Raw genomic sequence first — 447,154 nt, 5'->3', positions numbered from 1 at the left:
CATCTCGCCTATGCCGGGTCGAAGAAGCTCACCCGGCTGCCGCGCCGCTCGGCCATCGTCGCCTTCTCGGCCGACGAGGTCTACGGCATCGCCGAGCTGATCCGGCGCCAGCAGGGCGGGGCGGCCGTCGTGCTCGGCGCGCTCAGCCCACGCACCCGCAACGCCCAGGTGGCGCTCTACCAGTCGGGCGACGTCGACTACCTGATCGCCACCGATGCCATCGGCATGGGCCTCAACCTCGATGTCGACCACGTCGCCTTCGCCCAGAACCGCAAGTTCGACGGCTACCAGTTCCGCCAGCTGACCGCCGCCGAGCTCGGCCAGATCGCCGGACGTGCCGGTCGCCATCTGCGCGACGGCACCTTCGGCGTCACCGGTCGCGTCGATCCGTTCGACGAGGAGCTGATCGAAAAGATCGAAGCGCATGATTTCGATCCGGTGAAGGTGCTGCAGTGGCGAACCGTCCAGTTCGACTTTGCCAGCATTGATGCGTTGAAGCGCTCGATCGAGACGGTCGCTCCCGTGGAGGGGCTGACGCGTGCTTTGCCGGCTGTCGATGCCCAGGCGCTCGAGCATCTGTCACGCGATGCCGAAATCCGCGCACTTGCCACGAACCGCGAGCGGGTGGCGCTGCTGTGGGAAGCTTGCGCGCTGCCCGACTATCGCAAGATCGCGCCGGCGCAGCACGCCGATCTCATCGCATCGATGTATGACGACCTCGCCCGGCGTGGCCATGTCGACGAGAACTATATGGCCGAACAGGTCCGTCGCGCCGATTCCACCGAGGGTGACATCGACACGCTTTCGCACCGGATCGCCCAGATCCGGACTTGGACTTTCGTCTCAAACCGCCCCGGTTGGCTTGCCGATCCGGCACACTGGCAAGAAAAAACACGCGACATCGAAGACAGATTGTCGGATGCGCTGCATGAGCGGTTGACGAAACGCTTTGTAGACCGCAGGACTTCCGTCCTCATGCGCCGCCTTAGAGAAAACACCATGCTTGAAGCCGAAATCAGCCCGTCCGGAACCGTCCTCGTCGAAGGCCATCACGTCGGCGAACTGCAAGGGTTCCGTTTCACCGCCGACCAAAGCGCCGGTGGCGAGGACGCCAAGGCAGTGCGCACGGCAGCGCAGAAGGCGCTGGCGACAGAGTTCGAAGCGCGCGCCGAGCGTTTCGCCGCGTCGCCCAACGGCGACATCGCGCTGGGCTCCGATGGTGTCCTGCGCTGGATCGGCGCGCCGATCGGCACGCTGGTCGAGGGCGAGGACCCACTCAAGCCGCGCGTCGTGCTTCTGGCCGACGAGCAGCTGACCGGCCCGGCCCGCGACAAGGTGGCGGCGCGCGCCGAGCGCTTCATCAATTTCCAGGTCGAGCTTCTGCTCAAGCCGCTGGTCGATCTCAAGTCGGCCGAGCAGCTTTCGGGCATCGGGCGTGGCATCGCCTTCCAGCTGGTCGAGAATTTCGGCCTCATCAACCGCCGCGACATTGCCGAAGAGGTGAAGTCGCTGGACCAGGAGGGGCGCGCTGCCCTTCGCCGTCTCGGCGTGCGCTTCGGCGCCTATCACGTGTTTGTGCCCGCGCTGATCAAACCGGCACCGGCGGGTCTGGTCACGCTTTTGTGGGCGATCAAGAACGACGGCAAGGACAAGCCCGGCTTCGGCGACGTCGTCCATGCGCTGTCTGCCGGCCGCACCTCTGTTGTCATCGACCAGGCCTTCGACAAGTCGTTCTACAAGCTGGCCGGTTTCCGCAATCTCGGCCGCCGTGCCGTGCGCGTCGACATCCTGGAGCGCCTTGCCGATCTCATTCGTCCCGCGCTGGCCTGGAAGCAGGGCAGCGGCACGCGTCCCGATGGTGCCTATGACGGTTCGGCCTTCATCGTAACGCCGCAGATGATGTCGATCCTCGGGGCCACCGGCGACGACATGGAAGAGATCCTGAAAGGCCTTGGCTACCGCGCCGAGCCCAAGCCGGCCGCCGAGGTCAAGGACAAGCTCGAAGCCATCGACACGGCCACGCGCGAAGCTGCCGAACAGGCCGCTGCCGCCAAGGTTGCGGAAGCAGCTCCCGCTGAGCCGGTTGCTGAAGACGCAGCCGCCGAAGGCGTTGCAGAAGAAGCGGCCGTTGCCGAAGCCGTGACCGAGGTTGCCGAGGCGCCAGCGGAAACCGCAGCCGAAGAGACTGTTGCCGAGCCCGTGGTCGAGGTGGCGGCGGAAGCCGCCGCCGAGGAAGCTCCTGCCGTGGAGGCAACTGCTTCGACAGACGCTGCGGAGCAGGCCGAAGAGCCCAAGCCGATCCTCATCTGGCGTCAGGGCCGTTTCGAGCAGCGTCCGCGTCATCGCCATGACAACAACCGCCCGCGCGGCGGCCAGCGCGACCAGCGCAATGGCCAGGCTGCTCGGCCGGGCGAGGCCAATCGCGGCGGCCCGCGTGAAGGTGGCGAGGGCCGCGACGGCGGTCGTCCGCGCTTCGACCGCAAGCCCGGTGGCAAGCCGCAGGGTGAGGGCGGTCGCCCTGAGCACCGCAACCGCAACGAACGGCCGCAGGGCGAAAAGCACGGCGGCGATCGCGGTGGCTTCAAGGGTAAGCCCGCCTTCCAGCAGAAGCCGCGCGAGGAGCGTCCGGTGCGCATCGATCCCGACTCGCCCTTCGCCAAGCTCGCGGCGCTGCGCGACCAGCTGAAGAAGTAACCCACTTGGCCGGCGAGGGAAGACAGCGCATCGACAAGTGGCTGTTCTTCTCGCGCGCGGTCAAGTCGCGGTCGCTGGCGGCCAAGCTGGTGCAGGGCGGCGGTGTCAGGCTGAACGGCCAGAAGCTCGACCAGGCATCCGACATCGTCAAGACCGGCGATGTGCTGACCATAACGCTCGACCGTCGTATCCTGGTCTACAAGGTGACGCTGCCGGGTGACCGGCGCGGCCCAGCCGAAGAGGCGAGGCGGCTCTATGAAGACCTGTCGCCGGCGCCAACGCCCAAGGGCGAGGCTCCACCCGATGCGCTGCCGCCGCTGCGCGAGGCCGGAAGCGGTCGGCCGACCAAGCGTGAACGCCGCGCCACCGACCGCTTGCGGGGCGATTGAAGCATCATCTGAGCCGAACTGGGCCAAGATGAGAAAGTCGTTCCGCCAAGGCGGCCTTGCGCGCAATGGCCGCCCTTGCAAGAGCCCGACAAAGGGTCTACCTCACCGTCAAAGTTCGCCCGTACGGGAAGTCCCGGAGCCTACCGCATGACCTACGTCGTCACCGACAATTGCATCAAGTGCAAGTACACCGATTGCGTCGAGGTCTGTCCGGTCGATTGCTTCTACGAAGGCGAGAACATGCTCGTCATCCATCCCGACGAGTGCATCGACTGCGGCGTCTGCGAGCCGGAATGCCCGGCTGACGCCATCAAGCCGGACACCGAGCCGGGCCTGGACAAGTGGCTCCAGATCAATACCGAATACGCCAGCAAGTGGCCGAACCTGACCGTCAAGAAGCCTGAGCTGCCCGAGGCAAAAGAGTTCGACGGCGTCGAAGGCAAGTTCGAGCAGTACTTCTCGGCCGAGCCCGGCGAAGGCAACTGAAGGCTGCGGCGCCCCGGGGCGCCACATCGACAAGTTTGCGCACCGCAGTCGTGACTTGACGCGGGCCGGTGTTCGCGTATGCAGCAAAACCTTGATTCTTGCGACTTTTTGTGTTAGGGCTTGGTCAACATGCCGGTGACACAACGTCGATCATGGCGCGAAGCCTATTTCACTGAAAGGTGACAACCCCATTTCGGACCAGAGCAATCTGGGACGGCGTTTACAGTTTTTTGCTGTTGCCGGTCCAAGCTCTCCGAATGGGGGTCGATTGTCGTGCGGCACAAGGTCGCGTTAGCGGCCACCCTCGTTAGCCGGCCTCGGCGGGTCGGTGTTAAAGAAGGAGTTCAGGGCGTATGGCAACTTCCATCCCGCAGAAGAAATCCGCAGCACGTCACGGTTTCAAGACCGGCGAGTATATCGTCTACCCGGCGCATGGCGTCGGCCAGATCGTATCCATCGACGAGCAGGAAGTGGCGGGACACAAGCTTGAACTGTTCGTGATCGATTTCCAGAAGGACAAGATGCGCCTCAAGGTGCCGGTCGCCAAGGCGACCTCCATCGGCATGCGCAAACTGTCGGAGACTGACTATGTCGATCGCGCTTTGAAGGTCGTGCAGGGCCGCGCGCGCGTCAAGCGCACCATGTGGTCGCGCCGTGCGCAGGAATATGATGCAAAGATCAATTCCGGCGACCTGATCTCGATTTCGGAAGTCGTGCGCGACCTCTACCGTGCCGACAACCAGCCGGAGCAGTCTTATTCCGAGCGCCAGCTTTATGAAGCCGCGCTCGACCGCATGGCCCGCGAGATCGCTGCCGTGAACCGCATGTCGGAGACCGAGGCCGTTCGTCTCATCGAGACCAACCTCAACAAGGGTCCGAAGCGCGGTACCAAGGCCGACAATGAGGAAGCCGACGCCGAGCAGGAAGAAGCTGCCTGATCAGGCTTTGCAGTTCCATTATGAAAAACCCGGCCAATGGCCGGGTTTTTTGTTTGTGGGGTGAGGGATTGTTGCGCGCCCTGCCTTGAGGCCTCCAGGCCTGAAAACACTTGGTTCACTGCCGGCAGCCTGTGCTTGGTTGAGTTGCTGACATGCTTGGGGCCCTCAGGCAGCTTTTGTTTTGGGGGCGCTAGGGAGACGGGTGGATTTGCTGTATCCGAGGCTAAACATGGCCGGTTCGGGACGGGACAGCAGATGGGCAAGGCGCTTCTTATCATCGACGTGCAGAATGCGATCCTCAAGGACAAGGGGACGGCCGGGCGACAGCCCGTCATCGACGCCGCGCTCGAAGAGGTGGTGGCCAGGCTGCGTAATCTCCAGAACAAGGCGCGAGCCTCCGGCGTGCCGGTCGTCGTCATCCAGCATGACGGCCCTGATGGTCACCGGCTGGCGGTCGGGACCGAGGGTTGGCAAGTTCGGCCGGAACTTGCGCCGCAGCCTGGCGATGTTCTGGTTCGCAAGAAGAGTTCGGACTCGTTTCACGAGACGGAGCTGGTCATCCGGCTCGAGGCGCTGGGGATCTCCCATCTGGTCGTCGGCGGTTGCATGACCCAGTTCTGCGTCGACACGACGGTGCGGCGCGCCGTGTCGCTCGGCTATGACGTCACGCTGGTCGCCGATGGCCACACGACCGCCGACTCGGCAAATCTTGCCCATGTCGACATCATTGCCCACCACAACGAGACACTCGACGGCTTTGACGCCGGCAATGCCGTGATCGAAGTCCGCCGGGCGGCCGAAATCTCGTTCTGACGACTGGTTGGCGCGGGGCTTCAGCCCTCGCCGCCGCCTTTGCCGTGCTGGTGCGTGATCGAGGCGATGAAGCGCCTGGTGCGCTCATGCTTCGGGCTGCCGAAGACTTCGGTTGCCGGGCCCTGCTCGACAATCGAGCCGGCTTCGAGGAAGACCACTTCCTGTGCCACCTTGGAGGCAAGCCTGAGGTCATGCGTCGCCATCACCATGGTGGTGCCTTCGCTGGCGAGCTTGTTGAGCACGTCGACCACTTCCTGCGCCAGTTCGGGGTCGAGCGCCGAAGTCGGCTCGTCGCAGAGCAGCACCTTGGGCGAGGGGGCAAGTGCGCGGGCGATCGCCACCCGCTGCTGCTGACCGCCCGAAAGCGTTGCCGGCCAGGCGTCGGCCTTGTGCGACATGCCGACTTTGTCGAGCAGAGATGCCGCCCGTTCGCGGGCCTTTGCTTCCGGCCATTTCAGCACGGTGACAAGGCCTTCCATGACGTTTTCGATTGCCGTGCGATGCGGGAACAGCTGGAAGTTCTGGAACACCATGCCAGTCTGGCGGCGCAGCTGCTGGATGGTCCTGGTCGCGACCTTGACATCAGGCTTGAACTCGATGGCGTCGTCGCCGACACGCACCGTGCCCGAGGTTGGTATTTCCAACAGGTTGATACAGCGCAGCAGCGTGCTCTTGCCGCCGCCCGAGGGGCCGACGAGCGCGGTCACGCTGCCTTCCCTGATGTCGACCGACACGTCCCTGATGACGGTGTTGTCGCCAAAACGCTTGACGATGTGCGACAGGCCGATCATGTGCGCGCCTCCAGGAAGCCGCCATAGCGGTTGAGCCGCTTTTCAAGCCTGACCTGCAGGGCAGACAGCACCGAGCTCATGGCGAGGTAGAGGATCGCCGCCTGGACGTAGAGGATGAGCGGCTCGTAGGTGGTGGCGACGATGCGTTGGGCCGCCTGGAACATCTCCGGCACGGTGATGGCGGCGGCAAGCGAGGTGTCCTTGACCAGTGAGATAAAGGTGTTGGAGAGCGGCGGTACCGCCACGCGCGCCGCCTGCGGCAGGATGGTGCGCCGCATCGCCTGGCTCCAGGTCATGCCGATCGAATAGGCCGCTTCCCACTGGCCCTTGGGCACCGAAGTGATGACGGCGCGGATGATCTCGGAGGAATAGGCGCCGATGTTGAGCGTGAAGCCGATGAGGGCCGCCGGGAAGGCGTCGAGTACGATGCCGATGCTGGGCAGGCCGTAGAAGATCAGGAACAGCTGCACAAGAAGCGGCGTGCCGCGGATGATCCAGACATAGAAGCGCACGATGGCCGATAGCCAGCCAGGGCCAAACAGCCGGGCAAGGGCTGCGCCCAGCCCGACGGTCAGGCCGAGGGCGAATGACAGCAGCGTGAGTGGCGCGGTGAAGACGAGCGCGGCCCACAGCAGCGGGCCAAGCGAATCCAGCATCAGTTGAAGCCAGTGTGGCAAGATGAATGCTCCCTCCCCACAATAGACGAGCCCGGAAAATCGCAGATTTTCCGGGCGAGTTCATTGGGAAAAATGAAGAAACTGAAAAAGGGCGGCCGCCTGATGGCCCGCCGCCCCTTTTTGGGGGAGGACCGCTTACTGCGAGACGTCAGCGCCGAAATAGGTCTCGGAAATCTTCTTGTAGGTGCCGTCGGCCTTGATCTCGGCCAGCGCCTTGTTGATTGCCGCCACCAGCTCCGGGTCGCCCTTGCGTACGATCACGCCGGAATAGTCGGCCTTCTCTTCCTCGGCCACGATCTTCACGTCGGCATCGGGCTTGTGCTTCTTGAAGTCGTAGAAGGACAGGCTGTCGTTGATGGTGGCGTCGGCGCGGCCGTTCAGCACCAGCTGGATCGACTGGTCGAAGCCGTCGGTGCCGACCAGCTCTGCGCCATTCTTCTCGGCGATCTTGCCGAAGTTGCTGGTCAGCGACTGAGCCGACTTCTTGCCCTTGAGGTCGGCAAAGTCCTTGATGTCGGCGTTCTTGCCGCTGACGATGAGCACGGCCTTGGAGGCGATATAGGGCTCGGAGAAGTCGTATTTCGCCTTGCGCGCCTCGGTGATGCCGACCTGGTTGATGACGGCGTCATAACGCTTGGCGTCGATGCCGGCGATCAGGCCGTCCCACTTGCCTTCCAGGAACTCTGCCTTGACGCCGAGGCGCTTGGCGATCTCCTTGCCGATCTCGACGTCGAAGCCGACGAGCGCGCCCGAGGCGTCGTGATAGGTGAAGGGCGCATAGGTGCCCTCGGTGCCGATCTTGAACACTCCGGCAGACTTGATCTGGTCGAGGTTCTCGCCGGCATGAGCGGCGGCTACGGCTGCGATCTGGAGCGTTGCGGCAACGGCCAGCGATTTCAACCAGTTCATGGTCTGTGATCCCGATTTCTTAGACCGGCCGCGTTTGGGCCGGGAGCGTTGTGATTGGCGGCAATCTGTCAGAAGCGCCTGATCGGCATAAGGAATGGAATTTCAAATATGGCGTCATCTTGGAATTTCAATCCACCTCCCGGTTTCGGCCCGTTTTGCAGTGCGGAACATTCGCTGCGATGCCGCGTTATTTGCCGTGCGGGACCGCATTTGATGGCGGAGGCCGCGTCAGCTAGGCAACGCATCGAGAGACTGTGTCATGGGCATGGATCGGGCAGGATTGGCCGGCGAGCAGATGATGCTGAGGGCCGCATCGCGCGCACCTTATCTCGAAAAGAGCGAAGAGATCGCACTTGCCGTGCGGTGGAAGGAACAGCACGACGAGGCCGCCCTGGACCGAATCGCCACCGCCCACATGCGGCTGGTGATCGCGATGGCGGTCAAGTTCCGCCGCTACGGCTTGCCTCTGGGCGACCTGATCCAGGAAGGCCATGTCGGCCTGCTCGAGGCTGCTGCCCGGTTCGACCCCGAACGCGACGTCCGCTTCTCGACCTATGCCACCTGGTGGATCCGCGCATCGATGCAGGACTACATCCTGCGCAACTGGTCGATCGTCCGGGGTGGCACGAGCTCGGCGCAGAAGTCGCTGTTCTTCAACCTCAGGCGTATGCGTGCGCGGCTCGCCCAGGGTGGCGGTCCGCTGGGTGGTGCGGCGGCCTATCATGAGATTTCGTTGGCGCTCGGCGTGTCGGAGGCCGACGTCGCCATGATGGACATGCGGCTTTCGGTGCCTGACACCTCGCTCAACGCGCCGCTCAACGAAGACGGCGACACCGGCGAGCGCATGGACCTGCTGGTATCAGAAGATCCGCTGCCGGACGAACTGGTGGGCGAGGCGATCGACGTTGAGCGGCGCACCCATTGGCTGCGCGACGCGCTCGGCGTTCTCAACGCCCGTGAGCTGCAGATCATCGAGGAGCGCCGCCTGACCGAGGAGGGCGCCACGCTGGAGGAACTCGGCACGTCGCTTGGCATCTCCAAGGAGCGCGTTCGCCAGATCGAGACGCGCGCCATGGAAAAGCTGCGTTCGGCCTTGGTGAAGCAGAACGCCGCTTTCCTGGCAGCCTGAGCTGAAACTACCTGTCGGTAATGACCTTGACCTTGTCGCCGACCGAAACGGTGGCGCCTGGCGCGAGGCCGTTCAACACCCTGAACAGATCGAGCTTGCGGTCGACGCCGACCATGCCAGCGGCAAGCGAACCCATGGTCTGGCCCGGCTGAACCGTGACGACGCGGATGCGCAGCGGCTTGAGCGCTGCCTTCTCCGCCGGGGTCATGACGTGGAAGCTGGAGCTAACCGTGCGCGCAACGCTGTCGAGATCGGTGCTGGCGGTGGGGGCCGCCGTCAGCAGGCGATAGACCTGGGCGCCGGCGCGGATCACCACGATGTCGAACTGCCAGCCTTCGGCGCTGGCGCGAGCGAAGGCGGCTTCGTTGCCATTGATCGTCTCGGTGCGCACCGTGGCCGAATCGAGCCCGGCCACCCAGCCGCTGCGAACGTAGTCGGACAGCGACAGCCTGCTGTCGATGGTCACGCCGTCGAAGCGGATGGCCATGTTGCCCGGGCCGGTTGCAGTGACGGCGGCGGCCGTATTGTCGATGACGAAGCCCTGCGGCACCGAGAAGGAAATGCCGAGCTTCGGATGCAGGAAGGTCGTGCCGCGCACGTAGCCTTCATCTGGCGTGTCGCCGAACAAAAGCCCGTCGATGCCGGCCAGGAAGGAATCGCGGTCGCGCTTGCCGATGCCAGGTGCGCCGAACTGGCGGGCATGGCGCTGCGCCAGGTCGATGCGCTGCGGTGCGTTGGGGTGGCTCGCCAGGAAGTCGAGGCTGGCGTCGGTGGCGCCACTGACCGAGCGCAGGTCGCTGTAGGCGGCCATCGACTGCAGGAAGCGTCCGGCGGCGAACGGATCATAGCCGGCCTGGCCGCTCATCTTGATGCCGATGCCGTCGGCCTCGAGCTCCTGGTTGCGCGAGAACTGCGCCAGCCTGAGCTTGCCTCGGATCAATGCCGCCTTGGCGGTGGGGCTTTCGCCGAGCACGTCGGTGACGACCTTGGTCGCCAGCACTTCCTCGGCTTCCTTCTGCTGGCGCTGGACGCCATGGTTTGCGGTCACATGGCCCATCTCGTGGGCGATGACGGCGGCGAGCTCGGCCGAATCGTTGGCGAGAGCCAGGAGGCCGCGGGTTACGTAGAGATAGCCGCCCGGCAGCGCGAAGGCGTTGACGTTGGGCGAATTCAGGATGGTGATGCGATAGGTCTGGTTCGGATTGTCCGAAACCGTCGTCAGGCTGCCGACGACCTTGGCGACCATGCGCTCAAGCTTGGGGTCCGAATATTCGCCGCCATAGGTGGCGAGAATGCGTGGGTGCTGTGCCTTGGCGATCTCGGCCAGCTTGTCGTTGCGCGTTACATTGTCGACCGTCACCGGATTGTTGGACGGCTGGAAGCCCTGTTCGCGCAGGTCGCTCGAGTTGAACGGCTGGCAGCCGGCGACAAACGCCGACAGCGCAACCGCGAGGGCTAGTCGCGTGCGGCGGGGCGTGCTCATCTCGATATGGCCATGGCGGCGGGTAGGCAGGGCAGGTTCCTTTCAGGTCCGGGCAGAGGCGAAGCAGTACCCGCGGGCATAGCATGGACCTAGCCATACTCCCCTTGCCGACACAACAAGTCTTGTTTCACTTGTGCGGCGATTTGACCGTAAATTATGTCGGCTTCCGGGCAATGTGCCGTGATTATGTCATCGCCTTTCGTCTCCGATATAGCGGCGGAACGCCTCGGGTCCAGATTCATCAAAGAAATCAGGTGTCTTGCCGGTAGCCACAATGGCGCCGGCTTCGACAAAAACCATGTTTTGCGCCAGTTTTCGCGCGTCTTCCGGCTGGTGTGTCACGAAAAGCACGGTCATCTGGCGTTCGGCATGAACGCTGACCACCAGCTCCAGCATGTCGGCGCGCAAGGCTGGACCAAGCGAGGCAAACGGTTCGTCCAGCAGCAGCACCGGGCGGTCGCGCACCAGAACGCGGGCAAGTGCCACCCGCTGGCGCTCGCCGCCTGACAGCTCGCGGGGCAGCCGCTGCTCCATGCCGGCAAGGCCTACTCGCGCCAGCGCTTCGGCGACGTCCATGCGGTCGTGGGCCGAGAGCCGTAGCGAGGGCGAGCGGCCGAGCCCGACGTTCCTGGCGATGTCGAGATGGGCGAAAAGATTGTTCTCCTGGAACACCATGGACACGGGGCGTGCCGAGGGCGGTGCGCAGCTGACGTCGGCGCCGCCGATCAGCACACGCCCTTCGCGCGGTGTCTCGAAGCCGGCGACGAGATTGAGAAGCGTCGACTTGCCCGCGCCGCTCGGGCCCATGATCGCGGTGATCTCGCCTGCCGCGAAGGTCGTGTCGAAGGCTACCATGGTCTCGCCATAGCTGAACACCATGCGGTCGAGCTGCACCGCCTCGCCTTTTGCCGTCATCTGGAGGTCTCCTTGCCGAGGCGGTCGGCCAGCATCATCAAGGCAAGGCACAGGAGCCCGAGCATCAGTGCCAGGCCGGCTGCGTCCGCGGTGCGGTAGCTGCCCATGCGGGCGAGCAGAAGATAGGGCAGCGTCTGCACGGCGTCGCTGCCGAACAGTGCGATGACGCCGAGATCGCCGAGCGAAAGCGCTGTGGCAAAGGCAAACGCTGTCGCGAGCGGCCGCCGCAACACCGGCCAGTCGATCAGCCGCAGCCGGTTCCAGCCGGAAATGCCGAGCTGCGCGCAGAGCCATTCATGGCGCTCGGCCGCCGCGTCGTGGGCCGGGCGGATGGCGCGCACGGCAAAGGGCATCGCCATGACGGCATTGACGGTCACCACCATGAAGGGCGCGAGCGCGAAGACATCGACTGACTGCCGCACCAGCACGAACCAGCCTGCGCCGACAACGACAGGCGGCACCACCAGCACGAAGCCGGCGCCGGTGTCGGTCAGCCGCTCGAGCAGCGATCCCTTGCCGTCGGATCTGGAGGTGGCGAGAACCCGCCGGGCCATGACGAGCGATAGCGAAAGAGCGCAGGCCAGCGTTGCCGAGATCGAGGCGAAGACAAGGCTGGTCAGCGTGGCGCGATGAACCGACGCTTCGGTGGCAAGGCGGGCGAGGTCGGCTTCGAGACCCGACACCACTGTTGCTGCCATCGGCCCGCCAACGAAGACGAGGGCGGCCACTATCACCACGATGTTCAGGACCTTTTCGCCTGGCCCGGCCTCGATGTAGCTGCGCCGCGCCACCGACAGATTGGCGTCGCCAGTGGTGTTGGCGCCGAGCCGCATCAGGGTGAGCACGATCCCCGCGGTCAAGCCGATCTGAAGCAGCGTCAGGGCGACAGCCCGCGCAGGGTCGAAGTCGAAGCGCAGAGCCTGGTAGATAGCCACCTCCAGCGTGGTTGCCGCCGGTCCGCCGCCGAGCGTCAGCACAATGGTGAAGGAGGTGACGCAGAGCATGAACACCAGCCCGGCAACGCCGGGGAGGGCCGCACGTACCGCCGGCCATTCGATCAGTCGGAAGCTGGCGCGCGCCCCCATGCCAAGCTGGCTCGCCAACCGCCACTGGTCTGATGGCACGGTCTGCAGCGCCTCCAGCAAAAGCCGCGTCGCCAGTGGCATGTTGAAGAACACATGCGCGACCAGGATGCCGGACAGACCATAGACGCCCGGCCATGTGCCTCCGCTCAGTGCGCTCAATGGAGCGGCGAAGTAACCGGCACGGCCGTAAAGCGTGAGAATGCCGAGTGCGGCGACGATCGCCGGGAGTGCCAGCGGCACGGCAAACAGGCGCAGGATCAGCCCACGGCCGGGAAAAGCGGGATGGCGGGCAAGCGCGCGGGCGACGAGGATTGCCGGGGCCACCGACAGCAGCATCGACAGCAGCGCCTGCCAGATGGTGAAACGCGCGACGCGAAAAAGGTAGCTGTCGAAGGCGGCATAGGCGCCTTCGGGATTGCGCCAGGCCTCGATGCCGAGCCCGACGAATGCGCCACCGATCAGCATGCCGATGGCCACCAGCGCAAGGATGCCGGCTATGATGCGAGAGTCGGTGGGGGGAATGCGCATGCCGGGCTAGACGCGTTTGGAGCGTGCATGACGCAGAGCGGCTACGCTGTACTCTACGTTGCCCCCCTCTGTCCTGCCGGACATCTCCTCCACAAGGGGGGAGATCAGTTGCCTCACCGTTGCCGCTTCTTCTGTCACCGTCGTGATTGGCAAAGGCCGCGCAACTGCCAATCTCCCCCCTTGTGGGGGAGATGTCCGGCAGGACAGAGGGGGGCAACGTAGGGTGGTCACGTTCGAGCCTTTCGGGCCTTATTTGCTCATCACGCCGAGCCACTCGTCGACCCAGGCCTTGCGATTGGCAGCCACTTCATCGGCGCTGAAGATCAGTGTCTTTGCCGGCTTCACCAGCTTGTCGAAAGCGGGGTTGAGCGGCTTGTCGGTCTTGCCGGCGGGCAGCATCCAGTTGGTCTCGGGGACCGCGTCCTGGAAGCCGGGGCCGGTCATGAAGGCCATGAACTTTTCGGCCAGCGGGTTCTTGGCGCCCGTTGTGGTGATGCCGGCCACCTCGATCTGCAGGTAATGGCCTTCCTCGAAGGATGCGGCCTGGTAACGCTCGGTGTTCTCGGCGACCATGTGGTAGGCCGGCGAAGTGGTGTAGGACAGAACCATCGGCGCTTCGCCCTTGGTGAACAGGCCATAGGCCTCGCTCCAGCCCGGCGTCACCGTCAGCACGCGGCCCTTGAGCTTGGTCCAGGCTTCCGGCGCTTTGTCGCCATAGACCGACTTGACCCAGAGCAGAAGGCCGAGACCTGGTGTCGAGGTGCGCGGGTCCTGGATGGCGATCTTTTCTTCCGGATTGCCCTCGACAAGTTCCTTCAGGCTCTTGGGCGGGTTCTTCAGCTTTTCGGTGTCATAGACGACGGCGAAGTAGCCGTAGTCGTAGGGCACGAAGGTGTCGTCCTTCCAGTCGCCCGGAACCTTGACGTCGGCGCCGGCAGCACCGTGTGGTGTAAACAGGCCGGTGGCCTTCGCTTCGGTCGTCAGGTTGGTGTCGAGGCCAAGCACGATGTCGGCCTTGGTCGAGGCGCCTTCGAGCTTGACGCGGTTGAGAAGGGCGACGCCGTCGGCGACCGAGACGAAATCGACCGTGCAGGCGCATTCGGCTTCGAAGGCCTTTTTCACCTGCGGGCCGGGGCCCCATTCAGAGGTGAAGCTCTCATAGGTGTAGATGGTGAGTTTTCCCTCGGCCGAGGCCGGGAAGGCTGCAGCGGCCATCGCCAGGGCGGAAGTCAGGGATAGGATCAGCGAGCGCATCAGCGCCTCCTTCATTGGTGTTGAAAGGGAATTTGAAGCGCCGGGCGTCCGAAGCATCTAATCCCTCCGCCGGTACAAACCGGATCAGGTTCAGCGGGTTGGCCGGAACTCTCCATGCCTCTCAGCCGGCCCCGCTTGCGCGTGACAGGCACCCCGTTAGAGCGATCCAAGGAATAGAGCCGGCGAAGGGGCGGTGCAAGCCCAAGTTTCAGCGCTGCTCGCCGGCCTTCCGTTTCGGCCGCCGGGCTGGTAATGGCCTCGGCATGAGCCGGTTCACCATCCTTCTCGGCGGCGAGCTACTGCGGACGCCGCGCCTCGACCGCCAGGTCGCGGGCAGCCGCGTCATCGCGGCCGATTCCGGCATCCGCCACGCGGCGACGTTGGGCCTGATGCCGGAGCTCTGGCTCGGCGATTTCGACTCGGCCCCGGCTGAGCTCGATCCTGCTTTCGCCGCAGTGCCGCGCGAGGTGTTTCCCGCCGAAAAGAACAAGACCGACGGCGAGTTGGCAATTTCGGCCGCGCTGGAGCGTGGAGCGACATCGCTCGTGCTCGTCGGTGCCTTCGGTGGCGCCCGGTCCGACCATGCCTTTCTCCATTTCGCGCTGGCGCTTCGTCTCGCCGAAGGCGGCACCGAAGTCGTGCTGAGCAGCGGCCATCAGGAAGGCGTGCCGCTTCTTCCCGGTACGGCAAGCTTCGATTACGACGACGGCACGATGTTTTCGGTGCTCGCCTTCTCGGCGTTGACCGGCCTTACCGAGGAAGGCGCCAAGTGGTTGCTCGACAGCGTCGAGGTACCGTTCGGTTCGTCGCTCACCCTCTCCAACGAAGTCCAGGGCACCCTCAGGATTTCGCTCGGCAGCGGCCGCGCCCTGCTTGTCGCTCACCCCTATCCCGCTCCGGAATTCTGATCATGGCGCCACCGCTTCTCAATCTCGACGCCATCCGGCTGACCTTTGGCGGCGTGCCGCTGCTCGACGGCGCGGCACTTTCCGCATCATCAGGCGACAAGATCGCGCTCGTCGGCCGCAACGGCTCGGGCAAGTCGACGCTGCTCAAGATTGCCGCCGGCATGGTCGAGCCGACCGATGGCGAGGTGTTTCGCCAGCCTTCGGCGACGATCCGCTACCTGCCGCAAGCCCCTGACATGGACGGCTTCGCCAGTGTGCGGGCCTATGTCGAGGCTGGACTCGGACCGGCCGACGACAGTCACCGCGCCACCTACCTGCTCGACCATCTCGGCCTGACGGGCGAGGAGCGCCCGGGTGATCTCTCCGGTGGCGAGGCCCGCCGCGCGGCACTTGCCCGCGTCATGGCGCCCGAGCCCGATATCCTGCTGCTCGACGAGCCGACCAACCATCTCGATCTCTCCGTCATCGAGTGGCTGGAAGAAGAGCTCATCCGTACCTCGTCGGCGCTGATCCTGATCTCGCACGACCGCCGTTTCCTCGAGCGCGTCAGCCGCAACACGGTGTGGCTCGATCGCGGCCAGACGCGCCGGCTCGACCGTGGCTTTGCCCATTTCGAGGAGTGGCGCGATCAAATCCTCGAGGAGGAAGAGCGCGACCAGCACAAGCTCGGCCGCCAGATCGTGCGCGAGGAGCACTGGCTGCGCTATGGCGTGACGGCGCGCCGCAAGCGCAACATGCGCCGGCTAGGCGAGCTTCAGTCGATGCGCCAGAAATTCCGCAGCCATCGCGGCGCCGAGGGCGTGGCGACGATGGTGGCGAGCGATGCTGCCGAGTCCGGCAAGCTGGTCATCGAGGCCAAGAACATCGAAAAGAGCTTCGGCGACCTGACCGTGGTCAAGGGCTTCTCGACCCGCATCCAGCGCGGCGACCGCGTCGGCCTTGTCGGGCCGAACGGCGCCGGCAAGACGACATTGCTCAAGATGCTGACCGGCGAGCTTGACCCAGATGCCGGCACTGTGCGGCTTGGCGTCAATCTCGAGATCGCAACCCTCGACCAGAAGCGTGAAGCGGTCGATCCGAACGAGACGCTGTCCAGCTACCTGACCGACGGGCGCGGCGAGAACCTCGTCATCAACGGCGAGCAGCGCCACGTCGTCTCCTACATGAAGGACTTCCTGTTCAAACCCGAACAGGCGCGCACGCCGGTGCGCGAGCTCTCGGGCGGCGAGCGCGCCCGGCTGATCCTGGCGCGCGTGCTTGCTCGTCCGGCCAATTTGCTGGTGCTCGACGAACCGACCAACGATCTCGACATGGAGACGCTGGAACTGCTGCAGGAACTGGTCGCAGGCTTTGCCGGAACCGTCATCCTGGTCAGCCACGATCGCGATTTCCTCGACCGCACGGTGACCAGCATCATTGCGCCCGACGGCGACGGCAAATGGGTCGAATATGCCGGCGGCTATGCCGACATGCTGGCCCAGCGCGGCGGCACCAAGCTCGACGACCGCAAGTCACGCAAGGCGAATGGCGAGGCGAATGCGGTACGCAGCGAGCCCGACGCTCCGAAGGGACCGGCCAAGAAGCTGTCCTTCAAGCAGAAATTCGCGCTCGAGAATCTGCCGAAGAAGATGGAAGCGGTGACGGCATCGATCTCGCGGCTGGAAAATCAGATCGCCGACCCGGCCTTCTATGAACGTGATCCCCACGGCTTCCAGAAGACCATCGCCGCCCTCGATAAGGAGCGGGCGACGCTCACAGCCCTCGAGGAAGAATGGCTGGAGCTGGAGATGCTGCGCGAGGAGCTCGAAGGCTAAGGCTCGCACGCCCTATGCGTGCCCGCCATGCCGCGGAGCTCCCAAGCGTGTCCGCAAGCCGACGAATGTGACCATCGACGCTGCTTTGGAATGTCGAGAACCAGGCAACCCTGGATGCCTGGAACGACCATGTCGGCAAGAACGGGTTGCTCCTGGCCAAATATCGGATGTTCTGATTGCCAGATACGACCTGTTCGTTGGCCCTTATGAAGGCGGCTACCTGTTGGATTTGCAGACGAACCTGCTTGATCGTCTGAAATCGCGTGTGGTGCCGCCGCTCTTGCGAGCGGCAGAAATCCCCGCCGATCAGGAAGCTCAATCCGGTTTTTGAGATCGGTGGCCGCAAGGTCGTGGTGGCAGCACACCACATCAGCGCAGATGCCGTTTCCGATTTGGGAGAATCGCAGGAAATCTGGCTGAGCACCATGACGAGGCTGTAGCCGCCCTGGACCTGCTGTTCCAGTGCTTCTGACGCGGGAGCCTCCCGCGTCAGCCGCTTGATTGCATGCAGCCCGAAGGGCTTTAGCCCGCTTCCTTGGCCTGCCAGGCCTTCATCGCGTCTTCAAAGACCTTGTCGCCGGGGATGCCCTTTTCCATAGTGAACAAGGCACGGCGGCCCGACTTGTAGACGACGGGCACGTCGATCCAGCTCTGCCGGCGCAGAAGGTTCAAATTGGCGTCGACCTCGGCCTTGTTGTCGTTGAGCGCAACAAGGAAAAAGCCGTCGGCAATCTTGGCGGGAATGCCGAGCAGCGGGCTGCCGGCGTCCTGTTCGGAGCTTTTCAGCGCCACGCGCAGGATGTTTTCGATGCCGCCGCCCTCGAAGCCGTCTGGCGTCAGGAAGATCATCTCGAGGATGTGGCTCGCCGGCAGCGTCTTGTCGGCGTTGCGGCGGATGGTCATGCGCAGCTGGATGTCCTTGCCTGGAATCGTCGCCTCGGCGCGGATTGCCGGTTCGGGCGGCAGGTCGCCGCCGGGCGATTCCTGGACCACGGTCCAGACGACGGAGCCCTGCTCGGCCGAGCCTTGCGCCACATTGGTGCGCTCTTCATAGAAGATGGCCTTCTGGCCGACCGCGACAGGCGCGTTCTCGCTTGCGGGAGGCGTCGTTGCGCCGGCCGCCGGCGGGGTGGCAGGTGTTGCGGGGGTGGTTGGCGTCGCCGCAGCGGGCTCAGGCGTGGTCGCCGGGGCCGGTGCGGGCGGCTGTGTCAGGGCTGCTACCGAAGTGCCTTCGCCAACGCCGTTGGTGCCGCTGGCCGGGCCGGGATCGACCTCCTTGCCGTCCTGCGTCATGCGCTGGGTGAACTTGCCCGGCTCGCCATTGGCCGGCGCCTGGGCGTTCTGCGTGCCGTTGGCGGGCGGAGGCGTCGTCGCCTCGTTGGCCGGTGCCGGCGTCTCGGCGGGTTTGTCGGTGCCGGAGCCGACGAAGGCATCGCGGTTCGACCACAGCGCATAGCCGCCGACGCCGAGCACGGCGACCGCAACGGTCGCGGCGATCAGACCGCCGCTGATGCGCTTGCGCGGCTTCTGCCTGGTCGCCTGGAACGGGTCGATATCCTCGTCCCTGGTGGCCTCGAACTGGTCGTCCTCGGCCGGCAGGGCGGGCTGGTCGTCTTCGTCATGTTCAGCCGCGAACTCGGAAAGCTCCTCGCGGGCCTGCGGTGCGTAGGACGATGCCGGCGCCTGCGTCGGGTAGCTCGGCGTTGCCTTGGGCTGTGCCGGCGGCTGCGGAGCGGGTGTCGGCGTCATGGGCGCCAGCGGGCGCCGCACCTCGGGCTCCGGCGCGCGCGGCGTGTAGACGGGCTGGTTCTTGTTGCGGTCGATCGAGGAGAACACATTCTCCAGCTCCGCCAGCGGATCGTTCTCCACGGGCTTTGCGGTGAACTCCGCCTCGACCGTCGCGATGGCGTCCTCGAGCGCCTTCTTCTGGCGATCAGCGACCGCTTCGGGCGGCGGCGGATTGAGGGCTGCAAGCTTGGCCGCAATCGTGCTGCGGGCCTTGTCATACACCCGTGCCCGCATTGCGGGCGTCGTGTCGCCCATGCCATCAAGCGTCTTTTTCAGAACCGCTACGAAGTCTGCCATTCTCTCGTCGACCTATCTTGTCGTCCCTGGGCCGCGTCTCCGCCTGACATTGCGGCCCACCGGAAAGGTATCAAAAATTAGTCTTCAAACGGGTCGGTCACAAGTATCGTGTCGTCCCGCTCGGGGCTGGTCGACAGCAGCGCCACCGGCGCACCGATCAGTTCCTCGATGTAACGCACATATTTGACCGCCTGCGCCGGGAGATCGTTCCAGCTGCGTGCGCCGGCCGTGGTTCCCTTCCAGCCTTCGAGCGTCTCGTAGACCGGCTCGACCCGTGCCTGCGCGCCTTGGCTCGCGGGCAGGTAGTCGATCAGTTCGCCGTCCAGCTTGTAGCCGGTGCAGACCTTGATCTCGTCGAGGCCGTCGAGCACGTCGAGCTTGGTCAGCGCGATGCCCTTGATGCCGTTGACGGCAACCGCCTGGCGCACCAACACGGCGTCGAACCAGCCGCAGCGGCGCTTGCGGCCCGTCACCACGCCGAATTCATGGCCACGGGTGCCCAGGAACTCGCCGATTTCGTTCTGCTGTTCGGTCGGGAAGGGGCCCTCGCCGACGCGGGTGGTGTAGGCCTTGGTGATGCCGAGCACGTAGTGGATCGATCCCGGACCCATGCCTGAACCGGCAGCTGCCTGGCCGGCCACCGTGTTGGACGACGTCACGAACGGATAGGTGCCGTGGTCGATGTCGAGCAGGGTGCCCTGCGCGCCTTCGAACAGGATGCGTTCGCCGGCGCGGCGCTTGTCGTCGAGCACTTTCCAGACGCGATCCATGTAGGGCAGGATCTTGTCGGCGACCGAGGTCAACTCGGCCATGATGGCCTCGTGCGTCACCTCGGGATGGCCGAGGCCGCGGCGCATCGCATTGTGGTGCGTGAGCAGCCTGTCGACCTTGACGGGAAGCGTTTCCAAATCAGCCAGATCCATCACCCGCACCGCACGGCGGCCCACCTTGTCTTCGTAGGCGGGGCCGATGCCGCGACGGGTCGTGCCAATCTTCGTTCCCGAATTGGAGGCGGCGTCCTCGCGGAAACCATCCAGCTCGCGATGCAGCGACAGGATTAGCGCGGTGTTTTCGGCGATTTTCAGGCGGTCCGGACCGATGTCGACGCCCTGGGCGCGGATCTTCTCGATCTCGGCCACGAAGGCATGCGGATCGAAGACCACGCCATTGCCGATGACCGACAGCTTGCCCTCGCGGACGACGCCGGAAGGCAGCAGCGACAGCTTGTAGACCTTGCCGTCCACCACCAGCGTGTGGCCAGCATTGTGGCCGCCCTGGAAGCGCACCACCACATCGGCGCGTTCGGACAGCCAGTCCACGATCTTGCCCTTGCCTTCGTCGCCCCACTGGGAGCCGACGACCACCACATTGGCCATGATTTCTTCCTTCCGGTTTCGCGTTGGGTCGCGAACAGTTCAAAATGACAGGCCTCTATAGCGCCAAGCAATTGGAAGCGCGACCTTTCTTTGCCTCCCGAGGCACAACAAATTCCGTCTTTGGACGCATTTACTTGGCCGGAATGGCCACTTAGGCGGGAATTGCGCCTTTTTGTCAGCGAGAGCCTGCCTGATGTATCGAAATGCCTATGTGCTGCTGCTTCTGACCGCCCTGTTTTGGGGCGGCAACGCCGTGGCAGGCAAGCTGGCGGTAGGGCACGTCTCGCCGATGTTCCTGACCATGACACGCTGGGGCCTGGCTGCAGTGCTGCTCGGCGCGGTCGGCTGGCCGCGGCTTCAGCGCGACTGGACCGTGGTGCGCAAGCACCTGCCTTTCCTTGTCGGGCTGGGCATGATGGGCTTTACGCTGTTTAATGTCGCGCTCTACTCGGCACTCACTTTCACCACCGCCATCAATGCCAGCATCGAGCAGGCAGGCATGCCGATGGTCATCTTCGCCGCCAATTTCCTGTTCTTCCGCATCAAGGTCGCCTTCGCCCAGGTGGTCGGTTTCCTGTTGTCTCTGCTGGGCATTGCCCTCACCGCCAGCCATGGCGACTTTGCCACTTTGCTCGCGCTCGACATGAATTTCGGCGACGGCCTCATGCTGATCGCCGTGATCGTCTACAGCGCCTACACGGTGGCGCTGCGCTTCAAGCCCGATATCCACTGGCAGAGCCTGATGATCATGCTGACAGCCTCGGCCTTCGTCACCTCGATCCCTTTCGCTGCCTGGGAGTATGCAACCGGCCGGTTCATCGCACCCGATCCGGTGGGCTGGGCATTGACTGTCTATATCGTGCTCTTTCCTTCGCTCATTGCGCAGATCTTCTACATCCGCGGCGTCGAGTTGATCGGCGCCAACCGGGCCGGCCTGTTCATCAATATGGTGCCGATCTTCGGCACTATCCTGTCGGTGCTGATCATCGGCGAGGATTTCGAACTCTATCACGCCATCGCGTTTGCCCTGGTGCTCGGCGGCATCTGGCTTGCCGAGCACAGCGGGCGCAAGATGGCGCAACCGTAGCGGGAACGGGGAGCGCATATCCCGCGTTATTGCGGACAGCCGGGGCAGGTATGCCAGCGGGATCCGAAGATGGGCGAGGCTCGGATGCAAGATGAGGCCGATCGACGGACCGGGTTGCAGGGCTCGCGCCTGCTCTTCGGCGCCTTGCAGGGTTGGCGCAGCCGTGACTTGAGTGGCGACCTGACGGCGGGACTTACGCTTGCGGCGATCGCCATTCCCGAGCAGATGGCCACTGCCCGCCTTGGCGATTTTTCGCCTGAAGTAGGCTTCTTCGCCTTCATTGCCGGTTCGCTGGCTTTCGCCGTACTCGGCGCCAGCCGCTACCTTTCCGCCGGTGCGGATTCGACCATAACGCCCATTTTCGCTGGCGGTCTTGCGCTGATCGCCACATCAGGGTCGCCGCAATATGCCGCGCTTGCCGCCATGCTGGCGCTGATGGTCGGCGCCATCGTCGTCGCCGGCGGATTGCTGCGGCTGGGCTGGCTGGCCGACCTGTTGTCCGTCCCCGTGACCTCAGGCTTTCTTGCCGGCATTTCGCTGCACATCATCATTTCGCAATTGCCGGGGGTGCTCGGCCTGCCGGCCGGCAGCGGCGATGTCTTCCAAAGACTGGCGGCGATCTATCATGATTTCGGGCAGGTCAATCTGTCGAGCGTGGCACTCGGGTTCGGCGTGTTTGCCGTCGTCTTTGCCGGCGAACGCATCAGCCCGCGCATTCCCGGTGCGCTCATTGCTTTGGCGCTCGCGACCTTGGCCGTCGTCGCGTTCGACCTGCCACGCCACGGCGTCGCTGTTCTCGGACCACTGCCTGAAGGTTTGCCGAACATCTCCGTTCCGTCGGTCGCGGTCGAGGACCTGCGCACGCTCGTGCCCACGGCGCTACTGATTGCGCTGGTGGTGATGGTGCAGACGGCTGCGACCACACGCTCCTTTGCCGGCCGGTCCGGCCAGGGGCCTGACGTCAACCGCGACTTTGTCGGTGTCGGTGCAGGCAGCCTGCTTGCCGGCCTGTTCGGGGCTTTTCCCGTCAATGCCAGCCCGCCGCGCACGGCGATCGTTTCGGAGACAGGCGGCCGGTCGCAGCTTGCCGGCCTGTTTGCGGCGGCGATCGTGCTGGCGCTCGTCCTGTTCGGCGCCAGGCTGCTCGCAAATGTGCCGGAGGCGGCGCTGGCCGGTGTCCTGTTTTTCGTCGCGCTGCGCATCCTGCGCTGGCCGACCTTTGTCGCAACGCTCAGGCAGGCGCCGGTCGAGTTCGCATTGATCGTGGTCACCGCGATCGCGATCGTGGCGCTGCCGATCGAGGTCGGTGTTGCTACCGGCATCGTGCTCTCTTTGCTGCACGGGCTGTGGGGCATGACCCAGGCCCGCGCCATCGAGTTCGAGAAGGTGCCTGGCACTTCGATCTGGTGGCCGCCGGACAAGGGCAAGGCTGGCGAGCAGGTGGCCGGCGTGCTGGTGGTGGCGTTCCAGGCGCCGCTGTCCTTCGTCAATGCCGAGCGGTTCCAGCGTGACCTGCAGGCGATGATCGCGGCTCGCGCCGGCGACCTGCGGCATGTCGTGCTCGAATGCAGCAGCGTCACCGACATCGACTACACTGCGGCCGGGGTGCTTTCCGACGTCATCGCCTCCTGCCGAAGCTCGGGCGCCAGCTTTTCGATCGCGCGGCTGGAATCGGTGCGGGCGCAGGCAGCCCTTGCCCGCTTCGGTATCGCCGGCGAGCTGGGACCCGATCACATCTTCCGCAGTGTCGACAACGCCGTTGCCGCGCTGACCGGGCAGGCAGTCGCGAAGAAAGGCAGCCAGCCATGATGAGCGAAACCAAACCCACCCTGAAGCCGGTTCTGGTGGCAGACCTCAGGCCGACGCAGATCACGGTCGGCTACCATGAAGTGGCGCTGAAACGTCACGAACTGCGAGCACTTTCGGTGACCAAGGCAGGTGCTTTCCTCGGTCATCATTTCGTTCCCGTCGTGCTCGGGCCCAAGGGGCGAAACCACATCGTCGACCATCACCACCTTGCCCGGGCGCTGTATGAGGAGGGCGTCAAGGACGTCTTCGTCACCGTCATTGCCGACCTGTCCATGCTAGACAAGGAGGCTTTCCTGGTGGTGCTCGACAACCGCGCCTGGATGCATCCATTCGATGCGACGGGAAAAAGAAGGCCCTATGCGGAGATCCCGAAGTCGGTCGACAGGCTCGTCGACGATCCTTACCGCAGCCTCGCCGGCGAGGTCCGGCGCAGGGGCGGCTATGCCAAGGACCTGACACCGTTCGCCGAGTTCCTCTGGGCCGACTTCTTCCGCCGGCGCGTCGACCTTGCCCTGATGAAGGACGATTTCGACAAGGCATCGCGACAGGCATTGCAACTGGCCCGCCAGACGGTTGCGAACTATCTGCCCGGCTGGAGCGGGGCAGATATGTAGATCTACCCGCTCAGCCAAAAGAAAAAGGCGCGGACCAAGCCGCGCCTTCTTTGCCTTGGGAGGCGATGATGTTCAGCGGCCGATCAGAAGCCGTTGACGTCGAACCGCAGGCGCCTGGCCGAGTCGATCGACTTGTGGTCGCGCACCTTGGCGAGCACGTCTTCGGGGAAGGGCGCGTCGAGATAGAGCAGCGCGATGGCATCGCCGCCTGGGCGGTCGCGGCCGAGCGAGAAGTTGGCGATGTTGACGCCGTTTTCGCCGCACACCGTGCCGAGCAGGCCGATGATGCCGGGCGCATCCGCATTGGTGGTGTAGAGCATGTGCTGGCCGACCTCGGCGTCGAGATTGATGCCCTTGATCTGGATGAAGCGCGGCTTGCCGTCGGAGAAGCAGGTGCCGGCGATCGAGCGCGTCATGTGCTCGGTCTTGACCGTCAGCTTGATGTAGCCGTCGAACACGCCCGACTTGTCGCGCTTGACCTCGGCGACGATGATGCCGCGCTCCTTCACCATGATCGGCGCCGAAACCATGTTGACGTCGGCGACCTGCGGGCGGATCAAGCCGGCAAGCGCTGCGCTGATCAGCGCCTTGGTGTTCATCTGGGCGGTCTGCCCGTCGAACAGGATCTCGACCTCGGTGATCGGATCTTCCGTCACCTGACCGACGAAGGCGCCCAGCACTTCGGCGAGCTTGACGAAGGGCTTCAGCCGCGGCGCCTCCTCGGCCGTGATCGAGGGCATGTTGATGGCGTTGGTGACAGCGCCCTTGACCAGATAGTCGGCCATCTGCTCGGCCACCTGAAGGGCCACGTTCTCTTGGGCCTCGGAGGTCGAGGCGCCGAGATGCGGGGTGCAGACGACGTTCTCCATGTTGAACAGCTCGTTCTGCTCGGCAGGCTCGACCTCGAACACGTCGATGCCGGCGCCCGCCACCTTGCCGCTCTTCAGCGCCGCGATCAGGTCCTTCTCGACCACCAGTCCGCCGCGGGCGCAATTGATGATGCGCACGCCGTCCTTCATCTTGGCGATCGCGTCGGCATTGATGATGTTGCGGGTCTTGTCGGTCAGCGGCGTGTGCAGCGTAATGAAGTCGGCGCGGGCGAGCAGCTCGTCGAGCTCGACCTTCTCCACGCCGAGTTCCTCGGCGCGATGCTCCGACAGGAACGGATCGAAGGCGACGACATGCATCTTGAGGCCGACGGCGCGGGTGGCGACGATCGAGCCGATGTTGCCGCAGCCGATCAGGCCGAGCGTCTTGCCGGTGATCTCGACGCCCATGAAGCGGTTCTTCTCCCACTTGCCGGCATGGGTAGAGGCATTGGCCTCGGGGATCTGGCGGGCGACGGCGAACATCAGTGCGATGGCGTGCTCGGCGGTGGTGATCGAATTGCCGAAGGGCGTGTTCATCACGATGATACCGCGGCGGGACGCAGCGGGGATGTCGACATTGTCGACGCCGATGCCGGCGCGGCCGACAACCTTCAGGTTGGTCGCAGCGGCGATCAGCTTTTCAGTCACTTTGGTGGCCGATCGGATGGCGAGACCATCATACTGGCCGATGACTTCGATCAGCTTTTCCTTGTCCTTGCCGAGATCAGGCAGATAGTCGACCTCGACGCCACGATCCTTGAAGATCTGGACGGCGGTGGTGGAGAGCTTGTCGGAAACGAGAACGCGGGGCATGGGCAAATCCTTTGCGATTGGCCTACCTCCCTCTTGCGGGAGGTCGGTCGCGGAGCGACCGGGTGAGGTAAATGGGTGAACGCAGGGAAGGGAGTGGCGACGGATGGATGCACTCCCAACCCAATCCGCCGTGCGGATTGACCCTCCCCACGAGGGGGAGGGCAAAGAGCGTCAGGCCGCTGCCTTGAGCGCGGCCTTCTGGTTGGCGAAGGCCCAGTCGAGCCAGGGCATCAGCGCCGCCAGATCGGAGGTCTCGACGGTGGCGCCGGCCCAGATGCGCAGGCCGGGAGGTGCATCGCGGTAGGCGCCGATGTCGAAGGCGACGCCTTCCTTCTCGAGCGCCGAGACCATGGCCTTGGCGAAGGCCGCCTGGCCGTCCTTGTCGAGGGCCGCGACCTCTGGATCGACGATCGACAGGCACACAGAGGTGTTGGAGCGCGTTTGCGGCACCACGGCCAGGTTGGCCAGCCAGCCCGATTCCTGGACGAAGGTGTCGATTGCCGCGAAGTTGGCGTCGGCGCGAGCGATCAGCGCGTCCAGTCCGCCCAGGCCCTTGGCCCAGTTCAGCGCGTCGAGATAATCCTCGACGCAGAGCATCGACGGTGTGTTGATGGTCTCGCCCTTGAAGATGCCTTCGATCAGCTTACCAGCAGACGTCAGGCGGAAGATCTTGGGCAGCGGCCAGGCCGGCTTGTAGGTCTCGAGGCGTTCGACGGCACGCGGGCTGAGGATCAGCATGCCATGCGCGCCTTCGCCGCCCAGCACCTTCTGCCAGGAGAAGGTGACGACATCGAGCTTCTGGAAATCGAGGTTTTGGGCGAACGCCGCCGAGGTGGCATCGCAGATGGTCAGGCCCTTGCGATCGGCAGGAATGAAGTTGCCGTTGGCAACACGCACGCCCGAGGTGGTGCCGTTCCAGGTGAAGACCACGTCGCGGTCGAAATCGACCTTGGCCAGATCGGGCAGCTCGCCATAGGGAGCCTCGAACTTGCGCACGTCTTCGAGCTTCAGCTGCTTGACCACGTCGGTGATCCAGCCGGCGCCGAAGCTTTCCCAGGCGACCATGTCGATGCCGCGCTCGCCGAGCAACGACCACATGGCCATCTCGACAGCGCCGGTGTCGGAAGCCGGCACGATGCCGATGCGGTAGTCGGCGGGAACCTGAAGAACCTCGCGGGTCAGCGCAATGGCCTGCTCGAGCTTGGTCTTGCCGATCTTGGCGCGATGCGAGCGGCCGAGCGGAGCGTCGGCGAGGCCATCAAGCGACCAGCCGGGACGTTTTGCGCAGGGACCTGAGGAAAAATTGGGGTTTGCCGGACGGAGTCCGGGCTTGGCGACGATCGTCATCGTGGTTCTATCCTTCCAGATAGTTGGCCCCTCGTTGGGGAGGGGTGGCCCACGGACGGCGATATTAGCAGCGGCCTCCGGCGTCAAGAGGAAATTAAGCGTCGCATCTGGAACAGTTTTCCAAATGCAAAGGCGACGGGCCAAAACCCGCCGCCTTTTGAATGGGTTGATCGTGGAGAGCGCCTACCAGAGATCGTAACGCAGGCCGACGCGGACCTGGTGGAAGTCGAGGCCCTTTTTCGTGTTGCCTGAGGGTATGTCGAAATATTCGAGACTCGGGGCAGACAGATACTGATAGCCAACGTCGATCGACGTGTTCTGGGCGACCTGATAGGCGACGCCCGCGCCGAGTGAATAGGCCAGCGCATACTGGGTCTCGCGATCGGAAAGGGCCTGGAACGTGTCTTCGACCTTGCGGCTCGAATAGAGCAGGCCAACACCGCCACCGACATAGGGTGTGAAACCGGCGATCGTGCCGAGGTCGACATAGGCGTTGGCCATGCCGCTCCAGATATTGCTTTCGGCCCGGATAGAGTCGGTGCCGTCAGTCCAATCATACTTGTCGTTGGACAGGAAGCCGACGTTCAGTTCGCCACGGAAGTAGTCGGTAAAGTGATAGCCGGCACCGATGCTGCCGTTGATACGCGTGCTGCGCGTGTCGACGCCACCGAACGTCACATCATAGGGTGACTTGTTGATGTTGTAGCCGAGGTCGCCGCGCAGGTACCAGCCGGAGCCGACCTCGACGGGAACGTACTCAGGCGCTTCCTCAACGACGACAGGTGGCTCGTAGTCCGCAGCTTGCACCGCCAGCGGCCACAGCATCGTTGCAGCCAGCGCCAGTGTAGCTCGTGAGGTGAGAATCATGATGGCATTCTCCTGAATGGCGCCGGCTGTTGCCCGAGAATCCAGCTACCGTTCCGAGCATTGTTAACCATGTCGGTTAAAGTGCGGTTAAGGCTAATGGATCGTTAGCGGGCTTTCGGCGAGCGGCCATGGGCAACGAAAAACCGCCCGGTATCGAGCCGGGCGGTTTTGACTGGCCTTGTTATCCAAGCGTCGCGACGACGCCAGGACGATCAGTTCAGCGAATAACGGACGCCGAGCTTGAAGTCATGCGAGGTGATGTCCTTGAAGTGCATGCCATTGTTCGGGATGTCGGCCGACGGGTCGTCATTGAAGATCTGGCCGGTGCGGGCATCGCCGAGATTGACGAAGCTGTAGCCGAGATCGACGGTCATGCGTTCTGTCGCCTGTATGCCGACGCCGGCATGCAATGCCCAGGCGAGGTTCCACTTCGAGGCTGCGGCCGCATAGCTGCCGCCACCGTTGATGATGTTGATGTCACGATAGCCAGAGATCGTGTTGCGCGACGCACCGATACCTGCACCAACGTAAGGCGTGATGCCATAGAAGGTGCCGACGTCGGCATAGGCATTGGCGAGGAACAGCCACTCGGACTTCTTGGCCTTATAGTCGTTCGTGTAAGGAGCGGCAGCGCCAAAGCGCACGCGATCCAAGGCCGAGAAGTCGGTGGCACCGCGATACTCTACGCTGATGTCGCCGCGAAGGAAGTCGTTGAACTTGTAGCCGACGCCTGCGCCGAAGGTCGGACCCGATGAGAATTTGCCCTTCTGTAGCCAGGTATGTTCAGAGATTGCAGGGTCCTCGAACAGGCTCGTTTCCAAGCTCTTGACCCTCTGATTGCTCATGCCGATATGGCCACGAAGGTACCAGCCGCCGTAGGAGGGCTGCTCGACTTCGATGATCGGCTCGGGCAAGTCCGCGGCAAATGCGGGGGCAGTGACGCTGACAAGCAGCGCGGCGGCGAACGCCTTCATTCCAAAATTTCGCATGATGATACCCTATACCTGCGGACCCGCTACGCGCCCGACCATGACTAACCGGGGTGGATAATGCTTGGTATAGGTTAAGGGGCGCTTAACCCTGCTGATTAACCATGACGACTTGCCGACGACTGCCTGGCGCCAAGTGGAAACCCGTTTGCGCATGCAAAAAAGCCCGCGCAAGGCGGGCTTTCTTCAATTGCTGAAGTCGTCGTGCCGGTCGGGCAAGTATCAGGCGGCCGAGCGGCTTTCAGAAATGACGTCGACGATGTCGTTGACGACGGACTCGACAAGCTGCGGGTCGTCGCCCTCGGCCATGACGCGGATCAGCGGCTCGGTGCCCGACGGGCGGATAACCAGCCGGCCGGTCTTGCCCAGGCGGTTGCGGCCTTCTTCGATGGCAGCCTTGACCGGGGCGTCTTCCAGCGGCTGGCCGCCGGCGAAGCGCACATTCTTGAGCAGTTGCGGCACCGGCTCGAAGGTGCGGCTCAGCTCGCTCATCGGCTTGTTGGAGCGCTTGATGCAGGCGAGCACCTGGAGTGCCGCCACCAGGCCGTCGCCTGTCGTGGAGAAGTCAGACAGCACGATGTGGCCCGACTGCTCGCCGCCGATGTTGAGGCCGTGCGCGCGCATGTGCTCGACGACGTAGCGGTCGCCGACCTTGGTGCGGTGCAGTTCGAGCTTGAGATCGCCGAGGAAGCGCTCAAGGCCGAGATTGGACATGACGGTCGCCACCACGCCGCCGCCGGCCAGGCGGCCGTTCTGCTGCCATGACTGGGCGATCAGGCCCATGATCTGGTCGCCGTCGACGATGGTGCCGTTCTCGTCGACGATGACGACGCGGTCGGCGTCGCCGTCGAGCGCGATGCCGATGTCGGCGCGCACTTCGTGGATCTTCTTCTGCAGGCCGGCCGGATGGGTCGAGCCGCACTCCTGGTTGATGTTGAAGCCGTTGGGCTCGACATTGATCGGGATAACTTCCGCGCCGAGTTCCCAAAGAACGGCAGGTGCGACCTTGTAGGCGGCGCCGTTGGCGCAGTCGACGACGATGCGCAGGCCCGACAGCGACATGGAGCGGGGCAGGGTGCGCTTGGCGAATTCGATGTAGCGATCATGCACGCCGTCGACGCGCTTGGCGCGGCCGAGGCCGTCGGAGTCGGCGAGCATTGCGGTCACGTCCTGGTCGAGCATGGCCTCAATGTTCTGCTCGATCTCGTCAGACAGCTTGTAGCTGTCGGGGCCGAACAGCTTGATGCCGTTGTCGTGGTAAGGGTTGTGCGAGGCCGAGATCATCACGCCGATGTCGGCGCGCAGCGAGCGCACCAGCATGGCGACTGCCGGCGTCGGAATCGGGCCGAGCAGGAACACATCCATCCCAGCGGCGCAGAGGCCAGCCACCAACGCGTTCTCGATCATGTAGCCCGAAAGGCGCGTGTCCTTGCCGACGACGACGCGATGCCTGTGGCTGCCGCGCTGAAAGGAGAGGCCGGCGGCCATGCCGACCTTCATGGCGATCTCCGCCGTCATCGGAAATTTGTTGGCCCGCCCGCGAATACCGTCGGTGCCGAAATAGCGTCCAGCCATGTTTAGCCTGTCCCCGTGGAGTCCACCCGCGATTGCTTTGCCACAATCAGCGGCGACCAACGCATCACATTTGGTGAGTTTATGTCATAAAACCTTAGAAAAGGGTTGGGGTTTTGCGTGGCAGTGATCTGCCGCCGCTCCAGCCATCTTGCGTATCTGACATCGAGAGCCGACAGCTATGGGGGCCGTGTGCCGGTCATTGCTGTGACTCGGGATCTGGCGATCTTGCCGGCCAGCCAGGATGGAGAGGGATTTTGCGTCAAAGGATCATCGTTTGCCCATTGATTGAAAATGAAGGGGCATATCTTCTTTGCAAGATGCCTGGCGACCGCGGGGTGTTTCCTGGGCAATGGGCACTTTCAGGCGGCGGACTGGAGCCTGGCGAAAACATCACCGAGGGATTGCTTCGTGAGATTCGAGAAGAGCTGGGCGCTGGCCTCGTCATTGAGGCGGTTCAGCCGTGGACGTTTCGCGACGATGTCAGGACAAAGTCCTACCCAGATGGAACGACCGAACAAGTCTATATGATCTATCTGATTTTTGACTGCAAAGCGGCCAATCGAAACGTAGCCATCAATGACGAATTCGAGGACTTCGCATGGGTTCTTCCGGGCCACTTCTAGAATTATGATCTCAATGAGGCGACGCGTACGACGCTGAGGGCCAGGGGGCTCATCCGCTCGTAGGCGAGGCAAACGATCGGGGTGATCGAATTCGGGCGTCGCCATTCTTGTCGCGATGGCGTTGCGCGATAGTTCGCCAGCAACCATTGCATCCAGAAAAACAAAAAACGCCGCCGAGTTTCCTCAGCGGCGTTTCTGCATTCGATCCAGTCAGGACCCGGTCAGTTCGACGGCTGGGGTTCCATGCCGCCTTCAGGCTCGGAACCCTTCTTCTTGCCGCGCGACGAGCCGGCCTTGGGCACGGCCGAGCCGCGCGAGGTTGGGGTGTCGTCGCCCATGTCGCGCGAGGGCTTGTTGCCGGCGATCAGCTGCTTGATCTCCTCGCCCGACAGCGTCTCGTATTCGAGCAGGCCTTCGGCCAGCGCGATCCAGTCCTTCTTCTTCTTGGTCAGGATCGAGCGGGCGGTGACATAGGCGTCGTCGATCAAGCGGCGCACTTCGGCGTCGATGATCTGTGCGGTCTCCTCGGAGACGTTCTGCGTGCGGGCCACCGAATGGCCGAGGAACACCTCTTCCTGGTTCTCGCCATAGGCGACCTGGCCGAGCTTGTCGGAGAAGCCCCAGCGCGTGACCATGGCGCGCGCCAGCTTGGTCGCCTGCTCGATGTCGGAGGAGGCGCCAGACGTGATGTTCTCCTTGCCGAACTTGATCTCCTCGGCAACGCGGCCGCCCATCATGATGGCGAGGCGCGAGACCATGTACTTGTAGCTCATCGAGTAGCGGTCGCCCTCGGGAAGCTGCATGACCATGCCGAGCGCACGGCCGCGCGGGATGATGGTCGCCTTGTGCAGCGGGTCGGCCGCCGGCACATTGAGCGCCAGGATGGCGTGGCCGGACTCGTGATAGGCCGTCAGCTCCTTCTCGGCCTGCGTCATGGCCGACGAGCGGCGCTCGGCGCCCATCATGATCTTGTCCTTGGCGTCCTCGAATTCCTGCATGGTGACGAGGCGCTTGTTGCGGCGCGCTGCCATCAGAGCGGATTCGTTGACGAGGTTCATCAGGTCCGCACCCGAGAAGCCCGGAGTGCCGCGTGCGACCGTCTTGAGGTCGACATTGGGGGCCAGCGGAACGTTACGGACATGAACCTTGAGGATCTTCTCGCGGCCGATGATGTCGGGGTTCGGCACCACGACCTGGCGATCGAAGCGGCCCGGACGCAGCAACGCGGGATCGAGAACGTCGGGACGGTTGGTAGCCGCGATCAGGATGATCGACTCGTTGGCCTCGAAGCCATCCATCTCGACCAGCAGCTGGTTCAGCGTCTGCTCGCGCTCGTCGTTGCCGCCGCCGAGGCCAGCGCCACGATGGCGGCCAACGGCGTCGATTTCGTCGATGAAGATGATGCAAGGCGCGTTCTTCTTGGCCTGCTCGAACATGTCGCGGACGCGGCTTGCACCGACACCGACGAACATTTCGACGAAGTCGGAACCCGAGATGGTGAAGAAAGGCACATTGGCTTCACCGGCGACCGAACGGGCCAAAAGCGTCTTGCCAGTGCCGGGAGGGCCTACGAGCAGCACGCCGCGCGGAATCTTGCCGCCGAGGCGCTGGAACTTCTGCGGGTCGCGCAGGAACTCGACGATTTCTTCGAGGTCTTCCTTGGCCTCGTCGACGCCCGCCACGTCCTGGAAGGTGACGCGGCCATGGGCCTCGGTCAGAAGCTTGGCCTTGGACTTGCCGAAACCCATGGCGCGGCCGGAGCCTGACTGCATCTGGCGCATGAAGAAGATCCAGACGCCGAGGATCAGGATCATCGGCAGCCAGGACAGCAGCACGTTGAAGATCGAGCCGGAGCCGTCGTTTTCGGGGCGAGCGTTGATGGTGACGTTCTTCTGCTCCAGGCGCGACACGAGGTTGCTGTCGCCGGGCGAATAGGTCTGGAAGCCGTTGGAATTGTCGATGTAGCTGCCGCTGATGCGATCACCGGCAATCGTCACCGACTTGATGCGTCCCGAATTCAGGTCCTGGAGGAACTGCGAATAAGGCACTTCGCTCGACGCGCCGCGGGTTTGCGGGGTCTGGAACAGGTTGAACAGGGCGATGAGCAGAACGGCTATGATCGCCCACAGCGCGAAGTTGCGATAGTTCGGATTCATCGAATGTCCCGTTGGCGTTTTTCAGGGAACGCGCATGGTAAGAGTAAGCTTGCCCCTAACATAGGGAGGGGCTGCCACATTGCCAAGCTTGTACCTAAGTCGAGGTTAAGCTTGGATGCCAATGTGGCCACGGCATGGCGATGGCGGAATTGAGGCGGTGCCGAGCAGTTTTGTCACCGCCTTTGCCGGCGCCATGTCGAAGGCCGGCAGGAAACGCGTCCAGGGTGCGGCGACCGGAGTGCGGCTCGTTTCCGATAGCAAGCCGGCGCATGTTCCGTCGCGCCAGAGCGCGGGCTCGGCCGCAAGTGCAGTCTGGGCAAGACTTTGCGGTGCCGAGCTTTCGCCGGACAGCTTGCTGGCCATCGCTGTGCCGAGCGGTGCAACCACCAAATCCGCCCTTTCAAACATCTGCAGAAGCCTGTAGCGGCCGTCCCAGGTGCCGGCCCGCAGCGGCATAGGCGCAGGCAGTCCACGCCCTTCGCGGCATAGAAAAACGCCCTGCCGGCGGGCATCGACAAGCGCGCGCGACAATGTGGCGCGGACCGGCTTTTTTGCATTGGGGACATCGACAAGGCCAGCCAGCAGGGACTGCGCGCTGGCGCTGTCGGGCAGTTGGGGTACACCGCCTGCTACCGCAACCAGGATGCGAAGGGCATAGCGGGCGGCTTCGCCGTCCGTTGTATCAGTGAATTCGGGGGCGAGGCAGATCAGCCCCGTGGCGGGCCGGCTGCCATACGCCTCAATCAGGGCTGCTGCTCGCATGCCGAGGTCGATCCTTGCCGAAGCCGCCTCGCGCTGGTCGGCCAGGGCTTGCTGCAAGCGGGCGTTGCCTTCGCTTGTGAGTGCCTTGCGCATGCGCGGGCGTTCATAGGTCTCGTTGGCGTTGGTGGGATCGTCGAGCCAACCTGTGTCGCGGGCGCGCAACGCATCGCGCAGGCGTTCGCGCCTCAAGCCGAGCAGGGGCCTGACGATCCAGATGTCGCCGTCGAACAGCGTGGCGGGTGCCATGCCGGCTGCGCCGCGTCCGCTGCCGCGTTCGCCGCGCATCAGCACGGTTTCGGCCTGGTCGTCGGCGGTGTGGCCGGTGGCGACAACGGTCGCGCCGGCTTCGCGGGCTGCTCGGGCGAGAAGATCGTAGCGGGCGTCGCGTGCGGCGGCTGCGATGCCGGTCGACGGCTTGTCGCCGGTCCAGCGCATGATGCGGTGGGCAATGTTGTGCCCGGCGCACAAACGTGCCACCTCGTCGGCCTCCGCGCCCGAACCGGGTCTCAGCCCGTGGTCGACGGTAATGGCCAGCAGTTGCGTTTCAGGCGCATGCCGGTCGAGGTGGGATTTGAGAAGGAGAAGAAGGGCGGTGGAATCGCTGCCGCCGGAAATGGCGGTGACGATGGTTTTCTGCGAGGCGAAGTCGAACTCGGAGAAGGCCTGGAAAAAGTCTGTGTCGGGCACCTGCGTCAGCACGCGGCGGCTGTCCGTTCCTGCTTGACCCGCTCCTTGAGCGCGCCTGAGATGTCGGGGTAGCGCTTGCCGATCTCGCTGAAGGTGGCGCAGGCCACTTCGCGCTGCTTGAGGCCAACAAGCGAAACGCCAAGCTTGAGCATCATTTCAGGTGCCTTCTTGGACTTGGGGTATTCCTTGGAGGCGTTCAGGAAAATCTCGGCGGCGTCGCGATACTTCTTCTGTCCCAAGAGCGACTCACCCAGCCAGAAGCGGGCATCGGCTGTCTTGGGGTCGGCCGGAAAGCGGGCGATGTGGTCGCGGAAACCCTGCTCGGCGGTGGTGTAGTCGCCCGACAGCACGAACTGGTAGGAATTGCGGTAGATCTCGTCCGGATCGTTGGTCGAGGGCAACGAGGCGACCTTCGGCGCGCTGGGCGCGGCTGCGGGTGCAGTGGGCTGGGCCCTGGGCAGGGGGGCCGCAGTGGGGTGCTCGTCGGTTGTGCTCGAAACCACGTTGCCGTTCTTGTCGACGGTGATGGTGCCGAAGGTCGTGGGCGGCGCGCCATTGCCGCCGGGCAGGGTGGTGCCGGGATCGCCCGTGCCGGATTCGACGATCACGTCCTCGACCGACTGTCCACCGGCGGCAGGAGCGGCAGGTGCCGAAGCCGTCTGCTGGTGCGAGGTTCCCGGTTGAGGCGCCACTGGCGCCTCAACGATCGAGTTGTTGGTCTTGCCGGAAGCATCGGACTTCTTCTGTCCGCCGCTACCTTCGAGCTCCTGGAAGCGGAACTCGTTGTCTTCCTGCATCTTCCGCATCTGCTCCTGCATCTGCAGCAGCTGGAAGTTCAGCTCTTCGATCGAGCCGTTGAGCTTGCGGATCTGCTCCTCGAGCGCGGTCACGCGCGGGTCGCCCGCCTGGGCGAGCTGGACCGTGCCCTGGTCGCTCTTGCTGCCGAAAACGCCCGGCAGGCCGATCTTGGGGATTTCAATGCTCAGCCCGGAACCGTCGCGCGCATGCGCTGAAGCCCCGAACAGCAGGAAGATGGCTAGGGTGCCACTCAGGATTGATCGAAAATGCATTAGCCTCTCGCCGTGGAACGGAAATGGTTGCTTCGCGCCGATGCGCTTTCGTCATTTATCAGGACGCGAGACTTCGGCCAAATTTTGTTTCGTCCGGTTGTGCGGAATGCCTGAAAAGCAAAAGGCGGCCCGGAGGCCGCCTTTCGAAGTCAGTGTGACTATTCTGCCGATCAGCTGCCGGCGCCCGACAGGGTCGTGACGGCGCGGCGGTTCTGCGACCAGCAGGAGATGTCGTCGCAGACGGCGACCGGACGTTCCTTGCCGTAGGAGATGGTCTTCAGGCGGTTCGAGGCGACGCCCTGCGAGATCAGGAAGTCGCGGGCCGCCGCAGCGCGGCGGGCGCCGAGAGCCAGGTTGTATTCGCGGGTGCCGCGTTCGTCGGCATGGCCTTCGACGACGATGCGGTACTGACCGTACTTGTTCAGCCACTGTGCCTGGCGGGCGAGAATGCCCTGCGCGTCGGCGCGGATCGACGAGGAGTCGGTGTCAAAGAAGATGCGGTCGCCGACATTGACGGTGAAGTCCTGCGACGAGCCCGGAGTGGCCGCACCGGCGCCACCGCCGAGGCCGAGGTCGGCCGCGCTGTTGGGGGTCTTCTTCGAGGCGCAGCCGGCAATTGCCAGCGAGGCGACAAGGGCCACGACCACGGGGTTGGTTGCAAACTTAGCGATACGGCGCATCCCGCCTCTCCTTCGCATTCGAGTGATTTCGTTGAACATCCAGTAACCACGTTGCAGTTAACCGGCGTTCAAGAAACATGGTTAAAAATCAGTTGCCGCGTATCTTTGCGTCCCCGCAACGCGGCAATCTGCCAGTCTCAATTTCGCCGCGCACCCTAGGCGGAAATGCGGCGGAAAGGCGGCATTGTCAGGCAAATGACGCCGCCTGTTTCGATTGGTCGCGCCCGCGGCTGTAAGGTTAACCGCGGGCGGACCGGATCAGTCGAGCAGCGGCGACCAGGCCGGGTCGGAGGCAAAGCCCTGTGTCGGGATCGCCTGCTCGTTGCGGCCGGTGAGGTCGATCGAATAGAGCTTGGGGCCGCCGCCGCCGGGCGCATCACGGAAGAACATGACGACACGGCCGTTCGGCGCCCAGGTCGGACCTTCCTGCTGGAAACCGGTCGACAGGATGCGCTCGCCCGAGCCGTCGGTCTTCATCACGCCGATCTGGAACTGGCCGCCCGACTGCTTGGTGAAGGCGATCAGGTCCCCGCGTGGCGACCACACCGGCGTCGAATAGCTGCCGCCGCCGAAGGAGACGCGGGTCTGGCCGGAGCCGTCGGCGCCCATCACGTAGATCTGCGGCTGACCGCCACGGTCGGAGGTGAAGACGACCTTGGAACCGTCAGGCGAATAGGATGGCGAGGTGTCGATGGCGCTGGAGTTGGTCAGGCGCGTGGTTGTGCGGCTGCGCAGGTCCATCGAGAAGATGTTCGAATTGCCGTCGTCGCGCAGCAGGCTCATGATGACGCGCTGGCCGTCAGGCGAGAAGCGCGGCGCAAAGGTCATGCCGGGGAAGTTGCCGACGAGTTCGCGCTGGCCGGTCTCGATCTGCAGCAGATAGACCTGCGGCTGGCCGCTCTCGTAGGACATGTAGGTGATTTCCTGACGCGTCGGCGAGAAGCGCGGCGTCATGGCTATCGAACGGCCGTCCGAGAGGTAGCGCACATTGGCGCCGTCCTGATCCATGATCGCAAGCCGCTTCTTGCGCGCGGTCTTGGCACCCGTTTCGTCGATGAAGACGACACGGGTGTCGAAATAGCCTTTCTCGCCGGTCAGACGCTCGTAGATGGCGTCGGCGATGATGTGGGCAATGCGGCGAGAATTGGCCTTGTTGGCAAAGAACTGCTCGCCGGCGAGCTGCTGGCCGGCGAAGGTGTCCCACAGGCGGAACTCAGCCTTCAGCCTGCCGTCAGCCTCCTGGCTGACGCGGCCGGTGACGAGCGCCTGGGCATTGATGACCTTCCAGTCCTCGAAGCGCGGCGCGACGTCGGGATTGGAGATTTTCTCGATGAAAGCGCCCTTGTCGATCGGCGCGAACAGGCCGGAGCGCTTCAGGTCGGCGGCGACGATGCCGGCGATCTCGGCCCCCATTGCATCGCCCGACAGGAAATCGGTGATGGCGATGGGCAGCGGCTCGACATTGCCCTTGTTGACGTCGATCTCGACCAGCGCCCGGGCGGGCAGGGTGGCAAAGGCGGTCATGCCGCTCGCCATCGCACTGATCAAAAGGATCGCTTTGATTACATGCTTCATTAGACAGGCCTCTTAGGTCCGGGTGAGCGGCTTGCGCTCAGAACATCTCGCTCGGGTCGAAATTGACGATGACTTGGTCCCAGCCGCCGGCATATTTGTCAGCCGGCAGATTGTAGGGCGCGCATTGGAGGACGGCGCGGCGTGCCGATTCCGCGGCTGCGCGCTCGATGCCTGCCGAGCCGCCGCCGGAGATGATCTCCGGGCGCCCCTCGACTTCACCTGTTGGCGTCAGCCTGAACTGCACGGAAACCTTGAGGTTGCCGCCGTCCATCGCACCTGCCGGCACGTTCCAGCAGCGCTGGATTGCGCCGCGCAGGGCGTCCATCTCGCTCTGGCTCAGCTTGTTGCCGCCGGTGTCCTTCTTGCCGCCGAGCGATGCCTGTTCGGTGGAGCGCTTGGCGCCGCCGCCCGAAGGCTTCTGCTTGTTGAGAAGGGCGGCCACCTCGTCGGCGTTGAACTCCTTCTCCTCGGACTTCGGCTTGGACGAGGCCTGCTGGGTCTGCTTGTCTTCCTGCTTGCGCTCGGGCGTCTTGGCCGTCTGCGCCTGGGGCGGCTGCGGCTTGGCCTCGGGGGCGGGCGCATTCTCCGGCAGCTTCATCGCCTCGGCCTCGGCCTGATCCGAAACGATGGTCTGGGCCACCGGGTCGGGCTTGACCTCCTGCTTGGGCTGCGGCTGCGGGGTCACTTCCGTCGCCGGCACGGGCGTCGGCTTCTGCTCGGCCTGCTTCACCGGCTCGGGCTTTGGCTGTTCGGGCGTCGGCTTGGGTTCGGGCTTGGGCGAGGGCGGTGTGGCGCCGGTCGCCTCGACATCCTTCTGCGTCGGCTCGGGCGCCGGCGGCTTGTCGCTGTCGACCTTGTTGTCGCCGACGTTCTGCGCGTCGGCGACAATGTCGGGCCGCTGTGTCGGCTTCGGCGCCGGCTTCTCCTTGGCGGGAGCCTGCTTGTCGCCCTTCTGGATCTGGGTGATCGATTCCACCGGCACGATGTCGACCGGGAACGCCTCGACGTCGGCGACTTCGAGGGCGCTCGGGGACGACAGCGAGAACAGGCCGAAGCCGAGCACCGCTGCATGCAGGACCACAGATGTCGTGAGGCCGGTCTTCATTTTCGCGGACTACTTGTCCTGTTCCTGAAGGGTGACGAGGCCGAGGTTCTTGTAACCAGCGGCCGAGATGCGGGCCATGACCTGCATCACCGTGCCGTAGTCGGCGGTCTTGTCGCCGCGCACATAGATGCGCTCCTCGTAGCCGGTCTTGGCGATGGCCTCGAGTTTCGGCACGACCTCTTCAAGCGCGATCTCGGTTTCCTGCAGATAGATCTGGCCGCCCTGGTTGACCGAGACGGTGATCGGCTGCGTGTCGGAATTGAGCGCCTTGGCCTGCGTTTCCGGCAGGTCGATGGGCACGCCCACGGTCATCATCGGTGCGGCCACCATGAAGATGATGAGCAGCACCAGCATGACGTCGACCAGAGGCGTGACGTTGATCTCGGAAACCAGCGCATGACGGCGTCCCCGCCGCCCGCGTCCGCCGCGGCCACCGCCGCCTGCGCCAACTGACATTCCCATGGTCTACTCCTCAGGCCGCCCGCTGCGCGACTTTTTCATCGATTTGGCGCGACAGTATGGCGGAGAATTCGTCGGCGAAGCCTTCCATGCGCGCCGCCAGCTTGCCGGCGTCGGATGACAGCTTGTTGTAGGCGATGACGGCAGGGATAGCGGCGAGCAGGCCGATGGCGGTCGCCAGCAGCGCTTCGGCGATACCCGGGGCGACGACGGCGAGGTTTGTCGACTTGGAGCCGGCGATGGCCTGGAACGAGGTCATGATGCCGATGACGGTGCCGAACAGGCCGATGAAGGGAGCTGCCGAGCCGATGGTGGCGAGGAAGCCGAGGCGGCCTTCGAGACGTTCCATCTCGCGGGTCAGCGCAAGGTCCATGGCCTTGTCGATGCGGGTCTGCAGGCCAAGCGGTGACTTGGCGCCCTTCTCGAAGCTCTTCTTCCATTCACGCATGGCGGCGACGAAGATCGCGCTCATGCCCGTGGTCTTGCGATCGGAGAGGTTGCGGTAAAGCTCTTCCAGCGACTGGCCCGACCAGAAGATCTGCTCGAAGCGATTCAGCGCCGCACGCATGCGGTTGTAGGAGATGACCTTGTCGACGACGATCGCCCAGGTCCAGACCGAAGCGCCGAGCAGGCCCAGCATCACCAGCTTGACGACCCAGCCGGCCTGCCAGAACAGCGCCCAGATCGACACGTCGGCGCCATGCTGAGCGAGAGGTAGGTTTTCCATCTTGAAACAGTCCTTAAGATTTCCGGGCCTGGCTACAGAGCCTGCTTTGAATTTCGGATCGGGCCGCCTTGCAGCCGGGTAGGGTCATTGCGATCCCAAGTTCAAAACAGGCTCATGGCTAGCCCTTGCGCATCATCCCATTGTGGTCCGTTCGCGCGAAGCTTCCGGAAGTGCCCCAAAATGCGCCTTTCGCGGCCTTTTCGGGGCGAAATTTGGTGAAAGGAAGGCCGCTCGTAATCCTTACGACTTTCACCTCGCCCTTAATGGACGGTTATGGTTAAGGATGGGTTAGTATCTCGGGCCGTTCCTGATGACTCTCGGTCAACCTCCGCATTCGCAGGTCGATGTCACGGGAAGCTTGTAGTGCGGCCTCAGCCGCGTGGCATGAAGGCTTCGATCCAGTCCCTGGGAAAGCGCCGGGGGCGGCCGTTCTCACCGATGATGGCGGCCTCCACCCGCGCCTCGACCAGCACGTCGCCGCCACGCTTGAGCTGCTGGGCCATGGTGATCCGGGCGCCTGAAATCTCCACCGTGCGCGTTTCGATGGTCAGCACGTCGTCGATCTTGGCCGGGCCGCGGAAGTCAATTTCCATGCGACGCACCACCCAGACGATCTTTTCGCCATGCTTGCCGTCGGCAAGCTCGGTGTGGTGGACGCCGGCGAGGCGCAGGAAATCGGAGCGGCCGCGTTCGAAGAATTCGAGATAGCGGGCATGGTAGACCACGCCGGAAAAGTCGGTGTCGGCATAATAGACCCGCGCCATCAGCCGATGTCCGAACGACGTCAGCGCGCCGGAAAGTCCCGAAGCAAGCGTGTCCTGTTCACCATGATCGGCCATGGGGCTTTCCTTTTTCCGGTCTTGCGGGCACCAGTCTTGTCCAGTCCGGCAACCCGATGGCAGCAATAACGGCGATGTTCAAGACCTCACTGACGGCGACGCTCGCGCTGGTTCTCTCGCTCGCTCCGGCCTCCGCCGCCAGCTTCTCGATGAAGCGCGGCATCAATCTCGACATCTGGGACACCTGGCCGGGTGAGGATCGCTGGGGCGAGGCGGACGTGCTCTTGCCCTTTCCGGAATGGCGCAAGAACCTGACCGAAGCCGACCTCAAGGCGCTTGTCGCCGACGGCTTCGACTTTGTGCGTATGCCCGTCGATCCCTCGGTTTTCCTGTCCGAAAAGGCAGTGCCGTTGCACGAACAACTTTTCGCGAGCGTTCTTGACGCGGCGCGCGCGATCAATGCCGCGGGCCTCAAAGTGGTCGTCGATCTCCATTTGATCCAGTCGGGCGGCAACGGCCAGATCGGCATGACCGAAGTGATGGCCGATCCCGGACAATTCGACCGCTATGTCGAGATCGTCCGACAGATGGCGCTGACCCTTACCAAGGAGAATCCGGAGCAGGTCGCGTTCGAATTGATGAACGAGCCCGTCGTCGACTGCGAGCCGGGTGAGAAAAAGGTCTGGCCGGAGCGGCAGCAGCGGCTTTATGCGGCCGCGCGCGCATCGGCGACGCGGCTGACGCTCGTACTCTCCGGTGGCTGCTGGGCAAGCGCCGAGGGATTGGCGTCAGTCGACCCGAAGGCCATCCCTGACGACAATGTGATCTGGACCTTCCATTCCTACGCGCCGTTCCTGCTTACCCATCAGGGCGCTACCTGGGCCGGCGACTTCATTCCCTATGTCACCGGGCTCCCCTATCCGCCGCACGAGGCGCCGCGCGCAGAACTCGATGCCACGCTCGACAACGTCAGGAAGAAGATCAGGGCGGAAGCCCCGGTGCTGCGCCGTCCGGGCCTGCTCAGCTATCTCGACGAGCAGGTCGCCACAATCGACAGCAAGGAAAAACTGGCAGTCGAACTCGACGCGCCCTTCGCCCAGGTCGCCGCCTGGGGGGCGAAGAACGGCGTCGCGAGCGACGACATCTATCTCGGCGAATTCGGCATGATCCGTCAGGAATACGGCAATCCCTTCGTCATGCCCGGCGCCTGGCGCGCAGCCTATGTCAAGGACATGATCGCCCGCGCCGAAGCCCACGGTTTCGCCTGGTCCGTCTGGGGTTACGGCGGCGCCTTCGGCATCGTCGATGAGTTCGAGGGCCGCAAGGCCGAGCCTGACGTGTTGGAGGCGATCAGGGCGCTGAAGTGAGCGTCTAACCCAAATCGATCGACAGGATTTCCGGTCGCACGCCAAAGCGGATCGGTGCGATGCTGCAGCCAAGGCCGCCCGAAACGATCAGGTTGCGCTCGTCCTCGACCACGTGACCGTAGGCATAACGGTTGCCGTAACGCGAAGGAACGACAGGCGAATAGCCGAACAAGCGCACCTGTCCGCCATGGGTATGACCCGACAGGGTCAGTGCGACGCGTTTCGGCACGTCGGGGAAGATATCGGGTTCATGGGCGAGCAGGATGACAGGCGCGTCATCACTGATTTTCACAAGCGTGCCGGGAAGGTCGTCGAGCCCGGCAAAGTTTTTGCGGCCCCAGGCTTTGCCCGGCCGTAGCGCCAATTGGTCGGCAAGCCCTGCGATCCAGAAGCCTTGCCCGTCCTTTTGCAGGCGAACGGCGTCATTCTCCATGACAGGAATGCCTGCCGCCTCAAGCGCCCGCCTGGCAATCGTCGGACCTTGGCCTGCCTTCTGCGCTGTCAGGTCCTCCCACCAGTCATGATTGCCGAGGACGGAAAAGACGCCGAGCGGTGCCTTGAGGCCCGAAAGGGCAGGGCCCCATTCGGCCGCGTCGACCCAGTTCGACACCATGCGCGTACCGGCGACATAGTCGCCGAGCAACACGATGACGTCGGGCTGCAGGGCATTCGCCTCTTCGACCAGTGAGGCAATGCGTTCCGGCGTCATCCACGGGCGACAGGCGTGAATGTCGGCGAGGGCGACGATGCGCAGCTTCAGGCTGTCGGGCCAGTCAGGCGGGGTCAGGGCGTAGCGCTTGACCCGGGTCAGCAGCATCGGCTCGATGCCAACCGCATAGGTCCCGAGCGCGGCTGCCGCCACGATCGACCCGCCGAGAAAACGGAAGAAACCGCGACGGGTGATCAAGCCCTCATACCCGCGCGGTGGCGTTCGAAGCGCTGCTCGCGCACGCCGCCCGACCACTGATCGCGCTCTTCTTCGGCGATAAGTGCAAAGCCGAAGGATTCATAGAGATGGCGGGCAGGCTTGAGCCCGGCGAAGGTGGTGAGATAGACACCTGGGAAACCTTTGGTGTCGACATGGGCGATTGTTTCGCTCATCAGCCGACGCCCGAGCCCGGTGCCGCGCGCGTTGTCGCTGGTGATGAACCAGCGCAGATGCGCCAGTGACTCGGCCGCAGTCGGGGCTTCGAGGCTGATGGTGCCAAGCAGTGCGCCATCGTCGTCGTATTCGGCGGCGAAGAAGTCCAGTCCGGGCCTGAAATCGCCCAGGAAAGCTGAAAGCTCGCTGGCAACCTTGGCCTCGAAGGGCAGTCCGAAACCCCAGTCGCGGGCATAATATTCGGCGTGCAGCCTGACGATGTCGGCTATCAGTCCGGGGCGATAGCCGAGCATTTGTCAGTCCTCTTCCTGGAACAGGTTTATCTGCTGCACGGCAACTTCTCTCGGTGCCTCCAGCCCCAGATGTCTCCAGGCGTTGGCCGTCAGCATGCGGCCGCGCGGCGTGCGCTGGATGAAACCCTGCTGGATCAGATAGGGCTCGATGATGTCCTCGATGGCGTCACGCGGTTCGGACAGGCCAGCTGCGATTGTTTCGATGCCGACGGGGCCGCCGCCGAAATTCATCGCGATCATGGAGAGATAGCGCCGGTCGAGCTGGTCGAGGCCGAGCGCGTCGACTTCGAGCCGCGACAGCGCCTCGTCGGCGATACGGCGGTCGACCGGGCCGGCGCCAGCCACGGCGGCAAAGTCGCGCACGCGGCGCAGCAGGCGGCCGGCAATGCGCGGGGTGCCGCGGGCGCGGCGGGCGATCTCGATGGCGCCGTCGTCGGCAAGCGGCATGCCGAGAATGCGTGCACCGCGGCGTACGATCAGCTCAAGCTCCTCGACCGTATAGAAATTGAGCCGGGTCGGAATGCCGAAGCGGTCGCGCAGCGGGTTGGTGAGCAAGCCGAGTCGCGTGGTCGCGGCGACAAGCGTGAACTTGGCGAGGTCGATCTTGACCGAGCGCGCCGCCGGGCCTTCGCCGATGATCAGGTCGAGCTGGTAGTCCTCCATCGCCGGATAGAGGATTTCTTCGACCGCCGGGTTGAGCCTGTGGATCTCGTCGATGAACAGCACGTCGCGTTCTTCGAGATTGGTGAGAAGGGCTGCGAGATCGCCGGCCTTGGCGATGACCGGGCCCGAAGTCGAGCGGAAATTGACGCCGAGCTCGCGCGCCATGATCTGGGCGAGCGTCGTCTTGCCGAGGCCGGGCGGCCCGACGAACAGCACATGGTCCAGCGCTTCGCCACGCCCCTTGGCGGCCTCGATGAAGATCTTGAGATTGGCGCGCGCCGCCGCTTGGCCGACAAAATCGTCCAAGGTCTGCGGACGCAGGCTGTTGTCGGCATCTTCGCCGCGCTTTTCGGGCGTGATGAGGCGGGTCGGCGTGTTCATGTGCCCGTCCTCGCATGGAGACCGGCTGCGGGCAAGGCACTCACCGTGCCAGCTCCTTCAGGCCGAAGCGTATCAGCTTGGAGGAATCGGCGTCCTCGCCGGCGGTCTTCATGGCGGCTGCCACCGCATTGGCGGCGATGTCGCGCGAGTAGCCGAGATTGACCAGCGCCGAGACCGCGTCCGCGATCGGTGCAGGGGCCACGCCTTCGCCCAGCTCCTGCTTGAGCCCGATTGTGCCGGAGGCCGATCCGGCATAGGCCGGCGCCTTGTTCTTGAGTTCGGTGACGATGCGCTCGGCGACCTTCTTGCCGACGCCGGGCGCGCGGCTGACCATGGCGATGTCGCGCAGGGCGATGGCATTGGCGAGGTCGGCGGGGGCCAGCGTCGACAGCACGGCCAGCGCCACCTTGGCGCCGACGCCCTGCACGTTGTTCTGCAGCAGGCGGAACCATTCGCGCTCGAGTTCCGACTGGAAGCCGTAGAGCCGGATCATATCCTCGCGCACGTAGGTCTCGATGTAGAGAACCGCGGCCTCGCCGGGGCCGGCCATGGAGGCCAGCGTGCGGGCCGAACAATAGGCGACGTAGCCGACGCCATGGACGTCGAGCACACAGTAATCCTCGCCGATCTCGTCGACGGTGCCCTTCAACTTGCCGATCATTTGGTGCGTCCCGTCATGGATGAGTATCCGGTGCGATGATGTCGAGGTCGGGAAAGTAGCTGCGATAGCGCGAGGCGTCGCGGGTCAAAAGCCTGTGTCCCGCCACTTGCGCATGCGCGCCGATGAGGAAGTCGGGCAAAGCACGGTCGCAGGTGCCGCCGTTATGGCGATACGCCAGATGCGCCTTGCCTGCGGCGAAGGCCGCCTCGAAGGGAATCTGCGCCTTGTGGACCGCGAGCCCTTCCAGGGAATTCGCAAGATCGGCCTCCGTCGGAAAGCGAACGGATACTTCCGACCAGATGACCGGATTGACGACGAGAGCGCCGACGCTTCCTTGCTGCACAAGGCTTCTTCGCGACCATACACTGGCCGGGCCGCCCTGGAACATGTCCAGGAAGATGTTGGAATCAACGAGGACCGAGGTCATCGCGCGGCCCCCTCAGCCATTCCATGTATTCGTCTGTCGTCATGCCGCCGAGATCGATTGTTCCAGCCACCCTGTCTGCCCAGGCATTGATGGCTGTCGCCCGGCGCTGCCGCGCCTCATCGTCTTCACGCGCCACCAGCGTGACGACATCGCCCGTCACCACGAATTCCACCTCCGAACCGGGCTCGATGCCGAGCTTGTCGCGGATCTCCTTGGGGATGGTCACCTGGCCTTTTGTGGTCACGCGCATGGTAATACCTCACAGGTATTACCTACGTGCCATATGAGAACAAGTCAAGAACATGGCTGCTGTGGCGCAGCTCTCCAGTGCGGGTTCTTCTCACGACGAGCCGGCGTTACCTGTCTCTTGCCAACGCCGCCAGTTCGTCGGGACTGATCGCCTGTTCGGCAGCGCCCTCGAGGCGGCCGAGTATTGCCAGGAACCGGTCCAGCCGGTCGCGGTCGGCCAACCTGGCGATCTCGTCCTTGGGCACGATGGTGATCTTGCCGCCCTCGATGCCGAAGATGACCTCGGTGTTGGCGACGATGCCAAAGGTCTCGCGCAGGTCGCGCGGAATCGTCACCTGGCCCTTGCTGGTCACACGCATGGAATCATTCCTTTTCTTGCCGGCAAGGAATGTTTCAGCAAAGAGAACAAGTCAAGAACATTGGGCTTGGTGTATCGGCCCGAAAGTCGATGCGCGATAGAACATGTCCGCGATTCCGCGGAGCCGCTCCATCTCTTTGTGTTGACGCAATTCCGGACGGAAAACCGCTTCACACTTTTCCTGGAATTGCCTAGCTGGCCAGTTGCGCCAGCCGGTAGGCCGGGCTCTGGCGGTGGTGGGCATGGCAGATGGCAATCGCCAAGGCGTCGGCCGCGTCGGCGGTATCGAAACCGGCCTTAGGCAACAGCACCTTGACCATCATGGCGATCTGCTTCTTGTCGCCGTGGCCAACGCCGATGACGGCCTTCTTGACGGCGTTGGGCGAATATTCTGCGACCACAAGCCCGGCGCGAGCCGGCACCAGCATGGCGATACCCCGCGCCTGACCGAGCTTCAGCGTTGCGGTCGCGTCCTTGTTGACGAAGGTCGCCTCGACCGCGGCCTCATGCGGCATTTCGCGGTGGATCACGTCGGCCAGCCCGTCATGCAGCTGGCAGAGCCGGCTGGCAAGCGCTGCCTTGTTGTCGGAACGCACCGTGCCCGATGCGACGAAGCGCAGCGAATTGCCGAGCGATTCGATGATGCCCCAGCCGGTGCGCTGAAGGCCCGGGTCGATGCCAATAATGCGAATCGTCTCTCTCATCCGCGAACTCTATCTCCACGGAGGCAAGACGCCAGACAAATGTGAACAAACCGGAAACAATCCCGGCTGCGAAGGATGATCTGTCGGAGCTTAGTTGCGCGCGAAGGCGGTGTTTAGCAGGCTGATCTGGTCGGACACCGGATTGCTGCTGCGGCGCATGGCCTGCATCGGCAGCACCGTGGCGCCGTTGCCGTAGATCTCCTCGTCCATGCGGCGGACCAGCGCCTGCAGGCGTAGCGAGCGGCGGACGAGATCGACGAAATCTCCAGGCAGTTCGTTCCAGCCGGCGGCGTCGTCATGCGCCGAGGCGGTGTCGAGCCGGACCTTGGCCTTTTCGGAGGCGACCTGATCGCGGGTCATCTCGCCGGAATTGGCGGCGCGCTGGAGCAGGAGCCAAGAGGCGATCTGCATCAGGCGGGTGGTGAGGCGCATCGATTCGGCGGCATAGAGCGTGGCGGCGAGCCGCGACAGCTTCTTGGCCTCGGCGCGGCCGGCGCCGTCGAGATACTCCGCAGCCTGTTCCACGAGCCCCATGCCCTCGTTGTAGAGAGGCTTGAAGGATGGCGAAAACACCCGCCTCTCGGCGAGCTTGACCGTGTTCGCGCTTTCCCTCGAAGGCTCGTTCATCATCAGTTTCCTGCTTCCCTGGCTTGCGTCGTGCCCGTCTTTTGCGACGGATTCTGCGCTTGCCAACTCCTATTACGCTAAGCCCTTCGAAAATGCGCTTCCAGTCAGCTGAACGCAAGCGCATGTTTAACAAAGGGTTAACGCGTCGCATCGGGCCGCTTTTGGACGGCGTTTCCCGCTTCGACGCACGAAAAAAAAAGAGCCGCGGAAAAGTGCGCGGCTCTCAGGAGTTTAACAGGGAGGCGTCAAACAAAGTGGCTCCAACCACTCGGTAAGAATCCAGATCACTGGATACCCACATTAAACATCTGGAATGCTTAATGGAGCCTTAAGGACGACGCCCATTTGTCCTGAACTGTGCCGTCGCGGCACAGCACCTCTTGGGGCTTCAGTTTGCCGGCTGCTGTTTCCACACGGTCGGTAGGGCAATGAAGACGAACAGGAACATCGCCGCATAGAAGGCCATCGACGAAATCGCCACCACAGGCTCGATCGCCGCGTTACCGCCGAGCAGGAAGAACAGGCCCACCAGCAGGCCGATGCCGCTTATGGCGGTGAGCCAGAAATGGATCCTTGCCAGCGTCTTTTCGCGGGCGGCCGGGAACAGGTGATAGAAGAAGGCGAACACCGACGACATCAGCCAGCCCGCCACCATCGTGTGGGCATGAACAGGCATCTGGCTGTGGTCCTGGCTGATCGACATGTGCAGGCCAAGCGCCATGCCGGCGATGGCGTAGACGATTGCGAGCGTGAAGAAATTCCGTGCGACCCCTTGCATAGTTCTCTCCTGATGCCTTTTCCCCCCGCAGGGAATGGGTGTTGACTGGCAGACCGCGGGAAGCGGCCGATGCCGGGCATTTGCGCCTTGTCTGTTTCCGTCGCATGTCGCGCGGGTTCCTGGCATGCGTCCGGCAGTTACATTGGCTCGCCACGAGGAGGTTTCGCCGTCGGCATGGATGTCGGATGGCGCGCCCCGTTACAGTCGAGCGTCCTGCCAACTGTTTGGGGTTCACAGGAACGTCCGGGCTCCGGCTCCTTTCTGGAGCCAGCTTGGGCGCGAGCTGGCCGGGTCGTCGCCTGTCGTCGCGTTTCGATGTCATTGCTGCCGCGGCAAATGCCGCTTGCGGAAACAAGGCCTGCATTGCCCGACACATCGTCGAAACACTGCGAATGCTATTTGCCGCCGCCGAAAATTAGCGATGCCTGAAGCGCCGGGCGCTTTGGCAGGTGATGTGACGGAAGGTTCGGAAAGATGGACTTCTATTCAGTGGTCAAGTTCATGCATGTCGTGGCGGCCGTGCTCTGGGTCGGCGGCGGGTTTGCGCTCATGCTTCTGGCCGTGCGGGCCGATCGTGCCGGCGACACCGAAGGCATGCTGCAGGTGATGCGTTCGGTTGGAGAGCTCGGCAACCGGCTGTTCATGCCGTCCTCGCTGGTCACGCTGCTGCTCGGGCTCGCGATGTGCTGGTTCTGGGTCGGCTTCCGCGATCTCTGGATCATCATCGGACTTGCCGGCTATGCGGCAACTTTCCTGATCGGCACGTTGGTGTTCAAACCGACCGCCGACCGCATGTCCGCGCTGATCGCTCGCGACGGCGTCACGCCAGCGGTACTCGAGCAGGGCGGGCGCATCCTCAAGGTGGCGCGGTTCGATTATGCGGTGATGCTCGTCATCGTCGCCGACATGGTGCTCAAGCCGACGCACTCCGATGTGCCGGTCCTGGCCACCATGGCCACGGTCTTCGGCCTCGGCCTTTGGGCCGCGTTCGACGGGTTGCGTCCGGCGCCTGCTACCGCTGCCTGACACGAAAGGCGGCGCCTTCCGGGCGCCGCTGTTGCCTCACCTCATTGACATGTCGCGCAGGCGGAATTTCTGGATCTTGCCCGTCGAGGTCTTTGGGATCTCGGCGAAGATCACTGCCTTCGGCACCTTGAAGCGGGCTAGCAGGGTGCGGCAGTGCTCGATGATTTCGGCCTCCGTCGCTGCCTTGCCTGGCTTCAGCTCGACATAGGCCACCGGCACCTCGCCCCATTTGTCGTCGGCACGCGCGACCACGCCGCAAGAGGCGACCGCTGGGTGCTTGTAGAGCGCATCCTCGACTTCGATGGACGAGATGTTTTCGCCGCCAGAAATGATGATGTCCTTGGAGCGGTCCTTGATCTGGATGTAGCCGTCGGGATGCATCACGCCGAGGTCGCCGGAATGGAACCAGCCACCGGCGAAGGCCTCGTCCGTGGCAGCCTTGTTCTTGAGATACCCTTTCATGACGATGTTGCCGCGGAACATGATCTCGCCGATGGTCTCGCCGTCGGCCGGTGTCGTTTCCATGGTCTCGGGGTTCAGGACCGTCAGCCCTTCGAGCGCGGCATAGCGCACGCCCTGCCGCGCTTTCTTTGCGGTACGTGCGCCCTTGTCGAGACCGTCCCATTCGTCATGCCATTCGTTGACGACGGCCGGGCCATAGGTCTCGGTCAGGCCGTAGAGATGGGTGACGGCGAAGCCGGCATCAGCCATACCCGACAGCACCGCCTCGGGTGGTGGCGCCGCGGCGGTGTTGAAGGTCACCATCTGCGGAAAGGTGCGCTTGTCCTCGTCCTTCGCGTTGATCAGCAGCGACATCACGACAGGCGCGCCGCAGAGATGGGTGACGCCATGGTCGGCGATTGCTTCGTACATTTGTCTGGGGCGCACCCAGCGCAGGCAGACATGGGTGCCTGCCTGCACGGCAAGCGTCCAGGGAAAGCACCAGCCGTTGCAATGGAACATCGGCAGCGTCCACAGGTAGATCGCGTGCTTGCCCATGCTGGCATGGATGGTGTTGGTGTAGGCCATCAGTGCTGAACCGCGATGATGGTAGACCACGCCCTTCGGGTTGCCAGTGGTGCCTGAGGTGTAGTTCAGCGAGATCGCATCCCACTCGTCGTCCGGCATCGACCAGGCATAGGTCTCGTCGCCGGAAGCGACGAAAGTCTCGTAGTCGACGCTGCCGATGCGTTCGCCCTTCGGATAAGGGGCATCTTCGGGATAACAGGGATCGTCATAGTCGATGACGAACGGCTTCACCGTGGCCAGTGCCAGCGCCTCCTTGACCACGCCTGAGAACTCCCGGTCGACGATCAAGAGCCTGGTCTCGGCGTGGTCGAGCTGGAAGGCAATGATTGCCGCGTCGAGGCGGGTGTTGAGGGAGTGCAGCACCGCCTTGGTCATCGGCACGCCGAAATGGGCTTCCAGCATCGGCGGTGTGTTGGACAGCATCACCGTCACTGTGTCGCCCTTGCCGATGCCTTTGGAGGCGAGCGCAGACGCCAGCTTCAGCGAGCGGCGCCAGAAATCGCGGTAGGTCAGGCGCTGGCTGCCATGGATGACAGCGACGTGACCGGGAAAGGTCCTGGCGGCGCGTTCGAGGAAGGTGAGCGGCGTCAGCGGTTGGTGATTGGCGGGGGTCTTGTCGAGGTGTTCCTCGTATTTGCCCATGGCGTTTCTCCCTTGTGGCGCCGAGCCTAGTCCACCGCCTTCATGCGGTCATCTCACATAAAGTCGCGTAAGCCGTCGTAAAGCAGCTTGGCTGCCACCAGCGCCACGGTGGCATAGGTGAAGGGGTAGAAAATCTCCGGCCGCATCCGCCGCACCAGCCAGGCGCCGGCAAGGGTGGCCAGCGGCGCGATCGGCACCAGCACAAGCGACGCCGTCAGGTTAGCGGCGTCGAACTGGCCAAGCGCGAAGTAGGGGATCAGCTTGATGGCGTTGGTAACGGCAAAGAAGATGACGCTCGTGCCGGTCAGCACCTTGGGGTCGAGCCGCAGCGGCAAGGTGTAGACCTGGAAAGGTGGGCCGCCGACATGGGCGACGAAACTTGTGAAGCCGGCGATCGAACCCCAGACGGCGGCAGCAGCTTTGCTCTGTTCCGACTTGTGGCCGCTGCCGTGGCGAAGGCTGGTGTAGAGCCAGCGAGCCACGAAGATGATGGCGATGGCGCCGACGATGAAGCGCACCATATCGGCCGTCACCACCGAGGCAAGCAGCCAGCCGATGCCTATGCCCAGGATCGAGCCCGGCAGCATCTGCCAGAGGATCGAGCGGTCGTAGACGCCGCGCCAGGTCCACAAGGAAACGACGTCCATGAGGATCAGGATCGGCAGCAGGATCGCTGCGGCCTGAACCGGCGAGATCACCAGCGCCATCAGCGGTACGCCGACGAAGCCGACGGCACCGCCGAAGCCGCCCTTGGACAGGCCGACGAGAATCACCGCCGGAACAGCCGCCGCATAAAACCACGGGTCGAGAAGCAGAGCCGTCATGGAGAGCCTTTTGGTCAGGGATAGCCGGATCGCGGCGGCTTGGCGAGTGCCGTGCCAGTGTTTTCATATGCTTGCGTCTGGCAGCCCGTCCTGTTCAACGGCGGCACTTTGCTCTATGCCCCAATGCAAACATGATCGCCTTGCATAGGCGACAAGCACCCGGATCGAAAAGATGACCGCAAACACGCCGCCCAATCGCTGCCGCATCGTGCTGATCGCACCGCCTTCCATCGAGGTCGAGCGTGTCGAAGCAGCCCTCGCTGGCGGCGACGTCGCTTCGCTCATCCTGCCGGGCGAGGGCGTTGACGCGGCGTCGTTCCAGGCGTTTGCCGAAAAGGTCGCCGCCAAGGCGCATGAAGCCGGCGTGGCCGTGGTGATCTCTGGCGACACGCGCGTTGCCGGTCGCATTCATGCCGACGGCATCCATGTCGAAGGCAAGAAGGCCGAGCTTGCCGAAGCCGTCGAGCACTACCAGGACCGCATGATGGTCGGCACCGGCGGCGCCAAGACACGTGACGACGCGCTCGAACTCGGCGAGGAGCGGCCCGACTACATCTTCTTCGGCCGCTTCGGTTACGACACCAAGCCGGAGCCACATCCGCGCAACCTTTCGCTTGGCGAATGGTGGTCCGAGATGATCGAGATCCCCTGCATCGTCATGGCCGGTTCCGACATCGCCTCGGTCGAGGAAGTGGCTGCGACCGGCGTCGAATTCGTCGCCATGCAGGCTGCGGTGTTCGGCGAGGGCGTCGATCCGCGCGAGGCGGTCGCCCGCGCCAACGCGCTGCTCGACGAGAAAGCTCCCCGTTTCGAGGATTAATCATGCATTGGTCGCGCCTGATCGCCGGACTGTTGTGGTTGGGCTCGGGCCTTGGGCCTGCGCTTGCTGTCGAAAGCGCGCCGGCAGCGAGCGGTGACGCTGGTGCCGTGCCGGCACTCGGCAAGTCGGGCCACACGATCGATCCCAGCCGCTTTGGGCCTTCGTCCGATATGACCCCAGCGCCAGTGCTGCCGACGGTGGCACCTGTCATGGCGCCTGGCACGTCCCCGTCGTCGCCCGATCTCGGTGCCAGCCCGGCTGCGAAGCCGACCGATGGCATCGACCCCAACCGTTTTGGCGGTAAGCCGTCGGACGAAGCATATGGCGCTTTCCAGCGCGGCCTCTACAAGACCGCCTACAATCTGGCGTTGCCCCGCGCCGAGGCTGGCGATGCCGCCGCCCAGACACTGATTGCCGAGATCCTGTCGCGTGGCCTGGGCGTTGCCCGCAATGACGCCGAATCCGCCAAATGGTACGAGCGGGCGGCGGAGCAGGGCGTGCCCGAAGCACAGTTCCAGTATGCGCTGCTGCTGCTCGACGGAAAATACGTTGCCCGCGACGAGAAGGCGGCCAATGCGCTGATGCAGTCCGCAGCAGAGGCCGGCAACAGGCTGGCCCAGTTCAACTACGCGCAATTGATTGTCCAGCGCGAGCCGGGTTCGCGCGGCCTCGAAAGGGCCGTTCCCTATTATGAAAGGGCGGCGGAGACCGGACTGGCCGATGCGCAATATGCGATGGCACAGGTCTATGCCAACGGTGTCGGCGGCCGGCTACGCGACGACCACAAGGCGCGGCTGCTGCTTGTCCAGGCAGCGCGGCAGAATTACGACACCGCCCAGTTCGACCTTTCGCTGTGGATGCTGGACGGACGCGGCGGCGACCGCGACCTCAAATCGGCCTTCGGCTGGATGAAGCTTGCCGCAGACGGCGGCAATGTCGCCGCCCGCAACCGACTCGCCAAGTTCTATATGGGCGGCATCGGTATAGATCCGGATTCGATCCAGGCCGCAGCCTGGTACATCGCTGCGCGTCGTGCCGGGCTCACCGATCCCGAAATGGACGATTTCCTGCGCGGCCTTACCGACGACGAGATGAAACAGGCGCTGGAGCGCGCCAATCGCATCCGCTGAGGCAGGTGAAAATCGCGACTTCTCTTGCCTAAAAAGGCATTTTATGGTCTTGGGGGCCCCGATGGCGCCCCTTCTGGCGCAAACCTCTCTTCCGGAACCAAAACATGGCCAAGATCAATGGCAACGAAATCCGTCCCGGTAACGTCATCGAGCACGATGGCGGCCTTTGGGTGGCGGTAAGGACCAATCACGTCAAGCCCGGCAAGGGCGGCGCCTACAATCAGGTCGAGCTGAAGAACCTCATCAACGGCACCAAGCTCAACGAGCGCTTCCGTTCGGCAGAGACGGTCGAAAAGGTCCGCCTCGAGCAGAAAGACTTCTCGTTCCTTTACGAGCAGGGCGACGCCCTGGTGTTCATGGACACCGCCAGCTACGAACAGCTTGAACTGCTCAAGGATTTCGTCGGCGACCGCGCCGCGTTTCTGCAGGACGGCATGATGGTCACGGTCGAGCTCTATGACGAGCGCCCGATCGGCATCGCACTGCCCGACCAGGTGACGCTGACGATCACCGAAGCCGACCCGGTCGTGAAGGGTCAGACGGCTGCGTCGTCCTACAAGCCGGCCGTGCTCGAAAACGGCGTTCGCGTCCTGGTTCCGCCGTTCATCTCTTCGGGCGAGCGCATCATCGTCGACACCAACGAAATCACTTACGTCCGCCGCGCGGACTGATTTCGACACTGCTGAGGTTGTAGAAAATGGCGCGTTCAGCGATCCTAAATGTTATGGTGCAGGCCGCCATGAAAGCCGGCCGTTCGCTGGCGCGCGACTTCGGCGAGGTGCAGAACCTGCAGGTCTCGCTGAAGGGCCCGGGCGACTATGTCAGCCAGGCCGACCGCAAGGCTGAAGACATCCTGTTTGCGGAGCTGTCGAAGGCACGCGTCGGCTACGGCTTCCTGATGGAAGAGCGTGGTGTCGTCGCCGGCGAGGACGACCAGCATCGCTGGATCGTCGATCCGCTCGACGGCACCACCAACTTCCTGCATGGCATTCCGGTGTTCTCGATCTCGATCGCGCTCGAGCGTCAGGGCCAGATCGTCGCAGCCGTTGTCTATAATCCGGCGATGGACGAGCTCTACACCGCCGAGCGCGGTGGCGGCGCCTTCCTCAACGACCGCCGCCTGCGTGTGTCGGGCCGCACCAAGCTTGTGGATGCCGTCATCGGTTGCGGCGTGCCGCATCTCGGCCGTGGCCACCACGGCAATTTCCTGCTCGAACTGCGCAACGTCATGGCCGAGGTCGCCGGTGTCCGACGTCTTGGCTCGGCTGCACTCGACCTGGCCTATGTGGCCGCCGGCCGCATGGACGGTTTTTGGGAAACGGGGCTATCGCCCTGGGACGTCGCTGCCGGCATGCTACTGGTCCGCGAAGCCGGTGGGTACGTGTCCGATGGCAAGGGCGGCCAGGACATGCTTGAGGGCGGCTCGATCGTCGCCGGCAACGAGCTGATCCAGAAGGCCCTGCTGAAGACGCTGAAGAAGCCGGTTACGCCGCGCTGATCGGCCGCGCAGGCCAAGCCTTGCCTGCCAACCCTGCGTCTGCCCATATTGGGAGTGGCGCAGGGACGAGCAATGACGGACCATCTCCACAAGCGTGAGACATCAGTGCCCTTCATCGGGCGCTATACCCATTCGCGCGCCGAACTGATCGCCGACGGCGTGGTGCATGCGATAGGCATCGTGCTCGCCGTCGCCGCGGGTTCGGCCCTGCTTTCCATCTCCGCTTTTCACACCGCATCGGGCGAATATCTCGCAGCCGTCGTCTTCGTAGTGGCGCTTCTGACCGTTCTGTCGGTGTCGCTTGCCTATAATCTCTGGCCAATCTCGCCGGCCAAATGGGTGCTGCGCCGTTTCGATCACGCCGGTATCTACCTTTTGATCGCCGCCACCTACACACCGTTCCTGGCCCAGCTGGATGACCGCGTCACCGCCGCATGGATGGCCGGTGTGGTCTGGTCGGCTGCGGTCGCCGGCATGGCGATCAAGCTTTTCCTTCCCGGCAGGCTCGACCGGCTGGCACTGGTCTTCTACCTTGCCATGGGGTGGAGCGGCATTGTCATCCTCAGGCCGCTGATCGCTACGCTTCCGACTGCCACATTGTGGCTGCTGTTTGCCGGCGGTGCCGTCTATTCCTGCGGCGTCATCTTCTACACCTGGCAGCGCCTGCGCTTCCAGAGTGCGGTCTGGCACAGCTTCGTCGTCACCGGTGCTGGACTGCATGTCGCCGCCATGATCGACCTATTGGTCGTTGCACGCCTCTGACCGGACGAAGCGTCTTTCAATTTCGTCACATTTCCGCTTACAGTCGTGATGCATGAGAGTGCCGCGCGTCCGTTCGGATGCGCAAGGCGCGCTCTAACACTTTGAATCGACGTATTGTGCTTTCCGAAGACCAGTTGCGGTTTTCGGGCCGACACGTTGGAACGCGGGAATTGGAACCGGGTCGCCGATGGCATTGTTGAAATCTCCCGGAGCGGGCAAAGGCTCCGATGTCCTCAATTACGACCCGCATCGCCTGTCCAGCCCGCAGGTGTTTCTGCTGACGATGATCATCTTTCTGGCGATCGTCGCGTTTATCGCGGCGATCCTGACCCGGCAGATCAGCCACGCCTTCGTCACCAATCCTGGCCTCAACGGTCTCATCATCGGCGTGCTCGTCATCGGTATCGGGCTCGCCTTCGTCCAGGTCGGGCGGCTGTTCAGGGAAGTTCGCTGGGTCAATTCATTCCGCGCCGGCTCCGAAGCCACCGAGCCGGTGCTGCTTGCGCCGATGAAGGCGATGCTTGGGCGCTCGTCATCGATGGCGTTTTCGACCAGCTCTATGCGGACGATGCTCGATTCGATCGCCACCCGCCTCGACGAAAGCCGCGACGTGTCGCGCTACCTTGTTGGCCTGCTGGTCTTCCTCGGCCTGCTCGGCACCTTCTGGGGTCTGCTCGAAACCATCGGCTCCATCGGCGACACAATCCAGTCGCTCGACCCAGGCACGGGTGACGCAGCGGCTGTGCTCGAGGCGCTGAAGGCCGGTCTCGCTGCGCCGCTGCAGGGCATGGGCACGGCATTCTCGTCCTCGCTGTTCGGCCTGTCCGGCTCGCTGGTCCTCGGCTTCCTCGATCTCCAGGCCGGCCGCGCCCAGACACGCTTTTACACAGAGCTCGAAAACTGGCTGTCGACCGTGACCGACCTGTCGTCCGACATCGTCGTCGCCGACGCGAAGGCCGGTTCGTCCGATGAAATCCGCGTGCTGACCGAGCGCCTGCGCAACATGCAGGAACAGGGCGGCTCCAACCCGCGCGTCGCAGCCGCCATGGCCAATCTCGCCGATGGCATTTCGGGTCTGGTCAAGAACATGCGCAGCGAACAGCAGATCATGCGCGACTGGGTCGAGGCTCAATCCGACGAGCAGAAGGCGATGCGCACGACGCTCGAAAAAATTGCCGACGCGCTCAAAAAAGAGGGAGTCCACTAGGTGGCTCTTGCGCGTGGGCGGCGAGGGGATCGCCGCATCGACTATTGGCCGGGCTTCGTCGATGCACTGTCGACGCTGCTGCTTGCCATCATGTTCCTGCTTTCGGTCTTCGTGCTGGCACAATTTCTGCTCAGCCGCGAGATTTCGGGCAAGGACGAGGTACTCAACCGCCTGAACTCGCAGATCAACGAGTTGACGCAGCTGCTTGCCCTGGAGAAGTCCAACTCCCAGGATGCCGAGGATTCGCTGGCCAATCTGCAGGCGTCGTTGTCCGCGGCCGAGGCAGAGAAGAGCCGGTTGGAGCAATTGCTGTCGCAGGGTGCAGGTGCTGGCGACGCCGCCAACACGCGCATCGGCGAGTTGTCGGGTCAACTCGACAACGAACGCCAGGTCAGCCAGCGGGCGCTCAGCCAGGTGGAGCTGCTCAACCAGCAGATTTCTGCCCTGCGCAAGCAGATCGGGGCGCTCGAAGAGGCGCTCAATGCCTCGGAGGCGCGCGACAAGGAATCCAACACCAAGATCGCCGATCTCGGCCGCCGGCTGAATGTGGCGCTTGCCCAGCGCGTGCAGGAGCTCAACCGCTACCGCTCCGACTTCTTCGGCCGCCTGCGCGAGATCCTGTCGGACCGTGAGAACATCCGTATCGTCGGCGACCGCTTTGTCTTCCAGTCGGAAGTGCTGTTTCCGACAGGATCCGAACAGATCAACGATGCCGGCAGGGGCGAGATGAAGAAGCTCGCCGACGCCATCATCGAGTTGCAGAAAGAAATTCCGCCAGAGATCAACTGGGTGCTGCGCGTCGACGGCCACACGGACAACATCCCGCTGTCGGGGACGGGCCGTTATCGCGACAACTGGGAGCTGTCCTCGGCGCGTGCGACCTCGGTGGTCAAGTTCCTGATTGAGAATGGCGTTCCCGCCAATCGTCTCGTTGCGGCCGGTTTCGGCGAGTTCCAGCCACTCGATCCGGCAGATACCGCCGAAGCGCGCTCGAAGAACCGTCGCATCGAGCTCAAGCTTACAGAGCGTTAGGAAACGGCTCTGTCAGGTAAAGTGCAGCTCACATGGAATTGAGATCGGTCACGTATATTTGTGCGTCCAATCAAATTGCTGCGATTTTGGCAGTTTAAATATTATCTTTTATTAATTTTATTTCTTCGTCCGAGGCGCCTAGAGTCTGTTTGCAGTCCGGGAAACGCCGGCGATGACCTCCCACCGCGACACGACGCAACTTGACGGACCGCAGCCGCCGTGGCGGTTCTCCGCCCGGCGAAATTCCGGGAGAGCTCAAATGCGCTCTACTTTGCTGAAAGCGGCCGTTGCCGCGCTTCTCGTCTCGTCACCTCTGTCGATGGCATATGCAAGGGGGCACGATCACGGCGGTGGCCGTGGCTCGCATGAAATGAGCCAGCCGAGAGCCTCAAGGGATGATGAGGATAACGATGCGTCGCAGCCGGTCTATGGCAAGACCCCGCTGGTTTGCATGCCCTGGCAGACCGTCTGGGCCTGCATGCACGATCAGCGTTGATCGAGAGTTGGCTTCTTGACGCTGGCCAGGATCTGGCAACGGGCCTGGCCAGTTGGAAGACCTAGCGGACATCAGGCAATGGCTACCATCCAAAGACTTTGCTGAGGCGCTGTTGATCTGCCTGTATTCGCGTGTTCGCAGGTGGTACCTTGGCTCTCAGATAGGATGCTGTGCTCCGACGGCGTTCATCGTTGCAGGCTTTGCCCGAAGAGCCGCATGCCTGCTGAGACAATGAGCTTCAGCTCTTATAGCCGTGGATCAACTATAGTTGAGGCCGCCGCGCTATTTAGGGCGAATTTTTGGTCCATGAAGCGAGCCGGATAATTATTTTTTCTTAATTTTGTTTTGGTCTTCGCACGCCCTAAATTTCAGGTGCAGTCCGGGAAACGCCGGCGATGGTCCTCCCCACCGTGACGCGACGTTTCCTGACGGACGGCATATGCCGGGGCGGAAATCCGACCGGCGATTTCGGGAGACGCAAAATGCGCTCTATGGCATTCAAGGCGGCCCTTGCCGCGATTATCGTTTCGATCCCTCTGGCTGGTGCTTTTGCCGCGACGTCCAACGACGTAGCGAGCCGCCCTGGAGGTTTGAACGGCGGTGGTGACTCGACGGGCGACTCGGCACCGCTCGCTGGCCGGCGCCCAATGGGAATGATGCCGCCGGCAACCACTGCAACAATCAACACCATGCCGGTGCATCGCCATCACTATCGCCACCACCACCACAAGCTTCCGGCCAAGAATGGCGAAAACAAGTACTGAGAATAGCCGTTGGCGACGGCATCCTCGAACAGTCCGGTCGTCGCCATCCGGTACTAACGCCCCCAGCCACGCTGGGGGCGTTCGCATTTCGTATCGCCATTGTCTTGCCTACCACCCCGCCCAAACGGCCGCGAGCGCCAGCACCGCCGGAACTGTCTGGACAATGAGGGTCTTCCTGCCAACGGTGGCTGCGCCGAAAAGTCCGGCGATCGCCACGCAGAGCAGGAAGAAGATCCTCACCTGATATCCATTGTCGCCAAGCCATAATCCCCAAATCAGCCCGGCAGCCAGGAATCCGTTATAGAGCCCCTGATTGGCTGCGAGCGACTTGGATGCCCTTGCGAAATCGGGCTTGAGGCCGAAGGCCTTATGCCCTCGGGGCGTGTCCCACAGCACCATTTCGAGATAGACGATGTAGAGGTGGATGAGCGCCACCAGCCCGACAAGCACATTTCCCAGCACAGCCCACCTCCTGTTCGGGACACTCCACCACGTCGAACATGTTCCCTGCAAGCCTGAACCAGCCAACGGGTCTTGCGGTCCGGCCCGGTTTCATATCCTTTCGGCGCAAATCCGAAACACAGGAGCCATCATGTCCTTCGCCAAGCTCGACGAACTCGGCCGCAAGCTCGAAGCGCTCGAACATGCGCTTGCCATTCTGGGCGCTGACGAGGCCACCCACATGGCGGTTGGTGGCGGCGCCAAGCGGGCGGAGGCCATGTCGGCGCTCGCCGGCATGTACCACCGCCAGGCAACCGCTCCCGAGATCGCCGACTGGGTCGAAGCCGCCGATGGGGAGGCCCTCAACGCCGAGCAGCAGGCAGCTCTTGGTGAATTCCGCCGCCAGTACACCAACATGACCTGCCTTCCGTCCGAATTCGTCGAGCGGCAGACCGCCGCCCGCCTGCGCTCGGAACAGCTTTGGCGCGACCTCAGGGCCAAGAATGACTGGGCCGGCTTCCAGCCAGCACTTGAGGGCATCGTCGCGCTGGTCCGTGAGGAGGCTGCCCTCAGGTCCGATGCGCTCGGGCTATCGCCCTACGACGCACTGATGGAGCAGTACGATCCCGGCAATCGTACAGCCGACATCACACCCGTCTTTGCCGACCTCAAAGCCTTTCTGAAGGACTTTGTCCCGGAGGCGCTGGAAGTTCAGGACGAGCGCAATGCCAGGAACCCGCCGCGTGCCCTGTCGGGCATCTATGCGATCGAGCGCCAGCGCGAACTCGGTCTCGCCATGATGGGGGCGGTCGGCTTTGATCTCACCCATGGCAGCCTGTCGGTGTCGCATCACCCGTTCTGCGGCGGCGTGCCTTCAGATGTGCGTATCACCACGCGCTACAAGACCTCCGACTTCCTGTCGGCCCTGATGGGAGTGCTGCACGAGACCGGCCATGCGCTCTACGAGCAAAATCTGCCCGAGGCGTGGTCGCACTGGCCGCTCGGCAAGGCGCGTGGCATGGCCGTGCACGAAAGCCAGAGCCTGTTCGTGGAAAAGCAGCTCGGCCGCAATCCGGCCTTCTGGCACTGGGCGCTGCCGCTGGTTGGGCAGCATCTCGGCGAGACCTGGTCGCTCGACGAGGTTCTTCCGCACGTTCACCGGGTCGAGCGCGGCCTGATCCGCGTCGACGCAGACGAAGTCACCTATCCGCTGCACGTCATCCTGCGTTACGAGCTGGAGCAGGAACTGGTGGCTGGCAGCCTTTCGGTCGCCGACCTGCCTGAGGCTTGGGACGCCAAGATGCGCGACTATCTCGGCCTGTCCACCATCGACAATCCGGCCGACGGCCCAATGCAGGACGTGCATTGGCCGAGTGGGGCATTCGGCTATTTCCCGTCTTATACGCTGGGCGCGATGATGGCGGCGCAGCAGTGGGCGGCCATCGTCCAGGCGCATCCTGCCATCGACGACGACATCGCCCGCGGTCACTTCGACACGGTCAACGACTGGCGCCGCGACAACATCTGGTCGCAAGGCTCGCGCTGGTCGACGCCCCAACTGCTCGAACGCGCAACCAGCGAAAAGTTGAACGCGGCGTATTTCACGGCTCATTTGAAGAAGCGCTACGGCCGCTGAAAAATTGAACCTATATTTCGCTGGGTATTTCGCCTTTACTTTGCTGTCGATCCCGCTGAAAACTTTGCCATTAGGTATTGGGGCGGGGTCGCATAGTGAGTTGCATTCTCTTGGCGTCGAGGCAGCTGATTGTTTGCCTTGCCCTGTTCTTTGTGCCTACGCAGCTTGCGGGGGCGGCCAGTGAAGTAGCTAAGGCTCCGGTCGAAACCTGGGTGACGGACGTCGATATCCCAGATGCCGACGAGGCTCGGGCGAGCCAGGTTCGCAACGGTATCTCGTACCTGCTTTCTGATTGGCAGGGGAAGTACCGTCCCGGAGGCTACATCGGATACGAGCGCGAGGTCTATAAGGTGGTCGATCGTCCGGGTCTTGAACAGGCCGCGACGATCAACCTGAAATTTGATCCCGCAAGGCACACGATCAAGCTCAATCATCTGCGCGTAATCCGCGATGGCGTCGTACAAGACAGGCTCGGGGACGTCACTTTCGATGTTTACCGTCAAGAAAAGGATTCTGAACGCGGAATCTTCGACGGTTGGCTGACGGCGCGTATCGACATCAATGACGTGCGCGTAGGGGACGTCATTGACTACGCAACCACGACCGATAGGCAAGAACTCGTTGGTCAGGAGTTGTTTTACTACCGGTTTTCGACGCAGTGGGACGAGCCTGTAGGGCTTATCAGGCGCGAGATCATTTGGCCCTCGTCGCGCACCTTGACGATCAAGGACGAGCGAACCAGCGTAAGGCCAAAGATCACGCCGGCTGGGGACCAGACGCGTTACCTGTGGGAGATGTCCAAGCCAGAGCCGGTCAAGATCGAGGACAATCTGCCTGCCTCATTTGCGCCCTGGGGCACTGTCCAGATTTCGTCCACTGCGAGCTGGCGGGATGTGGCCGATGCGGTTGTTCAGGATTATCGGCCGGTCCGAACCTTTCCGCCGGCTTTCTTGGCAAAGCTCGACAGCATTGCTGCGCGCCATGAAGATCCGCGCGAGCGCATGGTCGAGGCACTGCGTATCGTCCAGGACGAGGTTCGCTACATCAGTCTGTCAATGGGAGCGGGATCATACTTGCCGCGCGATCCCTCCACGGTGATTGCCAGCGGCTTTGGAGATTGCAAGGACAAGACGCTGCTGCTTGTTTCGGCCTTGAGCTACCTCGGGGTGAAAGCCGAAGCCGCGTTGACTGACATCGACGAAGGCTATGGCTTGAATAGGTTTTTGCCGTCATTGCGGGTCTTCGATCATGCGATCGTGCGGGCCGAAATCGGCGCGCACGTCTACTGGCTGGACGGGACGGACTACCTCCAGGGTGGCCGAGGAGGCGAGCTCGCAGAGCCTGACTTTGGATATGCCCTGCCGCTGGAAAGCTCGAACGGTGCTTTGGAGAAGATGCCGGCCCCCAAGCTTCTTCAGCCGACGGTTACTGTCGCAGAGGAGGTCAGCTTTCCGGCAAAAGCGGGTGATCCGCTAATGCTGAAAACACTGACCACCTATTATGGCGTCGATGCCGATAACATGCGGCGCAAGTTGGCAGGGCGATCGATTCGCGAACTCGGCGACAACTATCTTCAATACTACACCCGGCAGTATCCAGGTATTCGCAGTACGGCTGTGTTGAAGTCGGCTGATGACCGTGATCGCAACGTCGTCACCTTGTCGGAAACGTATGAATTGCCCGCAGATGCCTTGGCACACGGTGATCTGATCAAGAATTTCCAGCTTCGCGCGGATTTCGATCCTGCCGAATTTCCCAAGCCGGCCGCGGCTGATCGGGTTGGGCCGATTTGGATTGGCGGCCCCATGTTTCGCCGACACAGCGTGACGGTCAAAAATCTGAAAGCTGCATTTAGCGCCGAACAAGCAAAGACGGTCGTGACCCCCAACGTCGTCTTGCGGACAAGTTGGAGCAGTACGCCAACGGAGTTCGTCCTTAGCTGGGACATCAAGAAGCAGGAACCGGAGGTCTCGGCGGAGGGGGTGCGCACTTATCTGGCCGCGGTAAACGACATCCTCGACAACACCCAGTGGGCGTATGACTTCAGCGTTGAGGCGCCTGCGGAAGACGAGCCCATGTCGGGGCTGGAAGCCCTCGAGACGATGATCTTTGCCTCATGGCTGCTGGCGGTTCTGGCCGCCTGCATTGTCGAGCAGCGCTCATTCAAGCCACGGCCCGGCCAGCTCTACTGGCCTATCTCGCCGCTAAAGTTCATGGTCATGACTGCCGTGACGGCCGGGCTGTACGTCGTGTTGTGGGGATGGCGCGTATTCCGCCAGCAAAATCTGGCATATGGAGCGCGATACTGGTCGTTTGTGCGTGGGTTCTTCCTGCCCATCTTCATGGTACAGACATTTGTCCGTCTCAACCGCGACCTTGGCGTCAGGCAGGTTGCGATCTGGTTGGGAGTTGCGGCCGGCCTGCTGTTCTTGGGCAGTGAACTCTATTCTATATTGTTCGATAGGCTGGAAGATGTCTGGTTGGCCAGTTTGCGCCGGAGCGTCGAACTGGTCGTTGCGATGATTGCGCCCCTGCCTCTGGTGGTCGTTATCAACCGGCTTAACGCGAGGCACCCTGAATATCTGGCCTGGAGTTCCCAGTTTACGAGCTGGGACAAGGTCTGGATTGTTGCGGGCGTGTTCTATCTTCCGTTCATATTCTATTTTGGTGCGACCTAGTTGGCCGAAATTCGGCCAGTGCTGACGACCTTCCCTTGCGGAACAACGTCGTTCCGACTTTCTGCTTGAACTTGAGCGCCGTTGCCCGAAACTCCCCACAATACCAAAAGATCTTGGGAGGGGCAGTTGGCGGATCGGACGGATGCGATCGTCGTCGGCGGCGGGCTGGCCGGGCTTGTCGCGGCGGCCGAGCTGGCCGACAGGGGCAAGCGGGTCATCATCCTCGAGCAGGAGGGCGAGAATTCGCTCGGCGGCCAGGCCTTCTGGTCGCTCGGTGGCCTGTTTTTCGTCGACAGCCCGGAGCAGCGGCGCATGCGCATCAGGGATAGCCGCGAGTTGGCCCTGCAGGATTGGATGGGCTCGGCCCAGTTCGACCGGCCTGAGGACCATTGGCCGCGCAAGGTCGCCGAGGCCTTCATCGAATTTTCGGCCGGCGAGATGCGGCCGTGGCTCCATGCCCAGGGCATGCGCTGGTTTCCCGTCGTCGGCTGGGCCGAGCGCGGCGGGGCGCAGGCGCATGGCCATGGCAATTCGGTGCCGCGTTTCCATGTCACCTGGGGCACGGGCCCCGGCGTGCTCGAACCTTTCCTGCGGCGCGTCGCCGAGCAAGCCTCGGCTGGTCGGATCGAGTTGAAATTCCGGCATCAAGCGAGCCGTCTCATCAAGACCAATGGTGCAGTAACCGGCGTCGCCGGCGAGGTGCTTGAACCCTCTGATGTCGGGCGCGGCGAGCAGTCGGGTCGTGCCGTGGTCGGCGATTTCGAAGTCCATGCCGACGCGGTGATCGTCACCTCGGGCGGCATCGGCGGCAATCACGATCTGGTTCGCAAGGCCTGGCCGGTCGGCCGGCTCGGCCCGGCGCCGCAGAAGATGGTCGCCGGCGTGCCGCACCATGTCGACGGCCGGATGGTCGCTATCACCGAAGCCGCCGGTGGCGCGGTGATCAACCGCGACCGCATGTGGCACTACACAGAAGGTGTGACCAACTGGAACCCGATCTGGCCGAACCACGGCATCCGCATCCTGCCGGGGCCGTCGTCGCTATGGTTCGACGCACGTGGCGTGCGGCTCGAAGCGCCGTTCCTGCCCGGTTTCGACACGCTCGGCACTCTGAGGCGGATACTCTCCACCGGCCGCGAATACTCCTGGTTCGTGCTGACCCAGAAGATCATCAAGAAGGAGTTCGCGCTGTCCGGCTCCGAGCAGAATCCGGATCTGACGTCGAAGCGCTGGATCGAGGTCCTGAGGAGCCGCCGCGCCAAGGGTGCACCGCCTGCCGTCGAGGCTTTCAAACAGCATGGCGAGGACTTTGTCGTCCGCGACACTCTGCGTGATCTCGTCACTGGCATGAATGCGCTCGTGGGCAACGACCTCATCGACTATGACCGGCTGGATGCGCAGATCGTGGCGCGCGACCGCGAGATCGACAACCCCTTCTCCAAGGACGCGCAGGTCACCGCCATCCATGGCGCCCGACGCTATCTCGGTGACCGGCTGGTCCGCACCGCCAAGCCGCACAAGGTTCTCGATCCGGCAAATGGCCCGTTGATTGCCGTCCGGCTTAATGTGCTGACGCGCAAGACCTTGGGCGGCCTGCACACCAATCTCGACAGTCAGGTGCTTGGCGCCGATGGCGAGCCGATCCCCGGGCTCTATGCGGCGGGCGAGGTCGCCGGCTTCGGCGGCGGCGGCTACCACGGCTACAACGCGCTCGAAGGCACTTTCCTCGGCGGCTGCATCTTCTCGGGACGCAATGCCGGCAGGCATGCGGCCGCCTAGCAAAGATGTTCCCAAAAATAGTCTGCTGAAAAGCGCGCAAGGAACCTTCCACCAAGCTCCGTTATGCGTTAGCAGGGGCTCATTCATTTCAGGTGCCTGCGCAGGGTTCTTTGCGCCCTCGCTCTGCAGGTGGGGAGCAAATAGTGTCTGCCAAATTTTCCAACGCGCGCGCCATGTCTGGCGTGTCCGCGCTCGCTCTTTGCCTTCTCCTCCAGCCGGCCTGGGCCGATCCTGTGGTGGTGCTCCTGGATGGCCAAGACATCACCGCAGATATCGGCTTCGACCCATTCCAGGAGTTCTCCGTCGGCGCCGGTGCCACCGGTACCTATTCCGGCAGAATCTACGAGTCCGGCGAAGTCGGCTTCATCAGGAAGACCGGTGTCGGCACGCTCGTCGTCACCAATGGCACCAACAGCTTCAGCTCAGGCGCCATCATCAGCGCCGGTACCATCCGCATCACCGGCGGTTCGGTTCTCGGCTCGGGAACCATCACGCTCGACGGCGGCACGCTGCAGTCCGGTGCGGCTGGGCTCCAGCTTATCAACCACACCATCCAGTTCACGTCGGCGGGTGGGACGATCGATACAGGCAGCTTCGATCTGACAACCCACGCCCAAATGATTGACGGCGATGTCCCGCTTGGCGCCTTTACCAAGCTCGGCAGCGGTTCGCTGATTCTGACGAACATCTACGGGTTCAGCAACTATGCCACAGCGACCAACGTGGCCGAGGGCAGCATTGTCGCGGGCAACGCCAATGTCTTCAGTGCCAACAGCAGCTACACCGTGACGAGCGGTGCCTCGCTTGTCCTTGACAACTACAACCAGGTGATCGGCTCTCTCGCTGGTGCCGGCGCGGTTGATCTCGGCACCGCGACACTGACGACCGGAAACGACAACAAAAGCACCACGTTCTCCGGCGTCATCTCGGGCGCCGGCAAGCTGGTCAAGACGGGCAGTGGCACCCAGACGCTTACTGGCACCAATCTCTATTCCGGCGGCACCAACGTTGACGCCGGCACGCTGAGCGTTGGCGTCGGCGGCGTTGGCTCGATCCTCGGCCCGGTCGCGGTCAAGTCGGGTGCCCGGCTCGGCGGCAGCGGCACCATCGGCGGGAACGTCACCGTGCTGGCCGGCGGCACGCATGGCGCTGAGAACCAGACCATCAACGGAAATTACGTCAACAGCGGTATCTTCGAAGTCGCGGCGACGCCAGCAGGCGCCGACAAGTTGACAGTCAACGGCACTGTCGACATCTCGGGTGCGACGCTCAATCTCGTGCTTTCGCCGTCGAGTATGGGTGCATGGCTGCCGGTCAACGGCCCCTTCACCCTGATCGCCAATGACGGCGGTGATGCGGTCGCGGGCACATTTGCGTCCGTCGGCAATCTCAACAGCCTGCTCTTCCTCGATCACCTCATCAACTATACGGGCGGCGACGGTAACGATGTCACGCTGACCCTGAGCCGCAACAACGTCACCCTGGTCAGCGTCGCCGAGGCGCCCAATCAGGCGTCAGCCGCGGGCGCAGTTGCCGCCTTGCCGAATTCCAATCCGGTTGCTGCTGCCTTTCTTTTGTCCACCGACGAGAACCAGGCTCGTGACGCCCTCAACCAGCTGTCCGGCGACGTGCACGCTTCGGCCAGCGGCGGTTCGTCCCAGGCGAGCTCGTTCGTCGGCGAATTCGCCAACGACCGCGTGCGCTCGGCCTTCGGCGATGTCGCTGCACCCGACCTGCCGGTCATGGCCTATGGCGAAGGCGGGCCCGAACTGGTTGCCGCCGACACCGACCGCTTCGTGGTCTGGGGCCAGGCGCTCGGCAACTGGGGTTCGGTCGATGGCAATGGCAATGCCTCCGGTTTCGATCATTCGAGCGGCGGCCTGGTTGCCGGTGCCGACACCGTCGTCGGCGGCGACTGGCGTGTTGGCCTGCTCGCCGGCTACAGCCGCACCAGCTTCGAGACCGATGGCGGGGCGTCGTCCGGCGACAGCGACAATTTCCATCTCGGCGTCTATGGCGGCCGTCACTTCGGTGCCGTCGCGCTGCGCGCCGGTGCCGCCTATACGCGTCATTCGATCGACACCACGCGCACGGTCTCGTTCCCGGGTCTCAGTGAAACGCTGAAGGCCAGCTACGACGCCGGCACGGCGCAGGTCTTCGTCGAAGCGGGTTACCGGGCAGAGATGGGGCGTGTTGCCTTCGAGCCCTTCGCCGGTCTCGCCTATGTCTCGACCTCGACCGACGGTTTCACCGAAACCGGCGGAGCAGCCGCGCTCACCGGCGCCGACAAGAGCTTCGACAGCACCACGTCGACGCTCGGGCTGCGCGCGGCGACCGACCTTCATCTCGGCGACGCCAAGGCGACCGCCCGCGGCGGGCTCGGCTGGCGGCATGCCTTCGGCGGTGTCGAGCCGTCGTCGACGGTGGCATTCGCCGGCGGCGACAGCTTCACCGTCTACGGTGCGCCGATCGCCCGTGATGCGCTGCTGATCGAGGCCGGTTTCGACCTCGCCATCGCGCCCAAGGCGACGCTCGGCCTGACCTATACCGGCCAGATCGCCAACGGCGCCCGCGACCACGGCGCCAAGGCCACCCTGGCCGCCAAGTTCTAGGTTCCGAGCACGTAGCCAGGGCTACAACGCGCTCGAGCATATTTTCCTCGGCGGCTGCATCTTCTCGGGCCGCTGCGCCGGCAGGTATGCGGGGCGATAGTGGAAATGCACCCAAAAATAGTCAGCTAGCCGACCTTCTGTCGATGCAAGGTGTGCTTTAGCAAGTGCAGGTGCGTTCGCCCTTTGGATGGTTTGTAGCAATGATTCATGAGATGTCGTCATCATGGGGCGAACCAATCCATAGCGTCGGTGCAGTTGTGCATAGTTTAGGTGATGCAAGCGAACATTGCCCGTTGCTCAGGCACCTTAGGTGTTCTAGATTATAACTGTTTCTTAATTTCTTGGCGGGGGGCATTGGGTTCCCCGCATCATGAATTTGCCCATCCGGGCATGCATGCAATTTGGTGGGGGCATCATGATTTTTCACGGCCGCAGCGTTGCGACGCGGACCCGTTTCGACTCGACACAGGCTTCCCCGATTTCTTCCGGTCATTCGCCCAGCAGGCAACTCGCCCGAGTCTCTGCCTTGCTGGCAGGCACGGCGCTGGCGACGCTCGCGGCTGTGGCGGTTGTGCTCGGCGCTGCATCGCCGGCACATGCAATTGACCAGTATTGGGATGGTGCCGGCAGCGTTCCTGATGGTGATGTCGATGGTGGCGCTGGCACGTGGAGTTCTGCCGGCACCAACTGGACCAATTCCGACGGTACGACAAACCAAACATGGCTTGGTGGAACTGCCATCTTCGGCGGTGTCGGGGGCGGGGTAAGCGTCCAGGAAAACCAGAATTTCGATACGCTTCGTTTCACTGGCGACGGTTACAGGCTTACTGCTGCCCCTTCGGTTTCGCTCGTCCTGGCTCCGACCGGTAGCGCGGCGACCATAGAGGTGGGCAGTGGCATCACCACCGAGATCGGAATGATCCTGGGCGGCTCGGCTGCACTCAACATTGTTGGCGGCGGCACGCTTAAGCTCAGCGACTCGATAAACACCTATACCGGCGCGACGACCATCGGCACCGGCACCACGCTCCAGTTGATCGGCTCCAGGAGCAGCATCAGCGCCTCCAGCGGGCTGACGGTCGACGGTACATTCGATGTTTCCGGGGCAAGCGGAGCCTATATCAAGGCTCTGGCGGGCGGTGGTTCTGTAACGCTGGGCGACAGATCCCTGTTCCTGACTTCCGCAAACGGCACCTTCTCCGGGGTCATTTCCGGGAGCGGTGGTCTCAACGTTCAAGGTGGAACGCAGCTGCTGACAGGGACGAACACGTTCACGGGCGGGACCGGTATCAGCAGCGGCGCCACTCTTCGCATCGGGGATGGCGGCACCAGCGGCATGATCGCTGGTTCGATCAGCAACTTCGGCACCGTTGTCTTTGATCGCTCCGACGACCTGACTTTTGCCGGTCAGATCAACAGCGCTGGCTCGTTCCAGCATGTCGGTGGCGGCAAGTTGACCCTTACTGGCGGTGGCTACAACAGCAGCAGTGGCACGGGCAGCGTGCTGATCTCCAACAACGGCACACTTCAGTTCGGCGACGGCACTGTCAGCAGTTGGCTCGGAGCTGCGGGTGGCGCGATAACCATCGAAGCCGGCAGCACGCTGATTTCCAACATGGGCAACGTCAACACGTACAACTGGAGCGGCAAGCTTGCCGGTGCGGGCGATTTCTTCAAGCGGGGATCGAACACCATTACCCTGAGGGGCGATAGCTCTGCATTCGCCGGCGAAACCTTCGTGGAAGCCGGGATGCTGAATGTCGGCTACAAGGGCATTGGTACGCTGGCTGGGCCGATCTCCGTTGCCTCGGGCGCGCGGTTCGGCGGCAGCGGTGCTGTTGTTGGCAACGTGACAATCGCCGCAGGCGCGACCCATCGCGTTGGCGATACGGCCAATCCGCTTGCGACGGGTCTCGTCCACACGCAGACCATTACCGGTAACTACGTCAACCATGGCATCCTCGAAATCGAGGCGACGCCCGACGGGGCCGACAGGCTGACCGTCAACGGCACAGTCAACATAACGGGTGCAACCCTCAACTTGTCGCTCTCGCCCAATGATCCGACTGCGGCCGGCGGCTGGGACCCGCTGAATGGGCCATTCACGATCATCGCCAATGACGGCAACGATGCCATCACGGGAACTTTCGCCTCCGTCGGCAATCTCAACAATCTCATTTTTCTCGACCACCTGATCGATTATGTCGGCGGCGACGGCAATGACGTCACGCTGACGCTCAAGCGCAACGACCTGTCAGTTGGCGAAGTCGCCCATTCGTCCAATCAGGCGGCGGTCGGCGATGCCATCGATAGCCTTCCGGGCGGCCATCCTGTTCGTTCTGCGCTGTTGTTGTCCACCGACGAGAACCAGGCTCGTGACGCCCTCAACCAGCTGTCCGGCGACGTGCACGCTTCGGCCAGCGGCGGTTCGTCCCAGGCGAGCTCGTTCGTCGGCGAATTCGCCAACGACCGCGTGCGCTCGGCCTTCGGCGATGTCGCTGCACCCGACCTGCCGGTCATGGCCTATGGCGAAGGCGGGCCCGAACTGGTTGCCGCCGACACCGACCGCTTCGTGGTCTGGGGCCAGGCGCTCGGCAACTGGGGTTCGGTCGATGGCAATGGCAATGCCTCCGGTTTCGATCATTCGAGCGGCGGCCTGGTTGCCGGTGCCGACACCGTCGTCGGCGGCGACTGGCGTGTTGGCCTGCTCGCCGGCTACAGCCGCACCAGCTTCGAGACCGATGGCGGGGCGTCGTCCGGCGACAGCGACAATTTCCATCTCGGCGTCTATGGCGGCCGTCACTTCGGTGCCGTCGCGCTGCGCGCCGGTGCCGCCTATACGCGTCATTCGATCGACACCACGCGCACGGTCTCGTTCCCGGGTCTCAGTGAAACGCTGAAGGCCAGCTACGACGCCGGCACGGCGCAGGTCTTCGTCGAAGCGGGTTACCGGGCAGAGATGGGGCGTGTTGCCTTCGAGCCCTTCGCCGGTCTCGCCTATGTCTCGACCTCGACCGACGGTTTCACCGAAACCGGCGGAGCAGCCGCGCTCACCGGCGCCGACAAGAGCTTCGACAGCACCACGTCGACGCTCGGGCTGCGCGCGGCGACCGACCTTCATCTCGGCGACGCCAAGGCGACCGCCCGCGGCGGGCTCGGCTGGCGGCATGCCTTCGGCGGTGTCGAGCCGTCGTCGACGGTGGCATTCGCCGGCGGCGACAGCTTCACCGTCTACGGTGCGCCGATCGCCCGTGATGCGCTGCTGATCGAGGCCGGTTTCGACCTCGCCATCGCGCCCAAGGCGACGCTCGGCCTGACCTATACCGGCCAGATCGCCAACGGCGCCCGCGACCACGGCGCCAAGGCCACCCTGGCCGCCAAGTTCTAGGTTCCGAGCAGGCGGCGCCGATCAAGGCGCCGCCATCCCCGTTGACGCGGACGGCGGCATTCACGATTGTCGCCGACATCATATTTCCGGGGAGGAATGCATGACCGTCTCGTCAGCCCACGCCTATCGCGCCGTTCCGTTGCCTGATTTCACGGAAAAGCCCGTCGAGGAGATGCGGGCCGGCGCCCAGGCCTTCTATGACGAAATCCGCACGCGTCATACGGTGCGCGATTTCTCGACCCGGACAGTGCCTCGCGACATCATCGAGACCTGCATCCTCGCCGCCGGCACCGCGCCCAATGGCGCCAACCACCAGCCCTGGCATTTCGCCGTCATCGGCGATGCCGGGATCAAGCGCCGGATCCGCGAGGCAGCCGAGATCGAGGAACGCGCCTTCTACGAGGGCAGGGCCGGCGAAGAATGGCTGAAGGCGCTGGCACCGCTCGGCACCGACGCCTCGAAACCCTTCCTCGAGGAAGCGCCTTGGCTCATCTGCGTCTTTGGCGAGCGCAAGAGCCGCTCGGCCGACGGTGTTTCCCGCAAGAACTATTACGTGCCCGAATCGGTCAGCATCGCCACCGGCTTCCTGATCGCAGCACTGCACCGTGCCGGCCTCGCGACGCTGACCCACACGCCGAACCCGATGAGCTTCCTCAACGAGATCTGCGGCCGCGATCCGCATGACAAGCCCTATATCCTGATGGTCGTCGGCTACCCCAAGGAAGGTGCGACCATCCCCGTGCACGCCATGGAGAAGCGCCCGCTGGCGGAGATCGCGACGTTCCTCTGAGCGACTACTCCGCCGCGCCCTGGAAAGCGCTGGCGCCGGTGTCGAACTGCAGCTGGGCGAGGCGGGCGTAAATGCCGCCCTTGGCGACGAGGCTCTGATGCGTGCCTTCCTCGACGATGGCGCCGCCGTCCAGGACCAGGATGCGGTCGGCCTTGAGCACGGTCGCGAGCCGGTGGGCGATGACGATGGTGGTGCGGCCCTGCATAAGGTGCTCGAGCGCCGTCTGCACCTGCCTTTCGCTTTCGGCATCGAGTGCCGAGGTCGCTTCGTCGAGCAAAAGGATGGGAGCGTCGCGCAGGATGGCGCGAGCAATGGCGATGCGTTGGCGCTGGCCGCCAGACAAGGTCACGCCGCGTTCGCCGACCTGGGTTTCATAGCCGTCCTGCAGCTTCTCGATGAACTCGTCGGCGAGCGCTGCCTTGGCTGCAGCCTCGATGTCGCTCCTGCTCGCCCCGGGGCGGCCGAAGCCGATGTTGTCGGCGGCCGAGCTTGCAAAGATCGTCACATCCTGCGGCACGATGGCGATGCGCTCGCGAACGGCTTCGGGGTCGGCCTTCTTGAGATCGACGCCGTCGATCAGCACCGCTCCGCTTTCGGGGTCGTAGAAGCGCAGCAGCAGCGAGAACACGGTGCTCTTGCCGGCGCCCGACGGGCCGACGATCGCGATGGTCTCACCGGGCCTGACCTTGAAGTTGAGGCCGTGCACGGCAGCGCGGTCGGGGCGGACGGGATAGGAGAAGGTCACGTCGCGGAATTCGATGGCTCCGGTGCTCTTGGCGGGCAGGGCCACGGGCAGGGCAGGGGCGGCGACGGTCGGCTCCTCGGCAAGGATTTCGGTGATGCGCTCGGCAGCGCCGGCGGCGGCGCTCAGCTCGCCCCACACTTCCGACAACGCTCCCAGCGCTCCGGCGGCAAATACCGAATAAAGCAGGAACTGGCCGAGCGTGCCGGGCGACAGCGTGCCGTCGAGAACGGCGCGCGAGCCGAACCACAGGACGGCCACGACCGACGCGAAGATGGTGAAGATGGCGAAGAAGGTGAGAATCGCACGCGCCAGAACCGAGGCACGTGCCGCCTGGAAGGCGGTCTCAACGGCTGCGGCAAAATGGCGGGTCACCATCTTTTCGTTGGTGAAGGCCTGCAGCGTGCGGATGGCGCCGATCTGCTCGCTGGCGAAAGCCGTGGCGTCGGCCAGCGTGTCCTGGGCGGCGCGCGACTTGCGCCTGACCGAACGGCCGAACGCGACGAGCGGCAAGACGATCAGCGGGATGGCGGCGATCACCAAACCAGAAAGCTTGGGGCTGGTCACGACCATCATGGCGAGCGCGCCCAACCCAAGGATGATGTTGCGCAGCGCAACCGACGCTGTTGCGCCCACGGCCGACTTGATCTGCGTGGTGTCTGCGGCGAGGCGCGAGACGATCTCGCCCGACATGGCGGTGTCGAAAAAGGCCGGCGACAGGCCGGTGACATGGGAGAATACGTCACGGCGAATGTCGGAGACGACGCGTTCGCCGAGCGTGATGACGAAATAATAGCGGCAGGCGGACGCCAGCGCGAGCAAGGCGGCGATCGCCACCAGCATGGCGAAGTATTTGGCGATGAAGCCCGAATCGGAAGTCGAGAAGCCGTGATCGATCATGCGTCGCACGGCGATCGGCAGCGTCAGCGTGGTGACTGCGGCGAGGATCAGCGAAATGATGGCGCCGACGACCAGCTTAGGGTAGCGGCTGAGATAGGGCGAGAGCCGGCTCAGCGGGCGCAGCGAACGCCTGCGCTCCTCAATCGCGCCGTCGGTCGTCTTCGCCATGATATTTCCCTCTGGGCCGCGACCCATTTGCCGGCTGGGCGGCCTTGTGATTCGAATTTGGCTGATGTATAGCCACGCCGACCGTTTCTGAAGCCGTGGCTTTTTCTAGCTGCGGCTTCGAGTTTTCGAAAGAGGCGCATCGCCGCAGGACACCTGCGTATGCCGCGCCGCGACAGCAGGAACAGAGCGATGAAGGCCGATATCCATCCCGACTATCACACCATCAAGGTCGTCATGACCAATGGCACCGAATATCTTACCCGCTCCACCTGGGGCAAGGAAGGCGATACGATGAACCTCGATATCGACCCGACCACGCACCCGGCCTGGACCGGTGGCCAGCAGACGCTGCTCGACCGCGGTGGCCGTCTGTCGAAGTTCAAGAAGCGCTACGAAGGCCTCGGCATCTAAGCCGAACCTGCTTCCAGAGTTACAGAGAACCCGCCCTCGTGGCGGGTTTTTTGTTGACCCGAGCGCTGCAAATTTATCCGATAGGTCTTTGGCGGGGAGGCGCATGTCGAAGCAGGACGACAATCTGTGGGGGAGCCTCGTCGGAGGATACAAGGTTCCCTATGATCCGAGGCCGATGCTGGAGGTTTTGTCAGAACATCATGACAACGATGCCGCCTGGGAAGAACTCTGGAACGAATTGCATCACCAAGGCGACGTGGGGGATGCATCCTACGCTGCCGTGCCCGTGCTTGTCCGTCTATCGGCGCAGCATCGCCCGGCCCATTGGGGGCTCTATGGGCTTGCCGCGACGATCGAGGAGGCCCGGCTGATGTTTCCACGAAATCCACCTGTTCCCGGCTGGCTGATGCAGGACTATGCCAAAGCCTGGGACGAACTTTTCCGACTGGCCTTGCGCGATCTGACGATTGAGACGGACCCGAAGCTCGTGACCTGCGCGCTGGCCGTCGTCGCGCTACATCGCAAGCAGTTGGCGTTGGCACGCCTTGCCCTTTGCGCCGACGAGGAGCGACTGGAGATGCTGGAACGGCAGTTTGCGGTTGAGCCGCCTCTCTAGCCGCTCGCCCCAATCTCCCTCAGCGCCATCGCCTTGTAGCCGGCCACCAGCGCATCGCCCTCCGCCCTCTCCACCGAGATCGCCAGCCGCATGGTCGCCTCGCCGAGCGACATGACGAGGAACGCCTTGCGCTCGATGGCTTCGCCCTCCGCGGCGGGTGCCACGCGCTGCCAGGCTTCCGCCAAAAGCGCACCATTGGCCCTGGAGTCACGCAGATCGATGTCGCGTAACGCCTTGTCAGCCTGGGTGCCCGACCAGATGTCGCGCATCACCGGTTCGGCGAGGAAAATGCCGTAATAGGTGTCGATCAGCGCGCCGAAAGCCTGGAGCAGGCCGTCCATGTCGCGCACGCCTGCAAGTCCGTCGGATATGCAGGTGCGGCCCTCGGCGTTGTAGCGCTCGGCCAGCGTGCGCACGATTGCCGCCTTGTCGGGGAAATACTGGTAGAGCGAGCCGATCGACACGCCGGCGCGTTCCGCCACCTCGCCCATGCGCATGGCGTCGCTGCCATTTTCCTCGATCAGGGCGGTTGCTGCCTGCAGCATGCGCTCCACCCGCTCCTGGCTGCGCTTCTGGCTTGGCGCCCGGCGCAGCGCGCCGCTGTCTTCCGTCTTGTCCATGGTGAGGCCTGCGATGATTCCGCTTGACGATCATAATATGAGGGTTTATCACATTTGCAAATGTGAGGATTGCTCATATTTTGTGGAGGCCAAGATGTCGTCTGAAATTGCCAATGCTCCCTTCCTCATCCTTGGCGGCACCGGAAAGACCGGACGCCGCGTCGCCGGGCGTCTGGCCGCACGCGGTCTGCCGGTCCGCATCGGTTCGCGCAACGCTGCACGTCCCTTCGACTGGGAGGATCGTTCGACATGGGCGACGGCGCTCAAGGGCGCGCGCGCCGTCTATGTTTCCTACCATCCCGACCTCGCCGCACCGGGCGCCGCCGAGATCGTTGGTAACTTCGCCCGGCTGGCGGTTGGTATGGGCGTCAAGCGGTTGGTGCTGCTGTCCGGTCGCGGCGAGCCCGAGGCGCAGCGCGCCGAACAGGCGGTCGTCGCTGCGGGTGCCGACTGGACCGTGCTGCGCTGCAGCTGGTTCATGCAGAACTTCAGCGAAAGCTTCCTGCTGGATGCGGTGTTGTCGGGCGAGATCGCCCTGCCGGTGGGTGCGGTTGGTGAGCCATTCGTTGATGCCGACGACATCGCCGACGCGGCCGTTGCCGCACTCATCGACGATCGCCATATCGGCCAGCTCTACGAGCTGACCGGCCCGCGCCTGCTCAGTTTCAGCGATGCCGCTGCCGAGATCGCGGCGGCCAGCGGGCGCGATGTCCGTTTCATCGAGATCATGCCGGCCGACTTCGAGGCTGGCCTGGCTGCGGCCGGGTTGCCGGAGGATCTCATCGCGTTGCTGTTGGTGCTGTTCACCGAGGTGCTCGACGGTCGAAACGCCCATGTCGCTGGCGGCGTCGAACGCGCGCTCGGGCGGCCTGCACGCGATTTCAGCGACTTTGCCCGAACCGTTGCGGCATCCGGTGCCTGGGGAGACACAAAATGATCGACACCCTGTTTTCAGCGCTTACCTTCCTCGCCGTGATCGGGAGCGGCCTTGCTGCCGGGCTGTTCTTCATCTTCTCGAACACGATCATGGCGTCGTTTGCCAGGCTGCCTGCGGCGCAAGGCATTGCCACCATGCAGCAGATCAACCTCACCATCATCAATCCGGCCTTCATGGCGGTATTCATGGGAATGGTGGTGCTTGCGCTGGTGCTGGGCGGCAAGGCGTTGCTTGGCTGGTCCGAAGCGGGCGCCGGCTGGCTGATTGCGGGCGCCGTTGCCTATGTCGTCGGTTGTTTCCTAGTGACGATCATCTTCAACGTTCCGCTCAACGACAAGCTTGCGGCCGTCGACCCGTCAAGCGCGGAGGGGGCGGCACTCTGGGCCACCTACCTCAGCGACTGGCTGCCGTGGAACCATGTCCGTACTGTCGCCAGCATGATCTCGCTCGGCGCCTTCGCCATGGCCTTTGCGCGCACTGCGTGATTCTTCGGCGCCCAAGATCGGCCGATCTCGGGAACGCATGCGAAACAGAAAGGCCGGGGTCAGCCCCGGCCTTTTCGTCTCAGCTCTGGCGCTTCCAGCGCGCCACGGCATGCGCGATCAACCGGCCGACGAGGTCGGGATAGCTCACGCCCGAGGCGGCCATCGTCTTCGGATACATGCTGATGTTGGTGAAGCCGGGGATGGTGTTGACCTCGTTGACCAGCGCCGAACCGTCGGCCTTAACGAAGAAGTCCACCCGCGCCATGCTTTCGCAGCCCAGCGCCAGGAAGGCGCCGCGGGCAATCTCCTGCAGCCTGGCCGTGCCACCGTCGGGCAGCTCGGCGGGAATGCGTAGCGCAGCGCCGTCGGCATCGATGTATTTGGCCTCGTAGGTGTAGAAGCCGTGGCTTGCCGCCGGGACGATCTCGCCCGGCACGGAGACCTGCAGCTGTCCGTCGGGCGCCTCGAGCACGGCGAACTCGATCTCGCGACCGGCAATGAATTCCTCGATCAGCACCTTGCGGTCGTGTCTGAAGGCCTCGGCCAGCGCCGTCTCCAGCTGCGCTGCCGTCTCGGCCTTGCTGACACCGACGGACGAGCCCTGACGGGCCGGCTTGATGAAGACGGGCAGGCCGAGGGCTGCCTTCACCGCCTCGAAGCCCGGGCGTTCCCCTGCATGCACCGTCAGCCCTCGGGCGACCGGCAGTCCGGCCTCCTTCATCAGCCGCTTGGCCGTGTCCTTGTCCATGGCGTTGGCCGAGCCGAGCACGCCGCAGCCGACATAGGGAACATCCGCCACTTCGGCGAGCCCCTGGACCGCGCCGTCCTCGCCGAACGGGCCATGCAGCACCGGAAACAGCACATCGATCCGGGGCATCTCGAAAGGCGCTTCGCCGCTGGGGAGGCCGACCAGGCGGCCCTTGCCGCCCGGCACCAGCGCCACTTCCGTGCCGCCAGTGGGCACGACCTGGGGCAGCGTGCCGTCGCTGCCAAGCTCCGCCAGGAACCAGCGACCGTCACGGGCGATGCCGACAGGCACGACCTCATATCTGGCAGTGTCGATCGCCTTGACCACATTGCTTGCGGACATGATGGAAACGTCGTGCTCGGCGGAACGCCCGCCGAAAAGGACTGCAATGCGTGGTCTCGATGTCATGCTTTCTCCCGCTCGCGTCAACCGCCATCCAAAAAGTCAGGCTACCGAGTGGCCGCCGATTCCAGCTTATCTGTGGCGAGCTGTTTTGAGGCCCGTGGTAATCGTCAGGCCTGATCCTTGGCCTTGTGGCCCTTGCGGTCGGAGTGGCCGAGGTCGCGCTCGGGATCAATGAGGTCGCGCACCAGCTGCTTGAGCTGAGCTGCATCGGGAAAGCCGCCGTCGCGCTTGCGGTCCCAGATCATCTCGCCGTTGCAGGTGACGGTGAAGATGCCGCCCGTGCCCGGCACCAGGGTCACTTCGCCGAGCTCCTGGCCAAAGGTCGACAGAAGCTCCTGCGCCATCCAGCCGGCGCGAAGGAGCCACATGCACTGGGTGCAGTAGGTGATGCGGATACTGTGCGATGATGTCATATCTTGACCACGATTGTTCCTGCCAACCGATCATAGAGTGGATCGGTTTTGCGAGCCAAAGAGATTGTCACCGAGATAACCCAGATGGAGGCAAAGACCAAAAAGAGCCCGCCGAGAAACACCGCAGCACCCCGAGACGTTGCTCCATACTGCGGCAACAGGAACGCGAGGATTGGTGCGAACAAAACGGCCTGTCGAAAGATCGCCTTGGGCAACGGAATTCCAAGTGCGCCCAGAGCGTCTCGATCCAATACCCTGATATCGAGCACATGTTTGCCGACGGTTTGCCCGATCCGCCACTCGAAGGCTATGAGATAGAGCAGGAAAATTGCGAGTGCAGCTCCGTTCGCATCGAGCCACAGGCTTTCAACATGGTAGCCGTCGGCGTTCAGCCATAGTTCTTCAGTGAGGGTTCGCTGTTGGCCCTCGGTCTGATCAGTCTGGCTGAGAACCAATTGCCGGGACATAGGCAGGCCAAACAGCGTGGTCTGACAGTCCTGAACAGTGTCGATCCGCTCTAGAGTGTGCGGAAACCCTTCTGGCACGCGATCCAGATCGGCACATATCCTAAAGATGAGGCCGAAACTTCCTTGAATTCGGCCGTCGGTCTGAGTGTAGAGAACGACAACAAGCAATTGCAGTGGGGTGAGCACAATTGCTGCGTCGAGGAAAAATGCACCGACGCGGCGCCAGAAACCTACGCGCTCCCGCCACCATGTGCCGGTGTATGTGGCACTATTTTGGGCTGCAATATCTGTCACGAATCCCTCCCCCGAACTCCTTCGCAGTTTGCAAAGTGCGATGGAGCATTCAATGGGGGAGGTGGAGTTATTGCTTACGCAGCGCTCAGCTTGGCCAGCGTTGCTTCGTCGACTTCGAAGTTGGCATAGACGTTCTGCACGTCGTCGTCGTCTTCCAGCGTGCCGACCAGCTTCATCAGCGACTGCGCGCGCTCTTCGTCGACCGGGATGTTGTTCTGCGGCTTCCAGACGATCTTCACCGACTCGGCGTCGCCGAGCGAGCTTTCGAGCGCCTTGGACACCTCGCCGAGGTTTTCGAAGGCGCAGGTGATGGTGTGGCCGTCTTCGTCGGACTGCACGTCATCGGCGCCGGCTTCGATGGCGGCGTCCATCACCTTGTCGGCGCTGCCGGCCTTGGCGGCATAGACGATCTCGCCGACCCGGTCCCACATGAACGACACCGAGCCGGTTTCGCCCATCGCGCCGCCGGCCTTGGTGAAGGCGGCGCGCACGTTGGAGGCGGTGCGGTTGCGGTTGTCGGTCAGCGCCTCGACGATCAGCGCCACGCCACCGGGGCCGTAACCCTCGTAACGCACTTCTTCATAGTTTTCGGCATCGCCCATCGAAGCCTTGGAGATGGCGCGGGCGATATTGTCCTTGGGCATCGACACGGCCTTGGCGTTCTGGACGGCCAGGCGCAGGCGCGGGTTCATCGAGGGGTCGGGCACGCCGGTCTTTGCTGCAACGGTGATTTCGCGTGCAAGCTTGGAGAACATCTTGGACCGCACCGCGTCCTGGCGGCCCTTGCGGTGCATGATGTTCTTGAACTGTGAATGGCCGGCCATGGGACCCCTGTTTGTCGCTTCGGCAGTGTCTGAATGGGCCGCCTTATAGATAAATCGGCTCAATACGTCCAGACTTCCGGGCTTTCAGCGCGTCAAGATCGGCAGATTTGCCTAAGCCGCGTCCCTTGCCGCTCTGGCGCCGACCCGTACCGTATTCCGGCCTGCGGCCTTTGCCTCATAGAGCGCCCTGTCGGCGGCAAGCAGCAGGTCGTCGATGTCCTTGACGTCTGATGCCGTCTGGGCGGTCACGCCGATGCTGACCGTCATGCGCAGCCGCTCGCCCGAGGGAACCGTGATCTTTGCCGCCTCGATAGCGGCGCGGATGCGTTCTGCCACACCCGTTGCCTCGATCAGGTCGGTGCGCGGCAACAGCACGGCGAATTCTTCGCCGCCTGTCCGGCCGAAAAGGTCGTCCTCGCGCAGTTCGGCCGAAACCAGGCGGAAGAACTCCGTCAGCGCCTTGTCGCCGGCTGCATGGCCGAGGCGGTCGTTGACGCGCTTGAAATGGTCGATGTCGAGCATCAACAGGGATGCGTCGTGCGTGCCGCGAGCAAGTTCGCCAAGGCACGCCTCGCCGCGCTCCATCAGAGCGCGCCGCGACAGGGCGCCGGTCAGCGAGTCGTGATTGGCCTGGTGCATCAGCCGCTCGATCAGCTCGCGACGTGCCGCATTGGTGCTTGCCACCGTTAGCGGTCCGAGCGCCATCAGGGCCACGCCAAGGCGGATCGAATCGAGCAGCCGCAGCGGGTTTGGCAAGTGCGCGAACGGAATCATGTCCGCCGGCAAGGAAATCAGCAGCCATGTGGACAGAGCCATCGTCAGCACCGTGGTGGTGAACATGCTGTAGGTCAGCGCACACCACAGCAGCGCTGGGATGGGGAAAGCCAGTGTACCTGGGCCACCGACCGCGCTTCCGGCAACAACCGAGATCAGCAAGGCGAGACAGGGTGCCGCATGCATCAGGTTGTCCCTGTTGAGTTCCGCGAACGGGGCCCATTGCTGCCTGAGCGTATGCAGGCCGGGAAAGGTCAGCCAGATTGGCACCACGATCAGGTAGTTGACCAGTTCGCTCACCGCCCAGAACGCCAGGCCGTCGGCGAAATCGCGTCCAAACAGCATGCGCGCGGCACCGCCGCCGGTCACCGCCGAGGCCAGAGAGGCCAGGCAACAGATGGCAAAGACGTAGAGCACCGAGATCGAACGACGCAGCTTGCGGTCTTCTTCCGGCAGCAGCTTGAACAGCAGATAGCCGGTCATGGCGCCGGCCATGTTGGCGGCCGACAGCCATGCGGTGGTGATGAGATCGCTGCCGGTCGTGATGTCGGCGGCGAAGTAGCCAACAAAGGCGGCAAGCCAGCCCGCAGGCGAGGCGAATGCCTGATAACGCACCATCAGGCCGAGCAGGACGGCGTTCGCCGGCCATACCGCGGCAAGGAAGCCTATCGGGCGGGTGAAGATGCCGAACAGGGAGGCAGCGAAGATGGTGCCTCCGACGATGAGCGCGAACAGCAATGTGCGTTTCGCGCCGGTGTCGGCACGTGGGAGCAGATTGGCGGTGAACACGTCTTTCCTTCTGTTTCCGTCAAGCAGGTCCCTCAGGCGGGACCATCGACGAAAACAGTTCACCCGGCCTTAATGCGCGCGACGATTTTAACTTGAGGTTGCATTAGCGAGGTGCGGCAAAAGGCCCGGTGCTAGTTGGCGTCGAGCGCTTTGGCGATGCCTTCGGCCAGGTGGTCGGTATCGCGGGCATGCTCGTAAGGCACGCCGTGGCGGGCATAGAGGGCGGGCGAGAAGTCAGGGGCGATTGCCAACGCCCGGGACAAGGTCTGTCGCGCCTGCTCGACCTTGCCGTCCTGGGCCTGGCAGGCAGCCACATGGGCCAGCTGCCAGGGCGGCTGCGAGGTCATGCGCTCGAGGCGGACGAGCGCGCCGGCATAGTCGCCGATGCCGTACAGCGCCATCGAACGATTGCAGTCGTACCAGTCCGGATGGATCGGATTGATCTTCTCGGCCTTTTCCATCAGGGCGAGTCCCTCCAGTGGCCTGCCGCGCAGTGTCAACACATAACCGAGCTGCGTCATCGTGTCGGCGTCGTGCGGATTGAGGTCGAGGGCACGGCGCATGTGACCCTCGGCTCCGGAGTGCTGGCTGGCGAATAGCCTGATGACGCCGAGAATGCGATGACAGCGCGGCTCCTCCGGCGCGAGCGCGACGCCCCTGGCGCCGTGTGCGATCGCCTGATCGAAGACCTCAGGAGAGAGCACGATGTCGCCGACCAGATGCGCGACGGCGAGGCCGAGATAGCCATGGGCCAGGCCATAAGCCGGGTCTTTGTCGATTGCCGCTTCGAAGTACTCCCTGGCGGCCTCGTTGTCCTCCGGCTGGTAGCCGCGCAGGCGGCTGATGCCACGCAGCAGGAGCTCATAGGCGACGAGACTGTCCGTCGGCTTGGCAGCGGCGCGATGCGTGCCCGCATCCTCCAGTCGCTTGACCAGCCGATTGACGATCTGCTCGGAAATGTCGTCCAGCACGGCAAAGACGTCGCTGCCGTCGGCGACATAACGTTCATTCCAGGCAAGGACGCCCGCCGGCGCGGTGGCCAGGGAAACGCTGATGTCGAGCCGTTCGCCCGTGCGCCGGAGCGAACCCTCGACCGCGAAATCGGCGCCGAGTTGGGCGGCGCCCGCCAGTCCTGATTGCACCGAGAATGTCGATGTGTGGCCGAGAACCATGACGCTTCGAAAACGCGCCAGCCTGACGATGATGTCCTCGACGAAGCCGTCGACAAGCGGCTCGTCCGTCCTGTCGCCGGCGTTTTGGAAACGCAGGACCGCCACTATCGGCAATTGCCGTGGTTCAGGCGCGGGCGTTGCCGGAACCAGCATGTAGCCGCGCCCGGAAATGGTTCTTATCGTCTGCTGGGTGTCGTCGCCGAGCGCCTTCCGGATTTCCTTGATCGCCTGGGTCAGCGAGTCCTCGGTGACGAAGACGTCGCCCCACACAGCCGTCATCAGCTCGGACTTGGTGACGATGCGGCCAGGGTTGCGGGCAAGGTGCTCCAGCAGGCGATAGGGCTTGGCCCGAAGCCGCACCGGCTCCTGTCCACGACGCAACAGCCCCGACGCCAGGTCAAGGCAGTAGTCGCCAAGGGCGACGGTATGAGGCGCGTGTCCCACCATGAATGACGGCTTCGCCAATCTCCTGAAGCAAAGCCAATATGCCGCGCCGGGGTTTCGTCAAGGGGCGGGGTGTTTCCGGCCTGTCTTCCGCGGGGCCGCGGTCGCGGGACGCGGCGGCCTCGACCATGCGGTCGACTGGCGTCCCCGACATTGAGCCGACCGGCAGGTACAGCCGCCCGCCGGACATTGCCTCGTCAAGTTCCCGATCGATCCGGCTGCGATCTTCGACAGGCATGGGCCTCTCCTGCTTTGATCGCAGAAGCTTGCGCCTTGCCTGGCGTCGCGTACCGAGACGGTTCTGAAATTTTGCTGAAATCGGGAGCTCCCCTGCGACCACGGCCGCAGGGGAGCGGAGACATCATGCAGCGAGGCGAGGTTCCATGTCCTCGATACCGATGTGTCCAAGGAAGCCGCCCGAAGACACTGCCTGCCGTTGTTCCTCGATGGCATGGGCGAAGATCATGGCCGGATCGGCTTCGAGCTTGGCCATGTGCCTGTGCAAACGAGGAAACTCGCTGGCGATATCGAACAGCTTGAGGTCCTCGCCCCAGCGGGCGATGCCGATGAAGTAGGCGTCGGCCACGGTCTTATGGTCGCCGACCAGCCAATCCCGACCTTCGAGTACGCCCTGCAGGTAGGCATAGGCCTTGGTCGCACTCTCCTTTGCCAGCTTGCGCAGGAACGCGGTGCCGGCCGTGTCATCCTTGTCGAGCTTGTAGACGCTCCAGCCGTAGCCGAGCGCGGAATGCAGCGTCGTGTGGAGATAAGACAGCATCGCGTTCAGTTCGTCGAACTCCCTGGTGCCCTGGGCGAAGCCGAGCCCCTGGTCGATGCCGCGCGCGGCGATGGCGTGCAGGATCGCCAGGCTCTCGTTCAGGGGCTTGCCGTCGGCCATCAGCATCGCAGGCGTCTGGCCAAGCGGGCTCGCCTTGGCGAAGGCCCCGCCCGGTCGCTGCTCCGACATGTCGATGCGGTGCAGCCGATAGGGTTGGCCCAGCCATTCGAGCGCCACGATCGAGCCGAACGAGCAGCCGTGGGGCACGCCGTAGAAAAGTACAGGTTCCATGTCTTGTCCTTTCGAAGCCGCGGCCGCGATCCGTTCGCGGCGTGCCGCAGAACCTATGCATTGCACTCGCTCCAACAAGCACCTACCTTTTCGTAAGGTACTGACTTCAAAGTAAGAATTGAGGATTTAGTGGCAAAAACCCAGCCAGAAAGTTGTGGTCTCGGCCCTGCCTTCCAGGTCATCGGCGGCAAGTGGAAGGCGCTGATCCTGTGGTTGGTGCATACCGAGCCGCGCCGCTTCGGCGAGCTCAAGCGGCTGGTGCCCGATATCAGCGAGAAAATGCTGATCCAGCAGCTGCGCGAGATGGAGGCCGACGGCCTCGTCCATCGCGAGATCTTTCACGAGGTGCCGCCGCGGGTCGAGTATTCCGCCACCCCGCTCGGCCAGTCGCTCGATGAGGCACTGGCGCCGCTCGCCGTCTGGGGCAAGGAGCATGGCCCTGCCATCGAGGCGCGCAAGGCCTAGTCGGCAAGACATACATGCACCGAGGCTGGGTTTCAGCCTTCCAGGTTATGCTTCAGCCGGTCGAGAATCGACATGGCGTGACTGGCATATTCGCTGATCCAGCGGTCGTGGATCTCTTTGATCGGCATCGAGTTGAGGTGGTTCCAGCGCTCGCGGCCGTCACGCCTGGCCACCACCAGATCGGCTTCTTCCAGAACCTTCAGATGCTGCATGACGGTGCAGCGGTCCATGTCGTCGAAGCGCTCGCACAGGGCGCCCGTCGTCAACGGACCATCCTTCAAGCAATCGAGCATCAGGCGCCGGCGCGGATGAGCCAGAGCCTTGAAAACATTGTCGTCTTTCGCTTCGCTTGACATGTTATGTTTTTATAACACATTATCGCCAAGTGCAAGTACAGGAGGTTCAAAATGTCCTTGGGGTTCAAGGTTTCGGGGCGTATCGCCAAGCCCGTCCACGAGGTGTTCGACGCGGTCGTCAACCCGACGAAGCTCAGCGCCTACTTCACCACTATACGTGGCGCCAGCGCGCCGCTGGTCGCCGGCACCACCGTTACCTGGTGGGGCTCCGTGCCGGTCGAGGTGCAGGAGATCGAGCTGGACAAGCGCATCGTGCTGCGCTGGGACGCCGAGGTGACCGAGGGCCAGCCGGCCTACAAGACCAGGATCGAGATGGGCTTCGAGGTGCTCGAGGACGGCTCGACCTTCGTTACCATCGGTGAGTCCGGCTGGGTCGAGGACGCGGTCGGCCGCAAGGCGTCCTACGGCAATTGCGAAGGCTGGGCCGAGATGCTGTCGGCCATGAAGGCGTGGCTCGAATACGGCATCAACCTGCGCGAGGGTTTTTACCCCTCCGAGATGCGCGGCGAACTGCCAACGACAAGCGAACGCAAGTGAAGGCTGAGACAGTGACGACCAAGATCGAAGGCGGCATCAACATCGCCATGAAAGTGCCCAGTCACCAATACGAGGCGACCATCGCCTTTTACCGTGACGTGGTTGGCCTCGAAGGCATCCCGGAGAAGGCGCCTGCGGTCGGCTTCAAGCTTGGCCCGAACCAGCTCTGGATCGATGAGGCGCCGACCATGAGCCAGGCCGAGGTCTGGCTGGAGCTGTTCACGCCCGATTCCGCCGGCACGCTCAAGCACCTTGGCGATGCGGGTGCCGTGCGTTGCGACCCGATCGAGCCGCTCGGCGAAAGCTTCCGCGGCGGCTGGATCATGAACCCGGCCAACATCGTGCACATGGTGCGCGAGCCCGACGCCTGGTAGGCATGCCCGTATCGGGCGGCGGGCAACCCGCCGCCCGATTTCGTCAGACCGAGTGAAACCGCATCTCGCCCTGGTTCAGGAAACACGCCTTGTCGAACAGCCTGAGGTCGAGCGGGTTGGGCAGCCTGACGTCGCGGAGATCGGGAACCGCCTTCGTCGAGGGGTCGTAGGCGCGGTCGATCTGCGAGATCATGACGACGATCAGCCCCTTGGCGCGCGCCAGTGACCTCAACGTCCGCACTTGATCCATCAGCGCCGGGTTCTCGCGCTTCTGGTCGAGCAGCTGCAGATAGTCGACCACCACCACGCTTCCGCGGGGCGCTGCCGCCATCCGCCTGGCGATATGCTCGGCGTTGATCATGTCGGAATTGTCGAGTTCGAACAGGTTGCCAAACTGCGCCGGATCAGCGCCGATGGCGCGGAACCGGTCCAACACCTCCCTTTCGGTGTACTCCAGCGTGAAGAAGGTGGCGCGCCGGCCTGCCTTCATCGCCTCAGCGGCAAGCTCCAGGCCCATCAGCGTCTTGCCTTGACGCGGTCGTGCGCCGAGCAACACCATGTCGCCGGCTGCCAGGCGGGCAAACAGCATGCCGGCAGGCCGGGCAGCAGCCGATGTGGCGGCAAGGAGGCTCCACGCGCCAAAGCCTTCAGCCGCCGCTATGCGGTCGAGGGCCTGATGCAGCGGGAGATTGTCGGTCCGGGCGAGAAGCCTGGCCCTGCGCTTCAGCATGGGTATGGGTGCGGACAGTTTCATGCAGCGAACCTCCAGATACGAGCAGTCGTCGCAACCCCTCCTTATGCAAGCGCTCGAACAGATGGTTCGGTGACCAAGGCACCCTGCACGATCAGTACTTTCCCGTTGGAGGGGGGAGGCGTGGGCCGCGCCAGAATCAGATCATAGCGCACAATCGAGTGTCTCGACATCGGCGCGCAAACGAAAACGGCGGGCATTTTGCCCGCCGTTCGTCTCGTTTGTCGGTCGTCGTGGCCGTCAGTGGCCGCCACCGCTTTTCCTGGAGCGCTTGCGCTGCAGCATGTTGAGGCCTTCGACCAGCGCCGAGAAGCCCATGGCGGCGTAGATGTAGCCCTTGGGCACATGGTAGCCGAAGCCGTCGGCAATCAGCGTCATGCCGATCATCAACAGGAAGCCCAGCGCCAGCATGACGATGGTCGGGTTTTTTTCGATGAAGTTGGCAAGCGGCGTTGCGGCCAGCAACATCACCGTCACGGCAACGATCACGGCGATGTACATGATGCCGATCTCGTCGGTCATGCCGACAGCGGTGATGATCGAGTCGACCGAGAAGACGAGGTCCAGCAGCAGGATCTGGAAGATCGCAGCGCCCAGCGACAGCTGCAGCGTGCGCGATACGATCTCGTCCTTGTGGTCTTCCGGATCGACCGAGTGGTGGATTTCCTTGGTCGCCTTCCACACCAGGAACAGGCCGCCGGCGATCAGGATCAGGTCTCGCCAGGAGAAGCCGTGGCCGAAGGCCTCGAAGATCGGCTCCTTGAGCGCCACGATGAAGGAGATGGTGGCGAGCAGCAGCAGGCGCATGATCAATGCGGCGCCGATGCCGAGGCGGCGAGCCGGGCGCCGCTGTTCTTCGGGCAGCTTGTTGGTGAGGATCGAGATGAAGATCAGATTGTCGATGCCGAGCACAACCTCGAGCGCGATCAGGGTCAGCAACGCCACCCAGGCGGTCGGATCGTTGATGAAGCCGAAATACGGCGCCAGAAATTCGATCATAAGTGTCCCCGTTGTTCTTCTAGATACGTTTCGAGCGGCCGGCGGCCGCTCTTTCATGTGTCAGCCATGCCAATGCACGGCGCGTCCAAAAGGATGCGTCGCGCTCTAACATTTGCTGACGTGCGGCGGGCAAGTAGGTGTCCACTGGCCCCTCGTCAATGTCAGGACCAGAAGGAGGGTACGGTTTCTTCGAGCCGGGGGCCGCGACGCAATGGCGCAACCCGCTCGGCAAGGCCGGTGCGGTCGGAGATGTCGACGCCGACACCGCAGATGGTGGCTGGCCCGTTGGCCGCCTCGAAGCGGCCCTTGGGCACCTTGGACAGGAAGCGGTTCAGCGGCTCTTCCTTGTCCATGCCGAGCGAGGAATCGTAGTCGCCGCACATGCCGGCATCGGTAAGGTAGGCCGTGCCGCCATTGAGGATCTGGTGATCCGCCGTCGGCTGGTGCGTATGGGTGCCGACCACGAGGCTGGCGCGGCCGTCGACGAAATGGGCGAAGCACATCTTTTCGCTCGTCGCCTCGGCGTGGAAGTCGATCACCACGGCATCGGCCTGTTCGCCCAGCGGGCAGGCCGCCAGCTCGCGTTCGCCGGCCTGGAACGGATCGTCGAGTTCGGGATGCATGAACACCCGGCCCATGATGTTGGACACCAGAACGCGGGCGCCGTTTTTCGCAATGTAGAGACCCGATCCGCGACCCGGCGTGCCCTTCGGAAAATTCGCCGGACGCAGGAAGCGCTCCTCGCGCGGGGCAAAGCCAAGCGCCTCGCGCTGATCCCAGACGTGATTGCCCGTGGTCACCACATCGGCGCCGGCATTGATGGTCTCGCGGAAGATTTCCTCGGTGATGCCGAAGCCGCCGGCGGCGTTCTCGCCGTTGACGATGACGAAATCGAGCCGGAAATCCGAAATCAGGCCGGGCAACTGCTGCCAAACCGCTGTGCGGCCAGCCTTGCCCACCATGTCGCCTAGAAAAAGAAGTCTCATGAAAAATGCTTCTACAGGGCCATTGCGAAATCATGCAAGTGGACGCTGCCGAATTTGCCCCGAGCCGATCAGCGCCGGCCGATCACCTCACGACGGCTCGAACCGGCGCAGCCCGCTCTCCGTCAGGATTTCGGGGATGATGACGTCGTGGTTCTCGTCCGGAACGCGCTCGACCTCCTGGCAGTCGAAGGCGATGCCGATCAGTCTTGGCTCGATGCCCTTGTCCTGCAGCTTGGCGATCGCCCGGTCGTAATAGCCCGCGCCATAACCGATGCGGTGGCCGCGCGCATCGAAGGCGGCCAGCGGCACCAACATGATCTCAGGGTCCAACACCTCGGCTTCCTCATGCGGGCCGACGGTGCCGAACCCCATGTCGACCATAGGTGCGCCGCGCACCAGCTCGCGAAAGACGATTGTGTGCTTGTCGAGGATGGCCGGCAGGCAGAGGCGGGCGCCGTGTTCGCGCAGGGCGAACATCATCGGCCTGACATCAACCTCCGAACGCATCGGCCAGAAGCCGGAGACGATGGTGCCGGGCTCGAACTGGATGTTGTCGCGCGCCGTCTCGGCCATCTCCAGCGAGGCCTCGATGCGCCAGAACTCGTCGAGCGCATCACGCCGGGCCAGCGCTTCCTTGCGCAGCTGCTTCTTGATCTCGCGATGGGAAGTCATGCCTGGCCCATTCTCCTGTCGTCGCCAGTGTGTTGCATATCATTTGTCGCTACGGCAACGCAGAAACCGACGCTTCCTGGCGTCGGGTGGGCAGGTTTTATCCTGATAGGGAGGTGACGATCCACACAACCGGTGAAGAAGTCGATCCCGGAGACCTACAAAGTAGGTGGGCGCCGTGTGAAAAGACCCACGGGTCTTCCCAGGGACAGCTCCCTAAGGATCGTTAAGGCCCCGGGGAAAATGCTCTCCTGCCGCGAGGCGCAGACCGTCGCTGCCAATATAGGCGCTCATGCCGCGATGCGCCATGGCAATGCGGCGGTTCGGGCAATGATATTTGCGGGCAGGTCGCAACCTGCTTCTCCCACTAGGGGAGAAAGGGATGGCGCAATTCTTTGCTGCCAGATGACCAGCAGCGGCACCGCGATCAGTTCGACCGACAGGCCGGCAAGATGTCCCGCTGAAGGAGTGCCCGAGGCGATCAAAGACAACAGCCGCGCGAGCCCGCCACAGAAGGTCAAAAGGGCGAGAAAACGAAACCGCGTCGTCTTTGCCTCGATCGCAGGCACGCATGTGAACCAGGCGATGCCGATGACAAGGAATATTCCGGACAGGAAGCGAAAGTGGCTATCGAGGTCGACTGGCCATGGTCGCCGAACATGGAGAAAGACCGGGCCGATGACCACACCAGCCAGCCCGACCAGGACAGGGGTGATTGCGAGGACGGTGACGATCGCTTGCAGACATCTCTTTTCCGGCCATGCCGACATCTTGCCACCCATCATCATCTGTACTGTCCGCAGGGAGACACGTTGTCGCAACGCCAGGGTTTCAGGCGCTGCCCGTCAGGCTTGCGCCTACTTGCCCTGCTCCTTAGGGTCGCGGCAGAAATTATGAGGAATTCGCATGCGCTTTGAAGGAACGTCGGCCTATGTCGCCGACAAGGATCTGATGGTGGCGGTCAACGCGGCGATCGCGCTGGAGCGGCCACTGCTGGTCAAGGGCGAGCCGGGCACCGGCAAGACCGAACTGGCCCGCCAGGTGGCGGCAGGCCTCGGCCTCGAAATGATCGAATGGAACGTCAAGTCCACCACCAAGGCGCAGCAGGGTCTCTACGAGTATGACGCCGTGTCGCGCCTGCGCGACAGCCAGCTCGGCGATGGCCGTTTCAACGACATCAGGAACTACATCAAGCGCGGCAAGCTGTGGGATGCGTTTGCCGCCGGCAACAAGGTCGTTCTGCTGATCGACGAGATCGACAAGGCCGACATCGAGTTCCCCAATGATCTCTTGCAGGAACTCGATCGTATGGAGTTCTTCGTCTACGAAACCGGCGAAACGATCAAGGCCGATGTCCGCCCGATCGTCATCATCACCTCGAACAACGAAAAAGAGCTGCCCGACGCCTTCCTGCGGCGCTGCTTCTTCCACTACATCCGTTTCCCTGACGTCGAGACGCTGCACAAGATCGTCGAGGTGCACTATCCCGGCATCAAGCAGAACCTGGTGCGTGCCGCACTGACCCAGTTCTACGAGATCCGCGAGGTGCCTGGGCTCAAGAAGAAACCGTCGACCTCGGAAGCACTCGACTGGATCCGCCTGCTGGTCGCCGACGACGTCGCGCCCGAAGACCTGCGCGCCGACCCCAAGAATGCGCTGCCCAATCTGCACGGCGCGCTGCTCAAGAACGAGCAGGATGTGCATCTGTTCGAACGGCTGGCGTTCATGGCCAGAAGGCAGGGGTGAGGAGCGGTCCGCACAGCGGACGAAAAGCCAACGATTTGGCTTTTCAAGCGACGAACGCCCGGAGCCATAGCGGAGGGCAGGGGAGCGTCAATGCCCGGCTTGCGCGTCTGGCCTCCGTTAGCCCCTGACAACATGCATGCGAAGGCACCCCCACCCCTAACCCTCCCCACAAGGAGGAGGTGGACGAGGTTAGCGCTCTCCGACCCATGGTGATTGAGATTGGCGCCAAGTAGGTGATTGAAGTCTGGGCGAGGCGCCTCACGATTCCCCCCTTGTGGGGAGGGGTTAGGGGTAGGCCCCGTCCTCGCATAGATTTGCCGACCCGCGCGCCCCTCCGGCCAATCCATTCCCGCGCTGTGGACCGTTGGCCGCTCGACAATGCTCAGGCAGTTTGCCGCGCAATCAATCCATTCACGGAGGGCAACGCCATGACCGACATCACCATCCGCCCGCTTCAGCTTGCCGATCACGAGGATTGGCGCCGCCTGTGGACGGCCTATCTCGATTTCTACAACACTGTGTTGCCCGAGAATATCTACGAGCTCGCCTGGAAGCGCCTGTTCACCGAGAGCGAATTCGAGCCCAAGGGCCTGATCGCGTTGGTCGACGGCAAGGCGGTGGGGCTGACGCATTACCTCTACCACCGCTCGGGCTGGTCCGAGGCCAACAATTGCTACCTGCAGGATCTGTTCTCCGACCCGGCCGCGCGTGGCAAGGGCGTCGGTGCGGCCCTGATCGAAGCCGTGAAACAGGAAGCGGCCAAGCTCGGCGTCACCAATGTCTACTGGATGACCCACGAGACCAATGCCACGGCGCGCAAGCTCTACGACCGAGTTGCCCGCCGCACCGGATTCATCGAATACGATTTGCTGTAGTTCTCAGCCCATCATGCAGCCGCTTCGGGCGGCCGTTCAGCCTGCCGACCTCGACACCCACTGGTGCCACTGGGCCTCGCTGCCGCGGAAGACGTTGAGGTCGATCTTGCCGTCGACGCCGTGCGACAGGCCCGAACCCGAATACTGCCAGAACACCCAGTTGCGGCCCGGATAGACCTTGGACGGCGGCTCGGCCACGGCGCGCAGCCAGAACGGGTAGTCCTGGAAGTGGCCGCGCAGGTTGTCGCGGTAGAAATCGGGCGCCGTGTAGATGACAGGACGCTGGCCGTAATGGCGCTCCAGCTTGTCCATGAAGACCTGCATCTTTTCGCGGATCTTCTCGGGGCTGTGGCGGCGCTTGCAGCTCGATTCGCCATTGTATTCGACGTCGATGACCGGCGGGAGCGCGCCCGGGACCTTGGGCACGTTGCGGATGAACCAGTCGGCCTGCTCGCCGGCGGTGCGGCACCAGTAGAAGAAGTGATAGGCGCCGCGCTTCAGGCCGGCTGCCTCGGCCTCGCGCCAGTTCTTCTTGAACATCGGGTCGAGATGGTCGCCGCCGTCGGTGGCCTTGATGTAGGCGAAGTTGGCACCCTGTGTGCGCAGCTTCGGCCAGTCGATCTCGCCCTGCCAGCGCGAGACGTCGACGCCGTGGACGGCGAAGTTCTTGGGCGACATAGTGCGGCCGAAATTGATCGGCTTGGCGTCACCGAAGCGGCGGCCGTAGATCTTGCCCGGCGCAAAGGGCGTCGCCTTCATCGGGTTGGACGGCGCGATCAGCGCGATCGGCTTGGTGTCGGGCGTCGGAATGTTGTCGAGTTCGATCCTCGGTGCCGCCATCGCCATCTGGACCGGCGCTTCGGTCACGATTTCGGCCGGCACGGACGGCGGCGCGACCAGCACATTGGCCTGCGGCACGGGCGCTGCCATTGCGGCCTGCATCGGCACGACGGGTGCCGTCGAAGCGATTTCGATCTGCGGCACCGGGCTCGCCGGGCGGGTGACCGAGGCGGTCGTTTCCTTCGAAGGTGCTGACGACATGATGTCGCTGAGCCCCATGCTCGAGGTGCAGCCGGCCAAGGCCAGGCTGGCGAGAACGATCGCTGACGCCGCTGAGAAACGCATAGGTACCCGTACGCAAAACAAACCCGGATCCCAGCGCAGACTCGCCCCGGACCCCTCTGGTCGGAATTGCTAACGGGAAATTACCAAAAAAGACTGAATCTTATTTTTACCTTCGGGTGTGGCATCGAAGCGCCTGCCGGCGTACTTGCCTGCCGGTCCACGCCGAAGCAAAGTGCCCGTCATGTTCATACCCTTCTTCCTCGAACTCAAGGCGGCCAAGGTTCCCGTGTCGCTGCGCGAATATCTGGCGCTGCTCGAGGCGCTCGACGCCGACCTCGTCAGCTATGACGTCGAGGGCTTTTATTATCTCGCCCGCGCAGCCCTGGTGAAAGACGAGCGCCACATCGACCGGTTCGACCAGGTTTTTTCGCACTATTTCAAGGGCGTCGAGGCGGTCTCGGGCGAGGGCGGCGTCGATGTCGCCAACATTCCCGAGGAATGGCTGCGGCGGCTGGCCGAGAAGACGCTGAGCGACGAGGAGAAAAAGCTGGTCGAGGCGCTGGGCGGCTTCGAGAAGCTGATGGAGACGCTGAAGCAGCGGCTGGAAGAACAGAAAGGGCGCCACCAGGGTGGCTCCAAATGGATCGGCACCGCAGGCACCTCGCCCTTCGGCGCCTATGGCTACAATCCCGAGGGCGTGCGCATCGGCCAGGAGACGAGCCGTCATCGCCGCGCGGTCAAGGTCTGGGACAAGCGCGAATTCAGGAATTTCGATGACACGGTCGAGCTTGGCACGCGCAACATCAAGGTGGCGCTCAAGCGCCTGCGTCGCTGGGTGCGCGAAGGCGCCGAGGAAGAGCTCGACCTGCCCGGCACGATCCATGCCACTGCCGACCATGGCTATCTCGACGTCAAGACCCGGCCCGAGCGGCGCAACGCGGTCAAGCTTCTGATGTTCTTCGACGTTGGCGGTTCGATGGACGACCACATCAAGGTCGTCGAGGAGCTGTTTTCGGCGGCCCGCGTCGAGTTCCGCCAGCTCGAATATTTCTACTTCCACAACTGCCTCTACGAAGGTGTGTGGAAGGACAACCGTCGCCGCCATGCCGAAGTCATGCCGACGCTCGACGTGCTCCATAAATACGGCCACGACTACAAGGTGATCTTCGTCGGCGACGCGTCGATGAGTCCCTACGAGATCGCCTATGCCGGCGGTTCTGTCGAGCACTGGAACCCCGAGCCGGGCTCGGTGTGGCTGCGCCGCGTTCTCGACCAGTGGCCGAATGCTGTCTGGCTCAACCCGACGCAGGAAAAACACTGGAGCTACACCAGTTCGATCAAGATGATTTCCGACATCTTCGCCAACCGCATGTACCCGCTGACGCTTGCGGGGCTGGAAGCGGCGACGAAGCAGCTGTCGCGGAAACACTGAACCGCCTCACCAGGAAGTGATGCCCTGTCAAGCACCGCCTCTCGTAACTATCTGTGCTGAGAACGCGAACAAGAAGAACAATCCAGGGAGACCCCCAAAAAATGGACGCCAAGACCTATCCCGTCACCCGCACCGACGCCGAATGGCGCGCGATGCTGACGCCTGAGCAGTACCAGGTGATGCGCCAGCACGGCACCGAGCGGCCGGGCAGTTGCGCATTGCTCCATGAAAAGCGTGCCGGCAGCTTCACCTGCGCCGGCTGCGACCAGCCCCTGTTCGAAGCCAAGCTGAAGTTTGAAAGCGGCACGGGCTGGCCGAGCTTCAACGATCCGGTCGAAGGTTCGGTCGAAACCACCGTCGACCGCAGCTACGGCATGGTGCGGACGGAATGCCATTGCTCGCGCTGCGGCAGCCATCTCGGCCACGTCTTTCCAGACGGTCCGCCGCCCACAGGCCTGCGCTACTGCATCAATGGCGTGGCGCTGAACTTCCAGCCGTCCTAGAGCGTTTCGCTTTTCTTCGAATCGCAGAAACCCTCTATCTCGTTGTTTTTGCGTAATTCCGGGCGGAAAACCGCTGCGCACTTTTCCTGGAATTGCTCTGGAGCAATTTGCAGCCGGGTGGAAACGCCCGCGGTAAAAAACAGCTAAAGCAGGCTCGCCAGGATGATCCAGATCGTGGCGCCCATCTTCATCGTGTTGGCGTTGGGCGCCTCGGTCAGGTCGGCTGTCCGCAGCACGCTGCCATAGAGGAAGAGATTGTAGGGCAGCGGCACCAGATGGACGGCCACCGCCAGCAGGGCATTCATCTTGGCTGCCAGGATCACCAGCGCCACCACTGTGGTCACGACATTGATCAGGCTGCCGACCACGAACATGTCCCACCAGAACAGCTGTGCCAGCGGCACCTCGCCGTTCCAGCGTCTTGAAAAGAATGCCGAAAGCCCACCCTGTCCGCCCAGAGGGTTGTCGGAAGGATGTAGTCGCCCGGTATCCGTCATCGCCTCATGACCCCGCGCCATCGTAGCATTCGCCGCAACATAACGACCAATTAGGGCAACATATGCTGCGCTTTTACAAGTGCGCCGAAAGTCTCGCCTTGCAACAAGGTGAACGCGCAGCGTCGGTGGCGGGTTCCTCAACCTGCTGTCGCGTCGATGTCGGCAAGCAAGCGCACCGACGCCTCCAGGCAGCGGCGCGCGCGCTCCTGCGGCGAAACCGTGTCGCCAAGCCGCATCATCGGGATCTCGATGCTGAGTGGCCGATCTGCGGGCAGCGCGCCTAGATAGCCTTTCAACGGCAATGTGCCTTCGCCCGGCAGGTCGCGGTCGAAAGCGGAATGATGCACCATCGTTGCGAGATCGGTGGGTGCCGGCGGTGCGTCGCAGAGATGGATGTTGTAGATCAGACTGCGGTCGACCGAGGCCAGGGCGTTCGGCGAAATGCCCATGCGGTTTATGTGCAGCATGTCGAGGATCAGCCCGGTGCTGTGCGCCGCGCCCGCAGCCACTACCGACAGCGCTTCGTCGAGCGTCCCCGCAGCACGATGGGCAATCGGCTCGAAGTCAACGCCCAGCCTGAAGCTGGCGGCCATTTCGGCGAGGGCCGCGAACCTGTCCTCGATCTCCACCTGCTCGATTGCCCCGCGCATATCGGCCACGGCAATCAGGCGTGGCGCGCCTAGGCTTGCCGCCACTTCCATCGCTTCGGCACTTTGCGAGAGATCGAAATCCCTGCGGATCATCCAGCTTTCGACCTCTGTGACCGTCAGGCCGGTGTCGCCGAGCATTGCACGGCAATCGGCCAGAAGCGTCTTGTTGCCGAGCAAAGGCGACGGCGCGTCGGCCGCCGCTGTCGGATGGATGCGCAAGCCGAGATGATCGTAGCCGACCTCCGACGCGATCCGGATCGTTTCGAGCGGCGAGGCGACGGGTGAGGTCAGGTACGACAGCGAAAAACGTCTCATGGCCGAAATCCTATCTGCGGTGGCGTGAAGCCGGATGGTCCGAGGCTGTGCGCGGACCCGAGCCCGTCACCTTCTCGCGCAGGGTGCCCGCGCCGTATTCGGTCTTGAACATGCCGCGCCGCTGCAGCTTCGGCACCACCATCTCGATGAAGTTTTCCATCGTCTCATGCGCCAGGATGCGGGCGATGTTGAAGCCGTCGACATCGGCATGTTCGACCCAGCGCGCGAGTTCGTCCACCACCTGCTCCGGCGTGCCGACGACCAGTAGGTTGCGGCCGCTGACCACCATGCTTTCGGCCGCCTGGCGCACGGTCCAGGTGCCCTTGCGCGTCAGGATTTCGAGCTGCGACTGCGCTGCGTCGGTCTTCTCGTAGAGGATCGGCTCGTCCAGCGGGTATTTCGCGAGGTCGATGCCGAGTGCTGCCGACAGCTGGCACAGCATGCCTTCGACGCTGGTGTGGCGTTTGTAGTCCTCGTAGCGGGCGCGGGCGAGTGCCTCGGTCTCGTCGACGATGATGGTGGCGCCGGCGAAGAACTTCAGGCTCCTGGGATCGCGGCCAAGCTCAGCGGCGCGCTTGCGCATGTCGGCCACCTGCGGCGCAACAAGTTCGAGTTTCGGGCCGTTGATGAAGATGCCCTCGGCATGGCTTGCGGCGAAATGACGGCCACGCGGCGAACCGCCCGCCTGGAACAGCATCGGCGTGCGCTGCGGCGAAGGCTCGGCGGCGCTGACGGCGCGAATCTTGTGATGCGTGCCGTCATGGTCGAGTTCTGAGATCAGCGTGGGGTCGGCGTAGATTCCGCTCGCCTTGTCGCGCTTCAGCGCGCGGTCGGCCCACGAGCCCTCCCAAAGCCCGTACATCACCTCCATGAACTCGTCGGCTGCGTCGTAGCGTGCGTCGTGCTCGGCCAGCTCGTCGCGGCCCATGGCCAGCGCGCCGCTGCGGAGGAAGGAGGTGACGATGTTCCAGCCGATGCGCCCGCGTGTCATGTGATCCAGCGTCGTCATGCGCCGGGCAAACAGGTATGGCGTCTCATAGGAGGCGCTGCCGGTGATGGCGAAGCCGAGGTTCTTGGTCACCAGCGCCATGGCCGGTACGATCACTGCGGGGTCGAGGCTCGGTGCGAGCGCGCCGCTGCGGAACGCCGATGCGTAGCTCTGCTGGTAGGTGTCGGGCACCCCGAGCGAATCGGCCAGAAACAGAGCGTCGAACAGCCCGCGCTCCAGCAGGCGGGCATAGTCGGCCCAGTAGTCGATGCTGGTGAAATCGAGTGCTGTGTCGCGCGGATGGCTCCACAGGCCGAAGGCGAGGAAGCTCGGGTTGCACTGGTCGAGCGCGTTGAGCCTGATTTCCCTGGTCATGCGATGGCCTCCTCCTGCCGCGTTTGCGGCGCAACTTCCCGGAGGCGCGGCTGTCGATCAAATGACCGTTTTCGACGGGGCGATCTCAAAACGAGACCACTCATTCGGCGGTCTCGAATTGCCCGGCCAGCGTCTCGACAAAACGCAGCAGCACAGGCGTTTCAATCTCGGCGCGCCAGAACAGCTTGAGCGGCAACGGCACTGAAAATCCTGATACGTCACGGATCAAGACGTTCGGCGGATGCCGCCCGGCCTGCGAGCGGTTGACGAAGGCGATGCCGAGGCCGGCCGCGACCAGGCTCAACGTTGCCTCGGTGCTCCCGGTTTCCATCAGCACGCGGGTGGCGACGCCGCGTGATTGCAACGCCTGCGCCACCTTCTCGGCCATCAGGCCCGACTGGGCGAGGTCCATGCCGATGAAGTCGGCGCCGTCGAGGTCATCGACCGCAAGCTCGGCCTTTGCAGCAAGCGCATGGTGCTCGGGCAGGGCCAGTGCCAGATCGTCGAGCACCAACTGCCGCGACTTCAGGCTGTGCGGATAGCCGAGCTCATAGGCGATGCCGAGGTCGATGCCGCCCGCCGCCAGCGCTTCGAAAGCCTGCTCTGACAGCATCGGCGTCAGCCTGAGTTCAACCGTCGGGTTGGTGCTGCGAAACTGCTGCAGCCCATCGGGGATCGGCGCAAACATCATCGCCGCCCCGTTGAAGCCGACGCGCAGCAGCGACACCTGCCCGCTGTCGATCAGGTCGAAGCGGCGGATGGCAAGATCGACCTCGCGCAGGATGCGCGATGCGTCCTCCAGCAGCGCTTCGCCGGCCAAGGTCAGTCGCACGCCGGTCGGTTCGCGCTCGAACAGCCTGCCGCCGAGTTGCGCCTCCAGTTCGCCGATGCGCCGCGACAGCGCCGACTGCACGATCGCCAGTCTGTCGGCCGCCTTGTGGAAGCTGCCGAGCTCGGCCGCGACGACAAAGTGCTGCAGGTTCTTGAGCAACTGCGCCCGGCGGATGCCGGGCCTGCCGAGGCTCCTTGTCGGTGAAACATTTTTCGGATCGCCTGTCATCTGGGCACCACGCGCAACTGGTCGTGCCCGACTGTGCCGATGCCGAAACGAGATCGCCTCGTCCGAAAAGGTCATTTGCCGCCTAAAGCGGTTGCCTGTCTCCTGAAGCCGAAACACACATTGCCTCGGGAGGACATGATGATGGCCAAACCCTTGATCGTTGGGGTCGGCGGGACCACGCGTAACGGCTCGTCGTCGGAGCGGTTGTTGCATCAGGCGCTGGCAGCAGCACAGGCTGCAGGCGCCGACACGATGGCCTTCAGCGGCGAACGGCTGCTGTTTCCGATCTACGGCACCAACAGGCCGGGTGCGGCGGAACTGGAGTTCATCGAGGCGCTGCGCCGCTCGGACGGCATCGTCATCGCTTCGCCGGGCTATCACGGCTCGCTGTCGGGCATGGTCAAGAACGCGCTCGACTATGTCGAGGAGCTGCGCAGCGATGTCAGGCCCTATCTCGAAGGCCGCGCCGTCGGACTGATCGCAGCCGCCGCCGGCTGGCAGGCCGGCGGCTCGACGCTGCAGCATCTGCGTTCGATCGTGCATGCCCTGCGCGGCTGGCCGACGCCGCTCGGTGTCGTTGCCAACTCGTCCGATCAGGGGCACGATTGCGGTACGCAGATCGGATTGATGACGGGGCAGGTGATGGGCTTTGCCCGGGCGTTCGGCGTCGCGTCGGGCGCGCCCGAACGACTCTGCGCCTGAGCTATTTCAGCCGGTTCAGGTCTGCGGCGCGGTTGTCGATGATCGCTTCCATCGAGAAGAAGCCGGTCACTGTCGCCAGGTCGAAATCGGTGATCAGCTTCTGGTAGAACGCGTCGTAGCCCGACATGCCCCGGGTCACGACCTTGATGAGATAGTCCCAGTCGCCGCCGATGCGGTAGAAGTCGATCACCTCGGGCAGGCGCTCGACATGCTTGCGGAAATCGTCGGCCCATTCCTTCGAATGATGGCGGGTGCGGATCATCACGAAGACGGTCAGGTCGTAGCCGAGGGCGGCCACGTCGATGTCGGCGTGTGTCCCGCGGATCAGGCCGGTCGTGTTCAGTCGCTGCAACCTGCGCCAGCAGGCGTTCTGCGACAGCCCGACGCGCTCGGCCAAATCACGCTGCGAGATCGAGCCGTCCTTTTGCAGGCATGACAGGATCTTGCGATCAATTTCGTCGATCTTTTCCATGATCACGATCAGATGACACAATTTCAGTTGTCTGTCCCGAGAAAACGATGAAGTTTCTTCGCTGAATAGCGATTAGAATCCTCGCTCATTCCGATCTGGAAGAGTTTCGCAGTCAGAGGAGCGCGAAGATGACCACAACCGCCGGTTTGCTGCAGGGTTTCAGGCAGGGCCTCGCCGGCGACACGGTTGCCGCGCTCCAGGCCGGGTTGGTTGGCCAGAACGCCAGGATCGAAGGCCCGTTCGGTTCCAAGTCTCTTGTCTACGCCGACTATGTCGCCTCGGGCCGGGCATTGATGCAGATCGAGCGTTTCATCCTCGAAGAGGTTCTGCCCTTCTACGCCAACAGCCACACCGAGGCGTCCTATTGCGGCGGCTTCATGACCCGGCTGCGCCGCGAGGCGCGTGCGGCGATCGCCGAGTGCTGCGGCGCCAGCCGCGACCATGCGGTGATCTTTGCCGGCTCGGGCGCCACCGCCGGCCTCAACCGTCTGGTCAAGCTGCTCGGCGTCGCTGACGGTGTCGCCGCAGGCTCGCGCGTTCGCGTCATCATCGGCCCCTACGAGCATCACTCCAACATCCTGCCCTGGCGCGAGAGCGGTGCCGAAGTCGTCGAGATCGCCGAATGCGCCACTGGCGGCCCCGACCTCGCTGAACTCGATGCGGCACTCGCTGTGCCGGCCGATCTCACCGTCTGCGCCTTCTCGGCTGCATCCAATGTCACCGGCATCATCACCGACGTTGCTGCTGTCACCCGGCGCATCAAGGCAGCCGGCGCCAAGGCCGTCTGGGACTATGCCGGCGCCGGCCCCTATCTGCCGATCGCCATGACGCCGGCCGAGGGTGTCGAGATCGACGCACTGGTGGTCTCGCCGCACAAGTTCATCGGCGGTCCGGGCGCGTCGGGCGTGCTGATCGTTCGCCGCGATGCGGTGGTTACCGTCAAGCCGTCCTGGCCGGGTGGCGGCACGGTCAAGTTCGTCTCGCCCACCGGCCATGACTACAGCGACAACATCGAGGCGCGCGAGGAGGCAGGTACGCCCAACGTCGTCGGCGACATCCGCGCCGCACTCGCCTTCCAGGTCAAGGATGCGCTGGGCGCGGAAGCCATGCAGGCGCGCAATGCCGAACTCACCCGTCGGGCGATGGCTGCCTGGCGCGGACTGGACCGGCTGGAGCTTCTGGGCTCGCTCGACGTGGCACGGCTGCCGATCTTCTCGTTTCGGGTCAAGGACGGCAAAGGCGGCCATGTCCACCAACAGCTCGTCACCCGCATGCTGAGCGACCGCTTCGGCATTCAGGCACGAGGAGGCTGCGCCTGCGCTGGACCTTACGTCCATCGCCTGCTCGGCATCGACGCGAACGAGTCCGAGGCGATGCGCGCAGCGATCAAGGCCGGCGAGGAAATGAAAAAGCCCGGCTTCATCAGGCTCAATTTCAGCGTGCTGCTGTGTGAGGAGAAGATCGCCTTCATTCTCGATTCGGTGGCGCAGCTGGCGGGCGATGCGCCCCGCTATGTGGGCCATTACGACTTCGACCCGGCGCGCGCGATCTTCTTCCCCCGCAATGCCGAGATGGCCATCGCGGTCTAGCTGAAATACTCCCTGAAAGGAAAATGGCCGGAACGTTCCCGTTCCGGCCATTCTTGTCTGTGCTTGGCCGTGCAGCCGCTTAGGTGCTCGGACCCGTCAGGTAGGGCAATACCTCCAGTGTGCCGCGATAGATCATCTCGCCGGCGACGTAGAGGATGATGACCAGGCCGACATAGGCGATCCAGCGGAACTTCTGCAGCAAGTTGGCGATGAAGCTCGCGGCAACGCCCATCAGCGCAATCGACAGCACCAGGCCGAAGATCAGCACGTTCGGATGGTCGCGGGCAGCGCCGGCGACGGCCAGCACGTTGTCGAGCGACATCGACACGTCGGCGATGACGATCTGCCAGGCAGCCTGGGTGAAGGTCTTCTTCGGCGCGGTGGCGGCAACCTTGCCGTCCTTGTCGATATCGGTCTCGGACAGCGCCTCGACGGCCTGGGTCTCATGGCTGTGGTTGGCCCGCAGCTCACGCCACATCTTCCAGCACACCCACAGCAGCAGCACGCCGCCGGCAAGCAGCAGGCCGACGATCTGCAGGAGCTGGGTGGTGGCGGCGGCGAAACCGATGCGCAGCACCGTCGCGGCGATGATGCCCATGAGGATCGCCTTGGCGCGCTGTTCTTTCGGCAGGCCGGCTGCGGCCAGGCCGATCACGATGGCATTGTCGCCCGCCAGCACCAGGTCGATCATGATGACCTGGAACAGGGCTGTCAGCGCTTCCGGGGTAAAAAATTCTGTCATACGGCACCCTTTGCGTTCAGCTGGGGGCGGCATGGCTCGCAGGCATGATCGGTCGCGCTCACAGGAGCGGGAATACAGTTCAAGCGCTGCAATAAATCGGTGATGTCAAAGCCAGGCCGCCGGATTGGTTCCCAGTCCGACATCGCAGCCATGGTGACTGCCAGAGGGGCCCGGCCTGGTGGCGTGCTTTTAGTCGAAGAGCTCGGGAAACTCAAGGCTTGCATGCGACAACGGCGCGCATGGCTGCGCGCCGCATCGTTTCCGGCTCCTGGAAGGCGTCAGGTGCCTCAGTAGGCCTGCGCCGTCGGCCTAAACAGGATCTCGTTGATGTCGACCTCCTCCGGCTGGCTCATGGCGAACGCCACGGCCCGGGCGAAGGAACTGGCCGGGATCGCCAGCTTGTAGACTTCGCGGATGCCTGCCGCGACCACGCTGTCGGTGATCGTGTCGGGCAGTTCGGTTTCGACGGCGCCGGGCGAGATGATGGTGCTGCGGATGTTGTAGGGCTTCACCTCCTGGCGCAGACCCTCGGAAATCACCCGCACGCCATGCTTGGTCGCGGCATAGACCACGCTGCCCGGCCCGACCTTGTGGCCTGCCACCGAGGCGACATTGATGATGTGGCCGCTCTTTTGGGTCTTCATGTGCGGCAGGGCAGCCGCGATGCCATAGAGCACGCCCTTCAGGTTGACGTCGATCATCCGGTCCCATTCGTCGACATGCAGGTTCTCGAGCATGGAGCTCGGCATCAGGCCGGCATTGTTGATCAGCACGTCGATGCGGCCATGCGTTGCGACCGCGTGGTCGACGAGGCGCTGGACCTGCGCGCGGTCGGTGACGTCGGTCTTGAGCACGGCCTGTTCGCCGAGGCCCAGTTCGGCCGCCAGCGCCTGCAGCCGGTCTATGCGGCGGGCGCCCAACACCAGCTTGGCGCCGTTCTCTGCCAACAGCCGTGCCGCGGCTTCGCCGAGGCCGCTGCTGGCGCCGGTAATGACGACGACCTTGTTTTCGATACCTTTGGTCATGATTGTTCCTTTCGGGGGAGGTCAGGGAAGTGGACCGAGACGGGCGCGACCGAGCCTCGCCAGGGCCGCAATGTCGGACGATGTCGGCAGCTGCCGGTGGGGGAAAATGCGATCCGCTATTTGCCCACCCGCGCCTGCAGATGTGCCGGATAGCGGTCGCCATGGACCTCGATCTCGGCGAGTGCGCGTTCGATCTCGTGGAGGTCGTTCGCCGACAGGTCGACAGCGGCCGCACCGATATTTTCTTCGAGACGATGAAGCTTGGTCGTTCCCGGAATGGGCACTATCCACGGGCGGCGGGCCAGAAGCCAGGCGATGGCGATCTGGGCGCGGGTTGCGCCCTTGTCGTCGGCAATCCTGCTCAGCGCATCGACCAGGCCTTGGTTGGCCTGCCGGTTCTCGGCGGAAAAGCGGGGAACGACGTTGCGGAAATCCGACTTGTCGAACTCGGTTGCCTGGTCGATCGCTCCTGTCAGGAAACCCTTGCCCAGCGGGCTGAACGGAACAAAGCCGATGCCGAGCTCTTCCAGCACGGGCAGGATTTCCCGCTCCGGTTCGCGCCACCACAGCGAATACTCGCTTTGCAGCGCCGCCACCGGCTGGATGGCATGGGCGCGGCGGATCGACTGCACGCCGGCCTCTGACAGCCCGAAATGCTTCACTTTGCCTTCGCGGATCAGGTCGCGAACCGTGCCTGCCACGTCTTCCATCGGCACGTCGGGGTCGACGCGGTGCTGGTAGAACAGGTCGATCCGGTCGGTCCTGAGCCGCTTCAGCGCAGCCTCGGTCACACTCCTGATATGGGCAGGCTTGCTGTTCATGCCGCTCTGGCCGCCGTCGGGGCCGAAGTCGAAGCCGAACTTGGTCGCGATCACCACCTGGTCGCGCATCGGCGCCAGCGCTTCGCCGAGCAAGTTCTCGTTCTCATAGGGGCCATAGGCTTCCGCGGTGTCGAAGAAGGTGACGCCCTTGTCGAAGGCTGTACGGATCAGGTCGATCGCCGCCTGCCTGTCGGTCGCCGGACCGTAGCCGTAGCTCAGTCCCATGCAGCCGAGGCCGATTGCCGAGACCTCGAGGCCGCTGTTTCCCAGTTTGCGCGTCTGCATGTCACTCTCCCTGGCTTCCGCGCCGATATTGCGCGTCGGTGACCTGTTCCATCCAGTCGACGACCTTGCCGTTCTGGACTTCCTGGATGGCGATGTGGGTCATGGCCGTGTTGGGCGAGGCCCCGTGCCAATGCTTCTCCTCGGGTGCGAACCACACCACGTCACCGGGCCGGATTTCCTCGACGGGACCGCCCAAACGCTGGACGCGGCCGAGGCCGGATGTAACGACAAGCGTCTGCCCCAGCGGGTGGGTGTGCCAGGCCGTGCGCGCACCGGGCTCGAAGGTGACACTGGCGCCCTGGACGCGCTCGGGCATATGCGGGTTGAACAACGGGTCGATGCGCACCGTTCCGGTGAACCAGTCGGTGGGGCCTTTCCCGGATGCACGGGAGCCTGCTCGCAAGATTTCCATTGAAAATCTCCATTTCATCAAGCTCGCCGGCAGCGGCGGCTTCGATGAGTGGAATCTAGCCAGAACCCGATTGCAGGATTAGTAGGAGTAATCTGCATGTGGTTGTGAGCTGGATTCAGCAATGCCCAGAGAGAGCGTCAACGACATGGTCGCCTTCCTCGCGGTTGCACGCGAGCGGAGCTTCACCAAGGCTGCAGGCAAGCTCGGCGTGACGCCTTCGGCGCTCAGCCACACATTGAGAGGCCTGGAAGAACGCCTCGGCATCCGGCTTCTGTCGCGGACCACGCGCAATGTCTCGCCCACCGAAGCCGGGGAACGCCTGATGCAGGCGATCGGCCCGCATTTCGACCAGATCGAGGCGGAAATCGATGCGCTCAGCGAATTGCGCGATCGGCCGGCCGGTACTGTCCGCATCACATGCACCGACTATGTGGTCGAGACCATCTTCCGACCGAAGCTGCGGACCTTCCTGCGCCAATACCCTGACATCAAGGTCGAGATCGCCATCGACTACGGCTTCACCAACATCGTCGAACAGCGCTTCGATGCCGGCGTGCGGCTGGGTGAATCCGTGAGCAAGGACATGATCGCGGTGCGCATCGGGCCGGACTGGCGCTTTGCGGTGGTCGGCTCTCCCGACTATTTCGAACGTCGCTCGCCGCCGGAAATGCCGCAGGATCTGACCAACCACAAATGCATCAACCTGCGCCTGACCACGGCGGGCGGCATCTATGCATGGGAATTCGAGAAGGATGGCCGCGAGCTGAACGTTCGGGTCGACGGACAGCTCACCTTCAACAGCATCCTGCCGGTGCTGGATGCCGCGGTCGACGGCTTCGGGCTCGCTTATGTCGCGGAAGACCTGGCCCAGCCCTATCTCGCCGACGGCCGCCTTGTCGAAGTGCTGACCGACTGGTGCCCCACCCTGCAGGGCTACCATCTCTATTATCCGAACCGCCGCCAGGCTTCCCCGGCCTTCGCATTGTTGGTCGAGGCGCTGCGCTACAGAAGCGCGACCTAGCTGCCGGGGCGGGCCTGACCGGCACGCCGGCAGCCCCAGACGAAAAACGCCGGCATCGCTGCCGGCGTTCCTGCATTCCGAAATGAGCTCGTGGGCTCAGGCCATGCCAAGGGCGGCCTTGTAAAGGTCGAGGATCGTCTCTTCTTCGGCGCGCTCGTTCTGGTCCTGCTTGCGCAGGCGGATCAGCGTGCGGATTGCCTTGGTGTCGAAGCCAGTGCCCTTGGCCTCGGCATAAACGTCCTTGATGTCGTCGGAGATGGTCTTCTTTTCTTCCTCGAGGCGCTCGATGCGCTCGATGATGGCGCGCAACTGTCCGGCGGCAACGGTCTGGCTGGTCTCGGTGATTTCGTCGGCCATGTGGCACTCCGCAACTTGTGAATGGGAAAAAGGCGCGAGTCGTGCGCCACCTGATTTCGGCGGTTTCGATGCCTCATGATGCACGGGGGGTCAAGGGGACTATGCGGCGCAGCTGCCACGCTGCCGAGAAATCGGCCGCCACATCGGCCCGAAAACCGGGGCAGGTTTTCGCAAAGCCGACATGCAGGCTGGCTAGTGATCCTTGGGGCGGCTCACTTCAAAGGCGGCCTTCTGGGCGTCCGTCGCGTCGCGCTGGTACTTCGCCTGCCATTCGGCAAAAGGCATGCCATAGACGATTTCGCGAGCGGCTTCCTTCGAAAGTTCCACGCCGCCCGCGCCAGCCGCGTCGCGGTACCAGTTGGACAGGCAGTTACGGCAAAAACCGGCGAGGTTCATCATGTCGATGTTCTGCACGTCTGAGCGCTCGCGCAGGTGTTCGAGCAGCCGACGGAAGGCGGCGGCCTCAAAATCGCGCTTCTGGTCGTCGCTGAGTTCGGCCATCTCATCCTCCTTCACAGCGGCCCGGTGCGCGAGCCGAATTGCCTGACTTCATGTATATCGGGGCGGCGGTCGATGGCGTCAACGATGGGCGCGAGGCGTTCGGCCCAGGCGGTGGTACCGGCCTCGTCGCCGATCAGGTCCTGGCGGATTTCGAGCAGCGCATGGGCATAGCCGTTGACGATGCAGTGCTTGAACATGGTGTCGCCGCGCAGGGCGCCGTCATAGGGCTCGTTGTCGCCGACGACGAGCGCCGGATCGGCGGCCAGAAGTTCGATCAGCGGCCAGGCGGCGCGATGGTCCATGTCCCAGAGCACACCTGCGTGCCACGGCCGGGCGCGGCCTTGCATGACCGGCGTGAAGGAATGCACCGACAGGATGAAGGGCGCGCTTGCCGATTCCTTGTGCACCGAGGCGACCATGGCGCCGACAGCGTCGTGATAGGGGCGGTAGAAGTTGTCGAGCCGGCGCTCGCGCTCCGTCCCGGTCATGGGATAGTTTCCCGGGATGACTGAGCCGTCATAGAGCTGGCGGATCAGCGTCGGGTCGTCCTCGCCGCGATTGGGGTCGATCAGCAGGCGCGAGAAGTTGGCGAGCACCGCGGGCACCCCCAGAAGTGCCGCCAGCTTGCGGGTCACCTGTTCGGCGCCGATGTCGTAGGCAATGTGGCGGTCGAACTCTTCAGGCGGCAGGCCGAGGTCGCCATATTCCTGCGGTAGGTCGCGCCTGGCGTGGTCGCAAAGCAGGACGATGCCCCGCCTGCGGTCGCCGTCGACGATGTCGAAAGGGGCAAAAAGTGCTGTACGCGTCATCGGCGGCAATTTGTCCTTCGGCCGGCGGGCAGGCGAAAACCAGCGTCGCTGAGGTGGGGATATGTGCTAACGCCGTTGTTTTGCCAACCTTTTTTCGAATATGCCAGTTGGGGCAGCAAATCATGCAGGCCGTGCGCAATTAAATCGATTGGATAAGCGCTCGGCCGCGCGTTGACATGGGCCAAGACATTGCCGAAAAGGGGCACCGGAAAATGCAGAACATGTCGAAGAGGGGCTTTGGGATGGGATTTGCCGGGGGAACGCGCCTGCGCTCAACCGTCGCAACGCTCTCCCTGTTTCTTGCCGTTCCGATGATTGCCACCGTTGCCGCTTCGCCTGCTCACGCCGATTTCCGCGTCTGCAATGCGACCCAGAGCCTGGTCGGCGTCGGCATCGGCTACCGCTCCAAGGCCGGATGGATCACCGAGGGTTGGTGGCACATCGAGGGTTCGACGTGCAAGACGCTGATCGAAGGCCCGCTGTCATCGAGGTTTTATTATCTCTATGCAGAAGATGCCGAGCGTGGCGGCCGCTGGGACGGGCCGATCACCATGTGTGTGGCCGAAAAAGAGTTCAAGATTGCCGGTGTCACCGACTGTGTAGCGCGTGGCTTCCAGCGTGCCGGCTTCCAGGAATACGATACGGGCGAGCAGGCGAACTGGATGGTCCAGCTCACGGATGAGCCCGCAACGGGCGGCCCGACGGCCGCCTCGGGAACGAATGGTCAATGAGACGTAGCCGCAAGGTCAAGATACTCGCCACCCTGGGTCCCGCTTCGTCCGACGAAGCGATGATCCGAAAGCTCTTCGAAGCGGGGGCTGACGTCTTCCGCATCAATATGAGCCATACCGACCACGATTCGATGCGCGCGCTCGTCGCCCGCATCCGCAAGGTCGAGGGTGACGTGGGTCGACCGATCGGCATCCTCGCCGACCTCCAGGGCCCCAAGCTCCGCGTCGGTAAGTTCGCCAACGGCAAGGAAGAGCTGACCGTCGGCCAGACCTTCACCCTTGACGACAATCCCGACCTCGGCACCTCCAGCCGCGTGCACCTGCCGCATCCCGAAATCCTCAAGTCGGTCCAGGCAGGCCACCGCCTGCTGATCGACGACGGCAAGCTCGAGCTCAAGGCAACAAAGACCGACGGCAAGTCGATCGTCTGCACGGTCGTCGCCGGCACCAAGATTTCCGACAAGAAGGGCGTCAGCCTGCCCGATACCGACCTGCCGGTCGGCGCGTTGACCGAGAAGGACCGCAAGGACCTCGACGCGGTGCTGGAAACCGGCGTCGACTGGGTCGCGCTGTCCTTCATCCAGCGCCCGGAAGACCTGGCCGAAGCCCGTAAGATCGCTCAGGGCCGCGCGCTGCTGCTCTCCAAGATCGAAAAGCCGCAGGCCGTCGCACGCCTCGCCGAGATCATCGAGTTGTCCGATGCCTTGATGGTCGCCCGCGGCGATCTTGGTGTCGAAATGCCGATCGAGTCGGTTCCCGGCATCCAGAAGCAGATCACGCGTGCTGCCCGCCGCGCCGGCAAGCCGGTGGTTGTCGCCACCCAGATGCTGGAATCGATGATCACAGCACCAGTGCCGACCCGCGCCGAAGTGTCTGATGTTGCAACGGCTGTCTTCGAGGGTGCCGACGCGATCATGCTGTCGGCCGAATCCGCTGCCGGCCAGTATCCGGTCGAGTCCGTGGCGACGATGAACCGTATCGCCCAGCAGGTCGAAAAGGATCCGACCTATCCTGGCATCATCAACGCCCAGCGCTCGCAGCCGGAGGCTACCGGCGCCGACGCGATCTCGCTTGCGGCGCGTGAAATCGCCGAGACGCTGAAGCTGTCGGCGATCGTCACCTACACCGCCTCGGGCACCACCGGCCTACGTGCCGCGCGCGAGCGCCCGCAGGTGCCGATCATCGCCCTGTCGCCGATCCTGGATACCGCGCGTCGCCTGTCGCTGTTGTGGGGCACGCACTGCGTCGTCTCGCCCGATGCCGTCGATCTCGACGACATGGTCGACCGCGCCTGCAACGTCGCCTTCAACGAAGGTTTCGCCGCTGCCGGCGACCGCCTCATCATCACCGCCGGCGTGCCGCTCAGGACGCCCGGATCGACCAATATGCTGCGCATCGCGTATGTTGGGCCGGAAGGCAAAGGCAGCAGGTGAGCGAATAGGGAGTAGCGAGTAGCGAAGAATGCGTGCCTGTCGGTCAGGCAGGTGCGCCCAACTATTCGCTACTCCTATTTACTGTTCATTCCCCGCCCACTTTCTCGTTCACGCATCCCGCGGCATGCACGTCAGCCGCGATCCGCGCCTCGACCTCGGCTGCCGCCTGTTTGAGGTCGACATTCTTGCCGGCCAGTTTCTCGACCGCGGCGAGCACCAGGTCCGGGGCCACCCAGTCGGGTTTGTGGCCGAGGTTTTTGACCCACACCAGTTCGGCGCCGGGGATGTCGCGGGCCAATCCCACCGAGTGGATTTCCTCATAGACGACGGTGTCTTCGTCGCCCGAGATCACCACCGTCGGCGCCTTGATCTCGTGGTAGCGCGGCGCCGTCTTCAGCGCGTGGCGGTATAGCCCCTCGACATCTATGGCATTGGCGCGGAAGGCCGAGGGGCGCAGCACCAGCTTGATCTGGGCGTTGTCGACATACCCGTCCGGCACCTTGTTGGGCGAAAACACACAGGTCGTCGCCGCATCGATGCGCATGAGGCCGACGGGGTCCGAGAGCGTTGCCGTGAACAGGTTGCCCAGCATGGGTGTAGCCGCCACGCTGTAGTACCAGGAGGTAGCGCCGCCCGGCCAGGGATGGGTGGCGGCCGACAGGAACAATAGCCCGCGCGTCTTGTCCGGGTGCTGCAGCGCAAAGGTCGCCGCGATCGATCCGCCGAACGAATGGCCGACGATGATCGCGTCCTTGATGCCGAGGCGATCCATCAGTGCTGCGATGGTTGCTGCCTGCCCTTCCTGTGTCTCGTTGTTGCCGTTGCCGCGCCCGGACCAGCCGTGGCCGGGACGGTCGAAAAACAGCATCTCGGCGCGGTCCTCGAACATCGGCCCGAGCGGCAGCATCTGGTCCTTGAGATTGGCGCTGGCGCCATGGATGAAGACGAGTGGCGGCAGGTCGGCGCCGGCGGGCCTAGGGACGTGCACGTAGTGTATCCGCGCGCCATCGATGTCGGCAAAGCTGCCGACAGGCGGGTTCTGCCGTTCGATCAGCCAGGCCGAGATGCGGGTGAAGCCAGCAAGCCCAAGCACGATCGCGACGAGCAGGACCAAAATCGCTGTGAGGATGTTCATACGGGATGGGGCTGGGTGAAAGGGAGTGGCGAACAGCGAATAGTGAGCAGTGGGTGGCGAATGGCAACCAAAAATCGGCGCACGCCGCACCAGCGTCATGCCAACTATTCGCTACGCCCTATTCCCTGCTCGCTTCTCTAGATGCTTTCGCCGGCCAGTTCTTCGGACAGGCGCGACACCTCGCTCTGGGCGTTGCGCATCATCGGATAGATTTCGAGCACGCGTTGCCAGGCCTTGAGCGCCATGTCCTTGTGGCCTGTCGTCGCCATGATCTGAGCCATGCCGGAGAGGGCGCCGAAATGGCGCGGCTCCAGCAGCAGCGTGCGCTCGATGTCGACCACCGACTTGCGGTAATTCTGCATCAGGAAATGGACCGTCGCCCGCCGGTTCCAGCCTTCGGCATATTTGGGCTGCAGCGTCGTCACCTGGTCGAGGAAATCGAGCGCGACATCATATTTCTTGGCGTCGATGGCCTGCTGCGACCAAAGCATCATCAGATCGATGGAGGCGCTGCCCGAGCTGTTCCACTCGCCCCAAATCTGGCCGGCGATGCGTTCGGCAGCTTTTTCGTTGCGTTCGCGCTTCAGGTCCGCAAACAGCTTGTCGAGCCGGTTTTCGGTCTTGGCCTCGACCTGTTTGTCTGCCGTCTGGGCGTGCGCCGAAGCCGGCAAGGCGTTTGCCATCAAGGCAAGTGCTAAAATGGCAAAAACGCTCCGCATGCGGGAGAGTCTAAACTCCCGCACGGGAACGTCAAATTGAATTTGCCGTGATGCTCCGGCCGCAGGCGGCCGGGCTGACATCAGCCCTGGCGGGCCTTGTAGCGCGGAGCGGTCTTGTTGATGATGTAGATGCGGCCCTTGCGGCGGACCAGCTGGCAGTCACGGTGACGGCCCTTGAGCGCCTTGAGCGAATTCTTGATCTTCATGTCACTAACCCGTCAGATGGGGCCCATCTCCGGGCCGAAACAAAAGCGCGCCCAACAGCGCGCCCAAATTTGTGTGACTGGCTCTTAGACGAGGAGTCTGGGCCCGTCAACCGCGAGAGGGCTTTGCGCTGCGGATTGATCGGCTTTTTTGCCGGCAATGGTCGTGGCCAAGCCGGCGGGAGGACTTGCCGGTGTCCGGCACACCGGAATCCAATCGCTCATCCGGGCAAGGGAGGGACAGGCGCGGTCTCCGATTCTATCGATTCCGATCGGAAGGCCGGTGTCGGCGTGCCGGCAGAATGCGACCGTATCGTCTCAGGCGTATTCCGTCTTGTCCCCGACATTGCAGGGAAGGCCGAATTGTTCGCCCCAACGGCACAGTGCGCCTGCTGCCGCATTGAGTGCCGTGCCGCGTTCGGTGAGCGAATAGACCACCTTGGCCGGCGTCTCCGAATAGACTTTCCGGTCGACCAGCCCGTCGGCCTCCAGTTCACGCAATTGCTGCGCCAGCATCTTTTCACTGATGCCGGGAATCGACTGTCTCAGCCGGCCGAACCGGCGCGATGCCGTTCCGAGCTCGCAAAGGATGTCTACCTTCCATTTGCCTTCGGTCATCCTGACAGCCATGGCAAATCCATTGTCCGCCGTCTTGTCCATGGTGTTCTCCTTACCGCCAGGTGACCACTTACGCCGAGGTTCGTATTGTGCGCCGCCCATATCAGCATACCTCCACAACGTCGCGACAAATGTCGCGCCGTGGCGCGTCGCCAGTTGATATGGAGTGTTGGAATGAAGCGTTCAATCGCCGTTGTCGGAACCGGCCGCATGGGCTCTGCCCTTGCCCGCGCCTTGCTGGCAGAGGGCCATCGCACGACCGTCTGGAACCGGACAAGAGACAAGGCCGAACCGCTTGCGGCACTCGGTGCCGTCATTGCGCCTTCAGTGCTGGACGCCGTGTCCGCCGCAGAAATCGTCATCGTGAATGTAAGCGACTACGCAGCGACAGCCGACATTCTGCGCGATGTCGCGGTTGCCTCGGCCATCCGTGGCAAGCTGATCGTCGAACTGACCTCGGGTACGCCGCATGGCGCGCGCGAAGTCGCCGATTGGTGCGCCAGGCATGGCGCCAGCTATCTCGATGGCGCGATCATGGCGACACCCGACTTCATCGGCACGGATGCGGCTACGATCCTGATCTCGGGGCAGAGCCAGGCCTTTCAGGAAAACGATGCCGTCTTTCGCGCATTGGGCGGCAATGTCCAGCATGTCGGACAAGATCCCGGACGAGCCAATGCGCTTGATAGCGCTCTGCTGGCCCTGATGTGGGGGGCATTGTTCGGCGCGCTCAATGCGATCGCCGTGTGCCAGGCCGAAGAGATCGAGCTGGGCGAACTGGGCAGCCAGTGGACGGCGACAGCACCAGTCGTCGAAGGGCTCGTCACGGATCTCATCAAGCGCACCAATGCCGGCCGTTTTGCCAGCGACGAGGAGACGCTGTCGTCGATCGCCATCCATCACAGTTCATTCCAGCACCTTCTGGGGCTCATGGATGCGCGCGGAATCGACCGCTCCGTGGTTGACGGTTATGGCTTCATCTTCCAGCGGGCGATCGCGGCCGGCCAGGTACACGGCGACTTCGCGGCGCTGTCGCAGTTTCTTGGAAAAGCTGCATAGGATCGTCGGACAACAAGGCTGGTCGCGTTGTCGTCCAGCCTCACGCCCACAAGTCATAAGAAGAAGGAAGCAGAATGTCCCTGACGCATCTCATCGACACATATTGCGCCGCCTGGTCCACTGAAAGCGCCGAGCAGCGGCGGGCGTTGCTGCTGCCGCTCTGGGGCGACGGCGCAACCTACACGGACCCGTCGGCCCATGCCGACGGCGCTGAAGAGCTGCTGGCGCATATCGCGGGAATTCAGGCCAGGTATCCCGGTGCCCGTGTCCTACGCACCAGCGACGTTGATGTTCATCACGGGGTCGCGCGCTTTGCGTGGAAATTCGTCATGCCTGACGGATCGACCCTGCCAGAAGGCCTGGACATCGCCTTTGTCGACGGGGACCAGAGGCGGATCACCCGCATCATCGGCTTTTTTGGCACGCTGAAGCGGTCTTCTGATTGATTGCGCCAGCGAGACGAGCCAGTGCGTTAGCGCCGGCTTTGCGAAATGCGGGTGAAGTGGCCCATCTTGCGGCCGGGACGGGCCTCCGCTTTGCCGTAGAGATGGACCGCGACGTCAGGTTCGGCGAGCAGTGCCTGCACCTTCTCGATGTCGTCGCCGATCAGGTTTTCCATGACGCAGTCGGAATGGCGGTTGGCATTGCCGAGCGGCAGGCCGGCGACCGCCCGCATGTGCTGCTCGAACTGGGAGATGACGCAGGCCGCCTCCGTCCAGTGACCGGAATTGTGGACGCGCGGCGCCATCTCGTTGGCCAGCAGCGCGCCGTCGGGCATGACGAAGAACTCGATGCCGATAATCCCGACATAGTCGAGCGCCGACAGGATTTTTCGCGCCGCGTCGCGTGCAGCCTCGGCGGTCTGTTCGCTGATCCCGGCAGGCACGGTCGAACTGGCAAGGATGCCGCTGCGGTGGACGTTTTCGGCGGGGTCGTAGACGGCAATGCTGCCGTCGGTGCCGCGCGCGGCGATCACCGACATCTCGCGCTCGAAGGCGACGAAGGATTCGAGTATCAGCTGGCCATTGCCGAGCGAGGCACAGGCGCCGTCGAAGCCGCCGGCAGCCATGTTGCGGAAGACCATCTGGCCCTTGCCGTCATAGCCCATGCGGCGCGTCTTGAGGATGCCGTTGCCGCCGAAGGCCTTCAGGGCATCGGCCAGTTCGTTATCGTTTTCCACAGGGCGGAAATCGGCTGTGGATATCCCGATCCCGTTGAGGAAGGTCTTTTCGACCAGCCGGTCCTGCGCCACTTCCAGCGCCCGAGCCGGCGGATAGACCGCGACTGTCTTCGACAGGTGCTCGGCAGCCACGACAGGGACGTTTTCGAACTCGTAGGTGACGACGGCACTCGAGCGGGCCAGTTCGTCCAGCGCCGCCGGATCGTCATAGGCGGCAACGATCTGGCGGTTGGCGACCTGGGCCGCGGGGCAGTCGACCTGCGGCTCCAGCACCACAATGCGATAGCCGAGGCGGGCGGCGGCCATCGCCAGCATGCGGCCAAGCTGGCCGCCGCCGATGATGCCGATGGTCGATCCGAGGGGAAGGGGGGCGGTCACGCGTCGTCCGTCGGCTGTTCTGCGACCCTTGCGGTCTGGGCGGCACGCCATTCGTCGAGCCTGGTGGCAAGCGCATCGTCTGACAGCGCCAGGACAGCCGCTGCAAGCAATGCCGCGTTGGCGGCTCCGGCCTTGCCGATGGCAAGCGTACCAACGGGAATGCCGGCAGGCATCTGGACGATGGAAAGCAGCGAATCCTGCCCCGACAGCGCCTTGGATTCGACCGGCACGCCAAACACTGGCAGCGACGTCATGGCAGCCGTCATGCCGGGTAGGTGGGCGGCACCGCCGGCGCCCGCGATGATGACGCGGAAACCTGCTGCCTTGGCGCCCTTGGCGAATTCATAGAGGCGGTCGGGGGTGCGGTGGGCCGAGACGATGCGCGCCTCGAAGCCAATGCCGAGCACTTCGAGCAATTCGGCCGCATGGCGCATGGTCGCCCAGTCGGACTGGCTGCCCATGATGATGGCGACGTCGACTTTGTCTTTGCTCACGCGCGGCATCCCTGCTTTTGCAAGGCCTGCGCTTAGCGGAAATGCGCGTCGACCGCAACCAAACTGGGACGCATCGGCCCGAAAACCGGACACGGTTTTCGGAAAGCACGATGCGCAAGTACAAACAGGTCAGAGCGTCCTTTATGCGTCCGCCCGGATGCATGGCGCTCTGACGTATCGGCCCGAAAACCAGACACGGCTCCCCGACGGCCCGAACCGGCCGCTCACAATCAACCGCGCTGTCAGGCGTGGCCTTGCTCAGGCAATGATATCTGGAATGATCCGGTCTTCGATCTGGGCGATCTTGTCCTTGAGGACCAGCTTCTTCTTTTTCATGCGCTGGACCTGCAGCGGATCGCAGCCAGTTGCGATCATCGCGTTGATCGCGGCATCGAAATCAGCATGTTCCTGCTTCAAGCGTGCAAACTCGAGACGAATCTCGGCCTTTTCCTGTTCCGACATGTCTACCGTCTGCAAACTCACTGGCGCACCCGGGGCGCTCCGAAGGCGGGTCGACGACTCCCTGTCGCCGGCGCGAAGCCCTTACCACATTTCACCTCGTCAGGAAATGCTACCACACTTTATTCGACATTGCTGGTGGCTGGTGGCAAACTGTCACGGTTCCGTCACAGAGCCACGTCTGCGGTGGGCGGGTTCGCGTGCGGTGCATCGAGGAAACCATGAAAGGGAGCACCATTCATGTCTCTTGTATCCCATCTTGAAGAGCTTCAGCGGAAGCATGGCGATGTCTCTCGTCAGATCGACGAAGCGATGAACCATCCATCCGTGGACGACCTGTTGATCGTCGCGCTGAAGCGTCGCAAGCTGGCCCTCAAGGACGAGATTGAGAAATTGAAAGGAAAGCCGACCCAGCACTAAAGGTCGTCGAATTCATCTTTTTCATAGGTGCGCATGAACCCATGCGGATCAGTCAGCCGGCGGCGGAATCTACTGCCGCCGGGACCAGTGGCTGACATACTTGCAACGGGTCGATTCAGGGCGAGGCCTTTGGGCCTGACTGATGTGATGTAGCGCAAAGTCGCTGTTTTCTGACAAATTGCTGCGGCCGGGGCCACCACAGGCGTCGGTCAGGCGTTCCAGAACTGATCAAGCCAGATGTTGAGCTTCCTGAAGCCGTCGGTGCTGACAGCATAGACGCGCTTTGTGCCGTCGGCGCGGGCGCTGACCAATCCGGCATCGAGCAGCACTTTCAGATGTTGCGAGACCGCCGGGCGCGACACCGGCAGGCCGGCTGCGAGTTCGCTGACTGTTTTCGGACCGCGACGCAATTCCTCCAGCAGATGGCGCCGGTTGGCGTCGGCAATGGCCAGGAAGGAGTCGTCAGCTTTCATGGCTCCTTTGTGCCGCAACATGTCCGAAATCTCAACCATGAGTCGAAGTTCCGCCGCTGCTCGCGGGCGCTCGCACGATGCTGGCCGAGGCCGGCCATCATGCGTCGGCGTCGGCCTTCTGGCGGGGGTCGAGGCGCAGCGATTCAGGTGTTGCGGCGCGGTCGGCCGGCGTGGTCTTGAAGGCCTCGCGCTCTTCGATCGGCACCGCTGCGCGGCGCCTGATGCGGAGCGCGGTGTAGCCGGCGAGGCCGAAATGCGCGGCGGCTGTGGCGAGGAACAGCGCCTCTGGCCTGAGCGCATCCATCAGCCAGGCGCCGAGCAGCGGGCCGACCATGGTGCCGAAGCCGTAGAGCAGCAGCAGACCGCCCGAAACCTTGACGAAGTCCTCGGGCTTGGCGTGGTCGTTGGCATGCGCCACCGCCAGCGAATAGAGCGTGTAGGCGAAGGCGCCATAGCAGGCTGTCATGGCGATGACGAACGGGCCGGAACGCGGCGCCACCAGGAAGATCAGCACAGCGGCGACAGCCGAGGCAAGCGAGGCGCCGATCAGCACGTAGCGGCGATCGGTCCTGTCGGAAATCTTGCCGACCGGGATCTGGAGCGCGGCACCTGCGATGACGACGAGGCTCATCATCAGGGCGATCTCCGGTGTCGAGATGCCGACGCGGGCGCCGTAGACGGCGCCGAGTGTGCCCCAATCGCCATTGGCCACGCCGATCAGGAAGCAGGCGACGGAGGCTACGGGCGAATTGGCATAGAGCCCCTTGAGGTCGAGTGATACGTCCTGCAGCGGCTTGGGGTGGGCGGCGCTGGAGACCGCTGTCGGGATCAGCGACAGGCAGAACAATATGCCTGTCACCATGAACAACGACGCGTTTTTGACGTCGCCGCCGGCGACCATCATCTGGCCGGCCATGATCGAGGCGTAGGTCACCATCATGTAGAGGCCGAAGACGGTGCCGCGGTTCTCGTTGGTGGCGCGCTCGTTGAGCCAGCTCTCGATCACCATGAAAGCGCCGGCCATGACGAAGCCGGTGAAGGCGCGCAGGAAGATCCAGACATATTCATTGACGATCAGCCCGGTCAGCAGGGCGACGATCGCCGCCGACGCCGCGAAGGTGCCGAAGGCACGGACATGGCCGGCGCGGCGCACGACGCGCGGAGCGAAATAGCAACCGGCAACAAAACCGCCGGCCCAGGCGGTTCCCATCAGGCCGAGTGCCGTGGTGGAAAAACCCTCCTCCTGGCCGCGAAGCGGCAGAAGAAGGCCATGCAGCCCGGACGCTGCCAGCAGGAAAGCTGTGCCGCGAAGCAGCGAAAGGATCGGCCTGTAGGTTGCGAGCATCGAACTGTCCCACCAAGAATCAATAGAGCGCCAGGTCGTGAAGACCGCCCCTTTGGGGCTTTTCGGCGACGACTGGATGTCAGTTGCGCTTGAACAGCGCCTCGGCTGCCGATTTGGTCGAGCCCTTGACCCCAAGCTCGGCCTCGAGCCGCGCGATCTCGCTGCGCAGCAGGGCAATACGCTCGTTCAGTTCGCCGACCGAAAGCAGCGATAGGTCCTGGCCGATCTCGTGGGCAAGGGGCTTCTTCTTGGGGTCGTCGTCGAACAGCGCCATTCGATGTCTCCATCCTCGGACAGGCGTTTGCCTGATTTGCCAATGAGAATACATAGTGCGGGCAAGGACATGCAAATGCCGGTTCAGGCCGGACGGAACGGAGAACGACAGAGATGGCCAACGCTGCCAAACTTCCGGCGAAAATGCTCGCGGTGGCGATCACGCAACCGGGCGGACCGCGCGTGCTCAAGGCGGAAAAGCGCGACCTGCCGGAACTGGGCACCGGCGAGATCCTGATCCGCGTGCATGCAGCCGGCGTCAACCGGCCCGACGTGCAGCAGCGCAAGGGCGCCTATCCCGCACCTTCAGGCGCCTCCGACCTGCCGGGTCTCGAGGTCGCGGGCGAGGTGGCAGCGCTTGGCGACGGTGTCAGTCGCTGGCGCATCGGAGACCAGGTCTGCGCCCTGACCCCTGGCGGAGGTTATGCCGAATATGCCAGGGTGCATGAGACCAACGCGCTGCCGCTGCCGGCGGGCTTCACCTACACGGAAGCAGCGGCGGTGCCCGAGACCTTCTTCACCGTCTGGCACAATGTGTTCGAACGCGGTGCGCTCAAGGCCGGCGAGACGCTGCTGGTTCATGGCGGTTCGTCGGGCATCGGCACCACTGCGATCCAGCTTGCCTCGGCCTTCGGCGCCTATGTGATCGTCACTGCCGGTTCGGACGACAAGTGCGCTGCCTGCCTCAAGCTCGGAGCCGACCGGGCGATCAACTACAAGAACGAGGATTTCGTCCAGGCGGTGAAGGAAGCCACCGACGGCAAGGGCGCCAACGTCATCCTCGACATGGTCGGCGGCGACTATGTCGGCCGCAACTACAATGCCGCCGCCGTCGACGGCCGCATCGTCCAGATCGCGACGCAGGGCGGGGCGGTGGCAAGCACCGATTTCTCCAAGCTGATGGTCAAGCGCCTGACCCATACCGGCTCGACACTCAGGCCGCGCACCACCGAGTTCAAGGGCGCAATCGCTGCAGCGCTCGAGGCCCAGGTCTGGCCGCTGCTCGCTGTCCGCCGCGTTGCCCCGGTCATGGACATGATCTTCCCGCTCAAGGAAGCCTGGCGCGCGCATGAGCGCATGGAAGAGGGGGAGCACATCGGCAAGATCGTGCTCGATGTGGGGTGAGGCTTCCCCATGCCTCAGCTGACGGTGCCGCGCACGGCCCAGGCGATGTTGGCGAAGGAGCGCGGGCCGTCGGGCCGACCGGCCTCATAGGCATCCCGTACGGCCGCCTCCGTACGCGCCTTGTCCGCTTGGTCGAGCGTGGCGACAAACTTGCCGATCGGGCCTTCGCCCGCGCCGATGGGCGCCCAGAGATCGGCGAAGTCGGCATAGTCCATGCGCTGCAAAAGCTGCGTTTCCTCGACGCCTGACAGTCCCTGCGCTGCGAAGGCCGCCTTCATCTCGCCCGGCTGCATCATCGGCTGGAAGCAATAGCGGGCGCGCAACTGCCGGCCGGCTTCGCTTTGTGTGGCAAGGGTGTCGACCACCATGCGCATGCCGGGCATGCCGCCATAGTGGTCCCACACAGTGGCCGCGACCACGCCGCCCGGCCGCGTCACCCTGGCCATCTCCGCGATCGCTCTGGGCGCCTCTGGCACGAAATGCAGCACCAAAAGCGCCAGCGCACGGTCGAAGTCGTTGTCGTCAAAGGGCAGCGCGCAGGCATCGGCCTGGCTGATGTTTATGCGCGGATCTGAGTTGCGCGCCTGTGCTGCGGCAACAAAGACCGGCGAGAAGTCGATTGCCGTGATTGCGCTGAGGTTTGCAGCCTTGGCCAGCGCGAAGGTCAGACTGCCGGTGCCGCAGCCGACGTCGAGCACCTTTTCGCCATCGGCAAGCCCGGCAAAATCGATGAACGGAACCGCGAGCTTTCGGCTCCAGCGGCCCATCAGCTGCTCATAGCCGGCCGCGTCCTGCACGTTGAAGCTTGATGCCATCGAAGCCTCCTATGCCTGGAGGCATGGTAGGCCGGGGTGTGGGAGATGGGAAGGTCTGTTGGCCAAGTCCGCTCTATGCGGGCTTGGTTCGCGAATGACCATTCTGCGCACCAATGGCAGTTTTCAGGGACTGGCCTTTGGCGCTGGAGTCTGCACAGCTTGACGAGGAGAGCCTTTTCGTTGAGCCGACACGCCGTTCCCTTCTGACTGGTCCGCGATTATGGTGACACCAAATTCAGGCTCAGCGTTCGTCCCACGTGATCTCACCCCTCTCCAATCCCCGCATCCTCTCTCTCTCGCTTTGGCTGGCCGCACTGGCGGCTTTCATCGCCGTGTCGGTGGAGACGTCGCGGACGCGGATGGCGGACGAGCTGGAGGTGACGGGGCGGACCTTGCACCGGCTGATCTCGCAGCGGGTGGCGCAGCATGATGCGCATCTGACCACGCTGATCGCCTTGTCGAGCGGGGCCGAGCCTGCGTCCGACGGAGCCGTACGGCAGGTGATGGAGAGCATTTCGCGGTTTTATCCGCGCATTACCTGGTTGGCGCTGGTTTCGCTTGAGCCGGATGGAGTGGCGAGTGGTGCCGCAGGCGCGGAGCAGGGATCGGCCGTACCCGGCGGTTTGGAGGCATCGCAGCCAGCCGGCGTCACCGCTTCGGGCGTTGCGGTGCGCGAGGCGGTGGATGTGCCACCAGGCGGTGGCGTCGATCTGGCGCCCCTGGGAGGAAACATCGCCGCGCAGGTGAGGGGCAGGCCGAGTGTTTATGCCGCTGGCGCGGGGCGCTATCTCCTGGCCAAGCGCGCGCCGGAGCCTTCCGACCACGCGGTGGTGCTGATGATCGATGCGGCGAAGCTTGTGGAGCCGGAGGAGCGGCCTGATTTTGCGCATCTCAGGATCAGCCTTGATGGCGACGAGCTGGTGGATTTGCCGGCCGAGGCGTCGGTTGGGCCTGGGGTGTCGTGGCTTGTGCCGCCACATTTCGAGAAGGTGATCGACGGCGAGGGGCAACGGCTATTGTTGTCGCTCGACCGGTCGTTGCCGTTGGCGGCGCTGGTACCGCCGGGGCGGTTCTTGGGCTTTGCCGTGGTGGCGGGCTTGTTGGCTGCGGCCTTGAGCTTTGGGCTCGGGCAGCGGGCTGAGGTGAAGCGCTCCGAGCTTGCGGCGCGCGAGGCCGAGGAGCGGCTCTACGTTCAGGAGCGGGAGACGCGTCTTGCGCACGCCTCGCGCGTCAATGCCATGGGCGAGCTGGCGTCGGGCATCGCGCATGAGCTGACGCAGCCGCTGACCGCACTTCTCAGCCGCAGCCAGGCGGCGCTCCGGCTGTCGCGGGCGGATAGGCCCGACATGGCGATGATTTCGCAGGCGCTCGACGTCAATGTGCGCGAAGCCAAGCGCGCTGGCGAGATGCTGAAGCGGATGCGCGATTATGCCTCCAACAAGGCGCCCGAGCGGGCACTGCAGGACCTGAATGCCATCGTCGCCGAGGTGGTGGCGCTGACCCGCACCGATCTCGAGCGACGCGGGGTGGCGCTGGTGCTGGAGCTTGGCGAGCCCGCGCCTGAGGCGGTGGTCGATGCCATCGAGATGGAACAGGTGCTGCACAATCTGATCCGCAATGCGGCGGAGGCGACGGGGTCGGGCGGGGTGGTGACGATCGCCACTGGGCGGGCTGGGCGCGAGGCGAAGGTTGTCGTCAGCGACGACGGACCGGGGATCCCTGCCGAGGTGCTGCCAAAACTGTTCACGCCGTTCTTCACCACCAAAGCCGACGGGATGGGGCTGGGACTGTCCTTGTGCGCATCGCTGGTGGAACGCGTGGACGGGCGGATCGCGGCGGAGAACGGGGCGCGGGGAGCGCGGTTCACGGTGAGTTTGCCGTTGGCAAGGAGCGGCGGAGCGTCGGCCACGGAGAGCAACGGATGACGCATAGGGTCTATCTGGTCGACGACGACGAGGCGGTGCGCGAGGCGCTGGCCTTCCTGCTCTCGACCTATGGGATTGTGGCGGAGACTTTTGGCGATCCGCAAACGTTTCTCGCGCATGTCGATGAGAACAAGCCGGGCGTGCTGGTGGTGGATTTGCGCATGCCCTTGGTGTCTGGGCAGCAACTGCACCAGAAGTTGGGCGAGCGTGGAATCGACTGGCCGACGATCATGATCACTGGGCATGGCGATGTCGCGGCCTGCCGACGCGCCTTCAAGGCTGGCATCCAGGATTTTTTGACCAAGCCGGTCGACGGCGAGGTGCTGGTCGATGCGCTGCAGCAGGGGTTTTTGAGCCTCGATGCCGGGCTGGAGAAACGCGAGGCGCGCGCTCTTCTGGCAAAACTCACGGAGCGCGAGCGCGAGGTGCTCGACATGGTGGCGCGCGGCTGGGCGAGCAAGGAAATCGCCGTAGCACTCGAAGTCTCGGCCCGCACCATCGACGCGCACCGGGCGAAGATCGCCGAGAAGCTGGGCACCAGTTCGGTGGCCGAGCAGGTGCGGCTGGCGCTGATCTCCTAGTGGACATGACCCCTTCTGAAAGCCGGCCTCCACTTTTTGGGGTCATGCCCTTGGCGGTCGCAGCAGTAGGTAATCCTACCTAGGCCAGGTGGTGGCATCGCGGATTCAGCCTGCGGTGCGATGCGGGTAGTTCTCTGTCCGGACAAGCGAAACGCTTTCTCCCGAGAAAACATCAGGACAGGAACCCAGTCATGATCAAGAACATCCTCCTTGCAGCCGTTACCACTGTCGCCGTCACCGGCGCCGCTTCCGCCCAGGTTCTGACCGAGAAGAACATCTCGTCGAGCCTCGCCGTCGAGATCGCCCAGGCCGCCGTCCAGGCATGTGCCGCCGACAAGTACAATGTGACCGCCGCCGTGGTCGACCGTGCGGGTGTGCTGCGCGCGCTGGTCCGCGCCGACAATGCCGGCACCCACACCGTTTCCGCCGCCCAGGACAAGGCCTTCACCTCGGCCTCGTCGCGCACGCCGACCTCGAAGATGGCCGAGAACGTGCAGAAGAACCCGGGTGCGGCCGGCCTGGTCGACATCAAGGGTTTCCTGGTGCTCGCAGGTGGCATGCCGATCAAGGCGGGTGATGCGGTCATCGGCGCCATCGGCGTCGGCGGCGCGCCCGGCGGCAATTTCGACGAGGCCTGCGCGGTCAAGGCGATCGAGGCCGTTGCCGACAAGCTGAAGTAAGCAGCTTCGATTGAACCAGGCTCGCCGGTATCAGGTCCGGCCGGTGGGCCTGGCCTGCCTGTCCCGAAAGCCAAAACCGGTTTTCGGGCCGATACAAAAAGCCCCGCTTTCGGAGTTTCCGGAGGCGGGGCTTTTGTCGTGGAGAGGCGTTTTGAGAGACAGCGCGCGCGTTGCGGCAGGCTGTTTGTGGGCAATTGGCCATTCTGCCCAAAATCGTTGCGGAGCAGGGCGAATACGTCTATATACAGCCCGAATTTCCCATTTTCTGGTGGTCTGACCACCGCCCGCGTGAGGGACGCGGGCGAGCGAAGAGGATATATCGCATGGCCAATACGCTGCTTATGCCCAAGGCGACCGCCGTCTGGCTGGTCGACAACACCGCGCTGTCGTTCGACCAGATCGCGCAGTTCTGCTCGCTGCACCCGCTCGAGGTGAAGGCGATTGCCGACGGCGAATCGGCGCAGGGCATCAAGGGCATGGACCCTGTCATGACCGGCCAGCTTACGCGCGCCGAGATTGCCAAGGGCGAGGGCGACATCAACCACCGCCTCAAGCTGTCGGATCCCAAGGTCCGCGTGCCCGAGACCAAGCGCAAGGGCCCGCGCTACACGCCGCTGTCGAAGCGCCAGGATCGCCCGAATGCCATCTACTGGCTGGTGAAGAACCATCCCGAGCTCAAGGACGCGCAGATTTCGCGTCTGGTCGGCACGACCAAGGCGACGATCGAGCAGATCCGCGAGCGCAAGCACTGGAACATCGCCCAGCTGACGCCGATGGACCCGGTTGCGCTCGGCCTGTGCTCGCAGATCGACCTCGACATCGAAGTGCAGCGCGCTTCGCGCGGCCGCGAAGCCCCGGCGCCTGTCGGCGACACCCTGCTGCCGGCCTCGCTGACCGAGCGCCTGACGCCCGCGGCCATGGCGCCGAAGGACGAGGACCAGGAACTCGACGCCAATGCCGTCTTCGCCAAGCTTTCGGCGCTCAAGTCGAAGGAGCCCGAGGACGAAGACGAAGACAAGTTCTGAGCCCAGAGCGTTTCCGCTTTCCTTCGAATCGCGGAACCCCTCTATGTCGTTGTTTTTCGCAATTCCTGATGGAAAATCGCTGCGCACTTTTGCTGGAATGCTCCAGGCTGCTCATGAAAAGGCCCCGCAATGCGGGGCCTTTTTTGTTTCTTGCGGGAGCAGGTTGGATGGCGTCCCGGCTTCGAACTGCCGCTACTCCTGGACGCGGACGGCTGGGAGATCCTTGCCGGACTGGTGCAGGGTGAGGCTTGGGGCAGAGCCGTCGCCTGCCGCAAAGGTGATCGCCGCATCGACTTCCTTGTAGAAGAAGCGGCGCTCGCTCTCGGGGAACAGGCGCAGCCGGGGCTGGCCGGTCAGTTGGGCGTAGAGCTTGTCGCCATCGCGGCTGATGGTGAAGACAAGGCCTTGCATGGCAGCGTAGCGGCCGACATAGCCGTCGAACAGCGACGCATCGACCGACACCTGTTTGGGTCTGGGTTTTGGATCGTCGAGGGGGATTGCGGCGTCGAGCAGGTGCATGCCGATGTCGTTGACGCCAGCGTCCGAGTTGGACAGCACAACCACGCCGGCCTTGGTCTTGGGGTTGAAACCGATGAAGGTGCTGAAGCCGCCGGTACCGCCATTGTGCCAGACGACCTGACCATTGGGTGTGTCGGTCAGCATCCAGGCGAGCCCGATCCTGCTGCCGCCGATGACGTCGTTGCGCGGCACCAGCGAGCTGGCGAGGGCCGCTGCAAGGGGCCTCTTGTCGGGTTCGATCGCCATTTCCAGGAAGTTCAGCATGTCGTTGGCCGAGGAACGCAGGGCGCCGGCGCCCTCAAGGGCCGGCAGGTCCCAGTTGGGCACGGGTTCGAGCCAGCTATTGTGGCCGCCCGCCATGCGCGCCTTGAGCTCTGGCGATAGCGCAATCACGGTGCTGTTCATGCCCAGCGGGCTTGTGATGCGCTGCCTGACCAGTGTGGCGTAGTCGACGCCGGCCCTATGGGCGAGCGCGTCGCCGAGCAGGCCGAAGCCGATGTTGGAGTATTCGTATTTGGCGCCGATGGCGCGCGGCAGTGTGTAGGACGAGAGGAACCCGTAGAGCTGGGCCGTGGTGTAGTCGGCATAGGGATTGGCGTCATCAGTGGGCGCCATCGTCTCTGGGATCGACGGCAGGCCGGAGCGATGCGTCGCGAGGTCGGCAAGAGTGATTTCCGCGCCGAATTTGCTAGGCACAGAGACGCCTGACGGCAGATGCCTGGCCAGTGGGTCGTCGAGCCTGAGTTCGCCGCGTGCATCCATGTCGGCAAGGACAAGGGCGGTGAACAGCTTGGTGATCGAACCGATCTCATAAAGCGTGTTGCCGTCGACCGGACGCTGGTCCGCGGCGCTGAACCGGCCATGCGCCAGGATATTGCGCCCCTCCGGGCCGATCGTGCCGACGACAATGCCGACGCTCTGGGCCTGGTCGTCGATGCGTCTCTTGAGGATGTTCAGGATGTCGGCATCGGCAGGGAAGCTGCCGTCACCGGTGCTGCTCGCCAATGCAGGTGTGGCGGCCGAAAGCAGCGGGCCGCCGATCAGCTTGTCGATGTAGAGCAGCCCCCCGGCAAAGGCGGCGACGGAGGCAATGGCGGTCGCGACAACAAGGGCGCCCTTGAGGGCGGACGGTTTTCTTCGAGAGTGCATGGCGTTGCTGTCTCCGGGCAGGACTTTCCGAACGGATCTTTCGAAAAGCCTTTGACCGGAACAGATTGCGAGAGCATTGCGGCGGGGCTGCCTCCGACCTCGCTACCGTTTCTGGCTCTCTAGCCGGCGGGGATGAACTTCAGCGTTCCGGCGACGCGCGGGCCGCCACCATTGTCGGACGGATGGTTGATGCCGTCCATGACCGGCAGCTCGGTGAAATCGAATGGGCTGACCCCTGCGAGGATGGCGGCGTTGACGCCATACTGGTTGGGGTCCGAGCGGCGCTGATGGTGGGTGTAGATGCCGCATTTCGAGCAGAAGTGATGCTTCGCCGACATGGTGTTGAACTGGTAGACGGTGAGCGCCTCTGCGCCTGCCACGACATCGACGCCGCCGAGATCGGCGGAGACGGCGACCGCGCCCTTCATCCGGCAATAGGAGCAGGTGCAGCGGCGGGCCGAGTTGAGGCCGTTCGACAGGCGCACGCGCAGACGCACCGTGCCGCAATGGCAGGCACCGTCGATTTCCTTGAGGTCCATGTTCATTGGCGAAGTCCTTCACTGGATACTGACCATCCAATGAGCGTTCGTTTCAGCCGGATCAAGACGGCGCGGACGCCGGTCCCTTGTGCCAGGGCAAAAAAAGAGCCCGGCACGGGGCCGGGCTTGACTTGGGAGGTGAAGGGAAAGCCCGGCTAGACCCGGGAGCTGCGGTCGCTGTCGAAGGTCTCGCTGCGTTCGACGCTGCGATAATAGTCGACCAGCAGTTTGCCGCGTTCGGGCTTGAAGCTGCGGCCGGCGGAGGTGACGGTCGAGATGCGGTCGATGCGGAAGGCGCGGAAGTCGTTGCGCATCTCGCACCAGGCGATCAGCGTCCAGACCTTGCCCCAGAACCACAGGCCGAGCGGGCGCACGTCGCGGGCCGAGCCGCGGCCTGCCTCGTCATTGTAGTCGAGGCTGAGCACCTGGCGCTTCTCGACCGCGCGCTCGATCAGGTCGATGGCCTCGCGGTCGGCATCGGAGACCACCCACATCGGGGTGTGAATCTCGGTGCGGGCGATGCGATCCTTTTCCTGGTCGGGCAGGACAGCACCGATCTTGACCAAAGCCTCGTCGGCGGCCCTCGCCATGGCAGCACCGCCGAAGGCGCGGACCATGCGGGCGCCGGCGACAAGGGCAACGATTTCATCGCGCGTGAACATAAGCGGCGGAAGGTCGAAACCCTCCCTCATCATGTAGCCCACGCCGGCCTCGCCATCGATCGGCACACCCGTCGACTGCAGGTCGGCGATATCGCGATAGATCGTGCGCTCGGACACCTCGAGCCAGGCACCAAGCTTCTGCGCGGTGACCAGGCGGCCGCCGCGAAGATGCTGCACGATCTGGAAAAGCCTGTCGGCCCGTCTCATGAAAATCCCTCGAAATCCGGGACGTCGCGCGTCCTCGATGGCAGCGCAATAACGTCCAAGGTCATTTTCCGCACATCGTCACCCCTTGGGTCGCCGCGACTTCAGGCGATGCGTTATTCCGGCAGTCCCATTGCGTCATTCCTGACTGGGGCGGGTCAGGCGGCCATGGCGGGACAATGCAACTGTATCATCGCACAGTGCTCCTGACAGCATATTGTCAGGAGGCTTGCGCATATTCGCGCGCGAACATGGTCCGCATCTGGCTGAATTGCTCTTTGTTTTCAGGCAGAAGGGCTTCGAGAAAGGCGACAGCGAAGGTGCCGGGCGCCGAACCGGGGGCGGAGACGATCCTGCCATCGGCAACCGCATGGAGCACGTCGCTGTAGCGCGATGCGCCGGCATAGGCGGGTTCGTGGCCAAGAATCCAGTCGCGGCCGTTGGAGGTGTGGGAGACACCTTCAAACAGGCCGGCGCGGGCGAGCGGCAGCGTGCCGCCGCAGATGCCGCCGACAACGCCGCCCCGCGTCCTGACCGCATGGAGGATGGCCGAGACATCGGGTGCATCCTTGCTGGTCCAGCCGTCGGAGCCGATGACGGCGATGGCGTCGAGGTCGGTGTTGTCAACAGGGTCGGCGCTGCGCATCGCGATGAGCTTGAGACCGCCGATGGAGGTCAGCGGCGAGACATGCGGCGACAGCGACACCACGCGCAGCCCGAACCATTCGACCGCCGAGGCAGCCAGCAGGCCATATTCCCAGTCGGCATATCCTTCGATGAACAGCAGTCCAATGGTCTTGGTCATGGTCTTTCCCCGTTGTGGCCTTGTCAGTTGTAGTCGTTGCGCCGCGCGAAGCGGTCGGGCCAACCGATGTCCTTGCGGATGTCTTCCGGCAACGAATTCATGAAACGTTCGGTGCGGATCTCATTGTGGATGGTCCTGAGCTTGCCGGCATAATGCCTGACGGAGCGGAACAGATCGGGCGTGAAGCTGGGCATGACAAATCCTCCATTTCTTGAACGGGAGGAGTATCTCACACCCCTCCTGACAGCAGTCTGTCAGGAGTTGGCGGATGCCTGTTCGTCTTTTGTTTTCATGGCTTCACCGGCACCGTGTAGTTGAGCGCGAGGCGGCCGCCGTCGGCGAAAATCGTCTGGCCGGTGATGTAGCCGGCGTCGTCGGACGCCAGGAACGCGGCGACCGAGGCGATCTCCTCCGGCTCGCCCAGGCGGCCGAGCGGGGTGCGCGACAGCACGCGGCTGCGGGCTGCCGGATCGGCGATGCCGCGGGCCATCATGTCGGTGGCGATGGAGCCGGGGCCGATGGCGTTGACACGGATGCCCCAAGGCGCGAGCGCCAGCGCCATGACGGTGGTGAGTTGGGAGACGCCGCCCTTGGACACGGCATAGGGCACCTGGTCGGGGATGGCGACGACCGAATTGACAGAGGACATGTTGACGATGGCGCCGGGCGCGCCGCCGGACTTGACCTTCTCGACCATGAAACGCGCCACGGCCTGGCCGGCGAGGAACGAGCCCTTGAGATTGACCGACAGCACGCGGTCGAAATCGGCCTCGGCGAGGTCAAGAAAGTCGGCTTTATGGTCGATGCCGGCGTTGTTGACCAGGATGTCGACGTCGCCGAAGGCGTCCAGCGAGGCAGCGACGAGATTGTGGACGTCGAGGCGCTTGGCGACGTCGGCGCGGACGAACAGCGCCTTGCCGAGCTTCTCCAGTTCGGCCTCGGCGGCGGAGCCATCGTCCTGCTGGAGGTCGGCGATGACCACGCGCGCGCCCTCGCGCAGGAAGCGCTCGGCGATGGCAAAACCGATGCCCTTGGCTGCACCCGTCACGATCGCCGTCTTGCCGTCGAGCTTCATGATGCACTCCCTGCAGCCGCCATTGGGGAGGCGGACAGTGGCGGGAAGCGGGGCTGAGGTCAACGGGTGGCCTCGGGGCGACGCAGGTGCGGGAGCGGGCTCGCCTGATAGGGCTGAGATCGATGCTGGTTGCCAACGTTCGCCGCAGGATATAGGGTACCCCCCTATATTATGTGAGGTAGCGATGTCGCATGTCGTCAAGGAAAAGGCCAAGCTGCTCGCCCGTGTCAGGCGCATCAAGGGCCAGGTCGAAGCTGTGGAGCGCGCGCTGGAGGCCGAACTCGGCTGCGCCGACGTGCTGCAGCTCGTCGCCTCGGTGCGGGGTGCCGTCGGCGGTCTGACTGCCGAGCTCATGGAAGACCACATCCGCGACCACGTGCTTCAACCCACCGACGCCGCCGAACGCCAGCGCGGCGGCGACGAACTGATCGACGTCATCAGGACCTACTTGAAATGAGCAACAATCATCCGCACGGCCACGGCCATTCCCATGGCGAGCACGCCCATCACGATCATGATCATCACGGGCATGGGCATCGCCGCGCGTTCGAGGCGGCGCACAGTCACGTCTTCCTCGGCGAGCGCCACGACCGCATTGCGCGTCGCACGATGTTCGTCATCGCGCTGACAGCGGTCATGATGGTCGTCGAGATCGTTGCCGGTACGATCTATGGCTCGATGGCGCTGGTGGCCGATGGTTGGCACATGTCGACGCACGCGGCAGCGATGCTGATCGCAGCACTCGCCTATGTCTTTGCACGCCGGCAGGCGCACAATCCGCGCTTCACCTTCGGCACCGGCAAGGTCGGCGATCTCGCCGCCTTTGCCAGCGCGGTGATCCTGGCGATCGTGGCGATCTACATTGGCTGGGAGAGTGGCGTCCGCCTGATGAACCCGGTGGCGATCAATTTCCGCGAGGCGGCCATCATCGCGATGGTCGGCCTTGCGGTGAATCTCGCCAGCGCCTGGTTGCTGCATGACGGCGGCCACGACGCACATGACCACGGCCATGCCCATGGTCATGGTCATGACAACAATTTGCGTGCAGCTTATATGCATGTGCTGGCCGATGCGCTGACCTCGGTGCTTGCCATCTTCGCACTGGTCATGGGCGCGATCTATGGCCTGCGCTGGATCGACCCGCTGATGGGTATCGTCGGTGCGCTTGTCATCGCCCGCTGGTCGTGGACGCTGATCCGCGACGCCGGTCGTGTGCTGGTCGATTATGTCCCGTCAGGCGAGGACCTGCCCGACGAGATCCGCGACGCGGTGCAGACCGACAAGGACGTGATCACCGACCTGCATGTCTGGCAGGTCGGCCCGGGCCACCATGCGGCGATCGTGGCGCTCAAGTCGAGCGCGCCGGCGACGCCCGAGACCTACAAGTCGAAGCTCGCCCATATCCACGACCTGTCGCATGTGACCATCGAGGTGCAGCCGGCCTAGCGAACAGCTTCCAGTCGGGCACGCTAGGTTGCTGGAACCACTGCGGGCTCCTTGAACCTCAAACCGAGGATAAACGGCACGCTGAGCGCGTAGACGGCGACGACCGAGAGCCAGATCGCCCCGGGCCATTGAGTCCTAACCGCGAGGTAGATGCTGGAGAAGGCGAGCGGTGCTGCGATCGAGGCCAGGCTCAGGGCAGACGCCAGCACGCCCTGGAACTGGCCTTGTTGGCTTTCATCGACCTGACGGGTGGCAAGCGACTGCAGCGCCGGCACGCCGATGCCGCCAAGGGCAAAGACCGGCATGATGGCAAAAATCATCCAGCCGTCTGTGGCAAAAGCCATGACCACCAGTGCGGCGCAGGCGCAGGCGATGCCGATCAGGATGGTGGCCCGCTCGCCGAGCAGCTTCACCGCCGGTCCGGGAAGAAAGGCCTGGGCGAGGGCCTGGCAGACGCCGAACGCGCCGAGCGACAGGCCGATCCAGAGGCCGTTCCAGTTGAACGTATCGCTGCCCCACAGAGCCCAGGAGGTGCCGTAGGCCTCGCCGGTGGCGCTGAAGACGAAGAACACGAAGATGACCGGCAAGAGGCTCTTCACCGAAAACACCCAGCGCAGTGGCTTGAGCGGATTGAGGGCGGCGAGGTCGATCTTTTCGCGGCTGGGCGTTCGCGACTCCGGCAGGACGAAGAAAGCCAGCAGGAGATTGCAGGCGTTGAGCGCAGCGGCGGCGATGAAGGGCAGGCGCAGCCAATGGTCGCCGAGCACACCGCCCAGCACCGGCCCGATGATGAAGCCGACGCCGAACATGGCGTTGAACAGGCCGAAGCGGCGGGCTCGCTGTTCCTTGGGCGAGATGTCGGTGATGTAGGCGGTGGCCACCGAGATGTTGGCGCTGGTGAGGCCGGCGACGGCGCGGCCGAGCAGCAGCATCCAGAGGCTCGGGGCAAAGGCCAGGAACAGGTAGTTGACGGCTGCACCCGCGAGCGAGATCAGCAGCACCGGCCGGCGGCCGAGCCGGTCGCTCAGCGAACCGAGAACCGGTGCGAAGACGAACTGCATGGCTGCGTAAAGCGCGGTCATGACGCCGATATAGACGGCGACATTGTCGGCATGCGTGACGTCGCGCAACAGCGCGGGCAGGATCGGGAAGATCAGGCCTATGCCGACGGCATCAAGGACAATGGCAACATAGATGACGATGAGCGGTCTGCTCATGGCGGACTCCAATGAACGCAAGCGTACAACAGCGCCTCGCGCCGATGGCTGCTCGCAACGGGCCTGATCGATATCAGGCGGGATGATTTTCGGGAGACGCTGGCGACCCACGCTCGAAACGGCATGGGTGCTTATGCTTGACCGCCTGGACGACTATTCGTCCACCTGTTTACTCCGCCACTGAGCGGATCAAGGGAAGCGGTCGCTTTTCGCGACAACGCTGTTTACGCCAGGTGATGTCGCCCGGCAAGAGGGCTCGGCTCCTGCACCGCTTCATCGTAGCTGCCGCGCCTGCGTCGGCCCTGCTGGCGCTGTTGGCAGCAGTGATCGCGGCCTGGCTCGACAAAGCTGCCGCGCGGGCCGCATAGTTCCTGGCGTCGCCCGGCCCGATCCAGCAACCGGCCGTGGCGGGTGCCCGTCCAGTTCGGAACGCCTGAGACGCTGATGCGTTGGGCCTGCGGCTGAGATCAACGAGGAAAGGATCAGACATGGCCATCGCCAAGAACACGATCTGCCTGTGGTACGACAAGGACGCAGAAGCCGCGGCGCGTTTCTACGCAACGGTGTTCCCCAACAGTAAGGTACATGCCGTCCATCGCGCGCCGGGCGACTATCCCTCGGGCAAGGAAGGCGACGTGCTGACGGTCGAATTCACTGTCGCAGGCATCCCCTGCCTCGGCCTCAATGGCGGGCCCGCCTTCGAGCACGACGAGGCTTTTTCGTTCCAGATCGCCACCGACGACCAGGAGGAGACCGACCGCTACTGGAACGCCATCGTCGGCAATGGCGGGCGAGAAAGCGCCTGCGGCTGGTGCAAGGACAAGTGGGGCGTCAACTGGCAGATCACGCCGCGCGTGCTGACCGAGGCCATGGCTGCCGGCGGCGGTGAGGCCAAGCGCGCCTTTGCAGCGATGATGGACATGAAGAAGATCGATGTCGCCGCGATCGAGGCGGCCCGGCGCGGGTGACAAGTCGGCCTGATAGCCGCAGTGCGCCCTGCCGGCGCGACCGGCAGGGCGGACATGGCTGGCAACCATTCCCGTTGACCAGCCAATAGTTGGTCCGTATGAATTTCGGCATGAGCATGATCTCGCGTCTTATCGTGGTAGGAAAGCGCATGGGCAAGGTGGCGTAACCACCGGGCGAAAGCACCCATGCGCGGCAAACAGGCTCCTCGCGGGGCCTTTTTTGTGCCCGCCGCCAGACGATCGCGTCCGCGGTGCAGTTCCCCCGGACGAAAGACCTTGCGATGGATCACCAGGAACCCAAGCCCACGCCGAGCCTTGTTGCGCTGCCAGGAACGACTGCTGAGGCCGGGTCATCGACCTTTGCGATGTTCGTGGCGCTGTCGGCGCTCTCGGTGCTGCCGGTCAACATCATCGCTCCCTCGCTGCCCAACATCGCTCGGGAGTTCGGGGCCGATGCTTCCGTCATCAACCTCGCCGTCGCAGGATATGCATTCGTCACCGCCTTTGTCGGGCTGATCTCCGGCGGCCTTCTTGATCGCTTCGGACGGCCGCCGGTGGCACGGGTGTCGATCTCGCTTTTCGTCGCGGCGTCTGTTGGATGTGCGGTTGCGACCGACATCACCACGTTCCTGCTGTGCCGTGCCGCACAGGCGGCCATTGCTGCCTGCTTTTCGGTGGCGCTTGTCGGGATCAAGTCGACGTCGAGCGCCGAGACCGGGGCCAGCCGGATGGGCTATGCTGCCATGGTGTGGGCGATCGCGCCGATGGTCGGTCCGACACTCGGCGGCACTTTGGACGCGTTGTTCGGCTGGCGGTCGATCTTCCTTGGCCTCGCCGCTGCCGGTCTTTTTGTTCTCCTGCTACCCGGGCATGGGTTGCGGGAAAGGCCTGCAGTGGCTGATCGATCTGGATATCTCGGCGCGTACAAGCTGCTTCTGCGCAGCGCAAGATTCTGGGCCTATGTGCTGTGCATGACGTTCTCGATGGGAACGTTGTACATCTTCCTTGCCGGTGCTCCGCTGGCCATCGGCGGATCGAGCGCGGTGCTCGGACTGTATATGGGGCTGGTCCCTGCCGGCTTCATTTGCGGCAGCTTTCTGGCCGGGCGTATCGGCGCAAGGTTTGCCCGAGGCCGGATCCTTGTCCTGGCTCGGACGCTGACATGTCTGGGACTGCTGGCCTGTCTCGGACTGGCGGCGATTGCCGCATCCCACCCGCTGGCGTTCTTCGTGCCTTGCATGTTCATCGGCGTGGGCAACGGATTGACGATGCCCACGGCCAACATGGGCGTGATGTCAATTCGGCAGGACTTGCCCGGAACAGCCGCCGGCCTGTCGGCGGCCATGTCCATTGGCGGCGGTGCACTCGTCGTGTCGCTCGCTGGCCTGTTCTTTGAGGGGCATGGCGCCATCGCAGCACTTGCAACGACGATGCTGGCGTCTGCACTGCTGGCGCTGCTTGCGGCGGTCATCGCGGCCTGGCTGGACAGGGATGATCGCCCGAACGCATGAGGCGTGGGCGCGCTTTGCCAAGGGCGGGTGAGGGGCCACCAGGAACCGATCGTTGAGCTAGGGAAGATCCTTTCGCAACCGGACAGCGGGTGCGATGTCGGTCTGCACGGTCCCGGCAAAGCGGAAGCCTGAGGCCTCGTAGAACGGGCGCGCCCGCTGTCCGGCAACGACGTCGAGCGTTTGCGCTCCGAGCGCCTTGGCGCGGCGCTCGGCTTCGGCGACGAGCAAACTGCCAATCCCTTTCCGCCATGCTTCCGGCGCGACGAAGAGATCTTCCAGTTCAGCTCGGGCGGCATTTTTGCCGGCAAGGACAGTCACGAAGCCGATGGTCTCTCCGCCCAGTTCGGCTACCACGACATGCGGCAGGTGCGCGGCCGGAACTTCGCTCGCCTCCGGCATTGCCTGCAATTCCTCGACATGGTCTCCCCAGGCCAGCGAAGACCGCAGCTTGAGCGCGCCGAGGGCGTCCCTGTCCTCGACCCGAGCGCGCCGGATGACGATCATCGAGGGTTCCGTGTTCTCGCTCAGTTGCGCCTCACATCTTTTCGCCAGGCAAGGCTCTGGCCTGCCTGACCCAGTCGTAGAACTGGGCCTCGTCGAACGGCTTGTCCTCGTAGATATCAAGATAACGCACGTCGGCCTGCTTCGACGTGCCGGGCGGCGGCGGCGAGAGCTGCGCGCCTTTGAAGAACGCGACCTTGACGTATTTCGTCAGGCAGTGGAAGCCGAGGAACCAGAGGTCCTTTTCGGTGCCGTAGAAGGGCGAGTTCCACTTCACCGCCTTGATCACGCCGGGCACCGCCTCGGTGACGAGGGTGTCGATGCGCCGCCCGATATCCTGTTTCCATCCGGGCATGGCGTCGATGTAGGACTGGACGACGGCATCGCCGTAACCCTTTGATATCTGCGGGTTGCCGCCCGACAGCAGTTTGGGCGCCGCATCCTTGGCCATCAGGCGCGTCCCTTGGCAGCCGGTAGGGCGTCCTGCCTGTCGCTGAAATAGGGCAGGAAGAACATGTAGATGCCAGTCGGGATCAGCACGGCCAGCGGCGGCAGGGGCAGGTAGTAGAACCACTCCGGTAAGGTGCTGAGCGCCATTCCGGCAAAGATCGATGCGACGATCAGGCAGAAGAGGAGCGAGGTCCAGCGATGGACCGTGCGGATCACTTGTCTCATTGCAAATACTCCTGGAATCGATGGTGCAGCGAGGTCAATCGAACCTGGCTATGACATTGACCAGCTGGTCGAAGAAGCGCGGCCAGCCGACAGACGCACCCTGGAAGTAGGCCTTCTGGGCGGAGGTGAAACCACGCTGCTCCATGCGCAGGCTGGTGCCCGACGCGGTGGGGGCCAATGTCCAGGTAACGATGCTCCGGAGGTCCTTGGTGTCCCAGCGATAGGACAGGGTGCGGTTCTCTTCGACCGTCTCAACCTCGCAGTCGACCTGGCCCCAGTCGGCGGAGAGCGTGAAGCGGCGGCCGGCCACCGGGCTGAAGTCGTTGTTCATCAGCCATTCGGCAATGAGATGGGGCTGGGTCAGCGCGCGCCAGAGTTTTTCGGGCGGATAGGGGAAATCGCGCTCGACCACGACCGAGCGCGTGGTGTCCATTGTTTCGGTCATTGGTCCATCCTCCTGAGCAAATTTTCGAGATCGTCGAAGCGGTCGGTCCAGAAGCCCGACATCTCTGATGTCCAGTCGATCAGCGTCTTCAGCGCATCGCGCTCGACGCTGTAATAGGTGTAGCGGCCCTCATGCCGGTCGCGCACCAGCCCAGCCGTCTTCAGGATCTTGAGGTGCTTGGAGACCACGGGTTGCGAGACGCCTGCCTCGGCCAGCAGGCCCACGACGGTGGTGTCTCCATTGCGGCAAAGGCGCTCGAACAGGCCGCGGCGCGTCGGATCGGAAAGCGCGCGAAAAATCGCGTCCTGAGGTTCCGTCATAACTCATACCCAAATGGCTATGCGATGATACATAGTCAATCGGGTATGGGTGTGTCAATGCGATCCCGGATCAGGAAATCCTGGGGCGGAGCACCTGCGCAAAACGCGGATGATCACGCAGGGCGTCGAAATCGGCGTCGCTGCGCAGCATGTCGATGGTGTTCTGCGGGACTTTCCTGCCGGCCTTTTCGAGGTAGTCCAGCGCCTGTTCGACCTCGCCCGACAAAGCGTGAATGCAGGCTGCGTTGACCTGGGCAATGAACTCGTCGGGTTCGATTGCCAGCGCTCGCGTCAGCCAGGCGTGCGCCTTTTCCCTGTTGCCCAGATAGGTAAGCGCCAGGGCGCCGCGATGCAGCGGCGCAGCATCTTCGGGATAGAGGGCCGTGGCACGTTGGGCTCGCTCGAAACAGACACCTGCCCACTCCAGCCGTTCCGGATCGTCCCGTTCGACGAAGGCGGCGATCATCATCGGCGACACATAGTCGTCCGGTCGGAGCCGGGAGGCCAGCTTGAACAGCGAGACCATTTGCTCCCGATCGTTGCGGAAACGTGCCATGGTCGAGGCGAAGAAGAAATTGGCGTCGTAGGAATTGGGGTCGATCGCCAGCGCCTGCCGGTAAGACTGGTCGGCTTGGGTGTAGTTTTCGTTGCAGAACAACGCAAAGCCCTTGGCCGTATGCGCTTCCGGCAGACCGGGATCGAGCTCCAGCGCCTTGTCGGCAATAGCCAGGATGGCATCCGCCGGGATGCTGCCGCCGCCATGCCAGTCGCGCAGATAGCAGTCGCAGATGACCAGACCGGCATGGGCGCGGGCATAGGAGGGATCAAGCTCGGCCGCCCGGGCGAACATGCGCCGGGCCAGGATGAGGCGTGATTTCGTCAGTGCCAGCGCCAGCTGTCGGCCGTGAAGCTCGCAGTGATAGGCCTCGACATTGGCGGTACGGGCCTGGTGAATGGCCTGCCTCTCCTCCGGCAGCAGTTCGAGTTCCAGGTGCCCGACGACGGCTTCGGTGATCTCGTCCTGGATAGCGAAGACGTTGGCAAGCTCACGGTCGAAGCGCTCTGCCCAGAGCAATTCCCCGGTCGCGCCCTCGAGCAGGCGCGTGGAGACGCGGACGCGCTGGCCCGAGAGACGAACGCTTCCCTCGAGGAGGTAGCGGACCCCGAGTTCGCGGGCGATCTGGTCGCCCCTGACGGCGTGCCCCTTGAAGGCGAAGCTGTAGTTCTTCGAGACGACCCTGAGCTTCCGGCTTTTGGCGAGCGCGGTCGTGATGTCCTCGGCGATTCCGTCGGAGAACCATTGCTGGTCGGGACCGGAGTTGTCGAACGGCAGAACGGCGATCGAAGGTCTGTCGGCCGGCGAGAGATCCGGAAGTGCGGTGTCGCCTGAGCGGGACGTGAGGCGCGCCGCATCGAGGATGTAGCCGCGTCGTGGCACGGTGCGGATCAGACCTTCCGCTTGCGGCCCTAGGACCATGCGGATGTCCTTCAGGCATTGGCTAAGCGAGTCGTCCGAAACGATGACATTCGGCCAGACGACCTCGATCAGCTCGTGCTTGTCGATGACCCTGCCGGGGTTGGTGACAAAGTAGGTGAGCAGGCAGAGGGATTTTGGGCGCAGTCTGAGTTCGGCAGCGCCGTTTCGCAGCGTGCCTTGCCTGAGATCGAGCGTGTGACCTGCGAATTCGAAAATCGACATGATCGGCATGGTCCGGCTGTCGTCACGCCACGATCATGCCCAAGGATCGCAGGTATTGCCACCGGCTGCGATCCATTCTCTTTTGCTGGTGCCGATACGGCTCGTAGCGGAAGTGGGCGCACCGCCTCCGCTACGTCGTCTTCTGGCTCGATCAGCCCTGTGGTGTCGCCGTCGCTTCTTCGTCGACGTCGTAGGCTTCGACAAGTTCAGGCTCTGCGTCGGCATAGGCCGGGTTGGGCGTAACGAGATCCTTGAGGGTTCCGCCTGCGCCGTCCATGCCGGCCGCGGCCAGCAGCGCGTCGATCAGCGGCTTGTTGCCGGTGAAGCGCAGCAGTTGGTCGGCGAGGTCGCCCGCGCCGGAGCGGTTGGCGCCGTCGCCGCCCGAGCGGCCGGCGGAGAAGCCCTGCGTGTCGAATACGCGGATGCTCTCGATGCGGCTTGCCGGCTCCATCAGCGCCTTGAGCGCTTCCGGCAGCATGCTGATGCGGGCCTGGGTCAGCTCGAACTGGATCATCTTGTCGGACAGCGTGTTCGACGCCTCGTTGCGGGCCCGGATGGTCTGGGCATGGGCCTCGCCCTCGACCTGGATGCCTTCGGCGCGCACCTTCATCGCCTCGGCGCTGGCACGTGCCTCGACGAGCGTCGCCTCGGCACGATCCTCTGCCGCGGCCTTTTCGGCGGTGGCGCTGACGGTGACGGTGACGGCCTCGGATTCGGCCGCCTCCTGCGCCTGCAGGATGGCGATCTGACGGTTACGGTCGGCGATTTCGCGCTCGCGGGCCGTCTGCACCTTTTCGTGGGCCGCAACGCTCAGGGCCTCTGCCTCGCGCGCCTTGGCCTCGGCGCGCAGCGTCTCTTCGCTCTTCTTGGCGATGGCGACTGCCATGGTCTGGCGGCTCAGTTCGACATCGCGTTCGGAGTTGATGCGGGCCTCTTCCCTGGCCTTGCTGGCGGCAGCCGAACGCTCGGCGATCTCGCGCTCACGCTCGATCTGTGCGCTCTGCTCGGCAAGCTTGGCGTCTTCCTCGGCCTTGGCCTTCTCGGCGCGGGTCAGCGCTTCCTTGTTGGCGACGTCGCGCTGCTGGTCGAGGCGGGCCTCTTCTTCCTGGCGCTTGAGGGCGAAACGCTGCTTGGCGGCTGTCATGTCCTGCTCGGCGATCGCCACTTCGGTCTGACGGGTGATCTCGTTGCGCTCCTTGCGGCGTTGCTCGGTGATGGTGGTGAGCTTGGCCAGGCCGACGGCATCGAACGCATTGGTCTCGTTGAAGAACTCCTTCGGCGTCTGGTCGAGGCCGGTGAGGCTGACCGATTCCAGCTCAAGACCGTTGGAGCGCAGATCGGTCTCGACGGCGTCCTGCACCGCCTTGACGAAGTCGGAGCGGCTTTCATGCAACTGGTCGAGGGTGTTGCGGGCAGCCACTGAGCGCAGGGCATCGACGAGCTTGGCTTCGACCAGATCCTGGATCGCCTTGGGGTCGTTGACGCGGTCGCCCAGCGTCTGGGCGGCCAGGCCGATGCCGTCGTCGGTGCCGTCGACACGGACGTAGAATTCGGCACGGATGTCGACGCGCATGCGGTCGGCGGTGATGAAGGCATCTTCGCGGCGGCGGTCGACCACCAGCTTGACGGTGTTGAGCTTGACCCGTGCCAGCGCATGGACAACCGGCAGGATGAGCGCGCCGCCGTCCTTGACGACGCGGCGCCCGCCGACGCCAGTACGGACGAAGGCCTCGTCACGTTCGGCGCGGTGGTACAGCCGGCCGAAGGTGAAGCCGATGGCGGCAACGATGACCGCAACGATAGCGGCCCATATCAGGAATTCCTGGATAGCTTCCAAAGTCCGCTCCTATTTTGACATGCAGATGTGACGTGCAGGCCGGCTGTGCCGACCAGAAAACCTAAGGCCCCTGGTCGCTTCACTCGCTGGTGAAGGGGATGACCAGAAAGATGCGATCACTGCCGGGCACGGCCGAAACCACGACCACCTCGGCCCCCTTGTCGATAACGCTGCCAGGGTCGGCGGGCCGCGCCTTGACGGTGTGCAGGTCGCCGTGCTCATCGCGAACGCGGATTGCGCCGGGCACACCGTCGTCGAGCGGGCCAAGGGTGACAATGCCGCGCCGGCCGATCATGTGCTCGCGCGTCACCGCGTAACTTTCGTCACGCGGCAACACCTTGGCGATGCCGTTGCCGACCAGCTTGGTGACGCCGACCGCAACGGGTGCTGCAACTATGGCGTAGGTCCAAGCCGGCAGGGCCGAGATCGTGCCGTCGAGCAGCATGCCTGTTGCACCGAAGCTGGTTAGCAGCAGCATACCGAGAATAGAGAACGGCACGCGGCCGAAGTTCAGCCAGTCGAACAACTCGCCGATGCTGGTACCGTCGATCATGTCGGCCACTGAATCGCCGAGCGAGACGCTGCCGGCGAAGTAGACGACAATTTGCAGCACGCCGAGGCTCAGCCCGGCGAGCAATGGGTAAAGATAAAGCGTTGAGGCGGACGTGAAGTCCTGAAGCATCGCTTATTCCTTGTTCTCGATCTCTTCGCGCAGGGCGGCCAGCCGGTCGTCAATTCTTCGATCTCGCCCGAATGCCTCGAGCTCGGCAAGATCTTCGCTGCGGGACGCACCCGCCGGCAAGTCGGTCAGCCGGCCGACGGCGCTGAGGGCAGCGGCGATCCTGTCTTCAGGGGAGGGGTGACGGATCGCGGCGGCCGTGGCCTGGCCCTGCGTCTGATGCTGGCTGGCGCGGCGTGCGATCTTCACCCGCTCCTCGGCATCGCGGCGGGCTGCGGCAGCGGCATTGAGGGCGGCTCTGGAGTCCGCAATGCGGACATCGACATCATCGACCAGCTTGTCGATGGAAGCGACCTGGGCATTGATATCGTCCTGGCGGCCTATACCTGCACGCGCCAGGTCTTCACGGCCGGAACGCAGTGCAACACGGATGTTGGCGTCGAGCCCGACATGTTCCTCAAGTAGATCTTCGCGCTGCATGGCATAACGCTTGCGCTCGGCGATGAGCGCGGCAAGGCCGGACTTGAGCTCGTCGGCAGCCTTGTCGATCTCGCGGATGGCCTGCTCGGCAACCGCTTCGGGTGCCTTGCGCTCGAGGCTGTCGATGACGGTGGTCACGAGGCCTGCCGCGAGGCGGGACACTCGACCGGAAATGGACTCGGTCTGCATGGCGTCGATCTCCTTGTTTTGCATCTCTCGGGAAAGAGGCACTGACAGCGAATAGGTTCCATCCTGCCGGATGAGGTGAGAAAGTGAAATCTTTTCAGTTGTTTCGCTGTATCCTGTTACCAGGAAACTGGCGATCAGGCGGCCGTGGAGGGTGGCCAGGGATACGCTGTCCACGCCCTTGAACGACATCAGCTTTTCGTCGAGCGGCAGCCGGTCCGCCGACCACAGGCCGGCGGCGTATTCGCGGATACCGTTGGTCACCAGGCGGGCAGGCAAGCCTGTCTGCAATCTGATCTGCTCGTAGGCCAGGCGCTGCAGTTCGAAAGTGTCGGCACGGTTGGACGGCGTGAGCGCATCCAAGATGTCGCGAACGCCTGCATAGGCACGAAACGTATCGGCAAGGTCGTTGCGGCCGCTTTCATCTAGGATAAGCTTGTAGTTCGCAGACTTCATGCTCAACTCCTTACTTCAATCACTTAGGAGGTGATTTTGATTTTGTCAAGAAAATCACCGATACGGTGATTGAGCGCATTTCCTGGCGATGCAGGTGGCGCGCTTCGCGAGCCAGGCGCCCATCGCCGCCCTTGCGAAAGGCTGGGGCAGTGTTGCACAACGGGGCATGTCCAAGACCACTCCCGCTACGCTCGTGCTCTCCAAGTCGGGCATCCCGTTCGCGCTTGCGACCTATGACTACGATGCCGGGGCCGAGCGTGTCGGGTTGCAGGCGGCCGAGGCGATGGGGGTTTCACCTGGCATCGTGCTCAAGACGCTGATGGTCGAGGTCGACGGCAAACCGGCCTGCGTGGTGGTGCCCTCCGACCAGGAGGTCAACATGAAGAAGGTGGCGGCGGCCTTCGGCGGAAAGGCGGCGCAGATGATGAAGCCCGACAATGCCGAGCGGTTGACCGGCTACAAGGTCGGCGGCATCTCCCCCTTCGGCCAGCGTAAGCAGGTGCCGACTGCTATCGAGGAATTGGCGACGCTGGAGGACGAGGTCTTCCTCAACGGCGGACAGCGCGGCCTGCAGATCCGCATGCGCCCGGACGACCTGATCGCCGCACTGGGCGCCAAGGTGGCCGACCTCATCCGCTGAAATCGGCTTGAAGGAGCTGGCCGCCTGGCGGCGGATTTTTGCACGTGCCGCCAGGAGCGGAGCGCGGTCGGGGGCCTGACGCGCAGATCCGTTACCCCCGGCGTCCTGCGCTACTTGCGCGCGTCGATGAAGTGCTGCTTCAGCCGCGTTACCTGTTCCGGTGACCAGTCCTTGACGTCGGTCACCTCGAGCCAGGCATCGATATAGTGCTCAGCGGCGTAGACGTGGCCATGGCCCATGGGCGAGGTGGTGCCGATGGCGATGTCGAGGACGAGTTGCAGGAAGGTGACGACCGGATACCAGCGCAGTTCGGGCGAGACATCGGGGCCGCGGGGCGTCTTCATCCAGTCCGGCTCGCGGTAGAAGGCGTGCGCGTCGAAAAAGGTGATCGGGTCGCTGGCATATTGCAGGTAGACGATGCGCAGCGGGCCCCAGACGGCGCCGGGAATGGCCAACGCGTTCTTCTGGGCGGTGAAGCGGACATAGGAGCCGTCGCGGAACTCGGGCAGCCATTGGGGCGTGCCGGGATTACGGTCGGTGGTGATGGCGTTCCAGATGCGACTGGGGAAGGGTGGGCCGACCCATAGTGCGCCCTGGTAGGGATCGCCCAGCACCTCGAACAGCTCGTTGGACAGCTCGGACGAGAGCGCGCCGAGACTGAGGCCGTAGAGATAAAGCTTCGGCCGTGTCTCCTTGGGCAGGGTGCGCCAGTAGCCATAGACCTCGGTGAACAGGGCGCGGGCCTGCTCGGCGCCGTAGCCAGGCTCGACCAGCAGCGACAGCCAGCTGGCCAGATAGGAATATTGCGCCGCGACACTGGCGATGTCGCCATTGTGCAGGAACTCGACGGGATCGATGCCCTGTTCATCGACCCATCCGGTGCCGGTGGGCGTGATGATGACAAGGGCCGAGCGCTCGAAGCCGCCGGTGCGCTTGAGTTCTTCGAGTGCGAGGCGGGCACGCTCTTGTGGCTTTTCGGCGGATTGCAGCCCGACATAGACGCGGACCGGTTCCTTGGCTGGCTTGCCGGTGAGTGCCCCAATCTGGGCAGCGGTCGGCGCGGTTGCGACGTAAGAGCGGCCCATGCGGCCGAGATCCTGCCAGCGGACAAGCGAGGCGGCACTGCCGGTCTTGGCCGGATCGGTCGGTTGCCGCTCGTCCGGCGGCATCAGGCGGTCGAGGCGCTGGAACGAGCTGTCGGCAAAGCGCAGGCCATAGCGGAAGACGACGCCGTCGGCGATGGACCAGAAGACGATGACGGCGATGGTGGTGCCGACGACATAAGAGACACGCTTTGGCACGAAGCGGTTGAGGTGCCGTGAGACGAAATAGAGCGTGATCTTGAACAGCCGGGCGAGTGTGATGAGGATGACGAAGGTGACCAGCGCCAGCGCGCCGACCTCGAGCGGATGGACGCTGTCGACCGGCTCGAGGCCCATGACTGATCGGATCGAATTCTGCCATTCGGAGGCGCGCCACAGGAAGGCAAGGCCGATTGCGGCGCAGGCGACTACAGCAACGATCTTGGAGATGCGCAGGAAACGCGCCTTCGGCTCGGGCAGGCCGAGATAGTGCCACAGCCAGCGCAGGAAGAAGCCGACACCGTAGCCTGCGGCGGCCGAGCAGCCCGACAGCACGCCCTGGGTGAGATAGTTGCGCGGGATCAGCGTCGGCGTCAGCGAGGCGGCGAAGAACAGGGTGCCGATCAACAGGCCCGTCAGCGAGAACGAGTACCAGTATCTGACGATCCAGTTGCGCAGCATATTCCGGTGCCCCTCATGCAATCAGGGGCAACTTGCCTTGAGGTTGGCGTGCAGGCAATGGCACAGCGTCCAAATCTGCGGGTGCGGAGGATGAAGCGTCGTCGCGTTCCCAATACTGCTCGACGGGCTCATGGCGTGTCGAATGGTGAGCCTGTCGAGCCACGAGGGCGCTAGACTCCGATGCCTCGAGCCTTCAGCGCCTCCGTGATTTCGTCGAGGATGGCAGGATCGTCGATGGTAGCGGGCATTTTCCATTCCTCGTGGTCGGCGATCTTCTGCATGGTGCCGCGCAGGATTTTTCCCGAGCGCGTCTTGGGCAGGCGCTTGATGGTGACCACCATCTTGAAGGCGGCGACCGGGCCGATGCGGTCGCGGACGAGGCCGACGACTTCTTTTTCGATCGTTGCCATGTCGCGGGAAACGCTGGAATTCAGCACGATGAAGCCGCAGGGCACCTGGCCCTTCATGGCGTCGGCAATGCCGATGACGGCGCATTCGGCGACATCGGGGTGCTCGGCCACAACTTCCTCCATGCCGCCGGTCGACAGGCGGTGGCCGGCGACGTTGATGATGTCGTCGGTGCGAGCCATGATGAAGAGGTAGTTGTCGTCGTCGATGTAGCCGGCATCGGCCGTCTTGTAATAGCCGGGGAACTCGGCGAGGTACGCGTTGAAGAAGCGCTCGTCGGCGTGCCACAGTGTCGGAAGGCAGCCGGGCGGCAGAGGCAGCTTGACCACGACATTGCCAAGCGTGCCGCGCGGAACGTCATGGCCGGCATCGTCGAGCACACGCACGTCGTAGCCCGGCATCGGCACGCAGGGCGAGCCGTATTTGACCGGCAGCAAGCCGAGCCCGACAGGGTTCTGGCTGATCGGGTGGCCGGTCTCTGTCTGCCACCAATGATCGATGACAGGAACCTTCAGCTTCTGCTCAGCCCATTTGATGGTTTCGGGATCGGCGCGCTCGCCGGCGAGAAACAGGGTTCGGAATTTCGTGAGGTCATACTGCGGAACGAAGAGGCCTTGCGGATCTTCCTTCTTGATGGCGCGGAAGGCGGTCGGCGCGGTGAACAGGGCGACGACACCGTGTTCCGAAATGACCCGCCAGAACGTGCCGGCGTCAGGTGTGCCGACCGGCTTGCCCTCGAACAGGATGGTGGTGGCGCCGTGCAGCAGTGGGCCATAGACGATGTAGGAATGGCCGACCACCCAGCCGACATCCGATGCGGCCCAGAAGACCTCGCCCGGCCTGACGCCGAACTCGTTCTCCATCGACCATTTGAGCGCGACCATGTGGCCGCCATTGTCACGCACTACGCCCTTGGGCTGGCCCGTGGTGCCCGAGGTGTAGAGCACGTAGAGCGGATCTGTGGCGGCGACGGAGACACATTCGGTGGTGCGGCCAGCGGCGCGTGCCGCCCCCACCGCCTCGGCATAGTCGAGGTCGCGGCTGGCGACGAGGTCACATGGCAGCTGAGGGCGCTGCAGGATGAGGCAGCGCTCGGGCTTGTGGGCCGAGAGTTCGATCGCCTGGTCGAGCAGCGGCTTGTAGGCGATGACGCGGCCGGGTTCGATGCCGCAGGACGCCGAGACGATCAGCTTCGGTGTGGCGTCGTCGATGCGGGTGGCGAGTTCCTTGGCGGCGAAACCTCCGAAGACGACCGAATGGATGGCGCCCAAGCGAGCGCAGGCGAGCATGGCTATGGCTGCTTCCGTCACCATCGGCATGTAGAGGATGACGCGGTCGCCCTTGCCGATGCCGTGGTCGCGCAGCACGCTGGCCAGCGCATTCACCTCGGCCAGAAGTTCGGCATAGGTGAATTTCTTGATCGTGCCGGTGATTGGGCTGTCGTGGATCAGTGCCACCTGGTCGGCGCGGCCGGACGCGACGTGGCGGTCGAGCGCATTGTAGCAGGTGTTGCATTCGGCTCCGGTGAACCAGCGGCCATAGACGCCCGCACCGGCGTCGAACACCTTGTCCCAGGGCTTGGACCAGTCGATTGCTTCTGCCGCCTCGGCCCAGAACCGCTCGGGGTCACGCGTCCAGCCGTCATAGACCTCATGATAGCGAGATGACATGGCGTCTCCTTCCCAGGATGTCTTTGCCCTCGAGGGCCTTTTATGGTTGGCGGATTTTGTAATGTCCTTGCGGCGGCGGCGTCCATTTGACCTTGGTTTAACAGCGGCTCCGAAAATGGTGTTTCGACCGTCTTTTCGAGGCGCTTCCGCGCAAGGCCGCTGTTCTCAATTCGTAGCGCCCACTTTAGCAGATCGCCGGCAGCGTGGGGCGCTTTGACAGCGGCGCGCGAAATTGGTCAAAGACGGCATGTCCAAAGCGCTGTCGCTCGTCATCATCGCCATGATGGCCATCCAGATCATCAAGCCGCTCGGTCTGCCAGGGCTCAGGCAGCGACGCGATTTCTGGAAGCTTGCGGTAGCAGCGCTTGCGGCGATCTCGATCACCGCACTTCTCGGGCACTAGAGCATTTCCGCTTTTCTTCGAATCGCAAAAATCCTCTATCTCTTTGTTTTTGCGCAATTCCGGACGGAAAACCGCGGCGCACTTTTCCTGGAATTGCTCTAGAAGGCTGGCGCCAGGCCCTGCCAGGAAATATGGGCGCCGAGGACGGCGAGCCCGGCAAAGAACCAACGCCTGAAGGTTTCCGGTTCGATGCGGCCGCGCAGCCAGCCGCCCAGCCACATACCCAGCAATGCCGGCAGCACAGCGTAGGCCGAGATGCCGAGCGATTGCATGGGCACCGCGCCGTTCATCCAGAGCCCGACGGCAAGTGCTGCCGTGGAGACGGTGAAGGACAGGCCAAGTGCCTGCACCAGGTCGTCGCGGCCAAGGCCAAGGCCGCCGAGATAGGGCACGGCCGGAATGACGAAGACACCGGTAGCGCCCGTCATCACTCCGGTTGCGGCGCCGACGAGCGGGCTGGCCCAGGGCTCGATGGCGGGGGGCACCGACATGCGCAGCCTGAGCAGTCCGAGCACGGCATAAGCGAGAAGCACAAGGCCGAGGCTGGCCGTGACCGTAGTCGTATAGATGCTGGTGATGAGGCCGCTCGAGGCGAGGGTGGTGAGGAAGACCGCAACCATCATCGGCCACAGGCGACGCGTCAGCGCGGAGACATTCGGGCCGGCCAGCAATTGCCAGATGTTGGTGACGAAGGAGGGCAGGAGCAGGATCGCGGCGGCCTGGGCCGGCAGCATGACGAGGCCGAGCAGCCCCATGGCGATTGTCGGCAGGCCAAGCCCGACGACGCCCTTGACCAATCCGGCAAGAACAAAGACCGCACCGACTGTTGCGACCAGCAGTAAGGGCTCCAGCATGAAGCGAAGATGCATCGATCCCGGAGTTGGGGCAATGGAGGGCGAGGGGGCCGAGGCAAGCGGCGCCCGCACACTTGCCTCGGCTGCAGAACTCGCCGGAGAGAAACCCCTTCCCCACCCCGGCGAGCCTATTCCCGATCTGATGCAGACCGGGTCCGGCTTTCACCGGCAACCGAAACGTTGCATCAAGCGTGCCAGCCGGGTGTGTGCCGAAATGGGATAAAGACGGTTCAAAGTGCCATTGTCGCCTCGTTGACGATGCCGAGGCGGGCTTCGATCGCAGCTATCTCTTCTGGGGTATCGGCGTTCGCCACCTCGATGTCGATGAACAGTTGCTCGAAGCCACCTGGCGTGACGATGGCGAACATCTGGCCGGGCTCGTCGCCGATGTTTTTCCAGGAATGCTCGACGAAGGGCGGCAGGGTTACCACCGTGCCGGCCGGGGCGTCGAACTCGTCACCGCCGCAGCGAAACCTGTAGGTGCCCTTGATGACGCGGAAGACCTCGGTCTCGCGTGTGTGGGTGTGGGGCTCCGGGCCCCGGCCGGGCGGCGTGAAGGTCTCCCACATACCGAAGGCGCCGTTGGTGTCGGCAGCGGTGGCGTGGATAACGACCCTGGCTCCGAAGGGCGCGCGGCCAAAACGCTCGCTGCCGGGCAACGAGACTACGGCCTTGTCAAACTGGGACATCCTCTCCTCCATCCCGAAACGGCACAAGAATACCACTGAAACGGAGCGGCTGCGACGCGGCTACAGGAGAGGTGCCTGCGCCAACTTGCGCTGACGCCGTGACCTATCGCGCCTCACGGACATTGGTTTCACATTGGCGGCTGCAAGCGGCCGAGGGCATCCGATGAAAATCCTTGTATTCCAGCATCTCAGGGTCGAACACAGCGGCATCTTCGCCGAGTTCTGGCGCAATGCCGGGCATAGTGAGCACATCGTCGAACTGGACGAGGGCGAGGCGATCCCCGACCTCGACGGCTATGACATGCTGGCTGTGATGGGCGGGCCGATGGATGTGTGGCAGGAGGAGCAGCACCCTTGGCTCGTGCCTGAAAAGGCGGCGATCAGGCATTGGGTGCGCGAGCTCCGGAGGCCCTATCTCGGCATCTGCCTAGGGCACCAGCTGCTGGCCGATGCGCTGGGCGGTAAGGTCGGGCTGATGAAAGCGCCGGAGGTCGGGCTGGCGACGGTCGAATTGACCGAAGCGGGCCGCCGCGACCGGCTGTTTTCCGGCGTCGAGCCGAAGATCGAGACATTACAGTGGCACGGCGCGGAGGTGTCGATGCTGCCGGAAGGCGGAGAAGTGCTGGCCGGGAATGCCGCCTGCGCCATCCAGGCGATGCGCGTCGGCCTCAATGCCTACGGTTTCCAGTATCACATGGAGATCACCGACCGTACGGTTGGAGACTGGTCGAAGATCCCCGAATATGCGGCGAGCCTGAAGCAGGCGCTTGGGGCGGAGGAGGCGGGGCGTCTCGCCCAGACGGTCGCGCCTTATCTACAGGCGTTCCGCAAGACGGCCAGCCGCATCAACGACAATTTCTTTGTCGCCACGGGTGGTTGAGGGGTAGGTGGGGTGGCGGGCGCCGACGTGGCCGGTTGTGTTCGAGGGCGTATGGCCCTAGGCAGGCATGAACCGGAACAAGAGGACGATGCATGCCCAGACCGACGAACTACAATCAGGAACGCCGCGACCGTGATCGCGCCAAGGCGGCGAAGAAGGCCGACAAGCTGGCCGCCAAAGCCGAGGCAAAGTTGCGCGGCAAGACCGGCGCGGATGCCCAGCCGGAGCCGGAAGGCGACACCGAAGAGTAGGGCTTCGATGCACCGGTGGGTGCATCGGGACGCCGAACTATTGCACCCGGCCCGTGATCGTCGGGCCGGTGCGCCGATCAATCCTTGTCGTTGATGAAGATGCCGGCCTCGCGCGCCGCAGCGACGAAGGCCCGCCGGGCAGCCATGGCCGGCTTTTCGCCCGAGATGGCGTCGGAGCATGCCTGAAGGGCTGCGCGATGCTTGGGGCTTTTCTTGCCGGGCCAATTGTTGAGCAGGAAAGCCGAGGCCTCCTTGGCACTGCGCAGCAGCAGCGGTGTGCCGGCGGCATCGCCCTTTACGGTGACGGGCGTTTCAAACCTGATATTTTCCATCGCCGCTCATACGCCAAACCGGCGCGGGAAGCGAGGCGGATTAAGCCAAGCGACGCCAAGCGCCCGCACAGGCCATTTTAGCGGAAGGATATATGCTTTGGGGCCTTGTCGGGCTTTGGCTGCCGTGACAGACAAAACCTGTCATTTCAGGCAATGAGACAACATTTCATGTCCAGCATTTCAGCAATCAAGGCCAGTTTTTGTGGTTTGACCTTGCATGGTCTTGCGCTTGCGCCGGCGGCTGGCTTTGGCACGATGGCCGCCTTGGACTGAAGCCGGCAACCGCGGCCGTAGGGCCAGAACAATCACATGCGTTTGTGCGTCTGTCGGCCGATCGGGCAGCGGGACGTGCATGGGAGGAAAGCCGGCAAGGCCGGGCGCGTGGCGGACCGTTGGGGTTCGTCGCATTGGGGGACTACCTATGTTTCCGAAAATCAGAACCGGCCTGATCATCGCCGCGCTCGTCGGCTTGCAGGCCACGTCGGCGCTGGCGTTCGGTGCGATTGCCGTCAACGACTCGCAGGGCACGTCGGCCGAAGAGGCCGGCTACGGCCTGGGTTGGGGTTCGACGCAGAAGGAAGCCGAAAACAACGCTGTGTCGGCCTGCAAGGCAGTGGGCAACGACACTTGCGAAGTCGCGGTCTGGTTCGAGCAATGCGGCGCCTATGCCGGCGACCGGGTCAGTTATGGCATCGGCTTTGGCGAGACCAAGAAGATCGCCGAGAGCAAGGCGCTTGAAGACTGTCCGAACTGCAAGATCATCGTTTCGGAATGCCAGTAAGCTCACGCGTCCTCCCGGACGCGCAAGGGTGCTGCAAACCCTGAATTCGTCCATGATCCCTCCCGAGAATCGATTCTGGGTTTCGTGAGCATGGCACTAGACTACGGCTGCGCGGTTGGCGCGGCCGCCACCCGTTCAAGATGGGATGAGGAAAAATGAAACAGGTCCTGTCAGCCGTTTTCGGCTTTTTGCTTGCAAGCGCCGCGCCGGCCCTTGCCGAGGGTGACCGCTATCGGGCCTTCAGCACCACCGCCGAGAGCATCACCGGCGACATCACGATGGACGATTTCTCCATCACTTTCGCCAATGGCGAGGGACTGAAATTTTCGGCTTTGCTGGGCGATCATTTCGTCGTCGACGGCCAGCGGGTGAACGCGTCGGTCTACAGTGTCGAGACGCCGTCCGACCCCGAGTTGGAGAACGGCAACCGACTGTGCGGGGCGGGCGACGTTTCCTATCTTGCGACCTGGTCTGGCGGCGAGGGCCTGACGGTCGTTGCAGTGTTCACCGGCGACGAGCCGCCTGAAAGCAGCGACGAGATGTGTGCGTCGTACACCTACATGGACTAGGTCCGTCGGCGTGACTGCGGTCCCGCCTGCGTGGGCGCTTGGGAGCAGGCGCGCGTGGTGGTTTGGTGGCGGCGTCGCTGCTCAGGGAGATGCGCCATGCCAGACGGCCTGACGTTGCTTGCCAACCGGCCCGAGGCCTTTTCGGAGCCGGAACTTGCCGCCTTCGCTGCGCTTGTGGCTTCGGGTGGACAGGTGCCGACCGACGGGCTCGCGCACAAGGTGCGGCAGGCGGAGCTGCTGGTTACGATCTCCGACGGCGACAGCATCGTGGCCACCTCGGCGATCAAGACGCCGTCCGATGACTATCGCGCCTACCAGTTCGCCGAGGCCGGTTCGGTGCTCGATCCCGAAAACTTCCGCTGCGAGTTCGGCTATGTCGTGGTCGCTCCCAGCCATCGAAATCGGGGGCTGGGCCAAATGCTTGCCGAGAAGGCCCTTTCCTCCTGGGGCACGGCCCCTGTTTATGCGACGACGCTGATCGGAAACGCAGCGATGCATCGGGTGCTTGAGGCGAACGGTTTCGTGCGAAGCGGTGCGGCCTATCCCGATCTCGACGCGCCTGACGACCTCCTGCATCTGTTTGTGAAGACCGGGACCTGACATGACCATGGAAGCGGGCGGGGACATCAAGATCCCACAAGGGGTGCAGACGGCGGCCGCCATGGTGGTGGCGCTGGGGACCTATACGCTTGTCTACTACGTTGCCGTCAGTCTGGTGCTGGTCGCCCAGGATGCCTTTCCCGATCTGTTTGCACTCGTGTTGATGGGCGTCCGGCCGAATGTCGTGCAGATGATCGCCGCCGTCTTCGGCGCGGTATCGAGCATGTGGATTGCCAAGGCGGTGTGCGACCTGACGCTGACCCCGTATCAACAGCGTCCAGTGTTCTGGATGTTCACTGGCGTGCTGGGGGCGATGACGCTGGGCAAATTCGGGGCGCCGTCGATGGGACAGCAGATGGCCGTGGTGACGCAGTTCGTGACGGCTGTGGGCATGGCCTACGCGCTGTTCTGGCGGGAGGGAAGGATGCCCGATATCATAGATGAGGGACCAATCGACTGACGGCCGGCGAGGTCTTGGCTCTTCTGGGGGGAAGATCATGCACGACGAAGGTGTTGCCCGCGTCGCGTTCGGGCCGAAGACGCTGGGCGCCATGTTGCTGGCGCTTGTCGTCTATGGTTGCCTCATACGTCGTCATGCTGGCGGTGACCTTGGCGGGTGGGGGTGCTCGCCTCCGCTGCGCAGTGGCTGCTTGGTGATCCAAATGCGCCGCTGATCCGCCTCATCGGTGCGGCCCTCGGCTCGGTCGCCGGAATGTGGTCCGCGCGCCACGCCTGCGATATGGCCTTCGACGCGTATCAGCCGCGCCCGGTGTTCTGGATGTTCGTGGTTGTGTTGCTGGCCGCTGCCGGCAGCCGGGTGTCCGGCAATCTGGATATCGCACAGCTTGTGCTCGGTGTGTGCAATATCTGGCGGCGCTGGTGGCTGCCTTCTTTTACTTCTGACTACGCGCTCGCCGATCACGACGACAACCGGAATGGTTCGTTCTGATTGAGCCCCGGTTGCCGTTGACCAAAAGCCCCGGATCGCTCCGGGGCTTTTTCATTTCAGGCCATGAGGGCGAAGGTTACGCAGCCTTTTCCAGCGCGGACTTCCACTGGCCAAGGGCTGCCAGGTGGTTCATGTGGGCGCGGTGGGTGAAAGCGGCCTGGCCGGCGGCGAGGTTTTCGACCTTGCCCGACCATGCCTTCTGCGGCGCTGCCTGCAGCGCACGGCCGTAGGAGAAGGTCAGCTTCCACGGATGCGGGCCGATGGCGTTGATGGCGTTGAGGTTGGCGGTCGCCTCTTCGTCGGACTGGCCGCCCGACAGGAAGGCGATGCCCGGGACCGCAGCCGGAACCGTCTCGCGGAACAGCTTGATGGTCTTTTCGGCGATTTCTTCGGCGCTGGCCTGCTTGGCGGCCTTCTTGCCGGAGATCACCATGTTCGGCTTCAGGATGGTGCCTTCGAGCACGACGCGGGCGGCGTAGAGCTCGTCATAGAGATTGACCAGCGTCGCCTTGGTGACGTCGTAACAGGTGTTGATGTCGTGGGCGCCGTCCATCAGCACTTCCGGCTCGACGATCGGCACGATACCGGCTTCCTGGCAGAGCGCCGCATAGCGGGCGAGGGCCTGGGTGTTGGCCGAGAGCGAATAGGTCGACGGCACGTTCTTGCCGGTGTCGATGTCGATCACGGCGCGCCATTTGGCGAAGCGGGCACCGAGCTTGTAGTAGTCGGCAAGGCGCTCGCGCAGGCCGTCGAGGCCTTCGGTGATGGTGTCGCCCGGGAAGTTGACGATGGCCTTGGCGCCGGCGTCGACCTTGATGCCGGGGATCGCGCCGGCGGCCTTGATGAGTTCGACCAGCGGGGTGCCGTCGGCAGCGTTCTGACGAATGGTCTCGTCGTAGAGGATGACGCCGGAGATGTACTTGGTCATCGCCTCCTTGGTGCGGAACATCATCTCGCGATAGTCGCGGCGGCTGTCGGCCGTCGACTCGACGCCGATGACGTCGAAACGCTTCTTGATGGTGCCGGAGCTTTCGTCCGCAGCCAGAATGCCCTTGCCGTTCGCCACCATGGCGACGGCGATGTCTTCGAGACGTTCGCTCATACAATTACCTCCTGGTCAGATGCGGCGCGCATAGCAGATGGTTTTCCCGAACGGAATGCCGTCGGGAAGCCTATAACCGATTGAAATTATTTCAATCGTTTTAGCTACGAGCGAGGTTTTTGCATGGATGGCAAGTATATGAACTTATAGTTTTTTGATTGTACGAAAGTACATATTGGCGTCTGAAGCGGCTGAACCCGCCTGATCTGCGAGGGGCTTGCTACCAATTATATAAGTAAGTGCTAAAATATATGCTTCCGTGTGTGTCCACGCGTGACACGATGGGAGGATGCCATGGCCGATGGAGGAATGAACGTCACCAAATTCGAGACCAAGTCCCACAACGAGCCTGATGAGGTCCGCTCGCCTGCCAAGACGCGCGTCGAGGTGGTGCGGCTGGCAGGTTTCACGCTTGGGCGGCTCAACATGGAGCCGGGATGGCGGTGGTCGGAATGCGTGAAGCCGGTGGTCAAGACAGACAGCTGCCAGGTGTCGCATGTCGGCTATGTCGTCTCAGGCACGCTGACGGTGAGGCTGAATGACGGGACGCAGAAGACGCTGGTGAAGGGCGCGTCCTACACGATCCCGCCCGGCCACGATGCCTGGGTCGAGGGCAATGAACGCTTCGTCTGCATCGAGGTGATGAGCGCCGAGCAATACGCCAAGCCGGCTTAGGCGGGCCATGGCGAAGGTTGCGGCGAGGTGAGGGGCGAGGCGGGTTGAGGTTAGAGCCCTCCCTCGCCTTGCGAGGGAGGGCTCCCGCTCGGCGTTACGCCTTGAGCACTTCGACACCAGGCAGTTCCTTGCCTTCCATCCATTCGAGGAAGGCACCGCCGGCGGTGGAGACGTAGGAGAAGTCGTCGGCAACGCCGGCATGGTTGAGCGCTGCCACCGTATCGCCGCCGCCGGCGACCGAGACGAGCTTGCCGGCCTTGGTGCGGGCTGCCGCATGCTGGGCCGCCGAGACGGTTGCCTTGTCGAAGGGCGCGATCTCGAAGGCGCCGAGCGGGCCGTTCCAGACCAAGGTCGCGGCACGGTCGATCCAGTCGTTGATCGAGGCCACTGTCTTCGGGCCGACGTCGAGGATCATGGCATCGTCAGGCACGGCATCGATGGCGACGACCTCGTTGGCGGCGCCTGCCTTGAACTCGCGGGCAACTATGCCGTCCGACGGCAGGATGATGGCGCAGCCCGATTGCGCCGCCTCGATCATGATCTGCTTGGCAGTGGGTGCCAGGTCATGCTCGCACAGCGACTTGCCGACATTGGTGCCGCGCGCGGCGAGGAAGGTGTTGGCCATACCGCCGCCGATGACGAGTGCGTCGACCTTCTTTACCAGGTTCATCAACAGGTCGATCTTGGTCGAGACCTTGGCGCCGCCGACAATGGCTACGACCGGCTTGACCGGGTTGCCGAGGCCCTTTTCCAGCGCCTCGAGCTCGGCCTGCATGGTACGTCCGGCATAGGCAGGCAGCTTGCGGGCGAGGCCTTCGGTGGAAGCATGCGCCCGGTGGGCGGCCGAGAAGGCATCGTTAACGAAGATGTCGCCGTTGGCTGCCAGCTGTTCGGTGATGGCGGGATCGTTCTTTTCCTCACCCTTGTAGAAGCGTGTGTTCTCGAGGAGCAGGATGTCGCCGTCTTTCATGGCCCCGACGGCCGCGGCTGCCTTCTCGCCGATGCAGTCGGCGGCAAAGCCCACCGGGCGGCCGATGACCTCGGACGTCGCCGTTGCGATGGGTGCCAGCGACAGGGCCGGATCCGGACCTTCCTTCGGGCGGCCGAAATGGGCCAGCAAGATGACCTTGGCGCCCTTGTCGGCGAGTTCGGTGATGGTGGGAGCGATGCGCTCGATGCGGGTCGCATCCGTCACCTTGCCGTCGGCGACTGGCACGTTGAGGTCAACGCGGACCAGAACCCGCTTGCCGCTGACGTTGCCGATGGTGTCGAGAGTCTTGAAGGCGGCCATGGGGTTCCCTTTCCGATGGAGAGATCGCGCGGACCATACAAATCGCGGGCGCGGATGCAAGGTTTGCGCAGGGGCGTGGGCGAAATTTTGATGCTGGCTGCTCTTCCGGTCGCGGCCATGAGCGGCTATCGCCGGGAAAACAAGGGGTAAGCATGCGCATCGCGGTCACCGGCACGCACGGCAGCGGCAAGACGACCCTCATCGACGACTTCATTGCCGCATATCCCGGCTATGAGCATGAGCAGGAGCCCTATTGGGCGCTGGCGCAGCTAGGCACGCCATTCGCCGACGGTGCAACATCGGCCGATCTCGAGGAGCAACTGGATCAGAGCTGCGGGATGATCCTGGCTTCAGCCGCGTCGCCTGACATCGTCTACGACCGCTGCCCGCTGGATTTCATCGCCTATCTGGAGGTGGTCGCAGTGCAGGAGGGATTCGAGTGGACGCCGAGCGGCAAGCTGCTCGGCAGGATCGAGAAGGCGCTCGGGTCACTCGACCTCGTGGTCTTCCTACCGCTGTCGCGGCCGGATGAGATCGACGTGGCGATTGAGCTTCCCCGGCTGCGCAGCAAGGTGGACGCGCGGCTGAAGGCGATCATCCGCGACGATGAACTTGGTCTGCCCGAAGACGGCCCGAACATTATCGAGCTGCGTGGGACGCGGTCGGAGCGGCTGGCGCGGCTTGGGGCCATCCTGGCCGGGTGAGGATGGTGCAGCTTGCTGCGTCGTCCCTGACGCGCCTCAGGCGTCCTCGGATAACCCTTCCGAGGTCGTTGCGGTCTCCTGCTTGGGGGCTTTGTCCTTGCGCCTGGCGAAGAAGCGGCGGATGCGGTCGCTGATTTCGCCGCCGCTGAGAAACACCGGCACTGGCGGCGGGGGCGGGGCGGGCTCGATGGAGAGGCCGACCGAGACGATGCGGCCCTTTTCGTCGACGTCGCGGACGATCAGATCGATCAGGCCGAGCGAGACGCGGTCGGCATATTCGACATGGCCGCGCAGCCGCTGCTTGATGAGGTCGGCGATGGTGAGCTTGCGCTCCTCTTCCTTGACGGTGGCGCCATAGACCGCTTCCAGCTCGCCGGCGAGGTGGGTCTGATCGACGGTGAAAGCGCCGAAGAAATCCTCGTCCTCGGCATCGACCTCGGCGCGGCTGGCAAACAACCGGTCGAGCAGGCGCGGATAGCGGTCGGGCACGAAGATATAGACGTTGTCGCCGGCCTGCAGGCGACCCATGTCCTGGAAGCGCATGGAGCGACCTTCGCGGACCACCAGGGAAGGGCGGGCCCAGCGCGGGATGCGCTGGCCCTTGGCGACGGGGCTGCCAGGCACGACGCGATAGGCGAGCAATTCGTGATGGGCCGAGCCCGGAAGCTCGAGTTCGACCTTGTCGAGCGGACCGTAGCGCTGCGGCACGATGAGGCCGAGGCGGCGGGCCAGCGGGCCGACCGTCCAGCCCTGGATGACAAGCGAGGTCAGGACGATGATGAAGGCAATGTTGAAGATCGCCCGCCCGTTTTCCAGTCCGCCGAGCAGCGGCGTGATGGCAAGCAGGATCGAGACCGCGCCGCGCAGGCCGACCCAGGAGATGAAGGCGGTTTCCTGGCGCGGGATTTTGAACGGGATGAGGCAGAGCCAAACGGCCACCGGTCGGGCGACGAACATCAGGAACAGACCCAGCACCAGCGCCGTGACCAGGATAGCGGGAAACTGCGATGGTGTGGCGTAGAGGCCGAGCACCAGAAACATGATGATCTGAGCGAGCCAGGACACGCCCTCCTGGAAGCGTTTCAGCGTCGACACTGCGCGGATGTCGGAGTTGCCGGCGACGAGGCCGGCGAGATAGACGGCGAGGAAGCCCGAGCCACCGACGGCGCCGGCGGTGGCGAAGACCAGCAGCGACAGCGTCAGCACGAAGATGGGCAGGAGCCCGCGATCGAGATTGAGCCGCTCGACCAGCTTGACGATGAGGAAGCCGCCGAGCAGGCCGATGGCGGCGCCCAGGATCATCTGGACGAAGAAGCCGATGACCAGGTCGATGAGCAGGAGGTCGGCGTCGGGCTTGGCGCCGAGCGCGATGATCTCGACCAGGGTGATGGTGAGGAAGATGGCGATCGGGTCGTTGGTGCCGGACTCGATTTCGAGCGTCGAGCGGACGCGTTCGCGCAGGTTGATGTTGCCGGCGCGGAGCAGGAAGAACACGGCGGCCGCGTCGGTGGAGGCGACGGCCGCACCGAGCAGGAAGGATTCCAGCCAGGTGAAGCCGGTGAGGTAATAGGCGGCGACGCCGAAGATGACGGTGGTGATGGCGACGCCGATGGTGGCGAGCGTCAGCGCCGGCATACCGGCCTGGCGCAGCACGCCAAGCGGCGTGCCGAAACCGGAATCGAACAGGATGACGGCGAGCGCTATCGAGCCGACGAAATAGGCGAGGTGGGCGTTGTCGAAGACGATGCCGAGGCCATCGACGCCACTGGCGAGGCCGATGCCGAGGAAGAGCAGCAGCAAGGGGGCGCCGAAGCGGAAGGCGATCAGGCTCGAGAAGGCCGCTGCCACCACCAGCGCCGTTCCGACCAGCGTGATCAGATATATCGCCTGTTCCATCCCGCCCCGTCCACAATGCAGCTTTGGAGCCTGTTCCATTCCAACCAGATCGGAATGGGCTCCAACATCCTAGCTGGAGCATGATCCCGTCCGGAAACTCGATTCCACTTTTCGCTAAGCGGACCTGCGGTTCGGGAACATGCTCTTTGCTGCGTCGGTTCAGAGTGCGGCGAAGAAAAGGCCATCGGCAAGCAAGAATGCGATTTTGCCAAGTTGGGCCAAAGATTTTTATGCACTGCAGCAAAAACAAAAACGCCCGGCCGGAGCCGGGCGTTTCGCGATGCCGAAACGGCGTCGAGATCAGGCGATGGTCTTGCCCATGGCAACGGCCGTGTCGGCCATACGGTTGGAGAAGCCCCACTCGTTGTCATACCAGGACATGACGCGCACCAGGTTGCCGTCGATGACCTTGGTCTGGTCGAGCGCGAAGGTCGACGAGGCCGGGTTGTGGTTCAGGTCGATGGAGACCAGCGGCTCATTGGTGAAGGCGAGGATACCCTTGAGCGGACCGTTGGCAGCGGCGACGAGCACTGCGTTGACCTCGTCCACGGTGACCGTCGTCTTGGACACGAACTTGAAGTCGATGACCGAGACATTCGGGGTGGGGACGCGGATCGACACGCCGTCGAGCTTTCCCTTGAGTTCCGGCAGCACGAGGCCGACGGCCTTGGCAGCACCGGTCGAGGTCGGGATCATCGACATCGCCGCTGCGCGGGCGCGGTACAGGTCCTTGTGCATGGTGTCGAGGGTCGGCTGGTCGCCCGTGTAGGCGTGCACCGTCGTCATGAAGCCCTTCTCGATGCCGAAGGCGTCGTTGAGGACCTTGGCCACCGGCGCGAGGCAGTTGGTGGTGCACGAGGCGTTGGAGATGACGATGTGATCCTTGGTGATCTTCTCGTGGTTGACGCCGTAGACGACCGTCAGGTCAGCGTTGTCGGCGGGAGCCGAGACGATGACGCGTTTGGCGCCGGCTGCGAGGTGGGCCGAAGCCTTCTCCTTGGAGGTGAAGATGCCGGTGCACTCAAGCACGATGTCGACGTTCAGTTCCTTCCACGGCAGCTGCGCCGGGTCCTTGATCGCAGTGACCTTGAACTTCTCGGAGCCGATGATGATCTGGTCGCCATCGACCTTGACCTCATGCGGGAAGCGGCCGTGCACGCTGTCATAACGCAGCAGGTGAGCATTGGTCTCGACCGGGCCGAGATCGTTGATGGCGACGACGTCGATGTCCTTGCGGCCCGATTCAAAGATCGCGCGGACGATGTTGCGGCCGATGCGGCCGAAACCATTGATGGCAACTCTAACGGTCATGTCTGATCCTCCTGGGGGACGTCTTAAGCCTGAAGCCGTGCCTTGGCAGCGTCGGCGGCTGCCTCGGCGGTAATGCCGAAATGCTTGTAGAGATCTTCGATCGGGCCGCTGGCGCCGAAGCCGTGCATGCCGATGAAGATACCGTCGGTGCCGATGAAGCTGTCCCAGCCCATGCGGATGCCGGCCTCGATGGCGACCTTGACCTTGGCGTTGCCAATGATGGCCTTGCGGTACTCGGGGCTCTGCTTCTCGAACAGCTCGAATGCCGGAACCGAGACGACGCGGGTCGGGTGGCCGGCGGCCTGCAGCAGGTCGCGGGCGTTCAGCGCGATCTCGATCTCGGAGCCGGTGGCGAAGATGGTGACCTTGGCTTCGCCATTGGCGGTGGCCAGTTCATAGGCACCGTAGCCGCAGAGATTGTCCTCGGTGTATTCGGTGCGCACCGCAGGCAGATTCTGGCGGGTGAGCGCCAGCGTCGACGGCGTGGTGCGGTTTTCGAGCGTCAGCTGCCAGCATTCGGCCGCTTCCGTCGCATCCGCCGGGCGGAAGACGATGTGGTTGGGAATGGCGCGCAGGGCGGCGAGATGCTCGACCGGCTGGTGGGTGGGGCCGTCCTCGCCGAGACCGATGGAATCATGGGTCATGACGAAGCCGACGCGGATGCCCATCAGTGAGGTAAGGCGCATGGCCGGGCGGGCATAGTCGGAGAAGCAAAGGAAGGTGCCGGAGTAGGGGATGACGCCGCCATGCAGCGACATGCCGTTCATTGCGGCGCACATGCCGAGTTCGCGGATGCCGTAGTGGACGAAGCGCTGGCCATAGTCGCCGGGGGCGATGTTCTTGGTCTGGCTGGTCTTGGTGTTGTTCGAGCCGGTCAGGTCGGCGGAGCCGCCGATCGTCTCGGGCACGATGCCGTTGATGACCTCGAGCGCCATTTCCGACGACTTGCGGGTGGCGACCTTCGGCTTGTCGACGGCGAGCTTCTTCTTGTAGTCGGCGATGGCGGCGTCGAAGCCTGCCGGCAGATCGCCGCGCATGCGACGCTCGAACTCGGCGCGGGTTTCGGTGCCGGCCTCAGCCAGGCGGCCTTCCCATTCCTTGCGCTTCTTGGCCGAGTTCAGGCCGGCGAGGCGCCATGCGTCGAGGATGTCGGAGGGGATCTCGAAGGCGGGGTATTCCCAGCCGAGCGCCTTGCGGGTGGCTTCGACCTCGGCAGCGCCGAGTGGCGAACCGTGGACCTTGTTGGTGCCGGCCTTGGCCGGCGAGCCGAAGCCGATGGTGGTCTTGGCGGCGATCAGGGTCGGACGGTCGGAGCGCTTGGCGGCCTCGATGGCGCCGGCGATGGCTTCCGGATCATGGCCGTCGATAGCGAGCGTGTTCCAGCCCGAAGCGGCGAAGCGCGCCAGCTGGTCGGTCGAGTCGGCCAGTGAGATCGGGCCGTCGATGGAAATGTTGTTGTGATCCCAGAAAACGATCAGCTTGTTGAGCTTGAGGTGGCCGGCAAGCGTCAGAGCTTCCTGCGAGATGCCTTCCATCAGGCAGCCGTCGCCGGCGAGCACGTAGGTGTAGTGGTCGACTAGCGCATCGCCGAACTGGGCGTTCATGATGCGCTCGGCGAGCGCCATGCCGACTGCGTTGCCGAGACCCTGGCCGAGCGGGCCAGTGGTGGTCTCGATGCCCGAGGCATGGCCGTATTCGGGGTGGCCGGCAGTCTTCGAGCCGAGCTGGCGGAAATTCTTGATCTGCTCGATGGTCATGTCCTCGTAGCCCGAGAGGTAGAGCACCGAGTAGAGCAGCATCGAGCCATGGCCGGCGGAGAGCACGAAGCGGTCGCGGTCATGCCAATGCGGGTTGGCCGGGTCATGCTTGAGGAAGCGGGTGTAGAGCACCGTGGCGATGTCGGCAGCGCCCATGGGCAGGCCGGGATGGCCGGAATTGGCCTTCTCTACGGCGTCAATGGACAGAAAGCGGATCGCGTTGGCCATCCGGTCGTGTTTTTCGCGCGAGGACATCGTCCCTCCCATAAGCCGAGAAAAGGGGGCCGCCGGGGCCCCAGAAAGGTGGGGCGACACATAGCAGGCACAGGGCTTGAGTCAACAAATCGGTGCGTTTTCGGCGGCATTTGCGGCGCCAAGTCACGCTTGTGACGGATTCGATCGCGGACGCCGGCGCGGTTAGCGGGGGAAAGGCCGAACAGCTTTGTTGACGCCCCGTTCAACCGGTGCCTAATGTTTCAGGCATAACGCGTTCTGAAACGTGCGCGATTCGGTGATGGGCGAGGGTCCATAAAGGAACCATGACCGGGGAAACGACACTCAAGGAAGTCATTGGCCGGCTCGGCAGGGCGATCGAGACGCTGGAAAGCGCTGCCGCTGCACGCCTGGAGCATGAGCAGGATTACGGCGAAGCTGAAGCCGAGGTCCAGCGTATGAATGCCGACCGTGCGCGACTGGCCCAGGAACTCGACAATTCCGAAGCCCGGGCCGAGCGGCTCGAAGAAGCCAACAAGGAAGTCTCGCGGCGGCTCGTGACCGCCATGGAGACGATCCGCGCGGTGCTGGACAGGTAGGGTGGAGATGGCGCAAGTCACAGTCACCATCGACGGCAAGCAATACCGCATGGCCTGCGACGAAGGGCAGGAAGAGCATCTGATCGATCTCGCCAGCCGGTTCGACCGCTATGTCATGCATCTCAAGGATTCATTCGGCGAGATCGGCGATCAGCGGTTGACCGTGATGGCCGGCATCATGGTGATGGACGAGCTCAACGAGCTGCAGAAGCGGGTCAAGGGCATGGAGACCGAGGTCCAGACCCTGCGCAAGACGCGCGACGACGCGCTGACCAAGGCCGACAAGAACGACGCGGCGCTCATCGGCGCGCTCGGTGGTCTGGCTCAGCGCATGGAAGACCTTGCCGGCAAGCTGGTCAGGAAAGGGTAGGGGCGGGCAAGCTCGATCTATCGAGCGGATCCGCCGCTGCTCACCATGACCCGCGTCGCCCGGTCCGGCCAGGCATCAAAGACTGGCTCGGCATCATCCTTCGATCCTTGCGCCAATGCCGTCTGGGTTCGATTGCGACCAGCAAGCTTGGCGTTGTAAAGTAGCCTGTCGGCCTGTTCGTAGAGCTTTGCGAACTCCATATCCGCATTTGGCAACGCATCCGTCATGCCCATGCTTGCAGTTACGGGTCGCCCAAGGCCTGGAACGGTATTGGCCACGACAGCGGGGATCGCCTGGCGTCGACGCTCGGCATGAAGCTGGGCATCTTCTCCGCGCACAAGCAGTACGAATTCCTCTCCGCCGAGGCGGAACGCATGAACCTGCGGGTCCGCCTGGAGGGCTTCGGCCACGGCTTTCAGCACGGCGTCGCCGACCACGTGGCCGTGAACATCGTTGATCGCCTTGAAGTGGTCCAGGTCGAGTACGGCAAGCGTGCGGTAGCCCTCGGCGCGGAACCTCTCGAAATTCTGCTCGATTGCCCGCCGGTTGAGCAATCCCGTCAGCGCGTCGCGCTCGGACAGGCGCTCAAGCATGTCGGCTTCGAAGCGTGCGCTGTCGCGCTGGCGCTTGATCGTCATGAAGCGGTCTGCCACGCCGAGCGTGGTGAACAGAACTTCGCATACGCAGCCCACATAAAACAGGAGCATGGCATCGTTGCTCTCCAGTCCGGGTACCACACCCGTGACCAGGCGTACCAGTCCAACCATGATCACCGGTATGTAGCCGACCGCCTGGAACCTGGCGGCCCGGCTTCCGCGCCGCAGGGCGTCGGCAACCGACAATATGAAAATGACGACCACCGGCGCAAAAGCCGCGGTGTACGCTGTGGACTGAAACGAGCGCCCGACGAATGGAAACGCCGCGTGCGACGTGCTGAGAAACATCGCCCATATGGCGCACCAGAGCAGCGCCCGCCGCAGCAGCGGATGTAAGCGGCCGGGTTCGATGAAACTGTGTGTAAACATCGCTCCGGACGCGACCGTGAAGCCGAAGATCACTGTCGTCATCCAGCTCAACGTCATGGCTGGCGGATCGAAGAGAATGGCTGCAAGACCCGAAGAGACAAGGATCGTCAACAGCAAGGAGATCGTCAGCATGGAATGCCAAAGCACGAATGGCTCGCGCAGGATCCGGTAGAAGGCCGCGTTGAAAATGAGCGGCATAGAGAGCATTCCGGCAAGAATGGCCAGGATAATCAGCGAGCGCATAAGGTCCGGGCCGAGAGCGATGTCAGACGGCGACAGATAGGCTCTCTCCAGCGTCATCTGGTGGCTCGGCAGATCGATCGCGACGACGACCTGCACCGTGTCTCGGGTTACATCAGGCAGGGGGGCCTTGAAGTAGCCGCCACGCAAAGCGCTAGGCAGTTCACCGGCCGGCAAGGAGGTTTGATGCATCGCGCCGTCCCGGTCGATCGCCAGCAGATGCACAGCCGCGAGCGCACTTCGCCTTGAAAAGAAGTATTGGGGAAGGACGTCGGTTGGTCCGACTTCAAAACGCAGCAGCGTGCGTTCGCCTTCGAGCGAATAGCTCCGGTCTCCGCATGTCCAGCGCCCGGACGAGTGGACCACTGTGCTCAGATCCTCCGACAAGCTGCCTGATGTCCAGCAGGAGCTGCGAATGTCCATGGCTTCAGCCGCACCAAGGGGGCCGGCACCCAGAGATGCAAGCATCACCAGGCTCAGCACTGCCGTCACGAGCGCTTTTCGGAGGTCATTCCAGAACATCGATTGACGCTATGCGCCAAGCATTGAGATGCGGTTACCGGCCTGCAGCCAGCCGGAATTCCTCTGTTAACGGCGTTCCCGAAACTGCCGTGGAGAAAGGCCATGCAGCCAGATGGCCGGCCGATAGGTGGCCCGCCGGGTGCCAATACACAAGCGCCGTGCGTCACGGATGACGCACGGCGCTATAGAGGCAGTTCAGATCGCGTTTTCGTTTGCAGATGCGTTCAGAAGCGCGATCAGCGAGCCGGAATCTCAGGCGTCGATGGTGCGGAGCGCCTGGGCCTGTTTCTTGGCTGCCGCCTTGACTGCGTCCTGCACCTTCTCGAAGGCGCGGACCTCGATCTGGCGGACACGCTCGCGGCTGATGTCGAACTCGGCCGACAGTTCTTCGAGCGTCAACGGCTCTTCTGCCAGGCGACGGGCCTCGAAAATACGCTTCTCGCGGTCGTTGAGCACCGACATGGCGCTCGCCAGCATGCCGCGACGGTTTTCGAGTTCGTCCTGCTCGATCAGCATCTCTTCCTGGCTGTCATGGTCGTCGACAAGCCAGTCCTGCCACTCGCCCGACTCGCCCTCGGTCGCGCGGATCGGCGCGTTGAGCGAGGCGTCGCCCGAGAGGCGGCGGTTCATCGAGACAACTTCGGCTTCGGAAACGTTCAGCCGGGTGGCGATCTCGGTGATCTGGTCAGGCTTCAGGTCACCATCGTCGAGCGCCTGGATCTTGCCCTTGACCTTGCGCAGGTTGAAGAACAGACGCTTCTGATTGGCGGTGGTGCCCATCTTGACTAGGCTCCACGAGCGCAGGATGTACTCCTGGATCGAGGCCTTGATCCACCACATGGCATATGTGGCCAACCGGAAGCCACGCTCCGGCTCGAACTTCTTGACGGCCTGCATGAGGCCGACATTGCCTTCCGAGATCACTTCGCCGATGGGCAGGCCATAACCGCGATAGCCCATGGCGATCTTTGCCACGAGACGCAGATGGCTGGTGACCAATTTGTGGGCGGCGCCGGTGTCTTCATGCTCATTGTACCGCTTGGCGAGCATGTACTCTTCCTGCGGCTGAAGCATCGGAAAGCGACGGATTTCTTCCAGGTAGCGGCTGAGGCCGCCTTCACCGGAAACGATACTGGGTAGTGACTGGGCCATAAAGCACCCTCCCTCTCTACGAGAATTTGCTCCCTGATCCAGGCGAGCATGAGGCGCGGATGCCGACTGCCTACCGCGCCACGGGTTTCATACAGGAACAAAACCAGAAAAGACAGCTTTTGTTCAACGCGAAACAGAGTGTCACGCCAAAGTGAACAATGCCAGTCAAGTTTCTTGATCGAGGGTTCAGAGATTCCGAAAACCTTCGACCAGCTCCCCCATGTCGCGAGGCAACGGCGCCTCGAACCGCATCAATAGATGGGTAGCCGGGTGGCGAAATGCAAGGAGGCGGGCGTGCAGGGCCTGGCGTGGAAACGCCTGGACGGCCGACTTCAGCGGCTCGGGCAGCCGGTTGGACTTGGTGCGGAAGGCCTGGCCGTAGTCGGGATCGCCGACGACGGGGTGGCCGATATGGGCCATGTGGACGCGGATCTGGTGGGTGCGGCCGGTTTCGAGCCGGCACTCGACGAGGCTAGCCGTGGTGAACTCGGCCTGGTCCTCGCCGAAGCGCTCCTGGACGGTGTAGTGAGTAACCGCATGGCGGGCATCGTCGCGATGCTCCGGCACTACGGCGCGGCGGACGCGGTCGGCATGGCGGCCCAGGTGAGCGTCGATGGTGCCGGTCATGCGCGGCAGGATGCCCCATACGAGCGCCGAATAGGCGCGTTCGAGGTCGCCGGTGAGACCGTGGTCGGCGAAGGCTTCCGACAGGGACTTGTGGGCGCGGTCGGTCTTGGCGACGACCATGACACCTGACGTCTCTTTGTCGAGGCGATGGACGATGCCCGGCCGCTTGACGCCGCCGATGCCTGAAAGGCTGTCGCCACAATGATGGATGAGGGCGTTGACCAGCGTACCGGTCCAGTTGCCGGCGCCGGGATGGACGACGAGGCCGGCCGGCTTGTTGATGACGATCAGCTCTTCGTCCTCAAAGAGGATGTCGAGCGCAATGTCCTCGCCCACTGGCTCGGCCGGCTCGGGCTCGGGCATGTCGATCGAGATCTCGTCGCCAGCGGCCAGCTTGCGTTTGGTTTCGTCGACAAGCTTGCCGGCGACGTGCACGGCCCCCTGCTTGATCAGCGCCTGGACGCGGCTGCGCGACAGGTCGGGACCGAGCCGGGCGGCCAACCACTGGTCGAGCCGCTGGCCTGCGGCATCGGCGTCGGCCGTCAGCACTATCAATGTGCCTGCCTCTTCGCTATCTGATGCGCTCATTACAACAATTCCGGAAGCCTTGCCCATGACAGGCCCTTACGCCGACGAAGCAGAAGAGGACAAGCCGCTCGACCCGGCGGTGGAACGCGTTCGCAGGAAACTCGTCCGCTTCGTGGCGATCAATCTCGGGCTGCTTTTGCTGGCCCTTATGACGGTCGTCGGCGCACTTGTCTACAAAGCGCGCACCAGCTCGGTGGCGACGCCTGAGATCGGCGGCGACATTCCCGCGCCTGCCGGCGGTCAGCTGACCGGCGAGATCGTGCTGCCTGTCGGTGCGAAGGTGGTTTCGCAGTCGCTGTCGGGCGGCCGCATCACCATCGATGCCGAACTCGTCGACGGCAATCGCGTCATCTATCTCTACGACATCGCCGAACGCCGCATCGTCGGCCAGTTCTCGATCCGCAACAAATGAGCGCTTATTCGGGCACCGGCCGGCGCGTCGCCACCGTCGCGGTGGTCGTTGCCGACTATGACGAGGCGATCGCCTGGTACACCGGCAAGCTCGGCTTCCGGCTTGCCGAGGATGTCGACCTCGGCGGCGGCAAGCGCTGGGTGACGGTCGAACCAGGGGGGCAGGGCGCGCGGCTTCTGCTTGCCAAGGCCGATGGCGAAAGCCAGGCAGCCAGCATCGGCAACCAGACAGGCGGCCGCGTCTTCCTGTTCCTGGAGACCGCCGATTTTGCCCGAGACCACGCGTTGATGACCGAAAGAGGCGTTTTGTTTCGCGAAACCCCGCGGCGCGAGGCTTACGGCACCGTTGCCGTGTTTGCCGATCTCCATGGCAATCTGTGGGATCTGATCGAGCCGAAGCGCTGAAATCGCTTTGGCTGTAAATAACCCGGCCGGGGCTGTTGCTTTTTCAAAAATGGCCGCCTATATCGCGGTCCTCGGCTGCGCCCATCGTCTAGCGGTCAGGACACCGCCCTCTCACGGCGGGAACAGGGGTTCGATTCCCCTTGGGCGTACCAACAATTTAAAGCACTTAGCTGCTTCCCCCTGTCTTTCTGTCCAATGTTTGTGGAATGTCAGCAAGTATCCTCCGGCGCGGAGTGGTCTAGCTGGGTCGTTCTGCGGTCTCGCGCTTGAGGTTCCCACTGATTCCGGGCAATCCTGCGAAGATCGGATGGGAGGCGAAGTCGCATGAAAGTGTCCATCAGCCGCAATAGGGCTGACAAGCCGACGGCGCGAGCAATGGTTGTGCTATTGGTGGACCATCCCGACCAGCATCACGGGTCCGCGCAGCACCGCCACCGCTGAAGGCACGCGCGACAGCATCGCGTCGCTCTTTTTCAGGCATCGACGCAAGGCGCGCACGGGTCTCCTGCTCAAGCCCCAGGCCGACAGCGTCCTTTAGCGACGGCGGGCTAGCCGTGCGCTTGGCAATACCGTCAATCTCGGCCTTTGCCTTGGCGCGCGCAGCATCAAGACGCATTGCTACGCGCTCGCCTGACTTCGGCGCGGCGTTGGCGATCTGCAACAGCGCGCCTTCGTGCGTCAGTGTTCTGTCGGCCAACGCAGCACGCTCAAGATTGACGAGGCTGGTTGCCTGTTCGCGGGCAAACTTCATGGCGGCGGACAGGTCGGTGAATGCTGCATCGGCCTTCATTATCGCGCGGTGCGCGTGATCGACAACAACGCCGTTCATCCGGGCAGCATTGATCTTCGCGATGATCGGGCGACGGCGGAAAGCCTGTTCCGGCTCCTAAACCTAATCTCGGAAAATATGATTTCCGAGCCAAAGCACGTTGATAAGATTTATGCTACACTTCCACCAAACGTACTTGCTGCAATAGAGACGCGAGACAAAAAAGGATGAACTCGACAGTGTTGGACTTCGGAAGGGCTAATATGCGCACCTGTACAATTGCCCTAGCCTGTATCGGCCTAAGCTCCCCAGCTCTTTCCGCCGGTCTCGGCACGTTCCTTGGAAAGGATAATGCCGCTCTAAGGACAGAGTTGGCGGGTGTGGCGTCGTGCACAGACGGCCCTCACACTATCAGATTGCCAATAGTGGATGCACACACAGAGGTGCGCTCTGATTTGTTCAATCCGGTACCTGGGAACTCTGTTGCCGCCGATGGTAGTGGTGAGTTCACGTACTCGCTAATTGGCGTTACCACGTGCGAAATGCCGGGGTCAGCTCTTGTCCGCAGCTATAGTCGGGCCGGACAGATTTTTCGAATTTCTGTGACTTATACGCGCTGCAAAACAGACGCGGCTGCGGGAAGTTGCTTGGAAACGGACGAGAGACCGCGCCCCTACGATGCCGAAATATATTCGGCCATGTCACATAAGGACGCCTACATTTCTTCTGCTGATGGGTCATTCTTCAGCGCGTATCCAGAAACTATCTCGGACCCGATGGTCAAGAAATATGTATACGATCTTGATTGTGGTCCTTGGGTTTCGGAATTCACGTTCAATCAAAAACGATCAGCGAAGTGCATTGCAGACATTTCAATGAAGGACGGTGTGTTTGCCTCCACGACTGTTTATGAAATCTACGACGACGGCTACATAAGCAATACATTGGTCGGGCGCTTTGCAGGTGAACGCATATTCGTGGACGTTGCTGCTGAACAAGATGTGATTGCCGATCTTGCAGCAAAAATGTCAACGATTGTCGAGCAGAAACAGGCTGAGATTGCGAAATTGAAGACTGAGGAGCAGACGAAAGAAGACCGGGTCAACGAAATTCTCGGCACAACTCCGGCAAAATAGCTCACGTGTAACGTCCCCCATCACGGCGACGCCGGTTTGCAAGGTCGCCCATTTTCTGCCCTTCCGTCCGCTTGAGGCTGTCCGGCTGATTGGCCTTCAACGCCCTGTCCACGGCCCCGGCGATGCGGTCGGCAAGCAGGTGATCGTTCCGGTTTCCTGATCCGGTGACGTTGATGGCAAGCGATGGCGCGTAGGTGTTCGACGGGGCAAAGGTCGAACCGTTCACGATGCCGCCAGCGGCAAGGACCACGGTCTTCCCGGAGTTGATGGCTTCCAGCATCGCCCGATGGCGCTTGGTGGATTTGGCGTTCACGACGAACTCGCCATCAGACAGCATGGCCGGAATGCTATCGGACGTGGACGTGCCGGGACCGGATCCGCCTTCCGCGAAGACTAAAAGCCCCCAAGCAGGGCAGCGCCGCCGCCGATAGGCATCGCAAGAAGCTGCTGCACGGCTCCCCAAGGCCGAGAATGGCAGAGGTCAGGGGACCAATGGTGTCAATGGTGCCCTTGCCTCCTCTCCTGATAGTGCTCTTCATGCGCCCCATGAAGTCGCTCCACCGCGCGAGCACCATCGCAATCAGGCCGACGTGAAGCTCTTCCGCCTACTTTTTGGCGAGCTCCACTACATCGTCGCGCATCGCGCGCCGACCACCCTAGGCATTCGTGTCGGCATCAGAGATAGCCGAGCACGTAGAGAATGATGATCCCGATCAACGGGACACCCAGCAGCCACAAAACAAAACCTCTCAGCATCGTATTTTCCTTCCCTGTTGCAGGGGAACAATGCCCGGGGCGGGGATGGGTTCCGCATTTTTGCAGCCAAGGGCTGCGTGCCACGCACGGTTGCCGGCGCCAATTCCGGGCTTTTGTCAGGCAGTTGCGAGGGGTGTGAAGCTCGGCGTAACCTCTGCCGAAGCGATGGACGATGGTGCAGGCAGTTGAGGAGGAAGACCCCATGATCACTGGACCGATCTGCAGGGCGGCGCGGGCGATCGTCGAAATCAACCGGGCCAGGCTGGCGACCGCATCCGGCATCGGCGAGGACCTCATCGAGGCATTCGAGCGCAAGATCTCGACGCCGGTCGACGACGCCATCCACGCGCTGCAGTCGGCGCTGGAGGAACTGGGCGCGGTTTTCATCCCCGAAAAAGGCGCCGATGGCGCCGGCGTGAGGCTGAAGTTCAGCCGCTCGGTGACCAAGCGGCTGTCGACGCTCGAAAGCGAGGGTGGGCCGGTCGCCAGCGACGACGTACCCTGAGGATTACGGCTGCCGCGGGCGCCCATCATTACGCTGTCATTGGAAGAAGATCCGGTTCTGGAGACAAGCTGTCGGCAGCCCGAGAGCGCAGGCGCTCGGGCCTTCGGTTGAAGCCCGTCCGCCGAAATGCGACAAAGGCCGGGAACGAGGACAGGAAACCATCAGCACCGGGACGGCTAAAGAACGGGCTTTGAGAGCGATGGGCGGGGCTGTGCCGCTGCGCCTGATCGCGCTCGTGCTTGCCTGGGCGCTGGTGCTGCTGCCGGCAAGCCTCGGCCCCCTGCCGATCTCCGTTGGCGACCAGCAGGCGCATCAGACGGTCGTGAACAACGGGTCCGCCGGGCTCGTGCTGTCGAACTACGATCGCAGCCAGAGCGCGATCCGCAATGCCGAGACCAAGAATTCCGGCAAATCGGCCGGCAGCGTCGGCAAGGCCGTATTCGGGCCCGGCATAGGGCTTCCCGAGCCAGGGCCCCGTCGCCTCGAACTGTCGCGGCCGCGCGATGCTGCGGTCAAGGCCCAGCAATTCTCGGCGTTTTCGGCCCGCGCACCACCGCTCCGCGCCTGAACCAAGACTCCACTCGCAGCCAATGTCGAAACGCCTGTTCCGCCGAGCGGAGGGCTTTTGCGCAGCTGCACCAAAATATTGCCCGAAGAGGGATATCATGACCGACAAGAACGAAAACCCGGCCGGCATGGCCGACGCCGCCGGTGGCAGGGATGCACTGAAGGGTTGGGCCCTGATGTTGGCGCTGATCGGCATCGTGCTGGTTGCCGCTTACTTCTACGCCAGGTGACGACAACGAAGCCGGACCCGTGGCGAGCGCTACGGGTCCGGTGTTTCAGGGCTCGTTCGTGCGGGCAGGGCGCGCGAAAACTCGATGCCGTCGATGACCAGAAGACGCGGGTCGGGAGCGGACGCCACGCGCTCGATGCCGTCGCTGCACGAAAACACCGGCCAGCCGGCGTCGAGGCAACTTATCTCCACGAACCAGTTGCCGAGTTGATGGGTGAGGCTCAGATGCAGGCTGCCATCGGACAGGCGGCGGGCATGCGAGCCGTTGGCTGCGGTCCATGTCCAGGGGCCGCCGAAGGGCGGACGGTCGCGCAGCACAAAGGGATAGATGCGCGGCGGCAGGCTCTCCTGGGTCGCAGCGTTGCGATAGCGCATCATCGCCGTGACATAGTCGGCGGCGATCATCGGCCACGGTCCGTAAAGCTGAGCGAGCCCGCGCTGCTGCGGATCGCCGAGCTCGTGGTGTGCTCGGTTCTCCGTGCCGGATGCGGCAGGCTGCAATTGCAGGAAAAACGCCAGCGCGCCCGCCCAAACGACGGAACATCGCAAGCGGCCAATTCGCGACACACCAAGCCCCCGCGCGGTCACACGAATACATCCCCCACAGATGCGGCCCGGCCGGTGCCTATCCCCAAGCAATCCGAAAGCTCTGGTGCCTGATGGCTTCGAGCCGGGATGCCTGGCATTCGCACCGAACGATCAGGCTGCGCTTTTCGCCCGGAAACGCGGAACGCTTGCCAGCAACTTCTCTTCGTCGCGCACTCCTGACCGGTAGAGGGAGATGAGGGTCCTGGCAATTTCTGTCGCCCAGATGGAACTCGGGTCTTCGCCGCGTTCGACGCAAATCTGGTCGAAGGTGCGTTGCAGAAGGGCGAGGTCCTTGGGGTAAATCGGGGAGTTAGGCCGGGTGAAAAGTACGTGCTCCATAGTTTTCTCCCATAACGTTACTCGGCTACTGACCAATCGGAAGCTTCATCATGTAGGGCGGTCTCACCTGACGGACAGGTGCGCGCGCCTGACAGCATGCACTGCGAATTCGACCGGAGGCATTCAGGCATCTTGCCGGCATACCTGCACTCAAGCAGCACATGCCAGGCCATTTCACTGCTTCAGGTCAGCGGATGCCGATGCCTAGGGCATAGGAGATGCAGTAAACGGCCATGTCCGGATTGAAAATCGCACCGGTCTCGACCGATTGCACCGACGTATCTCCCAAGCGCGTTGGTTGCAGGGCGCCGCTTTTCTATTTCCGGGCGAAGCTTGCTCCACAACCTGAAAGATGTCGAGTCACCCTGGGTTGCACCCGGATTGCGGGAAAGGCGGAAAACCGGGCAAAAACCGGCAAACGAAAAGGCCTGCCGCGGGGGGAGAGGCGGCAGGCCTTTCGGAACGTGGCTGAAAGGTAGGACCACGCTCGGTCTGCAGAAAGAACGCCTGACCGGCCCGGAAGTTCCAAAGCCACGGCGAACGTCGCTGTCTTCCAGCCCCGGCAATGACGACGGTGCGACCCGGTGTGCCGGGACGGGCTGTGCAGGGACAAAACAATGGCGGCCCGCATTCACCAATTGTTCACCATCCGCCCGCACCATCCACCTTGCGCAATGTATCGAGTGCGCGTCTTCGGCAACGCCCGGCGGGCTGCACAACCTTCCGCCCGCCGGTGCGTTGCGAAACCGTTTCCAGTCATCGACGAACAAAGCTGCGGGCGCTTGAGGCTGCTGATCGTGTTCCGAAATCGATTCCGATTTTCGGACCGATGCGATAGCCTGAACGCTCCACGCTTGCGGCGTGGGCGCCGTCGAGCGCCGGAGCGATGTCCGAGTTGCTGGCTATGGAGGACAGAACGCGTGCCTGAAATGACCATCATCGTTGAGTTCGAGACGCTCGAGGGCGCCGAACAGCAGTTTCTCGCCTTGATCTCCGAACATGCCCGGGCGACGCTGCAGGAGGAGCCGGGCTGTCTGCGCTTCGAGGTGATCAGGCCGGTGGAGCGCGACGGCACGCCGATTGCCAACAGGGTGATGGTCAGCGAGCTCTATGCCGATATGTCGGCCGTGGCCGCGCATGAGCGCAACCCACGCATGCCCGACGTGCAGAAGGCGACATCGCCGTTGCTCAAGTCGCGGCGGCTTATCCTCGGCACGGTCGAGGGGCTCAGCGATCCCGATGGCGGCCTGCGGCCTGAGGAGCTGAACGCCGCCAACGACGACTAAGACCTTCCGTCGTTAAGGTTAGTCAGTCGTTAATGCTTATCCGGCAAGGTCTGTTGCGGTGGGTTGCGGGGGAGCGGCCTGCCCTTGCATGCAGGGCTGTGTGGGATGCGGAAAAACTGGGGGCAGGGCATCGAGCCCGCCGACAAGCCGGCTAATCATTTCAGGCAAACGGCAGCCGTGCGCAATGTGCATGTCGGCGCCGAGGCCAACCTGCCCTATGCCGATCTCGAACGCACCATCGATTCGATGAACATGGGTGTGGTGCTGGTCGACGCTGCCCTCAATGTGCTGTTCATCAACAAGGCATTCTACGACATCTGGAAGGTCTCGACCGATCAGGTTGCGGCCGGCTGCACCTTCCGGGCGCTGATGGATGTGAACCGCCACAGCGGCGTCTATGCCATCCCCGATGTCGACTGGGAGGATTATGTAGCCTCCCGCCAGGCCGAGATATCGGCCGGCGACGTGGTGCCGCGGGAATTCCGCCGCGCCGACGGCTGCACTATGATCTATTCGGTGACGGCACTTTCCGGCGGCAAGCGGCTCGTCTCCTATTACGACGTGAGCGGGCTGAAGCAGCGGGAGACCGAGGCCGTGGAGGCGCGGCGGCGCCTGGCCCAGGTGCTGGAATCCCTGCCGGCTGGCGTCGTCATCTACGATGCCGAAGACCGTTTCGTGCTGGCGAACGAAAAACTGCGGAGCGTGCTTCCTGCTTTGGCGCCGGCGATGGCCGAAGGCGGCACGCTGCACCAGAGCCTCATTTTGGCGCAACAGCACGGCTATTTCCGCGATACCGGCGATTACAGCCTCGACAGCCTCTATGACGCCGACCCCGACAAATGGGTCGAGGGCATGGTCGCCCGCTATCACACCACCCAGGGCGAGCGCGAACGCCGCAACCCCGATGGACGCTGGTATCAGGTCTTCGACCAGCGGCTGCCCGACGGCACCTATATCGGCGTGCGCGTCGACATCACCGAACTCAAGCAGCGCGAACGGGCGCTGCAGGACTCGATGCGCGAGAACGAGGTGTTCCGCAGCCTGATCGACAACGTGCCGGTGTCGATCTACGCCAAGCACGACGACCTCAGGCTCATGTATGTCAACCAGGGCTGGTGCGAACTGACCGGCTATTCCAAGCAGGACGCCATCGGCAAGACCGACGCCGAGATCTTCGGTCCCGAAGGCGAGGTCTTCATGCGCGCCGACCGCGAGGTGATGCGCACCGGCGGCACCGTCGATGTCGAGGAAACAGCCACCGATCCCGACGGCGCGACGCGCCACCAGTTTGCGCGCAAGAGCGCGATGGTCGCCTCCGACGGTTCGCTCTACCTGATAGGCTCGACCACCAACATCACCGAACTCAAGCAGCGCGAGCAGGAGCTGGAGGAAGCGCAGCGCCGGGCGGTGCTGGCCGATCGCGCCAAGTCGGAATTCCTCGCCAATATGAGCCACGAAATCCGCACGCCGATGAACGGCGTGCTGGGCATGGCCGAGCTTCTGGCGAAATCCGACCTCGACCCCAAGCAGCGCACTTTCACCGACATCATCGTGAAGTCGGGCAATGCGCTTTTGACCATCATCAACGACATCCTCGATTTTTCGAAGATCGACGCTGGCCAGCTGGTGCTCGATCCGGTGCCGTTCAACCTGTCCGAGGCGATAGAGGACGTGGCGACGCTGATTTCGACGCGCGCCAAGGAGAAGGACCTCGAGCTGATCGTCAGGATGCAGCCCGACCTCAAGCATCTCTATGTCGGCGATGTCGGCCGCATCAGGCAGATCGTCACAAACCTGCTCGGCAACGCAGTGAAGTTCACCGACGCCGGTCATGTGCTGGTCGATGTGACCGGCCAGCACGCTGGCGAGGCGACGAAGCTGCGCATCGCCGTGACCGACACCGGCATCGGCATTCCAGAGGCCAAGCTCAAGCTCGTTTTCGATAAGTTCAGCCAGGTCGATGCGTCGTCGACCCGCCGCCACGAAGGCACCGGTCTCGGCCTTGCGATCACGTCGCGGCTGGTCGACATGATGGGTGGCACCATCGGCGTGGAAAGCGTTGAAGGCGCAGGCTCGACCTTCTGGTTCACGCTGACGCTACCCAATGCGGGCCGGCTGGACACGCAGCCGTCGGCGCTGATCGACGTCAGCGGCTCGCGCATCCTGATCGTCGACGACAACGCGGTGAACCGCACCATTCTGACCGAACAGATGGTGTCGTGGGGCTTCGATTCCTGTGCGGCGCGCAGCGGCGACGAGGGACTGCGCGTGCTGCATGCGGCGCATGGCATGGGTGTGAAGGTCGACTGCGTGGTGCTGGACTACCAGATGCCCGGCATGACCGGCGCCGAGATGGCGCGGATCGTGCGGCAGATGCCGGAACTGGCGGATACGCCCATCGTCATGCTGACCTCGGTCGACCAGTCGCTTTCGGGACCGGGCTTCAGCGATCTCGCCATCGATGCCCAACTGATCAAGCCGGCGCGGTCGTCGGCGCTGCTCGAGGCACTTGTGGCGACAATCCAGCGGCGGCGGACGCCGAATCTGACCCCGGCGCAAAAGGTCGAGGCACAGGTGCCGGCAAAGGAAGAGGAAAGCACCTCTCGCAATGTGGCGCGGCTGCGCGGCGGCCAGCGGCCGGCTGGCGAGGGCGGGCTGGACATCCTGGTGGCCGAGGACAACGAGGTGAACCAGATGGTGTTCAGCCAGATTCTTGCCGAGACCGAGCTGTCGTTCGAGATCGTCAACAACGGCCGGCGCGCGGTGGCTGCCTTCGGCGAGCGCCGCCCGAAGATGATCCTGATGGACGTGTCGATGCCCGAGATGAACGGGCTCGAGGCGACCAATGAAATCCGCAAGCTCGAACGCGGCACCGGCACGCGCGTGCCGATCATCGGCGTCACCGCACATGCGCTGAAGGGTGACAAGGACCGCTGCCTGGAGGCGGGCATGGACGACTACCTGCCGAAGCCGATCAGCCCCAGGGCATTGCTGGAAAAGATCGAGCGCTGGTCGTGGCAGGACGAGGAACGACGCGGCGTCATGTAAGCGTCGTCAGACCCGGCTAGAACCCAAGACTGTGGAAATGTGACAGAACGGCGTGTGAAACGGCTGCCTGCCTTTAGGTAGGCGGCTTGCTTTTGCTTGGCCATTGTTGTTTGCCTCGCGCCGGCAAAGGACCGGCTGCGCGAAGCCTTGGCCGCCATGCACAGCGACCGTTACCGGGGTGACACGAAACTGTCATCTAACTGTAATAGAGGGGGGCTATTGGCTCACCGGGCGCCGAAGAATGGCGTCAAACGAGATACTCCCACAGGAGCAGGCCCCAATGAAAAAAGCTCTTCTCACCGCGTCGGCTGCTGCCTTCGCGATTGCCGCCTCGGTTGGTTACGCGTCCGCTCGCGACCAGATCCAGGTTGCAGGTTCGTCGACCGTTCTGCCTTACGCCAAGATCGTTGCCGAGCAGTTCGGCGAGACCTTCTCGAACTTCAAGACCCCCGTGGTCGAGTCCGGCGGTTCGGGCGCCGGCATCAAGGAATTCTGCAAGGGCGTCGGCGAAAACACCATCGACATCGCCAACTCCTCGCGTCCGATCAAGAAGGACGAGATCAAGTCCTGCGTCGACGCCGGCGTGAAGGACATCCAGGAAGTGAAGATCGGCTATGACGGCATCGTCTTCGCGACCGACGTCAAGGGCCCGGACTGGGCGCTGACCCCCGAAGACATCTACAAGGCCCTGGCTGCCAAGATCGCTGTCGACGGCAAGCTGGTCGACAACCCGAACACCAAGTGGAACCAGGTCAACCCGAACCTGCCCGACTGGGACATCGCCGCCTACATCCCGGGCGAAAAGCACGGCACCCGCGAAGTCTTCGAAGAGAAGCTTCTGATCGCCGGCTGCAAGAAGCTCGGCGGCGTTGAAGCCGGCAAAGCTTCGGGCCTCGACGACAAGGCCGCCGAAGCAGCCTGCAAGGCCGTGCGCAAGGACGGCAAGGCCATCGACATCGACGGCGACTACACCGAGACGCTGGCTCGCATCGACTCGAACAAGACTGGCGTCGGCGTGTTCGGCCTGGCCTTCTACGAAAACAACGCCGACAAGCTGAAGGTCGCCACCGTCGGCGGCGTGACGCCTTCGGTCGAGACCATCGCCAAGGGCGAGTATCCGGTGTCGCGTCCGCTGTTCTTCTACGTCAAGAAGGCGCATCTCGGCGTCGTTCCCGGCCTGAAGGAATATGTCGAGTTCTTCCTCGACGACCAGATGGTCGGCCCGGAAGGCCCGCTCGCCGACTACGGCCTGGTTGCTGCTCCGGACGCAGAGCGCGCTGCCCAGCGCGAAGCCTTCGGCGCCGGCAAGACCATGTAATGAACTGATTGCCATGGGGCGGCGGAAAATCCGTCGCCCCATGGAATATTCCGCCGACTGTCCCGTTCGGCACAAAGATCCGAATTCACCGAGGCCGGCCCATGTCATTCCTGCTCGTCTTCGCCATAGTGCTTGCAATCGGCCTCGCAGCCTTCGTGCTCGGCCGCCAGAGGGCGCTTTCGCAGGATGATGGATCCGTCAAGCCACATTCGCGGGCCCACTACCATGGCTGGTGGGCGTTCCTCGTCGGTGTCGTGCCGGCCGTCATTTTCCTGGTCTGCTGGGACGTGGGCGCCAACGCCTATCTCAACAGGTACATCCACGCCTTGCTGCCCGCCGATGTCGCCGATGGCACGGTGGCACATGAGGACCTCGCTGCCGGCCTGGTCAAGAGCCTGGCCAACGGCATGCGCCGGCTGGACGCGCAGACGCTTGGCGCGCTGCCTTCGAGCTTCGCCGAACTCCAGCCCAAGCTCGCAGAGAAGGGCGTGGCGCTGGCGCCTGACACCCAGGACTACATGATCCCGATCGCAGCGGATGCCAATCGCATCTCCGACCGGATGAACTGGATCGCCGCCATCATCTCGATCGGGCTCGCCGCGGTCGGCTCGGTCTACGGTCTCAGCCGCATCAGCCCGCGTGCCCGTGCCCGCAACAATGTCGAGAAGATCATGCTGTGGGCCCTGCTCGGCGCCTCCACGCTCGCGATCCTCACGACCATCGGCATCGTCTTGTCGATGCTGTTCCAGACCATCGCCTTCTTCGAGAAGGTGCCGCTTACCAACTTCTTCTTCGGCACCGTCTGGGATCCGCGCTTTGCTGCAGCGGGCTCCGGTGGTGCAGAGGGCCAGTTCGGCCTGATCCCGCTTCTCGCCGGCACGCTCTATATCGCTCTTGTCGCGCTGCTCGTCGCCGTGCCGATCGGCCTGATGTCGGCGGTCTACATGTCCGAATACGCCGCCCCTAAGGTACGCGCGGTGGTCAAGCCGGCGCTTGAGCTGCTCGCCGGCATCCCGACCATCGTCTACGGTATCTTCGCGCTCGTCACGCTCGGACCCTTCCTGCGTGACATCTCGGCTGCCCTTGCCGGCGGCACCCCCTTCATCCAGGCGCAGTCGATCCTGACCGCCGGCCTGGTGATGGGCGTGATGCTCATCCCTGTCGTCTCGTCGCTCTCCGACGACATCATCACCGCCGTGCCCCGCGCCATGCGCGACGGCTCGCTCGGCCTCGGCGCCACGCGCTCGGAAACGATCAAGCGCGTCATCCTCCCAGCCGCGCTGCCGGGCATCGTCGGCGCCATCCTGCTCACCGCCTCGCGCGCCATCGGCGAAACGATGATCGTGGTGCTGGCGGCGGGCGTGGCGGCGAACCTGACGCTCAATCCCTTCGAGGCGATGACCACCATCACGGTCAAGATCGTCAACCAGCTGACCGGCGACCTTGAGTTCAATACGCCGCAGACGCTGGTGGCCTTCGCGCTCGGCATCACACTCTTCGCGCTGACCTTGGTGATGAACATCGTCGCGCTCTACATCGTCCGGAAGTACCGGGAGCAGTACGAATGACCGACATTTCGCTCGACACGCTGACCACGTCCGCCGCGCCCGCGCGCCGCGACATCGGCCTCAAGAAGCGCTATGCCGCCGAACGCCGCTTCCGCCTCTACGGCGTGCTGGCGATCGCTGTCGGCCTGGTGTTCCTGGCAATCATGCTGACCTCGATCGTCTCCAAGGGCTATACTGCCTTCTGGCAGGCGACGGTGACGCTACAGGTCGAATTCGACCCCAAGATCATCGATCCCGAGAACAAGCGGGCGACCGATCCGAACGTGCTGATCACGGCGAACTATCCCAAGCTCGCCGAGACCGCGCTGATCGCCAAGCTTGGCATCGACCCGAGCGACAAGGCCGCCGTGCGCAAGCTCAAGGGCTTCCTGTCAGAAGGATCGCGCGTCCAGCTGCGCTCGATCGTGATGGCCGACCCCTCGATCATCGGCACGACGCAGAGCGTGGACATCCTGGCAGCCGCCAATCTCGACTCCGCCTACAAGGGCCAGATCGACCTGACCGTGCCGGAAAGCCGCCGCAAGGTGTCGGACCAGCAGGTCGAGTGGATGAACAAGCTCAAGGCCGAAGGCGCCATGAGCGAGCACTTCAACACCGGCCTGTTCACGTTCGGCGCATCGAGCCGGCCCGAAACCTCAGGCGTGGGCGTCGCCATCATCGGCTCGTTCTACATGATGGTGATCGTGCTGCTCCTGGCGCTGCCGATCGGCGTCGCCGCCTCGATCTACCTCGAAGAGTTTGCCAAGAAGAGCCGCTTCACCGACCTGATCGAGGTCAACATCAACAACCTCGCGGCCGTGCCGTCGATCGTCTTCGGTCTGCTCGGCCTGGCTGTCTTCGTCAATTTCCTCGGCCTGCCACGCTCGGCTTCCTTCGTCGGCGGCCTGGTGCTGACGCTGATGACACTGCCGACGATCATCATTGCGACGCGTGCGGCACTTGCCGCAGTGCCGCCGTCGATCCGCGCAGCGGCGCTCGGCCTCGGCGCGTCGAAGATGCAGATGGTGTTCCAGCACATCCTGCCGCTTGCCGCTCCCGGCATCCTGACCGGCACGATCATCGGACTGGCGCGTGCGCTCGGCGAGACGGCGCCGCTGCTGCTGATCGGCATGGTCGCCTTCGTTGCCGATTATCCGAAGACCCCCTTCGATCCGGCGACGGCGCTGCCGGTTCAGATCTACATGTGGGCGAACGAGGCCGAACGCGCCTTTGTCGAACGCATGTCGGGCGCCATCATCATCCTTTTGATCTTCCTCATGGCCATGAACATCGTCGCCATCGTCCTGCGCCGCCGTTTCGAGCGTCGCTGGTAGACGTGGACAAGGAGCACCCTGCTATGAACATCATGAGCGAGAAAACCCTCGAAGACGCGGTGACAGCCGAGATGAACAAACCGAACGAAATCATCAAGATGCGCGGCGACAAGGTGACCGTGCACTACGGCGAGAAGCAGGCGCTCTTCGGCGTGGACCTCGACGTCCGCCAGAACCAGGTGACGGCGCTGATCGGCCCGTCGGGCTGCGGCAAGTCGACCTTCCTGCGCTGCCTCAACCGCATGAACGACACGATCGACGCAGCCCGCGTCGGCGGCAAGATCACGCTCGACAGCGAGGACATCTACGATCCCAAGATCGACGTGGTCGAACTGCGTGCCCGCGTCGGCATGGTGTTCCAGAAGCCGAACCCGTTCCCGAAGTCGATCTACGAGAATGTCGCCTACGGCCCGCGCATCCATGGCCTCGCCAGGTCGAAGGCCGATCTCGACAAGATCGTCGAGCAGAGTTTGCACAAGGCGGCGCTTTGGAACGAGGTGAAGGATCGCCTGCACGAGCCGGGCACCGGTCTGTCGGGTGGCCAGCAGCAGCGCCTGTGCATTGCCCGCGCCATTGCGGTTTCGCCCGAGGTCATCCTGATGGACGAGCCATGTTCGGCACTCGATCCGATCGCCACCGCCAAGGTGGAGGAACTGATCGACGAATTGCGCGAGAACTACACCATCGTCATCGTCACCCACTCGATGCAGCAGGCGGCGCGCGTGTCGCAGCGGACGGCGATGTTCCACCTCGGCTACCTCGTTGAGGAGGGGCCGACGGACAAGATGTTCACCAATCCAGACGACAAGCGGACGCAGGACTACATCACCGGCCGCTTCGGCTGAGTGATCGTCGCGTACAGTAAGCAGACGAGGAAACGATCATGGGCGATCATACAGTCCGGTCCTTCGACGAAGAACTCAAGCATGTCGACCAGCTCATCCGCGACATGGGCGATCTCGCCGGTTCGATGGTCGCGGGCGCCATCCGGGCATTGCTGTCGTCCGACCAGGCGATGGCCCAGAACGTGATCGCCGACGACGCGATCATGGACGCCAAGCAGCGTGAGCTCGACAACGCAGCCATCACGCTGATCGCCAAGCGCCAGCCGATGGCGCAGGATCTGCGCGCCGTGGTCGGCGCCATCCGCATGGCTGGCGATCTCGAGCGCATCGGCGATCTTGCCAAGAACATAGCCAAGCGCGTCGGCGCCGTCGGCCAGATGCCGACGCCGCGCAACCTGGCGCACTCGATCGATGCCATGTCGCAGCTGGTGCTGGGACAGGTGCGTGGCGTGGTCGACCTCTATGTGGCGCGTCAGCCGGAAGGCCTGAAAGGCCTGCGCATCGACGACCAGAAGATCGACATCCAGTACAATGCCGTGTTCCGCGAACTCCTGACCTACATGATGGAAGATCCGCGCAACATCACGGCCTGCACCCATCTGCTGTTCTGCGCCAAGAACCTCGAACGCATCGGCGACCATGTGACCAATATCGCCGAGAACGCCTATTTCGTGGTGACCGGCGAGCAGCTTCCGCTCAATCGGCCCAAGGTCGACGAAACCACGACGGTTTCGAACTGAGAACTTCCGCACCGCATGCGTTTGGCGCGGGGGCGCTGCATAGGTTAAACCAGCGCATGGTCCTGATCGGGCCGTGCGCAAGGACAAGGTACAGGCGATGATCGCTCCAAAGGTCATGGTCGTTGAAGACGAAGAGCCGCTGGGCGTGCTGCTTCGCTACAATCTCGAATCCGAAGGCTATCAGGTCGAGGTCGTCACCCGTGGCGACGAGGCCGAAATCCGTCTGCAGGAAAACGTTCCCGACCTGCTGGTGCTCGACTGGATGGTGCCCGCATTGTCCGGCATCGAGCTGTGCCGCAGGCTGAGGATGCGCCCGGAGACCGAGCGGCTGCCGATCATCATGCTGACGGCACGCGGCGAGGAAAGCGACCGGGTGCGCGGGTTGTCGACCGGTGCCGACGACTATCTGGTGAAGCCGTTCTCGACGCCTGAGTTCATGGCGCGGGTGAAGGCTCTGCTGCGCAGGGCCAAGCCCGAGGTGCTGTCGTCCATCCTCAAGGTCGGCGACATCCTGCTCGACCGCGAGTCGCACCGGGTCTACCGCAAGAAGAGCGAGATCAAGCTCGGGCCGACAGAGTTCCGCCTGCTCGAGTTCATGATGCGGCATCCGGGCCGCGTGTTCTCGCGCAGCCAGTTGCTCGACAATGTCTGGGGCGAGACGATCTATATCGACGAACGCACCGTGGACGTGCATGTCGGGCGCCTGCGCAAGGCGGTCAACAACGGCCGCATGCCCGACGTGATCCGCACCATCCGCGGTGCCGGCTACGCCATCCGCGAGGATTAGGCGCCCGGCCGGCGAGACAGTTAAATTTGGCTCGCCGGCTTATCGAACATGATCAGACGTTCGCGCAGCGGGCGGTCAGCGCCATCCGCCATATGGCAACCGCCCGTGATACGGCGTATTGCGGCAATGGCCGTATGGGCCGCGCCAATAGCCCGGAGGGCACCCGTAAGCGTGACGTGCACGGTGTACGACACGCCCATAGCGGCATCCGCCATATGGCCCTCGCCAGCCTCCCGCCCCGCAGCCCTGGGCAATGGGAATGACCATTGCCGAATCTCCCGCGACAAGCGGCATGGGGTTCGGGGTGGCTGATGCTGAAAACGATGAGGCACACAAAAGGCCTACGCCGGCCAGGATGTTACGCAGCAGACTGGTCATCGCAACGTCTCCGAAACGGACGACACGTCGGTTCCAGGGTTGGTTCCGCCTCTTTGCCAGGCTGGGCCTTTCAAGGGCGGTCGCGGACTGTCGTCTAGCACGGCAGTATGGTCGCGGCGATCGTCTTAATTGCGACGGCCGAAATCAAATGTCCTTGAGCGGAATGTCTGCCTCGGCCCGCCGCGGCACCGAGCCCGCCGCAAAGACTTCCTCGTCGACATAGAGCAGGGCGCGCATGGTGCAGCCTTCGCGGATCAGGGGGACCTCGTTCGGCTCGGTGTCGAAAGAGATCGCCTTGGAGTGCGTGCCGCCGGCCGTCTTGGCGATGGCCGAGCGCACATACGGCTCCATGATGTCGAAGGCGGTGGCGCCGACACCGACGAAGGCGAGGGGGGCGGGGTCGAACAGCGCGAACATCGAGCCGAGGCCGAAACCGATTGCCTCGCCCGCCTTGCGGAAGGCCTCGCGCTCGGGGCCGTCATGGTCGCGCGCGGCGTCGGCGAGCGCCTTGATGTCCTCGTCGGAGAGGTCGGCCAGCGGCTCGGCGTTTTCGTCGCCGAGCCGGGCGTTGCGCCAGATCGCATAATTGCCGGCATAGGCCTCGATGCAGCCGCGGCGGCCGCAGCGGCACAACGCTCCGTCGGGGCGGTGGACCATATGGCCGAACTCGGCGCCCGACGATTGCGTGCCGGTGAACAACTCGCCCTTGATGACCAGGCCCATGCCAATGCCGTGGGAAAGCAGGATGGCGATAAAGTCGTCGCGATAGCGCGCCGGGTCGCGCCAGTGCAGGGCCTCGGCGATCATGTTGCAGTCGTTTTCGACGGTCACCGTCACACCGAATTCGCGCTCGAGCCTGTCGGCGAACTGGATGTCGTCATGTGGGGTAATCGGCGACCACAGGAGCTTGCGGGCGCCGGCATCCGTGGTGCCCTGGATGGCCAGCGCGATGCGCAGTACTGACGCTTGCGGGCGCCCGCTGCGCGCGATGACCTGACGCACGATGGCGACGCATTCGTCGACCAGCGCCTTGGCGGGCAGTCGCTGGGTGACCAGCCGTCGGGTCTCCTCGACGATCTGGTTGCCGGCATAGTCGATGACCGAAGCCGACAGGTGGTTGAGCGACAGGACGACGGCAACAACCGAGGCGGCGTCGGCTTCGAGCGCCAGGCCCACCTGGGGCCGGCCGCGCTTCATCGGCGACTGTTCGCCACCCTTGGCCTCGGCAAGGATGCCTTCGGCTATGAGGTCGGAGGATATGGTCGAGATGGTCGAGTGGCTGAGCCCGGTGACGGCCGCGATCTCGGTGCGCGAGGGCTGGCTTGCTCGCCGGACTGCCGATATAACCATGGCGCGGTTGCGCCGTCTCAGATCGTCGTGACGTATGCCGACCGACATGTGTGCGTCTTCCTCCCGGTGGAACGCTGCCTTTCTTAAGGGGCAGTCGCCAGCGCATTCTTATCCTGCCAGAGCCGGCGCAAATTGTCTTTATTTATTTCGGCGCTCGAAAAAATTAGCAAGGCATGGTGAAACCATGTTGACAGCCGACAATGGCTGAGTCACTATTTTTTCGAGGCTCGAAAAAATGAGCTTCTCCAAGGGCTACCGCAGAAGCGCGCCCGTTGGGCGCAGGGAGGAAACTATGAGGAAATTTACAACCGCCATTCTGGCGGGTGTCGCCATGTCGATGTCGCTTGCGGCAGTCGCCGAGGCGAAGGACAAGGTTATCGGCGTTTCGTGGTCGAACTTCCAGGAAGAGCGCTGGAAGACCGACGAAGCTGCCATGAAGGCGGCCATCGAGGCCGCCGGCGACAAGTACATCTCGGCTGATGCCCAGTCGTCGCCGGCCAAGCAGCTCACCGACGTCGAAAGCCTGATCTCGCAGGGCGCCAACGCCCTGATCATCCTGGCGCAGGACGCTTCGGCCATCGGCCCGGCCGTCGACAAGGCGGTCGCCGAGGGTATCCCTGTCGTCGGCTACGATCGCCTGATCGAGAACAAGGACGCCTTCTACCTGACCTTCGACAACAAGGAAGTCGGTCGCCTGCAGGCCAAGGGCGTGTTCGCCGCCAAGCCTGAAGGCAACTACGTCTTCATCAAGGGCAGCGGTGCCGATCCGAACGCCGACTTCCTGTTCGCCGGCCAGATGGAAGTGCTGAAGGAAGCCATCGACGGCGGCAAGATCAAGAATGTCGGCGAGGCCTATACCGACGGCTGGCTGCCGGCCAATGCCCAGAAGAATATGGAGCAGTTCCTGACCGCCAACGACAACAAGGTCGACGCGGTGGTGGCATCGAACGACGGCACCGCCGGCGGCGCGATCGCAGCCCTCCAGGCACAGGGTCTTGCCGGCTCGGTGCCGGTCTCGGGCCAGGACGGCGATCATGCCGCTCTCAACCGCATCGCACTCGGCACCCAGACCGTGTCGGTGTGGAAGGATGCGCGCGAACTCGGCAAGAACGCGGCTGAAATCGCCTCGCAGCTTGCCGACGGCAAGAAGATGGAAGAGGTTGCCAACGTCACCAAGTTCAAGACGCCCGGCGGCCTCGAGCTGAACTCGGTGTTCCTGACGCCGGTTGCGATCACCAAGGACAACCTCAACGTCGTCATCGATGCCGGCTGGGTTGGCAAGGACGTCGTTTGCCAGGGCGTGGCCGCCGGTTCGGTCGCTGCCTGCAACTAACACCTATCAGACCTGTTCGGTCGAACGCCGCGGCCCCGATGGAGCCGCGGCGTTTTTCAAAAAGCGCCCGCTTCATGACATGGCGGATTGCCCCTATCATGCGCACACCGGCTGCCGCGGAGACGGCCACCCGGTTGGGAGGTAGCAATGACAGACACGACTTCCAACGCGCCGGCTGACCGCGCGCGAACGACCGAGCTCAGCCTGGTCGGACGCTTTCTCAAAGCGACTGAGATCGACACCCGCATGCTCGGCATGATCGGCGCGCTGCTGCTGATCTGGGTGGGGCTGCAGGTGATTTCGAGCCTGCGCCTGGGCGTCAATCCGTTCGATTTCGACAGCCGCACCTTCCTCACCTTCCGCAACCTGTGGAACCTGTCGGTTCAGGCTTCCGCTGTGGCCATCATGGCCACCGGCATGGTTCTGGTCATCGTCATGCGCAACATCGACCTGTCGGTCGGCTCGGCCGAAGGCCTGATCGGCATGGTGATGGGCTTCGCCCAGGTGCATTTCCTGGTAAAGGCCGTCGGTCTCGAACTCGGCAATCCGTGGATCTGGGCGCTCGCGCTCCTCATCGGCATCGCGCTCGGCCTTGTGATCGGCGCGCTCCAGGGGTTCGTCATCGCCTATATGGAGGTTCCCGCCTTCATCGTGACGCTGGGCGGACTGCTGATCTGGCGCGGCGCTGCCTGGTGGGTCACGTCAGGCCAGACGATCGCTCCGCTCGATGCGAACTTCCAGCTCATGGGCGGCGGTCCGCAGGGGGCCATCGGCGCGACGTGGAGCTGGATCATCGGCCTTGTCGCGTGCCTTGCCGTGATCCTCGCGCTGATGAACGGCCGCCAGCAACGCAAGCGTTTCAAGTTCCCGTTACGACCGCTCTGGGCCGAGGCATTTCTCGGCGCCGTCACCTGCGGCGTGATCATGGGCGCGGTGTGGATTGCCAATTCTTATCCCTGGCCCGTCGGGATCGTGCGCAAATATGCCGAGACCAACGGCATCGCCATCCCCGAAGGCGGGCTGTTCATCGCCCATGGCATTGCCATTCCCGTGCTGATCGCGGTGGCGGTGGGCATCATCATGACCTTTGTCACCAATCGCACCCGCTTCGGCCGCTATGTCTTTGCCATCGGCGGCAATCCTGAAGCTGCCAATCTTGCCGGTATCAACACGCGCTGGATCACCATGAAGGTGTTCATGATCATGGGCGTCCTGGCTGCAATCAGCGCCGCGGTCTCCAGCGCCCGCCTGAACTCGGCGACCAATTCGCTGGGCACGCTGGATGAGCTCCTGGTGATCGCTGCGGCTGTCATCGGCGGCACCTCGCTGGCCGGCGGTTCCGGCACGGTTGCAGGTGCCATGCTGGGCGCGCTGCTGATGCAGTCGCTGCAGTCGGGCATGGTGCTGCTCAACATCGACTCGCCGCTGCAGAACATCGTCGTCGGCATGGTGCTGGTCGTGGCCGTGTGGCTCGACACGCTCTATCGCAAGCGCGTCTAACGAAATCGGGAACCAAGATCATGGAACAGACCCGTATCCCGCTCGTCGACCTCAAGAACATCTCCATCGCCTTCGGCGGCATCCGCGCCGTCGACGATGCCTCGGTCGATCTTTATCCCGGCGAGGTGGTTGCTCTTCTCGGCCACAATGGCGCCGGCAAGTCGACGCTGATCAAGATCCTGTCGGGCGCCTACAAGCGCGACGGCGGCGCGATCTTCGTCAATGGCGAGGAGGCACAGATCGCCAATCCGCGCGACGCCAAGAAATACGGCATCGAGACGATCTACCAGACGCTGGCGCTGGCCGACAATGTTGACGCCGCCGCCAACCTTTTCCTCGGTCGCGAGATCATGACCGCCTACGGCACGCTCGACGACGTCGCCATGGAGGCCGAGGCGCGCAAGGTGATGGGCCGGCTCAACCCACGCTTCCAGCGTTTCAAGGAGCCGGTGAGCAAGCTGTCGGGCGGCCAGCGCCAGTCGGTGGCGATCGCACGCGCCATCCTGTTCAACGCGCGCATCCTGATCATGGACGAGCCGACGGCGGCACTGGGGCCCCAGGAGACGGCGCAGGTCGGCGAACTGGTCAAGCAGCTGAAGGCCGAGGGGATCGGCATCTTCCTGATCAGCCATGACATCCATGATGTGTTCGATCTCGCCGACCGCGTCTGCGTGATGAAGAACGGCCAGGTGGTGGGTACCGCCCGCACTCAGGACGTAACCAAGGACGAGGTACTCGGCATGATCATCCTCGGCAAATGCCCGCCCGGTGCCGTGCCTGGGCCGGGGGCGATGCAGATCGCCGCCTGACCGCTGTCGCCTGCCGGCTCACTGCCCTAAACAAGGATCGCGAAAAGCCGTTTCGACTTTTCGCGATCATGCTTTAATGATCGGGCATTGAGACGAGCCGGCCAGAATTGAGAAAGTACTTTCCCAGCCTGATCTTTGTCGGCGTCGCGCTCGTCAGCCTGACGATGGCGGCGCTTGTCTATCTCGCAACGGTCGAGGCGGCGCGGATCAAGTTCCAGTCAATTGCCGACGACGCGCTCAACCGTATCGAGGGCCGGGTGGAATTCGATATCGCCCTGCTCAGGGCGACCCAGGCCATGTTCGCAGCCCAGAAGGGCGAGCTGTCGCGCGACCAGTTCCGTGCCTATTTCAGCTCGCTCGACGTTTCCCGGAATTTCACTGGCCTCAGGGGGATTGGTTTCCTGCGCTTCATCGAGCGCGGCCATGAGGCCGACATCGCGCGCGAACTGAAGGAAGGTTACGGCATCGACCGCATGCCATTTCCCGACACCGACCTGGAGTGGCGGGCGCCTGTCGTGCTGTTCGAGCCGATGAGCAAGACTGGCCTGGACGCCATGGGCCTGGACATGGCTGCCGATCCGCTGCGGCGGCCGGCCATCGAGGCGGCGATGGCCGCCAATGGCGAACCGCGGGCAACGGGGCGCGTCCTGCTCGGCCAGGACGAGGCGACGCGGCAGCCCGGAATACTCGTGTTCTCCAGAGTGGCGCGGCAGGACGGCGATGGCTCGGCGCCGGCCGGCTTCCTCTACGTTGCCTTCCGCACGGCCGAACTGTTCCAGACCGCGCTCGGCCGGGGGCCGCTGCTGCCGGTTGCGGCCGAGGTCTTCGACGGCACCAAGGGCGACGACGCGCTGTTGTTCCGCTCGGAAGCGCCGCCGGATACCAATTTCAGCGACGACTTCCTGGTGACGCGCGAGACGACGGTTGCCGGGCGCAAATGGGTGATCAATTTCCGGCCAAGCTCGGCCTTCGAGCCGCCGTCGCCGAGGTCGGGGCCGCTGATGCTCGGCCTGTTCGGCCTGGTTCTCGCCGGTTCGATCGCGCTGGTGGCGCGTTACCAGCAACGTGCCTACGAGGCTGCGGCGCAACTGCACGAAACGACCGAAAAGAGCCTGCTCGAAAAGGACCTGATGCTTCAGGAGATGAAGCACCGCATCAAGAATTCGATCGCGCGCGTGCTGGCCATGGCGCGGCAGACGGCGGCGCGGGCCAAGGACGTCGACGAATTCTCGTCGTCGTTTTCGGCGCGGCTGCAGGCTATGGCCGCCTCCCAGGACATGCTGACGCGTTCGCGCTGGCAGCGGGCTAATCTCGGCGAGTTGCTGCGCATCGAGCTCGGTCAGGTGTTTGGCAAGGAATTGCCCGAAGACATGATGAAGGGTCCGCCGGTGGAACTGGACGAGACCACCACCCAGGCGCTGGGACTGACCTTCCACGAGCTTGCCACCAATGCGCTGAAATATGGCGAGGCGGCCAATTCGATGGATGTGCTCAAGGTCGAGTGGGCGCTGAAACCCCAAGGCAAGGAAACGCGGCTTGTGCTGAAATGGGCCGAACGCAACGGCAAGGGCGTCGTGCAGCCGGAAAAGACCGGTTTCGGCACGAGGCTCATCGACATGAACATCACGCGCGAGCTTGACGGCCGTATCGAGCGGCATTTCGGCGACGACGGGCTGAGGGTCGAGATCGACATCCCCTACCGCCATTAGCGCATCGAAAGACGGACACCGATCTCCGACGCGCAGATTCAGCCAGTGGAGCAAAAGAAAACCCGGCGTCGACAGGGTCGACGCCGGGATTTGCCGTGGGCTGGCTGCTTAGCGGCAGCGCGCCGTATAGATCTGGCCGCGGCTGTTGCGGTATTCGCAGTAGCCGTTGCGCAGGTTGCGCACCAGCAGGCCGGACGCAGCGCCCACTGCCGTGCCGATGACAGCGCCACGGCCGCCGCCGATGAGCGCGCCCGCCACTGCGCCGACGCCGGCGCCAGTGGCTACGTCACGTTCAGTGGTCGTGCAGCCGGAAATCGCAACGACAGCTGCAAGAGCCAAAATCACTTTCTTCATGTGGTCAGTCCTCTCACTTTGACATCGTCCCCGTCAGACACTTAGCGCATCGTCAGGAAAATCGGAATCGTTTTTCATGGGCCAGGTGCATGGATTCAATATGTTAGTGGGTCCTTTCTGAGTGCATGCCAGAGGTTGCGCGGTCAGTGGGCATGGGCTGACGCATCCGGCGTTCCTGATGCCGTGATGACTTCCGAGACCGAAAGCTTCGCTTCAAGTGTCCCGCTGGGCAGCACTTTCCAGGTCAGCTGGTCGTAGTCGTCCTCAAGCGCGGGATCGACCTCCAGGCATTTGGCGAAGAGGCGTGGATGCTTGGGCGCAAGCGTCCTGATCGCCTGCGGCAACTCGGCCTGGCAATCCTCGAACACTTCGAACAGCGGGGTAGGGGCTGGAATCTCGCGACACCCGGAAAGGTCGGGGGAGCAGGAGACGACCAGAAGAAGGGCGGCGATGTGTTCCATGACAGACACCTCCGCCAAGAAACGATGTGGTCCGCGGAAAAGTTCCTCGCCGCCTCTACATCAATCGGTTGAATATAAGCGGCTCTGTCGTGGACGCTGACAAGGCGAACTCAGTCCATTGCAAAATTGGCCTTTGGCATCGCGAGTCGATACTGAAGGCGGTCAGTTCCGATCTGCAGTTCGGCCTGTCCGTCGAGTGCGGCGGGCACGACACGCTCGAGGGCGACGCTGCCAAAACGCTTCTTGCCGATGGCCTTGTCGCCGTTCGGCTCGATCGCCTCTATCCAGCTGAGAGTGATGTTCTCGTTGCCATCGCCGCCCGACGTGTCGACGCAGACCTCGACATAGCCATCGGCGCGGGACAGGGCGCCGTAGCTGACCGAATTGACGGCCAGTTCGTGCATGGCAAGGCCGACATGCAGCGCGGCATTGGGATTGAGATAGGGGTCTTCGCCGGAAAAGCGGATGGTGCGGTCGGTATCGATGCTGTAGCGCCCGACCTGGCCGACCACGAGTTCGCGGAAGCCGGCGCCGCGCCAGTTGGACGATGTGACCAGATCCTGCGAGGCGGCGATGGACTGCAGCCGGCCGCGGAAGCGCACCAGGAAACCGTCGATCGAGCCGGAGTAGTGGCCGGTCTGGCTGGCGATGCTCTGGATGATGGCAAGAAGGTTCTTCGAGCGGTGGCTGACCTCGCGCAGCAACGCCTTCAGAGTCTGCTCTCGCCGCTTCTGCTCGGTCGTCTCGACGACTGTCACGACCAAGCCCTGGACCTGGCCGTGTTCGGAGGTGTCGGGGTCGATCCAGACATCAAACCAGCGCATACCGGAGCTATTGTCGGCGACGCTTATCTCAAGCCCACCCGACACGCCTGTGGCGATGACGTTCTTCTTGGCCGCGTCGAGGCGGTCGGCCTGCTGTTGCGGCAGCAACCCGCCTGCGCCCGTCGTTTCCTTGACCGCTTCGGCCCAGGGCGGCTGCAGATTGTGCGACCAGACCGTGCGCAGCTTGCGATCCTGATAGAGAACAGCGATGCCGGCATTGCGGGAAACATGGAGGAGAGCCGCGTCCATTCGCGGTGCTTGACCCGGGGAAGAGGGGGAGGTTTGGGCCATGCGACAAGAGCCTGCCTTGCTCCGCTCGACAAAGGTTCCGGACTGTCCAAAAGACCATCGCGGCGCATGTTTTGGCGCACCTGATGCTCCCGGACTTGCCCTTTCAAATGGGACCGCCGGGCAACGCTTCTTTTTTGAGCGCTACCCGGCGGCGCTGGCTTCCGGCTGAGGGGGCCGGCTTCCAGACTCGGGTACTTTCTTCATTTTGCCAGCGTGGTCACGCACGCCTGAACAGGCCTGCGATGAGCGAAATGACAAGGAACGCCAGGAAGATGAAGAATAGTATCTGCGCGATGCCAGCGGATGTTCCGGCGATACCACCGAAGCCGAGGGCGCCGGCAATGATCGCGACAACCAGGAATACAAGCGCCCAGTAAAGCATGATCTATCTCCTTCATTTGACGTATAAAAAACGTGCCGCCCAAAGGATGGTTCCCCGAGGCGGCGCTAAAAAAGCCTATGCAGCAGCCTTGGCCTGCCTGTCAAAGAACAACGCCTGACTTATCAGCGCCTTGACCATTTCCGGGTTGAACGGCTTGGTGACGAGGAAGGCGGGCTCTGGGCGTTCGCCGGTCAACAGGCGCTCGGGGAAGGCGGTGATGAAGATCACCGGCAGGGGTGCGGACGAGAGGATCTCGTTGACGGCGTCGATGCCGGAGCTGCCATCGGCGAGCTGGATGTCGGCCAGCACCATCTTGGGGCTGGTGCGCTTGAACAGGGCCGCAGCCTCCGCATGCGTGCGTGCCGTGCCAACGACGCGATGCCCAAGGCTCTCCACCATCTCCTCTATGTCCATGGCGATCAGCGGCTCGTCCTCGATGATGAGGATGTCGGTCGCGACCTGGCGCGAGATCTCGTTGGACGCCTCCTGCAGCAGGGTGGCGAATTCGTCCTCGTCGGTGTCGAGAATCTCCGCGCCTTCAGCATCGTTGAAGCCTTCGACGGCTACCAGCAGGAAGGCCTGGCGCGGACGGGCGGAGAGTGCCGACAGGTTGGCCGCAGCACGTTGCTCCCAGGCGGGGCCGGTCGCCTCGCCCTGCGGGACACGAATGGCGACCGAAGTGAACAGCCTCGCGAAAACCTTGTAGAGGGCAATGCGGTCGGAGGAAGCCTTGGGGAAGACGTCGACGTCGGCGATGATTGCTTCGAGCATTGCGGCCACCAAGGCGTCGCCGCTCACCTGGGAACCGGAGACGGCGCGCGAAAACCTGCGCAGATAGGGCAGGTGCGGCGCAATTCTGGTGGATAGGGTCATGATTGGACGTCTCCCTCAAATGACGTTGTTGACCGGACTGCAGAACGCCATCAACGTTCCGCATGTTTAAAAGTTCCTTTCCATGGAACCTATCCGCATTTGCGGAGTTCTGTGCAAAATTCGCGTGATCGGGGACGACTGTTGGGTACCCTTGTCAAAACGAGGAACCAAACGGTGCAACAAGGCAAAGCAGGAATATGACAGGGCAGAGCAGTGGCGCAGGCAGCGCCAAGCCGACCCGCCAGGGTGACGGCGAACTTGGGGCAAGTTCCGAAATCGGTCGAAAGCTCAAGCAATACTACGATGACCTCGTGTCCGATGAGGTGCCGGATCGTTTTGCCCAGCTGCTGGCGCAGCTGGAACAGGCTGAACCCGCACAGCAGAAGGACTGACGACGCATGGCAGCATCCCTTGGTTTCAAGGCCGACCTGCTCGCGGCGATTCCTGGCCTGCGCGCTTTCGCCATGTCGCTGTCGCAGAACGCCGACCGCGCCGACGATCTTGTCCAGGAAACGCTGGTCAAGGCGTGGGACAAGCAGGCCAGCTTCCAGCCGGGCACCAATCTCAAGGCCTGGCTGTTCACCATCCTGCGCAACGAGTTCTACTCGCAGATGCGCAAGCGCGGACGCGAGGTGCAAGACAGCGATGGGCTGTTGACCGCGCGCCTTGCCGTGCACCCGAGCCAGCCTGGAACGCTCGACCTCGACGATTTCCGCAAGGCGCTGGAGCAGCTTCCTGAGGATCAGCGCGAGGCGATCATCCTGATCGGCGCGTCGGGCTTCTCCTATGAGGAAGCCGCCGAGATCTGCGGCTGTGCCGTGGGCACGATCAAGAGCCGCGTCAGCCGTGCCCGCAACCGGCTGCAGGAAATACTCGGCATTTCGGGTGAGGCGGATTACGGCCCCGACGCAATCGCAGCGCAGGTGATGGGTTCAACCGTCGGCTGAGCGGTGCCTTCTTTCAAGACTGGCCGCGATGGCGTTGACGAGGTCGTCACCGGCATAAGGCTTGCTGACCAGCACCACGCCGGGGAACTGGCCGAGCAGACCCTCAAGGTCGTCATATCCCGAAGCGAAGATGAACGGCACTCGCCGTGCACGCAGTTCGCGGGCGAAGTCCAGCGTCGGCTCGCCGTCGAGCATGACGTCGATGACTGCCGCGTCGTAGCCCGCCGCTATGGAAGCTGCCTCGTGCAGATTGCCCGCGATGACGATCTCGTGGGCGCCGTTGTCAAGGCAAAGCTGCTCGACATCGAAAGCGATCAGCGCCTCATCTTCGAGAACCAGAATACGCAGTCCGGAAAGTGGCGAAGCCAAATCGCATCTCCATAGGCAGGACCGCGAAGATGGCTGTTCTCAGACGGACTGTCATTTAAAAAAGACATGACCGGTTAACGGCCCCGCCGCCTGCCTGTCGCCGGAACTTTCAAGGTCTCCGCCGCGTTGCGGCTTGCACGCATCGAGGGGTACAAATGACCGACACATCTTCCGCGACCGAAGCACGGCAACAGGTTGCCTGCAAAAACTGCCCGCTGCGGCAATTGTCGGTGTTCCGGCCTTTCGAGGAACCGGAACTGGAATTCGTCAGCCATTTCAAACGAGGTGAGCTTGCTGCGAGCCGAGGCGCCACATTGCTGGCCGAAGGTAGCCATAGCGCGCATCTCTATACGGTGCTTTCCGGCTGGGGCTTTCGATACAAGTTGCTCGAGGACGGCCGCCGCCAGATACTGAACTACGTGCTGCCCGGCGACATGATCGGCCTGCAGGGCAGCCTGATGGGCGAGATGCAGCATTCGGTGGAAGCGCTCTCGTCGATGCTCTTGTGCGTGTTCGAGCGCGACCGGCTGTTGGAACTCTATCGCGACCATCCCGGCCTTGCCTATGACCTGACATGGATCGCGTCGCGCGAGGAGCGCATGCTGGACGAGAATCTCCTTAGCGTCGGGCGCCGCTCCGCGCTCGAGCGGGCGGCCTACCTGCTGGCTTTCATGGCGAGCAGGGCCAGGAAGGTCGGCATGAACGGCAAGGGTGCGGTCGAGATACCGATCACCCAGCAGCACATCGCCGACACGCTCGGGCTGTCGCTGGTCCACACCAACAAGACGATCCGCAAGCTGATCAACCGCAAGCTGGTGCAGTGGCGCGACGGCGGCTGCAAAGTCCTCGACGTCAATGGCTTGATGGTGCTGGCAGGCTGGGGCGGCCTTGACGAGAGCATCCGGCCGCTGCTGTGACGACAGGAATTTCTGCAAGCCGTGGGCTGGCAAAACCGGTAACAGTCGGCGATGCTTTGGAAAATCGACGGAACCGACATGCGCACGAGGCGTTTCGCCTCCGTTGAACTGAAGGAGCAAGACCATGGCTGCTGCCGCTGGAAAGCAAGGAAACGGGACCAAGACGGCCCCTGACCTCGAAGCCGACATCAAGCAATTGAAGGCCGATATCGAAGCGCTGACCAAGCAGCTGGCACTGACCGGCGAGCATGGCTACGACGCGGCGCGGCGCGCTGCAAGCCAGGGCGCCGAGCAATTGAAGGTCCAGGGCGACGCTGCCCTGGAGAGCATCGGCGCCACGGCCCGGGATCTCGAGGATCAATTGATGGCAGCGGTGCGCGAGAAGCCAGTGACGTCGCTCGCAATCGCGGCCGGCGTCGGCTTCCTCGTCGCGCTTCTGGCGCGGCGCTGAGCGGCCGGTTCGGGGGACCCATGCTGGCATCTCTGATTGCATCCATCGCATCGAGCGAGATTGGCTACGGGATGCGCCGCGCCCGCGGTGCGGTGATCGCCTATATGTCAGCAGCTCTGCTGGGCCTGTGCGGGGTGGGGTTTCTTGTCGGGGCTGCCTTCGTTTGGGCGGGCCGACGTTATGGGACGCTGGAGGCAGCGATCGGCTTCGGCATCGGCTTTCTCGTACTGGCAGCTGTAATCCTGCTTGTGCACAGACTGGCGTTGGCGGCGCGCGTCAGGGAAGACAGGCGACGTCGCCGCGCCGACCTTGCGGCACTTGGCACATCCGCCGTGCTGGCTGCCTTGCCGACATTGCTGAGGAGCAAGGGCGGCATCGGCGCTGTCCTCGGTCCGGTCGTGGCGCTTGCCGCCTATGCGATCTATCGCGAAAACCGCAAGCCAGACGACAGCGACGGCGTGGCGGGCGACTAGGCCTCTGGCTTGTCGGGTGTGCTGTTGGCCGGTTGCCACGCTGGCATGGTGCAGGTCTGACGCCGGTCGCGCCTTCTTCCAATCTTTCGCCAATCTCGCTTTGCCGAGCAGTCGCTTCCGGCGTCTGCTCCAGAGTCTTGTGTCAGTGCCCGGCCGGCTGGCCGAAGGGCATGGAGATGCGGGCGCGGACGCCCTCGGGCAGATATTCGTGCCTGACTTCGCTTGAAATGACCTTGGCCAGGCTGCGGCGGATGAGGATCGAGCCGAAGCCGTGACGGCTTGGCGGGGTGACGACAGGCCCGCCACTTTCGGTCCAGTCGAGCACCAACCGTTTGCCGTCGGCGCCGCCCTGGATGATCCAGGCGACGGAAACCCGACCTGCGGGTACCGACAGGGCCCCGTATTTCAATGCGTTGCTGGCGAGCTCATGCAGGATCAGGGCGAGGCCGAGTGCCTGGTCGGGTGTCAGCAGCGCATCCTGGCCGAGGATGGCGATGCGTGGCGCATCGGCTTCGTCGAAGGGCGTCAGCTCGACGCGGGTGAGTTCGCGGATGCCGATGCCGCGCCATTCATGCTCCGACAGAAGGCCATGGGCCAGACCGAGCGCGCGCAGGCGTTCGCTGAAGGCGTCAAGGAACTCGCGTGGCTCGCGGGCATGGCGCACCGTCTGCGTTGCCAGTGCCTGCACGGTGGCGAGCGTGTTCTTGACGCGGTGGTTGAGTTCGCGCAGCAGGAAGCGCTGACGCTCCTCCGTCGCCCGGCGTTCGGTGATGTCGTAGTTGACGCCGAAGACCAGCGTCGGCTTTCCGCTGGCATCGCGCTCGACAACGCGGCCGCGGGCGGCGAGCCAGCGCGGCGGGTCGATGCCTCTGATACGGTACTCGCCTGAGTAGTCGTCGCTGCCGGCCAGCGCTTCCTGAAACAGCGCGCGCGTCTTGCCGATGTCGCGGCGGTCGATGGCGACGAGCACGTCGCGTGCCCGCATACGGGTTGCCGCCGGCAGGTTGAAGAGTTGCGGCAGCAGCGCGTCGCATTCGATGGAGCCGCTGCGCGGGTTCCACACCCAGCTCGCCAGCGCGGCAGCCTCAAGGGCGATAGCGCGGCGGGTTTCGGCGTGGACGAGCGCCGCCTCGGCACGTGCGCCGGCATGTGAGCGGTCGCGCAGCGCGATCAGGCTGGCTGCGAGCGCTGCCAGTGACGTCAGGTATCCGATCTCGTCCGCGTCGAGGTCCGACCGCGGTTCGGAACTGAAAACGACGAGCTTGCCTACCTGAGTGCCCGACACGAGGATCGGAAGCTCGAAATGAAACGGCAGCCTGGCGGTGTCCGGGGCGGGCGTGTCGGCAACGTTCTCAATCTGCCGGAGCACATCTTGTGCTGTCGTGGCCTCGACACCGAACCGCGACCTGACGGCCAAGCCCTCACCCTCCGCCAAGGCAAGCAGGGCTGCGGGCGAGCGGCTGGCTGCGGCGGCAAGGGCGGTCAGGCGGTCGAAATCTGCGTCGGCCGGCATCTTGAGCTGCGCCGCAGGGGCGTTGGCGGCGTCGCGCGGTTCCACGCGTTCGCTGTCGGCCTTGTGAGCTGCGACGGTCTCGTTGTCCTGCACGGCTACCCCTCAGTCGCAGAAAACTAGCCGCCTATATCCAAGTTGAAAAGCCTTGGCCGGACAAACTGGCACCATGCCGGCAGGCTCACCTTGGCCCCATGACTATCAACGAGGAAACATTGTCATGACCAGGACTTTTCAGCTCGAAACGCCCGCCAGGGCGGCCGAGGACGACATCTGCTGCTGATGCTGATCTCCGGGTTGCTGCTTGCTGCGGCAATCTCTCTGACGGCGACAATGCCGAGTTAAGATATTGTTGTATAATGATGTTTTTCGAAATGCACTGCGCGTCCACCAAGCCGTATCCGGCTTTCATCTGCAAGATCGAAGGTGAAAAAGATCGGAACCCCCGGGGGATCACGACGTTGTGACCCCGTAGGAGCCGCGCCGGACCCATCCCGCGAAGAACCGGTCGAGGCGCGGCATATGCATGAAGAACACGCACGAGGAGAGAGTACATGATCCGCAATCTCTTGGCTACGACGGCCCTCGCCGCCCTGATTTCCACCGGCGCGATGGCGCAGGACACGACCACTCCGGCACCGGCGCCCGCACCAGCGGCACCAATGGAAGCGACGCCGTCGGCTCCTGCTGTCATTCCCCACGCTGACGGCTATCTCGCCACCAACATCATCGGCGAGAAGGTCTATAACGGCTCGGGCAATGACGCCGAGAATATCGGCAGCGTCAACGACATCGTGCTCGCCGCCGACGGTACGGCCGACCAGTTGGTGATTGGTGTCGGCGGTTTCCTCGGCCTTGGCCAGAAGAACGTCGTCCTGCCGTACAAGGAGTTCGACTGGGCCGAGAAGAACGGTGACCGCTGGCTGGTGATGGCGACGACCAAGGAGCAACTGCAGGCGATGCCCGACTTCGATCGCCGCGCATATGATCCGGCCCCGGCGCCGACTGCGGCGACCGAGCCCGCCCCGATGGCCGACCAGACGGCACAGGCGCCGGTGACGCCGGAAGCGAAGCCGCCGGTGACGGCAGAGCAGACGACACCCGCTCCAGTCACCCCTGATGCGACCGCGACCGATCCGACCAAGACGGCGGCGATCGACAAGTCTACGCTGAAGGACTTACCTGCGGCCGACATGCGCGCCGAGGAGATGGTCGGTGCGGCGGTGTATGGCACCGACGATGCCCGCATCGGTAAGATCGGCGACATCCTGCTGACTGCCGATGGCAAGATCGACGCCTATGTCATCGATGTCGGCGGCTTCCTTGGCATGGGCGAGAAGAAGGTGGCCATCGGTAGCGACAACCTCGCCTTCCTCGTCGACACCGAAGGCAACAAGTATCTCTACACCACCTTCACCAAGGACCAGCTCGAGAAGCAGCCGGCCTACGACGCCGGCAGCTGGTCCGAGAAGCGTGATGAGCAGCGCCTGATCATGGTTCAGTAAGACCAGGCGTATCGTGTAGGAAAGCCCGCGCTTCGGCGCGGGCTTTTCGTTTGGAGGTAGGCCTAGGGCAGCCGGGCGAAATGGCCGACGGCGCCGGCCTCGGCCAGTTCCGACAATGCCAACGACTGGTCGAGATGCCGGGCGCGATGGGCTAGCAGCCGCTCGGCGAATTCGAGCCTGACAGGCAGCCATGCCGGATCGTCGGCAAGGTTGTTGGTCTCGCCGGGATCATTGACGAGATCGTAGAGCAGCGGCGGGAGGCCACCGCCGAAATGTATATACTTGACCTTTTCGGTGCGGATGACAGCCAAGTTGAGCGAGCGTGAGTCAAGCCCGAAATGGGCCTCTGTCGTGCCTTCGGCGACCGAGCGGAAGTCGTATTCCCAAAAGGCGGCGTTGCGCCAGATTTCGGGCTCGTGGCTTTCGAGGAATGGCTTGAGCGACTGGCCGTCGAGATGCGGTGCCTTGCCGCCGATGAGGTCGAGCAGGGTTGGCATGATGTCGACCGCGCTGGTGAAGCGGTCGACCGCGGAGCCCGAGGCCAGCGCGTGGCCGGGGGCCTTGATGATCAGCGGGATGTGGTAGCTGCCGTCGAACCAGCCGCCCTTGCCGAGCATAAAGTGGTCGCCCATCATCTCGGCGTGGTCGGACGTGAGGATGACGATGGTGTCCTCCCAGGCGCCATTGTCGCGGATGCCTTGCCAGATGCGGCCGAGCTGGGAATCGACCTCCGAGATCATGCCGTAATAGAGGGCGCGGATCTTGCGAAATTCCTGCTCGCTCCAGTCGCCGACCTTGCCTGTAGCGCCGGGGATGAAGCTCGATTTGTTCTGGTGATGCTCTAGGTGATAGGCGAGGAACGGGTGGCTCGCCTTTTCGGCCTCGAGGCTCGTGGCGCGATCATATGCCGGGCCCTCCGACGGCTCGTACATAGTGTTGAACGGCTCGGGCACGATGAAGGGCGGATGCGGACTGAGGAAGGAGACATGGGCGAACCAGGGCTGGCCTTCGTCCTGCTCGGAAAGCCAACGCAGGAACTCGCCGGCCAGGAAAGCGGTCGGGGTCTCATCCTTTGAATAGACAGGAACCGCGTTGCTGACCTCCGACGCATCGGCATTTGCCGGCTTATGGACATCGGGAAAGCCGGCACTGGAGTCGATGCCGCGCGCGGCGAGCCAGGACAGCCAGGCCTTCTGGTGTTCGGGCAACAGCTGGCGGGTGGTGAAACCGGGCAGCACGCCTTCATAGGTGCGCAGGAACGGGTCGCCTGCAGCGCGGCCGCGCGGGTCGGGCGAGACGTCGGTGTAGCCGAACAGCGTCGGGTCGTAGCCGACACGGCGGGCGGCGCGGGCGATGTTGTCGTGCCTGTCATCCAGCGGCGAGCCATTGCGACAGACGCGATTGTTCATCTGGTAGAGGCCGGTGTAGAGGCAGGCGCGTGCCGGCGAGCAGGGCGCGGTGCCGGCATAGTGGCGCCTGAAGGTGACGCCTTCGCGGGCGAGTGCATCGGCGTGGGGCGTCTTCACCACGGGGTGGCCGACCGTCGACAGGCTGTCGCCGCGCCACTGGTCGCAGGTGATGAGAAGAATGTTCGGTCGTCCGCCCCTGTTTGCCAAGCTCGCCCCCCGCAATTGAAATCGCGGCCAAGGAAGCCGGATTCACGGTGCCGTGCAAGCGTCTTCATGCAGCGATCGGTCATGCCAAAAAGTGTGAACGAATTCGCTTTTATTGTTCGATTTTTGTGAACGGACCATTCTGCGACCGGCCACTATGCCGCAACAATCGATGCGCCCATATTCAGCCCAACAGAGCGGCAAGGGCCGCGGCTAGCGAAAGGAGCGAGACGATGCTCAACCAGATCAAGGGCCTGCACCACGTGACCTCGATGGCCAGGGATGCGGCCGAGAACAACCAGTTCTTCACCCACAAGCTCGGCCTGCGCCGGGTCAAGAAGACGGTCAATTTCGACGCGCCGGACGTTTATCATCTCTATTACGCAGACGAGTTGGGCACGCCGGGTTCCGTCATGACCTACTTCCCGTTCTCCGACATCGGCAAAGGCCGCCCGGGCGTCGGCGAGGTTGGCACAACCGTGTTCTCCGTACCCGAGGGCACGCTGCCCTTCTGGGAGCAGCGCTTCGCCGACCAGGGCGTCACTGGCCTGGCCCGCGATGAGAAATTCGGCGAGAAGCGCCTGAGCTTTGCCGGTCCCGACGGTGACGGTTTCGCACTGGTCGAGGCCGAGGGCGGCAAGCGCACGCCGTGGGTCAAGGGCGGCGTCGCCAACGACGAGGCGATCCGCGGCTTTCACTCGGCCTCGCTGAGGCTGCGCGATGGCGGTGCCACCGAAGAGCTCCTGAAGTTTATGGGCTATGAGGAGGTCGACACCTCGGGCAACGTCAAGCGCCTGGCGGTGAAGGACGGCAACGGTGCCGATTTCATCGATATCGAGACGCTGCCGGGTGCTTCCTTTGCAGGCCTGGGTGCCGGTTCGGTCCATCACATTGCCTTTGCGGTGGAGAACCGGGCCAAGCAGCTCGAGGTGCGCAAGGCGCTGATGGAGACGGGCTACCAGGTGACGCCGGTCATCGACCGTGACTACTTCTGGGCGATCTACTTCCGTACCCCCGGCGGCGTGCTGTTCGAGATCGCGACCAACGAACCCGGCTTCGACCGCGACGAGGACACCGCCCATCTCGGCGAGGCGCTGAAGTTGCCGTCGCAGCATGCGCATCTGCGCGATTATCTTGAAAAGACCCTGCAGCCGCTGGGCGACTGAGGAGGACCGATGAGCAAGGACGCGTACATCCACAAGGTGCTGCCGGGGGAACCCGGGGGACCGCTGGTCTTTGCCTTTCACGGCACCGGCGGCGATGAAAACCAGCTGCTCGGCTTTGCCCGGGAGCTGGTGCCGGGGGCGACTGTCGTGTCGCCCCGCGGCGACGTATCCGAAATGGGGGCGGCGCGTTTCTTCCGCCGCACCGGCGAGGGTGTCTACGACATGGACGATCTCATCAGGGCGACGGTCAAGATGGCCGGCTTCGTCAAGGCGCATGTCAAGGAGGCAAAGCCGTCGGCGGTCCATGCGCTTGGCTACTCCAACGGCGCCAACATCCTGGCCTCGGTGCTGTTTGCGGCACCCGAGCAGTTCGATGCAACGGCGCTGATGCATCCGCTGATCCCGTTCGCACCCGAGATCAATGGCAGCCTTTCGGGGCGGCGGGTGCTGATCACCGCCGGGCGGCGCGACCCGATCTGTCCGCCCGAACTGACGAGCCGGCTCAACGCCTATTTGCGGGACGCCGGCGCCGACGTCAGGCTGGAATGGCACGGGGGTGGCCACGAGGTGCGCCCCAACGAAATCGAAGCCGCGAAGCGGTTCTTCGCAACCAAGGAGCAGGGGCAATGACCGAAGAACTTCCTGTCATCGAGCTTGAGGATCGCGGCACCAAAGGACGCTACGTCATACGCGGTGCCGGCGGGGCGGAGGCCGAGATGACCTATACGACCATCAGCGATCATCTGTTCATCATCGACCATACCGAGGTGCCCGACGCATTCCGTGGCCAGGGGGCAGGATTGCGGCTGGTGACGCGGGCAGTTGAAGACGCACGTGCGGCCGGCAAGAAGATCATCCCGCTCTGCCCCTTTGCCGCGGCGCAGTTCCGTCGCCATCCCGAATGGGCGGATGTGCTGAACGGCTGAACGCCACAGACCAACAGAACCATTCATGCCGAGGCCGATGCAGGTGACTGCATCGGCCTTTCGTTTGGTTCGAATTATTGCGACATGGGCGGCTCTTGTTACCAAAGGGAAGCTTTTGCTCCTCCCGTTTTGCGGCAGGATTTCGACAGAGTTGACTGATTTTGCGTAACTTTGTGACCAATTTGGCAGTCATATTGACTGTTTATGCGGATTATTTGTTGTTTCATGAGTTGACATCGGTCAGCATCATGTCGTTACATGTTTCGGTTAGTTTCATTTCAACAAGGGAATGAATTTTAACGAAAAGGCAAAATTGCCATGATCGGTTCCAGGAAAGTCCAGAAAGTCGACCGCCAGTTCCAGCCGCGCTCGCGCATCTATCGCCGGCCGCGCATCGCCATTCGCCAGCGTGCCAACGAGCACCCGATGGCCATGTTCTCGGTGTTCGTCGTTGCCTCGCTGTCGTCGATGGCACTGGCGCCGACCAGTGGCCCGGCTTTTGCCTCGATGGGGTCGGACCACCGTGTCGTCGATGGAGTGATGACGACCGAGAAGACCGACCGCCTGCCGCTCAAGGAAGCCGACATCGCCTGCCGCGGGCAGGCCTGGGGTGTCGAAAGCGAGGTCTGCCTCGACGCCATTGCCGAAGATTCAGGGATACGTGCGCCACGCAAGGTGCGGCTGATCGCCAGCGCCGGGCCGGTTCACACCACCCCGAACATCTTTTAGACGCCGGTCCGCCCGGTCACCGCGTTCCCTGCCGCGCCCTACATCCTTCCAGCGCGTACCTGCCCCGTGGTCTCGGCCACGGGGCCTTTTTTTGTGCCGAGGCGTCCGGCCGCTAGTCCCTTCCGACGATGCCGCTGTTCCTGATGGCAGGCGACGCTGGTGGCAAAACCGGGAGGAATTCGTCATGGGTCGCGTCGCAGGAAAGATCGCCATCGTCACAGGTGCTGCATCCGGCATGGGCGAGGCGACGGCGCGGCTTCTGGCGCGCCAGGGCGCGGCAGTCGTGGTCAGCGACCTGCAGCGCGAAAAGGGCGAGGCAGTCGCCGCCGGCATCGAGGCCGCCGGCGGACGCAGTCTCTACGTCGCCCATGACGTGACATCGGAGACGGGTTGGAAGGCAATCATCGAACGAACGCATGATGTGTTCGGCGGACTGCACATCCTGGTCAACAATGCGGGTGTCGGCGCACCTTTCGGCTCGGTCGAACAGCTCAGCCTCGATGATTGGCGCAAGGTCATGTCGGTGAACATGGAAGGTGTGTTCCTCGGCACCAAGTTCGGTATCGAGGCGATGCGCAAGACCGGGCAGGGCGGCTCGATCGTCAATTTCTCGTCGACCATGGGCATTGTCGGCAGCCCCTCGACTGCGGCCTATGTGGCGAGCAAGGGCGGGGTGAAGCTGTTCACCAAGTCGGCGGCGCTGCATTGCGCAAAGGAGCGCTACGGCATCCGCGTCAATTCGGTGTGCCCCGGCTGGATCCGCACGCCGATGTCGTCAGGGGCGCTCGACAAGCTGGCGGCAAGCGGCGAGGGCAACAAGGCGATCGAGCTGACACCGCTTGGCCGCGTCGGCGAACCCGACGATGTCGCCTATGGCGTGCTCTATCTCGCTTCCGACGAAGCGAGCTTCGTCACTGGGACAGAGCTGGTCATCGACGGCGGTTACACCGCGCAGTGACGGAAGCCTGTCTCAGAGGTCGGATGCCTGCTCGCTGACGGCACTCAGCGCGCTGCGCACGTCGAAGGTGCTGAACGGCTTTTCGAGGATGTGCGGCTTGAGCATCGGCGGCAGCTGTTCGATCTCGGCCTTGGCGCCGATCAGGTCGCCGGTGACGAGCACGAAGCGCTGGGCCATTTCCGGCCGCTCGCTGACGATCTCGCGGAAGATAGAGATGCCGCTGCGGTCCGGCATGCGCAGGTCGGAGAAGATGATGTCGACGGGCTGGCTGCCGAGCGCGTCGGCGACCGACGTCCACGACCAGACGATGCGCGCCTTGACGCCCATCAGTTCAAGGATGTCGGAGAGCGAGCCGGCGACGTCGGGTTCGTCGTCGATGATGACGGCATGGCGCAGGCCACTCGATTTCGGCGCTGCCTCGGCGACGATGCCATGGCTGCCCTTGATGGGCGGCAGCTCGACGACGAAGCGTGCGCCCTGCGGCGTGACCGGCTCGAACCAGACCTTGCCGTTGTGGCGATCGACGATCGACTTGGAGATCGACAGGCCGATGCCGGTGCCGACGCCGATCGGCTTGGTGGTGAAGTAGGACTCGAAGATCCTGTCGCGGATGCTCTCGGCGATGCCGGGGCCTGAATCTTCGACCGAGAAGCCGGCGCTGCCATCGGCATTGCGGAAGGTACGGACACAGATGCGGCGCTCATCCACGGCGCCGGCGAGTGCATGCTGGCTGTTGACCAGGAAGTTGGCTGCGACCTGGGTCATGTGGTCGGCGTCGGCCAGCACCATGAGCGGGCCTTCGACAAAGTCGGTGTCGATGCTGATGCCGCTGGAGCGGGCGCCGTAGGCGGTGACCTCGAGGGCGGCACGGACGACGTGGTTGAGATCGGTTTCCGACCGCGTCGTCGGATGCAGGCGCACCATGCCGAGGAAGCTCTTGACGATACGGCCGCAGCGTTCGGCGGCGGCGCGCACCTTTTCGGCGCGCATCTTGGTTTGCGCATCGGTGGCAAATTCATGCAGCAGGGTGGACTGGGCGACGACCACGGCGAGCGGGTTGTTGAGCTCGTGCGAGACGCCGGCGAGCAGCGAACCCATCGCCGCCATCTTTTCGTTCTGGTGCAACTTCTCGCGCTGGCGGTTGATCTCTTCTTCGGCGCGGTGCTTTTCCCGGAGGTCACGGATCGAGCCGAAGATCAGCCTGCGGTCGGCGAGCCGCATCTCGTTGGCGGTGAGCTCGATGGGGATGATTTCGCCAGTGGCATTCTGGGTCACGGTCTCCATGCGCTGGCCGACCATCGGTGCGCCGCGGCCGGTCATGTATTCGGCGCCGTTGGCGTATCCCTTGCGGTAATAAGCAGGGATGACGGTGTCGAGCAGGTCCTTGCCGAGCACCTCGTCGCGGGTCCAGCCATACATCTTCTCGGCGGCCGGATTGAACTCGATGATCGAGCCTGTCTCGTCGACGACCATGATGGCATCGAGCGACGACTGCAGCATGGTGCGGCGGATGATTTCGCTGACATGATACTCCGACAGCGAGCGCTCGATGGCGTCGCCGAGGGCGGCGGCGATGATCTCAAGGGCAGCGATGTCGTCGTCGGACCAGTTGCGCTCGACGACGCAGTCATTGACGGCAAGCGTGCCCCAGAGATGGCCGTGGGCCGAGACCGAGACCGACAGGAACGACTTGATGTGCTGCTTGTCGAAATCCTTGCGCAGGAAGCCGGCAAGGTCGCGTGTGTGGCCGATGAAGATCTTGCCTTGGCGGCCCTCCTCGGCGAGGCGCTCGAGCAGTGGGTCGGAATCGACGATTGCCTGGTTGATGGTTGTTGGCGGTGCTGCGACCTTGTCGATCCTCTGGTCGACCCAATAGGCAGAGATGGACTGTGCGAAGCCCTGGCCGGGGACATCGCGCAGCCTGAACAGGATGGTGCGATGGCCGCCGAAGGCACGTCCCAAGCGCTCGAGAATCTGGTCGATATCCTGCTGCCAGTCCTGCGCCTGCCGGAGATGGCGCACGATCTGGCCAGCCGCGACAGTGGGGCTCGGCGTGCCCGACTGCTGGTCGGTGCGTGAGACGGTCAACAAGGCCATAACGGTTTCCGACGAGGGCGCGATGCGTCAGTAGCTTTCGCTGCCGGGCAGGGAGAAGATATAGCCTTCGCCACGCACGGTGCGCAGAAATTTCGGGTTTGCCGGGTCGTCCTCGATCTTCTTCCTCAGCCGCATGATGCGGATGTCGACAGCGCGCGACGATTCCGGGTCTTCGGCAAAGCCGATCGCCTCGGAGATGGTGGTGCGGCTGAGCAGCCGGTTGGGCCGGGTGAGGAAGACCTCGAGCATGTCGAATTCGCTCTTGGCCATGTCAAGGATGGCACCGCCATTGCCGGTGACGAGCCGGCCGTCGAGATCGGCCTGAAAGGCGCCGAAGGCGATGGTGCGGCGTGGCGGCTGGGCTGCGAGCTGCGCCTGCTTGATGCTGTCGGGCTGCGGAACGCGGCGGAGTACGCTGCGCACGCGGGCGAGCAGCTCGCGCAACTCGTAAGGCTTGACCAGGTAGTCGTCGGCGCCGATCTCGAGGCCGACGATACGGTCGAGCGCAGTGCCCGCGGCGGTGGCGTAGATGATGCCTATCGGCATTCGGCCACGCAGCCAGCGGCCGAGCGAAAGGCCGTCCTCGCCCGGCATGGCGATATCAAGTATCGCAAGATGAAATGCTTCGGTTTCGATGAGCGCGCGAAGGGCAGCTGCGCCCTCGACTGCGGTCACATCGAAGCCGTTCGCGCCGAGATACTCGGCGACGGCGTCCCGCAGATCGGGTTCGTCTTCGACAATGACTATCCGGGCTCGCAGTTTGGCCTCGCCTCCGCTACCTGCGGAAAGTAGATTGGGTATAAACATGATGTCCAGCGATCATTTCGGGTGGGCAGTTGCCAATGGCGTCCTGCCTCGTTAGGGGCGATTTGAAGCTTCGGGAGACACGACTGGGAACCCATCCCCGGCCGAGCGCATCCCTGGGCATCTTCTTGCCACGGCAGGCGCCGCGCAGCCCTCGCCGGCAGGCAATGGTCGCGATTTCGCTCGTGCTACGGACAGAGACATGGCTGGAAGATCGATCGTCGCACTCGTCGCCATAGCGGAGGTAATAGCCTCCGACCTTGCCGAGCATCTCGACAGGCGCGGCCACGATGTGCGTGTGGCCAAGCGGCTGTGGGAGGCGGAGTCGCTGCTGTCGGCCAAGGGCATCGACGTGGTGGTGGTCGGCGACGGCCTGACGCCGGCCGAAGGTCGGGATCTGCTGCGCAGGTTCAGCGGCGAGAAAGGCCCGTGCTTCATCCTGATATGCCGCCCCGCCGAACTGGTCGACAAGGTGTTGGCTCTGGAATTGGGCGCCGCCGATGTCGTGGAGAGCCCTCTCAATGTGAGAGAACTCGCCGCGCGCATCGGCGGCCTCCTCGCGCGCCGGGGACGCGGCACGCAAGAATTGGTGGTGCTGGAGAATTCGACGGTCGACCTGCGCTCGGCGCTGGTCATGCACGCCTCGGGCGAGGAAGAGCAGCTGTCGCCCGGCCAGATCGCTCTGCTCAAGCTGTTCCTGTCGCAGCCGCGCAAAGTGCTGACCAGGGACGACATCATGGCCGCGGCGCCTGCCGAGAGCGCCGATGCCTTCGACCGCTCCATCGACTCGCGTATCGTGCGCCTGCGTCGCAAGCTCGATACCGAAAGCATCACCACGATCCGAGGCTCGGGCTACCGTTTCGACCCGCCGACCAAGGCGGCGGGCAAGGAAGCGGGACCCGCTGACAGCCAGACCTGAGTTTGTGCAGGCGGACAAGGCGTCAGCTTGCCGGCACGGGGGTAGCCGGCACTTCCACGCGCATCTCGGCATGCGCGTGGTCCTTGAGGAGGATTGTTGCAACGGCTGCAAACCCCAGCAAACCCTGGGCGTACAGAAGCGCCGAAAGCACCGATGCTGCGAATTGTGTCTTCATGATCGTCGGGCCTGTTCCCGTCTCGGTTTCCAACAAACTGGCACTCCGAGACACCCGCGTCGCCTGACCTGCCATAGGCGACGCGGGTACTCGGACCCGCGGCGACAAGCGCGCGGGGGTTCTGCTCACCGCCGCCCGGCCTGAAGCCGGGCACCCACGCCCATGGACCCGGCGGGTGCGCAGAATTGCGACGAACAAGGTTGTTGCGAGAGATGGATGCCGCCTGGTGCCGAAGCCATGCCCTGCTTCGACAACCAGCGTGCGGCTGAAGCGTCGTCACGGTCGGCCAGCATTCCGATCCCTGTCAGTATCGCCGTGGCGATGCCCACCCGCAGGAACCATCGTGCCGCCAATCGTCTCGCTCCCATCCAGCATTCGCAACGTTCGTTTCGTCGAGAGCGAATGTGCCGGCCGGCTGTATCGGGAAGATGCCGCCGGATGCGGTTTCATGATTCTGAATGTTTCAGTACGGTTTCCTCGACGGTGCGCCGCTTGTGCTTTTGATTCAGCTAGATAAGGCGCGAAGCGGAATGCGGGTACCTGACGCCGACGCTGTCGGAGTGGACTTTGCCGGCGAGGAAAGGCAGCGGCTCTCAATAAAATCTGAAACAGGCCTTTTGAAATGCGAAACACATAAGAAACACAAAAGTTAACGAACCGAAATATTGCCGAAACACGGCTTTGGCAAAAGCCTCCCCATTCCGAAACGTATTTCCGCCGGCGCGGCCGGCTTCGAAGGGGGATGACATGAACACCGAACTGAAGAGAAAGCTTATCAACATCATCGCCGTTGCGGCGGCAGGCACTGCCCTTGTGGTGGCGGCTGGAGAGGGGGCGGCACAGGCTGCCAACAAGATCGTGGCGCGGGTGTCGATCGGCGAGCAGCGCATGCATGTCATCATCGACGGGCGCACGACCTATGTCTGGAAGGTGTCGACCGCCGGACGCGGCTACGTCACGCCGAAGGGTTCGTTCAAGCCGACGCGCATGCACGAGATGTGGTACTCGAAAAAGTACGACAACGCGCCGATGCCGCATTCGGTGTTCTTTAACGGCGGCTATGCCGTGCATGCGACGAACCAGATCAGCCGCCTCGGTCGCCCGGCGTCGCATGGCTGTGTGCGCCTGCACCCCGACAATGCCGCAGACTTCTACGAATTGGTCGAGGCTTTCGGCCCCTCGAACACCAGCATTCAGATCGTCAAGTAGGCTCGCCGGTCATTCGGCTGGAGCTTCAAAGCCCGCCCAGGGTCGGCCGTCGCGCCGTTCCCCGGGCGGGCTTTTTGTTGCCTGAAAGAAGACCGGGAATGGCGAATTGCACGGCAGTGCACAAAATTCCTTGAATCCATGCTGCATCGCCGGTCTGGATTGCGGCGTCGTTGCTAAAAACCATGGATTTCAAGCAAATTAAGATGATTTGCACGGCTGTGCAAAAACTTGAAGAATCCAATTGACACGAACGTGCCGCGGATGGAATGAATATGCCAACAGGCACAGAGATGTGCCGGTCTGCCCGGAGGAGGGCGGGCGTGCCTGAAAACGAGGTGGCCAGGGGACGATGCCCGGCCAGCACGTCGCAGGCGCCCAGTGGAGGAGAATGCATGTTCGTGCCATCGCATGAAGGCCTGGCTGCGCGTCCGACGGACAGCAGCTGCGGCCATGGCTCCGGCCCGGCCGGAGGCCGTGTGCCGCGGAGGGGCGGCTCGTGAGCGGTCGTGTCCAGACATCTGCCAAGGCTGCAGCCATGGGCCAAAGGCCTATCGCAGCCCGGCTCGCCGCACCGACGAAGACCCAGCGCTTGCGCTATCGTTTGAAGGTGGCGCTGCGCGAGCCGACGACGACCATCGGACTGCTGGCCGCTGCGCTGTTTGCCTATCTCATCGTGGTGCCGATCATTTCGATGCTGTCGGACGCGATGCGGGTTCAGTTCGGTGACGAGCGCCGTATCAAGCAGGATGTCGGTGAGCTGACCTGGTACTATGTCGACCGCGTCTTCCTCTCGCGCATCTCGCATGACCTGTTCTGGGAGCCGCTGGTCAACACGCTGAGCGTGGCGGCAGGCGCCATTGCGCTGTCGATGCTTGTCGGCGGCGTGCTCGCCTGGCTGCTCAGCCGCACCGACATGTTCGGTCGCCGCTGGTTCGCCACAGCCCTCATAGTGCCCTACATGCTGCCGGCCTGGACCTTCGCGCTGGCATGGACGACGCTGTTCAAGAACCGCACCGTCGGTGGCCAGCCGGGTTGGATGGAATCGATCGGCTTCACGCCACCCGACTGGCTGTCCTACGGCCAGATGCCTGTGGCCATCATCCTGGCGCTGCATTATTCGCCCTTCGTCATACTGCTCTTCGGCAACGCGCTGCGCCGCTTCGACTCGCAGCTCGAGGACTCGGCTCGCATTCTGGGGGCGAGCAGGCTGACGGTGGCCAGCAAGATCATCATGCCGCTGATGCGCCCGTCGCTGATGTCGGCGATGGTGCTGATCTTCGCCAAGTGCCTCGGCGAGTTCGGCGTGCCTTATGTGCTCGGCCTGCCGGTCAATTTCGATGTGCTGGCGACCTCGCTCTACCAGAACATCTCGTCGCGCCAGGTTGGCGTGGGTGCGGTGCTGGCCGGCGCGATCATGCTGATCGGCATCATCACCATCACCATCGACGCCCGGCTGATGCGGGAAGCGCGCCGCTTCGTCACCATCGGCTCCAAGGGTTCGATGAACCGGCTGAACCCGCTCGGCATCCTCAGGCTGCCGGCAACCGGGTTTGCGGCGCTGATGTTCGTGCTCAGCGTCGGCGTGCCGATCGGTACCCTGTTCCTGTCGACGGTGATGCGGGTGCCCGGCCAGTTCAACCTCGACAATTTCACGCTCGACTACTGGATCGGCACCAACCTCAATACGGTTGCGTTGCAGACCGGCATCCTGCTGAGCCCCGACCTGTGGAACGCGGCCTGGAACAGCCTGCGCATCGTCGGCGTCGCCTCCATTACCTCTGGTATCCTCGGCCTGTTGGTCGGTTATGTCGTGGCGCGTACCCCGGTGAAGCCGCTCGGCACCTTCCTGCGCCAGGTGACGTTCCTGCCCTACCTGGTTCCGGGCATCGCCTTTGCGGCCGCATATCTCTCGCTGTTTGCCGTGCCGCGCGGACCGATCCCTGCTCTCTATGGCACGACGCTCATCCTGATGCTGGCGCTGATCGCCGACCAGATGCCCTATGCCTCGCGCGCCGGCATCGCCGCCATGACGCAGCTCGGCAAGGAGCCGGAGGAGGCAGCCCAGATCGCCGGCGCCGGCTGGTTCCGGCGCATGATCTCCATCGTCATCCCGATCCAGAAAGGGTCGCTGACGACTGGCATCCTGCTGCCCTTCATCTCGGGCATCAAGGGCCTCAGCCTGTTCGTGGTGCTGGCGGTTCCGTCGACCGATGTGCTGACCACCTATTCGCTCCGGCTCGTCGACTACCACTACACGCAGGCCGCCAACGCCGTCGTGCTCATCATTGCCGGCCTCGCCTATTTCGGCGCGCTGCTCGGCCAGAAGCTGACCAAGACCAATCTCGCCCAAGGACTGGGGAACTGACATGCCGAAGATCAATCTGAGCGGCGTCGAGAAAAACTACGGGGGCAACGGCGCCAATGCGGTTGCCGATCTCGACCTCGAAATCGGCGACGGCGAATTCATGTGCCTGCTGGGACCATCCGGCTGCGGCAAGACCACGACACTGCGCATGATCGCCGGGCTGGAGCACCTGACGGCGGGAGAAATCCGCGTCGGCCCGCGCGTCGTCGACTCGGTCGTCGAGGGCGTGTTCGTGCCGCCGGAGCGGCGCGAAATGGGGCTGGTGTTCCAGAGCTACGCGCTGTGGCCGCACCTGACCATCGAGCGCAACACCGATTTTGGCCTGCGCCTGCGCAAGATGCCCAAGGCCGAGCGCGAGGCGCGTGTCGACCAGGTGATGAAGACGCTCGGCATCGAGAAATATCGCGACCGCTATCCCTCGCAATTGTCGGGCGGGCAGCAGCAGCGCGTGGCGCTGGCCCGCATGCTGGCGGTCAACCCGGAAGTGCTGTTGCTCGACGAACCGCTGTCGAACCTCGACGCTGCACTCAGGCTCGAGATGCGCGCCGAGCTCAAGCGCCTGCATGCCGAATTCAAGACGACGATCGTGTTCGTCACCCACGACCAGTGGGAGGCAATGACGCTTGCCACCACCATCGCCGTCATGAGCGAGGGCCAGCTGCAGCAGGTCGGTACGCCCAACGATATCTACGACCGGCCGGCCAACCGCTTCGTGGCGCAGTTCGTCGGCAATCCGCCGATCAACATCGCTGAACTCGGCAATGGCAGGTCGGAGGTGTCGCGGCTTGCCAATGCCTATCTCGGCTCGCGCTTTGCCGAACTGCGCGATGCCGGCTCCATTGGCATCCGGCCGGAAGCCATTCGCCTCGCCGACGCCGAGCGTGGCGTGGCCGAGGGGGCGCTTTCTGGCCAGGCGGAGGTGACAGGCATCCTGCCCACCGGCGGCAGCTGGATCATCGAGCTGACGGCATCAGGCGAGAAGCTGTTCATGACCACGCACCAGTCGCCGGAGATCGAGGTGGGCGAGGCGGTGACTTGGTGGACCAAGCCCAAGGCGCTGCACGTCTTCGACAAGGCCGGCAACCGCATGGAGGCAGCCGACCGGCTGACGCGGCCGGCGAAGGTGCACTGAAGAGATTCCGCGGGCGGTGGAGGACCGCCCGCCGGGAGTGAAGCAGGACTATCGGGAAACGAGACGGCCGGCATGGAGCTGGCCCAACAGAGGGAGGAAAAGATGAGCAGACATTTCGATCTGAAACGGCTCCTGGCTGCGACGGCACTCGGCGTCGTTGCCGGCCTGTTTGCCGGCGCGGCACAGGCCCAGGAAAAATTCGACCTCAACGCGCTGATCGAGGCGGCAAAGAAGGAGCCGCCAATCAACGTCTATTCGAGCACCGGCAAGATCGTGAAGCAGGCCGAGGCCTTCACAAAGAAGTATGGCGTGCAGGCGACCGGCACCAAGGCCAATGCCGCAGCCCAGCTGGAAATGGTGATCCGCGAAGGTCAGGCCAAGAACGTGCAGGGCGACGTCATCCAGATCAGCGACGTGCCGGCCGGCGTGGCGCAGTTGGTGCCGCAGGGCTTCGTCGAGAGCTGGCTGCCGCCAGATCTCGCCGACAAGATCCCGGCGCAGTACCAGAATCCGCTGACCGTCTCCAACGAGGCCAATGTCTTTGCCTACAACACCCAGCTCAACGAAAGCTGCCCGGTCAAGAACATCTGGGAGCTGACGGAGGCCAAGTGGAAAGGCAAGCTCGCCATGCAGGACCCGCTCAACAAGGCGTCCTATGTCGACTGGTTCAACCAGATGGCGACCAATGCCGACGACAAGGTGGCCGCGGCCTATAAAGAACAATATGGCAAGGATCTGGTGACCGACGAGGCAGGCGCAACCGCCGCTTGGGTAAAGGCGCTGGCCGCCAACGGCCCGCTGCTCACCGATGCCGACGAGGCCGCCGCACAGGCGGTTGGCGCGCCCGACCAGCAGGAGCAGTTCATCGGCCTGATCAGCTCGGCCAAGTTCCGCAACAACCAGGATGTCGGCTCCAAGCTTGGCCTGTGCACGGACCTCAAACCCTTCGCCGGCTGGATGTATCCGAGCCTCGGCTTCATCGCCAAGGGCACCGACAGCCCGAACGCCTCCAAGCTGTTCATCCACTATCTGATGACCGAGGAAGGCATCGCCCCGCAGGCGGCCGACGGCAAGATGTCGACCAACAGCGACGCCAAGCTGCCCGACGACGAGCCCTCGGGCATCGGCAAGGCGCTGGACCAGATCTTCCCCTACGACTCGGCGTCGGCCCAGAGCGATTGGGACGCGCGCCAGGATTGGCAGGACCTCTGGCGCATCAACTACAAGAAATAACGCTTGCGATTGCCGCGCCCGGCACTGACGCCGGGCGCGTTTCAGCCGGATTTTTGGGGAGGAAACGATGAAACCGGCACTTGGAACGAGCAGGAAGCTTGCACTGGCGACGACGGCGCTGGCCGGGATGACGGCAGTGGTCGTGATGGCATCCGCACCGGCAAGGGCGGAAGCCTTCGACATCAACGCGCTGGTCGAGGCGGCGAAGAAGGAAGCGCCGATCAATATCTACGACAGCACCGGCAAGATCGTCGAAATGGCCGAGAATTTCACCGCCAAATACGGGGTGAAGGCAACCGGCATCAAGGTGTCGGCGAGCGCTCAGCTTGAGATGATCGTGCGCGAGGGGCAGGCCAAGAACGTCAAGGGCGATGTGGTGCTGATTACCGATGCGCCGGCGGGACTGGCGCAGCTTTTGCCGCAGAAATTCGTCGAGAGTTACCTGCCGCCGGACATGGCCGACAAGATCCCGGCAAAGTTCCAGAACCCGCTGGCGATTACCACCAATGCCGCCGTCTGGGCTTACAACACCGAGGCCTACGATGCCTGCCCGGTGAAGAACATCTGGGAGCTGACTGATCCCAAGTGGAAGGGCAAGGTCGCCTTCTACGATCCGCTGTCGAAGGGCACCTATCCCGACTGGTTCAACCAGACCGAGACGCATGACGATGACAAGATGAAGGCTGCCTACAAGGCGCATTTCGGCAAGGACATCGAGGTCGGCGAAGACAGCGCAACGGCCGCCTGGGTCAAGGGTTTTGCTGGCAATTCCCCCCTTTTGGCGGATGCCGACGATGCGATATCGGAGGCCGTCGGCGCGCCCGGCCAGAAGGAGCCGTTCTTTGGGCTGATGAGCTCGGCCAAGTTCCGCGACAATGCCGACAAGGGCTTCAAGCTCGGCCTTTGCGAAGGGCTCGATCCTTGGCCGGGCTGGACCTATGTCAAGCTCGGCTTGATCGCGACAGGCACCAAGAGCCCGAACGCGGCCAAGCTGTTCATCCACTACATCCTGACATCGGAAGGCATCGCGCCGCAGGTGAAGGATGGCAAGCTGCCGACCAACCCCGACATCGGTCTGCCTGCCGACGAGCCCTCTGGTATCGGCAAGGTGCTCGACAAGCTGCAGCAATACGACGCCTCGACGGCGTTGGAAGATTGGGACGCACGCCAGGATTGGCAGGACCTCTGGCGCGTCTCCTACAAGAAATAGTTTCCCGGTGGGCTAGGGACGGAGCCCTTCTCCTTCGGCTCCGTCCCGCTTTTTTCCACTGGTCTCGCTTTTTCCGCTGGCCCGCTTTTTCCGCTGGAATGAAATGGAGAACTGACGATGTCGACAAGTTCGGGCCGAAAGCTCGCCGCACCCAAGGCGCTGCTGCTCGATTTCGGCGGCGTGATCGTGTCGACGACGCATATGCCTGATTGGCGAGAGCTGCTGGCTGCGCATGTGCGCGGCCTGCTCGACCAGGCCGGCGTGAAAGCGCCGGTGCTTTCGGTCGAGCAGATCACCGCCGATATCAAGGCGGGCGGCATCGCCGACTCGCACTGGAAGGATGCTATGTCGCGGCCGTTTTCGCCGCGCGAACTCAGGCATGAGGAATTCTGGGGCGACTTCGTTGCCGGCGACTGGCCGAAGCAGGCGCGGGAGGTTGTCGTGGCCGAGGCCTACGATCTCTGCCGCAAGATGGGCAACTGGAAAAGCGAACGCGTGTTGCGCACCGGCATGCTCGAACTGCTCGATGCGGCGGATGGCGCTGGCGTTCCGGTGGGCATCGTCAGCAACGCGTTGTGCGGTCAGGTGCACATCGATTTCCTCGACGCCCATGGGCTGACGGGCCGATTTGCTGTGGCGATCCACAGCGACGAGGTAAGGGTGCGCAAGCCGAACCCGGAGATGATCTGGCTGGCGGCGCGGGCGCTCGGCGTCGAAGCGGGCGAGGCCTGGTATGTCGGCGACAATTTCGACCGCGACGTGCTGTGCGGTGTTCGTGCCGGGGTCGGCGGCAACATCCTGATGGAGGCCAAGGGCACTTACGATCTGCCCTACGATCTTAAGCTCAAGCCCGATGCCATAGTGGCCGACCCGGTCGGGCTGCTCGGTCTGTTCACCGAGGCGACGCGAGGGATCGCCGCATGACGAGCCTCGAGAAAGCAAAGCGCCTGCGCGACGTGGCCGAACGTGCGGCGAAGCTGATGTGCGAGCCTCTGCTGGCTGCATTCCGCTCCAACATGGCCGTTGATTACAAGGTCGACCTGCATGACGTCGTGACCAAACACGACAAGGATGCGGAAATGGCGATCCGCGCCTTCATCCTGCGCGAAGTGCCGGACTCGGTCGTGGTCGGCGAGGAGGGTGGGGTGAGCGGCGAGGGGCGGGTGAAATGGTATGTCGATCCGATCGACGGAACTTCCAACTTCGCCCGCGGTTTTGCCTTCTGGTGCGTGTCGGTGGGTGTGGCGATCGATGGCGAGGTCGTCGCCGGCGCCGTTTATGACCCGGTCACGGGAAGCCTGTTTTCGGCCGACCTGACCGGAGCCTGGTTGAACGGGGTGCCCTTGCGCTCGCGCGCCATATCGGACGAGCGGCATGCGACGTTGATTACCGGCTACCCGGTGGCGCGCGACTTCAGGCTCGACGGGCATGAACAGACGCTCGCCAATTTCGGTGAGCTGGTCGAGACATTCTCGACGCTGCGGCGACCGGGCAGCGGGGCGCTCAGCCTTTGCCATGTCGCGGCGGGCTGGGTCGACGCCTCCGCTGGCTTCGGCTCCAATCCCTGGGATGTCGCCGCGGCGGTTCTCATCCTCAAGCAGGCTGGCGGCAGCTATCACCCGTTGACGCTGGGCAAGGTCGACGCCGACGTGCCCGACTTCATGTGCCCCGGCTATGTCGCGCTGGGGGAAGGCGCCGACTATCCGACATTGATGCGCATCGCCCGCGGAATCTCCGAAGGTCGCGAGGCGGCGAGCGCAAGAAGGCCGAAGCTTTCGGCTGCGGGAGGTGCCGCATGACCATGCGTGGAACGGCTGTGCAACAGCTGTCACATTGCTGCGCTATGGTTCCTGCTGCACTGATAAAACATTATCGATCTTATGGCGTTGACGAATTTGCACACCTGTGCAATCTGACCTCGGAAATTACCAATGAGCATTGACATGACCGTTCACGCAGTCGCCCCGCAGCCGGAAGCCGAAGCCGAGATGGACCGGCGTGCCGCCTTCTGCCGCGAGATCGCCAGGTCCGCAGGGGCCGTGGCGCTCGACGGCTACAGGAACAGGACGCCGGGCTTCGGCATGAAGGGACCGCAGGACTTCCTGACGGAAACCGATGCGGCAGTGGAGCGGCACCTCAAGGCACGCATCGCCGAGGCGTTTCCCGGGGACGGGTTCCTCGGCGAGGAGACGGGCGGGGCGATCAAGCCGGATACGTGGGTGGTCGACCCGATCGATGGCACTGCCAATTTTGCCCGCGACATCCCGCACTTCTGCATCGCCATCGCTTTCGTCAGCAACGGCGAAATGGAGATCGGCGCGATCTACAATCCTGTTCTCGATGAACTCTATTTCGCCCGGCGTGGCCATGGGGCGACGCGCAACGGCAAGCCGATTGCCGTTGCCGGAACCGGTGATTTCGATGCTGCCTGCGTCGAATTCGGCTGGTCGAACCGCAAGTCGAATGCGCGCTATATGGAGGTGCTCTCCAACATCCTCGAGCAGGGCGCCAATGTGCGTCGTGGCGCATCCGGCGCGCTGGGCCTTGCCTATGTCGCCGACGGCCGCTCGGACGCCTATGCGGAACTGCACATGCATCCGTGGGATTGCCTGGCTGGGTTGCTGCTGGTCAAGGAAGCGGGCGGCGTCGTCGCACCGTTTCTCGCCGTCGGCGGCCTGACAAAGGGTGGAGCGGTGCTGGCGGCGGCGCCCGGCGTGGCGCTTGGCATGAGTGCGGCGACCGGCATAGCGCTCGAAACGCGCTGACTGAAGAACGGGGACAGGGACATGGATACAGGCAGCCCACGCTACGAGCGGCCGGCGCTCAGCTTGATCGAGCGCGACATCGCCGGCTACGGCATCGACATCTATGTCGGCGGCATGGACGGCGCCGGCGATCTTGCGCTGCTCAAGGACAAGAACATCACCACAGTGGTGAATTGCGCGGTCAATCTCGACTTCAACTATGCGACCGAGCCGTTCGGCGAGGGTGAGGGAGCTGATGCCATCTACGGCGTCGGCGCGGTGCGTTACTACAAGCTTGGACTGATCGACGGGCACGGCAATCCCGAGACCATGATGCTGTCGGGTTTCTACCTGCTGCGCGGCGCGCTGAGCCAGGTGCTGCCTGACAAGGCCACATACAAGCGGCGCGAGAAGGGCAATGTGCTGGTCAACTGCCGAGGCGGCCGCAGCCGTTCGGTGTCGCTGGTGGCGCTGTTCCTCCATGTCGAGATGCCGGACAAGTTTCCGACGCTCGACGCAGCACTCGACCACGTGCGCACCCAGCGTGAGCTGCGTCGCGACGAGTGGCACGAGGCGCCGAAGCCGATGCTGGTCGAGGCGGCGCGCAAGGCAGCGCAGTGGATCGCCATGATCGACAAGGGATTGCCGCCGGCGCCGGTGTCGGCGCTTGCCGCCAACAACTGACGGCCGACTGGCCGCGCAGCGAGAATGACATGAAGATTGCCGTCATCGCCGACCCGCATTTCCACGACGTCGACAACCGTCAGGGCGTTGGACGAGGCGACCGGGTGGCGGTCCGAACCCTTGCCGACACCAATGCCTCGACGCGCGTGTTCAACGAGAGCTTCCATGCCACACGCGCGCTGCTCGACGACATCGTCAGACGCGGCATTTCGTTGGTGGCGATTGCCGGCGACCTGACCGACGACGGCCAGCAGTCGACAATGGCAGCGGCGACCGCGCTGCTGGCGGACTATTCCCGTCGCTTCGGCCTGCGCTTCGTCGCGACCCCGGGCAATCACGACCTCTATGCCATCCACGGTCGTCACCAGAGCAAGCGCTTCCTCAACCCGAATGGTTCGCACATGCTGGTGACAAGCGACGCCGATATCGGGCAGGACAACTCGGTCGACAAGATCGTCAGCGCCGAGATGTATTGCGGCGGCTATGAACAGGCGATCCCTGCACTGAGCGCGCTTGGCTTCTTCCGGCGCGACGGCGACCTGCATTGGGAATGCCCATTTGGAATCGATGACAGGCTTGAGGCGCGGATTTTCGACATCGTTTCCTCCGACGGGAAGACCGTCAGGCGTATGGCCGACGCTTCGTTTCTCGTCGAGCCGGTCGAGGGGCTGTGGTTGTTGTCCATCGATGCCAATGTCTTCGAGCCGAAGAATGGCGACCTCGATCCGGCGGCGGAGAAGAGCTACCACGACAGCACCGATGCCGGCTGGAACTCGATGCCGCGCAACAAGGGTTTTGTGCTGGACTGGATGAAGCACGTTGCGGCGAGGGCGAAAGCGCAGGGCAAGCGGCTGATCGCGTTTTCGCACTATCCTATCATCGATCCCCTCAACGGCACCTCAGCCGACGAGGCGAAGCTGCTCAACGACACGAGCTTCCTGCGACGAACGCCGCGCGCGGACGTGTCGAAGGTTGCGGCTGCCACCGGCATCAAGGTGCATTTCAGCGGCCATTTGCACATCAACGACACCGCCATCTTCCGCGACGGTGATGACTGGCTGGTCAACATCGCCGTGCCGTCGATGGTCGGCTTTCCGCCTGCCTACAAGATCGTTGAGATCGGAGACGACAGGCTCGATGTCGAGACGGTGGTCGTCGCCGAAGTGCCTGCATATGACACCGCTTTTGCCCTCTATCGCGTCGAGGCGGCGCGGGAGGGAGCGTCGGCGGCGGTGACCGAGGCTATCGGCCATGCAGACTTCCTCAGCCGGCATCTCGCCGAGATGGTCCGGCATCGCTACCTGCCCAAGGAATGGCCCCGGGATCTGGCAATACTTGTGCCGCAGCTCGACCTTGGCGACCTCGAGCGGCTTGCGGGAGCCAGGGCGCCGCTGACGGCGAGTGACGCCATGCCGTTTCTCGCGGCTGTGGCGAAACCGGACGCGCAGGACTGGCGCGTGCTGCCCTTTTTCGAAATGGTCGTCGACTGGTACAGGCTGCGCAAGGGTCGCGAGGTCGCGCTCGATTTCATCGAGCCGGCGCGTATCGTCGCCTATCGCCATCTCGCGGCTCTTTTCGCTGCGGGCTCGTGGCCGGAAGGCTGCCTGCAGGACAGGCTGGCGTCGTTCATGCGGATGCTGACGGACTGGCTGGCGAGTGCGCCGTCAGGCGACTTTTCCGTCGATCTGGCGACCGGCGACGTGATCTCGAGAAGTCACCTGGGCCGGACGGTCCGGCGCCAGACCGGATCGGCGTGAAAGCAGACGCGGCCGCCGCGCACCGGTTCGGGTTCGTCGCTGTCGAGCAGCTTGGTGATGTGGTCGGCCACCTGTGCGATCGGCTGGCGGAAGGTGGTCAGCTGGTATGACGCCCAGCCGGCCTGCTCGATGTCGTCGAAGCCGACGACACAAAGCTCCTCGGGCACGTTCATGCCGAATTCGACGCGCGCCGCATCCATGAAGCCGCAGGCGAGCAGGTCGGTGACGCAGAAGGCAGCGTCAGGCCGGTGCGAGCCGCTGAGCAGCAGGCGCCCGGCCTCGAAGCCCGCGCCGTAGCCGGTGGGGCCAGCACGCGTGATGGTCACTTCGAGCCCTGCCTCGGCGGCGGCCGTTTCGAAGGCGCGCTCGCGTGCGACAAGGCTCGGCGTGCCGGCCTGCGAGGACACCACGGCGATGCGCCGGCTGCCGGCACGGTGGAGCATGTGGAATGCTTCGCGTGCGGCCGCAGCATTGTCGACGCTGATGTTTTCGGGGCCGTCGAGATGATCGTCGCGGTTGATCAGGATGACGTGCTGGCCGCTGTTGAGGCAGGTGTTGATGAGCGATGTCGGCGGCGTACCCGACAGCACCACGGTTGCGTTGGCGCGGTAGTTGAGCGTCTGGCGCAAGGCCGCTTCGACGCTGTCGGTGTCGCCAGAGGTGTTGATGACCATGGCGACGCGGTTGATGGCCTGCAGGCGGCGGGTGATCGCGTCGATCAGGCGTGAATGGTAGGGCGTGTTGATGTCGGCGCCGATGAGGCAGACGATGCCGCTGTCCTCGTGGATCAGGCTGCGGGCGAGGTGATTGACGTGGTAGCCGAGCGTCTCTGCTGCCTCGAGCACCTTCTTGCGGGTGGTCTCGGAAACGCTGGCGCCGTCGGTGAAGGTGCGGGACACGGCCGAGCGCGAAACGCCGGCCAGTTCGGCGACCTGCTGTGCGCTTACGAATGACCTGCCCGGCTTCAGTTCGGACATCGACAGCTCCAGTTTGGTCGGTCGTCAAACCGCATCTTGGCCTTTGCACAAATGTGCAACGGCTACCCTGATACAATCGGTTTCAGCGACCTGCAATCCTGCAACTGCAATCTTGCAGCCTTCAGCAATGCGTCCTGATGTCGAGCGGACGCCTAGGCTGGTTCCGCCTCAGGCTGGACGAGGTCCGCCACTGTGAGACCACGGATCAGGGTCGAAAGCTCCGGCTCGTCGATGAGCACGGCCGCATCCGCTGGCGCAAGCCAGGCACGCTGGCGAGCACCGGCCTCCTGCCAGGCATCGAGCTCTTCGGAGACCTGGATGAGGTAGGCGGTGACCACGACATGGACGAAGCTGGTCGACAGGCGCTTCCAGTAGCAATAGCTGCCGGCCGGCTTTTTCAACGCCTTGCCGTTCACGCCGGCCTCTTCGCGGGCTTCGATAAGCGCTGCCTGGCGCGCGCTCTTGCCCTTCATCGGCCAGCCCTTGGGCACGATGAAGCGGCGGGTGCCGCGCGAGGTGACAAGCATGACCTCAAGCGCGCCATCCTCGTTCACGCGGAACGGAATGGCAGCGACCTGGGCGATGCGTTCGCCCTTGTTCGCCTTGCGTATGGTCTTCTTGTCCTTGGGCATCTGCGCCTGATGTTCCTTTCCTGCGGCCTTTTGCGACCGTCTTTCCTCTTACCTAGCACTTCGGCCAGATCATGTTCGTGACGCAAAGATAGTGCGATGAACACGATTGCAAAATGCGTAAAAAGCACTCACTCTGCAACAGGCCAAAACGACATAAGATCGTTAGACGGCGAAAAAGATGGAGGGAACTGCAAAATGAAGACTGCCTACATGTATTCGGCGGCGTTCGCCGCCCTGATGCTGGCCACTGGTGTTGCCCGCGCCGAGAGCCTGACGCTCTATTGCAGCGCCGACGAGGCCTGGTGCCAGCAGATCAAGACCGGCTTCGAGGAAAAGACCGGCATCACCGTCGACATGACCCGCAAGAGCTCGGGCGAAACCTACGCCCAGGTGCGCGCCGAGGCGAGCAACCCGAAGGGCGACGTGTGGTGGGGCGGCACCGGCGATCCGCATCTGCAGGCAGCCCAGGAAAACCTGACCGAGGAGTATATATCGCCGATGCGCGGCGAGCTGCACGACTGGGCGATCAAGCAGGCCGAGGCCGCCGGCAACAAGACCATCGGCGTCTACTCTGGCGCGCTTGGGTTCGGCTACAACAAGGACCTGCTCGCCAAGAACAACCTGCCCGAGCCGAAATGCTGGGCCGACCTGACCAAGGCCGAATACAAGGGTCAGATCCAGATCGCTAACCCGAATTCGTCTGGTACCGCCTATACGACGCTGGCGACCATGGTGCAGCTGATGGGCGAGGACAAGGGCTTCGACTACATGAAGGCCCTGCACAAGAACATCAACCAGTACACCAAGTCGGGCTCGGCGCCGATCAAGGCAGCCGGCCTCGGCGAAACCACCATCGGCATCGTGTTCATGCATGATGCCGTGGCGCAGACGGCTGCGGGCTTTCCGATCGTGACTGTCGCGCCCTGCGAAGGCACCGGCTACGAGATCGGCTCGATGTCGATCATCAAGGGCGCACGCAACGCCGAGGCAGCAAAGAAGTTCTACGACTGGGCACTGTCAGCCGAAATGCAGGGCAAGGCCAAGGACGTGAAGTCGTTCCAGCTGCCGTCGAACAAGGCGGCGGCCGTGTCGGAACTGACGCCCGACCTGTCGACGATCAAGCTGATCGACTACGACTTCAAGAAGTACGGCTCGAGCGAGGAGCGCAAGCGGCTGCTTGGCAAATGGGATCAGGAGGTCTCCTCACTGCCGCAATAATCCATGCGCTCCCGCGATCTGAGCGGCGGCCTGCACCCGACAGTCATCCTGTGGATGGCGGTCGGGTGGCTCGGCTTTGCCGTGCTCCCCTGGTTTGGCGTCGAGGACGGGTTCTTCGGCTTGTCCTGGCTGTTGAAGGGCTATCCCCTGGACAGCGAGTTTGCGCCTGCGCTCGTTCTCAACCTCAAGAGTGAGAAGCTTTGGCTGGCGCCGCTCGGCCTGCTTTTGGCCGCGCCGCTCTTGCTATGGGGGCGGAAGAAATCCGATCCGCTGTTCGGCAAGCTGCTGGTGACGATAGGGGCGGCGGGCTTTGCCTGGCTGATGTTCCAGGGTTTTGCCATCGGCCTGCGCGGCTGGCAGTTCGGCTGGCTGCAAGGCCTGTTCGGCGAACTCGGCGACCGTCAATTCGGCATGGGCTACGGCGCGCTTCTGGTCGGCCTCGCCTTCCTGTTCCTGTTTTCAGTTGGCCTTGCCGCGCGCGGCGCGGTCGGCGGCGACGTCTTCGTGGTCTCGACCATCGCCTTCGTGGTGGCAGCGGTCGGCCTGTTCATCTTCATGCCGATCCTGCAGATGCTGGCCAATGCGTTGGTCACCGAGGACGGCAGCTATTCGGTCAGCACCTTCCTCGGCAAGCTGTTCAGCCCCAGGCTCTGGAGCCTCGACTGCCTTGCCGGCGGCAGCCGCTGCGGCGTCGCCTGGAACTCGCTGTTCCTGGCGGTCCTCGTCGGCGTGCTGACGACGGCGCTTGGCCTGGTCTTCGCGCTGATGGTCACGCGCACCGGCTTCCGCCATGGCAAGCTGCTCAGAGCGCTGACGGTGCTGCCAATCATCACGCCGCCCTTCGTCATCGGTCTCGCCATTATCCTGCTCTTCGGCCTGTCGGGCGCAGTGACGCAGACATTCTCCGAGCTGTTCGGCATTCAGCCGACGCGCTGGATTTATGGCCTGCCGGGTCTGCTGATCGCACAGCTGCTCGCCTTCACGCCGATCGCCTTCCTGGTCTTGATCGGCGTGGTCGAGGGCGTCAGCCCGTCCATGGAGGAAGCGGCGCAGACGCTGCGCGCCAATCGCTGGCAGACCTTCTGGACGGTGTCGCTGCCGCTGATGCGGCCAGGCCTCGCCAATGCCTTCCTGCTCGGCTTCATCGAGAGCATGGCCGACTTCGGCAACCCGCTGGTGCTGGGCGGCAATTTCGACGTGCTGTCGACAGAGATCTTCTTCGCTATCGTCGGCGCCCAGAATGACGAGGCGCAAGCGGCGGTGCTGGCCATCGTGCTGCTCGCCTTCACGCTGCTTGCCTTCTATGCCCAGCGTTTCTGGCTCGGCAAGAAATCCTACACGACGATGTCCGGCAAGGGCGACGCCGGCGTGCACCCTCAGCTGCCCATCGGCCTCAAGCGCGCCGTCTATGGCGTCGCCGGCTTCTGGGTTGCCTTCACCATCTTCGTCTATGCGACCATCTTCTACGGCAGCTTCGTCAAGCTCTGGGGCGTCGACCACAGCCTGACCCTGACACATTATGTGAAGGCCTTCGCGGTGGGGTGGAACGAGTTCGGTATCCACTGGAAGGGCTCGGCTTGGAGCTCGTTCTGGACCACACTCAAGATCGCGCTGATCTCGTCGCCGCTGACCGCCGCCATAGGCCTGCTCACCGCCTATCTTTTGGTGCGGCAGAATTTTGCCGGCAAAAACGCCTTCGAATTCGGCACAATGCTGTCCTTTGCCATCCCCGGCACTGTCATCGGCGTGAGCTATGTGATTGCCTTCAACGTGCCGCCGATCGAGCTGACGGGGACCGGCATCATCCTGGTGCTGGCCTTCATCTTCCGCAACATGCCTGTGGGCGTCCGGGCGGGGGTGGCGTCGATGTCACAGATCGACAAGAGCCTCGACGAGTCGTCGCTGACGCTGGGCGCCAATTCCTGGCAGACCTTCCGCAAGGTGGTGCTGCCGCTGCTCAGGCCGGCGATCGTCGCAGCACTCGTCTATTCATTCGTGCGCGCCATGACGGCGATCAGCGCCATCATCTTCCTGGTCAGCGCCCGCTACGACATGTCGACGAGCTACATCGTCGGTCGCGTCGAAAACAACGAATACGGCATCGCGATCGCCTATTCGGCGGTGCTGATCGGCGTCATGCTGGCGGTGGTCGGGCTGATGCAACTGCTCGTCGGCCGCCGCAACATCGGCCGCCGCGGCCACGAGCTGTCGCAGTCACGCACCAATGTGAGCCAACCGGCATTTTCAGGAGGCGGCTGATGGCCGAGATCAAGAGCAACGCCGCTTCGGTGGAGTTTCGCGAGGTCACCAAAGTCTACGGCAAGAGCCCAGTGCCAGCGGTCAACGACGTGTCGCTGTTTGTCGAGGCTGGCAAGCTGGTAACGTTGCTGGGACCCTCAGGCTGCGGCAAGACGACGACGCTGCGCATGATTGCCGGCCTGGAGATGGCGACGCGTGGAAAAATCCTGATCGGCGGGGCCGATGTCACGCATCTGCCGGCGACGGACCGTGACGTGTCGATGGTGTTCCAGTCCTATGCGCTGTTCCCGCACATGACGGTCAACGAAAACGTCGAATACGGCCTGAAGTTCTCAGGCTTCGCCAAGAAGGAGATCGGCGACCGGGCGCGCGCCGGGCTGGAGCTGGTCGGCCTCGGCGGCTACGGCCACCGCTTGCCGAGCGAATTGTCCGGCGGCCAGCAGCAGCGCGTCGCTGTTGCTCGCGCGCTCGTGCTGGAACCGCAGGTGCTACTATTCGACGAGCCGCTATCCAATCTCGATGCCAAGCTCAGGCGCCGCGTGCGTGAGGAAATCCGCGACATCCAGACCAAGCTCGGGCTGACGGTGGTCTATGTCACCCATGACCAGGAGGAGGCGCTGGCTGTCTCCGACCGCATCATTGTCATGAACAATGCCATCATCGCCCAGGACGGCACGCCGCGTGAACTGTATGACGCGCCGGCGGATGCGTTCGTTGCCGACTTCATCGGCGAGGCGAACATTTTCGACTGCGAGATCGCCTCGGTCGAGGGCGGGCTGGCAAGCGTGCGGCTCGGCGAGCTGGAGACGAAGCTCGACGCACGCGGCATGGCGCCGGGCGCGGCAAAACTCGCCGTGCGGCCGAGCCGCATCGAGATCAAGCCGGCCGGCAGCCCGCGCACAATACCGGGGCGGTTGGATAAGGTGACCTATGTCGGCTCCGACCTGGAGTTCATGGTCGGCACCGAGTTCGGCGAGGTCTTTGCGGTGTCGTCTGATGTCGATGCGCCGTTCCTGCCTGGGCAGGATGTGGGCATCGGGTTCGCCGCGCGCGGGCCGGTGCTGATCAGGGCGTGATCGGGACGTTTGAGCTTACCTTCAACCCCTGACGGCGTTTCTCCTCGTAAGACCGGGAGGAGGTTGGCAACGACAGTGGCGCTCCCCTGCTCACGGGGAGGGGACTGCCTTGTCGAAGGACGCACAACCTAGTGGTCAACGAGTGCGTGGCGTTTCTCTCTCGGTCGAGAAGCAGCCACTGCCGGTTCGGTGTCCGATCAGTCGGCTAAACGACTAGATGAAACTCTGCGCTGCCGCCGCCACTGCGAGGTAACGCACCAGCTTGGCCACCCCGACCAGCCCCAGAAAGCTCCACAGCGGCTCCTTCAGCGTGCCGGCAATCAGTGTCAGCGGGTCGCCGATGATCGGCACCCAGGAAAGCAGCAACGACCAGCGGCCGTAGCGGCGATACCAGTTTTCCGCACGGGCGAGGGCGGCGGGGCTGGCCGGGAACCAGCGCCGGTTTTTGAAGCGTTCGACCTGGCGGCCGAGCAGCCAGTTGACCCATGAGCCGAGCACGTTGCCGACGGTGGCAACTGCGATGAGCAGGGCAAGCGAATAGCTGCCATTGATGATGAGCCCGGCAAGCAGGGCCTCGGACTGGGCGGGCAGGAGCGTCGCGGCGGCAAAGGCCGCGACGAAGAGGCCGCCATAGGCGGCGAGGATTGTCATGGGAACGTGCGCGCCGGCTACTGGGTCTGCAGGCGGCCGGACAGGCCGTCGATGATCGGGCAGTCGGGCCGGTTGTCGCCGTGGCAATTGTGCACGAGGTGGCGCAGCGTGTTGCGCAGCTCGGTCAGTTCGGCAAGCTTGCGGTCGATCTCGGTAAGCTTGGTCTCGGCGAGCGCCTTGACGTCAGCGCTCTCGCGCTCTTTGTCGCCGTAGAGCGACAGAAGCTGGCGGCATTCCTCGACGGAGAAGCCAAGGCTGCGCGAGCGCTGCAGGAAACGCAGGCGGTGCACGTCGGACATCGAATAGTCGCGATAGCCGTTGTCGGCGCGGTCGGGGCGCAAAAGGCCGATGTCTTCGTAATAGCGGATGGTCTTGGCCGGCAGGCCCGACTTTTCCGAAGCGGTACCAATGTTCATCTGTCACTCCTTGCGCATTCTGGAGCGGCCTTGTGCGTCAATCCCGATGCACGGCGCTCGAGAGCGAGTTGTTGTCATATAAGGCTTCCAGTAACTGGAAGTTCAAGGGGCTGGCGAAATCGTGATGCAGGCCGGCGCCGAAAGCACCGGCCTGCATCTGTCGGATCAGCTCTCGTAGGCCATTGAGGTCATCATGCCGCCGGCCATGTGGTAGAGGTGGTGGCAATGCAGCGCCCACTTGCCGGCATTGTCGGCGTCGAAGGCGATGGTCACCATGCCCATATTGGCTGGCACCAGAATCGTGTCGCGCACCGCACCTGCAAAACGTTTGCCGTTGACCGCGACGACCTGGAAGTGGTGGCCGTGCAGGTGCATCGGGTGCGACATGGTGGTGTGGTTCATGAAAGTGAGCTCGAAGCGGTCGCCGCTCGTCACCGCCAGCGGCTTGTCCTGGCCATGCATGGCGCCATCGAGCGTCCAGACATAATTCGGTCCTTCGCCCAGCATCATGGTGTGCTCGCGGCTCGCGGCCTTCTTCTCCAGGGGCTTGGCGGTACGCAGCCGCTGTTCGAGGTCGACGCCGACGGCGGGGAAGTCCTCGTCGGCCATGTCGGCGAGCTTGACGACCGATGCGCCCTTCGCGGCAAGAACGACACCTGTCCGCATGCGGCCGCCTTCCTGCACGGCAAAGACCGGCCAGGCCGAAGCCTCCTTCGGCAGTTCGAGCAGGATATCGAGGCGCTGGGCCACGGCGAACTCGAAGCGCGTGCCATCGATCGGTTCCACCGGCATGCCGTCGACCGCGATCAGCTTGCCCTCGAGCTTGCCGAGGTCGAGCCACATGTTGGTGGAGGCGGCGCCATTGATGAGGCGCAGGCGGATGCGGCCACCCGGCTCGACGGCAAACACTTCGGGGTCGTCGAGGGTGCGGTCGTTGGCCAGCAGCGCGTCGTACTGAACGTCCTGCAGGTGGGACATTGCCGGCATTTGGCCACCCATCTGCATGCCGCCCATCGCGCCATGGTCCATGGTGTCGTGGCTGGTCTGGCCGCTGGGCATCGCCATGCCCGACATGCCGGACATGTTGTGGCCTTCATGGCCGCCGCCGGCTGCGGGCGCCGGAGCTGGAGCAGGAGCAGGAGCCATGGCGCTCATGTCGTGACCGCCGGCCTTGAGTTCGGCAAGGATCTCCTGCGGGTCGCGGAAGGTGAAGTCGTGGAACAGCACCACCACTTCCTGCACGTCCTGGCCGGCCTCGGCCGGATCGCGCACGATCAGCGGGGCTGCCAGCATCAGTTGCTCCTGCAGACCGAAATGCGAATGCATCCAGAAGGTGCCGGGACGGGCGACGGGGAAGTCGTAGTCGTGACTGCCGCCATCGCGGATCGGCTCCTGCGAGATGCCGGCGACGCCGTCCTGCTGCCATGGCGGGGTCAGGCCGTGCCAGTGGATGACGGTCGGCTCGCCGATGAGGTTCTTCAGCCTGACGCGGAAGTTCTCGCCGGCATTCATGACCAGGCCCGAGGTGCCATCGGCCTGATGCAGGCCGAAGACGTTGGCGGCCTTGCCCTTGACCTCGATGACGCGCCTGCCTGCCGTGATGATCTTGTGACCTTCGGCGCGGGCCGGACGCGCCGGCAGGAGAAGGGACGGGACTGCGGCAGCCGAAAGCGTGGCTGCGGAAGCCGCGAGGAAGCCGCGGCGTGAAAGGGTGTTCATTTCATTGTCTCCAAAACTGATGGTCTCCCGGCGCGGAACGAGCCGGGGCGTGCGCGTCGAAGCGCGTCAGTTCAGGAAAGCGACGGCGGTCTCAGATGCGGCGAAGCGATCGATCCGTAAAGCGGCTCTGTCCTGGCGGGAGCAGGCGAGATGGTAGTCAGATCGGGGAAGGCTGCGGGCAGAGGCAGCGGAGCGCAGTAGCTGCACGAGGCAAGACATTGCGCCAAGCAGGCCCTGCCGTCTTCGTCCTGAGAGAGGTCGCCGCAGCAGGCCACGTCGGCCTTGGCGTGATGCGAGATCGTTTGGGCAACCTGCGGCTGGTGTTGGCTGCCGGGTTGATGGGCGGAAGCCGCCTGCCCGAGGACCAGGAAGAAAAGAAGCAGCAGTGGCAGCATCAGGCGCAGCACCCGCAACGCCCTTGTCCTGCCATCTTCCATCACGGCAACATGCGCGCCGGCCTGCCCACACCTGTCGGCGTGGCGGGGAAGCGTCGTGGCTGAGATCTGCCGCATCGAATGCATGTCCTATCAATGGGTATTGGACCTGATCTGGTCAAGCGGCGTTGTTGTCGCTTCCTTCAGGCGTGAAGAAGACGTCGGCGTGAACATCGGTGGCCAGAACTCCGCGTACGCCGAGAACGGCCATGGCAGCGTCGACCATTGCCGGCGGGCCGGCGACATAGGCCTTGGCGCCGGCGAGGTCGCTGTGATCCTCAGCGAGCGCATCGGACACGAAGCCGCCGCGCCAGCGATCCGAAGCGGTCTGCGACAGCGCCGGGATGAAGGTCAAATTGGCGAACCGCTGTTCCAGTGCACGGAAGTGCTCGACGAGATAGAGGTCGTGTTCGGTGCGGGCGCCGAAATAGACATGGATCGGCTGGGCCATGCCTGAAAGCAGCGCTGTCTCGACGATCGACTTGATCGGCGCGAGGCCGCTGCCGCCGGCAAGGGCGACGATCGGTCCGACATGCGCTTCGCGCAGATAGGCGGAGCCGCCAGGACCTTCGAACCCGACGGTGTCGCCCTGTTTCAGCAAAGCGTGGATCAGGCCGCTGGTGCGGCCGCCGGGCACTGCCCTGATGTGAAGCTCGACAAGCTCTTCGTCCGGCCGGCTGGCCATCGAATAGCTGCGGGCTGGCGCACCCGGGACCGACAACGACAGGTATTGGCCGGCGGCGAAGCGGAAGCTCTCGCGGTCGGCGAGGGCGAGGCGGATCGCCACGATGTCATGCGTCATGCGGTCGATGGCGACGACCTCGGCTTCCTGCGCCTCTGCCGGCTCGGCATCAAAGGCTTCGTCCAGCCACTCGACGACAACGTCGTCGCTGGGCACCGAGCGGCAGGCAAGGATGAAGCCGTCGGCGCGTTCCTGTTCGCTGAGCGCAAAGGGCGAGTGCTTGCCCAATTCCACATGGCCGGAGACGAGGCGTGATTTGCAGGCGCCGCAGCGGCCGGAGCGGCAGCTGTGCGGATAGGCGATGCCGGCGTCGAGCGCCGCCTGCAGGATGGTCTTGCTATCGCCGACCGCAAAGCGGCGGCCGGGCTGGGGCAGAGTCAAATAGGTCATGTCAGGCTGCCCTTGTCAGGTCAAGAAGCGCCTCGATCTCGGCGCGCTGGACAGGGAAGGTGCCGAAGAAGACGTGCTTGCCATCGATTATGGTTATGGGGGCGACGCGGACGCCGGTGCGGCGCTTGGCTTCGTCGGCGATTGCCGGGTCGCGCAGGTCGCGCTCGACGAAGGGCAGTTGCTCAGCGTTCAGCCAGCGCTTCAGCGCCAGGCAGTCGGGGCAGGTGGGCGTGGTGAAGATCTCGATCCAGGGAGCGTTCGGCATGACGGCCTCGCGTGAGACGGAGGGGGATGAGCGGCCTGCCGGTCAGGCAGGCCGCAAGGAGGGTTACTCGGCAGGAACCAGCGCCGGGGCGCCCGATGCGGCCGTCGCGCGGGCAGGGGCCTTGAAGCGCTTCAGCCGCATCGCATTGCCAAGCACGAAGACGCTCGACATCGCCATCGCGCCCGCCGCCAGCATCGGCGACAGAAGCGTGCCGCTGACCGGATAGAGCACGCCAGCCGCGACCGGTATAAGGGCTGCGTTGTAGGCGAAGGCCCAGAACAGGTTCTGCCTGATGTTGGCAATCGTCGCCTTTGACAGCGCGATCGCGTTGGTCACACCGAGCAGGTCACCTGACATCAGCACCACGTCTGCGCTTTCGATGGCGACGTCAGTTCCCGTGCCGATGGCGATGCCGACTTCGGCCTCGGCCAGCGCCGGCGCGTCGTTGATGCCGTCGCCGACGAAGGTGACCGCGCGGCCACCGGCACGCAGGCGCTTGATGGCATCGACCTTGCCGTCGGGCAGTACCTCGGCGACAACCTCGTCGATGCCGAGCTGGGCAGCGATAGCTTCGGCCGTGCGACGGTTGTCGCCCGTGATCATCGCCACCTTCAGGCCCATCTCGTGCAGAGCGCGGATGGCCTGCGGCGTCGTCGGCTTGATCGGATCGGAAACCGCAATGACCGCCGCGAGCTTGCCGTCGATTGCCGCATAGAGCGGGGTCTTGGCCTTGTAGCCCATGCGGATCGCAGTTTCGGCGAAGTCCTGCACCGAAATGCCGAGCTTGGCCATGTAGCGGTCGGCGCCGACAGCGACGTTCTGCTTGCCGACCTTGGCGCTGACACCGAAGCCGGGCACCGCTTCGAAGGAGCCAACCTCGGCAAGGGCGAGACCGTCGTCCTTGGCTGCCGCCACGATTGCGGCTGCGACCGGGTGCTCCGACTGGGCCTCGACCGATGCCACCAGGGCCAGCACGTTGACGCGGTCAAAACCCTTGGCGACTTCGAGGTCGGTCATTACAGGCTTGCCTGCGGTCAGGGTTCCGGTCTTGTCGAGTGCGACGACCTCGGTCGACTTCAGCGACTGCAGCGCCTCGCCGTTGCGGAACAGCACGCCCAGTTCGGCGGCGCGGCCGGTGCCGACCATGATCGAGGTCGGCGTGGCGAGGCCCATGGCGCACGGGCAGGCGATGATGAGCACGGCAACCGCGTTGACCAGCGCGAAGCTGACCGCCGGCTCTGGACCGAAGACCAGCCAGACGAGGAAGGTGAGTGCGGCTGCGGCCATGACGGCGGGCACGAACCAGGCCGTGACCTTGTCGACCATTGCCTGGATCGGCAGCTTCGAACCCTGGGCTGTTTCAACCATGCGGATAATCTGGGCCAGCAGCGTGTCTGAACCGACTTTGGTGGCGCGGTAGGTGAAGCTGCCGGTCTTGTTGATCGTGCCGCCGACGACCTCAGCGCCTTCGCCCTTGCTGACGGGGATGGGTTCGCCCGAGATCATGGATTCGTCGACGAAGGACGAGCCAGTCAGCACGATGCCGTCGACCGGAACCTTGTCGCCGGGGCGCACCTGGACGACGTCGCCCGAGACGACTTCATCGAGCGGAACGTCGACGAATTCACCGTTGCGTTCGACACGGGCCGACTTGGCCTGGAGACCCATCAGCCGCTTGATCGCTTCGCTGGTGCGGCCCTTGGCCTTGGCTTCGAGGAAGCGGCCGAGCAAGATCAGCGTGACGATGACGGCCGACGCCTCGTAATAGACATTGGCGGTGCCTGCCGGCAGGACGCCGGGCGCAAAGGTGGCGACGACCGAATAGGCCCAGGCGGCGGTCGAACCGAGCACGACCAGCGAGTTCATGTCTGGCGCAAGGCGCAGCAGCGCCGGCACGCCCTTCTTGTAGAAGCGCAGGCCGGGGCCGAACTGGACGATCGTCGCCAGCACGAAGAAGGCGATATAGAGCTTTGGCTGGGCGATGTTCATCATCAGCCAGTGGTGCAGCGCCGGGATGGCGTGCGAGCCCATCTCCAGCACGAAGATCGGCAGGGTCAGCACGGCGGCAATGCCGAGGTCGCGCTTCAGGTGTGACATCTCGCGGTTGCGGGCGTCCTCGCGGCTGTCGGTGCCCGACGCAGCCGTCGAGGTGTCGGCACGGCGCGGTTCGTAGCCGGCCTTGCGGATAGCGGCGTCGATGGCGGCGCGGGGTGCGACGCCGGCCAGGGTCTCGATGGTGGCGCGTTCGGTGGCGAGGTTGACCGAAGCCGACCTCACGCCTGGCACGGCGGCAATGGCCTTTTCGACACGCCGTACGCAGGAGGCGCAGGTCATGCCTTCGATCTCGACTTCGACCGTCTCGACCGCAACCTCATAACCGGCATTGCGGATGGCGGCGATGACGCCGTCGGAATTGATCTCGCTGCCGAAGCTCACATCGGCGCTTTCGGTGGCGAGGTTGACCGCAGCGGTGGTGACGCCGGGCACTGCCGCGATGGCCTTTTCGACGCGGCGCACGCAGGAAGCGCAGGTCATGCCCTCGATCGGGAAGCTTTGCCGTGTGGTCGCCAGGTTCAAGGGAGCGTTCATGGGTGCTGGACCTTCATTTCATCACTTTCGGCCCTGAGGTCTAAGGGTTCCAGCGTTGGGAAGGTCAACAGGATTTTTGCCGATTTTTCTCTTTTCGGTCAACCATCTGAAAATACTGCGTTTTCATGATGGAGGCGGGGTGTTCTCCATTCTTCGGACCTGAATTCCCACCGGTAACGGATCCGTGATCGAAAAACCATTTGACCTTCCAGTTGCTGGAAACGCCAGATTGCAGGGACGGTGCCAGGACGGACCGAAACAAGGATTTCTGAAATGCTGAAGATGAATGTTCCCGACATGACCTGCGGCCATTGCGCGGGCATGGTCACCAAGGCGGTCCAGAGCGTCGACTCGGCCGCGCGCATCGACATCGACCTGAAGTCGCAGACCGTGTCGATCGAGACCTCGGCGGATGCCGCCAAGGTTGCCCAGGCGCTCGACACTGCCGGCTATCCGGCCCAGGCAGTCTAAGCCTGCGCTCCGTAAAAGGGCGGTGCACCGGGGGCGGTGCGCCGCCCTTTGCATTTTTAGGCCACGCGCGAAGAACATCGCGGGCTTAGCGCAAGAGTTGTTTCCGGGCCGCCGGCGGCCGCTAAAGTGACGCAACGTCACCGTTTCGGTTCCCCTAGTATTTCGTCGACTTTTCAAGCTATGATGCCGCCGGCCTTCCTGCGGGACTGAGTCCCCGGAGGTGCCGGGAGGACCGTGGATGGCCATTGCGCTGGTACTGGTTCTTGTTGTCGTCGGCTCGGTGCTGTTCCATGTGCTGAGTCCCTGGTGGTGGACGCCGATAGCTTCCAACTGGAGCTATATCGACACCACCCTTGTGATCACGTTCTGGATCACCGGCTTCGTTTTCTCCGCCGTCGTGCTGTTCATGGCCTATTGCGTCTACCGCTTCCGCCACAAGGAGGGGGCGACCGCGCATTACGAGCCGGAGAGCAGGAAGCTCGAATCCTGGCTGACGGCGGTGACGGCCATCGGCGTGGCGGCGATGCTGGCGCCCGGGCTCTATGTATGGAGCCAGTTCATCAACGTGCCCAAGGACGCGACCGAAGTGGAGGTCGTGGCGCAGCAATGGCAGTGGAGCTTCCGCCTGCCAGGCAAGGACGGCAAGCTCGGCACATCCAATGTGCGGCTGGTCAGCGCCGACAATCCGCTCGGCATCAATCCCGACGATCCCAACAGCAAGGACGACGTGGTGGTCGAGGCTGCCGACCTGCATCTGCAGATCGGCAAGCCGGTGAAGATGCTGCTGCGCTCGATCGACGTGCTGCATGATTTCTACGTGCCCGAGTTCCGCGCCAAGATGGACCTGGTGCCGGGCATGGTGACCTATTTCTGGCTGACGCCGACCCGCACCGGCACGTTCGAGGTGCTGTGCGCCGAGCTCTGCGGCACCGGGCACAACTTCATGCGCGGAACGGTGCTGGTCGACACGGAGCAGGACTATGCGACGTGGCTGGAGAAGCAGGCGACCTTCGCCCAGCTGAGCACTCCTGCGAAGGTGGGCGCGCTGGCTACTCCTGCAAAGGATGTGGTGAAGGTGGAATAGCAGACGGATACGGCGCGACCGCTCGCAAGCGGCCTCACCGCGAAAGCAGAGGCATGGAGCAACAGGTGCACGCATGGTCGATGTCACGCCTCACGGAGCAGACCTGATCCCGCCGGCCGAAGTGGGTGAGATGGAGCTTTACCATCCGCACAGCTGGTGGACGAAATACGTCTTCTCGCAGGACGCCAAGGTAATCGCGATCCAATATGCCGGCACTGCCATGGCCATCGGGCTGGTGGCGCTGGTGCTGTCCTGGCTGATGCGCCTCAAGCTCGGCTTCCCCGACACCTTCTCGTTCATCTCGCCGGAGGCCTATTATCAGTTCATGACCATGCACGGCATGATCATGGTCATCTACCTGCTTACGGCGCTGTTCCTCGGCGGTTTCGGCAATTACCTGATCCCGCTGATGGTCGGCGCCCGCGACATGGTGTTCCCCTATGTCAATATGCTGAGCTACTGGATTTATCTGGCGGCCGTGCTCGTGCTGGTGGCGAGCTTCTTTGCGCCGGGCGGGCCGACGGGGGCAGGCTGGACGCTCTATCCGCCGCAGTCGATAACCTCAGGCACGCCAGGCGGGCAGGACTGGGGCATCATACTGATGCTGGTGTCGCTGATCATATTCATCATCGGCTTCACCATGGGCGGCCTCAATTATGTGGTCACCGTGCTGCAGGGCCGCACCCGCGGCATGACGCTGATGCGCCTGCCGTTGACCGTGTGGGGCATCTTCACCGCGACCGTCATGGCGCTGCTCGCCTTCCCGGCACTGTTTGTCGCCTGCGTGATGATGTTGTTCGACCGCATCATCGGCTCGAGCTTCTTCATGCCGGCGATCGTCGAGATGGGCGAGCAGCTGCCGCACAATGGCGGCAGCCCGATCATGTTCCAGCACCTGTTCTGGTTCTTCGGCCATCCCGAGGTCTACATCGTCGCACTGCCCGCCTTCGGCATCGTTTCCGACCTCATCAGCACGCACGCCCGCAAGAATATCTTCGGCTATCGCATGATGGTGTGGGCCATTGTCGGCATCGGGGCACTCAGCTTCGTGGTGTGGGCGCACCACATGTATGTCTCGGGCATGCACCCCTATTTCGGCTTCTTCTTCGCCACCACGACGCTGGTCATCGCGGTGCCGACGGCGCTCAAGGTCTACAACTGGATTCTCACCCTGTGGCGCGGCGATATCCACCTGACCATCCCGATGCTGTTTGCGCTCGGCTTCATCGTCACCTTCGTCAATGGCGGGCTGACCGGACTGTTCCTAGGCAATGTCGTGGTCGACGTGCCGCTGTCCGACACCATGTTCGTGGTCGCCCATTTCCACATGGTCATGGGCGTGGCGCCCATCCTCGTTGTCTTTGGCGCGATCTATCACTGGTATCCCAAGGTCTCGGGTCGGATGCTGAACGAGACGCTCGGACGCTTCCACTTCTGGGTTACGTTCCTCGGCGCCTACCTGATCTTCTTCCCGATGCACTATATCGGCCTGGTGGGCGTGCCTCGGCGTTATCCGGAGCTCGGCGAAACGGCGTTCGTGCCGCCGTCGGTGCATACGCTCAACGAGTTCATCACCATCATGGCGCTCGTTGTCGGCTTTGCCCAACTTGTGTTCCTGTTCAACCTTTTGTGGAGCATCCGTCATGGCCGCGATGCCGGCGGCAATCCGTGGCGGGCGACCACGCTGGAATGGCAGACCGATGGCACGCCGCCGCCGCATGGCAATTTCGGCAAGCAACTGCCGCTGGTCTATCGCTGGGCCTATGACTACAGCGTGCCCGGCGCCCGCGAGGATTTCATTCCTCAGAACGATCCCTGGCAGCCGGAAGGCGGTCGGCAATGAGCGCGATCCTGATCTTCATGGCGGGCCTCGCGGCCGTCGCCATCTGGTGGCTGACGCAGCAGCGGCTGACGGCCAAGCCGTGGTTGGAATCCGGATCGACCGATGCCTATCCGCTGACAGAGGCGCCGGCGATCGAGCCCGCCAAGCTCGGGGTGGGCGTGCTGCTGGCGGTCATCGGCGCGATGTTCATGCTTTTGGTCAGCGCCTATTTCATGCGCATGGTCTATGCCGACTGGCAGGCGCCGCCGATGCCTGATGTGCTGTGGGTCAACACGGCAATGCTGGCCTTGGCGAGCATCGTGCTGCAATGCGCGGTGGCGGCGGCACATGGCGGACAGCTGAGCAATCTGCGCCTGGCGCTTGTCGCTGGCACGCTGGCTTCGCTGGCGTTCCTCGGCGGCCAGCTCATCGCCTGGCGCGACCTGGCGGCGGGCGGCTACTTCGCCATCGACAACCCGGCGATCAGCTTCTTCTACATGATGACGGCGCTTCACGGCCTGCACGTTCTGGGCGGGCTCGTGGCGCTCGGGCGCACAGACTTCCGGGCCTGGAGGTCCGTGCCTGCAGGGAGGCTGACGCTCTCGGTCGAGCTCTGCGCGCTTTATTGGCACGGCCTGTTCGTCGTCTGGCTGGTGCTGTTTGCCGTGCTTATGGGCTGGGCCGCCGACTTCATCGACATCTGCCGGCAGCTGCTGAGCTAGGAGGAAAGGATGACTGAGACCACGCTCGGACACGCCGACCACACCGCGCCGCGGCCGGGCGGCGCGCGGGGCTTCGTCGCGGATTGGTCGTCCGACCAGAGGGCGTTCAAGAACGTCTCCTGGGGGAAGGCCATGATGTGGATCTTCCTGCTCAGCGACACCTTCATCTTCGGCTGCTTCCTGCTCGCCTACATGACCGCGCGCATGTCGACGACCATACCTTGGCCCAATCCGGCCGAGGTGTTTTCGCTACATATAGGCGGCAGCGACGTGCCGCTGCTCTTGATCGCCATCATGACCTTCGTGCTGATCTCGTCGTCGGGCACGATGGCGATGGCGGTTAATTTCGGCTACCGGCGCGACCGCAAGAAGACGGCGATCCTGATGTTGTTGACCGCCGCCCTTGGCGCAACCTTTGTCGGCATGCAGGCGTTCGAATGGACCAAGCTGATCACTGAGGGCGTGCGTCCCTGGGAGAACCCCTGGGGAGCGGCGCAGTTCGGCTCGTCCTTCTTCATGATCACCGGGTTCCACGGCACCCATGTCACCATCGGCGTGATCTTCTTGCTGATCACGGCGCGAAAGGTATGGCGCGGGGACTACGAGACAGGGGCGCGGGGCTTTTTCACCAGCAGGCGGGGCCAGTATGAGAGCGTCGAGATCATGGGGCTCTACTGGCACTTCGTCGACCTGGTGTGGGTCTTCATCTTCGCATTCTTCTATCTCTGGTGAGGCGAGCGATGGCACAGGTGGACGCACAGGATCATGGGCTGCATGGCGAAGCGGCAGCGGCGCCCGTCACTGGCCATGCAGTGGGCCAGCAGCATCCGATCAAGCTTTATCTCGTCGTCTGGGGCTGGCTTTTCGTGCTCAGCGCCTGCTCTTATGCGGTCGACTACTTCCAGCTCCAGGGGCTGCTTCGCTGGGGCCTGATCATCTCCTTCATGCTGCTCAAGGCCGGCCTGATCGTCGCGATCTTCATGCACATGGCCTGGGAGCGGTTGGCGCTGGTCTACGCCATCATTGTGCCGCCGCTGGCGATCCTGGTGTTCGTCGCGATCATGGTGGTCGAGTCGCGCTACACCGAACTGATCCGGGTGCTGTCCTTCGGCGTGGGGCACCAGTAGTCGGGACGCTCAGCGTTCTTCGTTGACAGGCGAAATGATGGGAGGAGAATGGATCGTCTCGTTCTCCGATGCGTCGCCACCGTCAACCAGAAAGGCGCCAACGATGACGATCGCTCGAAAACTCCAGGACTACCTCGCGGGCAAAGGCATCCACTACGATACCGTCGCCCATCATCGCACCTCGACCAGCAGCCAGTCGGCGCAGGCGGCGCATATTCCAGGCAGAAGGCTCGCCAAATCGGTGCTGCTGCACCACGAGATGGGTTATGCGCTGGCCGTCGTGCCGAGCAGCCATAGGGTCGAGCTGAACACGTTGCAGGACGTGATCGACAAGAGGCTCGGCCTTGCTTCGGAAGACGAGGTCGGCCAGCTGTTCAACGACTGCGACATTGGTGCCGTGCCACCAGTTGGCGCCGCCTATGACGTGCCCGTCATCCTCGACGAAAGCTTCGGCCCGGAAGGCGACGTGTATTTCGAGGCCGGTGATCACAGGACGCTGGTTCATGTCACCGGCGGTGACTTCCGTAACCTGCTTCAGGGCGCGCGGGTCGCAAGGTTCAGCCATCCGGCCTAGAGCAATTCCGGGAAAAGCGCACAGCGTTTTTTCCCGCTCGGAACTCAAGAAACACGCGGTTCCGCCTTCGAGGGAAAGCGGAGACCCTCTGGTTGGATTGATGGCACCTGCTGCCGCCCCATCGGGGCGGCAGCAGTATTTCAGAGGGGCAGTGTCAGACGTCAGTTGCTGCGCTTGCGCGACCTTGCGGCCTTGACGGGCACGGGTGCCGGAGCCGGTTCGATGACCTTGCGATAGAGGTGCCAGGTCGCGTGGCCGAGCACCGGCAGCACGATGGCCAGGCCGACCAGCAGCGGCAACGAGCCGATGAGAAGTGCCACCGCCACGATCAGGCCCCAGAACAGCATCGGCACCGGGTTTGCCATGATCGCGCGCGCCGACGTCTCGATGGCCGCATAGGCGCCGATGTCACGGTCGAGCAGCAGCGGGAAGGCGACCACTGTCGTGCTGAGGGCGATGAGTGCAAAAAGCAGCCCGATCAGATTGCCGAGGATGATCAGCGTCCAGCCACGCTGGGTGGTCAGCACGTCGCTGACGAAGGCGCCGATCGACAGCGGGACGGCGTCATCGTAGACGCGGGCGTAGAGCGTATGGGCGGTCACGATCCAGACGACGAAGAGCGCCATCAGCATGATGCCGACCACCACGATTGCCGGCATAGCGGGCGAATTCCTGACCTCGAGGGCATGCCACCAGGAGGTGTCGAGATTGAGTTCGCGTCTTCGGCTGATCTCGTAGAGGCCAATGGCTGCGATGGGGCCCAGCAAGGCGAAGCCGGTCATCAGAGGGTAAATCAACTGCAATGCGTTGCCGCCGGAGGTCCAGGTGATCAGGACGACCCCGACGATCGGGTAAATCAGACCCAAAAACACGTAATGCGAGGGTTTGTCCCAAAAGTCTTCAAATCCGAGCCGGAGTGCGTCGAGCACGTCGGACACGCCGATGCGGCGTATGGTCGGGTGTTGGACGTCACTGCCGGTGCCTGCTGCATAGACATGGAAATTTGCCATGAACATTCCTCCGAGAACGGGTCCGGTATCGGTCGCGGCTTGTGGTGGTGCTGCCGTCCAGCATGACTGGTCACGCCAAACCGCGACCTGCACCGTCAGCACCATAACCTGCCTGAGACGATTTGTCGCCCCTGCCGGGGATGGCCCCAAAACCGGCAGCAGAATGGCCCATGGTGCGGCGACGCGAACGGTTCTAGTATCGCGTGTGTCGACGCCGTGCGCCGACCGATCAGGGAGAAAGCCATGAAAAGGACGGCGCTAGCCTTACCGGCTCTCGTTGCAGTTTCTTTTTTCACAGCCACCTCGACCCACGCAGCCGGTGACGCTGATGCGGGCAAGAAGGTCTTCACCAAATGTATGGCCTGCCACGAGGCCGCGACCGACAAGGACAAGGTCGGTCCCTCGCTGCACGGCGTGATTGGGCGCACCGCAGGCACGCTGCCCAGCTTCGAAGCCAAATATTCCGACGCGATGAAGAAAGCCGGTGCCGCTGGCCTCGTCTGGGACGAGGCCAATATTGCCGCTTACCTCAAGGCGCCGAAGGAAAAGGTGCCTGGCAACAAGATGGCCTTTGCCGGTCTTAAGGACGACACCGACATCGCCAACGTGATCGCCTATCTGGAAGCCGCGGCCAAGCAATAGGCGCGATCCTCCAGGGCAGAGTTGAAAACACCCCGGCCATCTCTTGTGGATCGGGGTGTTTTTTAAGCGATGCTTATGATTAGGGGTGCTAATAGTCCGTATGGACGACGCTGCGTTTCACTACGAAGTGTCGTCTGTCGTCGGGGTCCAGCCACACATCCTGACCTTGCCCAGGGGCGCAAGCCCGAGGGCGGGTTATTGCCGGTGGCGCCTGGCGAGTATTTTCATCGGACGCATATTGCCACCTGAACTGCAGACGACGGTTTTAACTCATCTAGATTTTTGTCTCCCTGGAGGGGGTAACTAGCGGCTTTCCTGGGGGACCATGGAAGCCGCCTTGTTTTTGGGCCCAGTCAGCTCTGGCCGATGTCAGTCTGGCGCGTCGAAGTCGGGCGTGACGGCGGCGATGTTGTAGGCTTCGAGGCGGGCTGCGGAGGCGTCCGGCCCATCGAAGCTGAGTATGGTCGCGGTGCCCGGCGTCACCGGCACGACCCGCGATGGCGGCAGCCCAAGAAACGAATGGCAGGCGGCGCGGATGACACCTCCATGGACGATGGCGAGCGTGTCGCCGCTGCACTTCTTCAGGCAGTCGCGCAGGCCCTCGACGATGCGGGCACAGAAATCCGCCCAGGGCTCGCCCCTGTCGGGGGTGAATGTGCCCGCCCTCCAGGCGAGATATTCATGCGGGCGTTCGGCTTCGAGCTCATGCTTGATGCGGCCCGTCCATTCGCCCATGTCGATCTCGCGCAGGCGAGGATCGAGCGGTGCATCGCCATAGCCGAGCAGGCTGGCGGTCTGGCGGGTGCGACCGAGATCGGAAACCACGATGCGGTCGGGGGCCATCGTTCTGGCGAAGGCGGCAAAGCGCTGGACCTGCCTGATGCCGCGCTCGGACAGCGGCGCGTTGTCGTGGCCCTGGAGCCGGTGCTCGGCGTTCCAGGTGGTCTCGCCGTGGCGCACCATAATCAGTCTCATCAGTCGATCCTTTCACCAGTCATCGCAAAGACCGCGCTCGGCTCGCCGAGGAAGCTGAGGCGGATAGGGGCGCCGCTGTCGGCGCTGAAATAGCCGTCGGCCATTGCCGTGAGACGACGGCCTCCAGAGAAGGCGGTCACCATGGTGCGCCCGGCAATGGGGGCTGCTTCCTCGAAACGTGCCGAAATCGATGGCCGTCCCGGCACCTCGCCGACGGTGATGTCGTGGGCGCGGTAGAGAAGCTGGACCTCGCGTCGGGCTTGCGCATGCGCCGCGCTTGCCAGCTTCAGCCCGTCATAGACCAGCCCGTCGCCGTCGCTCGACACCTCGATCAGGTTGGCGGGCGGCGTGCCGAGAAAGGTGGCGACGAAGGTGGTGCGGGGATCCTGCAGCAGCTCCAGCGGGGTGCCGAACTGCTCGACCCGGCCATTGTTGAGGACGGCGACATGGCTCGCCATCGTCATCGCCTCGACCTGGTCATGGGTGACGTAGACCGATGTCGCCCCCGTTGCCCGGTGGATACGCATCAGTTCGCTGCGCATTTCGATTCGCAGCTTGGCGTCGAGATTGGACAAAGGCTCGTCGAACAAAAGGATGCTGGGCTTCGGGCCGATGGTGCGGGCGATGGCGACGCGCTGCTGCTGGCCGCCTGAAATCTCGGCTGGGTAGCGTTCCTTCAGAGCCGAAATTCCGAGCAGGCCGAGCACTTCGTCGACACGGCTGGCGCGGTCGGCCTTGCTCCATTTGGCGACCTTGAGCGGCCACTCGATGTTGCCGGCAACCGTCATATGCGGCCACAGCGCGTAGCTCTGGAAGACCAGGCCGGCATCGCGGGCGCCGGCGTCAGCAACGAGGCCGCGCGTGCCATCCGAGACGGTGCGGCCCATGAAGGCCATTTCGCCGTCGCTGGGCGTCTCCAGCCCGGCGAGCATGCGCAGCAGGGTGGACTTGCCGCAGCCGGACGGGCCGACCAGCACGAGGAACGCGCCTTGCGGCACCGAGATGTCGACATTGTCAACGGCGGTGAAATTGCCGAAGCGTTTGCTGACGTTGCGGATCGCTATCGCGGCGGGATTGCCGTTGGCGGGGCTCATGCGGATTTCCACTTCTGGACGCGGTTCTGCAGGCGGTGCGCCAGGAGAGTGGCGACGACGCAGAGGACGAGGATGACCATGGTGATGGCGTTGGCGAACTGCATGAAGCCTTCGGCCGCATAGCGGTAGGCGAGCATGCTGAGCACCGGCGAGGTCGAGGTGAACAAGAGCACCACCAGCGACAGGTCGCGGACGATCTTGACGAAAACCAGCAGCGCACCGGCGAGCAGACCGCGGATGGCGAGCGGCATGATGATGACGCCCATGCGGCGGAAGAAGCCGGCGCCGGTCAACCTCGCACTTTCCTCGATGTCGGCCGAGATCTGGCCGAGCACCGAGCGGCCCGATTGCACTGCATAGGGAAGCAGGTGGGCGGAAGCCGCAAGCACCAGCAAAAGGAAGGTGCCGTAGAGCGACGGCAGCGGCCCGATGGGGGCGCCGAACAGCGCGATGTAGGCTGCGGCGAAGGCGATCGAAGGGATCAGGATCGGCGTGAACGACACCTGGCCGAGGACGGTGGCGAGCACGCTGCCCTTGTTGCGGGCGATGGTGTGGGCCAGCGCCAGGCCGAGCGCCATGGTGGTGATCGCGACCGTGACCGCCAGCTTGAGGGTCATCCACAAGGCATCGATCAGCACCGGATTGCGGAAGATGCCTGCCTGGCCCTGGGCCATGTCGGTGCCGCCTTCGCCGATCCAGAAATGTGTCGTCCAGTTGGAAAACAGCGAGCCGTTCTGGAGCGCGAAGCTCGAGGCGGTGAGAACGATCGCCGGCACGAAGGTGGTGAGCGCGCACATCAGCACGGCAACCGCAAACAGCGGCCAGCGCCATTTGCCGAGCGGGAAGCGCTTGGTGCGGCCGCCCTTGCCGGTGACTGTGACGTAGTTCTTGCGGCCGGCGACCAACCGCTCGCCAAGCCAGAGGAATGAGGCGGAGACGACGATCAGCAGCAGGGCGATGACGAAGCCGCGTTCGGTCTGGCCGGTCTCGATCATGCCGAACAGGCGAGTTGACAGCGTCTGCATCCTGACCGGCAGGCCGAGCAAAGCGGGGGCTGCGAAGTTGGAGACGGCACCTGCGAAGGTCAGTGACGCCGCCGCGATCAGTGCGGGGGTGACGACAGGCAAGATGATGCCGAAGAAGATGCGCGAGCGCTTTGCGCCGGCAACCTGTGCCGCCTCGACGAGGTCGGCGCCGACCGAACTGAGGGCTGCGGAGATGACGGTGAAGGCGAGCGAGTAATAATGGGCGGTGAGCACGATCAGCGTCGGCACCAGTCCCCAGGCCAGCCAATCCGGCACCATCCAGCCATTGGCCTCGAAGAAGCCGACTGAACCGCCGAGGCGGCTGTTGCGGAAGAGAGCGCCCCAGGCAAGGGCCGCGGCGAAGCTCGGGATCATGAAGGGCAGGGTGGCGAGCAGGCCCAGCGTCCTGGGTGCCGGCACGTCGGTCAGCACCACCAGCCAGGCGAGAAAGCCGCCCATCAGGATGCAGCCGGCGGCGACGCCGACGCCAAGCAGGATGGTGTTCCACAGCGGGCGCCACCACAGGTTCTCGGACATCTTCGAGGCAAGCACCGCCTGCCAGGCCTCGCGGCCATCGACGGTGAGGGTGGACAGGATGATCTTGACCAGCGGGGCCACGACCAGGACGGAAACGATCAGAATGAGAATGATCGGGACGAGCGTCTCGGAGCGCAGGAGGCCTCTCCGAGACAACGTGGAAGTTGCTGCGGCGGACATGACGAACTTTCTTGGCGGATCTGCGGGGCGAAGCGGCGCTGACAGCGCCGGCCGAACGGACCGGCGCCTCCCCTCGGGGCGCGCCGGTCCGGCCGCTGCTATTGCAGCGTCAGCACCAGGTCGGCGATGCGCTTGCGGGCGGCCGCGGTCTTCACCGGATCGATGCGCCAGGCTTTCAGGTCCTTGAGCGGGACGGAGTCGGCATTGTCCTTGATCGACGGCCGCACGGCATAGTCGCCGGCAACGTTGAAGGGTTCGAAGGCCGGCCCGCCGGTGGCGGAGTCGTCGCCCATCATGAAGTCGATCAGCAGGCGGGCCGCAGCTGGGCTCGGCGCCTTCTCGACTAGCGCCAGCACGGCCGGGAAGAGGATGCCGTTCGAGGGTTCGACGTTGTTGGCAACCTGCAGGGCCCAGCCTTCCTTCTCGTTGTCGCGGCGGTCGGAGTAGGTGGCGAAGCCGACCGGCGGGTTCTTGGCCGTCTTGTCGCCGATCGCCTTGTTGATGGCGTCGGAGTTGGGCACGAGGATGAGGTCGTTGGCGAAGAGGTCGCGGATGTATTGTTCGCCCGCGCCCTTGAGGTCGTTGTCGACCGCGATCGGCTTGCCGAACTGGGCCTCGTAGGCCTTGGCCATTTCATCGGGGCGGAGCGAGAACTCGACCAGCAGGTCGAGCAGTTCGCCGCGCTGCAGCGGGTCGACCATCAGCACGCGGCCTTTCCACTCGGGCGTGGTCAGCTGCCAGAGGTTCTTGACCGGGGCGCCGTTCGGGTTGGCCGCCTCGTTGTACATCAGCACCTTGGTCGACAGGCGCTGGGTGAGCAGCGGCGTCTTGAGTTCGTCGGCCAGTTCGGCCGATACACGCGGCGGGATGTAGGCTGTAACGCGTTTGGTCTTGACCAGGTCCTCGTACACGACAGGCGTGTCGGCAATATAGAGCACGTCGACGGCGTTGACGCCGGCCTCCTGCTCGGCGACGACGCGGGCGATCTGCTTGACCGAACTCATGTCGATGCCGACGAGATCGATGCCGGGATAGGCTTCCTCAAAGGCCTTTTCGACCTTGGCGATGCGGCTGGACAGCGAGAAGACGGTGACCTTGCCCTCCTTCTGCGCCAGCGGCAGCAATTCGGCCGCGGTCATCTTGTCGAGTTCTGCGGCGTGCGCGGCGAGCGGCAGTGCTGCTGCCGCGGCGACGAGCGCCCATTTTATCGATCTGAGCATGTTTTCCCTCCCAGGTTTTCTCAATCGAATTCTTCGAACAGTCCGGACAGGCGCTCGAGGGCGCCCATGACGCGGTTCTGGTGCCGGCCGGCAATGGTGAGCAGGATCGCGTTGACGATGGCGAATGGCACCGTCGGCGTCTGGAATTCGCTGCCCGAACGGCCGCGCGGAGCGGCCAGCACGAGGTCGGCCTCGGGCTGCATCATCGACCCGGCAAGATCGGTGACCAGCATCGCCCTGGCGCCCTGGGCATGGCAGTGTTCGATCAGCGGCGCATAACTCGTCGGCTGCTTGCGGAAGGCCAGCGCCAGCACGAGATCGTCCTTCTGCATGCCGACGACGCGCTCGGCGATGTCGCGACCGCGGCCTTCCAGCACGATGGTGGTCATGCCGAAACGGTCGAGGCGGCGACGCAGGAACTGGGTGATCGACTGGGCGTGGCCCTGGCCGAACAGGAAGATACGCTTGGCGTCGACGATCATATCTGCGGCACGGTCGATGGCCTGCTGGTCGACGGCCAGACGGAGATTTTCGAGCGCCGCGATCTCGCTGCCGATCAGATCGAGCAGGAAGTCGCCATGCTCGACCTTGGCTATGGAACGACGCATGCGCTCGGCCGCGTCCTGGGTCGCCACCAGCTCGCGCTGCAGCTGTCCACGCAGTTCGGGATAACCCTTGTAGCCGAGCTTCTGGGCCAGGCGGGTGGTGGCTGCCTCGTGCACGCTGGCGCGCTCGGCGAGCCGGGCGCTCGACAGGAAGGCCGCTTCGGCGGCGTTTTCGAGCAGGGCCGAGACAAGCCGCTGATCGGCCTCGGTGAGACGGCTCGAATTGCTCTTGATGCGATCCAGCAGTGTCATGATCTTGCATCCATTTTGCATGAGACTCTTAAGATGCAAGATATCTTGCAGTCAAGCGCAAAGGTTGCAAGATCAAACTTTCTGCCTTGCACAGCTGGCGTCTTGGAAGACAAAAAAGGCGCCCGGAGAGGCGCCTTTGGAGAGTTCGAGCGGGGGCGAAGGCTATTTGTACTTCATGTAGCCGACGAAGCCGGTGATCTTCCAGCGGTCGTCCGCCTTGCGACAGAAGTAGAGCGTCTGCCAGTTCAGCACGTCGTCGCTGCCGTCGGCGCGGCGGATGGTGCCGTCGAACTTCTTGCGGGCGACGGCGACGTCGCCATTGATGTCGATATCGGTCAGGCGCGTGGCGCGGAAAATGCCGTCGGCAAGCGGTTCGGCAAATTCGGTGGCCGCCGTTTCAGCTGCCTGACACAGCCACTCGTCGCGATAGATGGAGAGTGCCGGGAATGCGGCGTTCCAGTCGTCGGGATTGGCCGAGTTGTGGGCATGGATGCCGAGGAAGCGGTTCTCGTCGAAGTCGCTAGCGACCATCGACCAGTCCTGCCCGACAAAGGCTGCGATGTCGCGCTCGACCAGCATCTCCCAGATCTGGGCGCGGTCGGCATCGTTGGGGAAGGGGTTCTGCTTGGGGTTCATTCAATCACCTAGAGGCAGCCTCGGGTCGTCGACCTTCAGCGTGTTGAGGCTTTGCTTGATGCGGCGCAGGCCTTCGAGAACCTTGGTTTCGCGGGTCTCGGCGGTGGCGGTCGCTATCATGTCGAGGATGGCGAGCAGGGCGAAGCGCGACGAGGTCGGCTTGTAGATGTTGCCATCCTCGATGGGCTGGAAGGGAATGACGGTGTCGGCCACCTTGGCCAGTGCCGACGACGGCACGGTGATTGCCACCGTATGGGCGCCATATTGCCGGGCAACCTGGACGGCATCGACCACCGATCTGGCATGGCCGGAGACGGAGAAGGCGACGACGGTGGTCTCCGGCGTTGCGACCGCCGCATACATGCGCTGCAGCTGGCCGTCGACCTGGGCGACGACCGAGATGCCAAGCCGGAACAGCCGGTTCTGCAATTCCGTCGCCATCATCGAGGAGATGCCGCCCGAGCCGAGGCAGAGCACGTTGCCCGAAGCGGAGATGCGCTCGGCGACGGAAACCAGCGTTGCCATGTCGAGATTGTCCGAGGCGCGCTGGATCGCCGTTATTGCCGCCTCGGTGACGGCAGAGGCGATGCGCTGCTCCCTGACGTCGCGGTTCAGCGGTTCGGGCTTGAGATACTGGCCGCCGATGGCGATGGCCTGGGCCAGGAAGAACTTGAAGTCGCGCACGCCATCGCAGCCGAGGTTTCGGCAGAAGCGCGTCACCGTCGGTTCGCTGACGCCGACGCGGGCGGCGATTTCGGAGATGGCGGCCTTGGAGGCGAAGTCGAGATCCGACAGTACCAGGCTGGCCAGGCGCCTGTCGGACTTGGAGCCGTCCTGCGCCATGACCTGAAGCCGGGTGATGATGTCGGCGATGTTGCTCATATGGGCAGGCCGGTTGCCTTGTCGAAGAGGTGGATGTTTTTCGGTTCGACGCTGACGGGCAGCGCCTCGCCGGGGCGAACGGCGACGCGGTCGCGGAAGACGGCGCGCACCTGTTCGTTGCCGACCGAGCCGTAGACATGGGTTTCGGAGCCGGTTGGCTCGACCACCGCAACCCGGATGGTGAGGCCGCCGGGCGCATCGCCAACGATAAAATGCTCGGGCCGGACGCCGGCCTCGACCGGCCCGCCGAAGGACGAGCCGCGGCCGCCGTTCAGCGACAGCTTTTCCCCGTCCGCCGTCTCGAAATGCGCGCCCGACGCAGACAGGTTGCCGGAGACAAAACTCATCGACGGCGAACCGATGAAGCTTGCCACGAACTTGTTGGCCGGTCTGTCGTAGAGTTCGAGCGGCGCGCCCACCTGCTGGATCTTCCCCTGGTTCATGACGACGATGCGGTCGGCCATGGTCATGGCCTCGATCTGGTCGTGTGTCACGTAAACGACCGTGGATTTCAAGCGCTGATGCAGCGCCTTGATCTCGGTACGCATCTGTACGCGCAACTGGGCGTCAAGATTGCTGAGCGGTTCGTCAAACAGGAACACCGATGGCTCGCGCACGATGGCGCGGCCCATGGCGACGCGCTGGCGCTGGCCGCCGGAGAGTTGGCGGGGATAGCGGTCGAGATAGGCGTGCAGGTTGAGCACGCCAGCCGCGTCCTTGATCTTCTTGTCGATCGCGCTTGCGTTCTCGCCACGGATCTTGGGGCCGAAGGCAATGTTTTCGGCAGCAGTCAGATGTGGGAACAGCGCGTAGGACTGGAACACCATGGCGATGTTGCGCTTTTGCGGCGGCAACTCGTTGGCGCGCACGCCGCCGATCAGCAGATCGCCGTCGCTGATCGGCTCGAGCCCGGCGAGCATCCTGAGCAAGGTGGACTTGCCGCAGCCGGAGGGGCCGACCAGAACGACGAATTCGCCGCTTGAAATATCGAGATTGATGTCTTCCAGCACCGCGTGCTGGCCGAAGGACTTGGACAGATGGCGGAAGGCGACGTCGGTCATCTGCTCATGCTCCGAGGATGTCGTCGATGAAGGGCAGGTAGCCGGCGGTCAGTCCGGCATCAACCGGCAGCACCGTGCCGGTGATGCCGGAGGCGCGCGGCGAGGCGAGGAAGGCAACGGCCTCCGCCACTTCCAGCGCGTTGACGATGCGACCGAGCGGATAGAGCCGCTGCAGCTTGCCCAGCACCGTCGGGTCCTTTTCGAGCCGGTGGTCCCAGGCCGGCGTGCGGATAGAGCCGGGGCAGACGACATTCGAGCGGATGCCCTGGCGACCGTGCTCGACCGCGATGGCGCGCGAGAAGGCGTTGATGCCGGACTTGGCCGCTGCATAGGCGGGGTTGCCGAGATGCGCCAGCGCGTTGACCGACGAGATGAAGACGAAAGCGCCCGAGCCGCGCGCCACCATCGGCTTCAGCAGCAGGTTGGAGAAGGCCATGACGCCGGTGAGGTTCAGGTCGATCTCGGCTTCGATGCGGCCGCTGTCGAGCGTCGGCATGGTTTCGGCGCGCGTCCAGCCGGCATTGTTGATGATGATGTCGGGCAGGCCGTCCGTCGCCACCAGCCGGTGCGCCGCAGGTTCAACGCTGCCGAGGTCGAGCAGATTGAAGGCGTGCCGGGCGGCGAGATCCAGCCCGTCCATCGCCTCAATCGACTGGTCGCAGCCGATCAGCCGCGCGCCACGCGCGGCAAAGATGGCTACCAGCGCGCGGCCCAGGCCGCCGCCAGCACCGGTGATCAATACGGATTTTCCCCCGAAGTCGCGTTCGTCACTCACCACTCTGCTCCCACAGCGATCTTGGCCGCTTTCTTGCTTCAGGACTATGGGCGAAAATGTAATTAAGCAACAAAGAAATTTGCTTGATATGCCGAAAATCACGGATAATGTAAGAAAGTCACTTAATCAAATGGCGCAAAAAAGCGCTTGAGGAGCCGGGCACGCCGCCCGCGGAGAAGGGAACACCGAAATGGCGATTTCGAAGTGGAAGGCCGGCCTTCTGGCCGGGTTGAGCGTGCTGGCGCTGGCGGCCCAGGCGAATGCCGGCGAAGTCCGGGTGACGGTCGCGGAGTACAGCTCCAAGACCGGCCCCTATTTCCAGGAGGTCGAAAAGGCCTTCGAGGCTGCCAATCCGGGCATCGACGTCAAGTTCGAGGTGGTGCCGTGGGACGTGCTGCTGCAGAAGCTGACCACAGATATCACCGCGGGCACCAATGCGGATCTGTCGATCATCGGCACGCGCTGGCTGATCGACTTCGTCCAGCAGGACGTGGCCGAGCCGCTCGACGGTTTCATCACGCCCGAGTTCAAGGGCCGCTTCATCGACACCTTCCTGTCGCCGTCGATCATGGACGGCAAGACTTATGGTCTGCCGATCGCTGCCTCGGCGCGCGCCATGTATTACAACAAGGAACTGCTGGAGAAGGCAGGCGTTGCCAACCCGCCGGCGACCTGGGCCGAACTCAAGGACGCGGCAGCCGAGATCAAGGCGCTCGGCGGCGAGAACTACGGCTATGGACTGCAGGGCAAGGAAATCGAGACCGACGTCTATTATTACTACGCGATGTGGTCGCAGGGCGCCGAGATCCTCGACAAGGACGGCTCGTCGGGCCTCGACAATCCGGGCGCCATCGAGGCGGCCAAGCTCTACAAGTCGCTGATCGATGAAGGCCTGACGCAGCCGGGCGTGACCTCCTATGCGCGTGAAGACGTGCAGAACCTGTTCAAGCAGGGCAAGGTCGGCATGATGATCACCGCACCGTTCCTGTCCAACCAGATCAAGGAAGAGGCGCCGAACCTGAAATATGGCGTGGCGCCGATCCCGGCCGGCCCGACGGGCGCGCGCGGCACCTATGGCGTGACCGACTCGATCATCATGTTCAAGAACTCGAAGAACAAGGACGAGGCCTGGAAGCTGCTCGACTTCCTGTTCCAGACCGACTGGCGCGCCAAGTTCACCCAGGGCGAAGGCTTCCTGCCGGTAAACAAAGAAGAGGCGAAGATGGACTACTACGTCAACAATGCCGATCTCGCCGCCTTCACCGCACTTCTGCCCGACGCGCGTTTCGCACCCGTCATCCCCGGCTGGGAAGAGATCGCCCAGATCACGTCCGATGCCGTGCAGAAGGTCTATCTCGGCCAGGGTGAACCCGAGGCGACGCTGAAGGAGGCCGCGGCCAAGGCCGACGCCATTCTGAAGAAGTAACCACTTCCTCCCGCTGGCGGTGCCTCGAAAGGGGCATCGCCGGCTCCCCTTTCCCGCGATCCCGCGACGGTCATCAGCCGCATGCACAACCGCGCCTTGCCATATCTGCTGACGCTGCCGAGCCTGGTGCTGGCGGCCGTCGTCATCTTCTGGCCCGTCCTCGACCTGCTCCAGATCGCCACCCACGAGGTCAGCCGCTTCGGCCAGTTGCGCGCCTTCAACGGCACCGACAATTTCGCTTCGCTGATCCGCGATCCCGACTTCCTCAGGGCGCTGATCCGCACCGGTCTGTGGACCGTATCAGTGGTCGGCGGCGCGCTGCTGGTCTCTATCCCCGTCGCGATCATCCTCAACACGGATTTCTACGGCCGTTCGATTGCGCGGGTCATCGTCATGCTGCCCTGGGCGGTGTCGCTGACCATGACGGCCATCGTCTGGCGCTGGGCGCTGAACGGCGAGAGCGGCATGCTGAATTCCGCCCTGCGCGGGCTTGGCCTTGCCGACCAGAACATTCAGTGGCTGGCGAGTGCGGCGACCGCATTCCCGATGCAGATCATGATCGGCATCCTGGTCACCGTCCCGTTCACCACCACCATTTTCCTCGGCGGCCTGTCGTCGATCCCCGACGATCTCTACGAGGCGGCGGCCCTCGAAGGCGCGGGGCCGGTGCAGCAGTTCCGGCGCATCACCTTCCCGCTGCTCAAGCCTTTCGTGAACATCGCCATCGTGCTCAACACGATCTACGTGTTCAACTCGTTCCCGATAATCTGGGTGATGACGCAGGGCGGCCCGGCCAACTCGACCGACATCCTCGTCACCTATCTCTACAAGATGGCGTTCCGGCTGGGTAAGCTCGGCGAAGCGTCGGCTGTGTCGTTGATCATGCTGGCGATCCTGCTCGTCTTCACCGCCATCTACATCCGGCTCGCCATGCGGGGAGAACGCGCATGATGTCGTCCAAGCTCAAGCGCACCATCATCGCCTGGGGCCTGCTTTTGCCGCTGGTGGTCGTGACACTGTTTCCCTTCGCCGTGATGTTTCTGACGGCGGTGAAGCCGGCCCAGGAAGTGCTGAACCCAAGCTGGTGGCCGAGCGAATTCCGCTGGCGCAACTTTGCCGAAATGTGGGTGGCCACCGGTTTCGGCCGCGCGCTGTTCAACTCGCTCTACGTGTCTGTCATCGCGACCCTGGGGGCGATCGTGGTGTCGATCCCGGCGGCCTACGCGATGTCGCGCTTCCGCTTTGCCGGTCATGGCGCCTTCCGCCAGTTCCTGTTGGTGTCGCAGATGATCTCACCGATCGTGCTGGTGCTCGGCCTTTTCAGGCTGCTTGCTGCCTTCGGTTTGATCGAGAGCCTGAACGCTGTCGGCGGCGTCTATATGGCCTTCAATATCGCCTTCACGGTGTGGATGCTGCAGAGCTATTTCGACACCATCCCGCGCGATCTCGAGGAGGCGTCCTGGATGGAGGGCGGCAGCCGATGGCTGACGCTGCGCAAGGTATTCCTGCCGCTCTGCGTGCCGGCCATCGCGGTGACGGCGATCTTCACCTTCATCAACGCCTGGAACGAGTTCGTCGTGGCGCTGACCATGTTGCGCAGCCAGGACAGCTACACGCTGCCGATCCAGGTCTTCTCGCTGGTCGCCGGACGTTACACAGTGGAGTGGCATTACGTGATGGCCGCGACGTTGCTCGCTACAGTGCCGGTCGCGATCCTGTTCGTCTGGCTCCAGCGTTATCTCGTCCGGGGCCTGGCGCTCGGGGCGGTCAAGTGAACGGGCACAGCCCCAACAACAAGAGAATGCAGATGCGCATCTTCACCGCCTCGCTGGCCACCGAAACCAACACCTTCTCGCCGGTGCCGACCGACCGTGCGTCGTTCGAGATGGCGTTTTATGCCGGGCCGGGCCAGCATCCGGAGACGCCGACATTGTGCTCGTCGCCGATGGTCGTGCTGCGCAGGCGGGCCGCGGCCGAAGGGCTGACCGTCATCGAGGGCACCGCCACCTGGGCCGAGCCGGGCGGGCTGATCCAGCGCCAGACCTTCGAGGCGCTGCGCGACGAGATTTTGGACCAGCTCCGCTCTGCGTTGCCGGTCGATGCGGTCATCCTCGGCCTGCATGGCGCGATGGTGGCGCAGGGCTACGACGATTGCGAGGGTGATCTTCTGGCTCGCGTCCGTGAGATCGTTGGACCCGAGGTCGTGATCGCCGCCGAGTTCGATCCGCACAGCCATCTCACGCCGAAACGTGTCGCGGCCTGCAACGTGCTGGCGACGTTCCTCGAGTTCCCGCACACCGATTTCTACGAACGCGGCGAACATGTCGTCGAGCTCGGCCTTGCCGCCGCGCGTGGCGATATCCGACCCGTCATCTCGACCTTCGACTGCCGCATGATCGCGGTGCTGCCGACCAGCCAGGAGCCGATGCGTTCCTTCGTCGACCGCATCAAGGCGCTGCACGGCAAGGACGGCATCCTGTCGGTGTCGGTCATCCACGGTTTCATGGCGTCGGACGTGCCGGAGATGGGCGTGCGCCTGGTCGTGGTCACCGACAACGACCAGGCCAGGGGCGACGCGCTGGCCGAAAAGCTCGGCATGGAGCTCTATGCGCTCAGGGAGCGGACAGCGCTGGATATGGTCGATCCCGATGCGGGCATCGACCAGGCGCTGGCGGCGCATGCCGCCAACACCGCCAGGCCGGCGGTCATGGCCGACGTCTGGGACAATCCCGGCGGCGGCGTGCCCGGCGACGGTACGTTCGTGCTGCGCCGTTTGCTCGAGCGCGGCATCGGCAAGGTCGGCGTCGCGACGATCTGGGATCCCGTGGCGGTGACGTTCTGCCATGCGGCGGGGGAGGGCGCCGTCATCGACCTGCGTTTCGGCGGCAAGGCCGGGCCGCAGGCGGGCGAGCCGATCGACGCCCGCGTCAAGGTGGTGAAGGTGGTCGACGAGGGCTGGCAGAGTTTCGGGCCAAGCCGCGTCACGCTCGGGCCGACCGCACTCGTGCGTGTCGAAGGCACCGAGGTCGACATTATCCTCAACACCAACCGCACCCAGACCTTCGAGCCCGACGTCTTCTCCAATCTCGGCGTCGACCCGATGGCGAAGGACGTGCTGCTGATCAAGTCGACCAACCATTTCTACGCAGCGTTTGCGCCCATCGCGGCCGAAATCGTCTATGTCGCGGCGCCAAGTTCCTACCCGAGCAACCCGCGGCTGACCAACTACACCACGATCACGCGCCCGCTCTGGCCGCGGGTTGAGAACCCCTGGGCGTGAGCCTCAGAGGTTCGCCTGACAACAGCGTGAGAAACTTACATCGCTCCTGAAAATTCCTGACATTCTCGATTGACAGCCGCGATCTGTTGTGTGGAAATTGGTCGGACCATTGTACCAATAGAAAGGGCCGCAGTGCTCGACCTGCCTCCCATCCAAGCCACTGGGCGCGACGACGCGGTGCTCCATGTGCTGGCGGATTTCGTCACCAATGAAGGCCTCCAGCCGGGCGACCGCCTGCCGACAGAGCGCGTGCTGTCGGAGCGGCTTAAGGTCAGCCGCACCACCGTGCGAGAGGCGCTGACGCGCTGGGAAGGGCTGGGGCTGGTCGAGCGCCGGCAGGGCAGCGGCACCTATCTCAAGGCTGCCGTGTCGCGCGACATGCTGCACATGCCGCTGACTTTTGCCTCGGGCAACGACTTCGAAAGCCTGATGCAGACGCTGGAGATACGGCGCGCGCTCGAGGCCGAGGCGGCGGCACTCTGCGCGCTTCGCGCCGGTCCGAGGGAAATCGCCTTCATCCGCGAAAAGCTCGACATCATGGAGGAGGCCTTCCATGCGCGGGCCGGCATGTCGTCCGACGAGGACTGGGACTTCCACCTGGCCATCTACAGTGTCTCGGGCAACCCGCTTTTCGGCCAGATCATCTCGGCCATGCAGGAGGCGTTTCACCGCTTCTGGGAACATCCGCTCGGCGTGCGCGATTTTGGCCACGCCAGCTTCCCCTATCATCGCAAGCTCTACGAGCGGATCGTTGCCCATGACGCCGAGGGCGCGCGCGCCGAGGCGCTGAAACTCATTGCCACCGTCGAGGATGATCTCAGGCGCGGGGCGGCCAATCTCAAACTCCTGGATCGCAGATGAACGACAGTTCGAACCCGTTTGACCGGGACTATATTGCCGAGGCGGCGACACTCCTGGCGCATGATGATCCCTTTCCCGGCGGGGCCGTGGTGCCGCCGATCTACCAGACCTCGCTCTTCACCTTCGACAACTATGCCGACATGGCCGACACCTTTGCCGGCCGCAGCACCCGCCCGATCTACTCGCGCGGCAACAATCCGACGGTCATGGAGTTCGAAAGCCGCATTGCAGCGCTCGAGGGGGCGGAAGCAGCGCGCGGCTTCTCCAGCGGCATGGCGGCGATCAGCTCGACCGTGCTCGCCTTCGTCGGCACCGGCCAGCGCATCGTTGCCATCCGCAACTGTTATGGCGACGCCTACCGCCTGTTCGAGCGGCTGCTGCCGCATCTCGGCATCAAGGTCGACTATGTCGACGGCTCCGACCCGGACGCGATCGCGGCGGCACTGCCCGGTGCTGCCATGCTCTATCTCGAAAGCCCGACCTCGATGATGTTCGAGCTGCAGGACCTCGAGGTGCTGACGGCGATGGCCAAGGCGCAAGGCATCGTCACGGTCATCGACAATTCCTGGGCGACTCCGCTGTTCCAGAAGCCGATCCTGCATGGCGTCGACGTGGTCATGCATTCAGCGTCGAAATATCTCGGCGGCCACAGCGACACGGTCGCGGGCGTTGTTGCCGGCTCAGTCGAACATATCCGCCGCATCAACGAGCGCACCTATCCCTATCTCGGCGCCAAGCTGTCGCCCTTCGAGGCGTGGCTGCTGCTGCGTGGCCTGCGCACCCTGCCGCTGCGCCTGCCGCACCACATGAAGAGTGCGCTTGTCATCGCCGAACGGTTGAAGGGGCATGCCCATGTCGAGCGCGTCAATCATCCGGCTTTCTCCAATCATCCGGGCAAGAAGACATTGTCGGGCTATTCCGGCCTGTTCTCCTTCGAGGTGACGGAGGACATCGACGTGCCGGCCTTCGTCGATGCCCTCAAGCTGTTCCGCATCGGCGTCAGCTGGGGCGGCCACGAAAGCCTTGTCGTGCCGGCGCTCGCCTCGCTGCAGCAGACGCCGGATGCCAATTCGATCGGCCGGTTCGGGGTCAGCCCGCGAACCATCAGGCTGAATGTCGGGCTGGAAAGCGTGGAGGATCTCTGGGCCGACGTCAGTCGGGCCTTCGGGGAAGCAAAAAGAAAATAACTTCAAATCCAAGAATGGGAGTGACTGGAATGAAGAAGTACGGAGTGTTGTTTGCAGCGGCCATGGGCCTGGCGCTGTCGGCCGGATCGGCGTTGGCCGACTCGACCATCAAGATGGTGGAGGTCATCACCAGCCCGCCGCGTACCGAGTTCATCAAGAAGCAGATCGCCGAGTTCGAGGCGGCCAATCCGGGCGTCAAGGTCGAGCTCGTCTCGCTGCCCTGGGGCCAGGCCTTCGAGAAGTTCCTGACCATGGTGCAGGCCGGCGACACGCCCGACGTGGTCGAGATGCCGGAGCGCTGGCTCGGTCTCTACGGCACCAACGGTCAGCTTGAGGATCTTGCGCCTTACATGGCCAAGTGGAGCGATGCGGCGACGCTGGGCGACCGCGCCAAGCAGTTCGGCTCCGTCGTCGACGGCAAGCAGTACATGCTGCCCTACGGCTACTATCTGCGCGCCATGTTCTGGAACAAGAAGCTGTTCAAGGAGGCCGGCCTCGATCATGCGCCGACGACGCTCGACGAGTTCATGGACGCCAACAAGAAGATCTCGGCGATCAACGGCAAATACGGCTATTGCATGCGCGGCGGCCCCGGCGGCTTCAACGGCGTGCAGATGTTCATGAACATCGCCAACGGCAAGGGCGGCTACTTCAACCAGGACGGGACGGCAACCCTCAACGAACCGGGCGCGGTGAAGGGCCTGGAGATGCTGGCCGAAATCTACAAGAACGGCTACGCGCCCAAGGACAGCGTCAGCTGGGGTTTCAACGAAATCGTCACCGGCTTCTACTCCGGCACCTGCGCCATGCTCGACCAGGATCCGGATGCACTGATCGGTATCGCCGAGAAGATGAAGGCCGAAGACTTTGCGGTGGCGCCGATGCCGACCGGGCCTTCGGGCAAGTCCTATCCGACGCTCGGCTATGCCGGCTGGGCGATGTTTGCCAACTCGAAGGTCAAGGACGACGCCTGGAAGCTGATGTCGACGCTGCTTTCGCCGGCAAACAACATCGCCTGGGCCAAGGAAGTCGGCGTGCTGCCGATCCACAACAGCGCTGCCGACGATCCGCACTTCAAGACCGAGCAGTTCAAGGGCTGGTTCGAGGAGCTGAGCAGCCCCGACAAGTTCGAGTTCGTCACGCCGCCGGTCCATCTCGAAAACCTCGGCAACTTCTATGACCAGGTCTCGGTCAAGAACTTCCAGGAGGTGCTCCTCGGCCAGCGTACGGCCAAGGACATAGCCGACGAGTGGGCTGCGTTCCTGACCAAGGAACAGCAGGACTGGATGGCCAAGAACAAGAAGTAAGTGGCTGCGGCGGGGCGTTCGCGTCCCGCCGCCAGCTTCCCTTGCCGCCTCCTTGCCCGGGCCGTCTGCGCGGCCGCCGTCTCCGACAATGGAACGGAAGTCCGGCACGTCCCTGAGCCTTTCTCCCCTTGGGGGCGAGGCCGGGCCGGGCGAGGGGCGGCTTTTTCTCCATGACGAGAGAATCGCCATGACCTATGCAGTCTCCGAGATGGGCACGTCCCGCACCGCGCCGCGCAAGCGCCGCTCGATGCCGGCGCTCGAACCCTGGCTCTATCTCAGCCCGGCCTTGATCCTGCTGGTCACGGTGCTGCTCGTGCCGCTGATCATCGGCATCAGCTATTCGCTCCGCAAGTTCTCGGCCTTCAAGTCCGAATATGTCGGCCTCGGACAGTACAAGGCGATGTTTTCCGACCCGCTGCTCGCACAGGCGCTGATCAACACGGCGTGGTGGACTGTCGGCAGCCTGTTCTTCCAGTTCTTCCTCGGGCTGGGCCTCGCGCTCCTGCTCGACCGGCCGTTCTGGGGTCGCAAGGTGGTGCAGGCAGTGGTCTTCCTGCCCTGGGCGGTGCCGTCCTTCCTGTCCGGCCTCACCTGGGCCTGGCTGTTCAACCCCATCGTCGGGCCGCTGCCGCACTGGCTGTATGCGATGGGCATCATGGCCGAGCCGAGCAACATCCTGGCCGATCCCAAGATCGCCATGTGGGGCCCGATCATCGCCAATGTCTGGTTCGGCATCCCCTTCTTCGCCATCACGCTGCTGGCCGCCCTGAAGTCGATCCCATCCGAACTGCACGAGGCTGCGGCCATCGACGGCGCTTCGCCGTGGCAACGCTTCTCCAAGGTGACGCTGCCATTCCTGGCGCCCACCATCGCCATCACCGTCATGCTGCGCACGATCTGGATCGCTACCTTCGCCGACCTGATCTTCGTCATGACCTCGGGCGGGCCGGCAGGCTCGACCAATACGGTCGCGACCTACATCTATGTCAGCGCCTTCAAGTCGCTCGACAAGGGTTATGCCTCCGCAGTCGCCGTGCTGCTTCTGGTGCTGCTCATCCTTTATGCGGTCGTGCTCATCGGCATCCGCCGCTCGTTGGCGAGGTATTCGTGATGATTGCCGGACGCTCCACTTCTTCGCGCCTGCTTGGTGGTATCGGCCTCTACGGCGCCATCGGCGCCTACGTCGTCTTCGCGCTGTTCCCGATCTACTGGACGCTGAAGATCTCGGTCACGCCGCAGTCGCTGCTCTATTCCGAGGGCATCACCCTGTGGCCGTCTGCCACGACCTTCGAGAACTACGCAACCGTGCTCAGGGCGAGCGACTTCCCCCTCTATTTCCTCAACAGCGTCATCGTGTCGGTGACCACGGCGCTCGTCGTCACGGTCATTGCCTCGGCGGCCGGCTACGCCATGTCGCGCTTCTCGTTTCGTGGCAAGACGACCGTGGCGATCGCGCTGTTGCTGACGCAGACCTTTCCGCTGGTGATGGTCATTCCGCCGATCTACCGCATCATGGGCGAGATCGGTCTGACCAACAGCCTGACCGGCCTCATCATCATCTACACCGCCTTCAACACCGCCTTCGCCACCTTCCTGATGCAGTCCTTCTTTGATGGCATCCCGAAGGACCTGGAAGAGGCGGCGATGATCGATGGCTGCACCCGCCTGCAGGCGCTGCGCCGCGTCATCATCCCGTTGACGCTGCCCGGCATGGGGGCGACGCTGGGCTTCGTCTTCACCGCCGCGTGGAGCGAGCTCTTGTTCGCGCTGATGCTGATCTCAAGCGAGGGCCAGAAGACCTTTGCCGTCGGCCTGCTCACCTTCATCGGCAAGTTCGCCGTCGACTGGGGGCAGATGATGGCCGCCTCGATCCTGGCGCTCATCCCGGTCTGCATCTTCTTCGCATTCCTGCAACGCTATCTCGTGACCGGCCTGACCGCCGGCGCCGTCAAAGGGTAAGCCGATGGCCTCCGTTTCACTTGACAAGGTTCAGAAGAACTACGGCGCGCTCAACGTGCTGGAAGCTGTCGACCTGGAGATTTCGGACGGCGAGTTCGTGGTGCTGGTCGGTCCGTCAGGCTGCGGCAAGTCCACGCTGCTGCGCATGATCGCCGGCCTTGAGGAAGTCTCGGCCGGCGAGATCCGGATAGGCGAGCGCGTCGTCAACGATGTCGCGCCCAAGGACCGCGACATCGCCATGGTGTTCCAGTCCTACGCGCTCTATCCGCACATGGATGTGTCGGCCAATATGGGCTTCAGCCTAGCGCTGAGGAAGACCGACAAGGGCGCCATAGACAATCGCGTTGCAGGCGCTGCCGACCGGCTCGGCCTCAACAAGCTGCTGCAGCGACTGCCGCGCCAGCTGTCGGGCGGCCAGCGCCAGCGTGTGGCCATGGGCCGCGCCATCGTGCGCGACCCCAAGGTGTTCCTGTTCGACGAGCCGCTGTCCAACCTCGATGCCAAGCTGCGCGTGCATATGCGCACCGAGATCAAGGCGCTGCATCAGCAGCTCAAGACCACCTCTGTCTATGTCACCCATGACCAGGTCGAGGCGATGACCATGGCCGACCGCATCGTCGTGATGCATGACGGTGTCGTCCAGCAGGTGGGTGCGCCGCTCGATCTCTACGATCGCCCGGCCAACGCGTTTGTCGCCGGCTTCATCGGCTCGCCGGGCATGAACTTCCTGCCCGCGAGGGTGGAGCGCCTGGGTACGCAGGCCATCGCCGTGCTTGCCGACGGCCAGAAGCTTGCTGTGCCCGTCGAGCTGCCACTGACAGATGGCGAAAAGATTTCCGTGGGCGTCCGCCCTGAGCACCTGCGTGTCCAGTCGGACGGGCCGCTTGAGGCCGAGGTCGAGGTGGTCGAACCCTTGGGCATGTCGACGCAGTTCTACGCGCGTATGGCCGGCCAGCAGATCTGCGTCTTTGCCATGGGGCGTGTTTCGGTCAAGCCGGGGGATATGGTGCGGCTCGGGGCGAGCCCGGAAAGCCTGCACCTGTTTGCACCCGGCAGCGGCAGGCGTATCGGCTGATCTCAGTCGGCGAGCCGTGCCGCCATCGTCGTGAAGACATGGCGCTTGGCCCTGGCGATGCTGTGCTCAAGCGTCTCGCCAAGCGCCAGATGAGCTGCGATGGCGCTGGCCAACATGCAGCCGGTACCGCGCATCGTGCCGGCAAGGCGAGGGGCGTCGAACGCGTGTTCTGTGCCGTCGGCCGTGACCAGCAGGTCGGTCGAACGGTCGCCCTCGGCGTGGCCGCCCTTGGCCAGCACGGCCTGCACGCCTGTGGCCAGCAGCATCTCGGCCTGCCGGACTGTTTCCCGATCGGACACCGCGACCGGCCGCCCTGTAAGAAGGGCAAGTTCCGGCAGGTTCGGCGTCACCAACCGGCAAAGTGGCAGCAGCTTGCGCTTGAGCGCGTGGACCGCACTATCGGCCAGCAACGCCCGGCCGGACGTCGAGGCGAGCACGGGGTCGAGCACCACGGACACCGGCAGACTGCTCGCAAGCACCGAGGCGACGGTATCGATTGTCGCCGCCGTTCCCAGCATGCCGATCTTGACCGCTGCCACAGGGTTGGCGGCAAACGCCGTCCGCATCTGCTCGGCAACCAGTTCGGGCGGCATCTGCTCGATCCGCTCGACCGCCTGATGCGTCTGCACCGTCACCGCGGTGACGGCGATGCTGCTGCGTAGCCCGAACGACGACACGGTCTCGACGTCGCGGACGATGCCGGCGCCGCCGCTCGAATCCGAGCCGGCGACGATGAGCACATACGGGGTCATCGCCATTGAGCCGTCGCTGCCAGCCACTCGCGCGTGCGCGCTTCGGGATCGGCGTTGAGCGTGATGTCGGTGACGACGGCAGCGCTATCCGCACCTTGCGCAAAGACGCCGGCGATGCGCTCGACATTGAGCCCGCCAATGGCGACCAGCGGCGTCGCGCCGACAAGCTGTTTCCAGATGGCGATGCGGTCGAGCCCTTGCGGCGCCCACTTCATCGCCTTGAGGATGGTCGGATAGACGGGCCCGAGCGCGACATAATCGGGCTCGGCGGCGAGGGCGGTGTCGAGCTCGGCAACGTCATGGGTGCTGAGACCTAGCCTCATGCCGGCGCGGCGGATCGCTGCCACATCGGCTTCGACCAAATCCTCCTGGCCGAGATGGACGAAGTCGCACCCCTCGTCGATGGCGAGGCGCCAGTAGTCGTTGACGATAAGCCGGCAGCCGTGGCGTTCGCAGATGGCCTTCGCGGAGCGGATTTCGCGGCGCAGGGTGGCGTCGTTCATATCCTTGATGCGCAGCTGCACCAGCTTCACGCCGAGCGGCACGAGGCGTTCGATCCACGCTGCTGAATCGACGATGAGGTAGAATGGGTCGAGCTTCATGAAAATGCTGCCATGCCGATAAGGGGGGTGGAGGGGACGGCCATGTCGCGCGGTTCGAGCGGGCCGGCGCGGAATGCCTGCCGCCCCGCATCGACCGCCTTGCCGAAAGCAGCGCCCATGGCGACGGGATCGCCTGCCTTGGCAACGGCGGTGTTGAGCAGCACGGCGTCGTAGCCGAGCTCCATGACTGTTGCCGCATGCGACGGGCGGCCGATGCCGGCGTCGACGATCAGTGGCACATCAGGGAAATGGCCGCGCAGGCTGCGCAGGGCATCGAGGTTCTGCGGGCCCCTCGCAGATCCGATCGGTGCACACCATGGCATCAGCACCTTGCAGCCGGCATCGAGCAGCCGTCCGGCGACGACCAGATCGTCGGTCGTATAGGGAAAAACCTCGAAGCCTTCGGCCGACAGTATCTTGGCCGCCTCGACCAGGCCGAACACGTCGGGCTGCAGCGTGTCGTGGTTGCCGATGACTTCAAGCTTGATCCAGTTCGTGCCAAAGACCTCGCGCGCCATACGCGCCGTCGTCACCGCCTCCTTGACCGAATGGCAGCCGGCGGTGTTGGGCAACACCCGCATGTCGAGCGACTGGATGAGCGACCAGAATTTTCCGCCCGTCTTGCCGCCCGAGGTCTCCCGGCGCAGCGAGACGGTGACGATGTCGGCGCCCGACGCCTTGATCGCCTCGGCCATGATGGCGGGCGAGGGGTAGAGCGCGGTGCCCAGCAGCAAGCGGGACGCGACCTTTTGACCGTAGAGTTCGAGCATGGCCTCACCCTCCCTTCATCGGCGCGAGGATTTCGATGCGGTCGCCTTCTGCCAAGGTGCAGCCGTCGCGTTCCCTTGCCGGCACGATTTCGCCGTTCAGCGCAGTGGCGAGCCAGCTGCCTTCGTAGTCGAGCTCGGCAAGAAGCGCCGCCAGCGTGCCGGCCGCGACCTCCTGGCTTTCACCGTTGACGGTGAGCTTCATGGGCGCGCTCCTTCTTCGTCTTCTGGCCCAGGATCATGTCGGCGGCCTGTTGCGCCATGGCTGGCGCGAGCAGGAAGCCGTGGCGGTAGAGGCCGTTGATGCGGACCGTGTTTCCCGATCGCTCGACGCGCGGCAGGTTGTCGGCAAAGGCGGGCCGCACGCCGACCCCCGTTTCGACCAGCTCGGCTTCGCCGAAGGCCGGATGCAGCGCATAGGCAGCGTTGAGCAGTTCCATCACTGAGCGCGCTGACATCGGCCCCGCCGCATCGCTCTCGATCATCGTCGCGCCGACCATGAACAGGTTGTCGGAGCGCGGCACGACATAGACGGGAAAACGCGGATGCAGCAGCCGCACCGGCCGCGCCAGCGAGACCTCAGACATTCTGAGGATCAGCATCTCGCCGCGCACGCCGCGCAGGTCTGGCCTGATATCGGCCATGCCGGTGCAGTCGGCTTCGATATCAGGCACGCTGGGCGCCTGCACGGCGCCGTAGCCGAACTCGAAGCGTACGCCCATCTGCACCAGCTTTTCGTGCAGCCCGAGCAACGCCTTGCGCGGATCAAGATGCGCCTCCCCGGCGAAGAGCAGGGCACGCCCGAAACGGCCTTCAAGGTCTGGCTCGAGTGCGGCAATCGCCTCGGCGTCCACCTCGCGGTAGCCTGACGTGCGACGCGCGAAGCGCTGGAGCTCGCCCGTGTCGCGGGCCGGCGCCACGACCAGCGTGCCGTTGCGCATGATCTGGCCGGGCAGGGCAGTCGACCACCAGTCTCCGGCGCACCGTCCGAGCGACAGCACCGTCTGTTCGGCGCTCTCGCGCTCGCACCATGGCGCCAGCATGCCGCCGGCCTGCCAGGAGGCATTGCCGGCGATTTGCCTTCTGATGTCGACCACAGTCACCTCAGCGCCGCGCGCCGCCAACTCGTGTGCGAGCGTCAATCCGGCGACGCCCGCACCGCGGATCAGCACTTTCATGGCTGGCTCGCTGTCTCCGCCGGCTCGGCGTTGTCGACCGGCATGTAGAGGTCGCCGCCGTCGCGGTATTTCGCCGCCATCGCCGCCAGTCCTTCCTTCTGCGCCTCGGCGCGGATGTCGTGGGAGATCCGCATCGAGCAGAATTTCGGGCCGCACATCGAGCAGAAATGCGCCACCTTGTGCGCTTCCTTAGGCAAGGTCTGGTCGTGGTAGGAGCGCGCCGTCTCCGGGTCGAGCGAGAGGTTGAACTGGTCCTCCCAGCGGAACTCGAAGCGCGCCCGCGACAGGGCATCGTCCCTGACCTTGGCCGCCGGATGGCCCTTGGCGAGGTCGGCCGCATGGGCCGCGATCTTGTAGGTGATGACGCCAACCTTGACGTCGTCGCGGTCGGGCAAACCAAGGTGCTCCTTGGGCGTGACGTAGCAGAGCATCGCCGTGCCGAACCAGCCGATCATCGCCGCACCAATGCCCGATGTGATGTGGTCGTAGCCGGGTGCGATGTCGGTGGTCAGCGGCCCGAGCGTGTAGAAAGGCGCTTCGCCGCACACCGCCAACTGCTTGTCCATGTTCTCCTTGATCTTGTGCATCGGCACGTGGCCAGGGCCCTCGATCATCACCTGGCAGTCCTTGGCCCAGGCGATCTTGGTGAGCTCGCCCAGCGTCTCCAGTTCGGCGAACTGGGCGGCGTCATTGGCGTCCGCGATCGAGCCGGGGCGCAGGCCGTCACCGAGCGAGAAGGCGACGTCATAGGTCCGGCAGATGTCGCAGATTTCCTCGAAATGCTCGTAGAGGAAGCTCTCCTTGTGATGATGCAGGCACCACTCCGCCATGATCGAGCCGCCGCGCGAGACGATGCCGGTGACGCGGTCGACGGTCAGGTGGATGTAGGCGAGCCGCACGCCGGCATGGATGGTGAAGTAGTCGACGCCCTGTTCTGCCTGCTCGATGAGCGTGTCGCGGAACACCTCCCAGGTCAGGTTTTCGGCAATGCCGCCGACTTTTTCGAGCGCCTGGTAGAGTGGCACCGTGCCGATTGGCACCGGCGAATTGCGGATGATCCAGTCGCGGATGTTGTGGATATTGCGCCCCGTCGACAGGTCCATCACCGTGTCGCCGCCCCAGCGTGTCGCCCACACCATCTTCTCGACCTCCTCTGCCATCGACGAGGTGACGGCGGAATTGCCGATGTTGGCGTTGATCTTCACCAGGAAATTGCGACCGATGATCATCGGCTCGCTCTCGGGGTGGTTGATGTTGGAGGGGATGATGGCGCGGCCGCGGGCGACCTCGTCGCGAACGAATTCGGGCGTGACGAAATCGGGAATGGCTGCACCGAAGCTCTCGCCGTCACGCTGGAGTTTCGCCTTGATCTGCTCGCGGCCGAGGTTTTCGCGGATGGCGACGAACTCCATCTCGGGTGTGACGATGCCGGCGCGGGCATAAGCGAGCTGGGTGACGGCACGGCCGCCGGTGGCTCGCAGCGGCGCGTTGCGGACGGGGAATTCCGGCGTCAGTCGGTCGGCCGAGACAAAGCCGTTGTCCTCGTCCTTGACCTTGCGGCCATCGTAACGCTCGACGTCTCCACGGGAGACGATCCAGTCCTCGCGCAGGCGGGGCAGGCCGCGCTCGATGTCGGTCTTCACCGACGCATCGGTGTAGGGCCCGGATGAATCATAGACGGTGACAGGAGGCTCGCCGGCGCTCGGATGCACCGAAATCTCGCGCATCGGCACGCGGATGCCGGGGTGGATCAGGCCTTGCTTGTGGACTTTCCGCGAGGCGGGAAGTTCGCCTGTCGTGACTGTCGGGGTGTGGGCATTCATGAGTGAGTCTCCGTTACGATGGAGACCCAGTTCGTGCGAGGAGGAGGAGGTGAGGTTTGCCTGGGGGACTTCGGGCGTATGCCCGAATGCCAAACCGGATTGACCGGCCGCTGCGCCTCGCACCGTCCCTACGCCAGTGTGAACTGGATCAGGTTCAACGGGTCACTGCGCTGCGCGAGCCAGCAGTATCTCAGCCCCTTGTCGGGACCCCCCTGGTGAACCCTAAGCATGGGCGCGGAATGGGCGTGCTGTCAACGGCCTTTCGCAGACGGCGAGAGAATGCCAAAGTCCCGACGTCGGGACCCCATTGCAGTTCCCGTCGCGATCGGATAATAGGTCAGCGTTACTGACATAAATTGTCTGCCGCGCAGGGAGGACCGTTTGGCCTGCGCGCGAGACAGGAGGAGCATCCGTGACGGACAATCCCGCGCCGCTCAAGTTCCATGTGCCCGAGCCCGAAGTGCGCCCGGGCGGCACGCCCGACTTCTCCAACGTGCCGATCCCCAAGGCCGGTTCGGTCGACAGGCCGCCTGTCGACGTCGATCCCCGGACGATCCGCGACCTCGCCTATTCGATCATTCGCGTGCTCAACCGCGAGGGCGATGCCGTTGGCCCCTGGGCCGGCACGCTGACCGACGAGGAGCAACTCGAGGGCCTGCGCCACATGATGACGCTGCGCACCTTCGACGCGCGCATGCAGATGGCCCAGCGCCAGGGCAAGACCTCGTTCTACATGCAGCATATGGGCGAGGAGGCGGTCAGCTGCGCCTTCCGCAAGGCGCTCATCCAGGGCGACATGAATTTCCCGACCTATCGCCAGGCCGGCCTGCTGATCGCGGGTGGCTATCCGATGGTCGAGATGATGAACCAGATCTATTCCAACGAGAAAGATCCGCTGAAGGGCCGCCAGTTGCCGATCATGTATTCGGCAAAGGATCACGGCTTCTTCTCGATCTCGGGCAATTTGACGACCCAATACATCCAGGCCGTCGGCTGGGCGATGGCGTCCGCCATCAAGGGCGACACCAAGATCGCGGTCGGCTGGGTCGGCGACGGTGCCACCGCCGAGAGCGATTTCCATGCCGCCCTCGTCTTCGCCTCGACCTACCGGGCGCCCGTGGTGCTCAACGTCGTCAACAACCAGTGGGCGATCTCAACATTCCAGGGCATCGCCCGCGGCGGCTCCGGCACCTTCGCCGCCCGCGGCCTCGGCTTCGGCATTCCGGCGCTGCGCGTCGACGGCAACGACTATCTCGCCGTTCATGCGGTGGCGAAATGGGCGACCGAGCGTGCCCGCAGCAATCTCGGGCCGACGCTGGTCGAATACGTCACCTACCGTGTCGGCGCGCATTCGACATCGGACGATCCGTCCGCCTATCGGCCGAAGACCGAGTCGGACGCATGGCCGCTGGGCGACCCGGTGATCAGGCTCAAGAACCATCTCATTCGCCGCGGCCTGTGGTCGGACGAGCGCCACAAGCAGACCGAGGCGGAAATCCTCGAGGCGGTGATTTCGGCGCAGAAGGAAGCCGAGAGCCACGGCACGCTGCATGCCGGCGGCAAGCCGTCGACGCGCGACATGTTCGAGGGCGTCTATGCCGAGATGCCGCCGCATCTCCGTCGCCAGCGCCAGAAGGCGGGAGTGTAGCCCATGCCGCGCATGACAATGATCGAGGCTATCCGCAGCGCCATGGATGTCGCCATGGGCCGTGACGACAACGTCGTGGTGTTCGGTGAGGACGTCGGCTATTTCGGCGGCGTCTTCCGCTGCACCCAGGGGCTCCAGCAGAAATACGGCCGCTCGCGCTGCTTCGACGCGCCGATCAGCGAGCTGGGCATCGTCGGTGCCGCCATAGGCATGGCCGCCTACGGCCTCAGGCCCTGCATCGAAGTGCAGTTCGCCGACTATGTCTATCCAGCATATGACCAGATCGTTTCGGAAGCGGCACGGTTGCGTTATCGCTCGAACGGCGAGTTCACCTGTCCGATCGTCATCCGCATGCCCACGGGCGGCGGCATCTTCGGCGGCCAGACCCACAGCCAGAGCCCCGAGGCCCTGTTTACCCATGTTTCCGGTCTCAAGGTGGTGGTTCCGTCCAATCCGATCGATGCCAAGGGCCTGCTGATCGCCTCGATCGAAGACCCGGATCCGGTGATCTTTCTGGAGCCGAAACGATTGTACAACGGCCCCTTCGACGGCCATCACGACAGGCCCGTGACGGCCTGGTCGAAGCATGAGCTGGGCGAGGTGCCGGAGGGGCATTTCACCGTGCCGCTCGGCAAGGCGGAAATCCGCCGGCCGGGTTCGGCGGTCACCGTTCTCGCCTATGGCACCATGGTCTATGTCGCCCAGGCCGCAGCCGAGGAGACCGGCATCGACGCCGAGGTCATCGACCTCAGGACGCTGTTGCCGCTCGATCTTGAAACCATCGTCGCCTCGGTCAAGAAGACCCGCCGCTGCGTGGTGGTGCATGAAGCGACGCTGACCTCCGGCTTCGGCGCCGAGCTCGCAGCCCTTGTGCAGGAGCACTGCTTCTACCACCTCGAAGCGCCCGTTGCCCGCGTCACCGGCTGGGACACGCCCTATCCGCATGCGCAGGAGTGGGACTACTTCCCGGGCCCGAAACGCGTCGGCGAAGCCCTGATCGAAACGATGGAGGCCTGAGCATGGGCGAACATGTCATCAAGCTTCCCGACGTCGGAGAAGGCGTGGCCGAGGCCGAGCTGGTCGAATGGCACGTCAAGATCGGCGACCTCGTGCGCGAGGACGCGGTGCTGGCAGCCGTCATGACCGACAAGGCGACGGTCGAGATTCCGTCCCCCGTCGACGGCGAAATCCTCTGGCTCGGAGCCGAGATCGGCGACACGGTTCCGGTCGGTTCGCCCATCGTCAGGATCAAGGTCGCGGGCGATGCGCCAGTCGCGGCCGAGCCGGCAGCCGCGGAGGCGAAGCCGGAAGCAAAGGCAGCGGAGCCTGCCAAGTTAGCTCCTGCGCCGGCTAAGAAAGATGAGCCAGGTTCGGCGGCGGCGAAGCCCGCGGTCAATTCCGCAGCGCTCAAACCTGTACCGCGCGCCACGACCGTTGGCCTGCCGCGCCCCGAAGGCGAGCGTCCGCTGGCGTCGCCAGCCGTCAGGATGCGCGCCAAGGAAGCCGGTATCGACCTGCGCCAGGTGCCAGGCACCGGGCCTGCCGGCCGCATCACGCATGAGGACCTCGACGGCTTTGCCGCGCGCGGTGCGGCGGTTCCTGTCGCCGGCTTTCAGGAAAAGACCGGGGTCGAGGAGATCAAGGTCATCGGTCTGCGTCGGCGTATCGCCGAGAAGATGGCGCTGGCCAAGTCGCGCATCCCGCACATCACCTATATCGAGGAGGTCGACGTCACCTCGCTGGAGGAGCTGCGCGCCAAGCTCAACGCCTCGAAGAAGCCGGACAGGCCGAAGCTGACATTGCTGCCTTTCCTCATGCGGGCGCTGGTGAAGGCGGTCGGCGAGCAGCCGCAGCTCAACGCGATCTATGACGACGATGCTGGCGTCATCCAGCGCCATGCCGGTGTCCATATCGGCATGGCGGCGCAGACGCCGGGCGGCCTGATGGTGCCTGTCGTCAGGCATGCAGAGGCGCGCGACCTGTGGGACTGCGCCTCGGAGGTCAACCGCCTGGCCGACGCGGCCAAGGCAGGAACGGCAACGCGCGAGGAGCTGACCGGCTCGACCATCACCATCACCTCGCTCGGGGCGATGGGCGGTGTGGCCACCACGCCCGTCATCAATTACCCGGAAGTGGCGATCGTCGGCGTCAACAAGATCATGATCCGGCCGATGTGGGACGGTACCCAGTTCGTGCCGCGCAAGATGATGAACCTGTCGTCCAGCTTCGACCATCGCGTCATCGACGGCTGGGATGCGGCTGTTTTCGTCCAGCGTCTCAAGGCGCTGCTCGAGGCGCCGGCAATGATCTTCGTGGAGGGCTGAGGCTGTGAAGGAAATCTCCTGCAAGCTTCTCGTCATCGGCGCCGGCCCTGGCGGCTACATCTGCGCCATCCGCGCCGGCCAGCTCGGCATCGACACGGTCATCGTCGAGGCGGTGAAGGCCGGCGGCACCTGCCTCAATGTTGGCTGCATCCCGTCCAAGGCGATGATCCACGCGGCGGACGAATATCTGATGGCGAGCGAGATGGCGGCGGGCAAGAGCCCGTTCGGCATCACAGTCGCCACGCCGGCCATCGACCTCGCCAAGACTGTCGCCTGGAAGGACCGCATCGTCGGTCGGCTCAACACCGGCGTTGCCGGCCTGCTCAAGAAGGCACACGTCAAGGCGGTGATCGGCTGGGCGCGGTTCCGCGACGGCAAGACCGTCGAGGTCGAAACCGAGACCGGCCTGCAGGTGATCCGCGCCGAGACCATCGTCATCGCCACCGGTTCCGCGCCGGTCGAGCTGCCGTTCCTGCCCTTCGGCGGACCGGTGATCTCGTCGACCGAGGCGCTGTCGCTTAAGCAGGTGCCGCAGACCCTCGCCGTCGTCGGCGGAGGCTATATCGGGCTTGAACTCGGCACCGCCTTTGCCAAGCTCGGATCGAAGGTGACCGTTGTCGAGGCGCTGCCGCGCATCCTGCCGCAATACGATGCCGAGTTGACGCGGCCCGTCGCCAAGCGGCTCGAGGCGCTGGGCGTCAAGGTGCTGACTGGCGCCAAGGCCAAGGGGCTCTCCTCCAAGGGCGACGCATTGCTGGTCGAAGCCGCCGATGGCAGCGAGCAGAAGATTTCGGCCGACAAGGTGCTGGTCACCGTCGGCCGCAAGCCGGTCACCGAGGGCTGGGGGCTGGAAGAGATCGACCTCGACCGCGATGGCCGTTTCATCCGCATCGACGAGCAGTGCCGCACCTCGATGCGCGGCATCTACGCCATCGGCGACGTCACCGGCGAGCCGATGCTGGCGCACCGGGCGATGGCGCAGGGCGAAATGGTTGCCGAGATCGTCGCCGGCCACAAGCGCAGCTGGGACAAGCGTTCGATCCCCGCCGTCTGCTTCACCGACCCGGAAGTCGTGACCACGGGCCTGTCGCCCGATGAAGCCAAGGCTCTGGGCATCGAGATCAAGACGGCGCAGTTCCCGTTCTCGGCCAATGGCCGGGCGATGACCTTGTCCAGCGAGGATGGTTTCGTCCGCATCGTCGCCCGCGCGGACAACCATCTGGTGCTTGGCATCCAGGCGGTCGGCGCGGGTACGGCCGAGCTGTCGTCAGCCTTCAGCCTGGCGCTGGAAATGGGCGCTCGGCTGGAGGATATCGCCGGCACAATCCACGCCCATCCGACCCAGGGCGAGGCGTTCCTCGAAGCCGCACTGCGCACGCTCGGTCACGCGTTGCACATCTGAATCATGTGATTCATGGGCGCGGCCTTCGGGCCGCGTCACCTTATCGTCTTGCCCGCGCCGCAGGCTTGGGCTAGGAAGCCCGCGCACTGGACGACCAGTGCCTAGAACGTTCGGGGACGGCCCCATCCAAGAGATGGCGCCGATCAATTGTTTTCCCGACCCCAATCCATCCGGATCAATCGCAAGACCGCTGCGTGCCCAGGCACCGCAGGCCGTCGCCATGTGTCCTTGTCCGCTGCCATCGGACTTGGGCTGCCGGCCGCACGCGTCTTCGCACAAGCAATCGCACCATCAGGAGAGGCGCCGTGGCAGGACCGTTAGAACAATTTGAAATCAAGCCGATCGTCACGCTGTTTGAGCTGGGCGGCCAGCAGATCGCCTTCACCAACTCCTCGGCCTACATGGTGGGCGCCGCTGTGCTCGGCGGGTTGCTGATGCTGGTTTCGTCGAGCCGACGTGCGCTTGTGCCGACGCGGCTGCAGTCGATTACCGAACTGGTCTACGAGTTCGTCGCCAAGACCCTGCGCGACAATGCCGGCGAGGGCGGGATGAAGTTCTTCCCGCTGGTGTTCTCGCTGTTCACCTTCATCCTGATCGCCAACCTGATCGGCATGTTCCCCTATGCCTTCACGGTGACCAGCCACATCATCGTCACCTTCGGCTTCGCCATGCTGGTGTTCGGCACGGTCACGCTCTACGGCATCTGGAAGAACGGCTTCGGCTTCTTTCGCCTGTTCCTGCCGTCGGGTGTGCCGTTGATCCTGGCGCCCATCATCGTGCCGATCGAGATCGTGTCCTACATCTCGAGGCCGATCAGCCATTCGGTGCGTCTGTTCGCGGTCATGCTGGCCGGCCACATCACACTCAAGGTGTTTGCCGGCTTCGTCGTCAGCATGTCCGATCTCGGAACGCTCGGCATCGTGGGGGCGGTGCTGCCACTGCTGATGACGGTGGCGCTGACGGCGCTTGAACTGCTGATGGCAATGATACAGGCCTATATCTTCACGATGCTGACCTGCATGTATCTCAACGACGCCCTGCATCCTGGGCACTGAGAAACAGGGGCGGCCGGCATTGCGGGCCGCCCGGTTCTCCTGGCGTTAGTTCGCTGCCTTCAGCTGGTCGAGCATCTTCTGGCCCAGCGCTTCGTAGTCGCCGTCGAAATGATGCCCGCCGGTCGTCTTGATCTTGGCGAGGTTGGCGAGCGAGGGGCTGAGGCAGGCGCTGTCGTCTTCTTCTTCGCCATAGATGCACAGCACCTGCTTGGCCGGCAGCTTGGCAATTGCAGCAGGGATGTCATAGCCGCTGTCGTCGATGCCGAGCCAGCCGGAGATGGTGACCTGGAACGACGTCGTCTGTCCCGGCGCCATCAGGCCGATGACCTTGGTGCGCTTCTGCAGGTCCGGCGGCAGCAACGGATAAGCGAAAGGCAGCGTGTCGGCGCCGAAGGAATAGCCGATCAGCATGACCGGCAGCTTCTTCGTCGGGTCGGCGCGCTCCAGCATCTTCGTCACATCGCGCGCCAGTTCTTCCGGCGTGCGCTTGGCCCAGAAATAATGCAGGGCGTCGAGACCGACGACATGGACACCCTTGCCCGACAGCCACTCGCCGATGGTCTTGTCGAGGTCGCGCCAGCCGCCATCGCCCGATACCAGCACTGCGACCGCCTCGGGCGACTTGCCCGCCGGCAGGTCGACGGCCGGAAGATCGCCGAAGGGCTTGTTGGTGGTGGCGAGTTCACCGAGCGCATCGACAATCTGCTGGGCCGTATCCGTGCTGTCGAGCGCTGCGAACGAGATGCCCTGCGCACCCTTTGCTTCGCCCTGGACGGCGTCCAGCGACGTCTCCTCGACGAACAGATAGGCAGGGTCGGGCAGGGGGCTGTCGAAGCCGTAGCTGAACGCGGAGCCGTCGGCCGTCTTCGTGGCGGTCGCACCGGGACAGAACGGCTCTTTCAGCGTCAACCGGTTGGCAAAGCCCGAAGCAATGGCGCCGCCGAGCGTGTTGACCGGCGCGTCGGCCAGCGCGGCATAAGCGAAGGTTGCCCCTTCGCCAGAGCCGGCAATGACAGGCGGCAGATACGTCTGGATGCCGAGCTGGCGCTGGGCTGTCTGGGCGAGGTCGGTCAGTTCACCCACGACATAGAGGCACTGACCGGTGTCGGCATCAAGCTGCGCTGCGTATTTGGCGAAGTCGACTGATAGCACGACATTGCCCTGGTCGCGCATGGCCTTGACGATGACATCGTCCGCTGGCCTCCAGCCTTTGCGGTCCGAGAGGTAGATCACCAGGCCCTTGGCGTCGCCGTCAGGTGCTGTGACAGGCACGTCGACGAGGCGGCTCGCCGTGACTGTCTGCGCCTTAGGCTGACTGTCCTGGGCCGATGCCAAAGCCGGCGAAAGGCACGAAATCATGGTCGTGAGCAAAACCAGCCGCTTCATCTTTTGAGGATCCTTATGGGGCTTCCCGAAATCAGATTGGTCACGTCGATCAGCACCTGCGGAATGGCAAGTCCGTTGGGGCAGGCGAGATATTGCGGTGTCCACACCGGCTCGAACTTCTGCTTGAAGGCGCGCAGCCCTTCGAAGTTATAGAATTCGTCGGCCCGCCGGTAGACGAAGGTGCCGAGCCTGTTCCAGGTCGAGGCGAGCGGGTGGTCGGCGAGGCCCGCCAGCGGGGCGGCACCCAGGTTGAACCAGCTGTAGCCCTCCGATTTTCCGTAAAGCAGCAGCCTTGCAAACAGCGCGTCCATCAGGATCTTGGAGACGCCATGGCGGTAGCGCATCAGGTCGATCGACAATTCGTTCTTGTCGCCGCTGCGCCAGAGATTGGCGAAGGCGACGATGGCGCCGTCCTTCTTGAGCACAGCGCAGTCGAATTCGGCGAGATATTCCGGATCGAAGCGGCCGAGCGAAAAGCCCTTTTCGCGGCCGGCCTTGGTGCCCAGCCAGGCGTCGGACACTGCTTGCAATTCGTCCATCACGCCGGGGACTTCAGCCTTTGGGATGATCGAGAATTCCAGCCCCTCGCGGGTGGCGCGCTTGTCGGCATACCGGAAGTCCTGCCGCGAGGCGCCTTCGAGCGAGAAGGTCGTGAGGTCGACGCGCGCGACCTCGCCGATCTTCAGGATGGCCAGGCCGAGGTCGAGGCAGGTGGTCAGATAGGTCGGCGAGATCGAATAGAAGACGGGGCGGGCGCCGGTGCGGTCGGCGCGTTCGGCAAACTGCCATATCAGGCCCTTGGCGGCTTCCGCGTCGCCGACAGGATCGCCCATGGTGATCCAGCTCCGGCCGGCGACACCATACATCAGGAAGGCGTCGTCATCGGGAGCGACCAGGAACTTCTTGTCGCCCAAAAGTGCGACATTGCCAGTGGTGTGCGAGGTGGTCTCGAGCACGTCGCGCACGGCATCGGGAATATCGGTTGTTCCTTGAACCGCGACATGCGGCCGGTTGACCAGCGCGTCGACGGCGATAGCGGCCGCCACGATCGTCAGCGCCAGCGTGGCGCGCAGGAAGCGCGAGGCGTCGCCATTCCAGGCGAAGTCCCACCACAGGCTGGCGGCGTAGTCGACATGGCGATAGGCAAGCATGCCGACCAGCGTCAGCGAGCCCAAGACGATGACGATCAGCGCCAGCCAGGTCGGCGTCGGCCGGAAGGAGCGCCAGTCGCCCTTGCGGTAGAAAACTTTTGGATAAGCGAGCAGGATGCCGGCGACGAACAGCAGGATCGAGGCTTCTTCCCAGTCGATGCCCTTGAGCAGGGAGAAGACAGCACCTGCAACCAGAAGCGCGATCGATGCGACGCGGGCCAGCGCTATGCGGCGATAGAGGCCGCGCGCCAGGATGATGAGCAGCAGGCCGACAAGGCTTGCGGCAAGGTGCGAGGCTTCGGCAAAGGGCAGCGGCACGACGTCGCTCAGCGAGTCGATGCGGTTGTCGACGGCAGGCAGGTTGCCGGAGAGCAGCAGCACGACGCCGCCGAGGAAGACGAGTGCCGCCGCTACCGGTGCAACGATGCGCCTGCTCAGCGCCACCGCCCCACCCGACAGCGCCTTGACGCCATGGCGGGCGCGATAGACCTCGAGGCCGACAAGGGCCACGCCGGCGCAGGCGAGCGGGATCACGTAATAGATGAGCCGGAACGCGACGAGCGCGGCAATGACATCGGGCCTTGTGCCGGCGCCGAGCCCGACGAGCATGGTCGCCTCGATGATGCCGATGCCGCCGGGGGCATGGCTGATGATGCCGGCAGTGATCGCCGCCACGAACAAAAGCAAGAAGACCGCAAATCCCGGCGCGATATCGGGCGGCAGCAGCACGTAGAGCACTGCTGCCGCGGCGCCGATGTCGACGACGCCGATCAAAATCTGGGCCGCGGCGCTCCTGGCCGACGGCAAAGGCAGGCGCCAGCTTAGAAGCGTGACCTGCCTGGGGGCCATGGCGAGCCAGGCGAGGGTTCCGGCAAGGGCCAGCAGTATGGCGAGGCCGATGAGGCGGTCCGTCGCCGGTGAAATGGCCTTGAGGAAGGGCAGGCCGACAGGGTCGATCAGAAGGGCAATGCCAAGAACGGCAATGATGCCCGACGTGAAGGTCAGGAAGGAGACGCCGACGATACGGCCGACATCGGCGGCGTCGAGGCCGGCACTTTGGTAGATTCGGTAGCGTACTGGGCCGCCGACAAAGACATGGAAGCCGATCGCGTTGGAAATGCTGTAACCGACCAGGCCGGCAAAGGCCGCCAGCGACAGCGGTACGCGCCCGGGTGCGACGCGATGGACGGCCATGACGTCATAGAGCGACATGGCGACGAAGCTGATCAGGGTCAGGCCGACGGCCTGGGCGATTGTCGTGGGATCGCTGGCCCGCAGCGCCTGCCTGATTTCGCTGAGATGGACAGCGCCGCTGATCTGGTGCACGACCACAAGGGCGAGCACGACCAGTGCCGCGCCGATCACCGGCCCCAGCACCCGGGGCTCGAGAAGCTTCGCGATCAGCTCCTCGGCCCTGCCTTTGCGGAGCGGGGCTTCGCTTGCTGCAGCTGCCTCCGACATCTTCGGCGACTCCATTCGCATATTCGATCACGCCTGGGGTCGCTGCGCGGCGGCGCCTAAGCTTTTGTTTTTTCGAAGGTCGTGAACCTCGGCGTCGCTCGACGCGTCCGGACGCCCCGATTTCGCGGTCACTCATGACGCCAGATTCCGGCAATGCTGCGGCAGCGAAGGCGCCGAAACCGCCTCAACGCAAATTTTGGTTAGCGGTGTTTTGACGCGGCAGGAACACTGGTGTGGTCATCTGGATTTCAGGCCGAAATGCAGTTTCGGCGGCGCCGGCTTTCGCTGACGCCGCCGTTGATACGAGCTGGAAGGATATGCCCGATACGTCAGCCGGCGCCGTCGGGCGCAAGGTTGTTGCTCGCCTTGACCATGATCTTGTGGTCGGACGGGCCGCTGCCGACCGAGATCGGCAGATCGACCTGCTTTCCGCCCCGCAGCAATACGATGTGCGTTGCGGTGCCCGGACGCGTGTCGGCCACCAGACGCGTCAGATCGCGTGGTGACTGCACCGGCGATCCGCCGAAACTGACCACGACATCGCCTGGCTTGACCCCGGCATGCGCCGCCGGTGCCCCTGCCGTCACCTTGGCGACGAGCGCGCCTGTGGGGGCGTCTGTGCCCGCCGGTGCTGTGTTGTCGCTGGCGTCGCCGATCGTCAGCCCGACATAGCCGTGCTGGATCGAGCCGTCGTGGATCAGTCTGTCGACGACGCTCTGCGCCTCGCTCGACGGAATGGCGAAGCCGACGCCGACACTGCCGCCATTGGGTGAGTAGATGGCCGTGTTGATGCCGACGACCTTACCTGAGACATCGACCAGCGGGCCGCCCGAATTGCCGTGATTGATCGGCGCATCGATCTGGATGAAGTCGTCATAAGGACCGCTGTGCAGGTCGCGGCCCCGCGCCGAGACGATGCCGGCGGTCACGGTCGTGCCGATGCCGAAGGGGTTGCCCATCGCCAGGATGCTGTCGCCGGCCCTGAGCGTGGACGAATCGCCCCAGTTCACCGTGGGCAGGTTGCTGCCGGCGTCGATCTTGAGCACGGCGAGATCCGTCTTGGTGTCGCTGCCGAGCAGCTTCGCCTTGAAGGAGCGGCCGTCGTCGAGCGTCACCTTGATCGCGCTTGCGCCGTCGATGACGTGATTGTTGGTGACGACTATACCGTTGGCGGCAACCACGAAACCGGAGCCGAGCGAGGCCTTGACCACCTCGCGGCCCCTGCTGGGCGCTGCTCCGCCCTGAGGCGCGCCTTCGCCAAAGAACTGCCGGAAGAATTCGTCGTCCGGCGATCCGGGCGCGAGCTTCGAAGACGGAGCCTTGACCCGTTGCAGGGTGGCTGTGGTCACGGTGACCACGGCCGGCTTGTCGGCAGCCACGATGTCGGCATAGGAGCGCAGCGATGGTGTGCTCGTCGGGAACTGTCCGTTCTGGGCAAAGCCGCCGTAGATGGCTGTAGTCGCGGCGATGGTGGCGCCGGCCAATGCGACAAGGCCGGTCTTCTTGAGGTTTGATGCGTTTGGCATGGCTATGCCTCGCTTTTCGTGCAGGCTGCCTTCGTCGAACCGCCCGGCGCCGTCAGGCCGCCGCGCAAGCTTTCGCCGGTTGGCCGCTGTTCAGGGCGACATCAGGATGACGCGCTTCGCGACGACGACGCCGTTCTCTACCGCCCAGGACAGCCTGACCCATTGCCCGACCTTGAGGCCCGGATCCCTGAAAGCCGGCGGCAGCGCATAGGCCACGCCATTGTCGAGGACGAGCAGGTGGGATCTGGCATCGAAGGTCCTGACTTCGCCGGTGGTGTCCTGCGCGGCAAAGGCGCAAGGTACCGCGACGAATGTGGCTGCGGAGGCGATACCCATGGCAAGGATCCGCATCGTCTCGTCTCTCGAATGCGTCGGTCTGACGCTGCCAAAAGCTGTCCGGAGACGTCGTGTCACGACCGACTTGCAGCCGCCGGCGCTTCCCAGCTCCTGAACCAATTTTTACCGGAGCGTCGACCAAGGCTCAAATTAAGGAAAAATAATTGTTACGGCGCTTGAACAAGCCGCATTTGCGACGGGTACGGGCCGAATTGTGGCGAAAGCCGCAAATCTCGCCACGATCCGGCATTTCGGTCGGTTGACGGGAATCCTGAAAGTGGTGATCCCGACAGGAATCGAACCTGTGACCTACAGATTAGGAATCTGCCGCTCGTTCTAGGACGAGGTGATTCTTACCGCATATTACCGCCTCAGGTCTAATCCGCATCAACGAGCAGGAATCATTCGCCGATAAACGAATTACTTTTTATGAATAGAGGCTGGCCTGGCGTTGCAACCGAACTAAAGCCAAGGCCCAGCCTCTATCCAAAGGAAGGCGGCCGAAGGCCGTCATTATCGGCGTTAGCCGCCATGGACCCCGACCGTCAGGGAGGGGCTTGGAGGGCAGTAGCCGAGCAGGCTCATCCGCCAACTTATAGCTTCACTGCGCCGTAGTTTGGTTTGTTTGGTATTAGCGACCAGGTAATGCGCCAAGCTATAAGGTCCATATTGACTCCTGGTGAGCAAAGAATCGACCTCTGATTGTTTCGGATTAAATGAAGCTTTCCTGAAAGCAGACGGCTGGAGATGACATTGGGCTGCCCTGGCTCGGTAGGCACGCTCTGTCTATTCATCGAGTTGCTTTCGGGCTCAGAAGGCTAAGCGCGTGCGTCCGAGATGGAACAAATAGGCGACTAAAGCTGCTCCCGATTTCTATCCGGAGTGAACGAGATCCTAATATTTCTTTGCCGCAAAATTGATCAGTGTTATCCGAACCAGAGGACACAATGAAAAAGCGACTGAGCGAAAAAGTACTGGAACGCGGGGATGTAATCCTGACGACTAGTGACACCGGGATCAGTAAATTCATCCGCGCTACCACCATCAGCCCTATTTCACACGCCATGCTGTATGTCGATCACTGTTCGGTCATCGATGCGACGGGAGACGGAGTGCATTCGGCGAACACACAGCGACTGTTCTTCGAGCAGCATAACGCCGTATTTGCCCTACGTCTTGAGGGCGGACTTGACGCCTCCACCGCAATCAAAATCTGTAACTATGTCCGAGAACGCGTAGGCAGCGAATACGCGATATGGGAAGCTGGTAGGGCGTGGCAGGAGCTGGGCAAGAAAGGCACGGCCAAACAGTTCTGCAGCCGTCTCGTCGCGCAAGCTTACGCGGCCAATGGCCTCGATCTCGTCAAGAACTCCGATTTTTGCACGCCAAAGAAACTCCTGAAGAGCGCGAAGCTTGTCGAAGTCGCCGATGCCACCGTGGATGTCACCGACGAGGAATATCAGGCGTGGCAAACGCATCCCACCGGCCTAGACCTGATGCGGCAGTCTACAAACCATATCCTGAGCGGCGCTCGGAAGATTGATAAATCTATCCAGCATCTTAGCGACGTCGACAAACTTGTGCTGGAACATTCCGTGCATGACGAGACCATCATGCAGCTTTATGTCGAGTCCGGATTCCTTCACGTCTGGAAAATTGACCACGAGATCAACCCGTGGCACTACGATGCGACGCTCATGGAGGACGTAGGCAGTCGGCATCCTGACGGTGTTCGGTGGTATTGTGAGAGCACACTGTCCGAGGGATTTCGCACAGATAATCGATACGTGGCGAATGCACGGGTCTATCAATACTATCAATCTATGAGACCTAGAAAAACCATTGTGATGCTCATGGCCTTCTATCGGATGTTGGCGGAGCAACATGCCAATCGTCTCGATATTGCAGAGGATTGGCTCAAGCATCATCCGTAGGTGCGACCGCTTAGAAACGGACTATTCACTCTCGGGCCTTGCAGAATTATCGGTTCCAGTGAAGGCCGTCTGTACGTTTTGCGGGAGACTGAGCTGCGATGCAGGCGTAGCGGCGGCGGCCCGCACGAATTCCTCTTCCAGACTGCTGCAGCTGCGCTGCCGTCAGTTGGTTTCCTGTCCTTGCCGGGTGCTCAATCACCGTTCGCGAATGGCCGCTTTCCTAACTCCACCGCGTAGAAGCGGTAGGACAGATTCACCCCCCCCGGTCGCTGACTGCCCCAAACGACCCCAGTGCTGCTGTTAAGAGGCCTTCTATCGTCAACTGAAACCTGCCACTCGTTCGATCCCCCAAGAAAGCCAGATCACCTACTGCAGGGCATGCTTAGCCAAGATCATCGCCCACACTTCGTGTCTGCTGGTGTCTTGGACGAGAGTGATTCCGCGCTAAACCTTCGAATTATCACTGATTCCGCACCCGGTAGTTGACTCAATTACTCTGCTGAGATTCATCTAAGCTGGGCGGGAGATATAAATTTGATTCATCTGGAAATTGAGCGAAATATCGCCGAACTGCACAAAAGTGGCCGCTTGGACGAAGCCGTCTTCAAAGCGCTCGTTCCCAGTGGCGCACCTCACGACTTTGAAGGTTTCCAGTTCGATTATAAATTTTTCCTCCGGCCAGATCAGCCAAACGATGACGAGGACCATATCGCCGATCTTGTCCGCGATTTCGTCGCATTCTACAATTCGATGGGTGGTTACATCCTTTTGCTCTTCCCGTTAGCCACACAGTCCAACGTCGAGAAATTCGTTACCGACAACGATAAAATCAATCAACTCACCGGGACTTACGTCGGAAATCCCATCGGCATCAAAACATATAGCGGAGCTGCTGCTGTAGAGGGATTGGATCGAAAATTCGTTCTTCTTTATATACCAAAGCGACGCGGAAGCGAAAAACCTCGACCATTTATCCGCAATAGTCGCAACATTGGTACCGCTGACAAGCAGAAATTCATTATAAAAAAAGGTGATATTTACTGTAGGTATGAACATGAATGTCGTGCGGCAAACAACGATGTGGAACTACTAACTTTTCTTTTTTCCGAGCGTGAACCCTCCGTCGCTTCGCTGTTTTCGACGAAGATTGAGAATAACCTTCCACCTCGAGATCCAAACCTTATTCAGTTCGTCGGCCGGAAGGCCTACCTCGAGTCACTTTGGCAGTGGATAAGTGAACCAAGACGGCCGATTAAGGTCCTGACTGCCGCCGGCGGCTTGGGAAAGACCACAGTCGCCTACGAATTTGCCACCCAAATCCTAGACAGACCAGGCTCTGGAGTTGAGAAAATCGTCTGGCTTTCGGGCAAGAAGGTTACCTTTGCGTCCTTGCTTGGAAGGATGGTATCAACGACGCGTTGCGACTTTGAGAATGTGGCTCAGCTCTTGGATAACCTACTTTTACAGGTAGGCTCTCCGACGGAGGTTATTCAGCAAGCCTCGGATGTAGAGGATAAAATTTCTCTCTGTATCGAGGCATTCTCCACGCTCTCAGTCCTACTCATTGTTGATGATGTCGATTCCCTTCCACGGGATGAGCAGAACGATCTCTACTCAACGATCTCGCAGATTATCATTGCCGCAAATGTCCATAACGATAACAGCAGGGTTCTGTTCACATCGCGCCTTGAACTCCTAACTGGTCGAGAACAACGCATTGCAATGCAGGGGTTCGAAGGCGGCGATTTTGACGACTACATTTCCGTCAACGTCGAATATCTCATAGCAGACGAAAAACAGGCAAAGCGGATTCTCGAAAACCGAACCAAGATTTTGAGCGCTTCGGCTGGTTCACCAATCTTCATTACCTCAATAATTCGATTGGTATCATTGGGACACGAACTCAGCCAGGCAGTATCTGACTGGCGAGGAAAAAACGGCGAACAAATTAGAGCATTCGCGTTCGAGCGGGAAATAGACCAGCTTTCCGTAACGCAGAGAGAAATACTCTACGCGATGCAATTGCTGTCACGCGCTCGCGTCGATGAAATCAAAGAAATCTGCGAACTTTCTTCTGTCGAACTAGAGACAGACTTGGCAGCATTGAAAGACTATCATCTGTATGCAACCAAAGGCGATACAGCCTCAGGCACCGTTCTAGAGGTACCTGAGCCTATCCGTCTCATGCATGACGTTACGAGAGGAAAAGTTCCTGACGACCGCCGCAAACTGATCGAACGGGCATGCCTATCTGCAAAATCCAACAGTGAGGACCCGGCCAGATATATCGCTCTGACTATCTCGCAAACTGTTCGCCATTGGAAAAATGGAGATTATGACGTAGCAGAATCGTACCTGACAGGCGAGATACAGAAGAACGGTAAAATCGGAGAATTTTACTGCCTCCGAGCTCGCACGCGTCTATTCATCATATCTCGCAAGCCGGAACAGATCGAAAGTGATTTTGAACAAGCCGAGAAATATGGCTGCAATCCATTCGATCTACTGAAATATTGGTTTATTTCCAAACTTAAGAACGGCGATTGGCGTGGTCTTTATCGTCTACACAAAAGAAAAGCCTCTATCGCTGAATCTTTCCCAGTGTTCAATTGCTGCAGGGTGATGGCGGCGATACGCATTGCTGATAAGATTATTGACCGTACTCCAGCGGAGGCACGAGAATACTATTCCGAAGCTCTCAAGGCGGCCGCAGAGTACATCTCATCCGGCAAAAGTATGGGATATTTCCATCAACTTAGAGCTTTGATGAACGAGGCTGCCGTTGGACACGTTAACAGCCTCCGGAAGGATCGGAAGTTCAATGAACCGGAGCTGCAAATTTTCAGGTTTGTGGCCTCATGTCTCGATTTTCACTTGGCACCGACTTTCCTCGTACGAATCGGTCTAACAAGCTTGGATAAATGGATCGCCGACGGAGCGCACGGTAGAGAGATTCAGCGTCATCGGAGCACAATTATCGATGACATTGACAAGGTATCTCGATACCTCAGCGCTCAAAGTAAGGTGCGCGTGGCTTTGACCGCAGAATGTGAGCGGATACGAGCAAGGGTCTAGCGCTCATTCGCCAACGCAAAAGCTTTCGTCGATGCGCGGCGGCACCCGAAAGACCGCTTTTCCAGCTTGGTCGGCCAGAAGCGGCTAGACAGTAATGCACCCCATATCAGGCGTTCGCGACCTAGCAATCCGCGTTCGTTCGCAAGACGACATGACTTATGGCAGACGCTTACGGCTCTGAAAGCTGGCGCAAGCCTTCGTAGTGAAGTGGAGCGACAGACTTGATCATTTCAAGGAGATAGTTGGTGTTTTTCTGCGCCTCGGCGACAAGCGCTGGATCAAAGCTCTTTCCTGTATGGTGCGAAAGGTCGTTCGCAAACTTATAGATAGCCGTTTTTTTAAGGGGGTCGAAATCGACTTCATCCAGCTTTTGATAGAGACTCTTACTTGAGGGGACGTGAAAGTCCAGGGAGGTTTCAAGCACCTTACGAGCTATGTTTGGAACGTGATAGGAACCCAAAATTGTGCCGTCTGACTTGAACGTATGGAGCACTTTGAATAGATAGTGATACTCGGTAGCATGATCGATCAGGAGCTTGTCGAGGGGGGCGAGCCGCGCAAATCGGCCCGCCGTTGTCTCGTTGCAAAGGACCATCGAGTAAGATTTCGTCATCCCTTGGCCGCGTACATTCTTAAGCCAGTTCATCACTAACTTCAGGAACTCGAAATTGTGGGTAAGAATGAATAGCTGCTTCGCGCCTTGGGCTTCGTTCTTGAGGAACGCGAAGGCTTGATAGATAGCGGAAGCGTCAAGACTGGAGATCGGATCGTCTATAACTACGACGCCTTCACTAAGGTCAAAATCCTGATCTTTGAGCTGCACGAGGAAGTAGATGAATGCGATGGCAGTTTTTTCGCCTTCGCTAAGGCGCTTGGCGGGTTTTTCGCGCCGGAGAACGCGGTATCCCTCATCGCCGGATTCAAAGCGTAGCTCCGTCCTACCGAGAAACTGCTTTAAAAGGTCAGTCAGGTTCGCTCCACCTGCATGAGCGTTCGAGATTTTGGCTTGATTGTTAGTAATCGATTGCGACAGGGCATCTATCCCACGCTTGTCCGCAAGGCCGTCACCGCCGTTCTGCCACAGTTCGCTTTCGGCGTTCAGCTTTGCCGCCTTGGCAGTCAGCTCTTCGACGTCATGCTTGATCGACAGGAGATGATGCGCCTCGATGGCATCCCGAGCGGCGCGTTTTGCTTCGTCGAAGCCCGTCGTTTTATTGTTATGACGCGTGATGAGCGTTTTGACTACGCTAAGTGCGACCGTCAGTGGGGCAGTGTCGCAATCGACTTCCGACTCATAGGCCTTGGTCCGAAAGAGGAGCTTTTCGGTGAGAACCGCATCGACCTTCTCAAGTTGAAGCTTGAGAGTCGTAAGCTCGGCTTCAACCGCCTTCAAAGCGAAATCGTAGTCGCCTCGAAGCTCGGAATAGAATGCCAGCTGTTCTGGCATGCCCAGCCGATTAAGCGCATCGACAATCGCACTAAGTTCGAGGCGCTCTGCTTCGATTTCCTCCTTCAGCGTTTGATCTTCGACGCTGAAATGGTCGGCGAGGGACATGAGACGTTCGTGGGGAATTAGCTGGTCACAGAATTCACAGCGGCCAGTCGCATGTGTGGCATGGATGCCAACGCCTTCCTCTACCCAACGAGCTATGTCGGCGTTCTCGGCAAGGCGGGCAATCACGGCAGATTGCGCCGAACGAATCGTCAGCATTTTGGCGCGATCAGCTGCTCCCGAGATAGCCTGCAGAACGTTGATAGGTTTCTCGGCCGAACCTTCCGGCCCACGAGGGACGGTAAGCGGACTGATTTCGGGCATTTGTTCCTGACGAACAGTGCCACGGTGAGCCTCGTATTCGTCGTCGGATAGAACCTTGGCATCGCTGACTTTGGCAAAAGCGGCCTCAGCGTCGGGCTTGCGATAACTTCGAAGGGTAGAGCCGCTCGTCGCCTCGCCGATGGTCTTGGCGATGGAGGAAAACAGCTTGCCTTTGTCATTCAAAAGTTTGGTAACAGCTATGTTATTGGCCTGGATACGCCTCACCCTATCATCACGAGTGATGATCTCCGCCTTCAGCTCCTCGGCGATGGCCTTGTTCTCTTCGCCGAGAATGAGAATGTGTCGGATCGGCCCGTCGAAACGGCCGATGTTTCCCTCGATGAAGTCGCTGTTGAAGACGCGTATCCGCCGTCCGTACCTAGTACCCTTAGTGAGCTGACCAGAGTGGGATTCGACGGTAAACTCAAGGTCAGGATGATCGGAACTCTCACCCTGCTCCAAGCAGCCAAGAAGCCGCGAGAGTGTTGTCTTACCGGAGCCGTTCTCGCCATAAACCACATTGTAGCGGCCAAAGGCAGGAAAATCGGCGGCAGCTGCGTAGTCACCAAATACGCCGAAATTCTTCAGTTTCCTGATGTGAGTAAGCATTTCTCCCCCCGCTCGATATTTATCTCACTCGAATAAGGAAGAAATCCTTAATACAGAAAGTAAAAAGGCAGATAGCGACGAAGCTGCTTGGCAAGTAAGCGATTTCGACCTGCAGACCATTTTTTAGGTTGCCCCGACCATTGCGCCCATAGATCTGCTTCTCAAAAGGGACCGCATCTACAGGAGGTCGAACTCATCATGTTAGGTCACGTGCGTGTCACGCACGGGAATTTTTAGGCCAATCAAGTGGCATCCTAATGCCGAGGCCATTATTTTCGTCGCGATCCACAAACCTTACGCCCTTCATCTCAAGCGTCTTCTGAATTTTGCGGAGCGTTTCCAGTCGGACAATGCCATTAGTTTCCATTTTCGCAACGGTCCTTACCGCCACCCCGACTTCACGGGCTAGCTCTGCCTGACTCAAGCCAAGCGCAGTCCTTGCGACACGTAACAATTCGGCAGGTACATCCATTTTTCCATATTTATTCGAACACGAATTTATTTTACGAAAATTTTCTCAAATGCACTTGAAATGATCTTTTATGCACTTTAAATGCACGCCAATGCATTTTTAATGCGCGATGCTTTGGGACTTTTGATATCAATCTTTTAATTCGAGCGAATCAGTGAGGAGGGACCATGCTTCTGTTTGGCAAGGAGAGCGATGAGCGGCATAGAGCTTTGATGAAATATGAAGCGGAACGACTGTCCGCTTTGGCTACAGATTTGGGAGAGATTGCCAAGCGAGAAACCCTCGCATCCTCAGACGCACTTTTTCCCAACGAGGCACCAGTTCTTGAATTCTGGAGCATTGGTTATCGGCGAGTACCTTGTCTGGCGGGCCTCTCATCTGGCCATCCGGTTCTGTATGGCGACCAACGTGAAATCATAACTTCCGATTTGGTTGCCTTCAGCGAAGTACTCGGCTGGGCGCGTACGCGGTCGAGATGGTATCGGCTGGGTCAACGAGAGCTTACACGGTCCTCCAATTGAGGCTCCGCCATGACATCCGTACTTTCAAGGTTCCTTATCCGACAGGCGAAACGCGCCGCGCGGGATGCCGTTATTCAAAAAGCCATCTTGGTCGGCTTCTTCGAAGTGTCCGGGACGGCCATTAATGGTCGAGATTTACAACTTCTTGCTCGGCGGGGTGACCAGACGCTCACCGTCAGAAAAATGAGGAACCTGCTTCGTGAAACCGAGCTGGACCACTCAGGTAAATACCGTATCGATGAATTTGATGATGCCCCGACCACAGATCAGTCGCTATATCTGGAAAGGTCTGAGATCGAGCGGCGAAAAATCTGGTCGGCCACAAATTCGAAAACACGTCGCCTTCTTCTCAGGCTGACCGAAGCTCTCAGTCCAGCCCATTTGGCGGTGATATTTCTACTGGAGCGCGCTCTGCAGCGACCCGATTTCTCGGCAAGGCAATTGCTCGAAATCTTTAAAAAGGACCAGCCGATCATCGCGATAGCCTGCAAGGCACTGGAGTTTAACAGGATTCTCCAGCAGCTGTTTGAAGAAGGTCTGCTGTTCGGGAAAATGGCGAAGTTCGCCGATGGCTATGCACTTAACGGCCCGAAGGAGCAGCCCACCTTCGCCAGGTTCCCGATCACCGACTGGAAGATCATCCTGTTTTGCCGTCACCAAAGGCGTTCCGAAACATCGTCTGAGATCGGGTATGCCCTGATGACAGGATATCCGGTTTTTGCATTGTCTGAGACGCGAGACCAACTTCCGGAAGAACTGGGCGCTGCGGCGCATTTGATATTGGACTGCGGTCAATTGGATTATGACATCATCAGGCGGGTAGCCCGGATCGCGACCAACGTTGAACTGCCTGACCTCGACGAGCCTCTCGATCTCTCGGCTCTGCCCTTGTCGGACATGGCGATAGCGATCAGGCCCGATCTGTCCGCAAGACAGATGAGCGACACCATCTTGGATATCATCTTCTTCAAGAAGCAGCGACAGGCCGAACGGGACAGTTCAAGCGACAAACAGAGAGATGCGGCTCGGGAACAAAAAGCGAAGAAAGGCAAGGCCACTGGGAGCGACATAATCATGCCCGCCAAGTCGGAAGATCGGCCGCTATTGGGGATCTTTGCAGACGATTTGTCGATGCTGAGCGGTTATGGCAAAGCAAAAGAATGGGGTCTTGATCTGAAGATCGACCTCGAACACTACACGGAACGTCGAATCTCGTGGCGTGATGTGCTGAGTAAGGTCCTGCTCGTTGGCCCGCCCGGGACGGGCAAAACAATGTTCGCCAGGGCTTTGTCGAACACTTTGCAAATCCCGTTAGTGGCCACTTCTGCAGCCACATGGCTCCAGCGCGGTCATCTGGGTGATGTGCTCGAAAGGATGTCCGGCGCTTTCGAAGAAGCTCGCGATCTTGCACCCTGCATACTTTTCATAGACGAGATTGACGGGCTCGGACATCGGCACACGCGCGGTGAATACAGCGATTATTGGAACAACGTGATCAATAGGGCTTTGGAGCTTCTGGACGGCATCGCCAAAACAGAAGGTGTCATCGTGCTGGGGGCAACAAATCGCCTAGACAGTATTGATGCGGCTTTGCTGCGCTCAGGCCGATTGGAGAAGCGGTTCGATATCCCACTTCCAGATATTGAAGCCCTTGCTGGCATTTTCCGAACCCACCTCGGCCTGGATATTGTAAACGTTGTCATGTCAGCCCTTCCAGTCCTGTCGGCAAATGGGAGGAAAGGCGGTGATGTGCTCGACGATTTAAACTCATCGCTGCAGCCTTCCCATTCATGGCTGAATTGACCGGATGGACTATGAATACTCCGCCACATGCAGACAAGGTTCTCCGCGAACTCGGCCGCCGCGCGGCGGGGCTAAATCCTGCGGATATAGAACGCATTGTTCGCGAAAGTCGGCAAGCGGCCCGGCGCTCTGATCGCGCACTTCAGTTCAATGACCTGGTTCTGGCATTGGAGCAAACCAAGCCACCTCTCCCAACTCATGTTCGCCGACGATTGGCTATTCACGAAGCGGGTCATTTCGTTGCGCACCTGACTTTGGGAGTGGGGCGCATTTCTGCGATCTCCATCGATACGGCTGAGGGAGGAGGCGGGATCAGAATGGAGCAGCTTCTGGACCAGGAGGCCACGGAAGATCACCTCGAAAAAATGCTTGTGCTTTATCTCGCTGGTCGCGTGGCAGAGGAGCAGATCCTGGGTAACGCAGTCGCTGGTTCAGGCGGAGATGCACAGAGCGATCTGGCTATGGCCACACGGCTGGCGCTCGATATGGAAACTAAGCTGGGCTTTGGCGAAGAGCTGCCGCTGCTGTATTACGAACTCCAAGAGTACTCTTGGGCGCTGCTCACACATAAGGATCTAGCCCGTAGGGTTCATGCTAGACTCTATGACGCGGAGGTGGAAGCTCGCGGACTGCTTTCGCGCAACAAAAGAGTGATAGATGTGATCGTCGACGCGCTGCTAGCCTACGGCATGCTGGAAGGGGAGTCGTTGAAATCGGTCACTCAGCAAATCAGACCATGATTGTGAGAACGCGACTGTGAACATAGGGCGATTAGTTGTAAATGCTGCTGATAGCCATGGGCCCTGGTCTGCACGTCCATCCTATGCAAATAAGCCGTGCAATGGTCAGCCGCTTGGCCGGTCGTCCCGACGATTTGCTACGCTGGATTGGCGGCGTCATCGACGCGGCAGTCAAAGGCAAATCGAAATCGGGTTGACCGATACTGTTGGCGGCTATCGCGGCAGAAAGTATCGCCGCTGACCCTCATGCTCACCGGTGCGGGCAAGACCGGTGGCGACCAGCGTCTCTAGAACCTCGGCGATGCGAACCCGCCGCTTGGCGGTGTTGCGACCGTCGAACACGCCCGCGATAGCATCGGGTTGTGTCGGAGCCGGGGCCTTGGCGAGCAGGTCGCGGACCAGCCTGATCTGCTCCAGACCATCAGACGGCCATTTCGTACGCTCGGCGGTCGCGGGCAGTTCAATGTCGAGTGTGCCGACATGCTCGCCCTCGGCCTTCGGTGCCTTCACGCCCAGTTTCGGTATCTGGTAGTCGGGCCGCAGCCACTGCACGACGCCCTTCTTCTCCTCTGCCGCCCGCTCCTGATTAAGCGCGACCAGCCGCGACAGAAGGTCTTCCTCGGCTCTCTCCTGGGCTTCTGTCTTGTGCGCCGACGGCAGCGTCGCGCCGGGCTTACCGACCAGTTCGGGGATCAGATCGTCCCAGCCATAGGCGATGAGCACGGCACGGTCGATGTCGTCATGGATTTCCTTGAGGACGGAGACCAGCCCGGCCTGATGCACGTCGCGCTCGGCGTCGGTGAGCGGCAGCACGTCGCAGCCGTTCTCCAGTTCCCTGAGCCGCTCCAGCGCGTTGTAGAGACCGGTCATAGTCAGGAAGATATGCTCGGCCAGCCGATCTTTGCGGAAGGTATTGAGCCGCTCGCCTAGCGCGCGCAGACGTTCTTGTTGTGCATACATTGGATCGCTCTCAGCGAGTTTCGAATCGAGAGCCAGAGGAAATGGGAACGGGCTGAACGTTTGAGTATGTTGATAAACGGGATCGTCGCCGACACCCTGCCTCCCGCCCTTGGCAATCGCGAAACCCACGTGAACACGAGAGCTTAGCACAGCTAGTATTTCTGTTCGGTCCGAGGAAATGACCCTTATCTTCTGATCAGCTAGCATGTCAGCCGCGACAAACGAAAACGTTCGATGCCTTGCTGTTTCCGTTGTCGCGATAAACTTTGGGAGGGTGCTAACTGCATCGCGGAGGTCCAGCGCAGGCTCGGCAAACAACCACCATTTCTCGCGGCGAGCTTTTCGATTGTTCGTTAACCGCTCGGGCCGAACGTGCTCGTAGAGATGCGAGTATGCGCGCGGAAACCAACTCCGAGCTTGGTCTACAGAGAGACCTAGGAAGTCGATGGCAAACACGCCACGCGCTCGACGTGTCAGGTCTGATCCATTGAGATAGGGTCGGATGCGATGGGGATGCGTTTCACTACCTTCTTGTCGAAGTTCCTCTGCAAGCCTTGGTTTGATCCAAAAGCCCTTGCCGTAAGGCATCATTCCCTTATGGCCCATATAGGAGTTAGAGACCAGCGACCGGGCAGCGGACAAGTCGGCACCGATCGTAAGATTCCCGCGGACCTTACCCTCACGCGCTTCCAGCACGATCTGGGGTGTGTCAGTGTTCAGCCCAGCCTCGGAGACGACCTCGGCCAGAACACCCTCGTGCTCCCCCTTCTGTGCCACCGTCATGGCAATGCGCACGGCAGCCTTGTCGGATGCCTTGAGCCATGGATGGTTGGGGACGGCGAACACGAGCGACAGCGGCTCCTTGGCAGCCATGTGACGCTCGATGACACGCCGGGAGAAGGTCTGCGTTATCGAATTGGTGGTGATGAACCCGAAGCGCCTCAGCGGGTTCGTTTGCCCCTCCCCCGGCTTCCGCAGCAGTCTGGTCGCGGCCTCATCCCAGAAGTGCATGACGAAGTCGGCTCCACCCGGAAGGTTGGGACGCGCTGCCCAGCACGCTTCCGCATAGCCGTTTCCCAACTCGGCCCGCATGTCCTTGCCACCGATGAACGGTGGATTGCCGACGATGAACTCGACCTCGGGCCACGGCGCACGCTTGGGGTTCACATAGGAGTAGAGGGGCATCTGCGCGTCGGGATCAGGCACTTCCTCCCCGGTGATCGAGTGGAGCTTCTTCGTTACCCCATCCCAGCGCGACAACGGTCGTCCCTGAGCATCCAGTAACAACTCCTGTCGGTCATATTCGATTACCGCGTCCTGCTGCCTGATCGTGCCGTAGGCGTGCAGGATCGGCTCCGTAATCGAGGCGAGGCCCGCGGTCTTGAGCTGCCACTTGAGATAGCCGATCCACAGCACGAGGTCGGCGATGGGAACGGCGCGCGGGTTCAACTCTAGTCCGTAGAACTGTCGGGGGCTGACGGTCTCGCCTTCCATCGCGAACCGGGCCTGATCCTCGCCAAGATCGTCCAGAGCCTCCAGGACCTCGCCCTCAAGACGCTTCATCAATTCGAGGCTGACATAGAGGAAGTTGCCGGTGCCGCAGGCGGGGTCTAGCACCCGCGTGGTGCAGAGTTTGTGATGGTATGCCTTAACGGCGGCGAGCGCTCCGGCATTATCGTCCCTGTCGCGCAACTCCTTGACCTGTCCCTGAACAAGCTCCCAATCGGCGCGGAGAGGCTCGATGATCGTCGGCACAACCAGCCGCTCAACATAGGCACGAGGCGTATAGTGCGCACCGAGCTTCGAGCGTTCGCGAGGGTTCAGCGCCCGCTCCAGCAAGGTTCCGAAGATAGCCGGCTCAACATCGGACCAATCCTTGCCCGCCGCGATCCACAGCTCGTTGATGTCGTCGCGGTCGAGGGGGAGGGCCGCCCGCTTCTTGAACAGGGAGCCGTTGAACTTCTTCAAGGTCGCGTTCAGGTGCGGCGCGTAACCGCCACCGTCCATGACGCTCCAAAGGCTTTCCAGCGCGGCGACAAAATGTTCGGGCGTGTCTTTCATCTGCCCGAGCAATTTGTGAAAACCCTTCTCCGGGATGAGCTTCACGTCTTCGGCGAACATCGTGAACAGGCACCGCATCAGGAACTCGGCCACGTCCTTAGCGTCGTGCTTGCCTTCAAGTCGTTTCGCGATCTTGGCCAGCCGCTCGGCGATGTCGCGCGTGACCTCGGCTGAAATGCGCGTTGGGTCGAGCGACAGCGGATCGGTCCAGATGGCACGCAGGCGCGCCTGCACCTTCTCGTCACGAAGATCGTCCATGTCGACGCGATAGGATTGACGGTCGGGAAAATGCGCGTAGTTCTTTCCCTGCCCGGAGAAGTCGGCATAGACCTCGATCACATGACCGACATCGACCACGAGCAGGAACGGCGGATAGCCATGCTCGACCGGAAGGGCGCGGGCATAGTCTTCTGCCTGCTTGCGAGCGGCCAGCATGACCTGATCCCAGCCTCGCGTGCTGCGCTTCGCCTGCCCCTGCTTGCGCTGCGTCGCATCCTCGGGGATCAGGGCAAGCTGGTCGGGATCGAACTTGACGGCCTGCCGTTTGCCGGACTGCTTGGCTTCGAGGATGAAGCAGCCACGACGATAGCAGTCGATGCGGCCCGCTGACCGGGAACCGTCAGGGTGCTTGAAGTCCACCCGCCTCTCGAACACGTAATCGTTGCGGTCATTCTGCTCCTGCGCCATCGCAGGACGGTCCAGCCCCAGCGCCTCGCACAGCCCGAGGATGAACAACTGATAGTTGGCCAGTTCCGATCCACCGGACGCCTTTGCCTCGGCGATCAGTGTTTCAAGCTTCTCTGAATTTATCAGACTTTCCCCCATCGACGCAAACTACTCAGAATGACAATCGGCGACAATAGCAACCGCCCGAAACTAAACCTGATTTCCCTGCTCTAACCTTGTGTCAGAACGACGTTAACGAGATAGGCAGTTTATCCCAGTATGTCGGGGGTAGCGGAAACTCGGGGGAGGATTATGGAAGCACGCACCAAGACAATCGAAGGCTGGCTGTCGATGATCGGACAAGGCCAGCTTGCTCTACCCCGGTTTCAACGGCATGAGGCGTGGAAGGCGGACCAGATCGAAGGCGTGCTGGAGAACATCTTGCGCGTGCCGTCACTGCCCATCGGGGCTCTGCTGACGCTTGAGATCGGCGACGAGGAACTGTTTCATTCCCGGCCAATCGTCGGCGCTCCTGCACTCAGCGGAAGACCCCAGATGCATCTGCTCGACGGCCAGCAGCGAATGACCGCGATCTGGCGCTCCCTGAATGACAGCTACGATGAACTGTCGATCTTTGTCGAGTTAGGTGACGACGACAACGAACCGGAAGTCGAGATCAAAAAACGCTGGGAGCGAAACGGGGTCCGCTATCCGGTTTGGCTCGACAGCGCGGAACAGGTGCTGGCCGCTAAGCTCGTCCCGATTCACATTCTTTGCCCCGGATCAGCGGGTGAGAAGCGAATGCTCGATTGGTGCGAAGCAGCCAAAGCAGACCGCGCGACCGAGCGGCGTATAACCAATCTCCGCGCCCGCGTTGCTGCCTATCCGACACCGTTTCTATCGCTGCCTGTCGAGACGGCGCAAGAAACCGCGCTGGACGTGTTTATTCGCATGAACACATCGGCCTCGCCGCTCAAGGATTTCGACATCGTGGTGGCGCAGCTCGAAGGGGCTGTCGGCAATTCACTGCACACGATGGTCGACGAACTTCGGCAATCGGTGCCCGCGACACAGGATTTCGGGCGCATAGAGGATTTGGCGCTGGCCGTCGGCGCACTGCTGCTCGGCAAGCCGCCGCTCAAGAAGACGTATCTGGAAAAGGATTTTGGCGAGGGGCTGGCGAGCGTATGGCCGGAGGTCTGTTTCGGCATCGAGCGGGGCATCGGCTTCCTTCGCGACGAAGCCATTTTCGCGGAAAAGCTGCTGCCGACCGAGGTCGCCGTCTATCTAGTTTCGGCGCTATGGGCGCGAGTGCCGCAGCATGGGCACGATGTCGAAGGACGGGCGCGGACCCTGATCCGCAAGGCGCTGTGGCGAGCTAGCTTCACAGATCGGTATCTGAAAACCGCGGCGACCCGTGGCTATTCAGACCATATCCGGCTGGCGGCGTTGATCGCCAATCGTGATGCAACCGAACAGCCCGAACTGTTCGATGAAGTCGCTAACCCCTTGCCGTCGCCGGAAGAGCTCGCCCGTGCGGGCTGGCCTGGTCGGCGTGATCGACTGTCGCGTGCGATCCTTGCGGTGTCGCTGCACCGAGGCGGCTACGATTTCGCCGATGGCGCGAAGGCGAATGCCGACAACATCGGGCGGCGCGAATACCACCACCTGTTCCCGGTCGGCGTGCTGGGCGTCGAGCGAGACAGTCCCTATGCGAGCCGCGCCCTGAACTGTGCATTGATCACTTGGCGAACCAACCGCAAGATCGCAGCAAAGACGCCGAAAAACTATCTCGAAGCACGCGCCGCCGATGCGCATCTTGGCGAGGCGGAGGTTAGAAGTCGGCTCGAAAGCCATATGGTGCCTTACGACGCGCTGATCGCTGGCGACTATGACGCCTTCATCGGAGCACGAGCGCAGCGCGTTCATGGCGCGATGATGCGCCTGTGCCGTGGAGAAACGTTGGATCAAGCACAGCCGACAATAGGTGCTATCGGCGCGAGCGGTAGCCGCTGACGTTGCCGGGACAGAAATTCACAAAATCCCCGCAGCTACCCGCCGCTGCTTTGGGTGGCGGCTCGGCCCGGTGAAGTCTGCCAGGTCACGCTCTTCCGGCGCTATCCATGGCTTTGGCAGGGATGCTGTCACGGTGCCAATTCTTGGGGAAACCGTTGTGCCGCCATTGCGAACAAAACGAGAATAACCTAGTTGTACCATATGGGCTATGATGTTAGGGCGATTGCTAACTACGTGCTTGATGTTGCGGATGGCGAAGAGCGGGGGATTTCCAACCTTCACATCAACAAGATCGTCTACTTTCTGCATGCAGATTTTCTGGCTACCTTCGAGCGCCCACTCGTAACTGCGAAAATCGAGGCTTGGACCCATGGCCCTGTCTTTCGCGAGTTGTATCATCAGTTCAAGACGTTCGGAGAAGCCTGCATTACTTCTCGGGCGACATACATCGATCCACAAACAGGACGACGCATGATCGCATCATGCGACCTCGCTAACGAAGAAGCGGCTTTTCTCAAAACTATCATCTCCAAGTATATTGCGATGTCTCCTGGCGCGCTCGTGGCACAGTCACATGTGAAAAATGGGCCGTGGGATACGACTTGGAATCATGACAATCGATCCAATCCCACGATGAAAATCTCTGATGGTCTCATTCGGGAGTGGTATCAGAAGACGGCGAAACACTAATGGCAAAAGACTACGCAAAGATCATTGCCAAGCTCGACCGCCCGCCGGCCGGACCCAATTGGGTTCGCTTTATAGGCGTAGATGTACCCACCACTACGAAATCTATCTTGTCTTTCGCCAAGAGTATTCCGCCGTTCACTTACCAGACCGGGTATGCGGCTATCAAAGACCGTATCCAGCTGGGCATCGATCTGGAAACGGCACTGGGGATCGTAAAGCGTGGGGGTGCTCCGGCGGGCAAGAATCAGAACGAAGAACTGGTCAGAGCTTTTTTTGCTCATGACAATGAACGGGGCTACGCGGCAAGGAATCCAATCGAGTTCGACCGGGGCCACTTCTTGGTTTCAAGGGAGGTTCAGGTTCCCGTCGCTCCGCTGTCGGTTATTCGTGAGGGAGGTCAGTTTCTTCCAATCTTCGTGTGCGGCTGGAGCACGCTGTCTCTAACTCTCTCGCAGCGTCGTCTTTTGGCGACGATATGCGAAGATGCTTTCCTCTCACTCACTGACTATCAGGACAGCCCAGCCGAGTTTTTGTTTTTTCCGAAGGATGGCGAGAATCGACAGCGCTCGCCAGAGATTTGGCATCGGGGCGACTACGAACAACTTTCTGGCGGTCAGCTTGCCGACTGTATTGAAATGTTCCTAGAAGCCCGCGATGAAGCGCGACGTATCTTGATGGAAGAGTGGCATCGAGAGCGTGAGCAAGAGCGCGGCGAGACTGCTTCTACAGCGGTCTTTACCGAAATGGACGATCTCTTCACTCCAAAGAAATAGAACACTTTCAGTAGCCACATTTCGCCAGAAGCTTCTAAGATCCGCTGAAAATTCACGCGCCGTTGAAGTGCTTGTCATAACCATCCGGCGAGGGCCGCAGGTTAGGCAGATTGATCTCGTAGGGACTTCCACCGCTGGCGAATCCACGGAACCGATTGTCCAGCTCGGTGATCGGCGTATTGGCCTATAGCGATCACCTGTCCACCTGCAAGTACGGTCGAAATGTCTTGAGAGGTGGTCGTGGGGTTGTTGTTGCCTTTACTGTAGCATCGTCGCCCCGCCATTTACTCACACCGCGATGACAACGGTAGCGTTTTCCCGTTGCCGTGAGTGCTTCCTAGTCCGCACCTTGGCGGACAGGTCACCCTAAACGGGCGCAGCCTCGTTGAGGTCTTTAGCGTTTCAAACAGACTAACAAACAAACAGACAAACAATTTTGTCGTCTTTCAAACGACCAGCCTGCGAGTGACGCTGACGATCAGCCTGCGCCCCAGTTAAAGTAATAATCGACAACGATATTAGCTTAACAAGTATAAAATCTGGTATACAAATATTAATGATTTGCAATTTCTATTAGTTAGTGTTGTATATAAACAAATTCGCATTAATTATTATCGCGACGTCATGGATTTTTTCCGAAAAGATAAATACGTTGCGTATTGTTGGCAGCAGAAAGGAAGATGGCTTGCCTTATAACAAAAAACATCTTGAGCGTGGGCTCAATTTCACTGTTGTTAGGCAGCAGGTCTGGCGAGAAGGTCGGGTACGTCGGTGGCCCGTCTTATATGTAATCGTCAGTGGGTCAGACGGCAGTATCCAGTCGCACAGATACAATCACCTAGAGGACTATTTTTTTGAAAACGATTCTCGCTGTGAAAAATGGCAATCAACGACGGCACAGGCGATTGGCCTCCTGATCGATTTTTCAGTAGCGGCAATTCAGGCTATGCCGTTGTCGTTTATCCAAACAGACTGCGAACCTTTAGAGAGACGTCTGCTAAGGGGGTTTGCCTTGGCGCTACTTCACGGCACATCCCTGGTGCGCGACGGTGGGCGCGCAGATCCTTTCGGCCTGTTCTGGAACGCTAAAGGGCGAGATCGAACTGGTAGGCTTTTGGGCGCACTAACGCGTCATCTCGAATGGCTAGGCGACAAAAAGGAGGAGTCAAGATGGGCCTGGGCGGCATGTGTTAAAGCTCCCGGGGTTAATCCTACGCATTCATTTCGTGTCGCTGCTGAGCTGGCGATACGAACTAGATACAGCTTCCTAAAACACCTGAGGGAGCGCCCCCACGCTTCGTCGGCCTACGGCCAACCCTCGCCAAATGAAAATAAAAACAAATCTCACCGGTTTACGGGAGTTGTGGGTCCTGCCAGAGCGCCCAGCGGCCCGGTACACTTTTTCCCACCGAAGTATTTAGCACCCCTCTTATTCGAAGGGTTTAGTCACGGGCGTGACCATTCTGAGCATGATGAGGCGGCAGAAATCATCGCCCTAATTTTGGCAGTCGGTGGGCTGAGAACTAGCGAGCCGTTTCATTCATACGTGTCGGATGTCCAGTTTATCCAGGACAGGGTTCTGATGTTTTTTCAGAACCCTGACGACGGCAGCGTCATAAATAATCAGGACCAAGTCATAAGTCGAGCCAGCTATCTGGAATCGTTTAATCTTCTTCCGCGGAATTTAGATAAGCATAGAAATCATGTAGGTTGGAAAGGGATGGGGATCTCTGCGGGCGATACAACCCAAGCTTATTGGCTTCCTCTTGAACCCGCCATTATTCACCTGACGCACCGTTTGCGAAAGTATTTGTTCGTCACCCGGCCGTCGATTATGGCCCGACGGCCCAAAATACTCGGCGATCACCCATTTCTGTTCGTAAGCAGCGGACGATCAGCAGGTGACGGCCAAGGGAATGTAGGTGATCCTTACACCATCACTGCATTCAGGGCTGCTTGGACACGAGCAATTCGCAGGCTGGCTAGAAATTACCAAGACCCCTCACTGATCAGATCTAAAGAAATGGGTACAACTCCGCATGGTCTTCGTCACCTGTATGGACGCATTTTAAAATCATTAGGTGTCGACGGTGTCATTATCCAAAAATGCATGCATCACACAAGTATTTACAGCCACTTAATATATACGAGGCTACTACCCTCGGAAGTTAGCGATATACTTGATAATCATGCCAGTCTATTCAAAGATAAACTATCATCTGACCTAACCCACATGTGGTCAGATCTAGCGGCTCGCGTAAAATTGCAGGCAGATGGTGCATTTGAAATGCACAGCTTTAGTCATCGCGGATACTAAGATAAAATAAGTAGAATTCAATGATAATTTCGTACGAAGAGAGCGGATATGTACTAAACCTCAGTGAATCTCATTATCATTATAATAATGATTATGATACTTCTGAAGTTGAGGGTCTTCTAGATGTTCTTTTTAATGTTCCTATTAATAGGAAGGTAAAAGATAATGAAAAGAAAATACTGTACGATGTTGCAAGCACTGATATTTGTATCTCACCTTATAGTTTTTTTAAAAAGGGGAGTAAAAAATTAAACTGGGAGTTGGCCCTGGAGTTTTTGAATACCTCCGCGTCGGTCTGCAATCTCCACGAAGATTTGATGGCAGCAGGAGCTTTTGCATGTTTGGACAAGCTGGCAGATGGGAGTCGTCGCTCAGTCGAGGCGTTTATGTATCGAGTTCTTTGTATATTTGCGGTGAGTTGTCTTGGACCGGAAGATGCGAAGCAAATTCCGCTCAAACTTGTACACGATGTTGTCGATTGGTTTAGGACTTCGGATGGGTTGACTTGGCGGCGTGAAATCGTGGGCAAGAACAGTACCTTTAATGTCCAAGGTCTCCGGAACCTAATCCTTGGTTTCGCAAGGATCTATGATGATCCTTCTTTGACGAAAAAAGCCAGCAGTCATCGTCAAGTATGGGGGAAATCTATTACGGTGCGGGCTTTGGAAGCCTCTCGGTCGCCTCTCCAACAAGATCTGACGGCGATGTTTCGTGACTTTAAGGAAACGTCTCGCATCCGGCCCTCAGACATAGATCAGGTTCTTCTCCACACAAATGCCTGGCTAGAGAAGAATTTTCCAAACAAGAGATTGATAGATATCCTGAAACAAAAGGACCGAAAAGTATCAGTTTCAGAGTATTTAAGAGAAAGTACCGAAGGAAAGCCTGATTATATCCATTCCTTGGCCAGGACCCTGAGAAAGGTTTCTGATCATTATGTCGACAAAGTTGCAGCCGAAAACCCTGATACTGTTCTGTATTCACTGATTTCGGATTTGGAGCTTGCCAAGCTCCAAAAATCAATTCCGGCACGAAAACCAAATTCAACAAGGTCTCGTCCACTACCTGCCAAACTCCATACGTTGATCAAGGAAATTCTGGATGAAGGTGAGGTAGGTTGGCCAGGCAGATGCGGCCACTTCGACGTGAAGGTCGTGGAAGATGGAATTCCAGCATCCGTATATTGCCCTGTGATACCAACGCTCATTTCAAACGCGTTTGATATACCGTTGCGGATCGGTCAATGGCGTCGCTTTGATAGTGGCGAAGGTGATGTGCTTCGGTTTGATGCCAACGTAATGAAGTGGGTGCCTAATCCAAGCGTGCATGCCGGATATTGGGCAAATCTGGAGCGTGCGCCTTGGGAAGGATTCCCAACGAAAGGATATGCCCATCAATTTAATGATCCTGTAAAGCCGATTACCGGATTTTGGATCAACACAAATAAAACGGGCTCTCCTTACGCTCTCCCGTGGCAACATCCAGTTGTCCACAAGCGCCTTGGCGATTTATTAAATTGGCAAGAAAAGTATAATCCAATTGAGGAGCCTATCGGACCTGAAAAATATCTGGACGATCCTGGTCGTGCGCCAATAGTAACGATGTCTTCATATCCAACTATATTTCCGATCTATCGACTTTTCCCGACCAATCCGCAGCCTTGGCAAGGTAGGATTGTAACACGAAGCGAAGTTGACAAGGCTTGGAACATGCTTCTGGCGGAGGGCGAGGCTAGGTGGAATGCCTTAAACCCAGAAAAGGCGATACAGATCGTATCTCGCCAAAAGAGTACAGGGCAGCCCCAGAGTTCAATTTACAACCTTCACGGAATTCGCGTCCGTGGATTGAGTGTGCTGTATCAATCGGGCATGCCGATTGAACTGATCAGCAAGATGGTGGCAGGGCATGCCACTCTGAGAATGACGGTTTATTATCTCAGGTACGACCCTTCGGAGATCGATGACCTTTTACAACGTTCGGTTGCCAATTCTGGACTGGCGCAAGATCTTATCGATGACCTTAAGGCAATGAACTTCGACCAAGCCCAGAAGCGAGCAGTGTCTTTGAATGAACCTGCGTTCCGCGACGCCATCGGTTCTGTATCCAAGATCGAATATTGCAACGTCGACATTGGGATGTGTCCTTATGAAGGGTCACGGTGCAGTGACGGTGGCCCTGTTGTTCACAAAAGTAAGCTTAAAGGAGAGAAGCACGGCCCAGTGCCGGGTGGTAGCCGAAATTGCATTCAGTGCCGTCATTTCATCAGTGGTCCGCCTTGGATAGTGCAGTTGTCGCTGTTCGGCAGCAAATTATGTGAGCAGAGAGCGGAATTAGGCCGAGAGGAAGAAGATCTGAACCGTAGAGTTGCTGGTCTGGAAGATCGGCGCAAATCCGGTCAAATTGATAAGCAGCGTTTCAATCAGGCCTACGAAGCCTGCGAAGTTGAAATGCAGCGTCTAAAAGATTGCCAAGAGCTGCTTGAGAAATCCATATTCAATGTGGAGCTGTTTCTGAAAGCCAGCCTGGCATTGATGGAGGAAGCGAAGCGGGGCGACAATCCCGGCGTGAAATTAGTCGCAGCTGGTGCGGAGGCTGTGGCTCGATATGAAGAGATATCGAAATTTGAACATTCGCTGACCAATACCGAAGCAAGCAGGCATTTCTTGATACTCAGGGATGATCGCGTGGAAGAGATTCGAAACAAGTATCTCGATACTGCCCTAGTGAACGCGGGAATTTTGCCGCCCAGGTTAATAACCAGGATATCTCCCGAGGTGGCTCGGGATGCCATGGATCAGTTTGCGAAATTCTTGTTGGCTCGCGCGTCGAGAGAAGAAATAAAAGCACTGGAAGATGGCTCGCTAACACTCAAGAATCTGAACGTTGTGCGGGAAGTTCGAGAAATCATCTCAAAGTCGCTGACTGAAACGATAGGTCATGCGAATAGCGTTTCGGTCCTGATTCAGAATCTTGATGCGGAGGTTGTTTAGCGTGACCTCTCGAATTCAAGCAGTCATTGCGAATGCTGACAGTAAATCGAATTCACTGGTTGATGCACTGCCGTCTAATCAGGAGACCACTAGGTCAAACTTTCTGGCAGTTTGGGCGGTTTGCCGCGCCCTTGTGTCACGAAGTACTCCCATCTCGCCTACGGCAGCGACCGTGGCTAATGAAGGGAAGATAAAGAACGCAAAGTTCCCTGAGAAGCAGACGCTCTACAACATCTACAGGCCTATGCTGAGAATATGGCGTGCTGCTTATAACGCCATATTAGACATCAACTCTCCCGATCCGACTACAATTGATGCGTCACTTAAGATAGATGTCACCGAAATGGATGCCGGGACGAGAGCAAACGTTCAGGCATTACAGCGAATAGTGATGGAGCAAAATCAACGCTGCAACGCGTTGAAGCAGCTCATTGGTGCAATGTCGCCAATCCCAAGCGCCGCTTTGTCTCCAGAAAGTCAAAAAGTGATTACTGAGCTAGCTGAATGGCTTCATCGAATGAAGAACGGTACATTCTTGCTTGACGATGTAGCGCTCAAGGTAGGGCGCAAGTCTCCTGTAGGTACGAGGATCATGAGCGCAGAGCTCTTTTACGGCCTGGAAACGTTCGTGGAAGAAAATCGCCCTGCTATGTTGGAGATCAAGCGAGAGCCTTTATCGCGCCAGAAGTGATTGAAGGTTCGGCCGCTAAGGCGGTGCTCCGGCTGCCGTAAGTGGTTCGTCGCGTTGCTCCGCGCTCAGTCCTAGCGCGAGCAAAAGTGTGGTGTCCACGACAGGAATCGAACCTGTGACCCCAGGATTCATACCACTTCGGCTTTCGCCGCAGCTTTCGCCTTCGTGGTCTGGACTGTCCCTTCACCATAGGCTGTCTGCCCTTAGGTGCTGCCCTTCCAGTCTCTACACCTTCAGCGGATTTCTCCGCCGCTTGGCTCGGGATTGGCATGCTGAAGTACAGCGAAGCGTTCCCCGACTTTGAGCAGATCGATTGCAGTGTTTCCGGCTGCAACCCCCAATTTTTCAGGAATCCTGTGCTCTATCCTACTGAGCTACGTGGACTTTCTAACTCGCACCATCCGGATAACCCATTGCGCGAGGGGATTCAACGCCAATTTCCCGACCGGTAAATTTACCGATGGTTTGAATCCAATCCCATCCGAGGCGACAAACTAGATCGGTAAGTTTCTGATCCTAGAACGGTACTCTATCCTACTGAGCTACGGGACCACTCGGCTGCACACATAACGGCTTCCGGCGGATTCGCCAACGGTTTTTGCGGGGGTGGCCATGTTCGGCGCGATCCCGCAACGATGCGGCTGGCGGTTGTCGCCAGCCGTGGCCTGGCTGCCGGGAGATCAGGCGGCCAAGGCCGCCTTTCTCCGGTCGCCTGATCAGGCCGCCAAGGCGGTTTCGGCCAGGCGCACCCAATAGCTCACGCCATGCGGAATGACCTCGTCGTTGAAGTCGTAGGCAGGGTGGTGGAGGTTGGCGCTGTCGCCATTGCCGATGAAGATGAAGGCGCCGGGGCGCGCTTCCAGCATGTAGGAGAAGTCCTCGCCGCCCATCAGCGGCTGGATCTCGCGATGCACCTGCGGCTCGCCTGCGATGGTGGCGGCGACGTCGCCGGCAAACACCGTCTCTGCCAGATGATTGAAGGTCACGGGGTAGTTGGCGTCGTAGTCGAGCTCGACCTCGGTACCTGTGGCCTCGGCCACACCTCGGCAGATGGCCGCCATGCGTTCCTGGGCGAGCTTTGCGACTTCCTTCTTCAGCGTGCGCACCGTGCCGGCCAGCACCGCATGTTCGGGAATGACGTTGTAGGCCGAGCCCGCGTTAAACTTGGTCACTGAAACGACGATGGCCTCGGCCGGGTCGGTCGAGCGCGAGGCAATCGTCTGCAGCGCCGTCACCAGCTGGCTGCCGGCGACGATCGGATCGATGGCGCGGTGCGGCAGCGCGGCATGGCCGCCCTTGCCCTTGACGGTGATGGTGAATTCGGCGGTCGCGGCCATGATCGCGCCCGGACGGATGGCGAACTGGCCGACCGGCAGGCTCGGCATGTTGTGCATGCCGAATACCTTGTCGATGGCAAAGCGTTCCATCATGCCGTCCTTGACCATCTCGTTGCCACCGCCGCCGCCTTCTTCGGCCGGCTGGAAGATGACGGCCACGGAGCCCGCGAAATTGCGCGTCTCGGCGAGGTATTTGGCAGCACCCAGAAGCATTGCCGTGTGGCCGTCATGGCCGCAGGCGTGCATCTTGCCAGGCACGGTGGAGGCGTAGGGCTTGCCGGTGATCTCCTCGATCGGCAGCGCGTCCATGTCGGCGCGCAGGCCGATGGTGCCGCCGGCGCCGAGATTGCCCTTGATGACGCCGACCACGCCGGTCTTGCCGAGGCCGGTGACGATCTCGTCGCAGCCGAACTCCTTGAGCTTGTTCTTGACGAAGTCGGCCGTCTCGAAGACGTCGAAATTCAGTTCCGGCTTCTGGTGCAGGTGACGGCGCCAGCCGGCGATTTCTTCCTGCATTTCGGCGGCTCGGTTCAGGATCGGCATGGTAACTCTCGACTTCCTGTTGGGGACCGCGATGTCCCGGATTCGCAATTGTGATCGCGCAAGCTCTGCCATCTTGGCGTCACATAGGTTATCTAGCAGCGGCGGCGATGCCGTGGCCATGTGTTTTGAACCGGCCAGCGCGTCGCCATCCCGGTTTACGGAAATCTTATGGACGGCCGGCTATGATCGGCAAGAGGCGATTTCGGATTTGATGATGAAGAACAGGTTCGTCAGAAGCACGCTCATCGGTTTTGCGGCGGTGGCCGCACTGGGCACTGCCCCTGCCTTTGCCAATCCGGAGATGCTTTTCGACGTCAATTCCGGCGCCGTCATCGAGCACAAGGATGCCTTCATGCGCTGGCATCCGGCGTCGCTGACCAAGCTGATGACTGCCTACACCACATTCCGCGCGATCCAGGCGGGCGAACTCGCGCTCAACTCGCCGATCAAGATCAGCAAGCGGGCAGCTGCCTTCCCGCCGGCGAAGATGGGTTACAAGCCCGGCTCGGTGCTGACCCTCGACAACGCACTCAAGATCATCATGGTCAAGTCGGCCAACGACGTCGCCGCCGCCATCGGCGAAAATGTCGGTGGCACGACGGAGGCCTTTGCGGCACGCATGAATGTCGAGGCCCAGCGCCTGGGCATGAGCGGCAGCCACTGGGTCAACGCCAACGGGCTGCACGATCCGGACCAGTACACCACCGCCCGCGACCTCGCGATCCTGGTCAGGGCGATCCGTCTCGAATATCCGCAATATGCCTCCTATTTCGATATCGAGGGCATCATCGCCGGCAAGGCCAAGCTCAAGAACTTCAACCCGCTGGTCGGCCGCTTCCCCGGTACCGACGGCATGAAGACGGGTTTTGTCTGCGAGTCGGGCTTCAATCTGATCGCGTCGGCCACCCGCGACGGCAGGACGCTTGCAGCCGTCGTGCTCGGTGCGACGTCGCCCAACGACCGCGCCGAAGAGGCGGCCAAGCTCTTGCAAAGCGGTTTTGGCCGCACCGGCAGCTCGGTCAGCGTGACCGGGCTCGCGCCCTATGGCGACATGCGCGACATGCCGACCAGCATGCGCGACGAGGTGTGCTCGCCCAAGGCCAAGCACGCTGCCTCCGATGGTCCGGCTCCGACCGAAGCCGGGGCAGGCGAAGAGAAGTCCGAAGAGAAGGTCTCGATCATTCCCGAGATGACGCGTCCGCGCAGCTGGGTGACCGTCAGCCTCGGCGGCGCCAACGGCCCGGTGCCGCGCGCCATGATGGGCCGCGACGAGGTCGAATATGCCGACGTGCCGCTGCCGACCTGGCGGCCGGACATGCCGGCTCCCGCCGGTGCCGTGCCCGTCGCCCAGGGATCGAAGGCGCGCTCGTGAGCCCCCAAGCCTCATTCCCGATCCCGGTGTCGGTGCTGACCGGCTTCCTCGGTGCCGGCAAGACGACACTGCTCAACCGACTGCTCAAGGATCCGGCGCTTACCGACACGGCCGTGATCATCAACGAGTTCGGCGACGTCGCCATCGACCACCTGCTGGTCGAGAAGGCATCCGATGGCGTCATCGAGCTGTCCGACGGCTGCCTGTGCTGCACGGTGCGCGGCGAACTGGTGGATACGCTGGCCGATCTGGTCGACCGACTGCAGACCGGCCGCATCCAGCGGCTGGCGCGGGTCGTCATCGAGACCACCGGTCTTGCCGACCCGGTGCCGGTGTTGCAGTCGATCATGGGCCATCCGGCACTGGTGCATGCCTTCAGGCTCGATGGTGTCGTTACCGTCGTAGACGCGGTCAATGGTCGTGCCACGCTCGACGCCCATGTCGAGGCGGTGAAGCAGGTGGCGGTCGCCGACCGTATCGTGCTGACCAAATCCGACCTGGTCGACGATCCGGCCTGGACGGAGACGCTTCTGGGCCGGCTGCGCCATATCAATCCCGGCGCCGAGATCAGGGCGGCGGGCGAGGGCGCGGTGGCGCAGCTCATCCAATGCGGGCTTTACGATCCCGCGACCAAGACCGCCGATGTCAGGCGCTGGCTGGGCGAAGCGGCCGCGCACGATCATCATCACCATCATGGCGGCAATCACGACCTCCACGATCACGATCATGGGCACAACCACGCGCATGACTGCGGTCACGGACATGACCATGGTCATGGACATCACGACGCCCGCATCGGCTCGTTCACGTTGGTGCATGGCGGCGCACTGCCGTTCTCGACGGTCGAGATGTTCCTCGACCTGCTGTTGTCGACACAGGGCGACAAGCTCCTGCGTATCAAGGGCATCGTCGAACTGGCCGAGGATCCATCGCGGCCGCTGGTGATCCATGGCGTCCAGAAGATGCTCCACCCGCCGGCGCGACTGCCATCATGGCCGGATGCGGTGCGCGGAACACGGCTGGTGCTGATCGGCATCGACCTGCCGCGCGACTATGTCGAGCGCCTGTTCGCCGCCTTCGTCAACAAGCCGGCGATCGACACGCCTGATCGCGAGGCGATGGAAAACAACCCGCTGGCGATTGCCGGGCGGTAGCGTCCAGAAAGTCAGTTGATATCAGCCGGTGCGTTCCACCAGGAAGCGGTGGCCGCCGTCGACAGCCATGGTCTCGACCAGCCTGTGGCCGGCATCCTGACAAAAGGCCGGAATGTCGATGACCGCGAGCGGATCGGTGGTCTCGAGCCACAGCCTGCTGCCGGCCGCCATGTCTGCCAGGCGCCGCTTGGCCTTCAGCACTGGCAGGGGGCAATTGAGCCCCCTGAGGTCGTAGATTTCGGTGGTTTCGCTCACGCGGATCAGCTGCCGAACAGGTTGAGCAGCTTCTTCTTCAGCTTGGCCGTCGTGCCCGGCTCTTCGACCGGGGCCGCCTGCGCTGCCTGGGCAGGGGCTTCGGTAACAGGGGCCGGTGCGGGTGCCGCGGCGGCTGCGATCGCCTGCTGCTGGGCGGCGATCTTGGCTGCTTTGGCGGCGGCCGCGGCAGCAAGCTTTTCTTCTGCGGCCTTCTTCTTTGCGGCTTCTTCAGCCTCGAGTGCCGCCATGCGGCGACCCTCGGCCGAATCGATGCGGCCCATGCGCGTTGTCGTCTGCACGACAGTACCGTCCTGGGCCATGGCAGGCGGATCCATGGTCACACGCTCGCCGCGGGCGCGGCGCTTGGTCCAGTCGGACACCAGATTGGCTTCCTTGATGCCGGCAATCGTCGGCTTCGGCGCTTCGCCGCCAGTGGCGCTGGCAAAAGCGCTGTCATACTGGCTCTTGTAGGACTGGTAGGCCGTCATCAGCGGTTGCGGCTGGGTCGTGGCCGGGCAGGCGCCGGTCGGGTTGAAGCTCGCACCAGCCTCCGCAACACGGTTGAAAACGTAGCGCTTTTCGCAGACGTCGACCTTCGGCGGCACCTTGGTGATTTCGAAGTGGTCGTAACCTTCCTTCAGCATGGTCCAGAACTGGTAGTTCGGGTCGTTGCGATAACGCGCCATGTTGGCGGCGTTCATGCGGAACGGATACGACTGCACCTGGAACTCGGTCTGGCCACCCTTGAACGCGTCGCGGGCGAAAGCATAGATCTCCTCGATCTGGGCATCGGTCATCGAGAAGCAGCCCGATGACGAACAGGCGCCGTGAACCATCAGGTTCGAGCCGGTGCGGCCGTTGGCGCGATCATATGTGTTGGGATAGCCGATGTTGAAGGCGAGGTGATAGCTGGAGTTCGGGTTCATCTGCCCCGGACGAACGGTGTAGAACCCCTCCGGCGACTGGCGGTCACCCTCGGTATATTTCGGGCCGAGCTTGCCGGACATCTTGCAGATGTCGTAGCTGGCGATGATGTCGTAGCGGCCGTTGGTCTTCTGCTTCCAGACCTCGAGCTTGCCTTCTTCCTTGAACACGCGCGCCAGCACGGGCGAGCTCTTGTCCATGCCCTTGGCCTTCATTTCGGCAAGGATCTTGGGCGACAGCTGCCGGTTGGCGTGCTGCGGCACGAAGTCGTTGACAGAAGATTCCGAGCAGCCGGCGACTGCGAAGGCGGCAATCAGCAATCCGGCGCGTGCGATATTGGCGATCATCGGTACTAAAGTCGTCTCTTTGCGGCCGTGGCGCATCGCTGCCCAGGCCGGGCCCGTCCTGATACTGCTTCGACCTTAAGGTCGTTAACCTTGAGAATTCCTTACCGCAAGATTGCTTGCGATCCCACGCGCGCAAAATCACGGCAAGTTCATTGAACTTGGCGAGGCGGCGATTTTGTGGCGAAAAGGTGCCCGGCTGCAAAGACTGCAGCCGCGCAATCAGAGGCTGCGGCCGATCGACAGGTATTTTTCGCGGCGCTGCTCGCGGAAGTCGATGCCGGAGCCGGCGAAATCCTTGAGGGTCTTGGCGATCAGGTCGCCGGTCGCCGAAATCACCGCATCGGCATTGCGATGGGCGCCGCCCAGCGGCTCGTCGATGATCTGGTCGATGATTTTGAGACTCAGGAGATCCTGCGCGGTGATCTTCATGTTGGTGGCAGCATCCTTGGAGCGCGTCGTGTCGCGCCACAGGATCGAGGCTGCACCTTCCGGCGAAATCACCGAGTAGATCGCATGCTCCAGCATGAACACCCGGTTGGCGGTGGCAATGGCGATCGCGCCGCCCGAACCGCCTTCGCCGATGACGATCGCAATCGACGGGACTTTGAGGCCAAGGCAGGCGGAGGTGGAACGGGCAATGGCTTCGGCCTGGCCACGCTCCTCGGCGCCGACGCCCGGATAGGCGCCCGCAGTGTCGACAAGCATGACGACGGGGATTTTGAAGCGGTCGGCCATTTCCATCAGGCGCACGGCCTTGCGGTAGCCTTCGGGGCGGACCGAGCCGAAATTATGCTTGAGGCGGCTCTTGGTATCGGAGCCCTTCTCCTGGCCGAGCACCAGCACCGGCTCGCCACGGAAGCGGGCGAAGCCGCCGACCATGGCTGCGTCCTCGCCGAAATTGCGGTCGCCGGCAAGCGTGGTGAAATCGGTGAACAGGCCTTTGACATAGTCGAGGCAGTGTGGGCGATCAGGGTGGCGCGCCACCTGGACCTTCTGCCACGGCGTCAGCGCTTTGTAGGCATCGCGCAGCGCGTCGCGGGAGCGCTTCTCGAGCCGCTTGATCTCTTCGCCGACATCGACCGCCTCGCCGCTCTCGGAGAGCTTCTTGAGCTCGAGGATCTTGCCTTCGAGGTCGGCGACCGGTTTTTCGAAATCGAGGTAATTGTACATTGGCGAGCGGACTACCACGCTTGAAAAATTGAGGCACCGGGGGCCGAAGAAAGTGGCACCGCGCCAGTGGAACGTGGCACTCACATAGCGATATGGGCACTAATCGGCAAGCGGGTGATGCTCGTTGACCAGTTTCAGCAGCCGTTCTTCCAGAACATGCGTGTAGATCTGGGTGGTCGAAATGTCGGAATGTCCGAGCAATTGCTGCACCGCCCGGAGGTCCGCCCCGTTCTGCAGGAGGTGGCTGGCAAAGGCGTGCCGCAGCACGTGCGGCGATATCTTGGCAGCCGAAATCCCGGCGCGGGCGGCAAGGCCCTTGAGGTCGCGGGCAAAGACCTGGCGGGGCAGATGGCCGCTCTCCGACGAGGCCGGAAACAGGAAGGGGCTGTCGACCAGTCTTGGGTTGGCATTGCGCTGGTGCAGCCAACGCCGCATCGCCTCACGCGCCTTGGCCGAAAGCGGCACCATGCGTTCCTTGTCGCCCTTGCCGCGCACGACGAAAAAGCGCTCGTCGCGCAATGCCACCGTCAGCGGCAGGCTGACCAGTTCGGAAACACGCAAACCCGTGGCGTAGAGCACTTCGACAAGCGCATGCAGGCGCGCAGCCGCCATGCCATCGGTGCCGTTGGCCTCGGGATTGCCGGCTTCGCTGGCAGCGCGGTCGAGCAGCCGGCCGGTCTCGTCTTCGCTCATGGTCTTCGGCAGCGCCCGTTCCTTCCGGGGGCTGTCGACGATGCCGGTGGGGTCGTCGCCGCGCAGGCCCTCGGCATAGAGGAAGCGGAAGAACTGGCGCAGCGCCGAAAGCTTGCGCGCCTGCGAGGTGGTGGCGAAGCCTCGGCCTGCCAGATTGTCGAGATAGTCGCGGATCCCCGAAGCGTCGGCGTTGGCCAGCCTGCCGCCCAGATGCGCGGAGGCATCTTCCAGATCACGCCGATAGCTGGCCAGCGTGTTGTCGGCGGCGCCGCGCTCGGCGGCCATCATTTCGAGGAAGGCCTCGATGCGCGCGCCCGATTTCATTTCTTCGGATTGAGCTTCTCGGGCGGGATGCGGACCGAGATTTCCGACTTCTTCGGCTCCACGAACATCACCAGCGCAAACATGGCGCCGTAGACGATGCCCGCCAGGACTGCGAGCGTTACAAGGAACCGGAAAAGTGTCGGCATCGATGTGTTCGCCCGTCTTACCCAGTCAAGGTCTTAATGAGTCGTGTGCCCTTATGGGACGCCGTTCGTGCCATTTCAAGGGCAGGGGCGGCGCATGCGCTTGACGCAACGGGGCTTTTCATGTCGAAACGCCGACGAAAGGGAACCCATGACACCCGACGCGCCAAATACATCGCCCGAGTGCTCCAGCGCTGCGCTGCTCGACCGGCTCGGTACCCGCTCGATCGTCTTTGTCGGGCTGATGGGGGCAGGCAAGACGGCCATCGGCCGCAAGGTCGCCCAGGTGCTCGGCCTCGGTTTCATCGACAGCGACCACGAGATCGAGGCCGTGTCGCGGATGACCATCCCCGAACTGTTCGAGCGCTACGGCGAGGCTGAATTCCGGGCGCTCGAGCAGCGCGTCATCGGGCGTGTGCTGGAGGGCGGGCCGCAGGTTCTGTCGACAGGTGGCGGCGCCTTCATGAACGCACAGACGAGGGGCGCAATCGCTGCCAACGGCGTCTCGGTCTGGCTCAAGGCCGAACTCGACCTGTTGATGGAGCGCGTCTCCAAGAAGCAGAACCGGCCGCTGTTGCAGAATGCCGACCCGCGCGCCGTGCTCGCCAAGCTGATGGACGAACGCTACCCGGTCTATGCGCTGGCCGACCTCACAGTGCCGACGCGCGACGATCGCAAGGAGGCGATTGCCAGCGAGGTGATCGAGGCGCTGTGCAACCATCTTGGTGTGCCCGGCCGCATACACGTTTCGGAAGGCTCGGAGGATCACGAATGACAGACATCGTCACAGTCGAAGTCGGGCTTGGCGACCGCGCCTATGACATCCTGATCGGTCCGGGGCTGATCGCGCGCGGCGCGGACCTGATCCAGCAACGCCTGCCAAAGGCGCGCTGCGCCATTGTCACCGACGAGAACGTCGCTGCCGCCCACCTCGCGCCCTTGGTCGAAAGCCTCACCGCTGCCGGCAACCCGCCTGCAGTCATCAAGCTTCCGGCCGGTGAAAAGACCAAAAGCTTCGATTCGCTCGAGAAAGTGGTCGACGACATCATCGCCGCCCGTCTTGAACGCGGCGACGCGGTGATAGCACTCGGCGGCGGCGTCATCGGCGATCTGACCGGCTTCGCCGCCGGCATCGTGCGCCGCGGCATGAATTTCGTGCAGATGCCGACCTCGCTGCTCGCCCAGGTCGATTCTTCCGTCGGCGGCAAGACAGGCATCAACAGCCCGCGCGGCAAGAACCTGATCGGCGTGTTCCACCAGCCCAAGCTGGTGCTGGCCGACACCTCTGCCCTCGACACGCTGCCTGTGCGCGAGTTCCGCGCCGGCTATGCCGAAGTTGCCAAATACGGTCTCATCGACCGCCCCGATTTCTTCGCCTGGCTGGAAAAGAACTGGCAGGACGTGTTTGCTGGCGGCCCCGCCCGCACCGAGGCTATCGCCCAGTCCTGCCGCGCCAAGGCCGATGTGGTTGCCCGCGACGAGTTCGAGACCGGTGACCGCGCACTGCTCAATCTCGGCCATACCTTCGGCCATGCGCTCGAGGCCGCCACCGCCTATGACGGCGCTCGCCTGGTGCATGGCGAGGGAGTCGCCATCGGCATGGCGCTGGCGCACCGCTTCTCGGCCCGGCTCAATCTCGCCAGCCCCGACGATGCGGCGCGTCTCGAAGCGCATCTGCGTGAGGTCGGCCTGCCGTGGCGCATGTCGGACATTCCCGGCGACCTGCCCGACGCCGAGGCGCTGTTCAACTACATCACCCAGGACAAGAAGGTGTCGCGCGGCGCGCTGACCTTCATCCTGACGCGCGGCATCGGCCAGTCCTTCATCGCCAAGGACGTGCCGGCTTCCGAAGTGCTGTCTTTCCTCAAGGAGAACCGTCAGGGATGATTGCGGCCGGCTGGATCGTCGCGGCGGTTTTGGCAGGGATCATCCTTGCCTTCCTGGCGTTTCGCGACCAGTTGCTTGCCGCACTCGGCTTCGAACTGACGGCGGTCGTGCCGCAGCGCTCGGCGCATGACGAGCTGCGCGGCACGATGAACGAACTTCATCGCGAGGGGCAGGTGGTGAAGCAGGATCGCGACCAGGTCGGCGGTCTGCTCGACCTGCACGAACTCGAAGTCTCCGACGTCATGGTCCATCGCACCAACATGCGGCTGATCAACGCCGACATGGCGCCGGAGGCGCTGCTGCGCGAAATGCTGCAGAGCCCCTACACGCGCTTGCCGCTGTGGCGCGGCACCACCGACAACATCGTCGGCGTCATCCATGCGAAGGACCTGCTGCGCGCCCTCAACGAGGTCGAGGGCGACTATGCCCGGGTCGACCTGGTCAAGGTGGCGTCCAAGCCGTGGTTCGTGCCCGACACCACGACGCTGCAGGACCAGCTCAACGCCTTTCTGCGCCGCAAGCAGCACTTTGCCATCGTTGTCGACGAGTATGGCGAGGTCGAGGGGCTGGTGACGCTCGAAGACATCATCGAGGAGATCGTCGGCGAGATCGCCGACGAACACGACATCGACATCCAGGGCGTCAAGCAGGAAGCCGATGGCTCGGTGGTGGTCGACGGCTCGGTGCCGATCCGCGACCTCAATCGTGCGCTCGACTGGAGCCTGCCCGATGACGAGGCCACCACCATCGCCGGCCTCGTCATCCACGAAGCCCAGTCGATCCCCGAGGAAAAGCAGGCCTTCACCTTTCACGGCAAGCGCTTCATCGTCATGAAGCGCGACAAGAACCGCCTGACGCGAATCAGGATCCGGCCGGTTTTGGCGGTGGAGCCGGTCGCGCAGCGCAAGCAGGGCTGACCCCCGGCCACAGTGCTTTCCCGGTCAGCACTGCCGCAAAGGCGCCAACCATTTGCGCTACAATGAACGTTGGTACGTCGGTGGGCGCGATGCCGGCAAAGGTATCGGTCAGACTGCGTGCGATGGTCACCGCCGGATTGGCAAAAGACGTCGACGAAGTGAACCAGTAGGCTGCCAGAACGTACAAACCAACGGCAAGGGGCGTCGATTTCGGGGCTCGCGCTATGCAGCCGAAAATGGTGAGCAGGAGACCGAAGGTGGCTATGGCTTCTCCGAGCCACTGGCCGGGACCTGTCCGGCCAGTTGTCGACAGCTGCAGCATGGGCTGTTCGAACATCATATGAGCGGCGACCACTCCGAGGACCGCGCCGACAAGTTGTGCTGCGACGTACGGGCCGAGCGCCGTCCATGCGAGGCGCCGCTCCAGCGCCATTGTCAGGCTGACCGCCGGGTTGAGATGGGCGCCCGACACCGGCCCCAGCACGGTGATCAGGACGACGAGAATGGCTCCGGTGGCGACTGCGTTGCAGAGCAATGCAAGCGCTGCGCTCCCGCCTGACAATTGCACTGCCGCGATCCCCGATCCGACGACGGTCGCAAGCAGGAATGCCATTCCAAGCGTCTCGGCCAGGAGCCGGCGCAGCATTGGCCCGCTTTTCACCTTGCCGTGCCGCCGGCCTTGCCGGTCGCGCCGTCCATTCTTCCTATCTCTTCGAGATGGGAAGCCAGTGCCATGCGGTCGAGGCTTGCGATCGGCAGGGCAATGAAGGCCTGGATGCGGTTGCGCATGTATTTGAAGGCAGTGACGAAGGCTGCCTCCTTTTCGATGTCAGTGCCTTCGACATGGCTCGGGTCCTCGATACCCCAGTGGGCATTGGCCGGGTGGCCGAGCCACACAGGGCAGGCTTCACCGGCTGCGTCGTCGCAGACTGTGAAGATGAAATCCATCTGCGTCGCGCCTTCGGCGGCGAACTCGTCCCAGGTCTTCGACCTGAAGCCGTCGGATGGGTAGCCGTAGCTTGCGAGCACCTTCAGGGCGAACGGATTGACCGCGCCCTTGGGCTGGCTGCCGGCGGAGAAGGCGTTGAAGCCGGGAGCACCGTCCTTGCGCAGGATACCCTCGGCAAGGATCGAACGGGCGCTGTTGCCCGTGCACAGGAAGAGCACGTTGAAAGGCCTGTGGGTCATGGGGTCTCACTTCGACGGAATGCAGCAGGGGGTTGGTTCGGCAAGCAGGGGCGCGCAGGCTTCCGGCCTGCCGCCGCAACAATCATCGAGCAGGAAGGCGAGCACGCCACGCAATGCCGGCAGGTCGGGGCGATAGACGATGGAGCGGCCGTTGCGCTCGCTTCTGGCAAGGCCGGCTCGGGCCAGTACGGCGAGGTGGGCTGACAGCGTGTTCTGCGGAACGGCAAGCCGGCGCGCCAGTTCGCCGGCGGCGATGCCCCCGGGCTCGGCCGCCGCCAGTTGGCGGAAGGCCTCGAGCCGCGTCGGCTGGGCCAGCGCGGCCAGCGCGTCTATCGTCGTGTTTGCATCCATATATCCAGATTGATGGATATATGTGACGGGCGGATGACAGGTGCCTGTCGGCCCGTCAGAAGCCTACCAGCGGGTTGCTTCGCCCGGGGCCGCCGGCTCGATGGCCAGCGCATGCAGGCCGGCCTTCAGCTCCGCCGAGAGCGCGTCGTTGACGGCGCGGTGGCGGTCGATGCGGCTCATGCCGGCGAATGCAGGTGAAACGATGCGGATGCGGAAATGGGTCTCGCCGGAGCCGTCGAAGGTAGCATGATGGCCGCCGTCGACATGGTGATGGCCGGCATGCAGGTGGCTCTCATTGATGACCGCAAGGCGCTCGGGCGAAAACGCCTTGTTGAGCTTGTCTTCGATGGACGTCTGTATGGACATCGGGCTCACCTTTCACCACATGTGTCTTTGCCGCCACCAATCACAGCCTTCGGGCACAATTGGGCCGCAAATCAGGGGTTAGGGCGATCATCCTGGAAATGTCAATTCTTGTTTCGCCGCTCGATACGGCGGTAAATGTCATCAGATGAAGACGAACTCGAAATATTTCGACAAGATCCGCGTCCGTCCCGATCCGGAAGCGGAGGTGAAGTCGCGCGCGCCGATCTGCCAGTGGGATGGCTGCAAGGAGGCGGGCACCCACCGCGCGCCCGTGGGCCGCATGAGGGAGGGCGAGTATTTCCAGTTCTGCTTCGACCATGTGCGCGAGTACAACAAGGGCTTCAATTATTTCTCCGGGCTCGCCGACGGCGACATCGCGCGCTTCCAGAAGGAAGCGTTGACCGGGCATCGCCCGACCTGGACCATCGGTTCCAACGGCTCTGCCACAGCCCGCTCGGCACCGGACTTTGCCCAGCAGCGCTCGGGCCGCGCCGGCTACTACAATCGCATGCGCGACCCCCACAACGTGTTCGGCACAGGGGCCGGGACGCCGCGCCAGCGCAAGGCAAAGCCGCTGGAGGCCAAGGCGCTGGATACGCTGGGGCTCGATTCCAGGGCCACCGGAGCCGACATCAAGGCGCGCTACAAGGAACTGGTGAAACGCCACCACCCCGACGCCAATGGCGGTGATCGCGGGTCGGAGGACCGCTTCAGGGACGTGCTCCAGGCCTATCGCGTGCTCAAGCAAGCGGGATTGTGTTGAGCCAGCCGCGGTCGCGGCCTTTTTCCAACTTTCCTCTGGCTGGAAAAGGCTTTAAGACCGCCCCCGAAGAAAAATTCGATTGCCAGCGTAGCTGAGGCTTCGCGCGTGGAGACGTCATGAACAAGGTCGATCGCGACATTGCCAACCTGCCTGACACGACGGTGTCGGTGAAAGAAGCCTTCGGGTTCGATTCGAAGATGGTCGTACCGGCCTATTCGACCGCCGGCGAGCATGTGCCAGACGTCGATCCCGACTATCTGTTCGACAAGGCCACCACGATGGCCATCCTCGCGGGCTTTGCCTACAACCGCCGCGTCATGGTGTCGGGCTACCACGGCACCGGCAAGTCGACCCACATCGAACAGGTCGCTGCCCGCCTTAACTGGCCCTGCGTTCGCGTCAACCTCGACAGCCATGTCAGCCGTATCGACCTCGTCGGCAAGGACGCCATCGTCGTCAAGGAAGGCATGCAGGTCACCGAATTCCGCGACGGCATCCTGCCCTGGGCCTATCAGCACAATGTCGCGCTGGTGTTCGACGAATACGACGCCGGCCGCCCCGACGTGATGTTCGTCATTCAGCGCGTGCTCGAATCGTCGGGGCGACTGACCCTGCTCGACCAGAGCCGCGTCATCCGTCCGCACCCGGCCTTCCGCCTGTTCGCCACCGCCAACACGGTCGGCCTCGGTGACACCACCGGTCTCTATCACGGCACCCAGCAGATCAACCAGGCGCAGATGGACCGCTGGTCGATCGTGACGACGCTGAACTATCTGCCGCACGACAACGAAGTGAACATCGTCGTCGCCAAGGCCAAGCACTATCGCGACGCCAAGGGCAAGGAGATCGTCAACAAGATGGTCCGCGTTGCCGATATGACGCGTTCGGCCTTCGTCAATGGCGATCTGTCGACGGTCATGAGCCCGCGTACCGTCATTACCTGGGCCGAAAACGCCGAGATATTCGGCGACGTCGGTATGGCCTTCCGCCTGACCTTCCTCAACAAGTGCGACGAGCTCGAACGCTCGGTCGTGGCGGAATTCTATCAGCGTGCCTTCGGCGAGGACCTGCCGGAGTCCTCCGCCAACGTCGTGCTGGGATAAGAACGGGCTCAAATGGCGGGGCCGGGCGACAACACGCGCAACAAATCCAAGACGGGCTCTGAGGCGGACAGCTTCAAGCGCGCGATGACAGTGTGCATGCGCGCGATCTCAGGCGACAACGAGTTCGAGGTGGCGTTCGCCAAGGAGCGGCCGGCACTCGCCGGCAACCGTGCCCGCCTGCCCGAACTGCCGAAGAAGGCCACCGCCTTCGACATCGCCGTCACCCGCGGCCTCGGCGATTCCATGGCGCTGAAGCGCGCCTGCCACGACAATCGCATCCACGCCAAGCTGGCGCCCGAGGGCAAGCAGGCTCGCGCCGTCTATGACGCGGTCGAGCAGGCTCGCGTCGAGGCGATTGGCAGCCGCGCCATGGCCGGCGTTGCCGAAAACATCTCGACGATGCTCGAGGACAAATACGCCAAGGCCAATCTCGCCGAGGTGACCGAGCAGTCGGAAGCGCCGCTCGAAGAAGCGCTGGCACTGATCGTACGCGAGAAGCTGACCGGCCGCCCGGTGCCCAAGAGCGGCCAGCGCATGGTCGAGCTCTGGCGCAAGTGGGTCGAAGACAAGGCCGGCGCCGATCTCGACCATCTGGCCGGCAATCTGAGCGACCAGCAAGCCTTTGCCCGCGTCGTGCGTGAGATGCTGGCATCGCTCGAAATGGCCGAGGAACTGGGCGACGACCAGGAAACCGAGGACAACGAGGACCAGGACGACGACCAGCCCGAGGGCGAGGAGCAGAGCGAGGAGGGCGGCGAGGACGATTCCGGCTCCGACCAGTCGCAGTCCGACGAGGCCGAGGCTTCCGCCGACGAGGATCCTTCCGGCGAGATGGAGGCGTCCGACGCCACCGCCGAGGACATGGCCGACGATGACGATACGGATTCCGAGACGCCGGGCGAAGCCCGCCGCCAGGACAATCCCTTCGCCAACCTGCCCAAGGAAATCGACTACAAGGTCTTCACCACCGCCTTCGACGAGACGGTTGGTGCGGAAGAGCTGTGCGACGAAGACGAGCTCGACCGTCTGCGCGCCTTCCTCGACAAGCAGCTCGCCAATCTGCAGGGTGTGGTCGGCCGTCTGGCCAACCGCCTGCAGCGCCGCCTGATGGCGCAGCAGAACCGCTCCTGGGACTTCGACCTGGAAGAGGGCTATCTCGATCCGGCCCGCCTCGTGCGCGTCGTCATCGATCCGATGCAGCCGCTGTCGTTCAAGCAGGAGCGCGACACCAAGTTCCGCGACACGGTCGTCACGCTGGTGCTCGACAATTCCGGCTCGATGCGCGGTCGCCCGATCACGGTTGCCGCCACCTGCGCCGACATCCTGGCGCGGACGCTGGAGCGCTGCGGCGTCTCGGTCGAGATCCTCGGCTTCACCACGCGTGCGTGGAAGGGCGGGCAGGCACGCGAGAAGTGGCTGAAGGACGGCAAGCCGCCAAACCCCGGCCGCCTCAATGACCTGCGCCACATCATCTACAAGAGCGCCGATGCGCCATGGCGGCGTTCGCGGCGCAATCTCGGCCTGATGATGCGCGAAGGCCTGCTCAAGGAAAACATCGACGGCGAGGCACTGTTGTGGGCGCACCAGCGCCTGATCGCCCGGCCCGAGCAGCGCAAGATCCTGATGATGATCTCGGATGGTGCGCCGGTCGACGATTCGACACTGTCGGTGAACCCGGGCAACTATCTGGAGCGCCATCTGCGCGCCGTCATCGACTTGATCGAGACGCGCTCGCCGGTCGAGCTGCTTGCCATCGGCATCGGCCACGACGTGACGCGCTATTATCGCCGCGCCGTCACCATCGTCGACGCCGAGGAACTGGCCGGTGCTATGACCGAACAGCTTGCCTCGCTGTTCGACGAGGTCAGCGCGCGCGACACGCGCCGTGGCGGCTTCCGGCGCGCCGGATGATCCTTGCGGTCACCCGGCTGCGACAACTGGCATTGGCTGCGGTGGCAGCACTTGCGCTGTCGGCGTCGCTGACGGCATCTTCCGTTGCCGAAAGCCCGCCCGTCGAGCAGATCGAGATATCCGCCCGGCCTATCACCAAATTCCACATCGGCCGTGATGAGACGATGTTCGGCCCACTCGAATTCGTCGGCGGGCTCGAACTCACCTCTTCATCGCGCAATCTTGGCGCCTTGTCCGCCTTTCGCTTCCTCAAGCCGGGCAGTGATTTCATCGGCGTCGCCGACACCGGCTTCTGGTTCTTCGGCACGGTCGAGCGTGATGCTGCGATGCGACCCACGGCTATCGCGAATTTCCGCATGGAGCAGATGGTCGACGCCTCGGGCAATTTCATCCAGAAGAAATGGCTGGCCGACGCCGAGAGCCTCGCCGTCAGGGATGGCATAGCCACTGTCGGCTTCGAAGGTGCCCATCGCGTCGCCCAGTTCCGCATCGAGCCGGGCAACATGAAGGCGGCGTTCCGCGAACTCGACTTCCTCGTGCCGCGCAATGAGCTGCGCATGAACCGCGGCTTCGAGACGGTGGCTTATTCTCCCCAGAAGGGCAGCCTCGTCGTGGTTTCCGAAAAGAGCCTCGACAAGGCGGGCAACATCTTCGCAGCCGTGCTCGAAGGGCCCGACAAGGGCGTCTTCACCGTCCGCCGCGCCGGCGACTTCGACATCACCGACGGCGCCTTCCTGCCCGATGGCGACCTGTTGCTGCTCGAACGCAGCTTCTCCATGGCCTCCGGCGTGAAGATGCGGCTCCGGCGCATCGGCTCGGAAACCATCGCCAAGGGCAAGGTCGCCGACGGCCCCGTGCTGTTCGAGGCCAACATGGCTTACCAGATCGACAACATGGAAGGTCTCGACGTCTGGCAGCGCCCTGACGGGGCCCAGATGGTGTCGATCATCTCCGACGACAACCACTCGATCCTGCAGCGCAATCTCTACCTGGAATTCATCCTGCACGGGGATTGAGTTTTTCCGATTACAGCCCCGGTGCGGGACGCTACCTATACCCAAGTCTTGACCTCTCCCACAAATGGGAAGGGGGGCAATCCCGGCCGCACAGGCCGTCGAAAATCAGCGCCGACCACGGTGCGGAGCGTCGGCCGCACACAGCGCAAAAAAAAGCGAGGGGTCCCCCAACCCCTCGTTGCCCAACTTTTGGCCTCGGAGCATTCTCTCCGGAAGGCTATCGGGCGATCAGGCCGCCAGATGGTTCGCTGCGGCCTGCGCGTAGTTGCGGCCGAAACGGTTGGCGAGGAAGGCGTCGAGCGCGATGTCCTCTTGACGGATGAAGCCTTTCTGCGGCAGAGCGCCGTTGGCCAGCATGTCGAGCACGGCGCAGATGCCTGAAGCCGTGGTGATCTGGATGGCGCTGCGCGTCAGCTTGCCGAGCTGGCGGCTGTAGATTTTGTTGGCGTAGCTCTCCTGCAGCAGGCGTCCGCCCTTGCGGCCGCTGACGGTAACGAAAATCACCACCACGTCCTGCAGCGTCGCCGGCAGGGCGTTTTCCAGGATGTCCTTCAGCACTTCGCGGCGATGACGCAGGCCGAGATCGTTGAGCAGCGCCTTCATGATCGCGGCGTGGCCGGGATAGCGGATGGTGCGGTAGTTGAGCGTGCGCACCTTGCCTTCATAGGTCTCGCACAGCGTGCCGAGGCCACCTGAGGTGTTGAAGGCTTCGTAGGTGATGCCGTCGAGAGAGAATTCCTCGCGCTCCTCGAGCGGCGGAACCTCGATCAGCTGGCCCTCGACGATCGCCTCGCAAGGCTCACAATATTCGTTGATGACGCCGTCGGTGCTCCAGGTCAGATTGTAGTTGAGCGCGTTCGACGGGTACTGCGGTAGGGCGCCGACGCGCATGCGCACGCTCTCCAGCGAATCGAAACGCTTGGCGAGGTCGTTGGCGACGATCGAGATGAAGCCCGGGGCGAGGCCGCACTGCGGGATGAAGGCGCTGTTGGCCTTGCCCGCCAGTTCCTTGACGATGCGGGTCGAAGCGACGTCCTCGGTCAGGTCGAGATAGTGCACGCCGGCCTTGGCGGCGGCTTCGGCGATTTTGGTGGTCAGGTGGAAGGGGGCTGCCGACATCACGGCGAACTTGCCGGCCAGAACGCCGTCGAGCGCGCCGGCCTCCGAGATCTCGACCTGCTTGGTCGCGACATTGCCGCTGACTTCCAGCGCGTCGAGCGCTGCCTGCGAGCGGTCGACCACGGTCACCTGAAAGTCGCCGGTTTCCGCCAGCATGTCGGCGATGGTCGAGCCGATCTTGCCTGCGCCTACGACAACGATTTGCTTCATGGTCTGTCCCCTTGGAATGGAATTTCGTGCGCGATTCTATGGTCATGTCTCGTCGAAAGGCAGTATCGAGAACGACGAAAAGACGTTATGTTTTGAGCATATCGACGACAAGCAAGTGCGAAATGACGACCGATCCAGACGCTGCCCTGCTGAACCTTTTGCGCGAGAACGCGCGCGCCTCGACGGCAGACCTGGCCCGCAAGCTGGGTGTGTCCAGGACAACCGTGCAGAGCCGGCTGGAGCGTCTGGAAAAGCGCGGGGTGATCGCCGGCTACAGCGTCAGACTGTCGGCCGATTATGAGAAGAACCTCGTCCGCGCCCATATCCTGGTCACGGCGCTGCCCAAGGTCTCCGCTGCGGTGGAGGCCGTGCTGCGCCGCATCCCCGAGGTGCGCACCCTGCATTCGGTGAGCGGCAATTTCGACATGATCGTCGTGGTCGAGGCGCCGTCGGTGCGTGACCTCGACGTGCTGATCGACAGGATCGGTGCGCTCGAAGGCGTCGAGCGCACGTTGTCGTCGATCATCCTCTCGACGCGGATAGACCGGTAGTCACTCGATGTCGTGCATGCTGCGGCGAAAGACGATCTCGCCGCCGATGATCTCGCCCGATTCGCGGAAGCCCATCTGGCGGTAGAGCTCCATTGCCACATCGTTTCCGGGCGCCACGCTGAGCGTCACCTGGCTGCAGCCCGGCAGCCTGGACATCAGCTTCAGCAACTCGTCGAGCGCCTTGCGGCCATAACCGAGTCGCTGGTAGCGCTGGTCCACCATCAGCCGATAAATCCAGTAATTGCCGTCGTCGGGGTCGAGCGCATACATGGCGAAACCGACGGCGACATCGGCGTCGTAGATTGCCAGCGGCACGCAATGGTCGCCGTCCTCCGCCTCGTCGATCGAATCGGCGTTGGTGGCCACGAACCCCTGTTGCGAGCGGCGTACCTGGAGCTGAAGAACCTTTTCGCGCTCGGCAGGGCCCAACGGCCTCAACGTGACTTGCATCTGCGGACCTCGGTATGAGGTCGCAGCGTCTAGCGTCGCAGGATTACGGGAACATGGCGCCGGCTTCAGGCCAGCGCCGGCTGGCTCCAGCGCGTGGCGATCAGCCGGTAGGGCACTAGGGCGAACAGGCCGATCAGCAGCTTCACCGTGAGGTCGCCCAGCGCCCACGACACCCAGCGCGCCGCCTCGATCGACATGACGCCGAACAAGGGAGCGGCCTCAAGCGCGAAACCGTCCTCCGGACCGAGGAAGACGAAGACGGCGGAGAAGGCGATGCCGAAGAAGATGATAGTGTCGAAGACCGAGCCGACGAGGGTGCCGATGATCGGAGCGCGCCACCAGCTCTGGCGGCGCAGCCAGTTGAACACGGTCACGTCGAGCAGCTGGCCGACCAGGAACGCGGTACCCGACGCCAGCGCGATACGCGCCAGACGGCCGGGTGCGGTCTCGAAAGGAATCAGCCCGAACCTGAACAGCAGCGGCGGAAGCACGATCGAGCAGACCACTGCCGTCATGAAGCCGACGAAAACGATTCGTCGGGCCATCTTCGGCCCATAGCGCCGGTTGGCGAGGTCGGTGACCAGGAAGGAGAAGGGGTAGGTGAAGGCGCCCCAGGTCAGGATATCGGCAAGGGCCAGCGATCCGACCTGTCCCTGCATCGGGAACTGGACGAGGATGTTGGAGGCGACGACGACAAGCGCCATGGCCACCACAAAGGGTAGATAACGAGAACCGGAGTTCATTTTTTTATCCTGGGTAATGGAACCAGTTTGTCCGGGCGATGCCCAGCCGTTGGTCGGAGCCTCGTCATCCTTGCGGCGTCAGAGGCTCCAGGCGGTCGTCCCCCGCCTTAAGATCGATCAGGCAGCAGCCTGTTCGGCAGTCTTCTTGGCGATCTGCTTCTTGAGCAGACGGGCGCGCTGCGACAGTTCTTCAGCGTCGGCCTTGGCCAGGAAGGCGTCGAGACCACCGCGGTGCTCGACCGAGCGGAGCGCGTTGGCCGAAATGCGCAGGCGGACGTTCTGGTTCAGAACTTCCGAGATGAGCGTGACATTGACCAGGTTCGGCAGGAAGCGACGACGGGTCTTGTTGTTGGCGTGGCTCACATTGTTGCCGGTCATGACGGCCTTACCGGTGAGTTCGCAAGCGCGGGACATGTTACATACCTTCAGTTCTGGCGGACCAAGCGGCTGTGACGCACCTAATGGCGCGCGGTCTCAGTCAGGCGGCCTCATGGAAAAAGTTGGCGTTCCATAGTTGCATTTCACAGCCTCGTCAAGCGCTCCGTGGTCTCGGACAGGTTGTCCCCAGTTCCACAGAAAGGCCGGATTTGCCTTTATAACCAGCTGCGAGGGACATCACCAGCCGGAAGCCAGCTTCCGCTGACGATGAGGTATCGCCTTAGATGCTCCGCCTGTTGCCCGCCCTGATCGCCGTTGCGCTTGCCGTCCTGCCCATGGAGGCGAGGGCGGCGGAAAAAACCTTCAGCGGCGACTATTCATTGTCCTTCCTGGGCATTCCCGTCGCCAAGGCGACCTTCGACAGCAGTTACGACGGCAACGCCTACAAGGTGAACGGCAAGGTCTCGAGCGCCGGGCTTGCGGCATTCTTCGACGACACGCGCGGCACCATCTCGTCGCGCGGCAGCTTCGGCGACGGCGGCACGCGTCCAAGCGCATTCCGGGCCGACTATGTCTCCGGCAAGAAGGCATCGCTGGTCGATGTGCGCTTTTCCGGCGATCGCGTCGCCAGCACCGAAGTCGTGCCGCCGCCCAAGAAGCGCGGCTCGACCTGGATACCGCTCGGCGCCGACGATCTCCGCGCCGTGTCCGACCCGATCGCGGCGACTGTCATCAAGGCGTCCAGCCTCGACCGCGTATGTGGCCGCACCGTCAAGATGTATGATGGCGAGCTGCGCGCCGATCTCAGGCTGACCGAAGTGTCGCGCAAGAAGATGTCGGTCAAGGGGTTCTCCGGCGACACGGTCACCTGCCGCATGGGTTTCCAGCCGGTCTCGGGCTATCGAACCGACAAGAAGGCGCTGACCTTTCTGCGCGACCGCAGCCGCATCATGGTGACATTTGCGCCGCTCGGCGAAACCGGCGTATATGCCCCGATCTACGCCACCGTGAGCACCGAGATCGGAACGATCACGGTCAAGGCACGGCGGTTCGAAGCCACCAATTGAGCATGCGCCGAAAACCGGGAGTGGTCTTCGGACACGGTCATGCTCCAGGACAAAAGGCGCCGGCGCGCCGGGAGGGGTAAGTGGGGCGCGCGACTTTGATCGGATTCTCGGCAGTGGCCATGTGGGCGCTGCTGGCCCTGCTCACCGATGCGTCAGGCACCGTGCCGCCGTTCCTGATGTCGGCGATCACTTTTGCCATCGGTACCTGCGTCGGCCTCGTCGCGCGGCTGTTCATGTCCAAGCCCGAGACGACGGAAAAGATCCCGCCTCAGGTCTGGGTCATCGGCATTGCCGGCCTGTTCGGCTACCATTTCTTCTACTTCACCGCGCTGCGCAACGCGCCGGCGGTCGAGGCCAGCCTGATCGCCTATCTCTGGCCGCTGTTCATCGTTCTGGGCTCGGCGCTGATGCCGGGCGAACGCCTGCGCTGGAACCACATCGCCGGCGCGCTGATGGGCCTTGCCGGCACCTTCCTGATCATCACCAAGGGCGGCGGGCTCGCCTTCGATGCACGCTACAGCTTCGGCTATGCCATGGCCTTCGTCTGCGCCTTCCTGTGGTCGGGCTATTCGCTCCTGTCGCGGCGTTTCCCCTCGGTGCCGACATCTGTCGTCACCTGGTTCTGCCTGGCGACCTCGATACTGTCCTTCGCCTGCCATCTGGCGCTTGAAGAGACCGTCTTGCCGGCCAATGCCGGCCAGTGGCTCGCCGTACTCGGCCTTGGCCTGATGCCGGTGGGTGCTGCCTTCTACGCCTGGGACATCGGCGTCAAGCGCGGCAACATCCAGGTCCTGGGCGCGGCAAGCTACGCCGCGCCGCTGCTGTCGACCCTGGTGCTCATCGCTGCGGGTTTCGCCGAGCCATCCTTGCGCATTCTCGCTGCGTGCGTACTCATCACCGGCGGCGCCGTACTTGCAGCAAAGTCGCTCATTTTCCGCGACCGCTCGTCACCGGCGACCAATGGGGCAGGGGCCTAGACTAACCCCGGCTCCCAGCCCGGTTCAGCCAGCTCGAACTGGGCGAATTCGAAGCCTGGCGAGACGGTGCAGCCGACCAGCGTCCAATCGCCGAGGCTGCGGGCCGTCTGCCACCAGCCCGGCGGAACCACCAGCTGCGGTCGCTCGCCGGCAGCCAAATTGACGCCCAGGACGTCCGCGCTCACTTCGCCGCTAGGCGGGCATATCTTCAACTCGATCGGCGCCCCGGCATGATAGTGCCAGAGTTCGGCGGCGTCCCTGACCCGATGCCAGGCCGAGACATCGCCGTGCTCGAGCAGGAAGTAGATCGCCGTCTGGTTGCCGCGCGCGCCGTGCGGTCCGCCCTCGGGATTGTCGCGAAAGGTCTCGACATACCAGCCGCCCTCGGGATGGCGCCGCATGCCCAAGGTGGCGATGATCTCGGCTGCCTGCATGATCAGAAATTGTCCTTGCGCCTGCGGATTTCGGCGAAAACGTCGACGTCCGTTGCCTTCTCCATGCCGAGATGCTTGCGGATGGCGGGATCGGACCAGCGCAGGAACGGGTTGGTGGCGAGTTCCTCGCCGATGGTCGTCGGCAGCGTCGGCTTGCCCTCGGCCCGCAGCTTCTCGATCTTGTCGGCGCGGGCACGAAGCGCTGGGTTGTCGGGGTCGATCGTCAGGGCAAAGCGCGCATTGGACAGCGTGTATTCGTGCCCGCAATAGATCACGGTGTCGGTTGGCAAAGCGGCGAGCTTCTTCAGCGATTCGAACATCACCGGTGCCGGACGCTCGAACAGTCGCCCGCAGCCCAGCGCAAACAGCGTGTCGGCGGTGAAGGCCACCTTCGACTTCGGCAAGTAGTAGCAGACATGGCCGGCGGTGTGGCCCGGCGTCTCGATGACCTCGATGGTCTCGTTGCCGAAGGGGACCACCGAGCCTTGCTCTACCGTGTCGTCGATTCCGGGAATCTTGTCGCGTTCCGCCTCCGGCCCAATGATACGCAGCTTGTAGCGCCGCTTGAGCGCAAGGTTTGCCTCGACATGGTCGCCATGGTGATGGGTTGTCAGGATTGTCGACGGTGTCCAGCCGCTATGGGCTATGGCATCGATGATCGGCGCCTCCTCGGGCGCGTCGATGATGGCGGTCTCGCCGGTTTCGCTGTCGTGCAGCAGTGCCCCGAAGTTGTCGGTGCGGCACATGAAAAGCTTGATCTCGACGGCCATGGCAGAACTCCCTTTCGAAGAGGACGATAGGGCGGGCGGTTTGCCCTGTCATCCAAATAGCGCGTCGCAGCGCGGGTGAAACGGATGCGGTCGTTGAAGTCCTGGGCGAGCCCGGTTACCGTCCGGCGATGAACTCCGACATCGTCGACCTCCGCTCCTTTTATTCCACGCCGCTCGGGCGTCTGGCCGAGCACTCCATCACCATGGCGCTGTCATCGGTGTGGGCGGGCGTGCCCAACGAGCGGCTGGTCGGGCTCGGCTACACGCTGCCCTGGCTCGACCGCTTCGGGGCCGATGCCGAGCGTGTCTTCGCCTTCATGCCGGCGACGCAAGGCGCGGTCGTCTGGCCGGCGCAGGGCCCGTCGTCGACGGCGCTGGTGTTCGATGAGGAACTGCCGCTGGTCGATTCGTCCATCGACAGGATGCTGCTGGTTCATTCGCTGGAACATGCCGAAAGCCCGCGCGAGACGCTGAAGGAGATCTGGCGGGTGCTGTCGCCCGCCGGCCGCGTCGTCATCGTGGTGCCCAACCGCCGCGGCGTCTGGGCGCGTTTCGAGCACACACCCTTCGGCACCGGCCGTCCATTCTCGCCGGGCCAGCTCAACGAACTTCTGCGTGACGCCAATTTCACCGTCGCCTCGTGGTCGGATGCGCTGCATTTCCCGCCCTCGCAGCGCAAGTGGATGATGCGCTTCGACCATCTGTTCGAAAGCCTCGGTCGCCGCTTCTGGCCGATCTTCTCCGGCGTCATCGTGGTCGAGGCGCAGAAGCGCGTCTATCAGGGCATACCTGTCGCGCAGCGTGCATCGCGTCGCGTTTTCGTGCCTGTCTTGTCGCCGTCAGGCGCGACGCGTGGCTTCCCGGCGCTGAGGCGGTCGCGCGAGGATGACGAAAAGGACAAGCCGCTTTCGGTTTCGTGAATTGTCGAAGCCTTAAAATGGCGCGCCCTGCTCCCTAAATTGCGTAAACGGGGGCAACGCGCCGAAAACGGCGACAACAGCAGGAAATTCCACCCTGACCGACGTCATCATCCGCGAAAAACGCACTGAGCTGCATGCGGCCGGCAAGCGTGCCATGCTCATCGTCAATCCGCGCGCGCGGCGTGGCGGCGGGTCGATCGCAGAGGCGCGCAAGGTGCTGGAGGCTGCCGGCATCATCATCGAGGAGATGGCGACCAGCAAGGACGAAAACGCCTCCGAGCTGATCTCTCGCAATGCCGATCATTTCGACATGGCGATCGTCGGTGGCGGCGACGGCACACTCAACAATGCCGCTGCAGGACTTGCCTATACGGGGCTGACGCTCGGCGTGCTCCCGCTCGGCACCGCCAATGATTTCGCCCGAACCATGGGCATCCCGCCGGATCCGATCAAGGCGGCCGAGATCATCGCCGAAGGCCGCCAGACGCTTGTCGATCTGGGCGAGGTCAACGGCCACCTGTTCTTCAATGTTGCCAGCATCGGCTTCAGCGCCGAATTGGCGGCGGAGCTCACGGAGCACGCCAAGAAGCGCTGGGGCACTCTGGGCTACGGCATTGTCGCTGCGCGCCTTTTGATGCGCTCCAGGCTGTTCACCGCCTATGTCGACCATGACGACGTGACCGAGAAGATCCGCACCATGCAGGTCTCGGTCGGCAACGGACGTCACTATGGCGGCGGCATGACGGTGGAGGAAACGGCGACGGCCGACGATGGCTGGCTCGACCTCTACAGCCTCGAGGTCGACCACTGGTGGCGGCTGCTGCGCCTGCTGCCCAGCCTGCGCCGGGGCACTCAAGGGCAGTGGGACGATGTCCGCGCGTTCAAGACGACGGGGGTGACGATCCGCACCAAGCAGCCGCGGCCGGTCAACACCGACGGCGAGCTGGTGACCTGGACGCCGGCGCATTTCCGCATCCGGCCGAAATCCGTGCGGGTGTTCGCGCCGAAGGGCTGAAGCAATTCCGGGAAAAGCGGGAAGCGGGTTTCCCGGAACTGGGTAAGAACGAAGAGGCCAGGGGCGGCAGGTCCGGCGTTCACAATCATGTTCCGGACAGGTGCGATACGCGTCCGGCAGACAGTGGCAGAATAGCCCTTGGGTCTCGATTCGGGCAGTGTGGGCCAGCGGAAGGAACGCATCCATGCCAAGCCAATCGTTCGACAGGGCCAATCGCGAACCGCTGGTTCCCGAGTTTGACGGCGGCGGCTTCCTCGGCCATCTCAAGATGGCGCGACAGGCCCTGGCCGGGTCGCCGGTGCGGCGGACACTGACCTGGCTCAGTCTTTCCATCGTTGTCATCATCATCGGCACATCGATCGGCCAGATCCTGCTCAATCGCTGGAACAAGCCCTTCTACGACGCGCTCGAACGCCGCGATTTTCCCGCCTTCATGGACCAGCTCCTGGTCTTTGCAGCGATTGCCGCCGGATTGCTCGTGCTCAACGTCGCCCAGCAGTGGCTTAACCAGATGATCCGGCTCAAGCTGCGCGAGGGGCTGACACTCGACCTGATCGGCGAGTGGCTGCGACCTGGCCGTGCTTTTCGCCTCGCCAATGCGGGTGCTGTGGGCGTCAATCCCGACCAGCGCATGCAGCAGGACGCCGGCCATCTCGCCGACCTCACCACCGATCTGGGCATCGGTCTGCTGCAGGCCTCCATCCTGCTTGCTTCTTTCGTCGGCGTGTTGTGGAGCCTGTCGTCCGGCTTCGTCTTCCATGTTGGCGGCAGCTCCTTTGCCATTCCCGGTTACATGGTCTGGGCGGCCTTCATCTATGCCGGTTCGGCCTCATGGCTAAGCTGGCTGGTGGGCCGGCCGTTGATCACCGAAAACAGCGAACGTTATTCGCGGGAGGCCGAACTGCGCTTCTCGATGGTGCGCATCAACCAGAACATCGACGCCATCGCGCTCGCCCGCGGCGAGGCGGACGAGGTTCGGCGGCTCGAGACCGACCTCGGCAGCGTGCTCAACGCCATGCGCCGCATCTTCGCCACCCAGATCAACCTCGCCTGGGTCACCGACGGTTATGGCTGGTTCACCGTGGTCGCGCCTATCCTGGTCGCCGCGCCCGTCTATTTCGCTGGCGACATCAGCTTCGGGGGGCTGATGATGGCGGTTGGCGCATTCAACCAGGTCCACGCCTCGCTGCGCTGGTTCATCAACAATGTCGGCGCCATCGCCGACTGGCGCGCCACGCTGATGCGCGTCGGCGTCATCCGCAGCGTGCTGGTCGCGGCGGATGTGCTGCATGACAAGGAAGACCGCATCGGCTTCACCGAAAGCAGCGATGGCAGCCTGGCCTTCGACCAGCTGGAGATTGCCTCGCCCAGCGGCTGCACCAAGCTGTCGGAACCGCATGTGCGGGTGAAGCCGGGTGAAAGGGTGCTGATCGTCGGCGAGGCTGGTGCCGGTAAGACGCTGCTGTTTCGGGCGCTCGCCGGTCTCTGGCCGTGGGGGCGCGGGCGCATAGAGCTCCCCGCAGGCAATCAGATCACCTTCCTTCCGCGCCAGTCCTACCTGCCGCCGGGCTCGCTGCGCGACGTGCTGGCCTATCCCACGGCGGACCGGACCTTCGAGGATGCGGAGTTCGTGGCATCGCTCGGCGCGGTCGGCCTCGACCGGCTGGTGCCGTCGCTCGACCGGACCGCGCCCTGGGCCGAGGAGCTGAACAGCGACGAGCTGCGGCTGCTCGCCTTTGCCCGGCTCCGGCTGCACCGGCCCGACTGGGTGATCGTCGACGAGGCTTTCGACACGCTCGATGTCGCTGCCCATGAACGGGTGAGTGCGATGTTCGAGGGCGAGCTGGCCGGTACCGGTATCATCTATTTCAGTCCGACCCGCCACAATGGCGGGCTGTTCGACCGCACCGTCCACCTTGCCAGGGACAAGCGCGGACCGGCGCTGAGGCGGATACACATCAAGGAGATGGCCCAGGCATCCGCCACGATCTGACGCGGTTCCCGCAGGCCCGCCGGAGCGGCGGGCCTGCAGCTGTCGCCTCAGTGCGCTGCGACGCGATTTTCCGGGCGGGGCTCCGGCAGGCCGGATGATTTTCCGGCGCCAAAAAGCGCAAAGCTGATCGCGGCCAGGACCCACACGCCGATGCCGCCATAGAGCATCACCCAGTGGAAGCCATTGACCAGTGCGGCGTGGGCGACGTCAGCAGGGACGTCGAGCGCGCTCTGCGTGCCGTCGATCGCGCCACCAGCGGCAATACGCTCGGCCAGCGCCCGCAACTGGCCGGCGTCGGCAATTTCGGGCAGGGCGTCGCGCAGGCCGGCAAGAATACCCTCGACCAGGACGAAGCCCATCACCGCGATGTTGACGGCGAGCGCGATCAGCCTGGCGCTGGCGTCGATGCCCGAGGCCATGCCGGCGCGGCTGGCCGGCACCGAGCCCGTGGTCATGTTGGTGGCGGGGGTGGTCGTCAGGCCGAGGCCGATGCCGGCAATCAGCGCGCCGGGCAGCACGGTCAGCCCGCTTGCCCCTTCGACCGGGCTGCCCAACCACATGGCGATGAAGCCGAGGCCGATGGTGAACAAGCCGAGCGGGATGACGACGCGGGGGCTGGTGCGCAGCAAAAGGTACTGCGCCACCGGCGACATCACCAGGAACGGCACCGTATAGGCAAGCACGGCCAGGCCGGTTTCGGTGCTGTCATAGCCGAGGCCTGCGGTGAAGTAGATCGGCATATAGACCATGAAAGGCCAGTAGCTGAAGTTCATGCCGACGCAGCCGACGATGGCGCCGGAGAAATCGCGGATCCTGAACACCGAGAAGTCGAACATCGGATGCGGATGCAGCCGCTCGACCGCAACGAAGGCGATCAGGCCAATGAGTGTTGCTGTGGCGATGGCAAGGGCTGTCGGGCTGAGAAAGCCGAGATCGGCGCCCTGGGTGATGTAGTAGGTCAGCCCGAAGACCGAAGCACTCAGGATGACGATGCCGGGCAGGTCCAGCTTCTTGGCCTGCGGGTCACGCGATTCTCCGACGCTGATGAAAGTCAGCGCCAGGCACAGCAGCGCCAGGGGCGCGTGCACGAGGAATACCCACTGCCATGTCGACAGGGCCACGATCGTGCCGCCGATGATCGGCCCGAAGCCCAGGCCGATGCCCGATATGACGCCCCAGACGGCGAAGGCGCTGCCGCGTGCCTTGGCGTCCTGGAACTGGTGCGAGAGAATGGCGATCGAGCAGATGAACATGGCGCCGCCAGCCATTCCCTGCAGGAAACGGCTGACGATCAGCACCGTCGTGCTGGGGGCAAGGCCGCACATCAGGGATGTCACACCGAAGGCTGCAACTGTGATGGCAAACACCAGACGGCGCCCGAAGCGGTCGGCCAGCGTGCCGGTCGCCATAAGCACCGTCGTGCAGGCGATGGTGTAGGCGTTCATGATCCACTGCATGTCCTTGAAGTCGGCCTGCAGCACATGTTCGAGCGTCGGCAGGATCACCGGTATGCTCGATATCTCAAGGCCGAACATCAGCGCGGACAGGCAGATCGCCCCAAGCGCCAGATTGTCTCTACTCGTCAGCTTCATCCCGTGTCTCCGGCTGGCGGCGTCGGGAGGAGGAGGCCCAGTGCCGCTGGTTATCTGGAAACAGCTGAGATAGGCGAAGCTTGAACATGCATAAATGCTATGCAAACCTATATCAGTGATAACAAATCAGGATGGATGAGATGCTGTGGCTCGACGCCGAGGCCGTGCGCAACTTCGTTTTGGTCGCGGATCTCCAGAGCTTTACGCGGGCCGCCGACGCCATGGGCTCGACCCAGGCGGCGGTCAGCGTCAAGCTCAAGCGGCTGGAGGAGCGCATCGGCCGCAAGCTGATCGAACGCACCCCGCGCCGTGTCAGGCTGTCGGCAGACGGTGCGTTGTTCATCGAATCGGCGCGTGCCTTCCTCGCCGCGCATGACTATGCCGTCGCAGGCCTGTCGTGCTCGGCGCGGCGCTTCACGCTCGGCATTGCCGGCCATGTCGCCGGACCGGAGGTGACGACGCTGCTCGCGCGCCTCAGCCAGCACGATCCGGCGCTGACCATCGAGGTCCAGGTCGACAATTCAACGCTGCTGCTCGACGCCTTCGACCGTGGCAAGCTCGACGCCGCGATCGTCAGGCGCGAGGACGACCGCCGCGACGGCGAGGTGTTGGGACCTGAGCATTTCGGCTGGTTCGCGACGCCCGAGTTCGATCATCGCCCGGGTGAGCCGATCCGGTTGGCGACGCTGTCGCGGCTGTGTGGCGTTCGCGACCTGGCGACACGCACGCTCGACGACGCCGGCATTCCCTGGGTCGAGGTGTTCGTCGGCGGCGGCTCTTCGATGGTCACGGCGGCGGTTTCGGCGGGGCTCGCCACGGCAGTCTTCCCCAGCCGCCTGGCGCCCCCCGGAACCGTCGAGGTCAGCCGCAAGTTCGGCCTGCCTGAGGTGCCGGCGACCGAGATCGTGCTGCACTCGACACTGACCGACCGCCGCTCGCGCGAAGCGCTGCGCATCCTCGCCTGCGCCTTTCACGAGCACCGTGCAAAGGCCGGGTAGGGCGCTTTGGGACCGCGCCCGGATGCCGGGCGCGGGGCCGTGAGGCGGTCGGCTAGCGATCCTTGCCGATGTTCTCCAGATCGTAGGCCGTGGTCTGGTAGACCCGGTTGATCCAGTTACCGAACAGCAGGTGGGCATGCGAGCGCCAGCGGTTTAGCGGCCGGCGCTGCGGATCGTTGTCGGGGTAATATTCGTGCGGCACGGCGATGGTCACGCCGGCGGCCACGTCGCGGTCGTACTCTTCCTTGAGCGAGGTCGAATCGTATTCGATGTGGTTGAACATGTAGAGCCGGTTGCCGGCTTCCTCGGCCAAGAGGCTCGGGCCGGTGTCTTCCGATTCCATCAAAAGCTCGAGGCCGGAGCCCTCCGGGATGTCGGCTGCTCGGACTTCGGTCCAGCGCGACACGGGAATGGCGAAATCGTCCGAGAAGCCGGCGAGATAAGGCGAGGCAGGCGCGTTGTTGTTGTGCCGGAACACGCCGAACGCCTTTTCTTCCAGCGTGTGCTTGGGAAGACGGTGGAAATGCCATGCGGCCGCCATCGCTCCCCAGCAGATGAAGAACGGCGAATGCACGTTGGTCGTGGTCCAGTCCATGATCTGCTTGAGCTCGTCCCAGTAGGTCACTTCCTCGAACGGCAGCAGCTCAACCGGCGCACCGGTGATGATGAAGCCGTCGAACTTGCGGTCCTTCACCTCTTCCCAGGTCTGGTAGAAGGCGATGAGGTGGTCCTCTGAGGTGTTTTTGGCCTTGTGGGTGCCGATACGCACCAGCGTCAGTTCGACCTGCAGGGGGCTTGCGCCGATCAGGCGCGCGATCTGGGTCTCTGTCCTGACCTTGTTGGGCATGAGGTTGAGCAGGCCGATCTGCAGTGGGCGGATATCCTGGCGGAGAGCAGTCTGCTCATCCATGATGGACACGCCCTCTTTCACCAGCACTTCGCGGGCGGGGAGTTGATCCGGGATCTTGATCGGCATTGCGCGACCTCCAAAAAACAAAACCGGCATTGCTGTCGCAAAGCCGGTTTACGGATCGCAAACGGCCCTTTAGCGACTTGTTTAACGTGGCTGCAAGCCGACCGGCCAAATCACCACGGGTCTATGCGCTGCTATTACGCCCGGTGGCCGATTGCGTCAACAGCGGCCCAATGGTCCAGCCAGACGGGCCAGTTTCGCCGGTTTTCCTCGACATTGGCTGTTACGGGGGGTATTTCCGCTGCGGCCTCCATCCGGAGGCGCCAATCCAGGATTTTCGACATGACCAAGGCACCTGAGCAGATTCGCCCCGAACCCCGCGCCGGCATCATGGACATCGCAGCTTATGTCCCCGGCAAGAGCGCGGCTCCCGCAGGCGTTACCAAGGTCCATAAGCTCTCGTCGAACGAAAATCCGCTGGGTGCGTCGCCTCATGCCATCGAGGCGGTACAGAAGCTCGCCGGCAAGATGGAGTATTATCCCGACGGGTCGGCGTCACGCCTGAGACAGGCGATTGCGGCGACCCATGGGCTCAACCCTGCCAACATCCTGTGCACGAACGGCTCCGACGAGGTGCTGGGCCTGCTGGCGCAGAGCTATCTCTCGCCAGGCGACGAAGCCGTCTACACCGAGCATGGCTTCATGGTCTACAAGATCTACACCCAGGCAGCGGGCGCCATTCCCGTCGTTGCCAAGGAAGATGGCGAGAAGGCCAGCGTCGACAACATCATCGCGGCGCTGACGCCCAACACCAGGATCGTCTTCCTCGCCAACCCCAACAACCCGACCGGCACCTACCTGCCGTTCGAGGAGGTGCGTCGCCTGCATGCGGCGCTGCCGAAGAATGTGCTGCTCGTGCTCGATGCCGCCTATGCCGAATATGTTCGCCGCAACGACTACGAGGCGGGCGTGGAACTGGTCGCGGCCAACGAGAATGTCGTCATGACGCGCACGTTCTCGAAGATCCACGGCCTCGGCGGCATGCGCATCGGCTGGATCTATGCGCCGTCGCACGTCATCGACGTGCTTGAGCGCATGCGTGGCCCGTTCAACGTCAATGCGGCGGCCATCGAGGCCGGCGTGGCGGCGATCCAGGACCGCGGCCATGTCGAGCGCACCGTCGCCCACAACACCCACTGGGCAGAGTGGCTGGTCACGGAGTTCGAGAAGCTCGGCCTGCGCGTCACGCCTTCGGTCGGCAACTTCCTGCTGGTTCACTTCCCCGAGGACGGCAAGCATTCGGCCGCTGCAGCCGACGATTATCTTCTGGCGCGCGGTTATATTCTGCGCAGGGTCTCCGGCTACGGTTTCCCCAATGCGCTGCGCATGACCGTCGGCACCGAAGAGGCAAATCGCGGTGTCGTTGTTGCCCTCACCGAATTTCTGAGAAGTTGAAAAATGTCCGAACCTCTCTTTGACAAGATTGCCCTGCTGGGCATCGGCCTGATCGGCTCGTCGCTGGCCCGCGTCATTCGCCGCGAAGGGCTTGCCCGCCATATTGCCATCTCCACCCGCAGTGCGTCGACGCTTGCCCGCGCCGAGGAACTCGGGCTTGGCGACAGCTATTCGACCGACGCCAAGGCGGCGGTGAAGGATGCAGACCTCGTCATCGTCTCGGTGCCGGTGGGCTCGTCCGGCGCCGTGGCTGCCGATATTGCGACAGCCCTGAAGCCGGGTGCCATCCTCACCGATGTCGGCTCGACCAAGGCCTCCGTCATCGCCCAGATGGCCCCGCATGTGCCCGCGGGCGTGCACTTCATCCCCGGCCACCCGCTGGCCGGTACCGAGAAGTCCGGCCCCGACGCCGGCTTTGCCGAACTGTTCGAGAACCGCTGGTGCATCTTTACGCCGCTTCCGGATACCGATCCGGTGGCGCTTGAGAAGCTGTCGGAGTTCTGGCGCCGCTGCGGCTCCAACATCGACACCATGGACCCCGAGCATCACGACATGACGCTCGCCATCGTCTCGCACCTGCCGCACATCATCGCGTACAACATCGTCGGCACCGCCGATGATCTCGAGGCGGTGACCAAGTCGGAAGTCATCAAATATTCGGCTTCGGGCTTCCGCGACTTCACCCGTCTCGCGGCTTCCGACCCGACCATGTGGCGCGACGTCTGCCTGCACAACAAGGACGCGATCCTCGAAATGCTGGCGCGCTTTTCGGAAGACCTCGCCTCGCTGCAGCGGGCGATCCGCTGGGGCGACGGCGACAAGCTGTTCGAGATGTTCACCCGCACCCGCGCCATCCGTCGTTCGATCATCGACGCCGGTCAGGAAGTCGACGTGCCGAACTTCGGCCGCGAGGCCATCGAGCACCCGGCTAAGAGCTAGCGAATAGGGAATGCAAAGTGGCGAGTAGCGACTTGCCCTGGCCGTCCAGGCTGGGTTTCCTCGCTACTCGCTGGAATGCTCGACAGGAGCTATTGAACCGCGGGCAGCATCCCGAGCGGAATGAACCCCAGCATTGCCCGGCCCTTGGTCACTCTGAGCGGCAGGGTCGGCGCGTCGCCCAGAAGCGCCAGGCCTGCGAACGCGGTCTCGATCTGCTTCTTCTGTTCAGGGATCACCTCGGCGAGGATGCGCGACAGCTCGCGCGGGTTCTGGATGGTGACGCGCAGGTTGGCGTCGAGCAGGCCGTCGTCGCCGATCGACCATGGACCCGTGACCGCTGCCCCGGTGTTGCCGCCAGAGGTAATCGTCATCGACCGGATCGTGCCGGCCTGGCCGCGCAGGCTCTTCTGGCCTCCGCCGAGCAGGCTGATGCCATTGGTAAGCGAGGTGTCGGCGCTGCCGTCAAGCAACGGCAGCTTGCGGCCGTGCAGGGCCTCCGGGTCGATCAGCAGGCCGGTGAAAGTGCCGGCGAGATCGATATCCATGCCGTTGGGGCGCAGGTGGAATTGCGTTTCGTCGGCGGTGAACAGCGGCATGTCGGGGCCGTCGATGAACGAAGCCTGGCCGGACAGCTTGCGCGTCTCGACCGACAGGCGCTCCGGCAAGGGATTTGCCACGCGCACGCTGGCATGAAGCAGGTCCCAGTTGAACTGGAGCTGCGGCAGGTCGGGCGCGGTCACGCGCAGCGGGCCGTCGAGTTCGAGCACCGAATGCATCGGCTGGTAGACTTGGGCTGCGGTGCGGAAGGCACCGGCGCTGGCCGAGACGCGCAGCCCTGAATTCTCATACTCCACCCGGTCGCAGAACAGGCCGATGCGGAAGGGGAAGCCCCGGACCGTGGGGTTGGCGCAATCGGCCGACACCCCGTTCCGGTTCAACTCGGCGATGCGCTGCTGCACCTCGCGTTCGGCCTTGCCGGCGAGCCAGAACCAGCCGGCGCTGTAGCCGCCAAACAGCACGACGATGAACAGCGTCAGCCACAGGAAGCGGCGGCTGGAGTTCGGTTTCCGGTCTTGGCTTGACGTCATACTCACGCTCTCGTTAGTGCATGGTTCCTGAAATCGGACCGATTTCCGAGGGTCTCATGCGCGTGTTCAGATTGTTACAGCGTCTTTTGCGTGTCCGGTAGGAGGCGCGTCGCTGTAACGCGGGAGACCCGCGAACCACCAACAGGCTTGGCGATATGGGCGATTTTTGGGTTTTTGGCTATGGCTCGCTGATGTGGCGTCCGGGCTTCGCCCATGTCGAGACGCGCCGGGCTCGGCTGATGGGCTTTCGCCGGGCGCTGTGCATCCGCTCCTGGGTGCATCGCGGTACAGAGCAACGGCCCGGACTGGTGCTCGGTCTAGACCGTGGCGGCTCCTGCGTCGGCATGGCGTTCCGCGTGCCCGGTGACCTGCGCGACGAGGTGATTGCCTATCTCAGGGCGCGCGAGCTGGTGACCAGCGTCTATCTCGAGCGCGAGTTCACCATCCAGCTCGACCGCGACGGCGCGCGCGTGCCTGCCGTCTGCTACATCGCCGATCGCAAGCACCGTCAATATGCGGGCAACCTCGACGCCGCCCATGCTGCCGAAATCGTCTCAGGGGCCGTCGGCCAGTCCGGCCGCAACGAAGACTATGTGTCGAGCGCCGTCGAGCATCTCAAGGCACTTGGCATCCGCGACCATTGGCTTGAAGAGGTGGCGCGCCGCGTCGGCTCATGACGGCCTCTTGTCAGGAGGCAAGATCAACGCCTGTTTTTCGGCGGCACATCGTTGCGGACTCGCGCTAAGCATTGGCCATGCTTTTCCAACGACCTTCCGACGACACGCTCTACGACGCGCTGATCGCACGCGATCCCGGCTATGACGGCCTCGCTTTTGTCGGGGTGACGTCGACCGGCATCTTCTGCCGGCTCACCTGTGCCGCCCGCAAACCCAAGCGCGAGAACGTTCGCTTCTTCGACACTACGGCCGAATGCCTGCATGCGGGCTTCCGGCCGTGCCAGCGCTGCCGGCCGATGATGGGCACGGGCGCGCCCGAGCCGCTGGTTGCCACGCTTCTCGACGCGCTCGACCGCGAACCGGAGCGGCGCTGGCTCGAAACCGACATTCTGGCCATGGGTTTCGATGCATCGACCGTGCGCCGCGCCTTCAAACGCCGCTTCGGCATGAGCTTCCTTGAGATGGCCAGGCTGCGCCGGTTGGGTCAGGCGGCGGAACGGCTGACCGCGGGCGACAGCGTCATCGATGCGCAGGTCGAGGCTGGTTTCGGATCCGGCAGCGGTTTTCGCGCGGCAGTGACCCGCCTGCTCGGCGAGGCGCCGGCCAAGCTGCGCGGCAAGACCATGCTCAAGGCAGACTGGGTCGAAACCCCCATCGGCCCGATGATCGCCATTGCCGACCAGCATGCGCTGCACATTCTCGAATTCCTCGAGCGCAAGGCGCTGGCGACTGAAGTGCGCAAGCTGCAGGCCGCGACCGGCTCGGCCATCGCCTTCGGGCGGGCAGGGCCGATCGACCAGATCGAAGCCGAACTTGGTGCTTTCTTCGCCGGTAACTCGGCAGAATTCGCCACGCGGCTGGCGCCGCAGGGCACCGCCTTCGAGCGCCAGGTCTGGGATGGCTTGCGCCGCATTCCGGCGGGCGCCTCGGCGACCTATTCCGGCCTTGCCGCGGAGATCGGCAACCCGGCTGCCGTGCGTGCCGTCGGTCGTGCCAACGGCGCCAACCCGATCGCGGTCGTCATTCCCTGCCATCGCGTGGTTGGCGTCAGCGGCGACCTGACAGGTTATGGCGGCGGCCTGTGGCGCAAGCGCTGGCTGCTGGAGCATGAGCGACGGATGGCCGCTGGCCAGCCCTGTGTCGCAGCATCAGGATCGGTGGTATCAAGGAAGTAACGTCGGTTGGAAAGACATCGATGCTGCTGCCTGCAGGTACTGACAAGGTTACGATCCAGCGCATCCTCAAGGTCAACCACGCCGGTGAGCGCGGGGCGATCAACATCTATGGCGCGCAGATTGCCATGGCTCGGCGGTTCTTTCCCGAGCTCTTGCCGGAACTTGAGAAGATGCGTGCCGACGAAATCCTTCACGAAAGGATATTCAGCGACGCCATGCCGGCACGCGGCGCGCAAGCGTGCCGCGTCATGAAATTCTGGTCGCTTGGCGGCTATGTGCTGGGGTTGGTGACCGCGGCGCTTGGGCCGCAGATGGTCTGGCTCTGCACGGAAGCTGTCGAGGCCACCGTGCATCGGCATCTCGAAGAGCAGCTTCGTTTCCTGCGAGACCGCGACGAAGGCCTGCACGTGGCGATCCTGTCCATCCAGCAGGAAGAGCTTGCGCATCTGGACCTCGCGCGCGAGCGCAGGTCGTCAAAGGGACCGCCCTACGCCCTGGCCTATGGTGCGATTGCGGCGGCGACCAGTTTGATGATCTGGCTGTCGACCTGGGGCGATACCAGCTGGATGAAGCGCGAGCTTGAGGCCAGCAGCTAGCTTTTGACCTCTACGCCCAGCTCCTTGAGCCGCTTGACGGCGGTGGGCGGCATTGGCGGCGGATTGTCCGAGGTTGCCGCTTCGATCAGGAATGCGTCGCAGGCGGCTTCCGTGTCTTCGACAAGCCGCTTCATGAATTCTTCCCTGCTCAGGCCCGCCGGGATCGGCGGCAGGAAGCGTGCCTTGATGGTGCCGGGAAAGCGCAGGAACTTGCGCCGCGGCCAGTACAGGCCGGCGACATGGGCAACCGGAACCACAGGCATGTTCAGGGCGGCGTAAAGCTCGGCGATGCCCCATTTGTAGGCCGGCTCGTCGCCCGGCGCGCGGCGCGTGCCCTCGGGATAGATGATCAGCTGGCGGTCGTTCTGCATCTCCCTGCGGGTCGCAACGACCACAGCCTTGAGGGCCGCCGAACGCTTGCCGCGATTGACCGGGATCATGTTCATCTTGGCGATGTACCAGCCGAAGAGCGGGATCCACATCAGCTCGCGCTTGAGGATGTAGAGCGGGTCGCGCAGGTAGGGGAAGAAGGCGATGGCGTCCCAGAAGGACTGGTGCTTGGGCGCCAGGATGAACGAGCCTTCCGGCAGGTTCTCGACGCCCGTGACCTCACTCCTGGTGCCGGCGATCTTCTCCTGCAGCCACAGGCTCGAGCGCGCCCAGAATTTGGGGACGAGCCAGGCGCGATGACGCGGCGACAGGAAGTAGTAGGGCGTCCAGAGGATCATCTGGAGCACCAGGCTGACATAGAAGACGAAATTGAATGCCAGCGAACGGATATAGAGCATTGTCTGGGAGCGCCTGAGGACGGAATTTGCCCGTTGGTTACACCAAGCCGTCCAAAAAGGAAAACGGCTGCTGGCCGGCTGCCTGCTTAAACCGTTGCGTTGGGCGGCGGTCAATCGGCGGTGGCGACGTCAATGCCATCGGCCGTCGGCTTCACCGGCAGGATGCCGCGGGCGAGCGCAAGCAGGTATTTGTTGTATTCGGTGAACAGCACGCGGAAGGCTTTCGGCTTGGTCAGCCAGCTGCCGTCGTCGAGCTTGGAATTGACAACAGGGTAGGGCTGCAGCGTGGCATGGCGCAGCAGGCGCCCCATTTCCAGCAGGCTGCGGGGCATGTGGTAGTTGTTGGTGACCAGGATCACGCGGCCGTAGTCGTGACTTTCCACCCACTTGGCGCTTTCCTCGGCATTGCCGATGGTGTCGAGCGCGGCCCTGTCGATGTCGACGCGGCTGAACAGGGCCTTGTCGCTTCCGGTGGCGAGCTGCAGCTGGCGGCGCGTTGCGGCGGGATGGACGCCGCTGATCAGCAGGCGTTCGCCCTTGCCGGTCTTGAGAAGGTTGAGTGCCGCGTCAATGCGCGACTGGCCGCCGGTCAGCACGATGATGGCGTCGGCCTTGGCCGGGTTGGCTGGCGTGGTCAGGCCGCTGACATGGGTGGCAAAGAGTGCAAAGCCGGCGATGAAGACAAAAGCCGCAAGCAAAAGGACGAACAATGTGCGGCGCAAAAAAATCACTCTCCGGCGCGAGCTGCGCCCGGCTGGGTAGAATCTCGTTCCTGAAACCGTCCCCGATGCGGCGAGCGCGTTCTGTCCCATCACGTCACCATGGTTAAGCAGGAAATACGGCTTTTGCAGCGCTGTATCATACACATTAGGTAACGATTGGACATGTTGTGTGACGCAAGCATTGCCTAAAGCCCGTCCGGCTGATGCTTGTCTATCTCGTCGAGATAGGTGACGACGGTGACATGTGACGTTGCGGCCGTCAGCGCGCCGATCAGGGCGACGATCAGCACGACGCCGAGATAGCCGTTGGCGCCGATGGCGAAATTGCCGAACAGCGCTGTCGCCTGGTCGGCCTGGGGCGTCGCCAGGTTGCGCGACGACCACCATGAAAAGACGATGAAGACAATGACGGCGGCCAGGCCGCCTGCTGCCGCGCCTTTCATGCCGGTCAGCAGGAAGTGGCGGCGGAACTCGCTGGCGATGAACCGTGCTTCTGCGCCGACGAAATGCAGCACCTCGATGATATGGCCGTTGCCTGCCATGGCGCCGCGGGTGGCAAAGACTACCGAAAGCACGGTTGCCGCCAGCATCAGCACCAGCACGCCGGTGCCGATGGTCACGGTGGTGCGCGCCATCGCCACCAGCCGGTCGACCCAGGTGCGGTGGTCGTCCAGCGTCGCCGTCGCCACCTTGGGCGTGATCGCGTCGCGCATCGCCTGGAAGTCGGGCGGGCTGTTCTCGTCGATGGTGACGATCACCAGCCGCGGCACGGGCAGTTCGTCGATGTTCAGCCCCTTGCCCAGCCACGGCTCGAGCAGGCGTGCGGTGGCATCGCGGTCGACGATCTTGGTGCCGCGCACGCCGGGGAATTCGCTGGCGATGCGCGCGGCGGTCTCGAGTGCCGCCTCCATGTCGAGGCCGTCAACCGGCTTGATCTGGATCGTCGCTTCGCGGGAGATCTGGTTTTCCCACACAGATGCGGTGTCACGCACCAGCGTGACCGCGCCCAGCGTCAGGCAGGACAGGAAGGTCATGATGGCGATGACCAGAACCAGCGCGCGCCCGGCAATGTTCTGCGACGGCACGATGGGGGCGGTCTTGCGCCGCAAGCGCGGCTGCGGTTGCCCTTCGAACTCGTCTTCGAAGTCTTCCTCTGGCTCCCGATCGTGTTCGAGATCGGCGGCGTGCTGCTCAGTCATAGATGTCGAGCCTTCCACCCGCGAGGATCATGCGCCGGGCATCGACCTGGTCCATCAGGGCCAGGTCGTGGGTGGCGATCACGACGGCCGTGCCGAGCCGGTTGAGCTCGATGAACAGCCTGAGCAGGCGGCGCGCCAGCGGCGGATCGACATTGCCGGTGGGTTCGTCGGCAAGCAGGACTTCGGGCTGCTCGATCAGCGCCCGGGCGATGGCCGCGCGCTGCTTCTCGCCGCCCGAAAGCACCGGCGGCAGCACATGCATGCGCTCGCCGAGCCCGACCCATTTGAGCAGTTCGACCACGTCGGTGCGGTAACTGGCTTCCTCGCGCCCGCGCACGCGCAAAGGCAGCGCCACATTCTCGTAGGTGGTCATGTGGTCGAGCAGACGGAAATCCTGGAACACCACGCCGATGCGCCGCCGCAGCAGCGGCAGTTCGGTGCGGGTGATGCGCGAACGATCCTTGCCGAAGACGTTGATCAGCCCGCGCGTCGGCTTGAGCGACAAAAACAGCAGCCTGAGCAGCGTCGTCTTGCCGGCGCCTGATGGCCCGCTGAGGAACTGGAACGAGCGCTCGGGAATGTGGAAGGAGACATCACGCAGGATCTCCGGTCCCATTCCATATCTGAGGCCGACATTTTCGAAGCGGATCACGTGCTGCAGACCTTGCTCGATCCCGTTGAATTTGCGGGACCCTCGCTGCCCGTTTCTACGAAACGAGCATGGGTCCGCATGGTTAACGAATGGTTAAAATCTCCAGCCGTTTCGAGGCGCGAAGCACCCTGGTGGCGAAGCACCCTGGTGGCGAAGCATTAACCATTTCCGTTTACCCCCTCAGGGCGAAATGTCTAAGGGGTCCGATGGCTGACGCGCGGAAAGCACGCCCGGTTTCCGGCGAAATCATGGCCGCCGAGGGCCGCGACACATCCGCCCAGCCGACAAGGCCTGCTGCGGCCGATATCGTCGACGCCGATTTCGAGACCATCGTGCCGGGCCAGCTATTGGGCGAATCATCCGCAACCCATGCCGACTTCGTGCACACGACGCCATCTTCGACCGGCATGGACATGCTGCGCGCGTCGCCTGGCCAGGGCCGCGTCCGTGCCGGACATGCCGGTCCGGCGTTCTGGCTCGCCGGCATCTCATTGGCGGCAATGGCTTTTTGGGTGTCGGGCGGCCATGCCACTCTGCGCGCCATGGCCTTTCCTGCTGCGGGGCAGGCCAGTTTGCTGCGCATAGTCGAGATCAGTTCGCGGGTCGATTCGTCCGGCCGTAAGCCGTTGCTGCTTGTTGACGGCGCTGCCATCAACGATGGAGCCAGCTCCGCTGAACTGCCGCCGATCGACATTTCGGTCGCCACCAATGACGGCAAGATCCTACGCTACAGGCTGGGGACAGCCGCCGCCCGCGTCGCATCGGGGGCAAGATGGGACTTTTCCAGCCGGCTCGACGTGCCTATTAACGGGATAAAGACCGTCACGGTCGCTTTCTCGGAATAGGATGACGTCATGCCGGTTGTGCGCGACAAGGAAATCGAAGTGCTGTTCTCCGCCTCGGCGATTGCACGGCGCAATCTGGAGCTGGCCAAGGACATTGCGGCGCACGACTACACCGACCTGCTCGTTATCTCGGTGCTCAAGGGCTCGTTCATCTTCGCCGCCGACCTGATCCGCGCCATGCACGACGTCGGCCTGTCACCCGAGGTCGAGTTCATCTTCATCTCCAGCTACGGCGCCGGCACCACCAGCGGCGAAGTCCGCGTGCTGCGCGACATCGACAACGAGGTCGCCGGTCGCGACGTGCTGCTCATCGACGACATCCTCGAATCGGGCAAGACGCTGAAGTTCGCCCGCGAGCTGATGATGTCGCGCGGCGCCAAGAGCTGCTCGATCGCCGTGCTGCTGGACAAGCGCATGCGCCGCAAGACCGACCTCGACGCCGATTATGTCGGCTTCGATTGCCCCGACTATTTTGTCGTCGGTTACGGCATGGATGTCGCGCACGCCTTCCGCGAATTGCCCTTCGTCGGCGTCGTCAAGGGCGAGGACTGATCCAGAGTCTGCAGACAAAAAACGCCCGGCCTTCAGAAATCGTCAACCTGTCGCGGCAAATATCGCCGCCATGGCAAAGCTTTTGATCGTTGAGGACGATGAGTCCGTTCGCACCCTTGCAGCCCGCGCGCTTGAGCGCGCCGGCCACACAGTCGATGTCGCCTGCGACGGTGCGCAGGGGCTCGAATGCATCCATGCCGAACAGGGCGCTTTCGATCTTGTCGTCTCCGACATCCGCATGCCGGAGATGGACGGCATCGAGATGGCGCAGGCCGCGGCCAACGCATTCCCCGGCCTGCCGATCCTGCTGATGACCGGCTATGCCGACCAGCGCGAGCGGGCAGAGGAACTCGACGCCATCATCATCGACGTCGTGCAGAAGCCATTCACGCTCGCCGATATCCGCGACCGTGTCTCGCTGGCGCTCACGCGCACGAATCAGTCGGTGGCGTTCGCCGGCGCTGCCTGAGACGCCTTTCCGCCGACATTGAGCGCAAAGATGCCGGCGCCGACGATCAGCAGCGCGCCGACAAGCGTGCCCGTGCCGGGAATCTCGGCAAAGAACAGGAAGCCCCACAGCGGCGCCCACAGCAACCCGCTGTATTCGAAGGTCGCGGCCTTGTTGGCTGGGGCCAGCCGATAGGCCTGCCCGAGCAGCACCATGCCGACGGCGGCGATGACCCCGCAGGCGCCCATCATCATGAGGTCGCGCAGGGTCGGCCACAGCCATGGCCGCATCAGGAAATCGAGGCTCGGGTGGCCGTTGCCCTGGAGGCCGGTGACGGCGAAAATCGCGCTGATCGCAACGCCGCCGATCAGGTAGGCGGCATTCTGGTAGAAGGCCATGGTTGTGGCGCTTTCGACCACGCCGATCTTGCGCGCCATCAGCTGCGAGAAGCTGTAGAGCCAGGCCGAAGCCAGCGACAGCAGCGCTGCCCACTCGAAGATGCCGGCGCCGGGATTGACCATGACTATGACGCCGACGAGGCCGACGGCGCCGGCCGCCAGGCTTTGCCACGGCACGCGCTCGCCGAGATAGGGACCGGCCATGGTCATGATCAGCAGCGGCGCCATGAAGAACAGTGCAGCGGCTGCGGCGATCGGCAGGGCAGGGATCGCCAGGTAGTAGGCCAGATAGGACACGAACAGGATTGTCGAGCGCGTCGCGAGGAAGCGCCAGTTGGGCGAGGCAAGGGCTGCAAGGCCGACATCGCGATGGACGATCACCAGCAGGATCGGCAGCGCCACGATGGCGCGGATGAACAGCGCCTCGCCGACCGGATAGGTGCCGGCGACAGCTTTGATCAGGGCATCCTGGATCGAAAACACCAGCACGCCGAGACAGAGGCAGAGGATGCCGACGAGCGTTCTGTTCTGCATGTTCTGTGGAGCCTAATGAAACGGCCGGCCGGAATTCGCTGTCGCGTGCCACCGGCCTCCGCCTCCATCAGGCCGGTACGCGCACCCAAGAAAAAACCCGCCGTGAAAGTCGCGGCGGGTTGAAAGTGAGGACGGTACTTACCAGTCCGTAGCCGCATCTGACGGCCACCTTCCAATGGGTGATCCGACTATCCGCCTCCGTTTGACACGATGCAAACGAATTGGGATGATGGCAGTCATTCGAAATTCTGATGGCTGATGGGTGCGGGGGCATGACAGTTCGTCTCGACAGCGACCTTCTGCGCACCTTCCTTGCGGTGGCCGAGACCGGCAATTTCACCCGCGCGGCGGAAGCCGTCGGGCGCACCCAGTCGGCAATCAGCATGCAGATCAAGCGGCTCGAGGAGATGGTCGGCGAGGTGCTGTTCGAGCGCGGCGCGCGCGGTGTCAGGCTCACACCCAGGGGCATGGACCTGGTCGGCAATGCCCGCCGCATCGTCTCGCTGCTCGACGAGACGGCGCTATCGATGCGTGCCGTGCCGCTCGGTGGACCGGTCAGGATCGGCATTCCCGAGGAGTATGGCCAGCCGGTTCTGTCGCGCGCACTGGGGGCCTTTGCCAAGCGGCATGCCCAGGTCGAGGTCACGGTCCGGTTCGGCTATTCGGCCCTGCAGCTCGCTGCACTTTCTGCAGGAGAGCTTGATTTGGCTGTGGTTTTCGAATGGCAGGACCCCTCGGGTGCGGAGGTGCTGATGCACGATCCCACCGTGTGGGTGACGTCCCATCACCATTACATCCATCTCGAACGGCCGCTGCCGATCGCTGTCTACAGCCGGCAGGGATGGTCGCGGGAATATGTGCTGGCCTCGCTCGAGCGACGCGGCATCGACTACCGCTTCGCCTACACCAGCGACACCACCAACGGGCTGGCGCTCGCAGTCACCGCCGGGCTTGCGGTGGCGCCCATGTCGCGCAGCAGCATCACATCAGATTGTCGCGAACTGACCGAGGTCGACGGCTTCGGCCAGATCGACAATGCCAGGGTGGTGATGCATCGCAATCCGCGCGCCAACAGCGAGGCGGTGGATGTGATGGCCGATGCCATACGCGAGGCTTTCCATCAGCGACACTGATTCCTGGCCCAATGGAATCCTCCGCCGTTGATCCTGACAAAATGATGTCAGGAGCCGCGTGCTAGTATGCCCTTCTTACCCACGAGGAGGGCTTCATGCTCACTTTCTACCACGCACCCTGGTCGCGTTCGTCCAACATGCTTTGGCTGCTCGAAGAACTCGGCGTGCCCTACCAGGTCGAGAGGATCGATATTCGGGCGCCTGGCGGGGTGCCGGAGGATTATCGCGCCATCCAACCGAACAAGAAGGTGCCGGCCATCGTTCATGACGACGTCGTGGTCACCGAGCGCGCCGCGATTTGCACCTATCTATGCGATGCTTTCCCTGACGCGGGCCTCGCACCTGCGATCGGCGACAAGATGCGCGCGCCCTATCTCACCTGGCTGGTCTACGCCGACGCGGTGTTCGACCCTGTCCTGGCGGCCAAGGCTCATGGTCACGAATTCATGGGCGGCGGTTACTCCTATGGTTCGTTCAGCGAGATGATCGCCAATCTCGAAAAGACGCTGTCGTCCCGGCCCTATATCGCCGGCGACCGCTTCACCGCTGCCGACACGCAGATCGGCGGTGGCATCAATTACGGCATTCGCGTGCTGAAGACGCTGCCTGAAAAGCCGGTGTTCCTGGAATATGTCGAAAGGCTTTTGGCCCGGCCGGCCTTCCAGCGTGCCAGCCAGAAGGATTTTGCCATGGCGCAAGAGGCAGGCATGCCCGGCGCGGTCTGAGCGCAGAGCCGCTTGGACTTTCAGCTTCGCGATCCGCTGTGCGGACCGCCTCTCCCCCGGCAAGGGGAGAGATTAGTCTCGTCATGGGCCACTGCAACGACGTGAGGATGAGCCTTGTTAGCAACTGGCTGCAGCGCCGATGAAGGCATGATCTCCCGCCCCATGCGGGAGAGGTGGCCGGGCAGGCCAGTGGGGGACGGAAGAAGCGAGCGAAGCACGGACGCTGCCAGCTCCTGCCGCCGCTACTTCATCTCCAGAAGCCGCTCGAGATAGCTACGCTCCAGTTCGGGGCTCAGCGCATTGCCGAGCCGCTTGCGGATCGCCTCGAGAATCTGGCGTGCGCGCTGCACGTCGATCTCGTCGGGTAGCGGCGTCGAGTCGCCGGTGTCGGGTCCGCTGGTCGCCTGCGGCCGGCCGAGTGGGTCGCGGCCGGCATTCTGCTGGCGGCCGCCTTGCTGGCTGCCGCCCTCGTCGCCCTGCATGGCCTGCAGCTGCTGCATCATGTCCTGTGCGCCCTGGCGCAAGGCTTCGAGCGCCCGGCCCTGATGGCCGACGGCGCGGTCGCCTTCGCCCTTGCCGAGCGAGTTTTCGGCCTGCTTCATCGACTTGCCGGCCTCGCCGAAGCCTTCGCCTGGCTTGATGCCAAGGCCTTCCAGCCCCTTCATCAGCGCTTCGAGATCTTTCTCCAGCTGGCTCTGGCCTTCCTGCAGCTGCTTGAGCGCATCGGCGAATTCCTGCGGAGTCATCGGCTTGCCGTCATCACCCTGGCCGGGCTTGCCTTTCTGGCCGGGCTGCTGGTCCTGGCCTTGCTGATCGCCGAACGGATCTTCCTGGCCCTGCTGCGGGCCGCGCTGCATCTGATCCATGCGGAAGGTCTCGTTCATCATCTCCTGCTGGCGGCGCATGAGCTGGCCGAGCTTGTCCATCTGCTGGCGCATCTCGGAGTTCTGCTGGCCCTGCTGGCCGCGCTGCTGCCGGCCGGCCTGCAGGTTGTTCATCATGTCCTGCAGCTGCGACAAAAGCTCCTTGGCCTGGTCGCGGTTGCCCGACTTGGCCAGGTTCTCGATCTGGTCGAGCATGCGCTGCAGATCGCCCTGGCGCAGTTCCTGGCCCGGGGTGGGGCCCTGGGCTGTCTGGTTCTTCTGGGCCTTCTCGGCGAATTCGCGCAGGAAATTGTTCATCGCCTGGCGCAATTCGGCCATCAGCTTGTCGATTTCCTCGTCGCTGGCGCCACGGTCGAGCGCGTCCTGCAATGCCTGCTGAGCTTGGCGCAGCTGCTTTTCGGCAGCCGAAAGATCACCGTCCTCGATGCCAAGCGCCACCTGCCAGAGATAGGAGACGACCTCGCGCAACTGATCGTCGGAACCGGCCATCTTGAGCCGGGTGCGAGCGCTCATCAGCGCCAGATAGTGCGAGACGTTGGCAATCGTGTCCTCGGGCCGCAGGGTGATTGCGTCCATCAACTCCAGCACGCGCGGCTTGGCGTTGGCGTCGAGCGCCAGCAGCCGACGCTGCTCGATCACGGCACGCGCCAGCGGATTGGAGAACGGGCGCTCCGGCATCAGGAAGGTCTTGGTTTCGCTTTTCGCCTTCTGGCCGGCGTCGTCGACGGCTTCGAGGGTCAGCTTCACCAGCGCGCCCGACCAGACATGCTCGGTCAGGTCGCGGCTGGCCTTCACAGGCTTTTTGGCAGCGCCGCGCCGGGGCAGGGCGAGCTGCATTTCAGGGGCGCCATAAAGCGGCCGCGCGCCCGCCGGCTGCTGGTCGGCGAGGGCAAACTCGGCCTTGGCGGACGCCGCGCCATAGTCGTCCTCAATGTCATAGCTGAGTTCCAGCGTGCCGTTGACGGCGCGCTTGGGCTCGCCGACGAAACGGATGGTCGGCGGATTGTCGGGGATAACAGTGAAGGCCCAGCTGTCGAGCTCGGCGTCGCCCGATTTCAGCGTCAGACGTCCTTCGGTGGCGAGTTTGTCGGAGAAATGGCGGACGACCGCGACCGGGCTGGACGCGGCCGGCGTTGCCTCGGCGGCATTGGCCTTGGGCGCCACATCTCGGATCGTTCCTTCGGTATCGGTGAAGCTCAGCGTCTCGTCGCCGGGGCCGCCTGTCACGCGCAGCGACAGTTCGCTGCCCTGGGGCACGCTGATGGCGGGCGCATCCTTGCCGGCGTTGGCGGTTAGGAAGATCGGCGGCTTGCCGGTATACGCCGGCGGCGCCACCCAGGCGTCGATGCGCGGCGGGATGGCGTCCCTGGCCGCATGGGCGCGGAAGGCGTCGCCGATCCTGCCGCCATGCGGCCCGAAGGACAGGCCATAGGCGCAGACGAACAGCAACGCCACAGCGGCACGCAACGCCCACGGGTCGCGCTCGGGCAGCTGTGTCCGCGGCAGGTCGCCGCCAAGCCTGCCCAGGCTTTCGGCCATGCGCTTCTGGTGCTCTCGCCAAAGCGCGTCGGCAAAGTTGTCAGGCCGGCCCGAGGGGCGATCTGTCTGCACCTGCACGGGCGTGTGTTCGAGATCGTTGGCCTGCTCGACGCGGTTGTCGATCTCGGGCCATGTCGGCAAGCGGAAGAAGCGCAGCGGATAGAGCGCGGCCAGACCGGCGATGCCAAAGGCAGCGGCCGTCGCCAGCCGCGCCATGTCGGGCAGCAGGCGGAAGATGCCGAGCCAGGACAGGCTCAGGAAAAGTCCGGCGACAATGAGGATCGGCAGCAGCAGCGGCCAGCCGCGCTCAACCACCATTACCGTGGCGACGGCAAGACGTGTCCTGCCGAGGCTGGCGTTGATGTTCCTGTGCAGCGCCGATCTGTCCCGTTCCGTCATCAGCCCATCCGCTTGGGCGGCGCGGGATGCCGCCGCCTTGCCTTCATGCAGAATACCATCAATCGCGGCGAAGGCGAGGCGACCAACGCAATCGTGAAAGGAACTGTCGCGAAGATTACTTTGGCTGCGCCGATCGTTCGGTTTGCCGGTTGTGCATTCTTCGACAAGCTCAGAGTGAGGATTGTTGGCGCCGACGTTGCCTTATTGGACGTTTTCGGACTGCCGGTGCCATGGCTGTCTTGTCGAAATTCCAGATCGACTTCGCTCGACATGAGGCGCCGCCAGCCAGACGATCCTCGTCCTGAGCCTGTTGAAGAGCTCGATCAACAAGCCTGGCGAGCGCCCGGTCCTCAGAGCCAGCCGGGCAGCGAGTCCAGCCCGATCAGTTCCTCATAGGTCTGGCGCTTGCGCACGACATGGAAACGGTCGCCGTCAACCAGCACTTCGGGGATCAGCGGCCGCGTGTTGTAGGTGCCTGCCTGGACAGCGCCATAGGCGCCGGCGGTGCTGACCGCGATCAGGTCGCCCGACTTCAGTCTGGGCAGGTCGCGGTCAAGGCCGAGATAGTCGCCGGTTTCGCAGACGGGTCCCACAATGTCGACCATCATGCGGGCGTCATCGGCGCTCGCCTGCACCACTGGGCGGATCTCGTGATAGGCGTCGTAGAGTGTCGGCCTGATCAGGTCGTTCATCGCCGCATCGACGATCAGGAAGTTCTTGGCGTCGCCTTCCTTCACGAAGATCACTTCCGAGACCAGGATGCCGGCATTGCCGACGATCAGGCGGCCCGGCTCGAACATCACCTTGAGGCCGAGCTTGCCGACATGCTTGTGGACGATCGCGGCGTAGGCATCTGGCAGAGGCGGCGGGTTGTTGTCGGTCTTGTAGGGAATACCGAGACCGCCGCCGAGATCGACGTGGTCGATGTCGTGGCCGTCGGCCTTCAGCGTCGCCACCAGCTCGACCAGAAGCGCGAACGCGTCGTCGAAAGGCTGCAGCTCGGTGATCTGGCTGCCGATATGCATGTCGATGCCGGTCACCTTGAGACCGGGCAGGGCGGCGGCGCGGGCATAGACCTCGCGGGCGCGCTGGCGTGGAATGCCGAACTTGTTTTCAGCGAGGCCGGTCGAGATCTTCTTATGCGTCTTGGCGTCGACGTCGGGGTTGATACGCAGCGATACCGGTGCCGTCTTGCCGTTGGCCACCGCACGGGCCGACAGCAGTTCCAGCTCCGGCTCGGATTCGACGTTGAAGCACAGGATGCCGGCCTGCAGCGCGAAGTCCATCTCGCGTGCCGTCTTGCCGACGCCCGAAAACACGATCTTCTCAGCCGGGATGCCTGCGGCCAGCGCCCGCCGCATCTCGCCTTCGGAGACGGTGTCGGCGCCGGCGCCGAGTTTTGCCAGCGTCTTCAGCACCGCCTGGTTCGAATTGGCCTTGAGTGCGTAGCAGACCAGCGCGTCGAGGTCGGCGAATGCCTTGGAAAACACCTGGAAGTGTCGCGTCAGCGTCGCGGTCGAGTAGCAGTAGAAAGGCGTGCCGACGGCTGCGGCAATATCGGTCAGGGCCACGTCTTCGGCATGGAGGACGCCGTCGCGGTATTCGAAGTGGTTCACGGCAATAGGCTTTCGAAAGAAGAAGTGCCGCTCAGAGCAGCGGATCGAGGATGAAAGGCTTGTCCGCCACCGGTTTCTTCGGCGCTTCGCCGACGGGCTGGCCAGCCTTCTTCGCATCCTTCTGCGCCTGCACGGCCGCATCGTAAGGCGTGTCGAGCGCACCCTTGCGGCCGCAGGCCGAAACCACACCGACCGCAGCAATCAGCCCGAGCGTCACCAAAATCCTGCCAGCGGTCATGACCCATCCATCCGCGAAAATTTTCCCGCTGCTTGTAGCGGAGATTCTCGGGCTTTGCACCCCGGCTCGATCACGCTTTCGTAAGGCGCTTCTTCCAGTAGCGGACCTGTTTCTTGACCTCGGCAGGGGCGGTACCGCCGAACGAGGTGCGGCTCTTCACCGAGTTCTGTACCGACAGCACCGAGAAGATGTCCTGGGTGATGCCGTCATGGATCGATTTGAGGTCGTCGAGCGTGAGCTTTTCCAACCCGACCTTCTTGCTTTCGGCAAGGGCCACGGCCCTTCCGGTGACGTGGTGCGCCTCGCGGAACGGCATGCCGATCTCGCGCACCAGCCAGTCGGCAAGGTCGGTGGCGGTGGAGTAGCCCGAGCCCGCAGCCTTCTTCATCGCCTGGTCGTTGATGGTCATGTCGCCGACCATGCCGGTCATGGCGGCAAGCATCAGGTCGAGCGTCTCGGCGGCGTCGAACACGGCTTCCTTGTCTTCCTGCATGTCCTTGGAATAGGTCAGCGGCAGACCCTTCATGACGGTCAGAAGGCCGATCAGGTGGCCGTTGACGCGGCCGGTCTTGGCACGCACCAGTTCGGCCGCATCGGGGTTCTTCTTCTGCGGCATGATCGACGAGCCGGTGGAGAAACTGTCCGACAGGCGCACGAAGCCGAACTGCGGCGTCGACCAGATGACGATCTCTTCGGCGAGACGCGACATGTGTGTGGCGCAGATGGCGGCAATCGACAGGAACTCGAGTGCGTAGTCGCGGTCCGACACGCTGTCGAGCGAGTTGCGGGTCGGCTCACGGAAGCCGAGCGCCTTCGCCGTCTGGAAGCGATCGATGGGGAAGCCGGTGCCGGCAAGCGCTGCCGCGCCCAGCGGGCTTTCGTTCATGCGCTCGATGGCATCGCGGACGCGGCTCAAATCGCGGGCGAACATCTCGACATAGGCCATGCAATGGTGGCCGAAGGTCACCGGCTGCGCCGTCTGGAGATGGGTGAAGCCGGGCATGACGGTCGAGGCATGCTGCTCGGCGCGTTCGAGGAAGGCGGCGATCAGGCCCTTCAGCGCTTCGGCGACGCGATGGAACTCATCCTTGACCCAGAGGCGGAAGTCGACCGCCACCTGGTCGTTGCGCGAGCGCGCGGTGTGCAGGCGGCCGGCCGACGGGCCGATCAGTTCGGCGAGGCGCGCCTCGACATTCATGTGAATGTCTTCGAGCCGGGTCGAGAAGGTGAACTTGCCGTCCTCGATTTCTCGCAGGATCGTGTTCAGCCCGTGAGCGATTTTCTGTTGATCCTCGGCTGAAATAATGCCCGTTTCCGCCAACATCTCGGAATGGGCGACGGAGCCTCGGATGTCCTGGGCATAAAGCTTCTTGTCGAAGCCGATCGAGGCGTTGATCGCCTCCATGATCGCGGCCGGGCCCGAGGCAAAACGTCCGCCCCACATCTGGTTGCTGGCCTTCTTGTCGCTCATCGTGATAACCGGGCTCCGGAGAAAAACTGAATAGATGTCGGATCGCAGAAAGATGTTTCCCGCGCCACGCCATATTGCTCTAGCCGCCGTTGCAGGCGTAATCGCCGGCGCGGTTGCGGTATATGTCACGAGCCGCCATTCTGGCAACAATCCGCAGCCGGTGCCTGTCGCGGCCGACACCAGCGCCGAACTGACCGCCGCCGACAAGCAGTGCGCCGCCAAGGCGGATGCGGCCAAGGCGGTGGGGGCTGCAGCCACCGGGCATGTCGCGGCGATGATGCCGGCCGATCCGCCGCGCTCGCTCAAGTCGCTCGCCTTCAACGGCCCCGACGGCAAGCCGATGACGGTGGCCGATCATTCGGGCCGCACGCTGCTCATCAATCTCTGGGCTACCTGGTGTGCGCCCTGCCGCGCCGAGATGCCGGCGCTCGATGCGCTGGAGCGCGAAATGGGCGGTGACGAGTTCGAGGTTGTGGCGGTCAATGTCGACACCGGCGACGACACCAAGCCGAAGAAGTTCCTCGAAGAGACCGGCGTCGCCTCGCTCGGCTACTACCGCGAAAACACGCTGACGCTGTTCAACGATCTCAAGAAAAAGGGGCTGGCGCTCGGCCTGCCGGTGACACTTTTGGTCGACGGCGAAGGCTGCCTTCTCGCCAACATGAACGGCCCCGCCGAATGGGCGAGCCCCGACGCGAAGAAGCTGATCGAGGCGGCGCTGGCAAAATAAGCCGGCGCCAGAGCAAAATTATCCCCAGAGAAGCTGGCAATCATCGGTTGCATCGACGGTTCGATTCTGGTTCGCGCCGTCGCCGCGCGAAACGGTTTTCGCACGCGGCAGGCCATCCCGCAGCGTGGTTGTTAGCTGGCTCTGGCGTTGCCTTAAGCTTGCTTGAATATGACGTTTTGCTTTCGCTTTTATGAAAATCGAAAGCCAGTCGGCCGGTTGCAGGCCAGCCGAAAGCGAAGCGCGCCGAACCCGCCGTTCATACCTTTGCTACAAAACTGTTGTCGGGCTGTCATAATCCGACAATACTGCTCCCTGCGAAACTAAACCTTTCGCCAACCAGAACGGGAGCGAGACATGAAGACCCTAGGCTTCGCGGCGGGTGTAGCCGCGACAATGACGCTGTTGTCCAGCACCTCCGCATTCGCCGTCACCGAGATTTCCTGGTGGCACGCCATGACCGGCGCGAACAACGAGGTCGTCAACCAGCTGTCCGACGAATTCAACAAGAGCCAGAGCGAGTACAAGATCGTTCCGGTGTTCAAGGGCACCTATCCGGAAACGCTGAATGCCGGCATCGCCGCCTTCCGCGCCAAGCAGCCGCCGGCGATCATGCAGGTCTTCGATGCAGGCACGGGCACGATGATGGGCGCCGAGGGCGCCATCAAGCCGGTGGCCGAGATCCTGTCGATGGGCGGTCAGGCCTTCGACAAGAGCCAGTACCTGCCGGGCATCGTCTCCTACTACTCGAAGCCCGACGGCACGATGCTGTCGTTCCCCTACAACTCGTCCTCGCCGATCCTCTACTACAACAAGGACATCTTCCAGAAAGCCGGCCTCGACGTCGACAATCCGCCCAAGACCTGGGGCGAGGTCTGGGATGCCGCCAAGAAGATCAAGTCGAGCGGTGCAGCACCGTGCGGCTTCACTTCGACCTGGCTGACCTGGATCCACACCGAGAATTTCGCGGCCTGGAACAACGTCTCCTACGGCACCAATGAAAACGGCATCGGCGGCACCGACGTCGAGCTGAAGATCAACGCGCCGGCCTTCGTCAAGCACTTCCAGGAGCTCGCCGACCTCGCCAAGGACGGCACCTTCAAGTATGGCGGCCGCACATCGGAAGCCAAGCAGATCTTCCTTGCCGGCGAATGCGGCATCTTCACCGAATCCTCTGGCGGTCTCGGCGACATCGTCAAGTCGGGCATGAACTACGGCACGGGCCAGCTGCCCTACGAGGCGGACGCCGCGGGTGCGCCGCAGAACACCATCCCTGGCGGCGCGTCGCTGTGGGTCTTCGCCGGCCTGCCGGATGAGCAGTACAAGGGCGTTGCCGCTTTCTTCAACTTCCTGTCGCAGACGCCGATCCAGGCGCGCCTGCACCAGGTGTCCGGCTACCTGCCGGTTACGCTTGCGGCTTATGAAGAGACCAAGAAGTCTGGCTTCTACGACAAGAACCCGGCCCGCGAGATCCCGATCAAGCAGATGATGGGCAAGGCCCCGACCGAGAATTCGAAGGGCGTCCGCCTCGTCAACCTGCCGCAGGTCCGCGACATCGAGAACGAAGAGCTCGAAAAGATGCTCGCGGGACAGCAGACCGCTCAGCAGGCGCTCGATAACACTGTCGCGCGCGGCAACAAGGCGATCCAGGAAGCCATCGGCAACTGACAGCCGGGCCAGGGAGCGTGATCCTCTTCACCCCCTCTGGCCTGCCGGCCATCTCCCCCTCAAAAGGGGAGATCGGCCGGCATCGTCCCGTTCGCCAATCGTATCCGCTGCAAATACTGCACTGCTGCAGGAGCCGCTGATCTCCCTCCACTTTTGAAGGGGAGATGGCCGGCAGGCCAGAGAGGGGTGTCGCCATGCATTCGTCTCCGCAATCCTTCCCCACTGGAACGGCCACATGAGTCCACGCGTCGTCTTCCCCAACCGCATCCTGCCTTATCTGCTGGTTGCGCCGCAGCTGGCGATCACGCTGGTGTTCTTCTACTGGCCGGCCAGCCAGGCGCTGCGCCAGTCGATGCTGAAGGAAGATCCCTTCGGGCTGTCGTCCAAATTCGTCTGGTTCGCCAATTTCAAGAAGGTGCTGTCGGACCCGAACTATCTCAATTCGGTCCACGTCACGATCGTCTTTTCGGTCGCCACCGCGGCCGTCGCCATGGCCACCGCACTGCTGCTCGCCGTCATGGCCGACAAGGTGGTGCGCAGCCGCGGCCTCTACCGCACGCTGCTGATCTGGCCCTATGCGGTGGCGCCCGCCATTGCCGGCATGCTGTGGCTGTTCCTGTTCAACCCGTCGATCGGCTCGCTCGCCTATGGCCTGCGCTGGCTCGGCATCCACTGGGACCCGCTTCTCGACGGGTCGCAGGCCATGACGCTGGTCGTGGCCGCCGCGTCCTGGAAGCAGATCAGCTACAATTTCCTGTTCTTCGTCGCCGGCCTGCAGGCGATCCCCAAGTCGCTGATCGAAGCTGCGGCCATCGACGGTGCCGGCGAGAACAAGCGCTTCTGGACGATCGTCTTCCCGTTGCTCGCACCGACCACCTTCTTCCTTTTGGTAGTCAACACCGTCTATGCCTTCTTCGACACCTTCGGCATCATTCATGCTGTGACGGGCGGCGGGCCGGGCAAGGCCACCGAGACTCTGGTCTACAAGGTCTACAATGACGGCTTCGTCAATCTCATCCTCGGCGACTCGGCGGCGCAGTCGGTGATCCTGATGGTCATCGTCATCGCGCTTACCGCCATCCAGTTCCGCTATGTCGAGAAGAAGGTGCATTATGGCTGAGCCGAAGCCGCTTCCACCTGCCAGCGGGCACGACAAGCTGATGATCGGCCAGTCGATGGCCGGCGTCTACATGGCGCACGCGATCCTGATCCTCGGCATCGTGATCGTCGCGTTCCCGATCTACTACACCTTCGTTGCCTCCACCCATTCGCTGCAGACGATCCTGCGTCCGCCACTGCCGCTGCTGCCGGGGCCGGAGTTCTTCAAGAACTATTCGGAGGCGCTGTTCGGCGGTGTCGGCCGCATCGGCGGGGTCAGCGTTGCGACGCTGCTCATCAACACCACCATCGTTGCCTTCGGCATTGCCATCGGCAAGATCATCATCTCGATCCTGTCGGCCTACGCCATCGTCTTCTTCCGCTTCCCCGGCCGGATGTTCTTCTTCTGGCTGATCTTCATCACACTGATGCTGCCGGTCGAGGTGCGCATCCTGCCGACCTACAAGGTGATGGTCGATCTCGGCCTGATCGACACCTATACCGGGCTGATCGTGCCGCTGATCGCGTCGGCTACCGCTACGCTGCTGTTCCGCCAGTTCTTCCTCACCATCCCGGGCGAACTGGTCGAGGCGGCGCGCGTCGACGGCGCCGGTCCGTGGCGCTTCTTCAAGGATATCCTGCTGCCACTGTCGCGCACCAACATCGCGGCATTGTTCGTCATCCTCTTCATCTATGGCTGGACGCAATATCTCTGGCCGCTTCTCGTCACCAATCGCAACGACATGAACACCATCGTCATTGCGCTCAGGAAGATGATCTCGTTTGCCGATGCCGACACCGAATGGCATCTGGTGATGGTCACCTCCATGCTCGCCATCGTGCCGCCCATCCTGGTGGTCGTATTCATGCAGCGCTGGTTCGTCCGCGGCCTCGTCGAAACGGAGAAATAATGGCAACCGTCGATCTCAAGGACGTCCGCAAGGTCTATGCCGGCGGCGTCGAAGCGGTGAAGGGCGTGTCCATCGCCATTCCAGACAAGGCGCTGTGCGTGCTTGTCGGCCCGTCGGGTTGCGGCAAGTCCACGCTTTTGCGCATGATCGCGGGCCTGGAGACCATCTCGGCCGGCAGCTGCGCCATCGACGGCAAGACGGTGAATGCGATCGGCCCCACCGAGCGCGACATTGCCATGGTCTTCCAGAACTATGCGCTCTACCCGCATATGAAGGTCTATGACAACATGGCCTACGGCCTGCGCAACCGAGGCACGCCGAAGGACGAAGTCGACAGGCGTGTGCGGGCGACCGCCAAGACGCTGGAGCTGGAGCACCTGCTCGAACGCCGTCCACGCGAACTGTCAGGCGGCCAGCGCCAGCGCGTCGCCATGGGTCGCGCCATCGTGCGCAATCCCAAGGTCTTCCTGTTCGACGAGCCGTTGTCCAACCTCGACGCCAAGCTGCGCGGCCAGATGCGCGTCGAGATCAAGAACCTGCAGCGCAATCTCGGCGTCACCTCGGTCTATGTCACCCACGATCAGCTTGAGGCGATGACGCTGGCCGACGTGCTGGTGGTCATGAATGCCGGTCTGGTCGAGCAGCTCGGCGCGCCGCTCGACATTTACGAGAAGCCGGCCTCGACCTTCGTGGCTTCCTTCATCGGCGCGCCGCCGATGAACCTCCTGCCGCTGCGCAGCGGCCAGCTCGAGGGGGCGGTGACGTTGCCGGCCGTGCCAACCAACGCAGCGACGCTCGGCTTCCGTCCGGAGGATTGCGAGGTCCGCACCGAGGCCAATGGTGTGTCCTCCGACGGGGCACTGCGACTGATGGCCAAGGTCGAGGGCGTCGAGCCTGTCGGTGCCGAAAGCTTCCTCCATTGCCAGGTGCCGGGCGGTCGCATCGTCGTGCGCGTGGCCGGCCGCTCCGATGCCATGCCTGGCGACCAGCTGCCGGTCTTTGCCCGCCGCGAGAAGCTGCATTTCTTCGGCAGCGACGGCAAGAGAGTGTAGGGCCTTGGGATGCGCGCCTTGGGCGCAGGACCGGCCAACCGCAACCGGTGCACCGCAGATAACGCAATCGTTCCAATTTGAGCTGTTGCGATAACCTCTTGTTCATGCCGCCCGACCGAAGATCGATGCAAGATCAAGGAGGTGGCTGGATTGCGGGCATCTTTGAAGAAACTCTCGCCGCGTGCCTGGCTTCAGCTCGCCGGCTGGACGGTTTTCGGAACGCTGGGCTGCGTCGTCGTCTCGCTCATCGTCACCTGGCTGATGTTCGGCAACGCCAGCAGCGAGGTGTTCCGCCTCGTCTTGCTGGAAGCCACCATCGTACCGGTCCTGCTGGCCGCGCCGCTGTTCTTCTACCTGACGCTCAAGCTGCGCGAACTCGCCATCGTCAATCATAAGCTTGCCGTGGTCGCCTCGACCGATGCGTTGACGGCGGTGCTCAATCGCGGTGCCTTTTCGGCCCGGGTCGACGAGGCACTGGGCAGGAACAGGACCAGGCTTGTCGGTCGGCCGATGGGGGCTCTGCTGGTCGTCGATGCCGATCATTTCAAGGCGGTCAATGACCGCTTCGGACACGCCGAGGGCGACGAGGCGCTGCGGGTGATCGTCGAGGCCATCCGCCCCTGCCTGCGGTCCACAGACATGCTGGGCAGGCTCGGCGGCGAGGAGTTCGCGGTCTTCTTGCCCGATGCCACGCCGGTCAATGCCGTCGACATCGCCGAGCGCATCAGGCGCGCCGTGGCCGAGGCGGAGTTCCTTCCGGGCGGCAGCCGCCATGCGCTGACGGTCAGCGTGGGCGGGGCGGTGTTCGACCGGCCGGTCGGCTTTGCCGAACTGTTCCGCATAGCCGATTCCTACCTCTACGAGGCCAAGGATGCCGGGCGCAATCGCGTCGAGCTGGCGCCCATGCCACCCGAGCGGACACCTGGCTGGTATTCCGGTCTGGTTAACTGATCATCAGGCAGCGGCTGCCAGCTCGGCGTGCGCAAGTGCTCGTTCGAGCGCCTTGATACATGTCGGGTCGTGCGAGGTGCCGGCGCCCTCCCACAGGATCGCCATGGCCTTGGAGATCGGCATTGCCGCGCGGTAGGGCCGTTCGGCGGTCAGCGCGTCGAACACGTCGGCCGTCGAGATGATGCGGGTGTCGAGGTCGATCTGGTGGGCGACGAGACCCCTGGGATAACCCTTGCCATCGAGCCTTTCGTGATGGGCGCCGGCGATCTTCGACAAATCGGCAAAAGCGCCGATCCGTGACAGGATCACCTCGGACATTTCCGCATGCCGCCGCATCGACACCCATTCGAGGTCGTCGAGCTTGCCGTTCTTGTCGAGCACGCTGTTGGAGACGCCGAGCTTGCCGATGTCGTGCAGCAGCGCTGCGCGCTTCAGCCAGCGACGATGGCTTGTGGTGAAGCCCATTTCCTCGGCGATCAGATCGGTGAAGATGGCGACGCGCTCGCTGTGGCCCGAGGTGTATGGGCTCTTGGCGTCGATGACGCGGGCAAAAGCCTGGGCGATGTCGTCGAGATAGTCGTCGTCGGCAAGCATCGCCTCTTGCCCCGGTTCCATTGTCAGCACCACCTCTTCAAGGTCGTCGCGGGCAAGCGTCTGCCAGAAGGCGTCGCTTGCCGCGACCTTCTGGAATGCGCCGACAACTGCCGGATCGAACCAGGCCCCTGAGCGGTGGCTTATTTCGGCGAGCGCCGCCGCGCGGCCGCTCGCGGCATGGAAGACGTCGACCACCTGCGCCAGCAGCGCCACGCGGGCAAACATCGCGATGTCCCGGCCGGAGCGTCCGAGCGGCTTGCCGCCGCCGTCCCAATGCTCGTCGAGATCGAGGATGGCCTCGGCCACGGCTTCGGAAAAATGCATCTGGCGGGCGATCTGCGCGCCGCGCTGGCAGCGCGTCTCGATCAGCTCGCGAGCAATCTGGCCGCCATTTTGCAGGATGTTGATGATGCTGCGGAAGCGCTGGGCCAGGTCGGCATTGGGGCCGGTGTGGGAAAGCGCGAAACGGAGCACCTGGGGCAGGCTGCTGTTCAGCAGCTTGAAGTCCTTCTTGAAGTTCAGGTCATCGGCCAGGTAGAGGCTGCAGATGCGCGCCGCATTGCTCGAACAGCCGAGGTCCTTGAGCAGCAGCGCGTAATAGAGGTCCTTGAGCGCTTCTTCCGGCAGGCCGAGTTCACGCCCGATGCTCACGCCGATCCAGCAGCAGCGCACGCAGTGGCCGGGCGGCTGGCCCTCGGTCAGGTCGAGCGCATGGCTCAACGCTCCGAGTATTTCCGCGACACGGATTTTGTTGCCCATGACCCGCCAACGCTTCCGCTGCGCGCGGAGCGCTGTCAGGCGGCAGCGCGCGGGAAAGCCCCAAATTCGAGGACTTACGGGCGATCGTCCTCCGAAGGAGGACGCGCACGCCCTTCAGCTGCATGTCATCCAAACTGGAAAGGCCGGGTTAATACCGGAGGCTGGCCGGCAGCTATTTCAGGCTGTCGGCATGGTGAGCCTCTTGTCCGCCGAAATGCGGTTCAGCGCGTCGGAACCGGATGCTCGCCGCGATAGTCGTAGAAGCCGCGGCCGGTCTTGCGGCCGAGCCAGCCGGCCTCGACATATTTCACCAGAAGCGGGCAGGGACGGTACTTCGAGTCCGACAGGCCGTCGTGCAGCACCTGCATGATCGACAGGCAGGTGTCTAGGCCGATGAAGTCGGCGAGCTGCAGTGGCCCCATCGGATGGTTGGCGCCGAGCTTCATCGCCGTGTCGATGGCTTCGACGGTGCCGACACCCTCATAGAGGGTATAGATCGCCTCGTTGATCATCGGCAGCAGGATGCGGTTGACGATGAAGGCAGGGAAATCCTCCGAGACGGTGACCGTCTTGTCGAGGTGGCGGACATATTCCTTCGAGGCCTCGAAGGTCTTGTCTTCGGTGGCGATGCCGCGCACCAGCTCGACCAGCTTCATGACCGGAACCGGGTTCATGAAGTGGATGCCGATGAAACGCTCAGGACGATCGGTCTGCGCGGCAAGGCGCGTGATCGAAATCGACGAGGTGTTGGTGGCGAGGATCGCCTCGGGGTTCAACTGCGGGCAGAGCTGCGCATAGATCTTGCGCTTGACCGTCTCGTCCTCGGTTGCCGCCTCGATCACGAGGTCCGCGCTGGCGAGATCGGCCATTGCTGGAGCCGCAGAGATGCGGGCCATCGCATCCTTGCGCGACTGCTCGTCGAGCTTGCCCGACGCGACTTGGCGGGCCAGGTTGCCATTGATGGTGGCGATGCCTTTTTCGATGCGCTCGGGCGAGAGGTCGTAGATCAGCACGCTGTAGCCGGCGAGGGCCGAAACATGTGCAATTCCGCCACCCATCTGGCCCGCACCGACAATGCCGACCGTCTCGATCTTACCCGTCATCACACCAATCCCGTCGAAGTTTTTATTAGTTTTGTGCAATGCAAACTAAATGGCCGGGGTAGCGTTCGTCTACCCCGGCCACAACATTTTAATACTTTGGGCGAAGAGGCGTCAAAGCGCCTTTTCGAGCTCCGGCAGGACGGTGAAGAGGTCGCCGACGATGCCGTAGTCGGCCACCTGGAAGATCGGGGCTTCTTCGTCCTTGTTGATGGCGACGATGACCTTCGAGTCCTTCATGCCGGCGAGATGCTGGATTGCACCCGAGATGCCGCAGGCGATGTAGAGATCGGGGGCGACCACCTTGCCGGTCTGGCCGACCTGCCAGTCGTTGGGGGCGTAGCCGGCGTCGACGGCAGCGCGGCTGGCGCCGACGGCGGCACCGAGCTTGTCGGCCACCGGCAGAATGACTTCCTGGAACTTCTCGGCCGAGCCGAGCGCGCGACCACCCGAGATGATGATCTTGGCCGAGGTCAGCTCCGGACGATCGCTTTCCGACAGCTTGTTCTCAACGAACGAGGACAGGCCCGGATTGGCGGCTGCCGAAACGGTCTCGACAGCGGCCGAACCGCCCTCGGCGGCAGCCTGGAAGGAAGCCGTGCGCACGGTGATCACCTTCTTGGCGTCGGTTGCCTGAACCGTCTGGATGGCGTTGCCGGCATAGATCGGACGCTTGAAGGTGTCCGGCGAGACGACCTCGATGATTTCCGAGACCTGGCCGACGTCGAGCAGGGCAGCGACGCGCGGGGCGACGTTCTTGCCGGTCGAGGTGGCAGCGGCGACGATGGCGTCATAGTTGCCGGCGAGGCCGACGACCAGTGCCGCGGTCGGCTCGGCCAGGCGCTCGGCCAGCTCGTCGGCTTCGGCCAGCAGCACCTTGCGCACGCCCTTGAGCTTGGCGGCTGCTTCAGCAGCAGCCTTGGCGCCCTTGCCTGCGACCAGCACGTCGACTTCGGAACCGATCTTCTGAGCGGCCGACAGCGCCTTCGCGGTCTGATCGGAGAGCGAAGCGTTGTCGTGTTCGGCGATGAGGAGAATTGCCATGTTTTTGATCCCTTTCCGCTTCGCTTAAAGCACGCCGGCTTCGTTCTTGAGCTTGTCGACGAGCTCGGCGACGGACTTGACCTTGACGCCAGCCTTGCGGCCGCCCGGCTCCTCGGTCTTGATGACCTTGAGGCGCGGGGTGATGTCGGCGCCGAAGTCGGCTGCCGACTTCTCGTCCAGCGGCTTCTTCTTGGCCTTCATGATGTTGGGCAGCGAGGCATAGCGCGGCTGGTTGAGGCGCAGGTCCACCGTCACGATCGCCGGCATCTTGAGCTCGACCGTCTGCAGGCCGCCATCGACTTCACGCGTCACCTTGGCCTTGTCGCCACCAAGCTCGATCTTCGAGGCAAACGTGCCCTGGGCCCAGCCCAGCAGCGCCGCCAACATCTGGCCGGTCTGGTTCGAATCGTCGTCGATGGCCTGCTTGCCGAGCAGCACGAGGCCGGGAGCCTCGGCAGCGACCACGCCCTTCAGCACCTTGGCGACGCCCAGCGGCTCGACCGCATCTTCGGTCTTGACCAGGATGGCGCGGTCGGCGCCCATGGCCAGCGCGGTGCGCAGGGTTTCCTGAGCCTGCGCAGGTCCGATCGAGACCACGACGATCTCCTCGACCTTGCCGGCTTCCTTGAGGCGGATCGCCTCTTCGACCGCGATCTCGTCGAACGGGTTCATCGCCATCTTCACATTGGCCAGCTCAACGCCAGAACCGTCGGCCTTCACCCGAACCTTCACGTTCGCATCGACAACCCGCTTGACCGGGACGAGAACTTTCATCGGCTTGGTACCTCTCTGAACAGCATTATTGAGCGCGCTATAGCAGCGCCTGACCCGCTGCAATTGTCGATTGCCGACATATTGGGCGGAAAAACAGACCTGATCTCGTGCTTTCGGTGGCAGGAGGGCTGCCGGAAGCGGGCGGACCGTAGTTGTGGGCGAAGTGGCCTGTCAATATCCGTATGGACGTCAAATCGGTTGAAAATCTGGGCCAGCCTAGCGCTGGCGGCCCCATCGCGACGCTGGCTGGGCGGGCGGTTGGGGCGCGGGCGGCTCAGGTGTATCGGGGGCTTCCGCTCTCGGGGCTGGCGGCGACGTATCCTCGGCCTCGGCAAACAGCGGCACGTCGCGTCGGCGTAGGATCAGCACCAGCACGGCGCCGGCGACAATGCCGCCGACATGGGCGGCCCAGCTCACCTCGTCGTCGCCGCCGATGGCGATCATGGCGAACTGGAAGATCACCCACAGCACCAGCGGGATCCAGGCCGGAATGCGCAGTGGAATTCGGGCAAAGGCCAGCACCCAGACTTTCACCCGCGGGTAGAGCATCAGGTAGGCGACGACCACGCCGGCGATCGCACCCGATGCGCCGATCAGCGGCGTTTGCGAGTCCGGGATCATGAAACCGTGCAGCCAGGCGCCGGCAAAGGCGCAGAGCAGGTAGAAGACGAGGAAGCGGAAGTGGCCGAGCGCATCCTCGACATTGTCGCCGAACACCCAGAGGAACAGCATGTTGCCGCCGAGATGCAGCAGATCGCCATGCAGGAACGAGTAGGTGATGTAGCTCATCTGCTCGGGAATGATGACGAGGTCGGGCGATAGCTCCGCCGTGTCGTGCACGACGGACGGAATGTAGCCCAGGCCCAGCACCGCAGCCGTCATGAACTCCTCACTGCCCAGATAGGTGATGCAGTAGGCGATGACGTTGAGGGCGATCAGGGCGAAGGTGACATATTGCAGCCGGATGTGGCGCAAGTGGTTCGAATCATAGAGCGGAATGAACATGCGGCTCGCTTCCGCTCCCCCGGAACCAGCAATCCGCTCACATCAGCGGTTCTTGCCCGGCACCCATAACACATCGGCTTTTCCGTTGTCATTGGCGACGCGGGCAGCGACGAACAGCAGGTCCGACACACGGTTGATGTAGCGGATGCCTTCGCGGTTGACGTGCTCGTCCGGGTTCTGGGCCAGCGCCACCATGACTCGCTCGGCGCGGCGCGCTACGGTGCGAGCAAGGTGCAGAGCTGCCGCTGCCGGCGAGCCGCCATTCAGCACGAACGACCGCAGCGGTTCGAGCCTGGCGTTGAGCAGGTCGATGTCGGCTTCGACCCGTGCCGTCTGGCTGGCGACAATGCGCAGCGGCTCGTAACCGAGGTCCTTGCCGGTGTCGGGCGTGGACAGATCGGCGCCGAGGTCGAACATGTCGTTCTGGATGCGGACCAGCATGGCGTCGAGCTCGGGATGGTCGGCGGCGGTGTGCACGCGCGCCATGCCGATGCAGGCATTAGCCTCGTCGACCGCGCCGTAGGCCTCGACGCGGAGATCCGATTTCAGGCGGCGCTGGCCGGTGCCGAGTCCGGTCGTGCCGTCATCGCCGGTGCGGGTGTAGATCTTGTTGAGCTTGACCATGCCCGTACCCCGTCAGCGGCGGGTGAAATAGAGGGTCAGCACGATGAAGATCAGCGCGATCGCCTGCAAAAGCACGCGCGCCTGCATCAGCTTGTTGGAGGTGGTGCCCGAGCCGCCGCGCAGCATGTTGATCAGCCCACGGCCGAGCACGATCACCACGGCGACCATGAAGACGACGGCAAGGATGTTGAACGCGGTTGCCATGGTGGTTTCCTGTGTTTGGCGCCGGTCGGCTCAGGCCTGTCGCGCCAGTATTCTGTAGAGCAGCGAGGCAGGCAGGAGCCGCTTGAGCACGACACCGATTCTCGCCGGGATCGTCACAGCATAATGTGGACGCGGGCGCGGCGACAGCAGGGCGTGTCGCAATACCGCATGCACCGCCTCGGGGCCTTCCTTCAGCCGCGACTTGGAGCCGCCGCTCGACAGCCTTTCGAGCTGGGTGCGATAGGCTTCGTGATGCACCGAATGCTCGGCATCAATGTAACGCTTGAACCAAGGCAGGCCGTTGGTGGCGATCTTCGATTTCACCGGGCCGGGCTCGATCATCGACACATGCACGCCCGAACCGTCGAGTTCCTGGCGCATGCACAGCATCAGGCCTTCCAGCGCATGTTTGGAGGCGGCATAGGCGCCACGGAAGCGCACCGGCGTCAGGCCGAGGATCGACGAGCAATTGACGATGCGCCCACGTCCTTGCGCCCGCATGACGGGCACGATGCGCCGCGTCAGGTCGTGCCAGCCGAAGAAATTGGCCTCGAACTGGTCGCGCAGCGCGGCCACCGGCAGGTCCTCCACAGCGCCGGCCTGCGCATGGGCGCCGTTGTTGAAGAGCGCGTCCAGCCGTCCCCCGGTCCGTTCGAGCACGGTCGCCACCAGCGCCTCGATGGAGGTGGATTCGGTGTAGTCGAGATAGAGCGCCTCGATGCCGTCGGCCTCAAGCGCTGCGATGTCCTCGGGTTTGCGTGCGGTGGCGAAGACTCGCCAGCCTTCGGCCTTCAGCGCGCGGGCGCAGTGGGCGCCGATGCCCGACGATGCGCCGGTCACGATTATCGTGCGTAACTCGTTGATCGGGCTCACTTCGTTTTCGCCTGGCCTTGTAAATGAGGGCAAAGCCTTCCCATATTCGCCGCCACGAAACAATTGGCCAATGTATGATTGGCCGTGTCACTATCGGCCGCCAGGTAGTTGGCCAGGGCCTATCAGGACGGAGCGGAAAACTGGAGCTGATGCGCAAGATCGTCGCCGTGCGGCGCGTGCTCTTCGACGCAGTCGGCCATTTCTATGACGATGACGGCTGGGCGATGGCCAGTCATCTCGCCATCTCGGCGCTGATGGCGCTGTTTCCGTTCCTGATCTTCGCCACCACGCTCGCCAGCTTCCTCGGCGCCGACGCCTTCGCCGAAACCGCCGTGCATCTGGTCTTCGACACCTGGCCCGACCAGATCGCCGAGCCGATCGCCCGCGAAGTGGTCAACGTGCTCACTGTCCAGCGCACCGACCTTCTGACCTATGGCGTGCTGCTCGCCGCCTTCTTTGCGTCCAACGGCGTCGAGGCGCTGCGCACCTCGCTCAACCGCGCCTACCGCGTCACTGAAACCCGCACCATCTGGTTTCGACGCACCCAGAGCATCTTCTTCGTGCTCATCGCCACGATCAGCTTCGTCGCCATTTCGGTACTGCTGGTGTTTGCGCCGATCATCGCGCGCATCCTCGAGGCCAAGTTCGAATGGATCAAACCCTATATGGGCACGATCACCGTGTGGCGGTTCTCGATTGCATCGGCGGTCATCGTCTTCGGCCTGTTTGCCGTGCATCTGTGGCTGCCGGACGGGCGCCGGCGTTTTCTCAGCGTCATCCCGGGCATCATCTTCACGCTGGTCGCTTGGCTCATCGGCTCGACGATCTTCGCCGCCTATCTCGACACCTTTGCGGCCTACGTCACCACCTATGCCGGTCTTGCCTCGATCATGATCGCCATCGTCTTCCTCTACATCATCTCGGCGATCTTCATCCTCGGCGGCGAACTCAACGCCGCCATCAGCCGCTATCTGGAAGCCCGCGCCCGCGTGCCGGGCTGAGCCGTCGCCAGGCCGACGCCGAGCGTGGCGATCGCCATGCCCACGAGCTGCACCGCAGACAACTGTTCGTCGAACAGCAGCCATGCAATGACCGCCGTCACCGACGGCACGAGGTAGAACAGCGAGGCGACCTTCGACATGGCCCCGTCGCGGATCATCACCATCAACAGGAAGATCGCGCCGATGGAGAGCACGAAGACCAGCCAGGCCATGGCGAAGACCAGTTCACCATTGACGGTCACCTGCTGGTGCTCGAAGGCGAAGGAGGCGACCGTCATCAATATGCCGGCGCCGACATATTGCCAGAAGGTGCCGGTCACGAGGTCGCTGGCGCTGCCCACGCGCTTCTGCCAGATGGTGCCGGCGCTGATGCCGCCCATGGCGATCACCGATGCCGTCAGCGTCTGCCAGGTCACGCCGCCGCCGAGTGCGCCGAGCTTGGGCGACAGCACTATGACCACCCCGACGAAGCCGACGGCCAGCCCCAACCAGTGACGCGGGCGGATTTCCTCGCCCAGAAGCGCACCCGCGAGTACCGCCGTCACCAGAGGCTGCAGGCCGGCAATCAGCGCCGAGAGGCCAGCCGGCAGGCCCTGGTGGATCGCCCAGAACACGCCGCCGAGATAGACGCCGTGCAGCAGCATGCCGATGGCCACCGCATGCAGCGCGGCTCGGTTTGTCAGGCGCTTGGAGCCGATGGCGAGCATGATGCCGCCGAGGATGACGGCCGCAATCACGAAGCGGACCGCCAGGAAGGTGAATGGCTCCGCCCATGGCATGGCGTAGCGCGCGCCGATGAAGCCGGTCGCCCAGAGCAGCACGAAGGTGGCCGGTATCAGACGTTTGGGAGAGGATGTCATCGGTACCGCTGGGCTGGCCGGGCGAGGCGCCCTGGCAGGGAGTTCATCAGATCGCTCTAATGCCGAATATTCGGGCAAGCAAAACGAAACGATTGATCCATAGATTCACCGGACCTGATCCGACCATCCGATCCGGGAGACGCATGCCCGGGATGCGGCCCGGTAGAAACCCCACTGTCGGCCTTTGAAAGGACCGCGGATGTTGTGGAATCTCGACCCGGGCTGGTTGATGATGGCCGTCGCCTTCGTTGCCGTCATGGCGTTCTTCTTTGGCGCAGCCCTCGACGCCATCATGAAGGAAGACGGCTTCGGCCCCACCGGCAACATGCTCCTGTTCACCGCGGGCTTCTTCGGCGCCGTGATCGTCGCCAACAGCTATGGCATCTCGCTGCGCGACCTCAAGCTCGCGGTCGCCTGGGGGCTGGGCGGCGCCTTCGTCTTCATCAGCCTGCTTGCCCTGCTCAAGGCCGCTGCCGCGCGTTTTTGATCACGCGGTTGGGGACGGCCCCCGGGTGGGGAGCAGGCTCAGGATGATTGTCGCCGTTGTCGTTGCGCCGTCTAACATCCCGACGCAACGCCGGCAGCATGAACGGTCCTCATCCGGAGCTTGTCGAAGGGCGCTTGACCGACCGCCCGCCAGCGGCACGACCAACTGGATCAGGCTAGACCATGTTCCGTCCCGACTACTTCGCCGGTAACGGCATGGATCCTCGACACTCTCCGCTCGCTTTGTTCGCTCACGAGGTCAAGGATGACAACCTCGGCGAAACCCGTGTCGGCTCCATACTGGTGCATCAGGACGAGATCATCCCGAACTAAAGCCCCAGCATCGCCCTTATCGTTTCGGGCGTCTCCCCGGCGTCCCGCAGCGCTGCAAGACCGGTGTCGCGTTGGCTTTTGGACAGCTTGCGGCCATCCGGCCCGGGCACCAGCCTGTGGTGGAAATAGCTCGGCGCGGGCAGTCCCAGCGCCTCCTGCAGGAGACGCTGTACCGAGGTGGCGAAATAGAGATCCTTGCCACGCACGACGTGGCTGATGCCCTGCAGCGCGTCGTCGACCACCACCGACAGGTGATAGCTGGTGGGGATCTCCTTGCGGGCAATGATCACGTCGCCCCATTGCGCGGGCTCGGCCGCAATGTCCGCCGCTGCGGTCATCGCCTCGCTCGACCATTCGCGCCATGCCAGCTGATGTCCCAGTCGCTCGACTGCAGCCGTCGTGTCGAGCCGCCAGGCGAAGGGCACGTCGGCATCGATGCGTCGCTGGCGCTCGCGCTGCGACAGCGTCTTGTCCGTTCCGGGGTAGAGCGGCGCGCCGTCAGGGTCGCGCGGCCAGCTTTTTCCCTTTGCCTCATGCTCGACGATCACTGCCCGGATATCGCCGCGGCTCATGAAGGCGGGATAGACGAGTTCATCCTTTTTGAGGCGCTCGAGCGCTGCTTCATAGTCGCCGAAATGCTCCGACTGCCGGCGCACCGGCTCTTCCCAGCCAAACCCCAGCCAGGCCAGGTCGCGGAAAATGCCGGTTTCGTATTCGGGCGAGCAGCGGGTGACGTCGATGTCCTCGATGCGCAGCAGCAACAGACCCCCGCTGCTTGCCGCCATAGACTGATTGGTCAGCGCGGAAAGCGCGTGGCCGAGATGCAGCTCGCCATTGGGGCTGGGCGCGAAACGAAAGACAGGAGCCGTCATGAGCGTTGCGGTTTCGGATTGAACGTTTGCTTTTCCGATTGCTACGTTGCCTGCCCGAAGCTCACAAGACATGCCATGCTCCGCATCTCCAACATCGACGACATCAACAGCGGTCTCGACGCACTTGTCGCCCTCGATCCCCGGCTCGAGGCGGTGCGGGCCATCGCCGGCGAGGTGCCGCTCCGGCTGACCGAACCAGGCTTCGCCAGCCTCGCCTCGATCATCGTTTCGCAGCAGGTGTCGACGGCGAGTGCAAAGGCGATCTTCGGCCGGTTCTCGACCCTGGTCGATCCGCTGACGCCGCAAGGCCTGCTTGCCGCAGGCGAGGGTGTATTCCGCGAGGCCGGCCTGTCGCGCCCCAAGCAGAAGACCCTGCTTGCCGTCGCCAGGGCCGCCGCCGACGGGCTCGACCTCGACGACCTTTGCCGGCTCGACGCACGGGAGGCTATGGCAACCATGGTCGCCATATCAGGTATCGGGCCATGGACGGCCGAGGTCTATCTGCTGTTCGCCGCCGGCCACCCCGACATTTTCCCGGCTCGCGACGTGGCGCTGCAAAGCGCCGTCGGTCATGCGCTGGGCATCGATCCGCGCCCCGGCGAGAAGGCACTGATTCGGCTTGCCGAATCATGGGCGCCATGGCGGGGGGTCGCTTCGAGGCTGTTCTGGGCGTATTATCGGGAAACCCGGGGCCGGGATGCCGCGCCGCCGGCCGGAAATCCCGCCTGATTGCGCGAAATCGCGCATTTTTGACGGGCTTTGTGACCGACAAGCCGCTTCACATTCCTGTCACCTCGGGCTTACAGTATTCGTACCGTTAGGTTCGAGGACCAAGGAGGTAAACGAAGTGACGGTTGCCGTGTCTCCGGATGGGCTTCCAGCGCTGGTGCTGAACGCGGATTATCGCCCGCTCAGCTACTATCCCTTGTCGCTGTGGTCCTGGCAGGATGCGATCAAGGCGGTGTTCCTCGATCGGGTCAATATCGTTGCCGAATACGAGCACGCCGTTTCCTCGCCGACCTTCTCGATGAAGCTGCCCAGCGTGGTCAGCCTCAAGACCTATGTGAAGCCGTCGCGTTATCCGGCCTTCACCCGCTTCAACGTTTTCCTGCGCGACCGCTTTCAATGCCAATATTGCGGCACGCCAGAAGACCTGACTTTCGACCACGTCATCCCGCGCCACAGCGGCGGCGCTACGACGTGGGAAAATGTCGTCGCCGCCTGCTCTCCCTGCAATCTCAGGAAGGGCGGTATGATGCCGGCGCAGGCCAAGATGTGGCCGCTGCAGAAGCCGTTCCAGCCGACGGTGCACGACCTGCACAACAACGGCCGGCTGTTCCCGCCCAACCATCTGCACGAAAGCTGGATGGATTATCTCTACTGGGATGTCGAGCTGGAGCCGTAGAGTTCACCGACTATTCGCCGGATTGGCCGACTGACGCGGTTTTCTGCGCTTCCGGTGCTCAAGGACTTTATGTCCGCTGTGCTTCGGTTCTCGAAAACCATGCCATTCGACTCACCCTGTCGAATTCCTGGCGAACGCTGCGTCAGGTTTGTCTTGATCAAGCCTTCTTGAAAGCCGCACGTAGGGCCACCACCGCCAGAAACGCGCTGGCGAGCACGTTCCAGCCGGCGAAGGACAGGCCGAGCACGCGCAGGGCGGCGTCCTCGCAGCGAGGCGGCACGACTGTGTTGAGCACGTCAAGCAGGCCCTTGCCGCCGGTGTCGACGGTGCCCGAAACGGCCTGGCAGTCGGTCGGGCCGGCCCACCAGCGCCATTCGACACCGGCGTGGTAGCCGCCAAGATAGAGGCCATAGAGCATCAGCAAGCCGCCCAGCGCCAGCAGCGCGCGGGTCAGCCATGACGGCCAGTGCATCGCCGAGGACAGGGCCGCCAGCGCCATCAGCGGCACGCCGACATAGTAGGGCGTGCGCTGCTCGAGGCACAGCTTGCAGGGCATGTAGCCGCCGATGTGCTGGAAGCCGAGTGCGGTGCCGACGACGACTGCCATGGCGACGGCAAGGAAAAGCGCTGTCAGCGTCTGGCTGCGGCCGGTCGTTGAAGTGAGGGAGGTCATTCTTTGGTGCCCAGCTGTTGTTACAGGCAATTGCCGTTCAGTGGAGGTATCTGACGAGAAGATAGAGCAAAATGAGGGCAGCGGCAGCGATGCCGGCCAGCAGTCCCAGTCGCTTCTCGATGAACTCGCGGATCGGCTCGCCATAGGTCCTGAGCAGCCAGGCGAGGAACAGGAAGCGGGCGCCGCGGGCAATGATCGCCGAGACGATGAACCAGCCGAGCGGGAAGCTGACGACGCCGGCGAGAATGGTCACCACCTTGATCGGCGGCAGATGCGACAGCCCCGACGTGACGAGCATCAACAGGATGATGCCGGCGCCCGATGACACCTTGAGCGCTTCGAATTCGTCATACTTGCCGTAGAATTCGAGCACGGGCTTGGCGACGGCCTCGAAGGCGTAGTGGCCGATGTACCAGCCGGCAATGCCGCCCAGCACCGAGGCGACCGTGGCGATAATGGCATAGCGGTATGCCTTGTCGGGGCGCGACAGCGCCATCGGCAGGTAAAGCACATCGGCTGGGACGAGGAAGACCGAGCTTTCGACGAAGGCGATGAAGGCCAGCCACCATTCGGCGGATTTCCTTGCCGCGAGCGACAAGGTCCAGTCGTAGAGTCGGCGAAGCATCTGGCCCCCTTGGATTACGCGCTGCCTGTTTAGGAAGAATTGCTGTAGCGCACAATGCGTGAGGCCTTCACGAATGCGAAACCGGCACAGCACGCACAATCTGTCGCACATTCACGCGTCGGAGCAGTTGACGGCAGGGTGCCTGACCGTATAGTCCGCCACCGTTCTGTCCATTTAGGGCAGGCCCCTATGGCGGAATTGGTAGACGCGCTCGACTCAAAAAGTGGTTTGTCTACCAATCCACAGAAAAATAAGACCGACCGTTTCCCATTTAGTATCAGCGGCTTATGGTCCGCGTGGCCAGATGGCTCTCACGTGTCAAATATGCCTAGGTGCAGAATAGGTGCAAAGCGAGAGCGGAAGGTCGGCGGTAATCGGCGCCGTCCGGTGGTCTGACAAATTCAATCTGTGCTCAGTACGTGTCCGCGTCTTTGGCGAGCGGCAAAGCAGGTTCGTGAACTTGCCATCTCTGCAGACGATCTCGGGAGCCATTTCACCGTAAGCGTTCGAGTCCTCCCATCCGTCGAAGGCCCATTTGGGCGCAGTCTGAGCTACCGATCGCTGGGATTGGCGAATGACAACCGGTGGAGCTGACAGAGGGGGAAAACAACTTTCGTTCGCCAGATTGAGGTTTACATGCGCTAACTTCACTGCATGGGTGTTGATTCATCTTGGGGGCTAAGGGTGAACACTAAAGCAAACAAGACAGTGCTTGAAGCCATACTTGACTGGTCGGGTGAACGTCCTCTCTGGCAAAGGGATGCGCTGCGCCGGATCGTGATCGGTGGGACTCCCGATGACGCGGCTGTCACCGACGTACTGGCCTTGTGCAAAAAAGAGCATGGGGCCGCTGGCATCACGTTGGAAGCGGCGATGCTCGAAGCGGCACATCTGCCGGCAGCCCCCGTGGGCGGTGAAGCGATAGCTCTCGTGAGCGTCGGCGACATTGCCGGTGTGAACCAGCTTGCCCCGAGCCAGACTTTGCCGTTTGAACCGGCCGGGCTCACTATCGTCTACGGGCCGAACGGGTCCGGCAAATCCGGTTATGGGCGCGTGCTCAAGCGAGCCTGCCGCGCCCGCAAAGCCGGCGAGATCATGCCCGACGCCTACAACCCGCCGGCGGCGGGCAAGGCAACAGGCACCTTCACAATCCTCAAGGACGGAACAGCCGAACCGCCTGTCAGCTGGACGGATGACGGCAAGCCGGACGCGGTGCTGTCGGCAGTCAGCGTCTTTGACCGGGACTGCGGATCGGTGCATGTGCAGGAAAAGAACGAAGTAGCTTTCAGGCCCTTCGGGCTGGACATTCCCGACGACCTCGCGGGCGTTTGCCAGGCGCTCAAGCAAAAACTGGGCGCTGAAGAAACGCAGCTCCAGGCTGTCCGTGACCCGGTGTTTGAAAAGCCGACATGGAATATCGCCACGCCGGTGGGTGCGATCATGTCGGCCCTGAGCCATAACACCAACCTGGCGGCCTTCGAGAAGCTCGGCGAGATGACCGCCGATGAACGCGCAAGGCTGGCGCGCCTTGATGAGGACCTTCTGAAGAACCCCGCGGACGCCGCCGCCGAACAGCGGCTCTTTGCCGGAAACGTGCGGCAACTGATAGCGACCCTGAACAGGATCGCCACCACCTATAACGACGAACCGCTGGTCAGGCTGAAGGCACTGGCCGACGCGGCAAGAAGTAAGCGGGCAGCGGCCAATCTCGCCGCGCGTGATATGTTCGACGGCCTTGCTATTCCCGGCGTCGGCGCGGAAACGTGGCGCACCTTGTGGGAGGCGGCGCGCCGCTACTCTGAACAAACGGCATATGCCGGTTCAGCCTTCCCGCCTGCGGGCGACGAAGCCTGCGTTCTTTGCCATCAGCCGCTCAGCCCTGAAGCCAAGAGCCGCATGGGAGGTTTCGAGGCGTTCATCCGAGCCGATGCCGAGTCACAGGCGTCAAGCGCCGAGCAGGAATTCACCGATGCGCTTGCCGCGTTCAGGACGCGCAAACTGGATGTGCGCGTAATGGCGCAGGCGCGGCGGCGCATAGCCCTCCAACATGGCAGCCTCGCCCGCCGCGTTCTGCGCTTCGTCGCCAGTGCGGATTTGCGGCGCCTTAAATGCCTCCGCGCGCTTTCGTCTGCTGATGCGCTTGTGCTGCCGCCGCTCGCGCCTTCGCCAAAAGCTGAACTGGAGACGCTGGCGGGCACGCTTGAAGCCTATGCTGTAGAGCTTGATGAAGCTGCCGACATAGAAGGTCGCAACAAACTGATCCTGGAACGCGACGCCCTGAAGGACCGGGGGGCGGTTCCTGACCTGCTCGAAACCGCAAAGAAGGAAATAAAGCGCCTGGACGATCTGCGGATACTCCGCGCCTGCATCGCGGACACGGCGACGAACGCCATTACCAAGCTCGGGAATGACATCGCCGATAACGTCATCACCCCGAAGATGCGCGATCAGTTCCAGTCGGAAATTGTCCGTCTCGCTGCGGAAAAAGTGCGCGTGGAAATCGTGCGGTCAGGCGGGCAATACGGCTCTCCCAACTATCAGGTGCGCCTTTTTGCCAACCCGAAAGCCAAGGTCCACATGGTCCTGAGCGAGGGCGAGCAAACATGCGTGGCCTTGGCTGCGTTCCTCACCGAACTGGCAACGGCGTCTCACAAATCCGCGCTCGTGTTTGATGACCCGGTGACATCGCTCGATCATCGCTGGCGCGAAAAAGTGGCGGAACGGTTGGTCGAGGAATCAAGGGCGCGCCAGATCATCGTCTTCACCCACGATATGGTGTTTGTGAACGACTTGCATGACAAGGGTGCCCGCGAGGGCCTTCCTATGAAGCTCGTCAGCCTGTCGCGCGGTCCTGCCGGTACAGGCATGGTCAGCGAGGGACTGCCCTGGCAGCATGCCGGCATCCGCGACCGGATCGATAAGCTGGAAAAAGCGGCAAGGGAGGCACGCAAGCTCTACGATGCGAACGATGAAGAAGGATATCGCGACACCGCAGTGAAGATTTATGACCGGCTTCGGGCAACATGGGAGCGCGGGCTCGAAGACGTGGCTTTTGCCGGGGTCATCCACCGGCACCGGGACTATATCGACACCAAGAATCTCAAAAGGGTGACGGTCATCGAAGGCGCGGACGTCGAAACTTTCCGCAAGAACTTCAAGAAATGCAGCGACCTAGTGGAGGCGCATGACCCGTCGCGCGCGCGAGACGGTGCCGTTCCTCCCCCGGACGATATCCTCGCCGACATCAAAATCCTCGCCGACTGGGCGGAATCGATCAGGGCAAGGCAGAATGCTCTGACATGATAGCGTGCGAAAAACAGGCGTTCGCCGTTAGGGCGGAGGCGAACAGAAAGAGGGACCGGGCATCTTCGACGAATACGGAGACACGCCCGGCGCTCCCCCTATTCCTACAACAGTCCTACAACCCGGCTCGTCGCGACTGTGCCGAGGCGAAATAGGGCTTGCCGCTGTGCCGAAGCCTGCCGCCACGAACGTGCCAGGTCTGAATCCCACGGCGTGACAATCAACTCGAATGAGCCGTCCGCCAGACGGCGAAACATGACAGCCGTGTCGGCATATTCGAATCCGCCCTGTGTAGCGGTCGGCAAATTCATTCGTTCCATACGGTTATTGCCGTGCCATGTCAGACGGCGGTCGTTCCATGCGCGCGCACCGCTGCGAAGAACCGGCTCCCCGATCGTCAAATTGTGGGGATAGTCGTATTGCGTGAACACGAAACCAAAAAACCTGTGACCGCCGCGAGGAAGTTCAAGCTGGTTGCGTGACCCGCCTTGCAGGGCTTCGCCGTGGATCCACATGGCGCTGTAGTTCGCGGGATTAACAGCGCCCGTGTCGATGGCGACCCTGAACAAGGGCAGCGCACCAACATTAATCGGTGCTGGCTGCGCTACGGGCTGCGCTTCCTGTTCTATTTCTGCTGGCGGCGGTTGCGCCTGCCGCAGCGCCGCATACGCCTGTAGCAATTCCTCGGTAAGAGGCGTTGTATCAAAACACGCGCTCGCCAGAGCGGCATCGATTGACGCGCGCGGAACGTCCTGCTGAAGCCACGCGGCCTCCGTGTTCACGCTGAACCCGCGACTGGTGAGGTTGGCGGAACCGATCAGCGCGCTACAGCTCTGCGCGTTCCTGCCGAACGTGTAGAGTTTGGGGTGAAATGCCCGCAGCGGCATCAGTGAGCCCTGGGCAAGCCTTTGTGCCCCCGAGACATGCACTGTCGCATTTCCCGATTCTTGCCAATGCCGCAAGGCTTGCGGCTCCGTGAGGCCGAAGTCGAATGATGTTACTAGCGTCTTCGGCATGGCGGCAAACGCCGCAGGGGTGACAGAATCGGCGAGTGCGTTGAGCAGGATGCTGGCGCCGCCGCGCGTGACATAGGCGGATGCTACGCGCACGTCGGTCGCGCCCCCCGCGATCATATCGACAACGGCGTTGCGAATATTCGCAGGCGTTGCGGCATTCTGTACGATTAGCACGCGTCACCCTTCCTCGATCACATCGGAATCGAGCGTTGCCACCGGTGTCGCGTCCAATACAAGCGCAGCAAGGGTCTCAAGCTGCGGCAACAGCGGCGATGCTTCGAGCAGCGCGCGCAATTTCCGCCGGCGTGCCGGCAAAGCCTTTGCGGGGTCGCCCAAATAAGCGTCTGTCGTGCAATGACCGGCGGCAAGGGCAGCAAGATCCTTTGCCAGACCGGCGATCTTCTTATGATCGTCATTGCCGGGGTCGTAAGCGGGCATCATTCGGTATGGCAGTGTATGGAGATGCCGTTCGCCGAAATCGCCTTTCGGGTTGAACGCGAGGGTGGCGTTGGTCAAGGCCACGCTGTTGAGCATGCCCACCTGGAACCACGCTTCCCGCTCATCCGCGACAACCTTCCAGTAGAGGGTCTGGTCAACGACAACATCCTGCGCCTGCGCGAGCGGAACGCACGCAGCGCATATGATCTTGCCGCCGGCACCGGCCAGTATGAGATAGCCATCGGCACCGAAGACCTGCTTCGACAGCTTGCCCCTCTCATCGACGCGCTCTTGCAGTGATTTCCCTTTTCCGACCCCCTTGAGTTTCTGGTTTATCGCCGCGAAGCGCCGCGCCGTCTGGGTAAATCCCTGACGACGGATTTCAGACTCGTCGAGAATGCTCCACGTACCATCTGGTGCGCGCAGCGCCGGCAGGGCCAGGGGCGCACGATGGACGCCGAGAACAAACGGAAGCAAGTTTTCCGACTGCGCCATACGGAAGATGAAGCGGGGCGCGACATGGCCGGGAAAGCGTTCGGTGGCCATTTCCTTGGCCGACTTGATCGTAAAGCCCCAGGGGGACGTACGCGTCGGCGTATCGACGCGGTATTCCGCACCTGAATCTTGGATGATGTTGACGCACACGGCTGTGCGCGGCATGAGATCGGCCCCTTGCTGCGGCAGCCGTCCTCCGCCACCGGTCGCCGCCGGACTGCCGCCCTTTTCGAGCACCCATGCGCTCCGCGCCGTGCCGATATTGCGGATAGAAAAATCGGCGGTATCCAGTCCCGCGTCTGTCGCGACGAGACCGGCAAAGGCAGATCGTGGAAGCCCGGTCCTGTCCGTCCTCTTATGGCCGATCAGCGCCGCGCCGGGATATTTAAAGGTTCCGGGTGCGACCTGCCACACCTCGGCAATGTCGAACGGCACGGGACGTTCGCTGTTCAGGAATTCATGCTGCCGCAGCCTCTCGTGATGGTTCCCGTTCAGCACCGTACCCGGCACAAGGCAGGCGACGGAGGCATCCGGCGCGAGATAACGGTCGATGGCATGAAGCAGGTGCATCGTTCCCAGCTCAAGATGGAGAAATGACTGCCCCGCTGGCTGGATGCCGTAGAGCTTTGCTCTGCCTTTGAGCAGGTCCCTGTATGGATTATCGGCCAGCCCGCTCATCGCCAGCCACGGCGGATTGGAAACAAGCCCGTTAAAGTGGCCAGTCAAAAGCCCCGGCCTGTATGTGTTCCGCAGGATGAAGGCCCAAATGCCGTTGCGTCCCGCCACGGCCAGTTCGGCCATGCGATGCGCCAGCGGGTAAAGCGCGGCAGAGAGCTGTTTGTGGAGCTCCGGCGACAGGCTGACGCTGAACGCCGCGATGGCGCCGTCGAGAAAGCCGTCCGCGTCCGCCTTGCTGAAACCCGCAACCGTGCCGCGCCGCTGCGCTTCGCGCGCTTCGTCATAGGCCCAGTCAACGATACGGTCGAAAAAGTCGCGATATGCCGGCTGTACCAGCGCCGTCGGCAGCAGAATCGTCGTACCGTCAAGCGATACGGGAATCGTATCGCTCTCGCCAACCAGCGGCACTGAGGCTGAAACCGGCGTGACGGCGAACAGCGAATCCGCATGATAGACGGGGATCACAATCGGTTTCGTCGCCGCCTTGATCTCGACCGACAGGCTGACAACCCATGTGGTCTTGGCCAGGCTGACGGCCAGCGGGTCAATGTCAAAGCCGGTCGCGACATCTTCCAGCTTGTCGATGGTGGAAAAGCCGAAACGCGCCTTTGTGGCCTTGATGATTTCGGCGAGCATCGTGCCGGACCCGCAGCACATATCGACGATGCGCGGGCTCTCGCCCTCAGGAAGGCCATCGAGGCAGCGATCGGCAAGCAGCCGGGCGAGCCAATGCGGCGTCCATTCCTGACCTAGCAGCTTGCGTTGGCTGCGGCGCGCGAGTTGCGCCATAAGGCGGCCAAACAAATCTTCTTCGGGATACCAGCTGAAATCATAGGCGTAGAGGTCACGCTGGAGATCGCGGGCCACAGTCACAAGCCGGTCCATGTAGGCAGGCCCCAAAAGCCAGCCGAAATAATCTTGCTCGACGACATTCTCGAGCTGGAAATTGTGACGGAAGAAGTCGCCGTTGAGAATCGCGCGCAGCTCGTCGTCCGTGCTCAGCAGTGCTTTTCCTGTCAAGACGTTGGCGCTCAGAAGCCGCGCCAGAATGGTCATGTAGGCTTCATCAACATACGCGGTCGTGCGGAAGGCGCTTGTCGGCCTTTCAAGATGATCGACAAACCGGGACCAGAGTTCGGTTGCCAAGCTGGCTGAGGGCTCGGCCTTCCTCCCCTCGTCCACCAGCGCCGACAAAGGCGCGGCACTGCTTTTGTACGCGACCGAGTCCATGCCTAGATCGGAAGCGAGGAATTCAGCGCGCAAAGGCCGAGACTGTTCGCGCGCCAGATGTTTTCGGATGAATGCGCTGAGCCGTTCGGCGGAGACCGCGCCGTCGTCGGCCAGCTTCAGCTCATCAATAACGACCAGCGAAATATCGGCAGCCGTGCAGGCAGACGGATCGACGCCGGGCGTCAGCACGGCATCATAGGCGTACCATTCGACTGTATCGGACAGCACGCCCCGCACCGTCGAGACCGGCATACCGGCGCGTACGAGTCCTGCGGCCTGCTCCTGCACCTGCGCGTATCCGGTATCGCGTTTCACGTTGTTGCGCAGGTCGGATTCATATTCGATCGTGGTTGAACCCACGAGGTTATCGATGAATCGGGAGGCCGCCTTGCCGGAGGCCATGCCGACCTTGGTGTGCGCTTCCGCGCCTTCTGTATAATTGTTGATCCAGTTTTCATGAGCGGTGTCTGGAAACATCAGCCGCAGCCGGCCCTGGAATTCCGCGCGCAGCACCGCCTCGACATGACCCGCGTCGCGCAGCATGCGGCAACGTCCGATGGTTTCACTTATGCGGGCTATATCAGCGGTCATGAAGCGATCCTTTGACGGGCAGCACACACGGCCTGGAGGCGGGTTTCGATATGCTGCGCCGCCGTTTTCAGGTCTTTTTCATTGAGGCGGGGCAGCACCGCGCCCAGCATGAACATGTCGATCTGGTGCTGGGCTGACGGCGCGGATGCCGCCAACTGCTGCCCGAGCGCGTCAAGCGTCTGGCAGTCGCTGTCAGACAATACCGGAACCGGGACCTGACGGATGTGCGTCGCTTCCAGTTTGAGCGCGCCGCCGCCAAGCGGCGTTCCGGCTGATTCCATGGCCGCGCGGCACCAGCTGCTGTTGAACAAGGCGTAGAGCGCGTGACGCGTCCACCGCTTCTGCTCCGGCCACATCGTCGAGAAATTGGCGTCAATCAAGATCGGCGGCTGCGTATTGAGCGCGACCACCGGCGTCCCGTGATTGATCCGCGGCGTAAAGATCGCGGGCAGATGGCGGGGGGTGAAAGCCGGCAGCATGTACCAGAAACGGGGGATATCGCGTCCGTTGGCTGGCTGACGGATATTGGTGCGAACGGCGGATAGATCGGGGATGAAACGCGCGGGTTCTTTCGGGTCCGGTGCAAGGCGGGCTGCCCGCGTGACGAATGCCGCCAATTCGGCGGGCATGACACGGGGAGCGGATTTACCACGCTTGCGGTATGTCTCTGCCGCACGCGTCACCGCGGCCTGGTCTTCCGGCAGAACCCACTGCGACAGATCAAGCGCACGGGTCGGAGGCAAGTGACCGCGCATAAAGGCGGGCATATCGGCTTGCCGATGGAGAACGGGCCGTAACGCTTCCGCAGGAACCTGAAACCGCACATCCTGGAAGCTGTCCGATGCTTCAACGGCAACGGTCTTGCCATCATCGTCGCTGGCAAGCGTCACATAGAAAAATCGGTTGCATCCTGTGCGCAGCCCTTGACTGACACGGATACCTGCCTGTTCGAGCGTCTGGAGATGTGCCGGGGCAGCGCCGGTGGGCAGCATGTCCCGTAACCCTTCCGGCACTGCCGCCGGTCTCGCAGCGCCAGATGAAAAAAGCGGCAGCGTGTCGCGCCGGTCCTCTGCTTTTTGAAACCAGCCCTTGCGCGCCAGCCGCTGTTCCAATGTGCGCCATTCCTCTTGCAGCGCAAACGGACGGCTCTCTACGCCCTGCACCTGTCGGGTCATCGCGATCGCCCAGTCTGCGAAGTGCCGCTCTGGTTCCGGTCCGGGAAAAGCGCCGCCGACAAGAGACGCCCCGTTGGCCGCCTCCGGTGCAACTTGCAGCCAGCAGGCGGATAGCCATGATGTGCGGCCAGCCAGCGGCGCTGCCGCTTCATCCCACGGCAGCCGCCGCGCGACTACAAGGTGCGTGCGTACCAGCGCATCGGAAAACCAGCCGGGCTGCGTATCGGCGACGATGAACTCAAGGCGAAAGAGGCGCAGCAGCAGGTAGCGCACGACATCGGCGTAGTCTCGCGAACGCCATGTGGCGGGAACGACCAATGCCAGGCGGCCCCCCGGCCGCGTCAGCAGGGCGGACAGGAGCCAGGACGGCACCGAGAGATCGGCAAGGCCGGAATACCCTTCAACGAGCGTCTGCCAGAGCGCCCGCTCGTCGCCTGATACGCACGCGTCCACGACAGCGGAAAGGCCCCGGCGCACGTCATCAACGCCCGCGCCATCGCCGTTTTGCGACTGATAGCGCACGTAGGGAGGATTGGTGATGACGAGATCGTAGCCGGGAGTATTCAACGCGGCGACATTTGAAGGATTGAAAGCACTGCCGGTGACGATGCGGGAGCCGGTGACAGCGCCATCTTCCTCCAATGTCGTCGTTCTACGGCCGCAGAAGGTGGCCGTATTCGGATCGAGCTCTATGCCGTCCAACCGGTCGATCTGAAATCCCCGCGTCCGCGCCGTCATCGCGGCAGCGTCGAGCAAGTCGCCGTGACCGGCCATCGGGTCGATCACGGCGCGGCAATCCTGATCGAGCGCAAGATGCGCCAGAAGCGTCCCCAGCGGCAGGCCGGTGAAAAACTGCCCCAGACGTTTCCGCTGGGCCGGAGGCAGGCTTTCCTCAAAGGACCGGGCTGAGGCCCTGATCGCGCCGACAGCGTCAGTCGCCGGCACTACATAAAACTCCCGGCATCGATTGTTCCGCGTACCAGCGGTAGAAGACATCAGCGTCAAGCGGCACTTGCTTGTGACGGCTGAGGAAGTGCGTCACGAGCCGCGAGTAAAGCCTCTGTGCGGTGACTTCGTCCGCGTCATGCGCGGCGGAAGCGGCCCGATGCAGGGCTGTGGCAACCGTCCAGACACAATCGTCCCCTTCGGCTTTCTTGACGGCCTTGCGGCGCGGTCCCAGCAGAAGCACGGGATCACCACGCACGGCCCCCTGCGTCGTGACTTGCTTGAAGCTGCCCTGCTTCTTGTCGAGAACCCCCGCATATTCGACATCAAACCCGGCATCCTGATAAGCGCGTTGCAACGCATTCCACACGTCGGCGGAAGCAGAATGGAATACCATTGTGGCCTTGCCGGATGGCTTTAATATCCGGCGTGCCTCGCTGAATGACCGGGCAAGCAACTCCTGGTATTCGGTGATAGATTTGTCCTGATCGGGACTGACAATGGCCTCGTCCGTCCGGTCAGTGAATCTCTTTAGCCACGCTTCGTTTATGAAGCTGAGTTCCGCGTACGGTATGTTGGCTCCAAAGGGCGGGTCAGTGAACACATAGTCGATGCTTCCGGAAGGCAGTCCGACTTTGCAGCTTGAGCCCTGAACGACTTCGACTTTTCCGCTGCTGCCGTGAATGATCTCAAACGCCTGCGAAATCGTTGTCAGCTTACGCCGCAATCCGGCAAAGAAATTCTTCTCAACCGGCAGGCCGCTAACATAGAGAACGCCGGGCTGCGCGCTGGTGACGACCAAGTCTTTCTGATCGGATTTTGCCACGACGCGCGTCATGATCGTGCCATGTGCCGCGTTGTAGCTCAGCAGCCAGAACCGCAACCCTTCACGGAGTGCCCCGCGATAGGATTCCACGCGGTCCCACATGCGGGCGAAAACGATGAGATTGCGCCGCGTGTAGAAATGATGAACGTGCGTAATCCCCTGATGGTAACCCTTCCGATAGAGGTCGCCCCACGGAATGAGCGCCTGCGGCACGGAAGACGGGATCGGTTCGGCATCTATCCTTTTCAGAAGGGCCAGGTCAGCTGCTGTGGCCGGACGAGACCAGCGCTTTTTCCCGGTTGCACCATACACACGGGCCATCGTTCGTCCGCGCAACGCACGCTTCTCGCCCAGAACGTCGTCGCGCTCCTGAACAGTGACCCGCTGCACCTGATCCATCGGACTCTCATGGCGGCATTTCGGACAAGAGAAGGTCGAAGAAATTTCCGCCGGGTCGAGTGAAACGCATGCGTCCCACAACGCGACGACGCTGTTGCAGCCGGGGCAGCGCAGATCGTCGCTCCAGATCAGATGCCGGATAGAGCCCTTCGCACCAGACGGGTCGCGCGCCTCGTACATCCAGCCGTCTTCGCTCTCAGCGGCGGCCAACACATCTTCGGCGGCCTTCCTGAAGGCAACGGGATTCGGCGGATTGGTCAACGTCCGCCCCACAAACGCGCCGAGCGCGCCCAGTTCGTACAATACGGCATTGCGGGCACCCCACTGTACATTCAAGCCCAACCGGACCGCTTCGGCGCGCAGTTCGTCTGTCGGCCTCTCGCAAAGCAATGCGGCGAGGCCGGTGGTCCCGCTACCCCCAAATCCGTCGAACACGGTGTCGCCGGGTTTTGTGTGGGCGGCGATATAGAGGGCAATGGCTTCCGGCGAGATTTTTGTCGGGTACGGAAAGGCCCCATAAAGGGCCCCGGTGCGCTTTGCGGCCAGCGGTCGCCGATACAGCGCGTCCAGGGACTTTTCCGGCATCGACGGCACGGATCTGCGTGGCCTGGGCTGAATGAATGTCATGCGATCGGACTCCCCCGGCATTTTCATTTGTGTCATGCGCGCTCCGGTGCCGCCGGTCGCCTTTCGGAGGCCGGCCGCCGCAGCGCCCGCGCCGGCTGATGGTGCCGCTGCAGATATTCGTGGATTGCGCGCCGTATGACCCACGAAACGGACACATCATCCTTGTTCGCGAGCGTGTTAAGCGTGTCGTAGTCTCCGGGCGTGACGCTGACGGTGACGCGGGGGCCGAGCTTTTTTGATCGATCACTCATGGCAGACCTGCTAATGTTCCCTTATTGTTCACCCTAGCGGATTGTGAGTCGAATTGCAACAGAGTGCATCACTTTGACTCACCAGAAAAGAGAGCTTTCTGTGTTCTTCCATAAACGTCGAGCTCTTGCCGCAACAAGGTACTGAGAGCTCCAATGCCGCCCGGCGCCCGCTTCGCCGCTTATCGCCGTCATCGAGGCGCTCCGATTCGCTCTGGTCTCGTGCCTCGCGCAGAACAGCTTTCGGGAACGGCAACTCCCGAACGGTTGCCGGCGGTCCACGCGGTGAGCCAGCGGCGTATTTGTCGCTAGGGGTCGCTTGATGGGATTTCCGCTCCGGTGCAGCATAGGTGCGCCGCGACATGCGCAAGACGGTGGTTATGCGAGCGAGGATGCCCGCTACAGGGCTGAAATTGCATTCTTTGTAAAAGGTGCAGCTTCCATATGGAAATTCTTTGGCAGGTGCTGTATAGGAGCGCTCGGCTACCCTCAGGCGCACTGCACGCAGGGGATCAGCACCGTGCGGGTGTGGTGGAACTGGTAGACGCGCCGGATTCAAAATCCGGTTCCGAGAGGAGTGTCGGTTCGATTCCGACCACCCGCACCACCTTTAATCTCAAGGTAAACCGACGGCCAAAAAGTTCGAATCTCACCCGCCTCGCCGGGGTCGACGAAGATGCGAACTATCTCTTTCAGATTCCCGCCGCGACCCCGAAAAACCCGCCCCAGCAGAGGAAGCGCGATCGTGACCGTGCTGAGCGCATGCGTCTGGCGGGCGGTCCGATGCCGTCGCTGCGGGAGAAAGCCTACGCATTCGCCCGCCAGCGTACGATCGTGAGGACATGCGATTTTACCGCCATCGGTATCCCGCGGCACTATCTCGCCTGGATGTGCGAGGAGGGCTGGCTGGTGAGGGAAGGCTACGGCCTCTATCGCGCAGCCGAGCGAGAAGCTGCCTGATGGAAGCTTCGTCCGCGGAAATGTCAGGCCGCGCCGTGTTCGCCGTAGGCCCGAGCGGCTTTGACGACATCGACAATCCGGCCTTCGCGCAACGCATCGATCGGGCGCTGGCCGCCGAGGCGGGCGTCGTCGGTCAGCATGAAGTTGACCCGCATCCAGGGCTCCTCGATCGTGAACGCCTCGACCACGGCGCTCATACCGGGAAGCAGTCCGGTGCCGGTGATCTGGAAGGCGGGATAGGCGCGCTCGCCATCGACATCGAGCCAAAGGAGGGGCTGGGCCTCAAGTTCCTCGGGCGTCAGGCCGATCCGACCTGCGAACTCATCGCGGGACAGAACCCCGCCTTCCATGACGAGCATGCCGCGCTTCATAGCCGAACCGCGGGTGAAGGCCTCAGCCAAGACGGCGGTGTCAGCTATGGTTCCTGCTTGCATAGATGATCCTCCTGACCTCATCGGCCTTTGATCCCGACGAAGCCTACGAAAGAAACGGAGCCAGAGCCAGGATCGTTCATGGGCACGCCGTCGATGTCGCGCAGGTGAGCTTCATCGCGCCTATCATCGTGGATACGGCGCTCGGCGCGATCGACCGTCACATCGGCGAGTTCAAAGTGCTGGTTCACTGCAACCAGGGCCTCTCGCGGTCGCCCTCGATTGCGTTGCTTTATCTACTGAAACACACGGACGCGCTGGGGTCGCAAGATCCCGCTGCCGCACTGTTGGCGTTTCGGAGGCTCTACCCGCCGTACGCACCTGCTCAGGGCATGGCGGACTATGTGCGGCTGAATTGGGCGAAGTATTTGCAGGATGGCTAGCTCACTTTCGGAGCTGTTCCAAAGATGACCTTTCGGGAGCGGGAGCCGCGAGCCTACTTGTGACCGACTCGCGTGGAGTGTCCGCTTCCGGCACTGAACCCAAGTTCCGCTAGTGACTGAGGCCGTGTAAAAACGCTGAGCTACGGCGGGGCGGGTGTGGCGACGAGGCGCAGAGCGCCATCGTCTCAGGCCCTGATCGCTTCCATCAACGGCCTCGTTCCGAGCACCGCCATCACCCGCTTCATGTTGTAGGCCAGGATGTGGAGGCTGATCTCGGTCTTCACGTTAGGCAGGCGCTTCATCAGGAAGTGGGTGTGGCCCATCCAGGCCTTGATGGTGCCGAACGGGTGTTCGACCAGGCTTCGCCGTTCACGCATGGCGCGGGGCCTCAAGTCCATTCGGGTCTGGAGGGCATCGATCACCGCTTCATGCTCCCAGCGGGTGACGCGCCGCTCGATGCTCGGCGTGCACTGGGCCTTCAGGGAGCAGCCGGTGCAACTGGCGCGATCCCAGTACCGATGCAGCGTCATACCCTTCTCAACGGTCGTCATGTGATGCGGCAGCAGCGCCCCGGATGGGCAACGGTAGACGTCCTGGTCGGGCAGATAGACGAAGTCCTGCTTGCCGAAGCGCCCATTCGCCTTTGCGCCTGACGTCAGCGTCTTTGGCACGAAGGGCGTCGCGCCCAGAGCCTCACAGGCCAGGATTTCCTCGCCGGAGAAGTAGCCCCGGTCCGCCAGCACATCGAGCCTCTCCACGCCCATGGCCTCCTTGGCCTGACCCGCCATGTTCGCCAGCTGTTGCTTGTCCGAGCCGGTCATCACCACCTCATGGGCGACGATCAGGTGATGCTCGCCCTCGACGGCGGACTGGACGTTGTAGCCGACGATGCCGCTCCCCCGGCCTGACGTCGCCATGGCGCGGGCGTCGGGATCGGTCAGGGACACCTGGCCGTCGGGTGACGCTTCGACCTCTGCCTCCATGACCTTCAACATTACCATCTGGGCGCGTAGCCGCTCGACCTTCTCGACCAGCCTCACTGACCGTGCCTCCACGCCATCTCCCTCGTGCCGATCGGCCGTATCGAGGTCCTGCAGATAGCTGGCGATGTGCTCGGCGACCTGTTCGATCCGCCGCTTCACCTTGTAGACGGTGAAGTTCTTGTCGCGCGTGTTCACCGCCTTGAACTTGGAGCCGTCGATGGCGACTAGGGCCGCGCCGAACAGGCCAAGCTGGCGGCACAGAACCACGAACTGCGCGCACGCCGCCTGGATCGCAGGGCCATTCTCGCGGCGGAAGTCGGCGATGGTCTTGTGATCCGGCGCCAGCCGCCCCGTCAGCCACATCAGCTCGACGTTGCGCTGCGCCTCACGCTCCAGCCGCCGGCTGGACTGCACCTTGTTCAGGTAGCCGTAGACATAGAGCTTCAGCAGCATTGCCGGGTGATAGGCCGGACGGCCCGTCGCCGCAGGCGTCATGCCCTCGAAGCCCAGGCCCTTCAGATCCAGCTCGTCGACGAAGACATCGACCACCCGGACCGGATTGTCCTCGGCCACATAGTCGTCGAGACACTCGGGAAGCAGCGTCTGCTGCCGGCGGTCTGCACCCTGAATGAAGCGGCTCATACCCACCTCCTAAAGACCTCAGGAGACTACTCTAATTCGCTCGAGCTGGAGGCGTTTTCACACAGCCTCGACTCGTTTCGGACCTTCAGCATGTCAGCTTCGCGTCCGCACGATAAGCTGACATGCCCGGGAGCTTCAGTCTTTTCTGGCGGAGTGCGCATTGCCCATCGGCCATATCCAGGTGTCCAACTCCGATGGCACGCAAACGCTGAAGCGGCAGCGCGACGCGGTGTTCGCGACCAACCTTTCCGGTCGATAACGTCCTGGTCATTTTGCCGAGCTTGCGGATTAGCCGCGAACCACCTGCTCAAGACCAGCCCCGGCGAGCCGGGCGGCGGCGAGCAGGCGATCGAGATCGTGCCCGTTGCGAGCGCTGGCGGACAGGCCGGCCATGACGGTGCTCATATAGTCGGTCACGCGCTCGGCCTGTTCGGGATGGCGCGCGGCGACGAAGCGATGGATCGCCTCCTCCGCCGCCGCAAGGAACGTTCCGGCCGCCTCGCGTGCCTCGCGGTCGGTGCAGCGCACACCCTCGATAACGAGGCACCCCGCCGCGTCCGGATCGGCGGCATAGCGCCGCGCCGCCGCTTCCAGCACCGCGACGAGGCATTCCGCGACCGGGCGATCGGCGTTCAGCAGATCGAACAGCGGGATCGCGCCGGTACCGGCATAGCGATCGAGAATGCGGCTGTAGAGCTCGGCCTTGCTGCCGAAGGCCGCATAGAAGCTGGGCGGGTTTATCCCGATCGCCTGAGTCAGGTGCGCGATGCTGACGGCATCATAGCCACGCGAATGGAACAGCCGCTGGGCGGTCGCGACCGCTTCGTCCGGGTCGAACAGGCGCGGTCTGCCGCGTGCGCGGGATAATTTTGTATGAACCACTACAAATACCTTGACGGGTGTTTCAAGTCGTTTATGTAGCGAGTCGTAAGTTATTGATCAAGGAAAGTCCGATGGGTGTGTTTGAGGCGAAATCCGTTCTCGTGCTGGGTGGCAGTCGGGGGATCGGCGCGGCGATCGTTCGGCGTTTTGTGGCAGATGGCGCGAAGGTGACCTTTACCTATTCCGGTTCGCCTGACGCGGCCCACGCGCTGGCGGCCGAAACGGGCAGCACCGCTGTCGAGACGGACAGCGCGGATCGCGACGCGGTGATCGCGCGCGTGAAGGACAGTGGCGCGCTCGACGTGCTGGTCGTCAATGCCGGAATCGGTGTTTTCGGCGATTCTCTGGAGCAGGATCCGGACGCAATCGACCGGCTGTTCCGGATCAATATCCACGCGCCCTATCATGCCTCGGTCGAGGCCGCGCGCCAGATGCCCCAGGGTGGCCGGATCATCGTCATCGGATCGGTGAACGGCGACCGGATGCCCGTTCCAGGCATGTCCTCCTACGCGCTCAGCAAGTCTGCGCTGCAAGGGATGGCGCGCGGGCTGGCACGCGACTTCGGGTCCCGCGGGATCACGATTAATGTGGTGCAGCCCGGCCCGATCGACACCGACGCCAATCCGGCGGACGGACCGATGAAGGAGCTGCTGCACAGCTTCATGGCGATCAAGCGCCACGGCCGGCCAGAGGAAGTCGCGGGCATGGTGGCGTACCTCGCCGGCCCGGAGGCGGGGTTCGTTACGGGCGCCATGCACACCATCGACGGCGCGTTCGGTGCCTGATCCGACCTCGCCCGCGCCGATGACCACCATCGGCATCATCGGCGCGGGCGAGGTCGGCAGCCAGATTGCCCGCGCCGCCATCGCCAACGGCTATCGGGTTGTCATCGCCAACTCGCGGGGGCCCGAAACCCTGGCCGGGCTGGTCGCGGAGCTCGGGCCGCCTGCCCGCGCCGCGACCGCTGCCGGTGCGGCGGAGGCGGGAGAATTCGTCGTGATCGCGGTCCCGCTCAAGCTGGTCAACGACATGCCCGTGGCGCAACTGGCGAACAAGATCGTGCTCGACACCAACAACTATATGCCGTGGCGCGACGGGCGCTATGCCCTCGTCGATACCGGCGCGAAGACCGAACACGAACTGCGGCAGGACCAGCTGCCAACGTCCAAGGTCGCGAAGGCGTTCACGCATATCCAGGCACCGCGCCTGTTGCTGTCGGCGCGGCCCGCTGGCACGCCGGGGCGGCACGCGCTGTCGGTGTCGAGCGACTATCCCGAAGCGGTGGCGCTGGTCACGCGACTGTACGACCAGTTCGGCTTCGACACGGCGGACAACAGCCCGCTTAGCGAGTCCTGGCGGAGCGCTCCGGGTCAGCCCGCATGGCACGCGCACGACCATCAAACGCGTCCCGCGCTGATTGCGAACCTTGCCAAGGCGACACCGCTCCCACCGAGATAGGGCAGACTGCCTCTGCCCGACCACACCGCCCATGCCTACGAGGTCTTCGCCGTTCTCGCCCGCGCCGGCATCACGTTCATGTCGGCCTGCGCCTGCCGCGGTCGGTATCGCTGAGAGGGCAGCAGCGATCCGCGATCCCGCCGACAAGGCCTACGGTGTTCGACTGAAAGCGGGAGTCTGTGTGAAGAGCGGAATGTCGCCTTTCAGCCAAGTCGGTAATGACCGCTGCTGGCGCGAAGCCGAAATGCGCCGCCGATCGCCTGTCTTTCCACGCCATGGCCACCGATTATGCGACGGGCGCGCTGAAGGGGTGGGCGAGCTCGGTACGTAACGCTATTCTACGCCTGCCTTTGATCGCTCTTGCGGCCCTGCGCTGGCCAAGCCAACAGGATCGCACCGGATCGTAGCGTAGGGAAACATCGCACGCCAGCGCACAGTATCGCGCCATGGCGTAGGAAAAAGCGTGGCTCGCCGGAGTCGGTGAAAATGCGAACTTCGATCTACCGATTCCCCTCAATCATATCCAAAGGCCCGCCGTCAAGATGCGCAAGCGTGATCGACTGAGAGCAGAAAGGATTGTCGCTGCCGGCGGGCCGATGCCGAATCTCCGAGAGCGCGCAGTGATGTTGGCGGAGAAGCTAGGCGAAGTCCGCACCCGTGATTTGACGGAGGTCGGCATTCCTCGGTGCTACTTAACAAGGATGTGCGAGGAAGGACTGTTGATCAAGGTTGGCTACGGGCGTTACCGCGCTGTTCCGCGGCGAGCCGCTTAACCGGAACGCTGCCGACCGTCAGTCCGAAGATGGGCCGAATAGGCGCACCGCGCTGTCGATGATCAGTTGGGGTCGCGGTTGGTGTAGTTGAGAGCAACCCAGGCGTATCCGACAGGGTTGCGGCGGACATGGCCGATTCCGGGGAACGCCGTATGGAGCATGGCAATCAAGGTCTCATTGCGCGCGAACTCGTCGAATGCTTCAGCGCGGAGCCGCATTAGAACTACGAACCATCACCGCTATCGATGACTTGCCGGACAGTCGGGTTCGCTTCAGGGAGCGCCAGTTCCGAAAAGTGCCGTCGGATATGATCCAGCTTGGGATCGATGTAGCGGCGGCAGAAGGGCCTGCTCGGGTCGGTTCGATAGTAGTTTTGGTAACGCTCGTCCGACGCTCTGAAACCTTTAAACGGGAGGACCAGGGTGTGCACCGCCTTGGCAGACGCGCCGGCGAAGCGGACGATCGCCTGTTCGGCCTCCGGCCGCTGGCTCTCTTCAAAGATGTAGATCGCGCTGCGGTACTTGCTGCGAGGCGAGCGGGCCCTGGCAGCGGAATGCGTTCTGAGATGCACCTCGGACAGCGTCGCCAACGGAATAACCGATGGATCGAAGGTGACGATCACCCCTTCTGACCAGGTATCTGCCGGCGCGTCCGACTGGACAAAGCCCTGGTCGACCTGGGCGACGCCGCGCAACGCCTGGAACACGCCTTCTGTGCACCAATGGCATCCCCCTCCAAAGCCGGCCTTCGCCATCATCACCTCCACGCCCAGGCGTCATTCCTGACGTAGGTTTGCCCGGCGAAGCGCTAGCGGCTGATTTCGAAGAGGAACCACGCACGGCGCTCAGCCTCGTCCGTCCAGGCATCGATCAGGCCGGACGTCGCATTATCCTTCGCCTTGTCCGCGACATCCTTTGCGCGGCGAAACGACTCGACCATGTGGAGATTGTCGGCGCGGAGTTCGCCCAGCATGTCCTGCGGCGTCACGAACTCAGCATCATTGTCCTTGATGGTCTGGTGGCGCGCGATATCGCCGATCGACCGAATGGTGGTGTTGCCCGTCTTTCGGGCGCGCTCGGCGATCGCATCGGTGACGGCGAGGATCTCTGCGGCCTGCTCATCAAGAAGCAGGTGATAGTCCCTGAAGTAGGGTCCGGAGACGTGCCAGTGGAAATTTTTTGTCTTCAGGTAAATCGCGTAGCTGTTCGCCAGAATGATCTTCAGAGCGTCGGCGACAGTCATCGCCGCGCATTCGTCAAGATCAGAAGGTGTCGGAAGGGCGGAGGCATTGTTGTTCGTCATCGCTTAGACTTTCTCAATCTGGCTACACGGGATCCAGCACCGATTCCCCCACGGATGGCGATGTATAGAAGATGAATTCATTGCCAGACGAAGTCCAATGGCCGGTGGCTATAGTTTCGATACCTTTGAGCGACATGCGCAGTCTTGGGGGGCCGGGCGTCGCAGGCGGACCGGTCGGCCGGGACCTCCACCTGCCCGTCAGGGGGCCGGTCGGAAATCCAGCACGAACGCGACGACCTTTTCGGCGGACATCTCGCACGGCTTCAGCAATGTTCTATCTGATGTAACGCGATAGAGGTTGAAGCTGACAATGTCGGTCCCGGCCAACTCCCTGGCGAACAGGCTGTTGCGACGTCCGTCACCGGATCGCCGGACAGTCACGCCGAAACGCCGGCCTTCGTAGGCGCCTTCGCTGTATCCCTCGGGAAGCTGCGCGAAGGCGGCATCGAACTCGGCATGCTCCATCTCAATCCAGTCGTCTTGATTCGACAGAAGCCCAAGGGTCCGAGGCCCTCGGCGCCAGTCCGCGGAGAAGGTCCGGGGCGGAGCCCTGTAGCTGACGCGGCCTGGGATGGGCGGAAAAGCCGTCCCGCGGGCGCTTGCACATGGCGCTGAGGCCGCCACCTGTCCGCCTGCTACGCAACCTCCACGCCTTTCCAGAAGGCGATATGATCCCGGATGCCCTCGGCGCCTGGCGTCGGATCTGGATAGGTCCAGGCTGCGTTCACGTTGAGCGCGTCTCCCACACGCACATGGAAGTAGCGCGCGGCGCCCTTGATCGGACAGACAGACGTGTGGGGGCTCATCTCGAGCAGGCCGAAATCGACTGCCGAAGGTGGGAAGTAGTGGTTTCCCTCGACGACGACTGTCTCGTCGCTTGTGGCGATGGTGGTGTCTTTCCAGATAGCTGAGACCAACTGACTCTCCTTTCGTATTCATCAACCGGCACGGGGTTCGTGGGCTGTCTGGCCAAAGCCGCACCCCCTCAGGTGGCAGGCGGCGTGCGCCCGAGAAGTTTGTCGAGCTCGCCTCTGACATCGAGCGCGAAAAGCTCATCGGAGCCACCGACATGCGTGCCGTTGATGAAGATCTGCGGCACGGAGCTTCGACCCGCGACGCTTCCGTCATGGCCTGCCGGTGAACCGGATTTGCCTCTATATCGAGTTCCTTCCATTGCACGCCCTTCTCCTTGAGGAGCGTCTTCGCCCGGCGGCAGAACGGCACCAGTTCGTGGTGTACAGCAGCACATCAGTTGTCATATCGCGTCTCCGACAGTTGGAAGCGGATCGCTGTCATGGCGAACGTCGCGGTCAGCCGCGTTCGAGGAGGGCGACTGTGCCTTGACCGCCGTCGGCGCAGATGCTGACGATTGCCCGCGATCCGGGCGGCATGGCCCAAAGTTCCTTCACCGCCTGGCTGAGGTCGCGCGCGCCTGTAGCGCCGAACGGATGACCTAGGGCGACCGAGCCTCCATTGGGATTGACGCGGTCCCAGTTGAAATCGCCCATAGCCGCCTGGACACCGGCTGTCGCGCGCACCCACTCCCGATCGGTGATGGCCGCGACGTTCGCCAGGACCTGGGCTGCGAAGGCTTCGTGGATTTCCCAGAGTGCGATGTCGGAGAAGCTGAGTTGATGCCGCGCGAGCAGGCGCGGAATGCCATAGGAGGGCGCCATCAGCAGGCCCTCAGTGTGGAGATCGACGGCAGAGATCTCGTAATCGACGAGCCGCGCGTAGGGGGTGCCCGCCGGGAGTCTCGCCACACCGGCTTCGGTAGCGACCCAACACCCGGCGGCTCCATCCGTAATCGGTGAGCTGTTGCCGGCGGTCAGGGTTCCCCTCCCGCTGTCGCGATCGAAGGCGGGCTTGAGTGCGGCCAGCCGTTCGGGCGACGTATCGGCGCGCGGGTTCGCATCGCGCGCCAGCTCAGGCAGCGAAATCACCAGATCGTCGAAGAAGCCACGTTCCCAACCAGCGACTGCCCGCTGGTGGCTCTTGAGCGCCCAATCATCCTGCGCGACGCGCGAGACCCGCCAAGCCTTGGCGGTCTCCTCCATATGATCACCCATCGTCCTTCCGGTGATCCGGTTGGCCCAGCCCTTTGTGGGGAGCACGTAGTCTCGTGGCGTCAGAGACTGGAGGGCGGCAAGCGCGGCGGTCGCATCCTGCGCAAAGAGGTCGGTGAGCCGCTTCGATGCATCGGCCGTCAGGGCGATTGACGGCCGGCTCATGACTTCGGACCCGCCGACCATGGTGAGGTGGGTTCCTCCGCCCAGCATCCCTGCCGCAGCGAAGGTCGCCGTCATGCTGGTCGAGCATGCCAGGACGACGGAGAACGCCGGAACAGCCGGATTGAGCTTGGCATCAAGCCAGGTTTCGCGAGCAATATTGCTCCAGCCCAAATTCGGGATCACGGTTCCCCAGACGAGGAGATCGGGCTCCGCCTGCGCCGCCATCGCCTGTACGACAGGCACGGACAGAGAGATGGCGTCGTACGCCGCCAACGCGCCTCCACCGCGGCCGAAAGGGGTCCGAAGGCCGGCTGCAACGAAGACGGGTTCGGCAAAGCGGCTCATTATGATCTCCAAACTATTTCTGGGCTGCACTTCCGCGACGGCGGAACGCGCAGTCGCTTGGGCCGCTAACCACCGTAGCGCTCGGTTTTGATAATGGTGGGGTCCAGGCCGGCCAGCAGCGCGCCCTCGGTCGCGATGTTGACGAAACCGTTGGACCCGCAAACGAATACTTGTGTGGGCTTTCGGTGAAGCCGGGCCAGAACTTCTTGGACCATCACGCCGTCGATCCGTCGCGCAAAGTCCGATGCGCGGATCGGGTTCTCGCGCGTAATTGCCAGCGCCAAGGCGAATGCCGGATCGCTGCATTCGATGGAATGAAGCTCTTTTGAGAAGAGAACGTCTTCAGCGGTTCGTGCGGACAGGAGCAGCGCTGTCGGCACGACCTGGGCTAGTGCGCGGCGCTGCCGGATCATTGCCATCAACGGCACGAGGCCCGAGCCTGCCCCGATCAACAGCACTGGGTCTATGGCAGGTTCAGGCCATAGGAAATGGCCACCGAGTGGACCACGAAGTTCGATTTCGTCGCCGATCGCTGCGACATCGTGAAAGAACGGCGAAACTTCGCCATCCGGTAGGCGCTCGATAGCGAGCTCGACGATCGGAGACGAGATTGCCGAAGACGCGATCGAGTAACTCCGCATCGCACTGTAGCCACCGGGCGCGGTCAGCCGGACATCGACATGCTGCCCTGCGATGTGCGCGAACGGTTTGCTCAACCGAAGGAAGAAGCTCTTGATACTCGGGGTCTGTTGGACGATTTCGTCGATTACGCATGGCTGCCACGCGATTTGCGCGCCGTTTTCAGTCATTGGTGTATCGTTGCTCGCGCCACGGATCGCCGTAGATGTGATAGCCGCGCAGCTCCCAAAATCCGGCCTCGTCACGCGTTGTGAATTGCAGCGCGTTCACCCATTTGGCGGACTTCCAGAAGTAAAGGTGCGGAACCAGAAGACGCGCCGGCCCTCCATGATCGCGGGGAAGCGGCTTGCCCGCATAGTTGAGGGCGACCATCGCTTTCCCGGAGAGAAGATCCGCCAGCGGGATGTTTGTCGAGTAGTTATCGTAGCAGTGCGCCAAGACGAAATCGGTGGGCCGATCGAGCCCTGCATCTGCAAGGATGTCTTCTACGAGTACGCCCTCCCACGCGGTATCCAGCTTGGACCAGGACGTGACGCAGTGAATGTCTCGGGTCACCTTGGTCTTCGGTAGAGCGTTGAACTCGCTCCAATTCCACACTTTGACCGGCTTCGGACCGATCTTGACGGTGAATTTCCAATCGGAGGGCTCCACGTTCGGCGTTGGCCCGGCCGTCAGAACAGGGAAATTCTCCACGAGATGCTGACCCGGCGGAATCCGATCGGACTGGTCGCCGCCTGGACCGCGGCCTGTGAAACCTCTGGTGACCATAGCGAAACCCCCTTGCTTGTCACGACAGACCAGAACCGGATTCAGTTCAGAATTCTGTAAAAGATCTTTGCGCGCACAACCGCCGAACGAGCCAATTCACTGAAAATCAGAATACCGGATTCTCTATTAGCGTAGAGAAAAGTGTTGGACCATTTTGAGTCGTGGTTATGCGTGAAGACTATAGCGTCAGTCCAGTATGATTTCCCAATACCCTGTAGCTATAGTTTCGATAGCTTCGAATCGGCATCGCAGGCGTATCCCCGTCAGCGGATTTCGAGCGGACGCCGTCGCTTGCCAACGTTGGTGTGAGACCGGCGGGCGAGATCGCCCCTGCCAACGCGACCGCTGAGAGGTCGACTCCTCAACCGCTTGGGCGCTTATCGCCTCCATCCGGATGCTCACCCGCCGAACAGCAATAAACTGCTATCCTCGCTAAACTTTCGAATCCGGCTCGGAGGTATGGAAACTATGTCGCACCGCTATTGGTAATGCTGCGCGCATACCTTCATAGTCTGACACGCGAAATCTTTAAATCCTGAGTATAGTTCGGAAGAAATTTCAATCTGATCGATCAGACTTCAGGATACAGCAAGCTGGAGACACTGATGAAAGCCGTTGGTTATAAGGTTCCGGCACCCATCGCCGAGGACGCCGCGCTGGTCGACATCGATCTGCCTAGGCCTGTCGCTGAAGGAGGCGATATCCTGGTTGAGGTGAAGGCTGTCTCGGTCAACCCGGTCGACTATAAAATCCGCAGCAGCACGCCGCCCGCTGATGGCGATTGGAAAGTGCTGGGATGGGATGCGGCCGGGATCGTGCGCGAGGTCGGCCCCGACGTGACGCAATTCGCCCCAGGCGACGAGGTCTATTATGCCGGATCGCTCATAAGGCCCGGCACCAATGCGGAGTTCCATCTCGTCGACGCCCGGATCGTCGGTCGTAAACCCGTGTCGCTCGACTGGGCGGAAGCGGCGGCGCTGCCACTCACGACGTTGACGGCCTGGGAAGCCATGTTCGATCGCCTGGACGTGACGAAGCCCGTCCCCGGGGCGGCGCCGGCGATCCTCATCATCGGTGGTGCGGGTGGGGTCGGGTCGATCGCCATCCAGATCGCGCGACAGCGCACGGATCTCATCGTCATCTCCACCGCCTCTCGGCCGGAAACCCGGGAGTGGGTTAAAGGGCTTGGGGCTCATCATGTCATCGACCACTCTCGGCCGCTCGCGCCACAGATTGCCGAGCTCAACATCGGCGCTCCCGCTTTCGTGTTCTCGACCACGCATACCGAGCAGCATGCATCCGACATCGCCGAACTGATCGCCCCGCAAGGACGGTTCGGATTCATCGACGATCCCAAGGCACTCGACGTCATGCTGTTCAAGCGCAAGGCAGTGTCGATCCACCACGAGCTGATGTTCACACGGTCGCTCTACGGCACGCCCGACATGGATGAGCAGGGCAAGATCCTCAATTCGCTGGCGGTGCTGGTGGACGACGGCAAAATTCGCACGACGCTAACGGAAAAATTGTCGCCAATTAATGCCGCCAATCTGAAGACGGTGCACGCACTGATCGAAAGTGGCGCGGCAAGAGGGAAGATTGTCCTCGAAGGCTTCTGATGACTGCCACCGCCGAACGTCTTTTCTAACCTCAAGAACGCCGGACGGATTATGCCACGGCGAAGGAAATTCCATGACGAAATCCATTGCCACCGCCTCGATCAACCGCGAAACCGCCGTCGCCCTCATCGATGCTGCGATCGCCGCGGCACGTACAATCGGCATCCCGGCTGCGGTCGCCGTCGTCGACGCCACCGGTAACCTGCGCGCGTTCGAGCGCACTGATGACGCGCCGTTTCTCACCGTCGATGTTGCCATCGACAAGGCTTGGAGTTCCGCCTCGTTTGGGTACCCGACCCATGTCTGGAACGACTATGTTTCGAACGATCCAAAAGTGGCGCCGCTGGCCTATCGCCCCCGGATGGTCGCTGTCGGCGGAGGCTATCCGATCCTGGAAGACGGGAAGTTGATCGGCGGGATCGGCATCTCCGGAGGCAACTATCAGCAGGATCAGGATGCGTGCGTCGAGGCACTCATGAAAATCGGGTTCGAGCTGCCAGCCTGACGACTTTAAGGCCATCGCCAGCGGCGGTGGCCTGCAGATCCGACCTTACGAAAGACTTTAAGATGGAAGCGTTCGTCGTCTTCACCCGCGAAGAAACCACCGATCCGGAAGAACTCGCAACCTATTCTGCAGGCGTCGGCCCATCGTTCGATGGCCACGACGTAACCTTTCTCGCCGCTTATGGCGCGATGGAGCATTTGGAGGGGCCACCCGTCGAAGGGGCCGTAATTTTGCGGTTCCCGACGATGCAGGCCGCCCGTGATTGGTATCATAGCCCCGCCTACCAAACCATCGCTGCGCACCGTTTTGCCGGTTCCCGCTATCGCGCCTTTATCATCGAGGGGCGGCGGTGACGCACCGACGGAAGAACGGCGGCGCTGGCCACGAGTATCGGTCGGCGAACTCGCATCCTACAACCTGTAGGGGATCAAGGCGGTGAGGTTCGCGTGCCATCGCCACACGCGACCACTCATCGGACTTCTGCATCGGAATTGGAGGATCAGATGAGCGTCGACGAACGACAAGCCCCCGAGCTGCGGGTGCAGAGATGGATTGGCGTGGATGGAGAAAGCATCGCGCCGCTCAAGCTGTCGGATCTCGGCACCGGCCCGAAAGTTCTCTTCGCCTTCCAGCACTGGTGCCGTGGCTGCCATTTGCATGGATTTCCGACGCTACAAAGGTTGCATGGTGCATTGAGCGCCAAGGGCGTGGGCTTCGCGGTGATCCAGACCGTCTTCGAAGGAGCGGATGAGAACACCTTCGAGAAGCTGCGCGTGAACCAGCTCAAGTATGCGCTTCCTGTCGCGTTCGGTCACGACGAGCCACCTGCCGGCGCGACGCTTCCCACCTTCATGGAGGACTACCGCACGCGGGGAACGCCCTGGTTCTCCGTGATGGACGCTGGCGGCCGCATCGTATTCTCGGACTTCCATCTCGACGCCGATCAGCTCGTGAAGGGACTGGAGCTGGTGTAACCGATGCGGCGCTGGGTCATCCTGATTGCCACCCATCTCGCGATGCTCGCCATGGGCTTCGCGGGCGGTGTCTACACGCTGCCGATCCTGACCGCCCCCCAGGCCCCGGACGCGGCGGACTTGCGGACCATCTCAGCCGAGACGCTCTACGCAGGGCGTCTGGCCCGCGATCTCAAAGGCAGCGACCTGCTTCACTGGGGGGAAGGCGAGATCCGGGTCTCGCGCGACCGTATCGCCCATATCGGGCGCCTCGCCCCTGGTCCTGACTACAAGCTCTACCTCGCACCACGTTTCGTCGACACGAAGGAGGCCTTTCTCCTGATCAAGGACAGATCAGTCCGCGTGGGCGACGTGAAGACGTTCAACGGCTTCATCGTCGAGGTGCCTGCCGGCATCGATGTCCGTGCCTACAACACGGTCGTCATCTGGTGTGAAGCATTCGACCAGTTCATCAGTGCGGCAGAGTATCAACCCTCAAGTCAGGCCCGAGAATGAGCCCGGCGATGGATACCATGAGGTCGGCGGGCAAGCGCGGCCTCGTTCTCGCGCCGGTGGCGGCGCTGCTGCTGAGCGTCGCCGCTCTGCTGCTGGGCAATGGCCTGCTGAGCACGCTCCTGATCGTGAGAGCCGGCCATGAGGGGTTCTCGACCGGCGCGATCAGCGCGATGATGTCCTTCTACTTCGCGGGTTTCACGATCGGCGCGGTCGTGTTGCCACCGATCATCGTCTCCGTGGGACATGTCAGAACCTTCGCCGGCTTCGCGGCCATTGCCTCGATGACCGCCCTTCTCCATGTGGCGTTCGTGGAGCCGGTCGCCTGGATGCCGCTTCGCCTGATTACCGGCTTCGCCTACGCGGGCATGATCCTCGCAACGGAGAGTTGGCTCAACGCCCACGCATTGCCATCCACGCGCGGGCAGCTCCTGTCGATATTCGGAGTTGTCTCTATGGGCTCATGGGCAATCGGGCAGGCGTTACTCAACATCGCACCGCCCGCCGACGTGACATTGTTCCTCATCGTGTCGCTGCTGATATCAGCGGCGGTGGTTCCGATCACCTTGCTGCCCAGTCATCCGCCGGCCCAGGTGGAACAGGAATGGGTCGCGTTCAGGGACCTCGTCCTCGTATCACCTCTCGCTGCGGCTGGCGCTTTCCTGGCCGGCCTGGCTATCGGTGGTTTCTGGGGCATGGGCGCGAACTTCGCCCAGAGCATCGGCCTCGATGTGGGCGGTATCTCCGCCTTCATGGCTGCGGTTCTTGGTGGAACGCTTGCCTTCCATTGGCCACTCGGTTGGCTTTCGGATCGAGTGCCCCGGAATCTTGTCATCGCCGGTGCGGCGCTGGCGTCCGCAGCGTCTGCCATCGGCGTAGCGTTGGCGGTGGAAGCGCCTCTGCCGCTGCTCCTTGCGGCGGGTGCGCTGTTCGGCGGCTTTGGCATCCCGATTTATTCGTTGTGTCTCGCCGTCGCAAACGACGATCTTCCGGCCGGTCGGCTACTCGGCACCGCGCGCGGGCTTCTGTTGCTCAACGGGATCGGGACAGCCGCTGGCCCCCTAATAGGAGCAGCTGCAATGAATATCGTCGGCCCTGGCGGCCTGTTCCTTTATGCGGCGGCGTTGCTCACGCTCCTGGCAGTGCTGGCCATCGCCCGCAGGCAGCCGAGGCGCGCCAACCAGGCCAAGGCGGCCCCCCGTTCTCCGAGCACGCCGATGATAACCGGATCTCTCGATACGATGATATGCATGGAGAAGCGGGCGCAGGGCGTGCGGGATTAGCGCGGCACGGCGCCTGCACGAACCGCGGGGTCAGGCGATGATAGCTGTTACGCGAATTTCGATACGCATGGTTGGAAGCCCCAGCGCTTCGATTCCCAACTGCGTCCAGATTGGAGCGCGGTCGGGCATGTAGTGGCGATACAGCTTGGCCATTGTTTCGTTGATCACGGGAGGGAATCCACCGACGTGATAGGAATTGACGTGGACCACATGCGGCCAGCGTGCTCCGGCGGTCGCGAGCGTCCGTTCCACGTTCTTGAACGCCTGCTCGATCTCTTCCTCAATCGACTCCGGAATGACGAGATCGTCGTTCCATCCGCCCTGTCCGGAGATCTCCACGCGGTCACCAATGCGCATTGCCTGAGAATAATGAAGCGCGTCATGCAGGCGCGTCCCGTATCCGGGGGTGATGAAGAATGAAGGTGTTGTCATGAGTTTGCCTTTGATGAGCCAGGTCAATGCGGCTGCAAGTGACCGTATGCATGCAGAAAGAGATGCAGGGCGTTCGGCACTAGCGCGCCGGCTGCGGTGGAGGGCTTTATTCCACGTCTTCTACGGTGAGGTCCCGGCCGTTGAACTGCACGGTCTCCCCGGCTCGGGCACCCTCGATCGCTTCGAAGATCGGCGCCATCGTGGAAATGCCCATGAGCTCACGCCCCTGACAGGTAAACTTGCTCGTTGACACCGCGATCACAAAGTGGCGGCCGGACAGCTTGACGACAGCGCCTTCGTTGACGGCCAACTTGGGGCCGAAATCGATCGTCCTGAGCTTTTCGAGTTTATCGGCGTAGTCATGGAGCGTGTCATCGAGCGCTTCAGCGAAGTCGCTCGCGACCTCGGCCTGAGCTAGTTCGTCGTTTTCGATCGGTTCGCTCCGATCGAGCCGAGCGGTAGAGACATAGTCCAGGTAGTTTTCGCGAGCGCTGTGCAACGCTGCTGTCTCCAGCAAGAGCATAGTTTCTCGTATGTGGTCCTTGTTCCAGTCCATAATCACCTCCTAATTTTCGATGTTCTTAAAGTTCAGCCTGCAGATGTGTGGGCCAGGAAGGTCAGCCTTTCCGGCTAAGCGACACCGCTATTCGTCGCTGATGACGTCTTCGCCCTGGTATGGAACCCTGATCAGCCGAGCATCTCGAATGATGCTCGTGACGAGCCAGACATATTCCTGCTCGGCGGTATCGAAGCCGAGGATGCTGAAGGATTGGCCGAAAGGGCATGGCGGGAAGTCTGGAAAGCCTTCGCGCAGAACGTAACGCTCGGGATCGCTGTGAAACTCGCTCTTGTAGACTTTCCGTAGTCCGTGCTTGCTCGGCGCGTCCTGGTCACCTGCCGGTGCTGTTTCCCGATGCGCCACAAGGCGCTCGGACAAGTCGCGGGGGCAGATTTCGTGGAACACGTCGAAGGCGTCGATCAACAGGCCTTTATGCTCTGTCGCCGGATCGGTGATCGCGTAGATGTTGGAGGCATCTTCGCCGTCGTCCCCGCTCTCGAGGCGCAACGCCGCATCGACGCGAATGCTGCATGCATCGAGGGTTGACCCTAGTTCGAGATCGACGAGATTGCCGTCCTTGACGCGGTATTCGCGGTCATAGCCTTTGGCGATGAATGACTGGACTGCTTCTAGAACATCGGTCACCTGGGAGGTCATGGAAGCACCTTCATCTTGAACTGGATTGGACACGCTCGCGCACAAAGCGCGCTGTGACTCGGCGGCGGACGGAGAAGCTCGCGAAGTGCGTTACTCATAGCCACTTGGCCTTCTTGAAGCGCATGAACAGGAGAAGGCAGAACACCGCTATCACTCCGAGCACGACGAAGTAGCCATATGGCGTGTCCAGTTCCGGCATGTGCTTGAAGTTCATGCCATATATTCCGGCGATCGCCGTCGGGACCGCCAAGATCGCCGCCCAGGCCGCGAGCTGGCGAGTGACCACACCGATCCTTTGCGCTTCCAGAAGGCTGCTGGCCTCGAAGACCGTGGACAGGACATGCAGGAGGCCGTCGACCATGGACTGCACTCGGTGGACATGGTCCGCGACGTCGTGGAAATATGGTGTCATTTCGGCGCTGATGCAGGGAAAGTGGCCGCGAACGAGCTTTCGCACCAGCTCGGCCATAGCCCCGAGCGTGCGCTGGAACCGCGTGAGTTCGGACCTTAGTTCGAAGATTCGCGCCACCTCTTCTGGCCCGAGGAAATCGTGCAGCGACCGTCGCTCCATCGCCAGGACGTCGTCCTCGATCATTTCGAAGATGGGCAGATACTGGTCGACCACTCGGTGCAAGATCGCGTGCAGCACATAGTCGACACCCTTGCCGAACTGCGTCGGCGATGCCTCGAGTTGCTCCCGAAGTTTGCCCAGCGCTCCGGCATTGCCGTGCCGCACGGTGATAAGGTGATTGTGACCGGTGAAGATCGCCATCTTGCCGTAGCTGATCCGGTCGCCGACCAGCTCGGCGGTCTGGGCGACGACGTACAACTCATCGTTGTAGACCTCGAGTTTGGGCGGGCACAGCGGGTGCATGGCGTTGTCGATCGCCAAAGGATGGAGGTTATACGTCGTCTGGATCGCGCTGAGTTCGTCTGCGGTGGGCTCGCTAAGCGCGATCCAGCAGAAGCCCGAGCGATTCTCGTTTAGTTCGACGTGCTCATCGAGCCTGATTTCACGGACTCGCTTACCTTCGTTGTAATAATATGCGGCGATAATGGTCATGCAGGCCTCGCAGGAATTCGCAGGCCACGCTGTACAGCCGGTCGCGCCAGCCCGCGTTCGAGCCATGCCTGCACGTTCGAATAGCTGCTTAGGCCGAGGATGTCGCCCGCTGCGTAGAATTCGACCAGCGCATTCACCCAGCCAAACGTCGCAATGTCCGCGATCGAGTAATCATCGACAATCCATTCGCGGCCCTCCAGCCGGTGATCCAGGACCCCGAGAAGACGCCTGGATTCATCAACAAAGCGCTGCCGAGGTCGCTTATCCTCATAGTCCTTGCCGGCAAATCGCAGGAAAAAGCCTAGCTGTCCGAAGGTCGGCCCAACGCCCGACACCTGAAAGAACACCCAGGCCAGAGTCTCGTACCGCTGGGCGGGTGTTGTTGAGATGAGCTGCCCCGTCTTGTCGGCCAGATAGATGAGGATCGCACCGGTTTCCCATATGCCAATGGGCTGGCCGTCAGGGCCAGCCGGATCGATGATCGCGGGTATGCGGCCGTTGGGATTCAACGACACGAACGCTGGATCCTTCGACTCGTTGTTCGAGATGTCGACGAAGTGGGGCTCATACGGCAGGCCAGTCTCCTCCAGCATCATCGAGACCTTGACGCCGTTGGGCGTGGGGGCCGCGTATAGTTGCAAGCGATCCGGACAAGATGCTGGCCAGCGCTGCGTGATGGGAAAGGAGGAGAGGTCTGTCATATCTGGATCCTGGCACTGCGACGGCGGCTGAATGGAATGATCTGCTTCAAGGCCGGGTTCGACGACCGCGTCGATTGACGCGGTCGTCGGAGGTTGCGAACCGGATCGGCGCGGCACTGACGGCAGCGAAGCCTATTCCGCTGCAGCCCCGGCCGCAGGGCTCACATCGCCGACCTCATGCCGCTTTGGAAGAACCCAGTCGGGACGGACGAAGTGGCAGGTGTAGCCGCCCGGCCGCTTCTCCAGATAGTCCTGGTGATCGGGCTCGGCCTCCCAGAACTCGCCGACCGGCTGGACCTCGGTCACCACTTTGCCATCCCACAGCCCCGAGGCATCCACATCGGCGATCGTATCCTCGGCGACGCGCTTCTGCTCCTCGTCGACATAATAGATGCCCGACCGGTAGGAGAGCCCACGATCATTACCCTGGCGGTTCAGCGTCGTCGGATCGTGGATCTGGAAGAAGAATTCCAGGATGTGCCGGTAGCTCGTCACTGTCGGGTCGAAGACAATCTCGATCCCCTCGGCATGCGTGCCGTGATTACGATACGTGGCGTTCGGAATATCGCCGCCCGTGTAACCCACACGGGTCGAGATGATGCCGGGCCGCTTGCGGATCAGATCCTGCATGCCCCAGAAACATCCTCCTGCGAGAACAGCGCGCTGATGCATGTTAAGCCTCCTCTACTTGATCGAGATATTCACCGTATCCCTCGGACTCCATCTCGTCGCGCGGGATGAAGCGAAGGGACGCAGAGTTGATGCAGTAGCGCAGACCGCCGCGGTCGGAAGGACCGTCCGGGAACACGTGGCCCAGATGGCTGTCGGCGTGTACCGACCTGACCTCCGTCCGGACCATGCCGTGTGCGCTGTCCCGCACCTCGTTCACGTTTGCCGGAACGATCGGCTTGGTGAAGCTGGGCCAGCCAGTACCCGAATCGAACTTGTCCGTTGAAGCGAACAGCGGCTCTCCCGACACTATGTCGACGTAGATGCCAGGCTCCTTGTTGTCGTTGTGCTCACCCGTGAAGGGCCTTTCGGTCCCCGAATCCTGGGTAATCCGGCGTTGCTCGGGGGTCAGGCGGTCAACTGCTGCCTGCGACTTCTCAAACTTCATGATAGTCTCCAATACTTAATCTAGAGAGCCAGACACACTGTCATCTATCTTTGCAGTCATTGCGCCGACTATCGCAGTGCGCCTCAGATTTATCCAATACGCTGCGCGTATAGTTTCCATAGCGCCGAAGCTCTTCACGTCGTGATTCAGTTCCACTCGTATCGGGCTGCCAGCTGCGCGATGTTCCGTATCTCGACCGTTGCCGTGGAGCCGGATACTGTCGCGATCACGACTTCGCGCTCCAAGACAAATCCGTCGATCGGCCGAGTGACGAGGCCTTGCACGGTGGCCGATCGTTCCGGAAGAATGCATATGGCGTGGCCGTCAGCGACGACCCGTTGCACCCAGTCCTCGCGATCTGATCGAAAGCGAGGTCGCATGAGCAAGTCCCGTCGCGCGAAGTGATCGAGGATCCGATCGCGAAACTCGCATTTCAGGCGATCGACGAAAGGAAACTCGAGCAGGTCTTCGCCGCGCACGATCTCGTTGGCAGCCAAGGGATGGTTTGCCGAACAGCCGAGCACGAAGCGCTCCCGAAATAGAGGATGCACATCCAGCTTGCGTTCCGGTCTTGTTTCACGCGGCATGATGCACGCGTGGTATTTTCCTGAAAGCACCTCCGATGTGTCCTCGTTTGACTGGAGCGAGTGCAGCTTGATTTCGATGGATGGCATCTCCGCCAATGCGCTCTCGAAGAATGCCGTAAATTCCTTTGGTCCGACGGTGGGCGCGACGGCGACATCCAGCACGCGGTGCCCCCCCATCGCCCAGTGCTCCGAGTGATTGCGAACGCTCTTCATCGCGACCACCATGCGCCGGAATTCTGCCTCGACGTCATGGCCAAGGCCAGTCAGGCGGCTGTTCTTCCCGTCGCGATGGATCAGCGGCCCGCCAAGCTCATCTTCCAAGCGGCGGATCGCGCGGGTCAGACTTGGCTGTGACACACCGCTCAAGCGCGCGGCCGCTGTGAAATTCAGCGTCTCGGCCAAGTTGATGAAATAGCCGACTTGATTGAGTTCCATAGTCCTTTGGCCCATGCGCCTGACTGATGCCTCTTCCGTGAGACCGCCTTTGGAAAGCAGGTCGCAGAAGTATGCTTGGCGCATATAATCATGGTGCAGGGGCTTGTCTATATGCGCCAGACATATAAATGATACCCTGAGATGACGATTACCGGTTGGCGGTGCGCTCCGCTCAGCTCCGTCGAAGGTGCTGAGAGCGCAACCGCCAAGCCGCGTGCTGGAGGTTTGATGGACATGGCAGAAAAATCATTCACGTTTGTCAGTGGGGCTGGCTCTCCGCTTTCCGGGCACCTCGAACCGCCGGAAGGGACGCCGCGGGGCTGGGCGATCTTCGCCCACTGCTTCACCTGCGGGAAAGACAGTCGCGCCGCAGTTCACATCTCGCGCGCGCTGTCGCGTGCGGGCATCGGGGTCTTGAGGTTCGATTTCGCCGGGACCGGGATCGGCGGTGGGACGGGAGAACCTGTGAACTTCGCGTCGGACGTCGAGGACCTTCGGGCCGCCGCAAAGGCGATGGCGGCGGCGGGCATGTCACCGTCCCTCCTCGTCGGGCACAGCCTAGGTGGCACCGCTGCGATCGTAGCCGCCGCCGACATGCCTGATATTGCGGCGGTCGCGACGATTGGTGCGCCGGCCGACCTTCAGCATATCTTGCGCCTCTTCGGGCCGAATGATCTGGACACCATCGCGAGCGAGGGCGAGGCCTCGGTGGAGATTGCCGGTAGACCCTTCCTCATTCGCCGAGGGTTCCTGGAGGCGGTTGAGGGGATCGACGTCGAGAAGGCCATTGCCTCCCTGCGACGGCCGGTGCTGGTCATGCACTCTCCGCTGGATCAGGTGGTCGGCATCGACCACGCGTCGCGCATCTTCGTCGCGTCCAGGCACCCAAAAAGCTTCATCTCGCTCGACAACGCGGATCACCTTCTCACCGACGTCGCGGACGCGAACTACGCTGCGGCCATGGTGGCGGTTTGGGCGAGCCGCTTTCTCCCACCACTCACGGCGGATCTTCCGCAGGTCGAGGTTGCGGAGGGCGTCGTCGCCACCGAAACTCTTGCAGGGACGTTCCAGCTCAAGGTCCGCAGCGGCGAGCACACTCTGTTCGCCGACGAGCCAGCATCGGTCGGTGGCCTCGGGACCGGACTATCTCCCTACGAGCTCGTATCTGCCGGCCTCGCAGCCTGCACGGTGATGACGATGCGTCTCTATGCGAACCGCAAGGGCTTTCCGCTCGAACGGGCGAGCACGACCGTGCAGCACGAGAAGGTGCCCGACATGATGCCACCCGACCGGTTCACCCGCACCATTGTCCTCGATGGGCCGCTGAGTGATGATCAGCGCGCTCGGATCCTCGCGATCGCTGATCGGTGTCCCGTCGATCTGAGTCTCATCCGGGGTTCGGACGTGCAGACCGAGCTCTTGAGCGCCAGTCAGGCTGCGGATCCCGCGAGGCTGGCTTGACCGTGGCGCACACGGAGGAGGGCGAACGGACTGTGAGCCAATCGCCTACCGGCAATAGGGCGGCCGCGACAGAGCGAGCAATTCTCGCAGGCGGCTGCTTCTGGGGCATGGAGGATTTGCTGCGCCGAGCCAGGGGAGTCATTTCGACGCGTGTCGGTTACACAGGCGGAGAAATGCCTGATCCGACCTACGCGAGACATTACGGCCATGCGGAAGCAGTGGAAGTGACCTTCGACCCTTCCGTTCTCGCCTATCGCTCGCTCTTGGAACTCTTCTTCCAGATCCATGACCCCACGACCTACGAGCAACAAGGCAGCGATGTCGGTCCGAGCTATCGATCGGCGATTTTCTACACCACCGAAGTGCAGAAGGAAGTCGCCCTCACAACCATCGCGGAAATCGAGGCATCAGGAAGCTGGCCTGGCCCGGTCGTGTCGGAGATCAACCCAGAAGAACCCTTTTGGGAGGCGGAGCCAGAGCACCAAGAATACCTGGTGCGCTATCCTGGGGGCTATAGCTGCCACTTCGTGCGCCCGACCTGGCGGTTGGACCGCTCAGACGAACGCCCAGCTGTATACTTGACAGAAAGAGTTGATGATGACCGAAACCGTGACTAATCAGGCCGCCTGGCAGAAAGCGCCGGGGCAGCCACTGAGGATTGGTGTCACCGCTCTGCCGCATCTGGCGGCGAACGAGATATTGATCCGCAACGCGGCCATCGCGATCAACCCACTCGACTGGATTCTGCAGGACGTCGCGCTTTTGCCATGGCTCGACTATCCCGCGATTCTCGGCAGCGACGTCTCCGGTGAGGTCGCGGCGGTCGGTGGCGCGGTCGAGCGGTTCAAGGTCGGCGATCGAGTCATCGGACAGGCGGTCGGGACAACCGTAAATCAACCTGCGCAGGGTGCGTTCCAGCACCACACGATCGTGCTGGACCACATGGCGGCGCCGATCCCCAACAACATGGCCTTCGCTGATGCGGCAGTCCTCCCGCTTGGCCTTGGCACCGCCGCAAGCGGGCTCTACGGACGGACACAGTTGGCTCTCGCGCCACCGTTACACTCGCCGACCGCGCGTCCAGAGGTCGTTCTGGTCTGGGGTGGATCGTCGAGCGTTGGCTGCAACGCCATCCAGCTCGCGGTGGCGTCGGGCTACAGGTGCGTCGCCACCGCTTCGGCGCGCAACGCCGGCCTGTTGAAGGAGCTGGGTGCAAGCGAGGTTCTTGACCACTCGAGTCCAGCCATCGTGGAAGACGTGATTGAGGCAATGCGCGGGCGCAGTCTCGCTGGAACGCTTCACGCGACCGGTCACATGAAAGACTGTTTTGCCGTAGTTGCGAGATGCGAGGGCTCGCGCCGGGTGGCAGCGACGCTGGCCCCGCCCGACGAGCGTCCATTTGGAGTCGAGGCGACGCACATCTCCGGGACGAGCCTCAAGGATGACGAGGTTGGTCCAATGATCTACCGCGAATTCCTGCCGCAGGCTCTCGCGGCGCGCACGTTCGTCCCCGCCCCTCCGGCGAAGATCGTGGGCCAGGGCCTTGAAATGCTCCAGGCTGCCTTGGAAGCCCTGAAGGCGGGTGTATCCGCAGCGAAAATCGTCGTTACCCTGCCTTGAGTGACCAGCCAGGCGGTTTTTCGCGTTCGCAGTCTGAGGTGGCCCGCACTTTGCCGATTGGGAAGCTCTACCGGGAAAACGCGCTTGGGACGCGCGCTGCGCTCCTGCCGGAGCATGCGTTCCCGAAACCTGTTCCCGACTGCTTTTCCCCGAAACTACCTATCGGACATAGAGAAATGGGAATGCAGCGAGTGGTTTGAACGGCCGCTTCCGAAACCGCGTTCCGATCAATTGAGCGGCTAAAAGTGGGGCGATCACCGACATATTAGAATGAGACCGCCATGCCCGATCGGCCGGCTTGACGCGTAGCCAAAAGAATGCGGCTGATGGTAGGCTCGCTGACATTATGAAGCCCCGCCATCTGAGCAGCGTTGAGCTGCCGCAATTGCGAGTCTCCTACGCGTCGTCGTTCTTCTCGCGGTCCACACCTCGCTCATGCAATTCGGCATCGACGGGGCAGTTCGTGCAGCCCTCGTAGCAGCACAAGCGGCAGATGCGGTATGACTGCTCGAGGTTTTCCAAGCGATTTCGGAGAACGCGTTCAGCGATGTCCGATAAGGTTTTCAGTTCGTCTGGATTAAGGATCGATAGCCCTTCGGCAATCACTTGATCGCGCGAGGCCAGGACCTCGTCGCTCGCGACCTTGCCAGTTGGAGTAAGATAGAGGGATCGTGCGCGCCCGTCTGTCGAATGCTCCCTACGCTCGATCAATCCCTCGCTTACCAATCTATCCACCAGGCGAACAGTTCCAGCATGTGAAAGGCCCACCCCGATCGCAAGCATACGGATCGAGAGCCCGGGCTTGTGCGCGAGCAACGCCAGCGCTGAGGCGGCGGGTCCAGCTTCCGGCGCCCGCGATGAACTAGCGCGAACGATGTCGTCGCTGATCATGAGTGCGAACGCCCCGAAAATGTTTCGATCTCGAGGTCCATCCATTGCCACATCTATATGTGCGCGGAGCATAGACAGCAAGCCATACCGTGGTCCTCTTCCTCCGCGCGGCTTGTGGAAAATGTCCTGTTTTAAAAGGGTTTCGGAGGATTTCGACTGATCGAGCGCGCCGAAAAAAACGGGTCCGGCTCGTTAAGGCCGCGGAACCGTTGATACCTGGCGGCTATAGGGCAAGCCTTTTCGCTCGGAATCGCCGTAGGTCGCGCCCGAGAATCACTCCGCGTCAGCGCTGTCATCCAGGCCGCGCAGGTGCAGATCAGCGAGACCTAGCTTGCCCCCGGCGTCGCACTTCCATCGTGTCACCGCGCGCGATCACGATTGTATCAATCCCATTGAGGAACAGTCCGTGCTCCACGACGTCGGGGATTGCGGCGATCGCTGCTACGATTTCGGCCGGCATGGTTATCTCGTCCAGGGCCGCGTCCATCCGTACAGGCTGGACGTTTGCCAACGGGCTATAGGCCCACCGGGAGCGCCAGCCCCATCAAGTCAAAATCCCGCAAAGGTCGCGCGTTTGCTGGGTAAAGGCATCGCCGATGAGGATGGCTTCGTGAGGCAGCGAAGCGCGAGCCAGCCGCTCGACATATCTCGCTTATTAGTATATGCGTCGCGCATATACTGCTACGCCTGCCCGAAGCACGTAGACGACGTTCGTGACGTTCCCACGGGACCACTGTTGAGGAATTTTAGATGAGCATTTTCGACCGTTATGAATTTCTTGTCCCCGAGCACGGTCGGAGGGATCTTGGCCTGCTTAGATGGGCTCTCGTGATCGTATTTCTGTGGTTCGGCGCGATGAAGTTCACAGCGTACGAGGCCTATGGTATCGCCCCGTTTATCGAACACAGCCCGATCATGAATTGGCTCGGCATGTTCGGGACGCAGGGGCAAAGCTATTTCATCGGCGTTATCGAGTTATCGACCGGTCTCGTTCTGATCCTTGGTGCATTTCGTCCACTCTTCTCTGCGCTAGGCGCACTAATGTCAGCAGCGACCTATCTGATCACGCTGACCTTTTTCATCACCACTCCAGGTGTCGCGGAGCAGACTGCCGGCGGCTTTCCTGCGATTTCGGCTGCACCAGGGCAGTTTCTACTGAAGGACGCAGTTCTGCTAGCGGCGTCCCTCGTGCTGCTGCGTGCTTCGGTCCGCCACAGAGGGGCGCTTGTGCCCTCGTGACTGTGGTCCTCTCGTGACGGCGGGCGTGCAAATCCTGCAGAACCTCCGCGGGGCACGGATGCTCCGTCGCGATATCGAGCCCGGAGGCGCTCAGCTGCATGGCGACGCGGTCTTCGCCCGTTTCGGCGAAGGCGCGCTCGCTTATCGAGAGAGCGGCATTCTCACACTGGCAGATGGCAGAGTATTCTCCACGTGCCGGCAGTATCGCTATCGCTTGAGCGAGGACAGTGTTGTCGTCGAGTTCGCAGACGGACCTCATATCGGGACGCAGTTCCTCAGCTTGAGTTTCTCGCGGACGGATACCGGGTTGGAAGCGAGTGGTGTCTATGCCTGCGGAGACGACACCTACCATGCAACCTACAGGATTCTGGGGCCGGCGGCCTTTGAAGTGGTCATCATGGTCCAAGGGCCTGCAAAGGCATACGAGCTAGTCAGCCGATATTCCCGGTCGGGATAAATGCTCATGTCAGGAGGGCAAGTCCTCTGTTGCCCTTATCATGGCCGTGAAAGGCAGCGCCGGAATAACTTACCACGCGCTGCAAATCCGAAGACGATTGTCGTCGTCATCAGAAGGTAGGCGACTATCCCACCAGGTGAAAGAGTCGGAACCGCTGCGAGGATCAACCCATCATTCCCGCCGGGTATGAGCGCGATGCCGATACCCATCAATGTGCCGCCGACGACAGATCGCAGAATGCCATTGGCTGTCGGCAGTTGGAGACGCAGATTGCCTTGGCGAAAGGAGGCGGTTAGGGCGCCTGCGATCGAAGAGATCACCGCAGTGAGCGCGACCTCGCCGGCCGGCGACATTCTGAGAGGAAGGGCGCGTTGAATCACGTCTGCGAAGGTCCAGGCCGGCGAGAGTGCATATAGAAGTCCGCCAGTGATACCGAGTCCAATCATCGAAGCGCCGAACGACCAACCCGGCTTTGTTCGCAGAACGCTCTTCGTGGAAACGAAAACGAGTGCCAGCACGAGCACAACTAGGAAGGCTAGGAGAGTAACGAGGCCTGTTGCGCTCGGTTTGGAGATTAAGCTTGGCCATGTTGAATCGTAGCCGAACCTGCCATGGTCGGCAGCCAAGATACCAATCGTTAATCCCAAGGGCAGAGCTAGAAGTCGCATCTCCCCATCCCCAAGCCGCGCCAGCGATCCGAGCAGGCATGTGTCATTAATGAGTGCGCCGAGGCCGAAGGCGATGGCGCCGATGAGCAGGAGGAAATTGATGCTGGTCGAGGGTGCGAGTGTTGCGCCCAGTGTTCCCGTCCAGACTATCGGGACCGCAACCAGGCCTGCCGCTGCCGACGCTGCGAGAAATCCGACGAACATTTTCGGCGGCTGTCTTCTGTGTAACTCATGAGCGGCCACCACTAAACAGGTTCCGCCTTGGTTCGCCGCATATCCGAACCCGAAGGCAAGTACGCATAGAAGAAGTTCGAGCGCAAACGATCCCATTATATCAAGCCTGCCTGATCATATCGTCAGCCTTCTGATGCCACGTTCCAGCGTGGCGAGCGCCCCGGCTTAGCTTTACCACGGGAAGGCGCGATCCTGCTGTAGCCGCACAGATGGCAAAGGCTGACCGAGCCATCTTTGTCGAAGCCGTTTGCCACAAGGAGCCGCTCCGACAGCATGCCTAGAATGTCGAGGTCATTGGGCGACAGGGGCGAAATACATTCGGAGATCACCTGCTCCCGTGCCTTGAGCAAGGCGTCCGTTATCTTCTTCCCCGAATTGGTGAGGTGAATGAAGCGCGCCCGCCTGTCGGTGATTTGTCTTCGTCGTTCCACCAACTGTTCGCGCTCGAGCCTATCGATCAATCGCACCGTCCCGGCATGAGAAAGCCCAATCGAGGTAGCCAAAACGCTGATCGGCAGTCCGGGCTCCATGCTGAGTAACACCATCACGGCGGTCCCCGGGCCGCTTGGTGAAAACGAGGCCGAGACACTGGCGATGCTGTCTGCAACCGCCAACGCGAGTGCACCTAAATGGTACTTGGCGACCTCAGGCTCCATACCGCAAGAATATATGCTTCGCGCATAGACTTCAAGCGTGTGAAAATGTATGACCGCCGCATGCATCTATGACAGATTCGGACATGGTCATGCTCATTGAGGGGCTCAGCTCGGATTCCACATCTGAGATCAACGGACGTGCTCGTTCCCCAGGCGCTAGCGGGGGTGGGCTCGATGAAAGTGGACGTGCATGGGTGCCGCTCACCGGGCGCAGGCGGTTCGCCGATGAGACCGCCGGTATGATCGGACGGGTCTCATGCCCGACCTGACTCTTGATCTCCGATACCTGAAGTACGCCGTTCAGGTCGCCGAGGCCGGCAGCTTCCGCCGAGCGGCGGAGCGCCTATCGATATCGCAATCCACCGTCAGCCGACGTGTGCAGCTGTTTGAGCGCCAACTTGGCTTTTCTCTCTTCAAGCGTACGCGAGCGGGGGCAGGGCTGACTCCAGAAGGTGAGCGCTTCCTTCAACAAGCGGTGGTGGGAGCGCGCTACCTTCGTAACGCCGCAACGGAGATCCGCTCCGCGCGGAAACTCAAGACCGGGCTCGTGAGGTTTGGAATGCTCGAAGCGTTTCCGGCGTGCCCGATCATCGACATTCTCGCGGCATTCAGAAATCGACATCCGACGATCGAGGTAAAGCTTGAGGAAGGCACTTCAGAAGAAAACTCTTTGGGGGTGAAGCGCGGATTACTGGACGCAGCAATCAGCCTGAGTGCGAGCAAAAGTCCTCAGTTCCAAGTTCGACGTCTCTGCGAACCAGATCTGTTCGTGGCATTGTCCCCGCTTCACGAGTTGGCAGCACGGCCAGAGCTGTCGTGGGAGGACATTTGTGACGAAGTCTTCCTCGTTCGCTCGGATGGCGCTGGGCGTGAGCTCGCTGGCATACTCCGGCGCATGGTGGGCGCCGGAGACGGAGCGGTTCAACTCTCGATCCAACAAGTCAGCCGAGAAACCCTGCTGACGATGGTCGAACAGGGCTTCGGCTTGACCATCACCAGCGTGATCTACCGGCCGGATATCGCGTTGATCCCGCTCCCATCGGCGCGGGCGCCGACGGCCGCTATAATTTCTTCCAGTGACAACGACAACCCGACTCTGCCGCTGCTGCTGAAGTGTTTCGACACCCCCTCTAGAGCGGGGACCACGGATTAATCGGCGCTCCCCGGCGTCAACGTTCGCCTGGCTTTGGCGAAGCCACGGTCTGTCGCGATGAACCGTTGTAACATCGGGACGATTAACCGAGCTGGGTCAACAGCGGACTGACCTTGCTCTCGGCCCAATAGGTGGGCGTAGTCAACAAGGTCCTGGTGGAGAGCTGCAGGTAGCTCGACCTGTACCTTAAGCGGCTTGTCGTCCGCGATGGGGCCTAGCTTAAGCTTCGACATCATCACCCTCCATATGGCTCCAGTACCAAGTCTCGCGTCACGATAACGCGCACGGGAAATCCGGGCCGAATAGTGATCGTGGGCGCGACGTTGAGCTGACGCCTCACAATCTGCTGCCCTGCGTCGTTGATGGTGTCCTGCCCACCGTTCCGGATCGCCTGAACGAGCCGATCGTCGTTGTCGACCGCGAGTTCGGCGCCGACGCTCAGCAGTGTCGACAATCCCGCAGCCTTGGCCAGATCCCACCAATGGTAATCGACGCCATCCTGAAGCCCGGCGAACCCTTCAGCGTCAGCACCAGGCTGGCGCTCGAGAACGATCGAGCGCCCGTTCGGGAAGACGAGCCGAGTCCAGACGAGCAGGACTCGGCTCTGGCCGAACTGCACGTTGTTGTCGTACTGCCCGACCACACGAGTGCCTTGCGGCACAAGCAAGATACGGCCGGTTGGGCTGTCGTAGATGTTTTCGGTGACCTGCGCGGTGATCTGGCCGGGTAGATCGGATCGGATGCCGGTGATCAGCGCCGCGGATATCACTGCTCCCGCCTGAAGGACGTTCGGCGATACTGGCGCAGCGACGCGATCGGGCGCAACCGTCCTGCGATCGGCCGCGGCGTTCAGAAACGCGTTCTGCCGGTCCTGCGCCGAGGGCGTGGCGGGCGGCGGAGCGAGGCCAATGCTCGCCAAATCCGGCACCGGCGCGAGCGCTGGGGCAGCTCCCGCAGCAGCGGGTGTGCCCCGGCTTTCCGATCCGGAGAAGAGACGGCTGGTGCGCGCGGTCTCGATTTCCTGAAGGCGGCGCTGCTCTTCCGGGCTGATGCCGGGATTGGGCGTGGCCGTCCCGGGTGTGGGCACCGGCTGTCCGCGATCCTGGGTACTAAGGATCGGCCGGCCGAGGTCACCGGGAAGAGGGGGACCGAGCTGTGGCACGCCACTGTAATCTCGCGGCAGGCCGGCCAGTCCGTCAGCGGTCGAGCGGTTCTCGGTCGAATAGAGTTCGTCGTTCGGCCGACCGGCGTCGCGGGTCTGAAGCGCGTAGATCAGAGCACCTCCGAGCCCGACGCTGGCGACAAGACCGAGGCCGGCGAGAACCTTCCGCGACAACCGGGTGACGCGGGGCGGTTCGGCCCGCAGCCGCATCGGCGCAGGCCCGACCGGCTCGCCGGTCAGGGGCTGCGCATCGTCGTCCGGCACTTCCTCAATCCGGGGCGGGTTCTCGCTCACGAGGTCGGCCTCCCGTCTGTGCGGACGATCCTGACGCGCTTCTGCTCGCGGCCGGAGCCGAAGCGAAGTTCGGCAGCCGCGAACAGACGATCAACGATCATGTGGTGGCCGCGAACGCGATAGTTCACGAGCTCAGAGGTGTTGCCCTCGGGGCCGACGACGAAGAGTGGCGGCATCTCGCCCTGACCGATGCCGCGCGGAAACTCGATAAAGACCTGGCGTCCGTCGTCGAAGGCGCGCAGCGGCCGCCACGGCGCACGGTCGCCCTCGATCGCATAGCGGAAGTTGACGTTCGCGAGATCGACGCCGCTCGCCACCGGCTGGGCCGCCTGCGCCTCGGCGTTCTGACGGCGCAGCGCAATGAGCTGGTCTTGCGGATACTGCCATGAGACCGACGCCATATAGGTGCGCTCTGTCGAGCGCAGCTCCATGTGATAGGTGCGCATGTTGGTGTTGATGACGAGGTTTGTCATCAGGTCGGCGCGGGTGGGCTTTACTAGGATGTGGATCTGGCGCGTTGCCCCCGATCCGCTCTCGGTGTCGCCGATGATCCAGCGCACTGTGTCGCCGGCGGCCACCGGGCCTGCGCCGACAAGCTGCTCCCCGGGTTGGAGCGCGATGTCGGTGATCTGCCCGACGGCGGTATAGACTTGATAAAGCGCCCCTTGAGTCCACGGGTAGACCTGCATCGAGTTAATGAAGCCGTCGCGCACCGGCTGGACTCGTGCCGCCTCGTTTGCCTGGTTGACGCGAGCGGTCGGATTAGAAGGCTCCGGGGCACGCCGCGTCTCCTCCACACGCTGCAATTGGCCAGGCAGCGGCAGCGGCCGGGGCAGCTCGACCACGGTGACCGGCGCGGGTGGATCGACGGTCTGCACCGCCGGAGCCGCATTGTCGTAGGAAATCTCCGGCGGCGGATTGGTGGTCGCGCAGCCCGCGAGCGCGGTCGCCGCTAGCAGAACGACCGGGAATGCGGCTCTACGGAGAGCCGGGAGTACGTGTGTGTGTGAAGCCGGGTTTCCGGCTTTACGGAAATACGGCTTCATTGCCCAAGCTCCCGTGACCAGTTGATGGCGTTGACGTAGATGCCGAGCGGGTTCGCCCTGAGCCGGTCGGCGTTTCGGGGGATCTGCACGACGATCGTCAGGATCGCGGTCCAGCGCGTGGTCTCGGCGAGCTGGCCATTTTCGTATCGGCGCTCGACCCAGGCGACGCGGAAGCTGTCCGGGGACGCGCGGATGACGCTGGAGACGTCGACAGCGACCTGCTGCCGGCCGACCCGTGTAAAGGGGTCGTTGGAGCGGGCGTAGTCATTGAGCGCCATGGCGCCGCGGTCAGTCGTGAAGTCGTAGGCGCGCAGCCAGTTCTGCCGGACGATGATCGCATCGGCCGGAATGCTCCGGACCTGCTCGATGAAGCGCGCCAGGTGGAAGGCAATCTGCGGATCGGTCGGACGATAGTCGGCCTCGGCGGGCGCGACGGCCTGCGCCTGACCGATGCGATCGACTTGGACCACCCAGGGTACGATCGTCCCGCGTGCTGACTGCACGACGAGCGCGGTGGCGAACCCGGCCGACAGGATCAGCGAGCCGAACGCCATCAGCCGCCAGTTCTTGGCCTGCACGCGCGAGGCGCCGATGCGCTCATCCCAGACCTGGGTGGCGCGCTGATAGGGCGTCTCGGGCTCGGGGGCCTTGCCATAATGGGTAGAGGGTCGTTTGAACATCAGCGATCGCCTTCGGAAAGATTGATGGAAGAGCCGCCGCCGTGGGCATCACCTGAGCGGACGGCATGGGCCGTGGCCTGGACGGCATGGGTCATGTGCTGGGATCGGCGCATCCGCTGCGCCCAGGCCGGCGGACCGCCTGCGTTTGTGGAACCCGCGGCAGCGGCGCCATCACCGGCCGCGTCACCGCCGATCGAGCCCATGGTGGAAGTGCCGCCTGTCGCCTCGAAGGCGGCCTTGCCGCCAGCGTTGAAGCTTGAGCGCATGCTTTCAGCGGCACGCGATGCGGCGCGGCGCAGGGGCGAGACGGCGGCGCTGCCGCCGGCACGGGCGACCCCGCCGAGACCGGAAGCGACGCCGGCCGCGCCGGACTGCCCGGCTGCGCCAAGGCTGTAAGCGGTGGACGCGCCGCCAGCGATCGCAGCACCGCCACGAGCGGCGGCGGCCGCACCACCGGCCAGCGCAGCGCCACTCGACGCGGCGGCGCCGACGGCGCCAGCGCCGAGCGCGACTATGCCGCCTGCGGCCAGGCCAGTGCCGACTGCGGCGCCGGCGCTGAGCTGGGGACCGCCGGAGACGATGCCGCTTGCAATACCAGGCCCGAAGATGCCGAGGCCGAGCAGCGACAGCGCGGCGAGCACGATCGCCATCGCCTCGTCGATCGTCGGGTTCTGGCCGCCGAAACCGGATGTGAATTCTGAGAAGAGTGTCGAGCCGATGCCGATGATGACGGCGAGCACCAGCACCTTGATGCCGGAGGAGATGACGTTGCCGAGGACGCGTTCGGCCATGAAGGCGGATTTGCCGAACAGGCCGAAGGGGATCAGCACGAAGCCCGCGAGCGTCGTCAGCTTGAATTCGATGAGCGTGACGAAGAGCTGGATGGCGAGGATGAAGAAGGCGAGAAGCACCAGCGCCCAGGCCAGGAACATGCAGGCGATCTGGATGAAGTTCTCGAAGAACGACCAGTAGCCCATGAGGCTGGAGATGGAATCGAGCAGCGGCCGTCCGGCGTCGAGCCCGGTCTGAGCGACCTTTCCAGGGCGCAAGAGGTCGGCCGTGGTGAACCCGGTGCCGCTGGCCTTCAGGCCGAGGCCGGCGAAGCTCTCGAAAATGATCCGGGCGAGGTTGTTCCAATTGCCGATGATGTAGGCGAACACGCCGACGAACAGCGTCTTCTTCACCAGGCGGGCCATGATGTCGTCGTCGGCGCCCCAGCTCCAGAACAGCGCCGCCAGTGTCACGTCGATGACGATCAGGGTGGTGGCGATGAAGGCGACTTCGCCGCTGAGCAGGCCGAAGCCGCTGTCGATGTAGCGGGTGAAGACCTCAAGGAAATGGTCGATGACGCCGGTGCCGCCCATGATGTTATCTCGCCTCGTCGAGCTGCGGCGGCGCGATCGGTGCGGCGGGCTCGAAGGCCGGCTGATCGGTGCGGTCCGATTGGGGTGTGAGAGTGTTTCGCGGCGCTGGCGGCATGTCCGGCAACCGCTCGGCAGGTCGCGCGCCGGGCGCGAGGAAACGGTTGCGGTTTTCGGCCCAGGCCCGAAGGCACGCCGGATCCCTCGATCCCGCTTCGCCGAGCACCTGGCAGCGGATCAGCTCGTTGCGCAACGGATCGCCCCGCGCTTCGGTGGTACGGTTGGACGGCCACGCCTCCCGCACTTCCTCTTTCCGGTTCATCTCGATCGCGGTCGCAGTGATCGCGACGGCCACGAACACGACAGCGCCAAGCCGGGCCAGCATCTTGCCGTCCATAGCCGCGCCCTCAGTTGCCGTTCGGGAACATGCGGGCGTTGCCGGGCTGATAGCCGGTGCCCGGCGTCAGGAACCGTCGGCGCTGTTCGCGACCCTGTTCGGCCGCAGCAGATCGCTCGGCCTCTGACAGGCTTTGCGCCCGGCCGTTGGCGGCGACGACAGCGGTGAGATCGGCAAGCTGCTGCGCTTGCAGGGCGAGAAGCTGGTTGCCGGCCTGCGTCGCCTGCAGCGCTCCCGTTGCGCCCTGGCTCTGGCCGACCAGTGACGACATCTCGGCGCGGTTGGTGTCGATGTTGCCGACCACGCCGGCCTGGACGCGCATGGCGTCCTGCAGGCCGCCGACCGTGTTCTGCCAGCGCTCCCGCGCCTGCGCCACCAGCGCCTGGTCGGAGGCGGACATGGAGGCGTTGCCGTAGGTCGACGTGAACGCCTGGTCGATGCGCTGGACGTCGTAGGCGATTCCCTGCGCCTGTTGCAGGAGCTGCTGGGTGCGCTGAACCGACTGCTGAAGCTGCTGGAGCGAGGAGTATGGCAGGCTGGCGAGGTTGCGGGCCTGGTTGATCAGCATGGTGGCTTCATTCTGAAGCTGGGTGATCTGCTGATTGACCTGCTGGAGGGTGCGCGCTGCCGTCAGGACGTTCTGCGCATAGTTGGTCGGATCGTAGACGATCCATTGCGCAGCGGCGGGGGTGCTGAGGATCGGCGAGAGCGCGATTGGCGCGGCAAGCAGCGCTGCGGTGAGACGCAGCGCAAGCGAGCGAGATTGAACAGAACGGGTCATGGGCGTGTCTCCGGTTCGGCTTGGGGGATGACGTTGGTGAGGTCGGCGATGAGGTCCGCCGCCCAGCCGAGTCGGTTCTCGGCAAGCCATTCGGCAAGGAAACCATCCGTGCCGCTGCGGGCATGCACCTCGGCGATCAGCGCCTGGTGCTGCTTTGAGGACGCGGCGCAGAGCGCCAGCGCCACGTCCGACAGGCCCAACTCGAACAGCCGATTGCCGCGGCGCGATTGGCAGTAATAGTCGCGCTTCGGCATCGCCCGCGCGAGGATCTCGATCTGGCGATCGTTCAATCCGAACCGGCGGTAGATGGCAGTGATCTGCGGCTCGATGGCGCGCTCGTTCGGCAGCAGGATGCGGGTCTGGCAGCTTTCGATGATGGCCGGCGCTATCGCCGAGCCGTCGATGTCCGAGAGCGACTGCGTGGCGAAGATGACGCTGGCGTTCTTCTTGCGCAGCGTCTTCAGCCATTCGCGGAGCTGACCGGCGAAGCCCTCGTCATCCAGGGCAAGCCAGCCTTCATCGACGATCAGCAGCGTCGGGCGACCGTCGAGGCGGTCCTCGATGCGGTGGAAGAGATAGGCGAGCACGGCGGCGGCAGCCCCGGTGCCGATCAGCCCTTCAGTCTCAAAAACCTGCACATTGGCTTCGCCCAGATGCTCGGCCTCGGCGTCGAGCAGACGGCCATAGGGACCGCCGACGCAATAGGGTCGGAGCGCCTGCTTGATATCGTTGGATTGCAGCAGGACGGACAATCCCGTCAGCGTGCGCTCGGCGACGGGCGCCGACGCCAGCGAGGAGAGCGCCGACCAAAGATGCTCCTTCACCTCGGGCGTGACGGCCACGCTCTCGCGCCCCAGGATCGCGATCAGCCAGTCGGAGGCCCAGGCGCGCTCGGCGACATCGTCGATGCGCCCGAGCGGCTGAAGAGACACGCTGTCGTCTGAGCCTTCGGTGAGGCCGCCGCCAAGATCGTGCCAGTCTCCGCGCATGGCGAGCGCGGCGGCGCGGATCGATCCGCCAAAGTCGAAGGCGAAAACCTGCGACTGCGGATAGCGCCGGAACTGCAGCGCCATCAGCGCCAGCAGCACCGACTTGCCGGCGCCCGTTGGCCCGACGATCAGGGTGTGGCCGACATCGCCGACATGGATGGAAAGCCGGAACGGGGTCGAGCCTTCGGTTCTGCCGTAAAGCAGTGGGGGTGCATCGAAGTGCTCGTCCCGTTCCGGTCCCGCCCACACCGCCGACAGCGGGATCATGTGGGCGAGATTCAAGGTGTTGATCGGCGGCTGCCGGACATTGGCGTAGACATGGCCGGGCAGCGAGCCGAGCCAGGCGTCGACCGCGTTGATCGTCTCGGGCATGGCGGTGAAGTCGCGGCCCTGGATGACCTTCTCGACCATCCGCAGCTTTTCAGCTGCGATGCGCGGGTCCTCGTCCCAGACGGTGATAGTCGCCGTCACATAGGCTTGGCCCGCATAGTCGGCGCCCAGCTCCTGCAACGCCATGTCGGCGTCGGCGGCCTTGTTGGCCGCATCGGTATCGACCAGCGCAGAGGCCTCGTTGGTCATCACCTCCTTGAGGATGGCGGCGATCGACTTGCGCTTGGCGAACCACTGACGCCTGATCTTCGTCAGCAGCTTGGTGGCGTCGGTCTTGTCGAGCAGGACGGCGCGTGTTGACCAGCGATAGGGAAAGGCCAGCCGGTTCAGCTCATCGAGGATGCCGGGCGTGGTCGCGGTCGGGAAGCCGACAATGGTGAGGATGCGGACATGTGCGTCGCCGAGCCGGGGTTCGAGCCCGCCGGTCAGGGGCTGATCGGCCAGCAGCGCATCGAGATACATCGGCGTCTCGGGCACGCGGACGCGGTGCCGCTTGGTCGAGACGGTCGAATGCAGATAGGTCAGCGTCTCGCCGTCATCGAGCCAGGCGCATTCCGGCATGAAGGCGTCGATGAGCTGAAGGATGCGATCGGTGCGGTCTGCGAAGCCGCGCAGGATCTCGTGCGCATCGACGCCAGCGTGATCGCGACCCTCATAGAGCCAGGTCTCTGCGCGCGCCGCGTCTTCGGCCGGGGGAAGGTAGAGGAAGGTGAGGAAGTAGCTCGATTCGAAGTGCGCGCCGGCTTCCTCGAAGTCGGCTTTCCGCTCGGCGTCAACCAAGGCCGACGCGCTGTCGGCGAACACGCTGGCCGGATAGGTCGCGGCACCATGGCGCTGCGCCTCGACGAAGATGGCCCAGCCGGAGCCCAGGCGACGGAAGGCGTTGTTGAGGCGCCCGGCGACCGCGACTAGCTCGGCCGGAACGGCACTGTCGAGGTCGGGTCCGCGAAATCTTGCGGTCCGCTGCAAGCTGCCGTCCTTGTTCAAGACGATGCCTTCGCCGATCAGAGCGACCCAAGGCAGGAAGTCGGCGAGACGGGTATTGCGGTTGCGATATTCGGCAAGGTTCATCATCGGCGTTCCTCCTCAAACCGACAGGTGGCCGGGGATGCGCAGATGCTTGCGCACGACATCGACGAACTGCGGATCGCGCTTGGCTGCCCAGACGGCCGCGAAGTGGCCGAGAGCCCAGAGGCCGAGACCGACCAGCCAGAGGCGCAGGCCGAGGCCGAGCGCTGCCGCCAGCGTGCCGTTGAGGATGGCGAGCGAGCGCGGCGCGCCGCCGAGCAGGATGTGCTCGGTCAGCGCCCGATGGACCGGGACTGAGAAGCCTGCCAGCTCGCCATGATGATCCGCGCCGTTGGCCATCAGACGAGCGCCCCGCCGCCGAACGAGAAGAACGACAGGAAGAAGCTGGACGCGGCGAAGGCGATCGACAGGCCGAAGACGATCTGGATCAGCTTGCGGGCACCGCCGGAAGTGTCGCCGAAGGCGAGCGTCAGGCCGGTGATGATGATGATCATCACCGCGATGATCTTGGCGACAGGCCCCTCGATCGACTCGAGGATGGATTGCAGCGGTGCTTCCCAGGGCATGGAGGAACCGGACGCGTGCGCGGCGGGCGCCATCGCCAGCGAGACGAAGGCGACGGACACCGCCGTAGCGATATGCCGGCGGATGCGCAGGGCGTGCTTAATCATGACGGGTCTCCTGTAAGGGGCTGGGTTGCGGGGGTGACGCGGTAGTCGCCGCCGGGGCCGAGCCCCTCGATGCGGGCGAGTTCGGCGAGGTGGCGCGATGCGCCACGGCCGGACAGCACGGCGATGAGATCAATCGTCTCCGCAATCAGCGCGCGCGGGACGGTGACGACGGCTTCCTGAATGAGCTGCTCCATGCGACGAAGCGCGCCGATAGCGGTGCCGGCGTGGATGGTGCCGACTCCACCGGGGTGGCCGGTGCCCCAGGCTTTCAGCAGATCGAGCGCCTCGGCCCCGCGCACCTCGCCGATCGGGATGCGGTCTGGGCGGAGGCGAAGCGAAGAGCGGACGAGATCGGAAAGTGAGGCGATGCCATCCTTCGTCCGCATGGCGACAAGATTGGGCGCGGCGCATTGCAGTTCGCGCGTGTCCTCGATGAGCACGACGCGGTCGGAGGTCTTCGCGACTTCGGCCAGCAGCGCGTTGGTGAGGGTCGTCTTGCCGGTGGATGTGCCGCCGGCAACGAGGATGTTACGGCGGTCGGCGACGGCTTGGCGCAGCGTCTCGGCCTGACCTGCGGCCATGATGCCGGCGGCGACATAATCGTCGAGAGTGAACACGGCGACAGCGGGCTTGCGGATTGCGAAGGCTGGCGCTGACACCACGGGGGGCAGCAGCCCCTCGAATCTTTCCCCCGTCTCGGGAAGCTCGGCCGACACACGCGGGGCTCCGGGATGAACCTCGGCGCCGACATGATGGGCGACGAGACGGATGATCCGCTCGCCGTCTGGAGGCGACAGCAGCTCACCCGTATCGGAAAGCCCTTCGGAAAGCCGGTCGACCCAGAGCCGCCCATCGGGATTGAGCATCACCTCGACGATCGCGGGATCTTCCAGAAAGCGGGCGATCGCCGGCCCGAGGGCCGTGCGCAGCATGCGGGCACCGCGAAGGAGCGCTTCCGATTTCTGGTGAGTTGCCGCCACGTCGTCCCCGTTCTCTTGCGGGACCGCGACATGCGGCCCTGGATCGGGGATGAGTAGAAGAGGCAGAAATTAGGGCCTGACAACAACCGTGCTGTGGTCGTCGTACTGTGGCGTACAAATACAGGGAAACGGCGGAACGCCGGAATACTTGTGGTAGGCGCGGTCGTGATTAATCCGCGTCGCGCGCGGGCGCGATGTCTTCCGAAATCTCCTGGCGAAGCTTCGGCCCGTGAGCGAGTCGCCGGCCGAGGGCGGTGACGAACGCCTCGTAGCGCTCGCCTGCTTTCGAGCGTGCCGCAGCCTGTGCGGGCTCCGGCAGCGGCGGGTTTGTCGTCAGCCAGAAGCGGATGAACACGGCCAGCGTTTCGACGCTGATTCCGAGATCGCGCTCCATCCGCGCCATTCGCCGGTCGATCTGGTCGAGCCGCTTCGTCGTCGCCGCCTCCTGCCGTTCGGTAGCGTCCGGCGACAGGAAGGAGGCGATGCCCGCTTCCGCAATCAGCGATAGGGATTGATCACGCCGGGTGGCATGCGCGGCGAGCGCCTTCATGACGTCCGGTTCGAGATACACCGATAGCCGCTGCTTTTTGGGAGGCTTTGCCATGGTACCTCCTAAAGCTCGATGCCGTCGCCGGGATCGAGCGACGCCTGGCGTGCGACCTGGCGCATGGTCTGATTCATGCGCGAGAGACGTGCGGCGTCCTCATCGGCGTCGTTGCGGGGATCGATCTCGAACTCGTTCTCGATGGGTTGCTTGGGCTCGACGGGTTTTGAGCGGCTCAGCTCCGGCTGGTGCCGGCGCTCGGAGTCGGTCGTATCCTCGTCCTCCGATCCGTCGCCGCTAGTGGCCGCTGCTATCACCGGCGTCGCCGGAAGAGGCAGCGTGCTCCAGTCGTCCGGTCGTGCAGTGGTCGGCTTGACGAGATTCGGCGGCGGCAGGATGCGCTCCTGAAACCGGCGATCCTCATAATATCGCGCCTTCTTCGCGCGGATCGGCGGGGTGCCCGCCACCATGACGATTTCGTCGGATGGCGGAAGCTGCATGATCTCGCCGGGCGTCATCAGCTGCCGGGCTGTCTCCGAGCGCGAGACCATCATGTGACCGAGCCAGGGCGACAGGCGATGACCGGCATAGTTCTTCATCGCGCGCATCTCGGTCGCGGTGCCGAGCGCGTCGGAGACACGCTTGGCGGTCCGCTCGTCATTGGTCGCGAAGCTGACGCGGACATGGCAGTTGTCGAGGATCGAGTTGTTCGGCCCGTAGGCCTTCTCGATCTGGTTCAGCGACTGGGCGATGAGGAAGGCTTTGAGGCCGTATCCCGCCATGAAGGCGAGCGCGCTCTCGAAAAAGTCGAGGCGGCCGAGGGCCGGGAATTCGTCGAGCATCAGGAGAAGCCGGTGGCGGTTGCCCTTCGCGTTCAGATCCTCCGTGAGCCGCCGGCCGATCTGATTGAGGATCAGACGGATCAGCGGTTTGGTGCGGTTGATGTCCGACGGCGGCACGACGAGATAGAGCGTCGTCGAATGTTTGCCGCCGACTATGTCGGTGATGCGCCAGTCGCAGCGGCGTGTGACCTCGGCGACGACGGGATCGCGATAGAGGCCGAGGAACGACATAGCGGTCGACAGCACGCCCGATCGCTCGTTGTCGGATTTGTTCAGCAATTCGCGGGCCGCACTGGCGATCACCGGATGGGGGCCGGCCTCGCCGAGATGGGCCGTCCTCATCATGGCGGCGAGCGTCGAGTCGATTGGCCGCTTCGGGTCGGAGAGGAATGCGGCAACGCCAGCCAGGGTCTTGTCGGCCTCGGCGTATAGGACGTGCAGGATGGCGCCGACTAGCAGTGCGTGGCTGGTCTTCTCCCAGTGGTTCCTCTTCTCCAGCGAGCCTTCCGGGTCGACCAGGATGTCGGCGATGTTCTGAACGTCGCGGACCTCCCATTCACCGCGACGGACCTCAAGCAACGGATTGTAGGCGGCGGACTTCGCGTTGGTCGGATCGAACAGCAGCACGCGGCCGTGCCGGGATCGGAAGCCCGCCGTCAGGGTCCAGTTCTCACCCTTGATATCGTGGACGATGGCGGAGCCCGGCCAGGTCAGCAGCGAGGGCACGACCAGGCCGACACCTTTGCCCGATCGCGTTGGCGCGAAGCACAGCACATGCTCGGGGCCATCGTGGCGGAGATAGTCGCGCTCGAACTTGCCCAGGATGACTCCATCCGCGCCCAGGAGGCCGGCGGCACTCACTTCGCGAGCAGCGGCCCATCGGGCGGAGCCGAAGGTCTCGGCATTCTTGGCTTCTCGCGCGCGCCAGACTGACATGCCGATCGCGACGGCGATGGAGATAAAGCCGCCGGACGCCGCGATGTAGGCCCCCTCGATGAAGATCGGCGGCGCATAGGCATCATAGAAGTACCACCACCAGAAGAAGGCCGGCGGATAGTAGATCGGCCAGCCCCCCAGGTCGAACCACGGAAGTCCGAGCTGCGGTTGGAAGCCGAGCCGATAGGCCGTCCATTGCGTCGCCGCCCAGGTCGTCATCAGTACGATCAGGAAGACGGTGAGGATCTGGCCCCAGAGGATTTTGGTCGCCGACATGACCCTCCTTCCAAGAAAATACGCGGAGGATCAGGAGATACTTGGGCAGAAATCAAGCCAGCATTAGCAGAGATCGCAATATCGGCGCCTGTATCGTACAATTCGGATGCCTAGCTAGGTGGGCGTCTCAGCTTCTTGAGCGAGTGTTATTGCCTCAAAGGTCTGAAGAAAGCACGGATGTCCTCAGCCAACAACTGCGGCTGCTCCATTGCCGCGAAGTGACCACCCTTCGGCATTTCTGTCCAGCGGACGACGTTATGGCAACGCTCCACCCAAGACCGCGGCGGCATCGGCAACTCGCGTGGAAACAGAGCCACGCCGAGAGGTGGTTGGACGCGTTCACTCGGCCTGAAGTGAAGCGGCTGGAGGCTATTCTCCTTGTAGACCCGAATCGAGGCGTCGACCGTACCGCTGAACCAATAGAGCGAGATGTCGGTAAGCAGCGCGTCAAGACTGAAGACCTGCTCGACGTCCCCGTCGCAGTCGCTCCACCCACGGAATTTCTCGACGATCCATCCTGCGAGACCGGCAGGTGAGTCATTCAGGGCATAGGCCAGTGTTTGCGGTTTCGTACCATGCATGTGGGCGTACGCACCTTCTGCGGCGGCCCATGCGGCCGCAGTGTCGAGGAACGATTGTTCTTCAGCAGTGACAGGTGGAAGCCCTTCACCGAGCGGCGGCCGATAGCCCCCAGAAATATAGTTGAGATGAAAGCCGACGACTGACTGTGGAAAACGATGCGCCAACCAAGTTGAAACGCCCGCACCGACATCGCCGCCCTGGGCGCCAAAGCGACCATATCCTAAACCACTCATAAGGGCGAACCACAGTTCGGCGATGCGTGATGATCCGAAGCCTGATCGATCCGGCGCCTGCGAAAAGCCATAACCGGGCAGTGATGGGACCACGACATCAAACGCATCAGCCGGATCGGCACCGTGCGCACCGGGGTCGGCCAAGAGCGGGATGATCCTCTCCATCTCGACAAAAGATCCCGGCCATCCATGGGTCAGGATCAGCGGGAACGGCGCCGGCCCAACCCCTCGTTGATGAACGAAGTGGATCGAGAGGTCATCGATGCTCGCCAAGAACTGCGGGAGTTGGTTAAGCCGAGCCTCCTGCGTCCTCCAATCGAACTGCTCCTGCCAGTAACCCATAAGACGCCGCATGAAGGCTAGGCTGCTGCCATCGTCCCAGCTCACGTCATCGAGCGACCGGGGCCAGCGAATGTGACGGAGGCGTTGCTTGAGGTCCGCAATCATACTTTCTTCGACGTGTATTTTGTATGCTTGGATGTCCATGGTTCCACCTCAAGGTTTTGGCGTCACCGTTACTATGAACCGAGGGCTGCGGACAGCTGTGCGCCGCAATCGGTAAGAGTGAGCGTCGTTCAAAGGCCGAGGCCGCGGTTGCGGCCGAAGCTCCAGTCGACGCCGCCCGCGCCGCGCGACACGCCGGAGACGTGCTGACCGATCTGACGTTCGAGGGATAGCGACCAGGGCACGAGTTGGAAGCCGAGGCCGTCGTCGATCATGGCGAAGCGGCCCGACGCGAGCGCGAAGCGCTGGCGGTAGGTGCCCGCCACATACTCACCCGTTGCGGCCTTCGAGAATTGCCGGCCGGTCTCGGCCGCGAGCTTCTCGCCGAGGGCGTCGACCTCGCGCTGCCGAAGTGTGTCGATCAGCCCGGGGGAGAAGCTGACGCCGCGCGTCTGGCGCTCGGCGAGGCCTTGGCCGACGAGGTGCTCGGCACGGCGGTCCATCGCCTGGCGAACCTCGGCGCCGAAGCCGCCGCCGCCGAGCGGAACGGGATCGCGGGCGATCGCTTGCCGGTCGAGCCAGGTGGCCCCGGTCGCATGGACCTGCCGTTCGATGTCGAGATCGGAGCGGACGGCGAGCGCGACCCGTCTGCGTCCCTGCGCGTCGTCGAATTTGCGCAGCTCGACGATCGAGCCCGGCGCGCTATCGCCGGCCGCGTCGAGGTCGGGCAACTTGATGTGATGGGTTCGTCCGTCCGTGCCATCGACCACGGCATAGGCCGTGCCCTTCAGCTCATCGTCGAGACCACGATCGACCAGCCGGCCGACGACAGGATCGTTGAGGCTCTCGCCGGCGAGCACATAGCTGGCGGCGCCGCGCTCGATACCGCGTTCCGTCAGGCCGCGATGAATGCGTTTGATGATGTCGCCACGCTCGCCCAGTTCGCGCAGCGTCGCTTCGGCATTCTCCGATACGACCCATTGGCCGGGGCCGATCTGATCCGCAAGGCCGAGTGTCTCCAGCTTCCGCAGCCGGCCGACCTTCATCGCGTGGAACTCGTCGGGCTGGCGATCGGGATGCGGGGCGAGATCGACGACGCCGGTGCGATAGGCGTCGCGCGAAAGTTGGCGGTCGAGATTGGTCCAGCGTTCCGACTCGATCTGGCGTTCGAGATTGCGGCGTATCTCGTGATCGGTGCGCGGCCCCAGCTCTTGGGTGACGAGATCCTGCGCGCGGGCGCGCATGCCTTCCTTGATGTAGTCGCGCGAGATGACGAGGTCCTGGCCGTCATCGGTGTGTCCCCGCAGGATGATGTGGACGTGCGGATTATCCGTGTTCCAGTGGTCGACACCGACCCAGTCGAGCTTCGTGCCGAGGTCTTTCTCCATCTGCCCCATCAGGTCGCGGGCATAGGTCTTGAGGTCGGACATCTCCGTCGCGTCCTCGGGCGAGACGATGAACCGGAAATGATGCCGGTCATCCTGGGTCCGCTCGGCGAAGGCCTTGGGATCGGCGTCCTCGGTCTCGGGACCGAAGAGCCGTGCCTTCTCTCCATCCCGGGTGACACCCTCGCGCCGCAGGTAGTTGAGGTGCGCGCTGAGCGGCGCGGCCCGAGCGGTATGACGGACGACACGCGTCTTGATGACGACGTTGCGCGATCGGCTGGTGAGCAGCCGGTTGGCCTGGACGGTCGCTCGCTGGCCGCGACCGAAACGCGAGCGGTTGCCCGAGCTGATCTTGCCGGACCGCGAGACGCTGCCGCCGGCGCGCTGGGCGGCCGCCAACGCCTGGGCGATGAAGGGCCGCGCCTGCTGAGCCCGGGTCGAGCGGATGCGGCCTGGCCGGATGCGGAAATCGTCCTCGCCGCTCATGGCTGCGGCCCCGCACATCGCGCAAACGCGCGGAAATTCTTGGCGAAACGGCGAATGCGCAGGCTGCGCCGATCAGGCGCACCTCGCGAAGACGCGCCATAAGTCTCTGAAAACACACGACCGCACCAAGCCGCACCTCGCGCGCTTTTATCTCGCCATCGTGCGGTTGTGTTGCCTGCTCTCCCTCCTCGGACCGCCATCCTTCCGCCAGAGCACGCTATTCCACGAAATGCTGCGAACACCGTCATCGCGGGCCCCCATCGCCGTTTCGGGCGACAAACAGGCCCCCGGATTGCGGAGCGATGGGTGTGGCTTCGCGCACCGGAGTTACAGCCGGAGCCTCGTTCGAGGCGCGATCGGCGGGTGTCGGAGCAGCGGTCGCGGCGCGCTCGGACTGCACGATGAACAGCGGCGCGCGTGTCCAGGCGTTGGGATCGGCCGCCGTGACCGTGACGGGAGCAAGGGCATCTGTACCGCTGATAATGGGCGCGAGCGCGGCGACATAGGCGCGGGTTTCAGCGGGCAACGGACGGCCAGCAAGATACTCTTCATAGCGGCCGGGACCAGCATTATAGGCCGCGAGAAAGCCCGGCGAACCGTAGCGGTCGTGCATCTCGCGCAGGTAGGCGGCGCCTGCCAGAATGTTGTCGCGTGGATCGTAAGGATTCGCGCCGAGCCGGTGACGGACGCGCAGATCGGCCCATGTGGCGGGCATGATCTGCATCAATCCCATCGCGCCGGCCGAAGAGATCGCTCGCACATCGCCAGCGCTTTCGACGCGCATGACGGCGCGTATCCAGTGCTCGGGAATGCCGAACCGTTGCGCGGCCTCGGCGATGAACGCGGCGTAGGGATCGACGCGAGAGGGGCGCTCGGCCGACACGGTCTGCGCATTCGCGGTGGCGCAGAGCGGCGCGGATAGCAGAAGGCCGGAAAGGAGAAGGGCGGCTGTGCGCCGGGCGGTTTTCGACCGCCCGGCGACAGCTTTGGGGAGCGGGACCGACATCGTTCAGTCCCGCTCGGCGCGCTTGGGCGGACGGTTCCAGTGCAAGCCCCAGGCGGACTTGTCGTCGGCCGACTGGAAGAGGTTGGCGCGGATCGGATGACCGAAGGTCGGATCGTCGATCTGCAGCGAGACGTAGTCGCCGGCCTTCTCGCCGGTGCGCTTCCAGCCCGCGCCAATCTCGGCGCCGGTTTCGTTGTTCATGCTGTCGAGAACATGGACGCGGAAGTCGGGTGCGTTCTCGGCATCGGACGGTTCGGCCGGAACGATGATGATGTCCTGGTGCAATGACAGCGTCATCAGGTGGCCGATGAAGCCGTCATTCTCGCGCGTGAATTGGCCGATGAGGGACATTGGTTTCTCCTTGGCTGTGCGGTGGATGGGGTCATGGGCGTGCCGTCACCGCGTCGGCGCGCGCCAGACGAAGCGGTCATCGCCGTCCTCGTCGGTGTAGAGGGGGGTGGCCCGGCCGATGACCGAGCTGGCGGGGAGCGGGCCGAAGTAACGGCCGTCGAGGCTGTCGCGGACCTGCCAGTTCATCAGGAACAGTTCGTCGTCGGCGATGACGCGGCATCCCTGCCAGATCGGCAGTTCGCGGCCCCGCCGGTCGCGGTCGAGCGCACCGCCGATGGCCTGGCCATCGACGGTGATCGTGTGGCCCGATCGGCACACCCGTTGACCGGGCAGACCCGCGACCCGCTTCAGCAGCGGCACGCCGCGCGGCAGATATCCGCCATCGGCAAGGAACGTGGCGATCGGCTCCGGCGCCGCTACGGCGACGAGGTCGGTCGCTTCCAATCCGTCGCTGGCGCTGATCGCATAGAGGCCGATCGGCGTGCTCGCGGAGGCATTCCAGATCAGCTTTGGCGCGAAGGAGACGATCGACAGGACGCCCATCAGCGTCACCGCGAAGTACGTCGTCATGACGTATCCAAAGCGGCTCATGGCATGATCCTCCGGCGCAAGAGGAAGGCGCGATGCTGCTGCGCGTCGTAGGCGCGCGGTGTTTCACCGGCCGTCAGACGGTTGTGAACGTGTCGCCAGTGATCGGGCGAAACGTCGATCGCTTCGATGCCCCGCGCCTCGATCGCATCGATGAGCTGGAGCACGCGCTCGACCTTCGGCCAGCCATCGGCGCGCAACAGGATGTCGCCGCCGGGGCGCACGAATGGCAGGGTCTGGCAGCGCTCGCCCGCACCGACGGCGCGCACGATGTCGAGCCGAGAAAGTGCGGTGCCGTAGTCGTTGGAGGTCCAGCGAACGAAGGCGAAAACACTGTCCGGTGCGAACGACACGACGCGTCGGCGGCGGTCGAGGATCTGTTCGGCGATCTCGCGGCCGAACCTGATCCAGAATTCGATCTTCTTCTCGACCCATGTCAACTCGACATGGGTCAGAGCATCGGCCGCTGGCGCTGGCGGCAAGCCGCTGCGCAGCGACGGGTCGGCGACACCGATCATCGCGGCTCTCCTTCGCTGGTGGGGAACTCGCGCTCGAACAGCGCGCGCAGCATCTCGGCGACCGTCTGTCCGCGCTGGAAGGCGGCAATCTTGATCCGGCCGCGCATGTCGGCGGTGACGTCGATCGTCAGCCTGGCGGTGAAGTCGGCGGCGGCCTCCACGCGGCGCGATGGATGGTCTGGCGCCTTGATCCAGCTTTCAGGATCGGCCGGGCGGGACGCGAAGCTGCGTTTCGGGGACCGCTCGCTCATGCCCCGATCCTCGTGACTTCGGCGGCGAGCGCGGTGATCTCGCGGGCGGCGGGCGATGTCTCGTCCTGCTCGGCCGCGAGCCGTCCAGTCTGCACGACATCGGCGAAAGCGATGCGCTGACCGATCGTGGTGAGGAGCGGCGGGGGATCGTGTTCCGCGAGCGTCTCGGCGGTTTCGCGGGCGAGGATCGTGCGGGCCGCGCAGCGGTTCAGCACGAACCGCGCCTTGAGGTCCGGTCGATAGATCCGCGCTTCGCTGAGCAGCGTCAGCATCTCGGCCGACGCCCAGCCGTCGAGCGGTGACGGCTGCACCGGGATCAGTACAAGATCGGCGGCGAGCAGTGCCGAACGCATCAGACCGGCGACACGCGGCGGTCCGTCGATGACGACATGATCGACGTCGCGGGCCAGCTCCGGCGCTTCGCGGTGGAGCGTGTCGCGCGCCAGGCCGACAACACCGAACAGCCGCTTCAATCCCTCCCGGCCGCGCTGCTGCGACCAGTCGAGCGCCGAGCCTTGCGGATCGGCGTCGATCAGCGTGACGCGCTGCCCATGCCGAGCCCATTCACCGGCGAGATGGAGGGCGAGCGTCGTCTTTCCGACGCCGCCCTTCTGGTTGAGGAACGCGACGATCATGACGGTCTCCCGGCGATCGGGGACTCGTCCACAGCGGTCGCAAAACGCGTTTGCGTTAGAAAGATTCCGTAGGAATCTAGGTTAGATAAGTTACGGGGCTCGCAAGCTGCTGATTCAGCGCGAGGAATCGACGATTCCGGTCCCCGATAGCACGAGAGTCCGGTCCCCGATGGCACGATAGCGCCGGTCCCTGATAGCACGAGATGATTCACAGCTTATCCCCAGGTCGAGTTGTCGAGCGGCGGTGGCGGCGCGGGATGCCGAGCGCGTCAGGATCGGTGGGTACGAAGGACAGGATTTCGGGGCCGCCGAGGCACTGCTCGATGGTCAGGCGATAGCCCGGCAGCGGCTGGCGGCGGACGATGTCGCGCAGGTCGTAGGCGAAATGCTTGAGCGGTGAGAGACTGCCGGACTTCGCGTGCAGATGCGGGAAATCGAAGCTCCAACCGTGCTCCTGCTTGCCGCCGTGCTTGCGCACGAGGCGGTAAAGCCAGCGCTCCAGCCCGCCGGTCAGACGGAAATAGTTGCGGTCGATCGTCAGGACGAGCGCGTCATCGAGGACAGCGGCGTAGAACCAGTCCGGCACGATCAGTTCGAGCCCGAGCGGGCGGCCGCGGTGATCGGCTCGCTCCTTCCATTCGTTGATCCAGGAGAAGCGGTGCATCCGCCGCTCGGTCGGCTGGCGGATTGAGGTCGCTATGGTGGTGGACTGGAGGCGGTCGAGCGCGGCCTTCAGCCGGTCGTAATCGCGCAGCGAGACACCGCGTCCAATGAAGTTCAGAATCTCGTAAGGCGTGGTCGCCATCAGGCGTGACGGGCGCAGGCCGACGTCACGGGCCTCGACGATTTGCGAGGCCGCCCAGATCAGAACATCAGCGTCCCAGATCGTCGCCATGCCATGCTCGGGCACGGCTTCGACACGGATTTTCACCGAACCCGCCTTGAAGTCGATCGGCGTCAGGCGCTTCGACTTGGCAAGCGAGAAGAACGGATAGGCCATGAGGTCCTGCGCGTCGCGCGGCGCGAGATCGCCGGGCAGCGCCCGGAACAGATCGAGCTGCGCACGCTCGTCGTGCTGTGTGTGACGGGACGACATGGCGTGTCGTCTCAGCGCGGCTGGCGGCCGGCGAAGCGGCGATCCGACGGCTCCTGCCGCTTGGCGGGGAGCACCGTGCCGCGCGGATCAGAGGTCGAACTGACGAGGCCGCGATCGGCCCACGTCTGGAGATCCTCTATGGCGTAGACGACTCGGCCGCCGAGCTTCCTGTAAGACGGGCCGGTGCCGTAGGTGCGGTGCTTCTCCAGTGTGCGCTCGGACAGTCCGAGGAAGCGAGCGGCCTCCTGCGTGCGCAGGTAGCGTGGCGGGATGCCGGCGGTCGTATCGGCCATTGTCGAGCCTCCGTGGTCTCATCGGGGGCCGCTGCCGTCAGGCGGCGGTTCGAGAGCACGGTGGCGTGAAGGCGGTGGGTCGGACGATGTCGGAGATAGGAATCTAGTTTCGACACGCCGCAGGCGGTCGATGGCGGGCTATGATCGGCGGGGTCGGCGCAGGAGGGAGCGGTAGCCGCCTTCAACGAGTTTCACGCCGTCGCGCGCCAGCCGGATCGTGATTTCGCGCAGCGCGTCCCCGGCCCAGGAGGCGGCGTCGATTCTATGACCGGGGAACAGAACCTCCCCGATCGATCGATATGTCGCGCCGGCACGACGTCCATCGACCGCACGCAGCATTTGGCGCGCGCGCTCGCGGCGCTGCGGCGTCATTCGAGGGTCGTTCGGGACGCGCTTGCCTTTGATCGCGCTCCAGAACCGGGTCAGCGCGGTCTGTCGATCCGGTGTGAGGTCATCGAACATGACCATCGCCGCGAGCGGGTTCTCGTCCTGCGGGTCCGCGAGCGTGACGTCATACTGCTCGCCGCGGATATCGAGCCTGAGATGAGCAGGGTCGTGCTGGAATATGGTACGGAGGCGTAACTCGTCGGCAGTGATGGAAAACCCTTCAGGGCGCGGACCTGCGGCGAACATTATTGCCGACGGATCGACTTGAGGGGTCCAAAAAATCTGCTGGGCATGAGCCGCGATGAGAGGGTCGGCGCCGAAATCGCAACCCCCACAGGTTCGCAAATTCTTCGGCCGTTTCGAGTGAGAGTCGGCCGCTGGACACAAGCTCCTGATAGGCTTTCCGGTAGTCGGGGTTTCGGCGCAGGAATTCCCAGGCAAGGTCACCCGGAGTTAGATTGTCGATATAGTTGTAGGCGGTCTCAGACCGCCAACTTTCATCTTCGGACATCCTCCACCGCCTCCGCGAAATTATGACGCAACGCGAGTCAAGCAGCGGTCACGATCCCAAGTTGAGCGTGGCGTGGGAAGAACGAAGTCGGATCAACGTGATGCAGGTTCTGCATCACCTCAATGGAGGCGGGGGCCGAGAAGCTCGCAAAAGCCGTTCTCGGTCATCCATTTCGCGCGAGCGAGGTGAGCGGCATGAATTTTCGCTGCGCGGTTGGGGTCCGCTGCGGGATCGAGGCCGAAGAGAAGCTCCACGACTTCCTCCCAGGTCGCGCCGTCCGCCTCGGCGTCGAGCAGCCTCAGGTACAGCTTCAGATGCGCCTGGTCATAGGCGGTGAGCGCCGCGCCGAGCGGCGGTTCGTCCAGATATTCTGCGTTGGTCACGATGAGCCCCACGAGTCATTCGTATCCAATTTGGAGCGGTTTGTTAACCGTAATGATATCCCGCGCCACACAGCCGCGGTTTGACGCAAAATCAGGATGGTCGGGCGGGTTCGCCCGAAAAAGTCGTCAAGGGTTGTCCTTGTCACCAACCAGCATCACTCCCACGCTTTGGCCGGAGTTGAGCAGGACGATGCCACCGCCTTCAAAGGCTCGACGGACCTGATCGCGTGTTGATTCATACACCTCGAGCCCGCTGTCGGATTCAAGGCGCTTCAACGCGGTCAGTGATACCCGGGCCTTGTCAGCGAGCGTCTCCTGTGTCCAGCCGAGCAACGCGCGTGCGGCCCGTGATTGTCGGGCGGTGATCATGCATGATCACCTCCCACTCGGACCTACGCGTACGCCAGAACTACGGCTATAATAGTCGTTTTTGCTAGGAAAGACCAGCGGTTCTGGCTTTAGCGGGCGCGATTCCGGTGTCCAGAACCAGAGGTGATTCGCTCCACCGTCAGGCGTTTGGCCCCGCCCGGATTGTCCGGGCGGGGCGTCGCGCTGGCCTTACTCGCCGTTGCGGCGGCCGCTAGGGCGGGACCAGATGAGGCTGAAGCCTTCGCCTTCCTCGTCGTCGAAGAGGTTGGCGTAGATCGGGGCATTGAAGCTGGGATCGTCGAGCTTCAGGCCCAGATAGGCGCGCCCCTCGTTGGAGGTCTTGGACCAGGCGGCGCCGATCTCGGCGCGGCCGACGAAGACGCGGTGGCTGGGGGCGTTCTCTCCGGTAGCGCGGGCCTCGGAGACGATGCGGACGTTCTTGGTCTGCAGGCTGAGGGTGACGATTTCGCCGGTGTACTCGTTGTTGCCGGTCTTCTTGAAGGTGCCGATGGTCGCCATGGTAGTTCTCCTTGAACTCTGTTCCGAGCCCGCACCATTGCGGCCTCGATGGCGATCGACAGGCCGGAGGCGATTGACGGCGCACCCCGCAGGGGCCTGACAGCAAAGGAGGGGCTTTCTTGGCTCGCGAGGAATGACGGCGCAGCCGGCAGGGGAAGAAAGTTTCGACGCCGCTGTTGCGGCATAGGCGATCGAGGCGCAGCCGACCTTCGGCCAGATCAGCCCATTGAAGAGGCCGTTTGGAGCGGTCGACCTGACAGAGACGCATCACAGGAGAACGTGGCGACCGTCCCGGACCGATAAGACCGTGACCACGCCGGACACCGCGGTTCAAACCAGCTCCGCCAGACGCTACGTGCCGCCGACTCCAGCCCGTCGCACACGGGATCGCCTCCTCCCGGCACTCGCACCGTCGGTGCGCTGTCACGGCATAGCCCGCAACACTGTCACCGGGGGCATGGCGCGTCAGTTGGGCTCGCCGGCGATCCGATCAACGCGATTACAAACGACCCTGCCGACGGGGAGCGCGACACGTAAGACATCAACCCGCCGTCCTGCCGCCGCCGGCAACGATGTCAGGCGCGCGCGACGTTCTGCCCGGTTGGCCCGGGCGCGGCCATCGCTGTCACGCGGATCAGCGCCGTGGCGCCAACGGCGATTGCCCCGATGACGGAGAAGATGGTCTGCCAGGTGTCGGAGGGCATGGTGTGTTTCACGATGCCATGCGTCGCGTGGTAGCCGGCGAGCGCCGCAGGCGCGACGAAGGCAAATGCGATCGCGAGCCGTATCCAGAGCGGACGAATGAAGGCGAGCAGGAACTGGCCGAGGCCGAGCGTCAACGCGGCGGCGACGAGGCCGACGAGGATCGCGCCGAGCCAGCCGGCGCCAGTGCTATAGGCCCATGTGCCGGCGCTGACGCCAGCAAAGAACGGCAGCGCGAAGACGGCCAGCGTGAACAGCAGCCAGCACAGAGCGCCGATCGCCGCGATGCTGGAGAGGATGCCGATGAAAACCATGGTGGTGTTCTCCGTGAGATAAAGGTCTGACGGTCGCGCCTCCACCACCACCACGGCGCGTTGCCAGTATAGCCGAAGAGAAGGCAGGACGGGAGCGGAAATCCCATGGGATCTCCGCTTGCCGCCGTGACGCCTTGCCCGTGGTCAGCGGGCGAAGGGATCGACCTCGTGAACGATGGCGGCGAAATCGCCGTCATATTCGCCGGCGGGCATGACGCCCTTATCCTGACTCTGTGTTCTGTCTTACCGCTGTGACGTTCGCAGCACACGATCAACGTTGACGACATTCCCCTTCGCTTGAGGTGAGGCGATGCGATTTTCCCGCCGGGACGGGCTCGAGCCCGTCCCGGCGGGAAAATCGCGGCCGAGGAGAACAGGATGCCCCAGCTCTTCTTCACGGATCTTTCGACGCTGCGGCAGTCTGTTACGGTTGATGGCGTCGTCCACAGGCTGTCGGTGGATGAAGTCGCAGCCGCCGAGAAGCTGAACCTCGTGGACGGCATGCCGTTCATTCTTGGCGATGACGACAGCTACGATCACGACCTGAACCGGTTCTTTCGAGCTTGCCCCACGTTGGGGGTTCGTTCGCCCAACAGCTTGCGCGCCTATGGTTGGGATATCCTGATCTGGATGCGCTTTCTTGCCGAGCGCCGAGACAACAGAGCCCTCTGGGCGGCTGATCGGCACGATGTCGCAGCCTTCCATGCGGCGCGACGTCTGGCGCTTCCTCCGGCGCGCATCTCGGCCGCGAGCTGGAACCGGTCGGTAGCAGCGCTCGACAAGCTTTACCGATGGGCTCTTGAAGAGGGAATGATCGCCAAATCGCCTTTCACCTATCGGCAATCATGGCGACGGACGAACGGCGGCGGGGCCATAGCGGTCGCTGCCAATGTTGCCACCGAGCGCGGCGCACGGACACGCGATATCCGGTTCCTTTCCCTGGATCGGTATCTCCTGTTTCGCGAGATCGGCTTGCGTGGTCGTCTTCCAGACGGGAGCGAGGATCCCACCTGGCAGGGCCGCAACAGCGAGCGCAATGCGTTGTTCGCCGAATTGCTCGTCACGACGGGCCTGCGGCTCCAGGAAGCGGCAAGTCTGCTCTGGATCGAGTTCCCGAGGACGGAGCCGGTCGGTGCATTGAGGAGCCGATCTTTCCGACTGGCGCCGGCCATTGCCAAGGGTAGCAAGGGGCGCGAGATCCGCTTGCCCGAGCGCGTGCTGAAGCGTCTGCATGAATACGCGGCGTTGGAACGGACCAATGTCCTCATGCGCCTTTCGCAACCGCGCAATAGGTCAATCGAACATCCGATCCGTGTCGTCAGCCACGATCGGGGAAGGCTCCTTCTGGAAAAGGACACAGTTCGAGCCAGTGTCGACGTGCTGGCGCCGCGCGAACGCAGCCGCTTGGTATGGGCGGAAACATCCGAACCATTGTGTCTTTGGCTGGCGGAAGGGGCGCGGCCCATGCCCCCGGCCGCTTGGGAGGTGGTCTTCCGGAGGGCAAGCGTACGGTGCAGGCGGTTCGGGATCGACCTCGACGTCACTCCGCACATGATGCGCCACACCTTTGCGGTTCATATGCTGTCGCTGCTCGTGCGTGAACAGATCGGATGGGTACTCGACGAACGCCGATCCCATATCGGCGCGGCGTACCGCCGCTTGATTGGCGATCCTCTTCTGAAGTTGCAGCGTTTGCTGGGCCATAGCCGCATCGAAAGCACTCACATCTACCTGGATTGCATGGAAGAAAGCCAGGAAATGATCGACGCTGCGGTCGAGGCCTGGGAACTGCGCGTTAATGCTGGTGGACCCCTGTGATGAAACGCGGTCGTCGTGCCACCTTCCCAGTTGGAATCGAATTGTTCGACACTCAAGAGGAAAATCCGCAAAATCCGCTCGTCTTCGTCCTTCGGACGGAAGATGCCGGGAGGATCGACGTCAATCTGTCTTCCTGGCCGCTGACGGCGCTGACCCATGAGGTTGCGCCATTCCTGCAGGAGTATCTCCACCGGATGGGGCCGGCACCACTCTGGAAAACCGCAGGCACCTTTATCCGCCGTCTGCGGCGGTTCTGGCTGTTCCTGGAAGGGGCGTCGGTAAAACCTCGTCGTCTCGACGACTTAACTCCGGCGGTAATCAATGCCTATGAGGACTGGCTGGAGCAGAACGGCGGCGAGCGACCCAATCAGCGCAATGTGCTCGGTGCTCTGATCGGGGTGCTGCGCGTCGCCGCCGAGCTCAATCCTGAAAGGCTTCCGCCCGAAACACTGTTGCGCCTGAAATACATCGGTCACGGCGAGCACGGCGTCTCAAAGCCGCGCGATGCCTACAGTGGGAGGATTGCCTCGACGTTGCTGCAGGCAGCGATGCGCCAGATCATCGAGGCTCGCGACCGGATAGCGACGGGCGAGGCTCTGCCTCCCCCACTTCTGGATGTAGGCCGTGATCCAGAATTGCGCCGTCGCTATGACCTAGTGGTCGAACAGATTGTGACGGCGGGAGTAGTCGCCGGGGAAGGCGCGCTGTTCGACAATCTGCGCTACCACGCTCATAGATGCGGGCTCGAGCCGCCTCCGGTCGAGGAACTGCATGCCGGCTTCCATCTGACCCGGTACGATGTCGTCGGCTTCCTCGTCTGGCTGTCCTTGACGACCGGCATGGAGATCGAAGCGCTGCGTGGGCTTGAGGCTGACTGCTTGCGCAATCCCAACCGGGGTTATGTCGAGATCGAGTATCGAAAGCGGCGCGCGCATCATGCCCAGTGGAAGCGCTTGCGTGTCCGCGATGGCGGACGGGAGACGCCCGGAGCCGTCCTGCGGCTGGCGATCAAGCTGACGGAAAAGGCTCGGCAGCACACTGGATCGAGCAAGCTCTGGATCACCTGGAAGCCGGGGCGCCTGTCGTCGCCGAAAAAGCTGGGGACCTGCGTGGCCGCGTTTGTCGAGAAGTACGGAATCGTCGATGACGCCGGAAAATCGCTGGCGCTCAATCTCTCCAGGCTGCGCAAGACCCAGAAGGCTGACTGGTATAAGCGGACCGGAGGGCAGTTGGAGAACTTTGCCGTCGGCCACACGGTAGCGGTGGCGGCCAACCATTATGCCGACATCCCCGCCCTTCGGCATCTGCATGAGCAGACGATAGTCGAGGCACTGACCGACGCGATGGCGCCGGCTCTGCGACCTTGGATCGTTGTGCCCGCGGATGAAGCCCGGCTGCGAACCTCAGCCGACGCGACCGGGCTGCCGGTGCCGTCGGAAAAGATCGGCCCGCTCCTGGACGGAGAGCAGGATCTTTGGCTGGCGGCGTGCAGCAACTTCCGCGTCAGCCCTTTCGGTCGGGAAGGCGAAGCCTGTCCGACGCCGTTCTGGGGGTGCCTGGAATGCTCCAACGCGGTCATTACCGCACGGAAACTACCGGCGCTGATCGCGTTCCAGGCGTTCATGGACGAGCTGCGGGAGGCGTTGCCTTCTGGCGACTGGAACGAGAAATTCGATCGGCCATACCGCAGGATCACGGAGCAAATTCTGCCGATGTTCCCGTCCTCCGTCGTCGGAGGCGCACGGGTTGAGGCGGCAGAATCCTCGGCGCGGTTGCTCTATCTTCCGCCGGAGGCTTACGGCTCATGACCACTACCTCTCCTTTGAACGATGAGCGTGCCGTCTCACGCCTCAGGGTCGATGACGACATCGTTTTGGCTTCGATGCCTCTCAGGGATGGTACCGACCGAGCGGCGCTCTCGCGGTTCGGCGATGATGTCTGGGATATGGCGCCGGCGATGTTCAACATGGCCAGAAAGGCCTTTCGAACGGTCGACTTCGGCGTGATCCCCTGCGCGGCAGAGCGGTTGCTTGCGAAGGAATACATCTATGCCTGGATGAATGAACGGCGCGCCGACGGTGAGCCGCGGTTGCGGCCAGTCTCCGGCCATACTGCGCTTGCGACGCTGCGCCGGTTCCTGGACTTCGTGCGCTCGCGGATCGGCAAGCTCGATCTGGCAAACGTCGATCAGGATTTGATCGATGCATACGCGACCCATCACCGGGCGCGGCCGATCACGCCGGGGCGCGTGGGTGTGTGCCTCAGG

At 63.1% G+C, this 447,154-nt stretch carries 450 protein-coding genes, 2 tRNA genes, 1 other RNA gene, 3 pseudogenes and 3 riboswitches (1 of these 459 running past the window's edge); of the genes and pseudogenes, 208 read left to right on the top strand and 248 right to left on the bottom strand.

The window, feature by feature from the left end; all coding sequences use genetic code 11:
* The 5 genes from B015_RS0122705 to B015_RS0122685 form a co-directional block, all read left to right on the top strand.
* Positions 1-2,694: the 3' portion of a helicase-related protein gene (locus tag B015_RS0122705; protein ID WP_018430042.1), read on the top strand. Its footprint begins 480 nt before the window's first position; 2,694 of the gene's 3,174 nt are visible here — the last part of the coding sequence; the start codon falls outside the window, past its left edge; its stop codon occupies positions 2,692-2,694.
* Positions 2,695-2,699: 5 nt separating this feature from the next.
* Complete coding sequence (locus B015_RS0122700; protein ID WP_018430041.1) at positions 2,700-3,083, top strand: RNA-binding S4 domain-containing protein; 384 nt, start codon at positions 2,700-2,702, stop codon at positions 3,081-3,083.
* A 147-nt stretch (positions 3,084-3,230) separates the two neighbouring features.
* Positions 3,231-3,569 (top strand): ferredoxin FdxA, encoded by a 339-nt coding sequence (fdxA, locus tag B015_RS0122695; RefSeq protein WP_018430040.1) that lies wholly within the window; start codon positions 3,231-3,233, stop codon positions 3,567-3,569.
* A gap of 353 nt (positions 3,570-3,922) precedes the next feature.
* Complete coding sequence (locus B015_RS0122690) at positions 3,923-4,507, top strand: CarD family transcriptional regulator (RefSeq protein WP_018430039.1); 585 nt, start codon at positions 3,923-3,925, stop codon at positions 4,505-4,507.
* A 255-nt stretch (positions 4,508-4,762) separates the two neighbouring features.
* Complete coding sequence (locus B015_RS0122685) at positions 4,763-5,320, top strand: cysteine hydrolase family protein (protein WP_018430038.1); 558 nt, start codon at positions 4,763-4,765, stop codon at positions 5,318-5,320.
* Between the two features lie 20 nt (positions 5,321-5,340).
* On the opposite strand, the gene B015_RS0122680 is transcribed toward B015_RS0122685, so the two are convergent.
* From B015_RS0122680 to B015_RS0122670, 3 genes are all read right to left on the bottom strand, one after another.
* Positions 5,341-6,111: an amino acid ABC transporter ATP-binding protein gene (locus tag B015_RS0122680; protein ID WP_018430037.1), complete on the bottom strand. Its 771-nt coding sequence runs from the start codon at positions 6,109-6,111 to the stop codon at positions 5,341-5,343.
* Positions 6,108-6,788, bottom strand: coding sequence for an amino acid ABC transporter permease (locus tag B015_RS0122675; RefSeq protein ID WP_026227613.1), 681 nt, complete (start codon positions 6,786-6,788; stop codon positions 6,108-6,110). Before B015_RS0122675 ends, B015_RS0122680 begins: the two co-directional genes overlap by 4 nt.
* A gap of 135 nt (positions 6,789-6,923) precedes the next feature.
* Positions 6,924-7,697 (bottom strand): amino acid ABC transporter substrate-binding protein, encoded by a 774-nt coding sequence (locus B015_RS0122670; protein WP_018430035.1) that lies wholly within the window; start codon positions 7,695-7,697, stop codon positions 6,924-6,926.
* A gap of 259 nt (positions 7,698-7,956) precedes the next feature.
* Here B015_RS0122670 and B015_RS0122665 point away from each other — a divergent pair, with 259 nt between their 5' ends.
* A complete protein-coding gene (locus tag B015_RS0122665; protein ID WP_018430034.1) occupies positions 7,957-8,826 on the top strand; it encodes an RNA polymerase factor sigma-32 in 870 nt (289 codons plus the stop codon).
* Between the two features lie 7 nt (positions 8,827-8,833).
* On the opposite strand, the gene B015_RS0122660 is transcribed toward B015_RS0122665, so the two are convergent.
* The 4 genes from B015_RS0122660 to thiB form a co-directional block, all read right to left on the bottom strand.
* On the bottom strand, positions 8,834-10,309 hold the full coding sequence (locus B015_RS0122660) for a M48 family metalloprotease (RefSeq protein ID WP_018430033.1): 1,476 nt from the start codon (positions 10,307-10,309) through the stop codon (positions 8,834-8,836).
* Between the two features lie 189 nt (positions 10,310-10,498).
* Positions 10,499-11,224 (bottom strand): thiamine ABC transporter ATP-binding protein, encoded by a 726-nt coding sequence (gene thiQ / locus B015_RS0122655; protein WP_018430032.1) that lies wholly within the window; start codon positions 11,222-11,224, stop codon positions 10,499-10,501.
* Entirely contained in the window at positions 11,221-12,837 is a 1,617-nt protein-coding gene (gene thiP, locus B015_RS0122650) for a thiamine/thiamine pyrophosphate ABC transporter permease (protein ID WP_018430031.1), read from the bottom strand. Before thiP ends, thiQ begins: the two co-directional genes overlap by 4 nt.
* Positions 12,838-13,086: 249 nt before the next feature.
* Positions 13,087-14,091, bottom strand: coding sequence for a thiamine ABC transporter substrate binding subunit (thiB, locus tag B015_RS0122645; protein ID WP_026227612.1), 1,005 nt, complete (start codon positions 14,089-14,091; stop codon positions 13,087-13,089).
* Between the two features lie 44 nt (positions 14,092-14,135).
* Positions 14,136-14,257, bottom strand: a riboswitch (TPP riboswitch).
* 97 nt (positions 14,258-14,354) lie between these two features.
* On the opposite strand from thiB, the gene B015_RS0122640 reads away from it, so the two are divergent.
* From B015_RS0122640 to B015_RS33915, 3 genes are all read left to right on the top strand, one after another.
* Positions 14,355-14,999, top strand: coding sequence for a thiamine diphosphokinase (locus B015_RS0122640; protein WP_018430029.1), 645 nt, complete (start codon positions 14,355-14,357; stop codon positions 14,997-14,999).
* Between the two features lie 2 nt (positions 15,000-15,001).
* Positions 15,002-16,813, top strand: a complete 1,812-nt coding sequence (locus B015_RS0122635; protein WP_018430028.1) for an ABC-F family ATP-binding cassette domain-containing protein — start codon at positions 15,002-15,004, stop codon at positions 16,811-16,813.
* Between the two features lie 67 nt (positions 16,814-16,880).
* Complete coding sequence (locus B015_RS33915; RefSeq protein ID WP_245262249.1) at positions 16,881-17,144, top strand: CcdB family protein; 264 nt, start codon at positions 16,881-16,883, stop codon at positions 17,142-17,144.
* A gap of 191 nt (positions 17,145-17,335) precedes the next feature.
* Here the strand turns inward: B015_RS33915 and B015_RS0122625 are convergent, their stop codons facing one another.
* Positions 17,336-18,898 carry a hypothetical protein gene (locus B015_RS0122625; RefSeq protein ID WP_026227611.1) on the bottom strand — a complete coding sequence of 521 codons (1,563 nt, stop codon included), beginning with the start codon at positions 18,896-18,898 and terminating at the stop codon, positions 17,336-17,338.
* A gap of 77 nt (positions 18,899-18,975) precedes the next feature.
* Positions 18,976-20,274: an adenylosuccinate synthase gene (locus tag B015_RS0122620; RefSeq protein WP_018430025.1), complete on the bottom strand. Its 1,299-nt coding sequence runs from the start codon at positions 20,272-20,274 to the stop codon at positions 18,976-18,978.
* Between the two features lie 193 nt (positions 20,275-20,467).
* Between B015_RS0122620 and B015_RS0122615 the strand changes: the two genes are divergently transcribed.
* The 3 genes from B015_RS0122615 to B015_RS0122605 all read left to right on the top strand — a co-directional run bounded on the left by B015_RS0122615 (position 20,468) and on the right by B015_RS0122605 (position 23,784).
* Positions 20,468-21,361: a DMT family transporter gene (locus B015_RS0122615; RefSeq protein ID WP_018430024.1), complete on the top strand. Its 894-nt coding sequence runs from the start codon at positions 20,468-20,470 to the stop codon at positions 21,359-21,361.
* 84 nt (positions 21,362-21,445) lie between these two features.
* Positions 21,446-23,170 carry a SulP family inorganic anion transporter gene (locus tag B015_RS0122610; RefSeq protein ID WP_051091991.1) on the top strand — a complete coding sequence of 575 codons (1,725 nt, stop codon included), beginning with the start codon at positions 21,446-21,448 and terminating at the stop codon, positions 23,168-23,170.
* Positions 23,167-23,784, top strand: a complete 618-nt coding sequence (locus B015_RS0122605; RefSeq protein WP_026227610.1) for a ParB-like protein — start codon at positions 23,167-23,169, stop codon at positions 23,782-23,784. The genes B015_RS0122610 and B015_RS0122605 overlap by 4 nt, the downstream gene beginning before the upstream one ends.
* Positions 23,785-23,867: 83 nt before the next feature.
* Here B015_RS0122605 and serA read toward each other — a convergent pair whose 3' ends face one another.
* From serA to glmM, 5 genes are all read right to left on the bottom strand, one after another.
* Positions 23,868-25,466, bottom strand: coding sequence for a phosphoglycerate dehydrogenase (gene serA / locus B015_RS0122600; protein ID WP_018430021.1), 1,599 nt, complete (start codon positions 25,464-25,466; stop codon positions 23,868-23,870).
* A gap of 171 nt (positions 25,467-25,637) precedes the next feature.
* Positions 25,638-26,813 carry a phosphoserine transaminase gene (locus B015_RS0122595; RefSeq protein ID WP_018430020.1) on the bottom strand — a complete coding sequence of 392 codons (1,176 nt, stop codon included), beginning with the start codon at positions 26,811-26,813 and terminating at the stop codon, positions 25,638-25,640.
* Between the two features lie 183 nt (positions 26,814-26,996).
* Positions 26,997-27,680, bottom strand: coding sequence for an outer membrane protein (locus B015_RS0122590; protein ID WP_018430019.1), 684 nt, complete (start codon positions 27,678-27,680; stop codon positions 26,997-26,999).
* 212 nt (positions 27,681-27,892) lie between these two features.
* Entirely contained in the window at positions 27,893-28,654 is a 762-nt protein-coding gene (locus B015_RS0122585; RefSeq protein ID WP_018430018.1) for an outer membrane beta-barrel protein, read from the bottom strand.
* Between the two features lie 237 nt (positions 28,655-28,891).
* Positions 28,892-30,244: a phosphoglucosamine mutase gene (gene glmM / locus B015_RS0122580; protein ID WP_018430017.1), complete on the bottom strand. Its 1,353-nt coding sequence runs from the start codon at positions 30,242-30,244 to the stop codon at positions 28,892-28,894.
* A gap of 254 nt (positions 30,245-30,498) precedes the next feature.
* On the opposite strand from glmM, the gene nudI reads away from it, so the two are divergent.
* Positions 30,499-30,867 (top strand): nucleoside triphosphatase NudI, encoded by a 369-nt coding sequence (gene nudI, locus B015_RS31445; protein WP_051091922.1) that lies wholly within the window; start codon positions 30,499-30,501, stop codon positions 30,865-30,867.
* A gap of 221 nt (positions 30,868-31,088) precedes the next feature.
* Here the strand turns inward: nudI and ftsH are convergent, their stop codons facing one another.
* The 9 genes from ftsH to ybgC all read right to left on the bottom strand — a co-directional run bounded on the left by ftsH (position 31,089) and on the right by ybgC (position 40,927).
* Entirely contained in the window at positions 31,089-33,023 is a 1,935-nt protein-coding gene (gene ftsH / locus B015_RS0122570) for an ATP-dependent zinc metalloprotease FtsH (RefSeq protein WP_018430015.1), read from the bottom strand.
* Between the two features lie 105 nt (positions 33,024-33,128).
* Positions 33,129-34,484, bottom strand: a complete 1,356-nt coding sequence (tilS, locus tag B015_RS0122565; protein WP_018430014.1) for a tRNA lysidine(34) synthetase TilS — start codon at positions 34,482-34,484, stop codon at positions 33,129-33,131.
* A complete protein-coding gene (gene ybgF / locus B015_RS0122560) occupies positions 34,478-35,542 on the bottom strand; it encodes a tol-pal system protein YbgF (protein ID WP_018430013.1) in 1,065 nt (354 codons plus the stop codon). Before ybgF ends, tilS begins: the two co-directional genes overlap by 7 nt.
* 170 nt (positions 35,543-35,712) lie before the next feature.
* Complete coding sequence (gene pal / locus B015_RS0122555; protein WP_018430012.1) at positions 35,713-36,222, bottom strand: peptidoglycan-associated lipoprotein Pal; 510 nt, start codon at positions 36,220-36,222, stop codon at positions 35,713-35,715.
* A 258-nt stretch (positions 36,223-36,480) separates the two neighbouring features.
* Positions 36,481-37,797 (bottom strand): Tol-Pal system beta propeller repeat protein TolB, encoded by a 1,317-nt coding sequence (gene tolB / locus B015_RS0122550; protein ID WP_018430011.1) that lies wholly within the window; start codon positions 37,795-37,797, stop codon positions 36,481-36,483.
* A 37-nt stretch (positions 37,798-37,834) separates the two neighbouring features.
* Positions 37,835-38,902 (bottom strand): hypothetical protein, encoded by a 1,068-nt coding sequence (locus B015_RS0122545; protein WP_018430010.1) that lies wholly within the window; start codon positions 38,900-38,902, stop codon positions 37,835-37,837.
* A 9-nt stretch (positions 38,903-38,911) separates the two neighbouring features.
* Positions 38,912-39,364, bottom strand: a complete 453-nt coding sequence (gene tolR / locus B015_RS0122540; protein ID WP_026227608.1) for a protein TolR — start codon at positions 39,362-39,364, stop codon at positions 38,912-38,914.
* 10 nt (positions 39,365-39,374) lie between these two features.
* Positions 39,375-40,088 carry a protein TolQ gene (gene tolQ, locus B015_RS0122535; protein WP_018430008.1) on the bottom strand — a complete coding sequence of 238 codons (714 nt, stop codon included), beginning with the start codon at positions 40,086-40,088 and terminating at the stop codon, positions 39,375-39,377.
* Between the two features lie 371 nt (positions 40,089-40,459).
* Positions 40,460-40,927, bottom strand: coding sequence for a tol-pal system-associated acyl-CoA thioesterase (gene ybgC / locus B015_RS0122530; RefSeq protein ID WP_018430007.1), 468 nt, complete (start codon positions 40,925-40,927; stop codon positions 40,460-40,462).
* Positions 40,928-40,983: 56 nt separating this feature from the next.
* Between ybgC and B015_RS0122525 the strand changes: the two genes are divergently transcribed.
* Positions 40,984-42,234, top strand: a complete 1,251-nt coding sequence (locus B015_RS0122525; protein WP_026227607.1) for a cellulase family glycosylhydrolase — start codon at positions 40,984-40,986, stop codon at positions 42,232-42,234.
* Positions 42,235-42,238: 4 nt separating this feature from the next.
* Here the strand turns inward: B015_RS0122525 and B015_RS0122520 are convergent, their stop codons facing one another.
* The 10 genes from B015_RS0122520 to B015_RS0122475 all read right to left on the bottom strand — a co-directional run bounded on the left by B015_RS0122520 (position 42,239) and on the right by B015_RS0122475 (position 48,477).
* Positions 42,239-43,141, bottom strand: a complete 903-nt coding sequence (locus tag B015_RS0122520) for a metallophosphoesterase (protein ID WP_018430005.1) — start codon at positions 43,139-43,141, stop codon at positions 42,239-42,241.
* Positions 43,138-43,629 carry a GNAT family N-acetyltransferase gene (locus B015_RS0122515; RefSeq protein ID WP_018430004.1) on the bottom strand — a complete coding sequence of 164 codons (492 nt, stop codon included), beginning with the start codon at positions 43,627-43,629 and terminating at the stop codon, positions 43,138-43,140. The genes B015_RS0122520 and B015_RS0122515 overlap by 4 nt, the downstream gene beginning before the upstream one ends.
* A 3-nt stretch (positions 43,630-43,632) precedes the next feature.
* On the bottom strand, positions 43,633-44,673 hold the full coding sequence (gene ruvB / locus B015_RS0122510) for a Holliday junction branch migration DNA helicase RuvB (RefSeq protein WP_018430003.1): 1,041 nt from the start codon (positions 44,671-44,673) through the stop codon (positions 43,633-43,635).
* 40 nt (positions 44,674-44,713) lie between these two features.
* A complete protein-coding gene (ruvA, locus tag B015_RS0122505) occupies positions 44,714-45,334 on the bottom strand; it encodes a Holliday junction branch migration protein RuvA (protein ID WP_018430002.1) in 621 nt (206 codons plus the stop codon).
* A 13-nt stretch (positions 45,335-45,347) separates the two neighbouring features.
* Positions 45,348-45,761 (bottom strand): type II toxin-antitoxin system VapC family toxin, encoded by a 414-nt coding sequence (locus tag B015_RS0122500; protein WP_018430001.1) that lies wholly within the window; start codon positions 45,759-45,761, stop codon positions 45,348-45,350.
* The gene (locus B015_RS0122495) at positions 45,742-46,011 is read right to left on the bottom strand and encodes an AbrB/MazE/SpoVT family DNA-binding domain-containing protein (protein WP_018430000.1); all 270 of its coding nucleotides are present in this window, start codon (positions 46,009-46,011) and stop codon (positions 45,742-45,744) included. The genes B015_RS0122500 and B015_RS0122495 overlap by 20 nt, the downstream gene beginning before the upstream one ends.
* Before the next feature lie 106 nt (positions 46,012-46,117).
* Positions 46,118-46,369, bottom strand: a complete 252-nt coding sequence (locus B015_RS0122490) for an AbrB/MazE/SpoVT family DNA-binding domain-containing protein (RefSeq protein ID WP_018429999.1) — start codon at positions 46,367-46,369, stop codon at positions 46,118-46,120.
* A gap of 190 nt (positions 46,370-46,559) precedes the next feature.
* On the bottom strand, positions 46,560-47,072 hold the full coding sequence (ruvC, locus tag B015_RS0122485) for a crossover junction endodeoxyribonuclease RuvC (protein ID WP_018429998.1): 513 nt from the start codon (positions 47,070-47,072) through the stop codon (positions 46,560-46,562).
* 90 nt (positions 47,073-47,162) lie between these two features.
* Entirely contained in the window at positions 47,163-47,699 is a 537-nt protein-coding gene (locus B015_RS0122480; protein WP_026227606.1) for a DUF1465 family protein, read from the bottom strand.
* A 388-nt stretch (positions 47,700-48,087) separates the two neighbouring features.
* On the bottom strand, positions 48,088-48,477 hold the full coding sequence (locus B015_RS0122475; RefSeq protein WP_018429996.1) for a hypothetical protein: 390 nt from the start codon (positions 48,475-48,477) through the stop codon (positions 48,088-48,090).
* Positions 48,478-48,951: 474 nt separating this feature from the next.
* On the opposite strand from B015_RS0122475, the gene B015_RS0122465 reads away from it, so the two are divergent.
* A complete protein-coding gene (locus B015_RS0122465) occupies positions 48,952-49,503 on the top strand; it encodes a DUF2269 family protein (RefSeq protein WP_018429995.1) in 552 nt (183 codons plus the stop codon).
* 36 nt (positions 49,504-49,539) lie between these two features.
* Here B015_RS0122465 and B015_RS0122460 read toward each other — a convergent pair whose 3' ends face one another.
* Together B015_RS0122460 and B015_RS0122455 are read right to left on the bottom strand one after the other, a co-directional pair.
* The gene (locus B015_RS0122460) at positions 49,540-51,174 is read right to left on the bottom strand and encodes an acyl-CoA synthetase (protein ID WP_018429994.1); all 1,635 of its coding nucleotides are present in this window, start codon (positions 51,172-51,174) and stop codon (positions 49,540-49,542) included.
* 53 nt (positions 51,175-51,227) lie between these two features.
* Positions 51,228-51,998: a sulfite exporter TauE/SafE family protein gene (locus B015_RS0122455; RefSeq protein WP_018429993.1), complete on the bottom strand. Its 771-nt coding sequence runs from the start codon at positions 51,996-51,998 to the stop codon at positions 51,228-51,230.
* Positions 51,999-52,170: 172 nt separating this feature from the next.
* Here B015_RS0122455 and B015_RS0122450 point away from each other — a divergent pair, with 172 nt between their 5' ends.
* The 8 genes from B015_RS0122450 (at position 52,171) to B015_RS0122410 (ending at position 59,707) form a co-directional block, all read left to right on the top strand.
* Positions 52,171-52,818, top strand: coding sequence for a thiamine phosphate synthase (locus tag B015_RS0122450; RefSeq protein ID WP_018429992.1), 648 nt, complete (start codon positions 52,171-52,173; stop codon positions 52,816-52,818).
* Positions 52,819-52,820: 2 nt separating this feature from the next.
* Positions 52,821-53,948 (top strand): tetratricopeptide repeat protein, encoded by a 1,128-nt coding sequence (locus B015_RS31440; protein WP_018429991.1) that lies wholly within the window; start codon positions 52,821-52,823, stop codon positions 53,946-53,948.
* Positions 53,949-54,052: 104 nt separating this feature from the next.
* On the top strand, positions 54,053-54,619 hold the full coding sequence (gene efp / locus B015_RS0122440) for an elongation factor P (protein ID WP_018429990.1): 567 nt from the start codon (positions 54,053-54,055) through the stop codon (positions 54,617-54,619).
* A gap of 26 nt (positions 54,620-54,645) precedes the next feature.
* Entirely contained in the window at positions 54,646-55,446 is an 801-nt protein-coding gene (locus B015_RS0122435; protein ID WP_026227605.1) for an inositol monophosphatase family protein, read from the top strand.
* Positions 55,447-55,518: 72 nt separating this feature from the next.
* Positions 55,519-56,208: a hemolysin III family protein gene (locus tag B015_RS0122430; RefSeq protein ID WP_018429988.1), complete on the top strand. Its 690-nt coding sequence runs from the start codon at positions 55,519-55,521 to the stop codon at positions 56,206-56,208.
* 187 nt (positions 56,209-56,395) lie between these two features.
* Complete coding sequence (locus tag B015_RS0122425; protein ID WP_018429987.1) at positions 56,396-57,415, top strand: MotA/TolQ/ExbB proton channel family protein; 1,020 nt, start codon at positions 56,396-56,398, stop codon at positions 57,413-57,415.
* On the top strand, positions 57,416-58,447 hold the full coding sequence (locus tag B015_RS0122420; protein WP_018429986.1) for a peptidoglycan -binding protein: 1,032 nt from the start codon (positions 57,416-57,418) through the stop codon (positions 58,445-58,447).
* Positions 58,448-59,338: 891 nt separating this feature from the next.
* On the top strand, positions 59,339-59,707 hold the full coding sequence (locus B015_RS0122410) for a hypothetical protein (RefSeq protein WP_157632811.1): 369 nt from the start codon (positions 59,339-59,341) through the stop codon (positions 59,705-59,707).
* Positions 59,708-59,815: 108 nt separating this feature from the next.
* Here B015_RS0122410 and B015_RS0122405 read toward each other — a convergent pair whose 3' ends face one another.
* A complete protein-coding gene (locus B015_RS0122405) occupies positions 59,816-60,169 on the bottom strand; it encodes a DUF1304 domain-containing protein (RefSeq protein ID WP_026227603.1) in 354 nt (117 codons plus the stop codon).
* A 130-nt stretch (positions 60,170-60,299) separates the two neighbouring features.
* Between B015_RS0122405 and B015_RS0122400 the strand changes: the two genes are divergently transcribed.
* The 6 genes from B015_RS0122400 (at position 60,300) to B015_RS0122375 (ending at position 73,031) form a co-directional block, all read left to right on the top strand.
* Entirely contained in the window at positions 60,300-61,784 is a 1,485-nt protein-coding gene (locus B015_RS0122400) for a carboxypeptidase M32 (protein ID WP_018429982.1), read from the top strand.
* Positions 61,785-61,996: 212 nt separating this feature from the next.
* A complete protein-coding gene (locus B015_RS0122395; protein WP_157632810.1) occupies positions 61,997-64,462 on the top strand; it encodes a DUF3857 domain-containing protein in 2,466 nt (821 codons plus the stop codon).
* 126 nt (positions 64,463-64,588) lie between these two features.
* Positions 64,589-66,241, top strand: coding sequence for an FAD-binding dehydrogenase (locus B015_RS0122390; RefSeq protein ID WP_018429980.1), 1,653 nt, complete (start codon positions 64,589-64,591; stop codon positions 66,239-66,241).
* 143 nt (positions 66,242-66,384) lie between these two features.
* Positions 66,385-68,853 (top strand): autotransporter domain-containing protein, encoded by a 2,469-nt coding sequence (locus tag B015_RS31435; RefSeq protein WP_245262248.1) that lies wholly within the window; start codon positions 66,385-66,387, stop codon positions 68,851-68,853.
* Positions 68,854-69,379: 526 nt separating this feature from the next.
* The gene (locus tag B015_RS31430; protein ID WP_018429978.1) at positions 69,380-72,241 is read left to right on the top strand and encodes an autotransporter domain-containing protein; all 2,862 of its coding nucleotides are present in this window, start codon (positions 69,380-69,382) and stop codon (positions 72,239-72,241) included.
* 100 nt (positions 72,242-72,341) lie between these two features.
* Complete coding sequence (locus tag B015_RS0122375) at positions 72,342-73,031, top strand: nitroreductase family protein (RefSeq protein ID WP_018429977.1); 690 nt, start codon at positions 72,342-72,344, stop codon at positions 73,029-73,031.
* Positions 73,032-73,035: 4 nt separating this feature from the next.
* Here the strand turns inward: B015_RS0122375 and B015_RS0122370 are convergent, their stop codons facing one another.
* On the bottom strand, positions 73,036-74,841 hold the full coding sequence (locus tag B015_RS0122370) for an ABC transporter transmembrane domain-containing protein (protein WP_026227602.1): 1,806 nt from the start codon (positions 74,839-74,841) through the stop codon (positions 73,036-73,038).
* A gap of 189 nt (positions 74,842-75,030) precedes the next feature.
* Between B015_RS0122370 and rpmE the strand changes: the two genes are divergently transcribed.
* Entirely contained in the window at positions 75,031-75,252 is a 222-nt protein-coding gene (gene rpmE / locus B015_RS0122365; protein WP_026227601.1) for a 50S ribosomal protein L31, read from the top strand.
* Between the two features lie 103 nt (positions 75,253-75,355).
* Positions 75,356-75,868 (top strand): hypothetical protein, encoded by a 513-nt coding sequence (locus B015_RS0122360; protein WP_018429974.1) that lies wholly within the window; start codon positions 75,356-75,358, stop codon positions 75,866-75,868.
* Here B015_RS0122360 and B015_RS0122355 read toward each other — a convergent pair.
* Entirely contained in the window at positions 75,865-76,488 is a 624-nt protein-coding gene (locus B015_RS0122355) for a TetR/AcrR family transcriptional regulator (RefSeq protein WP_018429973.1), read from the bottom strand. The genes B015_RS0122360 and B015_RS0122355 overlap by 4 nt on opposite strands.
* 94 nt (positions 76,489-76,582) lie before the next feature.
* Between B015_RS0122355 and B015_RS0122350 the strand changes: the two genes are divergently transcribed.
* The gene (locus B015_RS0122350; protein ID WP_026227600.1) at positions 76,583-77,425 is read left to right on the top strand and encodes an NAD(P)H-binding protein; all 843 of its coding nucleotides are present in this window, start codon (positions 76,583-76,585) and stop codon (positions 77,423-77,425) included.
* On the top strand, positions 77,422-77,910 hold the full coding sequence (locus B015_RS0122345; RefSeq protein ID WP_018429971.1) for an anthrone oxygenase family protein: 489 nt from the start codon (positions 77,422-77,424) through the stop codon (positions 77,908-77,910). Before B015_RS0122350 ends, B015_RS0122345 begins: the two co-directional genes overlap by 4 nt.
* Before the next feature lie 79 nt (positions 77,911-77,989).
* Here the strand turns inward: B015_RS0122345 and B015_RS0122340 are convergent, their stop codons facing one another.
* The 7 genes from B015_RS0122340 to B015_RS0122310 all read right to left on the bottom strand — a co-directional run bounded on the left by B015_RS0122340 (position 77,990) and on the right by B015_RS0122310 (position 85,309).
* Positions 77,990-79,066 carry a D-alanine--D-alanine ligase family protein gene (locus B015_RS0122340; protein ID WP_018429970.1) on the bottom strand — a complete coding sequence of 359 codons (1,077 nt, stop codon included), beginning with the start codon at positions 79,064-79,066 and terminating at the stop codon, positions 77,990-77,992.
* Positions 79,067-79,170: 104 nt separating this feature from the next.
* Positions 79,171-79,476, bottom strand: a complete 306-nt coding sequence (locus B015_RS0122335) for a SelT/SelW/SelH family protein (RefSeq protein WP_026227599.1) — start codon at positions 79,474-79,476, stop codon at positions 79,171-79,173.
* The gene (locus B015_RS0122330) at positions 79,473-80,237 is read right to left on the bottom strand and encodes an RDD family protein (RefSeq protein ID WP_157632809.1); all 765 of its coding nucleotides are present in this window, start codon (positions 80,235-80,237) and stop codon (positions 79,473-79,475) included. Before B015_RS0122330 ends, B015_RS0122335 begins: the two co-directional genes overlap by 4 nt.
* A gap of 74 nt (positions 80,238-80,311) precedes the next feature.
* Positions 80,312-81,061 (bottom strand): YebC/PmpR family DNA-binding transcriptional regulator, encoded by a 750-nt coding sequence (locus B015_RS0122325; RefSeq protein ID WP_018429967.1) that lies wholly within the window; start codon positions 81,059-81,061, stop codon positions 80,312-80,314.
* 111 nt (positions 81,062-81,172) lie between these two features.
* Positions 81,173-82,624, bottom strand: coding sequence for a GGDEF domain-containing protein (locus tag B015_RS31425; protein WP_018429966.1), 1,452 nt, complete (start codon positions 82,622-82,624; stop codon positions 81,173-81,175).
* A 131-nt stretch (positions 82,625-82,755) separates the two neighbouring features.
* The gene (locus tag B015_RS0122315; RefSeq protein ID WP_245262245.1) at positions 82,756-84,261 is read right to left on the bottom strand and encodes a winged helix-turn-helix domain-containing protein; all 1,506 of its coding nucleotides are present in this window, start codon (positions 84,259-84,261) and stop codon (positions 82,756-82,758) included.
* 340 nt (positions 84,262-84,601) lie between these two features.
* Entirely contained in the window at positions 84,602-85,309 is a 708-nt protein-coding gene (locus B015_RS0122310; protein ID WP_018429964.1) for a glutathione S-transferase family protein, read from the bottom strand.
* A gap of 129 nt (positions 85,310-85,438) precedes the next feature.
* Here B015_RS0122310 and B015_RS0122305 point away from each other — a divergent pair, with 129 nt between their 5' ends.
* A complete protein-coding gene (locus tag B015_RS0122305) occupies positions 85,439-85,774 on the top strand; it encodes a helix-turn-helix domain-containing protein (RefSeq protein ID WP_018429963.1) in 336 nt (111 codons plus the stop codon).
* A 32-nt stretch (positions 85,775-85,806) separates the two neighbouring features.
* Here B015_RS0122305 and B015_RS0122300 read toward each other — a convergent pair whose 3' ends face one another.
* Positions 85,807-86,130, bottom strand: a complete 324-nt coding sequence (locus B015_RS0122300) for a metalloregulator ArsR/SmtB family transcription factor (RefSeq protein WP_018429962.1) — start codon at positions 86,128-86,130, stop codon at positions 85,807-85,809.
* A 51-nt stretch (positions 86,131-86,181) separates the two neighbouring features.
* Between B015_RS0122300 and B015_RS0122295 the strand changes: the two genes are divergently transcribed.
* Complete coding sequence (locus B015_RS0122295; RefSeq protein WP_018429961.1) at positions 86,182-86,667, top strand: SRPBCC domain-containing protein; 486 nt, start codon at positions 86,182-86,184, stop codon at positions 86,665-86,667.
* 11 nt (positions 86,668-86,678) lie between these two features.
* Positions 86,679-87,041, top strand: coding sequence for a glyoxalase/bleomycin resistance/dioxygenase family protein (locus B015_RS0122290; RefSeq protein ID WP_026227598.1), 363 nt, complete (start codon positions 86,679-86,681; stop codon positions 87,039-87,041).
* 43 nt (positions 87,042-87,084) lie between these two features.
* Here the strand turns inward: B015_RS0122290 and B015_RS0122285 are convergent, their stop codons facing one another.
* From B015_RS0122285 to B015_RS31420, 6 genes are all read right to left on the bottom strand, one after another.
* Positions 87,085-87,795, bottom strand: coding sequence for a DNA helicase (locus B015_RS0122285; RefSeq protein ID WP_026227597.1), 711 nt, complete (start codon positions 87,793-87,795; stop codon positions 87,085-87,087).
* A 237-nt stretch (positions 87,796-88,032) separates the two neighbouring features.
* Positions 88,033-88,791 carry a TerC family protein gene (locus B015_RS0122280; RefSeq protein ID WP_018429957.1) on the bottom strand — a complete coding sequence of 253 codons (759 nt, stop codon included), beginning with the start codon at positions 88,789-88,791 and terminating at the stop codon, positions 88,033-88,035.
* A gap of 161 nt (positions 88,792-88,952) precedes the next feature.
* Positions 88,953-89,777 (bottom strand): YmdB family metallophosphoesterase, encoded by an 825-nt coding sequence (locus B015_RS0122275; protein ID WP_026227596.1) that lies wholly within the window; start codon positions 89,775-89,777, stop codon positions 88,953-88,955.
* 87 nt (positions 89,778-89,864) lie between these two features.
* Positions 89,865-90,449 carry a 5-formyltetrahydrofolate cyclo-ligase gene (locus tag B015_RS0122270; RefSeq protein WP_018429955.1) on the bottom strand — a complete coding sequence of 195 codons (585 nt, stop codon included), beginning with the start codon at positions 90,447-90,449 and terminating at the stop codon, positions 89,865-89,867.
* Positions 90,450-90,563: 114 nt separating this feature from the next.
* Positions 90,564-90,719: non-coding RNA, 6S RNA (gene ssrS / locus B015_RS32750), on the bottom strand.
* A gap of 17 nt (positions 90,720-90,736) precedes the next feature.
* Complete coding sequence (locus B015_RS31420) at positions 90,737-91,234, bottom strand: DUF4345 domain-containing protein (RefSeq protein ID WP_018429954.1); 498 nt, start codon at positions 91,232-91,234, stop codon at positions 90,737-90,739.
* A 118-nt stretch (positions 91,235-91,352) separates the two neighbouring features.
* On the opposite strand from B015_RS31420, the gene B015_RS0122260 reads away from it, so the two are divergent.
* Both B015_RS0122260 and B015_RS0122255 read left to right on the top strand, forming a co-directional pair.
* Positions 91,353-92,192 carry a MoxR family ATPase gene (locus B015_RS0122260; protein WP_018429953.1) on the top strand — a complete coding sequence of 280 codons (840 nt, stop codon included), beginning with the start codon at positions 91,353-91,355 and terminating at the stop codon, positions 92,190-92,192.
* 428 nt (positions 92,193-92,620) lie between these two features.
* Positions 92,621-93,067, top strand: coding sequence for a GNAT family N-acetyltransferase (locus B015_RS0122255; protein ID WP_026227595.1), 447 nt, complete (start codon positions 92,621-92,623; stop codon positions 93,065-93,067).
* A gap of 36 nt (positions 93,068-93,103) precedes the next feature.
* Here the strand turns inward: B015_RS0122255 and B015_RS0122250 are convergent, their stop codons facing one another.
* Entirely contained in the window at positions 93,104-94,192 is a 1,089-nt protein-coding gene (locus B015_RS0122250) for a GH25 family lysozyme (protein ID WP_018429951.1), read from the bottom strand.
* A gap of 181 nt (positions 94,193-94,373) precedes the next feature.
* Between B015_RS0122250 and B015_RS0122245 the strand changes: the two genes are divergently transcribed.
* Together B015_RS0122245 and msrB (B015_RS0122240) are read left to right on the top strand one after the other, a co-directional pair.
* Positions 94,374-95,564 (top strand): VWA domain-containing protein, encoded by a 1,191-nt coding sequence (locus B015_RS0122245; RefSeq protein ID WP_018429950.1) that lies wholly within the window; start codon positions 94,374-94,376, stop codon positions 95,562-95,564.
* A 101-nt stretch (positions 95,565-95,665) separates the two neighbouring features.
* On the top strand, positions 95,666-96,067 hold the full coding sequence (gene msrB / locus B015_RS0122240; RefSeq protein ID WP_018429949.1) for a peptide-methionine (R)-S-oxide reductase MsrB: 402 nt from the start codon (positions 95,666-95,668) through the stop codon (positions 96,065-96,067).
* A gap of 143 nt (positions 96,068-96,210) precedes the next feature.
* On the opposite strand, the gene B015_RS0122235 is transcribed toward msrB (B015_RS0122240), so the two are convergent.
* The 4 genes from B015_RS0122235 to B015_RS32745 form a co-directional block, all read right to left on the bottom strand.
* A complete protein-coding gene (locus tag B015_RS0122235; protein WP_018429948.1) occupies positions 96,211-96,471 on the bottom strand; it encodes a hypothetical protein in 261 nt (86 codons plus the stop codon).
* 230 nt (positions 96,472-96,701) lie between these two features.
* Complete coding sequence (locus B015_RS0122230) at positions 96,702-97,529, bottom strand: sugar phosphate isomerase/epimerase (protein ID WP_018429947.1); 828 nt, start codon at positions 97,527-97,529, stop codon at positions 96,702-96,704.
* Between the two features lie 10 nt (positions 97,530-97,539).
* Positions 97,540-98,892 (bottom strand): LLM class flavin-dependent oxidoreductase, encoded by a 1,353-nt coding sequence (locus B015_RS0122225; RefSeq protein WP_018429946.1) that lies wholly within the window; start codon positions 98,890-98,892, stop codon positions 97,540-97,542.
* Positions 98,893-98,992: 100 nt separating this feature from the next.
* On the bottom strand, positions 98,993-99,952 hold the full coding sequence (locus B015_RS32745; protein ID WP_026227593.1) for a LysR family transcriptional regulator: 960 nt from the start codon (positions 99,950-99,952) through the stop codon (positions 98,993-98,995).
* 135 nt (positions 99,953-100,087) lie between these two features.
* Between B015_RS32745 and B015_RS31415 the strand changes: the two genes are divergently transcribed.
* Entirely contained in the window at positions 100,088-100,654 is a 567-nt protein-coding gene (locus B015_RS31415) for an NAD(P)H-dependent oxidoreductase (RefSeq protein WP_018429944.1), read from the top strand.
* Between the two features lies 1 nt (position 100,655).
* Here B015_RS31415 and B015_RS0122210 read toward each other — a convergent pair whose 3' ends face one another.
* A complete protein-coding gene (locus tag B015_RS0122210) occupies positions 100,656-101,126 on the bottom strand; it encodes an Lrp/AsnC family transcriptional regulator (protein WP_018429943.1) in 471 nt (156 codons plus the stop codon).
* A 128-nt stretch (positions 101,127-101,254) separates the two neighbouring features.
* On the opposite strand from B015_RS0122210, the gene B015_RS0122205 reads away from it, so the two are divergent.
* A complete protein-coding gene (locus B015_RS0122205) occupies positions 101,255-102,715 on the top strand; it encodes an aminotransferase class V-fold PLP-dependent enzyme (RefSeq protein ID WP_018429942.1) in 1,461 nt (486 codons plus the stop codon).
* 79 nt (positions 102,716-102,794) lie between these two features.
* Here the strand turns inward: B015_RS0122205 and B015_RS0122200 are convergent, their stop codons facing one another.
* The 4 genes from B015_RS0122200 to B015_RS0122185 all read right to left on the bottom strand — a co-directional run bounded on the left by B015_RS0122200 (position 102,795) and on the right by B015_RS0122185 (position 106,000).
* Positions 102,795-103,457: a TerC family protein gene (locus tag B015_RS0122200; protein WP_018429941.1), complete on the bottom strand. Its 663-nt coding sequence runs from the start codon at positions 103,455-103,457 to the stop codon at positions 102,795-102,797.
* 287 nt (positions 103,458-103,744) lie between these two features.
* A complete protein-coding gene (locus B015_RS0122195; protein WP_018429940.1) occupies positions 103,745-104,482 on the bottom strand; it encodes an SDR family oxidoreductase in 738 nt (245 codons plus the stop codon).
* 116 nt (positions 104,483-104,598) lie between these two features.
* A complete protein-coding gene (locus tag B015_RS0122190) occupies positions 104,599-105,588 on the bottom strand; it encodes an aldo/keto reductase (protein WP_018429939.1) in 990 nt (329 codons plus the stop codon).
* A gap of 1 nt (position 105,589) precedes the next feature.
* Entirely contained in the window at positions 105,590-106,000 is a 411-nt protein-coding gene (locus B015_RS0122185) for a cupin domain-containing protein (RefSeq protein WP_018429938.1), read from the bottom strand.
* Between the two features lie 121 nt (positions 106,001-106,121).
* Here B015_RS0122185 and B015_RS0122180 point away from each other — a divergent pair, with 121 nt between their 5' ends.
* Positions 106,122-107,021: a LysR family transcriptional regulator gene (locus tag B015_RS0122180; protein ID WP_026227591.1), complete on the top strand. Its 900-nt coding sequence runs from the start codon at positions 106,122-106,124 to the stop codon at positions 107,019-107,021.
* Positions 107,022-107,117: 96 nt separating this feature from the next.
* On the opposite strand, the gene B015_RS31410 is transcribed toward B015_RS0122180, so the two are convergent.
* The 3 genes from B015_RS31410 to B015_RS0122165 form a co-directional block, all read right to left on the bottom strand.
* Positions 107,118-107,378: a DUF2312 domain-containing protein gene (locus B015_RS31410; protein WP_018429936.1), complete on the bottom strand. Its 261-nt coding sequence runs from the start codon at positions 107,376-107,378 to the stop codon at positions 107,118-107,120.
* Positions 107,379-107,570: 192 nt separating this feature from the next.
* Positions 107,571-107,879 (bottom strand): DUF1244 domain-containing protein, encoded by a 309-nt coding sequence (locus B015_RS0122170; protein WP_026227590.1) that lies wholly within the window; start codon positions 107,877-107,879, stop codon positions 107,571-107,573.
* 11 nt (positions 107,880-107,890) lie between these two features.
* Positions 107,891-108,688, bottom strand: a complete 798-nt coding sequence (locus tag B015_RS0122165) for an N-formylglutamate amidohydrolase (protein ID WP_018429934.1) — start codon at positions 108,686-108,688, stop codon at positions 107,891-107,893.
* Between the two features lie 266 nt (positions 108,689-108,954).
* On the opposite strand from B015_RS0122165, the gene B015_RS0122160 reads away from it, so the two are divergent.
* On the top strand, positions 108,955-109,419 hold the full coding sequence (locus B015_RS0122160; RefSeq protein WP_026227589.1) for a DUF1036 domain-containing protein: 465 nt from the start codon (positions 108,955-108,957) through the stop codon (positions 109,417-109,419).
* Positions 109,416-110,852: a pyruvate kinase gene (gene pyk / locus B015_RS0122155; RefSeq protein WP_018429932.1), complete on the top strand. Its 1,437-nt coding sequence runs from the start codon at positions 109,416-109,418 to the stop codon at positions 110,850-110,852. The genes B015_RS0122160 and pyk overlap by 4 nt, the downstream gene beginning before the upstream one ends.
* A gap of 85 nt (positions 110,853-110,937) precedes the next feature.
* Here the strand turns inward: pyk and B015_RS0122150 are convergent, their stop codons facing one another.
* The 4 genes from B015_RS0122150 to B015_RS0122135 form a co-directional block, all read right to left on the bottom strand.
* Positions 110,938-111,987: an alpha/beta hydrolase gene (locus B015_RS0122150; RefSeq protein WP_018429931.1), complete on the bottom strand. Its 1,050-nt coding sequence runs from the start codon at positions 111,985-111,987 to the stop codon at positions 110,938-110,940.
* A gap of 137 nt (positions 111,988-112,124) precedes the next feature.
* Positions 112,125-112,706: a hypothetical protein gene (locus B015_RS0122145; RefSeq protein ID WP_026227588.1), complete on the bottom strand. Its 582-nt coding sequence runs from the start codon at positions 112,704-112,706 to the stop codon at positions 112,125-112,127.
* A gap of 80 nt (positions 112,707-112,786) precedes the next feature.
* A complete protein-coding gene (gene ykgO / locus B015_RS0122140; RefSeq protein WP_018429929.1) occupies positions 112,787-112,912 on the bottom strand; it encodes a type B 50S ribosomal protein L36 in 126 nt (41 codons plus the stop codon).
* Positions 112,913-113,227: 315 nt separating this feature from the next.
* Entirely contained in the window at positions 113,228-113,569 is a 342-nt protein-coding gene (locus B015_RS0122135) for a winged helix-turn-helix transcriptional regulator (protein WP_018429928.1), read from the bottom strand.
* A gap of 132 nt (positions 113,570-113,701) precedes the next feature.
* Here B015_RS0122135 and B015_RS0122130 point away from each other — a divergent pair, with 132 nt between their 5' ends.
* Together B015_RS0122130 and B015_RS0122125 are read left to right on the top strand one after the other, a co-directional pair.
* Entirely contained in the window at positions 113,702-114,586 is an 885-nt protein-coding gene (locus B015_RS0122130) for an NAD(P)-binding domain-containing protein (protein WP_018429927.1), read from the top strand.
* 74 nt (positions 114,587-114,660) lie between these two features.
* Positions 114,661-115,032 (top strand): hypothetical protein, encoded by a 372-nt coding sequence (locus B015_RS0122125; protein ID WP_018429926.1) that lies wholly within the window; start codon positions 114,661-114,663, stop codon positions 115,030-115,032.
* 26 nt (positions 115,033-115,058) lie between these two features.
* Here B015_RS0122125 and B015_RS0122120 read toward each other — a convergent pair whose 3' ends face one another.
* The 3 genes from B015_RS0122120 to B015_RS0122110 form a co-directional block, all read right to left on the bottom strand.
* Positions 115,059-116,195, bottom strand: coding sequence for a 5-(carboxyamino)imidazole ribonucleotide synthase (locus B015_RS0122120; protein WP_081623519.1), 1,137 nt, complete (start codon positions 116,193-116,195; stop codon positions 115,059-115,061).
* The gene (gene purE / locus B015_RS0122115; RefSeq protein WP_018429924.1) at positions 116,141-116,647 is read right to left on the bottom strand and encodes a 5-(carboxyamino)imidazole ribonucleotide mutase; all 507 of its coding nucleotides are present in this window, start codon (positions 116,645-116,647) and stop codon (positions 116,141-116,143) included. Before purE ends, B015_RS0122120 begins: the two co-directional genes overlap by 55 nt.
* Before the next feature lie 249 nt (positions 116,648-116,896).
* Positions 116,897-117,100: a DUF465 domain-containing protein gene (locus B015_RS0122110; protein ID WP_018429923.1), complete on the bottom strand. Its 204-nt coding sequence runs from the start codon at positions 117,098-117,100 to the stop codon at positions 116,897-116,899.
* Positions 117,101-117,337: 237 nt separating this feature from the next.
* Here B015_RS0122110 and B015_RS0122105 point away from each other — a divergent pair, with 237 nt between their 5' ends.
* Positions 117,338-117,517, top strand: a complete 180-nt coding sequence (locus B015_RS0122105; RefSeq protein ID WP_018429922.1) for a YdcH family protein — start codon at positions 117,338-117,340, stop codon at positions 117,515-117,517.
* 209 nt (positions 117,518-117,726) lie between these two features.
* Here B015_RS0122105 and B015_RS0122100 read toward each other — a convergent pair whose 3' ends face one another.
* From B015_RS0122100 to B015_RS0122090, 3 genes are all read right to left on the bottom strand, one after another.
* A complete protein-coding gene (locus B015_RS0122100; protein ID WP_026227585.1) occupies positions 117,727-117,990 on the bottom strand; it encodes a metalloregulator ArsR/SmtB family transcription factor in 264 nt (87 codons plus the stop codon).
* 97 nt (positions 117,991-118,087) lie between these two features.
* On the bottom strand, positions 118,088-119,335 hold the full coding sequence (locus B015_RS0122095; protein WP_018429920.1) for an MFS transporter: 1,248 nt from the start codon (positions 119,333-119,335) through the stop codon (positions 118,088-118,090).
* A gap of 79 nt (positions 119,336-119,414) precedes the next feature.
* The gene (locus tag B015_RS0122090) at positions 119,415-119,609 is read right to left on the bottom strand and encodes a DUF1192 domain-containing protein (protein ID WP_018429919.1); all 195 of its coding nucleotides are present in this window, start codon (positions 119,607-119,609) and stop codon (positions 119,415-119,417) included.
* Positions 119,610-119,722: 113 nt separating this feature from the next.
* Here B015_RS0122090 and B015_RS0122085 point away from each other — a divergent pair, with 113 nt between their 5' ends.
* Positions 119,723-120,733, top strand: coding sequence for an NAD(P)H-quinone oxidoreductase (locus B015_RS0122085; RefSeq protein ID WP_018429918.1), 1,011 nt, complete (start codon positions 119,723-119,725; stop codon positions 120,731-120,733).
* A gap of 14 nt (positions 120,734-120,747) precedes the next feature.
* On the opposite strand, the gene B015_RS0122080 is transcribed toward B015_RS0122085, so the two are convergent.
* Positions 120,748-121,548 carry a class I SAM-dependent methyltransferase gene (locus B015_RS0122080; RefSeq protein ID WP_018429917.1) on the bottom strand — a complete coding sequence of 267 codons (801 nt, stop codon included), beginning with the start codon at positions 121,546-121,548 and terminating at the stop codon, positions 120,748-120,750.
* Between the two features lie 257 nt (positions 121,549-121,805).
* Here B015_RS0122080 and B015_RS0122075 point away from each other — a divergent pair, with 257 nt between their 5' ends.
* From B015_RS0122075 to B015_RS0122060, 4 genes are all read left to right on the top strand, one after another.
* Positions 121,806-123,473, top strand: coding sequence for a HAMP domain-containing sensor histidine kinase (locus tag B015_RS0122075; protein WP_018429916.1), 1,668 nt, complete (start codon positions 121,806-121,808; stop codon positions 123,471-123,473).
* A complete protein-coding gene (locus tag B015_RS0122070) occupies positions 123,470-124,054 on the top strand; it encodes a response regulator (RefSeq protein WP_018429915.1) in 585 nt (194 codons plus the stop codon). The genes B015_RS0122075 and B015_RS0122070 overlap by 4 nt, the downstream gene beginning before the upstream one ends.
* 191 nt (positions 124,055-124,245) lie before the next feature.
* The gene (locus B015_RS0122065) at positions 124,246-124,734 is read left to right on the top strand and encodes a heme-binding protein (protein ID WP_018429914.1); all 489 of its coding nucleotides are present in this window, start codon (positions 124,246-124,248) and stop codon (positions 124,732-124,734) included.
* A 323-nt stretch (positions 124,735-125,057) separates the two neighbouring features.
* Positions 125,058-125,759, top strand: coding sequence for a DUF1013 domain-containing protein (locus B015_RS0122060; RefSeq protein WP_018429913.1), 702 nt, complete (start codon positions 125,058-125,060; stop codon positions 125,757-125,759).
* A 192-nt stretch (positions 125,760-125,951) separates the two neighbouring features.
* On the opposite strand, the gene B015_RS32275 is transcribed toward B015_RS0122060, so the two are convergent.
* From B015_RS32275 to B015_RS0122030, 6 genes are all read right to left on the bottom strand, one after another.
* A complete protein-coding gene (locus tag B015_RS32275; protein WP_018429912.1) occupies positions 125,952-127,427 on the bottom strand; it encodes a serine hydrolase in 1,476 nt (491 codons plus the stop codon).
* Positions 127,428-127,546: 119 nt separating this feature from the next.
* Complete coding sequence (locus B015_RS0122050; protein WP_018429911.1) at positions 127,547-127,972, bottom strand: GFA family protein; 426 nt, start codon at positions 127,970-127,972, stop codon at positions 127,547-127,549.
* Positions 127,973-128,121: 149 nt separating this feature from the next.
* Entirely contained in the window at positions 128,122-128,835 is a 714-nt protein-coding gene (locus B015_RS0122045) for a YafY family protein (protein WP_018429910.1), read from the bottom strand.
* A 217-nt stretch (positions 128,836-129,052) separates the two neighbouring features.
* Complete coding sequence (locus B015_RS0122040) at positions 129,053-129,637, bottom strand: DJ-1/PfpI family protein (protein ID WP_018429909.1); 585 nt, start codon at positions 129,635-129,637, stop codon at positions 129,053-129,055.
* Between the two features lie 23 nt (positions 129,638-129,660).
* Positions 129,661-129,831, bottom strand: a complete 171-nt coding sequence (locus B015_RS33655) for a hypothetical protein (protein ID WP_018429908.1) — start codon at positions 129,829-129,831, stop codon at positions 129,661-129,663.
* 95 nt (positions 129,832-129,926) lie between these two features.
* On the bottom strand, positions 129,927-130,712 hold the full coding sequence (locus B015_RS0122030) for an SDR family oxidoreductase (RefSeq protein WP_018429907.1): 786 nt from the start codon (positions 130,710-130,712) through the stop codon (positions 129,927-129,929).
* Between the two features lie 184 nt (positions 130,713-130,896).
* Here B015_RS0122030 and B015_RS0122025 point away from each other — a divergent pair, with 184 nt between their 5' ends.
* Positions 130,897-131,169 carry a metal/formaldehyde-sensitive transcriptional repressor gene (locus B015_RS0122025; RefSeq protein WP_018429906.1) on the top strand — a complete coding sequence of 91 codons (273 nt, stop codon included), beginning with the start codon at positions 130,897-130,899 and terminating at the stop codon, positions 131,167-131,169.
* Positions 131,166-132,158, top strand: a complete 993-nt coding sequence (dmeF, locus tag B015_RS31400) for a CDF family Co(II)/Ni(II) efflux transporter DmeF (protein ID WP_157632807.1) — start codon at positions 131,166-131,168, stop codon at positions 132,156-132,158. Before B015_RS0122025 ends, dmeF begins: the two co-directional genes overlap by 4 nt.
* Before the next feature lie 23 nt (positions 132,159-132,181).
* Here the strand turns inward: dmeF and B015_RS0122015 are convergent, their stop codons facing one another.
* Positions 132,182-133,375, bottom strand: a complete 1,194-nt coding sequence (locus B015_RS0122015; RefSeq protein WP_018429903.1) for a tetracycline resistance MFS efflux pump — start codon at positions 133,373-133,375, stop codon at positions 132,182-132,184.
* A 494-nt stretch (positions 133,376-133,869) separates the two neighbouring features.
* On the opposite strand from B015_RS0122015, the gene B015_RS0122005 reads away from it, so the two are divergent.
* Together B015_RS0122005 and B015_RS0122000 are read left to right on the top strand one after the other, a co-directional pair.
* Complete coding sequence (locus B015_RS0122005) at positions 133,870-134,343, top strand: VOC family protein (protein ID WP_026227584.1); 474 nt, start codon at positions 133,870-133,872, stop codon at positions 134,341-134,343.
* A 281-nt stretch (positions 134,344-134,624) separates the two neighbouring features.
* The gene (locus B015_RS0122000) at positions 134,625-135,854 is read left to right on the top strand and encodes an MFS transporter (protein ID WP_018429900.1); all 1,230 of its coding nucleotides are present in this window, start codon (positions 134,625-134,627) and stop codon (positions 135,852-135,854) included.
* A 57-nt stretch (positions 135,855-135,911) separates the two neighbouring features.
* On the opposite strand, the gene B015_RS31395 is transcribed toward B015_RS0122000, so the two are convergent.
* The 9 genes from B015_RS31395 to B015_RS0121955 form a co-directional block, all read right to left on the bottom strand.
* A complete protein-coding gene (locus B015_RS31395; protein ID WP_018429899.1) occupies positions 135,912-136,358 on the bottom strand; it encodes a GNAT family N-acetyltransferase in 447 nt (148 codons plus the stop codon).
* Between the two features lie 31 nt (positions 136,359-136,389).
* The gene (locus tag B015_RS0121990) at positions 136,390-136,806 is read right to left on the bottom strand and encodes a DUF1801 domain-containing protein (RefSeq protein WP_018429898.1); all 417 of its coding nucleotides are present in this window, start codon (positions 136,804-136,806) and stop codon (positions 136,390-136,392) included.
* Positions 136,806-137,030 carry a hypothetical protein gene (locus B015_RS0121985; RefSeq protein WP_026227583.1) on the bottom strand — a complete coding sequence of 75 codons (225 nt, stop codon included), beginning with the start codon at positions 137,028-137,030 and terminating at the stop codon, positions 136,806-136,808. The genes B015_RS0121990 and B015_RS0121985 overlap by 1 nt, the downstream gene beginning before the upstream one ends.
* Positions 137,031-137,064: 34 nt before the next feature.
* A complete protein-coding gene (locus B015_RS0121980; protein WP_018429896.1) occupies positions 137,065-137,475 on the bottom strand; it encodes an SRPBCC domain-containing protein in 411 nt (136 codons plus the stop codon).
* The gene (locus tag B015_RS0121975) at positions 137,472-137,795 is read right to left on the bottom strand and encodes a metalloregulator ArsR/SmtB family transcription factor (RefSeq protein ID WP_018429895.1); all 324 of its coding nucleotides are present in this window, start codon (positions 137,793-137,795) and stop codon (positions 137,472-137,474) included. Before B015_RS0121975 ends, B015_RS0121980 begins: the two co-directional genes overlap by 4 nt.
* Positions 137,796-137,865: 70 nt before the next feature.
* Entirely contained in the window at positions 137,866-139,494 is a 1,629-nt protein-coding gene (locus tag B015_RS31390; RefSeq protein ID WP_198292872.1) for a tetratricopeptide repeat protein, read from the bottom strand.
* A 151-nt stretch (positions 139,495-139,645) separates the two neighbouring features.
* Positions 139,646-141,331 (bottom strand): flotillin domain-containing protein, encoded by a 1,686-nt coding sequence (locus tag B015_RS0121965; RefSeq protein WP_018429893.1) that lies wholly within the window; start codon positions 141,329-141,331, stop codon positions 139,646-139,648.
* 79 nt (positions 141,332-141,410) lie between these two features.
* Positions 141,411-142,013 carry an OB-fold-containig protein gene (locus B015_RS0121960; RefSeq protein WP_018429892.1) on the bottom strand — a complete coding sequence of 201 codons (603 nt, stop codon included), beginning with the start codon at positions 142,011-142,013 and terminating at the stop codon, positions 141,411-141,413.
* Between the two features lie 3 nt (positions 142,014-142,016).
* Entirely contained in the window at positions 142,017-143,132 is a 1,116-nt protein-coding gene (locus B015_RS0121955; protein WP_018429891.1) for a PspA/IM30 family protein, read from the bottom strand.
* A 166-nt stretch (positions 143,133-143,298) separates the two neighbouring features.
* Here B015_RS0121955 and ybaK point away from each other — a divergent pair, with 166 nt between their 5' ends.
* On the top strand, positions 143,299-143,772 hold the full coding sequence (ybaK, locus tag B015_RS0121950) for a Cys-tRNA(Pro) deacylase (RefSeq protein ID WP_026227582.1): 474 nt from the start codon (positions 143,299-143,301) through the stop codon (positions 143,770-143,772).
* A gap of 110 nt (positions 143,773-143,882) precedes the next feature.
* Here the strand turns inward: ybaK and B015_RS0121945 are convergent, their stop codons facing one another.
* Complete coding sequence (locus B015_RS0121945; RefSeq protein WP_018429889.1) at positions 143,883-145,535, bottom strand: alpha/beta-hydrolase family protein; 1,653 nt, start codon at positions 145,533-145,535, stop codon at positions 143,883-143,885.
* Between the two features lie 170 nt (positions 145,536-145,705).
* The gene (locus B015_RS0121940; RefSeq protein WP_018429888.1) at positions 145,706-147,613 is read right to left on the bottom strand and encodes a propionyl-CoA synthetase; all 1,908 of its coding nucleotides are present in this window, start codon (positions 147,611-147,613) and stop codon (positions 145,706-145,708) included.
* Between the two features lie 247 nt (positions 147,614-147,860).
* On the opposite strand from B015_RS0121940, the gene B015_RS33650 reads away from it, so the two are divergent.
* Positions 147,861-148,016 (top strand): hypothetical protein, encoded by a 156-nt coding sequence (locus B015_RS33650; RefSeq protein ID WP_018429887.1) that lies wholly within the window; start codon positions 147,861-147,863, stop codon positions 148,014-148,016.
* 98 nt (positions 148,017-148,114) lie between these two features.
* On the opposite strand, the gene B015_RS0121930 is transcribed toward B015_RS33650, so the two are convergent.
* Positions 148,115-148,885 carry a sulfite exporter TauE/SafE family protein gene (locus B015_RS0121930; protein ID WP_018429886.1) on the bottom strand — a complete coding sequence of 257 codons (771 nt, stop codon included), beginning with the start codon at positions 148,883-148,885 and terminating at the stop codon, positions 148,115-148,117.
* A gap of 215 nt (positions 148,886-149,100) precedes the next feature.
* Positions 149,101-149,559: a cupin domain-containing protein gene (locus B015_RS0121925; protein ID WP_026227580.1), complete on the bottom strand. Its 459-nt coding sequence runs from the start codon at positions 149,557-149,559 to the stop codon at positions 149,101-149,103.
* Positions 149,560-149,722: 163 nt separating this feature from the next.
* Between B015_RS0121925 and B015_RS0121920 the strand changes: the two genes are divergently transcribed.
* Positions 149,723-150,439 carry a type 1 glutamine amidotransferase gene (locus B015_RS0121920; RefSeq protein WP_018429884.1) on the top strand — a complete coding sequence of 239 codons (717 nt, stop codon included), beginning with the start codon at positions 149,723-149,725 and terminating at the stop codon, positions 150,437-150,439.
* A 92-nt stretch (positions 150,440-150,531) separates the two neighbouring features.
* A complete protein-coding gene (locus B015_RS33645; protein ID WP_018429883.1) occupies positions 150,532-150,690 on the top strand; it encodes a hypothetical protein in 159 nt (52 codons plus the stop codon).
* Between the two features lie 77 nt (positions 150,691-150,767).
* Here B015_RS33645 and B015_RS0121910 read toward each other — a convergent pair whose 3' ends face one another.
* Positions 150,768-151,022, bottom strand: a complete 255-nt coding sequence (locus B015_RS0121910; RefSeq protein WP_018429882.1) for a DUF982 domain-containing protein — start codon at positions 151,020-151,022, stop codon at positions 150,768-150,770.
* 421 nt (positions 151,023-151,443) lie between these two features.
* On the opposite strand from B015_RS0121910, the gene B015_RS33080 reads away from it, so the two are divergent.
* From B015_RS33080 to B015_RS0121885, 5 genes are all read left to right on the top strand, one after another.
* A complete protein-coding gene (locus tag B015_RS33080; RefSeq protein ID WP_018429881.1) occupies positions 151,444-151,803 on the top strand; it encodes a DUF4189 domain-containing protein in 360 nt (119 codons plus the stop codon).
* Between the two features lie 155 nt (positions 151,804-151,958).
* Entirely contained in the window at positions 151,959-152,372 is a 414-nt protein-coding gene (locus tag B015_RS0121900) for a hypothetical protein (RefSeq protein WP_018429880.1), read from the top strand.
* A 96-nt stretch (positions 152,373-152,468) separates the two neighbouring features.
* The gene (locus B015_RS0121895; protein ID WP_018429879.1) at positions 152,469-152,972 is read left to right on the top strand and encodes a GNAT family N-acetyltransferase; all 504 of its coding nucleotides are present in this window, start codon (positions 152,469-152,471) and stop codon (positions 152,970-152,972) included.
* A gap of 1 nt (position 152,973) precedes the next feature.
* On the top strand, positions 152,974-153,432 hold the full coding sequence (locus tag B015_RS0121890; RefSeq protein WP_026227579.1) for a hypothetical protein: 459 nt from the start codon (positions 152,974-152,976) through the stop codon (positions 153,430-153,432).
* Positions 153,433-153,588: 156 nt separating this feature from the next.
* Entirely contained in the window at positions 153,589-153,921 is a 333-nt protein-coding gene (locus B015_RS0121885; RefSeq protein ID WP_198292871.1) for a hypothetical protein, read from the top strand.
* A gap of 76 nt (positions 153,922-153,997) precedes the next feature.
* On the opposite strand, the gene B015_RS0121880 is transcribed toward B015_RS0121885, so the two are convergent.
* Positions 153,998-155,023 (bottom strand): class I fructose-bisphosphate aldolase, encoded by a 1,026-nt coding sequence (locus tag B015_RS0121880; RefSeq protein ID WP_018429876.1) that lies wholly within the window; start codon positions 155,021-155,023, stop codon positions 153,998-154,000.
* Positions 155,024-155,317: 294 nt separating this feature from the next.
* Between B015_RS0121880 and B015_RS0121875 the strand changes: the two genes are divergently transcribed.
* Positions 155,318-155,698, top strand: coding sequence for a cupin domain-containing protein (locus tag B015_RS0121875; RefSeq protein ID WP_026227578.1), 381 nt, complete (start codon positions 155,318-155,320; stop codon positions 155,696-155,698).
* A 94-nt stretch (positions 155,699-155,792) separates the two neighbouring features.
* Here the strand turns inward: B015_RS0121875 and B015_RS0121870 are convergent, their stop codons facing one another.
* Entirely contained in the window at positions 155,793-156,989 is a 1,197-nt protein-coding gene (locus B015_RS0121870) for a phosphoglycerate kinase (RefSeq protein WP_018429874.1), read from the bottom strand.
* 152 nt (positions 156,990-157,141) lie between these two features.
* Between B015_RS0121870 and B015_RS0121865 the strand changes: the two genes are divergently transcribed.
* Positions 157,142-157,693 (top strand): AAA family ATPase, encoded by a 552-nt coding sequence (locus B015_RS0121865; protein WP_018429873.1) that lies wholly within the window; start codon positions 157,142-157,144, stop codon positions 157,691-157,693.
* A 36-nt stretch (positions 157,694-157,729) separates the two neighbouring features.
* On the opposite strand, the gene B015_RS0121860 is transcribed toward B015_RS0121865, so the two are convergent.
* The 3 genes from B015_RS0121860 to tkt all read right to left on the bottom strand — a co-directional run bounded on the left by B015_RS0121860 (position 157,730) and on the right by tkt (position 162,912).
* Positions 157,730-159,589: a potassium/proton antiporter gene (locus tag B015_RS0121860; RefSeq protein WP_018429872.1), complete on the bottom strand. Its 1,860-nt coding sequence runs from the start codon at positions 159,587-159,589 to the stop codon at positions 157,730-157,732.
* A gap of 300 nt (positions 159,590-159,889) precedes the next feature.
* Positions 159,890-160,900: a type I glyceraldehyde-3-phosphate dehydrogenase gene (gene gap, locus B015_RS0121855; protein WP_018429871.1), complete on the bottom strand. Its 1,011-nt coding sequence runs from the start codon at positions 160,898-160,900 to the stop codon at positions 159,890-159,892.
* A gap of 23 nt (positions 160,901-160,923) precedes the next feature.
* The gene (tkt, locus tag B015_RS0121850) at positions 160,924-162,912 is read right to left on the bottom strand and encodes a transketolase (protein WP_018429870.1); all 1,989 of its coding nucleotides are present in this window, start codon (positions 162,910-162,912) and stop codon (positions 160,924-160,926) included.
* Positions 162,913-163,196: 284 nt separating this feature from the next.
* On the opposite strand from tkt, the gene B015_RS0121845 reads away from it, so the two are divergent.
* Together B015_RS0121845 and B015_RS0121840 are read left to right on the top strand one after the other, a co-directional pair.
* The gene (locus B015_RS0121845) at positions 163,197-163,469 is read left to right on the top strand and encodes a DUF4164 domain-containing protein (protein ID WP_018429869.1); all 273 of its coding nucleotides are present in this window, start codon (positions 163,197-163,199) and stop codon (positions 163,467-163,469) included.
* 7 nt (positions 163,470-163,476) lie between these two features.
* Positions 163,477-163,839 carry a cell division protein ZapA gene (locus tag B015_RS0121840; RefSeq protein ID WP_018429868.1) on the top strand — a complete coding sequence of 121 codons (363 nt, stop codon included), beginning with the start codon at positions 163,477-163,479 and terminating at the stop codon, positions 163,837-163,839.
* A gap of 17 nt (positions 163,840-163,856) precedes the next feature.
* On the opposite strand, the gene B015_RS0121835 is transcribed toward B015_RS0121840, so the two are convergent.
* The 3 genes from B015_RS0121835 to B015_RS0121825 form a co-directional block, all read right to left on the bottom strand.
* On the bottom strand, positions 163,857-165,626 hold the full coding sequence (locus B015_RS0121835) for a diguanylate cyclase (protein WP_018429867.1): 1,770 nt from the start codon (positions 165,624-165,626) through the stop codon (positions 163,857-163,859).
* 252 nt (positions 165,627-165,878) lie between these two features.
* The gene (gene rpoH / locus B015_RS0121830) at positions 165,879-166,778 is read right to left on the bottom strand and encodes an RNA polymerase sigma factor RpoH (RefSeq protein WP_026227577.1); all 900 of its coding nucleotides are present in this window, start codon (positions 166,776-166,778) and stop codon (positions 165,879-165,881) included.
* 186 nt (positions 166,779-166,964) lie between these two features.
* Positions 166,965-167,993 (bottom strand): RluA family pseudouridine synthase, encoded by a 1,029-nt coding sequence (locus B015_RS0121825; RefSeq protein WP_018429865.1) that lies wholly within the window; start codon positions 167,991-167,993, stop codon positions 166,965-166,967.
* Positions 167,994-168,018: 25 nt separating this feature from the next.
* Between B015_RS0121825 and B015_RS0121820 the strand changes: the two genes are divergently transcribed.
* From B015_RS0121820 to B015_RS0121810, 3 genes are all read left to right on the top strand, one after another.
* Entirely contained in the window at positions 168,019-168,405 is a 387-nt protein-coding gene (locus B015_RS0121820; protein WP_018429864.1) for a hypothetical protein, read from the top strand.
* A complete protein-coding gene (locus tag B015_RS0121815) occupies positions 168,402-168,809 on the top strand; it encodes a VOC family protein (protein WP_018429863.1) in 408 nt (135 codons plus the stop codon). The genes B015_RS0121820 and B015_RS0121815 overlap by 4 nt, the downstream gene beginning before the upstream one ends.
* Before the next feature lie 77 nt (positions 168,810-168,886).
* Positions 168,887-168,961: transfer RNA gene (locus B015_RS0121810), tRNA-Glu, on the top strand.
* A 185-nt stretch (positions 168,962-169,146) separates the two neighbouring features.
* Here the strand turns inward: B015_RS0121810 and B015_RS0121805 are convergent.
* On the bottom strand, positions 169,147-169,638 hold the full coding sequence (locus tag B015_RS0121805; protein WP_018429862.1) for a hypothetical protein: 492 nt from the start codon (positions 169,636-169,638) through the stop codon (positions 169,147-169,149).
* Positions 169,639-170,225: 587 nt separating this feature from the next.
* Between B015_RS0121805 and B015_RS33400 the strand changes: the two genes are divergently transcribed.
* A complete protein-coding gene (locus B015_RS33400) occupies positions 170,226-170,714 on the top strand; it encodes a hypothetical protein (protein ID WP_157632806.1) in 489 nt (162 codons plus the stop codon).
* Position 170,715: 1 nt separating this feature from the next.
* Here the strand turns inward: B015_RS33400 and B015_RS0121795 are convergent, their stop codons facing one another.
* Positions 170,716-171,051 (bottom strand): hypothetical protein, encoded by a 336-nt coding sequence (locus B015_RS0121795; protein WP_018429860.1) that lies wholly within the window; start codon positions 171,049-171,051, stop codon positions 170,716-170,718.
* Positions 171,052-171,672: 621 nt separating this feature from the next.
* Here B015_RS0121795 and B015_RS0121780 point away from each other — a divergent pair.
* The 3 genes from B015_RS0121780 to B015_RS34090 all read left to right on the top strand — a co-directional run bounded on the left by B015_RS0121780 (position 171,673) and on the right by B015_RS34090 (position 172,772).
* The gene (locus tag B015_RS0121780) at positions 171,673-171,975 is read left to right on the top strand and encodes a hypothetical protein (protein ID WP_026227576.1); all 303 of its coding nucleotides are present in this window, start codon (positions 171,673-171,675) and stop codon (positions 171,973-171,975) included.
* Positions 171,976-172,174: 199 nt separating this feature from the next.
* On the top strand, positions 172,175-172,543 hold the full coding sequence (locus B015_RS0121775; RefSeq protein ID WP_018429857.1) for a hypothetical protein: 369 nt from the start codon (positions 172,175-172,177) through the stop codon (positions 172,541-172,543).
* A gap of 97 nt (positions 172,544-172,640) precedes the next feature.
* Complete coding sequence (locus tag B015_RS34090; RefSeq protein WP_018429856.1) at positions 172,641-172,772, top strand: hypothetical protein; 132 nt, start codon at positions 172,641-172,643, stop codon at positions 172,770-172,772.
* Positions 172,773-172,801: 29 nt separating this feature from the next.
* Here B015_RS34090 and B015_RS0121765 read toward each other — a convergent pair whose 3' ends face one another.
* Together B015_RS0121765 and B015_RS0121760 are read right to left on the bottom strand one after the other, a co-directional pair.
* On the bottom strand, positions 172,802-173,272 hold the full coding sequence (locus B015_RS0121765; protein WP_157632805.1) for a hypothetical protein: 471 nt from the start codon (positions 173,270-173,272) through the stop codon (positions 172,802-172,804).
* A 198-nt stretch (positions 173,273-173,470) separates the two neighbouring features.
* Positions 173,471-173,698 carry a hypothetical protein gene (locus B015_RS0121760; protein ID WP_018429854.1) on the bottom strand — a complete coding sequence of 76 codons (228 nt, stop codon included), beginning with the start codon at positions 173,696-173,698 and terminating at the stop codon, positions 173,471-173,473.
* 929 nt (positions 173,699-174,627) lie between these two features.
* On the opposite strand from B015_RS0121760, the gene B015_RS0121750 reads away from it, so the two are divergent.
* The 8 genes from B015_RS0121750 to phoB all read left to right on the top strand — a co-directional run bounded on the left by B015_RS0121750 (position 174,628) and on the right by phoB (position 184,603).
* Positions 174,628-174,984: a putative quinol monooxygenase gene (locus B015_RS0121750; RefSeq protein WP_018429853.1), complete on the top strand. Its 357-nt coding sequence runs from the start codon at positions 174,628-174,630 to the stop codon at positions 174,982-174,984.
* A 105-nt stretch (positions 174,985-175,089) separates the two neighbouring features.
* On the top strand, positions 175,090-178,032 hold the full coding sequence (locus B015_RS31385; protein WP_018429852.1) for a response regulator: 2,943 nt from the start codon (positions 175,090-175,092) through the stop codon (positions 178,030-178,032).
* A 280-nt stretch (positions 178,033-178,312) separates the two neighbouring features.
* Complete coding sequence (locus B015_RS0121740) at positions 178,313-179,350, top strand: substrate-binding domain-containing protein (protein WP_018429851.1); 1,038 nt, start codon at positions 178,313-178,315, stop codon at positions 179,348-179,350.
* 101 nt (positions 179,351-179,451) lie between these two features.
* The gene (gene pstC / locus B015_RS0121735; protein WP_018429850.1) at positions 179,452-180,918 is read left to right on the top strand and encodes a phosphate ABC transporter permease subunit PstC; all 1,467 of its coding nucleotides are present in this window, start codon (positions 179,452-179,454) and stop codon (positions 180,916-180,918) included.
* Entirely contained in the window at positions 180,915-182,231 is a 1,317-nt protein-coding gene (gene pstA / locus B015_RS0121730) for a phosphate ABC transporter permease PstA (RefSeq protein WP_018429849.1), read from the top strand. Before pstC ends, pstA begins: the two co-directional genes overlap by 4 nt.
* A 23-nt stretch (positions 182,232-182,254) precedes the next feature.
* Positions 182,255-183,076 (top strand): phosphate ABC transporter ATP-binding protein PstB, encoded by an 822-nt coding sequence (gene pstB, locus B015_RS0121725; protein ID WP_026227575.1) that lies wholly within the window; start codon positions 182,255-182,257, stop codon positions 183,074-183,076.
* A gap of 38 nt (positions 183,077-183,114) precedes the next feature.
* Positions 183,115-183,816, top strand: coding sequence for a phosphate signaling complex protein PhoU (gene phoU / locus B015_RS0121720; RefSeq protein ID WP_018429847.1), 702 nt, complete (start codon positions 183,115-183,117; stop codon positions 183,814-183,816).
* A gap of 97 nt (positions 183,817-183,913) precedes the next feature.
* Positions 183,914-184,603: a phosphate regulon transcriptional regulator PhoB gene (gene phoB, locus B015_RS0121715; RefSeq protein ID WP_040457026.1), complete on the top strand. Its 690-nt coding sequence runs from the start codon at positions 183,914-183,916 to the stop codon at positions 184,601-184,603.
* 522 nt (positions 184,604-185,125) lie between these two features.
* Here the strand turns inward: phoB and B015_RS0121705 are convergent.
* The gene (locus tag B015_RS0121705; protein WP_018429844.1) at positions 185,126-186,379 is read right to left on the bottom strand and encodes an ROK family protein; all 1,254 of its coding nucleotides are present in this window, start codon (positions 186,377-186,379) and stop codon (positions 185,126-185,128) included.
* A gap of 244 nt (positions 186,380-186,623) precedes the next feature.
* Here B015_RS0121705 and xylF point away from each other — a divergent pair, with 244 nt between their 5' ends.
* The 4 genes from xylF to B015_RS0121685 all read left to right on the top strand — a co-directional run bounded on the left by xylF (position 186,624) and on the right by B015_RS0121685 (position 191,682).
* Complete coding sequence (xylF, locus tag B015_RS0121700) at positions 186,624-187,664, top strand: D-xylose ABC transporter substrate-binding protein (RefSeq protein WP_026227572.1); 1,041 nt, start codon at positions 186,624-186,626, stop codon at positions 187,662-187,664.
* A 147-nt stretch (positions 187,665-187,811) separates the two neighbouring features.
* Positions 187,812-189,164: a sugar ABC transporter permease gene (locus tag B015_RS0121695; RefSeq protein ID WP_018429842.1), complete on the top strand. Its 1,353-nt coding sequence runs from the start codon at positions 187,812-187,814 to the stop codon at positions 189,162-189,164.
* Positions 189,165-189,184: 20 nt separating this feature from the next.
* Positions 189,185-189,973 carry an ATP-binding cassette domain-containing protein gene (locus B015_RS0121690; RefSeq protein WP_018429841.1) on the top strand — a complete coding sequence of 263 codons (789 nt, stop codon included), beginning with the start codon at positions 189,185-189,187 and terminating at the stop codon, positions 189,971-189,973.
* A gap of 107 nt (positions 189,974-190,080) precedes the next feature.
* Entirely contained in the window at positions 190,081-191,682 is a 1,602-nt protein-coding gene (locus B015_RS0121685) for a CHASE domain-containing protein (RefSeq protein WP_018429840.1), read from the top strand.
* A gap of 108 nt (positions 191,683-191,790) precedes the next feature.
* On the opposite strand, the gene B015_RS0121680 is transcribed toward B015_RS0121685, so the two are convergent.
* The 5 genes from B015_RS0121680 to B015_RS0121660 all read right to left on the bottom strand — a co-directional run bounded on the left by B015_RS0121680 (position 191,791) and on the right by B015_RS0121660 (position 194,867).
* The gene (locus tag B015_RS0121680; protein ID WP_018429839.1) at positions 191,791-192,036 is read right to left on the bottom strand and encodes a YMGG-like glycine zipper-containing protein; all 246 of its coding nucleotides are present in this window, start codon (positions 192,034-192,036) and stop codon (positions 191,791-191,793) included.
* A gap of 143 nt (positions 192,037-192,179) precedes the next feature.
* Positions 192,180-192,497: a hypothetical protein gene (locus B015_RS0121675; protein WP_018429838.1), complete on the bottom strand. Its 318-nt coding sequence runs from the start codon at positions 192,495-192,497 to the stop codon at positions 192,180-192,182.
* A 110-nt stretch (positions 192,498-192,607) separates the two neighbouring features.
* The gene (locus B015_RS0121670) at positions 192,608-193,570 is read right to left on the bottom strand and encodes an HWE histidine kinase domain-containing protein (RefSeq protein WP_018429837.1); all 963 of its coding nucleotides are present in this window, start codon (positions 193,568-193,570) and stop codon (positions 192,608-192,610) included.
* A gap of 259 nt (positions 193,571-193,829) precedes the next feature.
* Positions 193,830-193,994 (bottom strand): DUF1328 domain-containing protein, encoded by a 165-nt coding sequence (locus B015_RS32735; protein WP_018429836.1) that lies wholly within the window; start codon positions 193,992-193,994, stop codon positions 193,830-193,832.
* A 75-nt stretch (positions 193,995-194,069) separates the two neighbouring features.
* Positions 194,070-194,867, bottom strand: a complete 798-nt coding sequence (locus tag B015_RS0121660; RefSeq protein WP_018429835.1) for a response regulator — start codon at positions 194,865-194,867, stop codon at positions 194,070-194,072.
* Between the two features lie 197 nt (positions 194,868-195,064).
* Here B015_RS0121660 and B015_RS0121655 point away from each other — a divergent pair, with 197 nt between their 5' ends.
* On the top strand, positions 195,065-195,259 hold the full coding sequence (locus B015_RS0121655; protein WP_018429834.1) for a NepR family anti-sigma factor: 195 nt from the start codon (positions 195,065-195,067) through the stop codon (positions 195,257-195,259).
* 6 nt (positions 195,260-195,265) lie between these two features.
* Complete coding sequence (locus B015_RS0121650) at positions 195,266-195,814, top strand: RNA polymerase sigma factor (protein WP_018429833.1); 549 nt, start codon at positions 195,266-195,268, stop codon at positions 195,812-195,814.
* Here the strand turns inward: B015_RS0121650 and B015_RS0121645 are convergent.
* On the bottom strand, positions 195,800-196,183 hold the full coding sequence (locus B015_RS0121645; protein WP_018429832.1) for a response regulator: 384 nt from the start codon (positions 196,181-196,183) through the stop codon (positions 195,800-195,802). The genes B015_RS0121650 and B015_RS0121645 overlap by 15 nt on opposite strands.
* A 155-nt stretch (positions 196,184-196,338) precedes the next feature.
* On the opposite strand from B015_RS0121645, the gene B015_RS0121640 reads away from it, so the two are divergent.
* From B015_RS0121640 to B015_RS0121630, 3 genes are all read left to right on the top strand, one after another.
* A complete protein-coding gene (locus tag B015_RS0121640) occupies positions 196,339-197,100 on the top strand; it encodes a Crp/Fnr family transcriptional regulator (protein WP_018429831.1) in 762 nt (253 codons plus the stop codon).
* 124 nt (positions 197,101-197,224) lie between these two features.
* Positions 197,225-197,551 carry a DUF883 family protein gene (locus B015_RS0121635; protein WP_018429830.1) on the top strand — a complete coding sequence of 109 codons (327 nt, stop codon included), beginning with the start codon at positions 197,225-197,227 and terminating at the stop codon, positions 197,549-197,551.
* A gap of 20 nt (positions 197,552-197,571) precedes the next feature.
* Positions 197,572-198,024 carry a hypothetical protein gene (locus B015_RS0121630; RefSeq protein WP_018429829.1) on the top strand — a complete coding sequence of 151 codons (453 nt, stop codon included), beginning with the start codon at positions 197,572-197,574 and terminating at the stop codon, positions 198,022-198,024.
* Between the two features lie 142 nt (positions 198,025-198,166).
* Here B015_RS0121630 and B015_RS0121625 read toward each other — a convergent pair whose 3' ends face one another.
* Entirely contained in the window at positions 198,167-199,630 is a 1,464-nt protein-coding gene (locus tag B015_RS0121625) for an HWE histidine kinase domain-containing protein (RefSeq protein WP_018429828.1), read from the bottom strand.
* A gap of 458 nt (positions 199,631-200,088) precedes the next feature.
* On the opposite strand from B015_RS0121625, the gene B015_RS0121615 reads away from it, so the two are divergent.
* Positions 200,089-201,039 carry a PRC-barrel domain-containing protein gene (locus B015_RS0121615; RefSeq protein ID WP_018429826.1) on the top strand — a complete coding sequence of 317 codons (951 nt, stop codon included), beginning with the start codon at positions 200,089-200,091 and terminating at the stop codon, positions 201,037-201,039.
* Between the two features lie 62 nt (positions 201,040-201,101).
* Here B015_RS0121615 and B015_RS0121610 read toward each other — a convergent pair whose 3' ends face one another.
* Positions 201,102-202,655, bottom strand: coding sequence for an alkaline phosphatase family protein (locus B015_RS0121610; RefSeq protein ID WP_018429825.1), 1,554 nt, complete (start codon positions 202,653-202,655; stop codon positions 201,102-201,104).
* A gap of 230 nt (positions 202,656-202,885) precedes the next feature.
* Between B015_RS0121610 and B015_RS0121605 the strand changes: the two genes are divergently transcribed.
* The 5 genes from B015_RS0121605 (at position 202,886) to B015_RS0121585 (ending at position 206,431) form a co-directional block, all read left to right on the top strand.
* Positions 202,886-203,818: a VOC family protein gene (locus tag B015_RS0121605; protein ID WP_018429824.1), complete on the top strand. Its 933-nt coding sequence runs from the start codon at positions 202,886-202,888 to the stop codon at positions 203,816-203,818.
* A gap of 9 nt (positions 203,819-203,827) precedes the next feature.
* Entirely contained in the window at positions 203,828-204,448 is a 621-nt protein-coding gene (locus B015_RS0121600; RefSeq protein ID WP_018429823.1) for an alpha/beta hydrolase, read from the top strand.
* Complete coding sequence (locus B015_RS0121595; protein WP_018429822.1) at positions 204,445-204,744, top strand: GNAT family N-acetyltransferase; 300 nt, start codon at positions 204,445-204,447, stop codon at positions 204,742-204,744. Before B015_RS0121600 ends, B015_RS0121595 begins: the two co-directional genes overlap by 4 nt.
* Before the next feature lie 318 nt (positions 204,745-205,062).
* Positions 205,063-205,473: a hypothetical protein gene (locus B015_RS0121590; RefSeq protein ID WP_018429821.1), complete on the top strand. Its 411-nt coding sequence runs from the start codon at positions 205,063-205,065 to the stop codon at positions 205,471-205,473.
* A gap of 184 nt (positions 205,474-205,657) precedes the next feature.
* Positions 205,658-206,431: a glucose 1-dehydrogenase gene (locus B015_RS0121585; protein ID WP_018429820.1), complete on the top strand. Its 774-nt coding sequence runs from the start codon at positions 205,658-205,660 to the stop codon at positions 206,429-206,431.
* Between the two features lie 12 nt (positions 206,432-206,443).
* Here the strand turns inward: B015_RS0121585 and B015_RS0121580 are convergent, their stop codons facing one another.
* Both B015_RS0121580 and B015_RS0121575 read right to left on the bottom strand, forming a co-directional pair.
* Positions 206,444-208,528 (bottom strand): PAS domain S-box protein, encoded by a 2,085-nt coding sequence (locus B015_RS0121580; RefSeq protein ID WP_018429819.1) that lies wholly within the window; start codon positions 208,526-208,528, stop codon positions 206,444-206,446.
* A 27-nt stretch (positions 208,529-208,555) separates the two neighbouring features.
* A complete protein-coding gene (locus B015_RS0121575) occupies positions 208,556-209,335 on the bottom strand; it encodes a response regulator transcription factor (protein ID WP_198292870.1) in 780 nt (259 codons plus the stop codon).
* A 199-nt stretch (positions 209,336-209,534) separates the two neighbouring features.
* On the opposite strand from B015_RS0121575, the gene B015_RS0121570 reads away from it, so the two are divergent.
* On the top strand, positions 209,535-210,251 hold the full coding sequence (locus B015_RS0121570; RefSeq protein WP_018429816.1) for a response regulator transcription factor: 717 nt from the start codon (positions 209,535-209,537) through the stop codon (positions 210,249-210,251).
* A gap of 22 nt (positions 210,252-210,273) precedes the next feature.
* On the opposite strand, the gene B015_RS33640 is transcribed toward B015_RS0121570, so the two are convergent.
* Positions 210,274-210,426, bottom strand: a complete 153-nt coding sequence (locus B015_RS33640; protein ID WP_085941129.1) for a hypothetical protein — start codon at positions 210,424-210,426, stop codon at positions 210,274-210,276.
* A gap of 747 nt (positions 210,427-211,173) precedes the next feature.
* Between B015_RS33640 and B015_RS0121555 the strand changes: the two genes are divergently transcribed.
* The 10 genes from B015_RS0121555 (at position 211,174) to B015_RS31375 (ending at position 222,760) form a co-directional block, all read left to right on the top strand.
* Positions 211,174-211,635 carry a L,D-transpeptidase gene (locus B015_RS0121555; RefSeq protein ID WP_018429813.1) on the top strand — a complete coding sequence of 154 codons (462 nt, stop codon included), beginning with the start codon at positions 211,174-211,176 and terminating at the stop codon, positions 211,633-211,635.
* 535 nt (positions 211,636-212,170) lie between these two features.
* Positions 212,171-214,000: an iron ABC transporter permease gene (locus B015_RS0121550; protein ID WP_018429812.1), complete on the top strand. Its 1,830-nt coding sequence runs from the start codon at positions 212,171-212,173 to the stop codon at positions 213,998-214,000.
* 1 nt (position 214,001) lies between these two features.
* The gene (locus tag B015_RS0121545; protein WP_018429811.1) at positions 214,002-215,132 is read left to right on the top strand and encodes an ABC transporter ATP-binding protein; all 1,131 of its coding nucleotides are present in this window, start codon (positions 214,002-214,004) and stop codon (positions 215,130-215,132) included.
* Positions 215,133-215,234: 102 nt separating this feature from the next.
* On the top strand, positions 215,235-216,365 hold the full coding sequence (locus B015_RS0121540) for an ABC transporter substrate-binding protein (RefSeq protein WP_026227569.1): 1,131 nt from the start codon (positions 215,235-215,237) through the stop codon (positions 216,363-216,365).
* A 67-nt stretch (positions 216,366-216,432) separates the two neighbouring features.
* The gene (locus B015_RS0121535) at positions 216,433-217,575 is read left to right on the top strand and encodes an ABC transporter substrate-binding protein (protein ID WP_018429809.1); all 1,143 of its coding nucleotides are present in this window, start codon (positions 216,433-216,435) and stop codon (positions 217,573-217,575) included.
* 117 nt (positions 217,576-217,692) lie between these two features.
* Complete coding sequence (locus B015_RS0121530; protein ID WP_018429808.1) at positions 217,693-218,499, top strand: HAD-IA family hydrolase; 807 nt, start codon at positions 217,693-217,695, stop codon at positions 218,497-218,499.
* Positions 218,496-219,374, top strand: coding sequence for an inositol monophosphatase (locus B015_RS0121525; protein WP_018429807.1), 879 nt, complete (start codon positions 218,496-218,498; stop codon positions 219,372-219,374). The genes B015_RS0121530 and B015_RS0121525 overlap by 4 nt, the downstream gene beginning before the upstream one ends.
* Positions 219,375-219,563: 189 nt before the next feature.
* Positions 219,564-220,340, top strand: a complete 777-nt coding sequence (locus tag B015_RS0121520; protein ID WP_026227568.1) for an inositol monophosphatase family protein — start codon at positions 219,564-219,566, stop codon at positions 220,338-220,340.
* A gap of 21 nt (positions 220,341-220,361) precedes the next feature.
* Positions 220,362-221,003 (top strand): dual specificity protein phosphatase, encoded by a 642-nt coding sequence (locus B015_RS0121515; RefSeq protein WP_018429805.1) that lies wholly within the window; start codon positions 220,362-220,364, stop codon positions 221,001-221,003.
* A gap of 29 nt (positions 221,004-221,032) precedes the next feature.
* Entirely contained in the window at positions 221,033-222,760 is a 1,728-nt protein-coding gene (locus B015_RS31375; RefSeq protein ID WP_018429804.1) for a metallophosphoesterase, read from the top strand.
* Here B015_RS31375 and B015_RS0121505 read toward each other — a convergent pair.
* Both B015_RS0121505 and B015_RS0121500 read right to left on the bottom strand, forming a co-directional pair.
* Positions 222,718-223,737, bottom strand: coding sequence for a substrate-binding domain-containing protein (locus B015_RS0121505; protein ID WP_018429803.1), 1,020 nt, complete (start codon positions 223,735-223,737; stop codon positions 222,718-222,720). The genes B015_RS31375 and B015_RS0121505 overlap by 43 nt on opposite strands.
* 152 nt (positions 223,738-223,889) lie before the next feature.
* Positions 223,890-224,369, bottom strand: coding sequence for an NUDIX hydrolase (locus tag B015_RS0121500; protein ID WP_018429802.1), 480 nt, complete (start codon positions 224,367-224,369; stop codon positions 223,890-223,892).
* A 195-nt stretch (positions 224,370-224,564) separates the two neighbouring features.
* On the opposite strand from B015_RS0121500, the gene B015_RS0121495 reads away from it, so the two are divergent.
* The 3 genes from B015_RS0121495 to B015_RS0121485 are packed head-to-tail and all read left to right on the top strand — an operon-like array spanning position 224,565 to position 228,922.
* On the top strand, positions 224,565-225,587 hold the full coding sequence (locus B015_RS0121495; RefSeq protein ID WP_018429801.1) for an ABC transporter substrate-binding protein: 1,023 nt from the start codon (positions 224,565-224,567) through the stop codon (positions 225,585-225,587).
* A 3-nt stretch (positions 225,588-225,590) separates the two neighbouring features.
* On the top strand, positions 225,591-227,846 hold the full coding sequence (locus B015_RS0121490) for an iron ABC transporter permease (RefSeq protein ID WP_018429800.1): 2,256 nt from the start codon (positions 225,591-225,593) through the stop codon (positions 227,844-227,846).
* Positions 227,846-228,922 carry an ABC transporter ATP-binding protein gene (locus tag B015_RS0121485; protein WP_018429799.1) on the top strand — a complete coding sequence of 359 codons (1,077 nt, stop codon included), beginning with the start codon at positions 227,846-227,848 and terminating at the stop codon, positions 228,920-228,922. The genes B015_RS0121490 and B015_RS0121485 overlap by 1 nt, the downstream gene beginning before the upstream one ends.
* Positions 228,923-229,135: 213 nt before the next feature.
* Here B015_RS0121485 and B015_RS0121480 read toward each other — a convergent pair whose 3' ends face one another.
* The 7 genes from B015_RS0121480 to B015_RS31370 all read right to left on the bottom strand — a co-directional run bounded on the left by B015_RS0121480 (position 229,136) and on the right by B015_RS31370 (position 236,128).
* Positions 229,136-229,573 (bottom strand): YqaA family protein, encoded by a 438-nt coding sequence (locus tag B015_RS0121480; protein WP_018429798.1) that lies wholly within the window; start codon positions 229,571-229,573, stop codon positions 229,136-229,138.
* Positions 229,574-229,590: 17 nt separating this feature from the next.
* Positions 229,591-229,989, bottom strand: coding sequence for a Cu(I)-responsive transcriptional regulator (gene cueR, locus B015_RS0121475; protein ID WP_018429797.1), 399 nt, complete (start codon positions 229,987-229,989; stop codon positions 229,591-229,593).
* Between the two features lie 165 nt (positions 229,990-230,154).
* Positions 230,155-231,708: a multicopper oxidase domain-containing protein gene (locus B015_RS0121465; protein WP_018429796.1), complete on the bottom strand. Its 1,554-nt coding sequence runs from the start codon at positions 231,706-231,708 to the stop codon at positions 230,155-230,157.
* A gap of 71 nt (positions 231,709-231,779) precedes the next feature.
* Positions 231,780-232,220, bottom strand: a complete 441-nt coding sequence (locus B015_RS0121460; RefSeq protein ID WP_157632803.1) for a hypothetical protein — start codon at positions 232,218-232,220, stop codon at positions 231,780-231,782.
* A 40-nt stretch (positions 232,221-232,260) separates the two neighbouring features.
* On the bottom strand, positions 232,261-233,274 hold the full coding sequence (locus B015_RS0121455) for a 2Fe-2S iron-sulfur cluster-binding protein (protein ID WP_018429794.1): 1,014 nt from the start codon (positions 233,272-233,274) through the stop codon (positions 232,261-232,263).
* 1 nt (position 233,275) lies between these two features.
* Positions 233,276-233,539 carry a glutaredoxin gene (locus B015_RS0121450; RefSeq protein ID WP_018429793.1) on the bottom strand — a complete coding sequence of 88 codons (264 nt, stop codon included), beginning with the start codon at positions 233,537-233,539 and terminating at the stop codon, positions 233,276-233,278.
* 63 nt (positions 233,540-233,602) lie between these two features.
* A complete protein-coding gene (locus tag B015_RS31370; protein ID WP_018429792.1) occupies positions 233,603-236,128 on the bottom strand; it encodes a heavy metal translocating P-type ATPase in 2,526 nt (841 codons plus the stop codon).
* 273 nt (positions 236,129-236,401) lie between these two features.
* On the opposite strand from B015_RS31370, the gene B015_RS0121440 reads away from it, so the two are divergent.
* From B015_RS0121440 to B015_RS0121410, 7 genes are all read left to right on the top strand, one after another.
* Entirely contained in the window at positions 236,402-236,599 is a 198-nt protein-coding gene (locus tag B015_RS0121440; protein ID WP_018429791.1) for a heavy-metal-associated domain-containing protein, read from the top strand.
* A 238-nt stretch (positions 236,600-236,837) separates the two neighbouring features.
* Positions 236,838-237,683 (top strand): cytochrome c oxidase subunit II, encoded by an 846-nt coding sequence (locus B015_RS0121435; protein ID WP_018429790.1) that lies wholly within the window; start codon positions 236,838-236,840, stop codon positions 237,681-237,683.
* Between the two features lie 73 nt (positions 237,684-237,756).
* The gene (ctaD, locus tag B015_RS0121430) at positions 237,757-239,526 is read left to right on the top strand and encodes a cytochrome c oxidase subunit I (protein ID WP_018429789.1); all 1,770 of its coding nucleotides are present in this window, start codon (positions 237,757-237,759) and stop codon (positions 239,524-239,526) included.
* The gene (locus B015_RS0121425) at positions 239,523-240,227 is read left to right on the top strand and encodes a cytochrome c oxidase subunit 3 (RefSeq protein ID WP_018429788.1); all 705 of its coding nucleotides are present in this window, start codon (positions 239,523-239,525) and stop codon (positions 240,225-240,227) included. Before ctaD ends, B015_RS0121425 begins: the two co-directional genes overlap by 4 nt.
* Positions 240,228-240,236: 9 nt before the next feature.
* Entirely contained in the window at positions 240,237-240,959 is a 723-nt protein-coding gene (locus B015_RS0121420; protein ID WP_018429787.1) for a heme-copper oxidase subunit III family protein, read from the top strand.
* 8 nt (positions 240,960-240,967) lie between these two features.
* Entirely contained in the window at positions 240,968-241,354 is a 387-nt protein-coding gene (locus B015_RS0121415) for a cytochrome C oxidase subunit IV family protein (RefSeq protein WP_018429786.1), read from the top strand.
* Positions 241,355-241,457: 103 nt separating this feature from the next.
* A complete protein-coding gene (locus B015_RS0121410) occupies positions 241,458-241,928 on the top strand; it encodes an aminoacyl-tRNA deacylase (protein WP_018429785.1) in 471 nt (156 codons plus the stop codon).
* Between the two features lie 161 nt (positions 241,929-242,089).
* Here B015_RS0121410 and B015_RS0121405 read toward each other — a convergent pair whose 3' ends face one another.
* A complete protein-coding gene (locus tag B015_RS0121405) occupies positions 242,090-242,938 on the bottom strand; it encodes a DUF2189 domain-containing protein (RefSeq protein WP_051091987.1) in 849 nt (282 codons plus the stop codon).
* A 243-nt stretch (positions 242,939-243,181) separates the two neighbouring features.
* On the opposite strand from B015_RS0121405, the gene B015_RS0121400 reads away from it, so the two are divergent.
* On the top strand, positions 243,182-243,580 hold the full coding sequence (locus B015_RS0121400; RefSeq protein ID WP_026227567.1) for a cytochrome c family protein: 399 nt from the start codon (positions 243,182-243,184) through the stop codon (positions 243,578-243,580).
* A gap of 369 nt (positions 243,581-243,949) precedes the next feature.
* Here B015_RS0121400 and B015_RS0121395 read toward each other — a convergent pair whose 3' ends face one another.
* From B015_RS0121395 to B015_RS0121355, 9 genes are all read right to left on the bottom strand, one after another.
* Positions 243,950-244,555 carry a histidine phosphatase family protein gene (locus tag B015_RS0121395; RefSeq protein ID WP_018429782.1) on the bottom strand — a complete coding sequence of 202 codons (606 nt, stop codon included), beginning with the start codon at positions 244,553-244,555 and terminating at the stop codon, positions 243,950-243,952.
* Positions 244,555-245,649: an ABC transporter ATP-binding protein gene (locus tag B015_RS31365; protein WP_018429781.1), complete on the bottom strand. Its 1,095-nt coding sequence runs from the start codon at positions 245,647-245,649 to the stop codon at positions 244,555-244,557. Before B015_RS31365 ends, B015_RS0121395 begins: the two co-directional genes overlap by 1 nt.
* Positions 245,646-247,391: an iron ABC transporter permease gene (locus tag B015_RS0121385; RefSeq protein ID WP_051091921.1), complete on the bottom strand. Its 1,746-nt coding sequence runs from the start codon at positions 247,389-247,391 to the stop codon at positions 245,646-245,648. The genes B015_RS31365 and B015_RS0121385 overlap by 4 nt, the downstream gene beginning before the upstream one ends.
* Positions 247,392-247,489: 98 nt before the next feature.
* Positions 247,490-248,611, bottom strand: coding sequence for an ABC transporter substrate-binding protein (locus B015_RS0121380; protein ID WP_018429779.1), 1,122 nt, complete (start codon positions 248,609-248,611; stop codon positions 247,490-247,492).
* 20 nt (positions 248,612-248,631) lie between these two features.
* Entirely contained in the window at positions 248,632-249,468 is an 837-nt protein-coding gene (locus B015_RS0121375; protein ID WP_157632802.1) for a MurR/RpiR family transcriptional regulator, read from the bottom strand.
* A 162-nt stretch (positions 249,469-249,630) separates the two neighbouring features.
* Positions 249,631-250,104: a hypothetical protein gene (locus tag B015_RS0121370; RefSeq protein WP_018429777.1), complete on the bottom strand. Its 474-nt coding sequence runs from the start codon at positions 250,102-250,104 to the stop codon at positions 249,631-249,633.
* Entirely contained in the window at positions 250,105-250,986 is an 882-nt protein-coding gene (locus tag B015_RS0121365) for a MurR/RpiR family transcriptional regulator (protein ID WP_018429776.1), read from the bottom strand.
* Positions 250,983-252,047: a sn-glycerol-3-phosphate ABC transporter ATP-binding protein UgpC gene (ugpC, locus tag B015_RS0121360; protein WP_018429775.1), complete on the bottom strand. Its 1,065-nt coding sequence runs from the start codon at positions 252,045-252,047 to the stop codon at positions 250,983-250,985. Before ugpC (B015_RS0121360) ends, B015_RS0121365 begins: the two co-directional genes overlap by 4 nt.
* A gap of 4 nt (positions 252,048-252,051) precedes the next feature.
* The gene (locus B015_RS0121355) at positions 252,052-252,822 is read right to left on the bottom strand and encodes an SDR family oxidoreductase (protein WP_026227565.1); all 771 of its coding nucleotides are present in this window, start codon (positions 252,820-252,822) and stop codon (positions 252,052-252,054) included.
* A 190-nt stretch (positions 252,823-253,012) separates the two neighbouring features.
* Here B015_RS0121355 and B015_RS0121350 point away from each other — a divergent pair, with 190 nt between their 5' ends.
* The 10 genes from B015_RS0121350 to ugpC (B015_RS0121305) all read left to right on the top strand — a co-directional run bounded on the left by B015_RS0121350 (position 253,013) and on the right by ugpC (B015_RS0121305) (position 263,917).
* On the top strand, positions 253,013-254,248 hold the full coding sequence (locus B015_RS0121350) for a sugar ABC transporter substrate-binding protein (RefSeq protein ID WP_018429773.1): 1,236 nt from the start codon (positions 253,013-253,015) through the stop codon (positions 254,246-254,248).
* A gap of 81 nt (positions 254,249-254,329) precedes the next feature.
* On the top strand, positions 254,330-255,199 hold the full coding sequence (locus B015_RS0121345; protein WP_018429772.1) for a sugar ABC transporter permease: 870 nt from the start codon (positions 254,330-254,332) through the stop codon (positions 255,197-255,199).
* Positions 255,196-256,023, top strand: a complete 828-nt coding sequence (locus B015_RS0121340) for a carbohydrate ABC transporter permease (RefSeq protein WP_018429771.1) — start codon at positions 255,196-255,198, stop codon at positions 256,021-256,023. The genes B015_RS0121345 and B015_RS0121340 overlap by 4 nt, the downstream gene beginning before the upstream one ends.
* Positions 256,024-256,055: 32 nt before the next feature.
* Positions 256,056-257,528, top strand: coding sequence for a M81 family metallopeptidase (locus tag B015_RS0121335; RefSeq protein ID WP_026227564.1), 1,473 nt, complete (start codon positions 256,056-256,058; stop codon positions 257,526-257,528).
* Between the two features lie 132 nt (positions 257,529-257,660).
* On the top strand, positions 257,661-258,389 hold the full coding sequence (locus B015_RS0121330) for a FadR/GntR family transcriptional regulator (RefSeq protein WP_018429769.1): 729 nt from the start codon (positions 257,661-257,663) through the stop codon (positions 258,387-258,389).
* Positions 258,386-259,576 carry a PLP-dependent transferase gene (locus tag B015_RS0121325; protein ID WP_018429768.1) on the top strand — a complete coding sequence of 397 codons (1,191 nt, stop codon included), beginning with the start codon at positions 258,386-258,388 and terminating at the stop codon, positions 259,574-259,576. Before B015_RS0121330 ends, B015_RS0121325 begins: the two co-directional genes overlap by 4 nt.
* Positions 259,577-259,605: 29 nt before the next feature.
* Positions 259,606-260,883, top strand: coding sequence for a sugar ABC transporter substrate-binding protein (locus B015_RS0121320; RefSeq protein ID WP_018429767.1), 1,278 nt, complete (start codon positions 259,606-259,608; stop codon positions 260,881-260,883).
* A 187-nt stretch (positions 260,884-261,070) separates the two neighbouring features.
* Positions 261,071-261,994, top strand: coding sequence for a sugar ABC transporter permease (locus tag B015_RS0121315; protein ID WP_018429766.1), 924 nt, complete (start codon positions 261,071-261,073; stop codon positions 261,992-261,994).
* The gene (locus tag B015_RS0121310) at positions 261,994-262,842 is read left to right on the top strand and encodes a carbohydrate ABC transporter permease (protein WP_018429765.1); all 849 of its coding nucleotides are present in this window, start codon (positions 261,994-261,996) and stop codon (positions 262,840-262,842) included. Before B015_RS0121315 ends, B015_RS0121310 begins: the two co-directional genes overlap by 1 nt.
* A gap of 4 nt (positions 262,843-262,846) precedes the next feature.
* Positions 262,847-263,917: a sn-glycerol-3-phosphate ABC transporter ATP-binding protein UgpC gene (ugpC, locus tag B015_RS0121305; RefSeq protein ID WP_018429764.1), complete on the top strand. Its 1,071-nt coding sequence runs from the start codon at positions 262,847-262,849 to the stop codon at positions 263,915-263,917.
* 2 nt (positions 263,918-263,919) lie between these two features.
* Here ugpC (B015_RS0121305) and thiD read toward each other — a convergent pair whose 3' ends face one another.
* Genes thiD through thiC form a run of 6 tightly spaced genes read right to left on the bottom strand, consistent with a single transcriptional unit; the run spans position 263,920 to position 269,039 of the window.
* Positions 263,920-264,675: a bifunctional hydroxymethylpyrimidine kinase/phosphomethylpyrimidine kinase gene (gene thiD / locus B015_RS0121300; RefSeq protein WP_018429763.1), complete on the bottom strand. Its 756-nt coding sequence runs from the start codon at positions 264,673-264,675 to the stop codon at positions 263,920-263,922.
* The gene (locus B015_RS0121295) at positions 264,666-265,271 is read right to left on the bottom strand and encodes a thiamine phosphate synthase (protein ID WP_018429762.1); all 606 of its coding nucleotides are present in this window, start codon (positions 265,269-265,271) and stop codon (positions 264,666-264,668) included. The genes thiD and B015_RS0121295 overlap by 10 nt, the downstream gene beginning before the upstream one ends.
* Entirely contained in the window at positions 265,268-266,041 is a 774-nt protein-coding gene (locus B015_RS0121290) for a thiazole synthase (protein WP_018429761.1), read from the bottom strand. The genes B015_RS0121295 and B015_RS0121290 overlap by 4 nt, the downstream gene beginning before the upstream one ends.
* Before the next feature lie 4 nt (positions 266,042-266,045).
* Complete coding sequence (thiS, locus tag B015_RS0121285; RefSeq protein WP_018429760.1) at positions 266,046-266,243, bottom strand: sulfur carrier protein ThiS; 198 nt, start codon at positions 266,241-266,243, stop codon at positions 266,046-266,048.
* Positions 266,221-267,216 (bottom strand): glycine oxidase ThiO, encoded by a 996-nt coding sequence (thiO, locus tag B015_RS0121280; protein ID WP_018429759.1) that lies wholly within the window; start codon positions 267,214-267,216, stop codon positions 266,221-266,223. The genes thiS and thiO overlap by 23 nt, the downstream gene beginning before the upstream one ends.
* Positions 267,213-269,039 carry a phosphomethylpyrimidine synthase ThiC gene (gene thiC / locus B015_RS0121275; protein ID WP_018429758.1) on the bottom strand — a complete coding sequence of 609 codons (1,827 nt, stop codon included), beginning with the start codon at positions 269,037-269,039 and terminating at the stop codon, positions 267,213-267,215. Before thiC ends, thiO begins: the two co-directional genes overlap by 4 nt.
* Positions 269,040-269,146: 107 nt before the next feature.
* A riboswitch (TPP riboswitch) is annotated at positions 269,147-269,263 on the bottom strand.
* A 188-nt stretch (positions 269,264-269,451) separates the two neighbouring features.
* Here thiC and B015_RS0121265 point away from each other — a divergent pair.
* The 5 genes from B015_RS0121265 to B015_RS0121245 all read left to right on the top strand — a co-directional run bounded on the left by B015_RS0121265 (position 269,452) and on the right by B015_RS0121245 (position 275,468).
* Positions 269,452-270,687, top strand: a complete 1,236-nt coding sequence (locus tag B015_RS0121265) for a 3-methyl-2-oxobutanoate dehydrogenase (2-methylpropanoyl-transferring) subunit alpha (RefSeq protein ID WP_018429756.1) — start codon at positions 269,452-269,454, stop codon at positions 270,685-270,687.
* Between the two features lie 3 nt (positions 270,688-270,690).
* Positions 270,691-271,704 carry an alpha-ketoacid dehydrogenase subunit beta gene (locus tag B015_RS0121260; protein WP_018429755.1) on the top strand — a complete coding sequence of 338 codons (1,014 nt, stop codon included), beginning with the start codon at positions 270,691-270,693 and terminating at the stop codon, positions 271,702-271,704.
* 2 nt (positions 271,705-271,706) lie between these two features.
* Positions 271,707-273,011: a dihydrolipoamide acetyltransferase family protein gene (locus tag B015_RS0121255; protein ID WP_018429754.1), complete on the top strand. Its 1,305-nt coding sequence runs from the start codon at positions 271,707-271,709 to the stop codon at positions 273,009-273,011.
* Positions 273,012-273,015: 4 nt separating this feature from the next.
* The gene (gene lpdA, locus B015_RS0121250; RefSeq protein ID WP_018429753.1) at positions 273,016-274,413 is read left to right on the top strand and encodes a dihydrolipoyl dehydrogenase; all 1,398 of its coding nucleotides are present in this window, start codon (positions 273,016-273,018) and stop codon (positions 274,411-274,413) included.
* A 305-nt stretch (positions 274,414-274,718) separates the two neighbouring features.
* The gene (locus B015_RS0121245) at positions 274,719-275,468 is read left to right on the top strand and encodes a F0F1 ATP synthase subunit A (RefSeq protein ID WP_018429752.1); all 750 of its coding nucleotides are present in this window, start codon (positions 274,719-274,721) and stop codon (positions 275,466-275,468) included.
* Positions 275,469-275,513: 45 nt separating this feature from the next.
* Here the strand turns inward: B015_RS0121245 and B015_RS0121240 are convergent, their stop codons facing one another.
* From B015_RS0121240 to B015_RS0121225, 4 genes and pseudogenes are all read right to left on the bottom strand, one after another.
* The gene (locus B015_RS0121240) at positions 275,514-276,854 is read right to left on the bottom strand and encodes an AcvB/VirJ family lysyl-phosphatidylglycerol hydrolase (protein ID WP_018429751.1); all 1,341 of its coding nucleotides are present in this window, start codon (positions 276,852-276,854) and stop codon (positions 275,514-275,516) included.
* Positions 276,851-279,466 carry a bifunctional lysylphosphatidylglycerol flippase/synthetase MprF gene (mprF, locus tag B015_RS0121235; protein WP_040457009.1) on the bottom strand — a complete coding sequence of 872 codons (2,616 nt, stop codon included), beginning with the start codon at positions 279,464-279,466 and terminating at the stop codon, positions 276,851-276,853. Before mprF ends, B015_RS0121240 begins: the two co-directional genes overlap by 4 nt.
* Positions 279,467-279,861: 395 nt before the next feature.
* A pseudogene (locus B015_RS31360) lies at positions 279,862-280,860 on the bottom strand (trypsin-like peptidase domain-containing protein); the annotation flags it as partial.
* A gap of 222 nt (positions 280,861-281,082) precedes the next feature.
* Positions 281,083-281,343: a DUF1344 domain-containing protein gene (locus B015_RS0121225; RefSeq protein WP_018429748.1), complete on the bottom strand. Its 261-nt coding sequence runs from the start codon at positions 281,341-281,343 to the stop codon at positions 281,083-281,085.
* 932 nt (positions 281,344-282,275) lie between these two features.
* On the opposite strand from B015_RS0121225, the gene B015_RS0121215 reads away from it, so the two are divergent.
* Together B015_RS0121215 and B015_RS0121205 are read left to right on the top strand one after the other, a co-directional pair.
* Entirely contained in the window at positions 282,276-283,262 is a 987-nt protein-coding gene (locus tag B015_RS0121215; protein WP_018429747.1) for a YiiX/YebB-like N1pC/P60 family cysteine hydrolase, read from the top strand.
* A 534-nt stretch (positions 283,263-283,796) separates the two neighbouring features.
* Positions 283,797-286,337: a hypothetical protein gene (locus B015_RS0121205; protein WP_157632801.1), complete on the top strand. Its 2,541-nt coding sequence runs from the start codon at positions 283,797-283,799 to the stop codon at positions 286,335-286,337.
* Positions 286,338-286,506: 169 nt separating this feature from the next.
* On the opposite strand, the gene B015_RS0121200 is transcribed toward B015_RS0121205, so the two are convergent.
* Positions 286,507-288,762, bottom strand: coding sequence for an AAA family ATPase (locus B015_RS0121200; RefSeq protein WP_018429743.1), 2,256 nt, complete (start codon positions 288,760-288,762; stop codon positions 286,507-286,509).
* A gap of 639 nt (positions 288,763-289,401) precedes the next feature.
* Between B015_RS0121200 and B015_RS33395 the strand changes: the two genes are divergently transcribed.
* Genes B015_RS33395 through B015_RS33390 form a run of 4 tightly spaced genes read left to right on the top strand, consistent with a single transcriptional unit; the run spans position 289,402 to position 292,495 of the window.
* Positions 289,402-289,755, top strand: coding sequence for a DUF6634 family protein (locus tag B015_RS33395; protein WP_157632800.1), 354 nt, complete (start codon positions 289,402-289,404; stop codon positions 289,753-289,755).
* 9 nt (positions 289,756-289,764) lie between these two features.
* Positions 289,765-291,558: an ATP-binding protein gene (locus tag B015_RS32270; RefSeq protein ID WP_018429741.1), complete on the top strand. Its 1,794-nt coding sequence runs from the start codon at positions 289,765-289,767 to the stop codon at positions 291,556-291,558.
* Complete coding sequence (locus B015_RS32730; protein ID WP_081623514.1) at positions 291,546-292,298, top strand: hypothetical protein; 753 nt, start codon at positions 291,546-291,548, stop codon at positions 292,296-292,298. The genes B015_RS32270 and B015_RS32730 overlap by 13 nt, the downstream gene beginning before the upstream one ends.
* Before the next feature lie 41 nt (positions 292,299-292,339).
* The gene (locus B015_RS33390) at positions 292,340-292,495 is read left to right on the top strand and encodes a hypothetical protein (RefSeq protein ID WP_157632799.1); all 156 of its coding nucleotides are present in this window, start codon (positions 292,340-292,342) and stop codon (positions 292,493-292,495) included.
* 16 nt (positions 292,496-292,511) lie between these two features.
* Here B015_RS33390 and B015_RS0121180 read toward each other — a convergent pair whose 3' ends face one another.
* Positions 292,512-296,144, bottom strand: a complete 3,633-nt coding sequence (locus tag B015_RS0121180; protein WP_018429738.1) for a DNA methyltransferase — start codon at positions 296,142-296,144, stop codon at positions 292,512-292,514.
* A 153-nt stretch (positions 296,145-296,297) separates the two neighbouring features.
* Here B015_RS0121180 and B015_RS31335 point away from each other — a divergent pair, with 153 nt between their 5' ends.
* From B015_RS31335 to B015_RS31330, 6 genes are all read left to right on the top strand, one after another.
* Complete coding sequence (locus tag B015_RS31335; RefSeq protein WP_018429737.1) at positions 296,298-298,001, top strand: DUF262 domain-containing protein; 1,704 nt, start codon at positions 296,298-296,300, stop codon at positions 297,999-298,001.
* Between the two features lie 201 nt (positions 298,002-298,202).
* Complete coding sequence (locus tag B015_RS0121170; RefSeq protein ID WP_018429736.1) at positions 298,203-298,691, top strand: type II toxin-antitoxin system antitoxin SocA domain-containing protein; 489 nt, start codon at positions 298,203-298,205, stop codon at positions 298,689-298,691.
* Positions 298,691-299,464, top strand: coding sequence for a hypothetical protein (locus B015_RS0121165; protein WP_018429735.1), 774 nt, complete (start codon positions 298,691-298,693; stop codon positions 299,462-299,464). The genes B015_RS0121170 and B015_RS0121165 overlap by 1 nt, the downstream gene beginning before the upstream one ends.
* Before the next feature lie 652 nt (positions 299,465-300,116).
* A complete protein-coding gene (locus B015_RS33385; protein ID WP_157632798.1) occupies positions 300,117-301,781 on the top strand; it encodes a tyrosine-type recombinase/integrase in 1,665 nt (554 codons plus the stop codon).
* 20 nt (positions 301,782-301,801) lie between these two features.
* Entirely contained in the window at positions 301,802-304,771 is a 2,970-nt protein-coding gene (locus B015_RS32725) for a VPA1269 family protein (protein WP_081623512.1), read from the top strand.
* 1 nt (position 304,772) lies between these two features.
* Positions 304,773-305,462, top strand: coding sequence for a hypothetical protein (locus B015_RS31330; protein ID WP_157632797.1), 690 nt, complete (start codon positions 304,773-304,775; stop codon positions 305,460-305,462).
* 716 nt (positions 305,463-306,178) lie between these two features.
* Here the strand turns inward: B015_RS31330 and B015_RS0121150 are convergent.
* The gene (locus tag B015_RS0121150; RefSeq protein ID WP_018429732.1) at positions 306,179-307,342 is read right to left on the bottom strand and encodes a M20 aminoacylase family protein; all 1,164 of its coding nucleotides are present in this window, start codon (positions 307,340-307,342) and stop codon (positions 306,179-306,181) included.
* A 211-nt stretch (positions 307,343-307,553) separates the two neighbouring features.
* Here B015_RS0121150 and B015_RS0121145 point away from each other — a divergent pair, with 211 nt between their 5' ends.
* On the top strand, positions 307,554-308,714 hold the full coding sequence (locus B015_RS0121145) for a D-alanyl-D-alanine carboxypeptidase family protein (RefSeq protein WP_018429731.1): 1,161 nt from the start codon (positions 307,554-307,556) through the stop codon (positions 308,712-308,714).
* Positions 308,711-309,868, top strand: coding sequence for a GTP-binding protein (locus B015_RS0121140; RefSeq protein WP_040456349.1), 1,158 nt, complete (start codon positions 308,711-308,713; stop codon positions 309,866-309,868). The genes B015_RS0121145 and B015_RS0121140 overlap by 4 nt, the downstream gene beginning before the upstream one ends.
* 21 nt (positions 309,869-309,889) lie before the next feature.
* Here the strand turns inward: B015_RS0121140 and B015_RS0121135 are convergent, their stop codons facing one another.
* From B015_RS0121135 to B015_RS0121115, 5 genes are all read right to left on the bottom strand, one after another.
* On the bottom strand, positions 309,890-310,123 hold the full coding sequence (locus tag B015_RS0121135; protein ID WP_026227561.1) for a sulfurtransferase TusA family protein: 234 nt from the start codon (positions 310,121-310,123) through the stop codon (positions 309,890-309,892).
* A gap of 5 nt (positions 310,124-310,128) precedes the next feature.
* Positions 310,129-311,394, bottom strand: coding sequence for a murein L,D-transpeptidase family protein (locus B015_RS0121130; RefSeq protein ID WP_018429728.1), 1,266 nt, complete (start codon positions 311,392-311,394; stop codon positions 310,129-310,131).
* 219 nt (positions 311,395-311,613) lie between these two features.
* Positions 311,614-312,564 carry an acetyl-CoA carboxylase carboxyltransferase subunit alpha gene (locus tag B015_RS0121125; RefSeq protein WP_018429727.1) on the bottom strand — a complete coding sequence of 317 codons (951 nt, stop codon included), beginning with the start codon at positions 312,562-312,564 and terminating at the stop codon, positions 311,614-311,616.
* A gap of 99 nt (positions 312,565-312,663) precedes the next feature.
* Positions 312,664-313,581 (bottom strand): site-specific tyrosine recombinase XerD, encoded by a 918-nt coding sequence (locus B015_RS0121120; RefSeq protein WP_018429726.1) that lies wholly within the window; start codon positions 313,579-313,581, stop codon positions 312,664-312,666.
* Positions 313,578-313,727 (bottom strand): hypothetical protein, encoded by a 150-nt coding sequence (locus B015_RS0121115; RefSeq protein ID WP_018429725.1) that lies wholly within the window; start codon positions 313,725-313,727, stop codon positions 313,578-313,580. Before B015_RS0121115 ends, B015_RS0121120 begins: the two co-directional genes overlap by 4 nt.
* Positions 313,728-313,875: 148 nt before the next feature.
* On the opposite strand from B015_RS0121115, the gene B015_RS0121110 reads away from it, so the two are divergent.
* Genes B015_RS0121110 through B015_RS0121100 form a run of 3 tightly spaced genes read left to right on the top strand, consistent with a single transcriptional unit; the run spans position 313,876 to position 316,528 of the window.
* Positions 313,876-314,499 carry a shikimate kinase gene (locus B015_RS0121110; RefSeq protein ID WP_018429724.1) on the top strand — a complete coding sequence of 208 codons (624 nt, stop codon included), beginning with the start codon at positions 313,876-313,878 and terminating at the stop codon, positions 314,497-314,499.
* Positions 314,496-315,611 carry a 3-dehydroquinate synthase gene (aroB, locus tag B015_RS0121105; protein WP_018429723.1) on the top strand — a complete coding sequence of 372 codons (1,116 nt, stop codon included), beginning with the start codon at positions 314,496-314,498 and terminating at the stop codon, positions 315,609-315,611. The genes B015_RS0121110 and aroB overlap by 4 nt, the downstream gene beginning before the upstream one ends.
* Positions 315,608-316,528 (top strand): transporter associated domain-containing protein, encoded by a 921-nt coding sequence (locus B015_RS0121100; RefSeq protein ID WP_018429722.1) that lies wholly within the window; start codon positions 315,608-315,610, stop codon positions 316,526-316,528. The genes aroB and B015_RS0121100 overlap by 4 nt, the downstream gene beginning before the upstream one ends.
* Here the strand turns inward: B015_RS0121100 and B015_RS32720 are convergent.
* The 4 genes from B015_RS32720 to B015_RS0121080 all read right to left on the bottom strand — a co-directional run bounded on the left by B015_RS32720 (position 316,473) and on the right by B015_RS0121080 (position 318,433).
* The gene (locus B015_RS32720; RefSeq protein WP_018429721.1) at positions 316,473-317,174 is read right to left on the bottom strand and encodes an MIP/aquaporin family protein; all 702 of its coding nucleotides are present in this window, start codon (positions 317,172-317,174) and stop codon (positions 316,473-316,475) included. The two genes, B015_RS0121100 and B015_RS32720, sit on opposite strands and share 56 nt — an antisense overlap.
* An 11-nt stretch (positions 317,175-317,185) precedes the next feature.
* Positions 317,186-317,716 carry an arsenate reductase ArsC gene (locus tag B015_RS0121090; protein WP_018429720.1) on the bottom strand — a complete coding sequence of 177 codons (531 nt, stop codon included), beginning with the start codon at positions 317,714-317,716 and terminating at the stop codon, positions 317,186-317,188.
* A gap of 6 nt (positions 317,717-317,722) precedes the next feature.
* Positions 317,723-318,067 carry a metalloregulator ArsR/SmtB family transcription factor gene (locus B015_RS0121085; RefSeq protein ID WP_018429719.1) on the bottom strand — a complete coding sequence of 115 codons (345 nt, stop codon included), beginning with the start codon at positions 318,065-318,067 and terminating at the stop codon, positions 317,723-317,725.
* Positions 318,068-318,130: 63 nt separating this feature from the next.
* On the bottom strand, positions 318,131-318,433 hold the full coding sequence (locus B015_RS0121080) for a BolA family transcriptional regulator (RefSeq protein WP_018429718.1): 303 nt from the start codon (positions 318,431-318,433) through the stop codon (positions 318,131-318,133).
* A 145-nt stretch (positions 318,434-318,578) separates the two neighbouring features.
* Between B015_RS0121080 and B015_RS0121075 the strand changes: the two genes are divergently transcribed.
* The 4 genes from B015_RS0121075 (at position 318,579) to B015_RS0121060 (ending at position 323,226) form a co-directional block, all read left to right on the top strand.
* The gene (locus tag B015_RS0121075) at positions 318,579-319,196 is read left to right on the top strand and encodes a J domain-containing protein (protein WP_018429717.1); all 618 of its coding nucleotides are present in this window, start codon (positions 318,579-318,581) and stop codon (positions 319,194-319,196) included.
* A gap of 116 nt (positions 319,197-319,312) precedes the next feature.
* Complete coding sequence (cobS, locus tag B015_RS0121070) at positions 319,313-320,299, top strand: cobaltochelatase subunit CobS (RefSeq protein WP_018429716.1); 987 nt, start codon at positions 319,313-319,315, stop codon at positions 320,297-320,299.
* 12 nt (positions 320,300-320,311) lie between these two features.
* Positions 320,312-322,210: a cobaltochelatase subunit CobT gene (gene cobT, locus B015_RS0121065; RefSeq protein ID WP_018429715.1), complete on the top strand. Its 1,899-nt coding sequence runs from the start codon at positions 320,312-320,314 to the stop codon at positions 322,208-322,210.
* Positions 322,207-323,226 (top strand): esterase-like activity of phytase family protein, encoded by a 1,020-nt coding sequence (locus B015_RS0121060; protein ID WP_018429714.1) that lies wholly within the window; start codon positions 322,207-322,209, stop codon positions 323,224-323,226. The genes cobT and B015_RS0121060 overlap by 4 nt, the downstream gene beginning before the upstream one ends.
* A gap of 228 nt (positions 323,227-323,454) precedes the next feature.
* Here the strand turns inward: B015_RS0121060 and B015_RS0121055 are convergent, their stop codons facing one another.
* The gene (locus tag B015_RS0121055) at positions 323,455-324,555 is read right to left on the bottom strand and encodes a saccharopine dehydrogenase family protein (protein ID WP_018429713.1); all 1,101 of its coding nucleotides are present in this window, start codon (positions 324,553-324,555) and stop codon (positions 323,455-323,457) included.
* A gap of 122 nt (positions 324,556-324,677) precedes the next feature.
* Between B015_RS0121055 and B015_RS0121050 the strand changes: the two genes are divergently transcribed.
* Positions 324,678-325,106 carry an Lrp/AsnC family transcriptional regulator gene (locus B015_RS0121050; RefSeq protein ID WP_018429712.1) on the top strand — a complete coding sequence of 143 codons (429 nt, stop codon included), beginning with the start codon at positions 324,678-324,680 and terminating at the stop codon, positions 325,104-325,106.
* On the opposite strand, the gene B015_RS0121045 is transcribed toward B015_RS0121050, so the two are convergent.
* The 3 genes from B015_RS0121045 to rpmB all read right to left on the bottom strand — a co-directional run bounded on the left by B015_RS0121045 (position 325,107) and on the right by rpmB (position 326,713).
* Positions 325,107-325,472 (bottom strand): GNAT family N-acetyltransferase, encoded by a 366-nt coding sequence (locus B015_RS0121045; protein ID WP_245262236.1) that lies wholly within the window; start codon positions 325,470-325,472, stop codon positions 325,107-325,109.
* A gap of 149 nt (positions 325,473-325,621) precedes the next feature.
* The gene (locus B015_RS0121040) at positions 325,622-326,299 is read right to left on the bottom strand and encodes a queuosine precursor transporter (RefSeq protein WP_026227559.1); all 678 of its coding nucleotides are present in this window, start codon (positions 326,297-326,299) and stop codon (positions 325,622-325,624) included.
* 117 nt (positions 326,300-326,416) lie between these two features.
* Positions 326,417-326,713 (bottom strand): 50S ribosomal protein L28, encoded by a 297-nt coding sequence (gene rpmB / locus B015_RS0121035; RefSeq protein ID WP_026227558.1) that lies wholly within the window; start codon positions 326,711-326,713, stop codon positions 326,417-326,419.
* 248 nt (positions 326,714-326,961) lie between these two features.
* Between rpmB and B015_RS0121030 the strand changes: the two genes are divergently transcribed.
* On the top strand, positions 326,962-327,744 hold the full coding sequence (locus B015_RS0121030; RefSeq protein ID WP_018429708.1) for a DUF3108 domain-containing protein: 783 nt from the start codon (positions 326,962-326,964) through the stop codon (positions 327,742-327,744).
* 80 nt (positions 327,745-327,824) lie between these two features.
* On the top strand, positions 327,825-328,721 hold the full coding sequence (locus B015_RS0121025) for an EamA family transporter (RefSeq protein WP_026227557.1): 897 nt from the start codon (positions 327,825-327,827) through the stop codon (positions 328,719-328,721).
* Here B015_RS0121025 and B015_RS0121020 read toward each other — a convergent pair.
* Positions 328,718-329,158, bottom strand: coding sequence for a cupin domain-containing protein (locus B015_RS0121020; RefSeq protein WP_157632900.1), 441 nt, complete (start codon positions 329,156-329,158; stop codon positions 328,718-328,720). The two genes, B015_RS0121025 and B015_RS0121020, sit on opposite strands and share 4 nt — an antisense overlap.
* Positions 329,158-329,925, bottom strand: a complete 768-nt coding sequence (gloB, locus tag B015_RS0121015) for a hydroxyacylglutathione hydrolase (protein WP_018429705.1) — start codon at positions 329,923-329,925, stop codon at positions 329,158-329,160. The genes B015_RS0121020 and gloB overlap by 1 nt, the downstream gene beginning before the upstream one ends.
* A gap of 128 nt (positions 329,926-330,053) precedes the next feature.
* Between gloB and B015_RS0121010 the strand changes: the two genes are divergently transcribed.
* The 3 genes from B015_RS0121010 to B015_RS0121000 all read left to right on the top strand — a co-directional run bounded on the left by B015_RS0121010 (position 330,054) and on the right by B015_RS0121000 (position 333,853).
* A complete protein-coding gene (locus tag B015_RS0121010) occupies positions 330,054-330,845 on the top strand; it encodes a class I SAM-dependent methyltransferase (protein WP_018429704.1) in 792 nt (263 codons plus the stop codon).
* Positions 330,846-330,975: 130 nt separating this feature from the next.
* Complete coding sequence (locus tag B015_RS0121005; protein ID WP_267320801.1) at positions 330,976-331,860, top strand: lipid kinase; 885 nt, start codon at positions 330,976-330,978, stop codon at positions 331,858-331,860.
* Positions 331,861-332,044: 184 nt separating this feature from the next.
* Positions 332,045-333,853 (top strand): ABC transporter ATP-binding protein/permease, encoded by a 1,809-nt coding sequence (locus tag B015_RS0121000; protein ID WP_018429702.1) that lies wholly within the window; start codon positions 332,045-332,047, stop codon positions 333,851-333,853.
* Between the two features lie 47 nt (positions 333,854-333,900).
* Here B015_RS0121000 and B015_RS31325 read toward each other — a convergent pair whose 3' ends face one another.
* Positions 333,901-335,445 (bottom strand): MFS transporter, encoded by a 1,545-nt coding sequence (locus B015_RS31325; RefSeq protein WP_040456347.1) that lies wholly within the window; start codon positions 335,443-335,445, stop codon positions 333,901-333,903.
* A 140-nt stretch (positions 335,446-335,585) separates the two neighbouring features.
* Here B015_RS31325 and B015_RS0120990 point away from each other — a divergent pair, with 140 nt between their 5' ends.
* Positions 335,586-336,443, top strand: coding sequence for a LysR substrate-binding domain-containing protein (locus B015_RS0120990; RefSeq protein WP_026227555.1), 858 nt, complete (start codon positions 335,586-335,588; stop codon positions 336,441-336,443).
* A gap of 52 nt (positions 336,444-336,495) precedes the next feature.
* Here the strand turns inward: B015_RS0120990 and metA are convergent, their stop codons facing one another.
* A complete protein-coding gene (gene metA, locus B015_RS0120985) occupies positions 336,496-337,419 on the bottom strand; it encodes a homoserine O-succinyltransferase (RefSeq protein ID WP_018429699.1) in 924 nt (307 codons plus the stop codon).
* A 49-nt stretch (positions 337,420-337,468) separates the two neighbouring features.
* Positions 337,469-337,546: riboswitch (SAM riboswitch) on the bottom strand.
* A 152-nt stretch (positions 337,547-337,698) separates the two neighbouring features.
* Here metA and hisC point away from each other — a divergent pair.
* Both hisC and B015_RS0120975 read left to right on the top strand, forming a co-directional pair.
* A complete protein-coding gene (gene hisC / locus B015_RS0120980; protein ID WP_018429697.1) occupies positions 337,699-338,811 on the top strand; it encodes a histidinol-phosphate transaminase in 1,113 nt (370 codons plus the stop codon).
* A gap of 3 nt (positions 338,812-338,814) precedes the next feature.
* Positions 338,815-339,750, top strand: coding sequence for a prephenate/arogenate dehydrogenase family protein (locus B015_RS0120975; RefSeq protein ID WP_018429696.1), 936 nt, complete (start codon positions 338,815-338,817; stop codon positions 339,748-339,750).
* An 89-nt stretch (positions 339,751-339,839) separates the two neighbouring features.
* Here the strand turns inward: B015_RS0120975 and B015_RS0120970 are convergent, their stop codons facing one another.
* Positions 339,840-340,838 carry a DUF2125 domain-containing protein gene (locus B015_RS0120970; protein WP_018429695.1) on the bottom strand — a complete coding sequence of 333 codons (999 nt, stop codon included), beginning with the start codon at positions 340,836-340,838 and terminating at the stop codon, positions 339,840-339,842.
* Between the two features lie 155 nt (positions 340,839-340,993).
* Here B015_RS0120970 and B015_RS0120965 point away from each other — a divergent pair, with 155 nt between their 5' ends.
* The 3 genes from B015_RS0120965 (at position 340,994) to B015_RS0120955 (ending at position 343,286) form a co-directional block, all read left to right on the top strand.
* Positions 340,994-341,515 carry a gamma-glutamylcyclotransferase gene (locus B015_RS0120965; protein ID WP_018429694.1) on the top strand — a complete coding sequence of 174 codons (522 nt, stop codon included), beginning with the start codon at positions 340,994-340,996 and terminating at the stop codon, positions 341,513-341,515.
* A 77-nt stretch (positions 341,516-341,592) separates the two neighbouring features.
* The gene (locus tag B015_RS0120960; protein ID WP_018429693.1) at positions 341,593-342,690 is read left to right on the top strand and encodes a trifunctional transcriptional activator/DNA repair protein Ada/methylated-DNA--[protein]-cysteine S-methyltransferase; all 1,098 of its coding nucleotides are present in this window, start codon (positions 341,593-341,595) and stop codon (positions 342,688-342,690) included.
* A gap of 20 nt (positions 342,691-342,710) precedes the next feature.
* Complete coding sequence (locus B015_RS0120955) at positions 342,711-343,286, top strand: demethoxyubiquinone hydroxylase family protein (protein WP_018429692.1); 576 nt, start codon at positions 342,711-342,713, stop codon at positions 343,284-343,286.
* Here B015_RS0120955 and B015_RS0120950 read toward each other — a convergent pair.
* From B015_RS0120950 to ftsE, 4 genes are all read right to left on the bottom strand, one after another.
* Positions 343,283-344,074, bottom strand: a complete 792-nt coding sequence (locus tag B015_RS0120950; protein WP_018429691.1) for a 1-acyl-sn-glycerol-3-phosphate acyltransferase — start codon at positions 344,072-344,074, stop codon at positions 343,283-343,285. The genes B015_RS0120955 and B015_RS0120950 overlap by 4 nt on opposite strands.
* Positions 344,075-344,184: 110 nt before the next feature.
* Entirely contained in the window at positions 344,185-344,796 is a 612-nt protein-coding gene (locus tag B015_RS0120945; RefSeq protein WP_245262235.1) for a YdcF family protein, read from the bottom strand.
* Between the two features lie 185 nt (positions 344,797-344,981).
* A complete protein-coding gene (locus B015_RS0120940; protein ID WP_018429689.1) occupies positions 344,982-345,995 on the bottom strand; it encodes an ABC transporter permease in 1,014 nt (337 codons plus the stop codon).
* A complete protein-coding gene (gene ftsE / locus B015_RS0120935) occupies positions 345,988-346,647 on the bottom strand; it encodes a cell division ATP-binding protein FtsE (protein WP_018429688.1) in 660 nt (219 codons plus the stop codon). The genes B015_RS0120940 and ftsE overlap by 8 nt, the downstream gene beginning before the upstream one ends.
* Before the next feature lie 206 nt (positions 346,648-346,853).
* Here ftsE and B015_RS0120930 point away from each other — a divergent pair, with 206 nt between their 5' ends.
* From B015_RS0120930 to B015_RS0120920, 3 genes are all read left to right on the top strand, one after another.
* Positions 346,854-347,492 carry a hypothetical protein gene (locus tag B015_RS0120930; RefSeq protein WP_018429687.1) on the top strand — a complete coding sequence of 213 codons (639 nt, stop codon included), beginning with the start codon at positions 346,854-346,856 and terminating at the stop codon, positions 347,490-347,492.
* 9 nt (positions 347,493-347,501) lie between these two features.
* Entirely contained in the window at positions 347,502-348,044 is a 543-nt protein-coding gene (gene hpt, locus B015_RS0120925) for a hypoxanthine phosphoribosyltransferase (protein ID WP_018429686.1), read from the top strand.
* A gap of 70 nt (positions 348,045-348,114) precedes the next feature.
* Positions 348,115-348,513: a response regulator gene (locus tag B015_RS0120920; RefSeq protein ID WP_018429685.1), complete on the top strand. Its 399-nt coding sequence runs from the start codon at positions 348,115-348,117 to the stop codon at positions 348,511-348,513.
* Here B015_RS0120920 and B015_RS0120915 read toward each other — a convergent pair.
* Entirely contained in the window at positions 348,483-349,424 is a 942-nt protein-coding gene (locus B015_RS0120915; RefSeq protein ID WP_018429684.1) for a DMT family transporter, read from the bottom strand. The genes B015_RS0120920 and B015_RS0120915 overlap by 31 nt on opposite strands.
* Before the next feature lie 272 nt (positions 349,425-349,696).
* Between B015_RS0120915 and B015_RS0120910 the strand changes: the two genes are divergently transcribed.
* Both B015_RS0120910 and B015_RS0120905 read left to right on the top strand, forming a co-directional pair.
* A complete protein-coding gene (locus B015_RS0120910) occupies positions 349,697-350,557 on the top strand; it encodes a LysR substrate-binding domain-containing protein (protein ID WP_018429683.1) in 861 nt (286 codons plus the stop codon).
* A gap of 95 nt (positions 350,558-350,652) precedes the next feature.
* Entirely contained in the window at positions 350,653-351,282 is a 630-nt protein-coding gene (locus tag B015_RS0120905) for a glutathione S-transferase family protein (RefSeq protein WP_018429682.1), read from the top strand.
* Between the two features lie 242 nt (positions 351,283-351,524).
* Here the strand turns inward: B015_RS0120905 and B015_RS0120900 are convergent, their stop codons facing one another.
* From B015_RS0120900 to argH, 5 genes are all read right to left on the bottom strand, one after another.
* Entirely contained in the window at positions 351,525-354,104 is a 2,580-nt protein-coding gene (locus B015_RS0120900) for a TIGR02302 family protein (protein ID WP_018429681.1), read from the bottom strand.
* Complete coding sequence (locus tag B015_RS33380) at positions 354,104-354,376, bottom strand: hypothetical protein (RefSeq protein WP_157632796.1); 273 nt, start codon at positions 354,374-354,376, stop codon at positions 354,104-354,106. Before B015_RS33380 ends, B015_RS0120900 begins: the two co-directional genes overlap by 1 nt.
* Before the next feature lie 78 nt (positions 354,377-354,454).
* Positions 354,455-355,720 carry a diaminopimelate decarboxylase gene (lysA, locus tag B015_RS0120895; RefSeq protein ID WP_018429680.1) on the bottom strand — a complete coding sequence of 422 codons (1,266 nt, stop codon included), beginning with the start codon at positions 355,718-355,720 and terminating at the stop codon, positions 354,455-354,457.
* A 31-nt stretch (positions 355,721-355,751) separates the two neighbouring features.
* On the bottom strand, positions 355,752-355,958 hold the full coding sequence (locus tag B015_RS0120890) for a lipoprotein (protein WP_018429679.1): 207 nt from the start codon (positions 355,956-355,958) through the stop codon (positions 355,752-355,754).
* Positions 355,959-356,028: 70 nt separating this feature from the next.
* Positions 356,029-357,429, bottom strand: a complete 1,401-nt coding sequence (gene argH, locus B015_RS0120885; RefSeq protein ID WP_018429678.1) for an argininosuccinate lyase — start codon at positions 357,427-357,429, stop codon at positions 356,029-356,031.
* Positions 357,430-357,463: 34 nt separating this feature from the next.
* Here argH and B015_RS0120880 point away from each other — a divergent pair, with 34 nt between their 5' ends.
* The 6 genes from B015_RS0120880 (at position 357,464) to B015_RS31320 (ending at position 363,836) form a co-directional block, all read left to right on the top strand.
* Complete coding sequence (locus B015_RS0120880; RefSeq protein WP_018429677.1) at positions 357,464-358,159, top strand: TlpA disulfide reductase family protein; 696 nt, start codon at positions 357,464-357,466, stop codon at positions 358,157-358,159.
* Positions 358,160-358,513: 354 nt separating this feature from the next.
* A complete protein-coding gene (ugpB, locus tag B015_RS0120875) occupies positions 358,514-359,824 on the top strand; it encodes a sn-glycerol-3-phosphate ABC transporter substrate-binding protein UgpB (protein WP_026227553.1) in 1,311 nt (436 codons plus the stop codon).
* A 235-nt stretch (positions 359,825-360,059) separates the two neighbouring features.
* Positions 360,060-360,944 (top strand): sn-glycerol-3-phosphate ABC transporter permease UgpA, encoded by an 885-nt coding sequence (gene ugpA / locus B015_RS0120870; RefSeq protein WP_018429675.1) that lies wholly within the window; start codon positions 360,060-360,062, stop codon positions 360,942-360,944.
* Between the two features lie 40 nt (positions 360,945-360,984).
* A complete protein-coding gene (ugpE, locus tag B015_RS0120865) occupies positions 360,985-361,833 on the top strand; it encodes a sn-glycerol-3-phosphate ABC transporter permease UgpE (RefSeq protein WP_026227552.1) in 849 nt (282 codons plus the stop codon).
* Positions 361,833-362,885, top strand: coding sequence for a sn-glycerol-3-phosphate ABC transporter ATP-binding protein UgpC (ugpC, locus tag B015_RS0120860; protein ID WP_018429673.1), 1,053 nt, complete (start codon positions 361,833-361,835; stop codon positions 362,883-362,885). The genes ugpE and ugpC (B015_RS0120860) overlap by 1 nt, the downstream gene beginning before the upstream one ends.
* Positions 362,886-363,035: 150 nt before the next feature.
* The gene (locus tag B015_RS31320; protein ID WP_157632795.1) at positions 363,036-363,836 is read left to right on the top strand and encodes a GGDEF domain-containing protein; all 801 of its coding nucleotides are present in this window, start codon (positions 363,036-363,038) and stop codon (positions 363,834-363,836) included.
* Between the two features lie 3 nt (positions 363,837-363,839).
* Here the strand turns inward: B015_RS31320 and B015_RS0120850 are convergent, their stop codons facing one another.
* The 8 genes from B015_RS0120850 to B015_RS0120815 all read right to left on the bottom strand — a co-directional run bounded on the left by B015_RS0120850 (position 363,840) and on the right by B015_RS0120815 (position 370,804).
* Positions 363,840-365,189 carry an HD domain-containing protein gene (locus B015_RS0120850; protein WP_018429671.1) on the bottom strand — a complete coding sequence of 450 codons (1,350 nt, stop codon included), beginning with the start codon at positions 365,187-365,189 and terminating at the stop codon, positions 363,840-363,842.
* A gap of 221 nt (positions 365,190-365,410) precedes the next feature.
* The gene (locus B015_RS0120845) at positions 365,411-366,292 is read right to left on the bottom strand and encodes a 3-hydroxybutyryl-CoA dehydrogenase (protein WP_018429670.1); all 882 of its coding nucleotides are present in this window, start codon (positions 366,290-366,292) and stop codon (positions 365,411-365,413) included.
* 111 nt (positions 366,293-366,403) lie between these two features.
* Positions 366,404-367,333, bottom strand: coding sequence for an electron transfer flavoprotein subunit alpha/FixB family protein (locus B015_RS0120840; RefSeq protein WP_018429669.1), 930 nt, complete (start codon positions 367,331-367,333; stop codon positions 366,404-366,406).
* A 24-nt stretch (positions 367,334-367,357) separates the two neighbouring features.
* Positions 367,358-368,107 carry an electron transfer flavoprotein subunit beta/FixA family protein gene (locus B015_RS0120835; RefSeq protein WP_018429668.1) on the bottom strand — a complete coding sequence of 250 codons (750 nt, stop codon included), beginning with the start codon at positions 368,105-368,107 and terminating at the stop codon, positions 367,358-367,360.
* 216 nt (positions 368,108-368,323) lie between these two features.
* A complete protein-coding gene (locus tag B015_RS0120830; RefSeq protein WP_018429667.1) occupies positions 368,324-369,112 on the bottom strand; it encodes a rhomboid family intramembrane serine protease in 789 nt (262 codons plus the stop codon).
* A 42-nt stretch (positions 369,113-369,154) separates the two neighbouring features.
* Positions 369,155-369,736: a cob(I)yrinic acid a,c-diamide adenosyltransferase gene (locus tag B015_RS0120825; RefSeq protein ID WP_018429666.1), complete on the bottom strand. Its 582-nt coding sequence runs from the start codon at positions 369,734-369,736 to the stop codon at positions 369,155-369,157.
* Positions 369,737-369,748: 12 nt separating this feature from the next.
* A complete protein-coding gene (locus B015_RS0120820; RefSeq protein ID WP_018429665.1) occupies positions 369,749-369,940 on the bottom strand; it encodes a twin transmembrane helix small protein in 192 nt (63 codons plus the stop codon).
* A 30-nt stretch (positions 369,941-369,970) separates the two neighbouring features.
* Positions 369,971-370,804, bottom strand: a complete 834-nt coding sequence (locus tag B015_RS0120815; RefSeq protein ID WP_040456985.1) for an SDR family oxidoreductase — start codon at positions 370,802-370,804, stop codon at positions 369,971-369,973.
* 158 nt (positions 370,805-370,962) lie between these two features.
* Here B015_RS0120815 and B015_RS0120810 point away from each other — a divergent pair, with 158 nt between their 5' ends.
* Positions 370,963-371,814, top strand: coding sequence for a YihY/virulence factor BrkB family protein (locus B015_RS0120810; protein WP_018429663.1), 852 nt, complete (start codon positions 370,963-370,965; stop codon positions 371,812-371,814).
* Here the strand turns inward: B015_RS0120810 and B015_RS0120805 are convergent.
* A complete protein-coding gene (locus B015_RS0120805) occupies positions 371,781-372,674 on the bottom strand; it encodes an EamA family transporter (RefSeq protein ID WP_040456345.1) in 894 nt (297 codons plus the stop codon). The genes B015_RS0120810 and B015_RS0120805 overlap by 34 nt on opposite strands.
* A gap of 199 nt (positions 372,675-372,873) precedes the next feature.
* On the opposite strand from B015_RS0120805, the gene B015_RS0120800 reads away from it, so the two are divergent.
* Entirely contained in the window at positions 372,874-373,161 is a 288-nt protein-coding gene (locus tag B015_RS0120800; protein WP_018429661.1) for a hypothetical protein, read from the top strand.
* Positions 373,162-373,343: 182 nt separating this feature from the next.
* Entirely contained in the window at positions 373,344-373,493 is a 150-nt protein-coding gene (locus B015_RS33375; RefSeq protein ID WP_157632794.1) for a hypothetical protein, read from the top strand.
* Here B015_RS33375 and gluQRS read toward each other — a convergent pair.
* Positions 373,490-374,365 (bottom strand): tRNA glutamyl-Q(34) synthetase GluQRS, encoded by an 876-nt coding sequence (gene gluQRS, locus B015_RS0120790; protein ID WP_018429659.1) that lies wholly within the window; start codon positions 374,363-374,365, stop codon positions 373,490-373,492. The two genes, B015_RS33375 and gluQRS, sit on opposite strands and share 4 nt — an antisense overlap.
* Before the next feature lie 75 nt (positions 374,366-374,440).
* Here gluQRS and B015_RS0120785 point away from each other — a divergent pair, with 75 nt between their 5' ends.
* Both B015_RS0120785 and B015_RS0120780 read left to right on the top strand, forming a co-directional pair.
* Positions 374,441-375,094: a DNA-3-methyladenine glycosylase gene (locus B015_RS0120785; protein ID WP_018429658.1), complete on the top strand. Its 654-nt coding sequence runs from the start codon at positions 374,441-374,443 to the stop codon at positions 375,092-375,094.
* 118 nt (positions 375,095-375,212) lie between these two features.
* Positions 375,213-375,770 carry an HNH endonuclease gene (locus B015_RS0120780; protein WP_026227550.1) on the top strand — a complete coding sequence of 186 codons (558 nt, stop codon included), beginning with the start codon at positions 375,213-375,215 and terminating at the stop codon, positions 375,768-375,770.
* A gap of 157 nt (positions 375,771-375,927) precedes the next feature.
* Here the strand turns inward: B015_RS0120780 and B015_RS0120775 are convergent, their stop codons facing one another.
* Positions 375,928-376,443: a disulfide bond formation protein B gene (locus B015_RS0120775; RefSeq protein WP_018429656.1), complete on the bottom strand. Its 516-nt coding sequence runs from the start codon at positions 376,441-376,443 to the stop codon at positions 375,928-375,930.
* A gap of 37 nt (positions 376,444-376,480) precedes the next feature.
* On the bottom strand, positions 376,481-377,068 hold the full coding sequence (locus B015_RS0120770; RefSeq protein WP_018429655.1) for a YqaA family protein: 588 nt from the start codon (positions 377,066-377,068) through the stop codon (positions 376,481-376,483).
* A 708-nt stretch (positions 377,069-377,776) separates the two neighbouring features.
* Here B015_RS0120770 and B015_RS0120765 point away from each other — a divergent pair.
* Positions 377,777-380,371 (top strand): AAA family ATPase, encoded by a 2,595-nt coding sequence (locus tag B015_RS0120765; protein ID WP_245262233.1) that lies wholly within the window; start codon positions 377,777-377,779, stop codon positions 380,369-380,371.
* A 104-nt stretch (positions 380,372-380,475) separates the two neighbouring features.
* On the opposite strand, the gene B015_RS0120760 is transcribed toward B015_RS0120765, so the two are convergent.
* The 5 genes from B015_RS0120760 to B015_RS32715 are packed head-to-tail and all read right to left on the bottom strand — an operon-like array spanning position 380,476 to position 389,042.
* The gene (locus B015_RS0120760; RefSeq protein WP_026227548.1) at positions 380,476-381,561 is read right to left on the bottom strand and encodes a phospholipase D family protein; all 1,086 of its coding nucleotides are present in this window, start codon (positions 381,559-381,561) and stop codon (positions 380,476-380,478) included.
* 3 nt (positions 381,562-381,564) lie between these two features.
* The gene (locus B015_RS31315; protein ID WP_157632793.1) at positions 381,565-384,819 is read right to left on the bottom strand and encodes an N-6 DNA methylase; all 3,255 of its coding nucleotides are present in this window, start codon (positions 384,817-384,819) and stop codon (positions 381,565-381,567) included.
* Positions 384,816-386,939 carry an N-6 DNA methylase gene (locus B015_RS0120750; RefSeq protein WP_018429651.1) on the bottom strand — a complete coding sequence of 708 codons (2,124 nt, stop codon included), beginning with the start codon at positions 386,937-386,939 and terminating at the stop codon, positions 384,816-384,818. Before B015_RS0120750 ends, B015_RS31315 begins: the two co-directional genes overlap by 4 nt.
* The gene (locus tag B015_RS31310) at positions 386,926-388,827 is read right to left on the bottom strand and encodes a DNA methyltransferase (protein ID WP_198292868.1); all 1,902 of its coding nucleotides are present in this window, start codon (positions 388,825-388,827) and stop codon (positions 386,926-386,928) included. Before B015_RS31310 ends, B015_RS0120750 begins: the two co-directional genes overlap by 14 nt.
* Complete coding sequence (locus tag B015_RS32715; protein WP_040456343.1) at positions 388,824-389,042, bottom strand: ribbon-helix-helix protein, CopG family; 219 nt, start codon at positions 389,040-389,042, stop codon at positions 388,824-388,826. Before B015_RS32715 ends, B015_RS31310 begins: the two co-directional genes overlap by 4 nt.
* 519 nt (positions 389,043-389,561) lie before the next feature.
* On the opposite strand from B015_RS32715, the gene B015_RS0120735 reads away from it, so the two are divergent.
* Both B015_RS0120735 and B015_RS33910 read left to right on the top strand, forming a co-directional pair.
* A tRNA-Leu gene (locus B015_RS0120735) sits at positions 389,562-389,646 on the top strand.
* 176 nt (positions 389,647-389,822) lie between these two features.
* Complete coding sequence (locus B015_RS33910) at positions 389,823-389,999, top strand: type IV toxin-antitoxin system AbiEi family antitoxin domain-containing protein (RefSeq protein WP_245262230.1); 177 nt, start codon at positions 389,823-389,825, stop codon at positions 389,997-389,999.
* A gap of 23 nt (positions 390,000-390,022) precedes the next feature.
* On the opposite strand, the gene B015_RS31300 is transcribed toward B015_RS33910, so the two are convergent.
* A complete protein-coding gene (locus tag B015_RS31300) occupies positions 390,023-390,433 on the bottom strand; it encodes an Rv2175c family DNA-binding protein (RefSeq protein WP_051091919.1) in 411 nt (136 codons plus the stop codon).
* A gap of 2 nt (positions 390,434-390,435) precedes the next feature.
* Between B015_RS31300 and B015_RS31295 the strand changes: the two genes are divergently transcribed.
* Positions 390,436-390,813, top strand: a complete 378-nt coding sequence (locus B015_RS31295; protein ID WP_018429648.1) for a dual specificity protein phosphatase family protein — start codon at positions 390,436-390,438, stop codon at positions 390,811-390,813.
* Between the two features lie 185 nt (positions 390,814-390,998).
* On the opposite strand, the gene B015_RS0120715 is transcribed toward B015_RS31295, so the two are convergent.
* On the bottom strand, positions 390,999-392,438 hold the full coding sequence (locus B015_RS0120715) for an IS1182 family transposase (RefSeq protein ID WP_018429647.1): 1,440 nt from the start codon (positions 392,436-392,438) through the stop codon (positions 390,999-391,001).
* Between the two features lie 288 nt (positions 392,439-392,726).
* On the bottom strand, positions 392,727-393,320 hold the full coding sequence (locus B015_RS0120705; protein ID WP_018429645.1) for a TetR/AcrR family transcriptional regulator: 594 nt from the start codon (positions 393,318-393,320) through the stop codon (positions 392,727-392,729).
* A gap of 71 nt (positions 393,321-393,391) precedes the next feature.
* On the opposite strand from B015_RS0120705, the gene bdcA reads away from it, so the two are divergent.
* The 3 genes from bdcA (at position 393,392) to B015_RS34160 (ending at position 395,551) form a co-directional block, all read left to right on the top strand.
* A complete protein-coding gene (bdcA, locus tag B015_RS0120700) occupies positions 393,392-394,105 on the top strand; it encodes an SDR family oxidoreductase (RefSeq protein ID WP_026227545.1) in 714 nt (237 codons plus the stop codon).
* On the top strand, positions 394,098-394,778 hold the full coding sequence (locus tag B015_RS0120695) for an NAD(P)-binding domain-containing protein (protein WP_018429643.1): 681 nt from the start codon (positions 394,098-394,100) through the stop codon (positions 394,776-394,778). Before bdcA ends, B015_RS0120695 begins: the two co-directional genes overlap by 8 nt.
* Positions 394,779-395,320: 542 nt before the next feature.
* Positions 395,321-395,551, top strand: a complete 231-nt coding sequence (locus B015_RS34160; RefSeq protein ID WP_018429642.1) for a type IV toxin-antitoxin system AbiEi family antitoxin domain-containing protein — start codon at positions 395,321-395,323, stop codon at positions 395,549-395,551.
* Between the two features lie 223 nt (positions 395,552-395,774).
* Here B015_RS34160 and B015_RS31285 read toward each other — a convergent pair whose 3' ends face one another.
* The 8 genes and pseudogenes from B015_RS31285 to B015_RS0120645 form a co-directional block, all read right to left on the bottom strand.
* Entirely contained in the window at positions 395,775-396,308 is a 534-nt protein-coding gene (locus tag B015_RS31285; RefSeq protein ID WP_018429640.1) for a peptide-methionine (S)-S-oxide reductase, read from the bottom strand.
* A 50-nt stretch (positions 396,309-396,358) separates the two neighbouring features.
* Entirely contained in the window at positions 396,359-396,853 is a 495-nt protein-coding gene (locus tag B015_RS0120675) for a DNA starvation/stationary phase protection protein (protein WP_018429639.1), read from the bottom strand.
* Between the two features lie 198 nt (positions 396,854-397,051).
* Positions 397,052-397,318 (bottom strand): hypothetical protein, encoded by a 267-nt coding sequence (locus tag B015_RS0120670; protein ID WP_018429638.1) that lies wholly within the window; start codon positions 397,316-397,318, stop codon positions 397,052-397,054.
* 170 nt (positions 397,319-397,488) lie between these two features.
* The gene (locus B015_RS0120665; RefSeq protein ID WP_018429637.1) at positions 397,489-397,770 is read right to left on the bottom strand and encodes a DUF427 domain-containing protein; all 282 of its coding nucleotides are present in this window, start codon (positions 397,768-397,770) and stop codon (positions 397,489-397,491) included.
* 68 nt (positions 397,771-397,838) lie between these two features.
* A pseudogene (gene grxC, locus B015_RS31280) lies at positions 397,839-398,112 on the bottom strand (glutaredoxin 3).
* Between the two features lie 51 nt (positions 398,113-398,163).
* Entirely contained in the window at positions 398,164-399,429 is a 1,266-nt protein-coding gene (locus tag B015_RS0120655; protein WP_018429635.1) for a thiolase family protein, read from the bottom strand.
* Between the two features lie 65 nt (positions 399,430-399,494).
* Positions 399,495-400,238 carry a ferredoxin reductase gene (locus tag B015_RS0120650; RefSeq protein WP_018429634.1) on the bottom strand — a complete coding sequence of 248 codons (744 nt, stop codon included), beginning with the start codon at positions 400,236-400,238 and terminating at the stop codon, positions 399,495-399,497.
* On the bottom strand, positions 400,231-400,836 hold the full coding sequence (locus tag B015_RS0120645) for a sulfite oxidase-like oxidoreductase (protein WP_018429633.1): 606 nt from the start codon (positions 400,834-400,836) through the stop codon (positions 400,231-400,233). Before B015_RS0120645 ends, B015_RS0120650 begins: the two co-directional genes overlap by 8 nt.
* Positions 400,837-401,441: 605 nt before the next feature.
* On the opposite strand from B015_RS0120645, the gene B015_RS0120640 reads away from it, so the two are divergent.
* The 6 genes from B015_RS0120640 to B015_RS0120615 all read left to right on the top strand — a co-directional run bounded on the left by B015_RS0120640 (position 401,442) and on the right by B015_RS0120615 (position 405,709).
* Positions 401,442-402,455, top strand: a complete 1,014-nt coding sequence (locus B015_RS0120640; RefSeq protein WP_018429632.1) for a zinc-binding alcohol dehydrogenase family protein — start codon at positions 401,442-401,444, stop codon at positions 402,453-402,455.
* Between the two features lie 73 nt (positions 402,456-402,528).
* Positions 402,529-402,960 carry a heme-binding protein gene (locus B015_RS0120635; RefSeq protein WP_018429631.1) on the top strand — a complete coding sequence of 144 codons (432 nt, stop codon included), beginning with the start codon at positions 402,529-402,531 and terminating at the stop codon, positions 402,958-402,960.
* Between the two features lie 62 nt (positions 402,961-403,022).
* Positions 403,023-403,313 carry a DUF1330 domain-containing protein gene (locus B015_RS0120630; RefSeq protein WP_018429630.1) on the top strand — a complete coding sequence of 97 codons (291 nt, stop codon included), beginning with the start codon at positions 403,023-403,025 and terminating at the stop codon, positions 403,311-403,313.
* Positions 403,314-403,463: 150 nt separating this feature from the next.
* Entirely contained in the window at positions 403,464-403,934 is a 471-nt protein-coding gene (locus tag B015_RS33905; RefSeq protein WP_026227543.1) for a thiol-disulfide isomerase, read from the top strand.
* Between the two features lie 3 nt (positions 403,935-403,937).
* The gene (locus tag B015_RS0120620) at positions 403,938-404,429 is read left to right on the top strand and encodes a DM13 domain-containing protein (protein WP_018429627.1); all 492 of its coding nucleotides are present in this window, start codon (positions 403,938-403,940) and stop codon (positions 404,427-404,429) included.
* An 8-nt stretch (positions 404,430-404,437) separates the two neighbouring features.
* Positions 404,438-405,709 carry an MFS transporter gene (locus tag B015_RS0120615; RefSeq protein ID WP_018429626.1) on the top strand — a complete coding sequence of 424 codons (1,272 nt, stop codon included), beginning with the start codon at positions 404,438-404,440 and terminating at the stop codon, positions 405,707-405,709.
* 30 nt (positions 405,710-405,739) lie between these two features.
* Here the strand turns inward: B015_RS0120615 and B015_RS0120610 are convergent, their stop codons facing one another.
* The 8 genes from B015_RS0120610 to B015_RS0120575 form a co-directional block, all read right to left on the bottom strand.
* On the bottom strand, positions 405,740-406,168 hold the full coding sequence (locus B015_RS0120610) for a RidA family protein (protein WP_018429625.1): 429 nt from the start codon (positions 406,166-406,168) through the stop codon (positions 405,740-405,742).
* Positions 406,169-406,247: 79 nt separating this feature from the next.
* Positions 406,248-406,697, bottom strand: a complete 450-nt coding sequence (locus B015_RS0120605) for a hypothetical protein (protein WP_018429624.1) — start codon at positions 406,695-406,697, stop codon at positions 406,248-406,250.
* An 87-nt stretch (positions 406,698-406,784) separates the two neighbouring features.
* Positions 406,785-407,390: a hypothetical protein gene (locus tag B015_RS0120600; protein ID WP_245262225.1), complete on the bottom strand. Its 606-nt coding sequence runs from the start codon at positions 407,388-407,390 to the stop codon at positions 406,785-406,787.
* Positions 407,391-407,451: 61 nt separating this feature from the next.
* Positions 407,452-408,420 (bottom strand): magnesium and cobalt transport protein CorA, encoded by a 969-nt coding sequence (locus tag B015_RS0120595; protein ID WP_018429622.1) that lies wholly within the window; start codon positions 408,418-408,420, stop codon positions 407,452-407,454.
* Positions 408,417-409,121 carry a glutathione S-transferase N-terminal domain-containing protein gene (locus B015_RS0120590; protein ID WP_026227542.1) on the bottom strand — a complete coding sequence of 235 codons (705 nt, stop codon included), beginning with the start codon at positions 409,119-409,121 and terminating at the stop codon, positions 408,417-408,419. Before B015_RS0120590 ends, B015_RS0120595 begins: the two co-directional genes overlap by 4 nt.
* 132 nt (positions 409,122-409,253) lie before the next feature.
* Positions 409,254-409,793: a peptide-methionine (S)-S-oxide reductase MsrA gene (msrA, locus tag B015_RS0120585; RefSeq protein ID WP_026227541.1), complete on the bottom strand. Its 540-nt coding sequence runs from the start codon at positions 409,791-409,793 to the stop codon at positions 409,254-409,256.
* A gap of 1 nt (position 409,794) precedes the next feature.
* Positions 409,795-410,238, bottom strand: a complete 444-nt coding sequence (gene msrB, locus B015_RS0120580; protein ID WP_004099035.1) for a peptide-methionine (R)-S-oxide reductase MsrB — start codon at positions 410,236-410,238, stop codon at positions 409,795-409,797.
* Between the two features lie 146 nt (positions 410,239-410,384).
* Positions 410,385-411,260, bottom strand: coding sequence for a LysR family transcriptional regulator (locus B015_RS0120575; RefSeq protein ID WP_018429619.1), 876 nt, complete (start codon positions 411,258-411,260; stop codon positions 410,385-410,387).
* A gap of 228 nt (positions 411,261-411,488) precedes the next feature.
* On the opposite strand from B015_RS0120575, the gene B015_RS0120570 reads away from it, so the two are divergent.
* Genes B015_RS0120570 through B015_RS0120560 form a run of 3 tightly spaced genes read left to right on the top strand, consistent with a single transcriptional unit; the run spans position 411,489 to position 414,341 of the window.
* The gene (locus tag B015_RS0120570; RefSeq protein WP_018429618.1) at positions 411,489-412,721 is read left to right on the top strand and encodes a bifunctional alpha/beta hydrolase/OsmC family protein; all 1,233 of its coding nucleotides are present in this window, start codon (positions 411,489-411,491) and stop codon (positions 412,719-412,721) included.
* 32 nt (positions 412,722-412,753) lie between these two features.
* The gene (msrA, locus tag B015_RS0120565) at positions 412,754-413,338 is read left to right on the top strand and encodes a peptide-methionine (S)-S-oxide reductase MsrA (RefSeq protein ID WP_081623570.1); all 585 of its coding nucleotides are present in this window, start codon (positions 412,754-412,756) and stop codon (positions 413,336-413,338) included.
* Positions 413,316-414,341, top strand: coding sequence for a zinc-binding alcohol dehydrogenase family protein (locus B015_RS0120560; protein ID WP_040456337.1), 1,026 nt, complete (start codon positions 413,316-413,318; stop codon positions 414,339-414,341). The genes msrA (B015_RS0120565) and B015_RS0120560 overlap by 23 nt, the downstream gene beginning before the upstream one ends.
* 396 nt (positions 414,342-414,737) lie before the next feature.
* On the opposite strand, the gene B015_RS0120555 is transcribed toward B015_RS0120560, so the two are convergent.
* Complete coding sequence (locus tag B015_RS0120555) at positions 414,738-415,232, bottom strand: MarR family winged helix-turn-helix transcriptional regulator (RefSeq protein WP_004099028.1); 495 nt, start codon at positions 415,230-415,232, stop codon at positions 414,738-414,740.
* Positions 415,233-415,982: 750 nt separating this feature from the next.
* Here B015_RS0120555 and B015_RS0120545 point away from each other — a divergent pair.
* Entirely contained in the window at positions 415,983-416,471 is a 489-nt protein-coding gene (locus B015_RS0120545; protein WP_018429614.1) for a DUF417 family protein, read from the top strand.
* A gap of 58 nt (positions 416,472-416,529) precedes the next feature.
* On the top strand, positions 416,530-416,928 hold the full coding sequence (locus B015_RS0120540; protein WP_018429613.1) for a DUF6314 family protein: 399 nt from the start codon (positions 416,530-416,532) through the stop codon (positions 416,926-416,928).
* 38 nt (positions 416,929-416,966) lie between these two features.
* Here B015_RS0120540 and B015_RS0120535 read toward each other — a convergent pair whose 3' ends face one another.
* Entirely contained in the window at positions 416,967-417,926 is a 960-nt protein-coding gene (locus B015_RS0120535; protein ID WP_004099025.1) for a YeeE/YedE thiosulfate transporter family protein, read from the bottom strand.
* A gap of 26 nt (positions 417,927-417,952) precedes the next feature.
* Positions 417,953-418,486, bottom strand: coding sequence for a MarR family transcriptional regulator (locus B015_RS0120530; protein WP_004357616.1), 534 nt, complete (start codon positions 418,484-418,486; stop codon positions 417,953-417,955).
* A 256-nt stretch (positions 418,487-418,742) separates the two neighbouring features.
* Here B015_RS0120530 and B015_RS0120525 point away from each other — a divergent pair, with 256 nt between their 5' ends.
* Positions 418,743-419,639, top strand: coding sequence for a LysR family transcriptional regulator (locus tag B015_RS0120525; RefSeq protein ID WP_018429612.1), 897 nt, complete (start codon positions 418,743-418,745; stop codon positions 419,637-419,639).
* Here the strand turns inward: B015_RS0120525 and B015_RS0120520 are convergent.
* From B015_RS0120520 to B015_RS0120385, 28 genes are all read right to left on the bottom strand, one after another.
* The gene (locus B015_RS0120520) at positions 419,636-419,872 is read right to left on the bottom strand and encodes a DUF2274 domain-containing protein (protein WP_026227538.1); all 237 of its coding nucleotides are present in this window, start codon (positions 419,870-419,872) and stop codon (positions 419,636-419,638) included. The genes B015_RS0120525 and B015_RS0120520 overlap by 4 nt on opposite strands.
* 2 nt (positions 419,873-419,874) lie before the next feature.
* Positions 419,875-421,095 carry a TrbI/VirB10 family protein gene (locus tag B015_RS0120515; protein ID WP_018429610.1) on the bottom strand — a complete coding sequence of 407 codons (1,221 nt, stop codon included), beginning with the start codon at positions 421,093-421,095 and terminating at the stop codon, positions 419,875-419,877.
* Positions 421,092-422,141, bottom strand: a complete 1,050-nt coding sequence (gene trbG, locus B015_RS0120510) for a P-type conjugative transfer protein TrbG (RefSeq protein ID WP_011191356.1) — start codon at positions 422,139-422,141, stop codon at positions 421,092-421,094. The genes B015_RS0120515 and trbG overlap by 4 nt, the downstream gene beginning before the upstream one ends.
* Entirely contained in the window at positions 422,138-422,821 is a 684-nt protein-coding gene (trbF, locus tag B015_RS0120505; protein WP_018429608.1) for a conjugal transfer protein TrbF, read from the bottom strand. The genes trbG and trbF overlap by 4 nt, the downstream gene beginning before the upstream one ends.
* Positions 422,821-424,185 carry a P-type conjugative transfer protein TrbL gene (gene trbL, locus B015_RS0120500; RefSeq protein WP_018429607.1) on the bottom strand — a complete coding sequence of 455 codons (1,365 nt, stop codon included), beginning with the start codon at positions 424,183-424,185 and terminating at the stop codon, positions 422,821-422,823. Before trbL ends, trbF begins: the two co-directional genes overlap by 1 nt.
* A gap of 4 nt (positions 424,186-424,189) precedes the next feature.
* On the bottom strand, positions 424,190-424,579 hold the full coding sequence (trbK-alt, locus tag B015_RS0120495; RefSeq protein ID WP_018429606.1) for a putative entry exclusion protein TrbK-alt: 390 nt from the start codon (positions 424,577-424,579) through the stop codon (positions 424,190-424,192).
* Positions 424,580-424,589: 10 nt separating this feature from the next.
* Entirely contained in the window at positions 424,590-425,360 is a 771-nt protein-coding gene (gene trbJ, locus B015_RS0120490) for a P-type conjugative transfer protein TrbJ (RefSeq protein WP_018429605.1), read from the bottom strand.
* On the bottom strand, positions 425,357-427,813 hold the full coding sequence (gene trbE / locus B015_RS0120485) for a conjugal transfer protein TrbE (RefSeq protein ID WP_018429604.1): 2,457 nt from the start codon (positions 427,811-427,813) through the stop codon (positions 425,357-425,359). The genes trbJ and trbE overlap by 4 nt, the downstream gene beginning before the upstream one ends.
* 12 nt (positions 427,814-427,825) lie before the next feature.
* Entirely contained in the window at positions 427,826-428,107 is a 282-nt protein-coding gene (locus B015_RS0120480; RefSeq protein ID WP_018429603.1) for a VirB3 family type IV secretion system protein, read from the bottom strand.
* Positions 428,107-428,439, bottom strand: coding sequence for a TrbC/VirB2 family protein (locus B015_RS0120475; protein ID WP_018429602.1), 333 nt, complete (start codon positions 428,437-428,439; stop codon positions 428,107-428,109). The genes B015_RS0120480 and B015_RS0120475 overlap by 1 nt, the downstream gene beginning before the upstream one ends.
* Positions 428,436-429,419: a P-type conjugative transfer ATPase TrbB gene (trbB, locus tag B015_RS0120470; RefSeq protein WP_026227537.1), complete on the bottom strand. Its 984-nt coding sequence runs from the start codon at positions 429,417-429,419 to the stop codon at positions 428,436-428,438. Before trbB ends, B015_RS0120475 begins: the two co-directional genes overlap by 4 nt.
* Positions 429,420-429,588: 169 nt before the next feature.
* Positions 429,589-430,023 carry a hypothetical protein gene (locus B015_RS0120465; RefSeq protein ID WP_018429600.1) on the bottom strand — a complete coding sequence of 145 codons (435 nt, stop codon included), beginning with the start codon at positions 430,021-430,023 and terminating at the stop codon, positions 429,589-429,591.
* Positions 430,024-430,031: 8 nt separating this feature from the next.
* Entirely contained in the window at positions 430,032-432,017 is a 1,986-nt protein-coding gene (locus B015_RS0120460; protein WP_018429599.1) for a conjugal transfer protein TraG, read from the bottom strand.
* 146 nt (positions 432,018-432,163) lie between these two features.
* Positions 432,164-433,318 (bottom strand): epoxide hydrolase family protein, encoded by a 1,155-nt coding sequence (locus tag B015_RS0120455; protein WP_018429598.1) that lies wholly within the window; start codon positions 433,316-433,318, stop codon positions 432,164-432,166.
* Positions 433,319-433,407: 89 nt separating this feature from the next.
* Positions 433,408-435,147 carry a VirD2 family relaxase/mobilization nuclease gene (locus B015_RS0120450; protein WP_018429597.1) on the bottom strand — a complete coding sequence of 580 codons (1,740 nt, stop codon included), beginning with the start codon at positions 435,145-435,147 and terminating at the stop codon, positions 433,408-433,410.
* 244 nt (positions 435,148-435,391) lie between these two features.
* Complete coding sequence (locus B015_RS0120445; RefSeq protein WP_018429596.1) at positions 435,392-436,153, bottom strand: lytic transglycosylase domain-containing protein; 762 nt, start codon at positions 436,151-436,153, stop codon at positions 435,392-435,394.
* 3 nt (positions 436,154-436,156) lie between these two features.
* Positions 436,157-436,504, bottom strand: coding sequence for a DUF736 domain-containing protein (locus B015_RS0120440; RefSeq protein ID WP_018429595.1), 348 nt, complete (start codon positions 436,502-436,504; stop codon positions 436,157-436,159).
* A gap of 45 nt (positions 436,505-436,549) precedes the next feature.
* Positions 436,550-437,095 (bottom strand): S26 family signal peptidase, encoded by a 546-nt coding sequence (locus B015_RS0120435; RefSeq protein WP_018429594.1) that lies wholly within the window; start codon positions 437,093-437,095, stop codon positions 436,550-436,552.
* Positions 437,092-437,610: a DUF2840 domain-containing protein gene (locus B015_RS0120430; RefSeq protein ID WP_018429593.1), complete on the bottom strand. Its 519-nt coding sequence runs from the start codon at positions 437,608-437,610 to the stop codon at positions 437,092-437,094. The genes B015_RS0120435 and B015_RS0120430 overlap by 4 nt, the downstream gene beginning before the upstream one ends.
* Positions 437,607-437,861, bottom strand: coding sequence for a hypothetical protein (locus tag B015_RS0120425; RefSeq protein ID WP_018429592.1), 255 nt, complete (start codon positions 437,859-437,861; stop codon positions 437,607-437,609). Before B015_RS0120425 ends, B015_RS0120430 begins: the two co-directional genes overlap by 4 nt.
* The gene (gene parA / locus B015_RS0120420) at positions 437,858-438,496 is read right to left on the bottom strand and encodes a ParA family partition ATPase (RefSeq protein ID WP_018429591.1); all 639 of its coding nucleotides are present in this window, start codon (positions 438,494-438,496) and stop codon (positions 437,858-437,860) included. The genes B015_RS0120425 and parA overlap by 4 nt, the downstream gene beginning before the upstream one ends.
* Positions 438,497-438,704: 208 nt before the next feature.
* Entirely contained in the window at positions 438,705-439,592 is an 888-nt protein-coding gene (locus tag B015_RS0120415) for a replication initiator protein A (RefSeq protein WP_018429590.1), read from the bottom strand.
* Between the two features lie 11 nt (positions 439,593-439,603).
* Complete coding sequence (locus B015_RS0120410) at positions 439,604-439,885, bottom strand: helix-turn-helix domain-containing protein (protein ID WP_018429589.1); 282 nt, start codon at positions 439,883-439,885, stop codon at positions 439,604-439,606.
* A gap of 138 nt (positions 439,886-440,023) precedes the next feature.
* On the bottom strand, positions 440,024-440,518 hold the full coding sequence (locus tag B015_RS0120405) for a DUF2285 domain-containing protein (RefSeq protein ID WP_018429588.1): 495 nt from the start codon (positions 440,516-440,518) through the stop codon (positions 440,024-440,026).
* 384 nt (positions 440,519-440,902) lie between these two features.
* On the bottom strand, positions 440,903-441,166 hold the full coding sequence (locus tag B015_RS0120400; RefSeq protein WP_108609713.1) for a DUF2285 domain-containing protein: 264 nt from the start codon (positions 441,164-441,166) through the stop codon (positions 440,903-440,905).
* Between the two features lie 126 nt (positions 441,167-441,292).
* Positions 441,293-441,535, bottom strand: a complete 243-nt coding sequence (locus B015_RS0120395; RefSeq protein WP_026227536.1) for a helix-turn-helix transcriptional regulator — start codon at positions 441,533-441,535, stop codon at positions 441,293-441,295.
* Between the two features lie 189 nt (positions 441,536-441,724).
* Positions 441,725-442,054: a DUF736 domain-containing protein gene (locus B015_RS0120390; RefSeq protein ID WP_018429585.1), complete on the bottom strand. Its 330-nt coding sequence runs from the start codon at positions 442,052-442,054 to the stop codon at positions 441,725-441,727.
* 575 nt (positions 442,055-442,629) lie between these two features.
* Positions 442,630-443,070, bottom strand: a complete 441-nt coding sequence (locus tag B015_RS0120385; protein WP_026227535.1) for a hypothetical protein — start codon at positions 443,068-443,070, stop codon at positions 442,630-442,632.
* Between the two features lie 378 nt (positions 443,071-443,448).
* Here B015_RS0120385 and B015_RS0120380 point away from each other — a divergent pair, with 378 nt between their 5' ends.
* The 3 genes and pseudogenes from B015_RS0120380 to B015_RS33630 form a co-directional block, all read left to right on the top strand.
* Positions 443,449-444,888 (top strand): tyrosine-type recombinase/integrase, encoded by a 1,440-nt coding sequence (locus B015_RS0120380; RefSeq protein ID WP_012092607.1) that lies wholly within the window; start codon positions 443,449-443,451, stop codon positions 444,886-444,888.
* Entirely contained in the window at positions 444,888-446,696 is a 1,809-nt protein-coding gene (locus B015_RS0120375) for a hypothetical protein (RefSeq protein WP_012092606.1), read from the top strand. Before B015_RS0120380 ends, B015_RS0120375 begins: the two co-directional genes overlap by 1 nt.
* Positions 446,693-447,154: pseudogene (locus tag B015_RS33630) on the top strand (hypothetical protein); the annotation flags it as partial. The gene B015_RS0120375 and the pseudogene B015_RS33630, both read left to right, overlap by 4 nt.

Source organism: Hoeflea sp. 108 (assembly GCF_000372965.1).
Taxonomy (GTDB): domain Bacteria; phylum Pseudomonadota; class Alphaproteobacteria; order Rhizobiales; family Rhizobiaceae; genus Aminobacter.
Note: the sequence above shows the minus strand (reverse complement) of the source record. Positions and strands in the feature narration are given on the sequence as shown.

Bases quoted from the DNA above. Each gene is read 5' to 3' on its own strand.
- fdxA (WP_018430040.1), top strand. From the start codon at position 3,231: ATGACCTACGTCGTCACCGACAATTGCATCAAGTGCAAGTACACCGAT.
- B015_RS0122690 (WP_018430039.1), top strand. From the start codon at position 3,923: ATGGCAACTTCCATCCCGCAGAAGAAATCCGCAGCACGTCACGGTTTC.
- B015_RS0122685 (WP_018430038.1), top strand. From the start codon at position 4,763: ATGGGCAAGGCGCTTCTTATCATCGACGTGCAGAATGCGATCCTCAAG.
- B015_RS0122680 (WP_018430037.1), bottom strand. From the start codon at position 6,111: ATGATCGGCCTGTCGCACATCGTCAAGCGTTTTGGCGACAACACCGTC.
- B015_RS0122670 (WP_018430035.1), bottom strand. From the start codon at position 7,697: ATGAACTGGTTGAAATCGCTGGCCGTTGCCGCAACGCTCCAGATCGCA.
- B015_RS0122665 (WP_018430034.1), top strand. From the start codon at position 7,957: ATGGGCATGGATCGGGCAGGATTGGCCGGCGAGCAGATGATGCTGAGG.
- B015_RS0122660 (WP_018430033.1), bottom strand. From the start codon at position 10,309: ATGAGCACGCCCCGCCGCACGCGACTAGCCCTCGCGGTTGCGCTGTCG.
- thiQ (WP_018430032.1), bottom strand. From the start codon at position 11,224: ATGACGGCAAAAGGCGAGGCGGTGCAGCTCGACCGCATGGTGTTCAGC.
- thiP (WP_018430031.1), bottom strand. From the start codon at position 12,837: ATGCGCATTCCCCCCACCGACTCTCGCATCATAGCCGGCATCCTTGCG.
- thiB (WP_026227612.1), bottom strand. From the start codon at position 14,091: ATGCGCTCGCTGATCCTATCCCTGACTTCCGCCCTGGCGATGGCCGCT.
- B015_RS0122640 (WP_018430029.1), top strand. From the start codon at position 14,355: ATGAGCCGGTTCACCATCCTTCTCGGCGGCGAGCTACTGCGGACGCCG.
- B015_RS0122635 (WP_018430028.1), top strand. From the start codon at position 15,002: ATGGCGCCACCGCTTCTCAATCTCGACGCCATCCGGCTGACCTTTGGC.
- B015_RS0122625 (WP_026227611.1), bottom strand. From the start codon at position 18,898: ATGGCAGACTTCGTAGCGGTTCTGAAAAAGACGCTTGATGGCATGGGC.
- B015_RS0122620 (WP_018430025.1), bottom strand. From the start codon at position 20,274: ATGGCCAATGTGGTGGTCGTCGGCTCCCAGTGGGGCGACGAAGGCAAG.
- B015_RS0122615 (WP_018430024.1), top strand. From the start codon at position 20,468: ATGTATCGAAATGCCTATGTGCTGCTGCTTCTGACCGCCCTGTTTTGG.
- B015_RS0122610 (WP_051091991.1), top strand. From the start codon at position 21,446: ATGCAAGATGAGGCCGATCGACGGACCGGGTTGCAGGGCTCGCGCCTG.
- B015_RS0122605 (WP_026227610.1), top strand. From the start codon at position 23,167: ATGATGAGCGAAACCAAACCCACCCTGAAGCCGGTTCTGGTGGCAGAC.
- serA (WP_018430021.1), bottom strand. From the start codon at position 25,466: ATGCCCCGCGTTCTCGTTTCCGACAAGCTCTCCACCACCGCCGTCCAG.
- B015_RS0122595 (WP_018430020.1), bottom strand. From the start codon at position 26,813: ATGACGATCGTCGCCAAGCCCGGACTCCGTCCGGCAAACCCCAATTTT.
- B015_RS0122590 (WP_018430019.1), bottom strand. From the start codon at position 27,680: ATGATTCTCACCTCACGAGCTACACTGGCGCTGGCTGCAACGATGCTG.
- B015_RS0122585 (WP_018430018.1), bottom strand. From the start codon at position 28,654: ATGAAGGCGTTCGCCGCCGCGCTGCTTGTCAGCGTCACTGCCCCCGCA.
- glmM (WP_018430017.1), bottom strand. From the start codon at position 30,244: ATGGCTGGACGCTATTTCGGCACCGACGGTATTCGCGGGCGGGCCAAC.
- ftsH (WP_018430015.1), bottom strand. From the start codon at position 33,023: ATGAATCCGAACTATCGCAACTTCGCGCTGTGGGCGATCATAGCCGTT.
- ybgF (WP_018430013.1), bottom strand. From the start codon at position 35,542: ATGCATTTTCGATCAATCCTGAGTGGCACCCTAGCCATCTTCCTGCTG.
- pal (WP_018430012.1), bottom strand. From the start codon at position 36,222: ATGCGCCGTATCGCTAAGTTTGCAACCAACCCCGTGGTCGTGGCCCTT.
- tolB (WP_018430011.1), bottom strand. From the start codon at position 37,797: ATGAAGCATGTAATCAAAGCGATCCTTTTGATCAGTGCGATGGCGAGC.
- B015_RS0122545 (WP_018430010.1), bottom strand. From the start codon at position 38,902: ATGAAGACCGGCCTCACGACATCTGTGGTCCTGCATGCAGCGGTGCTC.
- tolR (WP_026227608.1), bottom strand. From the start codon at position 39,364: ATGGGAATGTCAGTTGGCGCAGGCGGCGGTGGCCGCGGCGGACGCGGG.
- tolQ (WP_018430008.1), bottom strand. From the start codon at position 40,088: ATGGAAAACCTACCTCTCGCTCAGCATGGCGCCGACGTGTCGATCTGG.
- ybgC (WP_018430007.1), bottom strand. From the start codon at position 40,927: ATGGCCGATCATGGTGAACAGGACACGCTTGCTTCGGGACTTTCCGGC.
- B015_RS0122525 (WP_026227607.1), top strand. From the start codon at position 40,984: ATGGCAGCAATAACGGCGATGTTCAAGACCTCACTGACGGCGACGCTC.
- B015_RS0122515 (WP_018430004.1), bottom strand. From the start codon at position 43,629: ATGCTCGGCTATCGCCCCGGACTGATAGCCGACATCGTCAGGCTGCAC.
- ruvB (WP_018430003.1), bottom strand. From the start codon at position 44,673: ATGAACACGCCGACCCGCCTCATCACGCCCGAAAAGCGCGGCGAAGAT.
- ruvA (WP_018430002.1), bottom strand. From the start codon at position 45,334: ATGATCGGCAAGTTGAAGGGCACCGTCGACGAGATCGGCGAGGATTAC.
- B015_RS0122500 (WP_018430001.1), bottom strand. From the start codon at position 45,761: ATGACCTCGGTCCTCGTTGATTCCAACATCTTCCTGGACATGTTCCAG.
- B015_RS0122495 (WP_018430000.1), bottom strand. From the start codon at position 46,011: ATGCGCGTGACCACAAAAGGCCAGGTGACCATCCCCAAGGAGATCCGC.
- B015_RS0122490 (WP_018429999.1), bottom strand. From the start codon at position 46,369: ATGCGTGTGACCAGCAAGGGCCAGGTGACGATTCCGCGCGACCTGCGC.
- ruvC (WP_018429998.1), bottom strand. From the start codon at position 47,072: ATGAGAGAGACGATTCGCATTATTGGCATCGACCCGGGCCTTCAGCGC.
- B015_RS0122480 (WP_026227606.1), bottom strand. From the start codon at position 47,699: ATGAACGAGCCTTCGAGGGAAAGCGCGAACACGGTCAAGCTCGCCGAG.
- B015_RS0122475 (WP_018429996.1), bottom strand. From the start codon at position 48,477: ATGCAAGGGGTCGCACGGAATTTCTTCACGCTCGCAATCGTCTACGCC.
- B015_RS0122465 (WP_018429995.1), top strand. From the start codon at position 48,952: ATGGACTTCTATTCAGTGGTCAAGTTCATGCATGTCGTGGCGGCCGTG.
- B015_RS0122460 (WP_018429994.1), bottom strand. From the start codon at position 51,174: ATGGGCAAATACGAGGAACACCTCGACAAGACCCCCGCCAATCACCAA.
- B015_RS0122455 (WP_018429993.1), bottom strand. From the start codon at position 51,998: ATGACGGCTCTGCTTCTCGACCCGTGGTTTTATGCGGCGGCTGTTCCG.
- B015_RS0122450 (WP_018429992.1), top strand. From the start codon at position 52,171: ATGACCGCAAACACGCCGCCCAATCGCTGCCGCATCGTGCTGATCGCA.
- B015_RS31440 (WP_018429991.1), top strand. From the start codon at position 52,821: ATGCATTGGTCGCGCCTGATCGCCGGACTGTTGTGGTTGGGCTCGGGC.
- efp (WP_018429990.1), top strand. From the start codon at position 54,053: ATGGCCAAGATCAATGGCAACGAAATCCGTCCCGGTAACGTCATCGAG.
- B015_RS0122435 (WP_026227605.1), top strand. From the start codon at position 54,646: ATGGCGCGTTCAGCGATCCTAAATGTTATGGTGCAGGCCGCCATGAAA.
- B015_RS0122430 (WP_018429988.1), top strand. From the start codon at position 55,519: ATGACGGACCATCTCCACAAGCGTGAGACATCAGTGCCCTTCATCGGG.
- B015_RS0122425 (WP_018429987.1), top strand. From the start codon at position 56,396: ATGGCATTGTTGAAATCTCCCGGAGCGGGCAAAGGCTCCGATGTCCTC.
- B015_RS0122410 (WP_157632811.1), top strand. From the start codon at position 59,339: ATGGTCCTCCCCACCGTGACGCGACGTTTCCTGACGGACGGCATATGC.
- B015_RS0122400 (WP_018429982.1), top strand. From the start codon at position 60,300: ATGTCCTTCGCCAAGCTCGACGAACTCGGCCGCAAGCTCGAAGCGCTC.
- B015_RS0122375 (WP_018429977.1), top strand. From the start codon at position 72,342: ATGACCGTCTCGTCAGCCCACGCCTATCGCGCCGTTCCGTTGCCTGAT.
- B015_RS0122370 (WP_026227602.1), bottom strand. From the start codon at position 74,841: ATGGCGAAGACGACCGACGGCGCGATTGAGGAGCGCAGGCGTTCGCTG.
- rpmE (WP_026227601.1), top strand. From the start codon at position 75,031: ATGAAGGCCGATATCCATCCCGACTATCACACCATCAAGGTCGTCATG.
- B015_RS0122360 (WP_018429974.1), top strand. From the start codon at position 75,356: ATGTCGAAGCAGGACGACAATCTGTGGGGGAGCCTCGTCGGAGGATAC.
- B015_RS0122355 (WP_018429973.1), bottom strand. From the start codon at position 76,488: ATGGACAAGACGGAAGACAGCGGCGCGCTGCGCCGGGCGCCAAGCCAG.
- B015_RS0122350 (WP_026227600.1), top strand. From the start codon at position 76,583: ATGTCGTCTGAAATTGCCAATGCTCCCTTCCTCATCCTTGGCGGCACC.
- B015_RS0122345 (WP_018429971.1), top strand. From the start codon at position 77,422: ATGATCGACACCCTGTTTTCAGCGCTTACCTTCCTCGCCGTGATCGGG.
- B015_RS0122340 (WP_018429970.1), bottom strand. From the start codon at position 79,066: ATGACATCGAGACCACGCATTGCAGTCCTTTTCGGCGGGCGTTCCGCC.
- B015_RS0122335 (WP_026227599.1), bottom strand. From the start codon at position 79,476: ATGACATCATCGCACAGTATCCGCATCACCTACTGCACCCAGTGCATG.
- B015_RS0122325 (WP_018429967.1), bottom strand. From the start codon at position 81,061: ATGGCCGGCCATTCACAGTTCAAGAACATCATGCACCGCAAGGGCCGC.
- B015_RS0122310 (WP_018429964.1), bottom strand. From the start codon at position 85,309: ATGGAACCTGTACTTTTCTACGGCGTGCCCCACGGCTGCTCGTTCGGC.
- B015_RS0122300 (WP_018429962.1), bottom strand. From the start codon at position 86,130: ATGTCAAGCGAAGCGAAAGACGACAATGTTTTCAAGGCTCTGGCTCAT.
- B015_RS0122295 (WP_018429961.1), top strand. From the start codon at position 86,182: ATGTCCTTGGGGTTCAAGGTTTCGGGGCGTATCGCCAAGCCCGTCCAC.
- B015_RS0122285 (WP_026227597.1), bottom strand. From the start codon at position 87,795: ATGAAACTGTCCGCACCCATACCCATGCTGAAGCGCAGGGCCAGGCTT.
- B015_RS0122280 (WP_018429957.1), bottom strand. From the start codon at position 88,791: ATGATCGAATTTCTGGCGCCGTATTTCGGCTTCATCAACGATCCGACC.
- B015_RS0122275 (WP_026227596.1), bottom strand. From the start codon at position 89,777: ATGAGACTTCTTTTTCTAGGCGACATGGTGGGCAAGGCTGGCCGCACA.
- B015_RS0122270 (WP_018429955.1), bottom strand. From the start codon at position 90,449: ATGACTTCCCATCGCGAGATCAAGAAGCAGCTGCGCAAGGAAGCGCTG.
- B015_RS31420 (WP_018429954.1), bottom strand. From the start codon at position 91,234: ATGATGATGGGTGGCAAGATGTCGGCATGGCCGGAAAAGAGATGTCTG.
- B015_RS0122260 (WP_018429953.1), top strand. From the start codon at position 91,353: ATGCGCTTTGAAGGAACGTCGGCCTATGTCGCCGACAAGGATCTGATG.
- B015_RS0122255 (WP_026227595.1), top strand. From the start codon at position 92,621: ATGACCGACATCACCATCCGCCCGCTTCAGCTTGCCGATCACGAGGAT.
- B015_RS0122250 (WP_018429951.1), bottom strand. From the start codon at position 94,192: ATGCGTTTCTCAGCGGCGTCAGCGATCGTTCTCGCCAGCCTGGCCTTG.
- B015_RS0122245 (WP_018429950.1), top strand. From the start codon at position 94,374: ATGTTCATACCCTTCTTCCTCGAACTCAAGGCGGCCAAGGTTCCCGTG.
- msrB (WP_018429949.1), top strand. From the start codon at position 95,666: ATGGACGCCAAGACCTATCCCGTCACCCGCACCGACGCCGAATGGCGC.
- B015_RS0122230 (WP_018429947.1), bottom strand. From the start codon at position 97,529: ATGAGACGTTTTTCGCTGTCGTACCTGACCTCACCCGTCGCCTCGCCG.
- B015_RS0122225 (WP_018429946.1), bottom strand. From the start codon at position 98,892: ATGACCAGGGAAATCAGGCTCAACGCGCTCGACCAGTGCAACCCGAGC.
- B015_RS32745 (WP_026227593.1), bottom strand. From the start codon at position 99,952: ATGACAGGCGATCCGAAAAATGTTTCACCGACAAGGAGCCTCGGCAGG.
- B015_RS31415 (WP_018429944.1), top strand. From the start codon at position 100,088: ATGATGATGGCCAAACCCTTGATCGTTGGGGTCGGCGGGACCACGCGT.
- B015_RS0122210 (WP_018429943.1), bottom strand. From the start codon at position 101,126: ATGGAAAAGATCGACGAAATTGATCGCAAGATCCTGTCATGCCTGCAA.
- B015_RS0122205 (WP_018429942.1), top strand. From the start codon at position 101,255: ATGACCACAACCGCCGGTTTGCTGCAGGGTTTCAGGCAGGGCCTCGCC.
- B015_RS0122200 (WP_018429941.1), bottom strand. From the start codon at position 103,457: ATGACAGAATTTTTTACCCCGGAAGCGCTGACAGCCCTGTTCCAGGTC.
- B015_RS0122195 (WP_018429940.1), bottom strand. From the start codon at position 104,482: ATGACCAAAGGTATCGAAAACAAGGTCGTCGTCATTACCGGCGCCAGC.
- B015_RS0122190 (WP_018429939.1), bottom strand. From the start codon at position 105,588: ATGCAGACGCGCAAACTGGGAAACAGCGGCCTCGAGGTCTCGGCAATC.
- B015_RS0122185 (WP_018429938.1), bottom strand. From the start codon at position 106,000: ATGGAAATCTTGCGAGCAGGCTCCCGTGCATCCGGGAAAGGCCCCACC.
- B015_RS0122180 (WP_026227591.1), top strand. From the start codon at position 106,122: ATGCCCAGAGAGAGCGTCAACGACATGGTCGCCTTCCTCGCGGTTGCA.
- B015_RS31410 (WP_018429936.1), bottom strand. From the start codon at position 107,378: ATGGCCGACGAAATCACCGAGACCAGCCAGACCGTTGCCGCCGGACAG.
- B015_RS0122170 (WP_026227590.1), bottom strand. From the start codon at position 107,879: ATGGCCGAACTCAGCGACGACCAGAAGCGCGATTTTGAGGCCGCCGCC.
- B015_RS0122165 (WP_018429934.1), bottom strand. From the start codon at position 108,688: ATGACGCGTACAGCACTTTTTGCCCCTTTCGACATCGTCGACGGCGAC.
- pyk (WP_018429932.1), top strand. From the start codon at position 109,416: ATGAGACGTAGCCGCAAGGTCAAGATACTCGCCACCCTGGGTCCCGCT.
- B015_RS0122150 (WP_018429931.1), bottom strand. From the start codon at position 111,987: ATGAACATCCTCACAGCGATTTTGGTCCTGCTCGTCGCGATCGTGCTT.
- B015_RS0122145 (WP_026227588.1), bottom strand. From the start codon at position 112,706: ATGCGGAGCGTTTTTGCCATTTTAGCACTTGCCTTGATGGCAAACGCC.
- ykgO (WP_018429929.1), bottom strand. From the start codon at position 112,912: ATGAAGATCAAGAATTCGCTCAAGGCGCTCAAGGGCCGTCACCGTGAC.
- B015_RS0122135 (WP_018429928.1), bottom strand. From the start codon at position 113,569: ATGGACAAGACGGCGGACAATGGATTTGCCATGGCTGTCAGGATGACC.
- B015_RS0122130 (WP_018429927.1), top strand. From the start codon at position 113,702: ATGAAGCGTTCAATCGCCGTTGTCGGAACCGGCCGCATGGGCTCTGCC.
- B015_RS0122125 (WP_018429926.1), top strand. From the start codon at position 114,661: ATGTCCCTGACGCATCTCATCGACACATATTGCGCCGCCTGGTCCACT.
- B015_RS0122120 (WP_081623519.1), bottom strand. From the start codon at position 116,195: ATGGCGTGCCGCCCAGACCGCAAGGGTCGCAGAACAGCCGACGGACGA.
- purE (WP_018429924.1), bottom strand. From the start codon at position 116,647: ATGCCGCGCGTGAGCAAAGACAAAGTCGACGTCGCCATCATCATGGGC.
- B015_RS0122110 (WP_018429923.1), bottom strand. From the start codon at position 117,100: ATGTCGGAACAGGAAAAGGCCGAGATTCGTCTCGAGTTTGCACGCTTG.
- B015_RS0122105 (WP_018429922.1), top strand. From the start codon at position 117,338: ATGTCTCTTGTATCCCATCTTGAAGAGCTTCAGCGGAAGCATGGCGAT.
- B015_RS0122100 (WP_026227585.1), bottom strand. From the start codon at position 117,990: ATGAAAGCTGACGACTCCTTCCTGGCCATTGCCGACGCCAACCGGCGC.
- B015_RS0122095 (WP_018429920.1), bottom strand. From the start codon at position 119,335: ATGCTCGCAACCTACAGGCCGATCCTTTCGCTGCTTCGCGGCACAGCT.
- B015_RS0122090 (WP_018429919.1), bottom strand. From the start codon at position 119,609: ATGGCGCTGTTCGACGACGACCCCAAGAAGAAGCCCCTTGCCCACGAG.
- B015_RS0122085 (WP_018429918.1), top strand. From the start codon at position 119,723: ATGGCCAACGCTGCCAAACTTCCGGCGAAAATGCTCGCGGTGGCGATC.
- B015_RS0122080 (WP_018429917.1), bottom strand. From the start codon at position 121,548: ATGGCATCAAGCTTCAACGTGCAGGACGCGGCCGGCTATGAGCAGCTG.
- B015_RS0122070 (WP_018429915.1), top strand. From the start codon at position 123,470: ATGACGCATAGGGTCTATCTGGTCGACGACGACGAGGCGGTGCGCGAG.
- B015_RS0122065 (WP_018429914.1), top strand. From the start codon at position 124,246: ATGATCAAGAACATCCTCCTTGCAGCCGTTACCACTGTCGCCGTCACC.
- B015_RS0122060 (WP_018429913.1), top strand. From the start codon at position 125,058: ATGGCCAATACGCTGCTTATGCCCAAGGCGACCGCCGTCTGGCTGGTC.
- B015_RS32275 (WP_018429912.1), bottom strand. From the start codon at position 127,427: ATGCACTCTCGAAGAAAACCGTCCGCCCTCAAGGGCGCCCTTGTTGTC.
- B015_RS0122050 (WP_018429911.1), bottom strand. From the start codon at position 127,972: ATGAACATGGACCTCAAGGAAATCGACGGTGCCTGCCATTGCGGCACG.
- B015_RS0122045 (WP_018429910.1), bottom strand. From the start codon at position 128,835: ATGAGACGGGCCGACAGGCTTTTCCAGATCGTGCAGCATCTTCGCGGC.
- B015_RS0122040 (WP_018429909.1), bottom strand. From the start codon at position 129,637: ATGACCAAGACCATTGGACTGCTGTTCATCGAAGGATATGCCGACTGG.
- B015_RS33655 (WP_018429908.1), bottom strand. From the start codon at position 129,831: ATGCCCAGCTTCACGCCCGATCTGTTCCGCTCCGTCAGGCATTATGCC.
- B015_RS0122030 (WP_018429907.1), bottom strand. From the start codon at position 130,712: ATGAAGCTCGACGGCAAGACGGCGATCGTGACGGGTGCAGCCAAGGGC.
- B015_RS0122025 (WP_018429906.1), top strand. From the start codon at position 130,897: ATGTCGCATGTCGTCAAGGAAAAGGCCAAGCTGCTCGCCCGTGTCAGG.
- dmeF (WP_157632807.1), top strand. From the start codon at position 131,166: ATGAGCAACAATCATCCGCACGGCCACGGCCATTCCCATGGCGAGCAC.
- B015_RS0122015 (WP_018429903.1), bottom strand. From the start codon at position 133,375: ATGAGCAGACCGCTCATCGTCATCTATGTTGCCATTGTCCTTGATGCC.
- B015_RS0122000 (WP_018429900.1), top strand. From the start codon at position 134,625: ATGGATCACCAGGAACCCAAGCCCACGCCGAGCCTTGTTGCGCTGCCA.
- B015_RS31395 (WP_018429899.1), bottom strand. From the start codon at position 136,358: ATGATCGTCATCCGGCGCGCTCGGGTCGAGGACAGGGACGCCCTCGGC.
- B015_RS0121990 (WP_018429898.1), bottom strand. From the start codon at position 136,806: ATGGCCAAGGATGCGGCGCCCAAACTGCTGTCGGGCGGCAACCCGCAG.
- B015_RS0121985 (WP_026227583.1), bottom strand. From the start codon at position 137,030: ATGAGACAAGTGATCCGCACGGTCCATCGCTGGACCTCGCTCCTCTTC.
- B015_RS0121980 (WP_018429896.1), bottom strand. From the start codon at position 137,475: ATGACCGAAACAATGGACACCACGCGCTCGGTCGTGGTCGAGCGCGAT.
- B015_RS0121975 (WP_018429895.1), bottom strand. From the start codon at position 137,795: ATGACGGAACCTCAGGACGCGATTTTTCGCGCGCTTTCCGATCCGACG.
- B015_RS31390 (WP_198292872.1), bottom strand. From the start codon at position 139,494: ATGTCGATTTTCGAATTCGCAGGTCACACGCTCGATCTCAGGCAAGGC.
- B015_RS0121960 (WP_018429892.1), bottom strand. From the start codon at position 142,013: ATGCTTCAGGACTTCACGTCCGCCTCAACGCTTTATCTTTACCCATTG.
- B015_RS0121955 (WP_018429891.1), bottom strand. From the start codon at position 143,132: ATGAAGTCTGCGAACTACAAGCTTATCCTAGATGAAAGCGGCCGCAAC.
- ybaK (WP_026227582.1), top strand. From the start codon at position 143,299: ATGTCCAAGACCACTCCCGCTACGCTCGTGCTCTCCAAGTCGGGCATC.
- B015_RS0121945 (WP_018429889.1), bottom strand. From the start codon at position 145,535: ATGCTGCGCAACTGGATCGTCAGATACTGGTACTCGTTCTCGCTGACG.
- B015_RS0121940 (WP_018429888.1), bottom strand. From the start codon at position 147,613: ATGTCATCTCGCTATCATGAGGTCTATGACGGCTGGACGCGTGACCCC.
- B015_RS33650 (WP_018429887.1), top strand. From the start codon at position 147,861: ATGTCCAAAGCGCTGTCGCTCGTCATCATCGCCATGATGGCCATCCAG.
- B015_RS0121930 (WP_018429886.1), bottom strand. From the start codon at position 148,885: ATGCATCTTCGCTTCATGCTGGAGCCCTTACTGCTGGTCGCAACAGTC.
- B015_RS0121925 (WP_026227580.1), bottom strand. From the start codon at position 149,559: ATGTCCCAGTTTGACAAGGCCGTAGTCTCGTTGCCCGGCAGCGAGCGT.
- B015_RS0121920 (WP_018429884.1), top strand. From the start codon at position 149,723: ATGAAAATCCTTGTATTCCAGCATCTCAGGGTCGAACACAGCGGCATC.
- B015_RS33645 (WP_018429883.1), top strand. From the start codon at position 150,532: ATGCCCAGACCGACGAACTACAATCAGGAACGCCGCGACCGTGATCGC.
- B015_RS0121910 (WP_018429882.1), bottom strand. From the start codon at position 151,022: ATGGAAAATATCAGGTTTGAAACGCCCGTCACCGTAAAGGGCGATGCC.
- B015_RS33080 (WP_018429881.1), top strand. From the start codon at position 151,444: ATGTTTCCGAAAATCAGAACCGGCCTGATCATCGCCGCGCTCGTCGGC.
- B015_RS0121900 (WP_018429880.1), top strand. From the start codon at position 151,959: ATGAAACAGGTCCTGTCAGCCGTTTTCGGCTTTTTGCTTGCAAGCGCC.
- B015_RS0121895 (WP_018429879.1), top strand. From the start codon at position 152,469: ATGCCAGACGGCCTGACGTTGCTTGCCAACCGGCCCGAGGCCTTTTCG.
- B015_RS0121890 (WP_026227579.1), top strand. From the start codon at position 152,974: ATGACCATGGAAGCGGGCGGGGACATCAAGATCCCACAAGGGGTGCAG.
- B015_RS0121880 (WP_018429876.1), bottom strand. From the start codon at position 155,023: ATGAGCGAACGTCTCGAAGACATCGCCGTCGCCATGGTGGCGAACGGC.
- B015_RS0121875 (WP_026227578.1), top strand. From the start codon at position 155,318: ATGGCCGATGGAGGAATGAACGTCACCAAATTCGAGACCAAGTCCCAC.
- B015_RS0121870 (WP_018429874.1), bottom strand. From the start codon at position 156,989: ATGGCCGCCTTCAAGACTCTCGACACCATCGGCAACGTCAGCGGCAAG.
- B015_RS0121865 (WP_018429873.1), top strand. From the start codon at position 157,142: ATGCGCATCGCGGTCACCGGCACGCACGGCAGCGGCAAGACGACCCTC.
- B015_RS0121860 (WP_018429872.1), bottom strand. From the start codon at position 159,589: ATGGAACAGGCGATATATCTGATCACGCTGGTCGGAACGGCGCTGGTG.
- gap (WP_018429871.1), bottom strand. From the start codon at position 160,900: ATGACCGTTAGAGTTGCCATCAATGGTTTCGGCCGCATCGGCCGCAAC.
- tkt (WP_018429870.1), bottom strand. From the start codon at position 162,912: ATGTCCTCGCGCGAAAAACACGACCGGATGGCCAACGCGATCCGCTTT.
- B015_RS0121845 (WP_018429869.1), top strand. From the start codon at position 163,197: ATGACCGGGGAAACGACACTCAAGGAAGTCATTGGCCGGCTCGGCAGG.
- B015_RS0121840 (WP_018429868.1), top strand. From the start codon at position 163,477: ATGGCGCAAGTCACAGTCACCATCGACGGCAAGCAATACCGCATGGCC.
- B015_RS0121835 (WP_018429867.1), bottom strand. From the start codon at position 165,626: ATGTTCTGGAATGACCTCCGAAAAGCGCTCGTGACGGCAGTGCTGAGC.
- rpoH (WP_026227577.1), bottom strand. From the start codon at position 166,778: ATGGCCCAGTCACTACCCAGTATCGTTTCCGGTGAAGGCGGCCTCAGC.
- B015_RS0121825 (WP_018429865.1), bottom strand. From the start codon at position 167,993: ATGAGCGCATCAGATAGCGAAGAGGCAGGCACATTGATAGTGCTGACG.
- B015_RS0121820 (WP_018429864.1), top strand. From the start codon at position 168,019: ATGACAGGCCCTTACGCCGACGAAGCAGAAGAGGACAAGCCGCTCGAC.
- B015_RS0121815 (WP_018429863.1), top strand. From the start codon at position 168,402: ATGAGCGCTTATTCGGGCACCGGCCGGCGCGTCGCCACCGTCGCGGTG.
- B015_RS0121805 (WP_018429862.1), bottom strand. From the start codon at position 169,638: ATGAACGGCGTTGTTGTCGATCACGCGCACCGCGCGATAATGAAGGCC.
- B015_RS0121795 (WP_018429860.1), bottom strand. From the start codon at position 171,051: ATGCTGTCTGATGGCGAGTTCGTCGTGAACGCCAAATCCACCAAGCGC.
- B015_RS0121780 (WP_026227576.1), top strand. From the start codon at position 171,673: ATGATCACTGGACCGATCTGCAGGGCGGCGCGGGCGATCGTCGAAATC.
- B015_RS0121775 (WP_018429857.1), top strand. From the start codon at position 172,175: ATGGGCGGGGCTGTGCCGCTGCGCCTGATCGCGCTCGTGCTTGCCTGG.
- B015_RS34090 (WP_018429856.1), top strand. From the start codon at position 172,641: ATGACCGACAAGAACGAAAACCCGGCCGGCATGGCCGACGCCGCCGGT.
- B015_RS0121760 (WP_018429854.1), bottom strand. From the start codon at position 173,698: ATGGAGCACGTACTTTTCACCCGGCCTAACTCCCCGATTTACCCCAAG.
- B015_RS0121750 (WP_018429853.1), top strand. From the start codon at position 174,628: ATGACCATCATCGTTGAGTTCGAGACGCTCGAGGGCGCCGAACAGCAG.
- B015_RS31385 (WP_018429852.1), top strand. From the start codon at position 175,090: ATGCGGAAAAACTGGGGGCAGGGCATCGAGCCCGCCGACAAGCCGGCT.
- B015_RS0121740 (WP_018429851.1), top strand. From the start codon at position 178,313: ATGAAAAAAGCTCTTCTCACCGCGTCGGCTGCTGCCTTCGCGATTGCC.
- pstC (WP_018429850.1), top strand. From the start codon at position 179,452: ATGTCATTCCTGCTCGTCTTCGCCATAGTGCTTGCAATCGGCCTCGCA.
- pstA (WP_018429849.1), top strand. From the start codon at position 180,915: ATGACCGACATTTCGCTCGACACGCTGACCACGTCCGCCGCGCCCGCG.
- pstB (WP_026227575.1), top strand. From the start codon at position 182,255: ATGAACATCATGAGCGAGAAAACCCTCGAAGACGCGGTGACAGCCGAG.
- phoU (WP_018429847.1), top strand. From the start codon at position 183,115: ATGGGCGATCATACAGTCCGGTCCTTCGACGAAGAACTCAAGCATGTC.
- phoB (WP_040457026.1), top strand. From the start codon at position 183,914: ATGATCGCTCCAAAGGTCATGGTCGTTGAAGACGAAGAGCCGCTGGGC.
- B015_RS0121705 (WP_018429844.1), bottom strand. From the start codon at position 186,379: ATGTCGGTCGGCATACGTCACGACGATCTGAGACGGCGCAACCGCGCC.
- xylF (WP_026227572.1), top strand. From the start codon at position 186,624: ATGAGGAAATTTACAACCGCCATTCTGGCGGGTGTCGCCATGTCGATG.
- B015_RS0121695 (WP_018429842.1), top strand. From the start codon at position 187,812: ATGACAGACACGACTTCCAACGCGCCGGCTGACCGCGCGCGAACGACC.
- B015_RS0121690 (WP_018429841.1), top strand. From the start codon at position 189,185: ATGGAACAGACCCGTATCCCGCTCGTCGACCTCAAGAACATCTCCATC.
- B015_RS0121680 (WP_018429839.1), bottom strand. From the start codon at position 192,036: ATGAAGAAAGTGATTTTGGCTCTTGCAGCTGTCGTTGCGATTTCCGGC.
- B015_RS0121675 (WP_018429838.1), bottom strand. From the start codon at position 192,497: ATGGAACACATCGCCGCCCTTCTTCTGGTCGTCTCCTGCTCCCCCGAC.
- B015_RS0121670 (WP_018429837.1), bottom strand. From the start codon at position 193,570: ATGGACGCGGCTCTCCTCCATGTTTCCCGCAATGCCGGCATCGCTGTT.
- B015_RS32735 (WP_018429836.1), bottom strand. From the start codon at position 193,994: ATGCTTTACTGGGCGCTTGTATTCCTGGTTGTCGCGATCATTGCCGGC.
- B015_RS0121660 (WP_018429835.1), bottom strand. From the start codon at position 194,867: ATGACCCTATCCACCAGAATTGCGCCGCACCTGCCCTATCTGCGCAGG.
- B015_RS0121655 (WP_018429834.1), top strand. From the start codon at position 195,065: ATGACAGGGCAGAGCAGTGGCGCAGGCAGCGCCAAGCCGACCCGCCAG.
- B015_RS0121650 (WP_018429833.1), top strand. From the start codon at position 195,266: ATGGCAGCATCCCTTGGTTTCAAGGCCGACCTGCTCGCGGCGATTCCT.
- B015_RS0121640 (WP_018429831.1), top strand. From the start codon at position 196,339: ATGACCGACACATCTTCCGCGACCGAAGCACGGCAACAGGTTGCCTGC.
- B015_RS0121635 (WP_018429830.1), top strand. From the start codon at position 197,225: ATGGCTGCTGCCGCTGGAAAGCAAGGAAACGGGACCAAGACGGCCCCT.
- B015_RS0121630 (WP_018429829.1), top strand. From the start codon at position 197,572: ATGCTGGCATCTCTGATTGCATCCATCGCATCGAGCGAGATTGGCTAC.
- B015_RS0121615 (WP_018429826.1), top strand. From the start codon at position 200,089: ATGATCCGCAATCTCTTGGCTACGACGGCCCTCGCCGCCCTGATTTCC.
- B015_RS0121605 (WP_018429824.1), top strand. From the start codon at position 202,886: ATGCTCAACCAGATCAAGGGCCTGCACCACGTGACCTCGATGGCCAGG.
- B015_RS0121600 (WP_018429823.1), top strand. From the start codon at position 203,828: ATGAGCAAGGACGCGTACATCCACAAGGTGCTGCCGGGGGAACCCGGG.
- B015_RS0121595 (WP_018429822.1), top strand. From the start codon at position 204,445: ATGACCGAAGAACTTCCTGTCATCGAGCTTGAGGATCGCGGCACCAAA.
- B015_RS0121590 (WP_018429821.1), top strand. From the start codon at position 205,063: ATGATCGGTTCCAGGAAAGTCCAGAAAGTCGACCGCCAGTTCCAGCCG.
- B015_RS0121585 (WP_018429820.1), top strand. From the start codon at position 205,658: ATGGGTCGCGTCGCAGGAAAGATCGCCATCGTCACAGGTGCTGCATCC.
- B015_RS0121580 (WP_018429819.1), bottom strand. From the start codon at position 208,528: ATGGCCTTGTTGACCGTCTCACGCACCGACCAGCAGTCGGGCACGCCG.
- B015_RS0121575 (WP_198292870.1), bottom strand. From the start codon at position 209,335: ATGTTTATACCCAATCTACTTTCCGCAGGTAGCGGAGGCGAGGCCAAA.
- B015_RS0121570 (WP_018429816.1), top strand. From the start codon at position 209,535: ATGGCTGGAAGATCGATCGTCGCACTCGTCGCCATAGCGGAGGTAATA.
- B015_RS33640 (WP_085941129.1), bottom strand. From the start codon at position 210,426: ATGAAGACACAATTCGCAGCATCGGTGCTTTCGGCGCTTCTGTACGCC.
- B015_RS0121555 (WP_018429813.1), top strand. From the start codon at position 211,174: ATGAACACCGAACTGAAGAGAAAGCTTATCAACATCATCGCCGTTGCG.
- B015_RS0121550 (WP_018429812.1), top strand. From the start codon at position 212,171: ATGGGCCAAAGGCCTATCGCAGCCCGGCTCGCCGCACCGACGAAGACC.
- B015_RS0121545 (WP_018429811.1), top strand. From the start codon at position 214,002: ATGCCGAAGATCAATCTGAGCGGCGTCGAGAAAAACTACGGGGGCAAC.
- B015_RS0121540 (WP_026227569.1), top strand. From the start codon at position 215,235: ATGAGCAGACATTTCGATCTGAAACGGCTCCTGGCTGCGACGGCACTC.
- B015_RS0121535 (WP_018429809.1), top strand. From the start codon at position 216,433: ATGAAACCGGCACTTGGAACGAGCAGGAAGCTTGCACTGGCGACGACG.
- B015_RS0121530 (WP_018429808.1), top strand. From the start codon at position 217,693: ATGTCGACAAGTTCGGGCCGAAAGCTCGCCGCACCCAAGGCGCTGCTG.
- B015_RS0121525 (WP_018429807.1), top strand. From the start codon at position 218,496: ATGACGAGCCTCGAGAAAGCAAAGCGCCTGCGCGACGTGGCCGAACGT.
- B015_RS0121520 (WP_026227568.1), top strand. From the start codon at position 219,564: ATGGACCGGCGTGCCGCCTTCTGCCGCGAGATCGCCAGGTCCGCAGGG.
- B015_RS0121515 (WP_018429805.1), top strand. From the start codon at position 220,362: ATGGATACAGGCAGCCCACGCTACGAGCGGCCGGCGCTCAGCTTGATC.
- B015_RS31375 (WP_018429804.1), top strand. From the start codon at position 221,033: ATGAAGATTGCCGTCATCGCCGACCCGCATTTCCACGACGTCGACAAC.
- B015_RS0121505 (WP_018429803.1), bottom strand. From the start codon at position 223,737: ATGTCCGAACTGAAGCCGGGCAGGTCATTCGTAAGCGCACAGCAGGTC.
- B015_RS0121500 (WP_018429802.1), bottom strand. From the start codon at position 224,369: ATGCCCAAGGACAAGAAGACCATACGCAAGGCGAACAAGGGCGAACGC.
- B015_RS0121495 (WP_018429801.1), top strand. From the start codon at position 224,565: ATGAAGACTGCCTACATGTATTCGGCGGCGTTCGCCGCCCTGATGCTG.
- B015_RS0121490 (WP_018429800.1), top strand. From the start codon at position 225,591: ATGCGCTCCCGCGATCTGAGCGGCGGCCTGCACCCGACAGTCATCCTG.
- B015_RS0121485 (WP_018429799.1), top strand. From the start codon at position 227,846: ATGGCCGAGATCAAGAGCAACGCCGCTTCGGTGGAGTTTCGCGAGGTC.
- B015_RS0121480 (WP_018429798.1), bottom strand. From the start codon at position 229,573: ATGACAATCCTCGCCGCCTATGGCGGCCTCTTCGTCGCGGCCTTTGCC.
- cueR (WP_018429797.1), bottom strand. From the start codon at position 229,989: ATGAACATTGGTACCGCTTCGGAAAAGTCGGGCCTGCCGGCCAAGACC.
- B015_RS0121465 (WP_018429796.1), bottom strand. From the start codon at position 231,708: ATGAACACCCTTTCACGCCGCGGCTTCCTCGCGGCTTCCGCAGCCACG.
- B015_RS0121460 (WP_157632803.1), bottom strand. From the start codon at position 232,220: ATGCGGCAGATCTCAGCCACGACGCTTCCCCGCCACGCCGACAGGTGT.
- B015_RS0121455 (WP_018429794.1), bottom strand. From the start codon at position 233,274: ATGACCTATTTGACTCTGCCCCAGCCCGGCCGCCGCTTTGCGGTCGGC.
- B015_RS0121450 (WP_018429793.1), bottom strand. From the start codon at position 233,539: ATGCCGAACGCTCCCTGGATCGAGATCTTCACCACGCCCACCTGCCCC.
- B015_RS31370 (WP_018429792.1), bottom strand. From the start codon at position 236,128: ATGAACGCTCCCTTGAACCTGGCGACCACACGGCAAAGCTTCCCGATC.
- B015_RS0121440 (WP_018429791.1), top strand. From the start codon at position 236,402: ATGCTGAAGATGAATGTTCCCGACATGACCTGCGGCCATTGCGCGGGC.
- B015_RS0121435 (WP_018429790.1), top strand. From the start codon at position 236,838: ATGGCCATTGCGCTGGTACTGGTTCTTGTTGTCGTCGGCTCGGTGCTG.
- ctaD (WP_018429789.1), top strand. From the start codon at position 237,757: ATGGTCGATGTCACGCCTCACGGAGCAGACCTGATCCCGCCGGCCGAA.
- B015_RS0121425 (WP_018429788.1), top strand. From the start codon at position 239,523: ATGAGCGCGATCCTGATCTTCATGGCGGGCCTCGCGGCCGTCGCCATC.
- B015_RS0121420 (WP_018429787.1), top strand. From the start codon at position 240,237: ATGACTGAGACCACGCTCGGACACGCCGACCACACCGCGCCGCGGCCG.
- B015_RS0121415 (WP_018429786.1), top strand. From the start codon at position 240,968: ATGGCACAGGTGGACGCACAGGATCATGGGCTGCATGGCGAAGCGGCA.
- B015_RS0121410 (WP_018429785.1), top strand. From the start codon at position 241,458: ATGACGATCGCTCGAAAACTCCAGGACTACCTCGCGGGCAAAGGCATC.
- B015_RS0121405 (WP_051091987.1), bottom strand. From the start codon at position 242,938: ATGGCAAATTTCCATGTCTATGCAGCAGGCACCGGCAGTGACGTCCAA.
- B015_RS0121400 (WP_026227567.1), top strand. From the start codon at position 243,182: ATGAAAAGGACGGCGCTAGCCTTACCGGCTCTCGTTGCAGTTTCTTTT.
- B015_RS0121395 (WP_018429782.1), bottom strand. From the start codon at position 244,555: ATGAGACTGATTATGGTGCGCCACGGCGAGACCACCTGGAACGCCGAG.
- B015_RS31365 (WP_018429781.1), bottom strand. From the start codon at position 245,649: ATGAGCCCCGCCAACGGCAATCCCGCCGCGATAGCGATCCGCAACGTC.
- B015_RS0121385 (WP_051091921.1), bottom strand. From the start codon at position 247,391: ATGTCCGCCGCAGCAACTTCCACGTTGTCTCGGAGAGGCCTCCTGCGC.
- B015_RS0121380 (WP_018429779.1), bottom strand. From the start codon at position 248,611: ATGCTCAGATCGATAAAATGGGCGCTCGTCGCCGCGGCAGCAGCACTG.
- B015_RS0121375 (WP_157632802.1), bottom strand. From the start codon at position 249,468: ATGACACTGCTGGATCGCATCAAGAGCAATTCGAGCCGTCTCACCGAG.
- B015_RS0121370 (WP_018429777.1), bottom strand. From the start codon at position 250,104: ATGAACCCCAAGCAGAACCCCTTCCCCAACGATGCCGACCGCGCCCAG.
- B015_RS0121365 (WP_018429776.1), bottom strand. From the start codon at position 250,986: ATGAGCAACATCGCCGACATCATCACCCGGCTTCAGGTCATGGCGCAG.
- ugpC (WP_018429775.1), bottom strand. From the start codon at position 252,047: ATGACCGACGTCGCCTTCCGCCATCTGTCCAAGTCCTTCGGCCAGCAC.
- B015_RS0121350 (WP_018429773.1), top strand. From the start codon at position 253,013: ATGGCGATTTCGAAGTGGAAGGCCGGCCTTCTGGCCGGGTTGAGCGTG.
- B015_RS0121345 (WP_018429772.1), top strand. From the start codon at position 254,330: ATGCACAACCGCGCCTTGCCATATCTGCTGACGCTGCCGAGCCTGGTG.
- B015_RS0121340 (WP_018429771.1), top strand. From the start codon at position 255,196: ATGATGTCGTCCAAGCTCAAGCGCACCATCATCGCCTGGGGCCTGCTT.
- B015_RS0121335 (WP_026227564.1), top strand. From the start codon at position 256,056: ATGCGCATCTTCACCGCCTCGCTGGCCACCGAAACCAACACCTTCTCG.
- B015_RS0121325 (WP_018429768.1), top strand. From the start codon at position 258,386: ATGAACGACAGTTCGAACCCGTTTGACCGGGACTATATTGCCGAGGCG.
- B015_RS0121320 (WP_018429767.1), top strand. From the start codon at position 259,606: ATGAAGAAGTACGGAGTGTTGTTTGCAGCGGCCATGGGCCTGGCGCTG.
- B015_RS0121315 (WP_018429766.1), top strand. From the start codon at position 261,071: ATGACCTATGCAGTCTCCGAGATGGGCACGTCCCGCACCGCGCCGCGC.
- B015_RS0121310 (WP_018429765.1), top strand. From the start codon at position 261,994: ATGATTGCCGGACGCTCCACTTCTTCGCGCCTGCTTGGTGGTATCGGC.
- ugpC (WP_018429764.1), top strand. From the start codon at position 262,847: ATGGCCTCCGTTTCACTTGACAAGGTTCAGAAGAACTACGGCGCGCTC.
- thiD (WP_018429763.1), bottom strand. From the start codon at position 264,675: ATGGCGATGACCCCGTATGTGCTCATCGTCGCCGGCTCGGATTCGAGC.
- B015_RS0121295 (WP_018429762.1), bottom strand. From the start codon at position 265,271: ATGAAGCTCGACCCATTCTACCTCATCGTCGATTCAGCAGCGTGGATC.
- B015_RS0121290 (WP_018429761.1), bottom strand. From the start codon at position 266,041: ATGCTCGAACTCTACGGTCAAAAGGTCGCGTCCCGCTTGCTGCTGGGC.
- thiS (WP_018429760.1), bottom strand. From the start codon at position 266,243: ATGAAGCTCACCGTCAACGGTGAAAGCCAGGAGGTCGCGGCCGGCACG.
- thiO (WP_018429759.1), bottom strand. From the start codon at position 267,216: ATGAAAGTGCTGATCCGCGGTGCGGGCGTCGCCGGATTGACGCTCGCA.
- thiC (WP_018429758.1), bottom strand. From the start codon at position 269,039: ATGAATGCCCACACCCCGACAGTCACGACAGGCGAACTTCCCGCCTCG.
- B015_RS0121260 (WP_018429755.1), top strand. From the start codon at position 270,691: ATGCCGCGCATGACAATGATCGAGGCTATCCGCAGCGCCATGGATGTC.
- B015_RS0121255 (WP_018429754.1), top strand. From the start codon at position 271,707: ATGGGCGAACATGTCATCAAGCTTCCCGACGTCGGAGAAGGCGTGGCC.
- B015_RS0121240 (WP_018429751.1), bottom strand. From the start codon at position 276,854: ATGAAGCGGCTGGTTTTGCTCACGACCATGATTTCGTGCCTTTCGCCG.
- mprF (WP_040457009.1), bottom strand. From the start codon at position 279,466: ATGTCGGAGGCAGCTGCAGCAAGCGAAGCCCCGCTCCGCAAAGGCAGG.
- B015_RS0121225 (WP_018429748.1), bottom strand. From the start codon at position 281,343: ATGCGGATCCTTGCCATGGGTATCGCCTCCGCAGCCACATTCGTCGCG.
- B015_RS0121215 (WP_018429747.1), top strand. From the start codon at position 282,276: ATGAAAAAGCGACTGAGCGAAAAAGTACTGGAACGCGGGGATGTAATC.
- B015_RS0121200 (WP_018429743.1), bottom strand. From the start codon at position 288,762: ATGCTTACTCACATCAGGAAACTGAAGAATTTCGGCGTATTTGGTGAC.
- B015_RS33395 (WP_157632800.1), top strand. From the start codon at position 289,402: ATGCTTCTGTTTGGCAAGGAGAGCGATGAGCGGCATAGAGCTTTGATG.
- B015_RS32270 (WP_018429741.1), top strand. From the start codon at position 289,765: ATGACATCCGTACTTTCAAGGTTCCTTATCCGACAGGCGAAACGCGCC.
- B015_RS32730 (WP_081623514.1), top strand. From the start codon at position 291,546: ATGGCTGAATTGACCGGATGGACTATGAATACTCCGCCACATGCAGAC.
- B015_RS33390 (WP_157632799.1), top strand. From the start codon at position 292,340: ATGCTGCTGATAGCCATGGGCCCTGGTCTGCACGTCCATCCTATGCAA.
- B015_RS0121180 (WP_018429738.1), bottom strand. From the start codon at position 296,144: ATGGGGGAAAGTCTGATAAATTCAGAGAAGCTTGAAACACTGATCGCC.
- B015_RS31335 (WP_018429737.1), top strand. From the start codon at position 296,298: ATGGAAGCACGCACCAAGACAATCGAAGGCTGGCTGTCGATGATCGGA.
- B015_RS0121170 (WP_018429736.1), top strand. From the start codon at position 298,203: ATGGGCTATGATGTTAGGGCGATTGCTAACTACGTGCTTGATGTTGCG.
- B015_RS0121165 (WP_018429735.1), top strand. From the start codon at position 298,691: ATGGCAAAAGACTACGCAAAGATCATTGCCAAGCTCGACCGCCCGCCG.
- B015_RS32725 (WP_081623512.1), top strand. From the start codon at position 301,802: ATGATAATTTCGTACGAAGAGAGCGGATATGTACTAAACCTCAGTGAA.
- B015_RS0121150 (WP_018429732.1), bottom strand. From the start codon at position 307,342: ATGCCGATCCTGAACCGAGCCGCCGAAATGCAGGAAGAAATCGCCGGC.
- B015_RS0121145 (WP_018429731.1), top strand. From the start codon at position 307,554: ATGATGAAGAACAGGTTCGTCAGAAGCACGCTCATCGGTTTTGCGGCG.
- B015_RS0121130 (WP_018429728.1), bottom strand. From the start codon at position 311,394: ATGATCGCCAATATCGCACGCGCCGGATTGCTGATTGCCGCCTTCGCA.
- B015_RS0121125 (WP_018429727.1), bottom strand. From the start codon at position 312,564: ATGTACAATTACCTCGATTTCGAAAAACCGGTCGCCGACCTCGAAGGC.
- B015_RS0121120 (WP_018429726.1), bottom strand. From the start codon at position 313,581: ATGAAATCGGGCGCGCGCATCGAGGCCTTCCTCGAAATGATGGCCGCC.
- B015_RS0121115 (WP_018429725.1), bottom strand. From the start codon at position 313,727: ATGCCGACACTTTTCCGGTTCCTTGTAACGCTCGCAGTCCTGGCGGGC.
- B015_RS0121110 (WP_018429724.1), top strand. From the start codon at position 313,876: ATGACACCCGACGCGCCAAATACATCGCCCGAGTGCTCCAGCGCTGCG.
- aroB (WP_018429723.1), top strand. From the start codon at position 314,496: ATGACAGACATCGTCACAGTCGAAGTCGGGCTTGGCGACCGCGCCTAT.
- B015_RS0121100 (WP_018429722.1), top strand. From the start codon at position 315,608: ATGATTGCGGCCGGCTGGATCGTCGCGGCGGTTTTGGCAGGGATCATC.
- B015_RS32720 (WP_018429721.1), bottom strand. From the start codon at position 317,174: ATGCTGCGCCGGCTCCTGGCCGAGACGCTTGGAATGGCATTCCTGCTT.
- B015_RS0121090 (WP_018429720.1), bottom strand. From the start codon at position 317,716: ATGACCCACAGGCCTTTCAACGTGCTCTTCCTGTGCACGGGCAACAGC.
- B015_RS0121085 (WP_018429719.1), bottom strand. From the start codon at position 318,067: ATGGATGCAAACACGACGATAGACGCGCTGGCCGCGCTGGCCCAGCCG.
- B015_RS0121080 (WP_018429718.1), bottom strand. From the start codon at position 318,433: ATGTCCATACAGACGTCCATCGAAGACAAGCTCAACAAGGCGTTTTCG.
- B015_RS0121075 (WP_018429717.1), top strand. From the start codon at position 318,579: ATGAAGACGAACTCGAAATATTTCGACAAGATCCGCGTCCGTCCCGAT.
- cobS (WP_018429716.1), top strand. From the start codon at position 319,313: ATGAACAAGGTCGATCGCGACATTGCCAACCTGCCTGACACGACGGTG.
- cobT (WP_018429715.1), top strand. From the start codon at position 320,312: ATGGCGGGGCCGGGCGACAACACGCGCAACAAATCCAAGACGGGCTCT.
- B015_RS0121060 (WP_018429714.1), top strand. From the start codon at position 322,207: ATGATCCTTGCGGTCACCCGGCTGCGACAACTGGCATTGGCTGCGGTG.
- B015_RS0121055 (WP_018429713.1), bottom strand. From the start codon at position 324,555: ATGAAGCAAATCGTTGTCGTAGGCGCAGGCAAGATCGGCTCGACCATC.
- B015_RS0121050 (WP_018429712.1), top strand. From the start codon at position 324,678: ATGACGACCGATCCAGACGCTGCCCTGCTGAACCTTTTGCGCGAGAAC.
- B015_RS0121040 (WP_026227559.1), bottom strand. From the start codon at position 326,299: ATGAACTCCGGTTCTCGTTATCTACCCTTTGTGGTGGCCATGGCGCTT.
- rpmB (WP_026227558.1), bottom strand. From the start codon at position 326,713: ATGTCCCGCGCTTGCGAACTCACCGGTAAGGCCGTCATGACCGGCAAC.
- B015_RS0121030 (WP_018429708.1), top strand. From the start codon at position 326,962: ATGCTCCGCCTGTTGCCCGCCCTGATCGCCGTTGCGCTTGCCGTCCTG.
- gloB (WP_018429705.1), bottom strand. From the start codon at position 329,925: ATGGCCGTCGAGATCAAGCTTTTCATGTGCCGCACCGACAACTTCGGG.
- B015_RS0121010 (WP_018429704.1), top strand. From the start codon at position 330,054: ATGAACTCCGACATCGTCGACCTCCGCTCCTTTTATTCCACGCCGCTC.
- B015_RS0121000 (WP_018429702.1), top strand. From the start codon at position 332,045: ATGCCAAGCCAATCGTTCGACAGGGCCAATCGCGAACCGCTGGTTCCC.
- B015_RS31325 (WP_040456347.1), bottom strand. From the start codon at position 335,445: ATGAAGCTGACGAGTAGAGACAATCTGGCGCTTGGGGCGATCTGCCTG.
- B015_RS0120990 (WP_026227555.1), top strand. From the start codon at position 335,586: ATGCTGTGGCTCGACGCCGAGGCCGTGCGCAACTTCGTTTTGGTCGCG.
- metA (WP_018429699.1), bottom strand. From the start codon at position 337,419: ATGCCGATCAAGATCCCGGATCAACTCCCCGCCCGCGAAGTGCTGGTG.
- hisC (WP_018429697.1), top strand. From the start codon at position 337,699: ATGACCAAGGCACCTGAGCAGATTCGCCCCGAACCCCGCGCCGGCATC.
- B015_RS0120975 (WP_018429696.1), top strand. From the start codon at position 338,815: ATGTCCGAACCTCTCTTTGACAAGATTGCCCTGCTGGGCATCGGCCTG.
- B015_RS0120970 (WP_018429695.1), bottom strand. From the start codon at position 340,838: ATGACGTCAAGCCAAGACCGGAAACCGAACTCCAGCCGCCGCTTCCTG.
- B015_RS0120965 (WP_018429694.1), top strand. From the start codon at position 340,994: ATGGGCGATTTTTGGGTTTTTGGCTATGGCTCGCTGATGTGGCGTCCG.
- B015_RS0120960 (WP_018429693.1), top strand. From the start codon at position 341,593: ATGCTTTTCCAACGACCTTCCGACGACACGCTCTACGACGCGCTGATC.
- B015_RS0120955 (WP_018429692.1), top strand. From the start codon at position 342,711: ATGCTGCTGCCTGCAGGTACTGACAAGGTTACGATCCAGCGCATCCTC.
- B015_RS0120950 (WP_018429691.1), bottom strand. From the start codon at position 344,074: ATGCTCTATATCCGTTCGCTGGCATTCAATTTCGTCTTCTATGTCAGC.
- B015_RS0120940 (WP_018429689.1), bottom strand. From the start codon at position 345,995: ATGACTGAGCAGCACGCCGCCGATCTCGAACACGATCGGGAGCCAGAG.
- B015_RS0120930 (WP_018429687.1), top strand. From the start codon at position 346,854: ATGGCTGACGCGCGGAAAGCACGCCCGGTTTCCGGCGAAATCATGGCC.
- hpt (WP_018429686.1), top strand. From the start codon at position 347,502: ATGCCGGTTGTGCGCGACAAGGAAATCGAAGTGCTGTTCTCCGCCTCG.
- B015_RS0120920 (WP_018429685.1), top strand. From the start codon at position 348,115: ATGGCAAAGCTTTTGATCGTTGAGGACGATGAGTCCGTTCGCACCCTT.
- B015_RS0120915 (WP_018429684.1), bottom strand. From the start codon at position 349,424: ATGCAGAACAGAACGCTCGTCGGCATCCTCTGCCTCTGTCTCGGCGTG.
- B015_RS0120910 (WP_018429683.1), top strand. From the start codon at position 349,697: ATGACAGTTCGTCTCGACAGCGACCTTCTGCGCACCTTCCTTGCGGTG.
- B015_RS0120905 (WP_018429682.1), top strand. From the start codon at position 350,653: ATGCTCACTTTCTACCACGCACCCTGGTCGCGTTCGTCCAACATGCTT.
- B015_RS0120900 (WP_018429681.1), bottom strand. From the start codon at position 354,104: ATGACGGAACGGGACAGATCGGCGCTGCACAGGAACATCAACGCCAGC.
- B015_RS33380 (WP_157632796.1), bottom strand. From the start codon at position 354,376: ATGTCGAGCGAAGTCGATCTGGAATTTCGACAAGACAGCCATGGCACC.
- B015_RS0120890 (WP_018429679.1), bottom strand. From the start codon at position 355,958: ATGACCGCTGGCAGGATTTTGGTGACGCTCGGGCTGATTGCTGCGGTC.
- argH (WP_018429678.1), bottom strand. From the start codon at position 357,429: ATGAGCGACAAGAAGGCCAGCAACCAGATGTGGGGCGGACGTTTTGCC.
- B015_RS0120880 (WP_018429677.1), top strand. From the start codon at position 357,464: ATGTCGGATCGCAGAAAGATGTTTCCCGCGCCACGCCATATTGCTCTA.
- ugpB (WP_026227553.1), top strand. From the start codon at position 358,514: ATGAAGACCCTAGGCTTCGCGGCGGGTGTAGCCGCGACAATGACGCTG.
- ugpA (WP_018429675.1), top strand. From the start codon at position 360,060: ATGAGTCCACGCGTCGTCTTCCCCAACCGCATCCTGCCTTATCTGCTG.
- ugpE (WP_026227552.1), top strand. From the start codon at position 360,985: ATGATCGGCCAGTCGATGGCCGGCGTCTACATGGCGCACGCGATCCTG.
- ugpC (WP_018429673.1), top strand. From the start codon at position 361,833: ATGGCAACCGTCGATCTCAAGGACGTCCGCAAGGTCTATGCCGGCGGC.
- B015_RS0120850 (WP_018429671.1), bottom strand. From the start codon at position 365,189: ATGGGCAACAAAATCCGTGTCGCGGAAATACTCGGAGCGTTGAGCCAT.
- B015_RS0120845 (WP_018429670.1), bottom strand. From the start codon at position 366,292: ATGACGGGTAAGATCGAGACGGTCGGCATTGTCGGTGCGGGCCAGATG.
- B015_RS0120840 (WP_018429669.1), bottom strand. From the start codon at position 367,333: ATGGCAATTCTCCTCATCGCCGAACACGACAACGCTTCGCTCTCCGAT.
- B015_RS0120835 (WP_018429668.1), bottom strand. From the start codon at position 368,107: ATGAAAGTTCTCGTCCCGGTCAAGCGGGTTGTCGATGCGAACGTGAAG.
- B015_RS0120830 (WP_018429667.1), bottom strand. From the start codon at position 369,112: ATGTTCATTCCGCTCTATGATTCGAACCACTTGCGCCACATCCGGCTG.
- B015_RS0120825 (WP_018429666.1), bottom strand. From the start codon at position 369,736: ATGGTCAAGCTCAACAAGATCTACACCCGCACCGGCGATGACGGCACG.
- B015_RS0120820 (WP_018429665.1), bottom strand. From the start codon at position 369,940: ATGGCAACCGCGTTCAACATCCTTGCCGTCGTCTTCATGGTCGCCGTG.
- B015_RS0120810 (WP_018429663.1), top strand. From the start codon at position 370,963: ATGCGCAAGATCGTCGCCGTGCGGCGCGTGCTCTTCGACGCAGTCGGC.
- B015_RS0120805 (WP_040456345.1), bottom strand. From the start codon at position 372,674: ATGACATCCTCTCCCAAACGTCTGATACCGGCCACCTTCGTGCTGCTC.
- B015_RS0120800 (WP_018429661.1), top strand. From the start codon at position 372,874: ATGTTGTGGAATCTCGACCCGGGCTGGTTGATGATGGCCGTCGCCTTC.
- B015_RS33375 (WP_157632794.1), top strand. From the start codon at position 373,344: ATGTTCCGTCCCGACTACTTCGCCGGTAACGGCATGGATCCTCGACAC.
- gluQRS (WP_018429659.1), bottom strand. From the start codon at position 374,365: ATGACGGCTCCTGTCTTTCGTTTCGCGCCCAGCCCCAATGGCGAGCTG.
- B015_RS0120785 (WP_018429658.1), top strand. From the start codon at position 374,441: ATGCTCCGCATCTCCAACATCGACGACATCAACAGCGGTCTCGACGCA.
- B015_RS0120775 (WP_018429656.1), bottom strand. From the start codon at position 376,443: ATGACCTCCCTCACTTCAACGACCGGCCGCAGCCAGACGCTGACAGCG.
- B015_RS0120770 (WP_018429655.1), bottom strand. From the start codon at position 377,068: ATGCTTCGCCGACTCTACGACTGGACCTTGTCGCTCGCGGCAAGGAAA.
- B015_RS31315 (WP_157632793.1), bottom strand. From the start codon at position 384,819: ATGACCGCTGATATAGCCCGCATAAGTGAAACCATCGGACGTTGCCGC.
- B015_RS31310 (WP_198292868.1), bottom strand. From the start codon at position 388,827: ATGACACAAATGAAAATGCCGGGGGAGTCCGATCGCATGACATTCATT.
- B015_RS32715 (WP_040456343.1), bottom strand. From the start codon at position 389,042: ATGAGTGATCGATCAAAAAAGCTCGGCCCCCGCGTCACCGTCAGCGTC.
- B015_RS33910 (WP_245262230.1), top strand. From the start codon at position 389,823: ATGCCGTCGCTGCGGGAGAAAGCCTACGCATTCGCCCGCCAGCGTACG.
- B015_RS31300 (WP_051091919.1), bottom strand. From the start codon at position 390,433: ATGCAAGCAGGAACCATAGCTGACACCGCCGTCTTGGCTGAGGCCTTC.
- B015_RS31295 (WP_018429648.1), top strand. From the start codon at position 390,436: ATGATCCTCCTGACCTCATCGGCCTTTGATCCCGACGAAGCCTACGAA.
- B015_RS0120715 (WP_018429647.1), bottom strand. From the start codon at position 392,438: ATGAGCCGCTTCATTCAGGGTGCAGACCGCCGGCAGCAGACGCTGCTT.
- bdcA (WP_026227545.1), top strand. From the start codon at position 393,392: ATGGGTGTGTTTGAGGCGAAATCCGTTCTCGTGCTGGGTGGCAGTCGG.
- B015_RS34160 (WP_018429642.1), top strand. From the start codon at position 395,321: ATGCGCAAGCGTGATCGACTGAGAGCAGAAAGGATTGTCGCTGCCGGC.
- B015_RS31285 (WP_018429640.1), bottom strand. From the start codon at position 396,308: ATGATGGCGAAGGCCGGCTTTGGAGGGGGATGCCATTGGTGCACAGAA.
- B015_RS0120675 (WP_018429639.1), bottom strand. From the start codon at position 396,853: ATGACGAACAACAATGCCTCCGCCCTTCCGACACCTTCTGATCTTGAC.
- B015_RS0120670 (WP_018429638.1), bottom strand. From the start codon at position 397,318: ATGGAGCATGCCGAGTTCGATGCCGCCTTCGCGCAGCTTCCCGAGGGA.
- B015_RS0120655 (WP_018429635.1), bottom strand. From the start codon at position 399,429: ATGAGCCGCTTTGCCGAACCCGTCTTCGTTGCAGCCGGCCTTCGGACC.
- B015_RS0120650 (WP_018429634.1), bottom strand. From the start codon at position 400,238: ATGACTGAAAACGGCGCGCAAATCGCGTGGCAGCCATGCGTAATCGAC.
- B015_RS0120645 (WP_018429633.1), bottom strand. From the start codon at position 400,836: ATGGTCACCAGAGGTTTCACAGGCCGCGGTCCAGGCGGCGACCAGTCC.
- B015_RS0120640 (WP_018429632.1), top strand. From the start codon at position 401,442: ATGAAAGCCGTTGGTTATAAGGTTCCGGCACCCATCGCCGAGGACGCC.
- B015_RS0120635 (WP_018429631.1), top strand. From the start codon at position 402,529: ATGACGAAATCCATTGCCACCGCCTCGATCAACCGCGAAACCGCCGTC.
- B015_RS0120630 (WP_018429630.1), top strand. From the start codon at position 403,023: ATGGAAGCGTTCGTCGTCTTCACCCGCGAAGAAACCACCGATCCGGAA.
- B015_RS33905 (WP_026227543.1), top strand. From the start codon at position 403,464: ATGAGCGTCGACGAACGACAAGCCCCCGAGCTGCGGGTGCAGAGATGG.
- B015_RS0120620 (WP_018429627.1), top strand. From the start codon at position 403,938: ATGCGGCGCTGGGTCATCCTGATTGCCACCCATCTCGCGATGCTCGCC.
- B015_RS0120615 (WP_018429626.1), top strand. From the start codon at position 404,438: ATGGATACCATGAGGTCGGCGGGCAAGCGCGGCCTCGTTCTCGCGCCG.
- B015_RS0120605 (WP_018429624.1), bottom strand. From the start codon at position 406,697: ATGGACTGGAACAAGGACCACATACGAGAAACTATGCTCTTGCTGGAG.
- B015_RS0120595 (WP_018429622.1), bottom strand. From the start codon at position 408,420: ATGACCATTATCGCCGCATATTATTACAACGAAGGTAAGCGAGTCCGT.
- B015_RS0120590 (WP_026227542.1), bottom strand. From the start codon at position 409,121: ATGACAGACCTCTCCTCCTTTCCCATCACGCAGCGCTGGCCAGCATCT.
- msrA (WP_026227541.1), bottom strand. From the start codon at position 409,793: ATGCATCAGCGCGCTGTTCTCGCAGGAGGATGTTTCTGGGGCATGCAG.
- msrB (WP_004099035.1), bottom strand. From the start codon at position 410,238: ATGAAGTTTGAGAAGTCGCAGGCAGCAGTTGACCGCCTGACCCCCGAG.
- B015_RS0120575 (WP_018429619.1), bottom strand. From the start codon at position 411,260: ATGGAACTCAATCAAGTCGGCTATTTCATCAACTTGGCCGAGACGCTG.
- B015_RS0120570 (WP_018429618.1), top strand. From the start codon at position 411,489: ATGGACATGGCAGAAAAATCATTCACGTTTGTCAGTGGGGCTGGCTCT.
- B015_RS0120560 (WP_040456337.1), top strand. From the start codon at position 413,316: ATGATGACCGAAACCGTGACTAATCAGGCCGCCTGGCAGAAAGCGCCG.
- B015_RS0120555 (WP_004099028.1), bottom strand. From the start codon at position 415,232: ATGATCAGCGACGACATCGTTCGCGCTAGTTCATCGCGGGCGCCGGAA.
- B015_RS0120545 (WP_018429614.1), top strand. From the start codon at position 415,983: ATGAGCATTTTCGACCGTTATGAATTTCTTGTCCCCGAGCACGGTCGG.
- B015_RS0120540 (WP_018429613.1), top strand. From the start codon at position 416,530: ATGCTCCGTCGCGATATCGAGCCCGGAGGCGCTCAGCTGCATGGCGAC.
- B015_RS0120535 (WP_004099025.1), bottom strand. From the start codon at position 417,926: ATGGGATCGTTTGCGCTCGAACTTCTTCTATGCGTACTTGCCTTCGGG.
- B015_RS0120530 (WP_004357616.1), bottom strand. From the start codon at position 418,486: ATGGAGCCTGAGGTCGCCAAGTACCATTTAGGTGCACTCGCGTTGGCG.
- B015_RS0120525 (WP_018429612.1), top strand. From the start codon at position 418,743: ATGCCCGACCTGACTCTTGATCTCCGATACCTGAAGTACGCCGTTCAG.
- B015_RS0120520 (WP_026227538.1), bottom strand. From the start codon at position 419,872: ATGTCGAAGCTTAAGCTAGGCCCCATCGCGGACGACAAGCCGCTTAAG.
- trbG (WP_011191356.1), bottom strand. From the start codon at position 422,141: ATGAAGCCGTATTTCCGTAAAGCCGGAAACCCGGCTTCACACACACAC.
- trbF (WP_018429608.1), bottom strand. From the start codon at position 422,821: ATGTTCAAACGACCCTCTACCCATTATGGCAAGGCCCCCGAGCCCGAG.
- trbL (WP_018429607.1), bottom strand. From the start codon at position 424,185: ATGGGCGGCACCGGCGTCATCGACCATTTCCTTGAGGTCTTCACCCGC.
- trbK-alt (WP_018429606.1), bottom strand. From the start codon at position 424,579: ATGGACGGCAAGATGCTGGCCCGGCTTGGCGCTGTCGTGTTCGTGGCC.
- trbJ (WP_018429605.1), bottom strand. From the start codon at position 425,360: ATGACCCGTTCTGTTCAATCTCGCTCGCTTGCGCTGCGTCTCACCGCA.
- trbE (WP_018429604.1), bottom strand. From the start codon at position 427,813: ATGATGAACCTTGCCGAATATCGCAACCGCAATACCCGTCTCGCCGAC.
- B015_RS0120480 (WP_018429603.1), bottom strand. From the start codon at position 428,107: ATGGCCAACGGCGCGGATCATCATGGCGAGCTGGCAGGCTTCTCAGTC.
- B015_RS0120475 (WP_018429602.1), bottom strand. From the start codon at position 428,439: ATGATTAAGCACGCCCTGCGCATCCGCCGGCATATCGCTACGGCGGTG.
- B015_RS0120465 (WP_018429600.1), bottom strand. From the start codon at position 430,023: ATGGCAAAGCCTCCCAAAAAGCAGCGGCTATCGGTGTATCTCGAACCG.
- B015_RS0120460 (WP_018429599.1), bottom strand. From the start codon at position 432,017: ATGTCGGCGACCAAAATCCTCTGGGGCCAGATCCTCACCGTCTTCCTG.
- B015_RS0120455 (WP_018429598.1), bottom strand. From the start codon at position 433,318: ATGGACATCCAAGCATACAAAATACACGTCGAAGAAAGTATGATTGCG.
- B015_RS0120450 (WP_018429597.1), bottom strand. From the start codon at position 435,147: ATGAGCGGCGAGGACGATTTCCGCATCCGGCCAGGCCGCATCCGCTCG.
- B015_RS0120445 (WP_018429596.1), bottom strand. From the start codon at position 436,153: ATGTCGGTCCCGCTCCCCAAAGCTGTCGCCGGGCGGTCGAAAACCGCC.
- B015_RS0120440 (WP_018429595.1), bottom strand. From the start codon at position 436,504: ATGTCCCTCATCGGCCAATTCACGCGCGAGAATGACGGCTTCATCGGC.
- B015_RS0120435 (WP_018429594.1), bottom strand. From the start codon at position 437,095: ATGAGCCGCTTTGGATACGTCATGACGACGTACTTCGCGGTGACGCTG.
- B015_RS0120430 (WP_018429593.1), bottom strand. From the start codon at position 437,610: ATGATCGGTGTCGCCGACCCGTCGCTGCGCAGCGGCTTGCCGCCAGCG.
- B015_RS0120425 (WP_018429592.1), bottom strand. From the start codon at position 437,861: ATGAGCGAGCGGTCCCCGAAACGCAGCTTCGCGTCCCGCCCGGCCGAT.
- parA (WP_018429591.1), bottom strand. From the start codon at position 438,496: ATGATCGTCGCGTTCCTCAACCAGAAGGGCGGCGTCGGAAAGACGACG.
- B015_RS0120415 (WP_018429590.1), bottom strand. From the start codon at position 439,592: ATGTCGTCCCGTCACACACAGCACGACGAGCGTGCGCAGCTCGATCTG.
- B015_RS0120410 (WP_018429589.1), bottom strand. From the start codon at position 439,885: ATGGCCGATACGACCGCCGGCATCCCGCCACGCTACCTGCGCACGCAG.
- B015_RS0120405 (WP_018429588.1), bottom strand. From the start codon at position 440,518: ATGTTCGCCGCAGGTCCGCGCCCTGAAGGGTTTTCCATCACTGCCGAC.
- B015_RS0120395 (WP_026227536.1), bottom strand. From the start codon at position 441,535: ATGATCACCGCCCGACAATCACGGGCCGCACGCGCGTTGCTCGGCTGG.
- B015_RS0120390 (WP_018429585.1), bottom strand. From the start codon at position 442,054: ATGGCGACCATCGGCACCTTCAAGAAGACCGGCAACAACGAGTACACC.
- B015_RS0120385 (WP_026227535.1), bottom strand. From the start codon at position 443,070: ATGGTTTTCATCGGCATCCTCTCCAGCATCGCGGCGATCGGCGCTCTG.
- B015_RS0120380 (WP_012092607.1), top strand. From the start codon at position 443,449: ATGCCCCAGCTCTTCTTCACGGATCTTTCGACGCTGCGGCAGTCTGTT.
- B015_RS0120375 (WP_012092606.1), top strand. From the start codon at position 444,888: ATGAAACGCGGTCGTCGTGCCACCTTCCCAGTTGGAATCGAATTGTTC.